This window comes from Acidovorax sp. LjRoot194, from assembly GCF_964253015.1.
In the GTDB taxonomy this organism is placed as follows: Bacteria; Pseudomonadota; Gammaproteobacteria; order Burkholderiales; family Burkholderiaceae_C; genus Acidovorax.
In genome coordinates, this window is sequence record NZ_CAXUQB020000001.1 from 4,649,520 (window position 1) to 5,087,500 (window position 437,981).

A 437,981-nucleotide genomic window follows, 5' to 3' on the forward strand; every position below is an offset into this window, starting at 1 on the left:
CGGTTGCCATCACACGGCGCGGGCGCGAGAAATGCTACGCGACCTTGCTTTTGCAATGGCTTTTCATTCATAGACTTACGAATTTTCTTATTTTAATTCATCTATGAATAAATATTGCCAACTATGACAAAGAATGGCGGCAACAACACCAGAAAAATTCATAGATGTCAGAAATTTCAATCTGCACTAATATCTATGAATGCCCGCTCAAAACACCAGTCCCGCCGACCATCCCCACGCAGTTCTGCAGCAGATTGCGCTGCTCGCGCAGAACATCGTGATCGCGCGCAAGCGCCGCAAGGAAACGCAGGCGCAGTGGGCGCAGCGGCTGGGGGTGTCGCAACCCACCATGGCGCGCATCGAACGGGGCGACCCATCCGTCGCGATGGCGTCCTACGTCATGTGCATGTGGATCATCAACCCGGCCCTGGGCCTGGCTGACCTGATTGCGCCGCAAAACGACATGGCCTCGCTGGAACGGGAAGTTGCCCGGACCCGCAGCCGGCCCCAAGCCACCAGGGCTGCGGTGCAAGAGGCGTCCTCCACTGATGTGCGGCAAGGCCAGATGGGGTATTCGGAGCCGAAACCCGCAAAGGGAAAAACGGCCCAAGCCGAACCTCGGGCTTCTCACGTTGCGCGGGAAGCAACGACAAGTCCCTGGGGCCCACCACAGGATGACAACGTGCAGCGGGCCACGCAGGTAGCCGCTGGGCTGGGCATGTCCGATCACAAGACCAACAGCACCGCAGCGGGTTTGGCGGCCCTCATCGCCGGCCACAACAAGGTGCGGCCGTGAGCATGGCCGACGTCACCCCGCGCTCCTACCAGCCGCAGGACACGCTGTACGTGTGGGCGCTGGTCAACCCTGCCAACCCTGTTCTGGCGGGCGCTGTCAGCCTGTCGCAACTGGTGCCCAACTGCGCCACCTTCCACTACGCTGCAGACTGGTGGCAGTTTGCGCTGAGCGAAGACCTGCCCCTGCTGGCCGGACAGATGTTCAGCGCAGGCCACAAGGACAGTGCGCCCGGCGCCATCGACGATGCCCGCCCCGACCGCTGGGGCGAGCGCATCATCCGCCACATCGACCGCCCTGCACGCCTGTCGATTCTGGAGATGCTGCTGTTCGCGGGGGACGACCGCTTTGGCGCTTTGGGCATCTCGACATCGGCCGACCACTACGTTCCCCGCCGCATCGGGCCGTACCCGCAGCTGCGTGACCTGGACGCCATGGTGCGAGCGGTGGAAGACGTGCAGTCCCAAGCCCCGGTCACCCCCGAAATCCAGCGCTTGGTGCAGCCCGGCGTGACGCTGGGCGGGGCCCGGCCCAAGGCGCTGCTGCAAGCCGACAATGGCCCCTGCGTGATCAAGTTCAGCGAACTCGACGACACCGTGGACACGCCCCTCATCGAACACGCCACCATGACGCTGGCAGCGCAGGCGGGCATCCATGTCGCCACCACGGGTGTGCTGCCCATTGCATCGCGCCAGGCGCGCCCATCCAAACGCCATGCGCTGACGATCCAGCGGTTTGACCGTCTGCAGACCGAGGCACTGGACCTGCGCGTGCATTGCATTTCTGCCAAGACCGCGCTGGCAGCGGCAGGCCTGACCGAAAGCTATGGCGCGCTGGCCACGGTACTGCTGCGCCAGGCCCACCCGGACCGGCACAAGGCCCTGCGCGAAGAGCTTTTCAGGCGCATGGTGTTCAACATCCTGATGGACAACACGGACGACCACGAACGCAACCACTGCCTGCGCCTGGGCTTTGACGGCTACTACGACCTGGCCCCGGCGTTCGACGTGGTGCCCACACTGCAGAACATGGGCTACCAGGCGATGGTGGTGGGCCGGCACGGGGCGCAGTCCACGCTGGACAACGCGCTGACCGACTTGAACGAGTTCGGCATCTCACGGAACCGGGCCATCGCATTGATCCAGGACGTCGCCCAGGTGGTCGCGCAGTGGCCCCGGCATTTTGTGCAGCATGGCGTCTGCCCCGCAGACATGGAGCAGCTCGCCGCCAGCATCGACCGCGATGCGCTCAGGCAGCAGCGCGAAGCCTTCTACTGATCTGCCGTTGCAGAGCGTTGCGTTGCGTTGCGCTGCACAGCGCTGCTTTGCACTGCCACGCATCAAGCCACGCCCATCACCGCCACCACATGCTCCACAAACCGCGCCAGCTTGGGCAGCTGCCGCCGGTCCGGCGCATAGACCAGTTGCACGGCGCGCGCCGCGGGCAGGCAGTGCTGCATCACCGGCACCAACGCGCCGCTGGCCAGGTCGTCGGCCAGTAATACCTCGGGCTGCATGATCAGGCCCAGGCCGCGCAACGCGGCTTGGCGCAGGCCTTCGCCCTGGTTGCAGGTCAGGCGGGCGTTCTCGGGCCAGAAGAAATCCGTGTCGCCATCGCGCAGCGTCCACTCCACGCGGCGCTGCCATGCCGAATGGCTCAGGCACTGGTGGCGGTCCAGGTCGGCCGCGCGCCCGGGCGTGCCGTGGCGCTGCAGGTAGGCGGGTGCGGCGGCGATCACCATGCGGTAGGGGCGCAGCGGGCGGGCCACCAGGCCTTCATCCACCACCCGGCCGATGCGCACCGCCACGTCAAAGCCCTCGCCCGCCAGGTCCACCACGCTGTCGGTGAGTTGCAGGTCCACGCGCACCTGGTCGTGCACCCGCAGAAAGTCGGCCACCAGCGGCGCAATGACGTGGGTGCCCAGGGTGAAGGGCGCGCTGACCCGCAGCAGGCCCTGGGGCACGGCGCGGCTGCGCTCCACGGCGGACTCGGCCCAGCGCACTTGCTCCAGCACGCGCCTGCTGTCTTCATAGAACGCGGCGCCCACCTCGGTCAGGCTGTTCTGGCGCGTGCTGCGCTGGAACAGGCGCGCTCCCAGGTGGGCTTCGAGCTGCTGGATGTGTTTGCCCACCATCACCGCCGACACCTGCAGCTGGCGCGCGGCGGCGGCGAAGCTGCCGGCCTCGACCACGGCCACCATGACTTCCATGTTGCGCAGTTTGTCCATGGCAGATTCCTAATCAATGGTTAGTGCAAGAAGAACTTCAATGTACTTTATGCATTGATTGATTCACAAAAGAATCAGGGCCTGTCTGTTCCTCCCCCCGTTCTTTTTCAACCTTCAAGGAAAACACCATGTCCAAGATTCTTCTCATCGGCGCGAGCGGCACCATCGGCCAGGCCGTGCTGGCCAACCTGGGCGCACGCCACGAGGTGATCACCGTGGGCCGCAGCAGCGGCACGCACCGCGCAGACTTTTCGCGGCCGGGCGCGGTCGCACAACTGTTCGAGGCGGTGGGCACGGTCGATGCCATCGTCAGTACCGCCGGCAACCTGCACTTCGGCCCGCTGGCCGACATGACGCCCGAGCAGTTCAACCTGGGGCTGCAAGACAAGCTCCTGGGCCAAGTGCAATTGGCTTTGATCGGCCAGAAGTACCTGACCGATGGCGGCTCCATCACGCTGACCGCGGGCATCCTGTCGATCGAGCCCATCCGCAACGGCGCCAGCGCCACGGCGGTGAACGCCGCCATCGAGGGCTTCGTGGCCGCCGCCGCCATCGAGCTGCCGCGCGGCCTGCGCATCAACGCCGTGAGCCCCACCATCCTCACCGAATCGGTGGGCGTGTACGGGCCGTTCTTCCCAGGCTTCGACACCGTGTCTGCCGAGCGCGCCGCACGCGGCTACCAGCGCAGCGTGGAAGGCGCGCAGACGGGGCGCGTGTACCGCGTGCAGTAATCACGGCCACCTGCACCCCACCCAGCTAGGAATGAAAGAAAAATAGCTGCTGCCGCTTGTCTATCAAGCGTCAGCAGCTATCATTTTAGTAGCTAAAACGACCGAAGGCGCAGATCAGTCCAGACTCGCGCCCGATTCCTTGACGACCTTGCCCCACTTCACGGACTCGGCCTGGATGAAGGCGGCGAACTGCTCGGGTGTTTCGCTGTACGTCTCGGCGCCTTGTTCGTTGATCTTCTTCTTCACCTCGGCCTGGTTGAGCACCTTGACCAGCGCGGTGTTCAGCTTGGCCAGCACCGGTGCGGGCGTGCCGGTGGGCGCGAACATGCCGAACCACGACGTGGCTTCATACCCTGGCACGCCGGCTTCGGCGATGGTGGGCACGTTGGGCAGCTCGGGCGAGCGCTTGGCCGTGGTCACGGCAATGGGCACGAGCTTGCCGCTGCGCACATGCTGGATGGCCGAGGGCATGTTGTCGAACATGATGCCGATCTGGTTGCCCAGCAGGTCCGTGACGGCCGGTGCGCTGCCCTTGTAGGGCACATGCACCATGTCCACCTTGGCCAGGCTCTTGAACAGCTCGCCCGACAGGTGGATGGAGCTGCCGTTGCCCGACGAGCCGAAGTTCACCTTGCCGGGGTTGGCCTTGGCGTAGGCGATCAGCTCCTTCACGCTCTTGTAGGGCTGTGCGGGGTTGGCCACCAGCAGGTTGGGCACATTGGCCACGCGCGTGAGCGGCGCGAAGTCCTTGATGGGGTCGAAGGGCATCTTCTTGTACAGGCTGGCGTTGATGGCGTGCGTGCCCACCGTGCCCATGAAAAGCGTGTAGCCATCGGCCGGGGCCTTGGCCGCCAGCGCGCCACCGATGTTGCCGCCCGCGCCGGCACGGTTGTCCACGATGACCGATTGGCCGAGTTCGGTGGTCAGCGCCTGGCCGATGATGCGGGCCAGGATATCGGTGGTGCCGCCCGCGGCAAAGGGCACGACGATGGTGACGGGCTTGGTGGGGTAGGCCTGGGCCATTGCTGCGCTGCTGCCCAGCAGGCCAGCACCGGCGATGGCGGCAATGCCCGCGCAGGCAGCGGCCGACAGCGCAAAGCGGCGGGTGGTGTGGATGGAACGGGTCATGGTTTGTCTCCTTCAGAAAGGTGGATGAAATGGGTGTCACGAGCGCGGAATCCGCCGCGCCGTGGCCTCAACCGGGCGCCAAGGCCTCCGGGCGAGAACAGGGGGTGCGCCCCTTTCAGGGCTGCAGTGAAAATGCGTTCAGGTGGCTAGACAGGTGCCACGCCGAGCGTGGTACCACCGCACACGTACAACACCTGCCCGGTCACGAAACCGTTGTCGGACGAGAGGAAGAACAGCGCCGCGCGGGCCACGTCGTCGGGCGTGCCCATGCGGCCCACGGCAATGCTGTTCAGGATGCGCTGCGTCTGCGGCGCGCCGTCGGGGTTGCTCTGGCGGAAGAGTTCGGTGGCGATGGGCCCGGGGCCGATGGCGTTGACGGTGATGCCGTCACGCCCCAGCTCCATGGCCAGCGTGCGCGTCATGCCGATCATTCCGGCCTTGGTGGCCGAATACACGATGCGGTCGGCCTTGCCCAACGCTGCGCGCGACGACATGTTCACGATGCGGCCCTGGCCGCTGGCGCGCAGGCTGGGCAAGAACGCTTGCACCAGCAGCATGGGCGCGCGCAGGTGCAGGCCCACCACGTCGTCCAGGTGCGCCGTGGTGGCGGTGTCGATGGTGCCGGGGCGCGTGGCGCCGGCGTTGTTCACCAGCGCCGTGACATTGTGTTTGGCGGCGATCTCGGCCGCGCGATCACGGGTCGATGCCTCGTCGGTCAGGTCGCCCTGGTAGGACGTGAGCAGCGGGTGGCTCCAGCTGGGCAGCACGTAGTCCAGGTTGACCACGGCGCGGCCCTGGGCCAGCACGGCCTCGGCGATGGCGCGGCCGATGCCGTTGCTGGCGCCGGTGACGACCGTGACGGGAGTGCTTTTATCGATGGCGGTCACACGCGCTCCAGGATGATGGCAATGCCCTGCCCCACGCCGATGCACATGGTGCACAGCGCGTACTGGCCGGCGTGTTCGTGCAGGCGGTTGACGGCGGTGGTCACCAGGCGCGCGCCGCTGGCACCCAGCGGGTGGCCCAGCGCAATGGCGCCGCCCCAGGCGTTCACACGCGCGTCGTCGTCCTTGATGCCCAGCGCGCGCAGCACCGCCAGGCCCTGCGCGGCAAAGGCTTCGTTGAGCTCGATCACGTCCAGGTGGTCGATGGTCAGGCCTGTCTGCGCCAGCACCTTTTGCGTGGCGGGCGTGGGGCCGAAGCCCATGATGCGCGGCGCCACACCGGCCACGGCCATGCCCACCACGCGGGCGCGGGGCTTGAGGCCATATTTGGCGGCATTGGCTTCGTCGGCCAGCAGCAGTGCGCAGGCGCCGTCGTTCACGCCGCTGGCGTTGCCCGCCGTCACCGTGCCGTCGGGCCGCACCACACCCTTGAGCTTGGCCAGCGCTTCCAGGCTGGTCTCGCGGGGGTGTTCGTCCTGGCTCACGATGATGGCGTCGCCCTTCTTTTGGGGGATGTGCACCGGCACGATCTCGCGCGCCAGGTGGCCGGCCTTGATGGCTGCCACGGCGTTGAGCTGGCTGGCCAGGGCCATGCGGTCCTGCGCTTCGCGCTCGATGCCGAAGTCGGTGGCCACGTTCTCGGCGGTTTCGGGCATGGAGTCGACGCCGTACTTTTCCTTCATCAACTTGTTGATGAAGCGCCAGCCGATGGTGGTGTCGTACACCGCGTTGTTGCGGCTGAAGGCCGACTCGGCTTTGGGCATGACGAACGGGGCGCGGCTCATGCTCTCCACGCCGCCCGCGATCATCAGGCCCGCCTCGCCCGACTTGATGGCGCGTGCTGCGGTGCCTACGGCGTCGAGCCCCGAGCCGCACAGGCGGTTGATGGTGGCACCCGCCACGTCGATGGGCAGGCCCGCCAGCAGGCTGCTCATGTGGGCCACGTTGCGGTTGTCTTCACCGGCCTGGTTGGCACAGCCGTAGAGCACGTCGGACACTGCTGCCCAGTCCACGCCGGGGTTGCGGTCCATCAGCGCCTTGATGGGGATGGCGCCCAGGTCGTCAGTGCGCACGCTGGAGAGCGCGCCGCCGTAACGACCGAAAGGGGTGCGAATGGCGTCGCAGATGAAGGCTTGGCGTTGTTGGCTCATGGTTTTGTCTCCTCGTTTCTATGGACTCAGTGGAAATGTCCCCAGACCGTTCGCCCTGAGCTTGTCGAAGGGCTGCGCTGACAGCGCCCTGGCTTCGACAGGCTCAGCCCGAACGGCTGGGGTGGGGTGACGAAATGACGCATTCAAACGGCGGCTGCACGGATGGGCAGACCCGCCAGTTGCTCCAGCTCAGGCAACTGCAGGCCGGGCACGGTGTCGATGAGCTGCAGCCCCGTGGGCGTGCAGGCCAGTGTGCACAGATCGGTGTAGATGCGCTTCACGCAGGCGACACCGGTGAGCGGGTAGGTGCATTGCGTCACGATCTTGCTGGCGCCCTGCTTGGTCAACAGGTCCATCATCACCCAGGTCTGCTTGGCGCCGATGGCCAGGTCCATGGCGCCGCCCACGGCCGGGATGGCGCCGGGCTCGCCCGTGCTCCAGTTGGCCAGGTCGCCCGTGGCGCTGACCTGGAAGGCGCCCAGCACGCAGATGTCGAGGTGCCCGCCGCGCATCATCGCGAAGCTGTCGGCGTGGTGAAAATACGCGCCGCCGGGCAGCAGCGTCACCGGCTGCTTGCCGGCGTTGATGAGGTCGTAGTCCTCCAGCCCCGCAGCGGGCGCCGGGCCCATGCCCAGGATGCCGTTCTCGCTTTGCAGGATGACCTCGCGGCCTGCCGGAATGTGGTTGGCCACCAGGGTGGGCTGGCCGATGCCCAGGTTGACGTAGGCGCCGTCGTGGATGTCCTGCGCCACGCGCTTCGCCAGTTCTTCTTTACTACGCTTTTGATAGCTGCTCACGCTGATTCCTTGTGCGGTAGAGGCCAATTTCATGCGGATTTCACGGCTTTTTGAACCCACCGGCCTGCGTGGCGGTGCGGTCGATCTTCACGACATGGGTCACGTAGATGCCGGGCGTGACGATGGCCTCCGGGTCCAGCGCGCCCAGTTCCACCACCTCGTGCACGGTGGCGATCGTGGTCTTGGCGGCCGTGGCCATCACCGGGCCGAAGTTGCGGGCCGACATGCGGTAGGTCAGGTTGCCCCAGCGGTCGCCCTGCTCGGCCTTGATCAGCGCCACGTCGCCGTGGATGGGGTACTCCAGCACGTAGTGCTTGCCGTTGATCTCGCGCGTCTCCTTGCCGGCGGCCAGCTCGGTGCCGTGGGCCGTGGGGCAGAAAAAAGCGCCGATGCCCGCGCCCGCAGCGCGCAGGCGCTCGGCCAGGTTGCCCTGGGGCACGAGTTCGAGTTCGAGCTTGCCGCTGCGGTACAGGTCGTCGAACACGTAGCTGTCGACCTGGCGCGGAAAGCTGCAGATGATCTTGCGCACCTGGCCGGCCTTGAGCAGCGCGGCCAGGCCCTGGTCGGCATTGCCGGCGTTGTTGTTGACCACCGTGAGGTCGCGCGCGCCCTGGGCGATCAGGCCGTCGATCAGTTCACCGGGAATGCCGGCCGTGCCGAACCCGCCTATCAACACCGTGGCACCATCCTTCACCCCCGAAAGGGCCTGGGCCACCGACTCCGCCAGCTTGTTGATCATCGAACCGCTTTCATGATGTGCTTGTCTCGGGATAGAATTTGTTCGCTTATAGAACAAATGTTCGCATAAAGAATTATAGAGGGCCGCTGCATGAATACCGAAACGCTCCCCACCAAAGACCCCAAACCCAGCGACAGCTATGTGCAGTCGTTCGCCCGCGGGCTGGAGGTGATCCGCTCGTTCAGCGCCGCCCGGCCGCAGCAGACATTGAGCGAAGTGGCTGCGCAGACCGGCTTGACCCGCGCGGGCGCGCGCCGCATCCTGCTCACGCTGCAGACGCTGGGCTATGTGGAGACGGACGGCAAGCTCTTTCGGCTGAGCCCGCGCATCCTGGACCTGGGCTTTGCGTACCTGTCGTCGCTGCCGATCTGGAACCTGGCCGAGCCGGTGATGGAAGACCTGGTGGAAGACGTGCGCGAGTCGTCATCGGCCGCCGTGCTCGACGGGCTGGACATCGTCTACGTGCTGCGGGTGCCCACGCACAAGATCATGCGCACCAACCTGGGCGTGGGCTCGCGCCTACCGGCGCCGTGGACGTCGATGGGCCGGGTGCTGCTGGCCGGGCTGCCCGATGCGGAGTTGGAGTTGCGCCTGGCGCAGCAGCCGCTTGAACGCTTTACCGAGCACACCACCACCGACCTGCCGACGCTGCTGTCACGGATCAGCGAGGCGCGCCAACAGGGCTGGTGCCTGGTGAACCAGGAGCTGGAAGAGGGTTTGATATCGATTGCCGCGCCGCTGTCCGACCGCACGGGCCGCACGGTGGCGGCGCTCAACATCAGCGGCCAGGCCAACCGGACCAGTGCGGACGTGATGCAGACCACGCTGCTGCCGGCATTGCTGCGCGCGGCCCAAACCATCTCGCGCATGATGGGTGCACCGCGGGCATGAACGGTGGGGGCTTGGTGGTGGGAAGGGAAAGATCCAGCGATTCACCGCAACGAGCAGCCGGGGCTGGCATCCAGGCGACCTTGCCTTGCGTGGGTGCAAAGTGCTGAAGCACCAACGCCAACGACTCGCTGCGATGACTGGTGGCCCGGCGCGCGCTGCGCAAGGCACTGCATGTGATGCCATGCCCTGCGGCGGGGCATAGCCGGGGAGAAAATCAGCGAACTGCCGGCTGGGTTTCAGCCGGGTTGATCTCAGCTCTTGCGAAAGCCTACGACCAGCACCATGCCGCCGACCACCATGGCACCCAGGCTCATCCACTGCGGGATGACGACAGCCTCGTAGTTGTCCTGTGCCGTCAGATCCAGTGCGCCCAGGGGCGCCTGCAAGGCATCGCCGCTAATACTGATGCCGCCGGTCACAAAAACCGCCATGCCCATCACCAGCAGCAAGACACCCGCAATTCGCAGAGCAGTCATGAACGCATCTCCCAAACACCGGACCATCCGTGGAATCTGGCAGATAGGGCCCGGCTCTCTCTGCGCAACGCAAATGTAGAAGCGGCCAGAAAGCCGCCGCGTAGGACATAGCCGCAGACTATGCTGCGTTGGCAGCGCGGCCCCGGCAACCCTGCGCGCCCTGGGCCCACGGGGTGCGTGCTAACCTCCCGCCCCATGTTCAGCCCCTCCCAAGCCGATGTGCGCCGCTTTCTCTGCGGGGTGCACACCAAGACCCAGGCCGGCGCCCCCATGGAAGCCATCGAGACGCTGGCCAGCCTGTGGATCGCGGAGCACCCCGAGTACCACGCCGACCTCTCCAGCGCCGATGCCGCCGTGGCCCGCAACTACGACGAGACGCCGGGCCAGACCAACCCCTTCCTGCATTTGTCGATGCATTTGTCGATCAGCGAGCAATGCAGCATCGACCAGCCCCGCGGCATCCGCCAGGCAGTGGAACTGCTGACCGCACGGCTCGATTCGCTGCACGACGCCCACCACGCGGCCATGGACTGCCTGGGCGAAATGCTGTGGGAGAGCCAGCGCGCCGGCCGCCCGCCCGACGGCCAGGCGTACATCGCCTGCGTGCAGCGCCGCGCTACCAAGGACTAGGGCCGGGCCCGCGCGAGCAGCGCTGTGCTGCTCTGCCCTGCGGCGCCTAGATATCGAGCGACACAGCCTTGCCGGCGGTGGCCGGACAACACCACCGGTGGCACAAATGTGCGGCGCGCTTGCCCGTTCGTCACCCTGGCGCACACAATAGGACACAAACCACTGGCTGCACGCGGCACGCTCCTTGCGTGCAGCCTGTCCAGTCCGGTCCTGGAGCCCACTCGGATGCGCGCATTTCAGCTCTCCCTGCGAACGGCCATCGCCGTGCCTTTTGCCGTGCTGTTCGCAGCCACGGTGGCATTGCAGGCCGTCACGCAGCACCGGCAGATCACCGATCTGATCGACCAGGAAAGCGTGCGTCTGCTCGATGCGATCACCAACACCTCGCGCGGGCGGCTGGCCGAGTTTCTGGAGGCGCCGTTCCTCATCCAGCGCAGCATCGGCGATGCGATAGCCCGCCATGGCCTGTACCAGCCAGGCAACCTCAAGCCCCTGTACCAGCATTTGCAGGGCATTTTTTCCGAGCTCTACACCAACCACCAGCAGATCAGCCTGCTCAGCTTTGGCAGCCAGACAGGCGAGTACGCCGGCATCCGCCGCGACGCCAGCGCGCGCAGCGGCTTCAAGCTGATCCTCAAGGACAACTCCACCCGCGGCCTCATGAACGTGTACGAGGACGCGACCCCTGCCAAGGTGGCGGCGGCCTTCCCCCATTACGATCCGCGCGTGCGGCCCTGGTATGCGCCGGTGGCGCAATCTGGCACGGCGCAGTGGTCGCCCATCTACACCACGGCCGGCGAGCGGGGTGACGTGACCATCTCGGCCGCGTCGCCCGTGGTGGTCAAGGGCCAGCTGGTGGGCGTGATGGAGGCCGACGTGCGGCTGGACACCCTCAACCGCTTTTTGCGCGAGGAGCCGCTGCGCGGCCAGGGGCAGATCTTCATCACCGACGCGCAGGGCCGCATCGTTGCGCACTCCGAACCCGGCGCGCTGGTCAGCGACCAGCAGGACGCGGCCGGGCAGCGCGAACGCCTCACGGTCGCGCAGAGCGCCAGCCCGCAGATTCGTGCGGCAGGCCCGTACCTGCAGCAGGCCCCCGCGGCGGAGGGCACGGGCTTTCGGTTCACCCATGTGGGCGAGCAGTACTTCGGCCGGGTCACGCGATATGCGGACCCACGCGGCATCGACTGGCGCATCGTGGTGCTGCTGCCCGAGTCGGACTTGCTGGGCGACTCCCGCAGCGCCAATCGCCAGGCACTGCTGGCCACCGCAGCCATCGCGGTGCTGGGACTCATCCTGGGGCTGTGGGTGATCGAGCGGGCTGCGCGCCCCATCCTCATGACGGCCGAGGCCGCCAACCGGATTGCACGCGGCGAGTGGAGCACGGGTATCGAAAAAAGCAGCCCGCTGCTGGAGACCACCATTCTCGTGCACGCCTTCAACCAGATGGCGGACCGGCTGCAACGCTCGTTCAACCAGATGCGCGAGCTGCTCATCTACGACAGCCTCACCCAGTTGCTCACGCGCCGCGGCCTGCTGGAGCAGGCCAACTGGACCGAGCCGCAACCCGCGGTGTTGACCCTGGTGGGCCTGGACGCCTTTCGTGCCATCAACGACAACGTGGGCTACGGCACCGGCGACCGCCTGCTGCAGGCCGTGAGCGAACGGCTGCGCGCGCGCCTGCCCGCGCCGGTGCTCATGGCGCGCCTGGGCGGCGACGAGTTTGCGCTGCTGCACCTGAGCAGCGGCGATGCGGCGTCGCAAGCGCAGATCGCCAAGACAGTGTTGACGCTGTTCACCACACCGTTCTCTGCCGGTGCCGACGAAGTCATGGTGCACGCATCGGTCGGCGTGGTGGGCGGGCACCTGCGCGGCGACGACCTGCCCGAATGGCTGCGCAACGCCAGCATCGCGCTGGGCGAAGCCAAGCGGCGCGGCCTGAACCAGTGTGTCGTGTTCGAGCCCAGCATGGCCGAGCAGTCCAAGGAGCGCGCCCGGCTGGCCACCGAGCTGCGGCAGGCGCTGGAGAAGAACCAGTTCCTGGTGCACTACCAGCCGGTGATCGAGCTGGACACCGGCAGGGTGAGCGGCGCCGAGGCGCTGCTGCGCTGGCACAGCCCCACGCGCGGCATGGTGCCGCCGGGTGTGTTCATCCCCGTGGCGGAAGAGTCCGACCTGATCCTGGCCCTGGGCGACTGGGTGCTGCGCCGCGCGACGCAGGACATCGCACAGCAACTGCCGCACCTGCCCGAAGGGTTCGATCTGCACGTGAACGTGTCGGCGCGCCAGCTCATCCAGTCGGACTTTCCGGCAGCGCTGCAGCAGGTGCTGGCCACCAGCGGCCTGCCGCCCCGGCACCTGACGCTGGAGCTGACGGAGTCGGTGCTGATCGAAGGCGACGCCGTGACCGGCCAGCGCCTGGCGCGCATCCGGGCGCTCGGGGTGAAGATCGCCATCGACGACTTCGGCACGGGCTATTCATCGCTGGCCTACCTGAGCCGCCTGCCGTTCGACTGCGTGAAGATAGACCAGAGCTTTGTGCGCAACCTGCTCGACTCGCCGCAGAACGCCGCCATCGTCACCGCCGTGCTGAACATGTCGCAAGGCTTCGGCGTGACCGTGGTGGCCGAGGGCGTGGAGACCCAGGCCGCCGCCCAGCGCCTGCGCGAAATGGGCTGCGCCAGCGCCCAGGGCTACTGGTTCGGCCGCCCTGCGCTGCTGCAGGACATGGACCTGTCGGTGCGGCTGCTGGACGGGGATGGCACGGGCTCACTGCCCACCCCATCGTCAACGCCATCGACGCAGGCATAAAAAAACCCGCCAGGGCTTGGCGGGTTGTTCTGGCTGCGGCGGGTGGCTGGCCACACCGCCGGGCTCTTCCTGTGATCAGCGAAAGCGCGATTGCGGCACTACGTGCAGATCGCCGTCGATGCCGCTGATGTAGTTGGACAGCGCCTTCAGTTCGGCATTGGTGAACTGCTTGGCGACGCCGCCCATGATGGCGTTGCTGCGCCCCACGTTGGGGTTCTTCTCGGCCTTGTACGACTTCAAGGCCACGAACAGGTAGTCGGCGTGCTGGCCTGCGACCTTGGGGTAAGACGGGTCGATGGGCTTGGCGAAGTTGTCGCCGTGGCACGAAACGCAGGCGCCTTTCTTGAGCAGCTCGGCCACTTGCACGCTGGGTTCGCGGGCGGGCTTGGCAGGCAGCTCGGTGCCCGTCTTGCCGTGCTGCTCGTAGTAGGCAGACACATCGGCGATGTCTTTTTCAGACAGCGACTCAGCCACACCGCGCATGGTGGGGTGCTTGCGCTCGCCCTTTTGGTAGGCGGTGAGCGCTGCGGCGATGTACTTGGCGCTTTGGCCCGAAATCATCGGCACCTTGTGCACTTCAGGAAAGCTGGCCTGGTAGCCCGGAATACCGTGGCAACCGATGCACATGGCAATCTTTTGCTTGCCTGCTTCCACGTCGCCTTTGGCTTCCTGGGCATGGGAGACGGCGGTCACGGAAGCGACAGCCAGGGCGAATAGCGTGGTCAGCGTTTTGTTCATTTTGCGCGCACAATCTCGTGGAAGTTCAGTCAGCTCTGGGGATCTGATCAACAGCAGATTATAGCCAGCGCCTGTCAAGCCCCATCCATCAACGATCCGGTGATTTCCCTCATGAAATTTCAAGGTTCCCAGAACTACGTCGCCACCCAAGACCTGATGCTGGCCGTGAACGCAGCCATCACCCTGCAGCGCCCGCTGCTCATCAAGGGCGAGCCCGGCACCGGCAAGACGATGCTGGCCGAAGAAGTGGCCCAGGCGCTGGACATGCCACTGTTGCAATGGCACATCAAGTCGACCACCAAGGCCCAGCAGGGCCTGTACGAATATGACGCCGTGAGCCGCCTGCGCGACAGCCAGCTCAACGATGGCGACAGCGCCGACCGCGTGAAGGACATCCGCAACTACATCGTGCAGGGTGTGCTGTGGCAGGCCTTCACGGCCGACCGGCCCGTCGCGCTGCTGATCGACGAGATCGACAAGGCCGACATCGAATTCCCGAACGACCTGCTGCGCGAGATCGACCGCATGGAGTTCTACTGCTACGAGACGCGCGAGCTCATCAAGGCCAAGCACCGCCCGCTGGTGTTCATCACCTCCAACAACGAAAAAGAGCTGCCCGACGCCTTCCTGCGCCGCTGCTTCTTTCACTTCATCAAGTTCCCCGAGGCCGACACCATGCGCCAGATCGTGGGCGTGCACTTCCCCACGCTCAAGAGCGAGCTCTTGTCCGTGGCGATGAAGACTTTCTACGACGTGCGCAACCTGCCGGGCCTCAAGAAGAAGCCGTCGACCAGCGAACTGCTGGACTGGCTCAAGCTGCTGGTGGCCGAAGACATCCCGCTCACCGCGCTGCAAAGCGCCGACAACAAGGTGGCCGTACCGCCGCTGGTGGGCGCGTTGCTCAAGAACGAACAGGATGTGAGCCTGTTCGAAAAGCTCGTGTTCATGAACCAAAGAAATCGTTGATGCCGCAGCCAAGCCCGGCCCCATGAGCGCACCCCACACACCCTCTCTCGCAGACGGCATTGCCGACGCCATCGGTTTTGTCGGCGGCGCGCTGGCCGGCTTCTGGATCGGCCAGTGGCTGGGCCTCGATATCTTTGCGCCCGGCTACGGCACCAAGGCACTGCTGGGCATTGCCCTGGTCGGCCTGGGTGGCGGCCTGGGCCTGCACGCGGCGCGCCGCTGGCAGAAAAGCCGCCGCGAACGGACCCAAGACTGACCGGCCTGGGGCACGTACACACACCCCAAGGCACCAACCGCAAAGACAGCAACATGGCCTTTGTAGAACCCGTCACCCTGAGCAGCCGCGGCGTGCGCCTGGAGCCGCTGGCGCTGTCGCACGCATCGGGCCTAGCCGCAGCGGCCGCCGATGGCGAGCTGTGGAAGCTGCGCATCACCTCGGTGCCCGAGCCAGAGGACACCCGCGCCTACATCGAGACCGCGCTGAAAGGCCGCGAGGAAGGCCACCGCTTTGCGTTCGCCGTCATCGATGAAGCCACGGGCCAGGTGCTGGGGTCCAGCAGCTTCCACGACGTCCTGCCCGCCATGCGCCGCGTGGAGATCGGCTACACCTGGTACCGCCAGAGCGTGCAGCGCAGCCACGTCAACACCACCTGCAAACTGCTGCTGATGGGCCATGCCTTCGACACGCTGGGCTGCCACGTGGTGGGCTGGCGCACCGACAACTACAACTTCGCCTCGCAGCGCGCCATCGAGCGCCTGGGTGCCAAAAAGGACGGCGTCATCCGCGGCCACGCCCTGCGCCGCGACGGCACCATCCGCGACACCGTGATGTACAGCATGCGCTCGGGCGAATGGCCCGAAGCCAAGGCGCAGTTGCTATATCTTTTAGAGCGCCACACGCCAGCCTGACCAGCGGCAGGAGCCCACAACATGCTCATCGACTTCTTCTACACGCTGCGCTCGGCCAAGCTGCCGGTGTCGGTCAAGGAATACCTCACGCTGCTTGAAGCGCTGCAGGCCGGCGTGGTCGGCCCCAAGTCGGATGACGCGTGGAGCCTGGACGATTTCTACAACCTCTCGCGCCTGACCCTGGTCAAGGACGAGAAGCACTACGACAAGTTCGACCGGGCCTTCGGCGCCTACTTCAAAGGCGTGGAGATGGTGGCCGACTTCACCAAGGAGATTCCGGCCGACTGGCTGCGCAAGATCCTGGAGAACGAACTCACGCCCGAGCAGAAAGCCGCCATCGAGAAGATGGGCTGGGACGAGCTGATGGAGACGCTCAAGAAGCGCCTCGAAGAACAGAAGGAGCGCCACGAGGGCGGCAGCAAGTGGATCGGCACAGGCGGCACCAGCCCGTTCGGCCACGGCGGCTACAACCCGCAGGGCGTGCGCATCGGCGGCGCGGGCAAGAACAAGAGCGCCGTCAAGGTGTGGGAGCAGCGCGCCTACAAGGACTACGACGACCAGCAGGAGCTGGGCACGCGCAACATCAAGGTGGCGCTGCGCCGCCTGCGCAAGTTCGCACGCGAAGGGCACGACCTGGAGCTCGACCTGCCCGACACCATCCGCAGCACCGCCGCCAACGCGGGGTACCTGGACATCAAGATGGTGCCCGAGCGGCACAACAACGTGAAGGTGCTGCTGCTGATGGACGTGGGCGGCACCATGGACGAGCACATCCAGCGCGTGGAAGAACTCTTCAGCGCCGTGAAGTCCGAGTTCAAGCACCTGGAGTTCTACTACTTCCACAACTGCGTCTACGACTTCATGTGGAAGAACAACCGCCGCCGCTTTGCCGAGAAGTTCCCGACCCTGGACATCATCCGCAAATACAACCGCGACTACAAGCTGATCTTCGTGGGCGACGCGACCATGAGCCCGTACGAGATCCTGCAGCCCGGCGGCAGCGTGGAATACAACAACGAAGAACCCGGCGCCGAGTGGATCCAGCGCCTGACCCACGCGTTTCCCAAGCACGCCTGGATCAACCCCGAGCCCCAGGGCGTGTGGCAGTACCGCCAGAGCATCAGCATCATCCAGCAGCTGCTGGGCAACCGCATGTACCCGCTGTCGCTCAAGGGGCTGGAAGAAACCATGCGCCTGCTGTCCAAATAGGACTGCGGACACTGCCCCGGCGCCGACTGCGCACGGGGCCAGCGGGGCCGCCCGGGCATGCGGGCACAGTGAGCGAAGCTGTCTGACAAGGACCGCCCAACTTTCAGGGCATAGTGGCAGGGCACCAACAAGGTGCAGGTGCGGCGTGCAAGACACCTGAAACGCCGTTTTTGACGCCCCGGACGCCCAACACTCCTTGCCCACCGTGCCTTTCAGCCCCCTGCGCCCCACCGCCATCTCCCCAACGCCGGCCCTGTGGCCGGCGTTGCTGCTTGTTGGCGTGCTCGGCCTGCAAGGGTGCAGCATGCTGCGGCCCGGGGTCGACAAGGACGAGGGCGACAACGCATCGGGCACGGGGCCCGTCATCGCAGAATCCTCATCGCCATCGTTCGCGGTCGAAGTGCGCGCCCCGGACGCCGTGCGCGGGACGCTGGAGCGGCACCTGGAGCTGCAGCGCTTTCGCAACCTGCCCGACGTGAACGCCAGCGAGCTGCAGCGCCTGCTGGGCGCAGCCGACGCCAACGCGCGCGAGCTGCTGGGCACCATGGGCTACTTCGCCCCCACCATCACGGTGGAGCTGACCGAGACGCCGGACTCCAAGGCCGCGCCGCGCACCGTGGTGGTCACTGTGCAGCCCGGCCCACAGACCCGCATTGCCAGCGCAGACATCGACTTCTCCGCCAACCCCGCGGCAAACCCCGAAGACGTGAAGGCCAGCGCGCGCCAGCAGCAGCGGGTGCAGCGTAACTGGTCGCTGTCGCCCGGCCAGGCCTTCACGCAGTCTGCATGGGACTCGGCCAAGACCGACGGCCTGCGCCAGCTGCAGGCCCGCCGCCACCCCACCGCTCGCATCGCCAACAGCCGTGCAGAGGTTGACGCCGACAAGCACGAAGCCAAGCTCAACGTCACCTACGACCCCGGCCCGGCCTATCGCTTCGGCCCCCTGCGCGTGCAGGGCAGCGAGCGTTACGACCCCGACGGTGCTCGCCGCCTGGCGCGCCTGCCCACGGGCGCGGTGTACGACGAGGCCGAGCTGCTGGACGCGCAATTGCGCCTGGCCAGCAGCGGCTACTACGATGCGGTGTTCCTCACGCTCGACACCGAAGGCACCGACCCGCAGGCCGCCCCGGTGGTGGCCCAGGTGCGCGAAGCGCCGCTGCAAAAGCTGGTGTTCGGCCCTGGCTTTTCGACCGACAGCGGCGCCCGCCTGTCGCTGGAGCACATCCACAACAAACTGCCCGGCATCGGCTGGCGCGCGGTGAGCAAGCTGTCGCTGGACCGCGAGACGAAACTGGCCAGCACCGAATGGACCGCACTGCCCGACACCAACGGCTGGCGCTGGTTCGCCGGCGGCCAATTGCAGCGCGAGGACACGGGCGACTTCGACACCAACAGCGGCCGCCTGCGATCGGGCCGCAGCAAGAGCACCAAAGCCATCGACCGCAGCTACTTCCTGCAGTACGACTACGCCAACAGCCAGGGTGTGGGCGCACCGCCGTCGGGCACCGCCGTCAGCGTCAACTACGGCTGGACGGGTCGCTACTTCAACAACATGACCGCACCCACGCGCGGCCACGGCATCGCCGTGGAGCTGGGCGTGGGCACCACGCTGCGGCCCGAGCGCGACCCCTTCGTGCGCACCCTGGTGCGCTGGCAGACCTTCATCCCCGCAGGCCGAGTGCAGGACGACGCCGGCCAGGGCCGCAACGCCCGCATCGCCGTGCGCACCGAAGCCGGGGCGCTAATGGCGCGCGACGGCGCACAGGTGCCGGTGACGCAGCTCTTTCTGACTGGTGGCGACACCACCGTGCGCGGCTACGGCTACCGCAGCATCGGCGCGCGCACCGACAACGGCCAGCTGTACGGTGGCCGCTACATGGCAGTAGGCAGCGTCGAATGGCAGCGCCCCATCGTCTACAAGGGCGAGATGACCGACTGGGAAAGCACCCTGTTCGTGGATGCCGGCGCCGTGGCCGACCGCGCAGGCGACCTGGACCCGCGCGTCGGCGTGGGCGCGGGTGTGCGCTGGCGCAGCCCGGTGGGCCCGCTGCAGGCTGACCTGGCCTACGGCGTGAAGACCAAGGAAGTGCGGGTGCACCTGCGGCTGGGGTTCAGCTTCTGATGGCAAACCAAGATACCGCCGCTACTCCTGCCCCGGCTTCGCCACGCGCGAGGTCCTCGGATTTCAGCGCTGGCGCGTCCGGCCGCAAAAAGCCCCCACGGCGGCGCGTGCGCCGCGCGCTGCGGGGCCTGGGCTGGCTGCTGGCCACCGTGGTGGCCCTGCTGATGGCCGTGGCCGCGGCCCTGTGGTGGTGGACCGGCAGCAACAGCTCGCTGGCGGCCGCACTGGCACGCGCCGCGCAGTACCTGCCCGCCGACCAGCAACTGGAAAGCCGCGACGTCACCGGATCGCTGCGCGGTGGCGGGCACATCGGCTGGCTGCGCTGGAGTAGCCCGGCCCTGTCGGTGGAGGTGAACGACATCACCCTGGGCTGGCAGCTCATGCCCCTGCTGCAGCGGCGGCTGGAGCTGGGCGAGGTGCACGCCGCGCGGGTGCAGATCACGCCCGCTGCGGACGCACCACGCAGTACAGAGCCACCCCAGCCGCTCACGCAGCTCAAGCTGCCCTTGCAGATCGGCGTGCCGTTTCGGGTGGACGAGATCCAGTGGGCAGGCACGCCGGCCGTGCAGGTGCTGGGCCTGCAGGGTACCTACCGCTACGACGGGCGCGACCACCGCCTGAAGATCGACAACGTGGAGCTGGCCCAGGGCCGCTACAGCGCCAGCGCCACGCTGCAGGCCGATGCGCCCATGGCGCTGGACGCCACGGTGGACGGCACCGTGCAGGCTGCCGTGCCCGGCGGCGGCGCTGCGCTGCAGCTGGGCGCACACGCCACGCTGCAGGGCACGCTGGCCACCGCCGCGGCGCAGCTGGAGCTCAATGCACGCATCAGCCCGGTGGCCACCACGGCAACAGCAACAGCATCAGCAGCCGCCTCCGCTTCCGCGGCCGCCAACGCAACGGCAGCATCGGCACCCACCGCCCAGCCCGCCAGCAAGTCGGCGTCCAAAGCCGCCCGTACCACCAGCACCGCGCAACGCAATGCGGCAAAGCCGCCGCCCGCAGAGCCCATGCAGGCCGACCTGACGGCCACCGTCACCCCCTGGACCGCCCAGCCCCTGCAAGCCGCCACCGCAGCGCTGCGCGCCGTGGACCTGGCCGCACTCTGGCCCCAGGCACCCAGTACACAGTTGCATGGCACCGTGAGGGCCGGGCCGATGGCGGTCGACCCGTCAGCAGGTGCCACGCCGCCGCTCCCCGCACCCAACAATCCAGCCAGTATCACGCAGGGCAGTGGCGCCGCCTCTCCCACTACTGCTCCCTCATCGGCAAGCCCCACCACCGGATGGACGCTGCAAGCCGAACTGCGCAATGACCTGGCCGGCCCGTGGGACCAGCGCCGCCTGCCCCTGTCCGCGCTGCAGGCCGACGCCCGCTACGACGGCACCCGCTGGACCGTGCCCTCCGCCGTTGCCACTGCAGGCACCGGTACCGCCACGCTGCAAGGCCACTTCACCCCCGCAACCCAGGCCCTGGAAGGCCAGGCCGAGCTGCGCAACCTGCGCCCCGACCTGCTGCACACCGCCATGGCCGCTGCGCCACTGGCAGGCCGCATCAGCGCGCAGACGCAGGGCGACAAGGTGCGCTTCAACGCAGACATCCGTGCGTCAGGCCCCGCTACAGCGCCTGCACGGGCCACCAAGGGCCGCCCTGCCCTGCTCAGCATCCAGACCCTCGCGGCGCAGGGCAACTGGCAACCCGGGGCCCAGGCCGGTGCGCAGAGCGGTGGCGGCACGGTGCAGCTGGACCGCCTGCTGGTGGATGCACTGCAGGCGCGCGCCGAAGGCACTGGCCTGCGCATCGCCCTGGCCGGCCCCGCCGTGCAGGGCCAGCTCGCCATCACCATACCGGGCGCCACGGCCCGGGCGCAAGGCAGCATCGCACCCACCACCGGCGCAGGCGACCTGCAGGTGCAATGGGCCGACGTGGATGCCACGCAGCGCTGGCTTGTCAGCCTACCGTTCGCGGGCAGCGCCGCACAGGCCGCGCTGCAAGGTGCCACGGCCAAGGGTGCGGCGTCGGTCACGGCGCGATGGAAGGGCGGCTGGCAAACGCTGGTGCGCCAACTGGAGGCCTCCAGCACGGGCAGCGCCTTGCCTGCGGGCAAAGACGCCTTCGAGCTGCAGGCCACGCTGGCGACATCGCAGCTCGACCTGACGCTGCCTTCCGCCAACGAAGCCGGCAGCCGGCCCACCGCCGTGCAACTGCGGGGCGTGAAGGCCGAGCTGTCGGGCAACGTACTGCAGGCCACCCTGTCGGTGGACGGCGAAGCCCGCCTGAACGCCAACCAGGCACAGCAGATGCAGCGCGCCACCCTGCAGGCCCGACTGTCCGGTGGTCTGGCCGCCCCCTCTCAATGGCGAGCACAGATCAACGAACTGCGCCTGCAGGCGCAAGACGCGCAGCGCCCAGGCCCCTGGGCCATGCAACTGGCCGAGCCGCTGTCCGTTACCGTGAACACCACGGCCAGCACGGTCCCCGCCGCCGGCACGGCAAGCCGGCGCACCGGCAACAACAAGAACGACAACAAAGGCAGCACCGCCCCCGCACCACAGCCCGCGCCCGCACTGACCATCCAGACATCCGCAGGCCAGGCCCGCCTGACCGGCCCTCAGCCCGGCACCGTGGTGCTGCGCTGGCAGCCCGTGCGCGTCACCACAGGCCCCGCACTGCAGGTGCAGACCCAGGGCACTCTGCAGGGCCTGCCCATGGCCTGGGTGGACGCACTGGGCATTGGCAGCACACCCGCGGCAGCAGGCCGCCCCAATCAGCCCCTACTGGCCCGAATGGGCCTGGCCAGCACCCTGGTGCTGGACGGGCAATGGAACCTGGACACCACCAGCGCGCTGCGTGCCAGCGCCAGCCTGCGGCGGGCCAGCGGCGACCTGCGCATCCTGGCGGGCGACCCCACCGCCGTGACCGCCGTGCAGAGCAGCGGCCAAGGCGCTGGTGCCGGCGCCACCACCGTGATCGCCACCGAGGCCACGTCCACCCCCGCCGCAGGCACACCCGCCGGTGTGCGCCAGGCCGAGGTGTCGATCGATCTGGAAGGCGACGCGCTGCGCGCACGGCTGGCCTGGGCCAGCGACCGCGCTGGCGAGATCGACGCCAGCGCCAGCACACGGCTCACACTGGCCGGTGGCAGCGCGGGCACCGACCTGGCCGCCATCACCTGGGCGGCCAACGCACCGTTGGCCGGCACCCTGCGCGCCCGCCTGCCCGATGTGGGCGTGTGGTCCGCCCTGGCACCGCCCGGCTGGCGCGTGCGCGGCACGCTCGACGCCAGCGCTACCTTGTCGGGCACACGCGACGTACCCCGCTGGGCCGGCACGCTGGGCGCCGACGAACTGGCCGTGCGCTCCGTGGTCGACGGTGTGGACCTGCAAGGCGGCCGCCTGCGCGCCACCCTGAGCGGCAACCAGCTCGATATCACCGAGTTCCGCCTGCAGGGCGGGCGCGGCAGTGGTGCACGCATCGCGGGCTTCAGCGGCAACCGCACGTCCGCGCCACAGGACGGCGGCACACTCACCGGTACCGGCCGCATCACCTGGGGCCAGGCGGGCAACGGCATGTCCGGCATCGCGATGTCGATGCAGGCCGAAGCCAAGGCGCTGCAGGTGCTGGTGCGCGCCGACCGCCAGATCAGCGTGTCGGGCGACCTCAAGGCCCAGCTACAGCAAGGCCAGATCAGCCTGCGCGGCAAGCTGACCACCGACCGCGCCACCATCATCCTGCCCGACGAAAGCGCGCCCAGCCTGGGCTCGGACGTGATCGTGCGCTCTGCCGCCAAGGACAAGGAAGACCAGGCCAAGGCCCAGGCCGCCGCCCGTGCCAACCAGGTGGCCGCCCAGGCCGAAACCGCCAAGCCCCCCGACATCGCCATCACCCTCAACCTGGGCCGCGACTTCGCGCTGCATGGCCACGGCATCACCACGCGCCTGACCGGCGAAGTGGACATCCGCAGCAGCGCCGTGGCCGGCGCCCCGCCGCGCGTGACCGGCGAGGTGCGCACCGAAGAGGGCCGCTACCGCGCCTGGGGCCAGATGCTGGACGTGGAGACCGGCCTCATCCGCTTCAACGGCCCGTACAACAACCCGTCGCTCGACATCCTCGCCCTGCGCCCCAACATCAGCGTGCGCGCGGGCGTGCAGGTCACTGGCAGCGCCCAGGCCCCGCGCGTGCGCCTGTATTCGGACCCCGAACTGCCCGACGCCGAAAAGCTGTCGTGGGTGGTCCTGGGCCGCAACGCCGCCGCCGGCGGCGCCGAAGCCGCCGTGCTGCAACAAGCCGCCCTGGCCCTGCTGGGCCGAGGCGGCGGCGGCAACAACACCGCCGCCAACATCGCCAACCGCGTGGGCCTGGACGAAATCGGCTTCAAGGGCCCCGGCTCCGGCGAAGACGCCACAGGCGCGGCACTCACTTTTGGCAAGCGCTTGTCCAAGGATTTGTACGTGACGTACGAACGCAGCCTGTCGGGGACGCTCGGCACGCTGTATATCTTCTACGACCTGTCGCGCCGCCTGACGCTGCGCGGGCAGACGGGGGAGAAGAGCGCGGTGGATCTGATCTATACCGTGAAGTACGACTGAGGGGGGTGGAATCAGGCCGCCAGGAACCGCGCCACGCAGCCCCTACAATGCGCGGCTGTCTCTTCGTAGTTCAATGGATAGAACGAGTGCCTCCTAAGCGCTAGATACAGGTTCGATTCCTGTCGAAGGGACCAAAAAACAACCAGTCCGCACGGGTGCAAGCTCTTGCGGGCTTTTTTGTTTCCCCCTGGGAAATCAGCTTATGCCCCTATACAAGCACTGATTGCGGCCAGACCAAGCACAGTCCTCCCATGGTTATCGCCGAAGAGCTTCGCGAGGCGCTGGCCGATTCGGGGCGCACCCCGCTGCCCATGCGGGCCAGTGTGTCACGGCTGCAGAGCAGTACGCAACCGCCCACGATGCAGCCTATGCGCGCCTGGAGGCTTGCAAGGCCTAGGCAGACTGCGAAGAGGCCCTCTCGAAGGCCATGGCGCTGCTGCGCACGTTCCCGACCCGTTGGGCTCTGATTAGCGCGTGGAGGATGTGCGCGCCTATTGCATGAAGTTTGGTCGGCGAGCGCTCAACGGCCGTGGCGCTGGGGCGGCCGGAGGCTTCGGGGCAGCCCGAGTGGAGGCGCTGGGCATGCTGGATCTTTGAGCGTCCCAATGATTCCTACCAGGCGTGCGCTTAGCGCTGAAATGCAAAAGGCCCCGGCGTTATTTCGGGGCCCTTTTTTGCGTTGGCCTGCCATCAATTACAAGCCGTCAACACTACGAAGAATAAATATCGTTATTAATATCGGCAATAGCCTTCATCGCGCGAAACCACAAGGCAGTCTTTTTTCCCTCTCAAAGCACTGCGGTTTACGGAATCACCCATACCAGGACGCACAGTCTCCATCACACCATTACGCTCGAAGCGAAGTCCATCCGATGTAATAGTGCCAACAAATTTGCCGTGCATATCTGCGTCTAAGCCCCACTGATTGTCAATCAAGAGACGGTCGCCTTGGCGCGTAATTTTCATCACAGTGCCTTCACCGCCGCGCCAGCGGCCGATGAACGCGGATGCTGGCAAAGGATCAGCAGAATTCACCTTAGACCCGAGTTCTTTCTCCAGCGCTGAAGAACGAGATTTAGTTACCTCGACCCAGCAGCTAGCAACGGCTACAGAAGCCATCGTGCCGCCATTGCGCCCTTTGGAGACGCAGTCCCGATCACGCGATTTCAGCCATGCCCGTTGCTCGGTCAAAAGAATTTTTCGAGCGGCTGTATTCAGGCTAGCGCGCAGCTCAGCATAGCGCTTGCTCATCTCAGCATCTGCATCGCGCAAATCATGAGCAGCGCATTGCTGCATTTCAAGAGTTGAGATGCACTGCGCTGGCCTTTGACCAGTAAACGCTGGATTATTCATAAATTGGCCTGCGGTCTGAGCCCATGCCGAGGCAGAAAGGTTCAAAGCGACGAGAGCAATGCCGATAGATAAAGGTTTTTTCATTTTTTACTTTGAATATTTTAGCGGGCTTCAATTTATTTTTAAACTATCAGAATAAGCACATAAGACTGACTATTAAAGTACAAGAATTTTGCTCTCACTGTAGGAGTTATTCCCATTGGCTTTGATAGCTCAATGTTGGAGCGGAAGGGCAAATTTTTAAGATCGCACCGGTACAATTCGCACACCGCACCTCTGCGTATCAGCCTTCGGCTTAAAGAGCGCTCAGCGTCTAGCGCTTGTACTTGTTCGGGATGGGGTGGATCCTGCAATCGAAGGGCTCATCGCTGCCCGAGCCACGGATGCGCGACTCGAGGAACTGTCGCTTTGAGCCCGCGCTTTGTAGCGCCTGCGCCGTGCCTGAATCGATGCTGCAATAGTCGCAGTAGGTGCTCTTCAAACGAATGACCATGAACCGCTCTGCTTTGTCGTAGCAGATGCGGGAAACATCGCTGCTCTGGTTCACGTCGGCACACACAAGCGTATCGAGCGGGACGGGGCCGTGGTGCCACACCTGCACCGTCTCGGCTGCGGCGGCCTGGGCCATCAGCGCAAGCGCTACAAATACGAAAAGCTTCAAGATGCGCCCCCCGACCCATCAGCCTCAGGACTGGCCCTTGCAATTGCATTCATCCTCTACTGCGCTGCAGCGTGGTTTTCCGCAGACCTTGCGATCGCGGTGCACAAGCCCTGTGCCTCCGACTTCGAAGGCGGCTGCGGGTACGGCAAGGTGTGGGCCGGGGCGCTCTCTTGGCTTGCAGCCTGTGCGGCCGTCGCCATGGCGGGTTGCATCGCTACGTTCTCGTCAGCGATGCTTCGCTTCAAATCCGCGCTGACGTTGACCGCCGCCGTTCTTGCCTGCCCGTTCATCGCATATGTGCTCTACGGGCTGTACCAAGTAGCTCCTATGGTTGTGGAGTTGCTGCGATAGGCACGGGATGTGTGGGCGCGCAGGCAAAGCGCCCGGTCCATCCAACGCCCGCGCTGCTCAAAGCTGCGGAAAATTCCATGCAGCCATGTGCCGCAATTCCTTCGCGCCGCCGTGGGTTATGCGGTCGGGCATTCTCTGGGCATGGGGGCGCGGCGGTACGCCTTGGGCGATGCGTTTGACGCCGCTGGTCTGGTCCAGGCTGGCGCACCACATCTGCCAGCGACTGCCGTCCAGGCGGTCGCGAAAGCCCCGCTCGGCCAAGTCGGCCGGTGTGGGTGGTGTGGGTGACAGGATGTCCAGATACTCCATGCGGCCGCGCACGACGCCGGTGGGCTCGTCGGTGCGCATTTCGTGGCAGTAGGCGGCGCCCCAGAGGTCTTCTCGAAAGCGCACGACATACACATCGCCCGCGGCCAGCGGGCCGGGCAATGCACGCGGGGCCTTGGGCACCCCGGTGGGCCGGGCTGCGGACTTTGCACGAGATGGTGGTGGCTGAGGTGCTGGGGCCGCAGGCTCTGCGGTGGGGCGCTGCAGGTGGCCGAACAGGCTTTGCAGCAGGGCGTCGTTGGTGCCGTGCGCCGCTGTCCACCAGGCCAGCGGGCCGGGCACTTCGACCCGCACACTGGGCCGCTGGTCGCGCTCGCGCGCGGAGGTGAAGCGGGTCCGCAGGCCAGGCCGATCCGGGGCCTGCAGCACACCTACAAACGCCAGTGCCTCCAGCAGCAGCCCAGCACGCCAGGGCTTGGCAGGCTGCAGCCACTTCGCAGCCTGGATGGCGGTGCGCGCCTGGCTATAGCGAGCGATGCCGGGCAGCCTGCGCAGCAAGCCCAGCAGCTGGTGCAGCACCCAGATGTCGCGCGGCGCGGGCTGGGGCCAGCTGTCGGGCGGGCACTGGAGCGCGTCTTCCAGGGTCAGCACTGCGGCCAGCGGGCCGTCCTCGTCGCTCCAGCCCGACCCTTGCAACGCGCGGTGGTAAGCCAGCTGAGTGCGATCCTTGGCCATTGCGGTGTGAAAGCAGATGGCGCAGCGGTCTGACCCCGGGCCCATGGGCTGGTGTGCATGTTCTGGCATGGCCAGGCCCAGCGCCACGGCGGGCAGCACGGCCTGCCACTGCAGCCCGGCCGAGCCCAGCGATGCCACGAACGCGTCGGCCGCGCGACGCAGGTCCACCTGCGCGGCGAGGCTGCGCAGCCGCTGAATGGTTTCATCATGCGGCCACTGCACGGGTGTATTGGGCGTCCAGCCGGCATCGGCCAGTTGCTGGCGCTCTTGCGCGGTCACCGTATCGGGGATGCGAAAGAAGGACTGGCCGTAGCTGTCGATGCCGTGGTTGGCAACGTCGTAGATGCGATGCAGCAGCGGGGCGACCAAGTCGAAGTTCATGGGTGGAAGTGGGTAGACGGGTAGGTGGTCGGGGGGTGCAACACAGATGGCTCGGCTGAGCGCGTCCAACTAAGCGGCGCACGCCGACACATCCACGGTCAGGCTGATTCCCACCTCCGTACCAGCATCTTCGGATGGCCAAGGCGACGGCCAAAGGCAGGGTCAGCGCTGCGTGATGCTAGCGGACTTGCGTGGCATGCCCGTCGCCGACAGGACCCGCAGGCTTGAACGGGACCTGCAAGTCAGCAGGTCAAAGCCTCTGGCGCTTAGGAGCGCGCATGAAGCTTTGACCACTGCAGCAGTCGCCCTACATCCTGGGCGGCTGGCCTACCGGGTCTGCGCTTTCATCCTCTCGCTCGCCCTGGTAGGGGCTCGGTTCGGACGACTGCGGCAACTGGGGCTGTGGCGGCACCGTCAGTGGCTCCGTGCTGGGCGGCAGATCCCCGGGCGGCAGGGGGAACGTTTCGGGGACTTTGTGGATGGGGTGTTCTGCGGGGTCGGTGGCCATGGTGTGCTCCTGGGTCAAAGATTGAATTGGGCCCGGTAGCGCTGGCCTGCAGCGTAGGAGACGGGCGAAGATCCGGGTGCGCGGCCGGGAGTGTCACTGGCCCCTTCGCGCACGTAGCGCATGTGCGAAAAAAAGGCCCCGACACAGATGCCGAGGCCTTTGCCATATTGCGTGTTACGGCTGCGCTGCAGCACGGTCACTTGGTCTGGTCCTTGTTTTTCGCGCTGGCGGTTTGCTGGTTCTGGTCGGCGCTCTTGGTGCGGTTGCTGCGCCAGGTGTTGAAGTCGTCCGAGAACTTCTGGTAGCGCTCTCCGCGGAAGGCTTCGTAGTCCTTGTCGAGATTGCTGATCTGCTCGTTGCGCCACTGGTGGTAGTCGGGGTCGTGGCCCTGCTGGCTCTGGTTGCGGCCAGAGCTGAAGCGGTCGGAGTCACCGTAGAAACCACCGCCGGACCGGTCCTGCCGCCCGCCGTACTGGCCACCACCGTAGCCCTGCGAGAACTGATCGGCGCCGCCGTAACCACCGCCTACCTGGCGAGAGCCGCCCCAGTCATAGCCTTGCTGTTGACCACCCTGTGGATAGCGGTCCTGCTGGTACTGCTGACCGCCGCCATAGCCGCCGTAGCCGCTGTCCCCGACGCCGCGCCCGATGTTGCTGTTGCCACCGCGGTCACCCACGAAGTGGCTGCTGCCGGGGCCTGACTGCCCATAGCCGCCAAACTGTGATTCGTTGCCGCGCCCGCTGCGGTACTGGCCGGCGCTGGAGTCCCTGTCGCTGGCAAACCGGCTGGTGTCGTCCTGCGCCTGGTACTGCCGGTTGCGTTGGTCTTCATGGCTGCCATAGCCGCCGCTGCGGTATTCCTGCTGCTGGTGTTGTTGGTGCCGTCCGCTGTCGCTGTCGTAGTCGCGTGCTTGGTTGCGGTTGCGGTCTTCGTCGTCACGGTATGCCATTGCAATCTCCTCGTTTCAATGAAAACGCATGGGCCAATTCCTCATGCGAAAACCCATCTTGAAAAAACGCGCTGCCCATTTCTGTAGGCCATTCCTTACGCGTTTGTAGTGCTGTGGCTGCGATACAGATGTGCACATTCACGCCATAAACGTTGCACGCCCGCGGCGCGACGGGCGGGCACGCGAGCCTCGGTCAACGTGCATCAACGAAGCGCGCGGCCACACCACCCGCTTGCGACAACCCCATGGACACCGCGCGGGACATGACGACGATGACGATCGCCCAGATGCGCGGCGGGTCCACTTTTCCAAGGAGCCAACCATGACCAGCAAGAACACGATTTGCCTGTGGTACGAGCGAGATGCTTTGAGCGCCGCCCATTTCTACGCAGCCACCTTTCCCGACAGTTCCGTCGGCGCAGTGATGCTGGCACCGGGCGACTACCCGGACGGCCAACAGGGCGATGTGCTCACGGTGGAGTTCACTGTGGCGGGTATCCCGTGCGTCGGCCTGAACGGCGGGCCGCAGTTCAAGCACAACGAATCCTTCTCCTTCCAGATCGCGACCGACGATCAGGCCGAGACGGACCGACTGTGGAACGCTGTGGTGGGCAACGGCGGCCAGGAGAGCGAGTGCGGCTGGTGCAAGGACCGCTGGGGCGTGTCGTGGCAGATCACCCCGCGCGTGCTGACCACGGCCATGGCCGACCCCGACCGCGCAGTGGCCAAGCGGGTGTTCGAAGCGATGATGACCATGCGCAAGATCGACATCGCCACCATCGAGGCGGCATGGCGGGGCGGCGGCCCGGCATCTGCGGCTTGATGCACTGACGGATACCATCGCTGTCAAGAAAAGAGCCCGCGTCGGGCTCTTGAGGAACGGATGGCAGGGAGTGACAGCAAGTGAATCACACGGATCTGCGGGCGGCGCGCACGCAATGGTATGCAGCCTTTGTGGCGGGCGACACCGGCGTTCTGGGGCAGTTGCAGGCCGCCGATTTCTTTGTCGTCACCAGCACCGGCGTGCAAAGCCGGGCGATGCAGCTGGGCGGCATTGCAGCTGCCGTGCAATCGGGCCGCTGGTTTCCGCCCGGCAGCCGCGCGCAGGACGAGCGGCTGGTGCTGCGCACAATCTGCGATGGCGTGGTGTCGGCCCATGGCGTGGGCCGCATGGCTACACCACAGGGTGACCAGCCTGCGGTGCTGTTCACCGAGTTGTGGCTGCACACCGTAGAACACGGCTGGCAGGTGCAGCACCTGCATTACCACGACGCACCGCGCGCCAGTTAGTAATGCGCATGCGCGACCCCTGGAACCATCACTGAACTACGCGGCGGCCGGCTCGCGCAGCGCGGGCTTGCTCCGCCCGGCCGTCATGGCCGTGCCCATCGATGCCGACACGATGAGGCCGATGGCGAGCCACTGATTGAAGCTCAGGTGCTCGCCCAGCAGGCCCATGGCCAGCACGGCGGCCACGGCGGGCTCCATGCTGATCATGATGCCGAAGGCCTCCTTGGGCAGGCGCTTCAGGGCCATCATTTCCAGCGAGATGGGGATGGCGCTGGAGATAGCCGCCACGGCCAGGCCCACCAGCAGCACGGTGGGCGTGAGCAGCGTGGTGCCTGCATGCACCACGCCCACGGGCACCACCACCAGCGCAGCCACCAGCAGCCCCAGCGATACGGTATGCCCCGCGTGCAGATGGCCGGCGCGCTTGCCGAACACGATGTACAGCGCCCAGAACACGGCGGCAGCCAGCGCGTAGAAAACGCCCATCGGGTCGAGCACGCTGCCGTTCAGGCCCAGCGGCAGCAGCATGCCCAGGCCTGCCATCGCCAGGGCCACCCACACGAAGTCCACCGCGCGGCGCGACGACCAGATTGCGACCGCCAGCGGCCCCGAAAACTCGATGGCCACGGCCAGGCCGAACGGCAGCGTGCGCAGCGACATGTAGAACATCAGGTTCATGGCGCCCAGCGCGGCGCCGTAGCAGGCAATCGCCACGGCATCGGCGCGTGACAGACGCCAGCGCCAGGGGCGCCACAGCAGCAGCATCAGCACGGCCGACAGGCCCACGCGCACGGCGGTGGTGCCCTGCGCGCCCACCGCCGGAAACAGGATCTGCTTGGCCCACGATGTGCCGAACCCGAGCGCCGTGACGGAGCCCAGCACGGCCAGGAAGGGAATGAATCGTTGAAAGGGGGACGCGGTCATGGGTAAAAATATAGTTCGACCGCGGCGCGTTTTTGGCTCTGTTTCGAAGCCCTTCACGCAACTTTCGCTCACTCCCCCTGCCCTGCACCGGAAGGCTGCCGACATGCCCACCACGCCCATTTCCGCCTCCGCCATCGCGCCCCTGCCGCACCCGGGCCTGGACCGCTTCGACCTGGCCATCCTCGACATCCTGCAGACGGACAACACCACGCCGCAACGCCTGATCGCCAGGGCGGTCAATCTGTCGGCGCCCGCCGTGCAGCGGCGCATCAAGCGGCTGCAGGACAGCGGCGTGATCCGCGCCAACGTGGCCGTGATCGACCCGGTGAAGGTGGGCATGCCGCTGACCATCGTGCTCGAGATCCATCTAGAGAACGAGCGCCCCGACCGCACGGCCCCGCTGCGCGCGCGCATCGCCGCCGAAGACGCGGTGCAGCAGTGCTACAGCGTGACCGGCGAGGCGGACTACCTGCTGGTGGTCAACGTGGCGTCGATGGCGGACTACGAGGCGCTGACGCGGCGGCTGTTCGATGGGGACGACAACGTGCGGCGCTTTCGCACGTCGGTGTCGCTGGGGTGTTTGAAAGCAGGGCTCAAGGTGCCGCTGGGCTTGGGTGAGGCTGGTGCGGCCTGAGTGGCGACCCCGGCTGCGCACATCCCCCAAAGATGGACAGCTATGACTTGCCTTGGCTCAGATAGGCCGCCACCAGCGCATTCGCATGCCCATGGCCCAGGGCGTGGTCGGTTTTGAGCAGGGCCACGTACTCCATGTGCTTGCGCGGGCCCGCGGCGCGCAGTACGTCCATCCAGTGGCTGATAGGCTGGCCGTACTTGGCCTCGATGGACGGGAAATACGAGGCGGGGCCTTTCGCCGGGGTGGTGTTGGTGCTTGGCTCTGTCATGGTGGGTCCTTGGTATGAAACTGGCCGGCGACAAAATGAAGACAGCCCTGACAGGACGGTGACCCTGGGCCTGTGGGCGCGGACCATCAGCGCCGTTGTCGCCGGTAGGGCACTCGCCCCGCGCGCCCGTGAGCAAGCCGGCGCGCTGGCAGCGGTTGCCACTGGAGTGCATCTTGCTCATCGCTGGCCGTATCGCCATCGTCGCACTGGCAGCCAAGCCTGGCAACCTCCGGTGAGCTTGCACAGCCCATCAGGGCACGGTGTAGTCCGTGCAATCGGGCGTTGGCGTATCGGGCACGTAAGCGCGGGCTTGCGGGGTGAAGCGGTACAACCGCTGGTAACTGCATTGGGGGTCGGTCACGGTCACCAGGTCGCGCTGGCGAAGTGGCCGCGCCGCCAGCGAGTCTTTGGACCGCGACACGTGCCCCGGAAACGATGTCGCCTTGCTGCGATAGCGCAGCACCGGCCACCCTGCAGCGGATGTTTGCGTCAGCGCAATGGTCGCGTCGAAGTTGTATTCATCGTGGCAGGCCCCGGCGCGCTGCTTCATGTGGCGCTCGCTGAAACACGCCCGGATCGTCGCGCTGGAGCTCTGTGGAACACGCAGAACCTCGAACGGTGATTGGTCGGGCACAAAGGCGATGAGGTGCAGGGTGGTTGCACTGGCCCCACCGCCCGAATACATGGCGCGCTCCTCCATTTGCACACCCACAAGGAGGCCGCCCTTGAAGCGGATGAGCTTCGGCCACAGCCGGGCATAAGCGTCTGCGGATGGCAGCCCTGCTATCCGATAGAGCATGTGCGCCGGATCGCCCTGACCGCCAGGCAGCTGCAGGCTCACGTCCGTGCCATCGGCTGCGCCGTTGGGACATGCCTGGCCTTCGCAGCCGGGCTCCGATGGAGCGATTTCCACACAGAGCTTGTCTGGCGTACAACCGGCCGCGGCCCACCCTTCGGATGGAGTAATGGCCAGCGTGTCCGTGCGCGGTGACGCGGCGAGGGAGGGTGTCGACAACACGAGCGCCGTGGCTGCAAGGAGTATGAATTTGCGCATGATCAAAGCTTAGCGGTTCCCACCCAGGGTTGACTTGAACGCAGCTTTGCCGGCGGGTCTGCGCCACGCACGGGTGGAGGGTTGGGACAGGGAAAACATGCGCCTTGGCAAGCCAACGACCTGGGTGGGAAGACAAGGCACCAAAGCTTTTTCCAGCAAGTCCTGTCTCACGCCAAACCCAACGCGTTGCGCAGCTCTCGCCCCGTCAACCGCAGCCGCGGCCCCCCGAGCAACTCGCACATGCGCGCACTGAGCGGCGCCTGCCCACCCTGCTGCGCGGCCAGCCGCACCACGGCTCCACAGATGGCATCGATCTCGGTCACACGGCCGGCCTCCAGGTCGTCCCACATGGACGAGCGCGCCTGGGCGTCGATCTGCAGCATGCGCCGGGCCAGCCGCGTGAACAGCCAGTTGGGCAGGCGCAGCACATGGGGCAGCAGGCGCGGCGACACGGCGGTGACCTTGGCCGGGGAGATGCCGGCACGCGCCATCACCACCAGTGCCTCGGACTGCAGCGCGGCAAAGACGAAGCGGCAGTCGCGGTCCAGCAGCTCTTCGCGCAGCGGCAGGTTGGACAGCGCATTCACCGGGTTGTTGAGGTTGAGCAGCAGCTTGCCCCACTGCACCGACCGGATGTCGTACGGCAGCACGGTGGCCAGGCCCGCGGCGTTGAACAGGGGCGCCAGGCCTTCGGTGACCTCGTCGCGCTGCAGCTGCAGGTGCCCCGCCGTGGCGCGGTGCACGTGGGCGCCGCGCAGCACCACGTTGTACGGCACCATGCCGGCCAGCACGCGCAGCTCGGGGGCCAATGCGGTCAGGTGGGCCACGTTGTCCACGCCGTTCTGCAGCGAGATGACAGGCGTGCCGGCCGGGCACGCGGCCGCCAGTTCGCGCGCGGCGGATCCGGTGGCGCCGCTCTTGACGCACAGCAGCACCACGCTCTGGGCACGGGGTACGGCATCGGCCAGATTGGTGGCAATGCGCAGTGCGGTGGGCGGCACCAGCTGGTCCAGGCCGTCGAGGTCCGTCACGCGCAAGCCCTGCAATGCGATGGCTTCGAGCGCACGAGGACGGCCCACCAGGCACACGGAGTGGCCGTGCGCAGCCAGCCGCCCACCCACATAGCAGCCAATGGCGCCCGCACCCAAGACGATGAAGTTCATGTGACGTCGATTCCGTTGAAGCGATGTGTAAATGCGGACTGGCAAGACCGCCCGCTGAAGGGCGGTCGGCGGCCGGCCACCCGCAGCCTGTGCATTGTGCGGCGACGCGGGCCTGCGGCCAGCCGCCCAGGCGACCACTGTGCACCTCTCACGGCCTTGCCCGGCACTACCCTGCACTGCCCCCTCGGATGCCAACGTGCACCAGAAGTCAGCTTTTTTGACCGCTACCGCTGGATGGACAAGCGCTACCAGCTACTAAAATCATAGCATCTGCACTGAACCCGATACCGTGCATTGCACAACGAACGGCCCGCACACCCACGCAGGCCCGCGGCCGGTGCTACGGGCTGATGGCGACCTACGCCGCCCCCGGCCACCGCACCGTGACGCGCAGCCCGCCCAGCCGCGGCGATGCATCCAGCGTCACCGAGGCACCGTGGGCCTGCGCGATGGCCTGCACGATGGCCAGGCCCAGGCCGCTGCCGGTGGCGCCGTCGCTGGTCTCGCGCACGAAGCGCTGCATCACGCGGGCGCGGTGTTCCTCAGCAATGCCGGGGCCGCTGTCTTCCACCGTCAGTTCAACGATTTGGCCGTCGGCCGCACGCCGGATCTGCAGGTCCACCCTGCCGCCCGCAGGCGTGTACTTGACCGCGTTGTCGAGCAGGTTGCGCGCCAGCATCCGCAGCGCCTCGGCGTTGCCGGGCACCGATGACGCGTCGGAGTCGAGCAGGCCCAGGTCGATGGACCGGGCTTGCGCCGCCGGGGCCACGTCGGCCAGCGCCAGTTGCGCCGCGGCCTGCAGGTCCACCGGCTCGGTGTGCGCGCCGGGGGCCGCCGCACCGGCCTCCTGGCGGGCCAGGGTCAGCAGTTGCTCCACCAGCCGCGTGGCGCGGTCGATGCCTGAAGACAGGCGCTCGATGGCGGCGGCCCGCGCAGCGTCGTCGCCCGCGCGCTGCAGGCCCTGCAGCTGCAGGCGCAGCGCAGCCAGGGGGGACCGCAGCTCGTGCGCGGCATCGGCCACAAAGTGCTGCTGCGCGTCGAACGCGCGCTGCACGCGTTCGAACAGCAGGTTGAGCTCACTCACCAGGGGTTGTACCTCGTCGGGCAACTGCGCGTCGCTGACGGGCGAGAGGTCGTCGGCCTGGCGCTGGGCCAGCTGGCGGCGCACGCGCTCCACCGGCGCGAGCGACCGGCTCACGCCCCACCATACGGCCAGCACCAAGAGCGGCGCCATGAAGGCCAGCGGCGCCAGCGTGCGCAGCGCCAGGGCGCGCGCCATGCCACGGCGCGCTGCCATGTTCTGCGCCACCTGGATGACCTGCGAGCGCGTCTGCATCGAAAACACCCGGTAGGTGCCGCCGCGCGCCTGCACGTCGGTGAAGCCCAGCACCGCGATCTGCGGCAGCGCCGCGCCCACGGCGGATTCAAAAATGCGCAGGCCTTCGTTGGTCCACACCTGCACGATGAATTCGTGGTTCTCGTCCTCCGGGTCGAGCCCGGGGCCCAGGCCTTGCGCGTCCACCGGCAGGCCCGAGCGCAGCGCCAGCGCGGTCTGCTGCATGTGGTAGTCGAACAGCGTGTCGGCCTCGGCCAGCGCGCCCCGGTAGGCCAGCGCGCCCTGCACGGCGCCGGCCAGCACGATGGCGGCCAGGATGAAGATCAAGAGCCGCGTGCGCAGCGAGCGCGGCAGCACCGCGCGCACGGATTGCAGGGCTGGGGTGATTTTTTCCATCATGCCTTGGGCACCAGGTAGCCCACGCCGCGCACATTCAGCAGCACCTCGGCGCCCAGCTTCTTGCGCAGCCCGTGGATGTACACCTCGACCGCGTTGCTGCTGACTTCGTCGCCCCAGCCGTAGAGCTTGTCTTCGAGCTGCTGGCGCGACAGCACCATGCCCGGCCGGGCGATCAGCGGCTCGAGCACGGCCCATTCGCGCGCCGACAACACGACCGGCACGCCCTGCACCGAGGCCTCGCGCGTGGCGGGGTTGATGCACACGCCCTTGTGTTCGTACACCGGCTCGGCCCGGCCGGCGGCACGGCGCAGCAGGGCACGGATGCGGGCGAGCAGTTCGTCCAGATCGTAGGGCTTGAGCACGTAGTCGTCGGCACCGGCATCGAGCCCTTCGATGCGCTGCGTGACCGAGTCGCGCGCCGTGGCCACCAGCACCGGGGTGCGGTCTTTGCGCGTGCGCAGGTCGCGCAGCACCGAGAGCCCGTCGCGCTGGGGCAGGCCCAGGTCGAGCAGCACCAGGTCGTAGGCCTGCGTGCGCAGGGCCGTATCGGCCGCGTTGCCGTCGCGGGCCCAGTCGACCGCGTAGTGCTCGGCGCGCAGCAGGTCCTGCACGGCTTCGCCGATCATGGTGTCGTCTTCTACGAGGAGCAGTCGCATGGTGGGGCGAGCATAGCGAATGGCGGGGGTGGGGTTGTGCCCTGGCTTCGACAGGCTCAGCCCGAACGGGTGGGGGCGCTAAGGGGTTGGGGCGCTACGGGTGGAGCCTAGGAGCATGTATTGCAGCCGGGCAGTTAATCCCCAATCCGTTCACACTGAGCTTGTCGAAGTGCCGCCACGGTCGGTGACCTTACTTCGACAGGCTCAGCCCGAACGGGTCGGGTCGGACTGAGGTGTGGAGGTTGGGGCGCCCCGCCCCGCTCCTCCCACCCCACCCACCTCACCCTCATCCCCGCATCACCCCAACCGCACCGGCACAAAGATCTTGTTGCCGTCGCGCTCGATCAGCAGCGCCACCGACTTGCCGGCCTTGGCCATCGCCGTGCGCACTTGGTCGATATTCTTGGCCGGTGCGCCGTTGATGGCCAGCAGCACGTCGCCAGGCTGCACGCCCGCGGCGGCGGCGGGGCCGCGGGCCTGCTCGATCACCAGGCCTTCGCTCACGCCCACCTCGCGCCGTTCGTCGGCATCGAGGGGACGCAGCGACAGGCCCAGCTGTGCCTTGCCCACCGCCTCTTCGGCGCGCGCCTGCTTGCTGCCCGCCTTGTCGCTGGCGTCGCCCAGGGTGGCGGTCAGCTCCACCGGCTGGCCGCGGCGCCACACCGACAGCTTGGCCTGCTGGCCGGGCTGGGCCTGGCCCACCCAGGCGGGCAGGTCGCCGGAGGCGACGATGGCATGGCCGTCCACCTGGCGGATCACGTCGCCAGGCTGCAGGCCCGCCTTCTCGGCAGGGCTGCCCTTGCTCACGCTGGCCACCAGTGCGCCTTCGGGCTTGTCGAGCTGGAAGGATTCGGCAAACGCCTGGTTCACCTCCTGCACCGCCACGCCGAGCTGCGCATGGCGCACCTTGCCGGTGGCGACGATCTGGTCCTTGATCTTGGCGGCCAGCTCGATGGGGATGGCGAACGACACGCCCTGGTAGCCGCCCGAGCGGCTGTAGATCTGCGAGTTGATGCCCACGACCTCGCCGCGCGCATTGAACAGCGGCCCGCCCGAGTTGCCGGGGTTCACCGCCACGTCGGTCTGGATGAACGGCACCAGGCTGTCGTCAGGCAGCGAGCGGCCCTTGGCGCTGACGACGCCGGCGGTCACGCTGTTTTCAAAGCCGAAGGGCGAGCCGATGGCCAGCACCCATTCGCCCACCTGCAGGTCCCGCGTGCTGCCCAGGCGCACCACGGGCAGGTCCTTGGCGTCGATCTTGAGCACGGCCACATCGGTCTTGGGGTCCGAGCCCAGCACCTTGGCGCGGAACTCGCGCCGGTCGGTGAGCTTGACGGTGACGTCGCTCGCGCCCTTGACCACGTGGGCGTTGGTCAGCACCAGCCCGTCGGGGCTGACGATGAAGCCCGAGCCCAGGCCGTGGGTGGGCATGTTGGGACGGCCCTGCGCACCGGCGCCGGGCATGCCGAACTGGCGGAAGAATTCGTAGAACGGATCGTTCGGATCGATCTGCGGGCCCCGGCCCTGGCGGGCGGTGGGCTGGCTCTCGTCGTCGTCATCGTCGTCGTTGACCATGGCAGCCTTGGTGCTGCCGGTGACGCTGATGTTGACCACCGCCGCGCCGTTTTGCGCGGTGATCTGCGCAAAGCTGGGCAGTGCGCCGCCCGAGGGTGCCGCAGGGGTCTGCGCCACGATGGGGGTAGCCGGCGTGACCGCGCGGGCCTGGTGGCCGCTGATCAGCCCGGCGCCGGTGGCGCCCAGAGCGCCCGCGGCCACCAGGGCCAGGATCAGGCGGCGGGGAGTGGATGCAAGCGTGTTGCTCATGGTGTCTGCCTTTTCAATCAGGGTTGCGATGGAAGGCAGTGTGGGCAGCGACACTTAGACGAAACTTAGGCTGCGGGATGTGCATGTGGTTGCATTTGGAGCATTCTTTTGCCGCCCAAGGGCCTTCGATGCTGGCGCGACCCCAGGCCAGTGCCACCGTGCAAGGGCCGCCATGCTGCGTATGCGGCGCTGCGCTTGCGTGCACCGGTGGCATCCCCCTCCCTAGCGCGAAGCGCGTAGAGAGAGGGGGAAGGCGCGTAGCGCCCAGGGGGTGCACTCTACAAAAACATGCCGCCCGAGGCCTCGATGCGCTGCGCATTCACCCAGCGCGTGGCGGGCTGCAGCAGGGCTGCGACCAGCGGGCCGATGTCCTCCGCCACGCCCACGCGGCCCAGCGCCGTCTGGCCGGCGACAAAGGCGTTGAGCTGTGCGTTGTCGCGCACGGCGCCGCCGCCAAAATCCGTCTCGATGGCGCCCGGGGCCACCACGTTCACGGCGATGCCGCGCGGGCCCAGCTCTTTGGCGAGGTAGCGGCTGAGCACTTCGATGGCGCCCTTCATCGCCGCATAGGCCGCGTAGCCGGGCAAGGCAAAGCGAGCCAGGCCCGACGACAGGTTCAGGATGCGGCCGCCGTCGTTCATCAGCGGCAGCAGGCGCTGCGTGAGAAAGAACACGCCCTTGAGGTGCACGTTGACCAGCGCATCGAACTGCGCCTCGGTGGTCTCGGCAAACGGTGCGTGCACGCCCATGCCGGCGTTGTTGACCAGAAAGTCGATGCGCTCGCGCTGCCAGCCGGACTGCAGGGCCTGCGACAGCTGGCCGGCAAAGGCCTCGAAGCTGCCGACGTCGCCCACATCCAGCGGCAGCGCCACGGCGCGCCGGCCCAGGGCCTCGATCTCGGCCACCACGGCCTGGGCTTCGGCGGACTGCTGGCGGTAGGTCAGCACCACATCGATACCGCTCTTCGCAGCCGCCAGCGCGGCGCTGCGGCCCAGGCCCCGGCTGCCGCCGGTGATGAGAACGATGGGGGTGGAGGAAGAAGATGAAGTGTGTGCCGGTGCGGTCATGGGAAGGTTCTCGGGTAGGGGTGGGGTGCCTGCCACGGGGTGCAGCGGGCATGGAGAGAACTTTATTGATTCCCCATGGATAGTTAAACCAGTCAAAATTGAATTGATTGTTCAAAAATCAACAGCCAATGAACCCCCTTGACCGCATGCAGATCTTTGCCCGCGTGGCCGAGCTGGCCAGCTTCACGCAGGCCGCGCAGGTGCTGGGCATCCCCAAGGCCAATGCCTCGCTGGCGGTGCAGCAACTGGAGGCGCAGCTGGGCACGCGCCTGCTGCACCGCACGACGCGCCGCGTGCAGCTGACGCAGGACGGGCAGGTCTACTACGAGCGCTGCAAGGACCTGCTGGCCGACGTGGAAGAGCTGCAAACCCTGTTCACCCACCCCGAGGGCGCAGACCTGCAGGGCCGGGTGCGCATCGACATGTCCACCGGCATCGCGCGCCAGCTGGTGTTGCCGCGCCTGCCCGAGCTGCTGCAGCGCCACGCCCTGCTGCACGTGGAGCTGAGCAGCACCGACCGCCGCGTGGACCTGGTGCGCGAGGGTTTTGACTGCGTGATCCGCGTGGGCCCGGTGGCAGAGCCCGGCCTGGTGGCGCGCCCGCTGGGTTTTGTGCGCGTGGCCACCTGCGCCAGCCCCGGCTACCTGGCGAAGAAGGGCACGCCCCGCACGCTGGCCGACCTGGCGCAGCACGACCTGGTGCACTACGTGAGCACGCTGGGCACGCGGTCGGCGGGGTTCGAGGTGCAGGACGGCGACAGCCCGCAGTTCCACCCCATGGACGGGCGCGTCACCGTGAACAGCGCCGAGGCCTACCTGGGCGCCTGCGCCGCCGGGCTGGGCCTGATCCAGGCACCGCTGCTGGGCGTGCGCGAGCTGATCGACAAGGGGCTGCTGGTGGAGGTGCTGCAGGACCACCCTGCCCCGCCCATGCCCGTGACGCTGCTGTACGCCCACCGGCGCCACTTGCCCCAGCGTGTGCGCGTGGTGATGGACTGGCTGGCCGCGGTGGTGCAGGAGCACCTGCAGCGCGAGGCGGCCGTAGCGCAGCAGGGCCTGCTATTAATTAGATAGCTGGTAGCGCTTGCCAGACAAGCGGTAGGGGCCTGAAACGCTCAAAACTTGTTGAAGGCAGGCTGATGCATCAACCCGTGAAGCGGTAGACGATGGCCCCGCGCACCACCTCGCCCGGCTGCCACCAGAGCGCGCCGAAGCCGGGGTGGTTGGGCGCGTCGGGGTACTCCATGGGCTCCAGGCAAATGCCGTCGCCGGGCTGCCACAGCCAGGGCGTGCCGGGCGCGGCGATGGCGCTGCGCCCGCTGTCGCGCATCGGGTCGGCTTTCAGGCCGTGGCCCGCATACACCTGCACGCCCGGCGCGGTGGTCCACACCTGCATCGCGCGGCCGCTGGCAGGGTCGCTGAGCAGGGCAGCGGGGCGCAGCCCCCCTGGCGTGATGGGTGGGACCGGCGCGGGTGCCTGCTGTGCCCAGACGGGCAGCGCGGCGCCGGGAGCGCCGCCCCAGGCCAGGTAGTGGTCCAGCCCGCCTGCGCGCACCAGTTGCTCGTGCGATTGCGCCACGGCATCGCCCACACGGCGGGGCGCACGAAAGTCGAACGGCGTGCCCTGCACCGGCTCCGCCGTGCCGACGGGGCACACATCCGCGGCCAGCGGCACGTAGTGGCTGGCAGGCACCTGCAGCACATGGCCGTGCGTGCTGCCCGCACCAGCCAGGTTGAAGAACGCGTGGCCGGTGATGTTGACCACGGTGGGTGCATCGGCCACCTCGGCCGTCCAGGCCATGTGCAGTGCGTTGTCGGGCGCCACGGCCAGGTCCAACGTCAGCCGCACGGTGCCGGGCACGCCGTCGTCCTGCGTGCGAAACACGTGCTGCAGGCGCAGCGCATCGGGCTGCACCTCGGCCACCGTGAACACCTGGAACCGGCTGCCCAGCGGGCCGCCGTGGTGATGGTGCGGGCCGCTGTTGGTGGGCAGTTGCAGCGTGGCGCCATCGGGCAACGTCAGTTGTCCGTGGCGCAGCCGGCCGGCCCAGCGGCCGATGATGGCGCCCATCGATAGCTGACCATCCAGATAACCCTGCAGGCTGTCGTAGCCCAGTGCCACGTCGGCCAGGCCACCCTGCCCGTCGGGCACCGCCACCTGCACCAGGCGGGCACCGTAGTTGCTGACCGCCACCTGCAGCCCGCCCGCGCCGCGCAGGGTGTACAGGTCGGTGGGTTGACCGTGGAGGGTGTGCGTGAAAGCGTCGCGATGGAGGGTATGGGCCATGGGCAGCGAGTCTAGGGCTTGGCAGGGGGCGTGGCTGGCGTGGACGCAGGCGCATCGCGCGTGACCAGCCAGATGCCCGCGCACACCAGCACCAGGGCCAGCAGGTTCTTCCACTCCAGCAGCGCCTCGCCCAGGAACAGCGCCGACAGCGCCGCGCCGAAGATCGGCACCGTGAAGTTGAACACCGTGATCTGGCTCACCCGGTTGTGCTTGAGCAAGATGCTCCACAGCGAGAACGCGGCCGACGACAGCAGCGCCAGGTACACCAGCAGCGCAGCCGAGCCCCAGGTGAAGCCCGTGAGCGAGCCGCCCAGCACCCCGCCGACGGCCAGCAGCGCCGCGCCGCCAATGCCCAGTTGCCAGCCGGTCATGACCACCGAGTCCATGCGCTGCGACACCTGCTTGCCGTAGATGCTGGCCGCGGCCAGCACAAAAGCGGCGATCACCACGAAGCCTTCGCCCAGCAGCGTGAAGTCCATGTCCAGCGTGCCGCGCCCCAGGTTGACCACCATCACACCCACAAAGCCCACCAGGCAGCCCCAGAGCTTGGCGTGGCTCAGCCGGTCGTTGTGATAGACCCAGTGCGCCAGCAGCACGCTGAAGAAGGTGCCGGTGGCGTTCATGATCGAGCCCTTGACGCCCGTCGTGTAGGCCAGCCCCACGTAGAAGAACACGTACTGCAGCGTGGTCTGCGACAGGCCCAGCACCACCAGCTGGCGCGCACTGCCCGCCCCCAGGTTCACGATGGACTTGCGCTGGCTCAGCGCCCAGGCCAGCAGGATGAGCCCCGCGCCCAGAAAGCGCCAGCCGGCGAACACCAGTTGCGATGGGATGTCGTCGCGCGCAATGCCGAACCAGGCGTAGCCGGTCTTGATGGCGGGGTACGAGCTGCCCCAAAGCAGGCAACACAGCAGCGCCAGCGCCACCACGACCTTGCGGTCGGAAAATCGGGTGTGGGGCATGGGATTCGTCTTTCTCTCTAGTGACACAGCCCGTGCAAGGACGGGCTGTGGGGATGGGATTTCGGCAGATCGTGTCTCATGGATCTGTCTCGAAAAAAAACTTAAAACCCGTTCACGCTGAGCTTGTCGAAGCGCCGCGCAGGGCTTCGACAAGCTCAGCCCGACCGGGTATTTGGTGGGTTTGAAGGATGGGAGCGGACGCGGGACAGATGGGTGAGGTCCCTCACAACGTACGCTTCAAAAGACTCCTGCGAACCCTTTCAACAACCCATACCGTTCACGCCAAGCCTTTCGACGGACTCAGGACAGGCCGGTCGAAGCGCGGCGCGAGGCTTCGACAGGCTCAGCCCGAACGGTTGGCTAATACACGCGAGCCTCGTCAAGTCACCGGCGCCGGATTGAACAGCACCAGCGCGTTGTGCAGCTTCCACTGCTCCGCCCAGGTCTTCTTGCGGCCGCTGGCCACATCGAGCAGCAGGTGGAACATCTCCCAGCCCAGATCTTCGATGGTGGCCTCGCCGTCGGCGATCTTGCCGGCGTTGATGTCCATCAGGTCGTGCCAGCGGCGCGCCAGGTCGCTGCGCGTGGCCACCTTGACCACGGGGCATTCGGCCAGGCCGTAGGGCGTGCCCCGGCCGGTGGTGAACACGTGCAGGTTCATGCCGGCGGCCAGCTGCAGCGTGCCGCAGATGAAGTCGCTGGCCGGCGTGGCGGCGTACACCAGGCCGCGCTGGTCGCGGCGCAGTTTTTCGCCCGGGGCCAGCACGTGCGAGATGGGCGCGGTGCCGCTCTTGATGATGGAGCCCATGGCCTTCTCGGCGATGTTGGACAAGCCACCCGCCTTGTTGCCCGGCGTGGTGTTGGCCGCGCGGTCCACGCGGCCGCGGTCCAGGTAGCGGTCGTACCAGCCCAGTTCGCGCACGATGGCTTCGGCCACCTCCGGCGTGGCGGCGCGGCTGGTGAGCTGCTCGACCGCGTCGCGCACCTCGGTGTTCTCGCTGAACATCACCGTGGCGCCTGCGCGCACCAGCAGGTCGGCGCAAAAGCCCACAGCCGGGTTGGCGGTGACGCCCGAAAACGCGTCGCTGCCGCCGCACTGCACGCCCAGCACCAGCTCGCTGGCCGGGATGGTCTCGCGGCGGCGGGCGTTCAGGCGTTCCAGATGCGGCCTGGCGCTTTGCAGTATGTCGTCCAGCATCGACATGAAGCCCACGTGGTGGTCGGCCTGCAGGCACACCGTCTCGGGGCCCAGGGCCGCATCGCGCTCGTCGGTGATGGGGAAGCTGCCCGGGGGCAGCAGGCGGTCGGGCTGCAGCTTCTCGCAGCCCAGGCTCACCACCATGATTTCTCCGCCGAAGTTGGGGTTCAGGCTGATGTGCTTGAGCGTGCGGATGGGGATGACCGCGTCGGGCGCGTCGATGGCCACGCCGCAGCCGTAGCTGTGTTCCAGGCCGATCACGTCGTCGACGTTCGGGAACAACGGCAGCAGCTCGGTCTTGATGCGGTGCACGGCCTGCGACACCACGCCCGCCACGCACTGCACGGTGGTGGTGATCGCCAGAATGTTGCGCGTGCCCACCGATCCGTCCGCGTTGCGGTAGCCCTCGAAGGTGTAGCCCGTCAACGGCTCCAGCACCGGGGGCTTCACCGTGGCCATGGGCAGGCCTTCCAGCGCACGGGCCGAGGGCATCTGCAGCAGCCGCTCGTGCACCCAGCTGCCGGCCGCGATGTCCTTGAGCGCATAGCCGATGGGCACGTTGTAGCGGCGCACCACGCCGCCTTCGGGGATGTCCGCCAGCGCCACCTTGTGGCCCTGGGGCACCTTGTCGCGCAGCGCGATGCCGGCGCCGGGCACGCCGGGCGGCAACACCGTGCCAGCGGGCAGGCCACCGTCGTTGGAGACGATGGCGACGTTGTCTTCCGCATGCATGCGGATGGTGAGGGCTTCTCGCATCGGGTCTGTCACTTCTTTACTTCTTGCTGGCGCTGCACAGCTTGCACAAAAAGATACGCCATGCCGCCGCCAGAGTCATCGCACGCGCCTTGCACATGCATCTCGCTTCACTCGCCTTCACACCCGGTGGACAAGCTGTCAAGGGGCCGACTCGTCGCCAGCCCCGCCCCGCTTCACCCACCGCCCTTCAAGACCAGGTCCGGCAGCCACATCGAGAATTGCGGCACGTACGTCACCAGCATCAGCGCCACGATGAGCGCGCTGTAGAACGGCCAGATGGTTCGCATCACCTCGCCCACCGAGATGCCTCCGATGGTGCAGCCGATGAACTGCGTGGTCCCCACCGGCGGGGTGTTCAGGCCCAGCGCGCAGTTGATGAGGATCACGATGCCGAACTGCTCGGTGCTCATGCCGAACTGCTGGCAGATGGGCAGGAAGATCGGCGTACAGATCAGGATGGTGGCCGCCATGTCCAGGAACGTTCCCAGGATGAACAGGATGATGTTCACGCACAGGAAGATGACCCATGGCGACGTGCTCATGGACTTGAGGGCCTCGCCGGTCAGCTCGGCCACACCGTACAGGCCGATGAGGTAGCCGAACATCGACGAGATGCCGATCAGCAGCAGCACGGTGCCCGTGGTCTTGACGGCCTTGGAGGCGGCCTTGAGGAACTGCTCGCGGGTGAGCTTCTTGTAGACGAACACCGACAGCAGCAACGCCCAGATCACCGCCACCGAGGCGGACTCCGTGGCCGTGAACGCCCCCGACAAGATGCCCGCGATGATGATGACCACCACCGCCAGCCCGGGGACCGACGCCCGGAACGAGATCCACACGATCTCCCAGCCGGGGAACGTGCCCGATGGGTAGCCGCGCTTGACGGCCACCAGGTAGGCGGCTAGCAGGTTGCACACGGTCAGCAGCAGCGCAGGCACGATGCCAGCCAGGATCAGCGCGGCAATGCTCACCTTGCCGCCGGCAGCCAGCGTGAAGATGATCAGGTTGTGCGACGTGGGCATGAGCGCGCCCACCAGCGAGGCGTGCGTGGTCACGTTGACCGCGTAGTCGGCGTGGTAGCCCTCTTTCTTCATCTGCGGGATGAGCACCGCGCCCATGGCAGACACGTCGGCCACGGGCGAGCCCGAGACGCCGCCGAACAGCGTGCAGGCGAGCACGTTGCTCATGCCCAGCCCGCCGCGCACATGGCCGGCCACGCTCTTGGCGAACACCACGATGCGGTCGGCAATGCCGCCGTACATCATGATCTCGCCCGCAAAGATGAAGAACGGAATCGCCAGGAACGAGAACGGGTTCATGCCCGAAATCATCTGCTGGAAGCCCACCGCCAGCGGCAGGCCTTCGTACAGGATGGTCGCCAGTGACGACAAACCGATGGAAAAGGCCACGGGCACGCCCAGCAGCAGCAGGAGCGTGAAGGTCACGCACAGAATGGTCAACGCCATGATGGTGGAATCTTTACAGGAACGTTAGGGTGCTGGGCGGTATGCAGGGATTGCTGCGATCGACCCCGGGTCGCTGCGCATGAGGCGGGCGTTACCCAGGCCAGGGCAGCCGAGCCAGGGCCGCCCCGCCGCGAGGGCTGCGTCTCCCTGCCCGCTTGGCGCAGCCATGCGAGAGCGGGGGGAAGCGCTGAAAGCGCTCAGGGGGGTGTGCTTCATCTCAGTGCCAGGCGGGCTCGACCTCTGTGCCGCGGACCAGGGCGATGATGTGCTCGAGCGAGAACATCGCCACCAGCACACCAGCGAGCGCGGGGGGAACGTACTTGAACGCTTCGGAGATGCCGAGCGTAGGGATCTTGTAGGGCGCCACGGACTCGGCCAGCACGCCGCAGTTCCAGGCCATGACCACGCCGAAGATCAGCACCAGCACGTGGATCACGATTTCGAGTTTGTGGCGTAGCCAGTCGGGCGCGAGCACCAGGAACGATTCGAGGCCGATGTGTCCGGCATCACGCACCCCCACGGCCATGCCCAGCATGGTCACGTACAGCACCAGCAGCACGGCGCTGCTTTCGGCCCAGGTGGGTGTGTTGTTGAAGATGTAGCGGCCGACGACCTGATAGAGCACGGCGCACACCAGCAGCACCAGCCCCCCGACACCCAGCTGAAGGCAGGTGCGCGCGATGAAAGCGCAGAGACGCGTATACATAAGAGACATTCAGAAGACGGAAGGAGTGACCGGCCGGGCGACCGAAGAAGGCGCCCTGCCGGCCGGTCTGGTGGGCTTATTGCACCGCGTCGATGCGCTTGACCATGTCCTGGAGCTTGGGGTCCTTCAGGAACTTGTCGTACACAGGCTTCATCGCGGTCTTGAACGCGACCTTGTCGATCTCCACGACCTGCGCGCCGCCGGCCTTCACCGTGGCCAGGGACTTTTCTTCACGTTCGTCCCAGATCTTGCGCATGAAGCCCACCGATTCCTTGGCGGCAGCGCGGATGGCCTTTTGCTCGTCGGCGCTCAGCGTGTCCCACACGCGCTTGCTGAACAACAGGATCTCGGGCGCCATCGAGTGCTCGGTCTTGTTGAAGTACTTGGCCACTTCGAAGTGGCGCGAGCTTTCGTAGCTGGGGTAGTTGTTTTCGGCAGCGTCCACCAGGCCGGTCTTGAGCGCGGTGTAGACCTCGCCGAAGGGCATGGGGGTGGCATTGGCACCCATGGCTTCGAGCAGGGACACCCACAGGTCGCTCTGCTGCACGCGCACCTTCAGGCCCTTGACGTCGGCCAGGGTCTTGATCGGCTTCTTGACGGTGTAGATCGAGCGGGCGCCGGAGTCGTAGAACGCCAGGCCCACGAAGCCTTGCGATTCGCAGTCCTTCAGGATCTCGTCGCCGATGGCGCCGTCGAGCACCTTGCGCATGTGTTCCTTGTCGCGGAACAGGAAGGGCATGGTGGGCACCATGGTGGCGGGGCAGATGTTGTTCATGGGCGCGACGTTCACGCGCGTCATGGCGATCGCACCCAGCTTGGTCTGCTCGATGGTGTCCTTCTCGATGCCGAGCGACCCCTTGGCATACACCTTGATGCTGTGCTTGCCGCCCGTGGCCTTGGACAGCGTCTCGCCCATGTGGCGCACGGCCAGCACGGTGGGGTAGTCCTCGGGGTGGATGTCCGACGAGCGGAATTCCGTGGCCTGCGCGGCCAGGCTGCCGAACAGGACGCTGGCAGCCAGTGCGACGCGGCCAAACAGATGGGGGATTTTCATGGTTGTCTCCTGGGTTGAAATGTTGTGAATTGGGGGAGAGTTCCGGGGCCTGTTGTCCTCAGGCGCTCCGATAGGGTGTTTCCGGCAACCCCGCCACGCCGGGCCGGGTGGCAAAGATGGCGCCGCCGAGCGCCACGTCGTCGCCTTGGGGCTGCCCCGGACGGATGGAGGTGATGAACAGCACGTCCAGCCCCGGGCCGCCAAAGCTGCACATCGAGGGCTTGCTGGTGGGCACGGCGATGGACCGGTCCAGGCGGCCGTCGGGCGTGAAGCGGTGCACCACGCCAGCGTCGTTGCCGCAGATCCAGTAGCAGCCGTCGGCATCCACCGCGCCGCCGTCGGGCCGGCCGGGCAGATCGCGCATGTCGACGAACAGCGAGCGTTCGCCCAGGGACCCATCGTCGTGCAATGGCAGTTGCCAGATCTGCTGCACGCTCGGGTGGCTGTCGCTCAGGTACATGGTCTTGCCGTCGGGGCTGAAGCCCAGGCCGTTCTGCGTGACCAGGCCCTGCACCTGCGGTGCCGACAGGCCGCGCTGCGCGTCCATGCGGTACAGGCTGCCCGCGGCCTGCGCCAGAGACATGTCGCGCACCATGGTGCCCGCCCAGAAGCGGCCCTGGCGGTCGCAGCGGCCGTCATTGAAGCGCATGCCGGGCTGGGGGTGGTCCACGCCGGCCAGCAGCGTGGCGGCCAGCGTGCCGCCCACTTGGGGCTGCAGGTGAAAGACGCCCGTGTCCATGCCGGCGATCAGCCCGCCGGCTGCGTGCAGCGCGATGCAGGCGGGGCGCTCGGCGGTGTCCCAGCTTTGCAGGTGCTGGTCCGCATAGGTCCAGCGGTGCAGCTGGCGGCCTTCGATGTCCACCCACCAGAGCGCCTGCTCGGCAGCGCTCCACACCGGGCTTTCGCCCACCTGGTCGCGATGGTCGGGCAGCAGCAGGTCCACGGACGGGGTCATCGGGGCGCTCATTCGAAAGGGCCGGTGCGCACGAAGGGGCCGCCCTGGTAGATCACGGCGGGGTCGGTCAGGTCAGGGTGCGGGTCGGCGGCCTCGACCTTGGCGCGGAAGGGCTCGGAGCTGTCCTGCGGGCGGTAGCCGATGTGGCGCGCCAGAGTGTTGTCCCACCAGGTGGTGGTGTTGTCACCCATGCCGTAGATGGTGCTGTGGCCCACGACCGGCGCGGTCAGGCTGGCGACCACCAAGCGCTCCAGGTCGTCGTAGCTCATCCAGGTGGCCAACATGCGGCGGTTGCGTGGCTCGGGGAACGAGGAGCCGATGCGCAGGCACACGGTCTCGATGCCGTAGCGGTCGAAATAGAAACGCGAGAGGTCTTCGCCAAACGCCTTGGACAGGCCGTACAGGCCGTCGGGGCGGGCCGGGTCTGCCAGGCCCACGACTTCGTCCTGGCGATAGAAGCCGGTGACGTGGTTTGAGCTGGCGAACACCACGCGCTTGACGCCATGCTTGCGCGCGGCTTCGTACAGGTTGTATGCGCCGACGATGTTGGCCTGAAGGATCAGGTCCCAGGGCTGTTCGGTGGACACGCCACCCAGGTGGATCACGGCGTCCACGCCTTCCAGCAGGCTGAGCACGGCGCCGGCATCTTCCAGCCGAGCGGGGCGCACTTCCTCGCCCTCGGCCTCTGCGCCCAGGTCCGCGATGTCCGACAGGCGCAGCGTGGTGCAATACGCCGACAGCCGCGTGCGCAGCTCTTTGCCCAACCCCCCGGCGGCGCCCGTCAGAAGCAAGCGTTGAAAACGGATCGGCGTCGGATGGCAAGGCATGGCGGTTACAAAGGCAGAGGTTCTTGGTACAGTGACAACACTCTTGCTATACGTCATCAGTTGTCGTACAACAAAGAAAGAGCAATGTACCGCTTCTGCCCCACGAGGCCACATAGGGATAACACCAAGAAATGAACACCGTTACCGAGCTTCGCCGCAAGCCCCGCACCCTGGCCCTGGAGCTGGTCGAATCCCTGGGCGACCGCATCCGCGACGGCCGCCTGGCCCTGGGCGACAAGCTGCCGACCGAAGCCGCGATCATGACGGAGTTCAGCGTGAGCCGCACCGTGGTGCGCGAGGCGATTTCCAAGCTCCAGGCTTCGGGCCTGGTGGAGACGCGCCACGGTATCGGCACCTTCGTTCTGGGGCTGGGCCAGGCGCCCGGCTTCAAGATCACGCCCGACCAGTTCAGCACGCTGCGCGACGTGATCGCCGTGCTGGAGCTGCGCATCGGCGTGGAGACCGAGGCGGCGGCCCTGGCCGCCCAGCGGCGCTCCGAGGGCAACCTCAAGGCCATGCGCGAAGCGCTTGATGCCGTGGCCGCCGCGGTAGAGGCAGGCCGCGACGCGGTGGCGTCGGACTTCCAGTTCCACCTGGAGATCGCACGCGCCACGCACAACAGCCACTTCGCGGAACTCATGGGCACGCTGGGCAGCATGATCATTCCACGCGCGCGGCTGGACTCGGTGGACGGCGTGAGCAACGAGCGCAGCCAGTACCTGCGGCGCGTGAACGGCGAGCACGAAAGCATTTACGACGCCATCGTGGCGCAGGACCCGGACGCCGCCCGCGCCGCCATGCGCACCCACCTGGCCAACAGCCGTGAACGCCGCCGGCGCGCACAGGCCGAGGCCAGCTGAACGCCCCCGCCACTGGCAGGCACAGTCTCGGCGCCTAAGTAGTTACCCTGGCAAAAGTATGTGCACATTGTTGTACGATGACATACAACATGTTTTTCCCTGGGTGCGTCGGCCTTGGCCGCCGTACCACCGCGGCGCTTGCGGCACGGTGCCGAATCTAAGTGCCACGACGTCCACAGCCCGGAGGGCTTGAGGACTTGTCGCCCCCCATCCATCCACCTCACTCACTCCCACCACAGCCATGCATGCAAACCTGATTGGCGGCACCTGGACCGAAGGCGCCCGCAACTACCGCAACACCAACCCGTCGGACACGCGCGATGTGATCGGCGACTACGCCGTGGCCAGCCGCGAGCAGGCGCTGGAGGCCGTGTCGGCAGCCCACGCGGCCTTCCCGGCATGGAGCGTGTCCACGCCCCAGCAGCGCTTCGACATCCTGGACGCGGTGGGCAACGAGATCATCGCCCGCAAGGCCGAGCTCGGCGACCTGCTGGCCCGCGAAGAAGGCAAGACACTGCCCGAGGCGATCGGCGAAGTGGGCCGCGCGGCCGCCATCTTCAAGTTCTTCGCCGGCGAGGCGCTGCGCCCTGGCGGCGAGCTGGTGCCTTCGGTGCGCCCCGGCGTGGGCATCGAGATCACGCGCGAACCCCTGGGCGTGATCGGCATCATCACGCCGTGGAACTTCCCCATCGCCATCCCCGCCTGGAAGATCGCCCCGGCCCTGGCCTACGGCAACTGCGTGGTGTTCAAGCCCGCCGAAGTGGTGCCCGGCTCCGCCTGGGCGCTGGCCGACATCCTGCACCGCGCAGGCCTGCCGGCCGGCGTGTTCAACCTGGTGATGGGCCGCGGCTCGGACGTGGGCCAGGTGCTGCTGGAAGACGAGCGCATCGCGGGCGTGAGCTTCACCGGATCGGTGGGCACGGGCCAGCGCGTGGCCGCCGCCTGCGTGCCGCGCGGCGCCAAGGTGCAGCTGGAGATGGGCGGCAAGAACCCCTTCGTGGTGCTGGACGACGCCGACCTGGGCGTGGCCGTGGGCGCTGCCGTGAACAGCGGCTTCTTCTCCACCGGCCAGCGCTGCACCGCCAGCAGCCGCGTGATCGTGACCGAGGGCATCCACGACCGCTTCGTGGCCGCCATGATCGAGAAGATGAAGACCCTGAAGGTGGACGACGCCCGCAAGGCCGGCACCGACATCGGCCCCGTGGTGGACGACCGCCAGCTGGCGCAGGACCTGGAATACATCGGCATCGGCCAGCAGGAAGGCGCCAAGCTCGCCTTTGGCGGCGAAGCCCTGGAGAAGAACGCAGACGGCGCGCCCGGCTTCTACCTGCGCCCCGCCCTGTTCACCGAGACCACGCCCGGCATGCGCATCAACCGCGAAGAAATCTTCGGCCCCGTGGTGAGCGTGCAGCGCGTGAAGAACTACGACGAAGCGCTGGCCCTGGCCAACGACACGCAGTTCGGCCTGGCCAGCGGCATCGCCACCACCAGCCTCAAGCACGCCACGCACTTCAAGCGCCACGCCCAGGCCGGCATGGTGATGGTGAACCTGCCCACGGCCGGCGTGGACTACCACGTGCCGTTCGGCGGCCGCAAGAGCAGCAGCTACGGCCCGCGCGAGCAAGGCCGCTACGCCGCGGAGTTCTACACCACCGTGAAGACGGCCTACACCCAGGCCTGACCAGCCCGCACCGCGCCAGCCGCACCCTGCATGGGTACGGCTGCCTGCCCCCCCCGCAACCCCGCCACGGCACTCTGCCTTGGCGGGGTTTCTTTTTGGGCGGGGAGCGATGGCCGCCCCAATCGTTACGCATTGCAACGGTGGGCCGCGGGCCCCGAATGGGCCGCAGGCCGCCCGTATGATCCTGCCCGGACCAGATTCACACAACCAACAGGGCGAGGGGCGCGGGATCCGTATGGCATTCACGATGGAAGGCGTGGTGGCGCTGGCGCCCGACGACGCGTCGGCCAAGGCCGCCAAAGGCCTGGTCTCCCCCGCCAAATGGCCCCTGCTGGGCGCCGACGACAAAGCCGTCTGGGGCGAATGCCAGGGCAGTGGCTCCAAGCCCTACCAGACGCAGGTGGACCTGAACGGCCCCGCCTTCCGCTGCAGTTGCCCGAGCCGCAAGTTTCCGTGCAAGCACGGGCTGGCGCTGCTCATGATCCAGGCGCAGAACCCCCAACTCTTCCAGGCCACACCGCCGCCCGCGTGGGTGAGCGAATGGCTCGGCTCGCGCGCCGACAAGGCGCAGCAAAAGGAAGTGCGCCAAGCCGAGAAGGCCGCCGCCCCCGTGGACGAACAGGCGCAGGCCAAACGCGAAGCCCAGCGCTGGCAGCGCATGGAAACCGCCGCGCAGGAACTGCAGCGCTGGCTGTGCGACCAGGTGAGCCGCGGGCTCGGGTCGCTGAACGCCGAGGTGCTGCAGACCTGGCAGACCATGGCCGCGCGCATGGTGGATGCGCAGGCCCCGGGCCTGGGCGTGCGCATCCGCGAAGCCGCCGCCGGCATCCGTGACGGCGAAGACTGGCCCGAGCGCACGCTGGCGCGCCTGGGCCTCATGCAGCTGGCCTGCGAAGCCCTGCAGCGCCGCGCCAGCCTGCCGCCGGCCCTGCAGGCCGAGCTGCGCGCCATGCTGGGCTGGCCGCACGACAAGGCCGAGGTGCTGGAGCACGGCGAGCGCGTGGACGACCACTGGACCGTGCTGGGCGTGGTGGCCCAGGACCGCGACGACAAGCTCACCGAACGCCGCGTATGGCTGCACGGCGCCCGCAGCCAGCGCCGCGCGCTGCTGTGGGACCACGCCTTCGGCGGCCGGGGTTTCGAGCACTCCTTCTTCGCCGGGACGGGTGTCAGCGCCACGCTGGCCTTCTTCCCCGGCACGGCGGACCTGCGCGCGCAGGTGGTGGACCAGGCAGGCCCTCCGGCCGCCCCGCAGTGGCCCGATGCCGGCACGGCGCACGAATGGGACGGCGTGGCGCGCCGCATCGCCGCCAGCCCCTGGGTGTTCAGCCATCCGGTGGTGATGCACCACGCCGTACCGTTGCTGCGCGACAGCCAGCCGTACCTGCATGCCGACGGGCATCTGCTGCCCCTGGCCGTGGGCGACGCCGACCTGTGGACCCTGCTGGCCGCGACCGGCGGGCACGCGGTGCACCTGGCCTGCGAATGGGACGGCAGCAGCCTGGTGCCGATGACCGCGTGGGAGAGCGCTCCGCCCCAACACCAGGCCGAAGCCCCGGCGCCGTCGCCCCTGTGGCAAAGGAGTGCCGCATGAGCGCCGCATGGACCCCGCTGCTGGCCACCGCGATGGTGGGCACCGAGCGCCAGAGCAGCGCGCAGCCGCACTGGCCCGGCGCCATCGGCCAGTCCATCGACGACGCGATGGCGCAGGCGGCGGATGCACCCACGGCCCTGCTGCGCGCCTCGGGCATGCTGGCGGCCTGCAGCCTGGCGGGGCTGCAGGGCGTGCCCAGCACCCTGCCCGCATCGGCCACCCAGGCAGGGCCCGACACGCGGCCCGCGCTGCAGGCCTGGCCTGACGGCCAGCTGCCGCACCTGATCACCTGGGCGTTGCAGGAGGGGCCGCCCCGGCTGCACCACCAGATCTGCCTGGCGCTGGCCGGGGCGGGGTACCGGCTGCCGCCGCGCCTGTTGCCCGCAGCCCTGGACCTGGGGCGCCGCTCCGTCGCGCTGCGGCCCGTGCTGGCGCCGGTGCTGGGCGAGCGGGGCCGGTGGCTGGCCAGCCAGCGCGAGGACTGGCGCTACGCCGTGGGCGTGAGCGCGTCGGCCCCCGAAGAAACGCGCTGGACCGACGGCAGCCTGGAACAGCGGCGCGCCTTCCTGGCCGCCGAGCGCGCCACGCAGCCCGAGCAGGCCCGCCAGCGGCTCGCGCAGGCGCTGGCCGAGCTGGGCGCCAAAGAGCGCGCCGACCTGGTGGGCGTGCTGGCCGACCAGCTCTCGCTGCAGGACGAGCCGCTGCTCGACGGCCTGCGCACCGACCGCAGCCGCGAGGTGCGCGCCAGCGCGCTGGAGTTGCTGCTGCGCCTGCCCGAGGCCGCCCATCCCCGGCGCGCTGCAGACCGCATGGCCCCGCTGATGCGCCACGAACGCGCGCTGCTGCGCAAGCGCTGGGTCATCGATGCGCCCGAGGCCGTGGGCGCCGACTGGAAAGCCGACAACCTGGACACGCCCCGCCCCCAGCACGAGGCGCTCGGCGAACGTGCCTGGTGGCTGTACCAGCTGGTGCGCCAGGTGCCGCTGGACTGGTGGAGCATGCACACCAGCCTGTCCGCCAGCGAGCTGATCGAGTGGGCCCGGGGCACCGACTGGGCGCAGTCGCTGCTGCGCGGCTGGCGCGACGTGCTGCTCGCAGCGCCGCAGACCGACTGGGCCCAGGCCTTCATCGACACCGGCGCTGCCCACCAGCTGCGCACCGACGTGGCGGCCATCCTGGCGCTGCTGCCCCGCGCCGCACGTGAAAAGATCTGGCAGCAGCGGCTGGACAAGGAGGGCGTGACGGTGCAGCTGTACACCCTTGCGCCGCAGATGCTGGCGGCCTGCCCGCCTGCGGACACCTTGTCGGCCCCGCTGTCCGCGGCGCTGGCAGCCATCCTGCTGCAGCGGGCCCGCCAGGGCACGCTGAGGGACGACTACGGGCTGCGCTCGGACCTGGCGGAGCTGGCCTGCGCGCTGCACCCCGATGTATTGCCCGCGCTGGCCCAGTGGCCGCGCCATGCCGACGAGACCCCTTCCTTTGCCACCGTGGTGCATGACGTGATGCAGGTCATCGCCACACGCCGCGCCCTTCAACCCCTGTCCACGACACCCACCACCCACGCCACGCCATGAGCTCCACACCTTCTTCCGTCATGCGCCAGCACGCCGAGCACCAGTTCGCCGAAGAACTGGCGGAACTGAAAAAGCACGACCAGCGCCAGCGCCCGGACAACTGGGCCCTGTCGCCCTGGGCCGTGGTGCAGTACCTCATGGGCGCCACGCTCGCCAACGGTTTTCAGGTGAGCGCCAAGTACATCGGCAATGCGCGCCTGATGGAGGTCGCCGTGGCCACGCTGGCCACGGACCGGGGCCTGCTGCTGTACGGCGTGCCGGGCACGGCCAAGTCCTGGGTGTCCGAGCATTTGTCGGCCGCGATCAGCGGCGACTCCACCCTGCTCATCCAGGGCACGGCGGGCACCAGCGAAGAGCAGCTGCGCTACGGCTGGAACTACGCCCAACTGCTGGCCCATGGCCCGTCGGAAAAGGCCCTGGTGCCCAGCCCGTTGATGCAGGCCATGCGCGCGGGCAAGATCGCGCGCATCGAAGAGCTCACGCGCATCCCGGCCGACGTGCAGGACAGCCTCATCACCGTGCTGTCCGAAAAGACCCTGCCCATCCCGGAGCTGGGCAGCGAGGTGCAGGCCGTGCGCGGCTTCAGCATCATCGCCACCGCCAACAACCGCGACAAGGGCGTGAACGAGCTGTCGGCTGCGCTCAAGCGCCGCTTCAACACCGTGGTGCTGCCCGTGCCCGGCAATGAGAACGACGAGGTCGCCATTGTGGTCAAGCGCGTGGCCGAGATGGGCCGCGCGCTGCAGCTGCCCGCCGAGCCCCCAGCGCTGAAGGAAGTGCGGCGCATCGTGCAGATCTTCCGCGAGCTGCGCAACGGCAAGACGGAGGACGGCAAGACGCAGATCAAGTCCCCGTCTTCCACGCTGTCCACCGCCGAGGCCATCTCGGTGATCAACAACGGCATGGCGCTGGCGGGGCATTTCGGCGACGGCACGCTGAGCCCGCTGGACGTGGCCTCGGGCCTGATCGGCGCCGTGGTCAAGGACCCGGTGCAGGACCAGGTGGTCTGGAACGAATACCTGGAAACCGTGGTGAAGGAACGCGCCGACTGGAAGGACCTGTACCGCGCCTTCCGCGAAATGGCATGACACAGCCCCCTTGCGCCAGTTGCGCCCATTGCACCACCTGTGCCGGCGGGCTGTGCGCCGTGCCGTGCACCGTGAACCACTGACATGAGCGAACCCCACTACTTCGGCGTGCGCCACCACGGCCCCGGCTGTGCGCGCAGCCTGGTGCGCGCGTTCGAGGCGCTGCGCCCCGACTGCGTGCTGATCGAAGGCCCCCCCGAAGGCGACGCGCTGCTGCCGCTGATGGTGCATGCCGACATGAAGCCGCCGGTGGCCCTGCTCAGCCACGCACCCGACGAAAAAGGCCTGGCGGTGTACCACCCCTTCGCCGTGTTCTCGCCGGAGTGGCAGGCCGCCCTGTGGGCGGTGCAGGCCCAGGTGCCGGTGCGCTTCATCGACCTGCCGGTGGCGCACAGCCTGGGCATCGAGAAAGCGCGTGCGGACGCCGAAAAGGCAGAACAAGCCGACCAGGCGGAACCAGCGGCCGGGAGCGATGCGGAAACCATGCAGGCAGAGCCCGGCAAGGCAGCCGATCCTGTCGCCACAGACGCCACCGAAGAGCCCGTAACTGCAGCCACCCCCACCCATCCGGGCGACGCAGATGCCGACACACCGGACAGCCCCGCAACCGATGCGGACCTGGACCCGCAAGCCGACGCAGAAGACGCACGCGGCGACCCGCTGACCTGGCTGGCGCAGGCCGCAGGCTATGCCGACGGCGAAGCCTGGTGGAACCACATGGTCGAGGAACGCGGCGACGGCGAAGAGCTGTTCGCCGCCATCTCCGAAGCCATGCTGGCGCTGCGCAGCGAGTGGGGCGAGCGCCACCGCAGCCCCGAGGAAGCGCAGCGTGAAGCCTTGCGCGAGGCGCACATGCGCCAGTGCATCCGCGCGGCGCAGAAAGAAGGCTTCGAGCGCATCGCCGTGGTCTGCGGCGCCTGGCACCTGGGGGGCCTGCAGGCCAAGGCCACGGCCAAGGCAGACCAGGCACTGCTCAAGGGCCTGCCCAAGGTCAAGGTGCAGAGCACCTGGGTGCCGTGGACCTACCGCCACCTGGCCCGCGCCAGCGGCTATGGCGCCGGCATCCACGCTCCCGGCTGGTACGAGCACCTGTGGACCAGCCACCAGAGCACGCAGCCGCGCGCCATCGGCTGGCTGGCCCGTGTGGCGCGGCTGATGCGCGAGCGCGACCTGGACTGCTCGTCCGCCCACCTGATCGAGGCCGCGCGGCTGGCCGACACCCTGGCCGCGCTGCGCGAGCGGCCCGCCCCGGGGTTGGAAGAGCTGCACGAGGCCAGCCGCACCGTGCTCACGCTGGGCGACGAGTCGGTGCTGCACTTCATCCACGATGCGCTGGTGGTGGGCGACCGCCTGGGCGCCGTGCCGCCCGACGTGCCCATGGTGCCGCTGCAGCGCGATGTGGAGCAGGCCCAGAAGAGCCTGCGCCTGAAGCCCGAGGCCACGCACAAGACGCTGGACCTGGACCTGCGCAACGCCAACGACCTGGCGCGCAGCCACCTGCTGCACCGCCTGAACCTGCTGGACGTGCCCTGGGGCACGCTGGCCCGTGTGGGGCGCTCGTCGCGCGGCACCTTCCACGAGGTGTGGAACCTGCAGTGGCAGCCCGAGTTCGTGCTGCGCCTCATCGAGGCCAGCCAGTGGGGACAGACACTGGCGCAGGCCGCCACGGCGCGCGTGACCGACGAGTCCGCCCGCGCCGAGAGCCTGGGCGAGCTGTCGTCCCTGGTGGACCGCGTGCTGCTGGCCGACCTGGACACGGCCGTGGCCGCCGCCACGCGCGCGCTGGAAAACCGCGCGGCGCTCACCGGCGATGCGCTGCAGCTGCTGGCCGCGCTGCCGCCGCTGTCCAACGTTTTCCGCTACGGCAATGTGCGGCAGACCGACGCCACGCTGGTCAGCCATGTGCTGGACAGCCTCATCGTGCGCGCGGCCATCAGCCTGCCACTGGCCTGCAGCGCCATCGACGACGACGCCGCCGACCAGCTGCGCGAAAAGCTCCTGGGCGCCCACGCGGCCATCGCACTGCGGCAATCGCCTGAGCAGACCGAGCAGTGGCAGCGTGCGCTGGCCCAGGTGGCTCAGCAGCACCAGAGCGCGCACGAGCTGCTGCAGGGCGTGGCGGTGCGGCTGCTGCTCGACGATGGCGTCTGGTCGGCAGACCAGGTCGGACCCGCGCTGTCGCTGCACCTGTCGGCGGGCGCGGAGCCCGGCAAGGCGGCGGCGTGGCTGGATGGTTTTCTCAACCGCAACGCCGTGGTGCTGCTGCACGATGCCAACGTGTGGCAGTTGGTGGACCAGTGGCTCTCCAGCCTGAATGAAGAACACTTCGTGCGGGTGCTGCCGCTGGTGCGCCGCACGTTCTCGGCGTTCGGCCCGAGCGAGCGGCGCGACCTGGGGCAGCGAGCGAGCCAGGGCGCGCGCACCGCCGCCGCACCGCTGGCCGCCCCCGCATGGGACGAAACCCGCGCGGCCCTGCCGCTGCCGCTGCTGCGCGAACTGATGGGACTGACGGCATGACGACAACCCCGAACCCCACGCCGGCCGCCCAGGCAACGCCATCGGCACCGGCGGCGGACACCGCGCCCACGCCGCTCACCCACGAAGAACGCCTGCGCCGCTGGCGCCTGGTGCTGGGCAGCGAAGCGGCACAAAGCTGCGGCCCCCTGACGGGCCCTGCCGTGGAGATCGACCAGGCCCTGGCGGCGCTGTACGAGGCCGATGGCCCGGGCGGCCTGCAGTCGCGCGAGCGGCGCGGGGGCCGGGGCGCCTCGTCGCCCAGCGTGGCCCGCTGGCTGGGCGACATCCGCAAGTACTTCCCCAGTTCGGTGGTGCAGGTGATGCAGCGCGACGCCATGGAGCGCCTGAACATGCGCGACATGCTGCTGCAGCCCGAGATGCTGGAGACCGTGCAGCCCGACGTGCACCTGGTGGCCAACCTGCTGGCGCTGTCGCACGTGATTCCGGCCGGCACCAAGGACACCGCCCGCATGGTGGTGCGCCGCGTGGTGGACGACCTGATGAAGCGGCTGGAGGACCCCATGCGCTCGGCCGTGAGCGGCGCGCTGGACCGCAGCCAGCGCAACCGCCGCCCGCGCCACTCGGAGATCGACTGGCAGCGCACCATCCGCGCCAACCTCAAGCACTGGCAGCCCGACTACCGCACCGTGGTGCCCGAGACGCTGATCGGCTACGGCCGCAAGGCCCGGCGCCCGCAGCGCGAGGTGGTGCTGTGCATCGACCAGAGCGGCTCCATGGCCAACTCGGTGGTGTACTCCAGCATCTTCGGTGCAGTGCTGGCCAGCCTGCCGGCCGTATCCACCAAGCTCGTGGTGTTCGACACAGCGGTGGTGGACCTGACCGAAAAGCTCGACGACCCGGTGGACGTGCTGTTCGGCGTGCAGCTGGGCGGCGGCACCGACATCAACGGCGCGGTGGCGTACTGCCAGTCCCTCATCAAGGAGCCGCGCAACAGCATCTTCGTGCTGATCTCCGATTTGTACGAAGGCGGCGTCGAGGCCAACCTGCTGCGCCGCGCCGCGGAGCTGGTGGACAGCGGCGTGCAGTTCATCACCCTGCTGGCGCTCAGCGATGAAGGCGCGCCCGCCTACGACCACGCGCTGGCGGCCAAACTGGCCGCGCTGGGCGTGCCCTCGTTCGCGTGCACGCCCGACGCCTTTCCGCAGCTGATGGCCGCGGCGATCCGGCGCGACGACATCAACGCGTGGGCGGCGACCCAGGGCATGGTGACGAGCGCCAAGGCGCGGTGAGTGCGCCTTGCAGACTGCAGGAGCAACGCCAGCGCCCCCCAGTCTGCGGCGCCCAACGCACGGGCAGCAGGGCCAGTTACCGCCAGCGCCACAGAGGTTACGGCACGGTGTTCGCTCCTGAAGACTATCGATCCAAACGACCTCCCGCCGCTTGATGGATCAGCGCCAATAGCTATATTTTTTATAGCACATCGCATTGAGATCATCGAGAGGCGCGCACGCCGCCTGCAGTGCCTCGCCCGGCGATCCGGGGCATGCGCGGTTATCATCGCGCCCCATGACCGCCACCCGACGAACCTTCTCTGCGCTGCGCCTGTGGGTGCTCGCATGGTTCGTGGCGTCGATGGGCATGGCCGTGGCGACCCCGTTCGTCAACCCGCAGACCATCGAAGTGATCTGCTCGGGCGCCGGCACCATCAAGCTTTTGGTGCAGACCGACGACGGCACGGTGGAGATGGCCGCCACCCCCATGGACTGCCCACTGTGCGCCACGCCGGCTGCACCACCGCCGGCTGCGGTGACCCTTCCGCTCCCCTACCACCCGCTGGCCCATGCGCTGCAGCCGGTGGAGGCCGCCCGCATTGCGGCGGCCACGGCAGCGCCGCTGCCGGCCCGCGGCCCGCCCGCACGCTCGTGAGCTGACACGCCTTCGCAGCGCCGCGTTCCTGGTGGGACGGCACTGCATCCCTGTCCGTACCAACGCGCCAGCGCATCCTGTGGGGTGGGCTGCGCGGTTCATTCCGAGCGTTTTTTTCATGTCCCGTACCTCCCCCCGCCGCACTGCGGCCACCCGCGCCTGCGCGCCCCGTTTCGCTGACAGCGCCTGCCTGCAGCCCGTAGGCCGCTCATTGACCCTGTCGCCCTCGCCCATCTACAGCGGCGTCCTGGCCCTGCTGGCGCTGGGCCCGCTGGCAGCAGCCCAGGCGCAAGACGCCACGCCGACACCCACGCTGCAGAGCGTGACCGTGGCCGAGCCCGCTGCATCGGCTGGCGGCAAGCTGCAGCTCGACACCCCCACCGAGACCGGCAGCCGCCTGGGCCTCACGGCGCGCGAGACCCCGGCCGCCGTCACCGTGGTGGACCGCGCCACCATCGACGCGCGCGGCGCGCAGGACACGCAAGAGATCCTGCGGGGCATCCCGGGCGTCACCGCCCACAACGCACCCGGCTCCATGGCCGCCAACTACCGGGGCTTCACGGCCAACTCGGTGGCGCAGCTGTACAACGGCATCAACCCACAGTACGGCAGCGCCACGCGCGCGGTGGACAGCTGGATCTACGACCGGGTTGAGGCCATCGGCGGGGCGTCGAGCTTTTTGTTCGGCGCGGGCGGCGTGGGCGGCTCGATCAACTACATCACCAAGACGGCCGATCGCAGCGACTTCGCCGAAGGCCAGGTGCGCCTGGGCTCCTACGGGCACAAGGAGGTGTCCGTGGGCCTGAACCGGCGCATCGCCGCAAGCACCGATGGCACCGGCCCGGCGCACTTCGCACGCATCGACCTGAACCACCGCGACGCCGGCAGCTGGACGCACGGCACAAAAACCCAGGCCACACAGCTAGCCACCTCGCTGCTGTCGGACCTGGGCGGCGGCTTCACCCACACGCTGGCCTACGAGTACCAGAAGGACCATGTGGACCGCCCCTCCTGGGGCACGCCCGTGCTCAACCCCGCCGTGGGCGCGCTGCGCATCGACCGGGCCACGCGCTTTGCGAACTACAACAGCGCCGACGGCATGTACGGGCACCGCGTGCAGTGGCTGCGCTCGGTGTCGCAGTGGCGCGTGTCGGACGCACTGCAGTTCACGAATACACTGTACTCGTACGACGCGCTGCGCGACTACCGCAACGTGGAGATCTACACCTTCAACGCGGCCAACACGGCCGTCGTGCGCACCTCGCCCTACCTGCAGCGCCACGACCAGCAACTGGTGGGCAACCGGCTGGAGGGCACCCACCAGGGCCAGCTCGCGGGCCGCCGAAGCGACTGGGCCTTTGGCCTCGACGTGAGCGTGAACAAGCAGACGCGCTTTCCGCTGGGCCCTTCGGTCACGGTGAGCACGGTCAACCCCTACCAGTTCTCGACCGAGAACTTCTTCGACATCCCCGGCATGTCGCCGGTACTGAGCGCCGACAAGGACAACAAGGCCACCACCACCGCGCTGTACATCGAGAACCGCACGGCCGTGGTGCCGGGCGTGAACCTCGTCAGCGCGCTGCGGCACGAGCGCATCGGGCTCGACCTGGTCAACCGCCGCGCCGTCACGGCCGCCGCGCCCGCCACGTTCAGCCGCAGCTACAGCCCCACCACCGGCCGCCTGGGCGTGGTGTGGGACATCGCGCCCGGCGCCAACCTGTACGCCCAGGCCTCCAACGCGGCCGACCCGCCCTCGGGCTCGCTGGCATCGGCCTCGTTCGCCGACGTGCGCAACAACAGCGAGCTGACCACCGGCCGCCAGGTCGAGGTGGGCAGCAAGTGGGACTTCTGGGACGGCAAGGGCAGCGCCACGGTGGCGGCCTTCGAGATCCGCCGCAAGAACATCGCCACGCAAGACACGGCCAACCCCAACCTCATGGTGCTGGTGGGCGAGCAATCGTCCAAAGGCATCGAGCTGGCGGCCGGCGTGCGCCCCAGCGCGCAGTGGCAGCTGCAAGGCAACCTGTCGCTCACCCGCGCACGCTACGAGCACTTCGTGCAGGGCGGCGTCTCGCGCGCGGGCAACGTGCCGGCCCTGGTGCCGCAGGCCGTGGCCAACCTGTGGGCGTCGTATGCCGTCACGCCCGCCATCACGGCCAGCGCCGGGGTGCGCCATGTGGGCAAGGTGTATGGCAACGCGGCCAACACCAAGTTCTGGCCCTCGTACACGCTGCTGGACCTGGGCCTGGCGTGGAAGGTCAGCCCCACCACCACCCTCACCGGCCGCATCCGCAACGCCACCGACCGCATCTACGCCGCCGAAACGCGCGACCAGGTGTACCTGGGCGCGCCCCGCACGCTGGACGTGACGCTGCACACCGCCTTCTGACGCAGGGAGCCCACGCACATGCTGCATGCCAAGCGTTGGCTGTATCTGGTTCACCGGTGGCTGGGCGTGCTGCTGTGCGCCTTCTTCGCCATGTGGTTCGTCTCGGGCGTGGTGATGATGTACGTGGGCTACCCCAAGCTCACGCAGGCCGAGCGGCTGGCGCACCTGCCGCCGCTGCGCCCTGCCACGCAGGGGCCCGACCGCGTGCTGGAGCCTGCCGAGGCGCTGCAGCGCGCGGGCATCACCGGCCCGTTGCAGGACCTGCGGCTGGCCGTGGCGAGCGCTGGCCGCGCCGTGTACCTGGTGGTGCCGGCGACGGCGCAGGCATCGCCAACAGCCCCCGCGTCAAAGGCCGCATTCCCGCGCAGGCCGCCGGCCCCGGCTGTCATCGACGCCATCACCGGCGCCGTGCTGCAGCAGGTGGATGCACAGCACGCCGTCGCTTCCGCGAGCGCCTTTGCACAGGGCGCTGCAGGCTCCATCCAGCACCTGGGCACGGTGGACGAAGATGCGTTCACCCACTCCCGCGCCCTGGACGTGCACCGCCCGCTGCACCGCCTGCACCTGGGCGACGCGGTCGGCACCGTCGTCTACGTATCGGGCACCACCGGCGAGGTGGTGCGCGACGCCACGCTGCAGGAGCGCGTGTGGAACTACGCAGGCGCCTGGATCCACTGGCTGTACCCGCTGCGGGGCAATGTGTTCAACCCCTACTGGACGGACATCGTCAACTGGCTGTCCATCGCAGGCATCGTGCTGACAGTGACGGGCACCGTGGTGGGCGTGATGCGCTGGCGCTTTGCGGGCCGCTACAAGACCGGTGCACGCACGCCGTACCGCGGCTTCATGATGCGCTGGCACCATGTGTTCGGCCTGGTGTTTGCGCTCGTCACCTTCACCTGGATCTTCAGCGGCCTCATGTCCATGAACCCCTGGAAGATCTTCGACAGCGGCGCCGCCCCGCTGCGCACCGAGGCGATGCACGGCGGCCCCCTGGTGCTGCCCGCGCCCGCCGCCAGCGTGCCCGCGCTCTTGGCCGCCGCATCGCCCAACACCCGCGAGCTGCGCTGGACGCAGACCGCCGGCCACGCCCTGGTACAGGCACACAGCCCCACCGGCGCGCCCCTGGTACTGCACGCGGGCACAGGCGCCCCCCACGCCTGGCAGCCCGGCGCACTGGCCCACGCCGCCGCCCAACTGCTGCCCTACCCGGTGGTGCGCACCGACACCCTGCAGGCCTACGACCTGCACTACTACGACCGCGCCGCCCACACCATGACCGGCGGCGGCGACAAGCCACTGCCTGTGCTTCGCGTGGTGTTCGACGACCCCCATGCCACCTGGGTCCACATCGACCCGCACACCGGCGCAGTGCTGGGCCGCACCGACACCCACCGCCGCACCAGCCGCTGGCTGTTTGCCATGCTGCACAGCTGGGACTGGCTGCCTTTGCTGGAGCGCAGGCCCCTGTGGGATGTGGTGCTGATCGTGCTGAGCCTGGGCGGTGCGGTGATGAGCGTGACCGGGGTGGTGATCGGGTGGCGCAGGCTGGGGTTGAAGCTGCGCGGCGGCTAGCGTGATGGGCTCGACAGACCGCTTGCAGCGCCATGACCTCGCGCTCTGCGTAGGCCGGCGTCATCCTCTTTCGCTGCACCTCGCTAAATGCCTTCTGCGCTGCGCAAGTAGTGGTGATTGAAACCCTGATGTCGTCATACGGACCACATGGCCCCTTCGATGAAAAATTTCTTCCAATTGCTATCAGGGCGCACTTTCTAGCCTTTTTAGACCTCGTTGCATCAACCGATGCTGCATCGTCACCAGCTACGTTGGAACCGCTCCCACAGATGATGGAATGGCCCAAGTTCGGTGCTACCCGCACCAACCGACCAATTCGCAACGTGGGATGAAAATGGGAGCAACAGCACAACAAAGGATCACTGGCGCTGTGGGAGATGCAGGCCTGAATAAGCCAACTGACGTGATAGCCATACAGCGCCTTCTCAACGGGCACTTGGCGAGAGATAACGGCAGCAGGCAGCTGGCGGTGGATGGAAAGATGTCGACCGAACTCCTTGAAGCCATAACGTCGTTCCAAATAGCTGGCGACATCGCTGCCATACGGCCCGGCCGCGTTGAACCGGGGAGCCCTACGCTGTGGATGCTCAATCAGAGACCGGACGCTTTTGGATACGAGCGAAGGCGGATGCGGCTGAAGATGTCACTCACCATGACAGAGCCTCAACAGAGCATTGAGGTTTTTGTATTTGACGCCATCATGAGCAGCCCTGGGTCGCAGTTCGGACATGCCGCAATCGACATTGACGGCACTACCTACTCCCGTGCGCACACAAAATATGCAAAGCTTGGGCGCGACGACTACATCACAAGCAACTTGACGCGGGTGAAACGCGATGTGGTGTCACTGACTCTGCGTGTCACTCGCCAGGAAAAAGCGATCATCAAGGCCGAGCTGGACAAGCGTGTTGCAGCTCAAGCGCCTTACGACATCGCGGTCAATAGTTGTTCCACCAATGTGGCAGACGTTCTGGAAAAGGTCGGCATACTGGCCCATGACCCACGCTTTCAACTGATGCCATCCAGCACAAAATTGGTGACCCCCAAGGAGCTGCTGATTATTCTTTCCCGCTCGGATCGGTTGATCAAGCGCACTAACTATTCAAAATCGAAATGACCAGGGTTTTGCAAATGGCGATGCTGTCATGCCTGTCTATCTTGTGTGCCTGCACCGACCCGCCACAGCCGCCTCAGGGCCGTTGGGAGGCCACTGGCCCGGTCAATTTCTATGCCGAAAGCGACGACAGGTTCACCGTGAAATTCCATTTGGCCAAGGGTGATGTCTGTGCCATAAGTCCAGACGTTAAGGTGACCAAATCCTTGGGCTACCAGAAAGTGGTTTGCCCGCAGGGTGATGGATGGATCATCAACGACTATCCATTCAGGAAGCTGGATTAGTCTCTGACGACCTGAAGATTGCGTGCGCGATTACCAGGGCTCGAATTGCTGTGGAAAGGTTACGAAAGCGCACAGCGCCGACCTACCCACTCATCAGCGGCTGCGCAGCGTGCGGCTCAGCAAAATCACCGGCACCAAACCCACGGCCACCAGCGCCAGCGACGGCAGCGCCGCCTCGCCCAGGCGCTCGTCGCGCGCCAGCTGGTAGGCCACCACGGCCAGCGTGTCGCTGTTGAAGGGCCGCAGCACCATGGTGGCGGGCAGCTCCTTCATCACATCCACGAACACCAGCAGCGCCGCCGCGGCGGTGGAGCGCTTGAGCAGCGGCCAGTGCACCTGCGACAGCAGCCGCGCGCTGCCCGCGCCCAGCATGCGGGCCGAGGCATCGAGGTTGGGGGGGATGCGCGCATAGCCGCTTTGCATGGACTGCAACGCCACAGCGCAAAAGCGCACCAGGTACGCCCACACGATGCCGAACGCCGTGGCCGTGACCAGCGCGCCCACGCCCCATTGCGGCACCGCCGCCTGCAGCCAGCCCACGGGCAGCAGCAGGCCCACCACGATCACCGCGCCCGGCACGGCGTAGCCCACGCTGGCCAGTTGCACCACACCGCGGGTGATGCGGTCGGGCTGGCGGCGCAGCGCAAACGCCAGGCCCAGCGCCACGACCACGGCCAGGCCGGCGGTGATGCCGCCCAGGCGCACGCTGTTCCAGGCCCAGCCCACGAAGCGCTCCCACGGCAGCACCGACCAGTCGGCTGCCAGCGGGCGCAGCATGAAGAACACCGGCGCCACGAAGCCCAGGACCACCGGGACCAGGCAGATGGCCCAGGCGGCTGCGCAGCGCGCACCGCGCAGCCGCACGGGCTGCGCCTCGGCCGAGCCCGCGCGGCCGCCGCTGGCCGCAAAGCGCATGCGCTTTTGCGCGCGGTGCTCCATGTGCAGCAGCAGCATCACCAGCACCAGCAGGATGGTGGCCAGCTGCGCGGCGGCCAGCCGGTTGTCCATGGACAGCCAGGCCTTGTAGATGCCGGTGGTGAAGGTCTGGATGCCGAAGTAGCTGGTGACGCCGAAGTCGGCCAGCGTCTCCATCAGCACCAGCGCCACCCCGGCGGCCACTGCGGGGCGCGCCAGCGGCAGGGCCACGGTGCGGATGCGGCGGGACAGCGGCGCGCCCAGCAGCCGCGCGGCTTCCATGAGGTGCGCTGCGCGCTCGCCCAGCGCGGTGCGGGCCAGCAGGTAGACGTACGGATACAACGAGAAGATGAACACCCACACAGCGCCGCCCAGGCTGCGCACCTCGGGCAGCAGGCGGCCTTCCAGCCCGAAGGTGTTGCGCAGCCCCACCTGCAGCGGCCCGCTGAACTGCAAGAAGTCGGTGTACGCATACGCGGTGACATACGCCGGCATGGCCAGCGGCAGCAGCAGCAGCCATTCGAAAGTGCGCCGGCCCGGAAAGTCGAACAGCGTCACCATCGCCGCCGTGCCCGTGCCGACGATGGCCGCCCCCACCGCCACCAGCACGCTGAGCCACAGCGTGGTCCACACATAGCCGGGCAGCACGGTGGACGCCATCTCGCGCAGGATGCTGCCCGCCTGCGCGTCGCCCTGGCCGAACGGCAGCCACGACGCCAGCACCGCCAGCACGGGCAGCGACAGGAAACCGGCAAACAGGATCAGCGGGATGGAGCGAAGGGCGAAGGAGATGCGGCGCAAGGCAGGGGGCTCGGCGAAGGAGTCAGGGAATCAGGGACCAGGGACGCACGCCCGGCGTGGCAGGGCCAGGCATGGTTCGGGAATGCAAATGCGAATTTTAAGCATTCGTGCGTACGCCTAGAATTGGGGCATGTTTCTTGAGGTCTCCCAACTCGACGTGCGCTATGCCGGCCGCGCGCAGGCCGCCGTGCAAGGCGTCACTCTCAGCCTCAATGCAGGCGATATCGGCGTGCTGATCGGCCCGTCGGGCTGCGGCAAGACCACGCTGCTGCGCGCGGTGGCCGGGCTGGAGCCCGTGGCCGGCGGCCAGATCCGCCTGACCCAGCAGGTGGTGAGCAGCGCCACCGTGAGCGTGCCGCCCGAAGAGCGGCGCATCGGCATGGTGTTCCAGGACTACGCGCTGTTCCCGCATCTGTCCGTGGGCCGCAACGTGGCGTTCGGCATCCACCGGTTGTCCAAGGCCGAGCAGGCTGCGCGCGTGGCCGAGGTGCTGGAGCTGGTGGGCCTGGCAGGCAGCGAGAACCGCTTTCCGCACGAACTGTCGGGCGGCCAGCAGCAGCGCGTGGCGCTGGCCCGGGCCCTGGCGCCGCGCCCCCAGCTCATGCTGCTGGACGAGCCGTTTTCCAACCTGGACGTGGACCTGCGCGAGCGGCTCGCGCACGAGGTGCGCGGCATCCTGAAGGCCGCGGGCGCCACGGCGCTGTTCGTGACGCACGACCAGCTCGAAGCCTTTGCCATCGGCGATGTGATCGGCGTGATGCACGAAGGCCATCTGCACCAATGGGACGACGCGTACACGCTGTACCACCGCCCGGCCACCCGCTTCGTGGCCGACTTCATCGGGCACGGCGTGTTCGCGCCCGCCACGCTGGTGCAGCGCGGTGACAACGTGATCGCGCAGACGCCGCTGGGCGAGCTGACCGACCTGGAGGAATGCCCGCTGCCCGGCAGCTACGCGGGCGGCGAGTGCGACGTGCTGCTGCGCGCCGACGACGTGGTGCACGACGACGCCGCCCCGGTGCAGGCGCAGATCCTGCGCAAGTCGTTCCGCGGGTCGGAGTTCTTGTACACGCTGCGCCTGGCCAGCGGCCACACCGTGCTGGCCCATGTGCCCAGCCACCACAACCATGCGCTGGGCGAGTGGATCGGCATTCGCGCGCAGGTGGACCATGTGGTGACCTTCCCGCGCGCATGATGGCCGGAATTTGATCCAAAACGGGCTCTACCGCTTGTCCATCAAGCGCAAGCAGCTATCATTTTTGATGAAACAGCGCTGCGATTTTTCAGTCCAGAAAGCGTGCAGCGGTCTCGGGCGAAGGCACCATGCACACCTCTGACCGCCCCCAGATCCGGTAGCGGTTGCGCGCCACCCAGCGGTAGAGCGCATCGCGCAGCGGTGCGGGCACCAGCCACCCCACCCACGCCAGCCGCCACGGCCAGCCCAGCGCGTGCAGCACGCGCAGGATGGCGGCGGTGTGCTGCCAGCTGCGGGCGCCATCGATGACCAGCAGGGTCTGCAACGAGTCCACCCGCAGGCCGGCGTCGGCCAGCAACTGCCGACCCGTGGCCCCCTGCATGGACGCGAAACGGATGCGCCCGGCGCGGTCGTGCCGCAGGATGAACTGCACCCAGCCGTTGCACAGCAGGCACTGCGCGTCGAATACCACGATCATGCGGACGCCTCCTGCCCAGCCGGCACGGCCGGCGCGATCGGCACGACCAGGTGGCCCCGGTAGTGCACCACCCGCCCCACCCAGGGAACGGTGGCCTGCACATGAAAGTGCAGCGTGTCGCCCTGCCCCGTCTCCTCGGCCACGATCTGCGGGCGCAGCCATGCGGGGCACGGAACGCCCAGAAAGTGCAGGCTCTCCAGTCGCATGACCAAGCGGCCCTGTGCCTCGACCAAGGTGAAGCCCAGGCGCGCCGCACCCAGGTGCTCGACCACCTGGCCGCCCGATGCGCGCAGCGTCGAGCGCATGGTGCGCGCGGGAAAGTGGCGGGTCCACACCTCGGCGAGCGGCGTGGCCTGAAGCTCGAAGACGATGCTGCCGCGCACCGATGCCTGCGGCGCCCCCAGCGCCCAGGCCAGAACACGGCCCATGGCGCCCGCGGGGGCCTCTACCGCGACCTGCCCGTGCAGCCGGTGCTGGCCCGACAGGCTGTGAAAACGCGCCAGCGCCGGTGCCAGGCGCGCGAAGGCCGGGCCCATGGCGCGCTGGTACATAGGCAAGGGGTGGGAGGGTGCGGACGTGTCGGGCATGGGCAAAGTGAGGGTATCAGTCCAGCGAAGACCACCGTCGCCAACGGACGGACGGCCACGCTGTCGATGCCGACCAGTCTACCGACCCTGCCGGTGCCCCACGCTCAAAAGCCGGCATGCATACCGGTGCAACGCGCGACCCGCACCACCCGCAGCGCATGCCACTGGCGCGGCCACAGCCAGTGCCCCCGCGCAAGGGCCGCCCCGGGCGCGGGCACGGGCGCGAGCGCGGATGCGGCGCTTCGCTTGTGTGCTCTGAACATCCCCCTCCAGAATCGCGCAGCGAATCTAGAGAGGCGGGAGACGCGCGCAGCGCTTCAGCGGGTGCTATTGCGCTTCAGGACTTGCCCTTGCGCTGCAGGCCTTCCAGGGCATTCAAGTCCACTTGCGACATGTAGCCCTGCAGTTCCTTCACGCCCACCTTATCGCCTTCGAGGCTGACCACCAGGCCGTTCTTCAGGATGGCCTTGAACTCCGCATGGCTGCCGTCCTTCTGGTAGCGCGTGTGCAGCGTGCGGCCGCCTTCCTGCCAGGTCTTTTCAGCGCTGGACGGGTCTTCCTTTTCGCCCTGGGCCATGCCCATCGCCATCGCGGCCATCTGGCCCAGGCCGCCCACGTCCACGATCTCCAGGCGCACCTGCTTGTCATCGCTGCCGTACTGCGCACGGGCCTGGCTGGTGGGCAGGCCCAGCGCTGCGCCGTCCTGCACGTCAAAACCCGTGCGGGGCAGGCCCGCCAGCTTCTCGGGCAGCGCGGCCTTGAGCGACTGCGCGGCCACCACCTGGCCGCCGCCCAGGGCGCCCGCAGCCGCCGCGGCCGCCTGTTGGCCCGCGGCAGCGATGGCGGCCGGGTCCTGGCTCTTTTGCGCTTCTTCCATCTTGCGCGCGGCCTCTTCCATCTTCTTGCCCGCGGCCTCCAGCCCGGCCGTGTCGATAGACACTTTGCCGCCCGCGGTCTCCATGGTGATGGCAGAGCCTGCAGCACCGCCCATCAACGACCCGCCGCGCGGCATGAAGATGGAGCTGACCGCACCGATGATCACGCCCACCACGATCGCCGCCACGATGACCACCACGGTGTAGACCACCGATTTTTCGGGCAGGTTCTTCATCAGCACCGGCAGGCCGGTGTAGAGCAGGTAGATGGAATACAGCGAAGCCACCAGCATCAACACGGACAGCGAGGGCAGCAGGCTGAAAATGCCGCCCAGCAGCGCCGCCGTGCTGGCGTACACCGCCACTTTCTGGGCCTGAATGGGGTTCTTCTGCCCGCCAAACGTGGGGGCCAGCGCATCGATGATCAGCCCCAGCACGAAGATCCCCACGAGGCTGAGCACGTACGACACCACCATGTTCACCAGCCCGGAGACGAAGGGCACGCGGATGGTGACGCCAAACCCGCCGAACCCGATCAGCGACATGCCGATGAACCCGCACACCGCCGGAATGGCCGCCAGGATCATCGCGTAGCGGGTGAACAGCGTGGCGACGTCGGTAGGCTCCGTGTCGATGGCGACCCAGGTCTCCTTGGGTTGCAAAAGAATGCTCTTGGCGCGTTCGATCAGGTTCATGGTGCCCTCCCGGCAGTGACAGGCCTGCAAAGGCTGCAGGCTGGCGAAAGATGCGGACGATACGGGGAAACGGCGTGTATGGGGCCGGTGTGTAGCAGCCCCCGCGGCTGTAACCGTGGAATATGCACGGTTTTGGGGAGCGAGGCCAGTGGCTGCTTTCGGGAAGGGTGCCCACTGTCGACTCAGGGCCCTGAGCAGTCCTTCAGTGACCTGCATTCTTGCAGACATTGCGGGTTAATTGAGCCGACTCGCTTTGCATTGGTCACCGGTTTGCGAGCATCCAAGATGGCTACTTCACGCTCAGTTCAAATTAGGCTCATTTTCTGCACACGAAAGGCTCCTACTATGCCTTTTATGCCAAATCTCAAGCCACTATCTCGTGCCCAATCTGCACTGGCTATCTTTGGTGCTGTCGTGTGTGCCAACGCAACCCTGTGGGGCGTGCTGGGTGCCAATCTAACAAGGGGAATTTATCCAGCAGACGCTGATTCGATAAGCATCCCTATCAGTTTCGCGTTAATGGACTCAATGTTCATACTACTTTTTGGAATTTCGGGAGCCCTGTTGCCCCAACGACGGGTTGGATGGCGCATTGCGAACTGCCTGTTGCTGGTAGTCGCAAGCTTACTTGGCATGGTGTTGGCCTACCGTTGGCTCTATCCAAATCACTATCTGGCAGGGTCGGCATTTGTTCTTGTACCTATCGCGTGCGTGCTATCACTTTGGAAGCCATCAAACACGACACAGCCTTGGTAGTACAACTTGGCGTCCTCATTAATGGCCGCTATTGGCCGATCCCAGTCATCGGTTCAGGCCGCTTTTCCAAACCATTCAGCCGGTACTCCCGCGCAGCGCAGGAGAGTCAAAACACAACCCATTCAAGTCCCGAAATTCTCACCCCGTCTGCCGCAGCGTATCCACCGTGCCGTGCAAATTCTGCGTCCACACGCGGCGGTCGCGCCCCTCGGGCTGCTGGATCTCGCCGTAGTGCACCACCGCCTCAATCGGCGGCGCGCTCAGCGTGCGCCAGATGGAGCCGATCAGCGTCTCGTCGCCGATATAGCTGGGCGCAAAGCTCGTCGCACCCGTCGCCTTGTCGGCAAAGCGCAGGCCCACCGGTTGCACCGGCGCCTGGGCGGCGACGGCGGCCTGGATGAGGTTGGCGTGGAAGGGCAGCATGTCGCGGCCATCGCCCGTGGTGCCTTCGGGGAACACGGCCAGCACCTCGCCGCGCCCAAGTGCGTCCTGCATGGACTTGACCATGCGCAGCGCGTCGCGGCGCGAGCTGCGCTCGATGTACAGGGTGCCGGCCGCGGTGGCCAGGGTGCCGATCAGCGGCCAGCCCTTGACGTCGGACTTGGACACGAAGCGGCAGTGCCGCCCTGCGTGCATCACCGGAATGTCGAGCCACGAGATGTGGTTGGCCACCAGCATCACCGGCCCCGCCACCGGCGGCTGGCCCACGACGCGCAGGCTGATGCCCAGCCGGGCCAGCAGCTGCAGCGACCACGCCTGCACATGCGCGTGCTGCTGGTCCTCGGACAGTGCCGGAAAGCGCAGCGCCACGATCCACAGCCCCTTGGCAATGTGGCCCAGCAGACGCAGCAAGCGCCAGCCGGCGCGCAGATGCCTCATGCCAATGGTCCGTATCGATCCATCCGTACGGACCGGCCCTGCAGCGGTCGCCCAATCAGCATGCCCGGCACGACTGGCATGAATGGCGCGGCCGACGCCCGTTCCACCATGGAACCGGCTTTCCCGGGCCAAGGGTGGCGTCCCCTTGGGTACATGGCGTGAAGCGGCACAGGGGGGCTACCGATCAAACGCGACTTGTCCGCCCACGAGCGTCATGCGCACGCGGCCCGGCAGCTCGTAGCCGGAGAACGGGGTGTGCTTGCCCTGGCTGCGCAGCGCGTTGCCCTGCACGACCCAGGCGGCGCCGGGGTCCAGGATGCACAGGTCGCCCACGCCGCCCTCCACGATCTGGCCCACGCTGGCCTGCAGCGTGCCCAGGGCGGAGCCCAGCACGCGGGCGGGCTCGGAGGTGACCACGGCCAGCGCGCGCGCGAGCGGCACGCCGTTGTCCTGCGACCACTTGAGCGCCAGCGACAGCAGCAGCTCCAGGCCGGTGGCGCCGGGCTCGGCTTCGGCGAACGGCAGGGTCTTGGCGTCTTCGTCGACCGGGGTGTGGTCGGACACCAGCGCATCGATGGTGCCGTCCAGCAGGGCGGCGTTCAGTGCATCGCGGTCGCGCTGCTGGCGCAGCGGCGGTGACAGGCGCGCGCGGCTGTCGAAGAAGCCGATGTCCGCGTCGGTGAGGTGCAGCGAGTTGATGCTGACGTCGGCCGTGACCTTCAGGCCGTCGGCCTTGGCGCGGCGCAGCAGCTCCACGCCGGCTGCGCTGCTGATGCGGCACAGGTGCACATGCGCGCCGGTGGTCTTGAGCAATTCGAAGATGGTGTGCAGCGCGATCGTCTCGGCCGCCACGGGCACGCCCGAGAGGCCCAGGCGGGTGGCCAGCGGGCCGCTGGCGGCCACGCCCTTGCCCAGATGCATCTCCTGCGGGCGCAGCCACACGGTGTAGCCGTAGGTGGCCGCGTACTGCAGCGCGCGCTGCAGCACCTGCGTGCTGGCCAGCGGCACCTCGGCCTGGCCGAAGCCCACGCAGCCGGACTCGGTCAGCTCGGCCATTTCGGTCAGCACTTCGCCCGCGAGGTTGCGGGTGAGCGCGCCCAGCGGGAACAGCCGCGACTGGTGCAGCTTCTCGGCGCGGAACTTGAGCATCTCCACCAGCCCCGGCTCGTCGAGCACGGGGTCGGTATCGGGCGGGCACACCAGGCTGGTCACGCCCCCGGCCACGGCGGCGGCCATCTCGGATTCGAGCATGCCTTCGTGCTCATACCCCGGCTCGCGCAAGCGCGCCGCCAGGTCCACCAGCCCAGGCAGCACGATGCAGCCCGCCGCATCGATCACCCGGTTGGGCGCAAACTCGGGCGGCACGCGGTTCACCCCCACGATGCGCCCCGCCGCCAGCGCAATGTCACAGGTCTGGTCGAACCCCGAGGCAGGGTCGATCACACGGCCGTTCTGGATCAGGATTTTCATGATTTCAAGCCAAATGGGCCGCTACCGCCTGATGGACAAGCGCCAGCAGCTACAAAAAACATAGCAAATGCATTACATGCAACCATGCCCGCCATCGCATGCACCGCAGCAGTCCCAACGCCAGTGCCCCCGTGGAACCGGCTTCGCCGGGCCACCGGGGGCGTCCCCCCTTGGGGGGAAGACGCGAAGCGGCTCAGGGGGGTCACGCTTCATTTCCGGCAACGATGGACATGACCGCCATGCGCACCGCAATGCCAAAAGTGACTTGCGGCAGGATCACGCTCTGCTTGCCGTCCACCACGGCGGAGTCGATCTCCACGCCGCGGTTGATGGGCCCCGGGTGCATCACGATGGCGTCGGGCTTGGCCAGTTGCAGGCGCTCCTGCGTGAGGCCGAAGCTCTTGAAGTACTCCTGGCTGGACGGCAGCAGCGCGCCGCTCATGCGCTCGTTCTGCAGGCGCAGCGTGATGATCACGTCGGCGTCCTTGATGCCTTCTTCGAGCGTGTGGCACACGCGCACGCCCATCTGCGACATGTCGGACGGCACCAGGGTGCGCGGGCCCACCACGCGCACCTCGGGGCAGCCCAGAGTGGTCAGGCCGTGGATGTCCGAGCGCGCCACGCGCGAGTGCAGCACGTCGCCCACGATGGCCACGGTGAGGTTGCTGAAGTCTTTTTTGTAGTGCCGGATGGTGTACATGTCCAGCAGCCCCTGCGTGGGGTGGGCATGCCGGCCGTCGCCCGCGTTGATCACGTGCACATGCGGTGCCACGTGCTGGGCAATCAGGTACGGCGCGCCGGACTCGCTGTGCCGCACCACGAACAAATCGGCCGCCATGGCCGAGAGGTTAGCGATGGTGTCCAGCAGCGACTCGCCCTTGCTGGCCGAGCTGCGCGCGATGTCCAGGTTGATCACGTCGGCCGACAAGCGCTTGGCCGCGATCTCGAATGTGGTGCGCGTGCGCGTGCTGTTCTCGAAAAACAGGTTGAACACGCTCTTGCCGCGCAGCAGCGGCACCTTCTTGACCTCGCGGTCGTTGACGCTGACGAAGTTGGCCGCCGTGTCGAGGATGTGCGTGACGATGTCGCGCGGCAGCCCTTCGATGGACAGCAGGTGGATGAGTTCGCCGTTGCCGTTGAGTTGGGGGTTGCGCTTCTTCAGCACGGTCAGGCCTCTTTGACTTGGAAGTGGAAGGTGCCGCTGTCGTCCCGCGCCAGGGCCAGCGACTGCGATGCGGGCAGCGCCACGCGCGCGGCGGCGAAGTCGGCCTGCACCGGCAGCTCGCGCCCGCCGCGGTCCACCAGCACGGCCAGGCGCACGCTGGCGGGGCGGCCGTAGTCGAACAATTCGTTGAGCACGGCGCGGATGGTGCGCCCGGTGTAGAGCACGTCGTCGAGCACCAGCACATCGGCGCCGTTCACGTCGAACGGCAGCGTGGTCTGCGCGCTGGCGGCCAGGCCGCGCTGGGCGAAGTCGTCGCGGTGCATGGCCGACGACAGCACGCCGGCGGGGCCTTCGAGGCCCAGGTCCTTTTGCAGGCGCTCGGCCAGCCAGGCACCGCCGGAGGCGATGCCCACCAGGCGCGTGGTGCCGGTGTGCATGCTGCGCACGCCGCGCAGCAACTCGCGGTACAGGGCCTCGGCATCGAGCACGAGGCTCCCCGCGATGGAGGGGGTCGGGGTGGTCATGGGAGGGTCCTCAAAAACTGTTCCAGGATGATGCAGGCCGAGGCGGCATCGGCGTCCTTGGCGCCACCGGCGATGGCTTCGGTGGTGCTGTAGCGCTCGTCCACCTCGAACACCGAAAGGCCGAAGCGTCCGCGCAGCTGGCGGCCGAACTTGAGCGCGCGCGCGGTGTTCTCGTGGCTGGCGCCGTCGGGGTGGTAGGGCACGCCGATCACCAGGGCGTCGGGCTGCCATTCCTTGATGCGCTCGGCCACATGGGCAAAGCGGGCGTCGCCCTCGGCCTGGATGGTGCGCTGGGGTGTCGCGCTGCGAAGCATGCGGTTGCCGGTGGCTACGCCCGTTCGCTTGAGGCCGAAGTCAAAAGCTAAAAAGGTCTGGAAATGCGCGGGAACGGCGGGTTGCTCGGGGGGCTCGTGGTGAACGGGCGCAACGGTCATGCGTGCCCCGCCTCGGGCGACAGCATCCAGGCCTTGAGGCCCAGCAGCGCCAGGGCCCGGTCGTAGCGCTCGGGCACGGGGGTGTCGAAGATCACCGACAGGTCGGCCGCCACGGTGAGCCAGGCATTCTCGGCCAGCTCGGTCTCGAGCTGCCCTTCGCCCCAGGACGAATAGCCCAGCGTGATCAGCACGCGGCGGGGGCCCGCACCGGTGGACAGGGCTTCGAGCACGTCTTTGGAAGTGGTCATCTCCAGGCCGCCCGGAATGGTCATGGTGGAGGCGTACACGGATTCATCCGCCTCGGCACTCTCGAACAGCATGGGCTCGTGCAGCACGAAGCCGCGCTCGGTCTGTACCGGGCCGCCCTGGAACACGGGCTCTTGGGTCAGGTCTTCGCGCCGCAAGGACAGGTCGACCTTGTCGAACAGGCCCTTCAGGGTGATGTCGGTGGGCTTGTTGATGATGAGGCCCAGCGCACCGCGTTCGCTGTGCTCGCACAGGTAGACCACACTGCGCGCGAAAGACTCATCCTCCAGGCCGGGCATCGCGATCAGGAAGTGATGCGTCAGGTTGATGGGCGCAGAATCGGAGGACATTCCGCAATTTTAACGGTGAACATGCAGCCCCCTTCGGCGCCCTCCTATTCAAGCGGGCTGGTCTGGTTTCGGCGCGATCTGCGCACCGAGGACCAAGCCGCCCTGTACCACGCCCTCACCCAGTGCCAGCAGGTGCACTGCGCCTTTGTCTTCGACACCGATATCCTCGATGTGCTGCCCCGCGCGGACCGGCGGGTGGAGTTCATCCGCGAGACGCTGGTGGAGCTGGATGCCGCCCTGCGCGCCCTGTCAGGGCACGATCACGGCGGGCTCATCGCGGTGCACCACGCCGCGGCAGCCGATGCGGTGCCGGACCTGGCGGCCGCGCTGGACGTGCAGGCCGTGTTCACCAACCACGACGACGAACCGCAGGCCATCGAGCGGGACGGCACCGTCCGCACCCGGCTGGCGGCCCAGGGCCGCGCGCTGCACACCTTCAAGGACCACACGGTCTTCGAACGCAGCGAGGTGATGACGCAGGCGGGGCACCCGTACAGCGTGTTCACGCCGTACAAGAACGCGTGGCTCAAGAAGGTGGATGCGTTCTACCTGAGCAGCTACCCGGCGGAGCGGCATGCCGCGCGGCTGGCACCCCGGCCTGCGGGCCACCGCAGGCCCGTGCCCACGCTGGCGGCACTGGGCTTCGAGCCCGCGGGCCTGGCGCAGTTGAAGATCCCCACCGGCAGCCAGGGCGCCCACCAGTTGCTGGCCGACTTTGTGGAGCGCATCGACAAGTATGAGGACACGCGCAACTTCCCGGCGGTCAAGGGCCCGAGCTACCTGAGCGTGCACCTGCGCTTTGGCACCATATCGCCCCGCCTGCTGGCCCGCACCGCCCACGAGCGCGCCAGACAAGGCAGCCCCGGCGCTGCCACCTGGCTGAGCGAGCTGATCTGGCGCGACTTTTATTTTCAGATCCTGTACCACCACCCCCACGTGGTGAACGATAGCTTCAAGCCCGCCTACGATGCCATCGCGTGGGAGACGGGGCCCGAGGCCGATGCCTTGTTCGCGGCCTGGTGCGAGGGCCGCACCGGCTACCCGCTGGTGGACGCCGCCATGGCGCAGATCAACCAGACGGGCTACATGCACAACCGGCTGCGCATGGTGGTGGCCAGCTTTCTGGTCAAGGACCTGGGGCTGGACTGGCGCCGGGGCGAGGCCTACTTTGCGCTGCAGCTGAACGACTTCGACCTGTCGGCCAACAACGGCGGCTGGCAGTGGGCCAGCTCGAGCGGCTGCGATGCGCAGCCCTACTTTCGCATCTTCAACCCGGTGAGCCAAAGCGAGAAGTTCGACCCCGACGGCAAGTTCATCCGCCGCTACCTGCCCCAGCTGGCCGGGTTGCCGAACGCGGCGCTGCATGCCCCCTGGAAGGCCAAGCCTCTGGAGCTGCAGAGTGCCGGTGTGCAACTGGGGGGCAACTACCCCCTGCCCATCGTGGACCATGACACCGCGCGGCAGCAGACGCTGGAGCGGTATGCGGTGGTGAAGGCCAGCGCCTGAGCTTGACCTTCGTACCGAGGGGCGGTCGATGATGCAACACCATTCGGGCTGAGCCTGTCGAAGCCTTGCGCGGCGCTTCCTCGGGCCCGCCCCCAAGCCCCGTCCTGAGCTCGTGGAATGCTCAGCAGGGACGGGTTCTTGTATTTTCTGGAGGCAAACAGGTATCCGCCACATGGCTCAGACGGGCGGCATGTTCTCACGCATGCTCATCCCCGCCACCGTCAGCGATCCCCCCGCCGCGAGCCGCAGCTTGAGCGACAGGTCGGTGCGGTTGTCCGCATGGGCAATCGCCTCCTCGGCGCTGATCGCGCCGGACTCGGCCAGCGCGAAGAGTGACTGGTCGAAGCTGCACATACCCTGCTCCACGCCCCGGCTGATGGCAGTCTTGAGCTCGTCGACCTGCCCTTTCTGGATGAGGTCGGCCACGTAGGGCGTGAGCAGCATGACCTCGGTAGCAGGCACCAGGCGCGCCGACACGCCTTTGATGAGCCGCTGCGCAATCACCGCCCGCAGGTTCAGCGAAAGGTCCATCTGCAGCTGTTTGTGCGCATGCTCCGGAAAGAAATTGAGGATGCGCTGCACCGCCTGGTTGGCGTTGTGCGCATGCAGGGTGGACACGCACAGGTGCCCCGACTCGGCATAGTGCAGCGCATGCTGCATCGTGGCACGGTCGCGGATCTCGCCGATCATGATCACGTTGGGAGCCTCGCGCATCGCGCGGCGCAAGGCCTCGTCGTAAGAGCGTGTGTCGATACCGACCTCGCGCTGCGTGATCAGCGATTTCTTGTGCGGGTGCAGGTACTCGATCGGGTCTTCGATGGTGAGGATGTGCCCGGACGCGTTGGTGTTGCGGTGGTCGAGCAGCGCGGCCAGCGTGGTGGTTTTGCCCGAGCCTGCAGAGCCCACCGTCAGCACCAGGCCGCCCTTGAGGAAGGCCAGCTCCTTGAGCACCTTGGGCAGGCCCAGCTCGTCCAGGCTGGCAATCCGGGAGGCCACATGGCGAATCACCATGCCCACCTGGCCGCGCTGCAGGTGCACGTTGACCCGAAAGCGATCGCCTTCTGCCGTCGCGTACGAGAAGTCGCACTCCATCGTGCTTTCGAACTCATGGCGCTGCGCCTTGCCCATGATCGAATAGGCCATGGTGCGGATGTCCTGCGCTGGCAGCACCTGCTGGCTGATGGGCAGGAAGTCCCCCTGCCGCTTGACGGTGGGCGGTGCCCCCGCCAGCAGGAAAAGGTCTGACGCCCTTTCGCGGGCGACCAGGGCCAGGCAGGCCAGCAGCCGGCTGTCGCCGAACGGTGCGGGCGGGTTGGGCTCGATCAGGACATCGGACTCTGGGGGCATGGCACGCTCAAAAAAAAGGGCGCCTCCAGGGCGCCCGTTGCAGGAACTGTGTGAGAACCGGGCATGCAGCTCCTTCAGGGGGCCGCATGCCGCGGCACACATTCATTCGTCTAACTTCTGTCGTCTATCTATCGTATCTATCGTCAATCGATCCAGACACTGCTCCTGCAGTACCGTGGTCAAGCCTCGGCGGCCGCGGCCTCCAGGCGCGCGTAGTGCTGGATCAGGCTCAGCAGTTCCTCGTCCGAGTACGGCTTGCCCAGGTAGTGGTTCACGCCCAGCTCCATCGCATGCTCGCGGTGCTTTTCGGCGATCCGCGAGGTGATCATGATGATGGGCAGGTCCCGCAGTGCACCGTCGGCCCGGATGTTGCGCGCCAGGTCGAAGCCGTCCATGCGCGGCATTTCGATGTCGGACAGCACCACGGTCGGCCGCTCTTCCTGCAAGCGTTCGAGCGCCTGCAGGCCGTCGGCCGCCAGGGACACGCGATAGCCTTCGCGCTGCAGCAGGCGCTGCGTGACGCGGCGCACCGTGATCGAGTCGTCCACCACCAGCACCAGCGGCACTTGGCTCGGTCCTGCCAGTTGGGGGAGCACCACTGCCTTGCCGGCGCCCGCGCCGCCAGCTTCAGAAGCGGGTGGCAGGCCGACGCTGGCCGCACGCACCTGGTCGCCATACACCGTGGACAGCGCCACGGGGTTGTAGATCAGCACCACGGCGCCCGATGCCAGCACCGACATACCGGCCAGGCCAGGCAGACGGGACAGCTGCGGCCCGAGGTTCTTCACCACGACTTCCTGGTTGCCCAGCACTTCGTCCACGTGCATCGCGATGCGCTGTGCAGCGCTTCGGAAGATCACGACAGGGCGGGTCTTGCCAGCAGGCTCGTAGCTGCGGGCCGAGGCCTGCAGCAGCGCGCCGGACCAGAAGAACGGCAGCTTTTCGGTGCCGTCATCGAAGGTGCCGGTCCGGTAGGCTTCTTCCAGGTCCTGCAATGACGTGCGGCGCACGATCTCGACCACGCTGGCGGGTACGCCAACGGACAGATCGCCCGCACGCAGCATCACCACCTGCGTCACCGCCGTGGTCAGGGGCAGCACCATGCGGAACGCAGCGCCCTTGCCCGCTTCGGTCGAGGTTTCGATGCGGCCACCCAGCGCGTTGATCTCGGCGCGCACCACGTCCATCCCGATGCCACGGCCCGACAGGCCGGTCACTTCAGACGCCGTGGAGAACCCGGGCATGAAGATCAAGTTGGCGGCATCGGCGTCGCTCAGTTCGACACCGGCTTCCACGATGCCTTGCGCCAGCGCCTTCTCGCGGATGCGGGGCAGGTTCAGGCCTGCACCGTCGTCGCGGAACTCGACCGACACGTCGTTGCCTTCGTGGTGCAAATCCACCGTGATGGTGCCGGAAGCAGGCTTGCCTGCCGCCGTGCGCACCTGCGGGTCTTCGATGCCGTGGGCGACGCAATTGCGCAGCAAGTGTTCGAACGCCGGCGTCATGCGGTCCAGCACGCCGCGGTCCATTTCGATGGAGCCGCCGGTGATATCGAGCTTGATCTGCTTGCCGGTCTCCTTGGAGGCCTGGCGCACCACGGCGTACAGGCGTTCGGCAATGCCTTCGAACTCCACCATGCGGGTGCGCAGCAGGTCGCGCTGCAGCTCGCGGGCCTGGCGGCCCTGGGCGATCAGATCGTCTTCGGCGCCTTCCATGGCGCGCTGCAGGTTGCGCTGCACGGTGGCCACGTCGTTCACCGACTCGGCCATCATGCGCGTGAGTTCCTGCACGCGGGTGAAGCGGTCGAACTCCAGCGGGTCGAACCCGGCGGCGGAGTCCTTGGACAGCGCCAGGCGCGATTGCATCTGCGACTCTGCCTGCACTTCGATGTCGCGCAGTTGCTGGCGCAGCCTGTCCAGGTTGCCCGACAGATCGGTGAGAGAACTGCGGAACTGGCCCAGGCGGACGTCCAGGCGCGAGCGGCTGATCATCACCTCGCCGGCCTGGTTGACCAGGCGGTCCAGCAACTGGGCACGCACGCGCACCGACTGGTTCGTCGCCACGCGCAGGGGCGCCAGCTGGGACGGTCCGGGCATGCGGGCAGCGGTAGCGCCCGCAGGGGTAGCCGGCGATGGAGCCGACGTTGCGGCCGCCGCATCTGCAGACGGTGCTGCAGCCGGAGCGCCGGCGCGCGCAGCGTCCACGGGCAGCGCCACCACGGTGTCGCCAGCGTTCTGGCCGATGGCGCGCAGTGCCTCGAAGTTGGCCTGCAAGCCGTCGAAACTGCCTTGCAAAGGCTCGATCTGGTCGGACGTGACGGTCTCGGCATCGAGGTGTTCGATCGCCGATTCCAGCCTGTGCGCCATTTCGCCCAGGCGCATGGCGCCTGCCAGGCGCGAGCTGCCCTTGAGGGTGTGCAAGGCACGGAGCACCTCGCTGCGTGCGCCCAGGTTGTCGGGGCGGGAGGCCCACTGGCGCAGTGCACCACCCAGCTGGGGCAGCAGTTCTGCGGCTTCTTCCTCGAAGATCGGGAACAGGTCTGGGTCGATGACGTCGATGGCGTCGATGTCGTCGTCCACGTCGGATGCCATGGCCACGGCGTGGGCGATGGCGTCGTCCACCAACTGGTCCTGGTCGTGCACCACCACCGACAGCGCGGGGGCCACATGGCCTTGGGGCACGATCAGCGGCGCAGGCTCGAGTGTCGACTCGGCAAACGCTTCGGGCTCTTCAGGCAGCTCGGGCGCGGCGGGCTCCGCAGCAGCAACCACAGCTGCTGCGGGTTCTGCTGGCGCTGCGGGTGCCGGTTCTGCAAACTCGTTGGCGTACGCGTCCAGCAAGTCGTCTTCGGGAGGCGTGAGGGTGTTTTCGACCTCGGTCTCCAGAATCTGGCGCAGCTGTTCGAGCACCTCCTGGCTGGGCTCCTTCAGGAATCCGGCCGCGAACTGGTGCAGCAGGCGGCGGATGTCGTCGGCCGCAGCCATGAACGCCTGGGCCTGCTCCTCGGTGCCGCCAGACTGGAACTGCACGTGCTGCAGTGCATGTTCCAGCGTGCGGGCCATTTCGGACAGACCCGTGAAACCCACCGTGGCCGAACTGCCCGCGAGCGAGTGCGACAGCGCCACGGCGTTGTCGGGCAGCGGCTCGTGCAGCTCCAGCGCCCACTCCTGCAGGCTGGTCACCAGACGGCGCGACCACTCGTCGGCTTCGTTCAGGTACACGTTGTACAGCGGGATCGGAATGCGCAGCGTGTCGATGACCTTCACGGCGTCATCGTTGGCGGAATCGTCCAGCTGCAGGGGTTCGTCCAGATCGGCCGAGACTGGAAGTGGAGCTGATGGCTCCGCTGCCGCAGTGAGCTCCGCATCGGCCGCGTCTTCTGCGGCGTACGAAGCCACCGGGGCATCCACGCGCGCATCCGGCAACTCGGCAGTTGCAGAAGCCACGGGCTCCGGCTCGCCGGCATCCAGCAATTTTTCCAGTTCTGCAAATTCCTGCGCTTCCAGGAATTCGACCTCTTCCACCGATTCGAGCGGCGGCAACGCAGGCGCTGCATCCGCCTCTTGCACGGCACCTTCGGCGGTTGGCTCGGAGTCCAGCGACAGATAGCCGTCAGCCACAGGCTCTGCGGCGGCCACGGGTTCGAGGTCTGGCAGTTCGAGGTCCAGCACGAAATCGACGCTGGACGTATCGACTGCAGCGGGCACTTCGGCAGGCGAGGCTTCGTTCAGCGCAGCACTGAAGACCGAGAAGTCGATGTCCTCGGCCACTTCCGGCACCGCAGCGATCTCGTCGGGACCGTGCTCTGCGATCTCGGTGGCCTCAAAGTCGGGAATGGTGAATTCTTCTTCACCTGCGGCAGGTACTTCTGCGACCACAGGCTCGGGCAACACGGGAGGCAACTCTGCCACCAGGGGCTCGACTTCCGGAGCGGCCAGTTCGGGCGCCTCGGCCACCAGCTCGGGTTCGGCAGCGGCGGGCACCGAGGCCGCGACTCCATCGGCCGACGGGGGTGCCAGCGGCAGCAAGGTGCCATCCAGGCGCATCGCGTCAGCAGACTTGCGGAAGGCCTCTGGGTCCCAGCCAGCATCGCGTCCTGCCGCGATGTCGTCTGCCCAGCGGCTGAAGGCCTGCAAGGAATCAGCCGACAGCGTGAGCAATTCGGGCTGCATCGGCTTTTGCTCTGCCAGCCAGGCATTGAGCAGTTGCTCCATCGACCAGGCGGCTTCGCCGAAGTCGTTGAGGCCGACCATGCGCGAGCTGCCCTTGAGCGTGTGGAACGCACGACGCAGCGTGGTCTGCTCGCTCAGGTTGCCAGGTTCATCGCGGAGCAGGTCGATCGCGGCCAGACCGTTGACGACCACTTCGCGCGCTTCCTCGAGGAAGACCTCGAGGAGTTCTTCTTCGATGGCAGGCGCTGCGCGCAGGTTGATGAAAGGGGCCGGCGTGGCAGCTGGTGCCGCAGCGTTTGCGCCCAGGTCCAGCGCGTCGAAAGAGATTTCGGGCGCCAGGGATGGTGCATCGGACGGCGCCGCGACTGGGGCCGCAGCGGGGAAATCCGGCAGTTCCTGCAAGGAGCCGAAATCGGTCGGTGCGCTGATGGGTTCCTGCACCGGAAAGCGTGGCAGCACGTCGGGCACCGGGATCGCAGAGCGCTCTTCCAGCTTGGCGGGAGACTCTTCCACCGCGTCCGATGCGCGGGGGCGTGTCTTGCCCATCAGGATGCGCAGCTCGCCCAGTTCTTCGTCGTACACGAACAGCTTGCGCGCCATGGTGCGCTGGTAGCTGAGCATGTCGATCAGGAAACCCAAAGCGCCCAGGCTGTTGCCCAGCTTCTCGAAGACGCCCTGGCGCTCGGCCTCGGGCACTTCGTTGATCAGCAGGCGCTCTACCATGTCGCGCATGCGCACGACGGCCAACGAGGCCTGGTCCAGGCCCAGCACCGACAGCACGCCGCGCATTTGCGCGAGGTGACCCGGCACCGCGGCCAGAACGGCCGTGTCTTGCGGATTGCGGAAGAACTGGTCCAGCGCCTTTTCGGCTTCGCCGAGGGTGGCACGCAACTCGTCTACCACGCTGCCCATGGTCTGGTTGTCGCTGACCCTGCGGTATAGCTCTTCCATCCATTGTTCGAGGGGCTCAGGCTGTGCGCCTGCGCCCACTGCATCCAGGCGCTCCGCCAGGCGGGTCGCGCGCACTTCCATCTGTTCGTCGCCAGCGTCCAGTTCTTCGAACGCGGCCTGCAGGTACAGCACCGAGGTCGCGACCTCCATGGCCAGGGCGGCCGAAGGCGGCTCGCCCGAGCGGGTGGTGGATTCGACCACGCGCGTCAGGGCCAGGGCGAGGTTCTCGCTGCCTGGGTGCAGCTTGCGCAGGGAGTCGCAGACGAGGCTGAACTGGTCCGCTGCAGGCTTGAGCTTGTTGCGGTCTCCGCCCGCGAGGCCCGACCAGGTTTCCGTGGCCGCGGCAATGCGCTTTCTGGCCTGGGTCAACACGGCAGGGTCGAAGCGGCCGAAGCGGGGGGTGTCGTAATCGACCGGCTTGAAACGGTCGAGCGAAAACGCCTGGCGCACGGCGCGCAGCGAAGGCACGTCGTCCAGAGTGCCTTCGGCCGGCTTGGCCTGCGAGCAGAAGAACAGCAGGTCTTGCACCAAACGGTCGGCGATGGTGGTGTCGCCCTTGGCCAGCGTGGCGTACTGCATCAGCACGCGCGACGCGACGCGCTTCACATACACATCGGGGGGCAACAGGCCGGTGCCGAACGCTTCGAAGAAGCCGGCACAGATCTTCCAGAAGGCGCGCGACTGGCGGTCCGGCTGAGCTGCGACAAACCCGAGGCAGGTGTCGCGCAGGCTGATGGCCGCCTTGAGGTCACCCGACTTGACGATGCGCAGCACCGCGGAATCCAGGCGTGCACGGGCTTCCGGGCCGTAGGGAAGCGGGGGCACGGACACCGTGCCTTCCGGCTCGCGAAAGCGGCGCTCCACGGGCCACAGGTCGGCAGGGTGCACACGGTCGGCCCCGGCCAGTGCCTGGGCATCGCGGTACTGCGGAAACAGCGACACGGGCGAGGCAGGCTTGCCCGCCAGCACCGTTTCCAGGTATTCGATCAGCGCAAAACTGGCGCGCTCGATCACCGCAGCGGCTTCGTCGCTGCAGGTTTCAGGGCGCTGCACGAACTTCTGGACAGCAGACTCCATCGAGCGCAGCACCAACGCCGGTGGGCCCATGCCCACCATTTCAAGCGCACCGCACGCCTGGTGCAGTTGCTGGCGCGCTATGCGCAGAGACCCGGCGTCCAGCGCGGCCAGATCCGACTCCCTGGCCACTTCGGCGTCGCGCACGAAGCGGCGCATGGCCTTGACCGCACCGTCCAGCGATTTGCGCAGTTCGTCCAGCACCCAGGCCAAGGGACCCAGGTCCTGGTCCCCTTGGGACCAGTCTGCGGCCGGTGCATTGTTGACATCCATAGATGACATGTATTCGTCCCCGGCCGCTATGAGCCAGCTGATTGATGACTAACTGCTGACGCGTCAGGCGATCTTGAACCGGGCCACCGATTGGCGCAGTTCTTCGGCCATGTGCGACAGTTCGCGCACCTGCTGTGCTGTGGTCCGGGTACCTTCACCGGTCTGCTCGGTCACCGCAAAAATGTGCTGGATGTTGTCGGCCACTTCGTTGGCCAGCACGGCTTCGCGGGATGTCGACGACGAGATCTGCTCGATCAGCTCGGCAAGGCGGCGCGACACGCGGTCGATTTCGGTCAGTGCGGTACCGGCGCTGTCGGACAGTCGGGCCCCTTCCACCACACCCTGCGTGGAGCGCTCCATAGCGGCCACGGCATCCTGGGTGTCGGTCTGAATGGCCTTCACCAGCGCCGAGATCTGGCGCGTGGCGTCTGCGGAACGTTCAGCCAGTCGCTGCACTTCTTCTGCCACCACCGAGAAGCCGCGACCGGCTTCACCAGCAGACGCTGCCTGGATGGCGGCGTTCAGAGCCAGCACGTTCGTCTGTTCGGTAATGTCGGAAATCAGCTCGGTGATTTCACCGATCTCCTGCGACGACTCGCCCAGGCGCTTGATCCGCTTGGAGGTGTCCTGGATCTGGTCACGGATGGAGTTCATACCGCCGATGGCGTTCTGCACGGCCTGCAGACCGGAGTCGGCTGCTTGCAGCGACTGGCGGGCCACCGTGGCCGACTCTTGCGCCTGTGTGGACACTTCGTTGATTCGGGTCGCCATGTCCAGAACGGAGCGGCCGGTTTCGCGAATTTCGCGCAGCTGCTCGGTCGAGGCTGCCAGCAGTTCGGTCGACGTGCTGTCCACCTGGGCGGTCGTTTGTGCCACGCGGGTCGCCGTGTTCTGCACGCTGCCCACCAGTTGGCGCAGTTCTTCCACCGTGTAGTTCACCGAGTCGGCAATGGCGCCCGTGATGTCTTCGGTCACGGTAGCTTCCTGGGTCAGGTCACCTTCAGCAACCGACTGCAGTTCGTTCATCAAACGCAAAATGGCGGCCTGGTTGGCATCGTTGACGCGCTTGGCTTCCTGCTCCTGGCGCTTGGCGTCCTTTTGCTGCGATTCGGCAGCGGCCTGGCGGCCCCGGCTGTCCAGCAGCTGCACGCGGGAGATACCCACACCGCAAAGAATCACGAACAGACCGGCGAGAGCCAGGGCTGCCAGCTGACCACCGCCCACACCGGTTTGTGCGGACAGCTTGGACTGCAGGCCTTCCAGCTGGCGGCGCAGGGGTTCGCTGTCGGCAATGATGGCGGACTGCGCTTCACGGGCAGACACCAGACCTTGCAGGTTACCCAGGATGGCGCTGGCTTGGGTGCGGGTTTGTTCGTACAGCTTGATCAGCGATTCGAGTTGCTCGCGGGTCTGGGCGTCCTTCGTGGCGGCCAGGCGCAGTTCAGGGCTGCCATCCAGCAGGCCCTGGGCGATTTCCTTGAACGAGTTCAAGTCCTTGCCCAGCAGGAACACAGCCTCGGGGCTCACGCCTTCCATGGTCTGGAATTCGTTGGCGGACTTGCCGATACGCTGGGTCAACATCACCAGCTGGCCGGCAGCAGAGATTTCAGCGGCGGGCGCGTTCTGCTGGAGTTTGAGCGACGACACCGTTTCGGCGATTTCGAGCAGGTCGGACGACTGGCGGTTGATGGTGCGCAGAGCGTCACCCACCTGCGTCAGGATCTTTTGCTGGCCCATCACCACGCTGGCGTTGCGCTCTGCGCGCTCCATCAGCGGGTTCACCGCATCGAGATCCGGCTTGTAGGGCTCGCCCAGCGATTGCACGCCCAGTTCGTTGTCGCCAGCGTTCAGGCCGCGCACGTTGCGCGCCAGCACGCCCGAGCTTTCCACCACGTCGGGGAAAGCCTGGGGGCTACCCACCAGCGCCTGCGACACCGACTTGGCCAGACGCTGCGACTGCATCAGCGATTGGCCGGTAGCGGCCAGTTGCTGTGCAGAGCGGTCGGCTTGTTGCAGCACCCAGAAGGCAATGGCACCCAGCACCAGCACGCCGACGCCCAGCAGGGCGAGCAGGCGGCGCTGGTGGGCCGCTGCGGTCGCGCGGCCCAGGATGGGCAGGGAAATCAGGTCTTCCTCGACGTCCGGGGCCGAGAGCTCCGGTGCGTAGCCGTCAGGGTCTCCCTGCACGCTGTTCATGGCTTCGGCCTGGTACGCGTCGCGCAGTTGCGCGCCGTCCAGCGAACCCGTGGCCAGAAGGTCCTGCCCATCGTCGGCAGTGCCTGCCGTCGCGCCGTTGTCTGGCGTGGCAGGTTTCCGGTTGAACAGTTTTCCAAATTGATTGACGACGGACATGGTGCAGCCTTACAGAAAAACTCAAGCACTGATGCTCAGGAAAGCGGGATGTTGGGACAGGAGCTGCAGGTTCAGTTCCTGCCAGCGGGTGCCGCTGGAATCGATATAGGTCGTGCCGAAGAATGCGGGTGCATCCTCGCCCGGGGGGTGCGACGACACGAAAGCGTCGGTGCCGCGCAGGCCCGCAAGGCGGTCGACCAGGAGCGCAGCATTGACGTCGAGCGCGGCGTTGAACGCCAGCAGGCTCGACTCGGTCAGTGCCTGCTCGGTGCGCGGCGCCGTGGCACCTAGCAAGCCGGCCAGATCCACCACGCCGACGAGCCCGCCGCGCAGGTTGGCGACCCCCAGAAACCAGCTCTGGGTGTAGGGGACAGGCTGCACGGAGACCCAGGAGAAGATTTCCCCCGACTGTCCGAGCGGCAGCAAATAAAAACTCCCGGCGGACTCTACAGCCAGCCAGGACGATACAGAGGTTCCCTCGACCCGCGCCGCCTGCAGGCGGCTGGCAAGGCGGGTCTGGAGCTCTCGCAGGGCTTCGCGGTTGGCCATGAGCGAGCCGCCGCGTTAGTTGAGCGCGTCGATTTTGGCCTGCAGTTCTGCGGGATCCACTGGCTTGGTGATGTAGCCACGCGCACCTTGGCGCATCCCCCAGACGCGGTCTGTTTCCTGGTTCTTGCTGGTGCACATGATGATGGGCACGTCGGCATACAGCGGGTCACGCGTAATGGCGCGGGTGAGCTGAAAACCGTTCTGGCCGGGCATGACCACGTCCATGAGAATCAGGTCGGGCTTTTCTTCGGCGAGACGGCGAAAAGCTTCATCAGCATTTTCTGCGGTACGCACCTGCATGCCTTTTTTCTGAAGCAGGTCGGTCAAAAACATCAACTCGGTCTTCGAGTCGTCGACGACCAGTACTTTCTGGATGGGCATTACATCGCTCCTTGTTGGGCATTGCCAAATTGCTGCACAGCCTGCAGCAACTGGTCTTTGGTAAACGGTTTGGTGAGATATTCCTGGCAGCCGACCATGCGCCCGCGGGCCTTGTCGAACACGCCGTCCTTCGAGGACAGCATGACTACCGGTGTATCTGCGAAACGGGCGTTGCGCTTGATGATGGCGCAGGTCTGGTACCCGTCGAGCTTGGGCATGAGAATGTCACAGAAAATCAGCTGAGGCTGGTAATCGTTGACCTTCGCCAAAGCATCAAAGCCGTCGTCTGCCAACAAGACTTCGTGCCCCCCCTGCTTGAGAAAAATCTCGGCGCTTCGACGGATGGTGTTGCTGTCATCCACCACGAGCACTTTGAAAGATGCGCCTGTTGTAGTCAATTGTTACTGCTCCCGATGGAAAAATAAACAACGCTGTAGTCCATGATGCTGGGCTAAATCGTCTCAAATCTGAACCATCTCGAAATCTTCCTTGCGTGCGCCACACTCGGGGCAGGTCCAGTTCATGGGGACCTGCTCCCAGGGCGTATTGGGGGCAATGCCGTGCTCGGGAGAACCCTCTGCCTCGTCATATATCCAGCCGCAAATCAAACACATCCAGGTTTTAGAGTCGGTCACAGCTTAAAGGGCCTTCACATAGAATGCAACGATTGTATCTAGTCATCTCAGCGGGCTGCGGCTTCGGGGCCACCCCTTTAGCAGGATCTGGTCCATGACCAACAAAGCATCCCAACCCTCCCCAGAAATCATAGACAGCGAAGATGACGGTTCCGAAGACGCAAGCCCGGCCTGCATCCTCGTCTTCAATGCCAGCGATCCCAGCGGCGCGGGCGGACTGACGGCCGACATCACCACCATTGCCTCGGTAGGCGGCCACCCTATTGCGGTGGTGTGTGGGGCCTACGCCAGGGACACAGCCCAGATCTTCGACCACTTCAGCTTCGAGGACGAGGCCGTGGCCGAGCAGGCCCGCACCGTGCTGGAAGACATGCCCGTGCAGGCCATCAAGGTCGGCTTCGTGGGCAGCCCCGAGAACATCAGCACCATCGCCGAGATCACGACCGACTACGACGAAGTCCCCGTGATCGCCTACATGCCCAACCTGTCCTGGTGGACGGACGAGCAGATCGACGAGTACCTGGATGCCTTCCGAGAATTATTGTTACCGCAGACCTCGGTGTTGGTAGGAAACCACAGCACGCTGTGGCGCTGGCTGCTGCCGGACTGGAGCAGCGAGCGCAGCCCCACGGCGCGCGACATCGCCCGCGCCGCGTCCGAGATGGGCGTGCCCTACACCCTGGTCACCGGCATCCCCCTGCCCGAGCAGTTCGTCGAGAACGTGCTCGCCTCTCCCCAGGCCATCATGGGCAGCGGCAAGTTCGAGCTGTTCGACGCCACCTTCGCCGGCGCGGGCGACACGCTGTCGGCGGCGCTCACCGCGCTGGTGGGCGCCGGCAACGACCTGGGCGAGGCCACGAGCGAGGCGCTGAGCTACCTCGACCGCTGCCTGGACGCCGGCTTTCGCCCTGGCATGGGCCACATCGTGCCCGACCGCATGTTCTGGGCCCAGCCCGACGACGAAGACGATGCGGATGACGACACCCTGATCGACGAAACACAGGCCATCGAAGGCTTTGTGATGCCCCCTCATGACACCAAGCACTGATCTCAATATTCCCCTGTTCGAACGCGCCAAGGCGCTCATCCCCGGCGGCGTGAACTCGCCCGTGCGGGCCTTCAAGGCCGTGGGCGGCACGCCGCGTTTCATCAAGCGGGCCCAAGGCGCGTACTTCTGGGACGCCAACGACCAGCGCTTCATCGACTACATCGGCTCCTGGGGCCCGATGATCCTGGGCCACGGTCACCCGGCCGTGCTCGACGCGGTGCAGAAGGCGGCGCTCGAAGGCTTCAGCTTCGGCGCGCCCACCGAGCGCGAGGTCGAACTGGCCGAGGAGATCCTGGGCCTGGTGCCCTCCATGGAAATGATCCGCCTGGTGAGCTCGGGCACCGAAGCCGGCATGAGCGCCATCCGCCTGGCGCGCGGCGCCACGGGGCGCAGCAAGTTCATCAAGTTCGAAGGCTGCTACCACGGCCATGCCGACTCGCTGCTGGTCAAGGCCGGCTCGGGCCTGGCCACCTTCGGCAACGCCACCAGCGCGGGTGTGCCCCCCGAAGTGGTGCAGCACACCCTGGTGCTCGAATACAACAACGTCGCCCAGCTCGAAGAAGCCTTTGCCCTGCATGGCAAGGAACTGGCCTGCGTGATGATCGAGCCCATCGCGGGCAACATGAACCTGGTGCGCGCGAGCGTCCCGTTCATGAAGCGCTGCCGCGAGCTGTGCACCGAGTACGGCGCGCTGCTGGTGCTCGACGAGGTGATGACCGGCTTTCGCGTGGCGCTGGGCAGTGCGCAGAGCGTGTACGCAAAAGCCATCCCCGGCTTCAAGCCCGACATCACGGTGCTGGGCAAGGTGATCGGCGGCGGCATGCCGCTGGCGGCCTTCGGCGGGCCGCGCGCCATCATGGAGCACCTGGCCCCGCTGGGTGCCGTGTACCAGGCGGGCACGCTGTCTGGCAACCCGGTGGCCACCGCCTGCGGGCTGGCCACGCTGCGCGAGATCAAGAAGCCTGGCTTCTTCGACGCGCTCTCGGCCCGCACCCGCTCGCTGGTCGATGGGCTGTCTGCCGCCGCCGCCGCAGAGGGCGTTCCCTTCAGCGCGGACTGCGAAGGCGGCATGTTCGGCTTCTTCCTGCTGCCCGAGCTACCGCAGAACTACGCCCAGGTGCTCAAGACCGACAACGCGCGCTTCAACACGCTGTTCCACGGCCTGCTGGACCGCGGCGTCTACATCGCGCCAGCGCTGTACGAGGCAGGCTTCGTGAGCTCGGCCCACACGGCCGACGACATCGACGCCACCGTGGCCGCCGCGCGCGAAGTATTCAAGACACTATAAAAATCATAGCTACCAGCGCTGATCCATAGCGCGGTAGCGGCATTTTTTATCGAAATCCTGGCTGCAGCGCCATCACAGCAGCCCGCGCAGCTCGCGCGCGGCTTCCTGCAGCAGCGGCAGCATGTCGCGCTGCAGGCTGCCCTCGTCCACCTGCTTGGGTGACGCCACCACGTTCAGTGCCGCCACCGTGCGGCCCTGCAGGTTGCGCAGCGGCACGGCCAGCGCGTGCACGCCCAGTTCATGCTCCTCCACCGCCAAGCAGCAGTCGTCCCGCCGCGCCCTAGCAATCACCTGCCGCAGCGGCCCGACCTGCGTGATGGTGTGCGGCGTGAGACGCTGCAGGGTGCAGCCCTTGAGCCAGGCCGTCAGCTCCGCCGCAGGCAGCGCCGCCAGCAGCACCCGCCCGGTCGACGTGGGGTGCGCCGGCAGCCGCGCGCCCAGGTGCAGGCCGTAGGCGAGCACACGGGACGGCGCGCCGTACACACCGCTGCGCGCCACGATCACGACCTCGTTGCCGTCCAGCACCACCGCCGAGAACGACTGCTGCGTCTGCGCCGCCAGCCGGTTGAGCGTGGGCTGCAGCACGCGCGGCAGCCGGGCCGACGCGAGATAGCTTCCTGAAAAGCGCAGCACCTTGGGCGCCAGCCAGAAGTAGCTGCCGTCCGTCTCCAGGTAGCCCAGGTGCGCCAGCGTCAGCAGGTGCCGGCGCGCCGCCGCGCGCGTAAGGCCCGTGCGCTGCGCCGCCAGCGTGGCGTTCAGCCGCTGGCGCTCGGTGTCGAAGCTCTCCAGCACCGCCATGCCCTTGGCCATGCCTTCGATGAAGTCCGCCTTGGCGATGGGGGACGCAGTCTGAACGGTGGTCATTGCGCGATGATCGCACAATACATCCGCCCATCGCACGCAACCGCCCAGTCGCCCTGCCCGTTTGACGCAGATCAACCTACGCTTGGCAGCATCTTTTCCCCACGAGGTTGCCCACCCATGCGTACCCAGGTTGCCATCATCGGCGCAGGCCCCGCCGGCCTGCTGCTCGGCCAGTTGCTCTATACGTCCGGCATCGACGCCGTCATCATCGAACAGCGCAGCCCCGACTACGTGCTGGGCCGCATCCGCGCCGGCGTGCTGGAGCAGGTCAGCATGGACCTGCTGGACCAGGCCGGCGTCGGCGCCCGCGCCCATGCCGAAGGGCTGCCGCACGACGGCATCGAGCTGCTGTTCAAGGGAGCCCGCCACCGCATCGACCTGCACGCGCTGACCGGCGGCAGCCGGGTGACGGTGTACGGCCAGACCGAGGTGACCCGCGACCTGATGGACGCCCGCGCCGCCGAAGGCCTGACCACGGTATACGACGCCCAGAACGTGAGCGTGCACGACTTCGACGGCCAGCAGCCGCGCGTGACGTACGAGAAGGACGGCCAGACGCACGAGGTGCTGTGCGACTTCATCGCAGGCTGCGACGGCTACCACGGCGTGTGCCGCGCCAGCGTGCCCGAGGGCGCGCTGCGCACCTACGAGCGCGTCTACCCCTTCGGCTGGCTGGGCGTGCTGGCCGACGTGAAGCCCGTCTCGCACGAGCTGATCTACGCCAACACCGAGCGCGGCTTCGCGCTGTGCAGCATGCGAAGCAACACGCGCAGCCGCTACTACCTGCAGGTGCCATCGACCGACAAGGTGGAGCAGTGGAGCATCGAGCAATTCTGGGCAGAACTGGGCAACCGCCTGGACCCCGAGGCGCGCGAGAACCTGGTCACCGGCCCGGCGCTGGAGATGAGCATCGCACCGCTGCGCAGCTTCGTGGCCGAGCCCATGCGGTTTGGCCGCCTGTTCCTGGCGGGCGACGCGGCCCACATCGTGCCGCCCACCGGTGCCAAGGGCCTGAACCTGGCGGCGAGCGACGTGGGGTACCTGTGGAACGCGCTGTCGGACTATTACCGCGATAAGTCCAGTGCGGGCATCGACACGTATTCGGACCGCTGCCTGCGCCGCGTCTGGCGCGCCGAGCGCTTCTCGTGGTGGTTCACCTCGCTGATGCACCGTTTTCCGGACACGGGCGAGTTCGGGCAGAAGATGCAGGAGGCGGAGCTGGATTACTTGGTGAATTCACGCGCGGCGTCCACGTCGCTGGCGGAGAACTATGTGGGGTTGCCGCTGGATTTTGCGCTGCGTGAGCCCTCGTAATCCGCTCTTCAAGCGTTTGAAGCGGTTTCGATACATGCTTGACGGGGGCGCGGACGTCATGCACCCCCTGCAACGCATCAAGAGCCAATAACGCATCTCAGTCGAGGGGAAAATCCTTGTCTAAGATGCCTTCACAACGCTCGCAATAAAGATACCTAGTTTTGGTTCCAGCCGCCAACGCGCCCCATCCCGTGGCGCCATCCAGAGTGAGTCGATAGGTCTTTCCTTTGTGGGACCGCACAAAACCCTCGGCCGTGCAGTCATCCAGGATCAATGCCCTTTGATAATTGAATGCCGTACTTGGGACAGCATGTTTTATGAAGAATCGCATTTTTCGCTCGGTCAATACCGAATCGACGCAATGATCTTGATTGCCCGATGAATTCGCTCCCGCAGAATTCTTGACAATGTACGTCGCCTTGGAGTCTTTCTGGAGGAGCGGAAAATCGTCCGCCGCGTGGGCAAACGCGGCGACTCCTGCGGCCATCACGGCAAGGGTTGTCGACAACAGTTTTGGCATCACCACTCCGCAGTGGCCGCTTCCGTGACGTTCTTGCGGCTGACGGTGGGGTGCCGAAAGACATCTGCTTTCTCCAAGCTCAAGGTCTGCAGCAGTTCCTCCAGCAGATATTTGAAAGACATCTGTTGTGCGCCCGTCAACGCCTCGTACACCGAATGATCGTTAAAAAACGCTTTTGCTGAACGTCGCTCAGTCCTTTGGGCATTGGTTTGTTAGCCGGCAGGAAAGCTTGGCCCACGATCTCGATCCCGATGGTTTCGGAATTGGACGGATATCTTTCAGGCACTGATTTTTTCATTTCCGCTGCGTGCATTCGGGTGACGCCCATCTTCTTGTATGCCGAATTTTCAGAAGGCGTGCATTTCACTTCAGCAAGGCAACGGGCGCGTATCGGACCAATATGATTGTGCGATACCTGATAGAAGCCGTCTGATATATAACACCCGTTTTCGAAATAAGAAAATGAGCACCATTGGCGCCTGGTTGTTTATAACTAGCCAGTGTGGAATTCTCGGTAGAAGAACCGGTTTGATGGGCAATGATGCCCATCACGGCAGCCATTTTTGAACGCTCGATGGATGTTACCCTGTGAGCAACCACCCTGGAATTTTTGATCACCATCCCGTCAGCACTTAGCTTCAACATAATCCGCCCCGCAATGAACCTATTGATATGCGCGACAGATTTCATTTCAAGGCAAATCTTTCAACAAGGAAATTTTCAAGTTGAAACGTTTTCAGATGTAAGGGCAAATAAAAAGCGGCCGTGAGGCCGCTTTTTACGCAGATATCTTTTTTTGTATAGGTATCAATGGCGGAAGTGGCGCACGCCGCTGAACACCATCGCCACGCCACGCTTATTCGCTGCGTCGATGACTTCGTTGTCGCGCATCGAGCCGCCGGGCTGGATGACGCAGGTGGCGCCTGCGTCCACCACCACATCCAGGCCGTCGCGGAAGGGGAAGAACGCGTCGCTCGCCACCACGGTGCCCTGCAGCGAGAGGTTGGCGTGGCCGGCCTTGATGCTGGCGATGCGGGCGGAGTCCAGGCGGCTCATCTGGCCGGCGCCCACGCCCATGGTCATGCCGCCCTTGCAGAAGACGATGGCGTTGCTCTTGACGTACTTGGCGACCTTCCAGGCGAACAGCAGGTCTTCCAGTTGCTCCAGGGTGGGCTGCTTCTGGGTCACGACCTGCAGGTCGATGAGCGACAGCTCATGGTTGTCGGCGGTCTGCAGCAGCAGGCCCGAGCCGATGCGCTTGGCGTCCATGGCGTTGCGGCCACGCTGCCAGTCGGTCAGGACGTCGGTCTTGGATGCGTGGGGCGGCAGCGCGATCTTGAGCAGGCGGACGTTGGCCTTGGCCTTGAAGACTTCCAATGCCTCGGCCGTGAAGTCGGGGGCCATCAGCACTTCGACGAACTGCTTGCTGATCTGCGCGGCAGCGGCGCCGTCGAGTGTGCGGTTCACGGCGATGATGCCGCCGAATGCGCTGGTGGGGTCGGTCTGGAAGGCCTTGCTGTAGGCATCCAGCGCGTCCAGGCCCACGGCCACGCCGCAGGGGTTGGCGTGCTTGACGATGACGCAGGCAGGCGCCTCAAAGCTCTTGACGCATTCCCACGCGGCATCGGCGTCGGCGATGTTGTTGTACGACAGCTCCTTGCCTTGCACCTGCTCTGCGGTCACCAGCGAGCCGGGTGCGGGGTGCAGGTCGCGGTACAGCGCGGCCTGCTGGTGCGAGTTTTCGCCGTAGCGCAGGTCCTGCACCTTGGTGAAGATGCCGTTGCTCTGGCCGGCGAACTGGGCGCGCGTGGGCACGTAGGTTTCCGACAGCTTGTCTTCTTCGAACGTGACGGACGACAGGTAGTCGCTGATGGCGCCGTCGTACTGGGCGATGCGGTTGAACGCAGCCACCGACAGCGCAAAGCGCAGCTTGTTGGAGAGCTTGCCGCCGGCTTTCAGCTCGGCCAGCACAGCGTCGTACTGGTCGGCCGAGGTGATCACGCCCACGTCGTTCCAGTTCTTGGCGGCGCTGCGCACCATGGCGGGACCGCCGATGTCGATGTTCTCGATGGCGTCGGCCAGCGTGCAGCCGGCCTTGGCCACGGTGGACTCGAAGGGGTACAGGTTGACCACCAGCAGGTCGATGGTGTCGATGCCGTGCTCCTTCAAGGCGGCCATGTGCTCGGGCAGTTCGCGGCGGGCCAGCAGGCCGCCGTGCACCTTGGGGTGCAGCGTCTTCACGCGGCCGTCCAGCATCTCGGGGAACCGGGTGACCTCGGCCACCTCGGTCACGGGCAGGCCGTTGTCGGCCAGCAACTTGGCGGTGCCGCCGGTGGACAGCAGCTTGATGCCCAGCGCGTGCAGGGCCTGGGCAAATTCGACGATGCCGGTCTTGTCGGAGACGGAAAGAAGTGCGTTCATGGCAGTGGTGGTGGGGAGAGTTTGAATAAAAACAGGGTCTACCGCTGGATGGATAAGCGCGAGCAGCTACAAATTTAATAGCAATAGGTTGTGCGGGCCGTCACAGCAGCTTGTGCAGCGACAGTTTCTTGCGCAGGGTGTTGCGGTTCAGGCCCAGCCATTCGGCGGCGCGGGACTGGTTGTTGTCGGCCTGCTGCATCACCACTTCCAGCAGCGGTTTTTCGACCACGCGCACCAGCATGTCGTACATGCCGTCGGGCGTCTCTCCGCCCAGGTCGCGAAAGTAGCCTTGCAGGCTCTCGCGCACGCATTCCTCTATGTGTTTCTTGCTCATGCAGCCATTCCCTCTTGTTCTTCTGAGTCAGCGTCCACGCCGGTGGCGGCGGGCAGCCGGTCCATCTGCTGCCCCAGGGCATCCAGGTGGTCGGCCACGGCCTGCCACTGCGTGGCGCTGTCTTCGATCGTATTGATGTGTTGCCTGAAGGCCTCGCCGCCGGGCAGCGCGCGCAGGTACCAGGCAATGTGCTTGCGCGCACTGCGCACCCCGGTCAGCTCGCCGTACAGGCCGTAGTGGTCTTGCAGGTGGTCCAGCAGCAGGCGCCGCACCTCAGCCACCAACGGCGGCGCCAGGTGTTCACCCGTGGCCAGGAAGTGGCCGACCTCGCGGAAGATCCACGGCCGGCCCTGGGCCGCGCGGCCGATCATGATCGCGTCGGCCCCGGTGGCGGCCAGCACGTCACGCGCCTTTTCGGGCGATGTGATGTCGCCGTTGGCCACCACGGGCACCTTCACCGCGGCCTTGACCGCCGCGATGGTGTCGTACTCCGCATGGCCCTTGTAGCCCTGCTCGCGCGTGCGGCCGTGCACGGTCAGCATCTGGATGCCCACGCCTTCGAACGCGCGGGCGAGCTGCACCGCGTTCTTGTGCTCCTGGCACCAGCCGGTGCGCATCTTCAGCGTGACGGGCACGTTGAAGGGCGCGCAGGCCTCAACCACCGCAGCGGCGATCTCCACCGCCAGGGCCTCGTTCTGCATCAGGGCGGAGCCCGCCCATTTGTTGCAGACCTTCTTGGCGGGGCAGCCCATGTTGATGTCGATGATCTGCGCGCCACGCTCTACGTTGTAGACCGCGGCCTCGGCCATCATCTGCGCCTCGGTGCCGGCGATCTGCACGGCAATCGGCCCGGGCTCCCCGTCATGGTTGGCCCGGCGCGAGGTCTTGAGGCTGTTCCACAAGTCCTTGCGCGAGGTCACCATCTCGCTCACCGCATAGCCCGCGCCCAGCGCCTTGCACAACTGGCGGAACGGCCGGTCCGTGACGCCCGCCATCGGGGCGACGAACAACCGGTTCGCCAAAGGAATGTGGCCAATGTGCATGGGAAGGGTGCGGGAGGGGGCAGCAGCGAATGCTGAAAAAGGAGGCGGGATTGTACCTGCTCAAAATTTCAGCAAATGAAATGTTCCGCCCAGTGAAAAGCGGATGTCTTTGCAGCTGGCGGTAGCCGCACCAAGCCGCGGCAGGCATGGCCTCATCGGCCGGTACGTTTCAACGTCTCGTTGATTCGGCTGCTGCTATCTCAGCTTTTGGCCCGCGCGCCACGCTTTGGCCCGATCAGCGCGATGCGAGATCGGTGTCCGCCGAGGACGCGGGCGCCGCGCCGCGCTGTGCGAAATGCCACCAGGCCGTAGGCAGGTTGTCGAACTGGTGGCGGGCCATCAGGCCGCGCAGCCAATCCCGGTTGTGCTGTACATCGGGCGAAAAGCCCTGTGCCCCGGTCTGCGCACCTGCCAGCTCCACACCGGGCGGGGTGCCCATGTCCACATCGTGCCCGTCGGCCAACGGACCGCGCACCACCTTGCTGGCCTTGACGCCGTCCGTCACCTTCACCTGCACGACCCAGCCGCTGCGGCTCTGAGCCACTTGGCACGACGCGCGAAACGCAAGGCCCTGGGCCTTCAGCTCCTGCGTGATGCCCTGCAGAGCGCTGCGCGAGGCGGCGGTCTCCGCACAGGGCTGGGCAGAGCCCTGACCGGCTGAGGCGCTGGCGGCCCGCGGTTCTGACGATGCCGGCACTGCAGCCTGCGGGCTGTGCACACAGGCCGCCATCAGTAGCGCCGTGGCCACCGACGACCAGCGGGTGCGGGACGACACGGCGGCGCAGCGGCGCCCGGTGCGGACTGCAAACGATGGGATGGTGGACAGGGTGTCTTTGTGCATGGCGGTCTCCTGAGCGGCGCCACCAGAAGAACAGGATTGGCAGCACCGTGTTGCTTCACGATACAAATCGGGCTGTGGCAGGCCCATGCGCAGATGCCGCAGGCCTGCGTAGGACAGCGCCCCCATGCGCAAACCGCCCCATTGGCCGGACCTACACTTCGCCGCTATGGAAATCTGGATGCAACACTGGATGCAGCAACTGCTGGAATGGCTGGCTTTGCCGCAGTTCGGCCTGAGCACCGTCTTCATCGTCTCTTTCATCTCGGCCACGCTGCTGCCGCTGGGCTCGGAGCCCGCGGTGTTCGGCCTCATCAAGATCAACCCCGCAATGTTCTGGCCCGCGATCCTGGTGGCGACGGCAGGCAACACGCTGGGGGGTGGCGTGAGCTGGTGGATGGGTTTTGGCGCCCACAAGGCGGTGGACAAGGCGCGGGGCGGCCACACGGATGTGCGGGCACTGGCCTGGCTGCAGCGGTTCGGCGCCCGGGCGTGCCTGATGAGCTGGCTGCCGGTGGTGGGCGACCCACTGTGCGCGGTGGCCGGCTGGCTCAAGCTGCCGTTCTGGCCCTGCCTGTTCTACATGGCCATCGGCAAATTCATGCGCTACCTGGTCATGACCAGCGTGCTGCTGCACTTCATGCCCGGCAAACTGGGCGGCTGATGCCCGGCGCCGTTTGCGCAGGCCTACAGAAAAGCGTGGGCGCTGGACTCCGACAGCACTGAATCACCCTTGGCCACGGGCTCCTCGACCACCACCTGGTTGCGCCCGCCCTCCTTGGCCATGTACATCGCGGTGTCGGCGCGCGAGAAGAACTCCAGCACCGATTCCCCCAGTACATACTGCGTGACGCCGATGGACACCGTCACGCGGCCCTTGAGCAGCCCGGTCCAGGCGTGCGACTCGACCTGCGCGCGGATGCGCTCGCAGGTGTTGAGCGCCGGAAGCAGCGAGGTCGCGGGGAAGATCAGCAAGAACTCCTCGCCGCCGTAGCGCCCGAACACATCGCCGCCGCGCACGCCCTGCTGCGCGATGCGCGCAAACGTGCGCAGCACCTCGTCGCCGCCCAGGTGGCCCAGCTCGTCGTTGATGCGCTTGAAGCGATCGATGTCCAGCACGGCCAGGCACAGCGGGATGCCGCTTTCGTCGGCCATCTGCTTTTGCTCTTCGAGCGCGGCCAGCACGTAGCGCCGGTTGAAACAGCCCACCAGCGTGTCGCGCTGCGCGTCTTCCTGGATGTTCTTGATCTTGCGGCTGGCGTGGTAGAGGCTGCGGTACAGGCGCTGCACCCGGCCCATGAGCAGGATGAACGCGGGCAGCGCCAACAGCAGGGCCAGACCGTGCAGCGCCTCCAGACGCAGCAGCGCCACATTGCGCTGCTCCAGGTAATGCAGCCCCACCACCCCGGCATACAGCACCATCAGGCAGGCCGACAAGCCCAGCAGCGTGCGGCGCGGCACGGTGAAGGTGCCGTAAGCCACCGCCACGAACGCAAAGGGCGCAAGCAAAATCTGCGTGACGGGTTCCAGGTAGAACAGCACCAGCATGCAGGCCAGCGCCGTGGCCACGATGGCCAGCTTGATATGCCGGTGCCGCAGCTTCTGGTGCAGCGCCGTGGCAAACAAGGCCCAGAAGGCCAGGCAGCACAGCGCTGCCAACACCGCCAGCACCACCAATACCTGCGCCGACACCACGTCCAGCGCGTAGAAACCCACCATCGCCGCCGCGTACAGCCCGATCAGACCGATCGCCTGCTGCCACTGCTGCGCCACGCTGGCCCCGCGCGCGCCCTGTGCGCCCAGTCCGTCCATGGCGCGCCGGGCCGGACGCACCACCGCCGCCGACGAGTCGTCGAACTCCATGACAGCGTCGGACAAGGGAAAGGCATCCGTGGCAGAAAACGGATTCTTGCGTCCAAAAAACATGTGGGAGGACAGGCGAAGCCTGGGTTCGTTCGGGTGGCAACATCTTGCCGGGGTGCGCGGGCCCTTGGCAAGCAGCCTTGGTGCAGGCCCCGCGCATCTTACGCAGAACTGACATCACACCACACGGTGTTTTCCAGTAGCGGGCAGCGCCAGACGCCCACTTTTGAGAAAGATCAACCGATGGGGGGCATGGACCGCCGTCCGCAGCGGCCGCCGCCGCGCACTGCAGCGCGGCGCATCATAGTCGCGCGGGCTCCGCCCTGCGCACCGACCACCAGCCTTCAGCAGAATAGACGCAAAGAGCCGCCCAGATCAGCACAAAACCCACCAATCGCGCAGGCTCGAAGGCCTCATGAAACACCCATACGCCCAGCGCGAACTGCAGGCTGGGCGAGATGTACTGCAGGATGCCCAGCGTGGACATGGGAATGAGACGCGCGCCCGCCGCAAACAGCAGCAACGGCACGGCGGTGAGCGGCCCCGCCACCAGCAGCCAGCCCAGCGTGGCCGCATCACCCTGCACCATCGCTCCCTGCCCTTGCCAGGCCCACCAGCCCAGCACGATGGCGGCCACCGGGGCCAGCATCATCGTCTCGAGCGCCAGACCCTCCAGGGCCCCCAGGGCGGCCACCTTGCGCAGCAGCCCGTACACACCGAAGCTCGACGCCAGCACCAGCGCGATCCAGGGGAGCCGACCCGCCTGCACCGTGAGCCATAGCACCCCCGCTGCCGCCACGGCCACCGCCACCCACTGCCCGGGGCGCGGACGCTCGTGCAGGAAGACATAGCCCAGTGCGACGTTCACCAGCGGCAGGATGAAGTAGCCCAGGCTCGCGTCCACCACATGCTGGTTCTGCACCGCCCACACATAGGTGAGCCAGTTGCCGGACAGCAGCAGCGCCGACAGCGCAAACGCCGCCAGCACGCGGGGCTGGCGCACCACGGCGCCCATCCACGCCCACTGGCGACGCACCAGCAGCACCGCCAGCACGAACACCAGCGACCATAGCGTGCGGTGCATCACCACCTCCAGCGACGGCACATCGGCCACCTGCTTGAAGTACAGCGGGAACAGGCCCCAGGCGACATAGGCCAGCGCGGCGTAGAGGATTCCGGGGTTCATGGTGCTGCCAGGGTGGGTGCGGAATGGGGCCAGTGCCCGTCCCGCCGCAGGGTCGAAAAAAATCCCTGCAGGCCGCCAGGGGCTTGCAGGGAGCGGACCGGGAGCGCCACGCGCCCCCAGGCGGCACCGCCGGAAGGCCGGCGATGCCACAAAGGCCAATCAAACGTTGAAGAGGAAGTTGAGCACGTCGCCGTCCTTGACGATGTACTCCTTGCCTTCCGCGCGCATCTTGCCCACGTCCTTGGCGCCCTGCTCACCCTTGTACTGGATGTAGTCGTCAAACGCGATGGTCTGCGCACGGATAAAGCCGCGCTCGAAGTCGCCGTGGATCACGCCCGCCGCCTGCGGTGCGGTGGCGCCCACAGGCACCGTCCAGGCGCGCACTTCCTTCACGCCGGCCGTGAAGTAGGTCTGCAGCCCCAGCAGGCTGAAGCCCGCGCGGATCAGGCGGTTCAGGCCGGGCTCTTCCAGGCCCATCTCCTGCAGGAACATGTCGCGGTCTTCATCGCCCATCTCGGCCATTTCGGCTTCGATCTTGGCGCAGATGGCCACCACCGGCGCGCCCTGGGCGGCTGCGTATTCCTTCAGGCGATCGAGCAGGGGGTTGTTCTCGAAACCGTCTTCGCTCACGTTGCCGACAAACATGGCGGGCTTGGCCGTGATCAGGCAGAACTGCTTGAGCAGCGGCGCGTCTTCCTTGCTGACGGGGACGCTGCGGGCAGGCTGGCCCTGGTCCAGGGCGGCCTGGATGGGGGTGAGCAGCGCGACGATCTTGGCGGCTTCCTTGTCATTGCCCGACCGGGCGGCCTTGCTGTAACGGTTCAGTGCCTTCTCGACCGTCGTCATGTCTGCCAGGCACAGCTCGGTCTGGATGACTTCGATGTCCGCGATCGGGTCCACGCGGCCGGCCACGTGGATCACGTTCGGGTCTTCGAAGCAGCGCACCACGTTGACGATGGCATCGGTTTCGCGGATGTGGGCCAGGAACTGGTTGCCCAGGCCTTCGCCCTTGGAGGCACCGGCCACCAGACCGGCAATATCCACGAACTCGACGATGGCGGGGACCACGCGCTCGGGCGAGACGACCTCAGCGAGCTTCTGCAGGCGAGGGTCGGGCACTTCCACGACGCCCGTGTTGGGCTCGATGGTGCAGAAGGGATAGTTCTCGGCGGCGATGCCGGCCTTGGTCAGCGCGTTGAAGAGAGTGGACTTGCCCACATTGGGCAGACCCACGATGCCGCATTGGAGGCTCATGGCAGGGCTTTCTGGAATTCGGAGACAAACCGCTTATTTTACGGCGCGCGAGGCATGCCCCTCCGAGAGAGACCGTTCACGCCTCAGTCAAACCGCAGATCGGCCGCCACCCGCTGTCCCACGCGCAGCATCTGGCCGGCCCCCTGGCGCACGATGGCGTTCATGCCGAAGGTGATGGCACCGTTCAGGCGCCGGTCCGCGCGGTACGCGCGCAGCGTGGTGCCCACCTCGGGGCTGCTCTCGGCGGTGGCCGGGTCGATGTCGGGGATAGGACAGCGTGCGCAGGGCTTGACGGCCTGCAGATGGATCTCGCCTTCGGCTCCGCCGTCCACCCGCACCATGTCCACCCGGTCTTCGTCGTGAGAGTCCACACCGCCCAGCACCACGTTGGGCCGAAAGCGTTCGATGCCGACGGCGCCGTGGCCAGCCGCCGTGAGTCGGTCGTTCAGCTCCTGCATCGAGGCCTCGCTCGCCACCAGCACCGGAAACCCGTCGGAGAACTGGTTGGGCGCCTCGATGCCGCCCGTCCAGTCCATGCTGGACAGGCGCCGGTAATCGGGGTCGAAGCGCACCAGCCGGCAGGGCTGGCCCAGAAAGTCGGTGAACCACTGGGCGGCCACCGCGCCCATGTCCCAGGCGGGCACCGTGTCGCGCCAGACCGTGACCGTGGCCGGGGCCTCCACCGCGTCGATGGCCACGTGCAGGGCCAGCATGCCGGGTGCCCGCAGCACCATCTCTTCGGTCTTGAGCTGCGGGCGAATCAGGGCCATGCGCGGCAGCGCGCGCTGGGTCAGGAAGGCACCGTGCGCGTCCACCACCATCCAGGCGCGGTCCAGGTCCAGGCCCGTCTCGGTGAGCAGCGCCTCCCGCACCTCGATGCCCGCGCACGACTTGACGGGGTAGACGAACAGGCGCGCGATGGTGCCGGACAGATCGGAATCGGGATTGAAACTCACGCCAGCGCGCTCCTGAAAAATGGGCCATCGATACAAAAAAGGGGCTCTCCGCCCGCAATTTTGCACTGCGCCCAGGCGCCCGGGACGGCTCCTACAATGCCTCTCATGGCCCAAACCTTTGATATTTGTATTCGCGGCACCGGCGTGGTGGGCAGCACGCTCGCCCTGTTGCTGGCGCGGGACCGTTTGAAAGTGGCGCTGCTGCCCGCCTCAGGCCCCAAAAATCCTGCAGCCACCGACGTGCGGGCCTATGCCCTGAACATCGCCTCCCGCCAGTTGCTGCAATCCCTGCGCAGCTGGCCAGACGATGCACATGCCACGGCCGTGCGCCAGATGCAGGTGCAGGGCGACCAGGACGGCGCGGTGCAATTCGATGCGGCGGCCCAGGGCGTGGATGCCCTGGCCTGGATCGTCGACGTGCCGGCCCTGGAATCGGGCCTGGCCCAGGCCGTGCGGTACCAACCCCATGTAGAAGTGGTGGACGCGCCGGTGCCTGCCGCACTCACCGTTGTGTGCGAGGGCCGGGCCAGCAGCACCCGGGACGAGTTCGGGGTGAACTTTCAGGTCACGCCCTATGCCCAGCACGCCATCGCCACCCGGCTGCAGTGCGAACGCCCCCATGGGCAGGTGGCCCGCCAGTGGTTCTTGCCCGACGGCATCCTGGCTTTTTTGCCTTTGGGCGGGCCTGACGGGAACTCCGTGGCCGTTGTGTGGTCCGTCTTGCAGGAGCAGGTGGCGCCGCTCCTGGCTTTGCCACCGCAGGAATTTGCGCGACGGCTGCAATCGGCCAGCCACGACGCACTGGGCGCGTTGCAACTCAGCGCGGAGCGGGCCGCCTGGCCTTTGCAATGGGCGAAGGCTGACCGCTGGAGCGGCCCCATGCCATCGGCACCAGGCACTGCAATGCGCAGCTGGGCCCTGGCCGGCGATGCCGCCCACAACGTGCACCCGCTGGCAGGACAGGGCTTGAACCTGGGGCTGGCAGATGCACAGGCACTGGCCCGTGTGCTGCACGAGCGGGACTACTGGCGCAGCGTGGGCGATGTGCGGTTGCTGCGGCGCTATGAACGCGAGCGCAAGGCCGCCCTGCTGCCCATGGGCGTGGCCACCGACGGACTGCAGCAGCTGTTTGCGCGGCCCGAGGGGCCGATACAGGCACTGCGCAACTGGGGCATGAAGGGCTTCGAGAGAAGCGGCCCACTGAAGGATTTTGTGGCCCGACAGGCCATGGGAATTTGATTGACGACGACACTGCGGCGGCCCCTGGTGGCTTCCGCGCCTTGAACCCGAGAACACCATGACATTGCTTCCCATCCTGATCACGGCCATTGGCCTCCTCGCCAGCACCGCAGCCTCTGCCCAGGAGGCCGATATCCGCAAGGCCCTGGCCGAACGCATTCCGCAGATGGACAAGGTCGACGAGGTTCGCCCCACGCCCATGAAGGGGCTGTACGAAGTGCGCATCGGCACTGACCTGTTCTACACCGATGCCAAGGGCGACTACGTGATCCAGGGCGAACTGATCGACACCAAGGCACGCCGCAACCTGACCGAAGACCGCAGCGCCAAGCTCTCTGCGGTGGACTTCTCGGCGTTGCCATTGAAGGACGCCTTCACCATCGTGCGCGGCGACGGCAAGCGCAAGGTGGCCGTGTTCGAAGACCCCAACTGCGGCTACTGCAAGCGCTTCGAGCGCGACCTGCAGAATGTGGACAACGTGACCGTCTACCTGTTCCTGTACCCCATCCTGAGCCCCGACTCGGCAGAAAAATCGCGCAACATCTGGTGCGCCAAGGACAAGGTGGCCGCCTGGCAAGACCAGATGGTGCGCGACAAGCCCGCTCCAGCCGCCAGTTGCGACACCAGCGCCCTGCAGCGCAACCTGGCCTTCGGCCGCAAGCACAAGATCACCGGTACCCCCACGTTGATCTTTGCCAATGGCACACGGGTCCCCGGAGCCATCGGCGCGCAGGAAGTCGAAAAGCGCCTGGCCGAGGCCAGCAGCGAAACCACCCGGGCCAACTGAGCCGCATCCATTGAGCCGCACGAACTGAACCGCACTGTGGGAACGCGTTGACGTTCCCTGAGCCTGCCAGCAGGGCCCGGCGCTGCTGGCTACCACGCCAGAACCCACCAGACGCCCATGCCCTCACCCCGCCACCACGAGCCCGCAGCCATCCACTACCGCGTAGAGCCTGCGGATCTGCATGCCCACCTCTTTCACATCACGCTGACGATCGCCCACCCCCAGGCGCTGCAGGAGGTCGCACTGCCGGTGTGGATCCCGGGGAGCTACCTGGTGCGCGAGTTTTCCAAGAACCTCCAGGAGCTCAAGGCACACCAGGGCAAGCACGATGTGCCCCTGACGCAGCTGGACAAGCACCGCTGGCGCGCGGACTGCAGCGCGGACAAGCCCCTGGTACTGACCTACGCCGTCTGCGCCTACGACACCTCGGTGCGCACGGCGTGGCTGGACACGTCGCGCGGCTTCTTCAACGGCACCAGCCTGTGCCTGCAGGTGCGCGGCCAGGAAAAGCAAAGCCACACCCTGGAGATGGCCAGCACCCCGGCCACGGCGGACTGGTCGGTGGCCACCGGGTTGACGGCACTCAAGGTCGACAAGAAGGGTTTTGGTCTCTACCAGGCCGAGGACTACGATGAGCTGGTCGACAGCCCGTTCGAGCTGGGCAACTTCTGGGTGGGCCGCTTCACGGCCGGTGGCATCCCGCACCGCTTCGTCGTGGCCGGCGCTGCGCCGTCATTCGACGACAAGCGCCTGCTGGCGGACACGCAAAAAATCTGCGAGACGGCCATCCGGTTTTGGCACGGCGACGGCGCGGCCCCGTTCAAGAGCTATGTGTTCATGCTCAATGCCGTGGGCGACGGCTACGGCGGCCTCGAGCACCGCAACTCCACGGCCCTCATCTGCGGCCGCAGGGACCTGCCCCGTGTGGGCGAAAGCCGCGCTGGCGACGGCTACACCACGCTGCTAGGTCTGATCAGCCACGAGTACTTTCACACCTGGAACGTCAAGCGCCTGCGCCCTGCCGAATTTGCGCAGTACGACTACGCGCGGGAGAACTACACCGACCTGTTGTGGTTCTTCGAGGGCTTTACCAGCTACTACGACGACCTGCTGCTGCGCCGTGCCGGCTTGATCGACGACGCAACCTACCTCAAGCTCATCACCAAGACCATCAACCAGGTGCACCAGACCCCGGGGCGCGCGGTGCAGACCGTGGCGCAGGCCAGCTTCGACGCGTGGGTCAAGTACTACCGCCAGGATGAAAACACCCCCAACGCCACGGTGAGCTACTACACCAAGGGCTCGCTGTTGGCGCTGTGCCTGGACCTGGCGCTGCGCCGCGACGGCAAGAGCACGCTGGACGACGTGATGCGCGCGCTGTGGAAGCGCTGCCAGGGCGGCCCCATGACGGAGGACGACCTGCGCACCGTGCTGCGGGAGCTGGGCGGGCGCTCGTTCGACGCTGACATCGCGCAGTGGGTGCACAGCACGTCGGAACTCCCCCTGGCCGAACTGCTGGCGGCCCACGGCGTGCATCTGCAGGCAGAAGCGCCGCAATGGGCCCAGCGCCTGGGGCTGCGCGTGGCCGAAAACCACAGCGTGCAGATCAAGACCGTGCTGCGCGCGGGCCTGGCAGAGCAGGCCGGCATCGCACCCGGGGACGAATGGCTGGGCGTGGAGGTGCAAGGCCAGGGCTGGCGCATCAGCAAACTCGACGACGTGGCGTTCTACGCAGGCACCGAAACGTCGGTGACGGCCGTGGTGGCCCGCGACGGCCGGCTGCTGCGCCTGGCGCTGGAGCTGCCGGCGCGCGGCCACAGTGCCACGCCGCGCAAATCGAGCCGCCATACGCCCGCCCCGGATACGGTCAGCCTGTCGGCCTCGGACGCCGCGGCGCTGGGACGCTGGCTGGGGTAAAGGTGACGGCGGAGGGCAATTCAGGCCCACGCGCGGCAGCGGTACGGTCTTTTACCTACCGCGGCGCAATCCGGACCTGCTTCGGTATATTCCTTCACGCCCGTCATAACAAACCATAAACCCAGGAGATTCCATGGCCTACGAAACCATTGAGGTTCGCATTGAAGCGGACAAGGTCGGCGTGATCACGCTGAACCGCCCAAAGCAACTCAACGCCTTGAACGACCAGCTCATGAACGAGCTGGGTGCCGCCCTGAAGGATTTCGATGCCAACGAGGCGATCGGCGCCATCATCGTCACCGGCAGCGAAAAGGCATTTGCAGCGGGTGCCGACATCGGCGCGATGGCCAGGTACAGCTTTGCGGACACCTACAAGGGCGACTACATCACCCGCAACTGGGAAGCCATCCGATCCATCCGCAAGCCCGTGATCGCGGCAGTGAGCGGCTTTGCGCTGGGCGGCGGGTGCGAGCTGGCCATGATGTGCGACTTCATCATCGCAGCCGACAATGCCAAATTCGGCCAGCCCGAGATCAAGCTCGGCGTGATCCCCGGCGCTGGCGGCACGCAGCGGCTACCGCGCGCAGTGGGCAAGGCCAAGGCGATGGACATGGCCCTCACCGGCCGCATGATGGATGCCACCGAAGCCGAGCGCGCCGGCCTGGTCAGCCGCGTGGTGCCGTACGACAAGCTCATGGACGAAGCACTGGGTGCGGCCATCATCATTGCCGGCTTCTCGCAGATCGCCGTGATGGCCGCCAAGGAGTCCGTGAACCGCGCTTTCGAAGGCAGCCTGTCGGATGGCGTGATGTTCGAGCGCCGCCTGTTCCACGCGCTGTTCTCCACACAGGACCAGAAGGAAGGCATGGACGCCTTCATCAACAAACGCGCTGCCAACTTCACACACCAATAATTTTTGTTCTATAATCTTGGTCTTACGGTCGTATAGCTCAGTTGGTTAGAGCGCAGCATTCATAATGCTGATGTCGGTGGTTCAAGTCCACCTACGACCACCACATTCGAGAGACCTGCCAAAAGCCCGCAACGCGCCAGTGATTGCGGGCTTTTTTGTGGCCGCAGCGCGGCGGCCGTGGCGGTAAGTCCTTGTACGAAAACGGTTTTTTCGGCCCCCTGGCCCGTAAAATCAGCCTCCCCCACCTTGTCCTCAGCCTCTGGATACACACCATGAACCGCTGCCTCCCTGCCCTGACCTCTTCCCCCGCCGGCCCTGGCCGATGTCTGAACGCTGCACGCGTCATCGCAGCCGCCAGCCTGGCCGCCTTGGCATGCATGGCAGCGCCCGCCCAGGCGCAGGTGCAGCCGGGCATGGGCGTGGTGCGCAACTTTCCCGATGCGTCGCTGCGGGGCAGCCTGACCATCCAGGGCGGCTCCGATGCCGTGCTCAGTGGGCGCAACATTCGCATGGCGCCCGGCATGCGCCTGTTCAGCCCGCAGAATTCGCTGGTCATGCTGCACACGGTGCAGGGCCAGACCTTCAAGGTCAACTACCTGATCGAGAACAGCACGGGCATGTTGCTGTCCGCCTGGATCCTGACCGAGGGCGAGGCCGCCCAACCGCGCAATGGCTCGGACACGATCCAGTTCAACTTCCGCACCGACTCGGACCCGACCAAGAAGTAGCCCCGGCATGGGCAGGCCCGCTGCGCGCCCGCCCACTGCCCTGCCCCAGTGGCCGCCCCACGCGCGCCGCCGCATCCCCATTCGGACACGAGATTGATTGCCATGGCCAAAAAAGTCTTCATCAAAACCTTCGGCTGCCAAATGAACGAGTACGACTCGGACAAGATGGCCGACGTACTCAATGCAGCCCAGGGCTACGAGCCCACACAGAACGTGGACGAGGCCGACCTCATCCTCTTCAACACCTGCTCGGTGCGCGAAAAGGCGCAGGAGAAAGTCTTCAGCGACCTGGGCCGCATCAAGCACCTGAAGGCCCGCGGCGTGAAGATCGGCGTGGGCGGCTGCGTGGCCAGCCAGGAAGGCGCCGAGATCATCAAGCGCGCGCCGTATGTCGACGTCGTGTTCGGCCCGCAGACTCTGCACCGCCTGCCCGAGCTGCTCAACCAGCGCGAGCGCCTTGACCGCCCGCAGGTGGACATCAGCTTCCCCGAGATCGAAAAATTCGACCACCTGCCGCCAGCACGGGTCGAAGGCGCCAGCGCCTTTGTCTCCATCATGGAAGGCTGCAGTAAGTACTGCAGCTACTGCGTGGTGCCCTACACCCGCGGTGAAGAGGTCAGCCGCCCCTTTGACGATGTGCTGGTGGAAGTGGCGGGCCTGGCCGATCAGGGCGTCAAAGAGATCACGCTGCTGGGCCAGAACGTGAACGCCTACCTGGGAAAGATGGGCGACACCAGCGAGATCGCCGACTTTGCGCTGCTGCTGGAGTACGTGGCCGACATTCCGGGCATCGAGCGCATCCGCTACACCACGAGCCACCCCAACGAGTTCACACCGCGGCTGATTGCCGCGTACGCCAGCATCCCCAAGCTGGCCAGCCACCTGCACCTGCCGGTGCAGCACGGCAGCGACCGCATCCTGATGGCCATGAAGCGCGGCTACACGGCCATGGAGTACAAGAGCACGGTGCGCAAGCTGCGCGCCATACGCCCCGACCTGGCCATGAGCAGCGACTTCATCGTGGGCTTCCCCGGCGAGACGGAAGACGACTTCAACAAGATGATGAAGCTGATCGACGACATCCACTTCGACAACAGCTTCAGTTTCATCTTCAGCCCCCGCCCCGGCACGCCTGCCGCCGGCCTGCACGATGACACGCCACACGACGTGAAGCTGCGCCGCCTGCAGCACCTGCAGTCCGTGATCAACGCGAACATCAAGTCCATCAGCGAAAGCCGCGTGGGCTCGGTGCAGCGCATCCTGGTGGAAGGCGCCTCCAAACGCGACACCACCGAGCTGATGGGCCGCACCGAATGCAACCGCGTGGTCAACTTCGTGGGCCAGCCGCGCCTCATCGGGCAGATGGTGGACGTGACGATCACCGAAGCCAAGGCCTACACGCTGCGCGGCGAGGTCCTCACGCACGAGGCCGCACTGGCCTGAAACCGCAGGAACAGCCTCTCCCATGTCCGAACCCAGTAGTCCACCCAGCGCTGGCGCGCCCAGGGCGGGCGGGCCGCTCAACGGGTTTTCGTTTCAGCAACTGTTGCTGCTGGCGTTCCTGCTGATTGCGGGACTGCTGGGCGTGAGTTCGCTGCGGGCGCTGCACACGCTGGAGCAGCTCATGGTGCAAAGCCGCCAGGGTACGGCCCACGCCACCGCACTGGGCACCGCCGCGCAGTCGCTGAACCAGCGCGGGCAAGCGCTGGAGCGCGCAGCCCGGCAGTCCCTCGTGCTGCGCGATGCGCCGCTGCGCCGCAGCTTCGATGAAATGGCACTGGAGGCGCTGGGCATCCTCGAACAGTTGCACAAGGACGGGCTCCCCGAAGCGCAGGTGGACGAGTGGCGCAGGCACCTCGACGCCGTCAAGGAGCTTGTGAACGCGCCGCCCGAACGTGCGCTGGACAACGAGCGGCTGGTGGCCGAGGAGTTCGTGGCCATCGAGACGTTGAACCTGAACATCGCGCAGTCGATACAGGACATCAACGCCCAGCGCAACCGAGAGCTGCAGGACCGCGTGGAAGCCAGTCGCCGCAATGTGACGCATCAGGTGGTGGGCGTGATCGTGCTGGCGCTGTTGCTGGCACTGGCGCTGGGCATCTGGCTGGCCCGTCCGTTCAAGCGGCTGGAGGGCGCCATCCGCCAACTGGGCGAGAACCAGCTGGATGAACCCGTGGTGATCTCGGGCCCCGACGACGTGCGCCGCGTCGGCCAGCAGCTCGAATGGCTGCGCCTGCGGCTGGTGGAACTGGATGCGGACAAAGCCCGCTTCTTGCGCCATGTATCGCACGAACTCAAGACACCCTTGGCCGCACTGCGCGAAGGCGTGGCGCTGCTGCAGGACGGCGTGACGGGCGAGCTCAATGGCGGGCAGCGCGAGGTCACGCAAATCTTGCACCACAACACGCTGGTGCTGCAGAGCGAGATCGAGGCACTGCTGCGCTTCAATGCTGCAGCCTTCGAGGCGCGCCAGTTGAAACGGCGCGACACCGATCTGCTCTCACTGCTGGAAGCGCAGGTGGAAAGCCAGAGACTGCAGTGGCAGGCCCGGGGCCTGAAAGTGCAGGTGGAAGGCCCGCCAGTGTCGCTGCCGATCGATGCCGACAAGATTGCGTCGGCCGTGAGCAACCTGCTGTCCAACGCGATCCGCTTCTCGCCCAAGGGCAGCACCCTGCGCATCGTGCTGTCGCGTCCCGCAGGGGCCGCCCGGGTGGATGTCATCGACCAGGGCCCGGGTGTGGCGCCGGCGGACCGCGACCACGTCTTCGAGCCTTTTTACCGCGGCGTGCGCCAGCCGGACGATGCCGTGCGCGGCACCGGCATCGGCCTGTCCATCGTCCAGGAATACATCGCGGCCCACGGTGGCACGGTGCGTCTGGTGGACGAAGGCGCCCAATCATTCTTTCGCATAGAACTACCGCATGCAGCCCAGTGACTTTCACCTTACCGCTGCCACCGAGCGCACGTTGCCGAGCCCCGGGGCATCCTCCCTTCTTCCGCTGGCGGCGGCGTGGCTGTTGGTCGGCTGCGGCGCGACGGCTCCGCAGCAGGTCGCTGCGCCACCACCACCGCCCCTGGTGACGGTCGCGGTGGCGGTGCCGGTCAAAGTGAAAGCGGAGCGCACTCCACCCGCAGAGCTGCCCCCATTGCCCCCGCCCCACCCCGTGCAGCAGGTGCTGGCACAGACCGATCTGATGCTGCGCATGCCGCCGGCAGATTTGCCGAAGGAAATCGCGCGCCTGAGCGATGCCGAAGAGGCTGCGGCCGAAAACCCCTTGCTGCTGGCCACAGCACTCGCACAGACACGCCAGGCCGTGGATACGGCGCGCGCGCTGGGGCTGGTGCAGCGCGTGCTGGCCAACCAGAGTGCAGCGTCCCAAGCCCTGCACCCGCTGGCACGCCTGATGGAGGCTCGCCTGCTGACCCAGCGCCGACTGGAAGACCAGCTGGAGCGGCAGACGCAGCAACTGCGCGACGCCCAGCGTCGCAACGACCAACTCAACGAGCGGCTGGAGGCCGTGCGCGCCATCGAGCGCAGCCTGACCACCCGCCCCCCCGTGCCGGCCGCCCCCGCGTCTTCGCCCGGCAGCAGCCCGCAACGTTCAGCCCCCTGACACCCACACCACCATGGCATCCACCTCCACCCCTGCATCCCGCGCTGGCGCATCGGCCCGCATTCTTGTGGTGGACGACGATGCCGACATGCTGCGGCTGCTGTCGCTGCGCCTGAGTGCCGCTGGCTACGAAGTGATTGCGGTGGGCTCTGCCGAAGCCGCGCTGGCGCAGCTCGACATGGCGCGGCCGCAGCTGGTGCTCAGCGACGTGCGGCTGCCGGGGCGCGACGGGCTGGCGCTGTTCGACGAAGTGCGCGCGCGGCACCCCTCGCTGCCGGTGATCCTGCTGACTGCGCACGGCACCATTCCCGATGCAGTGGAAGCGACTTCGCGCGGTGTGTTTACCTACCTCACCAAGCCGTACGACGGCAAAGACCTGCTCGAAAAGATCGGACAGGCCCTGGCGCTGAGCGCCCCCGCCATCACCCACGCCCATGCCAACGAGGCCTGGCGCGCCGAGATCGTGAGCCGGTCCAACCGCATGACCGATCTGCTGGCCGAAGCCTACATGGTGGCCCAGTCGGATGCCAGCGTGCTGCTGCTGGGCGACAGCGGCGCGGGCAAGGAGCTGCTGGCGCAAGCCATCCACCGGGCGAGCCCGCGCGCCGCCAAACCTTTCGTGGCAGTCAACTGCGGCGCCATCCCCGAGGCCCTGCTCGAATCCGAGCTGTTCGGTCACGTCAAAGGCGCCTTCACGGACGCGACCAGCAACCACAAGGGCCTGTTTCAGGCGGCCGACGGCGGCACGCTGCTGCTGGACGAAATTGGCGACATGCCCCCGGCCCTGCAGGTTAAGCTGCTGCGCGTGCTGCAGGAGCGCGCCGTGCGGCCCGTGGGTTCGAGCCAGTCCACGCCCATCGACGTGCGCATCATCTCTGCTACCCACCGCGACCTGGAAGCGGCCATGGCCACCGCCCAGTTCCGCGAGGACCTGTACTACCGCCTGAATGTGGTGACGCTGGCGCTGCCCACGCTGGCTGACCGGCGCGAGGACATTGCACTGCTGGCGAACCACTTTCTCGACCGTCTCGCACGCAAGTACGACAAGCGCCTTTCGGGCTTTGCGCCCGAGGCCCTGAAGGCGCTGACCATGGCCGCGTGGCCTGGCAACGTGCGCCAGCTGTTCAACGTGGTGGAGCAGGTGTGCGCCCTGTCCACGACGCCGCTCGTGCCACTGACCCTGGTGCAGCGTGCGCTGCGCATCCCGTCGGCCCAGGTGCTGAGCTTTACCGAGGCCCGGCAACGCTTCGAGCGCGAATATCTGGTGGGCCTGCTCAAGATGACGGATGGCAATGTCGCAGACGCATCCCGCCTGGCCCAGCGCAACCGCACAGAGTTCTATCGGCTGCTGCAAAAGCATGCCCTCACCCCCGGCAATTTCAAGAACGAAACGGCGAGCGGTGAAGATGTCGCCGAAGAGCGACACGACTAAGCCGTTGATTTCAAAAGAATTTCTTGTCCTAGGCTTGGTGCTTGTCGCCACACAGCGACAAATACGAGGCTTTTAGGGCCGCAGAAACTGCTTGCACAATCGCTTACATGTACATCGAGGCTTAAGTCGTTGATATAGAACAGTTTTTCAGAGCTGGCACAGGGTTTGCCCTAGATGCTGCATGCAAGCTGTTTTTTCTCCATCTTCGCCTTTGCTTCGGCATGCCCGACGGACCGTCGGTCTGCTGGCGCTGGCCCTGGTGGCCGCGAAGGCCCAGGCACAGGGCTTCGACTTCGACAGCGTGACCCAGCTGGCGCGCGAGCGTGCCGGGAAGCCCTATCGGGCAGCTGGCGACAAGCTGCCCGCCGACTTGGCCAAGCTCAATTACGACCAGGTGCGCGACATCCGCTGGCGTCCCGACCGCGCCCTGTGGCGCGCCGAGAAACTGCCTTTCGAGGCCATGTTCTTCCATCTGGGCCTGTACCAGAAGGAGCCGGTGCTGATCAACGAGGTGACGCCGCAGGGTGCCCGCCACATCAGCTACAGCCGTGCCGACTTCGACTATGGCAAGAACCAGGTCAAGCCCGAGGCCTGGGGCGACCTTGGGTTTGCAGGCTTTCGGCTGCACAACCACCTGAACTCCAACGCCTACAAGGACGAGTTGGTGGTCTTCCAGGGCGCCAGCTATTTCCGCGCACTGGGCAAGGGCCAGCAGTACGGTTTGTCGGCCCGCGGCTTGGCCATCGACACGGTAGGCGCGGCGCCCGGCCAGAGCGAGGAGTTTCCTCGCTTCACCGAATTCTGGCTGGTGCGTCCCGACCCGTTGTCGACCCAGGTCACGGTGTACGCGCTGCTCGATTCGCCACGCGCCACGGGGGCCTACCGCTTCGACATCGAGCCCGGCGCAACGACCACCACGACCGTGCGCAGCCGCATCTTTGTGCGGGCTGGTGCAGGCAAGCCCATCGGCACGCTGGGCGTTGCCCCGTTGACCAGCATGTTCTTCTTTGGCGAGAACCAGCCCCGCAAGGACGACTTCCGCCCCGAGGTGCATGATTCCGACGGGCTGATGATCGCCACCGGCGAGGGCGAATGGCTCTGGCGCCCGCTGCAGAACCCCAAGCAGACCCTGGTCACGTCGTTCGCCACCAAGAACCCCAAGGGTTTTGGCCTGATGCAGCGGGACCGCCAGTGGGCCAGCTACGAGGACGTGGAAGCCCGCTATGAACGCCGCCCCAGTGCCTGGGTGCGCCCCCTGAACGACTGGGGTCCTGGCCGTGTGGAACTGGTGCAGCTCAACACACCCGATGAAACGCACGACAACATCGTTGCGTACTGGGTGCCCGCCCAGTTGCCCGCCCCAGGCCAACCGCTGGAATTTGCCTACGAGCTGAGCTGGCAGGGCGAAGAGCAGCAGCGCCCGCCGGGTGGCTGGGTGACGCAATCGCGCCGCGGCATGGGCTACACCAAGGAGACGGCAGCCGCCCTGCGCCAGCAGGCCCAGTTCGTCGTCGACTTCGACGGCCCTTCACTGAAGGCCCTGCCACCGGAAGCCGCCGTCAAGGCGGTGGTGAGCACCGATGCCAACGGCAAGGTGCTTGAAAACATCGTCTACCGAAATCCCGCCACCGACCAGTGGCGCATGACCGTTCGCGTACAGCGCCTCAAAGCCGATCGCCCGATCGAACTGCGCGCTTTTCTTCAACACGACAACAACGCTGTGAGTGAAACATGGACGCACATCATTCTTCCCGAGTAAGCCCCAAGGCGCCCCTTCGCTCACCAGCCCACCTGCGCGCTGTTCCCAGCCTGCGCAGCGTCGTGCGTGAAGAGCGCCATCCCAACGCTGTGACGGCACCGCCGCTGCACCGCGGGTCGATGACGCCCGTGCCCTGGCGCGGGTTCTGGAACAGCATGAGCACCGCCGTGCTGCTGCGCCTCACGGGCCGCGCCCGCAATGCCGGCCCTGCAGAGCCGACAGACGAGCACACGCAGGCCTGGCAGGGCGCAGCGCAGCGCCGCCGCTGGACCTTCATGGTGCTGACCGTGCTGGCCACGGCACTTGCCAGCCTGCTGTTTGCAGGCGTGCAGCCCACGTATGACAACCCTTGGCTTGGCTACGGGCAGATCGCCTTGTTCGCGCTGCTGTCGGCCTGGGTGGTCACGGGCTTCTTGACCGGCCTAATGGGTTTCTGGGTGATGGTGCGGGGCGACAAGCATGCGCTGTCGGTCCGCAGCGTCACCGAGCACCAGCTGGCGCCGGATGCGCGCACCGCGATCATCATGCCGATCTGCAATGAAGACGTGTCCACCGTGTTCGCCGGTCTGCGGGCCACGTGTGAATCCGTGGCGGCCACCGGCCACGGCGCCACCTTCGACGTGTTCGTGCTGTCCGATAGCTATGACCCCTCCATTGCCGCCGCCGAGCGCGCCGCCTGGGAAGAGCTGCGCAGCGCGCTGGCCCAGAACGGCCAGCAACCCCAGGTGCAGGTCTACTACCGCCTGCGCACCCGCCGCACCCACCGCAAGGCCGGTAACGTGGCAGATTTTTGCCGCCGCTGGGGCAAGGACTACCGCTACATGGTGGTGCTGGATGCCGACAGCGTGATGAGCGGCGACTGCATCGTCTCCATGGCCAAGCTGATGGAAGCCAACCCCTCTGCCGGCATCATCCAGACCGCCACGCAGGCCATCGGCCACGTCACGCTGCACGCCCGTGCGCAGCAGTTTGCCTCGCGCGTCACCGGCCGGCTGTTTACGCTGGGCATGCAGTATTGGCAACTGGGCGAGTCGCACTACTGGGGCCACAACGCGATCATCCGTGTGGCGCCGTTCATGGAACATTGCGCGCTGGCGCCGATCAAGGGCACGGGCGGCCTGGCGGGCGGCATCATGTCGCACGACTTCGTCGAAGCCGCGCTGATGCGCCGCGCCGGCTACCACGTGTGGCTGGTGTCCGACCTGATCGGCAGCTACGAGCAACAACCACCAGACCTGCTGGCTGAACTGCAGCGCGACCGCCGCTGGTGCCAGGGCAATCTGCAAAACGCCCGCCTGATGGCCGAGCCTGGCATCCACCCCGTGCACCGCTCGATGTTCGTGACGGGCGCCATGGCTTATCTGTCGGCACCGCTGTGGCTTGCGTTCCTGACGCTGGGCACGGCGCTGTGGCTGTCGGGCGCCAAGCTGGTGGCCGACTGGCACATCCTGCCGGCCGAGTTGCTGGCGCTGTGGGCCTGGACCCTGTGCCTGCTGTTCCTGCCCCGCATCCTGGGCGTGGCCGCGGTGTTCATGCGCCGCGAGCAATCGCAGTACGGTGGCGCCTTCAGCCTGCTCAAGAGTGCGGTGCTGGAAAGCGTGCTGGCCATTCTGCAAGCCCCCATCCGCATGCTGGCGCACTCGCTGTTCGTGGTGATTGCACTGACCGGCCTGAAGCTGGAATGGAAGTCGCCGCCCCGTGAAGCGCATGCCGTGCCATGGCTCCACGCCATGCGCCAGTTGGCCCCCATGAGCGCGATCATCGCCGTGATGGCGCTGGGTGTGGCCTTCATCGACAGCAGCGCGCTGCTGTGGCTGATGCCCGTGGGCCTGCCCCTGGCACTGGCGATTCCGCTGGCGGTGCTGACCAGCCAGATCGCTCTGGGCAAGGCACTGCGCGCGCAGCAACTGCTGTTGATCCCCGAGGAGTCGTGGTCGCCGCCGGTATTGCGCCGTGCGTGGCTGCATGCCAGCCGCCTGGCGCAGCCCGCACTGCGCGCGGCCTAACCGCCATGTGATCGACGTCACGCCCACGTCCCCCCAGGAAGCCGGTGCATGCACCGGCTTTTTTACGGTGCGCGCGCTTTGGCAGTATTCAGGGTCCACGCGGTCGGATGCTGACGATGCAAGCACTTGAAACACTGTCCCAGCAAATGCGGCAGGGGTACGGCACTCCTTTACGATACGGCACGCTTTGGACACGGCCGGACGCATGCCGCCACCGGACAGCGGTCACCTTTCCATCCGTCTCAGCTTCTTGATCACCATGCCCATGTCTTCCCCTGCCCCCGATACCCTGCGGCGCTTTTTGAGAGTCAGCTTACTGGCACTGGCCATCGCAGCCGCAGGGTGCATCGCGCCGCCAGCGCCGATGGCCGAGGCGCCCACCGCGCCCCCTGCCGCACCCGCGCCAGTGGTGCCTGCTGAGCCACCGGGCCGCATCATCTTTGCCGGCTTTGCGATGCACTCGCAGTCCAAGGCCTTCCGCAACGATGTATTGCTGGCTGAAAAGCTGGTGCGTGAGCTCGACTCCAACGCCTTGATGCTCAAGCTGGCCAACCCGGCACGGGGCGAGAGCGCAGAGTGGCCTCAGGCGACGGTCGAAAATTTCGCGCTGGTGATGTCCAAGATGGCCGAGGTGGTGCAACCGCGGGACCGGGTCTTGCTGCTGATCTCCACGCACGCCAACCCTGGCCTGCTCAACATCACCGTGGCTGGCAAGAACCAGCCGCCCATCACACCCAGGTTGCTGAGCGATGCCCTCGCGCCGCTGAAGGTACCGACCCTGGTGGTGCTGTCCGCCTGCTACAGCGGCGCATTCATCAAGCCGCTGAGGGCGCCGAACCGCGTGGTGCTCACGGCCTCCGACACGCGTCTCACCTCGTTCCGCTGCCAATACGATGGCACCCACACGCCGTTCGCCGAAGCGCTGTTCGGCCAGGTGGATGCCGAAAATTTGTCAGTGACCGACTGGATGGATGAAGCCAGAAAATCCATCGCCGCGCAAGAAAAGCGCCGCAAGCTGCCCGCATCCAAGCCGCAGACCTTCGTCGGCGAAGAAGCCAAGGCCTGGGCAGGCCAGCCGTTGAAAGACTGGCTGCAAGCGCCTTGAGCGCCTGGCCTGCGCTCAAGATGGCTCATCCCTCATCGCCCAACCGCTGCGGCATAGAGGTTTGAGCGGCCCACGCATGCAGCACGTCCGTTGCTGGGTTGAATGAGGGCGTCAGGCAGCCCCGTTGATCCGGGCTGAGGGTTGAGCAGCTCAGATAGGTGATCTCAAAAAGGCATCTTGGGCATGCCACCGCCGCCCAGGCCCTTCATGCCGCCCATGCGCTTCATCATCTTCATGAGGCCGCCGCCCTTCATCTTCTTCATCATGCCCTGCATTTGCTCGAACTCCTTGAGCAGGCGGTTGACCTCTTGCACATGCACGCCCGCCCCGCCGGCAATGCGCTTCTTGCGGGTCGCCTTGATGAGGTCGGGCTTGCGGCGCTCCAGCGGCGTCATGCTCTGAATGATGCCTTCCTTGCGCTTGATGTCCTTCTCGGCCTTGTCCATGTCCACCGCGCCGGCCTTGGCCGTGAGCTGGGACGGCAGCTTGTCCATCAGGCTGGACAGGCCGCCCATCTGTTTCATCTGCTGGATCTGGGACAAAAAATCATTCAGGTCGAAACCGTCGCCGCTCTTGACCTTGGCGGCCAGCTTCTGCGCGGCCTCCATGTCCACACCGGCAGTGACCTGCTCGACCAGCGCCACGATGTCGCCCATGCCCAGAATGCGGCCCGCATGGCGCTCGGCGTCGAACACCTCCAGGCCGTCGATCTTTTCCGACACACCTGCAAACTTGATAGGCGCACCCGTGATCTGCCGCACCGACAGCGCCGCGCCGCCGCGTGAGTCGCCGTCGAGCTTGGTCAGCACGATGCCGGTGAGAGGCAGAGCCTCCTTGAAGGCCTTGGCCGTGTTGATCGCGTCTTGGCCCTGCATGGCATCGACGACGAAGAGCGTCTCCACCGGGTTCAGGGCGGCGTGCAGGTCCTTGATTTCCTTCATCAAGGCTTCGTCGATGGCCAGGCGACCGGCCGTATCGACCAGCAGCACATCGAAATAGTGCTTCTTGGCGTAGTCGAGCGCGGCGCGCGCAATGTCCAGCGGTTTTTGGTCCGGGGTGCTCGGGAACCACTCCGCGCCCGCCTGCCTGGTGACGGTCTTGAGCTGCTCGATGGCCGCGGGGCGGTACACGTCGCCAGAAACGGTGAGCACCTTCTTCTTGCGCTTTTCGATCAGGTGCTTGGCCAGCTTGGCGGTGGTCGTGGTCTTGCCGGCGCCCTGCAGGCCAGCCATCAGGATGATGGCGGGCGGCTGGGCCGCCAGGTTGATGTCCGAGACGCCCTGGCCCATGGTGGCCGCCAGTTCGCGGTTGACGATGGAGACCAGCGTCTGGCCGGGCTTGAGCGATCCGATGACCTCCTCGCCCAGGGCTTTTTCCTTCACCCGCGCAATGAAGTCGCGCACCACCGGCAGGGCCACGTCGGCCTCCAGCAGCGCCATGCGCACCTCGCGCAGCATGTCCTGCACGTTGGATTCAGTGATGCGGGCCTGGCCACGCATCTCCTTGACGAGGCGCGAGAGTTTGTCGGTAAGGGCGGAGGCCATGGGCAATGTTCCGGTGTTGCCTGCGCGCGATCAACACAACGGTTGTGGCTGGCAGGCACGCCCAGGTACGGGCGGTGGGGGCAAAAGGCTAAACTGCGATCCATGATTTTAGCGAGTAGCTCCCCCTTCAGCTGGCTGCTGGCCCTGGCCGCCGCGGTGGCATATGGCGTTCCCGCCGTCGCCGCCAAGCGCCTGGGCACCACGGCAGCCCGCAATGCGCTGCTGGTGGCCTGGGTGCTGCATGGCGCCGTCCTGGTGTGGGGCCTGTGGGGCGACGCACCGCGCTTCGGGTTTGCGCCCGCCCTGTCGATGACGGCCTGGCTGGTGCTCACCGTCTATGCGGTCGAGCGGCAGCTCTTTCCCCAGATGCAGTCGCGCTGGGTGCTGGCTGCGCTGGGCGCGGTGGCCGTGGTGCTGGCCCTGGTGTTCCCGGGGCAGCCACTGCATGTCACGGCTTCTGCCTGGCTGCCGCTGCACCTGGCCTTGGGCATTGCCTGTTACGGCCTCTTTGGTGCTGCGGTGGTGCATGCCTGGCTCATGACCCGCGCCGAGCGGCACATCCGACAGGCTGAAGACCCGCACAGCGGCATCCCGCTGCTGACGCTGGAGCGCCTGACCTTCCGCTTCGTGACGGCGGGCTTCATCCTGCTGACGGCCACGCTGCTGGCCGGCTGGCTGTTTGGCGAAACGCTGTATGGCCGCGCCTGGCGATGGGACCACAAGGCCGTTTTCTCGCTGCTGTCCTGGCTCACCTTCGCCGCGCTACTGATAGGCCGCGCGCGCTTTGGCTGGCGGGGGCGCAACGCGGTGCGCGTGCTGTATGCGGGCTCGACCCTGCTGCTGCTGGCCTACGTGGGCTCACGCTTCGTCATGGAAGTGGTGCTGGGGCGCAGCGCATGAAATACCTGGTACTGCTGATCGTCCTGGTCGTCGCCATCGGTATCTGGCGCAGCCGGCGTGACAAGGACACCGACGCGGAATCACGCAGGCCCCCACCGCCTTTGGCAGGTCCGCAGGACATCCTCGCGTGCGCGCATTGTGGTGTGCATATTCCGAAGGCAGAGGCCCTGATGCTGGGCAACCAGGCCTATTGCTGCCCGGAGCACAGTCGCCTGGGCCCGGCCTGAGCCATGCAAGTACCACCCGCCGGGATGTTTACGCCCACTGTGGACGCACCATTTGTCAGGCTGTGGCGCGGTTTTCTGACCGGTCGGGTGGTGGTGGCGCTGGCGTTGTTGATGCTGCAAGGCATTGGGCAGATCGTCAATCAGGCACCGGAGCCAGCAGTGCTGGGCGTGTGTGTAGCGTACCTGGTCGCCACCGCCATGCTGCGTGTGCTGGCGGGACATGCTCCGCCATCGCCGCGGGCAGGTGCCCGGTGGCTGCCCTCGATCGGGGTCGACCTGCTGGCCATCGCCCTCGTGCAGTTGCTGCATGCCGGCATCATGAATTTCACCCCCCTGTTCGGCCTGCCCATTCTCATGGCGGCCGTGCTCGGCACCTTGACGCTGGCCCTGGGGACCACGGCGGCGGCCACCCTGCTGCTGCTGGGCTGGGCCTGGTGGCAGGGCATCAGCATGACCGGCGACGCCGCCCCGCGCTACCTGCAAAGCGCGCTGACGGGCACCGGCTATTTCATCGTGAGCTACCTGGTGCACCAGCTGGCCACCCGCCTGGCGCGCGAGCAGGAGCTAGCCCATCAAAGCCAGGTCGCGGCCCGCGTGCAGACCCAGGTCAGCGCACTCGTGATCCAGAACCTGACCGACGGCGTGCTGGTGGTGGACGAAAGCGATACCGTGCGCATCGCCAACCCGGCGGGCCTGCAGCTGCTGGGCGGGGGCAGCCTGCCAGAGCTGCCGTTCATGCTGACCACGGAGCCCCCATGGAGCCCCCTGATCATCCTGGCGCGGCGCACGTTTCGGCAGGAGCAACCCCAGACCGCCGATGTCGACCTGCTGCACCCCGGGCAAAGCCCCACCGGCCTGCACGTGCGCACCTGGCTGACTTCTACGCGCGAGGCATCTCAGCAGACTCAGACGGAACGGCTGTGCGTGATGTTCCTGCACGACCTGCGGGAGATGGAGGCGCGGCTGCGCACCGAAAAGCTCGCGGCGATGGGCCGCATGTCGGCCGCCGTGGCCCACGAGATCCGCAACCCGCTGGCCGCCATCGTCCAAGCCAACGCCCTGCTCGAAGAAGACCTGCACGACCCGGCGCAAAAACGCCTCGCGCACATGGTGCAGCAGAACGCCGACCGCCTGGCCCGCATCGCAGAAGAAGTGCTGGACATTGCCCGCGTGCAGCACCAGATCAGCCATGCCCCGGCATCCACCGTGCCGCTCGATGAGACCGTGGCGCAGATATGGAACGACTGGCAGTCCCAGAACCCGGCCAAGCGCCTGGCCGTGGTGACGCTAGAAGCCGAGGGCACCCAGGTCGAGTTCGACCCCGAACATCTGCGGCGCGTTCTGGTGAACCTGCTGGACAACGCCTTGCGCTACATGAGCCAGGAGCCCGATGCGCTGCTGGTGAGCACGCGCGCCCTGCCGTCGGGCCAGGTCAGCCTGCAGGTGTGGAGCGATGGCGCTCCCATGGACAAGTCGGTGGAGCGCCATCTGTTCGAGCCCTTCTTTTCGTCCGAGAGCCGGTCCAGCGGGCTGGGCCTTTATATTTGCCGAGAACTGTGCCAGCGACACGGCGCCTCCATCAGCTACCAGCGCCTTGCGCGTGCCACGGCACGGGGTGAGACCGGGGGCAATGCCTTCACCGTCGGTTTTCGCCGTACGACCCGCCCTGCCGAATCCGCCACCCTGTTCGACACCATCGTGGTCTGACCTCCACCGCCATGAACGCCACCCCTGCCTCCATCCTCGTCGTAGACGACGAACCCGACCTGCGCACCCTGTATGAACTCACGCTGCTGCGCGAGGGCTACCGCGTGCAGACGGCCTCCAGCGTGCAGGAGGCGCGCGATCAGCTCAAGGCCCATCGCTTCGATGCGGTCATCACCGACATGCGCTTGCCCGACGGGTTCGGCATGGAGCTGCTGCAGGACCTGCGCGAGCAGCAGCGCAAGGAGCGCTGCGTGGTGATGACGGCCTACGGCTCTGCCGAGAACGCGGTCGAGGCCCTGCGCGCCGGGGCTTTCGACTACCTGACCAAGCCGGTGGACCTCAAGCAGTTTCGGTCGGTGGTGGCATCGGCCATCCAGGGCACGGGCGGCGTGCCGGCCCCACGCGCAGCGCGCAGTGGCGGCAACCAGAACAAAAGTGCGGCCTCGGCGGCCGTGGACCTGGCCGGATCGACCCCGGCCCTGGAGCGGATGGTGGGAGAGTCCATGGCCATCCGCAACGTCAAACAGCGAGTGGCCAAGGTGGCCCGCGGCATGGCGCCTGTGCTGATCCATGGCGAATCGGGCACCGGCAAGGAACTGGTGGCGCAGGCGCTGCACGCCAGCAGCCAGCGCGCCGATGGCCCGCTCGTGGCTGTCAATTGCGGCGCCATCCCCGAAAACTTGCTGGAGGCCGAGTTCTTCGGCGCGCGCAAGGGATCCTACACCGGCGCCTCGCAGGATCGCGATGGCTACTTTCAGGCGGCGCGGGGGGGCACACTGTTTCTCGACGAGATCGGCGACCTCCCCCTGGCCATGCAGTCCAAGCTGCTGCGTGCGATCCAGGAGCGCAGCGTGCGGCCGCTGGGCTCCACGCAGGAAGAAACCGTGGACGTGCGCGTCGTCAGCGCCACGCACCGCGACCTGGCTGCCGACGTGCAGTCGGGCCGCTTCCGGCAGGATCTGTACTACCGGCTGAACGTGATCGAGATCGTGATCCCGCCCCTGCGAGAGCGGCGCGAAGACCTGCCCGCGCTGTGCGTGGCCCTGCTGGCACGCATCGCCCAGGAATCGGGCATGGCCGTGCCACGGCTGACCGAGCAGGCGCTGGCCGCCATTGCAGCGCATCCCCTGACTGGCAACGTGCGTGAGCTGGAAAACTTGTTGCACCGCGCGGTGGCGCTCAGTGATGGAGAGGAGCTCCATGTGGACGGGCCGGCGCTGCCGTACGACGCATCGGGTGCGCGGCCCATGCCGCCGCAGGCAGCGCTCGCCACCAGCGCCTCGGCAGGCTCTGCAGGCGACGCGCCCACTTCCGCGCAAGGCCCCGCTGCGGCGGCCCACCCCAACCCAGGCAGTTCGGTGCCACTGCCCAGCGACCTGCAGGCCTGGCTGGACCAGCAAGAACGCGACATCCTCATCCGGGCCCTGCGCGAGGCCGGCTTCAACCGCACAGCCACCGCGGCGCGCCTGGGTATCAGCCTGCGCCAGATCCGCTACCGCATCGCACGCCTGAACATTGCCGCGCCCAACGACCAGGATGCGAATGACGAGATCGGTTGAAGCCGAGCAGGACGACTCGGGCCCACTTTGGGACGGCGGCTGGTACCAGCGGGCACACCGGCTCCCCTCGCCGAACTACGGGGAGCGCCCGGTACAGGGCGAGCAGGCCATCGACCTGATCGTGGTGCACTCCATCAGCCTTCCGCCGGGTGAATACGGCACCGGCAAGGTGCAGGAACTGTTCACCAATGCACTCGACTGGGATGCCCATCCGTACTTTCAAAGCATCCGCGGCCTGGCGGTGTCGTCGCACTTTTTCATAGAGCGCACCGGCGCGCTCTGGCAATTCGTGAGCTGCGACCAGCGCGCCTGGCATGCCGGCCAGTCTGCCTACCGCGGCCGCAGCCAGTGCAACGACGACTCCATCGGCATCGAACTGGAGGGCCTGGAAGGCCTGGAGTTCGAGGCGGCGCAGTACCACATGCTCGCCCAGCTGTGCCGGGATATCGAGCAGCGCTATGCCATCGAGCACATCGCCGGCCACGAGCACATCGCCCCGGGGCGCAAACAAGATCCCGGGCCAGGGTTCGACTGGCGCCGCCTTCAGGATGCGCTCAGCTGGCCATTGCGCAGGTTTCCTGCTACCACGCTGACCAGCCACCCACCACCGGGCTGATCACTGCAGCCCCAGCGCCACATCCAAGATTTTTCTTTGTGCGTTTGCACATTGTTGCAGTGCCCGGCGACCCCAAGGCAGCATGCGGCCTCGGCGGCAAAATCCCTCGCAACGCCTGTCGGCATGCGGGTCGTCTGCCCCACATCCCCGCGTTTCAATGGATTGCGACGAGGTGCCCAGCCCCCGCTTCGCATGCCTAGCACAAGCCGTGTCCTCCTGGAGGCAGTTTTACCGCGATACACTACCGGTAGTGTCTTGAACGCATGAGACACACCATATATAGTGTGCCCAGACAAAAGCCCTGCGCACCGCTCTCCCGGCCCGGCTGCATTCCCAGCCGAGCATCACACCCCAGACAGCCCATAGAAGAGGACACCCATGCAAGCTGCTTTGAACACGCCTGTCACCACCCACACCGCCACGGCCGATGCCCCTGCATCCCATGCAGCGCCAGTGGCCGCCACCCAATCGCTCCCGCACTACCAGATCATTCGCCGCAACGGCGCGGTGGTGCCCTTCGAGCCCCAGAAAATCGCGGTGGCGATGATGAAGGCCTTTCTGGCAGTGCATGGCACCCAGGGCGCAGCCTCTGCCAGCGTGCGCGAAGTCGTGGACACGCTGACGCAGAACGTCGTGCGCGCGCTGGTGCGTTCGCGCCCTGCCGGCGGCACCTTCCACATTGAAGACGTGCAGGACCAGGTGGAGCTGGGCCTGATGCGCGGCGAGCACCATGAAATCGCCCGCGCCTATGTGCTCTACCGCGAACGCCGCACGCAGGAGCGCGCGCGCCACACCGAGCAACAGGCTGCCGTGCCCGCTGCACCGCTGCTGCATGTGATCGACGGCGACAAGCGCGTGGCGCTGGACCTGAATCGCCTGCAGGGCCTGATCGAGTCGGCCTGCGTGAACCTGGGTGCCGACATCAAGGCCGACCCCATCGTCGCGGAAACCATGCGCAACCTGTACGACGGCGTCCCGATGGACGAGGTCTACAAGGCCTCCATCCTGGCCGCGCGCACGCTGATCGAAAAAGACCCCGACTACACCTACGCCACCGCCCGCCTGCTGCTGCACACCATCGTGCGCGAGGTGCTGGATAAGGAAGTGACCCAGTCCGCGATGGGCCAGGCGTACCTGGAATACTTTCCCCAGTTCATCCAGAAGGGCGTGGACAACGAACTGCTGGACCCCCGCCTGCTGACGTTCGACCTGGCCCGCCTGGGCGCCGCCCTCAAGGCCGACCGCGACCTGCAGTTCGACTATCTGGGTCTGCAGACGCTTTACGACCGCTACTTCCTGCACGTGCGCAAGACCCGCATCGAGCTGCCCCAGTGCTTCTTCATGCGCGTGGCCATGGGCCTGTCGCTCAACGAAGCCGACCGTGAAGCCCGCGCCATCGAGTTCTACGAGATCCTCTCGAGCTTCGACTTCATGTCCAGCACGCCCACGCTGTTCAACAGCGGCACGCTGCGCTCGCAGTTGTCCTCGTGCTACCTGACCACCGTGCCCGACCACCTGGAAGGCATCTACGACTCCATCAAGGAGAACGCGCTGCTGTCCAAGTTTGCCGGCGGTCTGGGCAACGACTGGACCCGCGTGCGCGCCCTCGGCTCGCACATCAAGGGCACGAACGGTGAATCCCAAGGCGTGGTTCCTTTTCTCAAGGTGGTCAACGACACGGCCGTGGCCGTGAACCAGGGCGGCAAGCGCAAGGGCGCCGTGTGCACGTACCTGGAAACGTGGCACCTGGATATCGAAGAGTTCCTGGAGCTGCGCAAGAACACCGGTGATGACCGCCGCCGCACGCACGACATGAATACGGCCAACTGGATTCCCGACCTGTTCATGCGCCGCGTGATGGAAAAGGGCACCTGGACGCTGTTCTCGCCTTCCGACGTGCCCGACCTGCACGACCTGTTCGGCACCGCCTTCGAGAAGGCCTACGTGGCCTACGAACAAAAGGCTGCGCGCGGCGAGATCAAGCCGTCCAAGACGGTGCAGGCCACCGACATGTGGCGCAAGATGCTGACCATGCTGTTCGAGACCGGGCATCCCTGGATCACCTTCAAGGATGCCTGCAACGTGCGCTCGCCCCAGCAGCACGCCGGCGTGGTGCACTCGTCCAACCTGTGCACCGAGATCACGCTGAACACCAGCGACACCGAAACCGCCGTGTGCAACCTCGGCTCGGTCAACCTGCTGCAGCACTTGAAGGATGGCCAGGTCGATCACGAGAAGCTCAAGAAGACGATCACCGTGGCCATGCGCATGCTGGACAACGTGATCGACATCAACTACTACGCTGTGCCCAAGGCCCGCGACTCCAACATGCGCCACCGCCCCGTGGGCCTGGGACTGATGGCCTTCCAGGACAGCCTGTACGAACTGCGCATCCCCTACGCCTCGCAAGCGGCCGTGGAGTTTGCCGACAAGTCGATGGAAGCCATCTGCTACTACGCCTACTGGGCGTCGACCGAGCTGGCCCGCGAACGCGGCCAGTACACCAGCTACAAAGGCTCGCTGTGGGACCGCGGCATCCTGCCTTTCGACACGCTGGACATGCTGTCCGAGGCCCGTGGCGGCTATGTGGAAGTGGACCGTTCGTCCACGCTCGACTGGGACGCCCTGCGCAAGAAGATTGCGCAGGACGGCATGCGCAATTCGAACTGCGTGGCCATCGCCCCCACCGCCACGATCTCCAACATCATCGGCGTGGACGCATCGATCGAGCCATCGTTCGGCAACCTGTCCGTGAAGTCCAACCTGTCGGGAGAGTTCACCGTCATCAACGGCGGGCTGGTGCGCGACCTCAAGCGCCTGGGCCTGTGGGACGACGTGATGATCATGGACCTCAAGCACTTCAAGGGATCGCTGCACCCCATTGACCGCGTGCCGGCCGACATCAAGGCGCTGTACTCCACCGCCTTCGAAGTCGAAGCGCAATGGCTGGTGGAAGCCGCATCGCGCCGCCAGAAGTGGATCGACCAGGCGCAGAGCCTGAACATCTACATGGCCGGCGCATCGGGCAAGAAGCTGGACGACACCTACAAGCTGGCGTGGATCCGTGGCCTCAAGACCACGTACTACCTGCGCACGCAAAGCGCCACGCACGTCGAGATGAGCACCGTGAACACACGCCAGCTCAACGCCGTGTCCTCCGGCAACGACGGTGCCTCGCAGCAGGGTTCTGCAGCCGCTGCATCCAAGCCCGGCGCGCAGGAAACAGCAGTCACTGCAGCGTCTGCGCAGGCCGCGTCACGACCCGCCACGGACGTTCAGTTCACCGCGATCGACGACGTCAGCTGCGAGGCCTGTCAGTAAGGTCCTACGAAGCGGCGTGCATCGCGTTCAATGCACGCTCGCTTCGGTGCTGTGAAGCAACAAATCGTTGCTGCACAACGCTGCAGTGCTTTCCTTTTTGCAGCACTGCTTTCATAATCCGAACACTGGAAAATCTATGTTGTCCTGGGACGAAGAAGTCAAGCCCTCATCGCAAAATCAACTGGACGGTGGACTGAACAAGAGCCACCCGGCGGAGCAGCCGCCCGTGTCTTTCCAGACCCCCTCACTGCAGGACGTCCACGCTTCGATGACCGCATCCGCAGCACCCCAGGCAACTCCTGCAGCAGCCGCCACGCACCGCCGCGTGAATGCCGCCGACAAGCGCATCATCAACGGCCAGACCGACGTCAACCAGCTGGTCCCGTTCAAGTACAAGTGGGCGTGGGAAAAGTACCTCGCCACCTGCGCCAACCACTGGATGCCGCAAGAAGTGAACATGACGCGCGACATCGCGTTGTGGAAGGACCCCAACGGCCTGACCGAAGACGAGCGCCGCATCATCAAGCGCAACCTCGGCTTCTTCGTGACTGCCGACTCGCTGGCTGCCAACAACATCGTGCTGGGCACGTACCGCCACATCACTGCCCCCGAGTGCCGCCAGTTCCTGCTGCGCCAGGCGTTCGAGGAAGCCATCCACACCCACGCCTACCAGTACATCGTGGAGTCGCTCGGCCTCGATGAAGGCGAGATCTTCAACGCCTACCTCGAAGTACCTTCGATCCGCGACAAGGACCAGTTCCTGATCCCCTTCATCGAAGCGATCATGGACCCCAACTTCCACACCGGTACGTTCGAAACCGACCAGACGCTGCTCAAGTCGCTGATCGTGTTCGCCTGCCTGATGGAAGGCCTGTTCTTCTACGTCGGCTTCACGCAGATCCTGGCGCTGGGCCGCCAGAACAAGATGACCGGCGCTGCAGAGCAGTACCAGTACATCCTGCGCGACGAGTCGATGCACTGCAACTTCGGCATCGACCTGATCAACCAGCTCAAGCTGGAGAACCCGCACCTGTGGACCGCCGAGTTCAAGGCCGAGATCAACGCGCTGTTCATGAAGGCCGTCGAGCTGGAATACCGCTACGCCGAAGACACCATGCCGCGTGGCGTGCTGGGCATGAATGCGTCGATGTTCAAGGGCTACCTGCGCTACATCGCCAACCGCCGCGCCACGCAGATCGGCCTGGAGACGCTGTTCCCCAATGAAGAAAACCCGTTCCCGTGGATGAGCGAGATGATCGACCTCAAGAAGGAACGCAACTTCTTCGAGACCCGGGTTATTGAATACCAGTCTGGTGGTGCGCTGTCCTGGGACTAGCACTTTTTAGCATTGCACCACCATGGATATCTACACCACGCACCACACCGACAGCGCCCGAGAGCCTTGCCGTGTGGAGCGTTCCCGTGTTCATGGGGATGGGGTCGACCTCCATCTCCATGGATCGCTTCTTGTCCATTGAAGACAGGAAGTGCTCTTTGCAAATTGACCCAAGGAGAACATGATGGCAACTGCGAAAAAGACCGCTGCTAAGAAGGCAGCCCCCGCGAAGAAGGCCGCTCCTGCCAAGAAGGCAGTAGCAGCAAAGAAGGCAGCACCGGCCAAGAAGGCTGCGCCCGCCAAGAAGGCAGCAGCACCGGCCAAGAAGGCCGCTCCCGCCAAAAAGGCAGTAGCAGCGAAGAAGGCCGCTCCTGCCAAGAAGGCAGCAGCGCCAGCGAAGAAGGCCGCTCCCGCCAAGAAGGCAGTAGCAGCGAAGAAGGCTGCACCGGCCAAGAAGGCAGCGCCAGCAAAGAAGGCCGCTCCCGCCAAAAAGGCAGTAGCAGCGAAGAAGGCCGCTCCTGCCAAGAAGGCAGCAGCGCCAGCGAAGAAGGCCGCTCCCGCCAAGAAGGCAGTAGCAGCGAAGAAGGCTGCACCGGCCAAGAAGGCAACGGCAGCGAAGAAGGCAGCACCCGCCGCCAAGAAGGCAGCTCCTGCTGCCAAGAAGGCTTCGCCCGCCAAGAAAGCCCCCAAGGCCCCTGCCCCTGCGGCCGCAGCGCCTGCTGCACAGACCACGCTGAACCCTCAGGCAGCCTGGCCATTTCCTACGGGCAACAAGCCCTGATACTGGCGCACGTCGCCCTCGACCCGGTGCCTGTGCACCGGGTTTTTTTATGCCTGAACGCAGGGCGAGAAGATCGGCAACGCGCTGGGCCTAGTGCGGTCCAGAGCTTGCGCAATTAAGCATGCCCAGCCCACGCACCGCGCAAGGCCAAGCGCAGGGCCGGCCGCCGCAGCATCGATCAGCGCAGATCGATCAGCGACAGGCCACCCTGCATCACTGCTGCATCACCGCATCACTGCGGCGTGAAGTCGAGCGTGTAGTTTTGCGGGCCGCGCTGCGCGATCTTGAGCGCGCCCACACGGTTGCCCAGCTCCGCACAGCGCACAAGTGGCCAGCCCTTTTCCAGGCCGAACAGCAGCGCACCGCGCCAGGCGTCGCCACAGCCCGTGGGGTCGACCACCTGCGCCGGAGCCACCGCGGGAACATGGGTCTTGGCACCGTCGACCCACACGTCGCACCCCTCGGCACCGAGGGTCACCACCAGCCCCTGCACCTTGCGCGAGAGTGCGTCCAGAGACAGGCCCGTGCGGTCGCACAGCATCTTGCCTTCGTAGTCGTTCACCGTGACCCACGTGGCCTGCTCGACGAAGCGCGTGAGCTCCTCGCCGTTGAACATGGGCAGGCCCTGGCCGGGATCGAAGACGAACGGAATGCCCGCCGCCACGAACTGGGCCGCATGCTGCAGCATCGCGTCGCGGCCGTCGGGCGAGATGATGCCCACCTTCACCGCTGCATCCGGCTCGATGCGGTTGGCATGCGCCTGCATCATGGCGCCGGGGTGGAAGGCCGTGATCTGGTTGTTGTCACGGTCGGTCATGATCATCGCCTGCGCCGTGTAGGTGTCCTGCACCTGGCCCACATGGCGCTGGCTGATGCCCAGCGTTTCCAGGCGCTGCAGATACTCTGCGCCATCGCTGCCGAGCATGGCCATGGGCACGGGCTCGCCACCCAGCAGTTTCAGGCTGTAGGCGATGTTGCCAGCGCAACCGCCGAAGTCGCGGCGCAGCGACGGGACCAGGAAGGACACGTTCAGGATGTGCAGCTGGTCCGGCAGTATCTGCTCGGCAAACCGGCCCTCGAAGGTCATGATGGTGTCGAACGCCAGGGAACCGCAAATAAGGGCAGCCATATCGGTGATGTAGGTTGGAAAAAGAAAGGGAGAAGAGACTGCTCGGGCGGCTCAGGGGTAGAACGCCAGCAGCCGGTATCCGGCCACACGTGCCCCGCCGGTGGTCACGACCACCGACACCGCGGTCGACCACTCGCCACGGGCGGGCAACTCGGACGGCGCCCCCATGTCGGCAGGCAGCAGTACCCGCCGCAACACCGGCTGGTCTTGCGCATCGGTCAGCGTCAACTCCACCGCCGGCATCGCCAGCGCAATGCTGGCCTTGCTCTTCATGGCCAGGGTGAGCTGGTAGCTGTCGCCCCGCGCCTTGTTGAAGGAAGAGCTGTCGATGACCACATCAGCGATCTGGCGTTGTGGCGCAATGTCGCACTGCAGCGGCACACACAGCCTGGTCAGCCATGGCCGCGCCCGTGCATCCAACGCCGCAATGCGGTCGCGCTCCTGCACGGCCACCTGCAATGCCAGCGCCAGTGTGGCCAGCAGCACGACCACGACCAGCACAGCCCGCACGGCGGGCCTGCGCCAGAACGCCTTGCGGCGTGCGGCCACAACAAAGCTCACCTCTTCTTCATGCGGTTCGGCATGCGGTTCTGCGTCGTGATCATCATCGTCCGCTTCCGCCCGAGGTGCCTTGCGGGGCTTGGCCTGTAGCACCGCAGCGGGGGAATCGTCCTCCACCAACGCCAGCCCTGCGGGGCTTGGCGGCACAGGTTGCAGAGGTGGCGCATCAAACTCCACCGACGGCAAACCCTGTGCAGCGTGCTGCACCTGCACAGCTGCTGCGGACGATGACGATGGTGGGACTGCCAAGACGTCATCAGAGTGCGGCTCGGGGCTGGGCGCAAGCCGCGGTGGCGCGACGGGCGCGGGCGGCGCCGTCACAGGCCTGATGGGCAACTCGAGCGCCGGGTAACCCAGGGGCGTCAGCTCGGCAGGCACCGTCGACTCGAACGACGGCATGTCGAGCGGATCTTCGTCGTCGCGAAGATCTGCAAAGGGCAGCTCGTAGCCCGCGGGCAAGGGTACGGCAGGCACCAGGGGCACTGGTGAAATCGCCGCCTCACTGGCCCCGACAGGTGTGGATCTGGCCCCGATGACCACTGCTGCAGGGAGCGACGCCGACGCCACATCGATGCGGGCCGCTGACGGCATGGGGTCTGCCGGCACGGCAGGTGCAGGCAGAGCGTGCGCTTCGGTTGCAGACCCCGCGGCCTTCTGGGTGGCTGCGCCTTGGCGGGTGCGCCAGCCAAATGGCGTGAGAGGCTCAAGCTGAAGATCTTCGCCTTGTCGCTGGCCAGTGGTGCTACCTGCCGCCAGAAATGCCGGGACGGCCGCTTCTGGCACCGCAAGCACTTGCTCCGGCATCTCGGGGACAGCAGGAAATTCAGGTGTATCGGTTATGTCGGGTACGTCGGGCGCATCGGCGGAGGCCAGAGCAGCACCGGCATCCACACCCAAGCCTACGCCTACGACCGCATGCGCATCGTCCAAAGGATCCGCCGGGAACAACGAAAAATCCTGCGCCGCATACAACGGCGCCGCCGGCACTGTCACGGAGGGAGCGGGAGCGGTAGGCAGTGGCGCTACAGGAGCCGTGCCGGCCCACGCGCGCCCTGTGTCCGGCTTGCGCACCACCGGGGCCGGGGGCGGACGCACATCCGTCAGGGAGACATCGGGCAGCAGCGGCGGGGGCGGCGCGGGCAGCAGGTGGGCTGCCGCATCGAACACTTCTTTGCACTGGCCGCAGCGCACCCATCCTTCCGAAATGCGCAATTGGTCTGCCACCACCTTGAACGAGGTGGCGCAGGACGGGCAACGGGTGATCTGGCTCATCTGCGGGCGATTGTAGGGGCGCGGTACCGGCCCACCACGGGCAAGCGGCAAGCTCAGCGCCGGGCCGTCATCAGGATCCAGCCGTCCTCGGTGTCCGACACCTCCAGCTGAACCCATGGGGCATACGCCTCCTTGAGCTCCTCACTCTGCCGCGCCAGGATGCCAGCCAGCACCAGGTGGCCACCGACGGCCACGTGCCCGCACAGCAAAGGGGCCAACACGCGCAGGGGGGTGGCCAGGATGTTCGCCAGCACCGTCTGGTACTGGCCCTTCGCCTTGTCCGGCAAGCCTGCGTGCAACACCACTTCGTTGGCGGCCGCATTCAGGGCGGTGGACTCCACGGCAGCGGGATCGATGTCGACCGCGTCGATGTCGGTAGCCCCGAATTTGGCGGCGCCGATGGCCAGGATGCCGGAGCCGCAGCCGTAGTCGAGCACACGCCCCAGCGGGTTGCCCTGGGCCGCGTCGGTGGCGCCGTGGCGCGCGATCCAGCGCAGGCACATGCGTGTGGTGGGGTGGGTGCCGGTGCCAAAGGCCAGGCCGGGGTCCAGGCGGATGCTGCGCTTGGCCTCGGCGGGCAGCTCATGCCAGGTGGGCACGATCCAGAAATCGGGCGTGATGTCCACCGGCGCGAACTGCGACTGCGTGAGCCGCACCCAGTCCTGCTCTTCGACCTTGGCGACACCCAGCACTTGGCAGCCTTCGAAGAAGTCCTGTACGGCCAACAGATCCCGCGCCTCATGGGCTCCAGTCTCGGTCTGGAAGAGTGCCACCACCCGGCTGCGCTGCCATCCGTCCTTGGGCGGGGGCATGCCGGGCTCGCCGAACAGCGCCTGCTCGGCATCGGTCTGCGCGTCGGCGTCTTCCACCGATACCGACAGCGCATCCAGCGCGTCCAGCGCGTCGCTGACCGCTTCGATACTGTCTTCCGGGCACATCAGGCTGAGCTCAAACATGGGCGACTCTCAGAAAAAATGAAATGCCGGCCCCCGTTGCCAGAGGCCAGCATGTAAACCAACCATTGCCGCGCCAGCAACAGCCCGGCACAAACCATGGCTCTTGAACAGCGCACAGAACTTGCCAGCTGGAGGTGTCCCCCTTCCCAACCTGCGCAGTAGTTCGAGAGAAGGGGAAGGCGCAACGCGACTCAGCGGGTTGTACCCCGCCTGCCTAGCGCTTGTGCTGCGACAGCCACTCTTCCAGGTAGTGGATGTTGGTGCCGCCGGCCATGAACTTGGCGTCCACCATCAGCTCGCGGTGCAGCGGCACGTTGGTGTTGATGCCTTCGATCACCGTCTCGTTCAGCGCCGTGCGCATGCGGGCCAGGGCCTGCTCGCGCGTATCGCCGTGCACGATGATCTTGCCGATCATCGAGTCGTAGTTGGGCGGCACGAAGTAGTTGGTGTACGCATGCGAATCCACCCGCACGCCCGGGCCGCCCGGCGGATGCCAGGTGGTGATGCGTCCGGGGGATGGGACGAACTTGTAGGGATCTTCCGCGTTGATCCGGCACTCGATGGCATGGCCGCGGATCTCGATCTGGCGCTGGGTGAACGGCAGCTTCTCGCCCGCGGCGACCATGATCTGCGTCTTCACGATGTCCACGCCCGTGATCCACTCGGTCACCGGGTGCTCCACCTGCACGCGCGTGTTCATCTCGATGAAGTAGAACTCGCCGTTCTCGTACAGGAACTCGAACGTGCCCGCACCGCGGTAACCGATCTTCTTGCAGGCGGCCACGCAGCGCTCGCCGATCTTTTCGATCAGCTTGCGGGGAATGCCCGGGGCCGGAGCCTCTTCGATCACCTTCTGGTGGCGGCGCTGCATGGAGCAGTCGCGCTCGCCGAGGTACACCGCGTTGCGGTGCTTGTCGGCCAGGATCTGGATCTCGATGTGGCGCGGGTTCTGGAGGAACTTCTCCATGTACACCGCAGGATTGCCGAACGCGGCACCCGCTTCGGCCTTGGTCATCTGCACGGCATTGACCAGGGCGGCTTCGGTGTGCACCACGCGCATGCCGCGGCCGCCGCCACCGCCGGCGGCCTTGATGATCACGGGGTAGCCCACGGCCTTGGCAATGCGGCGGATCTGCACCGGGTCATCGGGCAGCTCGCCTTCGGACCCCGGCACGCAGGGCACGCCGGCGCGGATCATGGCCTGCTTGGCCGAGACCTTGTCGCCCATCGTGCGAATGTTGTCCGGCGTGGGGCCGATGAACTGGAACCCGCTCTTTTCCACGCGCTCGGCAAAGTCGGCGTTCTCGGACAGGAAGCCGTAACCGGGGTGGATGGCTTCGGCGTCGGTCACCTCGGCGGCCGAGATGATGGCCGGCATGTTGAGGTAGGACAGCGGGGACGGGGCGGGGCCGATGCACACCGCTTCTTCCGCCAGCTTGACGTACTTGGCGTCGCGGTCGGCCTCGGAGTAGACCATCACCGCCTTCACGCCCAGCTCATGGCAGGCGCGCTGGATTCGCAGGGCAATTTCGCCGCGATTGGCAACAAGAATCTTCTTGAACATGAGCGCCTTATTCGATCACGAACAGCGGCTGTCCGTATTCCACGGCCTGGCCGTTTTCGCCCAGGATGCGGGTGACCGTGCCCGACTTGTCGGCCTCGATCTCGTTCAGGATCTTCATGGCCTCGATGATGCAGATGGTCTCGCCTTCCTTGACCTGGCTGCCTACTTCGACAAAGGCCTTGGCGCCCGGGCTGGACGAGCGGTAGAACGTGCCCACCATGGGGGACTTGACGATGTGGCCCGCAGGCGCTGCTGCGGCGGTCGGGGCGGGCAGCTCGCCCACAGCGGCTGCGGCAGGTGCAGGGGCGGGGGCTTGCACAGGGGCCGGCACGTATTGCTGAACGACCGCGCCACCGCTCTTGACGATGCGGACTTTGCCCTCGGCCTCAGTGATTTCGAGTTCGGACACGTTCGACTCGGACACGAGATCGATGAGGGTTTTGAGTTTTCGCAGATCCATGGAAGCTCCAACGGCTATAAAACTGAATAGGGCGCGAATTTACTCCAATTTCACCCTATCACCGTCTTCCACAGTTATTTTTCATGAACTTCTGCTGACAATTTGCAGTACCTACCCTCCCCGGCGGCATGGATATCAGCCAAAAAGTTCAGCGCAGCGCGGACCAGAGCTGCAGATCCTGCGGTGTGACTTGCCCCATTTTACGGTGCAGCACCCGCCCGTTGCTACCCAGCACCACGGTGAAGGGCAAGCCCCCCGTAAGGTTACCCAACGAACGGCCGAGCTCCGTCCCGCCCAGGCCCGCCAGCCCGACCGGAAACTCCAGCGGAATGCGTGCCAAAAACTTGCGTACCGCAGAGGGTTGATCGATCGCCAAACCCAGCACTTGCCATCCATTGGCGGCCTGTTCACGGTAAAACGCATTGAGCATGGGAAGCTCTTCCACGCACGGCGGGCACCACGTGGCCCAGAAGTTCAGCAGAAGAGGCTTGCCTGCCAAGGACTGCAAAGCCAGCGTTCCACCCTCGGGCCGCTCGAATTCCTGCGTCCACAGCGCCTGCTCGGCGCCGCTGTCGATGGCGTGCGGCTGGAACTTCCACCAGGCCAGGCCCGCGCCACCGAGTGCTGCAGCGCCCGCCACGCCCGCATACAACATGCGCCGGCGCGCGGGCGACGGGAGGTGTGCCGCGGCTGCCGGCAAAGGGGAATCTGGCGATTGCGGTGCGTTCATGGAGCGGCATTTTCCTGCAGAAGCCGGCGCACCGCAGCGATGTCGCCACGCGGCACACGGCCTTTGGAGTCGGGCCGCAGCGCGCCGCGCATGTCGTCCAGGTCGTAGACCATGAGGTGCACCCCGATCATTTCGTTGAGCTCAGGCGACTTGCTGCCCAGGCTCAGGGCCTCCACGGACTCGCCATGAAACCCGGTCACCGTGCGCGGCTCGTAGTCCACATGGTGGTCGATGAGCGCTATTTCTGCAGATTTCGAGTCATCGCAGAACAATTGAATGTAGATATCCGACAGCCGCGTGGCCGTGCCGTGCCAGACGGCCCCGGCCAGGTGCGGGCGAAACGTCGCCATGCGCTCCATCCACACCAGCGCCAGCTGCCGCAGCGCCAACAACTCGCGCGGCTGGGTGTCGGCGCAAAAGAGGTCGATGTACTCGCGCACTGCCGCCTCGACGAGGTCGTTATCCGGCAGCGGCGTCCGGGCGGGCAAGCCCATCTGGCGCAGCGCCCGGCGCTTGGCCGGCCCCCACTCCAGGCCTTCTTCCACCACCAGCCGGGCCGTGGTGTGTGCGATTTCTTCGCTCAGAGGTGTGTGCATGGCAGGCAAGGATGGAAGAAGGACACCACTGCATTGTGGCTCCAAGTGCCGCCCGGGGTGAGGGTTGACCCTTGGACGTGGCGGGATGGGGCGCATTCCCGGCAGATGCTCCTATTTTTATAGCTTTCAGCGCAATACACATGAGCGGCAGGGGCAATTTTCACTTCACATATGCACCCTGCGCAGCGTCGGGTCAACGCCCATGCCATCCCGGCGCCATTGCCGCCCGCCTCTGCACTGGCCCGACGCCTGCGCCTGCTGCAGCCAGGTCGCGCCCACCACATGCCCATGCACGCCGCCACTGCCAGGGCACCCTGGGCACGCTCTTAGAATCTGCGCCCATGCATATACACATACTGGGCATCTGCGGCACGTTCATGGGCGGCCTTGCTGCGCTGGCGCGCGAGGCGGGCCACAAGGTCACCGGCTGCGACGCAGGCGTCTACCCGCCCATGAGCGACCAGCTCCGCGCGCTGGGCATCGACCTCATCGAAGGGTTCGGCGCCGACCAGTTGGCCCTGAAGCCGGACATGTTCGTGGTAGGCAATGTGGTCAGCCGTGCCCGCTTGCCGGACGGAACGGCGAAATTTCCGCTGATGGAAGCCATCCTGGAGGCCGGCCTGCCCTACACCAGCGGGCCGCAGTGGCTGGCCGAGCACGTGCTGCAGGGTCGGCACGTGCTGGCTGTGGCCGGCACGCATGGCAAGACCACCACCACGTCGATGCTGGCGTGGATTCTGGACAGCGCAGGCCAGCAGCCCGGGTTCCTGATCGGCGGCGTGCCGCTCAACTTCGGCCTGTCGGCCCGTCTGGGCGCTGCCCGGCGCCCTGCCCCGGGCAACGCGGCGCTGGGCGAGGCCCCGCTCTTCGTCATCGAGGCGGACGAGTACGACACCGCCTTTTTCGACAAGCGCAGCAAGTTCGTGCACTACCGCCCCCGCACCGCGGTGCTGAACAACCTGGAGTTCGACCACGCGGACATCTTTGACGACCTGCCCGCGATCGAGCGGCAGTTCCACCACCTCGTGCGCACCGTGCCGCCGTCGGGCCGCGTGGTGGTCAACGGGCTGGAAGAAAGCCTGGTGCGTGTGCTGCACAAGGGCTGCTGGAGCGAGGTGAGCAGCTTCGGCGAGGCGGTGAGCGATTTCTCCGCCGACGGAGCGCCCCATGCGTTCGACGTCTTGCACCGGGGCCAGAAGGTCGCGCGCGTGGAGTGGGGCCTGACCGGCGTGCACAACCAGCTCAACGCGCTGGCCGCCATCGCCGCGGCGCACCATGTGGGCGTGGGCCCGCAGCAGGCGGCGCTGGCGCTGGGCGCGTTCCAGAACGTCAAGCGGCGCATGGAGCTGCGCGGCACCGTGCGCGGCATCGCGGTGTATGACGACTTCGCGCACCACCCGACGGCCATCCGCACCACGCTGGACGGTCTGCGCCGCAGCATCGGCGGCACCGATGCCCGCATCCTGGCGGTGTTCGAGCCGCGCAGCAACACCATGAAGCTGGGCGCCATGAAGGCGCAGCTACCGTGGTCTCTGGAGCCGGCCGATCTGGCGTTCTGCCACACCGCAGGGCTGGACTGGGACGCTGCACAAGCCCTGGCGCCGCTGGGCGTGGGCCCAGGGCAGCGCGCCCAGACGGCCGCAGACATCGACACCCTGGTGCAGCAGGTTGCCGAAGCCGCAAGGCCGGGCGATCACATCGTGTGCATGAGCAACGGGGGGTTCGGCGGTATCCACGCCAAGATGTTGCAGGCGCTACAAAATAAATAGCTGCTAGCGCTTGTTGGACGAGCGGTAGAGCGGTTTTTACTGCTAAATCCTCGCCTCAACACACTCCAGGCGTGCGATGCGTTGACCACACACCGGCCGCCTTGCAGATCAAGGCACACCCCGCCGCGGGGTGGCAGCCCGGCATCAGAACGTCACGGCCATCGCGGGCACGTCCACGCGCACCACCGGCTTGGCCAGCGCAGCGGTAGCTGCCCGCGCAAAGTCCTGCAGCCAGGCCGGGTCGGCCAGCAGCTTCTCGCCTGCGGCGCGCGCCACGGTCAGCACCTTGTCGGCCAGCAGCACCTTGCCGCTCGCGCGCAGTGGCTCGCAATCGAGCACGGTGAACTGCTCATCCAGCCAGCGCCGGCCGGCCTCGTGGCCCATGGGCTCGGCGCTCTTCAGGTCAAAACGGAATTCCTGGTTGCCGGCCAGACGGACGGAGACTTCGCTGTGCATGGTGGGTTGCCTTTCTTCTGAAACCGGGGCCGTGGGGGGCTAGTGCCCGTGCACCGGCCCCACGGCCATCAGTTTAGGGCCACGGCCCGCGGCCTGCCCCTTGCCCTTGCAGCTTCGATCAACGCGCGCGGCGCGCAACCACAGCGTTCGACAGTTCGGCCAGCGATTGCAGGGAATCATCCCAGCCCAGGCAGGCGTCGGTGATGCTCAGCCCGTAGGTCAGTGCTGCCGCATCGTCCTTGCCGGGCGTGAACTTCTGCGCGCCGGCCGTGAGGTGGCTTTCGATCATCAGTCCGAAAACGCTGCGCGAGCCGCCCGCGATCTGGCCGGCCACGTCGCGCGCAACGTCCATCTGCTTTTGGTGCTGCTTGCTGCTGTTGGCATGGCTGCAGTCCACCATCAGGGTGGCGGGCAGCTTGGCGGCCTCCAAATCCTTGCAGGCGGCGGCCACACTCTCGGCGTCGTAGTTGGGGGCCTTGCCGCCGCGCAGGATGACGTGGCAGTCCTTGTTGCCGTTGGTGTTGACGATGGCGACCTGGCCGTTCTTGTGCACCGACAGGAAGTGGTGGCCGCGGCTTGCAGACTGGATGGCATCGGTGGCGATGCGGATGTTGCCGTCCGTGCCGTTTTTGAAGCCGATGGGCGCAGACAGGCCCGATGCCAGTTCGCGGTGCACCTGGCTTTCTGTGGTGCGCGCGCCGATGGCGCCCCAGCTGATCAAATCGCCGATGTACTGGGGCGAGATCACGTCCAGGAACTCGCTGCCCGCCGGCATGCCCAGGCGGTTGATGTCGATCAGCAACTGGCGCGCGATGCGCAGGCCTTCGTCGATGCGGTAGGTTTCATCCAGGTAGGGGTCGTTGATCAGGCCCTTCCAGCCCACCGTGGTGCGGGGCTTCTCGAAGTACACGCGCATCACGATCTCCAGCGTGTCCTTGTACTGCTCGCGCGCCACCTTCAGGCGGCGGGCGTATTCGAGCGCGGCGGCCGGGTCGTGGATGGAGCACGGCCCGATGATGACCAGCAGGCGGTCGTCCTCGCCGGCCATGATGTTGTGGATGTTCTTGCGGGTCTGGGTGATCAGCGATTCCACCGGCGTGCCGCTGATGGGGAAAAAGCGGATCAGGTGTTCTGGAGGAGGCAACACGGTGATGTCCTTGATACGTTCGTCGTCGGTCTGGCTGGTTTTCTCGACGCTGCGGTACCAGGCATCGCTGGTGGGGGTGGTGGAGACCGTCATGGTGCTGCTTCCTCGTGGAGTCGTTGGTTGGGTGAAGAAAGGGAAAAAACAGGGGGCTGAAAAAACAAAAACCGCCGGGCTTTGCAGCGTCGGCGGTTGGTATGGGGAGGTTGTGTGTGCTTGCGCGTTAGCCTCTCATCCGCCGGGGACTGAGATAAAAAACCAAAAATAAAACGCGCTGCGAACTTGCATGGAAGGCAATGTAGCACAGGAGTGCGGCAGTGCAGCAAGCGGTGTGCGTTGCAGCCGCACAACAGGGCGGTGCGCCAGAACCCGCGCCAGAGGGCGCGCGGCACACGTTTTCAGCGCGGCTTCAGCGGGTTGGTGGGGAGTGCCTGCAAGGGCAGGCCTGTTCAGCGCCGCCACCGGCGAAACCACTCCCGCACGCGCTGCAGCGCAGGCACTTTGCCCCGCCGCTCGACATCGGACAAATCGCTGGGCGGATCGCTGTGGTGCTCGTACATGTCGATGAGCAGGAGCGCCTCTCCCAAAGTGCGCCAGGCCAGCAGTTCGAAATGGTCGAACCCCGCACCTTCCTTGGCGCTGCGGCGCTCCAGCATCTGCTGCCAGTGGGCGATGGCATTGCGCAGCTCGCGCAGGGCCCGCTGGTAGGCGCCGAACTCGTACAAGGCATGCCAGGCCGACCCCAGGCCGGTCAGGAACAGCTGGTGTTCGCGCGCGCACTGCGCCAGGCTCACCACGCGCTGCATGATGGCCGACGTGTCGCTGCTGGTGCGCCGGGTGCGCACGGCCTCGTCGATCTGGCTCGACAGTGCGCCCAGGCTGTCGCGCAGCTGGCGGGACTCCTCATCGGCCACCCCCTCGCGCAGAAAGCGGCTGATGTCGCCAAACGACTGAAGGGTCAACTGCTGGCTCGGGAGCGTGGCGGGCATGGCGATATTTTGCGCTGCCACAAGAGGGGCCCGCGCAATTAATGCGTCCCGCACCCACCAATGGTGGCGCTTGCAACACCGCAGCGTTGTGCTGCCGATCCGTTGCGCTCAGTTTTGATTGGTTCTGATCAGTTCCGATCAGCCCACAGCCTGGGCGGTGCTGATGGCTCAGCCCGGAAGCCCAGGTCAGGCCTCAGGCTTCAGGCCGTGCCGCCGACAGTCAGGCCTTCCAGGCGCAGCGTGGGCTGGCCCACACCCACCGGGACGCTCTGGCCTTCCTTGCCGCAGGTGCCCACGCCGCTGTCCAGGCGCATGTCGTTGCCGATCATCGTGACCTTCTTGAGCGACTCCGGGCCGCTGCCGACGATGGTGGCGCCCTTCACGGGGTACAGGATCTTGCCGTTCTCGACCCAGTAGGCTTCGCTGGCCGAGAACACGAACTTGCCCGAGGTAATGTCCACCTGCCCACCACCGAAGTTGGTGGCGTACAGCCCCTTCTTGATGCTGGCGACGATCTCGGCGGGGTCCTTGTCGCCACCCAGCATGTAGGTATTGGTCATGCGCGGCATGGGGATGTGCGCATAGCTCTCGCGGCGGCCGTTGCCGGTGGGCGCCACGCCCATCAGGCGGGCGTTGAGCGAATCCTGGATGTAGCCCTTGAGGATGCCGTCCTCGATCAGCACGTTGCGCTGGCTGGGGTTGCCTTCGTCGTCCACGTTGAGCGAACCGCGGCGGTCGGCGATGGTGCCGTCGTCCAGCACCGTGACGCCCTTGGCCGCCACGCGCTGGCCCACGCGGCCGCTGAACGCGCTCGAGCCTTTGCGGTTGAAGTCGCCTTCCAAGCCGTGGCCGATGGCTTCGTGCAGCAGGATGCCGGGCCAGCCGGGGCCGAGCACCACGGTCATCTCGCCAGCGGGCGCGGGGCGCGATTCCAGGTTGACCAGCGCCGCGTTGACGGCCTCGTCCACGTACTGGTTCATCTGCTCGTCGTCGAAGTACGCCAGGCCGAAGCGCCCGCCACCGCCGGCAGAGCCTACCTCGCGGCGGCCGTTCTGTTCGGCGATCACCGTCACCGACAGGCGCACCAGCGGGCGCACATCGGCCGCCAGGGTGCCATCAGCGCGGGCCACCAGCACCACGTCGTATTCGCTGGCCAAGCCCGCCATGACCTGGGCCACGCGCGGGTCCTTGGCGCGGGCGCGCTGCTCCAGCCGTTCCAGCAACGCCACCTTGGCGGTGCTGTCGAGCGATGCGATCGGGTCCACGCCCGGGTACAGGCTGCGGCCTGCCGCTACCTTTTTAGGAGCTACCCGCGCTTTACCAGAGCGCGATGCAGCCGAAATCGACCGCACGGTGCGCGCTGCATCCAGCAGCGACGCCTCGGAGATGTCGTCCGAATACGCAAACGCCGTCTTCTCCCCGCTGACGGCCCGCACGCCCACACCCTGGTCGATGCTGAACGAGCCGGTCTTGACGATGCCCTCCTCCAGGCTCCAGCCCTCGCTGCGGGTGTACTGGAAATACAGGTCTGCGTCGTCCACCTGGTGGGCGCGGATCTCGGCCAGGGCACGGGCGAGGTGGCTTTCATCGAGACCGAACGGGGTCAGCAGCAGTTCACGGGCAACATCGATGCGCTGGCTGGTCGCCGCGCGCTGGGGGGCGGCAGTGGGGGTGCGGAAGGTCATCCAGGCATTTTAGGCGCGGCGCCCCGCCCTGCAGAGCGCCGCCGCGGATGCCCCTGCGCGGCCATGGCAACACGGCCCGGGAAAGGCGGCGGAGGACGGTCCAGGACGACCGCCCGCGCACCCACCCGTCAGGCCGCCGTCTGGTCGTCCACGCCCGCTTCGGGCGCGTGGGCCTGCACGGACTCGATGCCAGCATCCCGCGCCTTGGCCCCGGCGTACATCTGGCTTTGCCCGATGACCTGACCGTTACCGGCCTTGAGCGTGAAGTAGGGCGAACCGTCCCTGGCGCTCAGGCGTCCGAACCGGCCGCCCAGCGGTGCATGCTTGCGCACGGATTCGATGCCGCCGAGCGCGCTGGCCCGGGAGTCGTACAGCTCGCTGGTCAGGATGACCTGGCCGTTGGTGGCCAGCAGGTTGAACACAAACTTGTCGTTTTTCGACTTCTTCAGCTCGAACTTCGCCGCCATGGGGATGCCCTCCGGTTGCACAGGCCAAGGAATGCTGGGACCGCCAGCCGCGTTGTACCCGCTTGCCGCAGCACATGCAACGCCGGGGCAGAGACCCCTGGTCGGGTCGGGATGTACTGCAAGGCAGCCAGACGCACGCGCGCATCCCGCACTGCGCGGGCTCCCCCATGGCCCGCAGCCGCTGCGCCTTGCCGCCAACCCTTGCGCGACGACTGCCGGTTGCCAGGAGCCAAACCAGCCCTCCCGAACCATCGAACTGTGAGAGAAAATTCTCGCCCCGACAGGATTTCCTTTCTCCCCCACAGCACCCCTACCGATGCGCCACTTTCCAGCCTTTGCCCTCCCCCTGATGGCAGCCTTTGCCGCCTTCAGCCCTGTCCTGCATGCCCGCGAAGACGTTGATCTGAAAGTGACGGGCGTCACCTTCATCGAAGCCCCGCCGGGCCGTGACAAGAACCTCACGGCGTTTGGCGCGTCCCCATCGCAAGAAAAGGTGGAGGTCCACGCCGTCGCCACGAGCCGCTCACTCCAGTTTGTCGAAGCGTCGGGCGGCTTCCCCGACAAGGGCGATGTGAACGTGACCGCAGTCTTTCCCGACAAGAGCAGCCAGGCGTTCGGCAATGCCGAGATGAGCGGGTTCGCCAAGTTCTCTGCGGATGGCCGCACGCGCAGCTTCAATCTGGTCATCAACCGCTTGCCCGACAAACCGGTGAGCGGCCTGATCTTCGAGGGCACCCTGCCCTTGAGCGTGGCCAACGGCACCAGCAAGGCCGCCCAGGCGCTGGACCCCCAACGCCCTGGTCCGCTCAAGCTGGGCAGCGTCGCCATCCTGCAGTTCAAGGTCGAGGGCACCAGCGTGCACTTCCAGGGCAACGACACGCTCCTGCGGATCAAGACACTGTCTCTCAAGCTGCCGTCCGGACAGATGATCAAGGCCGAGCGCGGCGGCTGGCAGCGCACGAACGCGGACTACAGCCAGACATGGAAGTTCGATGCACCGCTGGCCAAGGGCGAACTGCAGGCGGAGCTGTACGACGGCATGAAGACCGTGCGGCAACCGGTGCGCTTCGTGGTGGGTCGCCCCTGGTGAACTAAACCGCGCCGGGCGATTGCAGTGCCACCTAGTCATACGGGTGGCGCCTTATACGCGGGTGCGGATGGGCAGGGCTTTGTCGCCGGAACGGGTGTTGTGCAAGGCCAAGGCGCCAAGACTGAAGCACGTCGCGATGCCAAGGGCCGCGCAGAGCGAGCCAAGAGCCACCCAGGAGAAGGCATTGAAGATGAGCACACTGGCTTGCCAACACACCAACGCCATCAGGAGCGTTGCACACACTCTCAGCTTGTGCGCGGGGGCGAGCACCACGGCAGCGCACAGGAGCAGCGTCGACACTGCAGCGTAGCTCAGCGACCAGATGGAAATGGATACGGGTGGAAAGGCACAGATTCCAGGCGATGAGCGCCACCAGCCCTCCGGGCAGACCAGCCGCCCCCAGCGCGTGAGCTGATACAAAATCACCGTCTTGCCGACAGTGGCAATGCCGAAGCACACGACGGCCAAGGCCAGCCAACGAATCGCAGCCTTGGCGCTGAACGGAATTTTTTGCATTGCACAGTCTAGCCCCGGGGCTACTGGGCATGGCCTGCTAATGGGTGAACGTGGCTCACCTGCCACTGCGGAGACCTAACCAGACGCCCCCAGCAGCGCAGGCCGCGCATCCTTCGGGTCCTGCCGCTGCGCCCGCGCCACAGACATCAGGATGCCCAGTGCCATGCCCAGGGTCACCATGGCGGTGCCGCCGTAGCTGATGAAAGGCAGCGGCACGCCCACCACGGGCAGGATACCGCTGACCATGCCCATGTTCACGAACGCATAGGTGAAGAAGATCATCGACACCGCGCCCGCCATCAGACGCCCGAAGAGGCTGGTGGCGCCCACCGCGATGGCCAGGCCGCGCCAGACCAGCAGCAGGAAGCACACGGTCAGGAACAGGTTGCCCGCCAGGCCAAACTCCTCGGAAAAAGCCGCGAAGATGAAGTCGGTGGTGCGCTCGGGGATGAACTCCAGGTGCGTCTGCGTGCCGGCCATGAAGCCTTTGCCCCACACCCCGCCCGAGCCGATGGCGATCATGCCCTGGATGATGTGAAAGCCCTTGCCCAGCGGGTCGCGCGTGGGGTCAAGCAGCGTGCACACGCGCTGCTGCTGGTAGTCGTGCAGCACCACCCAGCGCACGCCGTCGGCGCACAGCTGGTCGCCCAGCAGCACCAGGGTGAAGATGCCCACCCCGGCAATGAGCACCGGCGGCAGCACCAGCTTCCAGGACAGCCCGGCAAAAAAGATCACCGACAGCCCGGCGGCCAGCACCAGCAGCGATGTGCCCAGGTCGGGCTGCTTCATGATGAGCCCCACCGGGATGAGCAGCAGCAGCCCTGCCGCCGCAAAGTCGAGCGGGCGCAGGGTACCCTCGCGTTTTTGAAACCACCAGGCCAGCATCAGCGGCATGGCGATCTTCAAAATCTCGCTGGGCTGGATGACGATGCCCACATTCACCCAGCGCTGGGCCCCCTTCTTGGTGATGCCGAACAGCGCCACCGCCACCAAGAGCGCCACCCCGGCGGCATACAGCGGCACCGCAAACACCATGAGCTTTTGCGGCGGCACCTGGGCCACCATGAACAGGATGGCGCCCGCGATCAGCATGTTGCGGCCATGGTCCATGAAGCGCGTGCCATGGTCATAGCCCGATGAGTACATGGCCACCAGCCCCGCACCGGCCAGCAGCATCACTACCAGCAGCAGCGGCAGGTCGAACCCACGGAACAGGGGCATGAAACGCTGCGCGAGCGTGGGTTTGTCAAAAACGGCGGACATCCCCCGATTATCGGCGACCCCCAATGGCCGCAGCGGGCACAGCGGTTCTGGCCAGGCGCCGCGTCGCAGGCAATACAAGTGCTACGACCAGACGCGGCAACGACGCCCGAAGCGTTTTGCCAGCCGCTCCAAGCCCCCTCAACCCGCCTGCCTAAAGGCCATCACCGCCTGGTTGCGCAGGGTGCGCAGCAGGCCCAGGGCCTTGTCGTCCACCACGATGCCGCCGGGCGTGGACTGGTCGGCATAGATGAGCGCAAAGGTCTGCCCTTTGATCTGCAGGGGCAGCAGCAGGAACGAGGGAGCATCGAGCCCGCTGCGGTACCAGGCCGGCAGCCGGGCCTGCATGCGGGGCTCGGTGGCATCGTTGATGAGCGTGTCCGCGCCCCGCAGGCACACCGCCGCGAACAGGTCGCCGGGCACCTTGAGCGGGACTTTCAGAGCGCGCACAGCCGCCTCACTGCCCTCGCCCAGGCCGAAGCGGCCGGTCAGCATGTCGGTGCGCGCCTCGCGCAGGCAAAACACCATGCGGCGAAACCCGAGCGCCCGGAACATGGTCTCCAGGATCATGCGCAGCACGTCGTTGAGCTGAAAGCTCTCCACCATGGCATTGGTGATGTCCTGGATGCCGGCGGCCAGCACCTCGTTGATCTGGGCCACCGACACCGCGCTGCGGGCCTGCGACTCCAGCACCGCGGGCAGCGGCTGGGTTTCGCTCTCGCGCAGTTCGTGCGTCTTCAGCGCATCGTCCTGCACGGCCGCCGCACTGGCTGCGGCGCCGGCTGCCGGGGGCAGCTTCAGCAGCCGCGCGGCCGGCGTGCCGGGGTCCACCCGCAGGTCCAGTGCCTGGGCCAGCGCCACCAGCTTGTGGCGGGCGCGCACGGTGGCGTCGGCGATGTCCTGGGCCGACAGCGCCAGCGTGCGCGAATACCGCGCGCCGACCTGGCCCAGGTGCGCATCCGCCTGACCCGGCTCGCTCAGCAGCAGCGTGTTGGCGACCTCGTTGGCCGCCAGGGCCACCCAGCGCAGCCGCTCCACGCCCTGCTCCGGCGCTCGCTGCATGGGCGATCCCAGCGGTTTGCGCATGCAGCGCTGCAGACTGTCGGGCAGCGCCCAGACGCGGGCCACGCCTACGCCCAGGTCTTCCAGCCCCAGGCCCAGCACCTGCAGCGCCGCGGACTCTTCGCCGCCTTCGATGCGGCCTGAGGCCACCATGCTGCGGATCTGGCGCGCTTCTTCGGGGAAGTAGAACTCGCACAGCATGCGGCCCAGGTTCTGGAACATGGCGCCGATGAACGCTTCTTCGGCGGCCTGGCCGGGCTCGCAGAGTTCGGCGGCCACCGAGCCCGCCATCATCGCGCGCAGGAACTCCTCGCGCATCTGGCTGGCGTGGGCCTTGTCCTGCATGTGGTCCAGCAGCACCAGGCTGAGCGCCATGTTGCGCACGGCGTTGAAGCCCACCAGGCTCACCGCCCGCGACACGGTGCTGATGGTGCCGCGCGCGGCGTGGGCGTAGTGCACGCTGTTGACCAGGCGCAGCAGCTTGTTGGTCAGCGCCACGTCCTTCAAGATTTCGTGCGTCAGGTCGCTGATGCTGTCGTCCTCCGAATTGGCCACGCGCTGGATGCGGGCTACCGAATCGGACAGCGCCGGGAAGTCGCTCTTGTGGCGCATGCGCCGCAGGAGGAAATCGAGCGTGGCGTTGCTTGCGGCGCTGGACGCGCTGGCTGGCGCCGCCCAAGTGCGGAGCGCATCGCGAAAATCCGCCGCCGAGCCAAAGCGCTCGCCGGGCTGGCGTGCCATGGCGCGCTGCAGGATGGCCCGCAGGCCGTCGTCCACGCCCGGGCCCAGATCCTGCGGCAGCTGCAGGGTTTCGTTGGCGATGCGGTAAAGCGCCTGCCAGGTGTCCTTCTGGTGGATCAGCGGCTGGCCGGTGAGCATCTCCACCAGCACCAGCGCCGCGGAATACACGTCCATGGCGGGCGCTGGCGCCGCGCCAGCCGCCGCCTCGGGCGACAGGTAGGCGGGCGTGCCGCTGGCCAGTTGCGCATCCTGCTCGGCCTGGACCGGGGCGGCCATGCCAAAGTCCATCACCCGCGCGTGGCGCTGGGTGTCAATCATGATGTTGGACGGTTTCAAGTCCCGGTGCACGATGCCGGCCTGATGCGCTGCCTGCAGGCCATCGAGCACATCCACCATCAGCGCCACCGCGTCGTGTGGCGTGCAGCGGCCCTGCTGCGCCAGGTGCTCGGCCAGGGTCTTGCCCGGCACGTACTCGAACACGATATAGGGCTGGCGGCCCTGCACGTCGGCTTCGAACACCGGCACGATGAAGGGGTGGGCCAGGCGCCCCACATGCCGCGCCTCGCGCAGCCACTGCTCCAGCACGGACGCGTCCTCTTCCTGCACCGGGCGCATGAGCTTGATGGCCACTTCGCGCTGCAGGCGCGGGTCCAGCGCCAGCCAGACGGTGGCCTGGGCGCCGCGGCCGAGCATCTTCTTGAGCTCGAACCGACCCACCGACGCAGGCGGCTTCTCGTTGTTGGATCCCAGGGCCCAGCGTTTGGCGGTGGAAAGCGGGGCAAAATCAGTCATGGTGGGGATCAATGCAGCGGGCCCTTCGACACGGCGCCCATGCCGTGCATCTTATGCCCCGCCTGTCCATTTTTGGAGCAGTGATTCCCCTGCCCTGTCGTTTTCCGCGCCATGACCACCCTCCATCCCGCCACCCACCCCACCACCCACCTTCTGTACCTGCACGGCTTTCGCTCGTCGCCCCAGTCTGCCAAGGCCCGCCAGATGGCAGAGCATGTGGCGCAGCACCATCCGGGCGTCACTTGGTGGTGTCCGCAACTGCCTCCTTCGCCCCGCGAGGCGATGGCACTGGTAGCCCAGGGCATTGCCCAGTGGCCCCGCGCGGCGATGGGCGTGGTCGGCTCGTCGCTGGGTGGCTTTTACGCCAGCTGGGTGGCGCACCACAAGGGGTGCCCGAGCGTGATGCTCAACCCTGCCGTGCACCCGGCCCGCGACCTGGCCCGCTACATCGGCGAGCAGACCAGTTGGCACAACCCGGCAGAGAGTTTTTATTTCCGGCCCGAATACATCGACGAGCTGAAGGCGCTGGACACGTCCGGCCAGGCCCCGGCCAGCCGCGAGCTGGCCATCATTGCCAAGGGCGACGAGGTGCTGGACTGGCGCGAGATGGTGGCGCGCTACCCCCACGCGCGATTGCTGCTGCAGGAGGGCGGCGAGCATGCGCTGGTGAATTTCGAGGAGTACCTGCCTTCCGTGGTGGAGTTTCTGGCGCTGGCCTGACCGCCAACAGGTCACAGCAAGCCCATCACCCCGGCGCAGAAGCCTTCGCTGCCCGCCCGCCCACATAGCGGCTGTACTCGCGCTGGTAGGCCAGCCGGTAGCGCTTCATGTGAAAGGCGGCCTCGTCGTCCTTGCCCAGCATCAGGGCGCTGTCGATCAGTATTTCCAGTATGCGGGGCTCGGGGGAATAGTGCAGCATCTGGTGGGCCAGGGCGTTCACCTGGGGCGCGTTGTCGCGGGTGGGCGCCATGGTGGTCAAGCGGGCAAAGTCGGCCTGGGCACGGAAGATCATAGGGTTGCCCACCTTGTTCTGCGTATCGTCACGGTATGCCGCAGCCCGGTCGGCATAGGGCTTGTACAGCTGGCTCACGCGGTGGTAGTCCCACGCGGCCAGGGCGCACAGCGCCCACACCAGGGCCGCGCCACCCAGCGCGGCGCCTGCGCCGCGGGCCGACACCACCCTGTGGCGGGGCCACAGCAGCAGGGCCAGCGCCGCCAGGGTCACGATCTGGAACGGGCCGTACCACAGCGGGTACTCCAGCATGCTGTGCAAGCCGATGACGGCCAGCACGCCCCACGCCAGCTGGCGCGCGGGTTGGGTCTCGCGCCACGGCTGGCTCCACAGCACCCAGATCAGCGTGCCACCGCACAGTGCGACCGCTGCAGGCAGGCCCAGTTCCACCGCCAGGTGCAGCGGCAGGTTGTGCGCGTTGTCCAGCAGCACGCAAAAACGCTCGCCCGGAAACAGCGTGACGTAGTGGGCGTAGTCCAGCTCGCCCCACCCCCAGCCCAGCCAGGGTTTTTGCGCAATCAGGGTGAGCATGTTGGACCACAGCACGCGGCGGCTGGTGCACGAATGCGAATCGCCGGCAAAACGCTGGAACAGCGCATCGGCCCGCACGCCCTGCAGTTGCCACAGCAGCTCGGGCAGCGCCCAGGCCGCGGCCACAAAAATGGTCAATGCCGCCACTGCCAGGCGCAGCGCGGCACCCGGCCCGGTGCGCCGCCAGCACACCACCAGCGCCACGACCAGCAGCCACTGCACAGCGCCGGTGCGCGACGCCGTCGCGGCCTGCGCCAGGCCCATCCAGGCCATGGCGGCCACGGCCAGCACCGGGGCCATGTCCTGCAGCAGGCGCCGGCGCGGCGTGGCCTCGACCACCGAGCCGGGCGCCGCACGCCATGTCGGCGCATGCAATGCCCACCACAAGATCGCCCACAGGCCCAGGCTGAGCAACGACGCCTGCTGGTTGCGCTGCCGCAGATTGCCCACCGCCTGCCCGATGGTCGATGCATGGATCCACGGCGCCAGGCCCGCGTCGCCAACCAGGTACTGGATCAGCCCGATGAAGCTCCCCGCCGCGGCCGCCACGGCCAGCCCCAGCGCCAGGAGCCGGGCCCAGCCCAAGCGGGCGACGACCCCCTGGGGCCCAGGACGCAGCGCTTGCACAGCCACCACAAGCAGCAACCCGCCGCCGCACACCCACGACACCAGCAGCGGCCAGAAGTTGCCGGTGGGGGAGTCGGTGATGGAGAAAAGAAACGGCAGCGCTACCGCCAGGACAAACAACGGTGCGACGGAAAAAGGCATCTCGGCGGGAAAAAGGCAGGTAGAGGGTGGGAAGGCCGGGCGCGGCGTCAACGGATCATAGGGGCAGCGGGCCGCACGGGGCCGCCACCCAAGCGCCCCGCCGGACCCCACCGCCACCCATGGGACAATCCCCGCCATGCATGCACTGTTTGAAGAAGCCGGCAAATTCATGGCCGGCCGTATCCTGTCGGAGGCCGATACATCGGCCCAGGTCGAACTCGACTCCGGCAAGCGGGTCAAGGTCAAGGCCGCCAACATCCTCCTGAAGTTCGAGAAGCCCGCCCCGGCGGAACTCATCGCCCAGGCCCAGGCCGTGGCCGAGACCATCGAATTGGACCTCGCCTGGGAATTCGCCCCAGAAGACGAATTTGGCTTTGCCGACCTGGCGCGGGACTACTTCTCCGAGAACGCCACCCTGGTCCAGCAGGCCGGCGCCCTGTTTCGCCTGTACGACGCGCCTCACTACTTCCGCCGCGCGGGCAAGGGCCGGTTCAAGAAGGCATCGGCCGAGATCCTGCAGCAGGCGCTGGCCGCCATCGAGAAGAAAAAGGCCCTGCTCGCGCAGATCGACGAGTGGGCGGCAGCGCTCGGACGCGGCGAATGCCCGCAGCCCATCCGCGACCAGCTCTACAAGATCCTGTTCAAGCCGGACAAGAACGCGCCCGAGTACAAGGCCGTGGTCGACGCCAGCCGCGCCACGCATACCGCGCCGCTCGACCTGCTGCAAAAGGCCGGCGCCATCGACTCGGCCTACCAGTTCCACTGGAAGCGCTTTTTGTTCGAGAACTTCCCCAAGGGCACGGGCTTTCCGGCCGTCACGGCGCCCGTCATTGCCGACGAGCTGCCGCTGTCCACCGCGCAGGCGTACTCCATCGACGACTCGCAGACCACCGAAATCGACGACGCGCTGTCGGTGCAGGGCCTGGGCACGGGCACCGTAGTGCTGGGCATCCACATCGCCGCGCCGGGCCTGGCGATCCAGCCGGGCAGCGCCATCGACCAGTTGGGCCGCGCGCGCCTGTCCACGGTGTACATGCCGGGCTACAAGATCACCATGCTGCCCGACGACGTAGTGCAGACCTACACGCTGGACGAGGGCCGCGCCAACCCGGCCGTGTCGCTGTACGTGACCATCGACGAAGCCACGCTGGAGTTCAAGAGCTCCGAGACCAAACTGGAGCGCGTGCATGTGGCTGCCAACCTGCGCCACGACCAGCTCGACGCGGTGGTGACGGAAGAATGGCTGGCCAACCCCGCATTCGAGCATCAAAACGACCCGCAGCGCTTGTCTGACCTGCGCCCCCAGCTATCATTTTTGCACCGCCTGGCCAAAGACCTCAAGGCCCGCCGCGAAGTGGTGCGCGGCAAGCCCGAGAACTTCAACCGGCCGGACTACAACTTCCGCCTGGTCGGCAACAACGGCGCCGAGCCCACGGGCGACGAGCAGGTGCAGATCAGCGTGCGCCAGCGCGGCGCGCCGCTCGACCTGATCGTGGCCGAGGCCATGATCGTGGCCAACAGCACCTGGGGCAGCTGGATGGCCGAGCTGGGCGTGCCCGGCATCTACCGCAGCCAGGCCAGCATGGCGCCCGGCGTGAAGGTGCGCATGGGCACCAAGGCGCTGCCGCACGCGGGCATCGGCGTGAAAGCGTATTCGTGGGCCACCTCGCCCCTGCGCCGCTACACCGACCTGGTCAACCAGTGGCAGATCATTGCCTGCGCCCGCCACGGCAAGACCGCAGCGCTGGCCGCGCCCTTCAAGCCCAAGGACGCCGACCTGTTCTCGATCATCAGCAGCTTCGATGCCGCCTACAGCGCCTACAACGGCTACCAGGGCGGCATGGAGCGCTTCTGGACGCTCAAGTACGTGGAGCAGAACGGCATCACCGAGCTGAATGCCACCGTCTTCAAGGAAGGCCCGGGCGGCAGCTTTTTGGTGCGGGCGGACGACATTCCGCTGGTCTTCCCGGTGCTGGGCGCGCAGAACCTGCCGCGCGGCGCGCGCCTGAAAGTCAAGCTGGGCGAGGCGGACGAGATCACCCTCGACATCCACGGCACCGTGATCGAGCGCCTGGACGATCCGGCCGATAGCAGCGACGACGGTCCGGTGGAGGACGCCGAGGAAGACGACGACGCCGTGGCCGGCCCGATCGCCATCGCGGTGGATGTGAACGAGGCCCCCGCCGAAGCCGCTGCGGCAGCCGCGGCGTCCTGACCGCCTGCAACAGCCACCGACAGCCCCGTAACACCCCCTGATAATTGCCGGCGATGAAACTCCCCGCATTCCTTCGCACCTTCAGCACGCTGCAGCTGGCGCTGGGCGTGTCCATCGCCGTGCACGCTGCGCTGATCTCGGTGCGCTTCATCGACCCCGAGGGCTTCAACCGCGTGTTCCAGGACACGCCGCTCGAAGTCATCCTGGTCAATGCCAAGTCGAACGAGCGCCCGGACAAGGCCCAGGCGATCGCCCAGTCCAACCTGGCCGGTGGCGGCGATGCCGAGAAGGGCCGGGCCACCAGCCCCCTGCCCTACTCGGCCCTCACCGCCATCGGAGACGACTTCGAGGAAGCGCAGCGCAAGATGGACGCGATGCAGGAGCAGCAGGCCCAGCTGCTGGCCCAGTTGCGCAAGCAGCTCGCCACCCTGCCCGAGCCCGACCCGCGCAAGCCCAGCCAGAGCGCTGAACAGGTGGCCGAGCAGGAAAAGCGCCGCCAGCTCGTCAAGCTGCTGGCCGAGATCGAAAAGCGCATCAACGAAGAAAACTCCCGCCCCAAGAAGCGCTACATCAGCCCCGCCACGCGCGAGGAGGCCTACGCCATCTACTACGACGGCCTGCGCCGCAAGGTGGAAGACAAGGGCACCGAGAACTTCCCCGAACAGGGCGGCAAGAAGCTGTACGGCGAGCTCACGATGATCGTCACCGTCAACCACGACGGCCGTGTACTCGACACCGAGATCGTGCAAAGCTCGGGCAACGCCACCCTGGACCGCCGCGCCGAGGCCATCGCCCGCGCCGCCGGGCCCTTTGGCGCCTTCGACGCCGACATGCGCAAGAAAGCCGACCAGATCGCGATGGTGGCGCGCTTCAAGTTCACCCGGGACCAGACGCTGGAGACAAGCGTCAGGTAGCCCCCCTGAGTCGCCTGCGGCGCCTTCCCCCCAGGGGGACGCCGCCAGCAGCCTGGCAAAGCCAGTTCCGCGGCAGCCCTGGCCTGGCACCGCGCCCTGCATGCAGTATTTTTGTTCTTATGACATCTTCGTCTTTTGCACCCGACCTGTACTGCGTGATGGGCAACCCGGTAGCGCACAGCCGCTCGCCCGCCATCCACGCCCGCTTCGCCGAACTGACGGGCGAGTCCATCGCCTACGAACGCCGCCTGGTGCCCATGGACGGCTTTGCCCAGGGCGTGCGTGAGTTCGTCGCCCAGGGCGGGCGCGGCTGCAACGTCACCGTGCCGTTCAAGATCGACGCGCCCGGCCTGGCCACCGAATCCAGCGCGCGCGTGCAACTGGCGGGTGCGGCCAACACCCTCACCTTCCGCCCGGACGGCAGCATCTACGCGGACAACACCGACGGCCTGGGCCTGGTGGCGGACATCACCCGCAACGCCGGCGTATCGCTGGCCGGGCGCGACGTGCTGCTGGTGGGCGCGGGCGGCGCCGCGGCCGGCGTGCTGGGCCCCCTGCTGCTGGCCGGCGTGCGGCACATCACCGTGGCCAACCGCACGTTGGAAAAAGCCCAGGCGCTGGTGCAATCGCACAGCGCGCTGGCAACGCTACAAAAATCAGAGCTGGTAGCGCTTACCCCGCAAGCGGTAGAGGCCGATTTCGATGTGATCATCAACGCCACGGCCACCAGCCTGGCCGGCGCGGGCGTGCCCGTGGCGCCGCGCGTGCTGCGCCCTGGCAGCCTGGCCTACGACATGATGTACGGCCCCGCCGCGCAGGGGTTCCTCGACTGGGCCCGCCAGCACGGCGCCACGCCGCGCGACGGGCTGGGCATGCTGGTGGAGCAGGCGGCCGAAGCGTTCCTGCTGTGGCGCGGCGTGCGCCCGCCGTCGGCGCAGGTGCTGCAAGAAATGCAGCAGGCCGCTTGAGCGACGGCACTGCCATGATTCCCCTTGAACCGTTCACGCTGAGCCTGTCGAAGCGCAGCGCAAGGCTTCGACACGCTCAGCCCGAACGGTTTTGCAAGGGCATGCCCCTCCATACACAACACCTGACACAGGGAAAATCGCTGTCATGAAAGCCGTGCTGCGCTGGCTGGGACTGGTGGTGCTCGCTTTCGTGGCGCTGCAGCTGTTCTTCGTGGTCCGCATCGCGGCCATGACCGTGATCGACCCGGAATCCACCAGTTTCCAGCGCTCCGAAGCCTGGGCCCAGCTGTCCAGCACGGGCCATGTCCGCTGGCGCCAGGAATGGGTGCCGTATGCCGGCATTTCCGACACCCTCAAGCGCGCCGTGATCGCCTCGGAAGACGACGGCTTCGTCAGCCACGACGGCGTGGACTGGAACGCCATCGAAAAAGCCTGGGAGCGCAATGCCAAGGCCGAAGCGCAGGCGAGCAAAGCCCAGGCCCGCGCGCCAGACCGCCCGCAGCGCGCGCCCAAGATCCGCGGCGGCTCCACCATCACGCAGCAACTGGCCAAGAACCTGCTGTTGTCGGGCGAGCGCACGCTGCTGCGCAAGGGCCAGGAGTTCGTGCTGACACTGCTGCTGGAGCAACTGCTCTCCAAACAGCGCATCCTGGAGATCTACCTCAACAGCGTGGAATGGGGCGAAGGCGTGTTCGGCGCCGAGGCGGCCGCGCAGCATTACTTTCGCAAGAGCGCCAGCAAACTCAGCGCCGGCGAAGCCGCCCGCCTGGCCGTGATGCTGCCGGCCCCCAAGCGGTTTGAAAAAGCGCCAGGCTCGGCCTACCTGGCAGGGCGCACCCGCACGATCATGGCGCGGATGGGGAGTGCGGAGCTGCCGTGAGGGCACGTTACGTCATGAGGTATCAACCGGTGAAATTCACGCGAACAGAGCGTTGGGCGGCAATAGTCAACATTGCAATGGTCTGTCTCTTTAGCGTCTGGAGCCTCGGCGTCGCCTATGACGCACTTCCACTCTATGCTTGCTGCAGCGCTCCCTCGTATGCCGAGACCATCCTGGCAATACTGAACTTCCCGTCTTGGTTGCCTGCCTCGCTTGCGGCAAATGCTGTCTATGGCCACAGCTTTACCGAATTCGTGACAGTGAAGCAGCTAGCTTGGATCATTCTCTGCGTACCCCAGTGGTGGACCTATATCGCCATCTGTCGGTTTCTGAGAAATCGCAGGTGAGCTTCACAATAGAAATCGGTTTGTGCCGACCTTAGTTTCGACACTCGAAAAACTTATTGCCGTCTTGCCAACCGCAGCACCACCGGCACATCAGGCCGCAGCGTCACGTGCAGCTGCGGCGCACATGCCACTGCCGGCTCGGGCTGCCGCAGCGTGTACCGCTGCAGCAGCATGGCCGCCAGCAGCGTCATCTCCAGCATTGCAAAGTGCTGCCCGATGCACACGCGCGGGCCCACGCCAAAAGGGATCCACGCGCCCTTCTCGATGGGTGCCGCCCCCTCCATAAACCGCTCGGGCACGAACCGGTCGGCCTGTGCGAACCAGCGCTCGTCCCGGTGCAGCACCCACGGGGTGATGCGCAACATGGCGCCCCGCGGCACGGCCACGCCGCCCAGCGTGATGGGCGCGGTGGTGCGGCGGGTCATCAACGCAGCCACCGGCGGGTACAGGCGCAGCGCTTCCTTCAGGGTGGCGGTCAGCCAGGGCAATTGCGCCATGTGCTCGGGCCCCGGCGTGCCGCCTTGCAGCACGGTGTCCACCTCGGCGTGTGCGCGCCGGGCGGCCTCGGGGTGCTCGGCCATCAGGCGGCTCCACCACAGCAGGGCAGTGGCGCTGGTCTCGTGGCCCGCCTGAAAGCTCACCATGCACTGGTCGAACACCTCCTGCGGCGATAGCGGCTCGCCGGTGGTCTCGTCGTGCAGTGCCAGCAGCATGTGCAGCAGGTCGGCGCGCTCGGGCGCTGGCGGGCCTTGCGGAGCGCCTTTTTCTTGCCGGCGGACATCGATGTGCCGCTGCACCAGGCCGCGCAGGGCCTTCAGCGCGCGACGCTTGGCGGCCTTGCCGGGCAGGGGCAACCAGTCGGGCAGCGTGAACGGCATGAACATTTCGCGGAACGCGGCGGCCGACAAGGTCTGCGTGGCCCAGGCCGCATCGCGTGCATCGGCCTGCGCCGATTCGCTGAACAGGGTGCGCAGGATCACGTCCATGGCCACGTCGGTCCAGAGCGTGTCCATGGTCACCAGGGCCTCGGCCTGGCCTGCGGGCACGGCCGCGTCGAGCGCGCTGTGCGCCGCATCGGTCATGAGCTGCGCGTAGCCCGCCACGCGCCGGGGGCTGAAGGCGGGCATCAACATGCGCCGCTGCCGCTGCCAGATGTCGCCCTCGGTCACCAGCACGCTCTGGCCGAACACCTGCTCGAACACGGCGATGCCGCGCTCCCAGCGGATGAGCGAGTCGGCATGGGTGACGAGCGCCTCGCGCACCAGCGCGGGCGACATCAGGTCCCAGGCGTCTTCGTTGACGATGCGCATGCGGGTCAGATCGCCGTGGTCGCGCTGCAGGCGTTGCACGAAGCCCAGGTAGTCCGCCCGCATGGCGCGCAGTAGGGGCAGGCCCCACCAACGGTGGGGCGGGCCACCGGCTTTCAAGGTGGGAGCGGTGGGCGCTGGAGCCGCCAAAGAGGCCGAAGAGGCACCGGGCATGGGAGTGTGGACGGACGTGGTTGGGTTCATGCCGCCGATGGTGCGGGGCGATGGCGAGGCGGTCTTGAACGAATTCGACATCCGCACTGGCCTACACTCGCCGCGCATGGCCACCCTGGTTTCCTCTGCCGCACGCCAGCCCGATGGGCTGATCCCCTCGGGCCAGCTCTGGCTGGCGCGCCCCACGCTCGCGGCCTGCCTGCGCGGCACCATCGTGCGCAGCACGGTGGGCCATGTGCTCAGCGATGAGGACCGCATCAACCGCTTTCCGGCCACGCCGCTGTGCAGCCTGAGCTGGTGGTTCACCGGCCGCAGCGAACACCTGGTGCCCCAGCGGCCCGACACCATGGCCGACCTGAGCAGCCCGCGCGAGGCCTACCCCGGCCGCTGGGTGCTGGCAGGCCCGCAAACCCGCCCCAGCAGCAGCCATTGCGCCGGGCCCACCCACGCGATGATGGTGATGTTCATGCCCGATGCGCTGCACCAGCTCACCGGCCTGGAGCCGCAGGCGCTGACCGACCGCATGGTGGACGCGCAGACCCTGTTGCCGCCGGAGTGGATCGCGATGTGCGAGGCCGTGCAGCGCCAGGCCGACGACGCTGCCCGCCTGGAGTGCCTGGAAGACTTTCTGGAGCCCCGGTGGCAGGCCTGCCGCCCCACGCAACCGCTGCACACGCAACGCTACGGCGACTGGGCCGCGCACCTGGCGCAGCGCGCCGCCATGTCCGCCCCGGGCCGCAGCCTGCGCCAACTGGAGCGGCGCATCAAGCGCTGGGCCGGGCTGCCGCTGCGCGAGCTGCGCGGGTTTGGCAGGGCGGAGCAAGCCTTCTTCGACATCATTGCGGCCGAGACGGCAGGCGAGTCGGTGAAGTGGGCCGACGTGGCCGCCGGTGCGGGGTTTTCAGACCAGTCGCACCTGTGCCGCGTGACGCGGCGCATCACGGGGTATGCGCCGCAATCGCTGTACGAGGGCATCCACCGAAAAGAGGCTTTCTGGGTGTACAGAATTTGGGTGTAGCGGATGTTGGTACTGGATGGGCAGGTCGCAGCTGTCTTTTGCTCGTCCGTATAGCAAACGCCATGCTGCAGGGTGATCACGGTCCTGGTTTGTCGAGTTCCGCATCTGTCTGCGCTCTTTTTTATCTGTTGCAATTTGCACCCATTGCGCAGCCCGGTCTGTACGTGCGGCGGGTCTCGCATTCCAATCGGCGACACATCCAAAAACGCCATGCAATTTTCGATTTTTCAGAAACTCAAACTGATAGTTTTGTGCCTTTTCGCAGAAGGCATTTACTACATCCTGGCGCTCGTTCCTGTAGTGCCATTCACGCTGCTCAGCGCCATCTTTTATCCGCCCACCACTGCGCTGATGATCGGCGCCACGCTTTTTCTGGTGGTCATGTGGGCGGTCCGGCCAGACCCCATCGACGACCGGGATGCGATGGCCGTCGCACCGGGTAGCGTGCTGCACCAGTGGGTCCACGCGCTGTCGGAGGCCGTGGATGGGGGCAGGATTCACCGCATCGTGTTGACCGACGAGGTCAACGCTTCGGCCTATGTATCGCCCGGGTTCATGGGACTGGGCGCGCGCCGAACCCTCAGCATCGGGCTGCCCCTGTTGCAGTGCCTCTCCAGCCATGAAGTCAAGGCTGTGGTGGCGCATGAGCTCGGGCACTTTTCACGGCAGCACAATCGGGCGGGCCACTGGGTCTACCGCGTCAGGTACAAGTGGGGCATCTATCTGCTGGCACACAGGTCCGATGCGGACGGGTTCATCCAGTCGGCGCAAAAGCTTGTGGCCCGCTGGTTCATTCCGTACTTTCTGCGCCAGTCTTCTGCCTGGTCACACCAGTGCGAATACGAAGCCGACGCCTGCGCCCAGCGTGCGGGCCTGGCCAGCAGCCTGATCGATGCGCTGGTGAAGATGGAGCTGCACCAGCACATCGAGCAGCTTGCGATGCAGCGGGACTGGGTGCAATGGAAGCTCCAGTCAGACGCCCCGCCCCCGAACATCCTGGAGACCACCCTCGAACACATACAGCGTCACGCCGCGCCGTCCTTCGCCCCGATGCTGGCAGCGGCCCAGGCGCGCCCCACACGCCTGTACGACACCCACCCCCGCCTCCAACAGCGCGCAGACCACCTTCGCGTCACCATCGAGCCACCGCAGTGGCATGGCGCCTGCGCGGGTGCCGAAGCCTTTCCGAGCGACTGGGCGTCCATCTTTCAGGCGCACCAGGCGGCATGGGTCGGCAAGCACCGGGATGCGTGGTATTTCGCGCACTACCGATTGCGCTGGCTGCAGGCCCAGGCCGATGCCCACCCGAACGACGTGGCACTGCAGGCCGTTGCCATGGCGTCACTGTCCACATCCACCACGGCAGTGGACGCGCTGAGGGCGCTGGTGGCAGACCATCCTGCCAACGCTTACCTGAACTATGAACTCGGCTGCGCCTTGCTCGACAGCGACGATGAGGACGGCATCGACCACCTGCAGGCCGCCGTCCGGCTGAACAAGAAGATGGCGGTGCCAGCGCTGCGAAGAATCTCCGAGTACCGCTTGCAACGCGACTGCGCGCAAGCCATCGAACGGTCCATCCGAAAACTGGACGCGGCGTTGCGCTGGACAGACGCCTTCTTCGACCGGGACCTGTGGAGCCGGTTCGCCAACGAACCGCTGGAGCCTCTGGAGCCCGCGGCCCGGGCGCTATTTCGCGACGCGATCAGCGCAAACCCGCGGATAGACGGGTGTTGGGTGGGTAGCCTTCCATCCAGGCAGATCGATGGGCACCAGTTCAAAATCAATCTGGTCGTGTTCCGCATGGATGGGTCGGGTGAACTCTCGCCCCACCATACCGAAGACCACATGAAGGCGCACCTGGCCCACCTGCTGGACACGGTGACCAGGCCCGATGAGCTCAGCTGCGTGAAGGCGGTGTTCTACACCGAGCCGGTGAACCCCAGGCTTCTGCAGAACATCAACAAATACCCAGAGGTGTGCATTGCGCAACCTCTGGGTGCCGTGAACCAGAACGTGATCAGAATCGACGTGCTTTGAACGTGCTTTGAACGTGCTTTGAACGTGATTTGAAAGTGCTTTGATACAGGCCGAGCCTGTGGATCGCGTGTAGCAACGCCTGCAGCCAGCTCGCCGATTCCGATGCGCGTCACCCCATGATCGCACCCTTGACCATGCTCATCACCCCGATCGCGGGGTCGACGGCCTTGAAGACACCCACGGCGCCGGTCACGGCGTCTTTGGTGCGGCCTGCGTCGGTGAGCGCGCTTTCGTGCAGTTCGGTGGCCGAGGCCGTATCTTTACCGTCCAGCGAGCGGATCAACGCGGACGCCACCAGCCCGCCGTCGGGATCCAACGCAGTGCTTCCATGCTCTGGCTCCTTCAAGGCCATCACCTCCCCACGGACTTCGTCGAGGCTTTCCTTGAGCAATTCGCGGTCCAGATCGTCGGTCAACAGCCCGCCGACGGTGGACGCGACGGCCACCGCGGTGCCGACCGACGATGCCACCTTGCCCGCCAGGTCATAGGCAGCGGGCAAACCCGACAGCCCCGCGCTGACGGCGACCGAAGCCACTGCCAGGCCCACGCCCACCGTGATGCCTGTCCATTTGGCGGCAGTGGACGCCGTCTCTGCACTCACACCGCACCGGGTGAGTGCCCCATGCACCACGTTGGCCACGATGCTGTTGCCCATGGGCAGCTTCTCGTAGGGCGGAGGCCTGTGGTCGGCAATGGCTTCCATGTTGCGCATATTGCGGTAGGCGCAGACGGCATCGCCGGTGGAGACTGCGAAGTTCACGCAGGCCAGCGCCAGCAGCGGCGTGGCGCCGCCGAACGATATCGCCGTGAGGCCCACGGCCACACCCACCGCCACCGCCGAAAGCGCCACGCCCAGCGCCTTTTTCCAGAACGATGTCTTGGCGACATCCACGCCCTCTTGCCGGGCCTGCAGCAGCTTGTCGCCAGCCGCCAGAAGCTTGGTTTTGGCAGCGTCTGCCCGCGAAGGTGTCGAGGTCGTCGCGCCTTCGCGGACGGGCTCGGAGGCTACCGAGCGAACACGGTCGGCCTGCCCCGCCGTCACATCGCTGCGCGGTGGCGGGGGCAGCGTCAGTGAAACGGGTGCCTGCGTCGCAGCCGCCTGTGCCGTGCTGGCGGTTTGCTGCGCGGGCCCGCTGCCCGTGGTCGAGAACAGATTGGCCGGCCGGCCCATTCCAACGCCGATGGGAGAGCTCATGCTGCACCTCCGGTCAGGCTGGATAGGCGGGCTTGCGCGTGGGCGCGCACCAGGTGGTGCTCGGGGCTCAGGTAGCTCAATTGGATGCACGCGCGAAACGCTTCTTCGGCTTCCTGGGCGTTGCCCATCGCTTCCATGCATTCACCCAGGCGCAGGATGCAGCCCGCATTGGTGGCGTCCATCAGCAGCGCCTGTGCGTAGTGCTGTGCGGCCGCCTCATGGTGCCCCAGCATCTGCAAGGCCAGCGCATAGGCGAACTGAAAGCGCGGCTCCCAGGCGTCGTGCGTCACCAACAGGAGCAGGTCTTCCACCGCGTCCTGCGCACGGCCCTCGGCCAGGTGCTCGTAGGCCACGGCATAGAGCGCCTCCAGGTCATCGCCGGAAATCCCCTTGACCGAGGCCAGGGTGACTCCATGGTTGACGAAAGCATCGGCGATGCCTTCCGGGGTGCTGAGGTCGACGTGGTTTGCGTCGGATGTGGGGTTCATGGTCGTGCTCCTGCCTGGTCAATCCAGTGACCACTGAGTAACAGGCGGACGCCGGGAGTTCCTCACCCGGCGACTTCTTTGCGTGCAGCCCCCATTCAGCAGCGCCCAGCCCTGGCCTGCGCACCTCGCCCCGTATGATCCCGCCCATGCTTGCCAAGTTGATGAGTCTTCTCCTACTGGGGATCGTGCGGTTTCTGACCGGTTCCCAGGCCCGCTGGTATGGCTGCCCGCCCAAGGCCGAGCAGCGCATCTATTTCGCCAACCACCAGAGCCACGCCGACATGGTGCTGATCTGGGCCGCGCTGCCGGAGGAGCTGCGCAGCATCACCCGCCCCATCGCGGCCAAGGACTACTGGACCAAGACGCCGTTTCGGCAGTGGATCACCACGGCCGTGTTCAACGCCGTGTATGTGGACCGGCAGGCCACACCCGCGCGCCCGCCCGCTCCGGTGGCAGCGGTAGCCCCGGACATCGGAAGCGTGATCGACGCCATGGCCACCTCGCCATCAGACGCAGACACCGCGATGGCCGGCGGCCCCGACCCGTCGCCCGAAGCCCCACCCCGCGCGCCCACCCCAGAGGAGCTGCGCACGGCCCTGCCTGAATCGGACCCGCTGGCACCGCTGGTGCGCGCGCTGGAGAGCGGCGACTCGATCGTGATCTTCCCGGAAGGCACGCGCGGCCACGGCGACGAGCCGCAGCCGTTCAAGTCGGGCCTCTTCAAGCTGGCGCAAATGTTTCCGCAGGTGGTGCTGGTGCCCGCCTGGATCAACAACGTGCAGCGCGTCATGCCCAAGGGCGAAGTGGTGCCGGTGCCCATCCTGTGTTCGGTGACGTTCGGCGCGCCGATCGCGCTCGAATCCGGCGAAGAACGCCGCCCCTTCCTCGACCGCGCACGCCGCGCGGTGATCGCCCTGCGGGAAGTTTGACCACCATGAACGACTTCCTTCGCAATCTCACCGCCACGCAGCAGATCGGGGCGCTGTTCCTGGCCGTGTTCGGCATCCTGTCCATCGTCACCGTGTGGGCCTTCGTGCGCAATCTGCGCGAGCATGCCAGCGACGACCCGCAGGCCGAAGCCCGCGTCGTGGAGGCCAAGCGCTTCTGGGGCCTGCTCAAGACGTCCTGGATGATGGCCACGGTGTTCTGGGTGGGCTGGGTGCTGGGCGAGACCGTGGCCACCGTGCTGTTCGCCATCGTGGCGTTCTTTGCACTGCGCGAGTTCATCACGCTGTCGCCCACGCGGCGGGGCGACCACCGCAGCCTGGTGCTGGCGTTCTTCGTGGTGCTGCCGCTGCAGTTCTGGATCGTGGGCAGCAAGCACTTCGATTTGTTCACCGTGTTCATCCCTGTCTACGTGTTCTTGGCGATCCCCGTGGTGAGCGCGCTGGCCAACGACCCGCAGCGCTTTCTGGAGCGCAATGCCAAGCTGCAATGGGGCATCATGGTCTGCGTGTACGGCATGAGCCACGTGCCCGCGCTGCTGCTGCTCGACTTTCCGGGCTACAAGGACAAGGGTGCGTTCCTGGTGTTCTTCCTGGTCTTCGTGGTGCAGACCTGCATGGTCGTGCAGCACCTGCTGGGCCGCCGCTTTCCGCACAAGCCTGTGGCACCACAGGTGAGCCAGAGCTTTCAATGGACCAGCTGGCTCGCCGGCGTGGCGGTCGGCGGGCTGATGGGCGGGCTGCTGACCTTCATCACCCCTTTCAAACCCGGCCAGGCACTGGGCATGGCGCTGCTGGCCTGCGTGGCCGGCAGCCTGGGACACCTGGTGATGAAGGCCCTGAAACGCGACCGCGGCATCACGAGCTGGGGCATGCAGGGCATGTCGGTCACCGGCGCGGGCGGCCTGCTCGACCGGGTGGACGCGCTGTGTTTTGCGGCACCGGTGTTCTTCCACTCGGTACGGTGGTACTTCGGTTTATAAGAGAAAAAGCCTTCTACCGCTTGATAGACAGGCGCTAGCAGCTACAAAAATAATAGCAAAACAATAGCAATGCGAATTCTCGGCATCGACCCTGGCCTTCAAACCACCGGCTTCGGCGTGGTGGACATGGACGGCCACAAGCTCAGCTACGTGGCCAGCGGGACCATCCGCACCACCACGCTGGCGCTGGGTGACCTGCCCGGCCGCCTGAAGATCTTGTTCGACGGCATCACCGAAGTGGCGGCCCGCTACGAGCCCGATGTGGCCTCGGTCGAGATCGTGTTCGTCAACGTCAACCCCCAGTCCACCCTGCTGCTGGGCCAGGCGCGCGGCGCGTGCATCACGGCACTGGTGGCGAGCAACCTGCCGGTGGCCGAGTACACCGCACTGCAGATGAAAAAAGCCGTGGTGGGCCACGGCCGCGCGGCCAAGAGCCAGGTGCAGGAGATGGTGCGCCGGTTGCTACATTTGCCCGGCCTGCCGGGCACCGACGCGGCGGATGGCCTGGGCATGGCCATCACCCATGCGCATGCGGGGGCCGCCATGAGCCGGCTGGGTGAGGCGGCCACGCTGAATCGGCGGCAGCATGCGATGTACAAGGGGGGGCGGAGTTATTGAGGGCCGGGGCCCATGCCAGGCCCGCAGGCACGTCGGCCGACACCGGTCGCCCGCAGCGCCGCTCATCCGCTGTAGCCGAACTGGCTCGTCGGCTTGTACCCTGCAATTCGTGGTCAGGAAAACACGTCGCGCGTAAAAATCAATGGCACTGCACAAATTTGTGCGACGAACCCGCAGCCGCTTCGCGGCCGACACGCCGTGCCAGCACCAAAAGCTCTGGATCTGCAGGAAAGCTTGCTCCGGTGCCAGGCCAATAGAAGCCGCGAGGTCCAGAACACAAAGTTAGTATCTGGGGCTTGCTGTCAATGACTGCCGATTCGCCACGCTCTCCCCACACCTCGTACCGGACCTGCCGAACAGCATTGCCGCGAAACGTTTCTAGCACGCGTGCGTGATAGACAGTGCGTTCTTCGGTGTATTCATCTTGACCCGCTGATGCGCCTTTCTTCGGGCGCACAGGCTCGATATCAACGCGGGTATGAATGACAAGTGCTGAATAGGGTGTCTGTGCGACAGCCCTCTCCAGCGGCTCCTTGAGGGACGGGGCGGCCTCATTGGCATGGGGCAGAGGAACCTGGGCCCATACCACCGGAGCCGCAATGCCCGCCCCGAGAAGCAGCATCCAACATAACCTCAAACTCTTGCGCCGCATCACGACTCCCTTCCAGCATTTCCCGCAGTCCCTTGATAGACAGGCAGCGAGGTCCCAGTCCCGGCTCCCAGGGGGAACACAAAAGCGTCCCACACAGTCGCAGGATACTTTTTGATGTTCACCTCGTTGTCTTGATTGCCGCCCAGAACATAGTAGTCCTTGCCATCGCGGCTCTGTCCCACGGCGAATGCTACGTGCCCACCACCAGTCCGGCTTTTCACACAGATGGCGCCATAAACAGGTGCTTTGAGCGCAGTACCAAATTTGGCCCACTCCAAGGCTCGGTAAGCATCCCTGGGTGGTGCGTAGCCATGCTTAGCCATGACCCACGCAACAAACGATCCGCACCACGCGTCCAGTTTTCCTGAATCATCTTTGGCCCAGTGCTTGGAAGCCTTGTGGTACTCCATGATCCGCGGATTGGCCTTTGAGCCAACTACCTCCTTCTGCCCGATTTCACTTTCGGCAGTCGCAATCCAAGGTGCCCCCAAGTCTGCACTAGTAGGTGCCGGATTGGTCAATGCAACCTTTGTATGCAGGGTGTTTTCCGCGTCTGCCCGACACATGAGCTCCGTCATCGTCTTGCTGCCGGGCCGAATCAAACCATCCGGACGCGACATACCTATGCTGCGTTGAAAGGCCTGAATCTTGAAAATGGTCCGCGCCCCAGGCGAGCCGTCAGCAACCAATTGCTGCGCTCCTGGCATATCGATCTCGTTGAGCAGCCGCTGCACGATCATGGTGTCGTTCAGGGAGTTGCGGCCGCCTTGGCCAACGGTGTCCGTGATCATCGGGTTTCCTATGCCTTCGCCGGCTGTCCAAGTTTTTAGAGATTGTTTGCTGCGCACAGGCTGTCATGAACAGCTGATGAGCTCGCGGCGAAGGATAGCGACGGAAGCCTTGGTTTACAGGCGGTTAGACGTCTGCAGATGTAAGAGCTGTGTGCCGATGCTCAATTCGCAAACCCGCTTGTCCGACTCCATCACACTCAAGACAACAACACTCTGCGTGAGACTGAAATCCGCAGCAGCGCTTGATGCGCGATAGCGGACAGCCATCTAAAGATGAGCATTAAAAAACTGCGCGGGGAGCCATATGCCGAAGTGCAAATTTTTAATACACAGCCGAATCGACGCTCAAGCTCTTTTACAGGCAACCGGATATGGGACAAGGCGCTCACCGCCCCAACCCCCGCTTGAGCTCCTTGAGCAACAACAACACCTGGTTCGACGCATGCCGACAGCTGCTGTTGAGCAACTGCACCGCCTTTTGCTGCTCCCCCGCCTGGAAGATCGTCACCACGTCGGCCGCCTGCTGGTGAAAGTACTTGTGCCGCGCGACCAGCATCGCGAACGCCGGAAAATGCCCCAGGCGCACCTTGCCGGTGCCGTAGAGCCAGCGGCCCAGGTCGCAGCGGTCGTCCTGGCAGATGCGCTCGGGGCGCATGACCTCTTGCGAGCGGCCGTTGACCATGTCCTGCAGTTGCAGGCGCCACCGCTCGTGGCTGGCGATGGCGGCGTCGATGTCGATCTCGGTCATCAGCATCGACGCGTACTCGGCATCCAGCACCAGTTCGCTGCCGTTTTCCTCCAGGGCCCAGGTGGTGTCGGGGCTGGCGGGATCTTGTTCCTTGATCTTGAACAGGCGGCTGAAAAAACCCATGCTAATTACCGGTAAAGGCCCCGTGCACGGGGCCGAAAATCGTCCCGCCAGAAATGGCTTGAAACATTTTGTGTCGCCCGAGCATTTTTGGCTATCAAAAAATTGCGCCGTGCCTGTTCGGCCCGAAGGCAACCCTTCTGGCGCAGCCGGCTCTGGTGACCCTGCCGGCACAAATACCTTGCGCGCAAGACAATAGGTGCATGACTTCCACCGCACCCCGTTCCGCCCTGTCCATGCTTGACCTGGTTGCCGTCCGCGAAGGCGGCACGGTGGCCGAGGCGCTGCAGATTGCCCTGCGCACCGCACAACATGCTGAAAAACTGGGTTTTGCCCGCTACTGGCTGGCCGAGCACCACAACATGTCGGGCATCGCCAGTTCGGCCACCGCGGTGCTGGTGGGCCACATCGCGGGCGGCACGTCGCGCATCCGCGTGGGTTCGGGCGGGGTGATGTTGCCCAACCACGCACCGCTGGTGGTGGCCGAGGCCTTTGGCACGCTGGCCGAGCTGTTCCCCGGCCGCATCGACCTGGGCCTGGGCCGCGCGCCGGGCACCGACCCCGCCACCATGCGTGCGCTGCGCCGCAGCCGGGTGGAGACGGCCGATGATTTTCCGCAGGACGTGGCCGAGCTGCAGCGCCTGCTGGCGCCCGAGGTGCCTGGCCAGCGCCTGATCGCCATGCCGGGTGCGGGCACCAATGTGCCGATCTGGCTGCTGGGCTCGAGCTTGTTCTCGGCGCAGCTGGCGGCCGAGCGCGGCCTGCCCTATGCGTTTGCATCGCACTTTGCGCCGCGCCTGCTGCACCAGGCGATCGACCTGTACCGCAACCTGTACCGCCCGTCTGCCGCGTGGCCCAAGCCGTACCTGGCCATCGGCGTGCCGCTGATCGCAGCGCCCACCGACGACGAGGCGGAGTACCTGGCCAGCAGCACCTACCAGCGCGTGCTGGGCATCCTGACGGGCGACCGCCGCCGCCTGCTGCCGCCCATCGACAACTTCGCTGCCCGCCTGCAGCCGCAAGAGCGCGCCGCGATTGGCGACTTTCTGGCGGCAGCGGTCATCGGCGGGCCCGAGACCGTGCGCGCAGGCCTTGCGCAGCTGGCCGAGTCCACCCAGGCTGACGAGTTCATGCTGGTGAGCGACGTGTGGGACCCGGCCCTGCGGTTGCGCTCGCTGGAGATTGCGGCAGAGGCCCACGCGGCCCTTGGGGTGCCCGCCAGCGGGCCGGCAGTGGCCGCCTGAAGCCGGAGCGCAGCGGGCGACACGCCGGCGTCTGCGCAAGGAGGTCACGCAAAGCACCGCGCAAAGGGATTGCGTGACGCAGTCTGCGAAACGGCCCACGGGTAGCGGCTACCATCTCGGGCTACCGAATGCTCCGCCGGTGACTGCCCCCAACCGGGCAGCCGGCACACAGACAGACCGCCTCTTCACGCCCCACGCCCACGCCGCATGCCCGCTTTTTCCTTTGAAGCCCTGGACGCCCAGGGCCAGACCCGCAAGGGCCTCATGGAGGCCGACACCGCCAAGGCCGCGCGCGGCCTGCTGCGGGCCCAGGCGCTGGTGCCCCTGTCGGTGGAGATGGTGCAGACCGGCCAATCGACCCAGGGCGGCGCTCCCGGCCTCGGCCAGCGCCTGTTCACCCGGCCCGTGTTCGGCGCCACGGCGCTGTCCATCTGGACGCGCCAGCTTGCGGGGCTGGTGTCGTCGGGCCTGCCGCTGGAGCGCGCACTGACCGCGTTGTCGGAAGAGGCTGAGGACGAGCGCCAGCGCCACCTGGTCGCGGCCCTGCGGGCCGAGGTCAACGCCGGCGCGTCGTTTGCGCGGGCGCTGTCGCAGCACCGGCGCGAGTTCTCGGACATCTACTGCGCCGTGATCGGCGCGGGCGAGCACAGCGGCAACCTGGGCCTGGTGCTGGAGCGGCTGGCCGACGACCTGGAAGAGCGCCAGGCGCTCAAGGCCAAGCTGATGGGCGCGGCGCTCTACCCCGCCATCGTGACCATCGTCGCCATCGTGATCGTCCTATTCCTGGTGGGCTACGTCGTGCCGCAGGTGGCCAGCGTGTTTGCGGGCACCAAGCGCGCGCTGCCCTTCCTGACCGTCGCCATGCTGGGCATCAGCGCCTTTGTGCGCAACTACGGCTGGGCGATGCTGCTGGCCCTGGTGGTGCTGGGCAGCGCCGGGCGCTGGGCGCTGACCATCAGCTCGGTGCGCGAAAGGTTCGACGCCGCGTGGCTGAATTTGCCCCTGGTGGGCAAGCTGGCGCGCGGCTACAACGCCGCGCGGTTTGCCAGCACGCTGGCCATGCTGTCGGGCGCCGGGGTGCCCATCCTCAAAGCGCTGCAGGCCGCTGCCGAAACCCTGAGCAATCAGGCGCTGCGCGCCGACGCGCTCGATGCGCTGGTGCTGGTGCGCGAAGGCGCGCCGCTGGCCTCGGCCCTGGCGCAGAAAAAGCGCTTTCCGGGCCTGCTGTCGATGTTCGCGCGGCTGGGCGAGCAGACCGGCCAGTTGCCGGTGATGCTGCAGCGCGCAGCACGCCAGCTGTCCACCGAGGTGCAGCGCCGCGCCATGGCACTGGCCACCATCCTGGAGCCGCTGCTCATCGTGGGCATGGGCCTCATCGTCATGATGATCGTGCTGGCCGTGCTGCTGCCCATCATCCAGCTCAACCAGTTTGTGAAATAAGAAAAGCAGCCCGGCGCCGCGCCCCTGCGCTGGGCGGCCCGCCGGGCGGCAATGGACGTTAGGAAATACCATGGCGTTGACTCTGGACGACAAGCTCGTAGTGGCGATCTCCTCACGGGCGCTCTTCGACTTCGAGGAAGAAAACCGCATCTTCGACCCGCTGGACCCGCGCCCCTACATGGAGCTGCAGCAGCAGCGGCTGCATGTGCCGGCCAAGCCCGGCGTGGCGTTTCCGCTGGTGAACAAGCTGCTGGCCTTCAACACGGCCGATGCGCGGCCGGTGGAGGTGGTCATCCTGTCGCGCAACGACCCGGTGAGTGCGCTGCGCATTTTTCATTCGGCCCACAACGCCGGATTGCCGCTGGAGCGCGGCGTGTTCACCCAGGGCCGCGACCCGTTCAAGTATCTGCGTCCGCTGGGCGCGCACCTGTTCCTGTCGGCCAACGAGAAGGACGTGAGCGAGGCGCTGGCGCTGGGCTTCCCGGCGGCGCGGGTGCTCACCGATTCGGCTGCGGCCGGCTCCAACTACCCGAACGAGCTGCGCATCGCCTTCGACGGCGACGCGGTGCTGTTCTCCGACGAGGCCGAGCGCGTGTACCAGGCCGAGGGGCTGGCGGCGTTTCAACTGCACGAGATCAGCAAGGCGGCGCTGCCCCTGTCAGGTGGCCCGTTCAAGCCACTGCTGGCCGCCCTGCACCAGTTGCAGCAGCAAGCCGGCGCCGCAGGCATGAAGCTGCGCACTGCGCTGGTCACGGCCCGCAGCGCGCCCGCCCATGAGCGCGCCATCAACACCCTTCTGAAATGGAACCTGGCCGTGGACGAAGCCATGTTTTTGGGCGGTCTTGAAAAGGGCCCGTTCCTGCGCGAGTTCGAGCCCGACTTCTTCTTCGACGACCAGACGGGCCATGCGACGTCCGCCGCGCGCCATGTGCCAGCGGGCCACGTGAACAGCGGCATCTCGAACCCGCTCAAGGCCGACGGCCAGTAGACGCCGCCGCCGGGCGCCTGAGCGCACCGCAACCCGTGCGCACCGGCCTGAAAAGTTCTGCAAAGCCCCTGCAACACTGGGTGAAGGCTGCAAAGCCCCCGTTGCAATCCGCGGGCTGGGGGCCCACCTGTGACACCATGCCACCATCACGACCTTGCGTCGAAGGAGCCTGTATTGCCCAAAACAATTTCAAACACGTCACTGGCATCGATCACATCCATCGCGTCCATTGCCTCCATCGTTCTGGGTGCCACTGCGTTTTGCAGCAACGCGTTCGCGCAGCAGCCAGCGAACGCGAAAGCGCCACCACCTGCCGCAGCCACCACTGCGGTGCCCGACGAATCGCAGCCCGGCCTCTCCAAAGGCGAGATCAAAGCGATCCGCGAGTTCAAGATGCTGGACTTCAACGGCGACGGCAAGCTGAGCCGGTCTGAGGTCAAGCTGTTCCCCCGCCTGGCCGCGGCTTTCGATGATGCGGACACAGACCACGACGGCTTTGCGTCGTACGCGGAAGTCCGCGCCTTCGCCGCCAAGTACCGTGCCGAGCGAGACCGCAAGAAGGCCGAGCAGGCTGCTGTCAGCCCGCAGTCATCGGCACCAGCAGCCGCAGCCCCGGCACCAGCCCCAGCCCCGGCACCGGCGCCAGTCACAACACCAGTTCCGACAGCGGCACCGGCCTTGGCGTCCGAGCCACCGCCGGCAGCCCCCTTGCCGAAAGCGTCTTCAGCCCAGCCCTGAGTGGGCGCCGGCATCGGTCTTGGGTACCTGGGAGTGGTAAAGCTTGGGCCGGATCGGCGTGGCATGGGATGACATGGGTTCACCATCGACCAGCTTGGTCGCTGGCTGGCCCAGCAAAGCCCAAGCGGTGCCAGTGCAGCTGCTTTTCTGATCAAAAATGGCCAAAAATAGCCTCTACCGCTTACTCAGCAAGCGCCGACAGCTATATTTTTAATAGCAATTCCATCGAACACCCAGCAGACGGTGAGAGCGGCCCACCCTACCCACGGCAGCCGGCCCCCCCGCTGCCCGCCTCTGGATCGACCTGCCGCAACCCACGTCAAAAGCCCCATCCAAAAAGAAAAAGCGCACTGCGAACCGCACTGCGCTTTTTATTTGGGCGACGGACGAACCTGTCGGCGGCCTACAGCCCGCCCGTGCGCTTGACCTTCGGGTCCGAGTAGATCAACGGCTCGTTCTTGGCCTGCTGTGCCAAGCGCTCCTGCAGGGTCATCTTGTTGATGTCCTGGGCCACTTCCACCGCGCTGCCGCTGGCGCGCCACATGGACTGGATCAGCTCGAGCAGCTGCTTGTAAATGGGCTCCTTGGGCGGCTCCGGCGGCTCTTCGACGGTGTTCTTCTTCTTGACCTCGGTCCAGTCGCGGTTGGCGGTGTCGGGGTTGGACGGCTTGTCCGGCTCTCGCACGATGGCGCCCTCGCCCAGCCGGTCCATGGACTCGACGGGGTTGGGAGCGTTGACAGGACGCACGGGTGGCGCGCCCGAGGCCCCGGTGGAATACAAATCAGCGCCCTGAGGACGCCAACTCGGCGATCGGTCGACAGGTGGCATTTGCATGACGAGGGCCCGGTAGTTGGTAAAAACGTGCAGAGGGTCTTTCACCTTCTTCGTACTTCATTACGGCAAAAAGAAAGGGAAATTTAGGTCTTTTTCACCGATCAAACAAAAAATAGGGTTTTCCCTAGGTGTTTGATGGCGTTTGCAACCGCCCGCGGGCCTTAAGACGGCCTTGAGCCGCCATAGGTGCGGTTCTCAGGATGATTGGATCGGAAGATGCAGAAGCCGGCGCACCGTTGTGGACGCGCCTTTTGGCAGAAAAAGACGAAATCGGAGCCGCTTTCGGGCAAGGCGGCTGTCAACGGGGGGCAAGCAGCGCGGGAATGCCCCGGCGCCATGCGATCCAAGGGCCCCATGAAGGCCATTGGCGCTCCGGGCAGCATCGTACAGCGCCCTCGTCATGCCGGAGATGCAAAGACCCGAATGCGCAGATGTGCGCGGGCGTGCGCAGCGCCGCCACTGGGCTGCTCGTCTGGAGAGGCCGCAGGCGCGGCCCGACGTCAGAGGAACCGTTCGAGCAGTTTGCGCGAGTGCTTGTCCAGCGCGGTGGTGTCGGGCACGCGGAACTGCAGGCCGTCGTTGGCCGCGATCAACAGCCGGGTGCGCCCGCCCAGGCGGCGGATGTCTTCTTCGGCCTTGAGCACCAGCTTGGCCGTACCGCGGTCGGTCACCACATCCCAGGTGCTGGGGGTCGAGAAGCTCGAGACCGCGACGATTTTCTCGATAGTGGGCACAAACTCCCGGGCTTCGAGTTCCTCTTCGATCAGGCGCAGCGCGGCCGCGTCCAGCTGGGTCATGCGGTCCACCCAGACCAGTTCATGGCCGTCGGTGCCGACGATAGACAGCCCCTCGTCCGGCGCGGCAATCGGGAATGCCCGCACGGGCGTGATGCTCTCGTGCACCGTGCCATCGGCGAAGGTCAGCACCAGCCGGCCATGCGCATTGCGGCTGAGCGTGAAAGCGGCCAGCGGCAGCGCGGCGCGGGGTGCAGGGCGGGCGTTGGCAGTGTGGGCGTCGTCGTTCATCGCAGGCTCCAGCGGTTCGTTCAGGCGTTGCCGGCAGGGTGCGCCGGGTGCAGCAGGCTGCTGTCGACAATGACGACGCCAGCGGCCTGGGCGTCTTCTTCGGCGCGGCGGGCTTGCGCTTCGTACAGGCGCCAGTAGGCGCCCTGCTTTTCCATCAGCTCGTCGTGCGGCCCGACCTCGACCACCTCGCCGCGGTCCATCACCACCAGGCGGTCGGCCTTGCGCAGCGTGGACAGGCGGTGGGCGATGGCGATGGTGGTGCGGCCCTGCACCAGGTTGTCGAGCGCCTTCTGGATCTCCTTTTCCGTCTCGGTATCGACGGCCGAGGTGGCCTCGTCCAGGATCAGGATGCGCGGGTCGATCAGCAACGCACGGGCAATGGAGATGCGCTGGCGCTCGCCACCCGACAGGCCCTGGCCGCGCTCGCCCACCAGCGAGTCGTAGCCGTGCGGCAGGCGCAGGATGAACTCGTGCGCGTGCGCGGCGCGGGCGGCGGCAATGATCTCCTGGCGCGTGGCCTCAGGCTTGCCGTAGGCAATGTTCTCGGCAATGGTGCCGAAGAACAAGAAGGGCTCCTGCAGCACCAGGCCGATGTGGCGGCGGTAGTCGGCCACGGCGAAGCGGCGCACGTCCACGCCATCGACCTGGATGGAGCCTTCGCTCACGTCATAGAAGCGGCTGATCAGGTTCACCAGCGTGCTCTTGCCCGAGCCGCTGTGGCCCACCAGGCCGATCATCTCGCCGGGACGGATGTCCAGGTCCAGCCCCTTGATCACCGAGCGGCTGCCGTACCTGAAGCCGACGTTGCGCATGGCGATGGCACCCTCGACCCGGTCCACCTTCACCGGCTGGGCGGGGTCGGGCACGTTGCTCACGTGGTCCAGGATGTCGAAGATGCGCTTGGCGCCCGCAGCGGCCTTCTGCGTGACCGACACGATGCGGCTCATCGAATCGAGCCGGCTGTAAAAGCGCCCGATGTAGGCGATGAAGGCGGTCAGCACACCCACCGTGATCTGGTTGCGCGACACCAGCCAGATGCCGAAGCCCCACACCACCAGCAGGCCGATTTCGGTCAGCAGCGACACCGTGGGGGTGAACAGGCTCCACGTCTTGTTGAGCTTGTCGTTGACTTCCAGGTTGTGCTGGTTGGCCGCACGAAAGCGCTCGGCCTCGCGCTTTTCCTGGGCGAAGGCCTTGACCACGCGGATGCCGGGGATGGTGTCGGCCAGCACGTTGGTCACCTCGGACCACACGCGGTCGATCTTCTCGAAGCCGGTGCGCAGCCGGTCGCGCACGGTGTGGATCATCCAGGCGATGAAGGGCAGCGGCACCAGCGTGACCAGGGCCAGCCACGGGTTGATGGAGAACAGGATGGCCGCCGTCATCATGATCATGAGCACGTCGGTCACGAAGTCGAGCGCGTGCAGCGACAGGAAGACGTTGATGCGGTCCGTCTCCGAGCCGATGCGCGCCATCAGGTCGCCGGTGCGCTTGCCGCCGAAGTAGTCGAGAGACAGGCGCAGCAAATGCTCGTACGTGGTGGTGCGCAGGTCGGCGCCGATGCGCTCGGACACCAGCGCCAGGATGTACGTGCGCGCCCAGGAGAGGCCCCAGGCCGCCAGGGCCGATGCCAGCAGGCCGCTCAGGTACAGCAGCACCAGGCCCGGGTCGATCTGCTTACCGTTCTGGAACGGGATCAGGATGTCGTCCATCAGCGGGATGGTCAGGTACGGCGGCACCAGCGTGGCCGCGGTGGACGCCAGCGTCAGCCCGAAACCGGCAGCCAGGTGCTTGCGGTAGGGCCGCGCAAAGCGCCACAGGCGCAGCAGCACCCAGGTGGACGTCTGCGGCGGCTGTGCGCGCGCGCAGGCGGGGCATTCCTCGGTGTCGGGCGGCAGGGGCGTGTGGCAGGTGGGGCACACCGGCTCGTCCGCCTCGGCCTCGGTGGCCGTGTCGCCCCGGGCGACGTGCTGCTCGAACCGCTGCACCAGGCGCAGCGCCTGGGCATGGTGCGCCAGGGTAAAGCGCCACAGCGCCAGGCGCTGTGCGGGGCCATGCAACTCGAGCGAGCCCACGCCTCCGTGGTCCTGCATGCGCAGCGACAGCCCCTCGCCCAGAGGCCAGGCGTGCCAGGCGGTCGTGCCCGGGTCGCAGGCCAGAAGGCGCTCGGACGTCACCACCACCCAGCCGGAGCCAAACCGCAGATCCGCGGTCAGGTCAACCTGTAACGCGGCCAGCACGTTCTCTCTGGGTGCGAGCATGGCCCGCAGATCAGCCCCCACGGGGCTGGAAAAGACACCCGAGGCGTCCACAGAATGGTGATGTTGCATTTTTGGTTGGTATCCCCGCTCCCGGCAGCCTGCCGCAACCGGTCTCGCGAAAGCGCGAATTCTCGCCGATACTGCGCCTCAGAACCTCTTTCGATGCGTGGCGGCATCCTCATGTAACGTCTGCAGCGATCATTTGGCTGACACTGCCAGCCAGTGCGCGGCTGACGCACAATCCCCCTCCATCACGTCTTCTTTGTCCTTCGACGCCCTTCCAAGGCCGCAAACACACCCGCTGCAATCCATGGCGAAACTCAACGACATCCAACTGCTGCGCATCAACTACCTGCGCGGACCCAATATCTGGACCTACCGGCCGGTCCTGGAAGTCTGGCTGGACCTGGGCGAACTGGAGGACTACCCCTCCCACACCATCCCCGGCTTCACCCCCCGCCTGACCGCCTGGCTGCCCGCACTCATCGAACACCACTGCGGCGTGGGCGAGCGCGGCGGCTTTCTGCAGCGCCTGGAAGAAGGCACCTGGTGCGGCCACGTGCTCGAGCACATCGTGATCGAGCTCTTGAACCTGGCGGGCATGCCCACCGGCTTCGGCCAGACGCGCAGCACCAGCCAGCGCGGCGTGTACCGCATGGTGTTCCGCGCCCGCGACGAAAGCGTGGCGCGCGTGGCGCTGGCCCAGGGCCATGCACTCATCATGGCGGCCATCAACGACGAACCGTTCGACGTGAAGGCCGCCGTGGCCCGCGTGCGCACCGAGGTGGACGACCAGTACCTCGGCCCCAGCACCGCCTGCATCGTCACCGCCGCCACCGACCGCGGCATCCCGCACATCCGCCTGAACGACGGCAACCTGGTGCAGCTGGGCTACGGCGCCAGCCAGCGCCGCATCTGGACGGCCGAGACCGAGTTCACCAGCGCCATCGCCGAAGGCATCGCCAGCGACAAAGACCTGACCAAGACCTTGCTCAAGGCCTGCGGCGTGCCCATTCCTGAAGGCCAGGTCGTCAACAGCCCGGCAGAAGCGTGGGAGGCCGCCCAGGACATCGGGCTGCCCGTGGTGGTCAAGCCGTCCGACGGCAACCACGGCCGCGGCGTCACGCTCGATTTGCGCAAGCAGGAAGACATCGAGGCGGCCTACCACGTGGCCTACCCCGAAGGCAGCGACGTCATGGTCGAGAGCTTCATCCCCGGCGACGAACACCGCCTGCTGGTGGTGGGCGGCAAGGTCGTGGCCGCAGCGCGTGGCGAGGTGGTCAGCATCACCGGCAACGGCCGCTCCACCGTGCGCGAGCTGGTCGACACCCAGCTCAACTCCGACCCGCGCCGCGGCTACGAAGAAGAGTACCCGCTCGAGATCATCGACCTGGCCACCGACACCAAGGTGCAACTCGAACTCAAGCGCCAGGACCTGGGCGCCGACTCCGTGCCCGCCGCGGGCCGCGTAATCGTGGTGCAGCGCAACGGCAACGTGGCCGTGGACTGCACGGACGACGTGCACCCCGAGGTCGCCTACATCGCCCAGCTCGCCGCCAAGGTGGTGGGCCTCGACATCGCCGGCATCGACATGGTGGCGCTCGACATCTCCAAGCCCCTGCACACGCAGGGCGGCGCCATCGTCGAAGTGAACGCCGGCCCCGGCCTGCTGATGCACCTGAAGCCCGCCGTGGGCGCGCCCCGCCCCGTGGGCCAGGCCATTGCCGAACACCTGTTCCCGTCCGAAGACGACTCCGGCCCCGTGGGCCGCATTCCGGTGGTGGGCGTGGCCGGCACGCGCAGCACATCGACCATTGCGCGGCTGGTGGCCTGGCTGCTGCACCTGGGCGGCCACCACACCGGCCTGGCCTGCCGCGAAGGCCTGTTCCTGGACCGCCGCTGTGTCGAGACCACCGACTGCGCGCACTGGGAAGCCGCCCACCGCCTGCTGATGAACCAGACCGTGCAGGCCGCCGTGATCGAAAGCGACGCCCGCACCATCCTGCGCGACGGCCTGGCGTACGACCGCTGCCAGGTGGGCGTGGTGACCGACATGGACGGCGTGGAAACGCTGGCCGAGTTCGACGTGCATGAACAAGACCAGATGACCAAGGTGATGCGCACCCAGGTCGACGTGGTGCTGTCCGAAGGCGCCGCGGTGCTGAACGCCGCCATCGAGCAGGTGGCCGATCTGGCGCCCCTGTCGGACGGCTCGGTCGTGCTGTACGCGCAGGACCCGACCCTGCCCGTCATCGTCGAACACCGCGCCACCGACAACGGCCGCGCCGTCATCGTCAAGAACGGCCGCGTGGTGCTGGCCACCGGCAGTGCCGAGCACGTGCTGGGTTCGCTGGCCGACCTGACCTTCGGCCGCAACGCCGTGGTGCCCGACACCGACGCCCTGCTGGCCGCCGTGGGCGCCGCCTGGGCGCTGGACATCGCGCCCGACCTGATCGGCGCGGGCATCAAGACCTTCGAGCCCGACTTGCCCGCCCCCCTTGGCCTGCCCACCTGAAATGGCACCCCCTGAGTCGCTTCGCGCCTTCCCCCTCTCTCGTATTGCTGCGCAATACGGGAGGGGAACGCCCCCAGCGCGGCGGGGCGGCCCTTGCGCGGGGGCACTCGCCTTGGTCGCGCCAGTTTCATGTGCCGCTGGCGTCACCACGTACTGTGTGAAATTGACGCTGAGCAACCTGACAGATGTAGTGAAGTCGGACTGTGGTCCCGACGGATATTGAGAAAGAGACTCCCCATGGATGTATCCCGCACACGGGCCCTGCGCGGCCCCAATCTCTGGAGCCGCCACATGGCCATCGAGGCCATCGTGACCTGCCCTGAAGCCGAGCGTGCCGTCAGCCAGATGGCCGGGTTCGAAGCCCGCCTGCGGGCGCTGTTCCCGGGCATCGGCGCACTGCACCCGGAAAGCGGCGGCCCCGACATCTCGCTGGCCCACGTGCTGCAGACCGCCGCCCTGGCGCTGCAGGCCCAGGCCGGCTGCCCCGTCACCTTTGCGCGCACCACCGCCACCACCGACGCGGGCGTGTACCAGGTGGTGGTGGAATACAGCGAAGAAGCCGTGGGCCGCAAGGCGTTTGAATACGCCGAGCACCTCATCCACGCCGCGCAAGGCACCGGCAACTTCGACGCCGATGCCGTCGTCGCCGAGCTGCGCGAGCTGGACGAAGACGAGCGCCTGGGCCCCAGCACCGGCTCCATCGTCGCCGCCGCCGTGGCGCGCAACATTCCGTACCGGCGCCTCACGCGCGGCAGCCTGGTGCAGTTTGGCTGGGGCTCCAAGCAGCGCCGCATCCAGGCCGCCGAGGTCGACTCCACCAGCGCCGTGGCCGAATCCATCGGCCAGGACAAAGACCTGACCAAGCGCCTGCTGCACGCCGCCGGCGTGCCCGTGCCGCTGGGCAAGCCCGTCGACACGCTGGACGAGGCCTGGGAAGTCGCGCTCAAGGTCGGCCTGCCCGTGGTGGTCAAGCCGCAGGACGGCAACCAGGGCAAGGGCGTCACCGTCAACATCACCGACCGCGCGCAGCTCGACGAAGCCTTCCGCACCGCGGCCGAATACGGCACCGTGATGGTCGAGCGCTTTCTGCCCGGCCACGACTTCCGCCTGCTGGTGGTGGGCGACCAGTTGGTGGCCGCCGCGCGCCGCGAGCCGCCCCAGGTGCTGGGCGACGGCCAGCGCACCGTGCGCGAGCTGGTGGACATCGTCAACCAGGACCCGCGCCGTGGCGAAGGCCACGCCACCTCGCTCACCAAGATCCGCCTGGATGACATCGCCGTCGCACGCCTCACGCTGCAGGGCCTCACGCCCGACTCCGTGCCTGACAAGGGCCAGCGCGTCATCCTGCGCAACAACGCCAACCTGTCCACCGGCGGCACCGCCACCGACGTGACCGACGACGTGCACCCTGAAGTCGCCGCGCGCGCCATCGCCGCCGCCCAAATGGTCGGCCTGCACATCTGCGGCGTGGACATGGTCGCCGAGACCGTGCTGCGCCCGCTGGAAGAGCAAGGCGGCGGCTTTGTCGAAGTGAACGCCGCCCCCGGCCTGCGCATGCACCTGGCGCCCAGCTACGGCAAGCCCCGCAACGTGGGCCAGGCCATGGTCGACAAGCTGTATGCGCATGGCGACGACGGCCGCATCCCCACCGTGGCCGTCACCGGCACCAACGGCAAGACCACCACCGCGCGCCTCATCGCCCACCTGTTCACGGCCCAGGGCCTGCGCGTGGGCATGACCAACACCGACGGCGTGTACGTCAACGGCCGCCAGATCGACAGCGGCGACTGCAGCGGCCCCAAGAGCGCCCGCAACGTGCTGCTGCACCCCGAGGTGGACGCCGCCGTGTTCGAGACCGCCCGCGGCGGCATCCTGCGCGAAGGCCTGGGATTTGACCGCTGCCAGGTGGCCGTGGTCACCAACATCGGCGCGGGCGACCACCTGGGGCTGAACTACATCACCACGGTGGAAGACCTGGCGGTCTTGAAGCGCGTGATCGTGCAGAACGTGGCCACCACCGGCTACGGCGTGCTGAACGCGGCCGACCCCATCGTGGCGGCCATGGCACCGTCGTGCCCCGGCAAGATCATCTTCTTTGCGGCCGACCGCCACCACCCCGTGATGGCCACGCACCGCGCGCAGGGCCACCGCACGGTGTACGTGGACGGCGACTCCATCGTCGCATCCGAAGGCTCGTGGCGCGAAACCATCCACCTGCGCGACGTGCCCATCACCCGCAACGGCAAGATCGGCTTCCAGGTCGAGAACGTCATGGCTTCCGTCGCCGCCGCCTGGGGGGTGGGCATGCCCTGGCAGACCATCCGCCGCGGCCTGTCGGGCTTTGTGAACGACAGCGACAACGCACCGGGCCGCTTCAACATCATGGACTACCGCGGCGCCACCGTGATCGCCGACTACGGCCACAACCCCGATGCCATGCGCGCCCTGGTGCAGGCCGTCGACGCCCTGCCCGCCAAGCGCCGCAGCGTGGTCATCAGCGGCGCGGGCGACCGCCGCGACGAGGACATCCGCGAGCAGACCGTCATCCTGGGTGCCGCGTTCGACGACGTCATCCTGTACCAAGACGCCGCCCAGCGCGGCCGTGCCGACGGCGAAGTGATGAACCTGCTGCGCGAAGGCCTGGCCGGCGCGCCCCGCACGAAGCACGTCGAAGAGATCCGCGGCGAATTCATCGCCATCGACGCCGCCCTGGAGCGCCTGCAGCCCGGCGACCTGTGCCTGGTGCTGGTCGACCAGGTCGAAGAAGCCCTGGCCCACCTGGCCCAGCGCTGCACCGAAGCCCCCGCGCCCGGAACGGCCGCGTGACGATGATTGTGATGATGACGAAGAAGGCGCGGCCCACAATGACGATGACCATGAAGATCACGACCATGCAGACGACCAAGACCCGGGCCGCTGCCGCCTTCGCTGCGCTCGCAGCGTCGGCCCTGTGCATGGGCATGGCCGCACCGGCGCACGCCGCGTCCGGCGAAAAGATCGGCACCGTGGACACCGCCTTCCAGTGGGTGGGCCGCGACCACGACATCATCGTGGAAGCGTACGACGACCCCGCCGTGCAGGGCGTGACCTGCTACGTCTCGCGCGCCCGCACCGGCGGCATCAAGGGCACGCTGGGCCTGGCCGAAGACCGCGCCGAGGCCTCCATCGCCTGCCGCCAGGTCGGGCCCATCAGCTTTCCGGAGCCGTTGAAAAAGCAGGAAGAAGTCTTCAGCGAACGCATGTCCATCCTGTTCAAGCGCCTGCGCATCGTGCGCATGGTGGACGCCACACGCAACACACTGGTGTACCTGACGTACTCTGAAAAACTGGTGGACGGCTCCCCGCAAAACAGCGTGACCGCCGTACCCGTGGACCGCGCCACGGCCATCCCGCTGCGCAAGTGATGCCCTCGTAGCTGCGATTGCAGTTGCAGTTGCAGTTGCGATTGCGATTGCGATTGCGATTGCGATTGCGATTGCGATTGCGATTGCGATTGCGGTTGCGGCTGTGGCTGTGGCCGCGTCACTATCAACCGGAGCAGGCATCGCGCCCCGCTCCTGGCACCCCACCCCAGTCCGTTCACGCTGAGCTTGTCGAAGCGCTGCGCAGCAGTCCGCCCAAGCCCGTTTAGCGCGATGTGAATGAACCGAGCCCAAAGCCGCACACGACTCAAAGCAACGCACAGCACGACAAGCACACCACCACACCACAACGACAAAGGGGCCCCAGGGCCCCTTTGTTTTTATGTAATTCAGCCCCCTACCGCTTATCCAGCAAGCGCTAGCAGCTATACATTCAATAGCAAACCATCAGCCTCACCCCTGCTGCGCCGCAATCTGCCGCAGCGCCTGCTCGAACACCTCCACCGGCTGCCCACCCTGGATCAGGTGCCGCTCGTTGATGATGATGGCCGGCACGGAGTGGATGCCGCTTTGCAGATACAACTGCTCCCGCTCGCGCACCTCGTCCGTGAAGCGGTCCGACGCCAGCAGCGCACGCGCCTCGGCCACATCCAGCCCCACCTCGCCCGCCACCCGCGCCAGCACCTCATGGTTGCTCGGGTCCTGCCCGTCGGTGAAATAGGCCTTGAACAGCGCCTTCTTCAGCGCGGGCTGCACGCCCTTCTCTTCAGCCCAGTGCAGCAGCCGGTGCGCATCGAAGGTGTTGTAGATGCGGCTGCGCTTGTCCATGCTGAAGGTAAAGCCCAGCTCCGCCCCACGCGCCGCAATGGCGTCGCGGTTCTTCTGGCTCTGCGCGGGCGTCGCGCCGTACTTTTCTTGCAGGTGCTCGCCAATGTCTTGCCCCTCCGGGCCCATCTGCGGGTTCAGCTCGAACGGCTGAAAGTGCAGGTCCAGCGCCACCTCATCCTTGAGGCGGTCCGCCGCCTGCTCCAGCGACTGCAGGCCGATGATGCACCAGGGGCAGGAGACATCGGAGACGAAATCGATTTTGAGGGTGGTGGGGTTGGGCATGGGAGGGCCTTGGGAAGGAAAGAAGGACGGGATGGTAGGCGGGGTGGGATAACCGTGGTGGGAGGGGGTTTACTGAGTCGGTTGGTGTGGCTGGCGGTGAGGCAGTTGATCGCTTTGCAGCGGGTGCGGTCACTCACTTCTACGAATTAGTCGCACTTTAGCGGCCATTCAACATGCAAGTTGCGGGTCTGCCCCGTGACTGCTCACGGTCGTGTAGGAAATTCGGCTCTCCCCAAAGCCTCGCACCACCACGATATTGCGCCGCTTGAATTAAAGCCACCGCCCCTTCCTTCTGCCTCGAGTTCTCGGTATGCAATAGACTTGTAAAAACTCAAATGCTGTCGGGGGAGGTCGCGTGCCAATCAATCTAACTCCGTTCGGAGCGACAGACTCGCTGTGGACCGGCAATACTTGGAAAGTGCCTGACGATGACGTCCTTGCAAAGTGGATTGCGTGGGTGGCAATTGGCCAAGCGTTGCACGTCGCTGAGATTCTTCACGCGGTGAACCCACTGGGGGCTCCACCCACGAACGACGCGGCGAAATTAGACGCCGTAGAACTCCTAACTCAGAAGGGCGCAGACCCTTGGCACCGAGATGGGTGGATGTTTCAAGTTATGTCATGGCTCGCAGCCCATGTGAACAGGCCAGGCGCCCTAATCGCGCTTCCGCACCTGATTCATGCGGAAAAGGGTCTAGATGGCCTCGAAATAATGCTCGATGCGTCTCAGAACGTTGTCGCGACCATAATTTTCGAAGACAAGGCGACTGAGAACCCAAGAGACACCGTTCGAGACGATGTTTGGCCAGAGTTCGTCAAATTTGAATCGGGGCATGGAGTTAACAGGCTCACACAACAAGCCTCTGGAATTTTGGCCGCCGCGCATCATCCGAACCCGACAGCAGCCGTCAACAAGATTTCGTGGAATACGACTAGGCGCTATCGCATCAGTATTACCGCAAGCAGAAGCACGCCAACCTCTCGAAAAAGCCTCTTCAAGGACTATGACACGAAGGTGCAAGGAAACATCGACCGTCGAAAGGCAGAAGTGTTCGTAGTCGACGACGTTAGAGTGTGGATGGCGAATCTAGCCACCAAAGCAATCGCCCAAGTGGCCACGTTTTAAGGTCGGGAGTGCTCTTCTATGTTTGACCCTTCGACCGAAGAACTGATTCGACACGCCCCCACTCTGAATGGACTTGACAACAACCAGCTCTCGAAAGAGTTCACCCGTATATACACGACCATCGTGGCCGCACGTATGCGGTTGCGTGATTTGGCCTCCCAAGCTGACCAAGCGGGAGAGTCAAGAGCAGAGACGCTCGAAAATGTCTCCAAAGAGATGAAGTTTCTCAGGGAGCTTGCGAGTACTCAGGAAGCTCTCATTTCTGTCAGCCCTTCTCGCGACGACCGTCGCTCGGCGGCATTCGTCGCTGGGACTGCGCACTACGTTCTCATGCAGGCTGAACGTATCGTTGGAAACAAGCTGGTTTCCCGCCTTGAAATGGATTACGTGTCGCCTGAGGTATCTGCGACAGTGTTGTTCATGATTGCCGGTGCAAGCGCCGACGCCGCTGAGATGGCCAGAGAGATTGAAGAAGATTTCGCTCAGGCGAATCTCCATCGAACGTCGCTCTTGGCCGCTATCAGGCGATTTGCTAGTGGTGACCTCGGAAACATCCAGCCGCAGTCCGAGTTCATGAGTGCCGATAGTGATGGCCGCCCAATCATCGAGCGAGCAATTGATGCTCTATACCATCTGATTTACAACGGGCTTGCCGCACTAGCCGCCGAGATGCTGGGCGATGCGAATGCAAGTAGTGAGAGACAATTCGTGCAAGCGGAGGCGCTATGCAGCCGAACAACCAACAGTCCGTTTAAAGGTCAACCGATAGTCCGGGTCTTTGCTGGGCCGCGACATTTAGCCGTGTTGCTCAAAATTCTCGCCGGTGACTTCCCCCAGGCTAGTGTTGCCAACCTTAGTCCACCCAACGGCAGCGACTCAGCTCGGTGGAAGCGCGGAGTTCGCCACATCTCGCGCCGTCGCCCGTACCTTTGGCCGAACCATCTCGACGCCATTCGAAGCGGCTACCTAGACCGCGGAACATCCGCTGCAATCAGTTTCCCAACCGGTGCCGGGAAGTCAACGCTGTCTGAGCTAAAAATACTTGCCACACTCAGCAAGCAAATGGATGTTGTGTTTCTGGCTCCCACGCTATCTCTCGTCGACCAAACGGCGCGAGTCCTAGATGCAGCGTTTCCTGATGCTGACGTCGAACGCGAGTACGCAAGCGACGACCCATTCGGATTCGACGCTGTCCGTCTTCCACCAATCACCGTCATGACACCGGAGCGTTGCCTCGCTTTGATGGGCTTTGAACCGAGACTATTCGAGAGCGTTGGGCTTATCGTCTTCGACGAATGCCACCTACTGCATGCTATCGACACAGAGCGGGCAAAACGTGCCGTTGATTCCATGCTCTGTGTGCTCAATGCCGTGGAGCTAGCTCCGAAGGCTGACATGCTGATGCTTTCGGCCATGATGAGCAACGCAACTCAAATTGCGGGATGGCTTCAGAGCGTCATGAATCGGCCATGTCTTGCACTGTCCATGAATTGGAAGCCGACTCGACAGGTGCGCGGCTGCCTTGTCTATCCGCGTTCCGAGGTCGACGCGATGACAACTCTCGCAAGGTCATTGAAGGCCTCAGCTACGACCAGTGCGCCTCCACAGAAAGCAAAACGGCAAATGTTGGCGCGACCGCAAGGTTTCTTCGGGCTTAAGCAGACTTGGGATACGACGAACCGCGTTGATTACGCACTGCTTCCCTTGCTTGACCAGTCAGTGCAGTTGACACTCAGTCCGCACTGGAAGCTGACGCCCAACGCGAATAACGTTGCAGCGGCCATTGGGTCTGCGGCCGTCGACCGGGGTTCGTCGCAAGTGCTCAAAACCCTCATCTTCTGCCAGACGACAGTTAACGCGAACAGCACCGCCGAATACACCAGGGAGCGACTTGGAAAGAACTCAATCCAATTGAGCACTGAGGAGAATCAACTGTTCGAACTTGCCTTGCAAGAAGTTGGAAGCACAGACAGCCTATACATTGCCGTTTCATCGAAGAAGGAAGTGACCTCATCGGCGCTACCGCATCACGCCCGGCTTCTGCCTGCGGAGCGGCACCTGCACGAGTCCCTATATCGCCGGAAAGACGGCATCCATGTTTTGGCCGCCACGTCAACGCTTGCACAGGGAATGAATCTGCCTAGTCAGATTGTTCTGATTGCCGGCGACAGCCGCTTTGACGCGGCGAACAACCAACTCGAACGTCTGCAGGCCCACGAACTACTGAATGCGGCAGGTAGAGCAGGCCGGGCCGGCGAGAGTTCGTATGGATTTGTTCTTGTCATTCCCAGCAAAGTTGTCTACTTCGATAATTCTGTGGGTCTCATCCATAGCCACTGGACTAGCCTCAAAGAGATTTTTTCTCAAGCAGACCAATGCCTCGCAATTGAGGACCCTCTTGCGCCGATTCTCGACTCGATACATTCGCATGAACAGAATCACGCCGCAGTTGACTACCTACTCCGACGTCTTCCGGTAGGAGACTCGGATGAGACGACCGAAGTGAAGTCTCGCGCCATGTTGTCTCGGACCTTTAATGCATACCTAAAGAGTCTGTCAGGTGACCAAGACTGGCTTGGGTCTCGCGTAGCCGCGGCAATCTTGGCCAAAGCGAAGCTTGCGAATACGGATGAAGATTGCGATTGGTCACACGTGCTAGCAGCGAAGTTTGGCATTCAGGCTTCCACGCTACGTTCGTTGGAAGAACACCTGAAGTCGCCACCAAGTGATACTTCAGTAAACGGGTGGGTTCGATGGCTCTTCGATTGGCTGATGTCAGAGCCAGGGGCTTTCATTGAGATGACTCGTCAGGAAAGCCTTGAAACCTTGTTCGGCAGCAAGTTTTCTGCACTGACAACGCCCGAGGAACGAGGGGCATTTGCCATTCCAAAACTCCTACGCTCCTTGAAGCATGGATGGCGGGGAAGCCGTTCACGGCGATGGAGAAGGTGTTTGACCCATCTCTAAAGAAGCTAAATAAGTGCGAGAACAGTCGCGATTTTGTGCTTCGCGTTCTCCCAGATATTGCCTATATAGCATCGCTTCCCGAATTGGTACGCCGTTCTAGCGAAGCAATTAATGAATCATGGGTGACTCTTGAACGCTTAAGTGGATGTGTTCGCGACGGACAAGACTCCCTAGAGAAGCTCGCCCTCTATCAAATCATCGGCAGGTCAGGCGCTCGTATCGCATCGCACGAAACTTGGGATGTGTGCGAGTTCTGGACTGAAGCTGCAGAGCCTAATGAGGACTGGAAGGCACTGCGAAACCGTGTCAAGGAAGGCTGGACAACGTGGCACACCCCATAAGCCCATTGCAGCGGGCACGGTCAAGCTTCCGTTGCGGTACGGCGCAGCAAGATGGTTCTCCGGCTCCTAGTCGTTCATGACGAGGTTCCTGCCGGTGGTGTTGATTTCCATTCAGAAGTAACCCACTGACCCCCAGCGGGTCACGTTTAACTGGAAATCAACACCTGCGGCTCAGTAAGACGCGCTACGGCATCGCCCTTGGACTCGCTGCCCAGGATTGAAAGTCGGCGAAGCTGTCATTGGTGAACTTCAGCAATCAGCCTATACCGGTAGTTCATAACGCGAATAAAGACGACTGCTACACGTTCAGAACGCCCGGTCATCCAACACGGACCCCGTTTATCACCCCGCAACCCGCATCAACTCAGCCTTCGACAAAATCACACACCGCTGGCGGGTCTGCTGGTACTTGCGCAATGCGGCGTCCTGGATGCGTTCGATGTTGCGGCCCACCGCCTGGGCCAGGGATGCAAAAGCGCCGTGCACGCCCAGGGTGTGCTCCAGCATGGCGCGGTCCAGGCGGACGGAGAGGTCGTGGCCTTGCGCGTCCAGGTTCACGATGATGAGGCCGGGTTGCGCTGCATCGGAGACGATCTGCATCATGGTCGGGGAGATAAAACGAAGTGAATTGGAGGGTTGTGCCGATGAGCTGTTACCGCTCGGTTCGGACACACGAAGCCCGCAACTTTAGGGACACCGGAGGCCACCGCTTGTAGGACCGCAACGGAACCCGCTCACGTGTGGCGCATGTGTGGCTGAATAGGCGCATGGAGAGCAGCGATGACGCGGTGCTTCATTGCCACCCCATGCAACGCGTCTACCCACGCAGTTCCGTCTTCAACACCTTGCCGTAGCTGTTCTTCGGCAACCCTTCCACCCACCGATACACCTTCGGCTTCTTGAACCGCGCGATGTGCTCCCCGCACAGCGCATCCAGCACTGCATCCTCCACCGGCCCGCCCTCGCCCGCCACCAGGTAGGCCACCACCACCTCGCCCCACTCGGCATCGCGCTGCCCCACCACGGCCACCTCGCGGACCTGGGGGTGCAGCAGCAAAACCTCTTCCACCTCGCGCGGGTAGATGTTGCTGCCGCCGGAGATGATCACGTCCTTCGACCGGTCCTTCAGCGTCAGGAAGCCATCGGCATCCAGCACGCCCACATCGCCCGTGTGCAGCCAGCCGCCCTGCAACGTGCGGGCTGTGGCGTCGGGGTTGTTCCAGTAGCCGGGCATGACGGTGTCGCCGCGCACCAGCACCTCGCCGGTGTCGCCGGCGGGCATGGGCTGGCCTTGGGCGTCGACCACGCGCACCTCCACCAGCGACTGCGCCACGCCGACCGAGGCCATGCGGTCGGCCCAGCGGGGGTGGGTGGTGTCGGCCAGGTGCGCGCGTGACAGCGCGGTGATGGTCATGGGGCTTTCGCCCTGGCCGTAGATCTGCACGAAGCGGTCGTCGCCCATGACGGCCATGGCGGTGCGCAGGTCGTCGGCATACATGGGGCCGCCGCCGTAGACGATGGTTTTGAAGCCCGACACGTCGGCACCTGTGGCGCGCACATGGTCCGCCAGGCGGTGCACCATGGTGGGCGCGGCAAACAGGGTGAGCTGGCCCACGGATGCGGCCAGCTGCACCAGCTCGGCGGGGTCGAAGCCGCCGGACACGGGCACCACGTGCCGCCCGCCGCGCAGCACCTGGGCGTAGTTGTACAAGCCCGCGCCGTGCGACATGGGCGCGGCGTAGACCATGGCGTCGCCGGGCAGCACGTCGTCCACGTCGGTGAAGTAGCAGGCCGTCATGGCCAGCAGGTTGCGGTGGGTCTGCATCACGCCCTTGGGCCGGCCGGTGGTGCCCGATGTGTAGAACAGCGATGCGATGTCGTCCGGGGCGCGGTCGTGCACGGGCATCGGCGCACCGTGCTGCTGCACGGCGTGCAGGTAGTCGGCAGAGCCCAGCACCAGGGTGGCTGCGGGGTCGGCGCCCGCATCACGCGCGGCGGGGTGCAGGGCCTCGGACACCAGCACCACGCGCGCGCCGGAGTCGGCCAGCACGTAGGCCAGCTCTTTGGCGTGCAGCTTGTAGTTGACGGGCACATGCACGGCGCCGGCTCACACGATGGCGTGCAGCGCCTCCAGGTACTCGGGCGCGTTGGCGGCGGAGATGGCCACGCGGTCGCCGGGCAGCACGCCGTAGCGTGTGCGCAGGCTGGCGGCCAGCGCGGCGGTGCGGGCACCCAGCGTTTGGTAGTCGAAGAGCACACGGTCGCCCTGCAGCACGGCGGGCTGGTGGGCGTGCAGTTGCGCGCTGCGGCGCAGCAGGTGAGCGATGTTCATCGGGTGGCGCCCCGCGCGCTGGGGGTGGCGGTGCCTGCCCTGCTGGTGCTGCCCGTACTGCCCGTACTGCTGGTATTGCTTGCCCTGCTGGTCGTCGCCGCTTGCCGCATGCCTTGCCTCCTTGCATTGAGACAGCCACTGTACGCAAGCCGCGCCCTTGCGCACAGCCGATCGACTACGCAAGGGGAAACCCGGGTGGGCCGCAGTGTGGGCAGCCCCCCTGCCCCGATGCACCTGGTTACCAGATGCCTGCAAGTCCCCACAAGCCGTGGCGTTGAAAGCGCGCGCCCTAGACTGCACCTGTCCTCACACCGCACGCCGCCACACTGCCTTCTGGCACAGGCAGCGTGTCAGCCCCTTCATTTCACGGCCTTGCAGGCCTGCACCGCATGACTCCAGAACAGCAAAAATCCATCCTCACCATCGCCTTGCTGGCCGCGTTTGCGGACGGCACCAAGGACGACGCCGAGCGTGAAGAGATCCGCCGCATCGCCCAGTCCCTCGCGGGCGACAGCGGCATGGCCGACCTGCCGCGCATTTACCAGGACGTGCTGCTCAAGCGCACCACGGTGCAGGCCGCCGCCGCCGCACTGACCGACCCCGGCCAGCGCCAGCTGGCCTATGAGATGGCCGTGTGCGTGTGCGATGTGGATGGGCGCCAGACGCCTGCCGAGGCGCAGTTCCTGGCCACGCTCAAGTCTGCGCTGCAGTTGGGCGCGCAGCAGACCGCAGCCTTCGAGCACGAGGCCGATGCGCTGGTGGATGTGGCCGAAAAGGCGCCGCCCTCTGCCGTGCCGTGGGGCGTGGCGGGTGCTGCGGCCACCGGTGCAGCGGCCTACGCAGCCGCTGCATCAGCGCCTTCTTCTTCTCCTTCTTCTCCTTCTTCTTCGTCGTCCTCGTCGCCTGCATCCATGCCCGTGCCGGTGGCCGTGCCCGCAGGCCCGGGCGATGCCGAGCTGGACAAGTCCATCCTGAACTACGCGATGCTCAACGGCGCGCTGGAGCTGCTGCCGCAGTCGTGGGCGTCGATGGCCATCATTCCGATGCAGGTGAAGATGGTCTACGGCATCGGCAAGGCGCACGGCGTGGAGCTGGACCAGGGCCACATCAAGGAGTTCATCGCCGCGGCGGGCGTGGGTATGACGTCGCAGTACCTGGAGCAGTTTGGCCGCAAGCTGCTGGGCGGCCTGCTGGGCAAGGTGGCGGGCCGCACCATCGGGGGCGTGGGCAGCGCGGCCACCGGCATGGCGTTTTCTTTTGCCACCACGTATGCGCTGGGGCAGGTGGCCAAGCGCTACTACGCGGGCGGCCGGGTGATGAGCACCGCCATGCTGCGCGACAGTTTTCAGAACCTGCTGGGCCCGGCCAAGCAGATGCAGTCGCAGTACCTGCCGCAGATCCAGCAGAAGGCGGCCACGCTGGATGCGGGCAAGATCATGGCGATGGTGCGGGGCGGTTGACGGGCAGCGGGTAAAGGGCAGCGGGTAAAGGGCAGCGGGTAACGGGCACCGGGTGCGCGGTGCCGGTGACGAGCAGCGCGGCAACCCTGCACGCATGCTCCTTATTTGATAGCTTCCAGCGCTTGTCTATCAAGCGGTAGCGGCACATTTTTACCCAAACCCGCCCTGCCACGCAGCGGCGGGGCCTGCTGCAGTAGCGCCGCCAGCCGCCACCGCGGGCGCCCACATGGCACCGCGCCAGCGCTGCGTGGCCGCAACAGGCGCCGCATGCGCGCCAGTGCATGACAAAATCAGGCATGCGCGCCACCACGGATTTTGCAGACTCCCTCATCCCCGCCATGTCGCTGGACTCGCCGTCCGACAACGCCATGACGGCGCTGTACCGCGTGGCGCTGGGGCCGGTCAACACCGACTACTACCTCCCCGTCTTCGCCCGCTTTGACACCGCGGGTCGCACCACCACCACCTGGAACTGGGCAGCCAGCCTGTCCACGCTGAACTGGATGGTGTTCCGCCAAGTGTGGAGCGGTGCGCTGGCCTACGTGGCGGTGGCCGAGGGCCTGGCGCTGCTGGTGTTTGCGCTGGGCCGCCAGTTCTTGAACTGGCCGCAGGGTGTGGAGCTGGGCGTGCTGGCGGCGTTTGCCATGCTGGCGTTCACGGTGCCTGGCCTGTACGGCAACGCCATCCTGCACGCCGACGTGCGCCGGCGCATCTCGCGCGCGCTGGCCGCGTCGCGCACCGTGCCCGAGGCCTGCGCGCTGCTGGAGCAGCGCGCAAGCTCGCGCAAACGCCTGCAGGCCATCGTCGGGGTGAATGTGGCCCTGGCCATCATCGCGGTGGCGGCATACCTGTCGGTGCCCAGCACAGGGGTTCAGCCCGAGGCCGATGCGTCGATGACGCCCGCCGTGACCGTGGCGCAGGCGTCGTCGGCCGCGGCTGCTGCGGCGTCTGTGGCGTCTGCGCAGGGGGCGGCCCAGTCCACCGCAGCCGCATCCGCCCCTTCGCAGGACGACGCCACGCCAGCCACCACCCAGCCTGCTGCGACCCGTGCTGCGGTGACTGCAAGCCCCGGCCCAGCCACCCCTGCACCGACGCCTGCGCCCGCAGCCAAATCCTCAGCAGTAACGACAGCACAAGCACCAGCGCCAGCACCGACAACTGCACCCGCACAGGCCCCCGCGCCCGCCGCTACCGCCACCACTGCCACCACGGCAAGATCCCAGGCCAGCACGCCCGCAGCCCCAGCCGCCCAGACAGCGCCAGCAGCGGGCAGCGCGGCCGGCGACAAGACGAACTCCGCCAACCCCAGCAGCCCACCCGCCGCCAAGGCCGATGCGTCCGCGTCCAAGCCCGCAGCACCGGCCAGCAAAGCCGACGCCGCCAAGGCCACTGCTGCAGCCAAGGCGGCCACCAAGGCCGCCAGCAAACCCGCTGCCGCGCCCGACCGTGCCGCCCGCACTGCGACCGCCAAGGCATCTGCAGCTGCAGCCTCTTCTGCCAACGCGGCCACCGCCCCTGCGTCCGGCTCTGCCAGCGCCCCGTTGACCACCGTGGGCAGCACGGCGGGCTACTACATCAACGTGGGCCTGTTTGCCGACGAGACCAATGCCCGCAAGGCCCAGGCCCGGCTGCTCAACGAGGGGCTGCCCGCCTTTCGGCAAGAGCTCAACAACTCCAAGGGCCGCCGCATCCGCGTGCGCGTGGGCCCGTACGACAGCCGGGCGCAGGCGGCAGCAGCGGCCGAGTCCATCCGCGCGATGGACCTGGATGCGGTGGTCTTCAAGCAGTAGCAGACTGGGTGGCTGAGGCAGCGGCCGCGGGCACGCTGTCCTACGCGGGCCACGGCGCACCACCGACGGTGGGGCCAGGGGCGCGGCGATACGCTGGCGATTTAGCCCACGTCCTGCCCCACCATGCCACACCACCCCCACCACCGCCCCTCCAGCACCCGCCGCCTGGCCCTGGTCACTGCGGCAGCGATAGGGGGCGCCTTGCTGGTCTCGGCCTGCGCACCCTGGCGCCTTTTTACGTCGGTAGACCTGGCCAAGCAGGCCCAGCCCTACACCGCGCAGCCCCCGCAGCCCAGCCAGCGGCTGCTGGTGGTGGGCGACAGCACGGCGATGGGCACGGGTGCCAGCAGCCCCGCAGACAGCCTGGCAGGCCGCATCGGCAAGGCCCACCCGCAGTGGCGCATCGACAACCTGGCCGCCAACGGCGCCAAGTTTGGCGACGTGGCGCAGCAGCTGCAGGGTGCCGAGTCGGGCTACGACATGGTGCTGGTGCTGGCCGGTGGCAACGACGTGATCCGCCTCACCACCCAGAAGACACTGCGCGCCAACCTGGAGCAGACCGTGGCGCTGGCGCGCGAAAAGGGCCGCACCGTGGTGCTGATGCCCTGCGGCAATGTGGGCCATGCGCCGTTCTTCGTACCGCCGCTGTCGTGGGCCATGTCCAGCCGCTCCGAGCGGCTGCACGCCATGGTGCAGGAGGTGGCCGCGGCCAACCAAGTGCGCTACGTGCGCCTGCTGCGCCCGCGCGATGAAGACCCCTTCGTGCTGCGCAGCGACGAGCTGAACGCCGCCGACGGCCTGCACCCCAGCAGTGCAGGCTATGCGCAGTGGTACCAGGAGCTGGTGGCCCAGGGCGGCCTGGCTCCGGCCACGCCGGGCACGTCTGCCACTTCCACCCCCGCCGCGTCCACCACCAACTAACCCGCGTTTGCGGCCGCAACACGCAGCGGCTCAACCAGGGCCGGTAGTGCCGCTGCAGGCCTGGGCATCGCCCTGTGGGTGGCCATCACCGTCCCCACCGGCCACCCAGCGCGCCACCTGCTCCACCACCCAGGCGCCGTCATCCAGCGGCAGGTCGTGCCCTGCACCGGGGTGCAGCCGCAAAGGCACCTGCCAGGCCTGCGCAATGGCGATGGAGCACTGCACATCCACCAGCCCGTCGCGCTGGCTGGCGAGTATCAGCACGCGCTGCAGCGGCGCAACCACCGGCGCGCGGTAGCGGGCTGCAGCGGCCAGTTGGCGCAGCGCGTTGGTGGGCGACACCGGCCGTGCCAACCGCACGCGGGCCCATTCGGCCACGTCAGCGCCATGGTCTGCCACGCGGTGGCTGGTCAGGCGCAGCACCGTGTGCTCCATCTGCTCGGGCGACTGCGGCCGCAGCACCAGCCCCAGCAGCGCGCCATAGTTGCGGGGCCGCAGCCGCTGGTAGAAGGGGCTGAAGGGCTTGAAGCTGGTGTTGATGAGCACGCAGCCGCTTACCTCGTGCGGCGCCACCCGGGCCCATTCGGTGGCGACCATCGCACCCAGAGACATGGCCAGCAGGTGGTACGGCGGCGCCACGCCCCGGCGCGCCAGCTCGGCCCTGCACGCGGCCACCATGCCCGCCACCGTGGTGGGCGATGGCAACAGGCGGAGCAAGCCATTGCCCGGCAGGTCCAGCGCGGTGACAACATGCCCCGGCAGCGCACGCTCGAAGTCGGCCACAAAGCTACCCCAGTGCGCGGATTCGCGGGTGAGCCCGCGCAGAAATATCCAGGTGGTCATCGCTGTCATGCCGTCATGCCGTCATGCCGTCATGCCCGAAGACTGTGGTGCAGTTTGCACAGGGCACCGTGCCGATGCGCGCTGCAGCCACTGCGCACGGCTGCGGCATCGGCCTGCCACCTGGTCGCCCGGCGCGGGTCAGTCGAATGCATCGCCATACCAGGCTGCCAATGCATCGGCCCGCCGCTGCGCGCGCTGCTCGGGCGCGGGCGCCCAGCGCGCATGGCTGCAGGCCGCGCGCGACAGAAAGTCCAGCAGCAGCATGTGCCGCCGCAACACGCGCTGCTGCCGGTGGTCGATCAGCGGGTTGAAGATGCCCCAGCGCGAGAACAGCTGGCGCGGGTTCTTCTTGATCCACAGCCACGAGCCCATCTCCAGCGTCAGCGGCAAGAAGGTGTGCGTCGGCACGTTGCGGCAGGCCTGCAGGTACAGGTGGTCCCACAGGTCGCCGTGCGTCAGGTACTGCGCGCTTTGCGGCTCGATCACGTACGGGTGGTGGCTGTGGGCTTGCAGAAAGATCTCTTGCAGCGCATGCAGCTCAGCCAGGTGCGGGATGGGCTTGCGCGTGTGCGCAAACGGAAACCACAGCCGGTCCCGCACGCCAAAGCCCGAGTGGCAGTCCAGCGCCAGGCTGAAGCTGCGCGGCAGCAGCTCGGCCTCCACCACCTCGCACAGGGCCTGTGCTTCTTCTTCCATGGGCTCGCCCGCCTTGCCCCGAAACCACGGCAGGCCCGGGCTCAGGCGCTGGCCGCCCACCCACAGCGGCACGCGGTCCATGGCCTCGACCGGCGCGTTGCGCATCAAGTCCACGCCGCGCGGGTTGGCGCGGGTGGACGACCACATACCGCCCGGGTTGACGATGGGCATGAACACCAGCCGCACCTGCTCGAGCTGCCGGTGCAGCGTGGCGTCCCAGCGCAGCCGCATCACCACGCTTTGCAGATAGGCCATCACCACCTCGGTGCCGATGCGCTCCAGGCCGTGCACACCGCCGAAGAAGCCGACCGCAGGTATGTCTGGCGCGTCGTTGCCGATGCCGATGGCGTAGATGGGAAGGCTGGGCCCCGCAGGCACCTGCACCTGGCGCACCACCCGCACGTCCAGGTGCGGGGCGCCCTGCTCGATGATCTTTTCCAGTGCCAGCAGCTCGGACAGCATGATTTTCCGGTGAATGGCGGCCCGTGGGGCGCGCACCAACAGGCGAGCTTAAGCGGGGCCCGGGCCCCGCGATAGCCCTGCGCGGGCAGCTGTTGCTATTCATCCCGGTGACGCCAAACCGTCACATTGGCGGGCTAACGTGGCCGCAGTCAACGGGTGGAGGTACACCATGCTCTGGAAAATTCTCGGGCTGCAGCGGCTGCTGGATGAGCTCTTCGATCAAGGCTGGGTGCGCTTTGACCTTCCCCGCACGGACGGATGGTTCCATGACGACGCGCCGGTCCCTTCGCAAGACTGAGGCCTACCGCCTCGCGGTACTGTGCGGCACGCTGGGCTGCGCGTTTGCATGGGGCCTGGTAGAGCTGCTGGCGCTGCAGCGATCGCGCTACCAGCTGTGGCGCGACAAGCACCACACGTCCCACACGCGGCTGCTGCGGTAGGGCTGCTTGCGCGCGGCCTGGCTCCTCAGGCCGCTGCGCTCTGCCCGCACTGCGCCGCCACCATCACCCGGTCGCGCCCCGCCTGCTTGGCGCGGTACATCGCAGCGTCTGCGGCAGACAGCAGCGCATCCAGGTCCAGCCCGGCCAAGGCCGAATCCGCCACGCCCAGGCTGGCCGTGACCTGAACCGGCCCAGCGGGCAGCAGCACGGCCGCACCGGCGATGGCAGCGCGCAGCCGCTCCGCAAACAGCACGCCGTGGCTGCTGTCGCAGTAGCCCAGCAGCACCACGAATTCTTCACCGCCAAAGCGCGCGGCCAGGTCGCCTTCGCGCAGCATCGCACGCACCCCGTCGGCCACCGCACGCAGCGCCGTGTCGCCCGCTGCATGGCCGTGGTTGTCGTTGAGCTGCTTGAACCGGTCGATGTCCATCATCACCACCGCCACCGCAAACCCATGGCGCGACGCAGCGGCCAGCATGCACTGCGCCGCCGCCAGAAACGCCCGCCGGTTGGGCAGCCCGGTCAGGCAATCGGTTTCTGACTGCAGCCGAAGCTGCTCGATGAGCTGGTCGCGCTCGCGCTCCAGGTCGCGGCGCTGCTGGGTCTGCACCTGCAGCGACCGCACGGCGCCGATCACCTCGGCCATCTCGTCGTCGCCCAGCGGCACGGGCAGCGGCGCGCTCAGGTCGTCGCGGGCCAGCGCGCGCAGGGCGCTGGTGGTCTTGACCAGGGGCTGCAGCACGCGCCGCTGGATCATGACCAGCGCACCGCCCAGCACCAGCAGCAGCCCCGTGGCACCCGCCAGCACCCACAGCAGCGTGGTCACCGCACGCGCATGCTCGGCCGATGCCTTGTGGCGGGCCTGCGCCAGCAGCACATCGCGCAGCGCCGGCAGGGGCTCCATGTCGGGCACATACAGCGCGGCGAATTGCGCGGCGGTCAGGCCATAGATCCCGTCGCGCTCGCCCCGGGCCATCACGTCTTCGGCCAGCGCATAGGCCGCGCCAAAGTACCGCATGGTCACAGCGCCCCAGGCATCCACCACCGGGTCGGAGGCCTGGTGCAACTGCAAGCGCAACTCCAGCAGCGCGCGCAGCCGCTCGATGCCGCCACGGGTCTCGTCGATGGCGCGGCGCTCTGCCACCGCAAACGTCTGGCCCGTGACAATGGCCGCCGTGAAGTGCGAGCCGAGCAGCCCCGCCTGGTCGCGCAAATGGATCGCCAGGCTGGCGCCGTGCACCTCGTCACCCAGCGCCGGGTACGCGCTCAGCGACGACCGGGCCGATGCATTGATCAACGGTGCGAGCAAAGGCACCACCGCAGCCATGCCGTTCACGGCCTGCCGGATCATGGGGTGCGTGCGCTGCGCCTTCGGAAGCGCAAGGACATCGTCCACCGCGGCGCGGGCCCTGGACAGCGCCATCACCGCACGCCGCTGCCGCTCGGCCGCATCGTCGGCATACGGTGCGTGCGCCACGGACTGCTGCAACTGCGCCAGCGCATGGTCCGTGCGCTCGCGGGCATCGCGCAGGGCCTTGAGACGCTCTGGCGCCGCGGGCAAGCCGTCGCCCAGCGCTGCGTTGGTGGGGCCGCGCTCGCGCGACAGCATCTCGACCGCGCGCAGGCCCAGCTGAAGCTCGTCGAGCGCGTGCAGGCTGTGGGTCGCCTTGCGCACCGACTGCCATTCGGTCGTTGCCACGCGCCCCACCAGCAGCACGGTGGCCAGCAGGATGAGCGCTCCCAGCAGTTGAAGCAATCGGCTGAGTTGCATGAATACACGCGCTGCCTGCCGCGGCAGTCACGCTCAAAAAGGCCTTGTTTTCAGGTGTTTTTGCTGCAGGCTCTCCCTACCCCGACCCGCAGCGCGGCCTGATTGTAGAGACCGCTGCAGGCGTTCAGCACGCGCTGCAAACGCTGCGCGAAACGCCCGCGGCAAGAATCCTCAGGCCTGTGCGGGTCTTCCATATGCAGACGCCCTGCGCTTCCGCACCTAAAATCGCGCGTCCCCTACAAAATTTGACAGGGGCGTCTTGCAACTTTGAAACAACAAAACATCATGGCAACTGCAAAAAAAACCACCGCTGCTCCCGCGAAGAAGGTCGTCGTCAAGGCCGCCGCTCCTGCAGCCAAGAAGGCCGCTCCCGCGAAGAAGGCTGCGCCTGCTCCGAAGGCCGCTCCAGCCGCCAAGAAGGCTGCTGCTCCCGCCAAGAAGGCCGCACCCGCCAAGAAGGCTCCTGCCGTCAAGGCAGCCGCAGTGCCCGCCGCGCTCAAGCCCATCAAGGCAGCGTTCAACAAGACGACGCTGGTCGCCCACCTGGCTGAGCAGTCGGGCGTGGACCCCAAGGCCACCAAGGCCGTGCTGGCAGCGCTCGAAGCCGCCATCCTGGGCTCCGTGCACAAGAAGGGCTCCGGCGAATTCACGCTGCCTGGCGTGCTGAAGATCGGCCTGCAGCAAGTCGCTGCCAAGAAGAAGCGCTTCGGCAAGGACCCCTTCACCGGTGCTGAGCGCTGGTTCCCCGCCAAGCCCGCATCGGTCAAGATCAAGACCCGCGCGCTGAAGAAGCTCAAGGACGCAACGGCCTGATAGATCAGCCCGCGCTCCCCAGCGACAAGGACCAGATGCCCCCGGGCGTCTGGTCCTTTTTCTTTGTGCGGGCCTTGGGGTTCAGTTGGGCTTGGTTGGCTTTAGCGAGGTTCAATTGAGCTGGCAGTGACCTGCGGCGCCGTCGCAGCCCAGGCAGTCCACCTGCAGCACCAGGTCCGCCACCAGCGGCCGCAGGCCCACTTCGGCGGCACGCAGTTCCAGCTCGTTGCGCAGCTGCGCGCCGGGCAGCGTGGCCGAGCGCTCGCACCGGCGGCAGGCGATGCGCACGTCAGCCGACGGCGGCGGCGCAAAGGGCCGCAGGCGGTACACCGTGTGGCGCCGGTCGCTGCGGTCGTGCAGCAGCACGCCCAGGGTCTGCAGCTCGTGGATGATGCGGTACACCGTGCTGGTGCTCACGTGCGTGCCGCGCAGCAGCATCTGGTGAAAAGCCTCGTCCGCACCGATGCCCGCGCTGCCCGCGGTGTGGATCACCTGCAGCACGCCGATGCGCGCCGTGGTGGGGCGCAGGCCCGCGGTGCGCAGGCGCTGCAGCATGGTCACGGGCTCATTCATGCCTGCGTTCATGGCTGCGACACCGTGGCCATGGCGGCCACGCGGTGCGCGCCAGTATCGGCGTCGGGCTGCCAGCCCCCGCCCAATGCGCGGTACAGAGCCACCTGCGCCTGCCATTCGGCCTGGTGCAGCTGGGCCGCCATGTCCTGCGCGGCGTACAGGGTGCGCTGTGCATCCAGCAGCGTGAGCAGCGTCTCGGCCCCGGCGCGGTAGCGCGACTGCGCCAGCGTGGCCGCCTGCTGCGCCTGCTGCACCACCTGCGCCTGCGCGGTGCGCTGGGCCTGCGTGCCCGCCACGGCCTGCAGGGCTTGCTCCACATCGCTCACGGCCGCCACGATGCTGGCGCGGTACTGCGCCAGCAGCTCGGCCTGGCGCGCCTGGGCCGCATCGCGGTCGGCGGCCAAGCGCCCGCCATTGAAGATGGGTGCGGCCAGCGCAGCCGCCAGGCTGTAGAGCGGGTTGTCGAACACGCCGGGCAGGTTGCTGCCGCCGGTGCCCAGGCTGGCGCTCAGGCTGATGCGCGGCAGCAGCGCCGCGCGGGCTGCGGCCACGTCGGCGTGGGCGGCAAAAAGCCGCGCCTCGGCCCGCGCGATGTCGGGCCGCCGCACCAGCAGGTCGGCGGGCGACCCGGCAGCGGGTGCCAGCGCCTGCGTGGCGGGCAAGGCGCTGGCCTGCACCACCGGCCACTGCGCCTGGCCCAGCAGCGCGGCCAGCGCCGTGTGCGCGCCCGACACCTGCTGGCGCCGCGCCTGTAGCACCTGGCGCTGCGTCGCCACCAGGCCGCGCTGCTGCGCCAGCTCCAGCTGCGTGGCGGCCCCGGCGCGCGCACGCGACTCGACCACGGCCAGCACGCGCTCGGCGCTCTGCAGGTTCAGCTCGGCAATCGCCAGGCGCTCGCGCCCGCCCACCAGTTGCAGCCAGGCCTGCGCCACCGCCGCCGTCAGCGTGATCTGCACCGCGCCGCGGTCGTGCACGGTGGCCGTGCGCAGGGCCTGGGCACTGGCGCGCTCGGCACCCAGGCGGCCCCAGGCGTCGAGTTCGTAGCTGGCGACCAGCGCGGCGCCGATCTGGTTGCCGGCCACCTCGGCCTGCCCGCCGGCACGGGCCTGGCGGCGGGCGTCGAGCGTGCCGGTCACGACGGGCAGCAGACTGGCGCCGGCGCCCCGCGCCACCGCATCGGCCTGCTGCACCCGCGCGATGGCGGCGGCCAGGTCCGGGCTCTGCGCGTGGGCGGCGCGGATGAGCGCGTCGAGCTCAGCGACGCCGAGCGCAGAGACACCCGTCGCCACGCCTTGAGCGGGCGGCAGCGGGCTGGCCCACTGCACGGGCAAGGCGGGTGCTGCAGCGGCATCTTCAGGCAGCGGCTGCACCGCGGCACAGCCGCCCAGCAGCAGCAACACACCAGCGGCAAGACAGGACACAGAGGCAATACAAGTGCGCATACCAACCATCACAATCATTCGGAAGCCAGAGCCACCACGGGGTCGAGCCCGGCGGCGCGGCGGGCGGGCATGTAGCCGAACACCAGGCCCGTGGCCACGGCGCAGGCAAAGGCACCGCCCATGGCGGTGAGCGAGAAGATCACGGGCACGCCCGACACGATGAGCACCGCGCCCACGGCCAGGCCGATGGCCAGGCCCGCCGCGCCGCCCACCAGCGTGACGAGCACGGCCTCGGTGAGGAACTGGCGCAGGATGTCGCCCTGCCGCGCGCCGGTGGCCATGCGGATGCCGATCTCGCGCGTGCGCTCGCGCACCGTCATCAGCATCACGTTCATCACGCCGATGCCGCCCACCACCAGCGACACGGCCGCGATCAGCCCCAGCATCATGGTCATGGCGTTGCGCGTCTGCGCCTCGGCCTGCAGCTTGGCCGCGGCGTTGCCGATGCGAAAGTCCTCGCGCCCGTGGCGCGACAGCAAGAGCGCGTGCATGGCCTTCTCGGCCGCCTGCACCTGCTCGACCGACGCGGCAGCGACCACGGTGTAGTCGGGCTGGGTCTGCACGCGGTACACGCGCGCGCGGCCCGACTGGTAGGGGATGAACACCATGTCGTCGTAGTTCTGCGCGCCCGAATCAGCGCCGCGCTCGGCCATCACGCCGATCACCTCGAACGGCGCGTTGCCGATCAGCAGGTGGCGGCCCAGCGGGCTCGGGTGGTCCGGAAAGAACTGCGCGCTGGCCTTGTGCCCCAGCACCACCAGCGGCGCCAGGTCGCGGTCTTCGGCCGCGCTGTAGTAGCGGCCCTGGGCCACCTTCCAGTGGTGCACGCGGGGCATGTCCTCGCTGGCGGCGAACACGTAGATCTGCCGCTCGACGTTGCCATGGCGCACGGGGATGGGGTCGCCGATGACGGGCATCACGTGGCCGATCTCGGGCAGGCGGGCGATGGCCTCCAGGTCCTCTGCGGTGATCTCGCCCTGCGGCCCGCCCTCGCGCGGGTGGCTGGCGCCCAGGTACATGATGGTGGTGCCCATGGAGCCCATCTGCTCCACCACGCGCTGCTTGGCGCCCTCGCCCACGCCCATCATCACGATGACCGACGCCACGCCGATCACGATGCCCAGCAGCGTGAGCCCGGTGCGTGCGCGGTTGATGCGCATGCCGCGCCAGGCCGAGCGGGCGGCCTCGGCCAGTTCGGCCCAGAAGGCGCGGCCGGAACGCTTGCTACCATTTTTATAGCTACTTGCGCTTGCTGGTTGAGCGGTAGAGGCTTTTTTTGCTTCAAACGCCCCTGCCACGGCCGCACCGCTGTCCGCCACGATCTCGCCGTCGCGGATCTCGATCACGCGGCGCGCCTGGGCGGCCACTTCGCGGTCGTGGGTGATGAGCACGATGGTGTGGCCCGCATCGGCCAGCTCGTGCAGCAGCGCCATCACCTCGGCGCCGCTGTGGGTGTCCAGCGCGCCGGTGGGCTCGTCGGCCAGGATGATGCGGCCGCCGTTCATCAGCGCCCGCGCGATCGACACGCGCTGCTGCTGCCCGCCCGACAGCTGCGTGGGCCGGTGGTGCAGCTTGTCGGCCAGGCCCAGGCGCGACAGCAGTGCGGCTGCGCGGCGGGTGCGCTCCTCGCGCGGGGTGCCGGCGTAGATGGCGGGCACCTCGACGTTCTCGCACGCCGACTCGGCGCGGATCAGGTGGTAGCCCTGAAAGACGAAGCCGAAGGCCTCGCGCCGCAGCCAGGCCAGCTGGTCGGCGTCGAACCCCGCCACGTCTTCGCCCTGGAAGCGGTAGCTGCCGCTGCTGGGCTTGTCCAGGCAGCCGAGCAGGTTCATCAGCGTGGACTTGCCCGAGCCCGACGCGCCCACGATGGCGACAAACTCGCCCGCGTGGATGGACAGCGAGATGCCACGCAGCACCTCCACCTCGGGCTGCTCGCCACCGCCGTAGCGGCGGCGCACGCCGCGCAGCTCGATCAGCGGCACACCATGCGCGTCATGCAAGACGCCGTGCAGGGTGTCGTGTTGGATGCCGTTGCCTGCGGTCACAGCTTGAACCTTTGCGGGCCGCTGCGCGCAGGGCGCTCGCCGGTCACCAGCTGCTCGCCCTCCTGCAGGCCCGAGCGCACCTCGGCCAGGTGGCGGCTTTTCACCGCCACGACGACGGCGCGCTGCTCCACCACGCCATCGGCGCGCAGCACGCGGGCGCTGTGGGTGGCTGCGGCGGCCTTCTCGCCAGCGCCGGCACCAGCGCTGTCACCGTCACCCTCCGCATCAGCTGCCTTGCCACCAGCCGCCTTGCCGCTGGCCGGTCTGGCAGGGCTGGTCGGACTGGCCAGTGCCGACAGCGGCACGGCGATCACGCCCTGCGCCTGCGCGGTGACGAAGCTCGTCTGCGCGGTCATCTGCGGCATCAGCTCGCCGTCGGCGTTGTCCACGTCGAACAGCACGGTGTACGACACGGCCTTGCTCGCGGCGGCCTGTGCGTTGGCGCCGCCCGCGGCCTTGGCCTCCGGCGTGGGCGGCGCGGGCAGCACCTGGCGCACGGTGCTGCGCCACCGGCGCGCGGCGGCGTCGGCCTGGCCGCCCAGCGTGGTGAAGTACACCGGCAGGCCGGCCCGCACGCTGCGGATGTCAGCCTCGGAGACTTCGGTCCACACCGTCATGGTCGACAGGTCCGCCACGCGCAGGATGTTGGGCGTCTGGTAGGTGGCGTTCAGGGTCTGGCCCTCGCGCGCTTCCAGCGCCACCACGGTGCCGGCCATGGGCGCGTAGATGCGGGTGTAACCAAGGCGCGCCTCGTCGGCCTTCAGGCTCGCCTGGGTCTGGTCGATCTGCGCCTTCAGGTGGTCGATGCGCGCTGCGGCCGATGCGAGCGCGGCCTCGGCCGTCTGCAAATCTTCGAGGCGCGTGGCGCCTTCGCGCTCCATCTGCTGCTGGCGGGCCTGCTGCTGCTGGGCCAGGCGGTGCTGGGCCTGCTGCTCGGCCAGCTGCGCGCGCAGGCCGGCGAGTGCGGCGCGCGCGCCGTCCACCGTGGCCTGCTGCACGCTGGGGTCTATCTCCACCAGCAGCTGGCCCTTCTTGACCTCGGTGCCGGGCTGCACGTGAAGGCGCGTTATCTGCCCCGACACCTGCGCGCCCACGTCCACATAGCGGCGCGGCTGCAGCGTGCCGATGGCACTGACCGTGGCCTCGATGTCGCCGCGCGCCACGGGCACGGTGTCGTAGACCATGGCGGGCTGCCGCGTCCACCACCAAGCGCCGGCGGCGATGGCACTCGCCAGCACCACAAGCACCAACAGGGCACCCACGCGGCGGGGCGTGCGTTCGGTAGGAGGAGTCGGGGCCATCAGCGGGGCACCTCGAAGCTGAGCGTGGCGGTGTGGCGCACGTCGTCGTATTTCTTGCCGTCCACGGTGACGGAGCCATTGACCTTGGCGCTCACCTCCAGCACGTAGAGGCCGGGGAAGGGCGTGTCCAGTTGCACCGTGCCATCGGCCGCCGGGGCCAGCGTGCGGCGCCAGCCGGCGCTGGTGTCCACGTTCACCTGCGACGCCGCCACGGTCTGCCCCTTCCACACCAGCTTGAAGGTGTTGCCGCCCGGCGTGGTGGGCACCAGCTCCAGGTCGTTGGCGGCGCGGGTCTCGCTGCGGCCGGTGCGGGCCTGGTAGTAGGTGACCGCGCCGTGGCCGGTGATGTGCAAGGTGCTCAGGCGCAGGTCGTCCCCGCCCGGCGCGGTGATGTCGATGTGGCCGGCCTGCGGCGCCACGGGCAGGTCCTTGCCGTCGGCCAGGTAGGCGCGCGGCGCCTGGAGGGGCGGCAGCGCCGCGCTGCGGCGGGGCAGCTCGCCGGCGTAGGCGCGGGCCTGGGCCCCATCGCGCTGCAGCCACACATAGTCGGCATGGGCGTGGCCCGCCCAGGCGCAGGCGGCCAGCGCAAGCAAGGCACCGGCGGCGGCGGAAGGTGAGGCAAAGAGTGAAGACATGGCTGGGTCGAAAAACGAAGATGAAAAAAATGCAGGCCGCCAGCGGCGCAGGCTGCTGGGCCACGCACTGCACCTACTGCCTATGACCAACGAGACGGAAAAAAGCGCACGCTGTTCGGGACTTTTTTTGCCGACGCCCCCCAAGCGGCGCCGCCGGTGCCTACAGCCCGCCAGCGGACCCCACAAGGCACACGCCCGCCACCAGCACCGTGGCCGCCGACACCCGCACCGCCAGGTGCGGCGCGTAGGTCAGCAGGACACCCACCAGCAGGCCGCCCGCCGTGAGAAGGCCGCACCAGGCGGTCAGCCCCACGGTGGCGCCCCAGGCCCCGATGCTGGCGGCCAGGGACAGCGCCAGCAGCAGGCTGCCCGCCCAGCGCAGCACCCGGCGCCGTGTGCGCGGCACCTCGGCGCGGCCGGTGACCTGTTCGTGGTGGCGGTCCATGGCCAGCGCCAGGCCCGCCATGCCGCTGAACGACAGCGTGAGCGCGGCCAGCGGCGCCGCCCAGCCCACCGCTGTCATACGCTCGCCTTCAGCGCCCACAGCGCAGCGGCCAGCACGGCCGACGGCACGGCCAGGCCCATCCAGGCGCGCAGTGCGCTGCGTGCGCTGAAGGCCCAGATCACCGCCGCCGCATACACCGCAAAGCTGAGCAGGGTGGCCGTGAGCAGCGCGCTGGCGCGGCTGGTATCCGACACGCGGGGCAGCCCCACGGCCAGCACCGCGGTGAACAGCGACGCCAGCGCATAGCCGCCCAGGGCCGCCGCCAGGGCGCGGCTGGCCACCATGCAGCGGTAGCGCGCGGCAGAGCCTGCGTGTGCGGTGGCCATGGCGGCTTACTGCGCGACGAAGGTCAGCGTGGTGGTGTAGCCCAGCTTGGCGACCTTCTGGCCGGCAATGACCACATCGCCCACTGCAGGTGCCTCGTGGGTGCTGACGAGCACGTAGCGGCCCTTGCCGTTCACCGGCACGTCGACGCGGCCGGCCCCATCGGTCTTGAAGCCCTTGGTCCACTTGTCGGGCGTGATCACCGTGACGGTCTTGTTCGCCACGGGCTGGCCCTTGAACACCAGCGTGAAGGTGTTGCCACCCGCCGTGACGGGCACCAGTTCGTAGTCGAGCACGGCCTGCGTCTCGCTGCGGCCGGCGCGCGCGTTGAACACGGCGGCCTGGAAGCTGCCGTCCTTGGCCTTCCAGGGCTTCCAGACCTGGTCGTTGGACAGGCGCACGTCGCCGGCAGCGGCCACGTCGGCCTCCAGGAATTCCTCCTTGGCGGTGAGCTTGGCCGTCTGCTGGCGGTCGGTGGTGAAGACCTGGGTGGTGGCGGCCAGCTTGGCCACTTCGGCGCCCTTGTCGTGCTCGCTGTCGGCATCGCCCACGTACACACGCACCGGGCCGGTGGCATCGCGCTCCAGCCACAGCTGGTGGGCAGCGGCAGTCAGGGCGATGCCGGACAGGGCGACGGCGAGCAGGGTTTTCTTGAACATGGAGACTCCTTTGAAGATCGAGAAGAAGAAAAAGCAGAAAGAGAAATCGGGGAAGAAGCACTGCGGCGCGCTAGAGGGCGGCACCGGCGACCACGGCACCACGGGCGCGTGCGGGCTCCGCCGCAGCGCGCTGCCGGCGGTGCACGCGGCGTGCAGCGACCGCAAGGCACACGCCCAGCGCCAGCATGGTGAGGTCGAACCCGGCGAGCACCCAGTCGCCCGCAGGCAGGGTGACGCCCAGGTGGCGGTCGGTGGTCAGTGCGTTGAGCAGGGGCAGCAGCGCAAACGCCGCGGCGGCCAGCCACAGCGATTCGAGCCACGCGCGCAGCGGCGTGCGCAAGGCCGGGTACAGCAGCAGCACGCCCCAGGTGATGAAGAGCACGTGCGCCTCCCACTCGCGGCGGGTGGCGAAGTCCGCCGGGATCAGGCGGTTGGCCCAGAAGTACGCGGCCACGGCCACGGGCAGGCCGGCCACGGTGCCGATGTTCAGGCACTCCACCAGCCGAAAGCCGAACTCGGGCTTGCCGCCCGCCTTGGCCCGCTTGTCCTGTTGGGCGCGGCGCTTGGCCGTCCACAGCACCAAGCCGGTGGCGATCATCGCGCAGCCCAAGAGGCCGCTCGCAAAGTACAGCCAGCGCAGCACGGGCCCGGCAAAGCGGCCTTCGTGCAGGGCCAGCAGGACGTCTTGCGTCTCGCGGGCCGCGCCGTCTTCGGCCTTGGGCGGCAGGGCCTCGCCCGTGCTGGCATCAAAGCGCAGCCGGTCGCTGCCGGCAATCTGCCCGCCCGCCACGCGCACCAGCTGCACGTCGGCATCGGCGCGCCCGGGCTGCTGCACGCCCACGCGCGCCACCTGGCCCGCGCCCCACTGCGCCTCGGCCTGGGCCACCAGCGGCGCCAAAGCGGTGAGCGGCTGCGCGGAAGCAGTGGCATCCACAGCGGCCGGTCGCTGCAGCAGGTCGTCGTAGAACACCTGCGCGTTGCCCGCATAGTGGCTGGCCGCCAGGCCCGCCGGCATGTACTGGAACAGGAAGAACACCAGCCCGCTGTACGTGATCATCAGAAAGAACGGCAGCGCCGTCACGCTGATGATGTTGTGCGCGTCCAGCCACGAGCGCTGCCCCTTGCCCGGCCGGAAGGTGAAGAAGTCCACGAAGATCTTCTTGTGGGTGATGACCCCGGTCACCACGGCCATGAGCATCAGCATGGTGCACACGCCCACCAGGCGGATCGCCACGTCGTACGGCACGTAGTGCAGCATGTAGTGCATGCGGTACAGCAGGTGGCCGCCGCCGGTTCTGCGCACCACGGGCTCGGCGGCTGCCTGGCCGGTGGCCGGGTCGAGCGTTCGGCGCACGAAGCGGCCGCGCGCGCCGGGCTTGCCGTCGGCGGGCGGCTCGCGCCAGCTCACGCTCAGTGCGCTGCTGCCGCGCTGGCCAGGCAGCTGCACCGACCAGTCCTGCGACTGTGGCGGCGCGTTGGCCTGCAGGTAGGCCTGCGCCAGCGCGACCGCCCGGTGCGGGTCCACTGTCGCGGCATCGGTCGCCAGGGGCAGCTCGGGGCGCATCCACCGGTCGATCTCGTGCGCGAAGTAGCCGGCCGTGCCCGTCACGAACACGAAGAACAGCACCCAGCCCACCACCAGCCCGACCCAGGTGTGCAGCCAAGCCATGCACTGGCGAAAGCCTTCTTTCATGGCAGATCACTCCGGTTGCAGCGATGCGATGGCATGCATCACCCCCTGCCGGTAAAACTGGCGCAACACAGGCCAGGGCTCCCGCGCAAGGGCCGCCCCGCCGCGCTGGGAGCGGCCCCCTTCCAGGGGGACGGCGCAAAGCGACTCAGGGGGTGCATCAGAACCGCACGTCCAGCGCCACCTGCAGGCTGCGCGGCGCACCGTAGTACGAGTTGCCGACCGAGGTGTAGTACACCTTGTCGAGGGCGTTGCGCAGGTTGGCCGTGACGGCCACCGTGTCGGTGATGGCGTAGCGAACCATGAGGTCGACCACCGCATACGCGGGCTGCGTGAACCGCACGCGCGCGGCGCCCTGGTTGTCGCGGTAGATCTGGTTCTGCCAGCGCAGGCCGCCGCCCACGGTCAGGCCCTTGCCGATGCCCGCGATGCGGTAGCTGGTGAACAGCTTGGCCGTGTTCTGCGGCACGTCGGTGAGCAGGCGGGTGCGCAGGCGGTCCTGCGTGAGGTTGCGCGAGAAGCCCGCCGCGACCTGCCAGCCCGGGCGCACCTCGCCCGTGGCCTCGACCTCGAAGCCGCGCGTGCTGGTGCCCGAGACGGCCTCGTAAGCCTGGCTTCCGTCCGGGGCGAACACGTTGGGAATGGCCACGCCCAGGTTGTCCTGCCGCGCCTTGTAGATGGCGCCCGAGACGTTGAGGCGGTCGTTCAGGAACGCGCCCTTCACGCCCAGCTCGAAGCTGTCGCCCGTCTGCGGGTCCATGTAGTCGCCGTTGGCCAGGCGCAGGCTCTGCGGCGTGAAGATGGTGGTGAAGCTGGTGTAGGCCGACCAGTTGCGGTCGATGTCGTAGACCAGGCCCAGGTACGGGGTGACCTCGCCGCTTTCGTAGCGGTTGTTGGCGGTGGTGGCGCCGGTGGAAAAGCGGGTGCTGGTCTGCGCGCGGCTCCAGTCCACCACGCGCGCGCCGGCCAGCACGGCCAGCGCATCCGTGGGCTTGAAGCGCACGGTGGCGTAGGCGCTGTTCAGGCGTTCGTCCGACGTGTTGCGGCCGATGCTGGGGTTGGGCGGCGCGGCGGGCGAGGTGCCGTCCCAGGTGAAGATGTTGCCGATGGCACTGCTCCAGCCCGCGTGCGTCCAGTTGGTGTACGACGGCGCGTCGTAGCTGGTGCGCGACATCTGCGCGCCGAAGGCCACGTCGTGCTTGCGGCCCAGCAGGTCGAAGCGGCCCGTGGTCTGCACGTCCAGGCTGTCCTGGCGGGGCGTGGCGCTCCAGCGGCCCGCCCACAGCGTGACACCCGCGCCCGTCGCGCGCACCGGCGCGCCGCCGCTGGCGTAGCCGATCAGCTCATCGTAGAAGTTGTTGGTGCGGGTGGCCGTAGCCTTGACCTTCCAGTCGTCGCTGAAGCGGTGCTCCAGCGCCGCGAACACGGAGGTGTAGTGGCGCTTGGAATAAGCCCAGGGCGGCGCGGCCGAGGCCGAGCGGCTCCATTGCGTGCGCGTGCCGTCGGAGTAGTAGGCCGGCAGGCCGCCGCGCGCATGGCCCGTGGCGTCGTGGTGCTGCACCGAAGCGCCAGCCAGCAACTGCGTCTGTGCGGTGAGGTCGGCCTCGACCACGCCGTAGAGCAGCTTCTTGCGCTCCTTCAGGCGGTCGATGTAGGAGTCGTTGTCCTGCGCGGCGGCCACCAGGCGGCCCCGCACGCTGCCCGACGCGTTGATGGGCCCGGCGATGTCCGCCTCGGTCCGCACATGGTTCCACGAGCCCGCCTCGGCCCGCACCGAGGCCTGGAAGTCGGCGGTGGGCCGCTTGCGGATCATGTTGATCGCCGCGCCCGGCGTGCCGATGCCGTTCATCAGGCCCGAGGCGCCGCGCACCACTTCCACGCGGTCGAACATCGCCATGTCGTTGGTCTGGAAGATGCTCGAGTAGTTGGAGTCCGTCTGGCGGACGCCGTCGATCATGTAGGTATTGACCGAGAAGCCGCGCGAGTAGATGGGCGAGGTGTCCGAGCCCTGGTTGCCGCTCTGGCTGAACACCAGCCCGGGCGTCTGCGCGACCACGTCGGACAGCTGCGTCAGGCCCTGGTCTTCCATGCGCTGGCGCGTGATGACGCTGACCGACTGGGGCGTCTCGCGCAGCGACAGGGCGAGCGGCGTGGACGTGCCCGCCTGGCGCGTGGTGTAGGAGCCGCTGTGCTCGGTGAGCGCGCTGGGCTCGGCCTGGGCCTGTACCCGCACTTCGGCCAGGCTGGTCTCGCCGGCAGCACCCGCAGCACCCGATGAAGCCGCCGCAGGCGGCCTGCGCACCACGATGCTGGTGCCTTCGATCACGCCCACCAGGCCCGAGCCGGCGAGCAGCCGGTCCAGCGCCTCGCGCACCGTGAGTGACCCGTTCACGGCCTGCGCCGAGCGCCCGGCCACCAGTGCGGGCTGCACCATGAGCTCCATGCGCGACTGGCGCGCCAGGTCGTTGAGCGCCTGGGCCAGCGGCTGGGCCGCGATGCTGAGCGCCACGGCGGGCTGCGTGGCGGCGGGCGCCACCTGGGCGCTGGCGCCCATGGCCACCAGGCTGAGCGCGGCGGCCAGGGCCAACGGGGCGGGCCGGAATCGGGTGCGGGGCATGTGAGAGATCTCCCTGGAAACGGATGTTGGAATGGATGTTTGAATAAGACGCCTTCTCATGTAGACGCAGGCCGAAGCCATCCCCCTAGGTCGGTGGGCCAAGTTTTTTGAAAAAAGATGCGGGGCCCTGTGCAGGGCAGGCGGGGCGTGCAGGGCCCACAGGCGCGCAGACCCATCCGCCAGCGGCGGGCGGCCAGGAACGGCCAGCAATGGCCTGCTGCCCGCCGCTACCGGCAGTGGCTACTACGGGCAGCTATTGGGGGTGAGGCGCGGCCACGATCTCGGTGACCGCGCCGTGCGCGCGCAGCTGCACGGGCAGCACGCTGGGCAGGGACCGGGTGAAGTTATCGAGCCCCCGCGGGTCGAACGTGCCGGTCAGGCGCAGCGCGCCCACACCGGGGTCGCGCACCACGAGTTGCGTGGAGCCGTACCGGGCGAACTCGGCCAGCGCCTGCGACAAGGGCGTGTCGTCAAAGCTCACCCGCCCATCGCGCCAGGGTGCAATGCCCGCAGCGGGCACCGCGGCGATGGCGGCAAGGTGGCCGTCCGCAGCGCTGCGCACCTGCTGGCCTGCGGTCAGCTCCACCACCTCGGGCCCGGCATCGGCAGCGCGCGCCACGCGCACGCGGCCCTCTTCCACCGCCACGCGCACACCAGCGTCGCCCGGCACGCCGGGCGTGTAGCGCACCGAGAACCGGGTGCCCACCACCGTGATGCGCAAGGGCCCTGCCAGCACGTCGAACGGCCGCGCGGCATCGCCCTGCACCCTGAACACGGCCTGCCCTTCCGGCAGCACCACCTCGCGGCGCTGGCGGCGGAAGGTGACGTCCAGGCGGGTGTTGGTGTCCAGGCGCACGGTGCTGCCATCGGGCAGGTGCACCTCGGACTGCTGGCCCAGGCCGGTGGAGAGGGCCTGCTCATACACGGGTTGCTGCTGCCAGTGGTGGTAGCCCATGACCGTGGCAGCAGCCACCAGGCAGACCGATGCGGCCGTGGCGGCGCCCTGCCCCCAACTCCAGTTCCAACTCCAGGTCCATGCACGTGGGCGGGCCGGTGCGCCGGCACGGGCCTTGTCCTGCGTCAAGCCCGCGCGCAGCTGCCGGACTGCCGCTGCGGGCAATGCGTCGAGCGCGCGCCAGTCCTGCTGCCAGCGCGCCAGCGCCGCCGCATGCCGCGGGTCGGCGTCGCGCCACGCGCGCAGGGCCTGCAGCGTGGCGGCATCCGGTGCGCCCTGGCTGCGCACGAGCCAGTCCAAGGCTTCACCGTCGATGTGGTCGATGGCGTCGATGCAGTCGTTGGCGCCGTCCGGCATGGGCATGGGGGACTGCGCGCTCATGGCTGCTCCTCCCCCTGCGCGGTGGCACGGCACGCGCGGCAGGCCACCATGGCGCGCTTTATGTGCTGCTCCACCATCTTGCGCGAGATGCCCATCTGCGCGGCCACCTCGGCCTGCGACAGCCCGTCGAACTTGTGCAGGATGAACGCTTCGCGGCAACGCAGCGGCAGCGATTCGATGGTGGCGATCATCGAGGCCACGCCTTGCGCGGAGGTGAAGGCGGCTTCGGGCTCGCACACGGCGGGTGCGGGCAATTCGGCAACGTCAGGCAGGCTGTCGTCGGCCTCCGAAGGCACCGTGCCCCGCACCACATGGCGGCGGTGCTGGTCAATGAGCAGGTTGCGCGCGGTGCGGTACAGCAGCGCGCGCGGCTGGGCCACGGCCTCGCCGCTGCGCTGCAGCGCCAGCACGCGCGCGTAGGCCTCGTGCACCAGGTCTGCCGCCGTGTCGCGGCTGCGCACCATGCGGGCAAAGTAGTTCAGCAGTTCTTGGTAATAGTGGGCAACCACGGCGCACGCAGCCTGACAAAGGGCGGCCCGAACGCAGCAGGTTCGGGACCGGGACGGCTGGGGGCGCAGTGTGGTCAGGCCCGTGGCTAATAAGAATGATTCTCATATTGTAAGGACTTGGGCCTGCCCCGGTTTGTAAAGATGGACTAGCCGGTGATGACCCGTTCGTCCACCGGGCTGGCCTGCAGGAGCGCCACGTCGGCGGCCCGCCGCGCCAGCACCGCGCCCTGGTTGATGTAGCCCTTGTCGGTGATCTCGCCGCTGTCCGCATCGGGCGGCTGCGCCAGCACCAGGGCGCGCGTGGGGCACTGCGACGAGCCCGCGCCGGCGTTGCGCCGGGCCCGCATCACGCCCTGCAGGGCGGCGGTGAGCTTCGCAGGGTCGGCCGCGCCCGCTGCCGACGGGAACACCAGCATGCCCACTTCGTCGTGGTTGTGGCCGGTGAGCACGATGTCCTGCACCAGCGGCGCGAGCTGCGAGATCAGCTCCACGCGCAGCGTGCCCACCGACACCCAGCTGCCGCTGGAGAGCTTGAAGTCTTCGGCCACCCGTCCGTTGAAGACCACGCCACGCTCGGGCCGCTCGGGGTCCACCAGGTAGCCGGCGTCGCCGATGCGGTAGAAGCCCTCGCTGTCGAACGCGGCCGCCGTCTCGGCCGGCGCGTTGCGGTAGCCCGGAAACACCGACACGCCCTTGACCCGCATCTCCAGCTTGCTGCCGTTGGGCACGAGCTTGAGCGCCAGCCCGGGCAGCGGCGCGCCGATGCAGCCGGCCTTCTCCAGCCGCCAGTGCGCGCTGGTGACGGCGGGCGACGTCTCGGTGGAGCCCCAGGAGGTGGTCAGCCACAGCGGCTGCGCGGGCCGCACGCGCAGGGCCAGTGCTTCGAGCCGCTGCCAGGTGGACGGCGCGAGCGCCGCAGCCGCATAGAAGGCCAGCCGCATGCGCGACAGGACCTCGGCGGCCAGTTGCTCGTCCGCTTCGAGGAAGGGCAGCAGCATATCGAAGCCGCGCGGCACGTTGAACAGCATCGTGGGCTTCACGTCGCGCAGGTTGCGCACCGTCTTCTCGATGAGCCCGGGTACGGGCCGCCCTTCGTCGATGTAGAGCGTGCCGCCGTGGCACAGCACCATGTTCAGGTTGTGGTTGCCGCCAAAGGTGTGGCTCCACGGCAGCCAGTCCACCAGCACCGGTTTTTCGTGGGTCAGGAAGGGCCAGGTCTGGGCCATCATCTGCTGGTTGGCGCAGAGCATGCGGTGGGTGTTGATGACCACCTTGGGCCGGCCGGTGGAGCCTGACGTCAGCAGGTACTTGGCATGGTCGTCGGGCGCGATGGCGTCGAACGCCTGGCGCACGGCCGGGGTCTCCACGCCCTGCAGCAACTGTGCGAACGGCAGCGCGCCCGGCACCTCGTCGGCGTGGCGGCTGAACACCTGCAGCGCGTCCGATGCATAGCCTGCCAAGGCCGGTGCGTACGCCCGGGCATCGGACGCGTAGATCAGCGACGGCCCGAGCGCCGCGAGCATGCTGTGCAGCCGAGTGGAGTCCTTGGAGCGCGCGTAGGCGCTGGACAGCGAGCACGAGGCCAGGCCCACATGCATCGCCGCGAGCATGAGCACCGCGTGGTCCACCGCGTTGTCCGACAGGATCGCCACGGGGCGGTCGGCCGGCAGCTTCAGGTCGAGCAGCGACTGCGCCACGGCGCCCACGGCGCGGCGCAACTCGCCATACGTCAGGCGGCGCCAGTGCTCACCTTTTTCATCGCGCTCGGCCAGGGCCAGCGCGTCGGGCGTCTCGCGCGCCCAGTGCTCCAGCCACTCGCCGATGCAGCGCGCATAGTCGCCCAGCGGCACGGGGGACTGCAGCTTGATCGAGCCGTCGTCTGCACGGGTCTGGGTGGTCAATGCCAGCGCGATCTGGGTGTCGTCGTCAAGGAATCCGGGGTGCATGGCGTGGTGTCTCTCTGGCGGTGTCTGGGTGAGGCAGGTGATGGGGAGCGCCCGGCGCATCAGGTCGGTGTGTCCAGCCCGGGGGATGCGCTCTTGGCGCGCAGCAGGCCGATGAGCAGGGCGTCGCGCGCCTGCGCCAGCTCTGCCTGGGTGCGCCCGCCGAGCGCCTGGTCCACACCCTCGACCACGCGGCGCTGCAGCTCGGGCGTCATGTGCGGCGCGCCCAGGTCGTCCCACCAGCCTTCGATGGGGCCGCCCAGGTGGGCCAGCAGATGGGCCATGCCGCCGTCGCCGCCGGACAGGTGCAGGTTCATGAAAGGCCCCATCAGCGCCCACCGCAGGCCGGGGCCCTGGGCGATGGCGGTGTCGATGTCGGCCACGCTGGCCACGCCTTCGTTCACCAGGTGGAACGCCTCGCGCCACAGTGCGGCCTGCAGGCGGTTGGCGATGTGGCCCAGGATCTCGCGGCGCACATGGATGGGGCGCTTGCCGATGGCGGTGTAGAAGGCCATTGCGGCAGCGACGGCCTCGGGCGATGTCTTGCCGCCCCCGCCCACCTCGACCAGCGGGATCATGTGCGGCGGGTTGAACGGGTGCCCCAGCACCACGCGCTCCGGCCGGGCGCATTGCGCTTGCATGGCCGACACCGACAGGCCCGACGAGCTGGACGCCACGATGGCGTGCGGGGGTGCCGCCGCGTCGATGCGGCGCATCAGGTCGGCCTTGAAGTCCACGCGCTCCGGACCGTTCTCCTGCACGAAGTCCGCTTGCGCCACTGCATCTTCGAGCCGCGCGTGAAACCGCAGCCGGGCCATGCTGGCGCCGGGTGCCAGCCCTTGTTGCTCCAGTGCGGGCCAGTGGCGGGCCACCGCTTCGCGCAACCGCTGCTCGGCGCCTTCTGCGGGGTCGGTGGCCTCCACATCCAGCCCCCGCGCCAGAAAGTAGGCCGCCCAGCTGGCGCCGATAACGCCGGTGGCCACCACGGCCACGCGCTTCACTGTCGAATCCATCGAAGATTTTCCTTGTCGTTGTTGCGCAGCGGCTCAGGGGTGCGTCAAGACCTGTTCAAGACTCTGCCGTGAACCCGATCTTCTTGACCAGCGGCCCCCAGCGCTCGAACTCCGCCTGCTGCGACGCTGCCATCTCGGCCTGGGTCGACCCCTTGGCGATCAGGCCCACGACGGCCAGGCTGTCGATCACGGCCTTTTCCTTGATGGCCTGGTTGATGGCTGCATTGGCGGCGGCCACCACGCTGGCCGGCGTGCGGGCGGGGGCGTAGAAGCCGAACCATTCCTCGGTCGTGAGCTCGGGGAAGCCCTGTTCCGCAAAGGTCGCCACTTCGGGCGAGAACGGCGAACGCGCCTGGCCGGACGTGGCGATGAGCCGCAGCTTGCCCGCCTTGTGGTTGGGGATGAAGTCGCCGCTCGGGGTGACCATGGACGCGATCTGCCCGCCCACCACATCGGTCACGCCGGGAATGGAGCCGCGGTACGGCACGTGCTTGAGGTCCACGCCGTTGTTGATCCCCAGCAGCGCACCGATGAAGTGCGGCGTGGAGCCCGCGGCGGGCGAGCCGTAGTTGGCCTGGCCCGGGTTGGCCTTGGCCCAGGCCAGGTAGTCCTTCACGGTCTTGACCGAAGCCGGCACCAGCGGGCCCACGGCCAGGCCATGGTGCATGACCGCGCCGATGGACACGGGCACGAAATCCTTCACCGGGTCGTAGCTCAGCTTGCTGTAGATGTGCGGGTAGATCGACGTGCACGAGAACGGCGAGAGCGTGAGCACGCTGCCGTCCACCGGTGCGCCCTTGAGCGACTCCAGTGCGATGCGGCCGCCCGCGCCGGGCTTGTTCTCCACCACGGCGCTGTTGCGGGTGTACGCGGAGCCCGCCAGCTTTTCACCCACGCGCCGCGCGACGCTGTCGCCCGCGCTGCCGGCCGGAAAGCCATACAGGATCTTGACCTGCTCGATGGTCTGCGCAAAGGCGCTCCAGGGCGCGAGGGCCCCGAGCGCGGTGGCAGCACCCACGTGGTGCATGAATTGGCGGCGTGTCGGCTTCATCATTTCTTGTCTCCTCTTTCTTTCTGGTGGGGATGGGTGCGGCGGCGATGGATGCGGTGGCGGGATGGTGCCGTTCAGTGCGGCGCGAATTCAGGGCGGGGGCCGCCCACGCGCGGCAGGCCCATCAGCGCGCGGGCCTCGGCGGGTGTGGCGGGCTCCATGTCCAGCTCGCGGATCACGCGCACGATGCGTTCGGTGAGCTGCACGTTGGTGGCCAGCTCGCCGTGGCGGTAGTAGAGGTTGTCCTCCAGGCCCACGCGCGCATGGCCGCCCAGCAGCAGGGCCGCGACATTGGCTTCGAGCTGCGAGGGGCCGATGCCGCTCACGCAGAACAGGCTGTTTTTGGGCAGCGTGTCCACCATCATCTGCAGGTGGCGCGGCGAGTACGGCATGGCGTTCTGGAAGGCGCGGTGCACGTTCATCACCAGGTTGATGAAATGCGGACCGTCGTCGTCATGCCCCTCGTCGATGAGGGTGGTGGTGTCCTGCAGGATGTGGGTGGGGCTGAAGACCTCCCATTCGGGCTTGATGCCGCGCGCCTTCATGCCGGCGGCCAGCTCGCGGCCGCGGCTCAGGGGGGTGTCCATCAGGATCTCGCGGCCGTCGAAGCTCAGGTTGAGCGTGGTGGCGTCCAGGGTGCACATCTCGGCGCCTGCGTCCATGCCCTTGATGCGCTCTTCCCAGGCGATCTCCCAGCGGTTGCCGGGCAGCGGCCTGACCATGTCGCCGTGCACGCCGCCGCCGGTGGAGTTGTTGATGACGATGTCGCAGCCCTTGGCGCGGATGCGGGTGTTGATGTCGCGGTAGATGTCGGCGTTGCAGGTGGCGCCGTCATCGGGCCTGCGCGCATGGATGGCCACCACGCTGGCCCCGGCGTTCCAGCAGCGCTGCACGTCCTCGGCGATCTCGGCGGGCTGGGTGGGCAGGTGCGGGTTCTGCGATTTGTGCGCCATGCCGCCGGTGGGGGCGATGGTCACGATGACTTTGCGCTTTGTCATGGCATCGGCTGAGGGAAAATGGTAGTGCACGCATTATTTTTTCGGGCGCTTGCATACTCAGTCATTGCGATGACATTTGGACTCAGGGTATACGAGGAACCGTGCGGCCCTGCCCGTTGGAGAACGCTTCACCATGCTGGTCAACAAGGCGCCGCCCACGGTGGCCGAGCTTCTGGCCGACTCGGCCTGGTTCCCGGTGCTGGACGCCCCGGCCCAGCAGCGCGTGCTCGATGAACTGCGCGAGGTCGATGTGCCGCAAGGCAGCGCGCTGTGCCGGCGCGGCGACGTGCCCCGCCACTGGTACGGCGCGATCGAAGGGCTGCTCAAGTGGACGGTGACGTCCGACAACGGCCGCTCCGTGACGCTGGGCGGGCTGTCGGCGGGCAGCTGGTTCGGCGAGGGCACGCTGCTGCGCGGCGTGGAGCGCACGGCAGACATCATTGCGCTGCGCCCCAGCCGCGTGGCGCTTCTGCCGGTGGAGACTTTTGAATGGCTGCACGCCACCGAGCGCAGCTTCGACCACTTTTTGCTGCGCCAGATCAACGAGCGCATGCACTGGTTCCTGGGCAACTTCACGGCCCACCACCTCATGGACACCGACAGCCAGGTGGCGCGTGCACTGGCGGGGCTGTTCCACCCTTTTCTGCACCCCGGCAGCGACCCGCACCTGCAGGTGTCGCAGGAGGAGATCGCCAACCTGTCGGGCGTGTCGCGCCAGCGCTGCAACGCGGCCCTGAAGCGGCTGGAGGCCGAGGGCGTGCTGCAGATCGAGTACGGGGGGATTACCGTGGTGGACCTGGAGAGCTTGCGCCGGCGGGTGGAGTAATTTCACCGACCCGCAGCCGTTCACGCTGAGTTTGTTGAAGCGCTGTACCTGGCTTCGACAAGCTCAGCCCGAACGGTGGGAATGGTGATGGTGGCGTTCACGTGCACTCAAGGTCGTGTGTCACATGCTCCATGGATGAACGCCACCGTCTCGGCGATCACGTCCCCGGGCCGGTCACGGTGCGGTGAATGTGCGCATCCTTCAAGCTCCAGCAACTGCGTGCCAGGCACCCTTTCGGCAATGTCGCGGATTTGCGCCAGCGTGCCGTATTCGTCGTCCAGGCCCTGCACGGCCAGCACGGGGGCGCGCACGGCGGCGATGTCCGCTTCGATGTTCCACGCGCGAAATGCGGGGTCGAGCCAGATGCGGTTCCAGCCCCAGAAGGCCGAGTCCGCGTCGTCGTGGTAGCGGCCAAGCTTGCTTCGAAGGTCGGTGGTTTCATAGGCCGTGCGCGCCAGCTCGATGTTGGCGATGGTCACGTCCTCGACAAAGATGTGCGGGGCCAGCAGCACCAGGCCGGCCACGTGGCTCGGAAACTTCGCTGCGTACAGCAGCGCGATGGACGCTCCGTCGCTGTGGCCGAAGAGCCAGGGCGCTTCCACCACGCCCAGGGCCTGCAGCAGCGCGGGCAGTACCTCCTCAGCCTGGCGGTGCATGAAGTCCACGCCCCAGTGCTCATCGGGCGCACGTGGCGTGGAGCGGCCATAGCCAGGGCGCGAGAACACCAGGCCCCGAAACCCGCCCGCCGCGCACAGCTGCGCCGGGAAGTCCTTCCACATCGCCACCGAGCCCAGGCCTTCGTGCAAAAAGACCACCAGCGGTGCCTGCGTGCGCTCGGGCGCTATCCACTGGTACTCGACCTGCACGGCCTGCCCCCGCCAGGAGATGCTGGCTAAAGACGCCGGGCCGCCGGAGCTGGCCGTGGCGCTCATGCGCGGGCCTCCTGCTCGCGCAGGCGAAAGCGCTGGATCTTGCCGGTGGCGGTCTTGGGCAGCTCGGGCACGAACTCGATGAAGCGCGGGTACTTGTACGGCGCCAGGCGGTCCTTGACGAAGGCCTTGAGCTCGTCGTCCGTCGCCGCCTGGCCGTCCTTGAGCACCACAAAGGCCTTGGTCTTGGTCAACCCCTCGTCATCCAGCACGCCGATGACTGCAGCCTCGAGCACGGCGGTGTGCTGCATCAGCGTGGCTTCGACCTCGAAGGGCGAGACGTAGATGCCGCTGACCTTGAGCATGTCGTCGCTGCGCCCGGCGTAGGTGTAGTAGCCGTCCGCGTCGCGCACGTACTTGTCGCCGCTCTTGGTCCAGCCGCCCTGGAAGGTGTCGCGCGTCTTGTCGCGGTTGTTCCAGTACATCAGGGCAGCGCTGGGGCCGCGGATGTACAGGTCGCCCACCTCGCCGTCGGCCACGGGGCCGCCGTCCTCGCCGCGCAGCGCGATGTCGTAGCCGGGCACGGGCTTGCCGGTGCTGCCGTAGCGGATGTCGCCCGGGCGGTTGGACAAGAAGATGTGCAGCATCTCGGTGGAGCCGATGCCGTCGATGATGTCGCAGCCGAAATGCGCCTTGAAGCGCTGGGCGATCTCGGCGGGCAGCGCCTCGCCGGCGGATGAGCACATGCGCAGCGCCACCTGTGCGCGCGCTGGCAGGCGGGGCGATGCGAGCATGCCGGCAAAGCCCGTAGGCGCGCCGAAGAACACTGTGGGCTGGTGCGCCACCCATCGCTGAAAGGTGGCGTCGGGCGTGGGCCGCTCGGCCATCAGCACCACGGTGGCGCCCACCGACAAAGGGAAGGTGAGCGCATTGCCCAGCCCGTACGCGAAGTAGAGCTTGGCCGCCGAGAAGCACACATCGTCGCGCGTGAGGCCCAGCACGGGCTTGCCGTACAGCTCGGCCGTCCACCAGAGATTGCCGTGGGTATGCACCGTGCCCTTGGGCTTGCCAGTGGAGCCCGACGAGTACAGCCAGAAGCCCGGGTCGTCGGGCCCGGTGGCGGCCGGCGCAGGCAGCGGCTGCGCATAGGCAATGGCCTCGTCCAGCGCCACGGCCCCTCTGCCGACCGCCTGCGTGGGCTGCGACACCCACAGCGCGGCCACCTCGTGCGGGCCGAGCGCCATGGCGCTGTGCAGCACGGGCAGCAACGCGCCCGACACCAGCACGGCCTGGGCGCGGCTGTGGCCCAGCATGTAGGCGTAGTCGTCCGCCGTGAGCAGCGTGTTCACCGCCACGGGCACCACGCCGGCGTACAGGCAACCCAGAAAGCACACGGGCCAGTCGCTGGTGTCGTGCATGAGCATCAGCACCCGCTCTTCGCGGCGCAGGCCGGCATCCACCAGCACAGCGGCCAGGCGCCGGGCGCGGTCCTGCAGGTCGCCGTAGCTCAGCGTGCCGCGGTCGTCGATGTAGGCCGTGCGCTGCGCGTGGTCGCGGTTCAGGTCGAACAGGTGCTGTGCAAAGTTGAAACGCTCTGGCAGGTTGGTCATGGCGATGTCTCCGTGGTTCGCTGGCGTTTTTCTGGTGCTGCGAGCTGGCTGGCGGCTGCCGTGGTCTGCGCCTGGGCGGTCACAGGCCCAGCGCGGCCAGCACACCAGGGCTGGCCTGCACGGCGCTGCGCTGGTGGTAGAAGCCCAGCGCCCGCAGGCCCGCGAGCTCCGCCCCGCCGCCCGCACGCCCCGGGCCGCCGTGCAGCGACATGGGCATCACGTTGCCGTGGCCGGTGTGGGCCTGCGCGACGTCGGGCGTCACCACGTGCACGCGGCCATGGCTGGCTGCGAGCTGCACGGCGGCATGCCCCAGCGCGGCCTCGTCGGCGCCGTACAGCGATGCCACCAGCGACCCCTGGCCGCGCTGTGCGAGCGCCAGGGCATGGTCCACATCGCGGTAAGGCACCAGCGTGGCCACCGGGCCGAACACCTCGACGTCGTGCACCACGGCCGCCGTATCGGCGTCGCGCGCACCCAGCAGCACCGGGCCGATGCAGGCCGCCACGGCGGGGTCTGCGTCCACCAGCTGCGCCTGCCGGCCGTCGTGCAGGATGTCGGCGTGGGCGCGCAGCTGCGCCAGCCCCTCGCGCACGGCGTGCAATTGGGCGGTGCTGACGAGCGAGCCCATGCGCACGCCGTCGTTGCGGGGGTTGCCCACCGTCACGCCTGCGAGCTTGGCGCCGATGGCCTCGGCCGCAGCGCCGTACACGCCCGCCGGCACCAGGATGCGGCGGATGGCGGTGCATTTCTGGCCCGACTTGACGGTCATCTCGCGCACCACTTCGCGCACCAGCAGGTTGAAGGCGTCGCTGCCGGGCGCCGCATCGGGCAGCAGCAGGGCGCTGTTGAGGCTGTCGGCCTCGATGTTGGCGCGCACCGAGCGCCGGGCCACCGCGGGGTGCGCGCGGATGATGCCGGCCGTGTCGGCCGAGCCGGTGAACGAGACCACGTCGAACGGCGCGAGCTGGTCCATGAGCCCGGCGGAGCTGCCCGCAATGACCGACAGCGCGCCCGCCGGCAGCACGCCCGCATCGACCACGTCGCGCACCATGCGCTGCGTGAGCCAGGCGGTGGACGTGGCGGGCTTGACGATCACCGGCACGCCGGAGAGCAGCGCGGGCGCCGCCTTTTCCCACAGGCCCCAGGCCGGGAAGTTGAAGGCGTTGATGAACAGCGCCACGCCGCGCGCGGGCACCTGCAGGTGCTGCGACAGGAACACGGGCTCCTTGCCGAGCCGGGCGGCGTCGCCATCGCGCAGCGCGCGCACATCGCCCAGCGCATCGCCCCATTTGGCGTACTGGCCCAGCGTGAAGATGCCGCCGTCGATGTCCACGGCGGAGTCGTTCTTCACCGTGCCGCTGTTGGCCGTGGCGATCTCGTAGTACGCGTCGCGGTGGGTTTGCAGTACCTTGACCACGGCGCCCAGCAGCGCGGCGCGCTGCCGGTAGGTCAACGCACGCAAGGCCGAGCCGCCCTGTTCGCGGGCGAACCGGAAGGCCTCGGGCAGGTCGAGGCCCGTGGCATCCACGCGCACCAGGTCGTGGCCCAGCACCGGGTCCTGGAGCACGGCGCCCGGGCCCTGGCCGGTTTGCCAGCGTCCGGCAGCGTAGTTGGGGAGCAGTTCGGTCATGGGGATCTTTCTTGCAGGTGGTCGGCAGCGCCCGCGGTGGCGATGTCGGTGGCGGCAGCGATGCAGCGGACAAGTCGGGCGGCGAGCCCGCCGTGCCTTCAGCGCGTGAATTGAATCTGCCCCTCGGGCAGCAGGTAGAGCACCAGCGAGCGGCCCTGGGCCACGGTGGGGCGGTGGGCGCTGCCGGGCGGGTACACGCACCAGCCGGCAGGGTGCCCGTCGAAGGTGGCGTCACCTTCGAGCGGCATGATCAGGTCGATCTCTCCGAGCGGATGGGTGTGGTGCGGGCCGGCGATGTCCTGCATGTCCACCACATCCACCGAGAAGCGGTGCAGCGCCTTGTCTGCCTTGAAGACGCGGCCGTAGCGGATGCCGCCGCCCTCGCGCTCGCACAGCCAGCCCTGCGCCACGCCAGTCATGCAGCAGGACTTGAGCTGTTGGTAGGCGGCGCTGCCCGGCCCGTGGGTCTGGTTGAGCCAGGTTTGCAGGTCCCCGTCCAGGCTTCGGCCTGCGATCTGTCCGGTCAGTGCGGCCAGGGCTTGATGAAATGCTGCTTTATCGGACATGGCGGCTCGTGGGTGGCTGGGACAATGGGGACAGCGTGCACGTTGCTGGAGATCTGTTCTTGTCGGATTCCCCAATGTGCAGTATGTTGCTTTCACATGAACAATAAGTAATGCTTGATGCACTGTCAAGCACTATAGTGCATGCATGGCGTTTTCCCCTACGCGCTGGGGCGGCGGGAATCCGCCCAGTGCCGCACAGCAAAATGTCGCGCCGCAGCCGATGTGAACGAGGATGAGGATGGACATGAACGAGCAAGAAGACACGGCCACCCTGCGCCCCGCCCACGGAGAGGGCGCGCCCGGGCCAACCGAGGAAGCCCGCAACCCTCTGCTGGCCGCGCTGGGCGAGCGGGTGCGCAACCTGCGTGCGCAGCGCGGGCTCACGCGCAAGGCGGTGGCGGTGGCGGCCGATGTGTCGGAGCGGCACCTGGCCAACCTGGAGTACGGCACGGGCAACGCGTCCATCCTGGTGCTGCAGCAGGTGGCCGGCGCGCTGCACTGCTCGCTGGCCGAACTGGTGGGCGACTTCACCACCCGATCGCCCGAATGGCTGTTGATCCGCGAGCTGCTGGAGCACCGCAGCGAGCCCGAGCTGCGCCGCGCCCGGCTGGCCCTGCACGAGCTGCTGAACAGCGGCGCCAGCGACACGGCACGCCACCGGCGCATTGCGCTGGTGGGGCTGCGCGGCGCGGGCAAGTCCACCCTGGGCCCCCTGCTGGCGCGCGACCTGGACGTGCCGTTCATCGAGCTGAGCCGCGAGATCGAAACCCTGGCGGGCTGCAGCGTGCGCGAGATCCACGACCTGTACGGCACCACCGCGTACCGCCGCTACGAGCGCCGCGCGCTTGAGGAGATCGTGCAGATCCACAGCGAGGTGGTGATCGCCACGCCCGGCGGCATCGTCTCGGACCCCGCCACCTTCAACGAGCTGCTGGCGCACTGCACCACGGTGTGGCTGCGCGCCGCGCCCGAGGAGCACATGGGCCGCGTGCTGGCCCAGGGCGACATGCGCCCCATGGCCGCCAGCAAGGAAGCCATGGACGACCTGCGCCGCATCCTGGAAGGCCGGGCAGCCTTCTATTCGAAGGCGGACCTGACCATCGACACCTCGGGGCAGGCTGTGGACGACAGCCTGCGGCAGCTGCGCACCGGGGTGCGCAGGCTCATGGTCGACCGACCCGACTGACACCCAGCTGGTAGACGCGGGACGCGGGGCCTCTGGGGCCGCGCACCCCTTCCACCCCTTCCGCCCCTTCCGCCCCTTCCGCCGGTGCAGCCCTTCACGTGGGCCTGCGTCCGCCCGTGTCCGGGCACGCCCCGACGTCGCCTGCTGACCGGCTCATCGGCGCGACCCACTCGCCCGGCGGCCACAAAAATCCTCGAAAAATTCGCGCATGCATTGACTTGCCCGCAAACATGCACCATGATGCACATCAACAGATCAATTGATGCATTATTATTCCTGTTGCAAGATTTGACGGAGACGCCCCATGACCGCCCAGACCACCGCACCCGCCCGCGTTGACTACCGCACCGACCCCACGCAGTACCGCCACTGGAAGCTGGCGGTGGATGGCCCCATTGCCCGCCTGTCGCTCGACATTGCCGAAGACGGCGGCATCCGCCCCGGCTACAAGCTCAAGCTCAACAGCTACGACCTGGGCGTGGACATCGAGCTGCACGACGCGCTCAACCGCGTGCGCTTCGAGCACCCGGGTGTGCGCACGGTGATCGTCACCAGCGCCAAGGACCGCATCTTCTGCTCGGGCGCCAACATCTTCATGCTGGGTGTCTCCAGCCACGCCTGGAAGGTGAACTTCTGCAAGTTCACCAACGAGACGCGCAACGGCATCGAGGACTCCTCCAAGCACTCGGGCCTGAAGTTCGTCGCCGCCGTGAACGGCGCCTGCGCGGGCGGCGGCTACGAGCTGGCCCTGGCCTGCGACGAGATCGTGCTGGTGGACGACCGCTCGTCGGCCGTGTCGCTGCCTGAAGTGCCGCTATTGGGCGTGCTGCCCGGCACCGGCGGCCTGACCCGCGTGACCGACAAGCGCCACGTGCGCCACGACCTGGCCGACATCTTCTGCACCAGCGTGGAAGGCGTGCGCGGCCAGCGCGCGGTGGACTGGCGACTGGTGGACCGCATCGCCAAGCCGGCGCAGTTCGCGGCCGCCGTCGATGACGCGGCGGCGCGCCTGGCCCAAGGCAGCCACCGCCCAGCCAACGCAAACGGCGTGGCCCTGACCCGCGTGGAGCGCGAAGAAGGCGCCGACAGCCTGCGCTACGCCCATGTCAGCGTCGACATCGACCGCACCCGCCGCACGGCCACCCTCACGCTGAAGGCGCCCACCGGCGCGCAACACACGGACATCGCCGGCATCGAGGCCGCAGGCGCCGCCTGGTGGCCGCTGGCCCTGGCGCGCCAGCTGGACGACGCCATCCTGAACCTGCGCACCAACGAACTCGACATCGGCACCTGGCTGCTCAAGACCGAGGGCGACGCCCAGGCCGTGCTGGCCAGCGACGCCACGCTGATCGCTCACCAGGACCACTGGCTGGTGCGCGAGACCATCGGCGCGCTGCGCCGCACGTTCGCACGGTTGGACGTATCGTCGCGCAGCCTGTTCGCGCTGGTGGAGTCGGGCTCGGCCTTTGCAGGATCGCTGGCCGAACTGGCGCTGGCCGCCGACCGCACCTACATGCTGGCCCTGCCCGACGATGCCGAGCGCGCGCCCAAACTCACGCTCAACGAGTTCAACTTCGGGCTGCTGCCGATGGTGAACGACCAAAGCCGCCTGCAGCGCCGCTTCTACGAAGAAGCCGCGCCGCTGGAAGCCGCGCGCGCTGCGGCCGGCGCGCCGCTGGATGCGGACGCCGCGCTGGCCCTGGGCCTGGTGACCGCCGCCCCGGACGACATCGACTGGGACGACGAGATCCGCATCGCCATCGAAGAGCGCGCCGCCATGTCGCCCGACTCGCTCACCGGGCTGGAGGCCAACCTGCGCTTTGCCAGCAAGGAAAACATGAACACGCGCATCTTCGGCCGCCTGACCGCCTGGCAGAACTGGATCTTCAACCGCCCCAACGCCGTGGGCGACAAGGGTGCGCTCAAGGTCTACGGTACCGGTGAAAAAGCCGGCTTCGATCTGAACCGCGTCTGACCCCAACCCCCCGCCCAACCGATTGACCACCCCACCTGTTCAGCCTGAGCTTGTCGAGGCCCTGCGCAAGCCTCCGACAAGCTCAGGCCGAACGGATATGAACCTCCACTTGAAGGACTGGCCATGAGCACGATCAACTACAGCGAGAAGATCCCCAACAACGTCAACCTCGGCGAAGACCGCACGCTGCAGCGCGCGCTCGAAGGTTGGCAGCCCAACTTCATCAACTGGTGGGACGACGTGGGCCCCGAGGGCTCGACCGACCACGAGGTCTACCTGCGCACCGCCGTGAGCGTGGACCCGCAGGGCTGGGCACAGTTCGGCCACGTGAAGATGCGCGACTACCGCTGGGGCATCTTCCTGAACCCGGGTGACGCCAACCGCGAGATTCACTTCGGCGACCACAAGGGCGAGAAGGCGTGGCAGGACGTGCCCGGCGAGCACCGCGCCAACCTGCGCCGCATCATCGTGACGCAGGGCGACACCGAGCCCGCATCGGTGGAGCAGCAGCGCCACCTGGGCCTCACGGCACCCAGCATGTACGACCTGCGCAACCTGTTCCAGATCAACGTGGAAGAAGGCCGCCACCTGTGGGCCATGGTCTACCTGCTGCACAAGCACTTCGGCCGCGACGGCCGGGAAGAAGCCGAGGCGCTGCTGCAGCGCACCTCGGGCGACCAGGACAACCCACGCATCCTCGGCGCTTTCAATGAAAAAACGCCCGACTGGCTGGCGTTCTTCATGTTCACCTACTTCACCGACCGCGACGGCAAGTTCCAGCTCTCGGCCCTGGCGGAAAGCGCGTTCGACCCGCTGGCCCGCACCACCAAGTTCATGCTGACCGAGGAAGCCCACCACATGTTCGTGGGCGAGTCCGGCGTCTCGCGCGTGCTGGCGCGCACCGCGCAGGTGATGAACGAGCTGAAAACCGACGACCCGGCCAAGGTGCGCGCCGCCGGCGCCATCGACCTGGGCACGGTGCAGCGCTACCTGAACTTCCACTACAGCGTGACCATCGACCTGTTCGGCGCCGACCAGTCGAGCAACGCAGCCATCTTCTACAGCTCGGGCCTCAAGGGCCGCTACGAAGAAGGCAAACGCACAGACGACCACATCCTCAAGGGCCAGACCTACAAGGTGCTGGAGGTCAAGGACGGCCAGCTGCTGGAAAAGGACGTGCCCATGCTCAACGCGCTGAACGAGGTGCTGCGCGACGACTTCATCAAGGACTCGATGGCCGGCGTGGGCCGCTGGAACAAGGTGCTGGAAAAAGCCGGCATCCCCACGCGCCTGTCGGTGCCGCACAAGGCCTTTAACCGCCAGATCGGCGCCCTGGCCGGCATCAAGATGTCGCCCGACGGCCGCGTGGTGAACGACGTGGAATGGGCAGCCCGCAAGGCCGAGTGGCTGCCCACACCCGAGGACTTTGCGTTCGTCGCGTCGCTGATGGGCCGCGTGGTGGAGCCCGGCAAGTTCGCGGGCTGGATCGCGCCGCCGGTGATGGGCATCAACCGCCAGCCGGTCGACTTTGAATACGTCCGCTTTAGTTGAGCCCCCTGAGCCGCTGCGCGGCTTCCCCCCCGAGGGGGGACGCCACCGGCGGCCCGGCGGAGCCGGTTCCGCGGTGGCACTGGCCCGGGGCCGCGCGCAATCCAAGGCATCGCCCAAGAATTCGACGCCTTCGCTGGAAGAAAAATATGGATACCACCACGCTGATCGACAACGGCATCCTGAAGCAGCACCTGATCGACCCCGAGATCTGCATCCGCTGCAACACCTGCGAGGCCACCTGCCCGGTGGGTGCCATCACGCACGACGACAACAACTACGTCGTGCGCGCGGATGTGTGCAACGGCTGCATGGCCTGCATCTCGCCCTGCCCCACGGGCTCCATCGACAACTGGCGCGCCATGCCGCTGGCGCGGGCCTACAGCATCGAAGAGCAGCTGACGTGGGAGGAGCTGCCCGCAGAGCTGTCGCACGAGGAGCTTGCGGCCGAGGGCGCAGCAGCGTCCGCAGTGGCGGCAACGGATCTGCAGCACGCCGCACCCGCCGGTGCGCAGCAGGAGCCCGGCGTGCAGGCCTTCCAATCGGCCCAGTACGGCGCCACGGTGCCGCCCTGGTCGGCCGCGCACCCGTATACCAATCTCTTTCCGCCCAAGAGCCCGACCACGGCGACCGTGGTGGGCAACCTCAACTGCACCGAGGCGGGCTTCGACAGCGAGACGCACCACGTGGTGCTCGACTTCGGCAGCATGCCGTTCCCGGTGCTGGAGGGGCAATCCATCGGCATCATCCCGCCAGGCACCGACGCGCTGGGCAAGGCGCACCATGCGCGCCAGTACTCGATTGCCAGCCCGCGCAACGGCGAGCGGCCCGGTTACAACAACCTAGCGCTCACGGTCAAGCGCGTGACCACCGACCACGACGGCCACGCCGTGCGCGGCGTGGCCTCCAACTACGTGTGCGACCTGCAGGTGGGCGACAAGGTGCAGGTGGTGGGGCCGTTCGGCAGCTCGTTCCTGATGCCCAACCACCCGCGCTCGCACATCGTGATGATCTGCACCGGCACCGGCAGCGCACCGATGCGCGCGATGACCGAATGGCGCCGCCGCCTGCGCAGCAGCGGCAAGTTCGAGGGCGGCAAGCTGCTGCTGTTCTTCGGCGCGCGCACCCAGCAAGAGCTGCCCTACTTCGGCCCGCTGCAAAGCCTGCCCAAGGATTTCATCGACATCAACCTCGCGTTCTCGCGCACCGCAGGGCAACCCCGGCGGTACGTGCAGGACCTGATGCGCGAGCGCGCTGCCGACCTGGCCGCGCTGCTGCGCGATGGCAGCAGCCATTTCTACGTGTGCGGCCTCCAAAGCATGGAAGAAGGCGTGGTGATGGCCCTGCGCGACATCGCCACCGCCAGCGGGCTGGATTGGAGCCAAGTAGGCGCGGCGCTCAAGCGCGAGGGGCGGCTGCACCTGGAGACGTACTGAGGGGCGGGGCTTTCAAACTGCCCCTCCCGCTTGATAGGCATCACTTTTAAGCTATATATTCGATAGCAAACGAACTCCGGGGCCGGCAAAGCACGCTGCAGGCCGGCTACGAGACCCTGCGTGCATCGGTTCTTGGCGTGTTGCACGGCCTTACACCGGAGTGGCGCGGCTGTCCCACGCTTGCTTATCCGTCCTACACCGAATGGAGCGGTCCAAAAATACGATCCTTTCAGAATGTCTGTGCTTCGGCACCGGCGCCGCCGGCCCGCTAGCCGGCCCTCCGAAAGGAAAGGACCTTGCATGACCGACCCGACCGTCCACGACGGCCCCTTGCGCTACGTGCAGCAGCCCACGGCGTTGCAGCATGAAGCAGAAGTCGTCATGCCCTTCACGCTGGGCCTGCAAGGCCATGCCAGTGAACACGAGCGCCAGACCCGCGAACATGTGGCACGCCGGGTGGCGCACCTGAAGGGCTGTGCGTACAGCGACGAACTCGCCCCATCGCTGTGGACCCAGCGCACCTACCTGGTGCCGAGCGAGACCCTGGTGGAAGCCGCCGCCCTGAGCTTGCACATGCGCGGCGAGGACGACCTGTTCGGCGGCGTGGTGCCCCATGCCTTCGTGGCGACCAAGGCCATCACCCACCCCTTGATCGCACCCGATGCGGCCGCCCCTTTGGGCTGGAGCCACACCCTGCCCGAGGCCATTGAGAAGGCCGTGCTGGCCGGCTACACCGCCTTCACGCGCCACGACGCGGCCGAGGCCGGCGAACGGTTGCTGGCCCTGGGGCCCGTGCGCATCAAGCCCGTGGCGGAGACCGGCGGGCGCGGGCAGTCGGTGGTGCATGCCATCGGCGAGCTGACCATGAGCCTGGCGGCGCTGAGCGACAACGCCTTTGCCGAGCATGGCGTGGTGCTGGAGCACAACCTCTCGAACGTCGACACGCTGAGCGTCGGCCAGGTGCGCGTGGCGGGCATCCTGGCCTCCTACCACGGCCGCCAGCGCCTCACACGCGACAACCGCGGCGCCGTGGCGTACGGCGGGTCGGACCTGACCGTGGTGCGCGGCGACTTCCATGCGCTGCTGGCCACGCTGCCGCCCGGCCCGGTGCGCAAGGCGGTGGACCAGGCACTGCTCTACGACGCCTCGGTGCGGCAGTGCTTTCCGGGCTTCTACGCCTCGCGCGTCAACTACGACGTGGCGCAGGGCATCCATGCCGGAGGCGAATGGAGCTCCGGCGTGCTGGAGCAGTCCTGGCGCATCGGCGGCGCCACCGGGGCGGAGATCGCCGCGCTGGAGGCCTTTCATGCCGACCCCGGCCTGCACACGGTGCGGGCCAGCTGCATCGAAGAGTTCGGCCCTTTGGCGCCGCCCCCCGCATCGGCCGTCGTCTACTTCCAGGGCGAGGACCCCGAGGTCGGGCCACTGACCAAGTACACCGTAGTGCATACCGATGGCGACACGGCATAGAGACATTCGGATCCCCTCGGGCGACCGCACCATCGCAGGCACGCTGGTCGCGCCGGACACGGTGGTGCCCGGCGTGATGCTGGTGCACGGCTGGGACGGCAGCCAGGAGCAGTACCTCTCGCGGGCCCACGCCATTGCGGCGCTGGGCTGCATTTGCCTCACCATCGACCTGCGCGGCCATGCCCGCGACAAGGCGCACCGCGACACCGTGACGCGGGAGGACAACCTGAACGACATGCTGGCCGCGTACGACGTGCTCACAGGGCACCCGGCCGTGGACCGCCAGTCGGTCGCGGTGGTGGGCAGCAGCTACGGCGGCTACCTGGCTACCGTGCTCAGCGCGCTGCGGCCGGTGCGCTGGATGGCGTTGCGCGCGCCCGCGCTCTACAAGGACGAGGACTGGTTAGTGCCCAAGCAGCATCTGGACCGGCAGGAATTGGCCCGCTACCGCGCCCTGAAGCTGCCCACCGACGCCAACCGCGCGCTGGCGGCCAGCGCTCAGTTCGAAGGCGATGTGCTGCTGGTGGAATCCGAGCGGGATGTCATCGTGCCGCACCCGGTGTTGGAGAACTACCGCGCAGCCTTCTTGCGCACCCGATCCATGACGTACCGGGTGATCGCAGAGGCCGACCACGCACTGGCCCGGCCTGAATGGAGCGAGGCCTATACCGGCATGCTGGTGAACTGGATGAAGGAAATGCTGGGCCACGCCAAGGACAGCGCGGCATCCGCCCGCCAGTGATACGCGGCACCCACGCAGGTCGCTGGGTGCTGCGCACGCATCCACGCTGATGAGAGAAGCCGACGCTGTCTGACACGGCCTGCCCTGGTCCGATGGGGTAATGAGGCATCAAGTACCTCTGAAGCCCCTCTGCAGCCCCTCTGGGAGACCGTCATGTCCAAGACCCACCGTACCGCGACCGACCACGTCAAGCCCCGCACACTCAAGCGCATGCGCCAGGGCGAGGCAATGGCCCGTCCCCGCAGCGTGCCGCTGCGCTTCCCGGACCCCGAACCGCCGGTGTGGAAGCCGTTGGGCTGATGGCCGATCCCTCGGTCTGCGCACACCGCGCCCCTTGCCGAACCACACACACGCACTGAACATATCCATGAGCACACAACGCCCCGCACCGCCCCGCCGCAAACCAGCCTCATCCTCGGCTGCTGCGCCCGCTCCAGCAGCACGAACATCAGCCCGTGCAGCAGCAGCGCCAGCGGCATCAACATCCGCGGCCCGACGTTCATCCACATCTTCATCTACGCCGTCACCCAAGCAGTCGCCGGCCTCCGCCCGCAAGCTTGCAGTGCCTGCGTCCACGGCCGGTGCAGCATCCACCACCACGCTGAAGCAGCAGAAGATCCAGGCCGAGCAGGATGCGAAAGACCAGCAGCAGAAGGCTGCGAAGCCCAAGGCCGCTCAGCCAGCCAAGAAGAAAGCCGCCCCAGGCCCGGGCCGCGCAGAGCCCACCACCCCGCTGCCCCGGCAACACCTGACGAAACCCGGCATCGAGGCCGACCTGCAGCTGCAGCCGCGCTTCGAAGCGCCGCACTACCAGGGCAGCGGCAAGCTGGAGGGCTTTTCCACGCTCATCACCGGCGGTGACTCGGGCATCGGACGTGCCGTGGCGGTGCTCTTTGCACGCGAAGGGGCCGACGTGGCGATTGCCTACCTGTCCGAGCACGAGGATGCCGAACGCACCCGCGAGCTGGTAGAAGCAGAGGGCGGACGCTGCATTCTGCTGCCAGGCGATGTGCGCGATGCGGCGTACTGCCAGCAGGCCGTCCAGCAGACGGTCGAGGCTTTTGGCAAGCTCAACGTGCTGGTGAACAACGCGGCCTTTCAGGAGCACGCCGCCTCGCTGGAAGACCTGACCGAAGAACGTTTCGACGAGACCTTCCGCACCAACATCTACGGCTACTTCCACATGGCCAAGGCCGTCCTGCCGCACCTGCATCGCGGCGACGCGATCATCAATACCGGCTCGGTCACCGGGCTGCGCGGCAGCAAAGAGTTGCTGGACTATTCGGCCACGAAGGGGGCGATCCATGCGTTCACCAAGGCCTTGGCACACAACCTGGCCGACAAGGGCATCCGCGTGAATGCGGTGGCGCCCGGCCCGGTGTGGACGCCGCTGAACCCCGCGGACAAGCGCCCCGAAGACATTGCGAAGTTTGGCGAAGACACGCACATGGGCCGGCCTGCACAGCCTGAGGAAATCTCGCCCGCCTATGTGTTTCTGGCAGCGCCCTCGTGCTCGAGCTACATCACCGGCACGGTGCTGCCCATCACCGGCAACGCGGGCGATGGGGCCTGACGTTTGACCTGTGCTTACGGCCTGCGCGGGCCGCAAGTCGCGCTGTGCACCTGGAGTGGCAAAGCCATGGTCAGACCTCAGGATGCACTCAGGGCTTTCTGTCGCCCCGGGCGTATTCCTCGACCGCCGCAACGGCCAGCTGCCGGGTGTCGAAGGTGGCCTCACGCACGGGCGTGTTGTGGCCGTCGACCAGCAGGCTCTGGATGGTGACCCGCCCTGCATCGCCGTGCGAGAGCACCGCCGAGTAAGACGCGCCATCGGAGGTGCCGAACACATTTTCTTCGCTGGGTTGTTGTGGGTTGACTGACTCCATGAACGCTCCTTGAGTTTGGGACCCATTGTCAGCAGGAACCAGCGCGACGGCTGTAGGCAAAAAGCGCTTGCCCGTACGCCACGGCCGGCGCATGCCAGGTGCCCCGAGGGCCGCGCACGCTGCGCTGCACCCGGCCCTGGCACCCGCTCCACCTTCTTGACTATGAGAACCACGCCATGCCCCGCACCGCCACAGCTCAATCCCCAGTGAAGCGCGCGCCACCCTCGCAGCCCGAGCCCCGAATCACCCATGGCGAACGGGTCGTCGACGCATCCACCGGCATCACCAAGATGGACATGGTGCGCTACTACGCGCTGGTGGCACCGCTGATGCTGGAGCATCTGAAGTCTCGCCCCGTGGCGGTGGTCCGCGCGCCTGACGGTATCGAGGGGCAGCTGTTTTTTCAGAAACACGAGGACAGCGACCGCATGGCGGGCGTGCTGCAGCTGGACCCGGCCCTGGACGAGGGGCACGACCCGCTGATGGAGATCGCGTCTGCGCAGGGCCTGCGCAGCTATGCCCAGATGAACGTCATCGAATACCACACCTGGAACGCACTGAAGGACCGCATCGAGCGTCCCGACCGCATGACGTTCGACCTGGACCCGGGCGATGGTGTGTCGTGGCAAGAGGTGCATGAAGGCACCCTGCTGGTGCGCGTGCTGCTGCAGGAGCTGGGCCTGCCCGCGTTCCTCAAGACCAGCGGCGGCAAGGGGCTGCATGTGGTGGTACCCCTCAAACGCCTGCGCGACTGGGACACGGTGCGCGCGTTCTCCAAGGCCATCGTGGAACACTTGGCCCGCACGATACCGGAGCGCTTCGTCGCCAAGAGCGGGCCACGCAACCGCGTGGGCAAGATCTTCGTGGACTACCTGCGCAATGGCCGGGGCGCCACCACGGTGTGCGCCTGGTCGGCCCGTGCGCGGCCCGGCATGGGCGTGTCCGTGCCGGTGGCCTGGGACGAGCTGGACGGCCTGACCAGCTCCTCGCACTGGACGGTCCAGACCATAGCGCCCCGCCTTGCCGTCGGCAACACGCCGTGGGACGGCTACGCACAATCTGCAGCCACCCTGACCGCGGCCATGAAGACGCTGGGCTTCGCCTGACCGTCGCCGTGCAATGCAGAGGCGGCGATATGCTCGCCGCATGGACAAGACCCCCTCGCCTGCGATGCCTGCACCAGCGATATCAGCGTCGACAGCCACGCCCGCCGCTCCGCACGACCCGGCCGCGCCACTGAAAACGCTGCTGATCGTCTACCACTCGATGACGGGCGGCACGCAGCAGATGGCCGAGGCGGCTTGCCGGGGTGCATCGCAGGAGCCCGGTGTACACGTGCGGCTGCTGCACGCCAGCCAGGCGGGTGCTGCGGACATGCTGGCAGCAGATGGCGTAATGTTTGCCACGCCGGAAAACCTGGCGGCCATGAGCGGGCAGCTCAAGGACTTTTTTGACCGCAGCTACTACGGAGTGCTCGACCGGGCCAACGGCCGCCCGTACGCCTGCATGGTCTGCGCGGGCAGCGACGGCACCCAGGCGGCGCGGCAGGTGGCGCGCATCGCTACCCGCTGATCGTCTGCACCCACGCGCAGACGCAGGCGGCCATCCTGGCGGCCAAGCAGATCGGCGCTGCCGACCTCACGCGCTGCGAGGCCCTGGGCCGGGCATTGGCGGCGGGCCTGGCGATGGGCGTTTTCTGAGGGAGCCTTCATGACCCGGCGCCAAATGCCTGCACGGCGCGTCCATTTGGTGTTTGAATAGCGTTTTGCAAAAGAGGCCGTCCATGAAATCCGTTGTGCTCGCTGCCGCGCTCATCTCCGCCACGGCGGGTGCGCAAAGCTCCACATGGCTCACCGTGGTCGGCGACCCTGGCAACGCATCCACGGACACCGTGGAAGTGGACGCCACCAGCGCGGTGGCCTTCGAGTCCATGCGACTGGTCAAGCTGCGGGTCAACCGCGGCACAGCGCGCACTGCGTTCGACGGCAAGCCGTTTCGCTCGTACTACTCCACAGCCATGGTGGACTGCAAGGAGACCAAGGCCTGGCACCGGTCAATCAGCCTTTTCAGCGGTCCCTTGTGGCAAGGCCAGATGCGCATCCACGATTACGTGGAAAGCGATGGTCGCAACCTGGCCTTTGCAGACATGGCCGACAACCCCCGCGACCGCTTGATCAGGGCCGCTTGCGCGATTTCGCTGCAGGAGAAATAACCACCGGGGCGCCCGGCATGGGCCATCAAATGAAATACTGGCCTACCGCTTGATAGACATGCATCTTTTGCTATTTAATTAATAGCAAATTGCTGCACGACCCTGACGCAGCCTCGGGGCAGGCAGTACGGCACGAAAAGCCTTGGGCCCGTCCGCCGGGCACCTTGAGCCCACAGCGGGCCCCCCAAAAAAACAGGCGCTCTGCCTTGTCAGCAAGAGCGCCCGCAGAGGCTGGAGGGATCGATGCGGACAGACCCGGTCGAACCCGTTGGGGTTTCGGTCCGGTTGGGTCAGATCCGCTGCGCTGCCAGCCTGCGGACCACCGTGGTCAGGCGGTCGATCTCGTCGAAGGTGTTGTAGAACGCCAGCGACGGACGCACCGTGGTCTCCACACCAAAGCGGCGCAGGATGGGCTGCGCGCAGTGGTGGCCGGTGCGCACGGCAATGCCCTCCTCATTCAAGGCCTTGCCGACCTCCTCGGTGGAGTAGCCCGCCAGCACGAACGACATCACGCTGGCCTTGTCCGCCGCGGTGCCGATAAGCCGCACGCCGCGGATGGTGGACAGCTGCTGCATGCCGTACACCAGCAGCTCGTGCTCGTAGCGCGCGATGTTCTCGATGCCCACCCGGTTCACGTAGTCGATGGCAGCGCCCAGGCCCACTGCGTCGGCGATGTTGCCGGTGCCGGCCTCGAACTTGTTGGGGATGGGCTGGAACACCGTCTTCTCGAAGGTCACGTCGGCGATCATGTTGCCGCCGCCCTGCCACGGGGGCATGTCTTCCAGCACCGAGCGCTTGCCCCAGACCACGCCGATGCCGGTCGGCCCGAACACCTTGTGGCCCGAGAAGACGAAGAAGTCTGCATCGAGGTCCTGCACGTCCACCCGCATGTGCGAGACCGACTGCGCGCCGTCGACCAGGGCCTTGGCCCCCGCGCGGTGCGCCAGCGCCACGATCTCCTTGACCGGCACCACGGTGCCCAGCGCGTTGGATACCTGCGTGACCGCCACGATCTTGGTGCGGTCGTTCAAGAGCTTCTGGTATTCATCCAGCAGCACCTGGCCCGAGTCGTCCACCGGAATCACCCGTAGCTTCGCGCCCTTGGCGGCCGCCAGCTGCTGCCAAGGCACGATGTTGGCGTGGTGCTCCAGGTTGCTGACGATGATCTCGTCGCCCTCGCCCACATGCTGCGCGCCCCAGCTCTTGGCCACGAGGTTGATGGCCTCGGTGGTGCCGCGCACGAAGATCACCTCGTTCACATCCGGCGCGTTGATGAAGGTCTTCACGCGCTGGCGTGCGCCTTCGTACGCATCGGTGGCCCGCGCCGCCAGCTCGTGCGCGGCGCGGTGGATGTTGGAGTTCTCGTGCTCGTAGAAATAGCTGATGCGGTCGATGACCGCCCGGGGCTTGTGCGTGGTGGCCGCGTTGTCGAACCACACCAGCTGCCGCCCGTTCACGCGCTCGGCCAGCACCGGGAAGTCGCGGCGGATGGCGTGCACATCGAACGGCGGGTGGTGGCCCTGCCCCGCCAGCGGCACGCTGGCGTGCGGCGCGGGCTTGGCCGGCGTCACGTAGCCGCTGGGCAGCACCACCGCATCGGTGAAGTAGAACTGCGCAGGCGCGGCACCGGCACTCGACTGGCCCAGCGGACCTTGCGATGCCGATGGCGCGCTGCGCAGGTCCACACCTTGCAGCGATGCGAAGGGCTGGCGGGCCAGCTCGTCGCTGATGCGGGTGTCGCCCAGTGCGTTGGGAGAAGTACCGTAGGGCGCGCCCGTCGGCGCGCCGGCAGACGGTGCCGGGTGCCCGCTGGGGGACGGCTGCCCGTGGCGGTCGGCCAGGAAGTAGAACGGCGATGCTGGCTGGGCGGCACCGCCCGTGGGCGCATTCCGCGCTACCGAACCGGCGTTGGCGCCCGAGGCCTCGGGCACGCCCAGCGCAGCGCCACCCAGGCGCGGCTCGTACGCTGGCAGTGCGCTGACCACCGTGTCCGGCAGGCCGTTGCCCGCCGTGGCGTGCGGCAGCAGGGCCGGGGCCCGGTGCGCGAGCGACGCCAGGGGCGTGGGCGATGCCGGGACGATGTTGCTGCCCGGAACGACGCCCGGCGGAATCGGCGTGCCCGGCACGCTGGGGCCGAACCCCGCGGGGCTGACCAGCGGCGAGCCCGGCGGCGCGATGTTGACGGGCGCCTGCACGCCGGCCGGCACGGGCGACAGCGCCTGTGCAAAGCCGGGGACGGCGCCCGGTGGTGTGGACGGCAGCCCGGCGGCGGGGCCGGCAGGCAAAGCCGGTGCCTCGCCCGGCCGGGCCGAGAAAAGCGCCGTGGCCATCTGCGCCAAAAGCGCAGGGCTGATCGGCGCTTCCAGCGCGTGGGGAACTGCGCCTTGCGGCGTGGATGGAAGATTGCTCACCGCGGATTACTTGTAGGTATCGGGGTAGTCGTGGTACTTGTTGATCTCGACGTCATCGAGCACCGCCAGGGCGTCGGTGGTCAGCACGGCCAGCGAGCAGTACAGCGAGATCAGGTAGGACGCGATGGCATGGTTGTTGATGCCCATGAAGCGCACCGACAGGCCGGGGCCCTGCTCGCCCGGCAGGCCGGGCTGGAACAGGCCGACCACGCCCTGGCGCTTGTCGCCCACGCGCAGCAGCAGGATCTTGCTCTTGCCGTCGGCCACCGGCACCTTGTCGGACGGGATCAGCGGTATGCCGCGCCAGGTGATGAACTGCGAGCCGAACAGACTCACCGTGGGCGGCGGTGTGCCGCGGCGAGTCGCTTCGCGGCCGAAGGCCGCAATGGCCAGAGGATGGGCCAGGAAGAACGCGGGCTCCTTCCAGACCTTGGTCAGCAGCTCGTCCAGGTCGTCGGGCGTGGGCGCGCCGGTGAGCGGGAAGATGCGCTGCTCTTCCGTCACCTGGGCCAGCAGGCCGTAGTCGGGGTTGTTGATGAGCTCGCTTTCCTGGTTTTCCTTGATCGTCTCGATCGTGAGGCGCAGTTGCTCCTTGATCTGGTCGTGCGGGCTGCTGTACAGGTCCGACACGCGGGTGTGCACGTCGAGCACGGTGCTCACGGCATTGAGGAAATATTCGCGCGGATTTTCTTCGTAGTCCACGAAGGTGCGCGGCAGCTGGTTCTCGGACTCCTTGGCGGTGCATGCGACCTTGATCGCCTCGGGGTTCTTCACCTTGTTGAGGCGGTAGATGCCCGCTTCCACCGGCACCCACTGCAGCAGGTGCGTCAGCCAGCGCGGGCTGATGGTCTCCAGCTGGGGGACTGTTTTGGTCGCGTTGGCGAGTTGCCTTGCTGCGTGATCGCCGAGTGCGGTGGTACCGCCCACTGTTGCCGACATGTGAGAACTCCGTGTGGTTGAAAACTGAATGGGGAAAAGATGAAACTGCGGCGCTGAGTGTCAAAGCTCTGCGGCCGGGCTTCAACAGGCTATAGCCGCCAACTGAAGGCCGCGCACCAGGTTGGCGGTGTGCACCACTTCGCCGCGCGTGACCAGCGTGGAAGGCGTCACGCCCAGAGCCACCGCGAGCTTCTCGACGGTGACCAGGGACGCGATCACGCGGCCGCGCTCGACCTCGCCGACGTAAGAGCGGTTGAGGTCCGAGTGCTCGGCCAGCCGCTCCTGCGACCAACCCTGGGCTTCGCGCGACTGGCGCACCGCGATGCCGAATCCCTTGATGAGTGTGGTGGTCATGGCAGCACCTCGGCGGCGGCCGCAGGCCGCGGGGCGCGGCCCGACTCCTGGGTGCTGGCCTGCGTCACGTTGCCGCCGGGCGCCACGTCGTGCGTGAGCCACACATTGCCGCCGATGACCGCGCCCTTGCCCAGCGTCACACGCCCGAGGATGGTGGCGCCCGCATAGATGACGACGTCGTCCTCGACCACCGGGTGGCGCGGCAGGCCCTTTTGCAGCACGCCTTGCGCGTCGGTGGGAAAGCGCTTGGCGCCCAGCGTGACCGCCTGGTACAGCCGCACGCGCTTGCCGATGACAGCGGTCTCGCCGATGACGACACCCGTACCGTGGTCGATGAAAAAGCCCGCATCGATCTGCGCGCCGGGGTGGATGTCGATGCCGGTCTGGCTGTGCGCCAGCTCGGACACGATGCGCGCGAGCAGCGGCAGGCCCAGCTGGTACAGGCAGTGGGCCAGGCGGTGGTGGATCATGGCCAGCACGCCGGGGTAGCACAGCAGCACCTCGTCCACGCTGCGCGCGGCGGGGTCGCCCTGGTAGGCGGCCAGCACGTCGCTGTCGAGCAGGCGCCGGATTTGCGGCAGGGACTGCGCGAAGGACTGCGTCACCTTGAGCGCGTGTGCCTGCGCGCCGTCTGCGCTGCGGTCCGGGTTTGATTCGTCGTGGCGCTCTTCATGGCGCGCGCTGTACTTCAGCTCCAGGCTGATCTGCGTGAACAGCGTGTGCAGCGCGGTGTCGAGCGTGTGCGCCACGTAGAAGTCCTCGCTCTCCTGGCGCAGGTCGTAGGGCCCCAGGCGCATCGGAAAGAGCGCGCCCTTGAGCTGCTCGACCACCTGGGCCAGCGCGTCGCGCGAGGGGAATTCTCGGCCCCCCGGCTCCTGCGATCTCTTTTGCGCCTCGCGCCATTCGCGGCGCACCTCGCTCAGCGAAGCGGCGATCTGCTCGATGTGGAAATTTGCCATGGGTGCCTTGTGCGCTGCGCTGCTCAGTCCTGCACCCAGGGCAGGCCGTGAAAGCGCCAGCCATCGCTGCCGCCGCGCTGCTGACGGTCGTCGATCTCGCCCTCGAAGCCTTCGAGCACATTGAAGACATGGCGGAAGCCGACGGCGGCTGCCGCCTCGGCCGCGAGCACCGAGCGCTTGCCGCTGCGGCACAGCAGCAGCACCACGGCGTCCTTGCCGCCGTCCTTGGCAAGCTTGGCCTCCAGCTCCCGCACAAAGCGTGGGTTGCGGGTGAGTGCCGTGCCCGTGGCCCACGCCACGTGCAGGCTGCCAGGCACGTGGCCGACGAACTTGCGCTCTTCTGCGGAGCGCACGTCCACCAGCAGGGCCTGGCCCTCGCGCACCAGGTCCCAGGCGGCCGGGGGCTTCACGCCGCCGGCGTAAGAGAGTCCTTGCTCCACCGATTCCTGGCGCACCTGCTCCAGGGCTGTGGGCAGCACGGCGTCTGCTGTTTCGTAGGTCATGAGGGGGCTCCTGCGTTCATTCGGTGGTGATAGCCATCGAATCTACGGGTCAAGCCATTCATCACAAACGAATAAAAACTCCGTTCAAAATTACTTAAACATCCTTAGGCCAGAAAACGGAGCAGGTGGCACCCCGTCGAAGGGCCTATCTCAGGGCTGTGTTCAAACACCTGCGGGCACAAATCGCTCAGCCGAGAACGCCGAAAGATCCGCCCATTCGGGCAAGCCCAGCACGCGCAGCGCCAGCGCTTCGCCAATGGCCGCCGAGTGCTTGAACCCATGCCCCGAACACGGCGACGCCACGTGCACGCCCGGCCAACCCGGCAGGCGGTCGATCACAAAACCGTGGTCGGGGCTGACGGTGTACAGGCACGCATGGGCCCCCGTGCACCGTGCCTGGCCCGCGTTCAGCCGGGGCTGTACGTAGCGGCGCAGCATGTCGTCTGCCTCGGCCGGGGCCACGGTGCGGTCCACCGCCTGGGGCGTGGTGGTGGCCTGGTACTGGGCGGTGGCGATTTTCAAAGCTGGCGCGCCAGGGCCCACGGCGGGAAAGCCGTAGAACGAGTGGCCCTCTTCATCGCCCAGCGCCCAGATGAACACCGGAAACTGCGCAGGCCCGAAAGCCGCGGTGTCAGTCCCGACATCGAACCAGAACATCGCTTGGCGGTACACGCCCAACTGCCCGGCCAGTGGCGCGCTGTGCAGCGCCCCACCCGCCTGCACCAGCTGCGGCAGCCACGCTCCCGCGGCCAGCACCACCTGGTCCGCGCGGTAGGTGCCGCGCGTGGTGGTGACCACGGTTGCATCGCCCTGCGGCTCGAGGGACAACACCGTCTCGTGGGTGTGCACCTCGGCACCGTGCGCCTGCGCCACCTGCAGCTGCGCGCCAATGGCCACCTCGGGCCGCACGAAGCCTGCATCGCGCTCCCAGTAGGCGAACTCGTCGCCGCGCAGCTTGAACTGCGGGTAGCGGCGGCGCAGGTCGGCCGTGTCCAGCACCTCGTGCGCAATGCCGTGGCGCTGGGCAATACCGATGGTGCGGCGCACGAAGTCGTCGGGCTTGCCAGCGCGGGCGGTGGCCCCGTCGCGCGGGCCCAGCACCAGGCCGTGGGTGCGGGTGTAGATGGATTGGCCGGTGGCGGCCTCCAGCTCGGCCCAGATCTCGTGCGAGCGGCGCACCAGGGGGACGTACTGGTCGCCCTCGCCCACTGCCAGCCGGGTGATGCGGGTCTGGCCGTGTGACGAGCCCAGTGTGTGCGGCGGTGCGAACTGGTCCAGGCCCAGCACGCGCGCCCCGCGCCGCGCCAGCTGGTACAGGGTGGCGGAGCCCACGGCCCCCAGGCCCACGACGATGGCGTCGTAGTGGGGAATATCTTGGCCGGGAGAACTCATGCCGTGCCCCGCCGCACCGGGTGCGCAGGCCGCGCCAGGCCCAGGTGCTCACGCAGTGTCGTGCCCGCATAGTCCTTGCGGAACAGGCCGCGGCGCTGCAGCTCGGGCACCACCAACTCGGCAAAGTCCTTGAGGCCATGCGGCAGCGTGGGCGCCAGCACGTTGAAGCCGTCTGCCGCCCCGGTGGTGAACCAGTGCTCCAACTGGTCGGCGATGGTCTCGGGCGTGCCCACCAGCGTCCAGTGGCCCCGCGCGCCGGCCACTTTTTCGTACAGCTGGCGAATGCTCAGCCCCTCGTCGCGCGCCATCTTGGCGAACAATTCCTGGCGGCTCTGCCAGCCTTGAGTAACGCGCAGATCTTGCGGAAACGGGCCGTCGACCGGGTAGGCGGACAGGTCGGCATTGCCCAGGAAGGTGGACAGCAGCCCCACGCCCAGCACCGGGTCGATCAGGCCCTGCAGCTGGTCGAACTTGTCCTGCGCCTCTTGCTGCGTGCGCCCCACGAAGGGCGAGATGCCCGGCAGGATCTTGAGCTGGTCCGGCGTGCGGCCATACGTCGGCAGGCGGCCCTTGAGCGACTGGTAGAACGCGCGCGCAGCCTCGGGCGTCTGCTGCGCGGTAAAGACCACTTCGGCGGCGGACGCCGCCAGGTCCTGCCCGTCGCTGGATGACCCTGCCTGCACCAGCACCGGGTAGCCCTGCGGCGAGCGCGGCGTCTGCAGGCCGCCATGCACCTTGAAGTGCTCGCCGTCGAACGCCACGCGGTGCAGGCGCTTGGGGTCGAAGAACTGGTTGGCCGCCTTGTCGTGGATGAAGGCATCGTCCTCCCAGGTGTCCCACAGGCCTTTGACGATCTGCACGTACTCGTGCGCGCGGGCGTACCGGTGCGCATGGTCGAGCTGCTTGTCGAGGCCAAAGCTGCGCGCCTCGAAGTCGCTGCCCGATGTGACCAGGTTCCAGCCCGCGCGCCCGCCGCTGATCTGGTCGAGCGTGGCGTATTTGCGCGCCAGGTGGTAGGGCGGCAGGTAGGTGGTGGACACGGTGGCGACCAGGCCAATGCGCTCCGTGGCCTGCGACAGGGCCGACAAGGCCAGCAGCGGCTCCATCGGGTACCACAGCGCGTTCTTGGCGACCACCGCATCGGGTGGCCCGGGCAGGCCCACGTTGTCGGCAAAGAAGATGGCGTCGAACTTGGCGGCTTCGGCGATCTGCGCCCATGCACGCAGTTGCGCGATGGAGCTGGCCGCGCCGGGGTTCACGTCCGGGTGGCGCCAGGCGGCCAGGTGGTGCCCCACGCCGAAGAAGAAGGCGCCCAGGTGCATGGTGGGAGAAGGTGTCGGCATGGAAAAAGGCATTGCGCCTGTCGAGAATGGATGAAGGGGACGCACGCCCCACCGGAGGCACAGGTTACGCCGCAGGCGTGCTCAGCGCTGCTGCCCCCACTTGCGCACGGTCAGCCGCTCCAGTGTGGCAAAGCCCAGGCTCTCGACCAGCAGCCCGATGAGCACCACCATGACCAGCCCCGCGAACACGCGGTCGGTGTAGAGCTCGTTGCGGTTCTGGAAGATGTACCAGCCCAGCCCCCCCTTGCCCGACGATGCGCCGAACACCAGTTCCGCCGCGATCAGCGTGCGCCAGGCAAAGGCCCAGCCAATCTTCAGGCCCGACAGGATGGCCGGCAGCGCAGCGGGTATGAGGATCTGCAGCACATACGGAATGCCTCGCAGCCCGTAGTTGCGGCCCGCCATGCGCAGGGTCTCGGGCACACCCTGGAAACCCGCATAGGTATTGAGCGCCAGTGGCCACAGCACCGAATGGATCAGCACGAACACCAGGCTGCCGCGCCCCAGGCCAAACCACAGCAGCGCCAGCGGCAACAGCGCAATGGCGGGCAACGGGTTGAACATGGACGTGAGCGTGCCCAGCAGGTCGCGGCCCAGCCGGGTGGACACTGCCAGCGTGGTCAGCGCAAACGCCAGCACCACGCCCGCCACATAGCCCTGCACCAGCACGAACAGCGACAGGCGCACTTTCTCGATCAGCTCGCCGCTCCAAAGGCCTTCGACCAACGCCTTCATCGTGGCGCTGAATGTGGGCAGCAGTAGGTCGTTGTTCTGCCAGCGCGCGGCGACTTCCCACACCGCCGCGAGCACCGCCAGGATCACCGCCTTGCGCAGCCACTCCTGGCCCCAGATGCGGTCTGACCATGGCAGGGCGCGCTCCACCGGCACGTCGCGAAACGGCTCCAGGGTGCGCTCGTATTCAGGCCGCACAGGCGGGTGCAAAAGTGGGCTCATGGCTGCGCGTGCCCTTCTTGGGTTTGTTCTTCTTCGAACAGCAGGTGATGAATGCGCTGCGCCGTGGCCTGGAAGTTGGCACCGCCCAGGCTGCCCAGGTGAAAGTCATGGCTGTTGATCTCGGCGCGCATGCGGCCGGGGTGCGGCGACAGCAGCGCGATGCGATTGCCGACCACCAGCGCTTCTTCGATGGAGTGCGTGACGAACAGCAGCGTGAAACGCACCTCGTCCCACAGCGCGAGCAGCTCTTCCTGCATCTTGCGGCGCGTGAGCGCGTCCAGCGCGGCGAAGGGCTCGTCCATCAGCAAAATGCGCGGCTGCATGGCCAGCGCCCGGGCAATGGCCACGCGCTGCTTCATGCCGCCCGACAGCTGGTGCGGGTGCACATCGGCAAATTGGTCGAGCCCCACCTTGGCCAGGTAGTGCAGGGCCCGCTCGGCGGCTTCTTTCTTGCCCACCGTGCGCGACGCGAGCAGCGGGAACATCACGTTCTGCTTCACGGTCTTCCAGGGCGGCAGTTGGTCGAACTCCTGGAACACCACGATGCGGTCCGGCCCGGGCGCGGTCACCCGTTGCCCACCCAGCCTGATCTCGCCTTCGATGGGTGCGATGAAGCCCCCCACCGCCTTGAGCAGCGTGGACTTGCCGCAGCCCGAGGGGCCCAGCAGCACGAAGCGGTCGGCCGCGTGCACGTCGAAGCTGACCTGGTGCGTAGCGCGCACCACGCGTTCTGTGGTGCGGTATTCCAGGCTGACGCCATCGACCTGCAGCAGCGCGCCGGTGGCCGCATGCGGTGCGGTCGCGGGCGCAGGCGCGGCGGCTTCGGCCAGAAAGCCCTGCCGCAGCGCGAAGTCAGGCGCCAGCACGGGCATGGTCAGTTCCCCGCCGCGTTGTGCGCGTCTGCAAAGAAATAGTCCTTGGCAGAGGCAGGCTTGTTCTTGATGGCGCCCACACGGTGCATGAACTCGGCCAGCGCGTAGGTGTTCTGCGGCGTGATCTTGAACTGGACTTCGGGGTTCTTGATGATCTTGAGCAGCAGGTCGCGGTCGGTCTTGGCGTTGCTGACCTTGAGGTAGATGTCCGCCGCCCTCTCCGGGTTGGCGGTGACGAACTGCGAGGCCTCGTTCAGCGCATCGATGAAGGCCTTGTAGGTCTTGGGGTTCTCGGTGCGGAACTTGTCGGTGGCGTACAGCACGGTGGCCGACGAGGGGCCGCCCAGCACGTCATAGGACTTGAGCACGATGCGCGCCTGCGGGTTGCCGGCCAGCTCCTGCTCCTGGAACGGCGGGTTGCCGAAGTGCGCCGAAATCTCGGTGCCGCCCTTGATGATGGCGGCGGCTGCATCGGGGTGCGGCACCGCCACGCTGATCTTGTCGAGCTTGTTGAACTCCTTGTCGCCCCAAAGCTTGGCCGATGCCAGCTGCAGCACGCGCGACTGCACCGACACGCCCACGGCTGGCAGCGCAATGCGGTCCTTGTCGGTGAAGTCTGCAATCGTCTTCACGTTCGGGTTGTTGGTGACCAGGTAGTAGGGGAAGTTGCCCAACGACGCCACGCCCTTCACGTCTTGCCGGCCCTTGGTGCGGTCCCAGATGGTGAGCAGCGGCCCCACGCCGGCGCCGGCGATCTCGATGTTGCCCGACAGCAGCGCATCGTTGACGGCGGAGCCGCCCGAGAGCTGCACCCATTCCACCTTGGCATCCACACCGGCGGCCTTGGCGTGTTTTTCGATCAGCTTTTGCTCTTGCGCCACGTTGAGCAGCAGGTAGACGATGCCGAACTGCTGGGCGATGCGGATCTGCCCTTCTGCATGGGCGGCAAGGCTGCCGAAGGCAAGGCCCAGGCCGGTGGCGATGGCGGCGGCTTTGCGCGTGAAATTCTTCATGGGGTTTTTTCTCTCTGGAGGATGGAGGTCAGAACGGTGCATCGCCCTGGATCGTGGTGCGGTAGAGCTTGCGGCGCAGGTGGTCAGGCGTGCCGGCGGCCAGGTGCATCAGCGAGCGGTTGTCCCAGAAGACGAGGTCGTGCGGCTGCCAGTGGTGGCGGTAGATGAACTCGGGCTTGACGCTGTGCGCGAACAGTTCGGCCAGCAGCGCATCGCTCTCTGCCTGCGGCAGGCCGACGATGCGCGTGGTGAAGTGCTCGCTCACGAACAGCGCCTTGCGGCCGGTCTCGGGATGCGTGCGCACCACGGGCTGCACGGCGGGCGAGACTTGGTCGATCTGCGCCTGCGAGAGCTTCGGACGCCAGGGGTTCTTGGCGCGCAGGTCTTCGTACTTGGCCAAGTAGCTGTGCTCGGCCTTGAGCGGCAGGATGCGCTGCTGCAGTTCAGGGCTGAGCGCTTCCCAGGCCAGGTGCTGGTCGGCGAACAGTGTGTCTCCGCCCTCGCTGGGAAGCTCCTGTGCGTGCAGCAAGGACCCCAGGCTGGGGTGGGCCTTGTACGAGATGTCGGAGTGCCAGTACACGCCCGCATCCCCTAAGCCGATGGGCTCGCCGTTGTCCTTGATATTGGAGACGATGAGGATCTCCGGGTGCCCCTTCAGCTGGAACTGGTGCAGCACGTGGATCTCCAGCGGGCCGAAACGCCGGCTGAAGTCCACATGGGCCGCAGGCGACACCTGCTGGTCGCGGAACACCAGCACATGGTGATCCAGGTGCGCCTGGTGGATGCGCGCGAACTCGTTGTCGCTGAGGGGCCGCGAGATATCAAGGCCTACGACCTCGGCGCCCACGGGCGCATCGAAGGGCCGTATCTCGAAGTTCTGTACGGGGGCAGGAGAACGGGTGGCAGTGGCAGTCATTGGGGACTCTCGCGCTCGGGTCGCAGGGGCTGGTGCATGGAAGCTGCCGACTGTAGGGATGCTTCGTTCTACACGGAACGAATGATTAGTTGCTTGTTTATGAAATAAACATCCAAAGGAATCATCTGCCTGCGGAGTTGCAGCGGGCAAGCACGCTCGCACGGTAGCGCAGCCTTGTCGCGTCGTGCTGGTCAATGAACTGATTTGGATATGCGCTTTCCTTCGTTGGCCGGGTGGGGGCGCCCGCCTATCGTCGCGGCTCCCGCTGGCCCTGCGCCTTGGCGATGTGCAAGGGCACCTGCAGACCAGCGCCTCATCCACCAGAAATACCTCATCAATCAATCACCATGCGACTGAAATTTTCATCCCTCACTGGTTTCATTGCGGCCACAGCACTGGCGCTCGTGGGCATGACCGCCAAGGCCGACCAGCTGGACGACATCAAGAAAAAGGGTGAGATCGTCTTCGGCGTTCTGGGCACCGACGAGCCCAACAGCTTCGTGGACCCCAAGACCCGCGGCTTCATCGGCTACGAGATCGACATCGCCACCGCGGTGGCCAAGAAGCTGGGCGTCAGGCCCGTGTTCAAGCAACTGGCCGTCGCGGCGCGCATCCCCGAGCTGCAGCAGGGCCACGTGGACGTGCTGGCCGCATCCCTCACGCACAACAAGGAGCGCGAGGCGCAGATCGACTTCGGTCTGACCCACTTCGTCACCGGCTCCAAGGTGCTGGTCAAGAAGAGCAGCGGCATCCAGAACGTGGCCGACCTGGCCGGCAAGAAGGTGCTGACCGTGAAGGGCGGCACGCAGGAGCCCAACCTGCTGCGCGCCGTGCCGACTGCCGAGGTCGTGACCTTCGAGAACACCCAGCAGGCCTTCCAGGCGCTGCAGCAGGGCAAGGGCATTGCCTACGTCAACGACGAGTCGTCGCTGTACAACGACGTGGCCAAGCTGGGCGCCAAGGGCGGCGACTACCTGATCCTTCCGCAGAACCTGAACGTCGAGCCGCTGGCCCTGGGCATCCGCAAGGGTGAAACCGCGCTGAAGAAGGCCATCGACGACACGCTGCGCGGCCTTGAAGCCTCGGGCGACGCCGAGAAGCTGTACGAAAAGTGGTGGGGCGCCCAGAGCAAGCTCAAGTTCGCCAAGCGCACGTTCCGCTTCGAATCGGACAAGGTGGACGGCTGAGCGCTGCACGCTGGTCCCCTGATCGCTGCTGCTTATCGCTGAAGGCCCAAAGGACGGCCTGCCTTTTCACACGGAGGCAGGCCGCCGCTTTTTGTTGTATGCCCACTTTCGACTTTTCGCTGCTGCTGGCAGGCCCCTACCACGCCATGCTCTGGGCGGGCCTGCGCCTGTCGCTGACCCTGCTGGCCGTCACGCTGCCGCTGGCCCTGGTACTGGGACTGCTGGTGGCCGTGCTGCGCCTGTCGCCGCTGGCACCCTTGCGCTGGACCGGCTTCCTGTTCGTGGAGTCGCAGCGCAACATCCCGCTGCTCGCCCACATGTTGTTCTGGTACTTCGGTGCGCCCGAGCTCCTTCCGGACTCTGCCAAGGAATGGCTCTACCAGCACAACATCGAGGCCATCGCGGCCGTGGTGTCGCTGAGCCTGTATGCCGGCGCCTTCATGGCCGAGGACATCCGCAGCGGTATCCGGTCCGTGCCCACGGTGCAGCTGGAAGCAGCACGTGCACTGGGCCTGGGGTTCGTGGCGGCCATGCGGCTCGTGGTGCTGCCGCAGGCCGTGCGCACCAGCGTGCCGCCGCTGGTGTCGCAAACCCTCAACCTGTGGAAGGACACCAGCATCGCCACCGTGATCGGCACGGCCGAACTCATGTACCAGGCCGCCAAGGTGGAGAGCGCCACCTTCAAGAGCTTCGAGGCGTTCACCTTCGCCACGGTCAGCTACCTCGGCATCTCGCTGGCCATCACCGCCCTCGCAGCGTGGTACCAGCACCGGTACCCGCCGCGCTCGGCATGACAGGAGGCACACGTCCATGAGTTTTCTCGAGATGCTCGATGCCTACTGGCTCTTCTTCCTCATCGGCCAGTACCCCGACGGGCCGCTGGGCGGCCTGGCGCTGACGCTGCTCCTGGCGTCGTCCGCCCTGCTGCTGGCCATCCCCGCGGGGCTGCTGCTGGGCCTGGCCCGGGTCAGCCCCTGGGCCTGGCTGCGCTGGCCCGTGAGCGCGCTGGTGTTCGTGGTGCGCGGCACGCCGCTGTTGATGGTGATTTTCTGGGCCTACTTCTTCCTGCCCAGCATCACCGGGCACAAGACCGGCCAGTTCACCACCATGCTGATCGCCCTTGTGGTGTTCGACGCCGCCTACCTGGCGGAGATCGTGCGCGCCGGCATTCGCGGCCTGCCCCGGGGGCAGATGGAATGCGCGCGCTCGCTGGGCCTGCCGTACCTGGCGTCCATGCGCCTGGTGGTCCTGCCCCAGGCACTGCGCAACATGCTGCCGTCCCTCGTTAACCAGTTCGTCTCCACCATCAAGGCCACGTCGCTGGGCTACATCATCGGCCTGGCCGAGGTGTCGTTCATCGCATCGCAGATCAACACGCTCGTGTTCACGCTGCCCACGCAGGTCTACCTGGTGCTGGGGTTCACCTATTTCGTTCTGTGTTTCGGCCTGACGCGCTTCGCGGTATGGCTGGAGCGCCGGCTCGCACGGCGCCCTGCGCGCCAGATGCCTCTCCACGCCCCCGCTGCGGGGGCCGCACCATGATTACCTTCGACAACGTCAACAAGTGGTACGGCGACTACCACGCGCTTGCAGACATCACCGAGACCGTCGCCGCCGGCGAAGTCGTGGTCGTGTGCGGGCCGTCGGGCTCGGGCAAGTCCACGCTGATCCGCACCATCAACCGGCTGGAGCCCATCGACAAAGGCCGCATCACCGTCAACGGGCAGGACATCCACGCACCCAAGCTGAACCTGAATGTGCTGCGCGCAGGCATCGGCTTCGTCTTTCAGCAGTTCAACCTGTTCCCGCACCTGACGGCGCTGGACAACTGCACGCTGGCGCCGGTCCATCTTCGCAGGGGGTCGCCCGACCAGGCCCGCCAGCGCGCGCTGGCCCTGCTGGACCGCGTGGGCCTGGCGCACAAGGCCAACGCCCACGCCGCCGAGCTGTCGGGCGGCCAGCAGCAGCGCGTGGCGATTGCCCGCGCGCTCACCATGGAGCCCCGCATCATGCTGTTCGACGAGCCCACGAGCGCGCTCGACCCCGAGATGGTGGGCGAGGTGCTGTCGGTGATGCGCGACCTGGCGCGAGACGGCATGACCATGGTGTGCGTCACGCACGAAATGGGCTTTGCGCGCGAGGTGGCCGACCGCATCTGGTTCATGGACGCGGGGCGCGTGCTGGAGCGCGCCAGCCCCCAGGCGTTCTTCGACAGCCCGCAGCACCCGCGCGCGCGGCAGTTTCTGTCGGACATCCGGGCGCCGCTGCCTGACGCGGCCACCTGACGCCGCCGCCTGACGCCGCCGCCTGACCCTTGGCCGGATGCAGGCGTTGTGAAAAAATAGACCTCCAGCGTCGCCGACTTTGCATATGCGCAGAACAAGTGCGCCCGGCGGGCAGCGCTTGCGCTATAAATAGCGCACCTCATCCATCTTTGTGTGAAAGCATCCATGAACCGCGCAGAACTCGTTGATATCCTGGCTTCCAAGAATGATCTGTCCAAGGTTGCGGCCAACGCCGTGCTGGAGACGCTGATCGAGACCGTCCAGACGGCCGTCAAGAAGGGCGACACCGTCCAGCTGGTGGGCTTTGGCACCTTCAAGTCCGCCAAGCGGGCCGCCCGCACAGGCAAGAACCCCTCCACGGGCGCCGCCCTGAAGATCCCTGCCACTACCGTGCCCAAGTTCGTCGCTGGTGCCAAGTTCAAGGCCGCTGTCGATCCCAAGGCCGCCAAGCGCAAGGCGGCCAAGTAAGCAGGCCCCGCCGCTTCGGCACAACCGCCTCAGGCTTCGGCCTCGGGCGGTTTTTTCTTTGCGCGGCCAGGGTGGGCGGCGCCGCCCATATGGCGCTTTGCAGCTAAGCATGTGACAAATCGGTCGTTCTCCTGAGAGCAGCAGGGCCAGACAATCGCGCCTCCACCGCTCCTGTCCACGACCGCCATCACCATGCACGCCGCCGCAGCCCCCTTCAAGTCCCTCGTCGTGTTGTGGCTCGCCGCGTGGGCAAGCTGTGCCGCGCTGGCGCAGCCAGCGCCCGCCACGCCCTTCCCCACCAAGACGGTGCGCGTCACCGTGCACAACTCGCCCGGCAGTGCGCCCGACGTGCTGGCGCGCTACCTGTCCCAGCGCCTGTCCGAGCAATGGAAGCACGCGGTGGTGGTGGACAACCGCGGCGCCGCCGGCGGCATCGTGGCGGCCGATGCGCTGGCCAAGGCACCGGCGGACGGCCACACCCTGCTGGTGGGTGGTGACGGCCCCATCACCATCCTGCCCAACCTGCAGAGCAACCTGCCCTACAACGCGCAGCGCGACCTGGTTCCGGTGGTCTCGCTCGGCCATGTGGACTTCGTGCTGGTGGCCAACCCCAAGACGGGGTTTCGCAGCCTGGGCGACTTCGTGCGCGCCGCCAAAGCCCAGCCGGGCCGCTACAGCTACGCCTCGGCCGGCAACGGCAGCGCCCTGCAGTTCAGCATGGAGATGCTCAAGCAGCAGGCCGGCTTCTTCGCCACGCACATCCCCTACCGCGGCGGCCCCATGGGCCTGCAGGACGTGATTGCCGGCCAGGTCGAAGTGATGTTCATCGCCCTGGGCCCCGCACTGCCGCACATCCGCAGCGGCAGGCTGACGCCACTGGGCACCACCGGCGACAAGCGCAACGCCCTGCTGCCGGACGTGCCCGCCATTGCGGAGACCTATGCGGGCTACGGCTCAGGCACCTGGTTTGGCCTCTTCGCGCCCGCCAACACACCGCAGCCGGTGCTGGACACCATTGCCGCGGACGTGGGGCGCATCGTGCAGACGCCTGCGGCGCGCGCTGAACTGTCCGCCCAGGGCATCGACGCCACGGGCTACCCGCAGCTGCAGTTCCAGCGCCAGGTGACTGCCGAGTTCGTGCGCTACGGCCAGATCGTGAAGACCGCCGGCATCAAGATCGAATAGATCCAGTCCATCGAGCGGGTCCGTCCATCGCACACCAAGCCGCCGTTGCCGCGCATCGTCAACGAGGCGCAAGGGCCGGGCCGGCATGCGCAGCCGCTCGTGCAAGGCCTCGATCCCGCACAATGGCGGGCCATCAACAGCCGCCCTGCCCTCCGCATTCCGGGAGCTGCCGGGCAGATCCATCAAGGAGCATCCCCATGAGAGAGCAGAGAGTCGCCGTGGTCACCGGAGCAGGTTCCGGAGTCGGCAAAGCCGTCGCGCTGGCCCTGGCCGGTGATGGGTACAGCGTGGTGCTTGCAGGGCGGCGCAGCGCACTCCTGGATGAAGTGGTGGCACTGGCCCAGGCGCAATCGGGCGCGGGCGACCGCATGCTGAGCGTGCCCACCGACGTCGCGGACGCTGCGGCGGTCGAACGGCTCTTCGCTCAGGCGGTGTCCAGATTCGGCCGCGTGGACTTGCTGTTCAACAATGCGGGCCGCGGCAACCCGCCGGGGTCCTTTCTGGACTGGACGCCCCAGCAGTGGCGCGATGTGGTGGACGTGAATCTGAACGGCATGTTCTACTGCCTGCAGCAGGCCTTTCGGGTCATGCGCGACCAGTCTCCGCAGGGAGGCAGGGTCATCAACAACGGGTCGATCTCGGCCCACACGCCGCGTCCCAACTCTGCAGCCTACACATCGACCAAACACGCCGTCATGGGCCTGACCAAGACGGCGTCGCTGGACGGGCGCCAGTACAACATCGCGGTGGGGCAGATCGACATCGGCAACGCCATGACGGACCTGGCGTCGCGCATGGCCAAAGGCGTGCCGCAGGCCAACGGCGAGATCGCGGTCGAGCCCTTGATGGACGTCAACATCGTCGCCCAGTCGGTGCTGTACATGGCCAACCTGCCGCTGGAAGCCAACGTGCTGTTCCATACCGTGATGGCTACCAAGATGCCGTTCGTCGGCCGCGGTTGATGTTGCTGAACGAATAGTTCGCCCGGGCCTCTTGAGCAGTCGCGGGGGTAGAGGGTGTCGAGCGGGTCACTGGGCCTTCAGATTCCGCTCCGCGGAGAATCCTCCATCGTTCAATCGTTCAATCGTTCAGGCCATCATGTGCCGGATACCTGCAGCACCATTGCGTGCAGTGAGCCCAGCGTGCCCTGCCGCTCGCGCTCGGACGCTTCCTGGTCACGCTGCTGGCGCTTCAGCTCCTTGATGAGCGGCAGCAGGTCCTTGTGGCTCGACTGCTGGCCTGGCGTGGTCTGGGTATCCACGATCTGGTTGTTCTCGACCTTGATCATGTGCAGCGATTGCGATGCCTGGTGCGACAGCGTGGCCAGCACGGGCTCGCCTTCGTCATAGGCCAGGCGCATTTCGGTGGTGCTGCTGTCTTCCACCGTGTTGTAAAGATAGTTTTGCGATGCGGAGGTGGAGTCGAACTTGGGCGCTGCCGACGTCAGCAGCGACTGGTGGTAAGCGGCCGAAAGCTTCGACGCCTGCGTTTGCGTGACAGTCCGGCTGCCTCGGTTGCTGCCCGTGATGTCCGTGGACTGGTTCAGCGTGTACTGAAAGCTGTCCCGCTCCTGGGTGCGCCTTGGGTTGGTGGCCCGGGTGGTGGCTGCGATGCTCGCGCTGAAATCTGCCAGGCCCGTCATGAGGCTTTGGTCTTCCGCATCGAACGCAGCCCCATCGATGCGCAGCGGGATACTGCCAGGCTTCATGCCCAGGCCGTTGCCGTCACCGCCTTGCTGCGCGTAGCTCGCGTGCATGGCAGAAAAGGTGGACTTGAACAGGTCCACCAAGGCCGGGTTGGCCCGGCCACGTTCCGCGGCGTGGTCGATGCGCGCGAGATACTGCGCCACCGCTTTGTCCTTCTGGGCTGCGCTGCCCCACTGTGCAGGTTGCCGAAGGTCGGTGCTCATCTTCACGACGCCTTCCCGGGTCTTGATGTCGACCTCGCGGCGGCTGGCATCCAGCCGCAGGTCGGCGCCCAGTTGCAGCACCCGTTTGCCTTCATCGTCCCGGCCATAGTGCTCGAACTTCAGATCGACCCGCGCGAGCACCTTGCTGTCGAACTTGAGCAGTTCTTCCAGATCGAGCCGCGGCTCGTCGCCTGCCAGGCCCTGCACGGCCTTGTCGAACCCCGCGGCCAAGGCCTTCAAGGCATCGCGCTCCTGGGCCGTGAGTTCTCCCTCGACCTCGATCGCCACCGACATGCCGGACCCGGTAGCGCTGTATTCACGCTGGTCCGTGATGGACAAGCGCACTGTGGCACCCGACTGGGTCTGGATGGTGAGCTCCGCACTGGCACTGGGTCGGCTTTTGAAGGCCCACAGTGCGTCAGAGGCCTTGCGCTGAATCTGATCGGGCGAGTAAGCGGCGCCGACGTTCACGATGGTCTGGCGGTAGCTTGTGCCGGTGGTGCCTACCTGCTCGAGCAGTGCGGCCCCCAGCCCTGCCAGCCGGCCTTGCTCGGTCGTTCCGCTGGCATTGCGGCCCATGACCTGGGCCAGCGCGTCGTCGGGCCGTTGCTCCCACACCTGCATCTGCCCGCCGCGGGTCTGCACGCTCAGCAGCGCTTCATACGTCGCCTGGGCCGTCTCCAGACTGCCTGGCATCTGCGTGACGTGCAGGAATCGGAGATCGGTCCCTGCCGCAGAGTTGGCGGCAAAGGCGGGCACGATGCTGCTGGGTGTGTAGACGGTGACGGCGGGTGATGCGGCCGCTGCCAAGGGCGCCACTGTGCCGCCGCCCACTGGCTGGGAGGCCCCTGCCGTGTTCAGGGAGACGCCTTGGGCGAGGGCCGGCGAGACAACGGTGGGGGTGGCAAGACCTACAGCACTCATCTTGGATTCTTCTCCTCCGTGTTATCCATAGGATATCGGCAGAAACTGCGAGAACTGAAATCAAATCCATCGGATGGGGCGTGTGGCCTCATCCAGTGCCAGCGGTGCAGCGACGCACCGCAAACCCACGCATGCACCAGGCATGCGTAGCGCTGACGGCATGCGGTGGCGTGCGCCTACAGAGGCGCCCCTGCCATCTCTCGACCATGGGTCTTGCTTTATCAACCCCCACAGGAGTTCTCTCATGCCTACCAGCCAACGCCAGAAAGACGTGTGCGACCTGCTTGATGCCGATCACAAGGCCGTCAAGAAGATGTTCAAAGAGTTTGACTCACTGTCCGAATCCAAGGCCCGCGGCGCCGCCCAATCGCGCCTGGACCTCGCCCGCGAGATTTGTGTGGAACTGACCGTCCACGCCCAGGTGGAAGAAGAAATTTTCTACCCCGCAGTGCGCAATGCGATCAAGGAAACCGACCTGATCGCTGAAGCCGAGGTGGAGCACCAGACCGCCAAAGACCTGATTGCACAAATCCAGGCTGCCGAGACGGCAGACGAAGAGTTCAACGCCAAGGTCAAGGTGCTGGGCGAGTACATCGACCACCACGTCAAGGAAGAGCGCAACGAGATGTTCCCCAAGGCCCGTGCAGCCAAGAAGCTGGACCTCGTGGCGATGCGCGATGTGGTCGAGGCCCGCAAGCAGGAACTCATGGACGAGCAGGCTGCCGTGGCCTGACGCCCCGCGGCCGTACAGGCCGCACCGGCCGCGCTGGTCACCACTGGCGCCCCGCATGACCAACAGCCCGCCCCGTGCGGGCTGTTGTGTTTGGATACTCCCGCCGTCGGGTGCAATTCAGGCGGCTTCGCGCACCGCCACACACACTTCACCGCGGCCCTGGGACTTGGCCTGGTAGCAGGCCGCGTCGGCTGCAGCGATCCATTCATCCACCGAAGCGGTTCCCTGGAGCAGGCTGGCCACGCCCATGCTCGCCCCCACCACAAATGTCTGCCGGCCCCGGGTCAACCGGATGGCTGCCACCGCCGCCCGCACCGCCTGCGCGATCTCCACGGCCGACTCCGGAGGGCAATGCTCCAGCAGCAGGGCGAACTCATCACCACCGATGCGGGCCACCAAGTCGCTGCCGCGCACCGACGCAGAGATCGCCTGGGCCACGGCATGGAGCATGGCATCGCCCGCCGCATGCCCCCCTTCATCGTTGACCGGCTTGAAATGGTCGAGGTCCATGAAAACGATGGCGGCCGGAATGGAGTGCGGTGAGCGGTCTATCAACGATCTGGCGCGTTGCTCGAACTCGCGCCGGTTGGCCAGCCCCGTCAGCGGGTCGTGGCCTGCAGACCACTCCAGTTGGTCGTGTGCAACCTTCTGTTCACTGATGTCTGTAATGGTCCAGATGGTTCCAGCGGCAGCGTCCGTCACGTCCACCGAACTGCTTCGCAGCTGCGCCCAGAAGTGGGAGCCATCGGAGCGCAGCAGCTTCCAGTCCCCCGCATAGGTCCGGCCCCTGGCGAAGGCCTCCAGCACCCGCGGGCGAATGCTCGCAAAGTCTTCGGACGAGGCAAAGATCTGGCTGGGGTGCGAGCTGCGCAAAGTCGATTCGCTGTGTCCCAGGAGCCTGCAGAACTCGGTACTCACCAGCTCGACCCGCTCGTTGCGCACAAAGGCGATGCCGGTGGGCGACGCAGCCAGTACCGACACCAGGCGGCTCAGCAAGTCCTTGTTGGCAGCCTCCAGCTTGTCGCGGCTGATGCTGACCTCTTTCAGTACGCTGCCCAACCGCCCGATTTCGCCCCCGGCCTCGGGCCAGCCCTGGCCGGCAGGCACCTCGGCGCCAAATAGCTGCTGCGCCCGCCGCTCGAGCAGCCGCAGGGGGTGCAAAAGCCAGGACAGCAATGCGAATGTGAGCAGGGACACCACGACGATGAGACCCGTTGCCCAGGCCAGTGCCTCCTTGCGTGCGGCGTTCAGCGGTGCCAGCAACTCACTTTGCGGGCGAAAGCGCCAGACCATCCAATCGGCCCCCGGCACGCCCGCTGCGCTCACGACATCGCCCGCCTGCTGCAGCTGGAGTCCCGCTGGCTCCACCGGGCTGCCCTGGCTCAGCCATACGCGGTAGGCATCCGCCAGCCTGGGTTCGTCCGTGAGAGAACGCGTGAGAAGCTGCACGTCGGGATGCGCCAGCACACTGCCTTTGGCATCGGTGACGACGGTGAGCGCCTCCCCGTCCAGGTCCCGCGCCTCCACCAGGTGGGACAGGAGACGCCGCTCCGACAGGTTGAGCGCGCCTGCCAGTACTGCATGCAGACGGCTGGCGTCGTACAGGGGCTGCGTCAGCACCACCACGGGCAGCCCGGACACCCGGCTGGGCACGGGGTCTGAAACGATGGGCCGCCGCTCTGCCAACGTGCGCTGAAAGTACGGGCGGTCGGCAATGGACAGCTCCGGCCTTTGCACCCCCTTGTCATCCAGGTAGAAGGCCACTTGCCCACCAGGCCGGGCGATGAAGATGTTCGAGAACAGGCTGCGAAACACAGGTTTGCCCTCGAAAAACTCGCTGAGTGCAGCGTCGCTCGCCAGCGCCGAGGCAGGAAGCTGCGCCGCGACGATGCCCAGAGCCTTCTGCAGATCGACCACGTTGCGCGACAGCAGGTTGGCGGTGCGAATGACCTCGGCCAACTCACGCTGCCGCTGGTCGTCCAGCGTGTCGTGTCCTGCACGCTGAACCAGCACGAAGGCGATCAAGCCGATACCTGCAGCCAAGACGGCGATCGTGCCCAGCGTGACCCTTGCGCGCAAAGAACTGAGCCATCCGGGAAAGAGACCAAATCCCATGAAGCCACCACCCATGCATGTGAAGATGGAACTGCTGGGCGGATTCCACGAACCCCAGCAGGAGCGAGGTACCTGGCCGTCCACTGTCATCGAGTGTGACGACAAATGAGGCCGCGTATGTCAGTCGACTTCCGCAATGCGGCTGCAGGGCCTGCGCCGCCCTGCACGCCCCTGCACCTGTGCGCACCCGTTAGGCCCGGCAACCCGGTGGTGTGCCCTATGCCAGTCTGGCCACCGATGGTGCGGATTGCAGACCGAACGCCTCGGAGAACTCGCAGGCCGACACCGGGCGGCTGAACAGATAGCCCTGCCCTTCCTCGCACGCAACGCTCTTCAGATAGTCGCGCTGCGCCTCGGTCTCTATGCCTTCAGCCACCGTTTCAAGACCGAAGCCGCGCGCCATGTCCAGGATGGCGCGAACCACGGCCCGGTCACGCTCGGAGTCGGGTGCATTCTGGACAAACGACCGGTCGATTTTCAAGCGGCTCAGCGGATACTTCTTGAGCAGGCTGAGCGACGCGTAGCCGGTGCCGAAGTCGTCAAACGCGATGCTGACACCCATGTCCCGGAGCTTTTGCAACACGCCGAGCACGAGATCGTCCTCATCCAGCACGATGTTTTCCGTGATCTCAAGCTCCAGGGCGTCTGGTGGCAGGCCGTGCCTCTGGAGTGTGGCCGCCACTTCCCGCACCATGTCGTTCGCCCGGAATTGGGCACCGAACAGGTTCACACCCATGCGAAATGGGGTCGCGCCATTGCGGCGCCACAGCGCTGCCTGCGCACACGCTTCGTCCAGCACCCAGAAGCCCACCATCGCGGCGAGCGGACCGGTCTCGAGCGCGGGCAAAAAGGCCGCGGGCGATAGCAAGCCCCGCTGCGGATGCTGCCAGCGAATCAGCGCCTCGGCGCCGCGCAGCGAACCATCGCTCAGCTTGACCTGCGGCTGGTAGAACAACACGAATTCGCCTTCGCTGACGGCGCGGTGCAGTTCAATGCTGTACAGCCTGCGCGCCGCAGCCTCCATGCGCAGGTCGGCCACATAGGCATAGACCTGACTGCGCCCGAAGCTCTTGGCCTTGAACAGCGCGAGGTCTGCGTTGCTGAAAAGCTCCAGTGCCTCGTGCGCATCCTGAGGGGCGGTTGCCAAACCGCAGCACACGGTGATGTGGATGTCTTGCCCGTTCACGGTGATGGGGTCGGCCAGGCTATCGACAATCCTCCGGGCCACCGCCATCGACTCTGCATGGCTGGGGGCGGCCGGAATGAGCACCGCGAACTCGTCGCCGCCGGTGCGCGCCACCGTGGACAGCGAAGACGCAGACTCGACCAGCCTGCGTGCTGCCTCGCGCAGCACCGCGTCGCCCACCGCAGGCCCGAGGGTATCGTTCACCTCCTTGAACCCGTCGATGTCGATGATCAGCAAGGCCGCCCCGGCGGCCTCGGTCACCGCCTCTTCCATGCGCCGATACAAGGTTGCGCGGTTGACCAGCGCGGTGAGCAGGTCGGTGGTGGCCAGCCTTCGCAGCTCTGCCGACTGTGCGTGGCGGTCCGAGAGATCCTGCAGGTGCGCGTGGAAGGTCAGCTTGCCCTGGTCGATCCAGCAAAAAAGAGCGACGCCCAGTGGAAACTCGGAGCCATCCTTGCGCAGGCCCTCCAAGCCTTCGGGCACCACCAATCCATCCGCAGTACCGGCCACTGCCGCGTTGGCCACGAGCTGCGCCACGGCGTCGCGGTGGTCATCGGCCAGAAAGCTCAAGACCATGCGCCCGGGGCCATCGGCCGGCATGTACCCGAAGATGGCGGCTGCGGCCTTGTTCCAGGCCATGACACGCAGGCTCTCGTCGAACCAGACCACCGCCGTGGGCGATGCGCGTGCGCCGTCGTCGAAGGGCCGCTTGGCCCGCTCCGTGGAGTGCTCCAGCCTGCGCAACTCAAGGCGGTCGCAGGCCATCTGCGCAAGGTCCGAGAGGCGAGCGCGGTCGTCGTCGGAGAAGTCGAAGTGGGGGACGCTGTCGAGTACGCACAGCGCGCCGAGCGGCAGCCCGCCGGGAGAATACAGCGGCACACCCGCATAGAAGCGTACGCCGGAAAACCCGGTGACCAGCGGGTTGTCATAAAAACGCGCATCGCGCGTGGCGTCCGGCACCACCATGACTTCGTTCTTGGCGATGGCATGCGCGCAAAACGACACGTCTCGCCGCATGTCCACCCGCTGGCCTTCAAAGCCCGTGCTGGCTGCAAAGAACACGTGGTCGTCGCCCACCAGGTTGACCGCTGCGACCGGCATGCCAAACACCTTGGCGGCTATCTGCACGACCGAGTCAAGGCTCGGCAGGGGGCGGTCACCGTGAAGTCCGTAGTCGGAAAGCGCCTGAAGGCGCTCAGCCTCTGACTCAAGAGCGGGGGGGCACTTCACTACCAAGTCCTCCAAATTAGATGCTGCCCTGCTTGCTCGGCAAAACTGACTGAAAAGCCCTGCAGGATCGACGCTCAAAATGTCGCCAAATCCATGCGGGCTTGCAAGTTTTCATTGGCATAACGTGACTGAGACGGTGCCGAATGCGCGTGTGGATGCCGTCCGGAGCCGTCTGAACGTTACATGTCGCTGCATTCGCACCGAAACCCTGTAGGACAAATTCCCGCAAACGTTTGCAACCGGACAGAAGGAGTTGATCCTGGTGCGTGCCAGTCGCGCAAAGATCAGCATCCACGTCACGCGCTGTAGAGCCCCACAACGCAAAAAAGCCCGCAACGTGCGGGCTTTTTTGGCTCGGTACTAACAGCAGTGTTTTGACAGTGCTTATGGATGGGCTCGGTGGCATGACTTGAGAACAGAGCCACCCTTGGAGTGACTGCAAGCGCAATGTGCAGTGGATTCCATGGTGGTGACACCAATGGTTTACGACCACCGTGACAACGCTACCGCTTCTTGTCGTCCACCTCGCCCAGCACCTGTTGACCTGCGCGTGAAGAAGGCTTCGGGTCGGGCCGCTGCTCGATCGCGCCCACCCGATGCCCGGATGCGGTGACCTTGTCCATGGGGCCCACCACAGGTTGTTCGCCGCCTGGGCGGTTGGAATAGGTGTCTACCACCGTCGCATCGGCATCTTTCATGCCGTATTGGTTGTAGTCGGGTGGCTGCTTTTTGTCGGTCATGACTTTCTCCTGATTGCTGTGAAACGCCGAAAAGAACACTTTGGGCGAAGCGTTGACAACCCAGTGTGGAAAGCAGCGACAACCCGTGGTGTGGGGCGGTGGGCGCGACTTGTGTAGGAGCGCACCGGCGCCGCACGCTGCGCCCGTACCGCAGGGTTTGCGCAGTCAGCCGGTGGAACACGACAACCATGCTTGTCCATCAACATGGTGGACGTTCTGACTGGCTATCGTTACCAGCGCCGGTACCCACTTTGCGTGGGAAGCGCTATGGGACCGGGCTAGCGAGCCTGACTGTCAGACGTATAGGCCCGTTCCTACAAACCCGTGGACCCATGCCGCCCACCATGGTTCTACAGAGCGAACCCATGGCTTGGCGCTCATCGCATTCTTAGGGCAACCATGAACACATCTCTCCCCAACCAATGGGGATCGAATCTCCAAAGGGCTCAAACGCACCAGCCGAACTGGGACAGCTACGTCGTTACCAAGGTCAAGCACGTGCGTGCCGCAATGCTCTCGGGCATCGACACCTTCAACGCCGAAGGATTCACGATTCCGATGGCCACCGGCTTCATCGAGCTGTCCGGCATGCGTGCGGGAGCATTCCGCACATTTTTGAAGATCGGCTTTGCAGAGTCCCACCGGACAGCGCTGCCGTCCTTCGAGCTGGTCGACAACTCCGCCATCGGGACCCTCATCCTTCCGGCGCACTGCTTCGGCTCTGCGCTGCAGCTGGCCAACAGCCCCACGGCGCACTTTCGGATTGGAGGAGACGGCAGGCACAACGCGATGGCGACCGATGTCGCGCTGCTCAGTGCTGCGTTGACGCAAACGAGTGATGTGCCGGAAGGGATCGAGATCGGCTTTGCCAATACCCGTTGAGGCGGGATGTCCGCAGACCGGCGCTGCCGTTTGGGCCAAGCACAGGGGTTAAGCGCCACGCGCCATCGACCGATGGCTCTGACGCCCCACTGAACTGTGCTGATTACCGCGGACCCATTTGCCCTGCCGACTGAGGCATAGCGTGTCAGTCCACTACCAGCGTCTAAAGCTCCATAAGCCTGCCAACACACACCATGCCAGCTCCGACGCCCCCTGCATCCCCGACACCTCAGCCGCAATGGGTTGACCCCGCTGCCTTGGTGGACGTGGGCCGCTGGTTGCAGTCTCAGCGCTATCAATTCATTACGCCTACGCCCGCCACACATGCCCTGGTGCTGGGCCGCCGCACCGATGCCACAGCATCCGATCTGCGGGACATCTTCGGGTGGAACCTGCCGTTTGCCGAAAGCTTGTTACCCACAGAGTGGATGGCCAAGCTGCAGCGTAGCGGGCTGGTGCAGGCATGGGGCGCCGGTCTTCAGCGCGCCACGGTCCGGTTCTCCACGTTTGGCTCCCTCCTCTTTCCCCACTCTTCGTTTCCCACGACCCAGAACGAGTCCGTGTTCTTCGGCCCGGACACGTATCGGTTCGCCGGACTGATCCGCCGCCAACTGAGCCTGCGCCCGCTGCAGGGCAGGTCGCGCGTGTTGGACATGGGCTGCGGCTCTGGCGCAGGCGGACTGGTGGCAGCCATCCACGACCGCACCGTCAGTCCGCAACTGGTGCTGGCGGACATCAGCCCTTTGGCTTTGCGCTTTGCACAAGCCAGTGCGGAACTGGCGAACGTTCCCCATGTGGGCTTCAGCCAGGGCGACCTGTTCAACAGCGTGGCCGGAGATTTCGATCTGGTCGTGGCCAACCCGCCGTATCTGAACGACGGCGCTCAGCGGCTGTACCGCCACGGCGGCGGGCGGTGGGGCGAGGCGCTGTCGATCCGAATCCTGCGCGAGGGTTATCCACGCCTGGCGCCTGGCGGTCGCCTGGTGCTGTACACGGGCTCTTCGATCTCACAGGGGGGGGACCACCTGCTGCAGGCGGCCGAGGCAGAGCTCGCTGCATACCCCTGCAGGTGGAGCTACGAGGAGATCGACCCGGACGTGTTCGGCGACGAGTTGCAAAACCCGGCGTATGCCGACATAGACCGTATCGCTGCCGTCGGCCTGGTGGTGCAAAAGCCATGAGATTCCTGGGCATTGGCGACACCAATGACCTGGCGGCCATGTACCACGGCCTCGCCCAAAGGGGACACGACGTGCGCGTATTCGTGCGGGACCCTGATTACAGCGACGTGTTCGCAGGCATGCTGGACTTCACGTCCGACTGGCAGAAAGAACTGGGCTGGCTGCGGGAAGCGGGGGACGACGGCATAGCGCTTTTTGAATCCGCCAGCGACGGCGCCACGCAGGATGCACTGCGCCGTGATGGGTTCCATGTCGTCGGCGGCAGCGCGTTCGGTGACCGGCTGGAGGCCGACCGCGCGTTCGGACAGTCTGCGCTGCGCTCCATCGGCCTGCGCACCGCCGCCAGCCATCCATTTGCCGACTATGAGGCGGCCAGTACCTTCGTCAGGAACCACCCTGCGCGCTACGTCCTCAAGCTCAATGGCGCCGACGCCCTGCGCACGCGCAACTTCGTGGGGTCGACCCCGGATGGCGTTGACGTGCTCGCGCTGCTGGCGCACTACGGTCGGTCGCAAACACCAAAGTCGGCCGAGCAGCCGGGCGGCAGTGCTGGCGATCGAGATGGTTTCATACTGATGGACTACCTTCAGGGTGTGGAGGTGGGCGTCGGCGCGTACTTCGACGGGCAGTCTTTTCTGAGCCCGGCATGCATCGATTTCGAGCACAAGCGGTTCTTCCCTGGCGACCTGGGTGAGCTGACGGGTGAGATGGGAACCATCGTGTCCTACCGCCTGTCGCAGCGCCTGTTCGACACCGTGTTGGCCCCGTTAGCCGACATGCTGCGGGACGGTGGCTATTGCGGATACATCAATGTCAACCTGATTGCGAACGAAGACGGTTTGTGGCCGCTGGAGTTCACCAGCCGCTTCGGCTACCCGGGCTTTGCGATCTGCGAGGCACTGCACGTCGACCCGTGGGAAAGCATTTTCTCCACCATGGTCCACCAAAGCGGGATGCACTTTCGCACCCATCCTGGATTTGCCGCGGGCGTGGTACTGACGGTGCCACCGTTTCCCTACCGCTACGGATATGCCGAGTTGTCCAAGGGCTTGCCGATCCACCTGCGCGACACCTTGTCGCAAGCTGATCGCAGCGCACTGCATTTTGCCGAAGTGGCGCTGCAAGGCGAACAGCTCATCACCAGCGGCGTCACTGGATACCTGGGCGTAGCCACGGGAGTGGGCCCAACGCCGGGCACTGCCAACGCGCAGGCACTGCAGGTGGCGCAGGGCGTGGTGGTGCCCAACCTGCGTTACCGAACGGACGTCGGAGAACGCCTGGAGCACGGCGGCGAGTGGGATTTGCTGCACCGCCTGGGCTGGCTGGAGTGACAGCGGCGCGGCTGTAGGGCCGCATTCATCGCCGTAGGAGAGTGCCCACGCGCGGAAGGCGTCTGGCCCGATGCAGCAGGCGTCGGCGCACGGCGATGCTGAAGATCTCACATTCTTCTGCACTCCTCTGCACACCTCATGTCCGCCATCCTGAAGGAACTTGCCGATCGCCCCGCCCGGCCCATGGCCACGCCGTTGGCGTTGACTCCCAGCCAAGGTCGCGACGAGCACAGCGGCTTCTGCCACCCGTTGTACGAACGGCTGGCCGACGGAATTCCCGCGGCCAAAGACATCCAGGAAGCGGCCGACTTTCTCGCCCAGGCCATCGACCGCGCAGGCACCCAGGTCGATGACCTTCCTGCCGATCCAGCGGACCTCACCACCTGGATGACCACCAACGTGGAGCGGGTGCACGCCCAGTACCAGTCCTACCTGCAGTCGCGCAAGGACGGAGCAGCCCGTCGCTACTTCAGCAATCGGGCGCATGCACTGTACTTTCTGCGGCAGGTGTCGCCCACCAAGTTGGTCGACGGTGCCTGGCTCTACGGCGTGTGCGCCCATACGGGCAACCCACGCCTGTCCAACCTGGTCACCACGTACCTGGAAGAGCTGGGCAATGGTGAGGCGGACAAGAACCATGTGACGCTGTACCGCAACCTGCTGTCGCGCTATGGGCTTGACCCCGTCGACGGCCTGTCCGACGCGCTGTATGAGCAGGGCCTGATCCAGCTAGCGCTGGGCTGGAACGCACAGGATTTTCTGCCCGAGGTGATCGGCTTCAACCTGGCCTATGAGCAACTGCCACTGCACCTGCTGATCACATCCTACGAGCTCAACGAACTGGGCATCGACCCGTACTACTTCACGCTGCACGTTACTGTGGACAATGCCGACACGGGACACGCCCGGCGCGCCTGCCAGGCAGCGCTGGAAGCCGCGCCGCGCATCAACGATGGCGGCGAATACTGGCAGCGCGTGCGCGCCGGTGCCAAGCTCGGCAATCTGGGGGTGAGCACCATGGATGTGATCCAGGGCTTCGACATCGAGGCGGAGGTGGTTCGCATCCTTGCGCACAAATCCCCCGCCGGGCACGGCGCACACTCCGACTTCTGCAAGGTGGAGGGCCGCAGCGTGAACGAGTGGCTGTCCACGCCGGATGCCATGGCGGACTTTCTCACCGCGCTGGAACGCGCGGGATGGATCAAGAAGAACAGGCCTGTCGACGAGAGCCGGTTCTGGAAGCTGCTGCAGGGCGAGCGCGCGGAGATGTTCGGCGTTTTCTCGGGCTACGAACTGCAGATCATCCACGACTGGATTCGCGGTACGGCCAGCGCAGACGGCGCATCGTTTGACACCGCGCCAGCCCCAGAAACCACCGGGACTGGTGGCGCCACGGCCACCACACCCCGCAGGCTGATGAGCTTTCGGGTCGCCGAGCGGCTACGCCAGGCCCAGCGCGGCACACCCAGGCACACCGAAGCCTCGCTGGACGCGGACCTTGCCATCTTTCGCGAGCGCTATCCCTTGCTGGAGGGCGACGAACAGCGCCAGTTGCTGGTCCAGGCCCTATCGCCCGCGCTGCATTGGACGCCTGCCGGGCTGGAGGCCACGCGGGAGCTGGTGCGCACCCTTCATGGATCGCCTACGGTGGTGCAACGCGCCGCCTCGCGCGCGAGCTGAACCGAGCTGAGTTCATCTGCTCAGGCCTGACCGCATAGTTTGAAAATTTATCGATGGGAGAAGTGATGACTCAATCCTCTAAACCCGACGGCGTGCCGCATTCTTCAGCGAGCAACCGATCTGCCACCAAGCGATCCATCGCCATCGCCGGTGTGGTCATCGCATTCTTGATGGTGGCAATCTGGGTGCCCTGGTAACTCGTGCCAAAAAAACCGATCGGCTGAACGCGACCGGCATGGGCCGGCTCACGCATCGCTATATGACATTGTTACGGAGCATTTGGCGCAGTTCAGCGGAGTCAGTCTCCCAAATTTGGCTCCACCTTCATCGTCGCCACGCTTCATAACTGCCGCGCTTCGCTGCGCACATTCCCATCGAATACCGCCGATGACCACCACATCTCGCACTTCTTTGTCCCGCACATCTGCTTCTTCCGTTCCGTCCGCCAAGCCCGAGCGGTTTGCGGCGGTTCCGAACGCCATTCAAAAAACGTTGAAGAAGGTATTCGGCTTCCAGCGCCTTAGGCCCGGCCAATGGGACGTGGTGCAGCGTGTGCTGGATGGCGCCAACACACTGGCCGTCATGCCCACGGGCGCAGGAAAGTCGCTGTGCTACCAGTTGCCTGCCGTACTGCTGCCTGGCATCACCGTGGTGGTATCTCCGCTGGTCGCGCTGATGAAGGACCAATGCGACATGCTGAAAGCGCTGGACTTGGCCGCGGTGCAGATCAACAGTGCCATCTCCAGCGAGGAGCTGAACGCTGCGCGAGCAGCCATCGACAACGGCAGCGCGCGCATCGTGCTGACCACCCCCGAGCAGATCGCAGACCCTGCACTCACCGCCGCTCTGGCAAGGCACACGGTCAGCCTGCTGGTGATAGATGAAGCGCATTGCGTTTCGCAGTGGGGCCACGACTTCAGGCCTGCGTTCCTGGAGATCGCGCCGGCAGTCAAAGCGCTTGGGCGCCCCGCAGTGCTGGCCCTGACGGCCACCGCCAAGCCCGAGGTCATGAAGGAGATCGTGACCCAGTTCGGCATCGCATCCCAGAACGTGGTGCAAGCGGGTGCGTACCGGCCCAACCTTCAGCTCGCCGTCGAGCAGTTGTCACGCGCTGCCGACAGGCTGCCCCGTGCGCTGGAGTTCGTTGCCGGCAGCCAAGGCACCGGCATCGTCTACACCTCGACCGTGAAAAGCGCCGAAGAACTCCACGACAAGCTGGCCGCGGCCGGCGAGAGCGTGGCGCTGTACCACGGCAAATTGCCCGCTGCCCGGCGCACCCAGGCGCAAGATGCATTCATGGCCGGCGACGTGCGTGTGATGGTGGCCACCAACGCGTTCGGCCTGGGCATCGACAAGCCTGACATCCGATTCGTGCTGCACTACCAGATGCCTGCCAGCGTGGACACTTACTACCAGGAGGCTGGCCGCGCCGGACGCGATGGACAGGATTCGCAGTGCACCCTGCTCTACGTACGGCAGGACCGGTCGTTGCAGCAGTTTTTCATGTCGGGCCGCTACCCCACGCTGGACGACCTGCAGGCGGTGCATGCCGTGCTGCACCAGACAGCGCCGGACGGCGGCTGGACGTCTGACGTCATCGTGGACGCAGTGTCGCGGCCCCGTGCAAAGACATTGGTGGGATTGAGCCTGCTGCGCAGCCACAAGGCTGTGCGGCGTGACCGCTCAGGCCGCTTCACCGTGGCGCAGGAGTTGAGCGGTGACGCGTTGGAGCAATTGCTGTCCGGCTACCGGCGCAGGCGCGAGCAGGACGGCGAGACGCTGGAAGCCATGGTGGCCTATGCGCAAGGGGGACGGTGCCGCTGGCACGCCGTACTGTCGGCACTGGGGGAGACCCCGCCGTTTGACGGGTGCGGCCGGTGCGACAACTGCCTGCGCATGGCAGCACTCCAACACCTTGCACCCGCGGTGGCCATGCCGGAACGCCCGATCGAGGTGCGCGCGCCAGCGAGTATCCAGCCCCGTTTTGCCAGTGGCCAGACCGTGCGCGCACGGCGGTACGGAGCGGGCCAGGTGGTCGAAGCCAGCACGCATTCGGTGACGGTGGAGTTCGCGAACGGCGCGCGGCGCACGTTTTTGCCCGAGTTTGTGCGTGTCGCCAAATCGGCGCCATCATCGGCGGTGGCCGCGGTGGCGGTGGCAGCTTAGCCACACCAGCAGAGGCCGGTAGCAGGAACACACCGCCCGGTCCCGGTAGCCCTACGACAGCTACCCATTCTTGATCCCAACGCGTCAGGGCGTGTTGGGCTGCAGGGCGCTGCTTGTAGGAGCCGCCGCCCTTGAGCTTTCGATCTAGGCTGACCCCTCAACTTCCACTAGCATTCGACAATGGTTGAGCATCGACAGCTCAACGTGTCCCCCCACCTTCCAAGTTGCGCTGAAGCGCACGAAGAAGAAAAATGGCAGGCGGGCCGTTAAAGTCTTGTGCTGTGATCCTCTGCGGCGAGCGTTGCCAGTCTTCCATCGGCTGGTCCACAGCCCTGGGGTCACCGTTAGCTGCGCAATATCGCGCGTTGCCAGTGGCCGCCACGCCGTCGAAAGGACAAGGTTTGTCAAACAGTTCAAGAGCCCCGTCTTCGTCCGAAGACCTGTCACCTACAGGCATTGCAGGGCTGGACAACGTCCTGAATGGCGGGCTTCCAGCGCGGCATCTGTACCTTATCGAGGGGAGCCCCGGCACCGGTAAAACAACGTTGGCGCTCCAGTTTTTGATGTCGGGCAGGGACAAAGGTGAGCGCGGGCTCTACGTGACGTTGTCGGAAACCTCCGAAGAATTGGCCCAGGTGGCCCAGTCGCACGGCTGGGCGCTCGACGGCATCGAGGTCTATGACCTGGTCAGCGACGAGGGCCTGAGCGAAGACGCCGAGCAGACGATCCTGCATCCCTCGGAATTCGAACTGGGCGAAACCACGCGCGATGTGATGCGGCTGGTCGGCGAACTCAAGCCCCACCGGGTGGTGTTCGACAGCTTGTCCGAGTTGCGGCTGCTTGCGCAAAGCGCGCTGCGGTATCGGCGCCAGATACTGGCGCTCAAGCGCTTTTTTGCCCAAATGGGCTGCACGGTGCTCATGCTGGACGACAAGTCCGTGGGTGAAGGCGACCAGCAACTGCACAGCATCGCCCACGGCGTTGTCCATCTGAACCAGAGCGCCAACACCTATGGCTCCGACAAGCGGCGTCTGCGCGTGGTCAAACTGCGCGGCGTGAAATTTCGCAGCGGTGACCACGACTTCGACCTGGACCGGGGTGGGCTGGTGGTCTTTCCGCGGTTGGTGGCGGGCGAACACTCCAGTACATTCGACAACAAGACCCTGTCGACCGGCACCGCCGAACTGGACGAGCTGCTGGGCGGCGGGTTGTCGCCCGGCAGCAATCTGCTGCTCGCAGGCCCGGCCGGCGTGGGCAAGACGACCACCGCCACCAGCTGCGCCGTGGCGAACATGCGGGCCGGCGGCAAGGTGGCCTACTACCTGTTCGACGAAGGCCTGAACACGCTGCGGCTGCGCTCACAGGCGCTGGGGCTCGATATCGATCCGTTCATCGCGTCCGGCCACCTCACGATTCGTTCGTTCGATCCCGCGGAAGTCTCGCCTGGCCAGTTTGCCCACGCCGTGCGAAATGCGGTGGAGAACGACGGCGTCAACATGGTAGTGATCGACAGCTTGAACTCGTACATGCAAGCCATGCCCGGCGGCCAGTACCTGCAACTGCAGATGCACGAGTTGCTGGCCTACCTGAACCTGAAGGGCGTGGTCACGCTGATCATCCTGTCGCTGCACGGTGTGGTGGGCGAGGTGCGCACCGATGTGGACCTGAGCTACCTGAGCGATGCCATGGTGCAGTACCGCTTCTTCGAAGCCCGCGGCAATCTGCTCAAGGCGCTTTCGGTGGTGAAAAGTCGCACGATGGAACACGAGACGACCATCCGTGAGTTCCGCCTGGGACCGGATGGCGTTGAAATTGGAGAACCGCTCGCCGATTTCCACGGAATACTCGCCGGCTCCGTGCAGTACGTGGGCAAGCATGCCCTGCTGGGCGACTCGGACATCGCCGTGTCGGCCCGATAACCAAGGAATTGCATGGAAGGCCGCGTGCTAATTCTTGCGCCGCATGGCCGCGACGCACAGGTGATCGAGTCGGTGCTGCGCCGTGACGGTATGGAGTGCCTGGTGTGCGGAGACGGCGCTGCGCTGATGTCGGAGCTGCAGGCCGGCGCCGCCACGGTGGTATTGACTGAAGAGGTGCTGGCCGGCGGTCTGGACGAGTCGCAGCGTGACTACCTGGAGCACCAGCCGGCGTGGTCGGACTTTCCGTTCGTGGTGCTGGCCATGCGCCAGGCCGTCCGGCGTTCGGAGCGCGCCATGGTGTCGTTGCAGGAACTCGGTAACCTGGTGATCCTGGAGCGGCCGGTCAACCCCCAGACCCTGATGAGTGCGGCGCGCTCAGCCTTTCGGGCCCGCGCACGGCAGTATGCGTCGCGGCGGCACCTGACCGATATCGAATCGGCCAAGCAGACGGTAGAGCAGCTCAACGCAGACCTTGAAAGCCGCATTGCCGAGCGTACGAGTGACCTCGCAGGCGCCAACGACCGGCTCATGCGAGAAATCGGCGACCGGGAACGCATCCAGTCCAAGGTCGTGCAAAGCCAGAAGCTGGAGGCGATAGGCCGGCTGACGGGCGGCATAGCGCACGACTTCAACAACCTGCTGCATGCCGTCAGCATGAACCTGCAGTTCATCATGCGGCTGGCCGAAGACAAGCGGCTGTCGGACTACGCACGGCGCGCCAAGGAGTCGGTGGACCGAGGGGCGCGGCTGACCGCGCAGCTCCTGTCATTTTCACGCGCGCAAAGCCTGTTGCCGCGCCTGCATGAAGTCAACACGATGGTCGGCAACCTGCGCGAGCTGATCGAGGTGTCGGTAGGCTCCAAGGTGCAGGTGCATGTGGACCTTTGCGCCGATGAGGCGTGGGCGTTGCTCGACGGGGCGCAGCTTGAAATGGCGCTGCTCAACATGGCCGTGAACTCACGCGACGCCATGCCCGATGGCGGGCACCTGACCATCCGCACCAGGCTGCTCGAAGGTGCGGACGGCAAACGGCGGGTGCAGATCAGCGTGCAGGACACGGGCTGCGGAATCCCCGAAGCCATTCAGTCCAAAGTGTTCGACCCGTTTTTCACCACCAAGGCGGATGGTGAAGGCACGGGCCTGGGGTTGAGCCAGGTCTATGGCTTTGCCAGTCAGTCTGGCGGCAGCGCCGAGATCCACAGCCGCGAGGGCGAGGGGACCACCGTGACGCTGCAGTTCGCGCGTGCCACACCGGCCGCCGAGAGCGCACCTGCGGCCCCGTCCCAAAACAACGGGGCCACGACCTCCAGCAAACGCACCGAGGTCCTGGTGGTGGAAGACGACGAGGCGGTCCGGCGCGGCATTACCGAAGGGCTGCGCTTGTTGAACTACAGCGTGCGCGAGGCCAGTGACGGCGAAAGCGGCCTGCGGGAACTGCGCCGCCGCATGCCCGACCTTCTGATGGCGGACTACCTGATGCCCGGCATGAACGGCGCCGAGTTCATCGCTGCGGCACGGCAGATTTACCCCGAGATCCCCGTGCTGATGGCAACGGGGTATGCGGACATGGCCGAGGTGGAAAGGCTGGTAGGGGTGCAGTCGGTGCTGAAGAAGCCGTTTGACCTGGAGACCCTGAATGCTGCCGTGGGTAGCGAGCTGGCACGGTGCCGCGTTCAGGCTTGACCCGGTCAGACTCACCGAAACTCACCAAAACTCACGGATCACCCTTCCATCGCGCTGTAGACCTTGCAGCGCGACCGGTCAGACCGCCGGACCGAACCCGAAGGGCGATGGTTTGCCGGGCGTTTTTTGCTCTGCCTCTGCCGCTCCCGACGGCTCCCGCTCAGTGGCGGCGCGCTTGGCAGCTGAAGGCGCATGCGCCGCACGCGCAGCGCGAAAAGCATGGGAAGCGTGAGGCGCCGTGGAACTGCGCGGCCCGATGTCCAGGTCCTCGACCATGGCCTCCAATGCCACCAAACCGCCAGCCATGGCGTCTTTGTAGGTACCCGCGGCGGATGCGGACCTCTGGATTTCTCCCCAGGCTGTGCGGCCGTCGCGTTCGCTGAGAACCCATTCGAAGCCGCCGGCCGAATCTTCTTCGACGTGGACAGCGATAAGGCGAAGGTCAGCAGGCATGGCGGTGAGCTTACAAGCGCACCTGCCGCCGTAGACAGTACCAAGGCCTACCAACGGGGTAAGCAAACACCTACGCAGGCCGCATGCACCCCGCGACAAACTTCACGCACGCGGGCTCCCCGTGCAGAGAGATTCAGACATGGCAACTGGAAGTCGCACCCTCTGGAAAGGCGCCATCACCTTCGGCCTCGTTCACATTCCCGTCGGGCTGCACACCGCCGCCAGCGAGCAAGGGGTGGATTTCGACTGGCTGGACAAGCGCTCCATGGACCCCGTGGGCTACAAGCGCATCAACAAGCGCACCGGCAAGGAAATCGACAAGGACAACATCGTCAAGGGCGTCGAGTATGAGGACGGCAAGTACGTCATCATCAGCCCCGAAGAGATAGCGGCCGTGTTCCCCAAGACCACGCAGACCATCGAGATCCAGCGGTTCATCGATGCGAACGAGATGCCGTTCATCTTCCTCGAACGGCCCTACTACGTCGCGCCGATCAACAAGAGCGACAAGGTCTATGCACTGCTGCGCGAGACCTTGCTGGCCACCGGGAAGATCGGCCTGGCCAAGGTGGTCATCGCCACCAAGCAGCACTTGGCCGCGCTGGTGCCCTCAGGGCCCGCCCTGGTGTTGAACCTGCTGCGCTGGGGCGACGAGGTGAAAACGCTGGACTCCCTGGAGTTGCCCGCGGCCGGCAAAAGCAGCGTGAGCGCGGCCGAACTCAAGATGGCCAAGCAGCTGGTGGCAGAGATGTCCGGCGAGTGGAACCCGGAAGACTTCAAGGACGAGTTTCGCCTGCAGGTGATGAAGCTGGTGGAGAAGAAAGCCAAGGCTGGCGAAGGCAAGACCGTGCTGGAGCCGGAGGAAGAATCTCCGCGGACTGGAGAGGTCATCGACCTTACCGCGCTGCTGCAGCGCAGCCTGAAGGGCGGTGGCAAGTCCGCCAGCAAGCCAGCCGCCAAGACGCCCGCAAAGAAAACGAGCGCCAAAACACCGGCAGCGAAAAAGGCTGCGCCGCAACGGAAGGCGGCATAACAGGCGATCTACCAAAGCCTTCCATCGTCCGCACGCATCGGCCTGCTTGCGGCGTCCTGAGATCCTTCTCCAGCCACCGCACCGCCACCGCGTCTATACGGGGCTTTACGTGCATTTCGGCGCTGAATCGACACCCTGCGGCCCTATAGCCATTTTCTATTGACAAACTGTTACGGAAAAAAGGACCATGACATAGATCAATTTTGGGGGTGTCGACATGGGGTTTCAAAACATGACATTGAGGGCGCGGCTGGGTTTGTCGTTCGGCCTGATGGTGTTGTTGATCGTGGTGCTCTCCGCGGTCGCCATCAAGGACATGAGCAGTGCCAAAGCGCAGTTTCATGACTTTGTGACCGGCGTGAGCGCACGCGCGCACTTGGCGCAGCAGATCCGAACCGCCGTAGACCAACGTGCCGTCGCCGCCCGCAACCTGGTGCTGGCCACCAAGCCGGCGGACCGCGAGGCCGAGAAGCTGGCGGTCTCCAAAGCCCACGAGAACGTGCAAAAGCGCCTGGGCCTGCTTCTGCAGGCGGTAGACAACCCGGGCATCCCTGCCAACGTGAAGGCGTTGGTGGCGGACATGGCAAAAATCGAGCAGTCCTACGGTCCGGTGGCACTGGCCATCGTGGACCTGGCGATGGCAGAAAAAAGGGACGAAGCCATTGCCAAAATCAATGATGAGTGCCGGCCACTGCTGGCAGCGTTGGTCGCCAAGACGAACGAATACCAGACGACGACCGACGAGCGCTCCAAGCAGTTGGTGGATGCGTCCGAAGCAGACTTCGAATTCCAGCGCAGGGTGCTCATCGGTCTGGCCCTGCTGGCCACGGTGATCGCGGTGGTCTGCGGGCTGGCCATCACGCGCGGCGTGCTGCGGGCATTGGGCGCGGAGCCCGATGCATTGAGCAGCGCTGCCAGCAAGGTGGCGGGGGGCAACCTGTCGTCCATCGCGGGCGCAAGCGCCGCCCCGCACGACAGCGTGCTGGCATCGCTGAGCGCCATGCAGCAGAATCTGGCCAGCATAGTGAGCAAGGTGCGTGGCGCCACGGATTCCATCTCCACCGGCACCAGCGAAATCGCCATGGGCAACGCCGACCTGAGCCAGCGCACCGAAGAGCAGGCCAGCGCGCTGCAGCAGACCGCAGCCACCATGGAGGAGTTCACGTCCACCATCCGCAACAACGCCGAAAACGCCAAGACGGCCGATCAGCTGGCCATCAGCGCATCCGCAGTGGCCACGCGCGGCGGCGAGGTGGTCTCCAAAGTCGTGGACACGATGAAAGACATCAACAACAGCTCGCGCAAGATCTCGGACATCATCGGCGTGATCGATGGCATCGCCTTTCAGACCAACATCCTGGCGCTGAATGCTGCAGTGGAGGCGGCCCGCGCCGGCGAGCAAGGACGGGGCTTCGCGGTGGTGGCCACTGAAGTGCGCAACCTGGCGCAACGCAGCGCAAGCGCCGCCAAGGAGATCAAGACGCTGATCAACGACAGCGTGGAAAAGGTGTCGCTGGGAACCGGCCTGGTCGATCAGGCCGGCCAGACCATGGCGGAAGTGGTGGGTGCCATCAAGCGGGTGACGGACATTGTGGGAGAGATCAGTTCGGCCAGCTCCGAGCAGAGCACCGGGATTTCCCAGATCGGCCAGGCAGTGAACCAGATGGATCACGCCACCCAGCAGAATGCAGCGCTGGTGGAGCAAAGCGCCGCCGCAGCCAAGAGTCTGGAGTTGCAGGCTCAGCAACTCACGGAAGCGGTTCGCACTTTCACACTGGAAGATGCGGCCGCACCAGCCTTCGGACATAGTGCCGCCGCGCGCTCGATCTCCGGGGTGCCTCACCGGGCATTGCTCGCTCCGGCCTGAGGGACCACCTCCACATCGGCATCCACACCGGGGCTACCCTGCGCCGTGCAAAACATGCACCCGCAGCGCCTCTGGGCTCCAAGCGCTGCGGGTGCGGTACCGCTCTGATTAAACCAACGGCGGGTCCGTCTCGCGCTCAGGATGGCGGTGCTGGGCGATGCCCTGGATGAACAGGTCGAACTCTGCAGGGCCTGCACCGAACACGATGCCTGGGTCGGGATCGCCAGACAGCAGCGTGGACGGAATCTGCGCCTTGAGCATCAGGGCCGAAGACGCGGGCATGACCAGAATGGTCTTGCAATGGCGGTACTGGTCCTTGAGGAATTCCAGGGTATGGCCATCGCGGGACAAGGCCTGCACACCGACGTCACCGTCGGGCAACGCCAGAGCGTCGAACAGAAAGCCCGGCTCGTTTTCCAGCGATGCATCGGCGTTGATGGCGACCTTATCGGAAGTCTTCACCGGCCCGATGCGCGGCGCCACGAACCGGCCGACAGCCCCTTGGGCAAACAGCGCGGCTTGCAGGTCCAGCGCAGGCTGCCCCACCACTCCGTCTGCGACGAGGATGGCCACCTTGCGGCCCATCAGGCTGCCGTCGCCGGGCCGTGCAAACAGCGACAGCGCGTCGGACTTGGCCACTTCGGGCTTGGGCGGCTTGGCCAGTGCGCGGAGCATGGGCTCCGGCAACACGTCCATGCCCAGGCCCTCGGCGACTTGGTTTGCCAAGTCTTCGGACACATTCAGCAGCGACGAGATCATGCGCTCGCGCACCGCCGGCACCGTGACCTTGCTCAACTCGAACCGGAAGGCCGCGGCAATGTGAGCCTGCTCCACAGGGGTCTGGCTCTCCAGGAACAACCGTGCCTGCGTGTAGTGGTCGGCAAACTTCTCGGGCTTGGCCCGCACCTTGCCTTGCGCCTCCTTGGCCTCGATGCGCGCTGGTACCGACACAAACCCCTGGGCAGCACCGGCCTGGAAGGGGCAGCCGCCTGCGAGGGAATTGGGCTCGTAAGAGACCTTTCCGCGGTGGATGGCCTGGCGGTGCATGCCATCGCGCTGGTTGTTGTGCACCGGAGCGATGGGGGAGTTGATGGGCAGCTCATGAAAGTTGGGGCCACCCAATCGCGAGATCTGCGTGTCCACATACGAGTGGATGCGCCCGGCCAGCAGCGGGTCGTTGGAGAAATCGATGCCCGGCACCACGTGGGCCGCGCAAAAAGCCACCTGCTCCGTTTCGGCAAAGAAGTTGTCCGGGTTGCGGTTGAGCACCATGCGGCCGATGCGGCGCACGGGCACCAGCTCTTCGGGAATGATCTTCGTGGCGTCCAGGATATCGAAGCTGAAACTGTCTGCCTGCTCTTCGGTGAACACCTGCACGCCCAGCTCGTATTCCGGGTAGGCACCTGCCTCGATGCGCTCCCACAGGTCGCGGCGATGGTAGTCAGGGTCGGCGCCGGAGATCTTCACCGCCTCGTCCCACACCAGCGAATGCGTGCCAGCCTTGGGGTTCCAGTGGAACTTCACAAACACCGACTCGCCCGCCGCATTGACGAACCGGAAGCTGTGCACGCCAAAGCCCTGCATGGTGGCGTAGCTGCGCGGAATGGCGCGGTCCGACATCACCCACATCAGCATGTGGGTGGACTCCGGCATCAGCGAGACGAAGTCCCAGAAGGTGTCGTGGGCACTGGCGGCCTGCGGCATCTGGTGGTGAGGCTCGGGCTTCACGGCGTGCACCAGGTCCGGGAACTTCATCGCGTCCTGGATGAAGAACACGGGAATGTTGTTGCCCACCAGGTCCCAGTTGCCCTCGTCGGTATAGAACTTGACAGCGAAGCCACGCACATCGCGCGCCGTGTCCTTGGAGCCGCGCTCGCCTTGCACCGTGGAAAAGCGCACGAACACTGGCGTGATCTTGCCGGCCTCCTTGAACGGGGCGGCCCGCGTGAGCTCGGTCAGGGGCTCGTAGCATTCAAAAAACCCGTGGGCGCCAGAGCCACGGGCATGCACGATGCGCTCGGGAATGCGCTCGTGGTCGAAGTGGGTGATCTTCTCGCGGAGGATGAAGTCCTCCAGCAATGCGGGCCCGCGCTCGCCGTATTTGAGCGAGTTCTGGTTGTCGGCAATGGGCACACCCTGATTGGTCGTGAGAACCTGCCCCGCCGAGTCCACCCGCACCCTGTCCAGGGGTGCAATGGTGGCGTTCACACCTTCGGCAGCTACCGTGCCCGTTTTATCGGTGCTGTTGGCCTCCGACAAGGTGCTGCCCAGCGGCAGGCGGGAAGGTGCCTCCACCGTGGTGCCGGCAGGGGGATTCACGCCGTTCTTGAAGCCGTGCTCGGCCGCCTTGCCCGGGTTGTAGGGCATGGCTGCCGCCATGCCATGGGTCTCGCCAGCCTTGGCGGTGTGCACATCGGAGGGGGCACCGAGTGCGGAGGGGCCGCTGTCGGTGTTTCTGGCTGCGGCAGCTGCCGACGTACCTGCAGCGCGGGTGTCTTTGATCATTGGGGGGCCTTGTTGCGTGATGGGAGGCCCTGGGACGCGCGAGGTGCCGCTCCAAAGCCAATTTCATCTTGTGCACGGCCCCGGCCCAGATTTGTAGGCGATGACCTTGGGGGGCAGTCAGCGGATGAACAGGCTCGGGCCATGCGGCCGTTCGGACCTGTCGATTCCAGAATGAAGCCACCTCCCTTACCTGTCAGTAAGAATCGGTTGTAATCGACCCTGCAGGTTTGCGTGCCGACCCTCGGCACCACCGCCCCTACCGAACCGTGATTGCAAGGACGGAACATGCCGGACAGCCCAGCCGCAGCCCAACACGCTCCCCGACAGGCGGGCGACTCGGTCCGTTGGCTTCGGATTCTGGTCATGCTGAGCATTGCGGTGCCGCTGTTCATCTACCTGGTGGTCGGCGCGGTGCGGTACGTGGGCGCGCGCGACGATGCGGCAGCGCGCGTGAGCCGCTCGCTGCGGGTGGTCCACGAGCATGCCTCCAAGGTCATTGCGGCGTCGGAAGCGCTTCAGGACAAAGTGCTGGTGCTGGTCAGCGGCAAGAACCCGGCCGACCTGCGCGGCAACGAAACCGCTCTGCACGAAGCCCTGCGCGCCAGGACTGTGGACCAGCCGCAGATCCAGTCAATTCTGATCCTGGACGCACAAGGCAAGACCCTTGCCAGCAGCCGCCTGCTGCCGTTTCCGCTCACGGACCTGTCGGATGGCGAGTACTTCAAGGTCCACCAGCAAGGCTACAAGGGCTCGTACCTGTCCAAACCCTTCGTCACCCGGACGTCCAAGGAAATGGTGCTCAACCTGAGCACCGGCTTTTATGACCACGAAGGCCGGTTCGCCGGAGTCATCAACGTCACCCTGCTGACGTCCTACTTCCGCGGCTATTACAGCGATCTGGTGGCCGATGAACCGGGCCTGGCGGTCAACCTCTTTCGCGAGGGCGGGGAAATCTACACGCGCTGGCCCGACATCGCGGGCGCCCCGGACAGGCTGGCGCCGCAGGGCCCGGTGCTGACGCACCTGCGCACGGGCGAGGAGTCGGCACAGCTGCGCGGCATTTCGTCGGTCAACGGAGAAGACAGCTTTCTGGCCTACCGCCGGGTCAACAACTACCCGCTGTATGTGGGCACCGGCATGAGCATGACCGCGCTGCGCAATGGGGTGCTGGCCGAGCTGGGCACGCTGTTCGCCGTGGGGGCGCTGCCAGTGGCCGCCCTGTTCCTGACGGCCACCCTGGCGCTGCGCAATGCCCGAACGGCGCTGCAGACCATGGAGAGCCTGGAAAAGGAAATCGAGACCCGCCACCGGGCCGAAGAAGCCCTGCTGCAGGCCCAGAAGCTGGAAGCGCTGGGCCGACTCACAGGCGGCGTGGCGCACGACTTCAACAATGCCCTGATGGTGGTCAGCAACAACCTGCACCTGATCCGGCGCGCGGCACCGGGCGTGGCGACCAAGCAGGTGGACTCCATCGCCCGTGCCGTCAAGTCGGCCACCAACCTGACCCGCCAGCTGCTGGCCTTCTCGCGCCGGCAGCCGCTGGTGGCCGAGCATGTGGTGCTGCAGGACAAGCTTCCCTCCATCAAGGACCTGGTCAGCCCTGCGGTGGGCAGCCAGATTCAGCTGGATGTGCAGGTGGACGCGTCCACCGCCCCGGTCACCCTGGACTTGGCAGAGCTTGAACTCGCCCTGCTGAACCTGGCCATCAATGCCCGCGACGCCATGCCCAAGGGCGGCGCGCTCTCGATCATTGCGCGCAACGCCACCGCGGCGGAGTCCGGCAGCGATGCAGTGCCCGGCATGGTGCTCATCGACGTGCAGGACACGGGCACCGGCATCGCCCCGGAGCTGATCAGCAAGGTCTTCGAGCCCTTCTTCACGACCAAGGCCGTGGGCGAAGGCACCGGCCTGGGCCTGAGCCAGGTGTACGGGATGTGCCAGCGCCTGAGCGGCCGCGCGGAGATCACCAGCCAGATCGGCGTGGGCACACGCGTGCGCCTGCTTTTGCCCGCAGCCATGCCGCAAGCGGCGCAGGCCTCGGCACCCCACCCCACGGTGCTCCCTCTGGCGAAGAACGTTCTGATGGTGGAAGACAACGAGGAAGTGGCCGCGTCGCTGGTGCCCATTCTCGAATCGCTGGGGTGCCGCGTGACGCACGTGGACCGCACCGCCAAGGCCCGGCAGTTGCTGGAGCGGGGCGAGCAACCGGACATCGTGCTGTCCGACGTGGTGATGCCCGGCGACATGGACGGCGTGGGTCTGGCCCAGTACATCCGCCAGACCTGGCCGCAGCAGCGATTGCTGCTGATGACCGGGTATGCCGAGCAGCTGGACAGCATCCGCAGCCTGGGGTTCGAGGTGCTGCCCAAACCGTGCACGCCGGAGATGCTGTACACCGCGCTGGCGAAACTCACCAGGGCCCACCCCCAAGGCTGAATGGACGTATTGGTCCCGCTCGGGTGGCGTGGGGCTCGGGCCAGGCTGAGCGAGAGAGCGCGTGAGCGCCTGGACGATTGGGTATCTTAAAAAAACGAATGGCGCCCATCGCCAAGGCGCTCCGGGGAACACTTGCATCCATGCAATCAGCATGACCACTGCAAGACGAGGACCCCATGACACTGCACCATTCCATCCAGCGCGCCACCCTGGCCCTGGCCTGCGCCACGCTGGCGTCCGTCGCCGTGGCACACGGCACAGCACACACGGGCAAGGCCCATAGCGGAGGCATCCAGAGCGCGCCTTCGGCCGCGGTCAAAGCGCCCTATGACATCGTCCACACCAAGATCACTACCGACGGAAATGTGGCGATCTTTCACATGCACGTGTCTGGCAAGGCCGGCGCGAACAAGCCGACCAGAACGGGCAAGCTGGCCGGCAGCAGCGTGTTCTCCTATGTCTGGCCCATCACGCTGGACCCCGCATCGGTAGGGTTTGAATCGGGCAGCGGCATCCTGGCATTTGCCGTGACATCCCACCCTGACTTCGACGACACCCCGCTGTACGACGAGAACGGCGATGGCCGCACCGGCAACGATGGCGGCGTGTGGCATTCGCACTGGGTGGTGCTGCAGCCCGACGAGGCGTGCGGCAAAGGCGCGCTCAAGGTGGTGGACATTCCGGAAGGCAGCAAGCCCCGCGTTCCCAAGACGTGGCCTGGGCTGCCCATACTGATCGACAGCCCCGGCTGGAGCCCCACCTTCTCCGGCGGCACGCTGGAAGTGCGCGTGCCTTTTGACGACATCGGTGCCGTCAACGCAGCCAGCTTCGACGGCGTGACGGCCGCGCTGCGCGTGAACGCCAGCGTGCACAGCCCGCTGCTGTGCGTCGTCGATGTGTTCAAGACCGCGTCGGGCAATCTGTCACTGCCCGGCAAGACGAACAAGTAAGACCGGCACAGCGACCGCGAGGGCACGCCAACTGCGTGCCGCGCGGTTGCCAGCCAGTGATTCATTGCCACGACACCCCGGACGACCCCATGCAAATTTCAGTCTACGACACCTACGTGCAGCGCCCCGACGGGCTGCGCATGCACTTCGACATCCTGGTACCTGCGGACCTGGCCGATGACGAGCGCGTTCTGCAGTATGGCCGCACCTATCTGGCGGCCAAGGGCCTTGAAGCCACTGCACTGAAAGCCGAGAAGTGCAACTTCTGCCATACCGAGTCTTCCCACCCAGCGGTAGAGCAGGAGATCGCGCAGCACGGCTTTGCCATCATCGAGCTGGAGCACTGCACATGATGGCCGCACTGCCCATCGCCCCCATCACCCGGATAGCCCGCCCGGCAGCAACGCCCACCACGGCCCCATGGCGGCAGGCTTCAACGACCTAAGCACCATGAAAACCGACCGCCCCATCGTGCTGGCCTTGCGCCATGTGCACTTCGAGGACCTGGGCACTCTGGAGCCCCTGCTGCGAGGCCGTGGCTACGAGGTGCGCTATGTCGACCCTGCGTTGGACGACCTGGAAGACATCGACGCCACCGCACCCGCACTCGTCGTCGCGCTGGGCGGCCCGGTGAGCGCTGTCGATGAGAACAGCTTCCCTTTTCTTGCGTCGGAACTGCGCCTGCTGAAGCGGCGCCTGGCCAGCGGCAAGCCCTTGCTGGGCATCTGCCTGGGTGCACAGCTCATCGCAAGGCTTGCGGGCGCCCGGGTACAGCCCATGGGTCACCATGAAATAGGCTTCAGCCCGCTGGTCCTGGCATCGCACGGTGCGCCCGAGCCGTCCGTACTGGCCCCGCTGGCAGGCGTGCCTGTACTGCACTGGCACGGTGACCATTTTGAATTGCCCAGGCATGCGCAGCTCCTCGCCAGCACCGCCCTGTGTACGGAGCAGGCGTTCACCCTTGGCACCGCCGTGCTGGGACTGCAATTCCATCTGGAGGCAGACCCGCGCCGCATCGAGCAATGGCTGGTGGGCCACAGTTGCGAACTGCGACAGGCCGGGGTTGCGCCCCACAGCATCCGGGCCGATGCGCAGAAGTTCGGTGGGGCGCTGGAACAGGCCGCGCAGCAGGTGTTCACCCGCTGGCTGGAATCGTGGGACGTGAAAGTAGTGAAAACAGCCCGGCGCGCCCGGCTGAGTCCATCCTGACGCCACCGCCCGAGCGGCTGCACCGCCTTGGTGCACCCGTACCCTGACACGGGGTTGCCCCGGCCGGCGCGAGCCCTTCAGCCGCCGCGTATTTCAGGGTAAATCCGCCGCTCCGTGATGACCGTGTGGGTACCATTCCGCATGCACTTGAACTCCACCACGCCAGTGAGTCAGGCCGAACAACAGCGCCGAAAGCTCGGCGCGCTGCTGGTCGGGGGCAACCTCTTGCTCGGTGCGGTGCTGGCGGGCCTGGTGCTTTCCGTGATGTCGTCTTCCAGGCAAGCGCATGAAGACCGGGCACGGGCTGCGGCCGAGCGGTTCGTCGCCATCGCCAGTGCCAGCCTGCAGTCGGAGCTGGGCGCGGTGGACACGGCGCTGAAGATCACCATGGACGATCTGCAGCGGGCCGGCTTCGACGCCGGTGCCAGCGTGCAGGACATCAACGACCACCTGGCGGCCAAGCACCGGGTGCTGGCGGGGGTGGAAGGGTTTCGGGTGGCCGACGAAAACGGTCTTGTCCGATGGGGCAACCTCATCGACAGCGCTTCTCCACCCGACATCACCAACCGCGACTTTTTCTTTCGCGCCAGGGACTCGAGCTCAGACAAGGCGGTCGTCTCCGACCCCGTGATCTCGCGAGTGTCCGGCCACTCGGTCATCGTCGTGGCACGCCCCATGGCATGGGGCGGCAAGTTCCGGGGCGTGCTGTACGCCAGCATCCATACCGAGCACTTCGAACAAATCTTCAAGCGGTACGAGCTGGCCGACCACGACGGCATTTCGCTCAGAACCAACGACCTGAAGCTGGTGGCACTGCAGTCCCCGCGCGGCCGCAGTGCTGCCGCAGTGGGCACCCGCGACGTGGCGCAGGAACTGCAGGACTCGCTGCGCAGCAAGCCGTCGGCCGGCAGCTATCTCGCGACCTCCAAAGTCGACGGCATCAGCCGCACCTTCGCGTACCGCCAGGTGGACGGCTGGCCCCTGCTTGCGATTGCCGGGCTGGACAACTCGAACCGGTGGAGCCAATGGCGCAGGGAGATGCTGATGGTGTCGCTGCTGGCTGGCCTGGCGTGGGCGCTGAGCTGTGCAGCGACGATTGCCGTCTACCGCTTCGGCAGGCGCGAGATCCGCGCCGTGGCTGCGCTGCAAGCGCAAAGCCGGCAGACGCAGACGCTGCTGCGCGTCGCGGGAGACGGCATCCACATCCTGGACCGTGCGGGGCGCCTGGTCGAACTGAGCGACTCTTTTGCCGAGATGCACGGCTCGTCCCGGGACAAGCTGCAAGGCCAGCACGTGGCAAGCTGGGACGCGAACCAGAACGAGGCCCGGATCGATGCCTGGCTGGCCAAGATCCGGGATGGGGACAGGCAGCGTGTGGAGGTCCAGCATGTGCGCTCCGACGGCAGCATCATCGATGTGGACCTGCACTGGCGCGCCGTCGACATCGACGGACACCTGCTGATCTTCGGCTCGGCCAGGGACATCACCGACAAGAAACGCCTGCTCCAAAGCCTGGAAGAGTCCTCGGCGCGCATCCAGGACCTGTATGACCACGCACCCTGCGGATACTTTTCGCTGGACGCGGACGGGCGCTTCGTCCACCTGAACGCCACTGCCAAGGCATGGCTGGGGGGAGATTTACCGTCAGACGCGAAGTTCGTGGGGCTGCTGGACGCGGCGACCCGCCCGCAGTTTCGGGACCATTTCATCGCCCTGGCCCTGCAGCTCCACGCACCCGAGATCGAGGTCTGCATCTCGCCCGCCAACGCCCCGCAGCGCCACCTGTGCATCAATTCCACCGCCGTAAGGGATGCCGATGGCAACTTCCTGATGAGCCGCACGGTAGCGGTGGACATCACGGCCCAGCGTGAAGCGCAGCAGCGTGTGGAGTCGCTGTTGCGCGAGCAGTCGGCCATGCTCAACAGCGATGTGGTCGGCATGGTCAAGTTCCACCATGGCAAGGTCAGCTGGAAAAACCGCGCATTCGAAAAAATGCTGGGCTACGAAGACGGCGAGCTGGCCGGCGCCGCCATAGAGACGCTGTGTGCCGAGGACGGCGAGCGGCATGCGCTGGCACAAAAGACCTTGCTGGCCATGCGCCGTGGAGAGAACTACCGCGACGACGTGCGCCTGAAGCAAAAACAGGGCACCACGATCTGGGTGGATTTGAACGGTGTCCAGCTGTCGGGCACCGAATCGTTCTGGATGGCGGTGGACATCACCGAAGCCAAACGCGCGCACGAGCAGATCACCCACGTGGCCTTTCACGACGCGCTCACCCAGCTGCCCAACCGGCTGTTGCTGTTGGACCGCATGCAACAGGCGCTGGCGGGCGCGGAACGGTTCGGCCACGAAGTGGCGGTGTGTTTTCTCGACCTCGATGGCTTCAAGGAGGTGAACGACCAGTACGGGCACGAGGCGGGGGACAAGCTGCTCGTGGCCATTGCCGCGCGGATATCGGCCTGCATCCGCGCGACGGACACTGCAGCACGGCTGGGGGGCGACGAGTTCGTGCTGCTGCTCGCGCCCCTGGCGGGGGACGAATGGCGCGTGATTGTCGACCGGCTGATGCAGACCGTGGATGCGCCGGTGCCGCTGGCCGCGGGGCTGAAAGTGACCCTGGGCATGAGCATCGGCGTGGCGCTGTCCAGAGGCCGCACCCAGGCCGAGGTGCTGGTTGCAGAGGCGGATGAGGCCATGCTGCACGCCAAACGCCGCGGGAAGGGCCGCATCCACCTGGCAGGCAGCGCTCAGTTTGTCACCCGTCCTTAGCGCTTGCCCACCTACGGCCCGATCCCGCTGGATCAACACCCTGAGCCAAGCGTGCTTCCATGATTCAAAAACAAATCATTACAACCATGCGGCAGGAATGAGCGCACGCTCGGCGTGCATCGATGACCAATGGAGTTGGGTCACTTCGCCACTGGCACTGCGACTGCACACCAAGGTCATGTATGTCGATCAATATCACCGTGTCACGAACGCTGCCTCGTGACGCCTATGCGCGCATTGAGGCGCTGACCCATCTGTTGCGAACCACCGACGCCAACTTCATGACGGTGCCCATCGAGGTCACCCGTGGAGAGTCGGCCGATGGGGTGGCCGTCGTCGACCATGAAGACGGCTTGCGCGGGCAGTTGCTGCGGCACCTTCTGGACGAAGCACTGCGGGACGGCTCCGATTCCATCCTGGGAGAGCTTCGGTGATCTGTGGTGCAGCGCACCATCTTCACAGCGCTGCCATGCCCGCTGCACTGTGAGCCCCCATGGTGAGCAAGCGTCCAGCCCATACCAGCGAAGCTTTGCGCGCAGCGGCTGGGTGTGGCTGAGGCCGCCAGCCGGTCCGTCGGGCGTGTATCAACGCAGCGTGGCCAAAAACGCAGCCATGTCCCGGGCGTCCCGCGGGGCCACCCCCAGCTCCGGCATCGCCGTGCCAGGCTTGATGGACTGGGTATGCACCAGCCAGCGCTCCAGGTTGTCCGGCGAGTTGGGCAAGACCCCGGCAATGATCTCGCGCTTTCCAAATCCGTCTAGCGGCGGTCCCACGTACGCCGCAGGGCCGGTAACGCCTGGAATGCTGTGGCACGAGGCGCAGGCGTATTGATGCAGCGCCTGACGCCCGCGCTCTACATTCACGGCAAAGGCCACTGCAGGCGCCGTCGCAGATGCAGATGCGCGCGCGGGTTCAGCGGTGACGACGGGCGCCGGAACTGCCTGGCCGCGCCCGCATGCCGGTACGGCAGCCGTGGCAGACGCTCGCTCTTGCCACTGCGCGTACTGCGGCGCGCTCAGCTCGGGCAGCCGCTGCATGAAAGCCACCACGTCCCATATCTCTCCATCGGCCAGGCGGTATTCCCACGCAGGCATGCCGGTCATCTTGAGCCCATGGCGTACCACCCAGTACAGCTCGCGCGGTTGCCAGTGCAGCTTGGCATCCACCAGCGGGCCCGGCTGCGGCTGCAGGCCCAGGCCGATATCACTTTGCGCTACGCCGGGCGCTCCGTGGCACTGCACGCACTTGTCGCGAAAGCACGCAGCGCCGCGCAGCGCCATGCGCTCATCGGCCAGCGGGGGCGCCTCGATGTGCCGGGCACGCAGTCGCACCGACTGGCGCATGGCGACCTCCAGTGCCGAGTGCGTGATCTGCCAGTGCTGCCGGGTGGCCGCCACGTCGTACAGACCGCCGTAGATGACCACAGCGCCACCCAGCAGGGCTGCCAGGGCCAGACCACCAGTGGTTGCAACAACGATCAGAAACATCTTGGCTTTGGACATGTGCGCTCATTCTGGGTCAGTTGTCGACCCCTGTGCGTCAGAATGCACCGATGAAGCATAGGGAACCGCTCGATACGCTCCTCGCGCCCGGCACGCGGTGGCCGGGCCGCGCGTGGGCCGGGGGGCTGACGCTGTTGATGGCGACCGGGCTGCCCTGGGCCGCGCACGCGCAGCCCGTGCCGCCTGTCGCGCCCGGTGCCAGCGTGGACCGCGGAAAGGTGTTGCTGGCGCAATACCAGTGCGGCTCGTGCCACACCATTCCGGGCGTGCAGGCCGCGCGGGGTGACAGTGCACAGACCCTGCGCGCCTGGAGCCGCCGCAGCTATATCGCCGGCAGGCTACCCAACCGGCCCGACTTTCTGGTGCAGTGGATCATGGACCCGCAGTCGCTGGTGCCCGGCTCCACCATGCCCAGCATGGGTGTCTCGCGGCCCGATGCGCAGCACATCGCGGCCTACCTCTTGTCGCTGGAATGACGATGCAAGGCGTGCTCCAGTCCGCGGGCGATGCAGCCCGCGCCATCGAAACGGTGACCTGGGCGCTGTTCATCGGCGGCGGCATCATCTTCGTTGGCGTGATGCTGCTGCTGGCCGGGGCTCTGCGTGCGCGGTCGACAGGCGCCAGCGCACGGTGGTGGATCTGGGGCGGCGGGGTGGCGTTTCCCGCAGCGGTCCTGGTGGTCCTCTTTGCCTGGTCGCTGCCCCTCACGCCCCACTGGAAGCCGCTGCCGCCGCCCGGCGCGCTGATGGTGACCGTGAAGGCCCACATGTGGTGGTGGGAGGTGCGCTACCGCGACCCGGCCACCGGCGCGGACATCGTGACCGCCAACGAAATCCGCATCCCGGTGGGCAGGCCCGTGTACCTGGCGCTCACGAGTGCCGACGTGATCCACAGCTTCTGGGTGCCCCAGCTGGCAGGCAAGATGGACATGCTGCCGGGCCGCATGCAGCACCTTCTCGTCAACGCAGCCGCGCCGGGCGTCTGGCGCGGCCAGTGTGCAGAGTTCTGCGGCGAGCAGCATGCGCTGATGGCACTGCATGTGGTGGGTCTTGCCGCCCCGGACTTCGACACGTGGCTTGCGGCTCAGGCGCGCCCTGCAGCGCCTGCCGCATCGGCACTGCTGGAACAAGGCCGCGCGGCATTTCTGGCCCAGCGCTGCAACGCCTGCCACACCGTGCGCGGCGCGGGCGCCGATGGCAACCTGGGGCCGGACCTCACGCACTTCGGCAGCCGCCTGCACCTGGGCGCCGGAACGCTGCCCAACACGCATGAGGCGCGTGCCCGCTGGGTGGCGCACACCGAGCACATCAAGCCGGGCGCGCGCATGCCGTCCTACGACCGGCTGGACACACACACTTTGAACGCCATCGCCGAGTGGCTGGGGTCACTCCAATGACGGGCACTGCCTACACACCGCCAACAACTGCCGGACTGCCCAACACCCTGCCCCGCCCCGAGGGCGAGCTGCAGGCGCTGCAGCGGGCCTGGGCGCCCCCGTCCGGGTGGCGCAGGCTGACGGCAGTGAACAACAGCCACATCGGTGTCTACTACCTGGCCACTGCGCTGCTGTTCTTCGTGCTGGCAGGTGTTCTGGCCCTGGTCATCCGCATGCAGCTGGCACTTCCGGGCAACACCCTCGTGGGCGCTAATACCTACAACCAGCTCTTCACCATGCATGGGTCGGTGATGATGTTCCTGTTCGCAGTGCCAGTGGTAGAGGCCGTGGCGGTCTGGCTGCTGCCCAACATGCTGGGCGCGCGCGACCTGCCTTTTCCGCGCCTGTCTGCGTATGCCTTCTGGGCCTATGCGTTTGGCGGCATCGCGTTCTTTTGCACCATCTTCTTCGGGGCTTCGCCCGACGGCGGCTGGTTCATGTATCCGCCGCTCACCAGCAAGGAATTTTCTCCCGGCATCGGCGCCGACTGGTGGCTCCTCGGTATCGGGTTCATCGAGATCTCTGCGATTGCAGGGGCCATCGAGCTGATCATCGGCATCCTCTTCACGCGCGCGCCTGGCATGACGCTGGCCAGGATGCCGGTATTCGCGTGGGCCGTGCTGGTGGCGGCGCTGATGGTGATCTTCGCGTTTCCGGCACTCATTGCGGGCACGCTGCTGCTGGAGCTGGAACGCGCGTTCGACTGGCCCTTCTTCATACCCGCACGCGGAGGCGACCCACTGCTGTGGCAGCACCTGTTCTGGTTCTTCGGCCACCCGGAGGTGTACATCATCTTCCTGCCTGCGGCCGGCATGGTGTCGATGATGGTGCCGGTGATGGCGGGCACGTCGCTCGTCGGCCACCGCGCCATCGTCTGGGCGCTGGTCGCGGTGGGCGCCATCAGCTTTCTGCTGTGGATGCACCACATGTTCACCGCAGGGCTGGGACCACTGGCGCTGCACATCACCTCCATCGCCAGCTTCGCCGTGTCGATCCCGAGCGCCGTGCAGGTGTTCGCATGGATCGCCACCTTCTGGCGGGGCCGGGTGCGAATGAAGGCGCCGTCGCTGTTCCTGCTGGGCTTTCACTTCGTGTTCGTGCTGGGCGGACTCACGGGGGTGATGCTGGCCGTGCTGCCGTTTGACTGGCAGGCGCACGACAGCTACTTCGTCGTGGCGCACCTGCACTACGTGCTGGTCGGCGGGCTGGTGTTCCCGCTGTTCGCTGCCATCTACTACTGGGCGCCGCTGTACAACGGGCACAGGTTGTCCGAGCGCGTGGGCCGGTGGAGCTTTGCGCTGATGTTCGGCGGCTTCAACCTGGCTTTCTTTCCAATGCACATCGCCGGCATGGCCGGCATGCCGCGCCGCGTGTACACCTATTCCGCCGGGCTCGACTGGACGCTGTGGAACCTGCTGTCCACGGTGGGTGCTTTCGTTTTTGCGGCCGGCGTATTGCTGTGCCTGGTCGATCTGGTGCGCACCCTGGTGCGCTCCGAACGTGATCACGGCGACCCATGGCGGGCAGATTCGCTGGAATGGCTGCCGCAGGGCGACTACGGCGTGCGCAGCATCCCGCAAATCGCCTCGCGAGAGCCGCTGTGGAGCCATCCCTCGCTGCCGCAGGAGGTCGCCGCAGGCCGGCACTGGTTGCCGGGCACGGTGTTCGGTGGGCGCGAGACGCTGGTCACGAGCCCCGTGCAGGCGCAGGTTCGGCACCTGCTGCGTCTTCCGGGAGACGGCTGGTCGCCCTTCATTGCAGCGGCGGGCACGGCCGGCTTCTTCCTGTTGCTGACCGTCGCCTGGATCGTGCCCGCGATGATCGCAGGGGTGGCGTCGGTGGCCGCGATGCTCGTGTGGCTCTGGGGATCAGACCTCCCGCCACCTCAAGACACGGCCGCCATCGGCGAGGGTGTGAGCGTGCCGACATCGGCCTCGGGCGTGGGCTCTCACTCCTGGTGGGCCACGGTGATCCTGCTGGCGGTGGACGCCACGGTTTTCGCCTCGTTCGCGTTCGCGCACATCCACGTGTCGATGGCGCTGGACATCTGCCCGCCACCGGGCGCCCACATCCCCCCGGGCGGGGCGTTGAGCACCGCGCTGTTGCTCGGCGCGTCCGGGCTCATGGTGTGGGCGGTGCGCTGTCTGCAACAACGCCCCCGGCAAGGCCTGCTGCGCCTGGCAGTGGCTCTGGCCATGGTGGGCGCGGTGGGCGCCACCGGCCTGGAGTTGGCGACCCATTGGCAGGCGGGCCTTTCGCCCCGCGCCGACGCCTGGAGCGCCACGGTGGCAGCACTGCTGGCGTGGCAAGGCTTCCACAGCCTGGTCCTCATCGTGATGGGCTGCTACGTGCTGGCCCGCTCGTGGGCAGGCAGGCTGCGAACCGATGCCCGCGCCACCTTGGACAACACGGCCCTCATGTGGCACGGCACCGTCGCCCAGGCCCTGGTGGGCATGGCGCTGGTACGGTGGCTGCCAGCCTGGATGGGTAGCTGAACGGCGCGCAGTGGCTGACACGCCAGGACTTGCGGTGTCCGCCTACATCCGGCTGGGGTCGTCACTGTCCATACTGCGCCATGCAAAAGCCTGCCCGACACCCATCGCCCTCACGGCCCGCTCGGCCATCGGTTTTCACCTCGGCATCCGTGCCGTCCCGTCCGTCAGGGCCGGGGTGGCCTTTGACGCTCGCAGCGCTGCTGGCAAGCTGCTCCATCGCTGGGGCCAGCGCGCAGCAGCTCAACCCGCCAGGTGTCGGACCCAACCCGCCATTGCCGCCCCCGCACAAGAACCTGCTTCTGCCCACCGTCAACATCGCGCCGGCCGACGAGTGGCCGCAAGGCGTGACGCCGCTCGCGCCCACAGGCTTCAAGGTGACTGCACTGGCCAGTGGCCTGGACCATCCGCGTTGGGTGTACACCCTGCCCAACGGCGACGTGCTGGTGGCTGAAAGCAACAAGCCGCAACCCGAAGAAGGCGCGAAGAACGTGCACGCCGACGGACTGCGCGGCAAGGCCATGGGCATGGTCATGAAGCGTGCCGGCGCGGGCACGCCCAGTGCCAACCGCATCACGCTGCTGCGCGATGCCGACGGCGACGGTGTCGCGGAAACCCGCACGGTGTTCATGAAAGACCTCGTGTCGCCGTTCGGCATGGCCCTGGTGGGCCAACAGCTGTACATCGCCAACGCGAATGCGATAGTCAAGGTGCCGTACGAAACCGGCCAGACCTCAATAGCGACGACTCCCACCAAAGTCACGGACCTGCCGGCGGGCGCCAACCACCACTGGACCAAGAACATCCTTGCCAGCGCTGACGGCAGCAAGCTGTACGCGACGGTGGGCTCCAACAGCAACATCGGCGACAACGGCCTCGCAGCAGAGGAAGGCCGCGCCGCGATCTGGGAGGTGGATGTTGCCACCGGCAACAAACGCCTGTTTGCCACCGGCCTGCGCAACCCCAACGGCCTGGGCTGGGAGCCGCAAAGCAAGGCGCTCTGGACCGTGGTCAACGAACGCGATGAGCTGGGCAACGATCTCGTGCCCGACTACCTCACGTCCGTCAAGGACGGCGCCTTCTACGGCTGGCCCTGGAGTTACTGGGGCCAGAACGTGGACACGCGCGTCAAGCCGGCCAACCCGGACATGGTGGCCAAGGCCGTAGCGCCCGACTACGGCCTGGGCTCCCATGTCGCACCGCTAGGCATGGCCTTCTCGGACGCACGCATGCCCACGCAGTACGCCAGTGGCGCTTTCATCGGGCAGCACGGTTCGTGGAACCGCAAGGATCTGACAGGCTACAACGTGGTGTTCGTGCCCTTTGCCGGTGGGCAGCCGTCCGGGCCGCCCGTGGAGTTTCTGGGTGGCTTTCTGAGCAAGGACGGCAAGGCCTACGGACGCCCCGTCGGTGTCGCCATGGACGGCAAGGGCGCACTGCTGGTGGCCGACGATGTGGGCAACACCATCTGGCGTGTGGTTCGCACGGAATAGCCGCCCACCACCGCACCACCGCGCCGTGGCATGCAGCGCGACAATCGACGCAGGGCTGGCAGCGGCTTCCCCCGCTGCATCGCCCTGCTCTCCCTTTCCCTGCTGTCGCCTCGCCTGTCTTCGATCCTCTTTGACCCTCACTCTGCGCTGCCGTGTTGCGGACTTCCATGCCCCCTCTTTTCAAACATGGCGCCGTGTTCATGCTGGCCGGCTGCGCCTGCGTGGCCGCCCACGCCGCCGAAGAAACCACTGACGCACAGCCATCCGCCGATGCTGCGCCCACCTTGCGCACAGTGGAGGTCATGGGCAGCACGGCCGCCCAGCGCCGCTTCGACAGCGCTGCGAGCCACAGCAGCGTGGTGGTGGACGGGTTTTCGGCACCCTCGCCCCTGGTGAATTTGTCAGAGCTGCTGAGCGGCCAGGCTGGCGTGGTCACGCAGGACCGCGGCAACTACGCGCAGGACCTGCAGATCGCCGTGCGCGGCTTCGGCGCCCGCTCCACCTTTGGCGTGCGGGGCGTGCGCATACTGGTCGACGGCATCCCTGCGACCATGCCCGACGGCCAGGGCCAGGCCGCCACCGCGCACCTGCCCTCGGCCGCCCAGATCGATGTGCTGCGCGGCCCGCTCGCGCAGCTGTATGGCAATGCGGCCGGAGGCGTGGTGCAGGTCACCACGCGCGACCCTCGCACGACCGGAACCGCGCAGGCGGGTCTGGCCATCGGGTCGTACGGCCAGCGGCTGGTCGACGCATCGCTCGACTTTGGCGACCAGCGCCTGGGTGGCCTGGTGGACGTGTCCCGTTTCGACACCGACGGTTGGCGCGCACACAGTGGAGCGCAGCGCACACACCTCAACGGCAAGCTGGTGGCGCGGCCGGACGGCCGCACACGCGTGACTGCGCTTGTCAACCTGTATGACCAGCCGCTGGCGCAGGACCCGCTGGGCCTGACACACGCCCAAATGCAGAGCGACCCGCGGCAGGCCGCTGCAGTCGCCACCGCGTTCGACACCCGCAAGTCGGTGTCCCAGAACCAGCTGGGTCTGGTGGTGGACCACGAGTTGTCGTCCACCGACAGCGTGCAGCTGCGCGCCTACGGCGGCACGCGCGACCTGACGCAGTACCTGTCCTTTAGCGGTGCAGCCACCAACAGCGCCGGCGGGGTGGTGAGCCTGGACCGCAGCTACCACGGCATGGGCGCCACCTGGACGCGCTCGGCGCGGCTGGCATCCGGCCTGCCAGTGACCCTGACGGCGGGCCTTGAGACGCACCGCATGGCCGAACACCGCCAGGGCTTTGTGAACGATGCAGGCACCAGTGGCGACGTGCGCCGCAACGAGCAGGACCGCGCCACCAACACTGATGTGTACGCGCAGATCGATGCCTGGCTGTCGCCCCGCTGGCGCGCCATTGCCGGCCTGCGCGCAAGCCAGGTGCGCGTGCAGGTGAACGACCGCTACATCACCCCGGCCAACCCGGACGACAGCGGCGCGCGCACCTGGCGCCACACCAGCCCCGTGCTGGGTGTGGTGTGGAGCGCCACCGACGCGTTGAACATTTACGCCAATGCGGGCCGCGGCTTCGAGACACCCACGCTGGCCGAAATGGCCTACAGCGTGGGCAACGCAGGCCCCAACTACGGGCTGTCTGCATCGACAAGCCAACAGTGGGAGATCGGCGCGAAATGGCGCGGCGAGCACCAGCAGGTCGACCTGGCATGGTTCGACACGCGCAGCCGCGGCGAGATCGTGCCGGTGGCCACCGTCAACGGCCGCTCCGTCTTCCAGAACGTGGACAACGTGCGCCGCCAGGGCCTGGAGCTGGCCTGGCGGGCCGCTTGGGGCGCCTGGTCTCCCAGCGCCACCTACACGTACCTGGATGCCCGCTTCGGCAACGCTTACACCGGCGCCGCAGGCGCTGCCGTGGCCGCAGGCAACCGCTTGCCAGGCACTGCACGCCATGTGGCGCAGTGGGCCGTCGACTACGCACCGGGCCCCCGGTGGCGTGTGGGCGGCGCAGTGAACCTGTCGGGCCCGGTATTTGCCAACGACACCAACAGCGAATCGGCTGCAGGCTTTGCCGTAGTGGGGCTGCACGCGGGCTACCAGATGGGCGGCACGGCGCCAGGTGCCACCCGCTGGCAATTGTGGGCCAGGCTCGACAACCTGTTGAACCGACGCTATGCCGGGACACTGATCGTGAACGATGGCAACGGCCGGTTCTTTGAACCGGCAGCCGGCAGACGGTTGATGGTGGGTGTGCGGGCGCAGTTCCTCTAGCGCCGGCCGGCTTCCGTTGCCACTGCCGTTGCAGTTACCGGGCCGCGCCCACAGGCTTACGGGGCAGCGACCAGGGTTGCAAAGGCGGCATTCAACGCCGCCTCGGCCGACAGCAGGCGTTGGCGTGCGTCACCAGCCCACGCGCGGTCTTTGGCCAGGCTGTCGGTGCCAGCGGCGATCATCCGCTGTACCTCCCGCGGTTGGGGGCCACCGGTGCCCGTGCGGGTGACGACCATCTCTGCAGGCGACAGCGCGCGGCGAAATTCCTTCTCGCTCAGCGGAAGCCGCTGCTCCTTGAGGTCGTATTTTTTACCTGCTTCGCGGTAGATCTTCACAGCCTCTGCATAGGGAAAATCCTTGGGCCGAATGTTGCGCTCTTTCGCAAACAGCACCACGTCGGATGCGAAGTGGTGCCCCACGCGGAACGGCACGCCGTGACTGCGCTGCAGTGCCTCCGCCAGCTCCATCGACGTGGTCCATTCGGACTCCAGCTCCTCCAGTGCACGCGCCGGATCGATGCGCAGCGAATCGAGCACATCGGTGAACTGCTGCAGCATTTCGACAGCCTGCACAAACGTCTTGGCGCTGGCAGGGCTCCAGGTGTTCTTGTAGTCGATCATGCCCGGTGTCACGTTATGGGCGCGCCACAGCGATGCCTGCGCCGAGGACACCACATCGCTGGCCTTGGCCCGCGTGTTCTGGATGATTCCGGGGTTGGCCTTTTGCGGCATGGCGCTGCTGGTGTAGGTCTTGGAGCTGGCCAGCAGCAGCCAGGGCCGGGTCTGGTGGTACTGCGTGTGAACATCCTGCATGAAGGCCCCGACGCGGATGGCGGTCGAGCTGGCGATGGACGTGGCTTCTATGGGAATGTCGTAGGTGCTGATCTGCCCGGCATCCAGCGAGTTCACGATCAGGCCGTCGAACCCGAGCAGTTGTGCCAGGCGCTCGCGGTTGATGCTCCAGCTGGAGTTGGCCAGCACTGCGGTGCCCATGGGGCTGAGGTTGACGCGTGCGTAGGCCTCGCGGATGCGCGCCGAGTCGCGACCGAACGAGTCGGCAAAGGCCATCAGGTAGTGTGCATAGCTGATGGGCATGGCCTGCACGCCGTTGGTGTAAGCAGGCACATACGTGGCGGTGTGCGCCTGTGCGATGGTGATGAGCCGTGCACGCACCTGATCCAGGGCGTCTGCGAAGTCCAGCATCTCCAGCCGCAGCTGCGCGGCGTTCAGCGTGGAATGGATGTCCTGCCGGCTGCGGCCGGTGTGGATGAGCGTGGCCTCGGGCCCCACGGCGTCCGTGATGATTTTCTCGACCTGCAGGACGTCGGTGGGCCGCTTGCCGCCGGGCGCGCTGGCCTGTGCGATCGACTGCTCCACGCCGCGCGCTATGCGGCCTGCCAGCGTCTTGGGAATGATGCCCTGCTCGACGTTCATCACGGTCGATGCCATGTTGATCCGGCCGATCCAGTAAAAGGTGTCTTGCGATTTGGACAGGGCACTGGTGGCGTCACCCCTCACGACGCCCTGGATCTTGGCGACCTGCGCCTGGCATTCGGCCGTGGTCTTGCAGGCGGTATCCAGCGTGTCGGCAGCGTGTGCAGTGCTAGCGGCCAGCATCGCGCCGACGATGGGCAGCAGGTAAAGGCGGGAGGTGCGCGGTGCGGCACGGCGCGACGGGTAAGTACAGGGCGATGGCATGTGGTTTTGTCTCCTCAGTGACCGCGGGACCTTGGCATGTCCCTTTCGGCAATAACATTCGTGGAGTGGATTGACTGAGCGCGTTGGCGCCCACCCTTCAGGGCCCGGGCATCGTTGCACAGCGCGCCGCGCGAGACCAATGCTTCTTTAGCTGTCTGATTCATTTTTTGAATACCCATGTCTGAGCCCTCCCCGTCGGTCCTGTTCAATCGAATCCTGGGTCGCGTCCGCCTGAAGCACCTGCAACTGGTGATCGCGATTGCCGACCTGCAAAGCCTGCACCGGGCTGCAGCGTCCATCGGCCTGAGCCAGCCTGCCGCCACCCACGCCCTGGCAGAGCTGGAGAACACACTGGGCGGGGCCATCTTCGAACGGCACGCCAAAGGCATGCGCCTGACGAGCCTGGGTCGCGCAGTGCTACCGCTGTTGCGGGCCGCGCTGGTGCCCATCGAGGCGGTGGCCGGCAATGCAGCGCTGATGCAGCAGGGGGCAGCGTCCGCCCCGATCCGCATCGGGAGCATTGCCGCGGGCATCAACGGCTTGCTGACCACGGCGATACACGCTTATTGCGCGTTGCAGCCAGACGCCGTCATCGATGTGCAGGAGATCACCATCGACAACCTGCTCGCGAGCATTCAAGAAGGAAAACTGGACCTTGCGATCTGCCGCCAGCCGGAGCCCATGCCACAGGGTTTCGAGTTCCACGCCGTGCGGCAGGACGAGTTCGTCGTCGCGTGCCGCACAGGACACCCGTTGGCTCAGCAAGCCACCCTGCAGGCCGCTGATTTGCTCGCGCATCGCTGGCTTGCCCCACCGCTCACAGGGCTTGGCCCCTTGCAGGTGGAGCATCTCTTCGACGACCTGGGGGGTGTTCCCGATCTATGCAGGGTGTCCAGCCGCTCGGCAGAAATCGCCTATGCCCTGCTGTCCGCCAGCGACTTGCTGGTGTGCCTGCCGATGAGCCTGGTGCGGCCGTTCGTGCAACGGCAGGACCTGGCCGTGCTGGCCTGGCAAACCAGGCCTGTACCGCCGCTGGGCGTGCTGGTCAGAGCGGACTTAATGACGGACCATGGTGCGGCCCACCCGTGCCGCCCGTTCATCCATCACCTTCTCGCGCAGGCCCAGTAGCGCCGCCGACGCTACGGCGCCCGGCGCTGCTAGCGCGGCAATGCGTAGGCACGCACCGAGTCACCGGCCTTGGTGCCCGTGGAGCCATGCCCGCCCGCCACCACCACCACGTACTGGCGCCCGTCGTCGCCCGTGTAGCTCATGGGCGTGGCCTGCCCGCCGGCGGGAAGGCGGTCGTGCCAGATGATGCGGCCGTCGTTCACGTCATAGGCACGCACATAGTTGTCGAGCGCGCCTGAGTAGAACGCTACCCCTCCGGCCGTCACCATGGGCCCGCCGATACCGGGCACCCCCATGCGAAACGGAAGCGGTACTGGCGCCAGGTCGCGCACCGTACCGTTGCGGTGCTTCCATGCCACCTGGCCCGTGCGCAGGTCGACACCCGCCACGTAGCCCCAGGGCGGTGCCTGGCAGGGCAGGCCCATGGGCGATACGAAAGGCTTCATCGACGCGGCAAAAGGCGCACCAAAGTTTTCGTTGAGCGCGGGCAGGTTGCCTTTGGGCGGTCCATCCTTCTGCACCATCAGGCTGGAGTCGTCTTTGCGGGGGACCAGCTTGGACACGAACGCCAGGTATGTGGGCGTGGTGAACGCCACCTGGCGGGACGGGTCGACCGCAATGCCTCCCCAGTTGAACACGCCGAAGTTGCCTGGATACACCAGGCTGCCTTGCTCGGAGGGCGGGGTGAACCTGCCCTCGTAGCGCAGCCGATGGAACGCGATGCGACAGGCCAGCTGATCGAACATCGTTGCGCCCCACATGTCACGCTCGCGCAGCGGGGGCGGGTTGAACGACAGGGCCGAGTGGGGCTGCGTGGCCGCAGTGTGGTCGCCGGCGGCTGCGCCCTGGGGTGCTGGCGCCTCCTGTACCGGCAGCAACGGCGCACCGGTGCGGCGGTCCAGCACAAACAACTCGCCCTGCTTGGTGGGCTGCACCAGTGCAGGCACCGTCTGGCCATTGATCTGCAGGTCGAGCAGGGTCGGTTGTGCAGGCACGTCGTAGTCCCACAGATCGTGGTGCACGGTCTGGAAGTGCCAGCGCACGCGGCCGCTGGCCAGGTCGAGCGCCACAACAGACGACGAATAGCGTTCCACCGCCGGACTGCGGCGGCCGCCCCATTGGTCGGGTGGCTGGTTGCCCATGGGCACATAGACCATGCCCAGTGCCTCGTCCACGCTGGATATGGACCAGCTGTTGGGCGAGTTGGGCGTGTAGGTGCGCCCTGGCGCCAAGGGTGCGGTGTCGTCAGGGTTGCCTGAATCCCAGTTCCATACCAGCTGGCCGGTGTCGATGTCGAATGCGCGGATCACGCCCGACTGCTCCTTGACGGACGCGTTGTCGAGCACCGTGCCACCCACGATCACGTAGCGCTGGGTGACCACCACCGGCGAGGTCGAGTAGTACGCACCTGGCCGCAGGTTGGGCATGCGCTGCCACAGGTCGATCTGGCCGGTGCCCCCGCCAAAGTTGGCGCACACCGCGCCGGTGTCGGGGCTCAGCGCGATGATGCGGCCATCTGCCGTGGGCATGAACAGCTTGGCCATGCAGGCCGCATCCGTCGCACCGCGCCGTGCCGCGATGGGCGTCTGACGGGAGTTGGATGCGGCAGCAGCAGTGTCGGCAGGCGCCGCGGTAGCCGCAGTAGGCGCCGCAGCAGTGAGGGGCAACACGGGCACTACGGTTGCGCCAGCGTTCACATCCGCCGCAGCAGCGCGCGGCGGCTGGTAAGACAGCCCGCGGCAGGTCAGATGCTGCAAAGCCAGCTTGTTTTCAATCTGGGGGTCGTAGCGCCACAGCTCCTTGCCCGTGGTCGCATCCAGCGCAATCACCAACTGGTGCGGCGTACACAGAAAAAGCCGATTGCCGATCTTGAGCGGCGTAACCTCGTACGTGGTCTCCTCAGGGTCGCCCGGCTTGCCCCGCACATCGCCTGTGCGGTATTCCCAAGCCAGCTTCAATGCCGACACGTTGGCGGGCGTGATCTCCGACAAAGGAGCAAAGCGCTGGCCCAGGCCAGTGCGTCCATAAGCGTGCCACTCTCCAGGCGCAACCACAGGGTTGCCGGGCATGCCCGATGCGGGGGTGGGCGCGACTGCGGGCGTGACGGTGGCAGAGGCTTCGGTCCGCGGCAATGTGCCCGCGACATCGTGCGGGTCACGAAACCACGACGCGACCGCGACGGCTGCAGACACCACGATCACCAGACCCAGCAGTGCACTGCCTGAGGGCGACCAGCCCCGGTGCGCCCGGCGCGAACCCAAAGGCGAAGCGGAGGCATCTCTCTCGTCGGTGAGCGAAGGGCGCCCCGACCAGCGGGTGAGCATCCACAGGCCCAACACGAACAGCACATCGAGCCGCGCGGCCAACGGCCACCAGTCGAGGCCCACCTCCCACAGCGCCCACGCGAGCGACCCGCCGAGCACCACGGCATACCACCCACGCGCCCACGGATGCTGGCGGGCCCACAAGAATCCCGTGACCAGCAGCGCGCTCCCGACCGCAGCGTAGTACCAACTGCCGCCGAGCGACGCCAGCCAGAGACCGCCCGCCAGAACGGCTGCGCCCATCAGACCGGCGATAACGCCCGTCACCATTGCCCTGCGTGTGTGATTTGCCATGCCGACCCCATCCCATTGCGCTTGTAAAGGCTCTTCCGCGCGGCACCTGCGCGCGGATGTGGACCTAAAGCCATGGTGACGATGTTGGCGGGGAAGCGCCGTGGGTTCTGGCGCTGATGGCAAGTGCGCCCTCGCCTACAGGCGGTGAAGCGCTACGCCGGTCTCGCGCTCCAAACTTTCGGCATTGGGCTGCGCAAAGTCTCTCCAGAGAACCGTGTCAAACGTGTGCGCCCAGCAGAACGCATTCACATCGCGGCCAGCACCCACGACGCACCACCATCATGGAAGACCGCATCTGGCCTTACAGCAGGTTGCCGACCTCGCCGTGAGAAACCCGCCCAGTGCACACCGCTTGGACCACGGGCTCCGGCTCATCCCGCAAACCAGCGCAAGGCACTTGCATGTGCCGAACGGATGACCCCGCGTGGCGCCGGATCCAGCCGACCAGCGCGTCCCGCTCCATCGGCCTGGCGATGTGAAACCCCTGGCCTTCCTGGCAGCCCATGCCGCGCAGCGACTGCCAGACGGCGGCATCCTCGATGCCTTCCGCCAGCACGCTCAGGCCGAGTTTTCGGCCCAACTGGGCCACCATCTCAGCAATGCGCGCGCCGCGCGGTTCACCGAGCTGTCGGACGAATGAACGGTCGATCTTGATGCGGTCCAGCGGCAGGCGTTCCAGGTAGCTCAGTGACGAATACCCGGTGCCGAAGTCGTCGATGGCAATCGTGATGCCCTTGGCTCGCAGAGCCGACAAAGTGTGCTCCAGGAACTGCGTCGGGAGCACCGCCACCGACTCCGTGATCTCCAGTTCGAGGTGCTCGCCTTGCAGCCCGCTGTGGTCCAGCGCAGCGCACACGATGTCGAAAAATCCCGGGTCCTGCAACTGCACCGTGGACACATTGACGGCCATGCGCTGCGGGGCAGCGTTGGCATCCAGCAGCTCACGCATGGTGGCGCACGCGGTGGCCAGAACCCACTGCCCCAGTCCGACAATGAGGCCGGAGTGTTCGGCCACGGGAATGAACTGATCGGGCGGAACGAATCCGCCGTCCGCCGTCCGCCATCGCAGCAGTGCCTCCAGCCCCACCAGGGCATGGGTGTCGAGGTTCAGCTGGGGCTGGTACACGAGGAACAGCTGTTCGTTCTCGATGGCCTCCCGCAGCTCGGAACGCAGCAAGGCACGGGCCCTTGCCTCCGTTCCCATTTGCACGGCGTACTGGAGGTCCTGGCCCCGGTGGTCGCGTTTCGCGCGCTTGAGGGCGATGGTCGCATCCTTGACCAGATCGGCACCGGCCTGCGGTTCGTCGGGCAGGAGCACGTACCCACAGGTGAGCGATACCTTGTGCGGTACGCCGTCGATGTTCAACGGTTGCCGAACGCAATCCAGCAGGCTTCTCGGCCTCACCTGCCGGACGGAGCCCAGCACCCCGAAGGTGTCCGCCCCGAGCCGCGCCAACAGCACGCCAGGCGGCAGCGATGCTTCCAGGCAACGCGCGACCTTCTCCAGCAGCCGGTCGCCAAAGCGATGGCCCATCACCTCGTTCGTGGCGCTGAAGTCATCAATATCGATCAGCGCCAGAACGTAGTCGGTGGCCCCGTGCCGCGCGCAATCATTGACCTCTTCGACAAAGTGCGCGCGGTTGGGAAGGTTCACCAAAGGGTCGTGGTAGGCGCTCTCGTGCAACCGCCCCAGAAGCCCGCGGTTGTGCAGCAGCGTGCTCAGGTTCGCGCACAGCACATCGAGCAACTGCGGCTCCAGGCCGCGATGGTTGCGGGGCACATCCATGAACACCACGAAGTCTTGCTCGTCCTTGTGGCCGATGTGCAGCGCCAGTCCTCCCGACTCGCCGAACACGTTGTACCGCTTGGCGATGGAAGTGCACAGCAGATCGAGTTCGGGCCCTTGTGACAACAGATCCAGCGGGAGCCCTGCGAGTTCGGAGAACCTGCCCGAGGCGGCCAGTACGTAGTAGTCACGCCGGTTCTCGCCGCGCTGCACGCACACCAGGCCCTCGCGTTCCACATTCAGCAAGGCCGCCAGTTGCGTCAGCACTGCCGATGCGAACTCATAGGCATCCTTCGTTTCCAGAAGCGATGCGCTGGAGCGCACGATCATCTCCAGGCTGACCCGGCTGGCATCGACCGCGCACAGTTGTTTGTAGGACCGAACCGCTGTCACGACCATCGCCAACAGCCGGTCGGGGGTGAGTTCGGCCTTGGTCCGGTAGTCGTTGATGTCGTACCGCAGCAGGGTGTCAAGGTCCGGCACCTGCCCGGGCTGGCCGGTGCGCAGCACGATGCGGGTGTTCCTCAGGCCCGCCGAGTGGCGGATGAAATCGACGAGGTCCAGCCCCGGGCTGGCCTGCTCCGGCACCACGTTGAGGATGACCATGGCAAGGTCGGTTTCCTTGAGCAGCAAAGATTTGGCCTCGTCGCCCGAGAACGCATGCATGAACACCAACGGGCGCTCGAACAGCGTGTGGCCCTCCAGCGCAGCCAGCGTGGCGGCGTGCACGTCGGGATCGTTGTCGACGACGAGTATTCGCCAGTGCGTCCCCATGCCGAGCGCGTCACGCCGTGTGGTGTCGAGGGTGGCCCACCTTGAATCTGCCCGGCGCAGTTCAGCCTCAGACCACATGCTCAAGCGATGGCAAAGAGCTGGCCGCCACGCAGACCTGGTTTCGCCCACCGCGCTTTGCGACGTAAAGCGCTTCGTCAGCCAGGCCATAGGCGCTGTCGAAATCGCTGCCCGCACCCGCCCAGCACACGCCGAAGCTGGCCGTGACGCCGCTGCCGTCCGGCAGATCGAAGACGCACGTCTCGATGGCCTGCCTGAGCGCCTGCGCCACCCGCTCGGACTCCTGGGCGCTGTGCTGCCGCAGCACCACGGTGAACTCCTCGCCGCCCACGCGCCCTATCTGCGCGGTGGCCGGGACCACCGCCTGGAGACAGGCGACCACGCCCAGGATGACCTTGTCGCCCATCGGGTGGCCGAAGCTGTCGTTGATCCGCTTGAAGTGATCGATGTCGAGAACGACCAGGGCCAGGTCTTCGCGGACGAAATGCCGGTTGACCCGTTCGATGATGGCCGCGCGGTTGAGCACGCCCGTGAGCGGGTCATGATTGGCACGGTGTTCGAGCTCGGCCGCCAGATCCTGCAGCCGTGTGTTCATCTGGTTCATCTCCAGCTCGGCCCTGTCGCTGCGGCGCACCAGCCTGCGCGTCTCCCGCAGGAGTCGCTCGTATGCCAGGATCAGCTCGCCCAGGGCCGACCCACAGGCGTCCTGCGCGGAGCCTGCGCAAGCCGAATGGGCAGCTCGGGCTGCCAGCAGCGTCTGGTTCTCGGCATCGAAAAGATCGGGCGCCGGCCCGGTTGCAGCGCTCACCATTCAAGCGGCTCCCACCGCATGGGTGACGAACTCGATGGCTGGGAAGTCTTCGCTCAACTCCTGGCCGAACTCGAGGATCGTGTCGTCCTCTTCGTCGTGGTACCAGTTGAGCACCACCCGGTTGCCCGCTTCTGCAGCGTTGCTCAGCGCCTCGATCAGGTTGAACAGCATCTTGGTGCTGGAGCTGTTGAAATACGCCAGCGCCACGTTCACGTTCAGGGTGGCTTCGCGCTGCGTGGACAAGAATTCGCTGAGGCGCGCGATGATGTCGCCGTAGAACGCGGCTGCATTCTCAGGATACGACTCGCCCCGGAGACTGAGCGTCTGCGCATCAAACTTGAAATCCACCTCAGGCGAGCTGGGCGTTGGTGCGATGTAGAGGTTTTCCATCAGTAATCTCGATTCATTGACAGGCGCTGTGCGCCTAGATGGCTGCCTTGAGGTAGAAGACAGGCGAACTGCCGGTCTCCTCGTCGGCGTCGAAGTCAAATTCGAGCGGCTCGCGCGCATCCCGCGCGACGGTCAGAAAACCCATCCCCGCTCCCTTGCTGCCTTGTGGCGTTTCCTCGCGCAGCGTTTGTCGGTAGGCCTGCTTGATCTCCTCGAGCGTCATGCTGCGCAGCGCACTCAGCTTGATGCGCAGCTCTTCGGCCACCACGCGCTCGATGGGGTTGGCGCACAGCAGCGAGAAGCTGCCATCCGCCTCGCGGCGAATGCACACCGACCCGTGGCGCAACTCGCCGTTGTTCTGGCTCGCAGGCGTCAGGGAGTCCGCCGAGTAGTGAATGATGTTCTGCGCCATCTCGACGAAGGACGAAAAGAGCTTGCGCCGCGTAGGAGCAGCGACACCGGCGACTTCGAGCTGCAGCTTCACCGCGTCGGCCATCGCAGCCACGATGTGCTGCGAGAAATACCCCACGTAGTAGAAGATGACCTGGTGCTGGCGCGCCAGGTGGAAGAACGAGCCGTACTTGGTGGCGATCGTGAGAGAAGGCATATCGTGGTCTGTCTATGTGCGAAAGCTAAAGAAGGTCAGGTCGTCGCGCCGATGGTGCTCGCCTTGCCAAAGGCGAAGCGCTTCCAGCAGCGCAGCGTTGACTTCTGACGGCGTCTTTTCCCTGTGCTCGAGCAGCACCTCGCGCACACGGCGCTTGCCCAGCGCAATGCCGCGGGGGCCACCGATCTGGTCGATCAGCCCGTCGGTGCTGACGAACACCAGACTGCCCGCGGGTAGCACCACTTCCTGGTTCTTCCATGCGTAATCGAACTCGCTGTCCACATAGCCAACGCCCTTGCGCTGCCCATCCAGCACGTCTACCGTGTCGGCTCCGGGGCGAACCACAAACATCGACAGCCGCGCGCCGGCAAAAACCAGCCGGCCTTGCGCGGGCTCGAACCAGAAGCACGCGGCGTCCATGCCGTCGTCGGAACCCGGGGTGCGATCCTGCCCATCCACCTGACCCAGCATCTGCTTGATGCTGCGGTTGACGTGGCCCAACAGGCTTGCGGGGTCGCGGGGGCCATTCTGTTCAATGGCCTGGTTCAGGCTGGTGGACGCAATCAACGTCATGAATGCGCCGGGCACGCCGTGGCCGGTGCAGTCCGCCACCGTAGCAAACCAGCCATCGGCATCCGTGCTGAACTGGTAGAAGTCGCCGCCGACGATGTCCCGCGGTTGCCACACCAGGTCGGCGTCCGGGCAAGCGCGTGCCAGGGCGTCGAGCGAGCTGCGCAGCGTGGACCGCTGGATCACGCTGGCGTATTCGATGCTGTGCATGATCTGGCGGTTGCGAGAGGCCTGCATGTCGGCCACCACCCGCATGAGCTGCAGCCCATTGCCGATGCCCGCATAGGCACCGTCGCGCGTGATGATGAAGCCGTCGGACAGGGCCTTTTCTCCGTACTCCACGGTCTTGAAGGTCAACGCATCGATGTCCAGGGCCGCGTCGACAATCAGCGGCTCCTTGTCCATGAAGGCGATGCAGCTCTTACGGCCATACAGCTCCTGTCGGAACTGCTTGCTCATCTGCGACAGAAAAATGCTGCGGTTGATCAGGCCGATCGGCTGGCTGCCTTCCACCACCGGCAGACTCACCAGGTCGCGGTGGCGGTTGAACACCTCCATGACCTTTTCATTGGTCTCGTCCGTCGTCATGCACGGCACTTCGATGCACAGGTCGGCGGCGCTGGGCTGGCGAAAACGCGGCCGGAAATCGCTCAGGTACTCAGTGGTTTCGGGCATGAACAGCGCCAAAGAATCGTTGTGAGCAAATGTTACCGGTGCGGTATTTCGGTTTTGTGACGCTGTGGTGCGGTCACTTCCGAAAACTGCAGCGCTGCTCATCTTTCGCCGGGCTGACCCGGGGCGCCGCCTTGAACAGCGGAGTTCCGACCCAGCCTTATGCGGTGACTCTTGAACCTCGCGTCCCATGCGCCAAGCGCCGGGCTCCTCACTCCACGGTCACCCCACCGTTTTTCTCAGCACCCGCAGCACATCGGCCACGTCATAGGGCTTGGCCAGCACCTGCACACCTGGCATGGAAACGCGGTTCTCCGAATAGCCGGTGGCCAGCACCACCTTGACGTGGGGGAAGCGGCTCACGATGGTCCTGGCGAGGTCGATGCCATTGATCGTGCCGGGCATCACGACGTCGGAAAATACGACGTCGATCTTGGTGCCGGCCTCCAGGCAGGCCAACGCGGCGTCGGCACTCTCGGCCATGATCACGAAAAACCCTCCGCCCTCCAGCGCAGGCGCGACGCTTTCGCGGACCAGGGCGTCGTCCTCCACGAACAATAGCGTGCCGCCACCGCGCCCACCCGAACCTGCTGCGGGCTCCTCGCCCGCCGTGCTGCCCCGCACATCGGCAGCCGCTCCAGGCGCCTCGGTGGCACCGACGGCCCTGGGCAGGTAGATGTCCACCTGCGTTCCCTGCCCCTCGCGGCTGTGGAGCAGCAATGTTCCGCCAGATTGCCGCGCGAACCCGAAAGCCTGCGGCAACCCCAGGCCCGTACCCTCGCCCACCCGTTTGGTGGTGAAGAACGGGTCCAGCGCCTTGGCCATGACATCGGCCGTCATGCCGATCCCGGAATCCGAGAAGCTCACCCGCACGTAGTCGTCCACCGGCAGCCCGGCCGCGGGGGAGGCGCCCGGCTCGTTGCCGACCACCACGCGAATGCTGCCCCCGGTGGGCATCGCATCCTTGGCGTTGATCACCAGATTGAGGAACGCCAGCTCGAACTGCGTCGGGTCGATGGTGACGGGCCAGGCCTCCTCCGGAATGACCACGTCCAGCGCGATGCTGGCGGGCAGCACGTTGTCCACCAGGGGGCGGAACTCGTGGATGTGCTTTTGCAGGCTCACGGTCTCCAGCCGCGCATCCTGCGTGCGGCCGAAGGAACTGAGCTGCCCCGTCAGTGTCTTCGCGCGCTTGAGCGCCTTGGTGCAGGTGTCGAGCAAGCCCTGCACACGGTCGGACTCGTTGACCCGCTTGGCCAGCTGCAGCGAGGTCGACAAGGTCTGCAGCAGGTTGTTGAATTCGTGGGCGATGCCTCCGGTCAGCCGACCCAGGGCTTCCATCTTCTGGCCCTGCAGCAAAGCCTTTTGCGCGCGCTCGGTGTCGGCCACGGCTTGTGCAACGCGCAACTCCAGCTCGCGCTGGTTCAACAACAAGCGATCGCTCACCTGTGCGATCCGCACGCCCACGGCGTCGACCTCGACCAGCCCCTGTGACGTGTAGTTCACTTGTTCGCCCCGGCCCAGTGCATCGGCCGCCAATGCCAGCCGGTCCATGCGAGAGATGACCCCCGCGCCGATGCGGCGCGCCACCAGCAGCGAGATGATCAGCACCAGAACGGCAGCCAATGCAAAGAGCCCGGCCCCGCGCAGGGCCGATCGCCGAATCTCGCTCTCGGGAATGCTGAGAACGACCGTCCAGTCCGATGCGGCCACGCGCTGGTAGAACGTCTTGACGGCCACCCCATCGAGCGTGACCGAGCGGGTGACGCCCTGCGCGGTGGATGCGAAGAGTTTTTGAAGCCGCTCGTCCGAGGCCTTGCCTACAAATTTCTCGGGGTCTCGCGAGCGTGCCAGCACTACCCCCTTGCGGTCGACAATCGCGCCCAGCCAGCTGGCCGGCATGTTTTGCTGGGACATCAATGCCTGCACCGCGGCAGCATTGACCCCCATGACGACGAAGTAGCGGACGGCACCGCGCTCCATGAATGGCACCTGGACGACGAAGTCGTACCGCTTGCCGAGCGGCGCAAAAAAGACGTCCGACACCAGGGGAGAGACGCCACCGTCACGCTGCATCAGGTCGCTGACGTTGGACGCTCGCTGGGTCGGAAGCACGGACCCCAGCGGTACCCGCGTGTTGAGCAACTGCCGCCCGCTCGGTTCGATCAGGATGATGGTGGTGTCGGAGGTCGGTGCGTTCTTCTTGGCGAACTCGTAGAACGTCGCCAGGTCACCGGTGGCCAGGGAAGGCGCATTGGCGATGGTGCCGAGGATGCGCTGCCGGGACTGCAGTTCGTTGTCCACCAGAAGCGAGAAGGTGCGCGCCGCCTCCTTCAGCCCGGTTTCCTGGGTGGCCTGCTCCTCCTGATAGACATACCAGATGGCCAGCATCGCCGCCAGGGAAGCAGGTATCAGTACGGAAAGGACGAGAGCGAACAGCTGACTTTTGATGCGCATGGCCAACGATCAACACGAGAGTCCGACGATACAAACCAGGAGATATCGCGTCTCTGGGTCACGAGATGGTTGCCGACTATAGCGCCGGGCAGCGAGCGCGGTGCGGGCCATGGCATGCGGCGGCGGTTAGCCGCGACCCCGGCGCCTGCGGCAGGTCGCTGGCGCATTCAATACCGCATCGTGCTAGGCCAGCAGCTTGATGCCCTGGCGAATCGACTGCCGCTTCTTCCAGTAGTCCTTCCAGGGGTCGTCTTTCTGAAAACTCAGGTACTCCCGCGCCGTCGCAATCGTCCAGTGGGCCCCACCTTTGAGCTCTCGCAGTTGCTCCCACGCCACCGGCATCGATACGCCCATGCCGGGCCGAGACCGTGCAGAGAACGCACAGGCGGTGGTTTGCCCGTGCCCGTTGCGCAGATAGTCGATGAAGATCTTGCCCACCCTGTTCTTGCCGCCCATGACGGCCACGAACTTGGACGGGATGACCTTGGCCATGTGCTGCACGACCGCCTGCGAGAAGGCCTTGACCTCGTCGTAGTGGAGCTTCGGAGTGATGGGCACCACCACATGCAAACCCTTGCCCCCGCTGGTCTTGAGCCAGCTTTCCAGCCCCAGCTCCGTGAGCATGACGCGGGTGAGCTCGGCCGCCTCCTGCAGCATCGGCCAGGTCACGCCCTCGCCGGGGTCGAGGTCCAGGATCAGCCGGTCCGGTTGGTCGATGCGCGCGATCTTGGAGTTCCAGGTGTGGAACTCCACCACATTCATCTGCGCCGCGGAGATCAAGGCCTCCAATGAGTCAACCGCCAGCAACGCGGCATGGTCGGGCCAGAGCGCAGGGTCCAGCTCTTTCATCCCGGGCATCTTGCTGTCGGGGTGCTTCTGAAAGAACAGCTGCCCGGTAATGCCGATGGGGGCCCGCACCAGGGAGGCAGGCCGATTCTTGAGGTGCGGCAGCATCCACTCGGCAATGCTCTCGTAGTAGTGCACCAGATCCATCTTGCGCAAGCCCGTGGTGGGGTCGATCACGCGGTCAGGGTGCGTGATCTTCACCGCGTGGGCCTGGCTCCGGCGCTGTGGCTCGGCTGCGTGCGCCGCGGCAGCGACCTGGGCCTTCGGGCGTTCGCGCACGATGGCGCTGGCCGGCTTGTCGGTGCGGATCCCTCGGAACACGGCGTGCCGGATGCGCCTGTCCGGCGTCCATTCGCCAAAAGCCACTTCCACCACCAGGGTGGGCTTGACCCAGCGTTCGCTACCCGCCCGCCGTTTGGACCACCGCCCCGGCTTCACCTCGTCCACACTCACCGGAGGGGTCGCGACCTCCAGCTTCGCAAGCTTGGAGTGAAGCTCCCTGCCGGCGGCTGAATCCCAGCCGGTTCCGACCGAGCCAGCATGGTGCAGCTGCCCGTCCTCGTGGTAGCCCAGCAAGAGGCTTCCAACCTCCTTGGCGGCGTTGGACCGGTCGGTGAACCCCAGCACCACGAACTCCTGACGGTGCTGGCACTTGAGCTTTACCCAGGTTTCCGTCCTGCCCGACACGTACGGTGCATCGGAGCGCTTGGCCAGCACGCCTTCCAGCCCCATCTGGCACGCTGCGCCGAGCAGTTGGGCCGGTGCCACATCAAACGCGTCGCTGAACCGGACGGTGTCGCTGTGGCGCTCGCCGAGCAGCTGCTGAAGCACAGCCCTGCGGTCCACCAGAGGGACTGCGCGCAGGTCCATGCCCCCCAGAAAGGGCACGTCGAACACGAAGAACACAATGTCGCGCGTGTGGGCGCTGTCGATGGAGTTTTGCAGGCGATTGAAGTCCGGGATGCCGGCATCGTTGAGGACGACGATCTCCCCGTCCAGCCAAGCACTGGTCAGGCCCAGCTCGGCCACTGCGTCGGCAATGGACTGCAGCTTCGCAGTCCAGTCGTTGCCGTTGCGCGTGAAGATACGAACACTGTCACCCTCCACGCGGGCCAGCACCCGGTAGCCGTCGAACTTGGTCTCCACGACCCAGTCGCCCTCGGGCACGGCGGACACAAGCGTGGCGAGTTGGGGTTCAAGCCTGGCGGGAAGTCTGGCCTTCCTGGCTGCCTGCAGCGCGTCAGTGCCGCCACCCGCGGCGCGGCGCAGAGGCGACGCCTTGCTTCGCGGCTCACGTTCCTCGATCCAGCCCAGCGGCTTGTCGACCACACTGTCCGGCAACGCGGTAATGACGTCGTAGTCGCTGCGGGGCCGCGCCCACGCGTCGCCCCGCTTCTTGAACAGCATCCATTGATCCTGCTTCTTCTCGCCCGGCTTGGAGATGCGCACCAGCTCCCACAGGCCGGCCAGCTTTTGGCCGTGCAGCTTGAAGATCACCTTGCCCTTGGCCAGGCCCTCGCGCGCATCGCCCACCGGCTCCCACGTGCCGCGGTCCCAGATGATCACCGTACCAGCGCCGTACTCGCCCTTCGGGATGGTGCCCTCGAAGGTGTTGTAGTCGATGGGATGGTCTTCCACATGAATCGCCATGGATTTGGTGGCTGGGTCATAGGACGGCCCCTTGGGCACCGCCCAGCTGACCATTACACCATCGAGTTCCAGCCGGAAGTCGTAATGCAGGCGGGACGCCCAGTGCTTCTGGACCACGAAGTGGAGCGCCTCCGGTGGCGCCGACTGGGTGGACCGCCGCCTCGCCGGCACGACACCAGCCGGTTCTGCGGTTTTCTTGAAGTCGCGCTTGGCGTTGTACCTGGACAGCGGATCCGTCGTCGGTGCAGGCGGTGCGGCAATCGCAGAGGTGGCAGCGGCCGCAGTCTTCGCAGTGCGCGGTCGCGTGGGCGTGGCAGGCAGACCCGCTGCCTTGCGCTTTGCCGGCGCCTTGGCGAGCGAGAGCTCTGCCCACACGGGGGCATGGTCGCTGGCACCTTCTCGCGCCCGCTCATCACGGTCCACACCCGCATCCACCACCTTGAAGGAGGGGCCCGCCAGGATATGGTCGATGCGAAGACCTGCATCGCGCTCCCAGCGCTTGCGCCGGTAGTCCCAGAAAGTGAACGGAACGCCTTTGCGGTGAACCTTGGCCAGGGCATCGGTCCAGCCCTGCGCGAGCACTTGCGCATAGGCTGCGCGCGGCCCGGGCTGGAGCAGTGCGTTGTCCCGCCAGGTGTCTGGCTTGTAGATGTCTGCATCGGTCGGAACCACGTTCCAGTCGCCCATCAGCACCACTGGATAGCCGGAGTCCAGAAGCTCCTGCGCACGCAGCGTCATGCGCTCGAACCAGCGCAGCTTGTAGTCGAACTTGGGCCCGGGCTGGGGGTTGCCGTTGGGGAGATACAGGCACGCGAAAAGCACGCCGTTGATGGCCGCTTCGATGTAGCGCACCTGTTTGTCCGACGGGTCGCCCGGTAAAGCGGTGACCACGGTGAGGGGCTCGTGGTCGCGGCACAGCAGCGCGACTCCGTTCCAGGTCCGCTGTCCGGCCACAGCGCACCGATAGCCTGCAGCCTCCAGCGCCGCAGTGGGGAAGTCGGCCGTGGAACACTTGAGCTCTTGGAGCGCCACCACGTCCGGCTGGGCGCGCTGCAGCCAATCGACCAGCAGGTCTACGCGTTTAATGACGTTGTTGATGTTCCAGGTGGCGACGCGCATGGCGTTATCGGTGGTCAGCCCCGTGCGGCTGTGCGGCAGTGAGATGGCGAACTGGGGCGGTCCTGGCTGTGTTCAGGCTTGTATCAAAGGTCTTTTGCTGGGCTGTGCTGGATTCCTCCATTGCGGGGAAGGATGGAGATTTTTCATCGGACACGGCAGGCTCGCTTTTGAATTTTCGGCCTGTTGCAGCGCCCAGTTGCTGTTGACCATGGCATGACCAGCACTCGCAAACCGCCATGCTATGGCAGCTACACCGTCTGCGTGTCAGCCAGAAGCGCAAGTTGATGCGCAAAATTTTCTGCGGCATAACCAGCTACCGCAACCGCTACATCTCTTCACAAAATAGCTTCTCGCCGCAAATTTGAGTCTCCCCGGTGACGTTTCCCCTGTCAGACGCCACAAGATCGGAGCACACCGCGCCAAAACAACTTGCAGCAGTTTGTGCTTTCCGTACACTGTTTTGATGGCGACATGTGCAGGATCCAAGGTTCCAGCCACATGTCGCCGGACCACCCCGCCAGGAGCAAGGGGCCTCATGCCGGTTCGTGCGAAGAAGGAATCGCGTGATCCAGTCGGCATTTCAGAAGATCTACGACAACAGGAAATCCGATGAACAAACTCTCTCTGGCACAGCGGCTGACGCTCATCAACGGGTCACTCATCTGCGTGCTCATGATTGCCGCTGTCATCGTCTGGTTCATGATGGCCAAGGTGACCGAGGCAGCGGACCGTGTCAACCTCACCAACGTGCCGCAGTTGTTGACCATCGGGGAGCTTGAACTCAACGTCACGCGCACCTCCTTGCAGCTGCGCCATGCCATCCTGGCGCGAACGCCTGCCGAACTGGACGAGGCGCTGTCGGATGTCGGCGCCAAAAAGAAACTGCTGCTCGAACGCCTGGATCACCTGGGCAAGAACATGATCGACGAAGAGGGCCGCCAGGCATTTGCCCCCCTGCCCGCGTTGATGACCGAGTTCTGGGCCGTGGGGGAAGAAAACGTCAAGCTCATCCAGGCCGGCAAGAAAGAAGAGGCATTCGCCTTCCTGGTGGACAAGACGATTCCTGCCCGCAACCGTCTCTTGCAGCCGCTCGCAGCCGAGAAGTCCAGGCAAGGCAGCCGGCTGGCCTACCGCATCGACGAGATCAAGTCGCTCGCCTCGTTGGACCGCAACATTGTCATCTCTGTGATGGCAGGCATCGCTCTCGCGCTGCTCGGACTTTCGTACTACCTGCGCGGTGTGGTGCGGCAGCTCGGCGCAGACCCGCACGCGCTCAAGCACGTTGCGCAGGCGGTGGCCGATGGTGATCTGGCTCGCGCGATCCGGGTGCGCGAAGGCGATTCGGAAAGCGCCATGGCGGCCTTGGCCACGATGTCGCACCGCCTGTCCGATGCTGTGCGCACCGTGCGGCACAACGCGGACAGCGTGGCGGCCGCCAGCCAGGAGATCGCCAACGGCAACCACGACTTGTCGGCACGCACGGAGCACCAGGCCAGCACGCTGCAGCAAACCAGCGCCACCATGGAGCAGTTGAGTTCAGCGGTTCGCCAGAATGCCGACAACGCGTCCGAAGCGGACCGCGTGGCGGGTGTGGCGGCCACGGTGGCCAGCGATGCGGGGTCTGTCGTGCAGGAAGTGGTGAAGACCATGAAAGGCATCCACGACAGCTCCCAAAAGATCTCCGAGATCATCGGGGTCATCGACGGCATCGCGTTCCAGACCAACATCCTGGCGCTCAATGCCGCGGTCGAAGCAGCGCGCGCTGGCGAACAGGGCCGGGGCTTTGCGGTCGTGGCCAGCGAAGTGCGCAGTCTGGCGCAACGAAGCGCCCAGGCCGCCAAGGAGATCAAGAACCTGATCGACACGAGTGTGAGCCGGGTGGCACATGGCTCGGGCCTGGTGAACAGTGCCGGCACCACGATGGGCGAGGCGGTGACCGCCATTCACAAGGTGTCGGAACTGGTGGCGTCCATCAGCTCTGCCTGCAGAAGCCAGCATCAGGAGGTGTCACAGGTGGTGCAAGCGGTGGTGCACATGGACGCAGCCACTCAGCAGAACGCGGCGCTGGTCGAACAGATGTCGGCCGCGGCACTGAGCCTGAGCACCCAGTCACAGGAGCTGGTCCACGCCGTGTCGGTGTTTCGCCTGGAGCACGAACCGGCGTGATCGTTGTAATCACCGTGATCGCGTTATTGCCGTGATCGCCGTGATGGAAAGGACGTGCAGGTCAGCAGCCATCGCCCCACTTGGCAGGCGATGGGGCGCCGTTCTTCAGCGTCAATGCCACGGCACTCGCCGCGTGGCGAATACGCTGCCTTTCCCGCCTATCGTGCCTATCCCGCGTGTGCAGCCAGCCACTGCACGATGTCGGCAGTCACCTCGTCGCGGTGGGTCTCGTTGAGAATCTCGTGGCGCGCACCGGGGTACAGCACGACCTTCACATCGGCAATGCCGGCATCGCGATAACGCTGCCCCAGTGCCTGAATCAGCGCCCCGCCTCCGGCGAGCGGGTCGGCATCGCCGGAAGCGATAAGGATCGGCAGTTCGCTGCGGATGCCCGCCAGCAGTGCCGGGTCGGCCAGTCGCGACGCGGGCGCGAACAGCGAGGGAATGACAGGTTCTGGCACATCCCACCCGCACCACGGGTCGGCCACATAGGCATCCACCTCGGCGGCGTCGCGCGACAACCATTCGTAGCCCGTGCGGTGTTCAAAGCCTGCATTGAACGCCGCCAGCCCGGCGGGCGCATCCGCCGGTGCATTGGCCATGCCGGCAGCCAGCAGGTCAAGCGCCGTGGACCCTGACAGGACCACTCCCGACCACGTCGATGCGTGGTCCAGAATGGCCGCCTGCGCCGCAAACGATCCCATCGAATGGCCGAACAAAAACAGCGGCAGACCGTCGTGCTGCGCACGCAGCGCTGCCCCGAACTGGGCCACATCTGCAATCAGGCCGCCAAAACCAGCCGCACCGAAATCGCCCAGCCGCCCGTTGGCGGTACGCCCGTGCCCCCGGTGGTCAACCGCATGAACGACAAACCCGGCAGCGTTCAGCGCTTTCGCAAACCGGTCATAGCGTTCACCATGCTCTGCGAGTCCATGGGATATCTGCACCACACCAGCGGGCTTGCCTGCCACATTGGCCCAGGTATAGGTTGCGATCTGGGTGCCGTCTGCGGCGGATGGAAATGAGGAGGACGAAGAGGAAGAGATCAAAGTGCTCATAAATTCATTCTGACACGGCATGCAGGGTGACAAAAACCGTCGTCAGCCAGGGGCCGGGAGTCGCGCGTGATGGTGACCCGGCCTGTGAGGGCTCAAGGAACGGCTCGCAGCTCAACCTGTCATCACCGTTCCCAGTATGGGCCCGTCCCGGGACAGACGACGGGGTACTTCCGCCAGCCGATGAATCGGAGCATGCTGCACGCTTCAGCGCGTTGCGACATCATCTGATCGCTGGCGCGGGGCTCAACCTGCCCCAAGAAGCGCCGCGCGAGTTTGGCGGCGCGGTGGCCGACTGGTCGGCAGACCGCTGTCGGGTCACAGGCGCCAACATGTCTGGGATGTGGCGGCGCTGCATACCCCGCCCGCACTACGGCAGGAGTCACTGGTGGGTCTGGTGTGTCAGTCGGACTTTCAGAGCCGCGGAGTAGCAAGAGTTGATCGGAGTCATCAAAACGCTGCCGCTGCATTGCGCGGTACAACCAGGACCTGGCCATGCTGGATGCGGAGCAGCCAGCCCACGTCCACCATGGCTGGCGTTCACAGGTGGCGGCGTTGGTCCAGGGATGGCTTCTGGAAACCCATGACGGCGCTGTTCAGCCCGCTCATCTTGATGCCTACCTCAACGAGTTCGTCTTCCGCATCAATGGGCAAATTCCGAACTCTCGCGGATTGCTGGTTTATCGTCTGCTTCAGCCCGCCATGCAAACCAGCCCTTGCAGATCAGCCTCGTGAGAAGCTGATCCATGGTTCACTCAACGAGGGCCGAAGCCCTCATGCTTACCAGCCCCGGAACGCCTTCACGTCCGCAGCCACCGCCGCGGCGATAGCCGAGTGCGTGGCAAGCGTAGGATGCAGTCCCTCGTGGGTCGTGCCGGGGTTCATTGCCACGGTGCCGTCGCTCCAGTAGTTGGAACGGATGGCGAAGCCAGGGTAATGGGCGTTCACTTCGGCCACGCCAGCGTCGATGCCGGTGTTAGTCGCAGCGAAGTACGTCTGCCAAGCGGAGACCTGCGCCGCTACCTGGGCCGAAGTCCAGCCGGGTGGCGGCAGGGTGAGAGCGGCGGCAACCGTGTCTTCAGGCACCGTGTATGGTGCTTCGATCACTACGAGGCGGCGACCTTCTGCAGCCAGTTGCTTGCCAATCGTGCCGATCAGGTAGGCCACGATATTGTGCTTGTCGGTCGGCGTATGCACACCTTCTGCTGGGCCATCGTTACCACCCAGGTGGATGATTACGGTGTCAGCTTGGATGGCTGCGGCGTGCTGCACCAGCGTCAGGCCGCCCCATGCCGACACGTTGGCGGGTGGGTTGGTGGCGAAACCCATGCGGTAGCCGTTGACCATGCCGACAAGCGAGGACCCCCCGAACTGCTGTGCATCGTAAGTGGAGGCTCCGCTGGCACCGAAGATACGCCACGCCAGATCGTACAGGCTGGAGCTTGCGCCATGAGCCGGATAGCTGGTGAACTGGGACACAGGGCCACTACCGTTGCCAGCAGCGGTAGTGGCATTGCCACCCACGTTACCGCCGTCCCCGATAGAGTCGGTGTAGACAGCGATCTTCTTGGCGATAACTTGCGCGTGCAGCAGGCTGCCATGAGCCAGGAGCAGGCCCGACACGGCGGCGGTCAAGACCAGACGCGCCAGAGCGGGGAATGAGGGGCGACGTTGAACGATGTTCATGATAGTTTCTAAGAAGAGGTTGGCCGGCACGCGATGAGCGAGCCTGTGCAGGAGTTGAGCGGGACGAAAAGTTCACTGCATTTCGCACCGCCCGCGGCGAAACCGACTTTTGTCATGTCGGTTTATGGCACTTGATCAGGTGCCAATCCGGTGAAGTCATTGGACGTTGCCCACCCACATATCGTCACGGCGGCTGGGCTTATCGAGTTCAAGCGCAGTCCTACCAGCGCGCCCATCCAGACGCAGGGTAGTTCTGCTCGGCATGTCCAATTACTGCAGCCACAGTCGACAAATTGCCGACGGCAACCAACCGGCGTGCGGTGTGCCACTGTGTGTCGGAGATGGTGGGTGCAGCTGTGTTGTCACCCAGTACGGACATCAACGCCAGTTCGTTCGGCGACCCCTGGCGGCGGCTTGCGTAGACACGGGTGAATTCGTGCGCATAGAACGCCATGCATGTGCCCTGAGCTGGCTGCTCGACCGCGTCAGCGCGGTCACACAGCGCGATCGCATGGCCGTCCCGGATGAAGTTGTCGTTCCAGACCCACTGCTTGATGTCGTGGCTGAGACTGACCCCGGTGGAACCTTGCAGTTGCTGAAAATTCACTCCGTCGACGCTGTAGTAGGCATAGCGCAAGAAGTTGGCATCCACAAAAGCAACCGGCAGTTCCGACAGGGCTTTGACCAGGTCAGGAGATGCCGGGCCGTCCTTGCGAATCGACATGTCCACGACCATCGCTTCGCGCGGCACCGCAACGCCGTCGCCCAACGTCACGCCGAATGCCATGTCGTACGGAGCCACGCCTGGCTGCCCGCCATTGCAGGTACCGGAGAGGCCCGGTTCGTCATAGAGCAGTGGATCGATTCCGAGCAGGATGCCGTTGCTGGCCGGGGTTCCGAGCTGGGCGCCATTCCAATTCGGAATCGAGCCCGTCAGCACTGAGGTGCGCCCTGCGCAATCACCACCCTGCGTCGGGTTGTAGTTGTTGCCTTGGCTACTGCGGCTTGTCATCTGAAAGTCTGCGCCGGCGTTGTCGTGGGGCACCACCTTGCGGCCGGCGATCCACATGTTCGTGATCATCGGCGAGTTGGTTCCGTAGGGCGCTATGGCCTCGTTCAGTTTGATGCGGATGACACCGTTGTCCTTCTCGAACTCCTGGGCCGACGCAGCCACGGATGCGAGCAGTGCCACCGAAAGGAATATGTGCTTCATGCGAAAAATCTCCTGGTTGAGGTCAAGGTCGGTACTTCAGCAAGGCAAGCAATGCGGTAAATAAGGTGTTTCATCTGCATCAGTGGAACTTCAGCAGGGTTCACTTGCAATGTGCAAGGACAGCTCCATCGCGAGACGTCGCAGATCCCTCATCCTTATTCACGCGCGCAATCGCAATAACCGGCAAATAATGCAGCAGCCGCAACTGATGCAATATCATTTTTGATAGGTATCCTTAGAAAACACCGCCTAGCCACCCATTGCGATTGATTTGTATTAAGCAAGCTTCAATGGTTTCTGAAAAGGGCTGTTTGTGAGTGAAAGTATGCCGAAGTGTTCACTTACTGCATGATTGTGCTTATTGGTGCCATATCCTCACCACTAACACATGTGAGATTTTGGAATCGTTTAGTTGCAAAACAAATTAATGTTTACAAATTAACTTCGCCATACACCACAGCAAATTGAATCGTTTCGTTTGTTGCAAATTTCGAATTATTGTCACATTCAAAAGCAAATAGGTTGTGTGCAAAACAGCAATCAACCTTCGCCACTGATACTAATTTGCATTTTGCTTTCCCTAAACAATACGATTCCGCCGAATACTGGTGAAAATTTGCGCGCTACAAAAGCAAATTGACTTCTCCGGTCAACTTATGCATAAGACCACATAGGTAGTTTTTAAGGTTTTCATCGCTGGTAGATATTGAAGAGATAGATTGCGACAAGACGTGAGCACATGTGAGGCCGCCCCAGGCATGTGCTTGCTGAGTGATTTATCACCTTCAACGGGAGGAGAGCCCAGTGTCAAATCCAACCCTTCGGCGAATCAGCTTCGCCTTGATCGCTGCCGCCAGCGCAGCGCAAGCCCAGGAGGTCATCCCCGACTTCTATAAGGAGCCCGGGATCCAGCCCAACCGCGACGCGGTCAATCAAAGCCACCACGAAAGCATCGACCCCTTCACCGGTTCGCTGCAGCGGCACTACGTGGACATCCGAATTCCGGGCAATGGCGGCTTGGACCTCAAAGTCATCCGCTCATACAACAGCAGCAACGTCGACCCGGCCAGCGCCGGCCAGCCCAGAACCACGGCTGGGTGGGGTTGGACCATTCACTTCGGCCGCATCCTCAAAGCCCGCGAAGGCTTTCCGTGCTTCAACAAGAACGTGGAAACAGTCGCCGAGAACCCAGTGCTGGAGTTGCCGGACGGAAGCCGTCAGTTGCTCACCTTCACCAACCAGAACTCCCCCATGGCGCTGACCACACAGCGCTGGCGGGCTGACTGCAACCCGGGTGGTGATGGTCTCATCGTTACATCGCCGGACGGGGTGGAGTACCAGATGACGCAGGCTCTGGGCTTTTCGTCTACCTCGTCGCCGGTGTACGAGTGGCACACCAAGAAGATCACGGACCGCAATGGCAATTCCATCACCATCAACTACGCCTCGGCCAGCAGCTCGGAGATCCGCACCGTAACGACCAGCGACGGGCGCTCACTGACCTTCAGCTACGACGGCGCGGGCAGTGCGATACCGCGTATCCGCTCCATCACGGGTGCGGGCCAGACCTACCAGTACAGCTATCAAGCTTCAGGCATCAGCGGTATTTACCAGCTCACCCGCGTGGTGCGCCCCGACAACAACGACTGGACGTACGAGTACAACGGCAACAACGGAACGTCGGCGGGCAGCTACCTGATGCGCTCCGCGAAGACGCCTCAAGGTGGGACTATCAGTTACTCGTATGACTTCGAGTACTTCGACTCGCAATCCAACCCCGCGAGCCGCTCCAACGTGGTCAGCAGAAAGACCATGAGCACGGGCGGGACCTGGACTTTCAGCTACGCGCCCGGGGGAACGGGCTCGCTGGACACCACCACGGTATCGACACCCGCTGGAAGCATCGTCTACAAGCACTTCGGCCCGGGATATGCTGGCTCTGGAAGTGTCTGGAAGGTGGGGCTTCTGGCCGAGAAGCGCATCGGCTCGGAGCAGGTGGAGCAATACGTGTGGGAAAAGCAGACCATCTCCAACGAGACGTATTTTCGGCCCGGTGCTTTTCTGACCAAAATTGACTATCTGCAGACCAACGCGCCACTGCTGGCGCAAAAGACCATCACCCGCAATGGTGCAACCTACCGCACCACGTTCAGCAACTTCGACAACTACGGAAATCCTCGCACGGTGTCCGAGTCCGGGCCCAACGGTGGCAGTCGAACGACCACCATCAGCTACTACACCAACACCTCCAAGTGGATCATCAAGCAGCCTGAGAACGAAAGTTCCGCCGGGCACTCGGTCAGCCGCGATTTCGACAGTTCAGGCAATCTGACCAACGAGACCAAAGACGGCGTCTCCGTCAGCCGCACTTACGACGGAGAAGGCAACGTGAGCAGCACGACCTTGCCCCGTTCGCTGACACACCGGTACTCGAACTACATGCGTGGAGTGCCGCAAAGCGAGACGCAGCCCGAAAGCATTTCGATCTCACGCCAAGTCAGCGATGCTGGCAACGTGACCTCGGAGACTGACGGCAACAGCCGCACGACCCGCTACGGGTACGACGATCTCAACCGGCTCACGTCGATCGATTTTCCGATAGGGAACAGCATCAGCATCAGCTACTCGGCCACCAGCCGGCAAGTCACGCGGGGATCGCTGTCCGAGACCACCTCGTACGACAGCTTTGGCCGGGTCACGGGCGTCACCCGAGGCGGCATTTCCAGAAGCTACACAGTGGATGCGTTGGGGCGTATCACCTTCACATCAGACCCTGACAGCTCATCGGGCCAGACCTACCGCTACGACATGCTCAATCGGCTGGAGGAGGTCCGCAACGCAGACGGTTCAACGCAGTCCATCTCGTATGGCTCGGGCTCCAAGACGGTGAGAAACGAGCGCAACTATTCCACCAGCTACTCGTACCGCGCATACGGTGATCCTGACAGGACCTTCTTGATGGAAGTGTCCACACCGGACAGCAGTTCCAGCGTGCGCTATGACCGCAACAACAAGGATCTCATCACCTCTGCGACCCAGGATGGCTGGACACGCAGTTTTGGCTACAACAGCAATGGCTACCTGACATCGGCGACTCACCCAGAGACCGGCACAACCACCTTTGGGCGCGATGCTGCAGGGAACATGACCTCCAAGAGCGTGGGCTCGGCCGGCTCGATCTCGTATTCGTACGACAGCCAGAACCGCTTGAGCACCATCAATTACCCAGGCTCAGCCCCCTCGGTTTCACATACCTACGACCGGCGTCATCGACTGCTCAGAACTACTTCCTCGGAGGCGACCCGGGACTTCACCTACGACGGCAACGGCAATCTCACCAAGGAAGAACTGGATGCTGGTGCAGTGAGCTGGCGGGCAGAGTATGGGTACAACGGCAACGACCAGTTGACCTCCGTCACCTACCCGCGCTCGGGCACCACGGTGAACTACTCGGTCAACACCTTGGGCAGGCCGACGGCCGTGTCGGGGTATGCGACATCGGTGTCCTACTGGCCGTCGGGACAGCTGCGCAGCATCACGTATGCGAACGGCACGCAATCGGAATACGGCCAGAACTCTCGCTTGTGGCCCAGTTCGTTCAGAACGTCGCGCTCGGGTTCATTGTTCACCAATGCGGCCTATACCTACGATGACGTGGGCAACCTGACCCGGATCAGCGACACCAGCGACGACAGCTACAGCCGCACCCTTGGCTACGACAGCATGGATCGCCTGACCACCATGTCCTTCGGAGGCGGCTCCGGCGCCATCACGTACAACGGTGTTGGCAACATCACCCGCCAGACTTTCGATGGTGAGCAGTTGAACTATCAGTACAACAGCGACAACCGCCTGAGCGCACTTACGGCGACACCCAATACGCTGTCGACGACGTTCACCTACGACTCTTTAGGCAACATCGCGAGTGGGTCGGGCCGCACCTATACCTACGACTCCGTGCCCAACCTCACGTGCGTGAACTGCTCCACGCCCGCCACCAGCATCCAGTACGCCTACGACGGCGACCAGAAGCGGACATCGGTCACCAAGGCAGGCGTGAAGACCTACGAGTTCCACGGCGTGCACGGCAAGCTGCTGGCGGAATACACGCCCGGCGTGCCCGGCAAGCTGGTGGAATACATCTACCTCAACGGCAAGCGCATCGCCCAGAAGGAGTCCGCACAATGATCACGACGCTGAACACCGCTATGCGAACTTCTGTTTATCGATTCGTGGCGCGCCTGGCACTGCTGCTCACCCTGGTAGTCGGCACCCTCGGCACTGCTTCTGCGCAGACCGTCACGTACTTTCACAACGATATTGCCGGCACCCCGATGCTGGCCACCGACGCTGCGGGCGCTGTGGTATGGAAGGAGAACTACCTGCCCTATGGTTACCGCCAGATGGCGGACCCGGCCAGCAGTGGCAACAAACTGTGGTTCACCGGCAAGGCCTATGACCCGGAGACGCAGCTGTCGTACATGGGGGCTCGGTACTACATGCCCTTGCTGGGGCGATTTACGGGCATCGACCCCGTTGAGATGGCCCCAGAGCAGCCGCACAGTTTCAACCGGTATGCGTATGCAAACAACAATCCATACAAATTTGTAGATCCGGATGGGAGGCAGTCAGTATCGGTAAATGTCTACCCGAATTTCAATCCCAACGAGTATTTGACAGGTTTAGCATGGGAGTCTGCAAAATTCGTCTTGATGGTCGCAGGTGGGCCTGGAGCAGCTACCATCAAAGGGGCGCAAGCAGCGGGTGTCGGCGTTAGGGGGGCCGCGACAGTCTGGGATTCAATGAAGGCAACACAGGTTGTTTGGTCCGGGACATCCATTCCAAGGTCATTTGAGCTAGCTGCGGGGAACAGCTGGGTTTGGGTGCACGGCAACGCGACTGAACATTTGGCGGAATATGCAATTTCCATGGCAAATAGAGGGGTAGGTGTCGATTTAGTTAAGATAGGAATTCAACAACAATTAAAAAGCCTTCAGTCTGCGGTGGAAGCGGCGACAGCTGGTGGAATGACATTTGACCGACTATTAACTGTCGGGGGATGGGAATTGAAATTTGCCGCCCCCAGAGCGGAGGGGCAACTACCTGCGCTAATTCATGCACTGCCAGTAAAATGACAACATATATAACAGTATACGGCTTATATCAACCATCTCTCAATGTGTGCAGAATTGAGGTCGATGAATACATTCCGCTTCGTTTTCGCAGTTACGAAGGGGCACTCGGTGTTAATTACTTGCGACTAGGCAATTTTGATACCTCATTGCTCGAACTTTTGATCGAACCATCTGCAATGGCAGTTCGCGGCTTCAATCTGACTTCCGTGGATGCAATTCATGAACCGAGAGCGAAAGAAAATTTATCGAAGAGAGAGGGGCTGCCAATTATTCGATTGCCAGAAGATCTCCATGGGCCATTCGGTGCGCAGCGCTTCGATATTAAGCAGAATTTTTCGGTAGGGTTAGCGAAAAATTTCTTAGAAATTGACTTTGGTAATATTTCGCATGCGCAGTATGTTGCCGTCGCTGGGTCGGTAGAGTTCTACGTAGGTTCGATAGGGATGGCAGGGCTGCGGGTCGTTAACTTGCCGGAAAATGATATTTCATCTCTCAAAGCAATGTCTTGGGCAAAATAGTTAATAAATATGTCATTTTACAAATCGGTGCGCCATTTATGAATCATTAAAAATAAATACGAAAATTTATAAATTTTAAATGCGAATTTGGACACGCCTAATGCGAACTTCAAGCGTGGGGCCACGCATTGAGAGATCGTTCGCGTGGGTACTTCAGCCAGAGTGCCTGGGTTAAGAAGTGGCAGACAATCAGCTCTAGGTCTACGCGCCAGCGTACCGCAATACTGACTGCAAATAATCGCCATCAGCTCTCCGGCGCAATGAGTTCAAACATGCCAACTAACACGACCTCACAACAGCAGAAGGCGGCTTCGCCGCTTGCGTTGGTGGTCCGGTCATCTTCACGTTGAGCGGTGCTTTCATTCGAGTTGACTGGCTGCTCCTAGCTAATAGTACTAATTCGCAGACGGACACCGTATGTCCGCAACCATCCTCTTGCAGCCGTTGCGGCATGTGGCGCCTGCTCGGACCACAAGAACTTCTCGCAAGACAAAAAATAGCGCTCAAAGTGAGCGCTATTTTTTTATGGCAACAAGTTCAAACCGACTGAGTTTAGCTTCGCATACCCAGGTATTCTTAACCATCGAATTCGATCTTATCGTTACAAATAATCAGATCGCAAAACCGCATGGATGCTATTGGCTTGTTCACGACTTTATTTGCGAGTTTACGAATTTAATTACCCGGATTATCAATAGCGACAATAACCCCCTCACTCCACCGTCACACTCTTCGCCAAATTCCTAGGCTTGTCCACATCCGTCCCCCGCGCACACGCCGTGTGATACGCCAGCAGCTGCAGCGGCACCACGTGCAGCAGCGGGCTCAAGGGGCCGTAGTGTTCGGGCATGCGGATCACGTGCAGGCCTTCGCCGCTTTCGATGCGGGTGTCGCCATCGGCCAACACGTACAGCACGCCGGCGCGGGCGCGCACTTCCTGCATGTTGCTCTTGAGCTTTTCCAGCAGTGCGTCGTTGGGCGCCACCGTCACCACGGGCATGGCGCTGGTGACCAGGGCCAGGGGGCCGTGCTTGAGTTCGCCGGCGGGATACGCCTCAGCATGGATGTAGCTGATCTCCTTGAGCTTGAGCGCACCTTCCAGCGCGATGGGGTAGTGCAGGCCGCGGCCCAGGAACAGGGCGTTTTCCATGCGGGCGAAGTCTTCGGCCCAGCTGATGAGTTGGGGCTCCAGCGCCAGCACGGCCTGCAGGGCCACGGGCAGGTGGCGCATGGCCTTGAGGTGCTCGGCCTCCTGCGCTTCGGTCAGGCGGCCCTTGGACTGGGCCAGCGCGAGCGTCAGCAAGAACAGGCCCGCCAGCTGCGTGGTGAAGGCCTTGGTGCTGGCCACGCCGATCTCCACACCCGCACGGGTGATGTAGGCCAGCTTGCATTCGCGCACCATGGCGCTGGTGGCGACGTTGCAGATGGTCAGCGTGTGCAACATGCCCAGGGACTGCGCGTGGCGCAGCGCGGCCAGCGTGTCGGCTGTTTCGCCGGACTGGCTGATGGTGACGACCAGGGTGCGGGGGTTGGGCACACTGGTGCGGTAGCGGTATTCGCTGGCCACTTCCACCTGCGTGGGGATGCCGGCGATTTCTTCGAGCCAGTATTTGGCGGTGCAGCCGCTGTAGTAGCTGGTGCCGCAGGCCAGGATGAGGACGCTGTCGATCTCCTTGAACACGCGCCAGGCGGCGGCGCCGGGCTCGCCGTGCAGGCCTGCGCCGTCGAACAGCTCGGGCACGATGCCTTCCACGCCTTCGAGCGTGTCGGCGATGGCGCGCGGCTGCTCGAAGATTTCCTTTTGCATGTAGTGGCGGTAGGGGCCCAGCTCGGCCGCGCCGCTGTGGGCCTGCACGGTGCGCACGGGGCGCTGCGCGGGGGTGAGCGCAGCGCGGTCCTTGCCGACGATCCAGTAGCGGCCCAGCTGCAGGTCCACCAGGTCGCCCTCTTCCAGGTACACGATCTGGTCGGTGACGCCGGCCAGGGCCATGGCGTCGCTGGCCAGGAAGTGCTCGCCCACGACCGAGCCCGCAGTCCCGGAGCCCACGCCCAGAATCAGCGGCGAGCCGGCGCGCGCGCCCACCACGCGGTGCGGCTCGTCGCGGTGGATCACGGCGATGGCGTAGGCGCCATGCAGCTCGGCCACGGTGGCCTGCACGGCGTCGAACAGGTCGCCGCTGTAGTGGCTGTCCACCAGGTGGGCGATGACCTCGGTGTCGGTCTGGCTGGCAAACACGTAGCCGCGGGCCTGCAGGGCGCGGCGCAGTTCTTCATGGTTTTCGATGATGCCGTTGTGCACCAGGGCCACGCGGCCCGCGCTGTGGGCCTGGGCGTCGGCACCCGTGCCGTGGCTGAAGTGCGGGTGGGCGTTGTGCACCACGGGCGCCCCGTGGGTGGCCCAGCGGGTGTGGGCGATGCCGGTGGCGCCGTCCAGGTGGTCGGTCTGCACCTGCTCCAGCAGTTCGGCGACGCGGGCCGTGCTGCGGGCACGCTGCAGGCCACCGCGCTCGGTGCCGTGGCGGGCAGGGTCCAGGCTGGCGCCGTGCACGGCCACGCCGCAGGAGTCATAGCCCCGGTATTCCAGCCGCTGCAGGCCTTGCACGAGGATGGGAACAATGTTGCGCGTGGAGACTGCGCCGACGATGCCGCACATGGAGATGCCTTTGTGTGAGATGGATGCCGGGATGGTAGGCACGCTCCAAAACAATTTCTCATCGATATTTGCAGTGAAATGAACTTAAATTTCACCCACCCACGAATGTGAATTTAAGTTTCATAATCGCAATCAATATGGAATCCATAACCCTCGATGCCACGGACCTGCAGCTGCTGAACCTGTTGCAAACCGACTCCGCCCAGAGCAACCAGTCGCTGGCCGAGCAGGTGCATGTGTCCCCGCCCACCTGCCTGCGGCGGGTCAAGCGGCTGCAGGAGGCCGGGCTGATCGAGCGCCAGGTGGCCATCCTGCAGCCGGACCGGCTGGCCGCCATCCAGGGCCACGGCCTCTCGTGCATCGTGGAGGTGTCTCTGGACCGCCAGGGCTCCGAGCACCTGGATGCCTTCGAAGCCCGCGCGGTGGCCGACGACGCAGTGCAGCAGTGCTGGCGCGTGTCGCCGGGGCCGGACTTCGTGCTGGTGGCGCACACCCGGGACATGCCGGGGTATCTGGCGCTGTCGCAGCGGCTTTTTACCGGCGACGCGAATGTGCGGAACGTGAAGGCCTTCTTTGCCACGCGGCGGGCCAAATTCGATACCAAAGTGCCTGTATCGCTGGATTAACAAGCGCTAGCAGCTATACAAAATATAGCAAACCAATCGCCAATTGAATCGTGGTTTGAATCGTGGTTTGAATCGTGGTTTGAATCGTGGTTTGAATCGTGGTTTGAATCGTGGTTTGAGTCGTGGTGAAGTGGCGGTTGAGTCGTGGTCGCTTCACGGTCGATCCGCGGCCGATCTGTGCAACGACGGGTCGGCCTGTCCGCCCCGCGTCAGATGTAGGTCATTTCTCTCTGGCCTGCGCCGGCGGCCCACGGTAAGCTCCCCGCCAGCCTTCTTTACACAGACCTCAGCCCCATCGCACTCCGCCCCCGGCGGGCGCGGCCCACACCCCTTCTCCATCGATGCCGACGCCCGAACGCCAGATGCCCCGCCGTATCTACCCGCTGCGCGTGCTGGGCATGGGCCTGGGTGGCGCCGTGGTGGGCGTGGTGCTGTGGGAGCGCCACGCCTCGGTGTACGCCTGGTTGGGCATGGTGCTGCCGGCCTTCGTGTGGCCGCACGTGGCCTATCTGTTGAGTCGCCAAAGCACCGACCCGTACCGGACAGAGATGCGCAATCTGCTGGTCGATTCGGCGGCGGCGGCGGCCTTTGTGCCGCTGATGCACTTCAACCTGCTGCCCAGCGTGCTGCTGCTCACGCTGACCCTGGTGGACAAGGTGACCACCGGCATCCGCGGGCTGTGGGCGCGGTCCATTCCGGTGATGCTGCTGGCGGGCGTGGCCAGCGCGGTGCTCACGGGCTGGCACTGGGCACCCGAGACGTCGTTCGCCGTGCTGCTGGCCTGCCTGCCGGTGATGACCTTGCACACGCTGTCGGTCAGCGTGGTGAGCTACCAGCTCATCCGCCAGGTGTCACGCCAGAACCAGATGCTGGACGAGCTGCGCCGCATCGATTCGCTCACCGGCCTGTTCGGCCGCGGGCACTGGCAGGAGCAGGCCGAGGCCGCACTGCGGCGCCACCACACCACCGACGAGCCCGCCTGCATGCTGATGATGGACATCGACCACTTCAAAGAGGTCAACGACGAGCACGGCCATGCCGTGGGCGATGAGGTGATCCGTGCGCTGGCCCACGTGGTGCGCGGCCATGTGCGGGCGGGCGACTGTGCGGGGCGCTATGGCGGCGATGAGTTCGCCATCATCCTGCCCGGCATGCGGGCGCAGGATGCGCTGGCCATTGCACAGCGCATCAGGGCCCAGGCCGAAGGCGTGCGGCTGCGCGAGCTGCCCGATCTGCGCCTGACCAGCAGCATCGGCGTGGCCCCCGCCGACCACCGCCACAGCAACCTGCGCGCCTGGATCGAGTCTGCGGACGCCGCGCTCTACGCCGCCAAGAAGGCGGGCCGCAACCGCGTGGCGGGGTGCATGGAGCCGGAGCTGGTGCCTGCGGTGTGATGACCACCGACATGGGACGGCACCCAGCCCTTTCACGCTGAGCGCGTAGAAGCGCCGCGCAAGGTTTCGACAGGCTCAACCCGAACGGTTTGGGGCGATCCACCGCGGGTCCGTCTCGACCACTGCCTGAACCACTGCCTGAACCACTGCCTGAACCACGGCATCAACCACCGCCCCAACCACCCGCAGCAGCACCGGGCAGCGCCGCCGGCCATTGCACCCGCACCGTGCAGCCCGCGCCCACGCCCGCCGTAGCGGTGATGGCGCCGCCATGGCGCTGCGCAATCACCCGGCACAGCGCCAGGCCTGCGCCCACGCCGTCGAACTCGGTCTCGCGGTGCAGCCGCTGGAACACGCCGAACAGCTGGCCCGCACGTGCCGGGTCGAACCCCGCACCGTTGTCCGTCACCGTGAACCCTACCTGACCCGGCGCATCCGCCGCCACGGGCTGCACGCTGATGAGCGCGGGCTGCGGGATATTGCGCGTGAACTTGAGGGCATTGCCCAGCAGTTGCCCGAGCAATTCCTGCAGCAGCTCCGGGTCGGCATTCAGCGTGGGCAGGTCGGGGGCGATGCGCCACTGCACCTCACGCCCTGCGTGTGCACTGGCAAGGGTTGCGCGCGCCTGCGCCACCGCGTCGGCCAGCGGTACCGGCTGCCAGCGCACGGGGGCCTTGCCCGCGCGCGCCAAGGCCTGCAGCGCGTCGATCATCAGGCCCATGCGGCGGGCCGACTGGTCCATGGTGGCCAGGAAGCCCAGCGCCTCCTGCACCTCGGCCCCCTGCACCACGGCGGCAGGCAGGTCGCCCAGCGTCTCGCGCACCAGCGTGCCGTACGAGGTGAAGTGCCGCAGCGGCGCGCGCAGGTCGTGCGAGACCGCGCGCAGAAAGTCCTCGTGCGCCGCGGCCATGTCGGCCACCTGCTGCTGGCTGCGGGCCAGCTCGGTGCGCAGTTGCAGCAGGGTCTGCGCGGTGTCGTTGTCGCTCATCGTTCACACCCCTTGAAGTTGGCGCGACGCCCGGGCCAGGGCCAGCCAAAGCGCCATCGGCCGCACCGGGCTACCGGGCGCATTCTTGCCCCGCACCATCAGGGCGGAGGAAGGCGCGCAGCGGCTCACAGCGCTCCTCACTTCTTCGGCCGCGCCCAGTTGGCGATGCTGACCTGCTTGCCGCGCGCCACGCTCAAAGCGCCCGGTGCCGTGCTCTTGGTGATGGTGCTGCCCCCGCCCACCGTGCCACCTGCGCCGATGGTGACGGGCGCCACCAGCACGCAGTTGCTGCCGATGTGCACGTCGGCCTCGATCACCGTGCGGTGCTTGTTCGCGCCGTCGTAATTGGCGGTGATGCTGCCGGCGCCGTAGTTCACGCGCTCGCCCACCGTGGCGTCGCCCAGATAGGCCAGGTGGTTGGCCTTGGCGCCGTCGGCCAGCGTGCTGTTCTTCACCTCGACGAAGTTGCCGATGTGCACCTCGCGGCCCAGTTGCGCACCGGGGCGCAGGCGGGCGAACGGGCCGATGAGCGCACCGGCGCCCACGCTGGCACCGGCCTTTTCGCCGTCGATGTGGGTGTAGGGGTGGATCACCGCGCCCGCGGCGATGGTGGCGTTGGCAATGCAGCAGTGCGCGCCGATGCTCACGCCGTCGCCCAGCTCCACGCGGCCGGTGAAGATGCAGTTCACGTCGATCTCCACGTCCTGGCCGCACTGCAGCTCGCCGCGCGCGCCGGTGCGGGTGTCGTCGCGCACATCCAGGCGTGCCGGGTCGGCCAGGCGCACGCCCTGCTCCATCAGGCTGCGCGCCACGCGCAGCTGGTGCGCGCGCTCCAGCTCGGCCAGTTGCAGCGGGCTGTTCACACCGGCCACCTGCAGCGCATCGGTGATGCGGTGCGCCACCACGGGCACGCCGTCGGCCACGGCCATGGCGACGATGTCGGTCAGGTAGTACTCGCCCTGGGCGTTGTCGTTGGTCAGGCGTGCCAGCCAGCCTTTGAGCTGGCGCGTGGGCACGGCCATGATGCCGCTGTAGACCTCGGTGATGGCGCGCTGGGCCTCGCTCGCATCTTTATGTTCGACGATGCCCTGCACGGCGCCCTCGGCGTCGCGCACGATGCGGCCGTAGCCGGTGGGATCGGCCAGCGTGACGGTGAGCAGCGCCAGGCGCCCGCCGCCATCCTGCGTGCTCGCATCCACCAGCGCGCGCAGCGTGCCGGCGTGCGTGAGCGGCACGTCGCCCGACAGCACCACGGCCGTGCCGTCGTCAGCCACCAGCGGCGCCGCCTGCTGCACCGCGTGGCCCGTGCCCAGCTGCGGCTCCTGCCGCGCAAATTTCACATCCAGACCACGGCTGCCACTCGCGGCCCCCGTGCAGGCGGCTTCTACTTCGGCAGCACCGTGGCCGGTGATGACCACCGCGCTGCGGGCCTGCAGGTGTGCGGCCTGGTCGAGTACGTGGTGCAGCAGCGGGCGCCCCGCCAGGCGCTGCAGCACTTTGGGGATGCGGCTTTTCATGCGCGTGCCCTTGCCGGCCGCCATGATGAGGATGTCGAGTTGCGTCATGAACGATGAGGGAGAGTGCGGGCCGCGCCACGGTGCGTGCGCAGGTCGGTACGGGATTATCGGCTGCAGCGCACACCACGCCGCATGCTATGCAAAACATAGCGCCTGGCGCTTGCCAGATGCGCGGCAAGGCCGTTTTTGATGCCTGTCGGCAGGCTACAGCAGCGGCAGCAGGCGCGGGGGCGTGTCGTAGTACTCGGCGATGCGGGCCAGCGCGCGGGTGTTGAGCAGGCGCAGCCGCCCGTCTTTGAGCTCGTGCAGGCCCAGCATCGACAGGCGCCGCAGCGTCTTGTTGGTGTGCACCAGCGACAGCCCCAGTGCATCGGCGATGTGCTGCTGGGTAAGCGGAAACGCCACGGTGCCACCCTCAGCCATGCCGATGCGGTCGAGCCGCCGGTACAGGTGCATCAGCAGCATGGCCACGCGCTCGGTGGCGTTGCGCCGCCCGGCGGTGAGCAGGTTGTCGTCCACATGGCCTTCTTCGTGCGCGGCCAGCCAGGTCATGTCGTAGCCCAGGCGCGGGTGCTCGCGGAACACCGCCCACAGGCTGTCGTTCTGGAACACGCACAGCGAGCACGCGGTCAGCGCCTCCACCCCGTGCGCCGACGCGTCGCCGAACTCCTGCTGCAGGCCCACCAGGTCGCCCGGCAGCAGAAAGTTGAGGATCTGGCGGCGCCCGTCGCTCAGCGTCTTGTAGCGAAACGCCCAGCCCGAATACAGCGTGAACAGCCGCGCGTTGCCCTGCCCTTCGCGCACCAGCGCGTCGCCGGGCTGCACCGCCATGGTGTCGCTGCGGAACCCCTCGATGAAGTCCAGCACCTGCGGCTCCACCAGCGTGAACGCGCCGGTCTTGCGCAGTCCGCAGGCTCGGCAGGCAGGAGGGCAGGCGGGGACTACAGGGGGGACAGCGCTCATGGTGCGGCGATTTTAGAAGCGGTCCTTGCGCGCGCAACACCGCAAGAGCGCAGATGTTGCGCAAGTGACGCGCCAATGCCGCGTATGTCTTTTGACATTGCGCGACCGCGCTGCCCCGGCCTACATTGGGGCATCCCTATGAACCTTTCCCCCGCACTGTACGAGGTGCTGTACGTCAGCATGCTCGCGCCCGACCAACCCCTGAGCGTCGTGGCCGAGATCGCCGCCGCCGCCCGCGTGGCCAACACCAGGATGGACATCACCGGGCTGCTCATTTTCGACGGCCAGCGCTTTTGCCAGCAGTTCGAGGGGCCCAAGAAAGCGGTGCTCAAGCTCATCGAGCGCATCCGCAACGACCCGCGCCATGTGAACGTCGAAGTCCTGCACCACGGGCTGCTCGCAGGCCGGCGGTTCCAGAACTTCAACCTGGCCTTCAGCACCGTGGAAGACGTGGACGCGCTCGCGCGCATGGAGCAGCTGGACGGCGAGGCCGCGCTGGCCGCCTTCACCGCCGTGTGCGAAGAGCTGGACTACTGAGACCACCCCTCCCCCGGCCACCCACCCACGGGCTGGCCGTCGTCCCACCGCGCCGCGCCGGGCCGGTTGCACGGCAACCCGCCCGGCGCTCGCGCAGCCACTCAGACTTGCCCCTCAGGTCTTTGGATCAGGCCTGCCCTTGCGGCCAGCGCCGCAGCACCAGCGTGGCATTCACCCCGCCAAAACCGAAGCCGTTGACCATGGCGTGCGACAGCGCCATGGGCCGCGCCGCCAGCGCCACCATGTCCAGGCCCGCTGCCTGCTCATCGGGCGTGTGCAGGTTGAGCGTGCCGGGTACCACCTGGTCGCGCAGCGCCAACACGGTAAAGATCGCCGCCACACCGCCCGCAGCGCCCAGCAGGTGGCCCGTGGCCGACTTGGTGGAGCTGACGGCGATGCCGCCCTCGGTGCCGAACACGCGGCGGATCGCAGCCAGCTCGCCCCGGTCTCCGACCATGGTGGAGGTGGCGTGGGCGTTGAGGTACTGCACCTCGCCTGCGCGCAGCCCCGCCTGCGCCAGGGCTGCCTCCATGCTGCGTGCCGCACCATCGCCGTCCTCGGGGCCCGAGGTGATGTGGTACGCGTCGGCAGACGTGCCGTAGCCCACCAGTTCGGCCAGCGGTTGCGCGCCGCGGGCCAGGGCGTGCTCCAGCGCCTCGATGACCAGCATGCCCGCGCCCTCGCCCATCACGAAGCCGTCGCGCTGCGCATCGAACGGACGCGAGGCCTCGGGCGGTGCGTCGTTGAAGCACGTGGACAACGCCTTGGCCGCAGCGAATGCGCCCAGACTCACCCGGTCGATGGCGGCCTCGCTCCCGCCGCACACCGCGATGTCGGCCTCGCCGCAGCGGATCATGCGGGCGGCATCGCCCAGCGCCTGCACGCTGGCGGCGCACGCCGTCACCGGAGCACCCAGCGGGCCCTTGAGCCCGTGGCGGATGGACACATGCCCCGCCGCCAGGTTGACCAGGAACGACGGCACGGTGAACGGCGACAGCCGCTGCGGCCCGCGCGTTTCGGTGGTGCGCACCGCATCGGCAATGGCGCCGAACCCGCCGATGCCCGATGCGATGACGGTGGCCGTGCGCGCGAGCGCGGCCGCATCGCCGCCCGCGACAGCTGCGACAGGCCAGCCGGCCTGCGCCAGCGCCTGCTGCGCTGCGCCCAGCGCAAACGGGATGAAGCGGTCCATCTTGCGCTGGTCCTTGGGCGAGACGATGGCGTCCACATCCCAGCCGCCCTCGGGGTCTTCGGCCACGCTCAGCACACGCCCGGCGACCTGTGCGGGCACGCCTTCAGCGACCCCCTCCGGCAGGCGGGTGACCCCCGAGCGCCCGGCCAAAAGGCGCTGCCAGGCCAGTTCCACGCTGCTGCCCAAGGGCGAGACCAGGCCCATGCCCGTGATGACGATGCGGCGCATCAGCGGTCGGCTCCGTGAATGCAGGCTGCTGCGCAGGTGCACAGGTGGGACGGGGTGATCTTCATGAAAACATCTCGCTGGTTGTCGGCGCGGGTTGCGCCTGCTGAGGATGGTTGTGGCGCCCACGGGTGTTCGGTGGCGTTCAGTACGTCCGGCGGCGTCTGAGTGGCATTCGAGTGGCGGTTGCGGACAGTGGGGACCGGTGCAACCCGGGGTGGCCGCCAGCGACGTTGCCCCACCCTGCCACGCCGCCGTGGGGCCGAGGCTTATGATTGGAGCCGTCATCATAAGCACAAAACAGCTTATTGCGTACGACCGCAATCATTAAAAGGTTTTCCATGAAGGTGTCCAAAGCACAGGCCGCAGAGAACCGCCAGGGCATCCTGGACGCGGCGTCGCGGCTGTACCGCGAGCGCGGCCTGACGGGCGTGGGCGTGGCCGACATCACCCGCGACGCCGGGCTGACGCACGGTGGGCTGTACCGGCATTTCGCGTCCAAGGACGCCCTGGTGCGCGAGGCCTGCGCGCGTGCGTTCGACTGGTCGATCGCGCCGCTGGACGGGCACACGCCCAACGCCAACATGGCGGACCGCATCAAAAGCTATCTCTCGCCACAGCACCGCGACGAACCCGGCAACGGTTGCCCGGCCGCTGCGCTGGCGGTGGACGCGGCCCGCGCGGGGCCCGAGTTGTCGCAGGTGTTTGCCGAAGGCATCGAGCGCAACATCCAGCGCTTCACGCAGTTGCTGGCCGACCACGCGCCGGGCGCCCCGCCCTCGGCCCAGCGTGCACGGGCCATGGAAGTGCTGGCCACCATGGTCGGCGGCCTGGCGCTGGCGCGGGCCACGGCAGCGGGGCAGCCCGCCCTGTCGCAAGAAATTTTGGTCACGCTGCAGGCGCAGCTGATCGACCTGCTGGAGACCCCGCCACGCTGACGCAAGGCGCGCACCCCGCTGCCCTGGCCTTGTCACGTCTTGTCTTGCTATCAAAAAAAGAGCTTCTGCCGCTTGCAGGACAAGCGGCAGAAGCTCTCAGGGCATTGATTTCCGGGTCAGCCCATGAAGTGCCAGTGATGGCACGGGGTCGACACCGTGGCGCGGGATCTGCAGGGCAGCCCCGGGCCGGCGTACTTCAGGCGCAGCAGGCGTCCCCGCCCACGCGCTGGTCGGCGGCTGCAGCGCTGCCGAAGGCCGCGCGGCGCCACCAGGGTGCAGCGCCTTCCGCATGCGCCGCTGCGGCCACGCGGTACTGCAGGCGCTGGGTGCCGATGGGCTCCACCACGGCATGCTGGCCGGCAGCGATCTGCAGCGTCTGGCCGGCGTGCAGGAAGACGTCGCCCGCCTCGGCGCCCGTGCCATAGGGGCCGGCATCGAGCGTGATCCAGGCGTGGCCTTCGGCAACGCGCAGGGCCAGGGCCGAGCGGGGGGTCAGGCTGACGGCACTGCCGGGCAGCACGGTAGTGGTGCCCTGGGCGGACTTTGCCGTGGCAGCGGTGGATTGGACTTGGAAGGTGTGCGAGGTGGTGTTCATGGCGTTCTCCGGGTTTACCCTTGATGGACTCTATGGTGCGGCGTGCTAGACACGGCGTCCAATGAAAAGGAATGTGTCGATTGATGCTCTTCTTGCATGTCGTTCTCAAGCCGTTGTGCGAGCGCGCGGTGCTGCTATCCGAAAGAGAGCAAAGCGCGCGATTCCGACCGCCAGCCGGCTGCCTGCGCCCAACACCTGCACGCCCGCCTGGCCCACGGCACGGCCGCCCTGGCCCAGGGCCTGCATCAGGTCGCGCAGGGGCAAGGCGACGCTGCATTCCCACTCGGCACCGGGCCGCAACAGGCGCTGGGCCTGTGCAACGGGTTGCGCCGCCCACTCGAACGCCACGGCTTCAGGCGGCGTGCCGGCGGGGCTCCAGGCTTCCATCACCACATGCTGGCCGGGCGCGACCACCAGGCGCTCGCCGGCCTGCAGCACATGGTCGGCCAGGCACATCGGCAGGTCCGGGGGCAGGTCCACCGGCAGCCCGGCCAGCGACGCGCCCCGCAGGGTGACCCAGGCGCGGCCTTGCGCGATGGCGAGCACGCCGTGCTCTCGCGGATGCAGCGACAGGGCACGGCCAGGGTTCAGTTTCCAGCAACCGGCCGCAGGTCGGCCAGCCGATGGGGCGTGGGCGGATTGTTGCGATTCCAGAACGTTGCGGGCTGACATGACGGGCTCCTTCGGGTGCGCTCAATACGCGTTGATGAGCATCAATGTTGCCGCCAGCGCCCTACCCAGTCCAATGAAAACGCGGTACGCTATTCATTCCATCGACGCATGAATCTGGAACTTCTCAGGAACCCGCCATGGCCTCAGCCGAGTACTCCCCTGCCGTCCTTCGCACCCGCGCCGTGGCCACCGGCCACTGGCGCGCGTTTCTGGCCGTGGCGCGGCACCTGAACTTCCGCGCCGCGGCGGACGAGCTGTCGCTCACCCAGTCGGCCGTGAGCCGCCAGATCCAGGCGCTGGAAGAAGAAGTGGGTGTGGCGCTGTTCCTGCGCCACACGCGCGCGGTGGAGCTGACCAGCGCGGGCGCGCAGCTGCAGCGCGCCGTGGCGCCGGCCATCGAACGCATGGACGCCGCCGTGCGCCTGGTGCGCCAGACGGCCGGCCGGCGCAGCGTGGCCATCACCACCTGGGCCAGCTTTGCATCGATGTGGCTCATCCCGCGCATGGAGGAGTTCCAGCGCGACAACCCGGGCATCGACATCCGCATCGATGCAAGCGACGTGCAGATCGACCTCGACACCTCGGACGTGGACCTGGCGTTGCGCTACGCCATGCCCGGCGGCGCCACCCAGGGCGGCACGCGCCTGTTCGGCGAGCAACTGGCGGTGGTGGCCAGCCCCTGGCTGCTGAAAAGCGGCAAACCCCTGCGCACGCCGGCCGACGTGGCGCAGTTCACCCTGATCGAGGCGGGCGACGCCCACCGCACGCATTACCTGGAATACCTGAGCTGGCGCCGCTGGTTCGACGCGCGCGATCTGGCCAAGCTGCAGCCCGAGCGCTGGCTGTACTTCAACTACGCGCACCAGATCGTGCAGGCCGCGCTGGCAGGCCAGGGCCTCGCCCTGGCCCGCATGCCGCTGATCGCAGACGCCCTGGCCTCGGGCGACCTGGTGGAGGTGCTGCCCGGCCACCGCATCGACTCGCCCCTGACCTACTGGCTCGTGGTGGGCCCGCGCAGCGCCCACCGGCCGGAGATCAAGGCGTTCTGCGCCTGGCTGGAACTGCAGGCCCAGGCCACGCGCGAGGCCATCGGCGATGTGCCCGACCCGGATCTCAATGACAATCTGGATTGAAGGTGGGCGCGCCGGATAGCGAGGCAACGACGTACCAAAGGCAGCAGGGCAAGGGCCGCGGCACTGACCAGCAAACGCTATCAAAAAAATAGCTGCCAGCGCCTATCCATCAAGCGGTAGCAGCCATTTTTATCGACACATACAACAGGCGCAACGACAAATCGCAGCGGTCACAACCGACGCGCCCGATGCCAGTGCACCCGTTGGAGCCGGCTTGTATGGTGGAGGTGTTGGGGTGGAGGGCCTGAGTACCGGCTATCGGCTTTGACCGACTGGCGAAGATAGCCCCCACCCCGCCCCTGAGCGTCGATAAGGAACTGAGCCGCACCTCAGCGCCGATCTGTAAGCAAGCTAACGCCTGTGGCGGGATTCCACCCCAACGATCGTCATTGTTCATTGGAGGAATCTCATCATGCAAGTACCCCTTTGTTTCATCGGCGTGGACGTCTCCAAGGCTGAGCTGGTCGTGGCCACCCACGGCCAGGACGCTTGCCTTGCCGTCGCTAACGAGTCCACTGCCATCGTGCAGTGGTTGCACACCCTGCCCCCTGGCGCGCTCTTGGCCATGGAGTCCACCGGCCGCTTTCACCAGCTGCTGGCCACCCTGGCCGCCGGCATGGGTTTGACGGTGTTCGTGCTCAACGCCCGCGATGTGTACTTCTACGCCAAGGGCCTGGGCGCGCGCGGCAAGACCGACCGGGTGGATGCCCGGATCATTGCCCGCTACCTGGCCGAGCACCACGAGCGGCTGCACCCGCACCGTGTCCCCAGCGCCTGTCAGGCCGAACTGGAGCAGTTGCTGGGCCAGCGCTGGACGGCGGTGACCAAGCGCACCGCGCTGCGTCAGTCGCTGCGCGGCTGCAGCACGAGCATCGCGCAGGCGGCCGCGGGGCTGGAGGACGCCTTTGGCACCTTGCTGCACACCATCGATGGGCGCATTACGCAGTTGATCAAAGAGCAAGAGCAGTTGCACCGCGCTCGCACGTTGCTGCAAAGCATCGTGGGCATCGGTCCCCAATCGAGCGCGTTGCTGGTCACCGTGCTCGATCGCGTGGCGTTTTGCAGCTGTGATGCGCTGGTGGCCTACAGCGGGCTGGATCCCCGGGCCCACGACTCTGGGCGTAGCAGGGGGCGCAGGCACTTGTCCAAGCGAGGGAATCCGGCGCTGCGCCACCAGATGTTCATGGCGGCGATGTCGGCGTGCCACACGGTCACGTTTGCGGCGACCTACCAGGCGTTGCGCGCCCGGGGGCTCAAGAGCACAGAGGCCCTGGTCGTGCTGGCGCGCAAGCTGCTGCGCATTGCCTTTGCTGTGTGGCGATCGGGCAAGCCGTTTGATGCTCATCGCATCACCCCAAGCGCTTGACTCGAACCATAGAACCTTCGCCGGGCCACCGGGTGCGTCCCCCCTCCGGGCGAAGCGGCGCAGCCGCTCAGGGGGCGACCAAAGTCACCCGTGCGAACTTGCGCTTGCCCACCTGCACCACGTAGGTGCCCGCGTCGAGCTTCAGGCCCTTGTCGCTGACCACGCTGCCATCCACGCGCACGCCGCCGCCGTCGATCAGGCGGCTGGCCTCGCTGCCCGACGGTGCCAGGTTGGCCTGCTTGAGCAGCGCACCAATGCCCAGCGGCGCGCCGGACAGGCTCACCTCCGGGATCTCATCGGGCACACCGCCCTTGCTGCGGTTGATGAAGTCCTGCTCGGCCGCCTCGGCCGCGGCCGCGCTGTGAAAGCGGGTGGTGATCTCCTTGGCGAGCATCACCTTGGCGTCCTTGGGGTTGCGCCCGCCGGCGATCTCGCCCTTGAGCGCAGCGATGTCGGCCAGGCTCTTGAACGACAGCAGCGTGTACCAGCCCCACATGAGCGTGTCGCTGATGGACAGCACCTTGGCGAACATCGTGTTGGGCTCTTCGGTGATGCCGATGTAGTTGTTCTTGGACTTGGACATCTTGTCCACGCCGTCCAGGCCCACCAGCAGCGGCATGGTGAGCACACACTGCGGCTCCTGGCCGTACTCCTGCTGCAGGTGGCGGCCCATGAGCAGGTTGAACTTCTGGTCGGTGCCGCCCAGCTCCAGGTCGCTCTTCAACGCCACCGAGTCGTAGCCCTGCATCAGCGGGTACAAGAATTCGTGCACCGAGATGGACTGCCCGGTGGTGAAGCGCTTGTGAAAATCGTCGCGCTCCATCATGCGGGCCACGGTGTACTTGGCGGCCAGCTGGATCATGCCGCTGGCGCCCAGGGGCTCGCTCCATTCGCTGTTGTAGCGGATCTCGGTGCGCGCCGGGTCCAGCACCAGGCTGGCCTGGCGGTAGTAGGTCTCGGCGTTGGCCTTGATCTGATCCTTGGTGAGCGGCGGGCGCGTGCTGTTGCGGCCCGAAGGATCGCCGATCAGGCTGGTGAAATCGCCGATCAGAAAGATCACCTGGTGGCCCAAATCTTGCAACTGGCGCATCTTGTTGAGCACCACGGTGTGGCCGATGTGGATGTCGGGCGCGGTGGGGTCCAGCCCCAGCTTGACACGCAGGGGCTGGCCCGACGCTTCGGAGCGCGCGAGCTTTTGGACCCACTCGTCCTGGGGCAGCAGCTCGTCGACGCCGCGCAGCGAAATTTCGAGCGCCTTTCCTACACCATCGGACACCGGGCTTGTTGTAACAGCAGATTGATTCATAAGGGTTTTTTGGGATGTCTAGACAGCGTGCGCCGCTATACTTGCGCCCACCTTGCCAAGGCCGGATTCTAGTGGGCCCGGTGTTACGACGCCTTCAGCCCGCAGCCGATACCTTGCACCTGACAGCTTGTGCCTTCAGCCTTGCCCCGCTAGCGCGCGCAGCGGGGGAGTGTCATGGAGCCACGTTCACCCTGGGGATAGACCTTTGATTCATGGCTTGACCACCGCCAGCACGGCTCTGCTTGACCGGCTGTCCCACACGATCCAGAAACACCCCAAGCGCATCACCGCCGCCATTGCAGCCATCTTGCTGACAGGCGGCGGCGGCGCATTCGCCGTGGCGTCCTTCGCGCCCGACCCGGCCGAGATGCCGGTGCGCATGGTGACGCTGCCCGTCGAATCGCTGGCCGAGAACATGGTGCTGGGCGAGCTCGATGCCCCCGGCTTCTCGCTGTACCGCTCCGAGCAGGTGCGCAGCAGCGACACACCCGAATCGCTGCTGCAGCGCATGGGCGTGGCCGATCCGGCCGCTGCCGCCTTCATGCGCGGTGACACGCCCGTCAGACAGAACATGCTCGGCCGTACCGGCCGCGTCGTGTCGGCCGAAACCACCGACGACCACCGCCTGGTGCGCCTGACGGCCCGCTGGGTGCCGGACGATAGCGGCAACTTCCGCCGCCTGATCGTGCAGCGCACGGGCGACAACAAATTCACCTCGCGCGTCGAGACCGCCAAGATGACGGCCAGCAGCCGCCTGTCGGGCGGCGTCATCAACAGCTCGCTGTTCGCCGCCACCGATGCGTCCAACATCCCCGACGGCGTGGCCGTGCAGATGGCCGAGCTGTTCTCGGGCAACATCGACTTTCGCCGCTCGCTGCGCAAGGGCGACCGGTTCTCCGTGGTGTACGAAACTCTGGAGGCCGACGGCGAGCCCCTGTCCAGCGGCCGCGTGCTGAGCGCCGAGTTCGTCAACAACGGCAAGACCCACCAGGCCATCTGGTTCCAGGAGCCGGGCAGCAAGGGCTCGTACTACACCCTGGACGGCGAGAGCATGCGCCGCGCCTACCTGACCTCGCCCGTCGAGTTCTCGCGCGTGACCAGCGGCTTCAAGATGCGCCTGCACCCCATCCTGAAGACCTGGCGCGCCCACCTGGGCACCGACTTCGCAGCCCCCACCGGCACCGCCGTGCGCACCGTGGGCGACGGCGTGATCGAGTTCGCTGGCGTGCAGAACGGTTTTGGCAATGTGGTCTTCGTCAAGCACCGCAACCAGCACGTCACCGTGTACGCCCACCTGAGCCGCATCGACGTGCGCCAGGGCCAGTCGGTCGAACAGGGCCAGACCCTGGGCGCCGTGGGCTCCACCGGTTGGGCCACAGGACCGCACCTGCACTTCGAGTTCCGCGTGAACGGCGTGCACCAGGACCCGCAGACCATTGTGGCCGCCAGCGACGCTGCCGCCCCCATCTCGGCCGCATCGCGCCCTGTCTTCCAGCGCCTGGCGTCCAACATGCGCATTCAGCTGAATGCCGCAGCGCTGATCGAGCAAGCCAGCGCTGAATGAAGCCCCCCCTGAGTCGCTGCGCGCCTTCCCCCCATGGGGGGACGCCGCCAGCGCGGCGGGGCGGCCCTTGCACGGCGGCCGCTGGTCTGGGCCGCGCCAGTGGCGACCGACTTGGCGCCGCCTTTGAGCGCGGGACTGTCCAGTCCAAGCCATCACAGTCCACACGCCTCCTGTGAGCGCCTCTGAGCTGTACATCGGCCTGATGTCGGGCACTTCGCTCGACGGCATCGACGGGGTGCTGGCCGACTTTTCGGGCCCGCGCATGGTGGTCACGCACCATGCCAGCGCGGGCTTCGCACCGGAGCTGCGGGCCGAGCTGCTGGCGCTCAATACCTCTGGCCACGACGAACTGCACCGCGCCGCGCTGGCGGGCAATGCGCTGTCGCTCGCATATGCCGGGGTGGTGCGCACGCTGCTGGCCCAGAGCGGCCTGCCCGCCACCGCCATCCGCGCCATCGGCGCCCACGGGCAGACGGTGCGCCACCGCCCGCAGGAATTCGACGGCACCGGCTACACACTGCAGTTGGGCAGCCCCGCCCTGCTGGCCGAGCGCACCGGCATTGCGGTGGTGGCGGACTTTCGCAGCCGCGATGTGGCGGCCGGCGGCCAGGGGGCACCGCTGGTGCCGGCGTTTCACCAGGGCGTGTTCGGCCGGGCTGGCGAGACGGTGCTGGTGCTCAACATCGGCGGCATCTCCAACCTCAGCGTGCTGGGCGCGGACGGCAGCGTGCTGGGCTTCGATTGCGGCCCGGGCAATGCGCTGATGGACCACTGGTGCCAGCAGCACACGGGCCAGCCGTACGATGCAGGCGGGGCCTGGGCGGCCAGCGGGCAGGTGCTGCCGGGACTGCTGGCGTCACTGCTGCAAGAACCGTTTCTGCACAAGAGCGCGCCCAAAAGCACGGGGCGCGACCTGTTCAACCCCGGCTGGTTGGCGGCGCACCTGCACGCGTGGGGCGACGCCCGGCCTGTGGATGTGCAGGCAACATTGACCGAATTCACCGCTACCGCCTGCCAGATGAGCGCAAGCAGCTATCAAAAAGATAGTGCATCGCTGGCGGTGTGCGGCGGCGGCGCACTCAACGCCCACCTCATGGCCCGGCTGCAGGCCCTGTGCCCCGCCCTGCGTGTGGTGGCCACCGACGCTCTCGGCCTGCCCGCCCTGCAGGTGGAAGCCGCCGCGTTCGCCTGGCTGGCACGCCAGGCGGTCATGGGCCAGCCGGGCAACCTGTCAAGCGTGACCGGCGCCGTAGGGCCCCGCGTGCTGGGCGCCATCTACCCGGCCTGACAGCCCGTTGCGCTGGGGAGCGATTGCGGCTCCTTGCAGCCGCAGTGTTCTCGCCCGCCTTGTCAGCCCGGCTCTGCCGCATCTGCCGACGCCGCGGCCCGGCTGCTGGTCTTGTCGTGCGGCGACAGTTGCCAGAAGATGGCGGCCGATGCGATGGTGATGAGCCCCATGCACGCAAAGGTGGCCCGAAACGCCGCCAGCGCCTGCCCTGTAGACCCCGCCGGGAACACGTTGGTGAAGGCCGCAAGCACCGCCCCAGCGGACGCCACGCCCATGCCCATGGCCAACATCTGCACCATCGACAGCAGGCTGTTGCCGCTGCTGGCCATGGCGTGCTCCAGGTCTTTGAGCGTGACGGTGTTCATGGCGGTGAACTGCAGCGAGTTCACCGCGCCGAACGCCGCCAGTTGCACGATGTGCACCCACAGCGGCTGCGCGGGGCTCGCCAGCCCGAAGCTGGCCATGGTGACGCCCACCAGCAGCGTGTTGACCACCAGCACGCGCCGGTAGCCAAAGCGGGTGATCAGCGTGGTCGTAAAGCGCTTCATCGACATGCCGGCCATGGCCACGGGCAGCATCATCATGCCGGCCTGCATGGGCGAGTACCCCATGCTCACCTGCAGCAGCAGCGGAATCAAGAACGGCATGCACGAGCTGCCCAGACGCGAAAACAGATTGCCCAGCAGGCCGATGCGCAGCGTGTCTACCGTGAACAGGTTGGGCGAGAACAGCGGGTCCGGCTTGCGCGCGGCGTGCAGCCAGTACGCCACCAGGCTGGCCAGCCCGAAGACCATCAGCACCAGCACGCTGGCCTGGCGCAGGCCCATGCTCGCCAGGCCGTCCAGCGCGAGCGAGAGCGACACCATGCCGAACGCGAGCATCAGGTAGCCCGCCAGGTCGAAGCGCGCGACGAAGGTGACCGGCCCGCCGGGCATGAAGCGCAGCGTGGCAATGCAGCCCACGATGCCCACCGGCACGTTGATGAGGAAGATCCAGTGCCAGGACGCGACCTCCACCAGCCAGCCGCCCAGCGTGGGCCCGATGAGCGGGCCGATCAGCCCCGGGATGGCCACGAAGCTCATCGCCTGCAGGAACTGCTCGCGCGGAAAGGTGCGCAGCACCACCAGCCGCCCCACGGGCAGCAGCAGCGCCCCACCCAGCCCCTGCACCACACGCGCCGCCACCAGCTGGCCCAGGTTCTGCGCCAGTGCGCAGCACACCGAGCCCAGCACGAACAGCACGATGGCCGCCAGGTACACCCGCCGCGCGCCAAAGCGGTCGGCCACCCAGCCCGACGCGGGGATCAGCATGGCCATGGTCAGCGAATACGCCACCACCACCGACTGCATGCGCAGGGGGCTCTCGCCCAGGCTGCGCGCCATGGCCGGCAAGGCAGTGTTGACGATGGTGGCGTCCAGCGTCTGCATGAAGAAGCCGATGGCCACGAGCCACAGCAGCAGCTTGAGCGATTGCGGCGAGGGCGTCGGCGTGGGTGCCGGCATCTGCGTGGTGGACTGTGGCGGGGTCAAGGATGGCTGCTGCATGGACGGCTCACAAGATCGGTGGCAGGCGCGGCGCTGAAAGTCGCTGCAAATTCAGGAGGGCGCCAACGAAAAAGCCGCCCGGAGGCGGCTTGTGTCGTCGGCAGGGCAGCTATCGCAGTGCCCTGCTGGCATGCCCGTGCATCGATCAGGCAGAGAAGCTGGAGCCGCAGCCGCAGGTGGTGGTGGCGTTCGGGTTCTTGATCACGAACTGGGCACCCTGCAGGTCTTCCTTGTAGTCGATCTCGGCGCCCACCAGGTACTGGTAGCTCATGGCGTCGATCAGCAGCGACACGCCATTCTTGGTCATGGTGGTGTCGTCTTCGTTGGTGATCTCGTCGAAGGTGAAGCCATACTGGAAGCCGGAGCAACCGCCACCCTGCACGAACACGCGCAGCTTCAGGTCAGGGTTGCCTTCTTCGGCGATCAGGTCCGCCACCTTGGCCGCCGCGCTGTCCGTGAACAGGATGGGGGCTGGCATTTCGGTCTGGATATTCTCGGCAACTGCGCTCATGGGGTGTCCTTCCGGTTTTCAATTTTGCGGGTAATAGTACTGCAGACCGCTCGGGAATTCACATCACTGCCCGTTTGACGCTAACTTCAGTGGGGGCTTTTCCTCCACCAGCACAGCCACCGGGCACATCTGCCCGGCGATCACGGCCCCCTGGTGCATCTCCAGCGCCTTGTAGTGCACATTGCCTGTGATCTTTGCCTTGGGCTGGAGTTCCAGCAGTTCGGTGGCATGCACCGGCCCCTCCACCTGGCCATTGACGATCACATGGGTGGCGTGCACTGCGCCCTCGACGCGGGCGGTCTCGGAAATCACCAGGATGCTGGGCTGTTCGGGCGCTGCACGGATGTCGCCCACCACCTCGCCGTCGATGCGCATGCCTTCCACGAAGTGAACGTTCCCCTCGATCTTGGTGCCCTGCGCGATCAGGCTTTTGATGGGGGGCTGCTTTTTACGGGAAAACATGGGCAAAACTCCTGGAGAAGCGCGCCGCCCAATCGGCCCGGCGCGCAGCAAAAATAGGGGCCGACGATACCTTGCTCAGGCTTCCTCGCGGCACGAAAACCATGGCACAAGATGCTGAATGGTGCCCCGAATGCGCTCAAGCCGAAGCGCGGGGTCACGGCCACAGGCGCCGTGCGCCCGCTGACAGGGTTTGCCGCCCAGGCAGCACCCCTGCCCTGCCCCGCATCACTCGATGGTCATGGCCTGCACCGCCCGGACCGTGCTGCCTTCCAGCACGCGCGCGGTCACGGTTTTTACCACGGCGTTGGGGGGCAGATCGAGCACCCCTTCGATGCGCCGGTACTGCTTGACCTGCACCGGCTGGCCCTGTGCTGGCTGGGTCTGCGTCCAGGGTTTGCCGTCCTGCGTGCCGGACAGCACCAGTTCCAGCCGGCCGTTGAATTCGGGCGCATTGCGCGTGGCCTGGATGACCAGCACCTGCCAGCGCAACTGCATGCCCCCCAGCACCTCGGCCTGCAGGCTGCGGATGGCCAGGCCTTCGGTCTTGGCCGCGGGGATCAGCTTTTCAAAGAAACCCAGGTCTTCGCGCAGCGTGCGGTTGTCGGCCTCGAGCTGCCGCACCTGCGCCATCAGGTTCTCCTTGGCGGCACGCTCGGCGATCAGCAGGCTGTCGGCGGTGTGGGCCACGGTCTGCTGCTCCTGCCCCGCATCGCGCAGGCTGGTTAGTTCGGCGCGCAGCTTGTTCAGCTCGTCGCGGGAGATGCTGTCGAGGCCTGCAATGGATTTGCCGAACTCGAACGCCCACAGCGCAACCGCGGCGCACAAACCCAGCACCACCGCCAGGGCCAGCCAGCGAAACGGCCAGGGCAGCGCACTGCGGATGGCGACCCGGGGGGCGCTGATGGTCAACCGGCGGCGCAGCAAACGAAGGCGCATGGCTCAGAGCTCCTGCAACAGCCGCTGACCCTGGGCGGCGCTCGTTTGTGCCAAGGCCGTCCGGCCCATCCTTGCCACAGCTTCACCGGCGGGCACCGGGCGGGTGAGCAGGCTACGCACTACCGCTTCTTCATTCAGGGGTTGCAACATGAGAATGGTTCGCAAGGAAAAAGGCGCACCTTAAACGAAAAAACCGCCCTGAGGCGGTTTTTCTGTTCTGTAAAGAGGCTCCGAAGAACCCCCTTGCAGAGCGAAGGCCACGCGAGGCGGCCTCCGGGCAGAACCAAAAGCTTAACGCTTGGAGAACTGCTTGGCGCGGCGTGCAGAGCGCAGACCGACCTTCTTACGTTCCACTTCGCGGGCATCGCGCGTCACGAAGCCGGCTTGGCTCAGTGCGGGCTTGAGCGTCGCGTCGTAGTCGATCAGGGCGCGGGTGATGCCGTGGCGGGCAGCGCCGGCCTGGCCGGATTCACCACCACCGTGCACATTGATCTGGATGTCGAAGGTTTCGACATGGTTGGTCAGTGCGAGCGGTTGCTTGGCGATCATGATCGAGGTTTCGCGGCCGAAATAGGACTGGATGTCCTTGCCGTTCACCGTGATCTTGCCAGTGCCTTTTTTCAGAAACACGCGGGCGACGCTGGACTTGCGACGGCCGGTGCCATTGTTCCATTCACCAATCATCTCAAGGCTCCTTAGATTTCCAGCACTTTGGGCTGCTGGGCGGTGTGGGGATGCTCTGCACCACCATACACCTTGAGTTTCTTGATCATTGCGTAGCCAAGGGGACCCTTGGGCAGCATGCCCTTGACAGCCTTTTCCAGCGCACGGCCAGGGTGCTTGGCTTGCATGTCACGGAAGTTCGTGGCCGTGATACCGCCGGGGTAACCCGAGTGGCGGTAGTACACCTTGTCCAGGGACTTGGTGCCGGTCACCTTGATCTGGGCGGCGTTGATGATGACGATGAAGTCACCGGTGTCGACGTGAGGCGTGTAAATGGCCTTGTGTTTGCCGCGCAAACGGAGAGCAACTTCGCTGGCTACTCGTCCGAGGACCTTATTGGTCGCGTCAATCACAAACCACTCGTGCACGACCTCAGCGGGCTTGGCGCTGAAAGTAGTAGTCATGAGATTCTCTCTATGAAGAGGGTTTGGCGGGTCCTTTTCCACGGTCGGTGCTTCTCTGAAGGAAGCCTCTTAGGTGGCATGAAATCCTCGCCGCGGGACCACAAAAGCGCTGCGAAGCCCTCGATTATACGAATTTACCCCGCGTGCACGCAAGCGGCGTGCGTGCACACGCGGCAAACGGGGCCGGCCACCGGCCCCATGCCCTCAGTTGGGGGTCTGGCGGCGCCGTTGCTCTTCGGCCTCGTAGCGGCGCCGGCTCTCTACGCAAATGGGGTGCGCGGAGTGCGAGGCTTTCTGGCATTCCTGGTGGATGCACATCGGCCGCGACAGGAAATTGGCATCCGCACAGCTTTCCTGCGGCGACTGCACCCGGGGCGGCGTGGGGCGGGGCCGGGGCTCGGCCACCACGGGCGCAGGGGGTGGCGCGGGCTCTTCGTGCACCACGACGGGAGCGGGGGCCGGCTCGGCCACAGGCCGTTTGGCGGTGCGTGCGGGTTTGGTCGCAGGCGCCGAGGCAGCGGCAACGGCAGGCACCGGCGCTGCGGCCGTCGCAGCGGCCGCACTGGCCGTGGCGTCCGACGCAGCGGATTCGGCGGCAGGGGCCCCTGCAGCAGCGTCGGTCAGGGCGGCGTCCACCACCGCGGGGGCCGGGGCTGCCGGTTCGGCCATCTCGGTGATGATGTCATCCTTGGGCGCCTTGTCGCTCTGGGCCCAGCGCAAGCCACCAGCGGCAGCCACCACCGCAAAGACGGCCACCGCAATCCAGGCCACGATGGGCACGCGCTTGCCGCTCTTGCCAGGCTTGGCCGCAGCGCGCGACCCTGCATCGCGGTCGGCATGCTTGGCACGGGTCTCCGCCGCGGCCTTGCCGTGGCCCTGCTCGCCCATGCTGCGGTAGGTCTGGGGGTCGTCGTAGCGCGAATCGTCCACCACCGAGTCGCCCGCGTCGATGAACACGGTGTCCCCGGCGTCGGCCGCCACCGTGTCCGGCCCCATCATCACCGTGTCGCCGCCCAGGTCGACCGTCGTGTCCGTGCCAAGGCCCCCGGCATCGCCCGCAGCGTGGCCATGGGCGGGGCCCGCGGCGTGCAGGGCGCCGTCCGGCAGCGCAACGCGCGCGGCCTGGGCCTGCAGTTCACTGACGGCGTCCGACGCAGACGTCACATCCACCGTGGGCGTGACCTGACCGGGGCCGGGCCGGTCGGCAGGCTCCACCCAGATGTCGCCCAGGTCGGCTCTGAAATCGAAATGCTCACTGCCCTCCGGAGCCGTGGTCATCTCCATGATCTGCAGGAACTCGTCGATGCTCTGCGGCCGGTCTGCGGGGCGCAGCGCCAGCGACTTGGCGATGGCAGCGACAAAGGGCGCCGAATACTCCACCCCGAACTGGCGCTTGACCGTCCGGGCCACGCGGGAGAACGACACCATGCGGTCGCGGATGGAACGCAGCGTGGCCGGCAGGGGCGTGTCGTTGCACAGGCAGCCGTGCATCACGGCGGCCAGCGAATACAAATCGCTCCACGGACCCTGGCGCAGCTCCTCGTCGCCGTCGGAATACTGCTCGATGGGCGCGTAGTTCACCTTGAGCACGGCCGTGTGCTTGCGGTCCTGGTCGTTGATGGCGTGGCGGGCGGCCCCCAGGTCCAGCAGCACCGGCGGGCCGTTGTCCTGCAGGAAGATGTTGTCCGGCGAGATGTCGCGGTGCAGCGTCTTGCCCTCGTGCAGCACGCGCAGGGCGCCCAATATCGACCACAGCAGCTTGCGCAGCCAGGCCTCGGACGGGGGCGTGCGCATCTGGGCGCGGGCCTGCTTGAAGGTCATGCCGGTATACAGCGGCATGACCATGTAGGCGGTGTTGTTGGCTTCCCAGAAGCGGAAGACCTTGACCAGCGAGGGGTGGTCGAACTGCGCCAGCAGCCGCGCCTCCCCCACGAACGACGCCAGTCCGGCGCGGAAGGTCTGCTGGTCGGACGACGAACGCACCCACAGCGACTGCCCTTCGGAGCGCCCCGCCAGCGCGGACGGCATATATTCCTTGATGGCCACAGCCCGGTGCAGCGAGTGGTCGAAGGCCTTGTAGACCATGCCAAACCCGCCCACGCCCAGCAGCCCCAGGATCTCGAACTCGGCCAGCCGGGTACCGGGCGGCAGCGCATCCGTGTGGCTGATACCGCTGGCAGGGGCAGAGGCGGGGCTGGAGACTGCGTTCATGTTGAAGAGTGCGTGGCGTGCATGCGTGCTTGCATCGGCAACGCCCTGAGGTCAAGGCGGCTGCAGGCGGAATGATGAAGCATGCGGTTACGGTTGCTGAAACAAAAGGCTTTCTGTCTGCAAAAAACATCACGCTTGGGCAAACAACCCGATTGTGCCGCGCCCGGCCTCTCCGCACCACCGGACACCATGACGAAACGGCATCGGATCATGACATCGCCACGGAAACGCCCTGTGCACAGCCGTCCCGGCGACCTGAAGCTCCTGGCAGCCATGGCGGGGCGGGCCTGCCGGCGGGATGCGCCACCGCGACCCGCACCCGTTACCATTGGACATGTTCAGTTATCGCCACGCCTTCCATGCAGGCAATCATGCCGATGTGCTCAAGCACACGGTCCTGATCGCCGCCCTGCAATACCTTATCGAAAAAGATGCGGCCCTGACCGTGCTGGACACCCATGCCGGCGCCGGGCTGTACCGGCTCGATGGCGACTATGCCAACACCAGCGGCGAAGCGGCCGACGGCGTGGTCCGCCTGTTCGCGCCCGAGGCCCCCGCCCTCACTCCCGCACTGCAGGCCTACGTGGACCTGATCCGCGGCTTCAATCAGGGCAACGCGCTCAGGGTCTATCCGGGCTCGCCGTTCATCACCCAGCGCCTGTTGCGCGACCACGACAAGCTCAAGCTGTTCGAGCTGCACCCGACCGACCTGCGCTCGCTGGCGGGCAACGTGGCCCAGCTCGAAGCGGGCCGCCAGGTGGCCGTGCTGCATGAAGACGGGTTTGAAGGCATCAAGAAGTTTTTGCCCCCACCGGCCCGCCGCGCCTTGGTGCTGTGCGATCCCAGCTACGAAATCAAGACCGACTACGCCAAGGTGCTCGACATGGCGGCAGACTCGCTCAAGCGTTTTGCCACCGGCACCTATGCCGTCTGGTACCCCATCATCCCGCGCCCCGAGGCGCACGACCTGCCGCGCCGCCTGAAAACCATGGCCACCAAGGCGGGCAAGAGCTGGCTGCACGCCACGCTCACCGTCAAGTCCAGCAAGATCACCAGCGATGCCGCGGGCGACACCAAACGCCCCGGCCTGCCGGCCAGCGGCATGTTCCTGATCAACCCGCCCTTCACCTTGAAAGCCGCGCTGAAAACCGCGCTGCCCCAAATGGTGGAACTGCTGGCGCAGGACAAGCACGCAACCCACACGCTCGAATCCGGAGGCTAGGCCAGCAAGGCGCCCTGGAGTCGCCTACGGCGCCTCCCCCCCAAGGGAAACACGCCTGCAGTGACTTGGCAAAGCCGGACCCACGATGGCGCTGGAGGGGGCCAGGGTGCCGTGTGCACCGGCGGGAAGTGGCCCCCGACTCTCGCCCTTCGCCTTTAAGGCGTCGGGCAGTCGCGCGCGCCGTCGTCCAGCGCGAACAGCTCCACCGGCTTCAACCCCAGCCCCACCATGCCCAGCACCTCGGCAGCTCCGCGGCTAAGGTCGATAACGCGCTTGCGGGTGTGGGGGCCGCGGTCATTGATGCGGACCACCACCGAGCGCCCCGTAGCCTGGCTGCGCACGCACACCAGGGAGCCAAAGGGCAGCGTGGGATGGGCAGCGGTCAGGGCTTTCATGTCGAACAGCTCTCCACTGGCCGTGCGCCGCTTGTGGAATTTGGCCCCGTACCAGGATGCAAGCCCCACTTCATCGGCAGAGAGGTCCAACTGCGTGCCCGGGACGATCAGGGGCACGATCAGCGGCGCATCGGCCGGGGGACGCTCGGGGCGAACCGGGTCGATCAGCATGGCCTCACCCGGCACGCTCAGCAGGTTGGGCGCCAGAGCATCGGCTTCTGCCGAAAACCCCTGCGCCCACACCGGCGCGGGGCCGCACAGCGCCGCCAGAGCGACCGTGCCACCCAGCACCGGCACGGCCAACAACGCGCGCGGCCATCGCTGGCGCCACAGCCCGGTGACCGCGGACCACGGGCCCTGCAGCAGCGCGGCGCGGTGCCCCTGCCGCATCAGATCCCCAGCCTGCGGCAAATCTCCAGGGTCGCAGCGCTCTGGTTCATGGTGTAAAAATGCAGCGCCGGCACGCCCGCACTGCGCAGCCGGTCGCACAGGTCGGTTACCACATCCAGGCCAAAGGCCTTGATGCTCGCCGTGTCGTCACCAAACGACTGCAGGCGCAGACGGATCCAGCGTGGAATCTCGGCGCCGCAGGCATCCGAAAAACGCATCAGCTGCGTCGAGCTGCCAATCGGCATGATGCCCGGCACCACAGGCACCTCGGCGCCCAGGCGCTTGGCCTCTTCCACGAACCGGAAGTACGCGTCGCTGTTGTAGAAGTACTGGGTGATGGCAGAGTCCGCCCCTGACTGGACCTTGGCGACATACGCCTTGAGGTCTGCCTCCGGCGACCGCGCCTGTGGGTGCACCTCCGGGTAGGCCGCCACCTCGATGTGAAAGTCGCGCCCCGTCTCCGCCCGGATGAAGGCCACCAGGTCGCTGGCGTACTGGAACTCGCCGCCGGCACCGTAGCCGCTGGGCAGATCGCCCCGCAGGGCCACCAGGCGCTTCACACCCATGGCCTTGAGCTGGGTGAGCTCTTCGCGCACCGACTGGCGCGTGGCGCCAATGCATGAGAAGTGCGACGCGGCGCTCACGCCCTCGGCCAGGATCTCGCGCACCGTGCCGAAGGTGCCCTCCTGAGTGGAGCCGCCCGCGCCGTAGGTCACGGAGCAAAAGTCCGGGTGCAGCGCGTACAGCTGCTGGCGCGCGGCCCGCAGCTTGTCGGCGCCTTCGGGCGTCTTGGGGGGAAAGAACTCGAAGCTCACCGGAAAGCCGGTGCCTTGTGCGCTGGCAGCATTCATGCAGCAGCTCTCCTCGCAGAAACAAAAAATTCTCGATTGCCGTCGCCGCCGTCGATCGCGCTGGGGAGCCAGTCGCTCACCACCAACCCCACGTCGGCGCAGCAGTCGCGGATGCGCTTTTCGACCACCGCGTACAGCGCCTCGTCGCGCACGATGCCGCCCTTGCCCACCTGGCCCGGCTGCAGCTCGAACTGAGGTTTGACCAGCATCAGCAGCGAGCCGCCCGCCTTCAGCAGCGGCACCAGCGCCGGCAACACCAGCGTGAGCGAAATGAACGACAGATCGCCGGTGATGACGTCGAACTCGGGCGTGATGTCCACCTGCTCGAGCCCCGCCTTGCGCTGGCGCTTGGTGGGCACGATGCCCTCGGCGCGCGCGCGGGCCTTGGCGGCGCGCTCGGCCTTGAAGGCCTCGACATCCTGCTCGCGGGCGTCATCGGTGTCGTCGTATTCCTCGTCCACCTCGCCACCGTTGCGCATCCACGCATAGGGCGCCACGGGCTGGGTGTCGTTGTCATCGACGTCGGTTTCCACATGCTCGGACAGCGCTTCTTCGCTCGCGTCCTGCAGCGATTGGGCCGTCATGGCGCGAGCGTTCAGCCCCTCCACACCGACCACACGCGGATCGTTGCGCAGCCGCTCGTGCAACTGGCCGTGGCCCACATCGACGCCGATCACCTGGGCCGCGCCGTGCTGCAGCAGGCAGTCGGTAAAGCCCCCGGTGCTCTGGCCCACGTCCAGGCAGCGCAATCCGTCCACCGACAAGCCGGTGGCCTTGAGAGCCCCTTCCAGCTTCAGGCCGCCGCGCGAGAGGTACTTGGCCTCGGCGCCATCCAGCAGCTCGACCAGGGCGATCTCGGGAATGTCGTCGCCGTTCTTGCCCACCTTCTGCCAGGGCATGCCCGGCGACAGGCGCCACTGCACACCCGCGGCAATGAGCCGCTGGGCCTGGGACCGGGTCGCGGCATGCCCGCGCTCTACCAAATACACATCTGCGCGCATCGCGCCCGTCCTTCTTATGAATAAAAATAGCCGCTACCGCTTGCTCAGCAAGCGCTACCAGCTATATTTTGTATAGCAAACCCAAGTACACCCAGCACGCGCCACTGATGCAGCAAGCTGCTACGCCAAGTGCAGGGGGCGACCCATCTGATGGCAGATGGGTCCTTGCGGCAGGCATGCAACAAAGCTGCAGAGCCTCAACCCGCCGCTCGGCAGCCTAGCCGGTCAGCCCCAGCGCCCAGCTCAGGCCGAGCCCACGCGCAGCGCCCTACCGGGATCAATACCGGTACGTATCAGGCTTGTAAGGGCCTTGCTTGGCCACGCCGATGTAGGCAGCCTGCGTGTCGGTCAGCTCGGTCAGCTGCGCGCCGACCTTCTTCAGGTGCAGGCGGGCGACCTTTTCGTCCAGGATCTTGGGCAGCACGTACACCTTGCCGGCTTCGTAGTCGCCTTGCTTGGTGAACAGCTCGATCTGGGCGATCGTCTGGTTGGCGAACGAGCTGCTCATCACGAAGCTCGGGTGGCCCGTGGCGCAGCCCAGGTTCACCAGGCGGCCCTTGGCCAGCAGAGTGATGCGCTTGCCGTCCGGGAAGATCACGTGGTCGACCTGGGGCTTGATTTCTTCCCACTGGTACTTCTCGATCGACGCGACGTCGATCTCGTTGTCGAAGTGGCCGATGTTGCAGACGATGGCCTCGTTCTTCATCGCGACCATGTGCTCGTGGCGGATCACGTCCTTGTTGCCGGTCGTGGTCACGAAGATGTCGGCCTTGTCGGCAGCGTATTCCATGGTCACGACCTTGAAGCCTTCCATCGCGGCCTGCAGGGCGTTGATGGGGTCGATCTCGGTCACCCACACCTGGGCGCGCAGCGCAGCCAGCGCCTGGGCGCAGCCCTTGCCCACGTCGCCGTAGCCGGCCACCACGGCGACCTTGCCGGCGATCATCACGTCGGTGGCGCGCTTGATGCCGTCCACCAGGGATTCGCGGCAGCCGTACAGGTTGTCGAACTTGCTCTTGGTGACCGAGTCGTTCACGTTGATCGCGCGGAACAGCAGCGTGCCCTTGGCGGACATCTCGTTCAGGCGGTGCACGCCGGTGGTGGTCTCTTCGGTCACGCCGATGATCTCGGCCGACTTGCGGCTGTACCAGGTCGCGTCTTCGGACAGCTTCTTGCGGATGGAGGCGAACAGGATGCGCTCTTCTTCGCTGGCGCCGTTGCCGGCCACCAAAGATGCATCCTTCTCGGCGCGCTGGCCCAGGTGCATCAGCAGCGTGGCGTCGCCGCCGTCGTCCAGGATCATGTTGGGGCCTTCGCCCGGCGTGCCCTTGGCACCGAAGTCGAAGATGCGGTGGGTGTAGTCCCAGTAGTCTTCCAGCGACTCGCCCTTGACGGCGAACACCGGCGTGCCGCCCGCAGCGATGGCGGCGGCAGCGTGGTCCTGCGTGGAGAAGATGTTGCAGGAAGCCCAGCGCACATCGGCGCCCAGCGACTTCAGGGTCTCGATCAGCACGGCCGTCTGGATGGTCATGTGCAGGGAGCCGGTGATGCGGGCGCCCTTCAGGGGCTGGGCGGCAGCGAATTCCTCGCGGATCGCCATGAGGCCGGGCATCTCGGTCTCAGCAATGGCGATTTCCTTGCGGCCCCAGGGGGCCAGGCCGATGTCGGTGATGACACAGTCGGTGTTGACGGGTGCGTTGACGCGTGCGTTCATGATGGTTTGCTCCAAAGCATGTTTGAAAAAACCACTGGTCGGGGGATTGCCGAAGGCTCACCACGCGAGAAGTGGTTGAGCGTCGTTGCTGGATGACTCCGAGCCTCACGCCCCGCCTGTGCTGGGGACGCTGCAACGCTCCTCGGATCGGCGGATTATAAAAGCAAGTGCGGTAGCGCGGCCAGAGCAGCGCGGCCCACCCCGGCGCAAACCTGGCAGCATTGCGCCCCGCACATGCCCCGCACACGCCCTGCAGACCGCAGAATCAGGCAGCCCTGCGCCTAGCGGGCGCCAGCGTTGCAGACCCTGCGGCCGCACCGCCGCAAGCGCCGCAGCGGACACCGTTAAAATCCCGCGATTCGGGCGCATGCGCCTGCCGCGCCGCCAGCCGCAGAGCCCTGCCGCAGCGAGCCTCGACTCCCCCTTCTGGAACCCCCTGTGTCCTACGCCCCCGAAACCCGGCGCCGCCGTACCTTTGCCATCATTTCCCACCCCGATGCGGGCAAGACCACGCTGACCGAAAAGCTGCTGCTGTTCTCGGGCGCGATCCAGATCGCCGGCGCCGTCAAGGGCCGCAAGGCCAGCCGGCACGCCACGTCGGACTGGATGGAGATCGAAAAGCAGCGCGGCATCTCGGTGGCCTCGTCGGTCATGCAGATGCTGTACCGCGAGCACGTGATCAACCTGCTCGACACACCCGGCCACAAGGACTTCTCGGAAGACACCTACCGCGTGCTCACGGCCGTGGACTCGGCCCTGATGGTGATCGACGCGGCCAACGGCGTGGAAGCGCAGACGCGCCGCCTGATCGAGGTCTGCCGCCAGCGCGACACGCCCATCATCACGTTCGTGAACAAGATGGACCGCGAAGTGCGCGACCCGCTGGACATCATGGACGAAGTGGAGCGCGAACTGGGCATGCCCTGCTGCCCCATGACCTGGCCCGTGGGCCAGGGCAAGGCCTTCGGCGGCATCATCAACCTGCGCACCAAGACCATGACGGTGTTCGAGTCCGGCAGCGAGCGCCGCCCGCAGGACTTCGAGGCCATCCCCCTGTCCGATGAGACCACGCTGCGCGCACGCTTCGGCGCCGAGTTCGATGCCGCGCTCGAAAGCATGGAACTGGCCGTGGGCGCATCGCCCGCGTGGGACCACGAGGCCTTCCTGGCCGGCAAGCTGACCCCCGTGTTCTTCGGCTCCGGGGTGAACAACTTCGGGGTGATGGAGGTGCTGGACGCCCTGGTCGACATGGCCCCTCCTCCCGGCCCGCGCGTGAGCACGCTGCAGGTGAACAAGCAGCCCGTGGTCAAGACCATCCAGCCCGAGGACGAGGGCTTTGCCGGCGTGGTCTTCAAGGTGCAGGCCAACATGGACGCCAACCACCGCGACCGCATCGCCTTCGTGCGCGTGGCCTCCGGCAAGTACACGCCCGGCATGAAGCTCAAGGTGCAGCGCAGCGCCAAGGAACTGCGCCCGACATCGGTCGTGACCTTCATGTCGCAGCGCCGCGAGGCCGTCGAAGAGGCCTATGCCGGCGACATCATCGGCTTTACCACCCACGGCGGAGTACAGCTGGGCGACACCATCACCGATGGCGCCAACCTGCAGTTCACCGGCCTGCCGTTCTTCGCACCGGAAATGTTCATGACCGTGGTGCTCAAGAACCCACTGCGCACCAAGCAGCTCCAGCAGGGCCTGGCCCAGCTGGGCGAAGAAGGCGCCATCCAGGTCTTCAAGCCCGACGCCGGCGGCAACATGCTGCTGGGCGCCGTGGGCCAGCTGCAGTTCGAAGTGGTGCAGCACCGCCTGAAGGCCGAATATGACGCCGACGTGCGGCTGGAAGGCTGCCAGTACACCGGCGCGCGCTGGATCACGGCCGACAACGCAGCCGACCTGCGCGCCTTCACCGACGCCTACCCGCTGCGCCTAGCGCACGATGCGGCGGACACGCTGGCGTACCTGTGCACGTCTCCGTATGACGTGCGCTTGGCGCAGGAGCGGTTTCCGAAGATTCATTTTCATCCGCTGCGGGAGCATGCGGGGTTGGCTTTGCAGGCCAGCGCATGAGCGCCCCGAACTCCGTGCAGGCCCCCACAGGGGCGCCATCCCCAGCCACCCACCCGGGCAACAACTTCGACGCGATCCGCATCGTGGCCGCGACGATGGTGCTGTACAGCCACCACTTCGCACTCACGGGCCAGATGGAGCCGTCTTTCTTTGGCATCCACAGCCTGGGCGGACTGGCCGTCACGATCTTCTTCGTGCTCAGCGGTTATCTGGTGAATGCGAGTTGGCAGAGAGATCCAAACCTCTGGCGGTTCGGGCTTCGGCGGTTTTTGCGCATCTGGCCTGCCCTTACCGTCGGCGTTGTATTGACCGCCTACGTGTTGGGCGCCTGGGTCACGCAACTTCCGTTGAAGGAGTACCTGACACACCGTGCAACGGCCAACTACCTACAGGCGCTGGGGATGAAGATCCACTTCGTGCTGCCCGGGGTGTTTGAGAACAACCCCTACCGCCTCGGCGTGAATGGGTCGCTGTGGACCATTCCCATCGAAGTACGCTGCTACATCGTGTTGGGCCTGGCGGGTTTGATCGGTCTGCTCAAGTACCGGCCCGTACTGCTTTTGAGCATTGCGGTTCTGATCGGCTGGTTTCTCGTCCGCAGCAATCCTGACGTGACAGGCACGGTTCACCATGGCCGCGAGCTGAGCGCGTTCTTCTTGGCCGGCGCCGCACTTTACACCCTTGAGCCGTACTGGCACCGTCGGCCAGTGCTGTGGGGCGGAGCCATCGCTCTTGCAACTGCTGCAGTGTGGATGGCGGGCTGGCGGCATAGCGCGTTGCTACTGGGGCTGCCGTTTTTCATCATCTACGCCGGAACGCAAACCACAGCGTACATCCGGCGCGCTGGCCGGTGGGGAGATCCTTCCTATGGCATTTATCTGTTCGCATTTCCCATCCAGCAAACCGTCATTCAGTATGGCTGGCCGCAGCTGGGATTCGCAGGGACTCTGTTCATATCGCTCACCATTACCGTGGCGCTGGCGTACGCCAGCTGGCATCTGGTGGAAAAGCAGGCTTTGAGATTCAAGCCGTCGTCCTCGCAGGCGTGGTTTGGCGCGCCTGCCATGCGCGCCGTCAAAACCCGCTTTCTGGCGCTGTCCGAGCTGCAGTACTTCGCCATCGTCCTGGGGTTCATTGGTGTCGTGTATGCCGCATGGCTCGTTGCCTCCTGGCCCGGAATTCTGGGGCAAGACAGCCTCGCCATCATGCTGGAGGTCGACACCGATCGCGTGCACCAAGCCAACAAGCCGGCATTCTGGTATCTCTATGCACTGCTCACCTACGGAGCAACGGGACGTGTGGAAGTACCTATCGCGTTACAGATGCTGATTTGTGCAGCAGTGTGCGCCCGTATTCTGGCTTGGATGCTGACGCGGCGCATGTGGAAGAGTTTTGCCTACTGCCTCGTGTTCGTCGCTCTGGCGCCCAGTGTGGTGTATTACTCCAGCAGCTTCTACTCAGACGGCATCTACGCGATTGCACTGAGCGGCATGCTGTTCGAAGTCTGGCGGAGCATCCGCCACCGCAGCGTAGATTTGCCGTCGCTGCTGATTCTCTTCGTTACCGTACCGTTTGCAATCTTTGGACGGCCCAACGGGGTGCTGAACCTGATCCCCCTAGTGGCGATGGCATGGGTACTGTCCACGCCCCACAGGGTTCGAATGGGATTGGTCATCGTTCCTTGGCTTGTCGTCGGTTTTGGTAGCCAGCTCGCCTATAAGTACGAAAACCCTATTGGTTCGGTATTCCCGCTCGCACTGTATGAAACGGTGGGATTCCTGGAAGACAGACCGATGGGATTGTGGGAACACAACCAACCGCGGGTCACCGCCAAAACTGTCGAGGCACTCACCTCCACCGGCCAATCGCTGGACAAGATCCGCGAGTTCCACGACCACTATTACTGGGACCCGTTGATCTTCTTTCCTGCGGGCCCAGCGCTTCTGTCGCTTTCGAACAAATCCAAAAGAACCATCATCAAGGAGTTCTTCAAGTACAACCTGTGGCACAACTTCCCTGCCTTCATGGCCAGCCGTGTCAACATCTTCCTGTACTCGGCGATGGCAAACGGCGGCATACCCGGCCCGCCAGCTACCGCGCAAATACTGCCGCTGACCCAATCAGTATCGAGTGTGCAGCCCCTGAAGTTCTCGCCGCGCAAGTATCTTCACGCCTGGTACGACTTTTCTATCCAGCACAGGGCACTCCTGTGGGCCCCCTGGGGTGGGCTGGTGTTGCTGATGTTTGCCCTTCGCCGCTCGCTGGCGCGACGCGACAAGATTGCGGCCCTGATTTCAGGCACCTACGCCGTGCAACTGATCGCCATATTCATCTTTTCGATCGCGGGCGAGTACCGGTATCTCCTGGCATTCTTCACCGCGCCGTTGGTTCTGCTTCCCGTCATTTGTGGGTCACCGGATAGAGAGAATGCCTAAATTCACCATCGCGCTCACCCTGCTTTGTGTGCTGTCCATCAGCGTGGGGCAAATCCTGTTCAAGAAAGCGGCTGGCGCGTTTGCAGCGCCGCTGACATGGCAGGCGTTCGTTTTCAATGGCTGGCTTATCGCGTCACTGATTCTTTATGGCATCACGACGCTGGGCTGGGTATGGATCCTGCGCAACGTGCCCCTGCACCTCGCCTACCCGTTCATGGGTTTGGCCTTCCTTATAGTCCCCACGCTGGCCTGGATGTTCCTCGGCGAGCCGCTGCATTGGCGCACGCTGGCAGGCGGAGCGCTGATCATGCTGGGCGTGGCGTTGGCATCCACCAGTTGAGAAAAAAAATGCGCATTGCTGTCGCCATTCCCTGCTACAAGGTATTGCAGCATGTCCTCGGGGTCATCGAGGCCATCGGTCCGGAGGTCGAAGTCATCTATGCCGTGGACGATGCGTGTCCCGAAGGCAGCGGCCGATTCATCGAACAGAACAATCGGGATCCGCGGGTCCGAGTGCTGTACAACCCGGAAAATCGTGGTGTGGGTGGTGCGATTGTGACGGCCTACCAAGCGGCCATAGCGGATGGCATGGACATCGTCGTCAAGATCGATGGCGATGGCCAAATGAATCCGACACTCCTTCCCAAGTTCGTCCGCCCTCTTCTGCAAAAACGGGCTGACTACACCAAAGGAAATCGCTTTTACCGGCCTGAGTCGGTGCAGGGCATGCCTCCGATGCGCCTGTTCGGTAATGGTGCGCTGTCTTTCCTGACAAAGTTAAGCTGCGGCTACTGGAACGTCATGGATCCGACCAACGGCTATACGGCAATCCGGACCCAAGTCCTGAAAGAACTGCCACTCGAAAAACTCGAGCAACGCTATTTTTTCGAGACCGACATGCTGTTCAGGCTCAACACCATACGTGCTGTGGTCAAGGATATCCCCATGGATTCTGTCTATGCAGACGAGGAATCCAACCTGAAAATCGGCAAGATACTCCCAGAATTCCTGCGCAAACACCTGTCGCGGCTATGGAGGCGCTATGTGTACAACTACATCGTTCGCGACTTCAATGTAGGTACCTTATACAGCCTCACCGGCATCCTCTCGTTTGTCTTCGGGTCGATTTTCGGAATATCACACTGGATCATGAGCAGCCAGAATCATCAACCCGCGACCAGCGGAACCGTGATGCTGGCCGCACTGCCCCTTCTGGCAGGAATCCAGTTTTTGGTGGCATTCATGCATTACGACGTTGGCAATTTGCCCACGGAGCCGCTCAGCCAGAATCTCGACGAAGAAATTCTTGAATCCTGACCGTCGGCAGGCACCCAATGCTGGCAAGTTGGCGGCCTCGTCGATGAGGGGCTCAATGCCGTGCCCCTTTCCCCCATGAACCCGTGGTGTCGGGAAAGCGGCCGGTTCCGGCAACCAACCGCTCACGCGTGCTACGGTTGCTTCTTGTCGGGCAATCGAGGCTCGTGAGGCTGATAGGGGCTGAATGCGCTTCCATGGAGGACAAGTTCTCGGCTTGCCTCAGCCAACGTCGAACGCAGCAGTTCTGCGCCACCCCAATGGATCTCTATTCCCGCAGGGCAGGTGAATTTGAATATCAATTCTCCGCTCTCTCGCGGGCGCATGCTCTGCCCTGCGCTCAAGGCATAGCTGTGCATTTCGCCATCGCGTGAAAGAAAAACCCGAGGAGGCAAAGTGGATGTCGGACTGTCCGGCTGAGAATAGCTGACCGCCACATCGCGGCAGGCGCTCGGGATGTCCCCCCGCATTTGCAGCCTGACGCGCCAGATGGCCTCATACACGCTCTCTCTCGACAGGCTCAAGCCCCGAGGAATGTTCACCTGTATAGCCAATTCGGACAGATAGTCGCGTGTGACCCATCGGTTGTCACCCCTGGCCTCCATGCCGGACACCCGTGCCGGGCCAAATGCGTCACCGTTCAATACGACGGCAGCGGGGCCCAGCCGGTGGGGGTCGAGGGAGAGCCGTTCATGGCGCAACGCCCAGTCGCCAGCAGCCCTGTGGACAAAAAGAAGCAGCACGAGGAAGGCGATCTGTCCGGCCGCCCTGGGCCACTTGCGCAGGTTGCGCAGGTTGCCTTGTCCTGCTTCATTACCTGCGAACAATAGGCGAACGTGCCGGGTCAGCATGGCCAATGCTACGGACCCAAGAATGACGAATAATGGATCCAGAAACGCACCGTTGTAACGCGCGTTATAGAGTATCGGAAGAAACTGGGCAATCATTCCACCCGTCAATAATACCAAGGCGACGCAACAAAAAATCATCCCCTTGGCTTGGTCCGATGGGGTCCACGCTACGGGACAGGATCCACTCCTTGCATGGGGAGCTGGTATCAGCTGTTCAAAAATTTCCACAACCGCCCGACGCCCTCGGAACAGCGCCGTCTGGCACAGCAACCCAATGCCTGCGCAAAGCAAAATCACTTGCAACTGCCGTTTTTCGCGCCATTCGGGATCAAAGTGATTTTCGACTGGACTGTACAGAAGCCATGCGCGCGCCTTGCTGGCAAAAAACCGCAAATTATCCAGAAAACTGGTCTGCGTAATCATGTGGACCGCGATTTGTTTTTGCCAGCGATCAGCCTCAATTTCAAGATTTCCCCGCGTGGCGGGGTTGATGGTTGAGGCAGTGTGCCCGACATCGTACTGAAAATTGGTGTAGTACGGTTCCTCCCCCATGTGCAAGGGGTGTACGCCATAATACAGCCCCGCTCCCGCGCCTGTGCCAATGCTCCAACTGCCGAAATAGATGCCATTTTTGGCAATCACCAGCAGGGGAAGCACCAACGCCAACAACAAGGCATACGTTGCACGGCGAAATATCACCTTGACATGAGGTGCAGTGTCTTTAAGGGCGCCGATCCGCCAAGCGGCGTATGCTGCAGCCATCAAAGCGAGTACTCCCAGCACGACATATTGCAGCACTGGTCGCGATAGCAGGGTGATGGTCAAACCCAGCGAGGTTGCCGCAAACCAGCGGATCCTCGGATTGCCTGACACAATTGCCTCCACCAGCCCAAAGACGAACAGCAAAAACCCGAACATGTACATGGCCTCTGTCAATACCTGAGGTATTGCATGGAGCAGCGTATGGGTTGTCACCCATATGGCAGTGGCCGAAACGGCAGCTACGGCACCGCCCAACCGTAGCGCGATACGCCACACCAGGAATATGCAAATGATGAAAAGCCCGCAATTCGCGAGCTTGATAGCCAACTCATTCACACCCCAGACAGCACTCCACACATAGCCTAGCGGTGCCACGCTATAGCTCAATATATCTGTAGCTATAAATTCCAATGGATCTCCCAGAAGTTTTCTTCCGCCTGGCAGATAAATCCATTCTGCGTCGCCATTCACCATTCCAACTGATCTGACATAGACCTTGTACAGGCCGCGGACCGCAACGGCGCTTACCAACAGCAACCAAGTCCAAGTCATTATTCTTCGCCAGGACGCAGCCGGGGCGGTAGAGGCATTCCAGGATTTCATACAATTTCAGTCAAAGACACGGGCGTTTTTCTTTCTCATTACACTCATCAACCTGAATCAAGGCTGAGCTTCCGATACTAACCCACCAGCCTTCCACTGCAATGCAATTGATTAACCTTCAGCGTACGCCCGACCTTGCGAAAATAGTCGGACTCCTCACGGATATCGACGACACCCTCACGACGGATGGCGCCGTCACGGCGGATGCTGTCCGGGCGCTCGAGAGTTTGAAGTCAGCAGGGTTACCCATCATCCCCATCACCGGCCGCCCCGTCGGCTGGAGCGAACCTTTCGCACTGTCTTGGCCCGTGGACGCCATCGTGGCCGAGAACGGCGCCGTCGCGCTGATCCGGCAAGCCGATGGTTCGCTGAACAAGCTCTACCAGCAGGACGCCACCACCCGCAACGCCAACTTCGCCCGTATGCAGCAGGTATTGGCCCAGATCGAGCAAGAAGTCCCTGGCGCGCGCCGCGCCACCGACTCCCCGGGCCGCGAATGCGACATCGCCATCGACCACAGCGAGTTCACGCAGATGCCGCAGGCGCACATCGACCAATGCGTTGCGCTGATGCAGGCCGCCGGCATGAACGCCACCGTGAGCAGCATTCACATCAACGGCTGGTACGGCACGCACAACAAGCTCGAAGGCGCGCGGTGGATCGTGCGCGAGCTGTTCGGGCGCGACCTGGATGCCGAGATCGACCGCTGGGTGTACGTGGGCGACTCCACCAACGACCAGCTCATGTTCCAGCACTTCCCGCACAGCGTAGGGGTGGCCAACATTGCGCGGTTCGTGCCGCAGTTGCAGCACTTGCCGCGGTACGTGACCGAGGGTGAACGGGGCGCGGGGTTTGCTGAAGTGGCGCGGGCCATTCTGGCGGGCCGGTAAAACAACGGGCTTGGAGGTGAAGCCTCTGGCGGGGCGTTCAAGGGATGTCGGCGGGTAAAACCTCCAGCCCACCAAATCCCTCAGACCGTCCACCCAAGGTTTTACTGAATAAAAATGGCCTCTACCGCTTGATAGGCAAGCGCAAGTAGCTATTTAATTCATAGCAAACCCACGCTGTACACCACACACCGCAGAGCACGCAGCACAGAACGCAGAGCGTCAAGCCTTCAAAAAAATCTCGTGGTCCGGCGCAAAGCAAGCGTGCAGCGGCAGCAGCGCACCGCCCAGCGCGCGCGCATCCGAGCCGATGCTGCCCAGCTCCAGCCGTGGCGGCTGGTGCAGGCCTTCCCAGTTGTAGTCGGCCAGCGAACGGCGCGCGCCTTCGCACAGCGCCTGCAGCAGCTCGGGCGCGCAGGCGCCGTCCAGCACCACGGCGTCCAGGTCGAGGAAGGCGGTGGCCGACACGATGCAGTGCGCCAGCGCCGTGGCCGCACTGTCGATCCACGCGCGGCTGTGGGCCAGCCAGGGGGCCTGCAGCACGCGCTTGTCGTAGGCGGCCATGGGGTCCAGGCCGTGGGCGCGAAAGCGCTGCTCCAGCTCCCACAGCGATGCTTGGCTGATGAGCTGCGCGGGGGCCTGGCCCGCCGGGGCGGGCGCCAGGGGCAGCGAGGCCACGGCGCCTGCGTTGCCGTGCAGGCCGCGGTGCAGGTGCGAGTTGATGACCAAGCCACCACCGATGAACGTGTCCATGAACAGGTACAGAAAGCTCGGGATGTCGCGCCCGCGGCCCTGCAGCAGCTCGGCCACGCAGGCGGCCGAGGTGTCCTTGGCAAAGCTCACGGGCAGCTCGGTCATCTGCTGCACCTGCTCGGCCAGGTCGATGTTGTTCCACGCTTCCGATTGCGCCTCGGTCAGCCCCAGCATGCGGTGCCAGCCGCCCAGCTGGAACGGAGCTGCCACGCCCACCCCCACCACGCGCGAGCGCAGCGGGCCCAGGCCGTCGAGCAGCTGGTTCAGGTGACGGCGGATGGCGGGCAGCAGCACATCGATGTCGGGGAACGCATAGTCCAGCACCACGCGCTCGCGCACGTGGCCGGTGAAGTCGACCAGCAGCCAGTCGGCGCTGCGCCGGCCGATCTTGATGCCGATGGCAAAGGCGCCGTCCGGGTTCAGGCCGATGGGGACCGAGGGCTGGCCCACGCGGCCGCGCACCGGGGCTTCGCGGCGCAGCAGCTGGTCTTCGTCCAGCCGCGCGGTGATGAGGCCGATGGTCTGCGCGGTGAGCCCGGTGACCCGCGCCATCTCGGCCTTGGCCAGGCTGCCGTGCGTGCGCAGGGCCTGCAGCACCACCCGCTCGTTGAACTGGCGCAGCCCCACGTGGTTGGAGCCCCGCTGGCGCAGCCGCACCGGCCCGGCGGCTGCGGGCTCGGGTGCGTCTGCAATGGCGTCAGGCAGGTCTGCGGAGTCGAGGGGGATCACGGTGGTGGTGGCAGGAAAATGTGCGGGATCAGGGTTGCAAAGTGTCGCCGATGACGCCCTTGCGCAGCAGAAAGTTTCCCCAGGGCTGCAGCTCGCCGGTCACCACGATGGCGTACGCGCGCCGGGCGCGGTCGTAGAACGCGAAGCGCTCCACGCCTTCGGCCTGCTCGCTCGCCACACCTTCGCGGGCCAGCACCTGCAGGGTGTCGCGCTGCAGGGCCGAGCGGTACGGCGCCTCGGTGCCGCCCACCTGCATGTAGGCCACAGGGTGCGGCACGTCCTGCGCCAGCGGCAGCACGCTGGCCACGGCCTGCACGGCGCGGGCCATGCCGATGCCGGGCAGGCGCAGCACGGGCTTGCCAGCCCCAAGGCTCATGGCGGTGAAGTTGGCGTCGGCCAGCACGATGGCGTCGTCATGGCCCATCTCGGCCAGCACCTTGAGCAGGTCGGGGGTCAGCAGGGGGTCGATGTTCTTGAGCATGGGTAGGCAACGGAGCGGAAACGTTCAGGCCAGGCATTCAGCGGGCAGCTCCGACGCCGCCATGGCGCCGGTCATCACGGCCACGGTGTCGCTCATGCTGATCTTTTTCGGGTTGACGACGGCCGCGCGCTTGCCCAGGCGGGCGATGTGGATGCGGTCGGCGATCTCGAACACGTGGGGCATGTTGTGGCTGATGAGGATCACGGGCAGGCCCTTGTCGCGCACGCGGCGGATCAGCTCCAGCACCATGTTGCCTTCCTTCACGCCCAGCGCGGCAGTGGGCTCGTCCATGATGACCACGTGCCGCGCAAAGGCCGCGGCGCGCGCCACGGCCACGCACTGGCGCTGCCCGCCCGACAGCGTCTCCACCGCCTGCGTCATGGACCGGATGCCCACCTTCAGCTCGTTCATGCGCGCCACGCTTTCTTCGAGCATGCGCTTCTTGTCCAGCATGCGCAGCACGCGGCCGGCCATGCCGGGGCGCAGCAGCTCGCGGCCCAGGAACAGGTTCTCGGCGATCGTCATGGCCGGGGCCACGGCCAGGTCCTGGTACACGGTCTCGATGCCCGCGCGGCGCGCGTCGATGGGGCTCCTGAATTGCACGGGGGCACCGTCGAGCAGCACCGTGCCTTCGTCCGGCACGGTGGCGCCCGACAGCGCCTTGATCAGGCTGGATTTGCCCGCGCCGTTGTCGCCGATCACGGCCATGATCTCGCCGGCGCGCAGCTCGAAGTCGGCACCATCGAGCGCCACGACCTGGCCGTAGCGCTTGACCAGGCCCTTGGCCTGCATCACCAGCGGGGCGGATGCGTTGGGGTGGGCGGTGTTCATCAACGCACTCCTTTGCGCGAGAGTTGGTCGGTGGCCACGGCCAGGATCACGAGGATGCCGGTGACCAGGATCTGGTAGACGGACGACACGCCCATCAGCGTGAGCCCGTTGCGGAACACGCCCACGATGAGCGCTCCCACCAGCGTGCCCAGGATCACCCCGCGCCCGCCGAACAGGCTGGTGCCGCCGAGCACCACGGCGCTGATGGCATCCAGGTTCTCGGTCTGCCCGGCATTGGGGTCGCCCGCGCCGGTGCGCGCCACCGACAGCAGCGCGGCGATGCCGTAGAACACGCCGGCCAGCATGTACACGAAGAGCAGCACGCGGTCCGTCGGGATGCCCGTGAGGCGCGTGGCCTCGGGGTTGTTGCCCACGGCGTAGATGTGCCGGCCGGGCGCGGTCTCGCGCAGGAAGAACCACATCGCCACGTACAGCGCCAGCATCAGCAGCGCGCCCCACACCACGGCCGTGCCGCCGACCTGGAAGGTGTTGCCCAGCACCGTCATGCCGCCCGGGATGTCGGTGATGGTCTGCGCGCCCGAGTACAGCTGCGTGGCAGCGAAAGCGATGTTGAGCGTGCCCAGCGTCACGATGAACGGCGGCAGCTTGACCTTGGTGACCAAGAGGCCGTTGACCATGCCGAACAGCGTGGTCACCGCCATGCCGCAGGCGATCGCCACGGGGGCCGACAGGCCATAGTCCGACGCCACCTTGGTCATCACGATGCCGCCGAGCGCCATGACCATGCCGCACGACAGGTCGATGCCCGCGGTCAGGATGACCAGCGTCTGCCCGATGGCGATCACGCCCACGACCATCACCTGCTGCAGGATGAGCGCGAAGTTCTGCGCTGACAAAAAGCGGTCGCTTTGCAGCGCGAAGAAGCCGCAGGCCAGCAGCAGCGCGATGAAGGGCCCGAGCGTGGCCAGCGGGGGGAGCTTGGAGGCGGTGGTGTTCATGGCATTCGGAGGATTCGGTCAGTCAGCGCGCCGGGCCCGGGCCCGGCGCAAAGCGGCCAGCTGTCTGCCGGCCGGTCCACGGCACGTTTACTTCGCGCCCCAGCACAGGTCCGTGCCGGTCTTCACGTCCTTGCTGTCCACGCCCGGCACGGCCTTGGCGGCGATCAGCGTCACGCCGGTGTCGGTGTAGCCACTGACCTTCTTGCCGGTCTTGGCGTGCTCCACGCCAGCCGCCACGCCCAGCGCGGCCATGCGCAGCGGGTACTGCTGGCTGGTGGCGGCGATGGCACCCTTGCCCACGTCGGCCACGCCGGCGCAGCCGCCGTCCACCGACACGATGATCGTGCCCTTGTCCTTGCCCGCGGCCTTCAGGGCGTTGTAGGCACCGGCGGCGGCAGGCTCGTTGATGGTGTAGACGAGGTTGATGTCGGGGTTCTTCTGCAGGCAGTTTTCCATGCCGGTCTGGCCCTTGGCGCGGTCGCCGAAGCTGTCGGCCATGCACACCACCTCGGCGGGGCGCGACAGCTCATTGCTCTTGGCATCGTTGGCCTGCAGGCCGAAGCCCTTGAGGAAGCCGTTGTGGCGCTGCGCACCCACGGGGTGGCCGGGGTGCAGGTCCAGCATGGCGATCACGGGTTTCTTGCCGGCCAGCGCCGCCTTGGCGTATCGGCCGATCAGCTCGCCGGCCTTGTAGTTGTCGGTGGCGAACAGCGCATCGGTGGCGTCCACGGGGTCGGTGGGGCTGTCGAGCGCGATCACCATCACGCCCTTGGCCTGGGCCTTCTTGATGGCCGGCACGATGGCCTTGGCGTCGCTCGGGGTGATCAGGATGGTGGTGGCGCCCGCGGCGATCAGGTTCTCCATGGCCGTGACCTGGCCGGCGTTGTCGCCGTCGGTCTTGCCCGCGGCCGACACCACCTTGGCGCCGAGCTTCTTGGCTTCGGCCGTGGCGCCTTCCTTCATCTTCACGAAGAAGGGGTTGGTCTCGGTCTTGGTGATCAGGCCGATCACGGGCTCGGCAGCCTGGGCCAGGCCACAGGCCAGGGCGCCAGACAAGGCAATGGCGGACAGCACGAAAGCAGGGGCGCGTTGGATCACGGTTGTCTCCTTGGAACGGATGGCTGAAACCCCGGGCGCCACACGGTGCGGCACCTCGGGAACACCACTCTTGTCGGGTGGATGGGATCGAACTATAGTGCGTTGCAATTTAATAAATCAAGTGGATTTAGTTATGGTTTTCCCTAGCCGATCAGTACCTGACACCGCCACCCTCACACCGCTCCCAGGGTCGCGCGCTGCCCTAGAACCAACGGCTTCCACGCCCACCGACGCAGCACCAGCCCTGCGGGTGGCCACCGCGGGAGAGGCCCTGTTCGACCTGATCCAGGAGGCTGACGGACGCCTGCGGCCCTGCGCGGGCGGGGCCGTCTACAACCTCACCCGTGCGCTGGGCCTGCAGGGCGTGGGCACGATGTACCTGAACCCGCTGTCGGCCGACCTGCTGGGCCGACAGCTTTTGCAGGGCCTGCACGACGCCGGCGTGGCCCTGGCATCGCCCGTGCCCGTGCGCGCGCCCAGCGCGCTGGCGGTGGCCGCGCTGGATGCCGAGGGCAAGGCCAGCTACAGCTTCTATCGCGATGGCGTGGCCGACCGCCAGGCCACGGGCGACGCGCTGATCGCCGCCTGCACCGCCCTGCCCGGCCTGCAGGTGGTGGCCACCGGCTGCCTCGCGCTGGTGGCGCAGGACGCAGGCATCTACCTGCCGTGGCTTGCAGCCCAGCGTGCCGCCGGGCGCATGGTGGTGGTCGATGCCAACCTGCGCCTGTCAGCGGTAGACGACGTGCCCGCCTACCGGGCCAACGTGATGGCCGCGCTGCAGCACGCCCACCTCATCAAGGTGAGCGACGACGACCTGGAGGCACTGGCCGTGCCGGGCGGCACCGCACTGCAGCGCGCCCGGCACCTGCTGGACCACACCCGCGCCCAGTGGCTGGCCCTGACGCTGGGGCCCGGCGGCGCGTGGCTGCTGCAGCGCGACGGCCAGGTCGTGCATGCGCAAGAGCACGCGCCCTTGGCCGTGGCCGACACCGTGGGGGCGGGAGATTGTTTTCTGGCCGGTCTCATCACCGCGCTGCTGGCGGGGCCGGAGCGGGGGCAGGAGGCCCTGTGCGAGCGCCCCGGGGGCCTGGTGGCCCCGCTGGCTACCGAGCGGCTGCACGCCGTGCTGTGGCATGCGCTCGCCAGTGCCAGCCATTGCGTGGAGCAGGTGGGCTGCGTGCCGCCCCGCTACGACACGGTGCGCCAGCGGCTCGCCGCGCAGGCGGGCGCGTCCGCCGTACAGGCAGCCGCCGCATAAGGCCAGGGTTGCATTGGCTGGCGGCGCGTGTCAGCCGTGCGGCAGGCGTTCAGCCCGGCCGGCGGCTGGCACCGTTCACTCAGCGGGCTTGGTGGTTTTGCCTGTGCTGCGCGGCTTGCGGGCGCGGGGCGCTGGGGTCTTTGCAGCGGCCTCTGGAGTTGCTGCTGTTGCAGCAGCCGCGGCGGCCTTGGGTTTGGCCGATGCTGTTCGTGGCTTGGGCGCTGGCGCGGGTTGCGATGCGGCCGCCGGTGCCTCCGAGTCGCCCGTTGCTGCCTTGCGCCCGCTGGTCTTGCGCGCTGCCGATCCGGCGCGGCGGCTGCGGGGTGCAGGGGCGCTGGACTCTTCGGCTGCTTCATCGGGTGCCTCGACCATCGCGGGCGCTGAGGCCTGGTGGTCATCGTCGGCACCCCACTGCTGAGCTGGAGCGCCGGACTGGTAGTCGTCATCATTCAACACGGCATCGCGACGCGGCGGGGCGTCGACCGCAGCGGGTGCAGGCGCTGGTGCGGCCGCCGGCTGACTGAAGTAGCTGCGGGTCGGACGCTCCGGCTGATCGTCATCCTGCGCATTGCGCGTGTCCCGCGTGTCACGAGCATCTCGAGCCTCACGTGAATTGCGGGAGTCACGCGAATCACGGCCATCGTGAGCATCCACGCCGAAGTCGGGCTGCTGGTCGCCATGGTCCTCTGCCTGCCCATCGCGGCGCATCTCTGCGTGCTGCGGTGCCGACGAGCGCCCAGCGCCTTCGCCCCGGCGCCCGCGCGAGCGGCCACCGCGGCCATTGCCGCCGCCGCCTTCGCCCTGGCCTGCCGAGGTGTCCGGCACCGAAGCCACGGCATGGAAATCGTGGCGGACGTGACCCGCTGCGCCCCCCTGCCGCTCGGCCGGTGCGTCGGCGCGGCCCGAGGGATCGGCACTGCCTGCGCCCACTCCGCCGCCCAGCGAGCGGAACACATACGCGCCGGACTTCTCGTCACGGCCGAACTCCAGCAGGCCGCGTGCTTGCGCTTCCTCCAGCAGGTTGCCAAAGGTGCGAAAGCCGTAATAGCTCTCGCTGAAATCGGGCTTGCGGCGCTTGATGGCTTCCTTGAGGACCGACGCCCAGATCTTGCCGCTGTCGCCGCGCTCGGAGGTCAGCGCCTCGAAGGTCTCCACCGCCAGCTCCACGCCCTGGGTGCGGCGCACGTCCTGGGTTTCCTTGCGATGGCGCTCTTCCTCGGGCGTGCGACGCGGCGCGGGGGCCGAGCCGGGGTTCTGGCGCCGGGCCATCGCGCGCTGGTTCTCGCGCACCAGGTCGTCGTAGAAGATGAATTCATCGCAGTTGGCGATGAGCAGGTCCGACGTGGACTGCTTCACGCCCACGCCGATCACCTGCTTGTTGTTCTCGCGCAGCTTGGACACGAGCGGCGAGAAGTCCGAGTCGCCACTGATGATCACGAAGGTGTTCACGTGCGACTTGGTGTAGCACAGGTCCAGCGCGTCCACCACCAGGCGGATGTCCGCCGAGTTCTTGCCCGACTGCCGCACATGGGGGATTTCGATCAGCTCGAAATTCGCCTCGTGCATGGTGGCCTTGAAGCCCTTGTAGCGCTCCCAGTCGCAATAGGCCTTCTTGACCACGATGGAGCCCTTGAGCAGCAGGCGCTCCAGGATGGGCTTGATGTCGAACTTTTCATACTGCGCATCGCGCACGCCCAGGGCGACGTTTTCGAAGTCGCAGAACAGGGCCATGCTGATGCTGTTGTCGGAGGGGGATGCCATAAATGCTCGCGGTATTCCGTTCAATGTTGGGACGGATCATCACACGGAACGCCATACGCCCCTCCGGAGGCCATGTCGCGGTACCGATGAATAGCGTGAGGGCGGACCTTCAGTGAGAAAAGTTTGCCAGCGAAACGTCGTGACTGGCGCGTCCCGGGCCAGTGCCCCCGCGCAAGGGCCGCCAAGCCGCTTGCGGCGCTTCACTTCCGTGCGCTGGGGGCGTCCCCCTCCCGCCAGCGCAGCGCAGCGAGAGAGGGGGAAGCGGCGCAGCCGCTCAGGGGGTGCTCACTTCAACTCGGCTTGGCCAGGCCCAGTTTTTCCACCAGCGCCTTCTCGCGCGTGAAGGTGTCCTGCGCGAATTTCTTGTACGCCGACGTGCTCATGTACATCGGCACCATGTCGTAGCGGGCCAGCGCGGTCTTGTAGCTGTCCTGCTCCATCGCCTGCTTGAAGGCATCGTGCAGGCGCTTGACCACCGCATCGGGTGTGCCCTTGGGCGCGCCGATGCCGAAGGGCGAGTTCTGCACCAGGTTCAGCCCCAGCTCCTTGAGCGTGGGTGCGTCCGGGAACTTGGCCAGGCGCTCGGCGCCCCAGGTGTTGAGCACGCGCAGCTTGCCGGCCTCGACCTGCGGCGCAAAGCCGGTGGAGTCGGCCGCCGCCATGATCTGCCCGCCCAGGATGGACTGCATCAGGTCCGCACTGCCCTTGTAGGGCACGTGTAGCAGCTCCAGCCCCAGTTGCTGGGCGATCAGCTCCATCGTCAGGTGCGGGCTGGTCATGGTGCCGGTGGAGCCGTAGCTCAGCTTGCCGGGATTGGCCTTGGCCCAGGCCACGAAGTGCGTCCAGGTCTTGAGCGGCGAGTCGGCCGGCACCACCAGCCCGAACGCATAGCCGGTGACGTTGAGCACGTAGCTGATGTCCTTGACCGGGTCCCAGTTGATCTTGGTGGTGTAGGGCAGGCGAAAGACGCCCAGCGGAATCTGCGCCACGGTGTAGCCGTCGGCCGCAGCGCCCTGCAGCGCCTGCGCGGGCAGCGTGCCGCCGGCGCCGGGCTTGTTCTCCACGATGACCGGCTGGCCCAGGATCTTGCCGGCGCTGTCGGCCAGCGAACGCATGGTGATGTCGGTGGGGCCGCCCGCCGGGAAGGCGATCACGAGCTTGATGGGCTTGTTCGGAAAGCTCTGGGCCTGCGCCATGAAAGCGGGGGCGGCGAGGCCGGCGGCTCCCCATTGGATGATCTGGCGACGTTGCATGGCGGGGCTCCTCAATAGCAAAAACAAAGACTTCGCCATTGGACTTCAACCGACTCCTCAGGGGTCTTGCGGAAACCCCCTAGCCGGTGTCGCACAGGTGCCAGTGCACCTTCCGCCCCGCAGGCGCACCGGCATCAGGCCTTGTACGTCGACAACAGGATGCTCGTCTCGGTGTTCGCAATGCCGGGCGTCAGGCGGATGCGGCCCAGCGCCGCGTCGAAGGCCTCCAGGCTCTCGGCGCGCACTTCGGCCACGATGTCCCAGCGGCCATTGGTGGTGTGCAGCGTGCCCACCATGGGCTCGCCGCGCAGCGCGCGGATCACCTCGGGCGCGGCGTTGCCCTCCACCGCGATGCTCATCCAGGCGCGGATGCGCTGGGGCTCGGAGTCGGGCCGCAGGCGCACGGTGTAGCCCACGATGACGCCGCTTTCCTCCATCTTGTGCAGCCGGTTCTGCACGGTGCCGCGCGAGACGCGCAGTTTGAGCGCCAGTGTGGCCACGGGCGTGCGCGCGTCGGCCCGCAGGATGCTGAGGATTTCGCGGTCGGTGTCGTCCAGCCTGTTCATAGTGGGCCTCTGGGTGATCAGAACGCCAGATTTTGCTGCATTTCGATCAGTTTGAAGTCTGTTGGTTGGCTGGCACTGTCCGGAAAATTCATGCACCGCCACCTTGCCGCCATCTTCCAACCACTGACCGCCATGCCCTCCCCCGCATCCGCCCAAGCCCCCTCCGCCGTCGTGATGGTCCGCCCCCATCGCTTTCACCCCAACCCGGACACCGCGCACGACAACGCCTTTCAGTCCGTAACCACCACCGCCGCCCCGGACGACATCGCGCGCAAGGCATACGCCGAGGACCCAGGCCGCAGCGAAACTCGAAGCCGCCGGCGTGCGCGTGCACCTGTTCGACGACCTGGGCGAGCGCCACGCGCCCGATGCGGTCTTCCCCAACAACTGGTTCTCCACCCACGCCGGCGGCCACGTGGCCGTGTACCCGATGTACGCACAGAGCCGGCGGCGCGAGCGCCGCAGCGACGTGCTGGACCTGCTCAAGGCCGAGTACCGGGTGCAGGACGTGATCGACTACTCGGGGCTGGAGGCCGACAACATGTTCCTCGAAGGCACCGGCGCGATGGTGCTCGACCACATCGGCCGCATCGCCTACACCGCGCAGTCGAACCGCGCCGACCCGGTGGCGCTGGAGCGGTTCTGCACCCACTTCAACTACGAGCCCATGGCCTTTGCCACGGCCGATGGAGAGGGCCGGCCGTGCTATCACACCAACGTGATGCTCTGCGTGGGCACCGACTTCGCGCTGGGCGGGTTCCACCTGATCACCGACCCCTTGCGACGTGAGGCTGTGCGAAGCCGCCTGCGCGAAACCGGCCGCGACGTCATCGAACTGAGCGCCCACCAGATCGGCGAATTCGCGGGCAATGCGCTGGAGCTGACCGGCGCCCGGGGTCGTGTGCTGGCCCTGTCGGCGCGCGCCGCCGCCAGCCTGACCGCGGCGCAGAAGGCCGTCATCGAGCGCAGCGCCACGCTGCTGCCGCTGGCCGTGCCGACCATCGAACTGGCGGGCGGGTCGGTGCGCTGCATGCTGGCGGGCGTGCACCTGGCTCGGCGCAGCATGGCGGACGCCCGGCCCCACTGACAGCCCACAGCGCAGTGGGCCAGTAGACGACGTTGCTGCCGCGCTGCGTAGACACTGGGGGTTTTTGATTAAAAAACCCCTCTACCGCTTGATAGGCAAGCGCTAGCAGCTATATTTTTAATAGCAATCACCTTCCAAGCGCTGCGTAGCGCACCGCCTGCCGCCCCATCCCGCCAACAGTTCCCTGGCAAGTCACCACCCAGCTCACGGGCGCGGCACGTCGGTGGTCGCCACATCCGCATCGCACCCGACGCCCGCCGCAATCCAGCGCCGAGCCAGCCAGGCCAGCGGTGCCGTCAACCAGCGCTGCCGCAGGCCCGTCACCTCGCCCGGGTCGGCCACCATGCCGCACAGGTACCGGGCGTGCGCTTCGTCCCACCGCAGCGCCACGCAGGCCCCACGGCGGCGGCGCGACACCAGCATGCCCAGCGGGCAGGGCTCGGCCAGGCAGCACAAACCGCAGCCGTTGCAGGGCGCGCCCACGGCCGGCTTGGGCGGCGCGTCGGCCTGCAGCCAGACCACGGCGTGGCGCGAGGGTGGGGTCGTCATCGCGCCATTGTGCCGACCGCCCGCCGCCCTGAGCATCCACCACAACGCTGCATCGCTTTGCAGCGCCCCGCAGCCGCTGCTGACTTTGCAGCAACGAACGACGAAGCGCGCACGCGCTGCTGCAAACCCAGCAGCCGCGCACAGCCGCTCGCACCTCAGCCGTGGCGCCCCCGGCTGCTGTCAGTTGCCATACGCGTCAACGCTGCAGGGTGCGTTTATCCCGGCGACGCAGCGCACAGGCGGCGCCCACGCAGCACCCCGGCGCCATGCGCGATTTCCGCATAAGCAGCATCGACGCCATGGCACGCGGGTTGCGGAAGGCAGGGGGTCTCAGGCCGCGGTAACGGCGCCCGGCCTGAGTGAATGCACACGCACTGCACTGCACACCTCACTGAACCACTGCAACGAAGGAACTCCCCATGCTCGATCTGTCGAAACGCTTCCTGCTGGTCTCCGCGCTGGCGCTGGGCCTGGCGGCCCCTGCCGCCGCGCAGAACCTGGAGAAATCCGAAATCCGCTACCAGGGCTGGGCCGGCCAGGTGGTCTGGATCGAACTGGCCGAAGACCTGGGCTACCTCGCACCGCTCAAGTCCAAGTGGGTGGGCAACACCATCAGCGGCCCGCAGGACATCCAGACCGTGGTGACCGGCGATGTGGACATCGGCGGCGCCTTCTACGGCGCCATCATCAAGCTCGCGGCCAAGAAGGCGCCGGTCAAGGCCGTGCTGGGCTACTACGGCTCGGACGACAACACCTACAACGGCTACTACGTCAAGGACGACAGCCCCATCAAGGGCCCGCGCGACCTCATCGGCAAGAAGGTCGCGGTGAACACGCTGGGCGCGCACCACGAGTTCATGCTGCGCGAGTACCTGGAGCGCGGCAAACTCACCAACGCCGAGGCCAAGCAGGTCACGCTGGTGGCCACGCCGCCCGTCACCGGCGAACAGGCGCTGCGCCAGGGGCATGTCGAAGTCTCCACGCTCGGCGGCGTGCTGCGCGACAAGGCGCTGGAGCGCGGCGGCATCCGCCCGCTGTTCAAGGACCGCGACCTGTTCGGCAACTTCACCGGCGGCGCATTGGTGCTGCACAACAAGTTCATCGAGCAGAACCCCAACACCAGCCGTCACCTGGTGTCGGCCCTGGCCCGCTCCATCGAATGGGCGCGCAACACACCACCGGCTGAAGTGCGGGCGCGCTACACCAAGATCATCGAAGGCCGCAAACGCGCCGAGACCGCCGACGCCATCCAGTACTGGAAGAGCACCGGCGTGGCCGGCAAGGGCGGCCTCATCACCGACAAGGAACTGCAGATCTGGGTGGACTGGCTGGTGAAGGACGAGGTGGTCAAGCCCGGCCAGCTCAAGGCCGCCGACCTGTACACCAACGCGTTCAACCCGTATGCCAACGGCGGCGTGGACAAACTGGCGGCCAGCAAATGACCAGCGCCATTCATCCCCACACCGCGGCCACTGCCGCGACCAACGCGCCGGCCAAGATCCGCTTCGAGCACGTGACCAAGGAGTTCACCGTGCGTGCGGACGACGGCGGCCCGTCCAAGCGCTTTGTCGCCGTGCAGGACGTGACGCTCGACATCCGCCCCGGCGAGTTCCTGGTGCTGGTGGGCCCGAGCGGCTGCGGCAAGTCCACATTGCTCGACCTGCTCGCGGGCCTCACGCCGCCCACCAGCGGCCAGGTGCTCATCGACGGCAAGGGCATCACCGGCCCCGCACGGGACCGGGGAGTGGTGTTCCAGCAGTACGCGCTGTTCCCGTGGCTCACCGCACTGGACAACGTGGCCTTCGGCCTGGAGGTCGCGGGCCTGGGCAAGCGCGAGCGCCGCGAAAAGGCCGCGCACTACCTGCAGCTGGTGGGGCTGTCCGACTTCGCGCAGCGCTATCCGCACGAACTGTCGGGCGGCATGAAACAGCGCGTGGCGATTGCCCGCAGCCTGGCCTACGAGCCCCAGGTGCTGCTGATGGACGAGCCCTTCGCCGCGCTGGACGCGCAGACCCGCGAGACGCTGCAGGAAGAACTGGTGGACATCTGGCAGCGCACCGGCAAGACCATCGTGTTCATCACCCACGGCATCGACGAGGCCGTGGTGCTGGGCCAGCGCGTGGCGGTGATGACCACCCGCCCCGGCCGCATCAAGGAGATCGTGGACATCCCCGAATCGCTGCGCGCCGAGACCGACGACATCCGCTCGCTGCCGCTGTTCGGTGAACTGCGCCACCGCATCTGGGGCCTGCTGCACGACGAGGTCGCGTCCGCGCGCCACGAACGCCGCAGCCGCATCGCCGCCCAACCCGTGATCAAGGAGTCCCACCATGTCTGACATCGCACTGTCCGCACACGCTGCGCAGCAACATCCCGCAACCGCCCTGCCCCATGCCGCACAGGCGCTGCCCACCCTGTGGCTGCGCCTGGCCCGCCGCGTGGCCAACGGCGCCTGGCGCTCCGGCCTGGTGCTGGCGCTGGCCGTGCTGTGGGAGCTGGCGCCCCGCCTGGGCCTGACCGACCCGACCTTCCTGCCGCCCCTGACCGAGGTGCTGGCCGCCGGCTGGGTGCTGGCGCAAAACGGCCAGCTGTGGGAGCACACCTCCATCAGCCTGGCGCGCTCGCTCGGCGGCCTGTCGATCGCCATCGTGGCCGCCATTCCGCTGGGCCTGGCCATCGGCTGGTACCAGCGGCTGGGCCAGGCGCTCAACCCGCTGATCGAGCTGCTGCGCAACACCGCGCCGCTGGCGCTGCTGCCGGTGTTCCTGCTGCTGCTGGGCATCGGCGAAGTGTCCAAGCTGTCCATCGTGGTCTATGCCTGCGCCTGGCCGCTGCTGCTCAACACCATCGCCGCCGTGCGGCAGGTGGACCCGCTGCTGGTCAAATCCGCCCGCACCATGGGCGCCACGCCGCGCCAGCTGTTCGTGAAGGTCATCCTGCCCGCGTCGGTGCCCACGATCTTCGTCGGCATCCGCCTGGCTGCCGCGTCGGCCATGCTGGTGCTGATCGCCGCGGAAATGGTGGGCGCGAAGGCCGGGCTGGGCTACCTCATCATCTATGCGCAGTACAGCTTCTTGATCGGCGACATGTACTTCGGCATCATCGCGATCACGGCCATCGGCGTGACGCTGAACTATGCGCTGCAGCGGCTGGAGCGGCACTTCACGGCGTGGCAGGGGGTGGCGCGCTGAGATCCCTTTGCCGTTCACGCTGAGCCTGTCGAAGCGCCGCGCAAGGCTTCGACAGGCTCAGCCCGAACGGTGGGAATGGATCGGACGCAGCCCGTGCCGGCCATCACCCACACCCAGGCCACTGCGCGCAAATGCAGTGGCCTTTTTTCTTCACCATCCACATGCCCCAACCCGATCACGCTGAGCCCGTCGAAGCGCGGCGCGAGGCTTCGACAAGCTCAGCCCGAACGGTCGGGATGGATCGATTGCAATCCGTACCAGCCATCACCAAAAACAAAAGCCACTGCGCGCAAACGCAGTGGCCTTTTTTCTTCACCATCCGCATACCCCCACCCGTTCACGCTGAGCTTGTCGAAGCGCCGCGCAAGGCTTCGACAAGCTCAGCCCGAACGGTGGGGATGCATCGAACGCAACCCGCACCAGGCATCACCAAAAACAAGGCCACTGCGCGCAACCGCAGTGGCCTCCCTTGTTCACCCCGTCACAACCCCCAACCGTTCACGCTGAGCCTGTCGAAGCGCCGCGCGAGGTTTAGGCAGGCTCAGCCCGAACGGGGGATGAAGAAAACGCAGCCGGTAACGACCATGGACTTGCCCCTGCTCAACGTTGCGCAGCACCCAGCAGGTGGTAACTCTGGTCCAGCCGAGCCGTGCTGCCGTCCCGCACATCCCACCCCACGGCACGGCGGTAGCTGCCCCACAAAGGGGCCGCAGGCTGCGCGGGCCCGGCCTCGGTGAGCGCTGCCACCGACACCGTCTGCGGCGCCACGTACAGCGCATCCACCGGGCAGTACAGCTCGCACATGAAGCAGGTCTGGCAGTCGGACTGCCGGGCAATGACGGGCAGAAGGCCAGCCGAGCCCACACCCGCCTCCAGTGGCGGCGCCGCATCGAACACGCGGGTCGGGCACACCGCCACGCAGATGTTGCAGCCGGTGCAGCGGGCCGCATCGATCAACTCGATCATGCGGCCACCGCCTCGCGCTGCGCGGCGGCGCCCTCGCTCGCCGGGTGGCGCCCCGTCCACACCTGCTGCAGCCCGCCCACCACCACATGGTGCTGCTGGGCCGGGTCCAGCTGCGCAAAGTCGGTGCGCCGGTGCATGCCCCGCGTCTCGGTGCGCGCGAGGGCGCTGCGGTACATCCACCGGGCGTGGGCCAGCAGAGCCACAGCCTGGCGGGTGCGCCGCAGTGCCTCCGGCAAGGCCGAGGCACTGCGCTCGGCCTGCGCCCACAGGGCGTCCAGGCGCTGCAGCGAGGGCTCCAGCCCGTCGCGGCTGCGAAACCAGTTGCGCTCCAGCGGGAAGACTTCGGCCTGCACCGCCGCCACCAGAGCCTGCGGATCGATGCGCTCGGTGGCCGTGGTACGGATGTGCGAACACGCCGCCAGCCCCACCTGCCCCGCCCGCCACACCGGCGCAGCGGCAGGCGTGCTGCGGTGCGCCAGCGCGTGGTCGGCCGCGCCCGCACCGGACCAGAACCCCGTAGACAGCGCCCAGGCTGCGTTGTGGCTGCCGCCGCCGGTAAAGCCGCCGCAGATCGGCTCGCGCGAGGCCACGTCGCCGGCGGCGTACAGCCCCGGCACGCGCGTGGCGCCATCGAGCCCCTGCAGCTGCAGGCCGCCGGTGCCGCGCACCGTGCCTTCGAGCCGCAGGGTGATGGGGAACGGCTGGGTGAAAGGGTCCAGCCCCAGCCGGTCGAAGGGCAAAAAGAAGTTGGGCTGCGCCTGCCGCATCCAGGAGCGCACGGCGCCGTCGGCCTTGTCGAGCACGGCAAACACCGGCTCGCTGATCAGGCGCCGCGCGATGATGCTGCGGCCCTGCGACGAGCCCGCTCCGTCGATGACGGCACCGCCCGGGTCGCGAAAACTCGCCCAGTTGTAGAACAGCGATTTCGTCACGCTCGAGAACGTGGGCCCCAGGCCATAGGCGCTCGAAAACTCCATGCCCGAGAACACCGCGCCCGCCTCGGCCGCCATCAGGTGGCCGTCGCCGGTCAGCACATCGGTGCCCAGCGCCTTGCTCAAAAAAGCACAGCCTCCGCTGGCCAGCACCACGGCGCCGGCGTGTATGGCCCAGGGCACATCGCCCGGCTCCGCGACGCCCGTGGCACCACGCACCTGGCCGTGGTCATCCACCAGCAGTTCGAGCGCGGGGTGATGGTCCAGAATGCGCACGCCCGCCGCCTTCACCCGCTTGCGCATCAGGCGCATGTACTCGGGGCCCTGCAGCGAATTGCGCCGCTCGTTGCCCGCATCGTCCACCGGAAAGGGATAGCCCCAGTCGGCCAGCTGCTGCAGGTTGTGCCAGGTCTGGTCCAGCACGCGGTCCATCCATTCATGGCTGGCCAGAAAGCCGCCCACCGCCTCGCGCTGCGCCTTGGCGGCGGTGCGGGCCTGCAGGTCGGGCGGCACCCACCAGGTGCCGGTGCCCGACGGCGCGGTGGCACCCGAGGTGCCACAAAAGCCCTTGTCCACCAGCAGGACGCGCGCACCGCGGCCCGCAGCGGCAATGGCGGCCCAAGTACCGGCAGGGCCGCCGCCGATCACCAGCACATCGGTGTCGTGGGTGGGCTCTGCCAGGCGCTCTGCGCGGTGGAGGTCGATGGATTCAGGCATGGCAGATCTCCTCGTGAGAAGGGGTTCGACGGGACCGGTGGGAACGCTTACGGATTTGCGTTCAATCATTCAATGCGGTTCGGGCTAAGCCCTTCGGCGGGCTCAGGACAGGCTTCTCGAAGCCCGGTGTGGCGCTTCGACAAGCTCAGCGTGAACGGCTTTTTATTCTTGATAGCAACGGGGGCAGCTATGCATTCGCTGCGAGCCATCCACAACGCATGGAATGGGCGCGGCCCAGGCCAGGGCACCCGTGGAACTGGCTTTGCCAGGCCACCGGGTGCGTCCCCCCCTAGCGCGCAGTGCGTAGGGAGAGGGGCTGAGTGCCGCGGCTCCAAGCCTGCCTGCGCAGGCTTGGACGGCAACGAAGAGCGGTCGCCTCTGGCGAACGCACCGAGGCGCGAAGCGACTCAGGGGGGTTCATTTCAAAACGGCCGACTGCCCGACAGGCTGATGCGTTTGAGCAGACGCCGGTCCGCCGCATCGAACGCGGTGCGCGCGTGCAGCGTGGCCTGGTTGTCCCAGTACACGATGTCGCCCACCTGCCAGCGGTGGGTGTAGGCAAAGCGGGGCTGCAGCAGGTGCGCGCGCAGCCGCGCCACCAGGGCGGCGCCGTAGGCGGGGTCCACGCCCACCACCTCCACCTCGGTGGCCTCGCCCAGGTACAAAATCTTGCGGCCGGACTCGGGGTGGGTGCGCACCAGGGGGTGCACCTCGAAGGGCGTCACCGGCTCGATGTCAGGCGTGCGGTAGGTTGCATGGCCGCCCGCCAGCGGCTTCAGGCGGCGCAGGAAGGGGTTGTAGGTGATGAGCTGCAGGGCGTCGATCTCGGCGCGCGTGGCGGCGTCCAGCGTGTCGTAGGCGGCGGCCAGGTTGACCCAGGTGGTGTCGCCACCGGCGCGGGGCACCTCCAGCGCGTACAGCAGCGAGCCCGACGAGGGCACGGGCGTCCAGTGGTGGTCGGCATGGGCCGACAGCTCCTGGTTACCGAGCACGCCATCATCGACGTTCGCCACCTTGACGATGTCGGGTGTGTCGCCGCCGTACGGGTCCGACGAGCCCAGCACCGGTACGTTGATCGGCGCGCGGAACACGCTGCCGAAGTAGCTGGTGAAGCGCTGGAACTGCGGGTCCTCCAGCTGCTGGCCGCGCAGCAGCAGGATGTGGTGCTGCTTCAATGCCTGCTTGAGCGCCCAGACCTGGCTGGCCGTGAGCGGCTGCGACGCGTCGATGCCGTGCACCTCGGCGCCCAGCGGCGCATCGAGCGGGCGGATCGACCAGTCTGCGCCAGGTGATGCGGTGGCGGGCGTTACGGTGGCGGGCGTGGCGGCCAGGGAGAGATGGCGGGGCTTTTCGGCGAGGACGGTGCTCATGGGAACTCCTTGCGTAGAGAAAACGGGCATGTGCCGGGGTGGGTGGCTTGCTGCGGTAGCAGTGCGGCCTGCGGATCAGGCGGCCTTGCGGGCGGCCTGTGCATAGCGGCTGGGCGGGCGCTGCAGGCCCAGGTTCTCGCGCAGCGTGGTGCCTTCATATGCCGTGCGGAACAGGCCGCGGCGCTGCAGCTCGGGCACCACCAGGTCCACGAATTCGTCGAGCGACTGCGGCAGCACTGGTGGCATCACGTTGAAGCCGTCGGCCGCGCCGTTCTCGAACCATTCCTGCATGCGGTCGGCAATGGTCTGTGGCGTGCCCACCACCACCCAGTGGCCGCGCGCGCCGGCCAGATATTCGTAGAGCTGGCGCACGGTGAATTTCTCGCGCCGGGCCAGCTCCAGCACCACGTGGGCGCGGCTGTTGATGCCCTTGGGCGGGGTGGGAATGTAGGGTGGCGGGGCATCCAGGTCCCAGCGCGCCAGGTCTTCGGCCGGCCAGAAAGGTGCCAGCGTGGCCAGCCCCACGGCGGGGTGGATCAGCGCCTGCAGCTCGGCCCATTTGGCCTGCGCCTCTTCTTCGGTGCGGCCGATCACCGGCGAGATGCCGGGCAGCACCAACAGCTCGTCGGGCCGGCGGCCGTACTTGGCCAGGCGTCCCTTCACGTCGCCGTAGAACGCCTGCGCCTCGGCCAGGCTGGTCCAGGCGGTGAAAATGGCCTCGGCCGTGGCGGCGGCCAGCTCCTTGCCGTCCTCGGACGAGCCGGCCTGCACGATGACCGGGTAGCCCTGCGGCGGGCGCTCCAGGTTCAGCGGGCCCTTCACGCGAAAGTGCTTGCCCACGTGGTTCAGGGTGTGCAGCTTGGCCGGGTCCAGGTACACGCCGCTGGCCTTGTCGCGGATGAGCGCATCGTCGTCGAAGCTGTCCCACAGGCCTTTCACCACATCCACGAACTCGGTGGCGCGCTCGTAGCGCACGGCGGGGTCGGGGTGCGCCTCCTGGCCAAAGTTGCCGAATACATTGTCGGCACTGGTGGTCACCACGTTCCAGGCTGCGCGCCCGCCGCTGATGTGGTCGAGCGAGGCGAACTTGCGCGCCAGCAGATACGGGTCTTCGTAGGTGGTGGATGCGGTGGCGACAAAGCCGATGTGCTTCGTCACCGCCGCCAGCGCGGACCACAGGGTGACCGGCTCGAAGTACGACAGGCGGCCCTGGCGGCTCAGCGATTCGTCGTTGCCGTGGTTCTGCACGCCGGGGCTGTCGGCCACGAACACCTGGTCGAACAGGCCGCGCTCGGCCGTCTGGGCCAGCGCGATGTAGTGCTGCAAATTCACGCCCGCATCGGCCTGCGCACCCGGGTGGCGCCAGGCAGCGATGTGGTGGCCCGTGGCCATGATGAAAGCGCCCAGGCGCAGTTGTCGTTGGGTCATGTCAGGCTCTCTGATGGTGAAGATGGAGGCGCATCAGATGACGATGCGGCGGCCGTCGAAGCCGGTGAAGGCGAAGCCCTCGAACGGCTCGCGGAATGTCTGCTTTTGCTCGCGCAGCAGGCTGATGACTAGCGCCTCGCCCTGCGCATAGGCCGCTGCGGCGTCGGAGCGCCAGTGAATGCCCGCGGCGGTGCGGCCCGAGCCGTAGTTGAGCGCGAACTTGTTGAGCTCGCCGCCCACCGTGAGCGGCGGGCCCTGGTACGGGACCAGCCGGGTCGGGTCGCTGGGGTCGGGCTGCACGGGGTTCGGGATGACCAGCGACTCGTCGTAGAAGGCCTTGAGCAGCGTGGCCGTCACCGCCGCGATGATGGCGGCGCCACCGGGGTATGACGAATGGATGGGCGCGCCCTCCGGGTACACGTGCGGCAGCAGGTAGCTGCCGTTCTTCGCTCGGCTGCGCTCCAGCGCCTGCGAGCCCAGGAAGGATTCGTGGATGGGGTATTCGGTGACACGGTTCGCCAGCCGGTGGTGCACCAGGCCGCCGAACGCCTCGGGCCGCAGGATGCGCTGCTCGTACCACTTCTGGTAGTAGTTGACGCGGATGGCGAGCGAGCTGGCCAGCGACAGCAGCGACTGGAAATACGCCGGTCCGAAGGTGCCCGACGCGCCGCCGCTGGTCTTGAGCTTCAGGTACGGGTTGCTGGGTGCCAGGCTCTTGTCGCCCGCGTAGATACCGCCATAGCCCGGCTGAGTGGCCGACAGCGGCGTGCCCAGCAGCTGGTTGGCCGCAAAGCTGAAGGCCACCGCCGCGTGGGCATACGCCGCTAGGTCGCGCGTGGTGGCGATGTAGCGCAGGGTGGGGTCGAACGCGATGCGCCCGGCCGGCGCCTTGCCGTTTTGCACGTTCAGCCACTCGTCGTACTGCGTGAGGAACTCGTTGGCCGGCGTGTAGGTGCGGATGCGTGCCGACAGCGACTGCGGGCCGAGCGGCACGTCGCGGTACAGGAACTGCGAGATGTACGGCCCATCCGTCACGCCCGGTGGGGTGGCCCAGCGGCCGGTGCGGCCGCTGCGGTCGTTGCCATCCACGTACCAGGCCGCACCACGGAACAGCGTCTGCGGCGTCACCCGCCCGTTGACCTTGGGGCCGTGGAAGTCCGGCGCGCGGCTCAGTTCATCGGCCGCGGCGATCACGTCGGGGTGGCGGGTGCCGTCCTGGAATTCGCTGAAGGGCACGTCGCGCAGCAATGCCACCCAGTAGATTTCGGTGGCCTCACCCGCGCGCTGCGTGCCGGCCAGCGTGGGCGCGGGCGGCAGCGCGAACTGTGCGGCATTGAGGCCATCGAGGCTGACCGCCAGCGTGCCGATAGGGTTGACCAGCTTGCGCGTGCCGCCCAGCACGATCTTCTCGAAGTCCGTCGGCTCGCGCGAGGCGAAGGCGGCGGTGGCCAGGTTCCAGGCGCCCAGGTCCACCTCGCCCCGCGCGTTGTGCGGCAGGCCGCGCGTGTCCGACCCGATCTTGTTTGCGTACAGCGCATCGTCGCCATTGACGGGATGCGGCGGGATGGGCACTGCAGCGCTGGCGCGCGCCAGGTCAATGCGCAGCTGCTCGGCGCGGCGCACAAACTGTGCGTCGTAGCCTGCAGCCGTCAAGGCACCACCCTGCTGCGCCTGCGCCGCTGCGCTGGCGCCGAGCAGCGCCGGCGCCACCGTGGCGCCACCGGCCATACCCGCCAGCCCGGCACCTGCCTGGCCCAGGAAGTGGCGGCGCGGCGTACTGCGCGGGGCGCCGGGTGGCTGGGCGGTGTGGTGCGAATCCGATGTGCTCATTGGCAAACTCCCTGGTGTGTTGTGGTGTGTCGTTGTGGGGTGGGCTTCAGCGGGGCGGCTGCGCATGGCGCGGGCGCCCCGGTGGCAACGGGCTCATTGCGCGTAGCGCCAGGGGCTCTCCGCGTGCGGCGGCAGGCTGTGGGTGGGGTGGTGGGCCGGGTCGGCCAGCAGGCCGTGGCGCTTGAGCAGGGTGCGCAGCGTGTTGCGGGTCACCCCCAGCAGCCGCGCGGCCTGCACCTGGTTCTCGTGCGCCTGCTCGAAAGCGGAGCGCACCAGCGCTGCCTCGACCGTCTGATACAGCCCGGGAGCGCCCTGCGCCAGCAAGCCGTGCAGCACCGCTTGCAATGAGGAGCTTGCCGACGGTGGCTGCGGCGTGCCGGCCGCCACCGCGACTGTCGAAGCCACGGGCGGCTGCGGCAGCAGGGCCGGCACGAGCTTGAGGTCGCACGGCTCGATCACACCCAGCCGCGCCACGATGAGTGCGAAGTGCACGACGTTCTCCAGCTCGCGGATGTTGCCGGGCCAGGCGTACGACAGCAGGGCGTGCCGGGCCGCGGTGGACAAGCGCGCGGGCGGCTGGCCCAGGCGCTGGGCGTACAGGTCCATGAAATGCTCTGCCAGCGGCAGGATGTCGCCCGGGCGCTCGCGCAGCGGCGGCAGGTCCACGGCCGCCACGTTGAGCCGGTAGTAGAGGTCCGCCCGGAAGTGCTGCGCGCGCACGGCCCGCGCCAGGTCGATGTTGGTCGCGGCCACCAGCCGCACATCCAGCGCAATGGGTTTGCGCGAGCCCAGGCGCACCACCTGGCGCTCCTGCAGCACGCGCAGCAGCTTGACCTGCAGCGACTGCGGCAGGTCGCCGATCTCATCGAGGAACAGCGTGCCGCCCTGCGACGCCTCGAACCAGCCTGCGCGTGCCTGCGTAGCCCCGGTGAAGGCACCCGCCTCGTGGCCGAAGAGTTCGGCGTCGATCAGCGATTCGCTGAACGCACCGCAGTTGACCGCCACGAAGGGCCCGCGCCGGCCGCTTTCGGCGTGGATATGCCGCGCTATCAGCTCCTTGCCGGTGCCGGTCTCGCCCACTACCAGCACCGACGCGTCGCTGCGCGCGATGCGGTCCACATGGTCCAGCAGCTGAGCGGACCGGGGGTCATGGAACAGCAACGCCTTCGCGCGAATGGTCGGCGCCCCGCCCGCTGGCGACTCGGGCAGGGTCAGTACGCGATGTGTGGACAGGAGGCCTGAAGAGGCGGGCAAACGACTGGACATGCCGCCAGACTAAGACGCAGCGCTCCAACTGCGAACGCAGGATTTCGCATGTGAATATGCGGCAAACACTTTGTGCGCGGCTGTAACCCGCGCGCTCGCACATCGATTCAGCGATGCTGTGGGTGCTGCGCCCTGCCCGCACACACCCACACTGCAGACGCAAAAAAGGCCCATGCAGACAAAGCCGCAGGGCCAAATCCGGCCCAAGGGCCGGGGGGAGGGAGACGAGCTACACAAAAACTCGGAAGCCCACGCCCCGCGACCAACCCTGCTTGTGGGGTGGGTCGCTGGGGTGGGTCACGCGCTTAACAGCCGAAGGGACGGTTGGGGCGCATGGGGATGATGCCGTTCACGCGCAGCGTGGCATTGGAGCCATCGGAGGCGGTCAGGACCTTGTTGCTGAAGCGGATCTGGTTGCTGTCGCGCGCCACCGTGGTGTCGGTGGGCTCGCCGCTGCCGTATTCCTTGCCGTCGAACGTGACGAAGACCTGGTGCAGGCCGGTGGCGTCCGGGCGATAGCGAATGTCGCCGAAGGCCAGTGCTGCCGAGCCCACCTTGCCAAGGCCATCGAACTTGAACGAGCACAGTTCAGGCACGGAGCCCACCGGGTTGCGCTTGTCCACATCGGTCAGATTGATCGTGCCATTGCCGTAAACGCCGTTGAGCGCATCCACGCTCGCACCCGTCACGGTCAGAACACCGGGCTCATTGCTGGGCGTCGGATCGTCGTCGTTGCCGCCGCCGCAAGCGACCAGCAGTACAGAAGTGGCCGCGAGGGCAACACAGGTCTTGAGCAAGGATTTCATGGTGATGGATGTCCGTAAGATTTGATGGAAGTGCTGGGGGCCTTTGCGCACTGGCGGCAGGCCCTGCATCGCATCCTAAAAAATTCGTTCCCCACCCAACGTGCGCAATATTCTGCGCCGCGCGTAGGACACAGCCCGACAGTGAGGTACGCCACGGCGGGCTGTGCACGCAGAACATCCGCACAAACGTTTCACCGCTGCGCGGAGCGGTACCGTGAGCCGCCCCTGCCTACCGCGCCAGCACCGGAGCCAGAGCCCGCCCCGTGTGCGTGCCCTGCTGCACCACCTCTTCCGGCGTGGCGGCCGCCACGATGCGGCCGCCTTCCTTGCCGCCTTCGGGCCCCAGGTCGATGATCCAGTCGGCCTCGGCGATGACGTCGAGGTCGTGCTCGATCACCACCACGCTGTGGCCGCCGTCCACCAGCCGGTGCAGCACGCGGATGAGCTTGTCCACGTCGGCCATGTGCAGGCCCACCGTGGGTTCGTCCAGCACGTACAGCGTGTGCGGCGCCTTCTGGCCGCGGCGGCCCACTTCGTCGCGCACCTTGGTGAGTTCGGTCACGAGCTTGATGCGCTGCGCCTCGCCGCCGGACAGCGTGGGCGAGGGCTGGCCCAGCGTGAGGTAGCCCAGGCCCACGTCCTTCAAAAGCTGCAGCGGGTGCGCGATGCTGGGCATGGTGGCGAAGAAGTCCACGGCCTCGTCCACTTCCATCTGCAGCACGTCGCCGATGCTCTTGCCGCGCCAGGTCACGGCCAGCGTCTCGGGGCTGAAGCGCGCGCCGTGGCAGGTCTCGCACGGCACCTTCACATCGGGCAGGAAGCTCATCTCGATGGTGCGCACGCCCGCGCCCTCGCAGCTGGCGCAGCGGCCTTCGCCAGTGTTGAAGCTGAAGCGCCCGGCCGCATAGCCCCGCGCCTTGGCCTCCAGGGTTTCGGCAAACAGCTTGCGGATGGTGTCCCAGAAGCCGATGTAGGTCGCAGGGCAGGAGCGCGGTGTCTTGCCGATGGGCGTCTGGTCCACTTCCAGCACGCGGTCGATGGACTCGAAGCCCGACAGGCCCGCGCAGCCCACCAGCGGCGGCGCCTTGCCGGCGTCCATTGCGTCGCGCCCGGCCTTGGTGGAGCGCTGCTGCACCCAGGCCTGCACGTTGGCCAGCAGCACGTCACGTGCCAGCGTGGACTTGCCCGAGCCGCTCACACCCGTGACGGCCACCAGGCGGTGCAGGGGCAGCGTGGCGGTCACGTTCTGCAGGTTGTGCAGCTGCGCGCCGTGCACCGTCAGCCAGCGGATGGCGGCGCGGGCCTTGGCGTCTTCCAGCGCGCTGGCGGCCAGCGATGCAGCCTGCGCGGCGCGCTTCTTGACGGCGGCGCTCTGGCGGCCCTTGGGTGCGGGCGCAGCATCTGCGCCGCCGGCATCGGCGGCCTCCAGCACCTCGGGCACCATGCTGCGGCGCGGCTGCAGCGGGTGGCGCATGGCGTGCAGCAGGTAGCGGCCCGTCTGCGAGTCTTCGGCCCCGGTGATGTCGGCCACGCTGCCCTGCGCCACCAGGCGCCCGCCGCGTTTGCCCGCGCTCGGGCCGATGTCGATGATGTGGTCCGCGCGGCGGATGGTGTCCTCGTCGTGCTCCACCACCACCAGCGTGTTGCCCTTGTCGCCCAGCTTGTGCAGGGCGTTGAGCAAGATCTGGTTGTCGCGTGCGTGCAGGCCGATGGTGGGCTCATCCAGCACGTAGCACACGCCCTGCAGGTTGCTGCCCAGTTGCGCGGCCAGGCGGATGCGCTGCGCCTCGCCACCGCTCAAGGTCGGAGCGCCCCGGTCGAGTGTGAGGTACGACAGGCCCACCTCTTCCAGAAACTCCAGGCGGCTCTGGATCTCGGGCACCAGGTCGCGCGCGATGTCGGCCTCGCGCACCGACATGCCGCCGTCGGCGCGCAGGCTCTCCACCCAGCGGCGCACGTCCGTCACGGACATGGCGGCGATGTCGGTGATGCCCACCCCTGCGAACTTCACGGCGCGGGCTGTCGCGTTCAGCCGCGTGCCGTGGCAGGTGGCGCAGGCGGTGTCCTGCAGGTCTTCCACCTCGGGCTCGGCAAAGGTCTGCTCGCGGCCCTTTTCCTTGTCGTCCTGCACCGAGTCATCGAACACCTTGCGCTGCTCCTTGGTGAGCTTGACGCCCGTGCCCACGCAGTCGGGGCACCAGCCGTGCTTGCTGTTGTAGCTGAACAGGCGCGGGTCCAGCTCGGCATAGCTGGTGGCGCACACCGGGCAGGCCCGCTTGGTCGAATACGCCTGCAGGTGGCCGATGCCTGCCGTGGGTTGCCCGCCTTCCATGGCTGCGGCCAAGTCCGCGATGCTGCTGAGCACATGCACCACGCCCTTGCCGTGCGTGAGCGCCTGCGCCAGCGATTCGCGCAGCAGGGCCTCGTTGTCGGGAGAGACGTCAATACTGGCCACCGGCAGCTCGATGGTGTGCTCCTTGAACCGGTCGATGCGCGGGAAGTTGGTGGTGGGCAAAAAGTTGCCGTCCACGCGCAGGTGCGTGAAGCCGCGCGGCCGCGCCCAGTCGGCCAGCTCGGTGTACACGCCCTTGCGGTTCATCACCAGCGGCGCGAGCAGCCCGATGTGCTGGCCGCGGAACTGCGTGAGCAGCTGGGCGGCAATGCTCTCGGGCGTCTGCGGCTGCACCGCGGCGCCATCCTTCACGCAGTGCTGAGTGCCCAGCTTGACGTACAGCAGCCGCAGGAAGTGCCACACCTCGGTGGTCGTGCCCACGGTGGACTTGCGCCCGCCGCGCGACAGGCGCTGCTCGATGGCTACGGTGGGCGGTATGCCGTACACCGCATCCACCTCGGGCCGGCCCGCGGGCTGCACGATGGAACGCGCATAGGCGTTGAGAGATTCGAGGTAGCGCCGCTGGCCTTCGTTGAACAGGATGTCGAACGCCAGGGTGGACTTGCCCGAGCCGCTCACGCCGGTGACCACGTTGAACTTGCCGCGCGGAATGTCCACGCTGAGGTTCTTGAGGTTGTGCTCCTTGGCGTTGACGATTTGTATGGCATTTTTGGCCTCCACCGCTTTACCATCCAGCGCCACCAGCTCTCTTTTTCGTAGCGCTGCGGCTTTCTCGTGCACCGAGTGGCCGCCCACGCCCAGCGTGAGTTCGTAGTCGCGCAGCGCCTGGCCGGTGTGCGACGTGGGGTGCTGGCGCACGTCTTCGGGCGTGCCCTCGGCCACGACCAGGCCACCGGCATAGCCGCCTTCGGGCCCCAGGTCGATGAGCCAGTCGCTCGCGCGGATCACGTCCAGGTTGTGCTCGATGACGATGAGCGAGTGCCCCGCGTCGATGAGCTTGCGCAGCGCGCGCATGAGCTTGGCGATGTCGTCGAAGTGCAGGCCCGTGGTGGGCTCGTCGAACAGGAACAGCGTGCCCTTGCGCGCCACGGCCTGTCGCGACTTGCTTTGCACCCGCGCCGCCTCGGCCAGGAAGCCCGCGAGTTTGAGGCGCTGCGCCTCGCCGCCGCTGAGCGTGGGCACGGGCTGGCCCAGTGCCACGTATTCCAGCCCCACGTCCACGATGGGCTGCAGCGCGCGGATCACGTCGCGGTCGGCGGCGAACAGCGCCGCGGCTTCGGCCACGGTCAGGGCCAGCACATCGGCCACGTTCAGCGTCCGGCCACCGCGTTCAATGGTGATCTCCAGGATCTCGGGGCGGTAGCGCTTGCCGTCGCAGTCCGGGCAGCGCAGGTACACGTCCGACAAGAACTGCATCTCCACATGCTCGAAGCCCGAGCCGCCGCAGGTGGGGCAACGCCCGTCGCCGCTGTTGAAGCTGAACTTGGCGGCGGTGTAGCTGCGCTGTTTGGACAGCGGCGCCACGGCGAACAGCTCGCGCACGCTGTCCCACGCGCCCACATAACTCACCGGGTTGGAGCGCGCGGTCTTGCCGATGGGCGACTGGTCCACGAACACCACGTCCGACAGGTGGTCGGCGCCCAGCATGCGGTCATGTGCGCCCGGCGCGTCGGTGGCCTTGCCGAAGTGGCGCAGCAGCGCGGGCGCCAGCACGTCCTGGATCAGGCTCGACTTGCCCGAGCCGCTCACGCCCGTCACGGTGACCAGGCGCTGCAGCGGGAACTCGACCGACACGTTCTGCAGGTTGTGCTCGCGCGCGCCTTCGAGGATGAGGCGCGGGGTGGATTCGGTCACCATGCGCTTGAAGCCGAAGCCCACATGCTTGCGGCCGCCCAGGTAGGCGCCGGTGAGCGTGTCGGCATGGCGCAGGTCGGCCGTGGTGCCGTCGAACACGATCTGCCCGCCCAGGCGGCCCGGGCCGGGGCCCATGTCGATCATGCGGTCGGCCGCGAGCATCACGGCGGGGTCATGCTCCACCACCACCAGGGTATTGCCCGCGTCGCGCAGGCGCAGCATGGCCTCGGTGATGCGGTGCATGTCGCGCGGGTGCAGGCCGATGCTGGGCTCGTCCAGCACGAAGAGTGTGTTGACCAGGCTGGTGCCCAGCGCGGTGGTGAGGTTGATGCGCTGCACCTCGCCGCCGCTCAGGGTGCGGCTTTGGCGGTCGAGCGTGAGGTAGCCGATGCCCACGTCGCACAGGTAGCGAAGGCGCGTGGTGATCTCTTCGTGCAGCAGCTTCAGGGCCTGCGCATCGCCACCGGCCGCGGCGTCGCCCACGGGCAGCTCCATGCGGTCGAAGAAGCGGCGCAGCCGGTCGATGGGCAGCAGCATCAGGTCGTGCAGGCACAGGCCGGGCAGTGCTTCGAGCTGCGCGCGCGACCACTGCACGGCCTCGGGCATGAAGCGGCGTGCCGGGTCGACCGCGGCGTCCGCGTCGTCCTTGCTGCCCACGCGCCACAGCAGGCTTTCGGTCTTGAGGCGCGCACCTGCGCAGGTGGGGCACGGCGTGTAGCTGCGGTACTTGGACAGCAGCACGCGGATGTGCATCTTGTAGGCCTTGCTCTCCAGGTACTCGAAGAAGCGCTTGATGCCGTACCACTGCTTGCTCCACTGCCCGTCCTTGTAGCCGGGCGCGCCGCCGATGACCCATTTCTTCTGGTCGTCGGTGAGCTTGTTCCAGGGCGTGTCGCGCGGGATGCCGGCGGTTTCGGCATGGCGCATGAGGTCGTCCTGCGCCTCTTTCCACGCAGGGGTCTGGATGGTCTTGATGGCCCCCGCGCGCAGCGTGAGCTTGTCGTTGGGGATGACGAGGCCGTAGTCCACGCCTATCACGCGGCCGAAGCCCCGGCAGCTCTCGCACGCGCCCACGGCGGAGTTGAACGAGAACATCGAGGGGATCGGGTCGCTGTAGCGCAAGTCGCTGTCGGGGCAGTGCAGGCCGGTGGAAAAGCGCCAGAGCTCGGGCGCGGGTTCCACGGCTTCCGTTCGCGCCCCACTTGTCGAAACGTTGTCCCGGCCTTCGACAGGCTCAGGCTGAACGGTCTGGGTTGAGGGGAGCACATAGACGTTCAGCCGACCCGTGCCACGCTTGAGCGCGACCTCGATGGCCTCGACCACGCGCGCCTTCTCGGCATTGCCCAGGCGGAAGCGGTCCGCCACCACATCGAGCACCTTGCGCGGGCCGGTGGGCGTGGCCACCTCGCGCTCGGCCTGCACCTTGGTGAAGCCGCTGGCCGACAGCCACTGCTCCACCTGCTCGGGCGACGTGCCGCCCGGCAACTCGACCGGGAAGGTCAGCACCACGCGCGGGTCGCCGGCCTCGGCGCTGCGGCGCTGCAGCTCGGCGTAGATGGTCTCGGGCGAGTCGTGGCGCACGGGCTGCGCGGTCTCCTTGTCGAACAGCTGGCCGGCGCGCGCGAACAAGAGCTTCAGGTGGTCGTTGAGCTCCGTCATCGTGCCCACGGTGGAGCGGCTGGAGCGCACGGGGTTGGTCTGATCGATGGCGATGGCGGGCGGCACGCCTTCGACCTTGTCCACCGCCGGTTTGTCCATGCGGTCGAGGAACTGGCGCGCGTAGGCGCTGAAGGTCTCCACGTAGCGGCGCTGGCCCTCGGCGTACAGCGTGTCGAACACCAGGCTGGACTTGCCCGAGCCGCTCGGGCCGGTGACCACCGTGAGCTCGCCGGTGCGGATGTCCAGATCCAGGTTCTTGAGGTTGTGCTGGCGTGCGCCGCGGATACGGATCAGTCCCTGGGTCATGGAAGCGTCTTTCTGGGGTAAGGCGGAACATTCTAGGGACGCCGGGCCGGGTCTGCCGGGCCGCGCGCATTACCCCCGCACCGCGGTGCACGCGGGTTTGACAAGGCGCAAAAGCCCTTGGCAAAGGGGTGTTTTTCTCGGACAAACCCTTTAAACGCTTCAAATACATGCGCTTAGACTGAACTCTTACGCAAAGACACAAACAGGAGACAACCATGAACCGATGGCAGATACGGTGGGGCGGGGCCGCCGCCCTGGCGCTGGGCCTGGCCACGGCCGGCCATGCGCAGATCCTGATCGGGCAGACGGCGGGCTTTTCAGGCCAGGTGGCGGCGGGCGTGAAGGAGACCACCGACGGCGCCAAGCTCTATATCGACATGGTCAACGCCAAGGGCGGCGTCAACGGCCAGAAGATCGAGCTGACCTCGCTGGACGACAAGTTCGACCCCAAGATCGCGGCCGAGAACGCCCGCAAGCTGATCGAGGACAACAACGTGCTGGCGCTGTTCCTCACGCGGGGCACGCCGCACACCGAGGCCATGATCCCGCTGCTGGAAAAGCACGGCGTGGCCCTGGTGGCGCCCTCCACCGGCGCGATGGTGCTGCACCAGCCGGTGCGCAAGTACATCTTCAACGTGCGCGCCACCTACCAGCGCGAGGCCGAAAAGGCCATGACCCACCTGGCCTCCATGGGCATCTCGCGCATTGGCGTGGTGTATGCGGACGACAGCTTCGGCGCCGACGGCGTGGCGGGGGCCCAGAAAGGCCTGGCGGGCGCCAAGCTCACGCCCGTGGTGCTTGAGAAGTTCGACCGCGCCAAGCCGGACTTCACGGCCATCGCCGCCAAGGTGGCCAAGGCCGATACCCAGGCGGTGCTGATCATCGCCTCGGGCTCGACCGTGGTGGAGGCGAACACCGCCTTTCGCACCGCGGGCTCGGCCGCGCAGATCGTGACGCTGTCCAACAATGCCTCGGGCGGCTTCATCAAGAGCCTGGGCGCCAACGCGCGCGGCGTGATCGTGACGCAGGTCTACCCCAACGAGCGGGCCGTGACCTACCCCATGGTCAAGGAGGCGCAGGAGCTGGCCAAGGCCAAGGGCGCGGGCGACATCACCCCGGCCATGCTGGAAGGCTATGCGGCCGCCAAGGTGCTGGTGGAAGGCATCAGGCGCGCCGGCCCCAAGCCCACGCGCGAAAAGCTCCATGCGGGCCTGGAGAGCATCAAGAAGCTGGACCTGGGCGGGCTGGAGGTGAGCTACAGCCCGGAGGACCACACGGGCCTGGACTTTGCCGATTTGTCCATCATCGGCACGGACGGCAAGTTCCGGCGGTGACGGCTGGCAGAGCTGCAGCGGCAGTGGGCGCGGGCGAACGCGCAGCATGGCATGCCGCCACTACGCGTTTCTACAGATGCCTTGTCATGGTCCGTCCCTAAACTCCCCACCCTTACAAGAAAGAGAGACACCATGACCGTTCCCGGCCCCCTGGCGAAACGCGCGGCCCTGCTGCTGGCCCTGGCACTGGGCATCGCCCATGCCGCCCACGCCCAGATCCTCATCGGCCAGACCGTGGGCGTGACCGGCTCGGCCGCCGCCACCGTGGCCGAGTCCACGCAAGGGGCCGCCCTGTACATCGACCACGTGAACGCGCGCGGCGGCGTGGGCGGGCAGAAGGTGGAGGTGGTGCTGCTCGACGACAAGTTCGAACCCAAGCTCACGCTGGAGAACGCCAAGACGCTGATCGAGCAGAAGAACGTGGTCGGCCTGTTCATGACCCGCGGCACGCCGCACACGCAGGGCATCATCCCGCTGCTGGAGCAGCACGGCGTGCCCCTCGTCGGCCCGTCCACCGGCGCCATCGCGCTGCACCAGCCGGTCAGCAAGTACATCTTCAACGTGCGCGCGCCCTACCAGCGCGAGGTCGAAAAAGCCATCACGCACCTGAACACGCTGGGCATCAAGCGCATCGGCGTGGTGCATGTGGACGACACCTTCGGCGCCGACGGCCTGGCCGGGGCGCAGATCGGCTTCAAGGCCAATAGCCTCGAAGCCGCCTTCGTCGAGAAGTTCGACCGCGCCAAGCCCGACTACAGCGCCATCGCACCGCGCGTGGCGGGCAAGCAGCCGCAGGCCGTCATTTTCATCGGCACCGGCGCTGCGGTGGTCGACGGCATCAAGGCGCTGCGCGGCGCGGGCGTCACGGGCCAGATCGTCACGCTGTCCAACAACGCCTCGGGCGGCTTCGTGAAAGCGCTGGGCGAACAGGCGCGCGGCGTGGTCGTCACGCAGGTGTTCCCGTCCGAGCGGTCGCTGAACTACGCGGTCATCAAGGAGGCCATGGACCTCGCCCGCGCCAAGAACATCGCCGACCTCACGCCCGCCATGGTGGAGGGCTTCGTGACCGCCAAGGTGCTGGTCGAAGGTCTCAAGCGCGCCGGCCCCAAGCCCGACCGCGCCAAGCTGCAGGCGGGCCTGGAAGGCATCAAGAAGTGGGACCTGGGCGGCCTGGAGCTGAGCTACAGCCCCACGGACCACAGCGGGCTGGATTTTTCGGACCTGTCCATCATCGGCAGCGACGGGCGGTTCAAGCGCTGACGAATGGCGGGGGGATGAGGCCGATGCGGCCGATGCCTCCGATGCCTCCGATGCAGCCGACAGGGTGAGAACGCGCAGCCAGCAAACAAAAAAGCCCGGTGCCACCATGGCCCGGGCTTTTTGTCTTTGAAGCTTTCTTGCAGGGGCACCGGCGCTACACGCCGCCGCCCCCTGCGGTCCTTCAGACCAACATCATGGCGCGCTGGCAGCCGACGCTGGTGCCGAAGCGGCAGGCGCCACCACCGGTGCCGGTGCGCTGGCGGGTGTTTCAGGCACGTGCACCGCATCGGCACCATGCTTTTCACCGCCCATGTCGGCCTTGTCGCCCGCCTTGATGATGACGTACATCGACAGGGCAGCGAACAAAACGAAGCCAACAGCAATCTTCCACATAAATATCTCCTTGGTTCCCGCGGGCGGGTGGGGGTTTGGGTTTGAGTTTGGGTTTGTTCAATCAAGGAGCCTGGGCGCTGCGTTGTAGGTTGTGCTGTGTGGCACAAGCCCCTTGATGGAACACAGGGCCCGTCCCTTGCGGGGCGGGCCCTGTGCACCCGTCAATTCATGACGATCTTCTTCATCAGCACCGGTCAGTCGTTGGCGTAGATGTCGACGTCCTTGGTTTCCTTGATGAACAAGCCACCGATCACCACCGTCGCGCCGGCAATGATGATGGGGTACCACAGGCCGTTGTACATGTTGCCGGTCTGGGCCACGATGGCGAACGCCGTGGTGGGCAGCAGGCCGCCGAACCAGCCGTTACCGATGTGGTACGGCAGGGACATGGACGTGTAGCGGATGCGGGTCGGGAACATTTCCACCAGCATGGCGGCGATAGGCCCGTACACCATGGTCACCAGCAGCACCAGGTAGGTCAGGATCACAACGACCATGACCTTGTCGATGCGGGCAGGGTCTGCCTTGGTGGGGTAGCCGGCAGCCTTCAGGGCATCGGCCACGGCCTTCTTGAACTCGCCGTCCTTCTTCTTGGCTTCGTCAGCGGGCAGGCCCTTGCTGGTGTACGACGTGATGACCGTCTCGCCAATCTTGATCGTGGCGGGCGTGCCGGCAGCGGCCGTGGCGTTCTCATAGCTCACCGAAGCGCCAGCCAGCACCTGCTTGGCGATGTCGCACGAGCTGGTGAACTTGGTGGTGCCGGTGGGGTTGAACTGGAACGAGCACTCGTCGGGGTTGGCCGTCACGACCACCTGGTTCTTGGCCTGCGCTTCGGCCAGGGCGGGGTTGGCCGCCTTGGTCAGCGCGCCGAACACCGGGAAGTACGTCACCGCAGCCAGCAGGCAGCCTGCCAGGATGATCGGCTTGCGGCCGATCTTGTCGGACAGCGCACCGAACACGATGAAGAACGGCGTGCCGATCAACAGCGAGATCGCGACGAAGATGTTGGCGGTGGCGCCATCGACCTTGAGCGCTTGCGTCAGGAAGAACAGCGCGTAGAACTGGCCCGAGTACCAGACCACGGCCTGGCCGGCGGTCAGGCCCACCAGTGCCAGGATCACGATCTTGAGGTTCTTCCACTCGCCGAACGATTCCTTGAGCGGCGCCTTGGAGGTCTTGCCCTCGGCCTTCATCTTCTGGAATGCAGGCGACTCGTTCATCGACAGGCGGATCCAGACCGAAATGGCCAACAGCAGGATCGACACGATGAACGGAATGCGCCAGCCCCAGTCGCCAAAGGCTTCTTCGCCCATGACCGTGCGGGTACCCAGGATGACCATCAGCGACAGAAACAGACCCAGCGTGGCGGTGGTCTGGATCCAGGCCGTGTAGGCGCCGCGACGGCCGTGCGGAGCGTGCTCGGCCACGTAGGTGGCGGCACCGCCGTACTCACCGCCCAGGGCCAGGCCTTGCAGCAGGCGCAGCACGATCAGGATGACCGGAGCGGCCACACCGATCTGCGCATACGTGGGCAGGATGCCGACGATGAAGGTCGACAGGCCCATGATCAGGATGGTGACCAGGAAGGTGTACTTGCGGCCGATCATGTCACCCAGGCGGCCGAAGAAGATGGCGCCGAACGGACGGACGATGAAGCCCGCGGCAAACGCCAGCAGCGCGAAGATGAACGCCGAGCCGGCATCCAGACCGCTGAAGAACTGCTTGGCGATGATGGCCGCGAGCGAGCCGTACAGATAAAAGTCGTACCACTCGAAAACAGTGCCGAGCGACGACGCGAAGATGACCTTCCTCTCTTCGGGCGACATCGGCCGCGGTGCGGGATGAACGGTTGCCATGTGTGTGTCTCCTGTTGGTTTTGCAGACCGCGCTTCCGCGGCTGCGCCCATTGTTCGAGATGGCACTGACCACGCTCTGACGCCAAACCAACAAGAGCTTTCACCAAACTGACCGCTCTCTGACAACTTAAGGTGAAACCCGCAGGGCCCCTTTCAGCATCCGGAAATCGCTCACGCCTTGCCGGGTAAACCCGATGGGAGCTGGCTGACAGCATCCCAGCCCGGGCCGTCGAACCACGCGTCGCCGTCGAGGTACGCGCGCAGCATCGGAAGGCCGTCGAGGCCCCAGAACAGCTTGCCGTCCACCTCGAACGCCGGCACGCCAAAAACGCCCGCCGCCTGTGCGGCTTCGGTGTTGGCGCGCAGCAGGGCCTTGGGGCTGTCGCTGGCCGCATCCTCGCCGGGACGCAACTGGTCCGCGAGCTGCGTGGCCAGGTCGGCCAGGCGCGCGGCGTCGAGCGCGTCGTGCCCGCCCTGCCACACGTGGCGCAGCACCGTGCCCGCCACGAAGCGGTTGATGTGCCCGTCGTCGCTGCACGCCAGCGCCGCGCGCAGCAGGGGCAGCGGGTTGAACGGGTGCCGCGCGGGCATCTGCAGCAGCGTGCCCTGCGCATGGCCCAGCCAGGTCACGTGGCGGTAGGTCCAGTCGCGCTTGGGGGCGATGCCGGCGGGGCCCGGGTTGGCATGCTGCTGCAGCAGCGCGCCCAGCAGCACGGGCTTGTAGGCCACGCTGTAGCTCAGGCCCTCCAGCACCTCGGGCAGGCGCTCGAACGCGAGCCAGGCGTAGGGGGAGACGAAGTCGAGGTAGAACGTGATGCGCTTCATGGCGTCGTTTCCTGCGCGGAGGGTGTGGACTGCGGGGGCGGCGATGTCAGCGTGATCCCGGCACGCCCCAGCAACCCGGCCCAGATGCGGCGGCGCGTGTCGCTATCGGCACCGGACCAGATACGGATCTCGTCGAGCGTGCGAAAGCAGCCTTCGCAGTGCGTGTGGTCGAGCGACAGGCGGCACACCGAGATGCAAGGAGACGGCACGACTTCTTGACTCTTTGAATCAAAATGGCCGCTACCGCTTGCCTGCCGGGCGCGAATAGCTAGCAAATCTATAGCATTCATGCCACGGGCTGTGCGGACGCTTCCACAGGCGCCAGCACCACGTCCACCACCGGCGCACCGGTCAGGCGCTGCAGGTCGCTGGGGTGCAGCGGGAACACGCTGTGCGGATGCCCAGCCGCGGCCCACACCACGTCGAAGCGCAGCAGGTCCCGGTCGATGAGCGTGACGGGCGGCGTGGCGTGCGCCACGGGCGAGACGCCGCCGATGGAAAAGCCGGTGCGCGACTTCACGAAGTCCGCATCGGCACGGCCGATCTTGCCGCCCACATGGGCTTCGACCTTTTTCTCGTCCACACGCCGGTCGCCCGAGGTGACCACCAGCACGGCCACGTCGTCGCTCTTGCGCCGAAAGATGATGCTCTTGGCCACCTGCCCCACCAGAATGCCCAGTGCGTCGGCCGCCTGCTGCGCGGTGCGCGCGGCGTCGTCCAGCATCTGCGGCATGTGAGGGTGGTTCAGCGTTTGCAGCGCTGCAGCCACACGCTGCACGCCCTCGGGAAGGTTCTTCAGTTCAGCTCCACACACGGTCGTCATCTCCTGCGCCGATGGCGCTATCCCGCGCGTTTGGTGAGCAATGCATTCGCCGCGCGGGAATTGGGTTTACGGTTCAGGAACCCACTGATGTAGGCCCCCGCATCGATGAGCTTATCAAGATCGATGCCCGTCTCGATGCCCATGCCGTGCAGCATGTAGACCACGTCTTCCGTCGCCACGTTGCCGGTGGCCCCTTTGGCGTACGGGCAGCCGCCCAGGCCGGCCACGGAGGACTGGTAGTTCCACACCCCCAGCTCCAGCGCGGCCAGCGTGTTGGACAGCGCCTGGCCGTAGGTGTCATGAAAGTGGCCCGATACATCGTCGATGCCGAAGTGCTTCAGCGTCGCCTCCAGCGCACGCTGCACCTTGCGCGGCGTGCCCACGCCGATGGTGTCGGCCACGTCCACGCGCTGCACGCCGATGCCCTGGAGCAGGCCGGCCAGATACTCCACCCGCTCGGGCGCGATCTCGCCCTCGTACGGGCAGCCCACGGTGCAGCTCATCGCGCCGCGCACGCCGATGCCGGCGGCCAGCGCCGCCTCGACCACGGGCGCGAAGCGCTCGATGCTCTCGGCGATGGAGCAGTTGATGTTCTTCTGGCTGAACGCCTCGCTGGCCGAGCCGAAGACCACGATCTCGTCGGGCCGGTCCGCCACCGCGGCTTCATAGCCCTTGAGGTTGGGGGTGAGCACCGAGTAACGCACGCCAGCCACGCGGTTCACGCCCTGCATGACCTCGTGGTTGTCGGCCATCTGCGGCACCCACTTGGGGCTCACGTAGCTCGTGACCTCGATCTCCTTCAAGCCCGCGTCCTGCAGGCGGTGCACCAGCGCGATCTTGACCTCGGCGGGCACGGGCGATTTTTCGTTCTGCAACCCGTCGCGCGGGCCGACATCGATGAGTTTGACGCGGGAAGGAATGCTCATGGTGGGGCTACCTGAAAAAGAGGACGTGGAACGGGCGGTCCTGGGCCGGCACCCGCTGCTCGCTGTGCGCGAGGCCCGACAGCGGGGTCGAGGTTGGGGCCGGGCAGACGCCTCCCATTGTCCGGGCTTCGGCGGTGCGGCACCACCTCATATCCTGCCAGACCACTCTCCGCTCGTGCCATTGCGGCACCCCGGCGCAGCCACTACGCACCAGCCCCTTCGTCCATCTCCTGGCGCAGCAGCGCCACCATCTGCACCGCCGCCAGCGACAGGCGCCGCCCCCGCAGCGTCACGAGGCCGATGGGCCGGCGCAGCGACGGCTGCTTGAGCGGCCGGGTCACCACCTCGGGCCGGCGCACCACCTGCGCGGCCAGCTCGGGCAGCGCGCTCACGCCCAGCTGCGCGGCCACCATGGCCGCGATGGTGGCCAGGTGCTCCACCTCGTAGCGCGGCGCAAAGCGGATGCGGTGCGTGAGCAGCGCCTCGTCGGCGTACTGGCGCACGCTGGTGCCGGCGGGCATGGAGATGTGCGGCAGGTCGGCCACATCGGCCCAGGCCAGCGCACCGCGGCCGCGCGCCAGGGGGTGGGCGCGGGCCAGCAGCAGCACGAAGCGGTCGGACGACAGCGGGGTGTAGTCGAGGTCGGCATACGCGGGGTTGGCGGCGGTGAGCGCGAAGTCCACGCGCCCTGCGCGCACCATGTCGAACGCCGGGCCCGCCAGGCTGTCGAACAGCTCCAGGTGCACGCCCGGGTGCCCCGCCGCAAAGCGCGCAAAAGCGCGCGGCACCACCCCAGCCGCCAGCGACGGCAGCGCCGCCAGCGCGAGCCGCCCCACCTGCACCTGCGCCACGGCCTGCACGCGGCGCACCGTCTCATCCATCTGGTGGCGCAGAAAGCGGGCCTGCTCGGCAAACACCTCGCCCGCCTGCGTGAGCTGCACCGTGCGCGTGGTGCGATCGAACAGGCGCGCGCCCAACATCTCTTCGAGCCGCGCGAGCGTGCCCGACACCGCCGACTGCGACAGGTGCATCTGCAGCGCGGTGCGCCGAAAGCTCAGCGTGTCGGCCAGCGCCAGGAACACATCGACCTCGCGGGCCGACCAATTGATCTTCATGGCCGATCAGTCTATCGAAAAATACGTCTGGACCGCGCAATGCGGCCTGCCTAGACTGCACCGCAAGACAACACAAGGAGACACCAGCATGGACATCAGTTCGCCGCGCAATGCACGCACGGTGGTCGTGGGCGGGGGCACCATGGGCGCCGACGTGGCCGTGGTCCTGGCCCGCGGCGGCGCCCGGGTCACGGTGGTGGACCCGCACACCGCGCGGCGCGACTTGCTCTTGCCGCACATTGCCGCCGAGCTCGACGCCGCCGGCCTGGCCGCGGGCGCAGGCCCCGTGGAGGTGTGCGCCAGCCTGCAGGACGTGGCCTGGGACGGCGTGGTGCTGGTGGTCGAATGCATCACCGAACAACTCGCCGCCAAGCAGCAGCTGTTTGCCGAGCTGGAGGCTATCGCCCCGGCCAGCGCGGTGCTGGCCAGCAACAGCTCGGGCTTTCCGATCAGCGCCATTGCCCAGGGCCTGCCCACCGCGCAGCGCATGCTGGGCCTGCATTTCTTCATGCCGGCGCACCTGGTGCCGCTGGTGGAGGTGGTGCTGGGCGAGCGCAGCGACCCCACGTTGGGCCAGTGGCTGCACGGCTTCATGCGCCGCTGCGGTAGCGTGCCGGTGCTGGTGAAGAAGGACAAGCCGGGCTTTCTGGCCAACCGCATGCAACATGCGCTGTCGCGCGAGGCCTTTGCGCTCATCGACGAAGGCATCGCGTCGCCCGAAGACGTGGACGCCGCCGTGCGCTTTGGCTTCGGCTTTCGCTTTCTGGCGGCAGGCCCGGTGCTACAGCGCGACCACGCGGGCATCGAGGTGCACTGCGCGGCCGCGGCCACCATGTACCCCACGCTTTCCAACACCGACGTACCCGCCCAGGCGCTGCGCGACCGCGTGGCCAAAGGCGATCTGGGCATGAAGACCGGCAAGGGCTTTTTCGACTGGCCCGAGGACCGCAAGCGTGCCGAGCGCGCCCGCTACGACGCGCTACTGCGCCAAGGGCTGGCCCTGCTGGCCAGCGAGCTACCCACCATCGAGCCCGCCACTGCGCAGGCTACCCCTGGAGCCGCGCCATGAGCACCCACCCCATGCCCACCGCTGCCAGTGCGCCCAGCCAATGGCCCGATCCGCTGATCGTCACTGTGGCGCCCAACGGCGCGTACAAACTGCCGAGCGACCACCCCGCCGTGCCCACCACACCAGCCACGCTGGCCGCCACCGCCAAGGCCTGCCTGGAGGCGGGCGCGGCCATGATCCACATGCACATCCGCGACGCCCAGGGCCGCCACAGCCTGGATGTGGAGGGCTACCGCGAAGCCCGGCGCGTGGTGCAGCACGCCGTGGGCGATGCGATGGTGGTGCAGATCACCAGCGAAGCCGCGGGCGTCTACCGCGCCCCGGCGCAGATCGCCATGGTCGAGGCGTTGCAGCCCGAGGCCGTGTCCATCGGCCTGCGCGAGATCGACCAGCCCGAGATCGGCGAGCCCGGACTGCAGCGCTTCTTCACGGGCCTGGTGCAGCGCCGCTGCATGGTGCAGGTCATCCTGTACGACGTGGCCGACCTGCGCCGCTGGCAGGCGCTGCGCGCCAGCGGCGTGGTGCCGGATGCGCCGTGGTTTTTGCTGTTCGTGCTGGGCCGCTACAGCGCGGGCCAGACATCGAGCCCGCGGGACCTGCTGCCCTTCCTGGCCGCCCACGACGGGCCCGAACCCTGGGCCGTGTGCGCGTTCGGCGCCGCCGAGAACACCTGCATCACCGCCTCCGCGGCCTTCGGCGGGCATGCCCGCGTGGGCTTTGAGAACAACCTGCTGCGCAAGGACGGCAGCACCGCGCCGGACAACGCGGCCCTGGTGCGCCAGGCGGTCGAGGCCGCGGCCGCGCTGGGGCGACCGCTGGCCACGGCGCAGGGCATTCGCCAGCGGTTCGGCGCCGGTTGACTGCCGCACGCTGCCGCGCATCCGCAGCGCCGCCCATCACCTCACCCCACAACCCGCGCCAGACGGGCTTTTCATTCATCCGCAGGAGACAAACATGCCATCACGCACCGTATTGACCGCACCCACCCCGGGCACGGTACCCAGCACCCCGACCCGCCGGGCCACGCGCCGCATTCGCGCCCCGCTGACCCTGGCTCTGGCGCTGCCCATGGCGCTGGGCATGGCAGGCCAGGCCGCTGCCCAGACCGCAGCCGCAGCCTTCCCCACCAAGACCATCCGCTTCGTGGTGCCCTACCCGCCCGGCGGCCCCACCGACCTGATGGCACGCATGCTGCAGCCCGAGCTGCAAAGCCGGCTGGGCGTGACCGTGGTGGTGGACAACAAGGGCGGCGCGGGCGGCAACTCCGGCAGTGCCGAGGTGGCCAAGCAGGCGCCCGCCGACGGCCACACCCTGCTGCTGGCCGCCAGCGGCCCGATGGCGGTGAACCCGTCGCTGTACGCCAGCATGCCGTTCAACCCGCTGACCGATCTGGTGCCCGTGGTGCAGCTGTCGGCCTTTCCGCTGGTGCTGGAGGTGCACCCCTCGCTGGGCGTGAAGACCCTGCCGGAGCTGATCGCCATGGCCAAGGCGGGCAAGCCGGTGCTGAGCTTTGCATCGGCCGGCAACGGCACGCCGCAGCACCTGGCGGGCGAGCTGTTCAACACCACCGCCCACGTGAAGATGGGCCACATCCCGTACCGCGGCGCGGGCCCGGCGCTCAACGACCTGCTGGGTGGGCAGGTGAACGTGATGTTCGACATCGTGGGCAGCTCGCTGCCGCACATCCAGTCGGGCAAGCTCATCCCGCTGGCAGTCACCTCGGCCGAGCGCGCCAAGGTGCTGCCCAACGTGCCCACCATGGCCGAGGCGGGCGTCTACGGCTACCAGATCACCGGCTGGCACGGAATCGCCGTGCGTGCGGGCACGCCGCAGGCCACCGTGGACAAGCTCAACGCCACCGTGAATGCGATCTTCAAGGAGCCCGCCTTCCGCGCCAAGTGGGAAGCCATCGGCACGCCGGTGGTGGCAGGCACGGCCGCGGACTTCGGCGCGCTGATCAAATCCGACGCACAGCGCCTGGGCAAGCTGGTGCGCGATGCGGGCGTGACGATGGATTGACTGAGGCCGCGGGCGTTGCGCGTCGGGTGTTGCGAGGTGCCGTGCACCCCACTGCTGCACGCCAGGCTGGCACCTTGCAGGCGCAGGCGCAGGCGGCGCCTGGCGATATCTAGGCGGGAACGCGGGGGCGTAGGCGCAGAAGCAGCCAGCCCGCCGCCATGCCCACGGCGCTGAACAGCAGCCACACAGCGCCCAAGAAAATCTTCAGGGTATTGGAGCTGCTGATCTCAGCCCGCGAAGGGCTATTGGCGGGATAGCGCACGGTGACGGTGTCACCCACATCGTGCACCGCCTGCAGCTGCCGCACCAGCGAGTCCGTGAACCGCACGGTGCGGCCATCGCTCGCCACAAACTCGACGACGCTTTTCTTGCCATGGGCTTGCCGGCTTGAGGACCCCGTCACCACGCTTTCGTGCGCCACCACGCGGCCTTTGGCGCTGCGCGTGTCGCCCACCAGATGCAAGCTCGTGGCCAGCAGCCAGCTGGCGGCTACCGCAGTCAGCGCGCCGGGCACCAGCAGCAGCCAGCCGAGAAGGCCGAAAAAGCGGCGAAAGGATGTGGATCTCATGCCTGCGATGGTACGGGTTGACGCCGCCTGCGGAGCGCCGGGTCAGTACCCCCGCCCGGGGTCCACAGTGCCTGCCACCGCCTCGCCGCGCTCCATCGCCGCCATCTTGCGCGTGATCTGCGCAATGCTCTCTTCCCGCATGGTGCGGGCCGAAGTGTGGGGCGTGGCGGTGATCCGCGGGTGGGTCCAGAACGGGTGCCCGACCGGCAAAGGCTCGGTGCGGAAAACGTCCAGCGTGGCGCCCGCGATGTGGCCGTTGTCGATCATCGCCAGCAGGTCTTCTTCGACCAGGTGCGCGCCGCGCGCCACGTTGACCACATAGCCCCCGGGCTGCAGGCGCGACAGCGTGTCACGGTTGATGATGTCCTGCGTGTCGGGCGTGAGCGGCAGCAGGTTGACCAGCACGCGGCTGGCGGCCAGGAAGTCGTGAAAGCCCTCTGCGCCGCTGAAGCCGCGCACGCCGTCCACCGCCTTGGCAGACCGGCTCCAGCCGTTGACCGGAAAGTCGAAATGCGCCAGCGCCCGCGCCACGCGCTCGCCCAGCACACCGAGGCCCATCACGCCCACCGGAAACTCCGAGCGCACCCGCGGCCGGCGAAAGCCCCAGCGACCGGCGCGCATGTCGCCCTCGTACGCGTCCAGCTCGCGAAAATGGCGCACCACCGCGTGGCACACGTATTCGGCCATCTGCACGGCCATGCCCCCGTCGTCGATGCGCACGATCTGGCAGCCCGGCGGCATGCGCAGCTTGAGCAGCGCGTCCACCCCGGCGCCGATGTTGAACAGGGCGCGCAGCGCGGGCTGCTCGTCCAGGAACTGCTGGGGCGGCGCCCAGACCACGGCGTAGTCGGCCTGCGGTGCCCCCGGCTGCCACACGCTGATGTGGGCATGGGGCAAGGCAGCGGCAAGCCCCTGCAGCCAGGGCTCGATCTTGGTGTCGGTACAGCAAAGGGTGATGTTCATGCGGTCAAGGGTAACTGCATTGGCGCCGCTCGGATGTCGCGCACGGGTTGCGGTGGAGCCGTGTGGTACCCCGCACCTCTCATGGACTCCATCCTTCTATACCGTTCGGGCTGAGCTTGTCGAAGCCTTGCGCGGCGCATCGACAAGCTCAGCGTGAACGGGTTTTCAGGATGAACGGGTTTTTATCGGGGGAAGACCCAGAGGTGACGCGCCAGCGGCTTACGCCGCCACCGCCACCGCCAGCTTGAGCAGTTCCGCCCCCTCGGTCACCTGGTCGCCCGGCGCATACAGCAGCTCCTGCACCACGCCATCGGCCGGCGCCGCAATCGTGTGTTCCATCTTCATCGCTTCCATCACCGCCAGCGGCTGGCCCTTGGTGACGGCATCGCCCGCCTTCACGGCAAACGACACCACCTTGCCGGGCATGGGGGCCGTGAGCCGCCCGCCCTCGGCCGCCGACTCGCCCGCATGCGCGAGCAGGTCGATGGCGGTGATCTGCGTGGCGCCGCGGGGCGTGAACACATGGTCCACCTCGCCCTGGGCGTACACCGCAGCGCGGGTGCGCTGGCCGGCGAACTGCAGTTCGATGCCGCCGGATTGTTCCGCAAACACCAGCGGCCCGGCCACGGCCGCGTCGCCCTCGCCTACCACCAGGTGCAGCGTGCCATCACGCTCGTAGGTGAGCCAGGCCTTGGCGTGCTCGCCGCCGAACTCGAACTCGAAGCGGCGGCGCGTGAGCGCGTGCGAATGGAATCCGTCGCGGCGGCTGAAGGGGTCTGCGCCTTCGCTGGCGCGCTCGTTCAGGAGGGTCTGCGCCACGGCGGCGGCAGCAGCCAGCGGCAGGCCGACCGGCTCCTGGTGGAACAGCACCGCCTGCTCGCGCGGGATCAGCGCGGTGTCGAGCTGAGCACTGGCAAATGCGCCGGTGCGCGCCACGCGGCGCAGGAACTGCACGTTGGTCGCCAGGCCCACGATGTGCGTCTGCGCCAGGGCCTCGTCCAGCCGCGCCAGCGCCTGCTCGCGCGTGTCGCCGTGCACGATGAGCTTGGCCACCATGGAGTCGTAGAACGGGCTGATCGCATCACCCTGGCGCACGCCGGAGTCCACGCGCACCGCGCCCCTCTCGAACGTCAAGCACTCGGGCAGCGCATACACGTTGAGCGCGCCGGTGGCGGGCAGGAAGTTGTTGTCGGGGTTCTCCGCGCAGATGCGGGCCTCGATGGCGTGGCCTGTGATGGAGAGGTCTTGCTGCTTCACCGGCAGCGGCTCGCCCGAGGCCACGCGCAGTTGCCACTCCACCAGGTCCAGGCCGGTGATGGCCTCGGTCACCGGGTGCTCGACCTGCAGGCGGGTGTTCATCTCCATGAAGTAGAACTTCATCTGGTCAGGCCGCTCATAGCCGCCCGGCTGCTCCACGATGAACTCCACCGTGCCGGCGCCCACGTAGTTCACCGCCTTGGCGGCGGCCACCGCGGCTTCGCCCATCTGCCGGCGCAGCGCGGGCGTCATGCCGGGGGCCGGGGCTTCTTCCAGCACCTTCTGGTGGCGGCGCTGCACGGAGCAGTCGCGCTCGAACAGGTACACCACGTCGCCGTGCGTGTCGCCAAACACCTGGATCTCGATGTGGCGCGGACGCTGCACGTACTTTTCGACCAGCACCGCGTCGTCGCCAAAGCTGTTGATCGCCTCGCGCTGGCAGGATGCGAGCGCGGCGGCGAAGTCCTCGCTCTTGTCCACCGCGCGCATGCCCTTGCCGCCACCGCCCGCGCTGGCCTTGATGAGCACGGGGTAGCCAATGCGGTCGGCCTCGCGCTGCAGCAGGGCCGGGTCCTGGTCGCTGCCGTGGTAGCCGGGCACCAGGGGCACGCCGGCCTTTTCCATGAGTTGCTTGGACTCGGCCTTGAGGCCCATGTCCTTGATGGCCGAGGGTGGCGGGCCGATGAAGACCAGGCCTGCTGCCGCGCAGGCATGGGCGAAGTCTTCGTTCTCGGACAGGAAGCCGTAACCGGGGTGGATGGCCTGTGCACCCGTGGCCTGGGCGGCTTCGATGATGCGCTCCCAGCGCAGGTAGCTGTCCTTGGGCGCGCTGCCGCCGATGTGCACGGCTTCGTCGCAGACGGCCACGTGCTTGGCATTGGCGTCGGCATCGGAGTACACGGCTACTGTCTTCACGCCCAGGCGTTTAGCGGTCGCCGCGACCCGACAAGCGATCTCGCCGCGATTGGCGATCAGGATCTTCTTAAACATGGCGCCCTCCCGCGGCGAGATCGCTTGCGCACGCTGCGCGTGCCACGCAATTTGCAGAAACGTCTGCTGCGCAGCCGTTTTCACCGCGATTGGCAATGAGAATCTTTTTGAACATTTAGGCCACCTTGGCAGAACCAGAAAAGAAAGAAGACAAGCGCCGCACCACGGCGCGCAGAAACTTGAACAGCACCACCAGCAGCAGCACCGACACGGCCACCATCACCACCAGTGCGATGCCGAAGGCCACCGGGTGTTGCGTGGCCAGCCACACCACGGCCACCACCAGGCCGTCTTCGAAGAAGGACAGCAGCCAGTTGGAAAACGGCTCGGGCGAGGTGTTGGCCGCCGCGCGCGTGGTCATCTTGGTGGCCATCGACGTGGCGGCCAGCGACCCGCCCAGCAAGCCCGCCACCACGCCCATGGTGGCGTTGTCGGCACCGAACACGCCCGCGGCCAGCAGGGCGCCGCCGGGCACGCGGATGACGGTGTGCACGGCGTCCCAGGCGCTGTCGATCCACGGGACCTTGTCCGCAAAGAATTCGACCAGCATCAGGCCGCCTGCCACCAGCAGCACCAGCGGGTTCTGCAGCACGTGCAGGCCTGGGGGCAAGGGCATCCAGCCCAGGGCCCCCATCCCGCCGACGATGAAGACCACCGCGTACAGACGGAACCCGCTGGCCCAGCCCAGCGCGGCGGCCAGCGCCAGCAGGCTGGGCATGTCGAGCCGCGCGGTGGCCGTGGCCGCCGCATCGCCCACCGCGCGCGCCGTGCCGCCATCCACGTGGAGCCCCAGCGTGTGGAGCCACTGAACGATGTTGAGCCAGAGCTGGTCCATGTTCGTGTGTCCTCAGACGTCAGGCCAGAAGCCATGCCGGTTTGCGTTTGTTCAGGAACGACTGCACGCCTTCCTTGCCCTCGTCGCTGGCGCGGATGTCGGCGATGCCCTGCACGGTGGCGGCGATCAGCCCCGCATTGATCTCGCGCTCGGCCACGTCCAGCACCAGCTTCTTGCAGGCGCGCACGGCGTGGGGGCTGGCGCTGGTCAGGGCCTTGAGCAATTCGTCGACCTTGGCGTCAAGCTGGTCTGCAGACACCACCTCGTGCACGAAGCCGGTGCGCAACGCCTCGGCCGCGCCGAAGCGCTCGGCCGTGAGGAAGTAGCGGTGCGCTGCGCGGGGCCCCATGGCGCGGATCACGTAGGGGCTGATGGTGGCGGGGATGAGGCCGAGCTTCACCTCGCTCAGGCAAAAGCCCGCCGTGTCCACCGCCACCGCCATGTCGCACGCGGCCACCAGGCCCATGCCACCGGCGTACACATCGCCCTGCACACGCGCGATGGTGGGTTTGGGACATTCGTAGATCACGCGCAGCATCTCGGCCAGCTTGCCCGCGTCGGCCACGTTCTCGTCGCGGGTGTAGTCGGCCATGCGGCGCATCCAATTGAGGTTGGCGCCCGCGCAGAACGCGGGGCCCTCTGCGGCCAGCACCACGGCGCGCACGTCGGCGCGCGCGCCCACTTCGGTGAAGGCCGCCGTCAGCTCGGCGATGACCTCGTCGCTGAAGGCGTTGCGGATCTCGGGCTGCGTGAGCGTGATGCGCGCCACGGCGCCGATGTAGGTGATGGACAGGTTCTGGCTCATGGCGTGGGCGGGTTTTGCAGGAAGTAGACAAGGTCCAGCTCGGGGCTGGGCTGGCCCAGGGCGGTCAATGCGGCGGTGATCTGGCCCCGGTGGTGCGTGCCGTGATTGAACACATGCGCCAGCGTGGCGGCAAACGGCAACGATGCCTGCGTGCCCCGCATGGTGGTGTAGTCGAGCGTGCCGTTCCACCGGTCTGCCGGCAACGAGGCGATCAACGGTGCCCAGCGGGCAGCGCCCGCGCGCAAGCGGGCATCGAGCCGCGCGCGGTCGCTCTCCAGCTCGGCGTCCAGCGCCACCTTGGGCGATGTGCCTTCTGCAAACCGCACGAACCACAGATGGTGCTCGCCCACCAGCAGGTGGTTGAGCGTGCCGTGGATGCTTTTAAAGAACAGGCCCGCATCGTGCCGGTAGGCCTCTTCAGGCAGTGCCTGCACGGCGTCGAGCAGGCGCGCCGTGGCCCACACGTTGTAGCGTGCAAGCTGTGTGAAGTGGGCGACGGCGTCCATGGCGGCTCCCGGCACGGTCACATGCGGAACAGGCCGAACTTGGTGTCTTCAATGGGTGCATTGCGCGTGGCGGCCAGGCCCAGCGCCAGCACACGGCGGGTGTCGGCCGGATCGATCACGCCGTCGTCCCACAGGCGGGCGGTGGCGTAGTAGGGGTGGCCCTGGTCTTCGTACTGGCGGCGGATGGGGGCCTTGAAGGCTTCTTCTTCCTCGGCGCTCCACTGGCCGCCCTTGCCCTCGATGCCGTCGCGCTTGACGGTGGCCAGCACGCCAGCCGCCTGCTCGCCGCCCATGACGCTGATGCGCGCGTTGGGCCACATCCACAAAAAGCGGGGGCTGTACGCGCGGCCGCACATGCCGTAGTTGCCTGCGCCAAAACTGCCGCCGATGATGATGGTGAACTTGGGAACGCTCGCGGTGGCCACGGCCGTGACCATCTTGGCGCCGTTGCGCGCGATGCCCTCGTTCTCGTACTTGCGGCCGACCATGAAGCCGGTGATGTTCTGCAGGAACACGAGCGGGATCTTGCGCTGGCAGCACAGCTCGATGAAGTGCGCGCCCTTGAGGGCCGACTCGGAAAACAGGATGCCGTTGTTGGCGATGATGCCCACGGCCATGCCTTCGATGCGCGCAAAGCCCGTGACCAGCGTGGTGCCGTAGCGGGCTTTGAACTCGTCGAACTCGCTGCCATCGACGATGCGGGCAATGATCTCGCGCACGTCGAAGGGCTTGCGGGTGTCCACCGGGATCACGCCGTACAACTCTTCTGCTACAAATTTAGGAGCTATTGGCGCTTGATCAGCCGGCGCCGGAGACTTGTTTTTATTCAAATTGCGCACTGCATTGCGTGCCAGCTGCAGCGCATGCAGGTCGTTTTGCGCCAGGTGGTCGGCCACGCCCGACAGGCGCGTGTGCACGTCGCCACCGCCCAGGTCCTCGGCCGTGACGACCTCGCCCGTGGCGGCCTTGACCAGCGGCGGGCCGCCCAGGAAGATGGTGCCCTGGTTCTTGACGATGATGGACTCGTCGCTCATCGCCGGCACGTAGGCGCCGCCCGCCGTGCAGCTGCCCATGACCACGGCGATCTGCGAGATGCCCATGGCGCTCATGTTGGCCTGGTTGAAGAAGATGCGGCCGAAGTGGTCGCGGTCCGGAAAGACCTCGTCCTGGTTGGGCAGGTTGGCGCCGCCCGAGTCCACCAGGTAGATGCAGGTGAGGTGGTTCTGCTGCGCCACTTCCTGCGCGCGCAGGTGCTTCTTGACGGTGAGCGGGTAGTAGGTGCCGCCCTTCACCGTGGCGTCGTTGCACACGATCATGCAGTCCACTCCGCTCACGCGGCCGATGCCGGCAATCAGCCCCGAGCTGGGCGCATCGTTGTTGTACATGTTGAGCGCGGCCAGCGGCGCCAGCTCCAGGAACGGTGTGCCCGGGTCCAGCAGCATCTGCACGCGCTCGCGTGGCAGCAGCTTGCCGCGGGCGGTGTGCTTGGCGCGGGCGGCTTCGCCGCCGCCCTGGGCGACCTTGTCGAGCTGGGCGCGCAGGTCGTCGACCAGCGTGCGCATGGCCGCGGCATTGGCCAGAAAGTCCGCCGAGCGGGCGTTGAGTTGGGTGTCGAGAATGGTCATGCTGTGTGCTCTAAATCTTCAGGCGGTTGTTTGTTCGGCCAGGCCCAGCTGGCCCTTCATCTCATCGCGGATCTTGAACTTCTGGATCTTGCCCGTCACCGTCATCGGGAAGCTGGTGACGAAGCGGATGTAGCGCGGCACCTTGTAGTGCGCGATCTGGCCTTTGCAGAAGGCACGAATGTCGTCTTCGGTCGGCTTGGTGCCCGGCTTGGCGATGATCCAGGCGCACAGCTCTTCGCCGTACTTGGCATCGGGCACGCCCACCACCTGCACGTCCTGCACCTGCGGGTGGCGGTACAGGAACTCCTCGATCTCGCGCGGGTAGATGTTTTCGCCGCCGCGGATCACCATGTCCTTGATGCGGCCGACGATGTTCACGTAGCCTTCGTCGTCCATGGTGGCCAGGTCGCCGGTGTGCATCCAGCCTTCGGCGTCGATGGCCTCGCGTGTCTTGGCGTCGTCGCCCCAGTAGCCGTGCATCACCGAGTAGCCCCGGGTGCAGAACTCGCCGCGCTGGCCGATGGGCACCACGGCGCCGCTGTCGGGGTCCACGATCTTGACTTCCAGGTGCGGCTGCACCTGGCCCACGGTGGAAACGCGCTTGGGCAAAGGCGTGTCGGTGCTGCTCTGGCAGCTCACCGGGCTGGTCTCGGTCATGCCGTAGGCGATGGTGATCTCCGACAGGTGCATCTGCTCCACCACGCGCTTCATGACCTCGGTGGGGCAGGGCGAGCCGGCCATGATGCCGGTGCGCAGGGTGGACAGGTCGAACTCGGCAAAGCGCGGGTGGTCCAGCTCGGCGATGAACATGGTGGGCACGCCGTGCAGGCCGGTGCAGCGCTCATCCTGCACCGTCTGCAGCACGGTGAGCGGGTCGAACCCGTCGCTCGGGTAGACGATGGTGGAGCCGTGCGTGAAGCAGGCCAGGTTGCCCAGCACCATGCCGAAGCAGTGGTACAGCGGCACGGGGATGCACAGGCGGTCTTCGGGCGTGAGCTGCATGCATTCGCCGATGAAGAAGCCGTTGTTCAGGATGTTGCGGTGCGTGAGCGTGGCACCCTTCGGGAAGCCCGTGGTGCCGCTGGTGAACTGGATGTTGATGGGGTCGGTGGCCTTGAGCGTGGCGGCGATCTGCGCCAGGCGCGCATCCTGCGCATCGCCGCGCGCCAGCAGGTCGGAAAACCGCAGCAGGCCGGGCTCGTCGGCACCCTGCCCCGCCCCGTCGTCGATCCACACCACGGTGTTCAGGTGCGGCAGCTTCACGGCGCCCAGCTGGCCAGGCTGCTGGTGCTGCCACTCGGGCGCCAGCTCGCGCAGCATGCCCAGGTAGTCGCTGGTCTTGAAGCGCGCCATGCTCACCAGCAGCCGGCAGCCCACCTTGTTGAGCGCGTATTCGACCTCGGACGTGCGGTAGGCCGGGTTGATGTTGACCAGCACCAGGCCCACCTGCGCTGTGGCCAGCTGCATCAGCACCCATTCGGCGTTGTTGTGCGACCAGATGCCCACCCGGTCGCCGGGCACCAGGCCCTGGCCCAGCAGCGCGCTGGCCAGGCGCTGGGCCTCGGCCTGCAGCTGGGCATAGGTGTACCGGCGGCCCTGGTGCACGCTGACCAGCGCCTCGCGGCCGGGCTGGCGGGCCGCCATGTCGGCAAAGAAGCTGCCGATGGTCTGCTCGATCAGCGGGACGCTGGTGGCGCCACGGGCGTGGCTGCCGGTGAGGGGTGCTGGCGCTGCAGCGGTGGCGGGGCTCGTCATCCTTGTGTCTCCTTGCGGGGCCTGCGCCGTGCATGTGGCGACAAGCGGCGGCAGGCGGTGGCGCCCGTGGACCGGGCTGCGATCCGTAAGCATAGAAGCGCCAACCCGCCCCCGGTTGCCACAATGGTTGCAAATCGTGCCACGCCTGGGGCACACTGGCCCGCGTGAAATCCCTTGCACCGACCCCTGAGCCCGCCTGGCAGGCCTTGCCCCCCACCGCCGCCCCAGCCGTCACGCCGATCGCGTTCGTACGGGCCATCGTACTGGCGTACGAGCAGCGCGGCCTGCGCGCCGACCAGGCCCTGGCGCAGGCACAGATTGCGCCGCAGCTGCTGCACGACGACCAGGCGCGCATCACGGCCTGGCAGATGGAGCGCATCTCGGACGCCGCCATGCAGGAGCTGGACGACGAGGCCCTGGGCTGGTTCAGCCGCCGCCTGCCCTGGGGCAGCTACGGCATGCTGGCACGCGCATCGATCAGCTCGCCGCACCTGGGCGTGGCGCTAGTACGCTGGTGCCGGCACCACGGCCTGCTGGCGGACGATATCGCGCTGCACCTGACCACCGAAGGCGACACCGCCACGCTGCGCATCACCGAGGCGCGCGACCTGGGTGCGCTGCGCGAGTTCTGCCTGGTGTCGGTGCTGCGCAATGCGCACGGGCTGGCTTGCTGGCTGGTGGACTCGCGCATACCGCTGACCGCGGCGGAGTTTGCCTTTGCCGCGCCGCCGCATGCCGATGCCTATGCGGTGCTGTTCCGCGGCCCGGTGGCCTTTGGCGCGGCGCAGACGGCGATCCACTTCGATGCGCGCTACTTGAGCCTGCCGCTGCGGCGCGACGAGTCCGCGTTGCGGCAGATGCTGCAGCACGCGCTGCCGCTCACGGTGCTGCAGTACCGGCGCGACCGCCTGCTGGTGCAGCGCGTGCGGCAACTGCTGGGCGCCACAGTGGCAGGGCACGCCGCGCCCGCGCTGGCACAGCACAGTGCCGAGTCGCTGGCCGCGCTGCTGCACGTGTCGCCGCGCACCCTGCACCGCCAGCTCAAGGAAGAAGGCGCCACGCTGCAGGGCCTGAAGGACGAGGTGCGCCAAAGCCGCGCGGTGGACCTGCTGCACCGCACCGACCGCCCCATCAAGCAAGTGGCCGAGGCGGCGGGCTTCGTCAACGAAAAGAGCTTCATCCGCGCGTTCCGCAGCTGGACGGGGCACTCGCCCGCGGAGTTTCGCCGGCAGTCCCGCGATGCCTGACACCAGTTGGGCGGACGCGGTGCTCGGCATGATGTGCACCCTGCGTGGCACCTGTCCGACAGCCCTGGCGGCGGTGCGCCACTAAACTGCAGTCCACTTGTTCGCCCGACCACTGCCTGCCGCCCCGGCGGGCCCGCCCTGCCCATGATCCATCTCTACCACTGCGTCAGCGCCCGGTCTTTTCGCCCCTTGTGGATGCTCGAAGAGTTGCGCCTGCCGTACACGCTGCACATGATGCCGTTCCCGCCGCGCGCCAAGGCGCGCTGGTTTCTGGAAGAGAACCCGCTGGGCACCGTGCCCCTGCTGGTGCAGGGCGAGGGCCAGCGCCAGGTGCGCATGACCGAGTCGGCCGCCATCTGCCAGTACCTGGCCGCTGCGCACCCCGATGCGGGGCTGGAGGTGCGCCCCGCAGACCCGGCGTTTGGCGCCTACCTGAACTGGCTGCACCTGGGCGAGGCCACGCTCACCTTTCCGCAGACACTGGTGCTGCGCTATGGCCGCTTCGAGCCCGCGGACCGCAAGCAACCCCAGGTGGTGGAGGACTACAGCCGCTGGTTCCTGGCCCGCCTGCGGGCGGTAGAGGCCGCCGTCGCCCGCCAGGACTACTTGTGCGCAGGCCGCTTTACCGCAGCCGACGTGTCCGTGGGCTATGCACTGCTGCTGGCCGATCATCTGGGCCTGGAGCCGCAGTTCGGCGAGGCCACCCAGTCCTATTGGCAGCGGCTGCAGGAACGCCCGGGCTACCAGCGGGCCCACGCCGCGCAGATCGAGGCGGCCGAGGACCAGGACGTGCCTACGACCCCGGCACCCGACACGCGGCCTTGATGCACCGCTGACAAGGCCCGCCCGCGCTATGAGGTGGGCGGCGCTACGCCCACGGATACAGGCCAACGCCCGTTACTGCGACGACGGCAGCGGCTGGGCCGATGGGGAAGATGGCTGCGGTGCACTGCGCAGCAGCGACTGCACCAGCGCCCGAAACTCCGGCGAATGCCGCAGCACACTGCCGCCCGCCTCGATCAAGTCCGTGACCTCTTCGTGCGCAATCGAGAACGCCGTGGGCACCTGCAACAGGCGGCGGCGCGCCACGTCGTCCGGTGCGTCGCGCAGGTTCACCGGGATGACGTGGATCTCCGCATCGGGCGCGAACGCATCGCTCTCGCCCTTGGAGCCTTCGGCCAGCGACTGGCGCCACTGGCGGGTGATGTCGCGCAAGAACTCCTGCGTCTCGCGCGTGGCGCGGGCGCCGGTGCCAAAGAGCAGCGAGTCCACCACCTGCGCCATGTTGGGCACCTGGTCACTCATGTCGATGTTGACCGACGGATCGCGCTCGGCGTTCACGGTGATGAGCACCAGCTTGCGGATGGTGCCAGGCGGTATGCCCACCTCGCTGAAGGTCTGGCGCAGGCCGCCACCGGCCAGGGCGCGGTCCAGCAGGCGCTGCACGCCCAGGTTGTCGGCCAGGCCGCCATCGACCAGATGGATGTACGGCTTGCGCTGCGCGTCGGTATAGCTCAGCTCGTGCGCGCGGTACAGCCGGGCCCGGTAGTCGCCGGCTGCAGCCCGCGCGCCCACGGTGGACGCCGCGCGGTGCGCCGGGCACTGGTCGGCGTAGTTCTTGAGCGTCATGGGGCTGAGCAGCAATGGCACGGCCGATGAGGACGCCACCGCGAACGACAGCGGCACCTTGCGCAGGTCCGAGCAGATCAGCGAGAACTGCTCCCAGGTGAACTCGAAGCCCGTGCCCAGCGACATGTCGGTGGCGGTGATGAACAACTGCGGGTGGCGCGGGCGCCGCTCCACGTCGCCGAAGGTCAGCCCGCCATACAGATCGTCGAGCCGCCGCGCCAGCAGGTGCGTGCGGCCCAGCCAGGGCGAGGTCAGGTCCACCAGGTTGCCCGGGCGCAGGGCCTGGGTGATGAGGCTGTTCTGAAAGTTCTGCCGCAGGAAGTCGTGCTCGAAGCGCGGCAGCCCGTCGATGCCGTGCGCGGCAAAGTACGCGGCCACGATGCTGCCGCCCGACACGCCGCTGACCACATCGGTGGCGTCAAGCAAGGTGGTGTCCTTGCCGTTCCACTGGAAGCGGGTCTGCTGCATCTCCGTCAGCACGCCAAAGCCGAAGGCTGCAGCGCGGGCCCCACCGCCGGACAAAGTGACGGCCACGAGGATGGTCGGGTCACGCTCGGACTTGCGCACCGGGATGTTCTGGTCCTCGGGCGGCAGCGGCTCGTTGACCCAGGGCCGCACCGAGGAGCAGCCCATGAGCACGCCCAGAGCGGCCAGAGCGGCGCAGTGCCGCAGCCAGCGCGGCATATAGTGTCTGCTGTGCGGGGGCATGGGCTGGGTCATGGGGCGTCCTGTGGTGGAGAGAAGTCAGCAACCCAGCAGCGCTGGCAACTCGGCCATGCTGCGAAACACCTGCGTGGCGCCCGCGGCCAACAGGGCCTCGCCATCGTCCAGCGGCGCGTAGGCAAACACCGTGGCACCCGCAGCCACGCCCGCCGTCACTCCGGTGACCGTGTCTTCCACCACCGCACAGCGCAGCGGATCGGCCTGCAGGGCAGCAGCTGCCGCCAGGTACACGTCCGGCGCGGGCTTGGTGCGCGGCATTTCGTGGCCGCTGAAGATGCGGCCTTCGAAGTACGGCGTGAGCCCCACCTTGGCCAGCTGCAGCTCCACCTTGTGCCGGTCGGCCCCCGACGCACAGGCAATGCGCCCGCCGTGGTGCGCATGCACCCGCTCGATGGTGCCGTGGATGTGCTCGATGGCGGTAAGGCGCAGGTTCAGCTCGGTGTTGCGCCGGGCATAGAAGTCGGCCATCCACGCATTGGTGAGCGGCCGCCCGGTGTGCGCCTCGATGCGGGCGGCTTCGCTGCGCACCGTCTTGCCGATGAAGATGCGCATGCACTCCTCGGACGTCAGCGCCCAGCCAGCCTCGGCCAGCATGTCGCGCAGCACGCCGTTGGTGATGGGCTCGCTGTCGACCAGGACGCCGTCGCAGTCGAAAAGGATCGCTTCAAATTTCATAGCTGCTTGCGCTTGCCTATCAAGCGGTAGAGGTTGTTTTGACTTAAAAATGAGGCGAATGAACGTCCCCGCAGGCATCGCCGCACTGGGCGTGCAAGCGTAGTGGCTACAGCGGCAATGCACTCATGGAGAAACATCCCCATCCACATAGAACCACCGGCCCTGCTCGCGCACAAAGCGGCTGGTCTCGTGCAGGCGCACGGCGCGGCCACGGATGCGGTAGCGGGCGACGAACTCCACCTCAGCGCGGTCGCCGCCGGTGGTGCGGTGGCTGCGCACGTCCAGGCCCAGCCACTTCGTGCCGGGCTCGAAATCCATCGTGGCCGGGCGGGTGCTGGCATGCCATGTGGCCTGCAGGTAGTCGCCACGCTCCAGGACGAAAGCGGTGTAGCGCGACCGCATGAGGCTCTCGGCGTCGGGCGCGGTGGCGGCGTCCCAGTGGTCGAGGTAGCGTCCGCAGCAGTGGGCATACGGCAAGGCCGCCGCCCTGGCGCCCTGGCCAGGCGTGGCCTGGGTGCGCCCGCAGAGGCAGGGGTCGGTGTTCTTCAAAGGCATTGGATGGCTGCGCCGTGGCGGGGCGTCACTTCAGTGCGCCGAACACCTTCTTGGCGATGGCGCTGCCGGCACTGGCCGGGTCCTGGCGGATGCGGCGCTCTTCTTCGCCGATCATGAAGTACAGGCCGTCGAGCGTCTTGCCGGTCACGTACTGCGCGAGGTTGGACTCCTCGGGCTTGAGCAGGCCGAAGCCCGCGGCCTTGCCCGCGAACGCGTTGTACTTCTGCGTGAGGCCAACCTTTTCGGTGGCCTGGTTCACCACGGGCAAGAAGCGCTCGCCCAGCGGAGCGCGCGTCTTGTCGGCAAAGAACATCGTGACCGAGGTGCTGCCGCCGGTGAGGATGTTCTTGGCATCGGTCACCGTCATGTTCTGCACCGCGCCCACCAGCAGGTCCTTGCCCATGGGCACGGCGGCCTCGGCGGCGCGGTTGATGGAAGTGACGAGCTCGTCGATGCGCTTGCCCTGGCCCAGGGACTTCATGACCTTGGCGGCATCGGCCAAGTAGCCCGGCAAGCTGATACGCACCTGGGGGTTGCCCAGGAAGCCGTCGGGCCGGCCCAGCAGTGCCACGGCAGCCTGGGCGCCCTGCCCGAGCGCAGCCTTGAGGCCGCTGGACGCATCGGCGCTGGTGAGGTCGCTCAGCGACAGGGCCAGCGCGCGCTGGTGGGCGGCCAGCAGCAGGAGCCCGCCCAGGGTGGCCGCGGTGGCATGGTGAAACTGGCGACGCAGCATGTGAAGGTTCTTTCAGGATGAAGGGGGTGGCGGTGCGCCGGGCGGCGGCACCCACGGTGGTGTGGCGCGCTCGCTCTGGCGGACACGTGTCGCCAAAGCCGATTTTCACCTACGCGCGCTGTGGCGAACCTGTTTACGATCTGGCGGCAACTGCAATAAGGAGTGAGGCCATGTGGACAACAAGCGTGCCTTGGTGGGAGTTCGTGCTGCGCGGGGTGGTGGTGTATGTGTTTTTGCTGATCTTCCTGCGACTGACCGGCAAGCGGCAGACGGGCCAGTTCGCGCCCTTCGACCTGGTGCTGCTGCTCATCCTGTCGAACGCGGTGCAGAACTCGATGAACGCGGGCGACAACTCGCTGGTGGGCGGGCTGGTGTCCGCCACCACGCTCATTGCCTGCCATGTGGTGCTGGCGCAGATGACCTTTCGCGTCCGATGGTTGGAGCGCCTGATCGACGGCACGCCCCAGGTGCTGGTGCGCAACGGCCAAGTGAATGAGACGCTGATGCACAAGGAGCTGCTCTCGGCCGAGGACCTGGAAGCAGCCCTGCGCGCTGGGGGCTGCCTGCATGTGCACGAGGTGGAGCGCGCCACCATCGAGACCAATGGGCAGATCACGGTGGTGCTGCGGCGGCGGGACTCCCAGGACTGAACCGCTGCCCGAGGGGGCTATCGGCCAGAGTCATGGCTCTGGCTTCCGGCAGTCGGGGCTGTCGCCGTGGCGGGGCGGGGCCTGCAGTATGGAAGAACCGCGTGCCGGGCCGGGACACTGGCTGGACGCTCCCATGCCACAAAGCCCTGTGCCGGCCGTCAAGGGCTAAAGCCCGACTGTCCGGCGCACAGCGATGCGCAGCCGCAAATCCTGCACAGTGAGGCCCCGCACGAACCGCCATGTCGGCGCCTAGGGAGTCGCGCGTTGAACACAGCCCCACCCACCCAACCACCAAGCCACCAGCCCCGTTGGCTGTACCAGGCCCAGGACGTCCGCGGGCAGCCCACCGAAGGGTTCGTCCATGCCGCCACGGCCGAAGAAGCACTCCAGGCGATCGCGGCGCAGCAGCCGCCCCTGAGCCAGGTCCAGCTGCACACGTCCAGTCTCCATGCGCGGGCCATGACCGAGATGCTGGACGATGTGATGGGCCCGCTGGACGTGAAAGCCCTGCGCCAACTCGCGCGCGACCAGATCGAGAACCTGGAAAGTCCCGGCGTGTGGACGACCTTGCGCCAGCTGCTGCGCAACAACCGGGGCTGGCTGCTCGCCTGCGCGGCCTTGATCGCAGTGGCTGTGTGGTTCGACTGGAGTTCCTGGGTGGTGGGCGGGCTGGTCGCGGCCCTGCTCGTGCCCTTTGCGTTGTTTGCCTACATGCACCGGTTCCAGCGGATGTACCAGAACGTGCTGCATGCGCACGCCACCGGAGACCAGGCGCGCCTGCGCTCGCTGGCAGAGCAGCTGGCCAGCGCCGCGCAGCGGCACAAGTTCCTCGTCCAGCCGGGCTGGGATGCGGCCGTGCGCGTGGCGTGGTTCGAGGCACGCACCGAAGGCGCGGAGGCTGCCATTTTGCGGCTGCGCATCCACCCACTGCGGCCTGCGGACGACGCCGATTTTTTGGCGCGCACCTACACCCTGCCGCTGGCCACTGGCGACCACCCGGGTTTCATCGCACGCCTGCGCGAACTGCTGGCGCAACGCCCTGGAGAGCCCACGCTGCAGATGGACCTGGCGCTGGGTGAGGCCCGCGCCGGTCACACCGAGGAGGCCACGCGGCTGCTGGATGCGCTGAAGCCCGAGCTGCTGCCACCCCATGGGCAGGCCTTCATCGACTGGGTGCGGGGCATGGTGGCGCTGCGCGACCCGGCGCTTGCCGGCGATGCGGCGCGGCACCTGGGCAGCGCGTGCGAACAGTTCCTGGGCCTGGTGCGCAAGGCGCCCGGTGCGTGGCCTTCGCTGGCCGTGTGCACCTGCGACTACGCCCTGGCGCTGGCTTGGACAGGGCACGCACGGCAGGCGCGAGAGGCGTTTGCCGGCGTGCAGCCTGTGGCCCGCCACCACGCAGAGCCCGAGCGCCTGGCCATGCTGGAGCGGGAGCTGCGCAAGGCCGCCTGACAAAGCCGCCGAAGAGGACGGCCTACGCCAGCGCGCGCTGGATGATGATCTTCTGCACGTCGCTCGTGCCTTCGTAGATCTGGCACACGCGCACGTCGCGGTAGATGCGCTCCACCGGAAAGTCGTTGACCACACCATAGCCGCCCAGGGTCTGGATGGCGGCGCTGCACACGCGCTCGGCCATCTCGCTGGCGAAGAGCTTGGCCATGGCGGCTTCTTTCAGGCAGGGCTTGCCGGCGTCGCGCAATGCAGCGGCGTGCCAGATGAGCTGGCGGGCGGCCTCGATCTGCGTGGCGCAGTCGGCCAGCCTGAAACCCACCGCCTGGTGGTTGAAGATGGCGGTGCCGAAGCTCTCGCGCTCCTTCGAATACGCGAGCGCCACGTCGAAGGCACTGCGCGCCATGCCCACGCTTTGGGCGGCGATGCCGATGCGGCCGCCTTCGAGCGCACCCAGGGCGATCTTGTAGCCCTCGCCCTCGGCGCCGATGAGGTTGTCGGCCGGGATGCGGCAGTTGTCGAAGTTGATCTGCGCGGTGTCGCTGGAATGCTGTCCCAGCTTGTCTTCGAGCCGCGCGACGACGTAGCCAGGGCTGCTGGTGGGCACGAGAAACGCGCTCATGCCCTTCTTGCCCGCGCCCTTGTCGGTGACGGCGATGACGATGGCCACCTGGCCGTTCTTGCCGCTGGTGATGAATTGCTTGACGCCGTTGATGACGTATTCATCGCCCTGCTTCACCGCCGTGGTGCGCAGTGCCGATGCGTCGGAGCCCACATGCGGCTCGGTCAGGCAGAAGGCGCCCAGCATCTCGCCGCGGGCCAGCGGCGTGAGCCAGTCGCGCTTTTGCTGGGCGTTGCCGTAGCGCATGAGGATGGCGTTGACGGGGCAGTTGGTCACGCTGATGGCGGTGCTGGTGCCGCCGTCGCCGGCCGCGATCTCTTCCAGCACCAGGGCGAGCGTGAGGTAGTCGAGGTTGGCGCCGCCGAACTCTTCGGGCACGCAGATGCCGTAGGCGCCCAGGGCGGCCAGGCCCTGGTGCACGTCGTGGGGGAAGTGGTGCTCTTTGTCCCAGCGGGCGGCGTGGGGCCAGATCTGTTCCTGGGCAAAGTCGCGCACCGCATCGCGGATCATTTCCTGGTCTTGGGTCAGCAGCATCGGGGTTGTCTCCGGAAGTCGTTGTGTTCGGTCGAAAGAATTACCAGTGGGCGGCGCGGCGGCCGTCGTGGTGCAGCAGGCGGCCCTTGTCGGCGGCCGTGACGCCCGCCACGGTGGCGCGCAGGCCGCGCACGCTGTCCTGCACCGTGAGCGCAGCGCCTTCGCCGCCCATGTCGGTCTGCACCCAGCCGGGGTCGATGGTGATGAGGGTGGCGTCGGGGTAGTCGTGCTGCGCCGAGGCCACGGCCATGTTCAACGCGGCCTTGCTGGTGCGGTACAGCCACGAGCCGCTGTCGGGCACGCTGCCGATCTGCGACATGGAAGAGGACAGGAACGCGAACACGCCCTGGGCGTCGGCCACCAGGGGCGCGACCTGCGGCAGGGTCTGCATGGCGCCCAGCACGTTGGTGTGCATGACGGCGTCGAAGTCTTGCTGCGTGGGCGGCGTGGTGGCGTTGGGGCGGCGGATGACGCCGGCAACGTACCAGGCGGTCTCGATCTTTTCGCCGTCGAGCTGCCAGGCCAGGCCGCTCACGCTGGCGGGGTCGGCCACGTCGATGGTCAGCACCTCGCCCCCCAGGGCCTGCACCCGCTCGCGCCCTGCGTCGTCGCGCACGGTGGCGATCACGCGGCGGCCCGCGTCGGTGTACTGGCGCACCAGCTCCAGCCCGATGCCGCGCGATGCGCCGATGATGAGGATGGACTTCATTTTCAAGACCTTTCAGTGCTCTACCGCTTGATAGATAAGCGCAAGTAGCTACTAAATTAATAGCAATTCAGAGGGCACGTTGTACAAAGCCGCGCTCTACAAATGGACGGCGAATTCGAAGTAGCCCGACCACGTGGGGTCGAAGCGCGTGGTCAGCTCCAGCGAGGCGGCTTCGTCGCGCAGCAACAGCGGTGCGAGCGCCTGGCGTGCCATCTGCGTGTCGCCCACGTAGTACACGGCCTTGCGGCGGCCGGCGCGTGTCATGGTGTAGGCCAGGATGCCCAGCTGCGGCAGTTCGAGCAAGGTGGCGGCCTGGTCCTGCAAGGCCTGCACGGCGGCCAGTTCGTCGCGGTTTTCGACAGCCAGGTCCAGCTCGAGCGCGTAGGCGAGGTCGGCCCGCATCGCGACGGGCTGCGCGCTGCGGTTGACCATGACGATGGCCTCGTCGCCACGGCCGTCGGCGCCTGGGCCGAAGGCGAGCGTCATCCCTGCCCAGTCGTGCTCGCCCTGGGGAAACTCTCCCGTACGGCCCAGAAAATCGATCCAATGCCGGTCGAACACCGGAGGCAGCTGGCTGAGCGGGGTCCACTGCGCGTCGGGGTCCTGCGGCATCTCGACGAAGTCCACCGCGCCCACCTTCACCGCAAAGTCGTACTCGCCCAGCACATGGTCGAGCATGATGAACGCCATGTTGCGCGCGTGGTCCTGGTAGTCGCTCGGGATCTCGCGGCCGAAGCGGATCTCCAGCGCGGCCTGGCCGTCATCGCGGCCGCAGGCCACCAGCACATCGGACGTCTCCAGTTCGAAGCCGTCCATGCCGATGGGAAAGTCGGGCTGGGTGGTGCGTTCGCGGAAAGCGCGCAGCCGGTAGTGCGCGAGCGTCGGCGCTGCGGCCACCAGCTGCATGAGCAGCGGAAAGTTCTCCACGCTGCCGTGCGCAGTGGCGATCAGGTCCACCACGGCATCGTCGTCGCCGCCGGACATCTCGAGCGCCAGGCCTTCCAGGTGGCGCTCGAGAATGGTGTTGGCCGCTTCCACGCGGTCGCGCAGGGGCAGCGCCTGCAGCGTGGGCTGCGCGGCGCTGAACTCTGCCCAGAACGCGGTGATCTCGGGCGATGCGGACGCCGCCATCAGACGAGTTCCAGCGCCACGGCCGTGGCCTCGCCGCCGCCGATGCACAGCGTGGCCAGGCCCTTGGTCAGACCACGGGCCTTCAGCGCGTACATCAGCGTGACCATGATGCGGGCGCCGCTCGCGCCGATGGGGTGGCCCAGCGCGCAGGCGCCGCCGTTCACGTTGACCTTGTCGTGCGGCAGGTCCAGCTCTTTCATCAGCGCCATGGGCACCACGGCGAAGGCTTCGTTGATCTCCCACAGCTGCACGTCGCCGACCTGCCAGCCGGCCTTGGCCAAAGCCTTCTGCGTGGCGCCCAGCGGGGCGGTCGCAAACCATTCGGGCTCTTGCGCATGGGTGGCGTGGCTCACGATGCGGGCCAGGGGTGTGGCGCCGAGCTTTTTGGCGGTGGACTCGCGCATCATCACCAGCGCAGCCGCGCCGTCGTTGATGCTGGAGCTGGAGGCTGCAGTGATGGTGCCGTCCTTCTTGAAGGCGGGCTTCAGGGTGGCGATCTTCTCGAGCTTGACCTTGCCCGGGCCTTCGTCGGTCGACACCACGGTCTCGCCCGCACGGGTCTTGACAGTCACCGGCACGATCTCGGCCGCGAATGCGCCGGACTCGGTGGCGGCCTTGGCGCGTTGCACGCTGGCGGTGGCGAAGGCGTCCTGCTGCTCGCGGGTGAACTGGTACTTGGCGGCGCAGTCTTCGCCAAACGTGCCCATGGAACGACCGGCCTCGTAGGCGTCTTCCAGGCCGTCGAGCATCATGTGGTCGAAGATGCGGTCATGGCCCAGGCGGTAGCCGCCGCGGCCCTTTTGCAGCAGGTAGGGTGCGTTGGTCATGCTCTCCATGCCGCCGGCCACCATGACATCGTGCGTGCCGGCCAGCAGCATGTCGTGCGCCATCATCGCGGCCTTCATGCCGGAGCCGCACATCTTCGACAGCGTGACCGCGCCCGCGCCCTTGGGCAGGCCGCCCTTGAAGGCCGCCTGGCGTGCGGGCGCCTGGCCCTGTCCGGCCATCAGGCAGTTGCCGAACAGCACTTCGCCCACGGCGTCGGGCGATACGTTGGCGCGCTCCATGGCCGCCTTGATCGCGGCGCCGCCCAGGTCATGGGCGGACAGGCTCGAAAAATCGCCCTGCAGCGACCCCATGGGGGTGCGCGCTGCGCCGACGATGACGATAGGGTCTTGCGTGGATGAAGTCATGGTGTGGTCTCCTGGGTTGCTGTCGGTATGGGGTGGATGAAGCGAAACGTTGGATCGGTGTCTGCAGCGCCGGGGCCGTCAGGCTTGCACTGTGGGTATGGCGGGCGCGATGGGCACGGCGGGAACGTTGTGGGCGAAGCGCCGGTCGCTGTCGTACGGAAAGACGTCGAGCATGTGGCCGGCCTGGATGCGCTCCTTGTGCGACTGCCAGAACGCGGCATCGAGCAGGTCCGCGTGGTGCTTCATGAAGACCTCGAGCACGGCGTCGTTGCCCAGCAGGAAGGGGCCGAAGGTTTCGGGGAACACGTCGCGCGGGCCGACGCTGTACCAGACCTCGCCGCTCATCTCTTCTTCTTCGTTGCGCGGCGCGGGCACGCGGCGGAAGTGGCAGTCGGTAAGGTATTCGATCTCGTCGTAGTCGTAGAACACGACCTTGCCGTTGCGGGTGACGCCGAAGTTCTTCCAGAGCATGTCGCCCGGGAAGATGTTGGCGGCGACCAGGTCCTTGATGGCGTTGCCGTATTCGATCACGCTGCGCTCCATCCGCTGGTGGGCGCGCGGGTCGGACAGGCCGGCGTCGAAGGCTTCCTGCAGGTAGATGTTGAGCGGCACCATGCGGCGCTCGATGTACAGGTGCTTGATGATGACCTCGGTCTGGCCGTCACCGTCGCGGTCGCTGATCTCGAGCTGGCTGGGGGCGAACTTTTCGATCTCGGCGATCAGCGCATCGTCGAAGCGGTCGCGCGGGAAGGCGACCTCGCTGTATTCGAGCGTGTCGGCCATGCGGCCCACGCGGTCGTGCTGCTTGACCAGCAGGTACTTGCCCTTGATCTGCTCGCGCGTGGTTTCCTTCTGGTGCGGAAAGAAGTCCTTGATGAGCTTGAACACGAACGGAAAGCTCGGCAGGTCGAACACCAGCATCACCATGCCCTTGATGCCCGGTGCGATGCGGAACTTGTCGCTGGAGTGCTTGAGGTGCGAGAGGAAGTCGCGGTAGAACAGCGTCTTGCCCTGCTTGGCCAGGCCCAGGGCGTTGTAGATTTCGGCGCGGGGCTTGCGCGGCATGAGGCTGCGCAGGAACTGCACGTAGGCGCTGGGGATCTCCATGTCGACCATGAAGTACGCCCGCGCAAAGCTGAAGAGCGCGAGCAGGTCGTCCTCGCCGAACAGGGCGGCATCGATGGCGAGCTTGCCCGCGTCGGTGTGCAGGATGGGCAGCGCGAACGGCACTTCGCTGAAGCCGTTGATGATCTTGCCCACCACGTACGCGCCCTTGTTGCGGTAGAACAGGCTGGCCAGCACCTGGATCTGGAAGTTGGCGCGCAGCGTCATGTGCGCGATGCGCGGCTCGATGGCGGCCAGCACATGGGCGGTGTCGCGCGCGAGGTCTTCGAACTCGCGCTGCAGCCGGAAGTTGTCGATGACGGCCTGCAGCGTGCTGTGCAGGTTGCTGCGCGAGGGGTAGTACGCGCGGTAGGTGGGCAGCGCCGCGGGCTCGTCGTTCTCGATGTACTCGGTGCTGACGGCCGGTCGCACGAAGATGAAGTCGTTGTGGAAGTGCGTGCGGTGCAGGATCTTGGTGGTGACCGAGTTGAAGAAGGTCTCGGCCAGCTCGGGCTGGTGGTGGTTGACCAGCAGCCCGATGTAGTGGAGCTTGATCTGGTGCCACACGTCCATGGGCTGCGAGCCGGCGCCGAACTCTTTTTCGAGCCTGCGCACGCACTCCTTGACCCGCAGGTCGTAGAACTCGATGCGCTCGCGCTGGGCCCGCTGCTGGCCCGGCCAGTCGGCCGTCTCGAAGCGGTGCTTGGCGCGCGCGGACTCGGTGCGAAACAGCCGGTAGTGGCGGTTGAAGCCGTCCATCATCGACTTGGCGATGCCGTAGGCCTCGGGGGCATCGAGCCGCTGGGGAAACATGGCGCGCCGGGGCTGGCTGGGGGCCTGGTGCGGGGCCGGGCTATTCGCGGTGCTTGGAAGCGACACCGGCGATGGCGGCCTTGTAGATCGCATCCAGGCCTTCGGTGCTGTCCACCGTCATGTGCAGGTTGTTGATGAGGCCGTCCTTGAGGCCGTAGCACCAGCCGTGCAGCGTGACCTTCTGGCCGCTGCCCCAGGCGTCGAGCATGACGGTGGTCTGCGCGATGTTGACCACCTGTTCGATGGCGTTGAGCTCACAGAGCACGTCGTGGCGCCATTGGGGGGCGGTAGCGGCGATGAGGTCGCGGTGGCGGTCGCGCACGTCCTGCACGTGGCGGATCCAGTTGTCGGCCAGGCCCACGCGGATGCCTTCGAGCGCGGCCAGCACGCCGCCGCAGCCGTAGTGGCCCACGACCATCAGGTGCTCGATGCGCAGCTGGTCGACCGCGTACTGGATGGTGGACAGGCAGTTGAGGTCGGTCGGCACCACCACGTTGGCCACGTTGCGGTGAACGAACACCTCGCCGGGCTCCAGGCCGGTGATCTGGTTGGCCGGCACGCGGCTGTCCGAGCAGCCCACCCACATGTACTTGGGCTTTTGCTGGGCCAGCAGGCCGGTGAAGAAGCCGGGGCGCTCGCGCTCCATCTGGGCGGCCCAGGCGCGGTTGTGTACGAAGAGGTCGTCGATGGAGGTCGTCATGGGGTCCTTGAAGTCAACGTGCCGCCAGGGGTTGGCTGGGGCGGCGGGCTCAGCAGGTCTCGGCGAACAGTTCGCGGCCGATCAGCATGCGGCGGATCTCACTGGTGCCGGCGCCGATCTCGTAGAGTTTCGCATCCCGCCACAGGCGGCCCAGGGGGTACTCGTTGATATATCCATTGCCGCCGTAAATCTGCACGCCCTCGCCGGCCATCCAGGTGGCTTTCTCGGCGCACCACAGGATGACGCTGGCGCAGTCCTTGCGCACCTGGCGCACATGGTCGGTGCCCAGCATGTCGAGGTTCTTGGCCACGGTGTAGGCGAACGAGCGCCCGGCCTGCAGCACGGTGTACATGTCTGCCACCTTGCCCTGGATGAGCTGGAACTCACCGATGCTCTGGCCGAACTGCTTGCGGTCGTGGATGTACGGGATCACGTTGTCCATGACAGACTGCATGATGCCCAGCGGCCCGCCGGTGAGCACCGCGCGTTCGTAATCCAGGCCGCTCATCAGGACTTTGGCGCCCTGGTTGAGGCCGCCGAGCACGTTGGCCGCTGGCACTTCGACGTTGTTGAACACGAGCTCACCCGTGTGGCTGCCGCGCATGCCCAGCTTGTCGAGCTTTTGCGCAATGCTGAAGCCCGGCATGCCTTTTTCGATCAGGAAGGCCGTGACGCCGCGGGCGCCCAGCTCGGGCTCGGTCTTGGCGTAGACCACCAGCGTGTCGGCGTCGGGCCCGTTGGTGATCCACATCTTGTTGCCGTTGAGCAGGTAGTAGCCGCCTTTGTCCTCAGCCTTGAGCTTCATGCTGATCACGTCGGAGCCTGCGCCCGGCTCGCTCATCGCCAGGGCGCCCACGTGTTCGCCGCTGATGAGCTTGGGGAGGTACTTTGCTTTTTGCGCCTCGTTGCCGTTGCGGTTGATCTGGTTCACGCACAGGTTGCTGTGCGCACCGTAGGACAGCCCGACCGAGGCGCTGGCGCGGGAGATTTCTTCCATCGCCACCATGTGCGCGAGGTACCCCATGGACGCGCCGCCGTACTGCTCGGACACGGTGATGCCGAGCACGCCCAGGTCCCCCATCTTGCGCCACAGGTCCATGGGGAACTGGTCGCTGCGGTCGATCTCTGCCGCGCGCGGGGCGATCTCGGCTTGGGCAAAGTCGCGCACGGCGTCGCGCAGCGCGTCGATGTCTTCGCCCAGCTGGAAGTTCAGGCCGGGAAGGTTGGCGGGAATGCTCATGGATGTCTCCTCAAAGGTGAAGGGCAAAAGGCTTGTGATCAGCCCTGGATGTGGTCGCGGCCAGTGACCGCCATGAGCGTGCAGCCCATAGTGGCGACCAGTTTTTCCTGTCCGCCGTCGATGGCGAAGGCCCTGCCCTCGCACACCGTGATGGTCCGGCCGGGCTTGAGCACGCGGCCTTCCATGCGAAAGCGCTCGCCTTTGGCAGGCGCCAGCAGGTTGATCTTGAATTCGATGGTGAGCACGGCAGCGTCGGCGGCCATCAAGGTGAAGCCGGCATAGCCGCAGGCGGAATCCAGCGCCGTGGCCACCATGCCGGCGTGCAGAAATCCGTGCTGTTGGGTCAGGGCCGCGGCCCAGGCCAGTTCGATGTCCACCGCGCCTGGAGCGATATGGCCCAGGCTGGCGCCCAGCGTTTGCATGGCACCCTGGAGTGCAAAGCTTTCGCGCACTCGGGCGGCGTACTCGGCGTTGCGGGGCTCGAAAGGGGTCGTGGTCACACGGTCTCCAGATTTACGTTTACGTAAACGTCAATTATGGATCATTTTTGTTTTTCGAGCTTCATCAGCAGGGCCCGGGCGTCGCTCTCGTGGTCTTGCACCTCTTCGAGATTGGCTTTCAGGTCGGCCATTTGCTCTTCCAGCTGCTTGCGGTGCACCACCAGCACGTCGAGGAACTTGCGCAGTTGCACACCTGTATCGCGGGGGCTGTCGTAAAGGTCGATGATCTCCTTGGCCTCGGTGAGCGAGAGGCCCAGGCGCTTGGCGCGCAAGGTCAGCCGCAGCCGGGTACGATCCCGCGCGCTGTACACCCGGTTGCGGCCTGCGGCGCCAGTGCGCTCCGGTTGCAGCAGGCCCATGTCTTCATAGAACCGGATGGCCCGCGTGGTGAGGTCGAACTCTTTGGCGAGGTCGCTGATGCTGTAGGTGTTGGCCATGTGCTTGTGGAATGCAGCGCAGGTGGTTTCGCCCAGGAGACAGCCCGTCGGCCGCCAATCCCTACAATGCCTGGATGCATGACGTTTACGTTAACGTCAATGCTAACTCATCCGGTAGCCGCCATGAATCCTCTTGAACACCAAATCCACTACCCGTTGGGCGACACGCTGCCCGGCGAGGGCTCCGTGCTGGAGGTCGCACCGGGGATTCGATGGATACGGATGGGGCTGCCGTTCGCGCTGGACCACATCAACCTCTGGCTGCTGCGCGACCGGCAGCCTGATGTGCACGGTCATCTGGTCGACGGCTGGACGGTGGTGGACTGCTGCATCGACAGCGCCACGACGCGCGCGCAGTGGGAGCAGGTCTTTGCAAACTGTCTGGAAGGACTTCCCGTGTTGCGCGTGATCGTCACGCACATGCACCCGGACCACATCGGTCTGGCGCACTGGATCTGCGAGCGGTGGCAGGTGCGCCTGTGGATCAGCGCCACGGACTATCACACCGCCAGAGTCGCTGTGTATGACCGCGACGGCTTCGGCGGCGAAGCGAACGCAGACTTCTATGCGCTGCACGGCATGCGGGACGAGGAGTTCCTGCAGCATGTCCGCACGCGCGTGTCTTATTTTTGGACCCTGGTCCCGGCGCTGCCGTCCGCGTATCGCAGACTGCTGGACGGGGGCACTGTCGACATTGGGGGCTGGGCCTGGCAGTGCATCAGTGGGTACGGCCACGCCCCGGAGCACATCGCGCTGTACTGCCCGGAGTTGGGCATTCTGCTGAGCGGCGACATGGTGCTGCCTCGCATTTCCACCAACGTGAGCGTTCATGCGACGGAGCCTGAGGCCGACTCCTTGCGGCTGTTTTTGACGTCGCTCACCAGGTACCTCGATCTACCACTGGATACCCTGGTACTGCCATCGCACGGCAAACCTTTTATCGGCTTGCATCAGCGGATACAGCAACTGGAAGATCACCACCGAGATCGCCTCAATGACATCATGGACGCAGACGCGGCCAGTGCAACGGGTCTGTCAGCAGCGGACATCCTGCCTATTCTGTTCAAGCGAACGCTGGATGCTCACCAGATGACGTTCGCGATGGGCGAAGCGTTGGCCCATTTGCACTATCTGTGGCTTGGGGGACAGATGGATCGCTGGCTGGACTCAGACGGAGTTCATCGATTCAGACACCGTACTGCGGGTTGACATCCTCTGCTGCGCTGGGAAGGTGGGGCACTTTGTGGCGTTCTGTTGACCACGATTGCACGCCAACAGCCGGCCTGGCCCAAAACGCCACTCCAATTTTGGAAGGGTGTAACACAGCGGTACATGTGCTCGTCATTCACATGCGGTGTGACTTCGTCAGCGCTTGCCTATTACAAGGCCTTTAGCTTTCGCAATTTCCATCTTTGAATTGCCCAAAGCAAAAAACCCCAGTCATTGCTGACTGGGGTTTTCTGGGCTGTAAGAGCCTGACGATGACCTACTTTCACACGGGAACCCGCACTATCATCGGCGCAAAGTCGTTTCACTGTCCTGTTCGGGATGGGAAGGAGTGGTACCAACTTGCTATGGTCATCAGGCATAAAGGGTTGCCATACTGAACGTCACGTTTGGAGTTCAGTACAACGAATTCATAGAGTTAAATCAGCTTTTGGTGTTTTGACTGCGTCAACTTGGCATAACAATCTTTGAGCTTGGCACACATTCATTTCTGGATGCATGTTGGCTATCAAAGTTATAGGGTCAAGCCGCACGAGCAATTAGTATCAGTTAGCTTAACGCATTACTGCGCTTCCACACCTGACCTATCAACGTCCTGGTCTTGAACGACTCTTTAGGGGGCTCAAGGCCCCGGCAGATCTCATCTTGAAACGAGTTTCCCGCTTAGATGCTTTCAGCGGTTATCTCTTCCACACTTAGCTACTCGGCAATGCCACTGGCGTGACAACCGATACACCAGAGGTGTGTCCACTCCGGTCCTCTCGTACTAGGAGCAGGCTTCCTCAAATCTGCAGCGCCCACGGAAGATAGGGACCAAACTGTCTCACGACGTTTTAAACCCAGCTCACGTACCTCTTTAAATGGCGAACAGCCATACCCTTGGGACCGGCTACAGCCCCAGGATGAGATGAGCCGACATCGAGGTGCCAAACACCGCCGTCGATATGAACTCTTGGGCGGTATCAGCCTGTTATCCCCAGAGTACCTTTTATCCGTTGAGCGATGGCCCTTCCATACAGAACCACCGGATCACTATGTCCTGCTTTCGCATCTGCTCGACTTGTCAGTCTCGCAGTTAAGCACGCTTATGCCATTGCACTATCGTCACGATGTCCGACCGTAACTAGCGTACCTTCGAACTCCTCCGTTACGCTTTGGGAGGAGACCGCCCCAGTCAAACTGCCTACCATGCACTGTCCCCGATCCAGATAATGGACCTAGGTTAGAACCTCAAACACACCAGGGTGGTATTTCAACGTTGGCTCCATGACATCTAGCGACGCCACTTCAAAGCCTCCCACCTATCCTACACAGATCTGTTCAAAGTCCAATACAAAGCTACAGTAAAGGTTCATGGGGTCTTTCCGTCTTTCCGCGGGGAGATTGCATCATCACAAACATTTCAACTTCGCTGAGTCTCAGGAGGAGACAGTGTGGCCATCGTTACGCCATTCGTGCAGGTCGGAACTTACCCGACAAGGAATTTCGCTACCTTAGGACCGTTATAGTTACGGCCGCCGTTTACTGGGACTTCAATCAAGAGCTTGCACCCCATCATTTAATCTTCCAGCACCGGGCAGGCGTCACACCCTATACGTCCACTTTCGTGTTTGCAGAGTGCTGTGTTTTTATTAAACA

General features: G+C 66.5%; 360 protein-coding genes, 2 tRNA genes, 2 rRNA genes, 3 pseudogenes and 1 riboswitch (1 of these 368 only partly in view). Of the genes and pseudogenes, 159 read left to right on the top strand and 208 right to left on the bottom strand.

What is annotated here, in order from left to right; all coding sequences use genetic code 11:
* The first annotated feature begins 199 nt into the window (after window positions 1–199).
* Window positions 200–796: a helix-turn-helix transcriptional regulator gene (locus ACSQ3N_RS21125; protein ID WP_436147367.1), complete on the top strand. Its 597-nt coding sequence runs from the start codon at window positions 200–202 to the stop codon at window positions 794–796.
* Window positions 797–798: 2 nt separating this feature from the next.
* Window positions 799–2,070 carry a type II toxin-antitoxin system HipA family toxin gene (locus ACSQ3N_RS21130; RefSeq protein ID WP_436147368.1) on the top strand — a complete coding sequence of 424 codons (1,272 nt, stop codon included), beginning with the start codon at window positions 799–801 and terminating at the stop codon, window positions 2,068–2,070.
* A gap of 62 nt (window positions 2,071–2,132) precedes the next feature.
* Here ACSQ3N_RS21130 and ACSQ3N_RS21135 read toward each other — a convergent pair whose 3' ends face one another.
* Window positions 2,133–3,020, bottom strand: coding sequence for a LysR substrate-binding domain-containing protein (locus tag ACSQ3N_RS21135; RefSeq protein ID WP_436147369.1), 888 nt, complete (start codon window positions 3,018–3,020; stop codon window positions 2,133–2,135).
* Between the two features lie 128 nt (window positions 3,021–3,148).
* On the opposite strand from ACSQ3N_RS21135, the gene ACSQ3N_RS21140 reads away from it, so the two are divergent.
* Window positions 3,149–3,751, top strand: coding sequence for a short chain dehydrogenase (locus ACSQ3N_RS21140; RefSeq protein ID WP_436147370.1), 603 nt, complete (start codon window positions 3,149–3,151; stop codon window positions 3,749–3,751).
* A gap of 114 nt (window positions 3,752–3,865) precedes the next feature.
* On the opposite strand, the gene ACSQ3N_RS21145 is transcribed toward ACSQ3N_RS21140, so the two are convergent.
* From ACSQ3N_RS21145 to ACSQ3N_RS21165, 5 genes are all read right to left on the bottom strand, one after another.
* On the bottom strand, window positions 3,866–4,879 hold the full coding sequence (locus tag ACSQ3N_RS21145) for a Bug family tripartite tricarboxylate transporter substrate binding protein (RefSeq protein ID WP_436147371.1): 1,014 nt from the start codon (window positions 4,877–4,879) through the stop codon (window positions 3,866–3,868).
* A 146-nt stretch (window positions 4,880–5,025) separates the two neighbouring features.
* Window positions 5,026–5,757: an SDR family NAD(P)-dependent oxidoreductase gene (locus tag ACSQ3N_RS21150; protein ID WP_436147993.1), complete on the bottom strand. Its 732-nt coding sequence runs from the start codon at window positions 5,755–5,757 to the stop codon at window positions 5,026–5,028.
* A gap of 5 nt (window positions 5,758–5,762) precedes the next feature.
* A complete protein-coding gene (gene pcaF / locus ACSQ3N_RS21155; RefSeq protein ID WP_436147372.1) occupies window positions 5,763–6,974 on the bottom strand; it encodes a 3-oxoadipyl-CoA thiolase in 1,212 nt (403 codons plus the stop codon).
* Window positions 6,975–7,117: 143 nt separating this feature from the next.
* Window positions 7,118–7,771: a 3-oxoacid CoA-transferase subunit B gene (locus ACSQ3N_RS21160; protein WP_436147994.1), complete on the bottom strand. Its 654-nt coding sequence runs from the start codon at window positions 7,769–7,771 to the stop codon at window positions 7,118–7,120.
* 40 nt (window positions 7,772–7,811) lie between these two features.
* Window positions 7,812–8,510 (bottom strand): 3-oxoacid CoA-transferase subunit A, encoded by a 699-nt coding sequence (locus tag ACSQ3N_RS21165; RefSeq protein WP_056417889.1) that lies wholly within the window; start codon window positions 8,508–8,510, stop codon window positions 7,812–7,814.
* A 90-nt stretch (window positions 8,511–8,600) separates the two neighbouring features.
* On the opposite strand from ACSQ3N_RS21165, the gene ACSQ3N_RS21170 reads away from it, so the two are divergent.
* A complete protein-coding gene (locus ACSQ3N_RS21170; protein WP_436147373.1) occupies window positions 8,601–9,401 on the top strand; it encodes an IclR family transcriptional regulator domain-containing protein in 801 nt (266 codons plus the stop codon).
* 251 nt (window positions 9,402–9,652) lie between these two features.
* Here ACSQ3N_RS21170 and ACSQ3N_RS21175 read toward each other — a convergent pair whose 3' ends face one another.
* Window positions 9,653–9,877: a hypothetical protein gene (locus tag ACSQ3N_RS21175; RefSeq protein ID WP_436147374.1), complete on the bottom strand. Its 225-nt coding sequence runs from the start codon at window positions 9,875–9,877 to the stop codon at window positions 9,653–9,655.
* A 195-nt stretch (window positions 9,878–10,072) separates the two neighbouring features.
* Here ACSQ3N_RS21175 and ACSQ3N_RS21180 point away from each other — a divergent pair, with 195 nt between their 5' ends.
* Together ACSQ3N_RS21180 and ACSQ3N_RS21185 are read left to right on the top strand one after the other, a co-directional pair.
* Window positions 10,073–10,507, top strand: coding sequence for a DUF1841 family protein (locus ACSQ3N_RS21180; protein ID WP_436147375.1), 435 nt, complete (start codon window positions 10,073–10,075; stop codon window positions 10,505–10,507).
* 225 nt (window positions 10,508–10,732) lie between these two features.
* Window positions 10,733–13,318 carry a putative bifunctional diguanylate cyclase/phosphodiesterase gene (locus tag ACSQ3N_RS21185; RefSeq protein ID WP_436147376.1) on the top strand — a complete coding sequence of 862 codons (2,586 nt, stop codon included), beginning with the start codon at window positions 10,733–10,735 and terminating at the stop codon, window positions 13,316–13,318.
* A 75-nt stretch (window positions 13,319–13,393) separates the two neighbouring features.
* On the opposite strand, the gene ACSQ3N_RS21190 is transcribed toward ACSQ3N_RS21185, so the two are convergent.
* Window positions 13,394–14,056, bottom strand: coding sequence for a c-type cytochrome (locus ACSQ3N_RS21190; RefSeq protein ID WP_056167645.1), 663 nt, complete (start codon window positions 14,054–14,056; stop codon window positions 13,394–13,396).
* Between the two features lie 111 nt (window positions 14,057–14,167).
* Between ACSQ3N_RS21190 and ACSQ3N_RS21195 the strand changes: the two genes are divergently transcribed.
* The 7 genes from ACSQ3N_RS21195 (at window position 14,168) to ACSQ3N_RS21225 (ending at window position 23,985) form a co-directional block, all read left to right on the top strand.
* Window positions 14,168–15,022, top strand: coding sequence for an AAA family ATPase (locus ACSQ3N_RS21195; protein WP_056417878.1), 855 nt, complete (start codon window positions 14,168–14,170; stop codon window positions 15,020–15,022).
* A 22-nt stretch (window positions 15,023–15,044) separates the two neighbouring features.
* The gene (locus ACSQ3N_RS21200) at window positions 15,045–15,278 is read left to right on the top strand and encodes a hypothetical protein (protein WP_436147377.1); all 234 of its coding nucleotides are present in this window, start codon (window positions 15,045–15,047) and stop codon (window positions 15,276–15,278) included.
* A 53-nt stretch (window positions 15,279–15,331) separates the two neighbouring features.
* Window positions 15,332–15,931, top strand: coding sequence for a GNAT family N-acetyltransferase (locus ACSQ3N_RS21205; protein WP_436147378.1), 600 nt, complete (start codon window positions 15,332–15,334; stop codon window positions 15,929–15,931).
* Between the two features lie 21 nt (window positions 15,932–15,952).
* Window positions 15,953–17,140: a vWA domain-containing protein gene (locus ACSQ3N_RS21210; protein ID WP_436147379.1), complete on the top strand. Its 1,188-nt coding sequence runs from the start codon at window positions 15,953–15,955 to the stop codon at window positions 17,138–17,140.
* A gap of 205 nt (window positions 17,141–17,345) precedes the next feature.
* Complete coding sequence (locus tag ACSQ3N_RS21215) at window positions 17,346–19,262, top strand: autotransporter assembly complex protein TamA (protein WP_436147380.1); 1,917 nt, start codon at window positions 17,346–17,348, stop codon at window positions 19,260–19,262.
* Window positions 19,262–23,851 (top strand): translocation/assembly module TamB domain-containing protein, encoded by a 4,590-nt coding sequence (locus ACSQ3N_RS21220; RefSeq protein ID WP_436147381.1) that lies wholly within the window; start codon window positions 19,262–19,264, stop codon window positions 23,849–23,851. Before ACSQ3N_RS21215 ends, ACSQ3N_RS21220 begins: the two co-directional genes overlap by 1 nt.
* A 59-nt stretch (window positions 23,852–23,910) precedes the next feature.
* Window positions 23,911–23,985, top strand: a tRNA-Arg gene (locus tag ACSQ3N_RS21225).
* 598 nt (window positions 23,986–24,583) lie between these two features.
* Here ACSQ3N_RS21225 and ACSQ3N_RS21230 read toward each other — a convergent pair.
* Both ACSQ3N_RS21230 and ACSQ3N_RS21235 read right to left on the bottom strand, forming a co-directional pair.
* Window positions 24,584–25,288: a lysozyme inhibitor LprI family protein gene (locus tag ACSQ3N_RS21230; protein ID WP_436147382.1), complete on the bottom strand. Its 705-nt coding sequence runs from the start codon at window positions 25,286–25,288 to the stop codon at window positions 24,584–24,586.
* A gap of 229 nt (window positions 25,289–25,517) precedes the next feature.
* A complete protein-coding gene (locus ACSQ3N_RS21235) occupies window positions 25,518–25,832 on the bottom strand; it encodes a KTSC domain-containing protein (protein WP_436147995.1) in 315 nt (104 codons plus the stop codon).
* On the opposite strand from ACSQ3N_RS21235, the gene ACSQ3N_RS21240 reads away from it, so the two are divergent.
* A complete protein-coding gene (locus tag ACSQ3N_RS21240) occupies window positions 25,788–26,216 on the top strand; it encodes a hypothetical protein (RefSeq protein ID WP_436148017.1) in 429 nt (142 codons plus the stop codon). The two genes, ACSQ3N_RS21235 and ACSQ3N_RS21240, sit on opposite strands and share 45 nt — an antisense overlap.
* 57 nt (window positions 26,217–26,273) lie before the next feature.
* Here the strand turns inward: ACSQ3N_RS21240 and ACSQ3N_RS21245 are convergent, their stop codons facing one another.
* The 3 genes from ACSQ3N_RS21245 to ACSQ3N_RS21255 form a co-directional block, all read right to left on the bottom strand.
* Entirely contained in the window at window positions 26,274–27,599 is a 1,326-nt protein-coding gene (locus ACSQ3N_RS21245; RefSeq protein ID WP_436147383.1) for a hypothetical protein, read from the bottom strand.
* Between the two features lie 307 nt (window positions 27,600–27,906).
* Window positions 27,907–28,107, bottom strand: a complete 201-nt coding sequence (locus tag ACSQ3N_RS21250) for a hypothetical protein (protein ID WP_436147384.1) — start codon at window positions 28,105–28,107, stop codon at window positions 27,907–27,909.
* Window positions 28,108–28,303: 196 nt separating this feature from the next.
* Window positions 28,304–29,056, bottom strand: coding sequence for a hypothetical protein (locus ACSQ3N_RS21255; RefSeq protein WP_436147385.1), 753 nt, complete (start codon window positions 29,054–29,056; stop codon window positions 28,304–28,306).
* Between the two features lie 322 nt (window positions 29,057–29,378).
* Here ACSQ3N_RS21255 and ACSQ3N_RS21260 point away from each other — a divergent pair, with 322 nt between their 5' ends.
* The gene (locus ACSQ3N_RS21260; protein ID WP_056167621.1) at window positions 29,379–29,879 is read left to right on the top strand and encodes a VOC family protein; all 501 of its coding nucleotides are present in this window, start codon (window positions 29,379–29,381) and stop codon (window positions 29,877–29,879) included.
* 80 nt (window positions 29,880–29,959) lie between these two features.
* Entirely contained in the window at window positions 29,960–30,346 is a 387-nt protein-coding gene (locus ACSQ3N_RS21265; RefSeq protein ID WP_056167618.1) for a nuclear transport factor 2 family protein, read from the top strand.
* Window positions 30,347–30,382: 36 nt separating this feature from the next.
* Here the strand turns inward: ACSQ3N_RS21265 and ACSQ3N_RS21270 are convergent, their stop codons facing one another.
* Complete coding sequence (locus ACSQ3N_RS21270) at window positions 30,383–31,270, bottom strand: EamA family transporter (RefSeq protein WP_056167616.1); 888 nt, start codon at window positions 31,268–31,270, stop codon at window positions 30,383–30,385.
* A gap of 103 nt (window positions 31,271–31,373) precedes the next feature.
* Between ACSQ3N_RS21270 and ACSQ3N_RS21275 the strand changes: the two genes are divergently transcribed.
* Window positions 31,374–31,904: an Lrp/AsnC family transcriptional regulator gene (locus ACSQ3N_RS21275; protein WP_369817150.1), complete on the top strand. Its 531-nt coding sequence runs from the start codon at window positions 31,374–31,376 to the stop codon at window positions 31,902–31,904.
* A 40-nt stretch (window positions 31,905–31,944) separates the two neighbouring features.
* Here ACSQ3N_RS21275 and ACSQ3N_RS21280 read toward each other — a convergent pair whose 3' ends face one another.
* The 7 genes from ACSQ3N_RS21280 to ACSQ3N_RS21310 form a co-directional block, all read right to left on the bottom strand.
* Window positions 31,945–32,172, bottom strand: coding sequence for a DUF4287 domain-containing protein (locus ACSQ3N_RS21280; protein ID WP_436147386.1), 228 nt, complete (start codon window positions 32,170–32,172; stop codon window positions 31,945–31,947).
* A gap of 250 nt (window positions 32,173–32,422) precedes the next feature.
* A complete protein-coding gene (locus ACSQ3N_RS21285; RefSeq protein WP_436147387.1) occupies window positions 32,423–33,013 on the bottom strand; it encodes a hypothetical protein in 591 nt (196 codons plus the stop codon).
* A 380-nt stretch (window positions 33,014–33,393) separates the two neighbouring features.
* Window positions 33,394–34,389, bottom strand: a complete 996-nt coding sequence (locus tag ACSQ3N_RS21290; protein ID WP_436147388.1) for a 2-dehydropantoate 2-reductase — start codon at window positions 34,387–34,389, stop codon at window positions 33,394–33,396.
* A 358-nt stretch (window positions 34,390–34,747) separates the two neighbouring features.
* Window positions 34,748–36,121 (bottom strand): ATP-binding protein, encoded by a 1,374-nt coding sequence (locus ACSQ3N_RS21295; RefSeq protein WP_436147389.1) that lies wholly within the window; start codon window positions 36,119–36,121, stop codon window positions 34,748–34,750.
* Window positions 36,121–36,780: a response regulator transcription factor gene (locus tag ACSQ3N_RS21300; RefSeq protein WP_056417813.1), complete on the bottom strand. Its 660-nt coding sequence runs from the start codon at window positions 36,778–36,780 to the stop codon at window positions 36,121–36,123. Before ACSQ3N_RS21300 ends, ACSQ3N_RS21295 begins: the two co-directional genes overlap by 1 nt.
* Before the next feature lie 297 nt (window positions 36,781–37,077).
* The gene (locus ACSQ3N_RS21305; protein WP_436147390.1) at window positions 37,078–38,604 is read right to left on the bottom strand and encodes a DegQ family serine endoprotease; all 1,527 of its coding nucleotides are present in this window, start codon (window positions 38,602–38,604) and stop codon (window positions 37,078–37,080) included.
* A 278-nt stretch (window positions 38,605–38,882) separates the two neighbouring features.
* On the bottom strand, window positions 38,883–39,671 hold the full coding sequence (locus ACSQ3N_RS21310; RefSeq protein WP_436147391.1) for an SDR family NAD(P)-dependent oxidoreductase: 789 nt from the start codon (window positions 39,669–39,671) through the stop codon (window positions 38,883–38,885).
* Between the two features lie 128 nt (window positions 39,672–39,799).
* On the opposite strand from ACSQ3N_RS21310, the gene ACSQ3N_RS21315 reads away from it, so the two are divergent.
* Window positions 39,800–40,744: a LysR family transcriptional regulator gene (locus ACSQ3N_RS21315; RefSeq protein ID WP_436147392.1), complete on the top strand. Its 945-nt coding sequence runs from the start codon at window positions 39,800–39,802 to the stop codon at window positions 40,742–40,744.
* A gap of 70 nt (window positions 40,745–40,814) precedes the next feature.
* Here the strand turns inward: ACSQ3N_RS21315 and ACSQ3N_RS21320 are convergent, their stop codons facing one another.
* From ACSQ3N_RS21320 to ACSQ3N_RS21355, 8 genes are all read right to left on the bottom strand, one after another.
* Complete coding sequence (locus tag ACSQ3N_RS21320) at window positions 40,815–41,957, bottom strand: aldose epimerase family protein (RefSeq protein WP_436147393.1); 1,143 nt, start codon at window positions 41,955–41,957, stop codon at window positions 40,815–40,817.
* 11 nt (window positions 41,958–41,968) lie between these two features.
* Window positions 41,969–42,919 (bottom strand): DMT family transporter, encoded by a 951-nt coding sequence (locus ACSQ3N_RS21325; protein ID WP_056167587.1) that lies wholly within the window; start codon window positions 42,917–42,919, stop codon window positions 41,969–41,971.
* A gap of 379 nt (window positions 42,920–43,298) precedes the next feature.
* Complete coding sequence (garD, locus tag ACSQ3N_RS21330; protein WP_235507365.1) at window positions 43,299–44,873, bottom strand: galactarate dehydratase; 1,575 nt, start codon at window positions 44,871–44,873, stop codon at window positions 43,299–43,301.
* Between the two features lie 173 nt (window positions 44,874–45,046).
* Entirely contained in the window at window positions 45,047–46,339 is a 1,293-nt protein-coding gene (locus ACSQ3N_RS21335) for a TRAP transporter large permease (RefSeq protein WP_010459442.1), read from the bottom strand.
* 217 nt (window positions 46,340–46,556) lie between these two features.
* Window positions 46,557–47,045 carry a TRAP transporter small permease gene (locus tag ACSQ3N_RS21340; protein WP_010459444.1) on the bottom strand — a complete coding sequence of 163 codons (489 nt, stop codon included), beginning with the start codon at window positions 47,043–47,045 and terminating at the stop codon, window positions 46,557–46,559.
* A 76-nt stretch (window positions 47,046–47,121) separates the two neighbouring features.
* Complete coding sequence (locus ACSQ3N_RS21345; protein WP_056167580.1) at window positions 47,122–48,099, bottom strand: TRAP transporter substrate-binding protein; 978 nt, start codon at window positions 48,097–48,099, stop codon at window positions 47,122–47,124.
* 58 nt (window positions 48,100–48,157) lie between these two features.
* Window positions 48,158–49,054, bottom strand: a complete 897-nt coding sequence (locus ACSQ3N_RS21350; protein WP_436147394.1) for an SMP-30/gluconolactonase/LRE family protein — start codon at window positions 49,052–49,054, stop codon at window positions 48,158–48,160.
* Between the two features lie 8 nt (window positions 49,055–49,062).
* On the bottom strand, window positions 49,063–49,881 hold the full coding sequence (locus tag ACSQ3N_RS21355; protein WP_436147395.1) for an NAD-dependent epimerase/dehydratase family protein: 819 nt from the start codon (window positions 49,879–49,881) through the stop codon (window positions 49,063–49,065).
* A gap of 131 nt (window positions 49,882–50,012) precedes the next feature.
* On the opposite strand from ACSQ3N_RS21355, the gene ACSQ3N_RS21360 reads away from it, so the two are divergent.
* The 11 genes from ACSQ3N_RS21360 (at window position 50,013) to ACSQ3N_RS21410 (ending at window position 66,163) form a co-directional block, all read left to right on the top strand.
* Window positions 50,013–50,741: a FadR/GntR family transcriptional regulator gene (locus ACSQ3N_RS21360; RefSeq protein WP_436147396.1), complete on the top strand. Its 729-nt coding sequence runs from the start codon at window positions 50,013–50,015 to the stop codon at window positions 50,739–50,741.
* Between the two features lie 241 nt (window positions 50,742–50,982).
* Complete coding sequence (locus ACSQ3N_RS21365) at window positions 50,983–52,422, top strand: aldehyde dehydrogenase family protein (RefSeq protein ID WP_436147397.1); 1,440 nt, start codon at window positions 50,983–50,985, stop codon at window positions 52,420–52,422.
* A gap of 235 nt (window positions 52,423–52,657) precedes the next feature.
* On the top strand, window positions 52,658–54,016 hold the full coding sequence (locus tag ACSQ3N_RS21370) for an SWIM zinc finger family protein (RefSeq protein WP_436147398.1): 1,359 nt from the start codon (window positions 52,658–52,660) through the stop codon (window positions 54,014–54,016).
* A complete protein-coding gene (locus ACSQ3N_RS21375) occupies window positions 54,013–55,590 on the top strand; it encodes a DUF5691 domain-containing protein (protein WP_436147399.1) in 1,578 nt (525 codons plus the stop codon). The genes ACSQ3N_RS21370 and ACSQ3N_RS21375 overlap by 4 nt, the downstream gene beginning before the upstream one ends.
* Window positions 55,587–56,678: an AAA family ATPase gene (locus tag ACSQ3N_RS21380; protein ID WP_396503152.1), complete on the top strand. Its 1,092-nt coding sequence runs from the start codon at window positions 55,587–55,589 to the stop codon at window positions 56,676–56,678. Before ACSQ3N_RS21375 ends, ACSQ3N_RS21380 begins: the two co-directional genes overlap by 4 nt.
* An 84-nt stretch (window positions 56,679–56,762) precedes the next feature.
* Window positions 56,763–59,195: a DUF5682 family protein gene (locus tag ACSQ3N_RS21385; protein ID WP_436147400.1), complete on the top strand. Its 2,433-nt coding sequence runs from the start codon at window positions 56,763–56,765 to the stop codon at window positions 59,193–59,195.
* Window positions 59,192–60,445 carry a vWA domain-containing protein gene (locus ACSQ3N_RS21390; protein WP_056167555.1) on the top strand — a complete coding sequence of 418 codons (1,254 nt, stop codon included), beginning with the start codon at window positions 59,192–59,194 and terminating at the stop codon, window positions 60,443–60,445. Before ACSQ3N_RS21385 ends, ACSQ3N_RS21390 begins: the two co-directional genes overlap by 4 nt.
* 277 nt (window positions 60,446–60,722) lie before the next feature.
* Complete coding sequence (locus ACSQ3N_RS21395; RefSeq protein ID WP_056167551.1) at window positions 60,723–61,082, top strand: DUF2946 family protein; 360 nt, start codon at window positions 60,723–60,725, stop codon at window positions 61,080–61,082.
* A 118-nt stretch (window positions 61,083–61,200) separates the two neighbouring features.
* On the top strand, window positions 61,201–63,471 hold the full coding sequence (locus ACSQ3N_RS21400) for a TonB-dependent receptor (protein WP_436147401.1): 2,271 nt from the start codon (window positions 61,201–61,203) through the stop codon (window positions 63,469–63,471).
* 18 nt (window positions 63,472–63,489) lie between these two features.
* Entirely contained in the window at window positions 63,490–65,046 is a 1,557-nt protein-coding gene (locus tag ACSQ3N_RS21405) for a PepSY domain-containing protein (protein ID WP_436147402.1), read from the top strand.
* Window positions 65,047–65,374: 328 nt separating this feature from the next.
* Window positions 65,375–66,163: a hypothetical protein gene (locus ACSQ3N_RS21410; protein WP_436147403.1), complete on the top strand. Its 789-nt coding sequence runs from the start codon at window positions 65,375–65,377 to the stop codon at window positions 66,161–66,163.
* A 374-nt stretch (window positions 66,164–66,537) separates the two neighbouring features.
* On the opposite strand, the gene ACSQ3N_RS21415 is transcribed toward ACSQ3N_RS21410, so the two are convergent.
* On the bottom strand, window positions 66,538–68,160 hold the full coding sequence (locus ACSQ3N_RS21415) for an ABC transporter permease (RefSeq protein ID WP_436147404.1): 1,623 nt from the start codon (window positions 68,158–68,160) through the stop codon (window positions 66,538–66,540).
* 130 nt (window positions 68,161–68,290) lie between these two features.
* Here ACSQ3N_RS21415 and ACSQ3N_RS21420 point away from each other — a divergent pair, with 130 nt between their 5' ends.
* Entirely contained in the window at window positions 68,291–69,355 is a 1,065-nt protein-coding gene (locus ACSQ3N_RS21420) for an ABC transporter ATP-binding protein (protein WP_396503161.1), read from the top strand.
* 88 nt (window positions 69,356–69,443) lie between these two features.
* Here the strand turns inward: ACSQ3N_RS21420 and ACSQ3N_RS21425 are convergent, their stop codons facing one another.
* The 9 genes from ACSQ3N_RS21425 to ACSQ3N_RS21465 form a co-directional block, all read right to left on the bottom strand.
* Entirely contained in the window at window positions 69,444–69,833 is a 390-nt protein-coding gene (locus tag ACSQ3N_RS21425; RefSeq protein WP_056417742.1) for a thiol-disulfide oxidoreductase DCC family protein, read from the bottom strand.
* Window positions 69,830–70,420: a DUF4166 domain-containing protein gene (locus ACSQ3N_RS21430; protein WP_436147405.1), complete on the bottom strand. Its 591-nt coding sequence runs from the start codon at window positions 70,418–70,420 to the stop codon at window positions 69,830–69,832. Before ACSQ3N_RS21430 ends, ACSQ3N_RS21425 begins: the two co-directional genes overlap by 4 nt.
* A gap of 337 nt (window positions 70,421–70,757) precedes the next feature.
* Window positions 70,758–71,990, bottom strand: a complete 1,233-nt coding sequence (locus ACSQ3N_RS21435) for a Yip1 family protein (RefSeq protein WP_056167528.1) — start codon at window positions 71,988–71,990, stop codon at window positions 70,758–70,760.
* A gap of 894 nt (window positions 71,991–72,884) precedes the next feature.
* The gene (locus tag ACSQ3N_RS21440; protein ID WP_056167525.1) at window positions 72,885–73,625 is read right to left on the bottom strand and encodes a lysophospholipid acyltransferase family protein; all 741 of its coding nucleotides are present in this window, start codon (window positions 73,623–73,625) and stop codon (window positions 72,885–72,887) included.
* 177 nt (window positions 73,626–73,802) lie between these two features.
* Window positions 73,803–75,095: a dihydroorotase gene (locus ACSQ3N_RS21445; protein ID WP_056167523.1), complete on the bottom strand. Its 1,293-nt coding sequence runs from the start codon at window positions 75,093–75,095 to the stop codon at window positions 73,803–73,805.
* Between the two features lie 202 nt (window positions 75,096–75,297).
* A complete protein-coding gene (locus ACSQ3N_RS21450; protein ID WP_056167520.1) occupies window positions 75,298–76,260 on the bottom strand; it encodes an aspartate carbamoyltransferase catalytic subunit in 963 nt (320 codons plus the stop codon).
* 2 nt (window positions 76,261–76,262) lie between these two features.
* Window positions 76,263–76,784: a bifunctional pyr operon transcriptional regulator/uracil phosphoribosyltransferase PyrR gene (gene pyrR / locus ACSQ3N_RS21455; protein ID WP_056417728.1), complete on the bottom strand. Its 522-nt coding sequence runs from the start codon at window positions 76,782–76,784 to the stop codon at window positions 76,263–76,265.
* Window positions 76,781–77,218 (bottom strand): Holliday junction resolvase RuvX, encoded by a 438-nt coding sequence (ruvX, locus tag ACSQ3N_RS21460; RefSeq protein ID WP_056167514.1) that lies wholly within the window; start codon window positions 77,216–77,218, stop codon window positions 76,781–76,783. The genes pyrR and ruvX overlap by 4 nt, the downstream gene beginning before the upstream one ends.
* Window positions 77,215–77,814, bottom strand: a complete 600-nt coding sequence (locus ACSQ3N_RS21465; RefSeq protein WP_056167512.1) for a YqgE/AlgH family protein — start codon at window positions 77,812–77,814, stop codon at window positions 77,215–77,217. Before ACSQ3N_RS21465 ends, ruvX begins: the two co-directional genes overlap by 4 nt.
* A gap of 21 nt (window positions 77,815–77,835) precedes the next feature.
* On the opposite strand from ACSQ3N_RS21465, the gene ACSQ3N_RS21470 reads away from it, so the two are divergent.
* Window positions 77,836–79,320, top strand: a complete 1,485-nt coding sequence (locus ACSQ3N_RS21470) for a cryptochrome/photolyase family protein (RefSeq protein WP_436147996.1) — start codon at window positions 77,836–77,838, stop codon at window positions 79,318–79,320.
* Between the two features lie 177 nt (window positions 79,321–79,497).
* Here ACSQ3N_RS21470 and ACSQ3N_RS21475 read toward each other — a convergent pair whose 3' ends face one another.
* The 7 genes from ACSQ3N_RS21475 to ACSQ3N_RS21505 all read right to left on the bottom strand — a co-directional run bounded on the left by ACSQ3N_RS21475 (window position 79,498) and on the right by ACSQ3N_RS21505 (window position 91,054).
* Window positions 79,498–80,667, bottom strand: coding sequence for a PilT/PilU family type 4a pilus ATPase (locus tag ACSQ3N_RS21475; protein WP_436147406.1), 1,170 nt, complete (start codon window positions 80,665–80,667; stop codon window positions 79,498–79,500).
* A 179-nt stretch (window positions 80,668–80,846) separates the two neighbouring features.
* Window positions 80,847–87,146, bottom strand: coding sequence for an Hpt domain-containing protein (locus ACSQ3N_RS21480; RefSeq protein WP_436147407.1), 6,300 nt, complete (start codon window positions 87,144–87,146; stop codon window positions 80,847–80,849).
* Window positions 87,147–87,200: 54 nt separating this feature from the next.
* Window positions 87,201–89,489 carry a methyl-accepting chemotaxis protein gene (locus tag ACSQ3N_RS21485; RefSeq protein WP_056167502.1) on the bottom strand — a complete coding sequence of 763 codons (2,289 nt, stop codon included), beginning with the start codon at window positions 89,487–89,489 and terminating at the stop codon, window positions 87,201–87,203.
* Between the two features lie 21 nt (window positions 89,490–89,510).
* On the bottom strand, window positions 89,511–90,038 hold the full coding sequence (locus ACSQ3N_RS21490; RefSeq protein WP_056167501.1) for a chemotaxis protein CheW: 528 nt from the start codon (window positions 90,036–90,038) through the stop codon (window positions 89,511–89,513).
* 15 nt (window positions 90,039–90,053) lie between these two features.
* A complete protein-coding gene (locus ACSQ3N_RS21495; RefSeq protein WP_010459520.1) occupies window positions 90,054–90,419 on the bottom strand; it encodes a response regulator in 366 nt (121 codons plus the stop codon).
* A complete protein-coding gene (locus ACSQ3N_RS21500; RefSeq protein ID WP_034692846.1) occupies window positions 90,419–90,817 on the bottom strand; it encodes a response regulator in 399 nt (132 codons plus the stop codon). Before ACSQ3N_RS21500 ends, ACSQ3N_RS21495 begins: the two co-directional genes overlap by 1 nt.
* A gap of 63 nt (window positions 90,818–90,880) precedes the next feature.
* Window positions 90,881–91,054, bottom strand: coding sequence for a rubredoxin (locus tag ACSQ3N_RS21505; RefSeq protein WP_082516905.1), 174 nt, complete (start codon window positions 91,052–91,054; stop codon window positions 90,881–90,883).
* A gap of 94 nt (window positions 91,055–91,148) precedes the next feature.
* Between ACSQ3N_RS21505 and thiD the strand changes: the two genes are divergently transcribed.
* Window positions 91,149–92,102, top strand: coding sequence for a bifunctional hydroxymethylpyrimidine kinase/phosphomethylpyrimidine kinase (gene thiD / locus ACSQ3N_RS21510; RefSeq protein WP_056167495.1), 954 nt, complete (start codon window positions 91,149–91,151; stop codon window positions 92,100–92,102).
* The gene (gene hemL, locus ACSQ3N_RS21515) at window positions 92,086–93,390 is read left to right on the top strand and encodes a glutamate-1-semialdehyde 2,1-aminomutase (RefSeq protein WP_056167494.1); all 1,305 of its coding nucleotides are present in this window, start codon (window positions 92,086–92,088) and stop codon (window positions 93,388–93,390) included. The genes thiD and hemL overlap by 17 nt, the downstream gene beginning before the upstream one ends.
* Window positions 93,391–93,462: 72 nt before the next feature.
* On the opposite strand, the gene ACSQ3N_RS21520 is transcribed toward hemL, so the two are convergent.
* A complete protein-coding gene (locus tag ACSQ3N_RS21520) occupies window positions 93,463–94,254 on the bottom strand; it encodes an IclR family transcriptional regulator domain-containing protein (RefSeq protein ID WP_056167490.1) in 792 nt (263 codons plus the stop codon).
* Between the two features lie 117 nt (window positions 94,255–94,371).
* Here ACSQ3N_RS21520 and pobA point away from each other — a divergent pair, with 117 nt between their 5' ends.
* Window positions 94,372–95,568: a 4-hydroxybenzoate 3-monooxygenase gene (gene pobA / locus ACSQ3N_RS21525; protein WP_056167487.1), complete on the top strand. Its 1,197-nt coding sequence runs from the start codon at window positions 94,372–94,374 to the stop codon at window positions 95,566–95,568.
* 97 nt (window positions 95,569–95,665) lie between these two features.
* Here the strand turns inward: pobA and ACSQ3N_RS21530 are convergent, their stop codons facing one another.
* The 7 genes from ACSQ3N_RS21530 to ACSQ3N_RS21560 all read right to left on the bottom strand — a co-directional run bounded on the left by ACSQ3N_RS21530 (window position 95,666) and on the right by ACSQ3N_RS21560 (window position 100,727).
* Entirely contained in the window at window positions 95,666–96,088 is a 423-nt protein-coding gene (locus ACSQ3N_RS21530; RefSeq protein ID WP_156372064.1) for a hypothetical protein, read from the bottom strand.
* Window positions 96,088–96,210 carry a hypothetical protein gene (locus ACSQ3N_RS21535; protein ID WP_436147408.1) on the bottom strand — a complete coding sequence of 41 codons (123 nt, stop codon included), beginning with the start codon at window positions 96,208–96,210 and terminating at the stop codon, window positions 96,088–96,090. The genes ACSQ3N_RS21530 and ACSQ3N_RS21535 overlap by 1 nt, the downstream gene beginning before the upstream one ends.
* A gap of 241 nt (window positions 96,211–96,451) precedes the next feature.
* Entirely contained in the window at window positions 96,452–96,778 is a 327-nt protein-coding gene (locus ACSQ3N_RS21540; protein WP_156372062.1) for a peptidoglycan recognition protein family protein, read from the bottom strand.
* A 117-nt stretch (window positions 96,779–96,895) separates the two neighbouring features.
* Window positions 96,896–98,509, bottom strand: coding sequence for a bifunctional phosphoribosylaminoimidazolecarboxamide formyltransferase/IMP cyclohydrolase (purH, locus tag ACSQ3N_RS21545; RefSeq protein ID WP_436147409.1), 1,614 nt, complete (start codon window positions 98,507–98,509; stop codon window positions 96,896–96,898).
* Window positions 98,510–98,609: 100 nt separating this feature from the next.
* Window positions 98,610–98,843, bottom strand: a complete 234-nt coding sequence (locus tag ACSQ3N_RS21550) for a Fis family transcriptional regulator (protein WP_056167477.1) — start codon at window positions 98,841–98,843, stop codon at window positions 98,610–98,612.
* On the bottom strand, window positions 98,840–99,886 hold the full coding sequence (gene dusB / locus ACSQ3N_RS21555) for a tRNA dihydrouridine synthase DusB (protein ID WP_056167474.1): 1,047 nt from the start codon (window positions 99,884–99,886) through the stop codon (window positions 98,840–98,842). The genes ACSQ3N_RS21550 and dusB overlap by 4 nt, the downstream gene beginning before the upstream one ends.
* Window positions 99,887–100,121: 235 nt before the next feature.
* The gene (locus ACSQ3N_RS21560; protein ID WP_056167471.1) at window positions 100,122–100,727 is read right to left on the bottom strand and encodes a M15 family metallopeptidase; all 606 of its coding nucleotides are present in this window, start codon (window positions 100,725–100,727) and stop codon (window positions 100,122–100,124) included.
* 190 nt (window positions 100,728–100,917) lie between these two features.
* Here ACSQ3N_RS21560 and ACSQ3N_RS21565 point away from each other — a divergent pair, with 190 nt between their 5' ends.
* Window positions 100,918–101,388: a YqaA family protein gene (locus tag ACSQ3N_RS21565; RefSeq protein WP_200926912.1), complete on the top strand. Its 471-nt coding sequence runs from the start codon at window positions 100,918–100,920 to the stop codon at window positions 101,386–101,388.
* Window positions 101,389–101,411: 23 nt separating this feature from the next.
* On the opposite strand, the gene ACSQ3N_RS21570 is transcribed toward ACSQ3N_RS21565, so the two are convergent.
* The 4 genes from ACSQ3N_RS21570 to ACSQ3N_RS21585 all read right to left on the bottom strand — a co-directional run bounded on the left by ACSQ3N_RS21570 (window position 101,412) and on the right by ACSQ3N_RS21585 (window position 105,983).
* Complete coding sequence (locus ACSQ3N_RS21570; RefSeq protein ID WP_235507363.1) at window positions 101,412–102,602, bottom strand: GGDEF domain-containing protein; 1,191 nt, start codon at window positions 102,600–102,602, stop codon at window positions 101,412–101,414.
* A gap of 286 nt (window positions 102,603–102,888) precedes the next feature.
* Entirely contained in the window at window positions 102,889–103,773 is an 885-nt protein-coding gene (gene rarD, locus ACSQ3N_RS21575; protein ID WP_056167461.1) for an EamA family transporter RarD, read from the bottom strand.
* 159 nt (window positions 103,774–103,932) lie between these two features.
* The gene (ychF, locus tag ACSQ3N_RS21580; RefSeq protein ID WP_056167457.1) at window positions 103,933–105,027 is read right to left on the bottom strand and encodes a redox-regulated ATPase YchF; all 1,095 of its coding nucleotides are present in this window, start codon (window positions 105,025–105,027) and stop codon (window positions 103,933–103,935) included.
* 83 nt (window positions 105,028–105,110) lie between these two features.
* Complete coding sequence (locus ACSQ3N_RS21585; RefSeq protein ID WP_436147410.1) at window positions 105,111–105,983, bottom strand: MOSC domain-containing protein; 873 nt, start codon at window positions 105,981–105,983, stop codon at window positions 105,111–105,113.
* Between the two features lie 105 nt (window positions 105,984–106,088).
* On the opposite strand from ACSQ3N_RS21585, the gene ACSQ3N_RS21590 reads away from it, so the two are divergent.
* The 13 genes from ACSQ3N_RS21590 to ACSQ3N_RS21650 all read left to right on the top strand — a co-directional run bounded on the left by ACSQ3N_RS21590 (window position 106,089) and on the right by ACSQ3N_RS21650 (window position 121,483).
* Complete coding sequence (locus ACSQ3N_RS21590) at window positions 106,089–107,222, top strand: FAD-dependent monooxygenase (RefSeq protein WP_200926899.1); 1,134 nt, start codon at window positions 106,089–106,091, stop codon at window positions 107,220–107,222.
* Between the two features lie 58 nt (window positions 107,223–107,280).
* Window positions 107,281–108,009, top strand: coding sequence for a DsbC family protein (locus ACSQ3N_RS21595; protein ID WP_056167448.1), 729 nt, complete (start codon window positions 107,281–107,283; stop codon window positions 108,007–108,009).
* Window positions 108,010–108,126: 117 nt separating this feature from the next.
* On the top strand, window positions 108,127–109,926 hold the full coding sequence (locus ACSQ3N_RS21600; RefSeq protein ID WP_056167446.1) for a M61 family metallopeptidase: 1,800 nt from the start codon (window positions 108,127–108,129) through the stop codon (window positions 109,924–109,926).
* 133 nt (window positions 109,927–110,059) lie between these two features.
* On the top strand, window positions 110,060–110,839 hold the full coding sequence (locus ACSQ3N_RS21605; protein ID WP_436147411.1) for an enoyl-CoA hydratase: 780 nt from the start codon (window positions 110,060–110,062) through the stop codon (window positions 110,837–110,839).
* A gap of 26 nt (window positions 110,840–110,865) precedes the next feature.
* Window positions 110,866–110,942, top strand: a tRNA-Met gene (locus ACSQ3N_RS21610).
* Window positions 110,943–111,111: 169 nt separating this feature from the next.
* Complete coding sequence (locus tag ACSQ3N_RS21615) at window positions 111,112–111,567, top strand: hypothetical protein (RefSeq protein ID WP_436147412.1); 456 nt, start codon at window positions 111,112–111,114, stop codon at window positions 111,565–111,567.
* A 102-nt stretch (window positions 111,568–111,669) separates the two neighbouring features.
* Window positions 111,670–113,010 (top strand): tRNA (N6-isopentenyl adenosine(37)-C2)-methylthiotransferase MiaB, encoded by a 1,341-nt coding sequence (gene miaB, locus ACSQ3N_RS21620; protein WP_056167440.1) that lies wholly within the window; start codon window positions 111,670–111,672, stop codon window positions 113,008–113,010.
* 22 nt (window positions 113,011–113,032) lie between these two features.
* The gene (locus tag ACSQ3N_RS21625; protein ID WP_436147413.1) at window positions 113,033–114,502 is read left to right on the top strand and encodes a sensor histidine kinase; all 1,470 of its coding nucleotides are present in this window, start codon (window positions 113,033–113,035) and stop codon (window positions 114,500–114,502) included.
* The gene (locus ACSQ3N_RS21630) at window positions 114,489–115,181 is read left to right on the top strand and encodes a hypothetical protein (protein ID WP_436147414.1); all 693 of its coding nucleotides are present in this window, start codon (window positions 114,489–114,491) and stop codon (window positions 115,179–115,181) included. Before ACSQ3N_RS21625 ends, ACSQ3N_RS21630 begins: the two co-directional genes overlap by 14 nt.
* 13 nt (window positions 115,182–115,194) lie before the next feature.
* Entirely contained in the window at window positions 115,195–116,613 is a 1,419-nt protein-coding gene (locus ACSQ3N_RS21635; RefSeq protein WP_056167436.1) for a sigma 54-interacting transcriptional regulator, read from the top strand.
* A gap of 181 nt (window positions 116,614–116,794) precedes the next feature.
* Window positions 116,795–118,372: a glucan biosynthesis protein G gene (locus tag ACSQ3N_RS21640; RefSeq protein ID WP_436147415.1), complete on the top strand. Its 1,578-nt coding sequence runs from the start codon at window positions 116,795–116,797 to the stop codon at window positions 118,370–118,372.
* Complete coding sequence (gene mdoH / locus ACSQ3N_RS21645) at window positions 118,345–120,378, top strand: glucans biosynthesis glucosyltransferase MdoH (RefSeq protein ID WP_235507360.1); 2,034 nt, start codon at window positions 118,345–118,347, stop codon at window positions 120,376–120,378. The genes ACSQ3N_RS21640 and mdoH overlap by 28 nt, the downstream gene beginning before the upstream one ends.
* A 265-nt stretch (window positions 120,379–120,643) precedes the next feature.
* Window positions 120,644–121,483, top strand: a complete 840-nt coding sequence (locus tag ACSQ3N_RS21650; protein WP_235507359.1) for a C13 family peptidase — start codon at window positions 120,644–120,646, stop codon at window positions 121,481–121,483.
* A 164-nt stretch (window positions 121,484–121,647) separates the two neighbouring features.
* Here ACSQ3N_RS21650 and ffh read toward each other — a convergent pair whose 3' ends face one another.
* On the bottom strand, window positions 121,648–123,027 hold the full coding sequence (ffh, locus tag ACSQ3N_RS21655) for a signal recognition particle protein (protein ID WP_056167433.1): 1,380 nt from the start codon (window positions 123,025–123,027) through the stop codon (window positions 121,648–121,650).
* A gap of 102 nt (window positions 123,028–123,129) precedes the next feature.
* Between ffh and ACSQ3N_RS21660 the strand changes: the two genes are divergently transcribed.
* The 8 genes from ACSQ3N_RS21660 to ACSQ3N_RS21695 all read left to right on the top strand — a co-directional run bounded on the left by ACSQ3N_RS21660 (window position 123,130) and on the right by ACSQ3N_RS21695 (window position 133,474).
* The gene (locus tag ACSQ3N_RS21660) at window positions 123,130–123,927 is read left to right on the top strand and encodes a cytochrome C assembly family protein (RefSeq protein ID WP_056167431.1); all 798 of its coding nucleotides are present in this window, start codon (window positions 123,130–123,132) and stop codon (window positions 123,925–123,927) included.
* Window positions 123,924–124,154, top strand: a complete 231-nt coding sequence (locus ACSQ3N_RS21665; protein WP_056167428.1) for a PP0621 family protein — start codon at window positions 123,924–123,926, stop codon at window positions 124,152–124,154. The genes ACSQ3N_RS21660 and ACSQ3N_RS21665 overlap by 4 nt, the downstream gene beginning before the upstream one ends.
* Before the next feature lie 3 nt (window positions 124,155–124,157).
* Complete coding sequence (locus tag ACSQ3N_RS21670; protein WP_056167425.1) at window positions 124,158–125,861, top strand: sensor histidine kinase; 1,704 nt, start codon at window positions 124,158–124,160, stop codon at window positions 125,859–125,861.
* Window positions 125,862–125,872: 11 nt separating this feature from the next.
* Window positions 125,873–127,420: a sigma-54-dependent transcriptional regulator gene (locus ACSQ3N_RS21675; RefSeq protein ID WP_056167422.1), complete on the top strand. Its 1,548-nt coding sequence runs from the start codon at window positions 125,873–125,875 to the stop codon at window positions 127,418–127,420.
* Entirely contained in the window at window positions 127,404–128,036 is a 633-nt protein-coding gene (gene ampD / locus ACSQ3N_RS21680; protein WP_056167418.1) for a 1,6-anhydro-N-acetylmuramyl-L-alanine amidase AmpD, read from the top strand. Before ACSQ3N_RS21675 ends, ampD begins: the two co-directional genes overlap by 17 nt.
* Window positions 128,037–128,414: 378 nt before the next feature.
* Window positions 128,415–131,357 (top strand): ribonucleoside-diphosphate reductase subunit alpha, encoded by a 2,943-nt coding sequence (locus ACSQ3N_RS21685; protein WP_056167416.1) that lies wholly within the window; start codon window positions 128,415–128,417, stop codon window positions 131,355–131,357.
* Between the two features lie 136 nt (window positions 131,358–131,493).
* Window positions 131,494–132,693, top strand: a complete 1,200-nt coding sequence (locus ACSQ3N_RS21690; RefSeq protein WP_056167414.1) for a ribonucleotide-diphosphate reductase subunit beta — start codon at window positions 131,494–131,496, stop codon at window positions 132,691–132,693.
* Window positions 132,694–132,877: 184 nt separating this feature from the next.
* On the top strand, window positions 132,878–133,474 hold the full coding sequence (locus tag ACSQ3N_RS21695; protein WP_436147416.1) for a histone: 597 nt from the start codon (window positions 132,878–132,880) through the stop codon (window positions 133,472–133,474).
* A gap of 232 nt (window positions 133,475–133,706) precedes the next feature.
* On the opposite strand, the gene ACSQ3N_RS21700 is transcribed toward ACSQ3N_RS21695, so the two are convergent.
* The 7 genes from ACSQ3N_RS21700 to ACSQ3N_RS21730 all read right to left on the bottom strand — a co-directional run bounded on the left by ACSQ3N_RS21700 (window position 133,707) and on the right by ACSQ3N_RS21730 (window position 140,742).
* Window positions 133,707–134,603, bottom strand: a complete 897-nt coding sequence (locus ACSQ3N_RS21700) for a carbohydrate kinase family protein (protein WP_436147417.1) — start codon at window positions 134,601–134,603, stop codon at window positions 133,707–133,709.
* A gap of 51 nt (window positions 134,604–134,654) precedes the next feature.
* On the bottom strand, window positions 134,655–136,436 hold the full coding sequence (locus ACSQ3N_RS21705; RefSeq protein ID WP_082516902.1) for a zinc-ribbon and DUF3426 domain-containing protein: 1,782 nt from the start codon (window positions 136,434–136,436) through the stop codon (window positions 134,655–134,657).
* 53 nt (window positions 136,437–136,489) lie between these two features.
* Complete coding sequence (gene prmA / locus ACSQ3N_RS21710) at window positions 136,490–137,392, bottom strand: 50S ribosomal protein L11 methyltransferase (protein ID WP_056167408.1); 903 nt, start codon at window positions 137,390–137,392, stop codon at window positions 136,490–136,492.
* 214 nt (window positions 137,393–137,606) lie between these two features.
* Complete coding sequence (accC, locus tag ACSQ3N_RS21715) at window positions 137,607–138,956, bottom strand: acetyl-CoA carboxylase biotin carboxylase subunit (protein ID WP_010466452.1); 1,350 nt, start codon at window positions 138,954–138,956, stop codon at window positions 137,607–137,609.
* Window positions 138,957–138,963: 7 nt separating this feature from the next.
* Window positions 138,964–139,416 carry an acetyl-CoA carboxylase biotin carboxyl carrier protein gene (gene accB, locus ACSQ3N_RS21720; protein WP_056167405.1) on the bottom strand — a complete coding sequence of 151 codons (453 nt, stop codon included), beginning with the start codon at window positions 139,414–139,416 and terminating at the stop codon, window positions 138,964–138,966.
* A 148-nt stretch (window positions 139,417–139,564) separates the two neighbouring features.
* A complete protein-coding gene (locus ACSQ3N_RS21725; RefSeq protein ID WP_056167402.1) occupies window positions 139,565–140,146 on the bottom strand; it encodes a TlpA family protein disulfide reductase in 582 nt (193 codons plus the stop codon).
* Window positions 140,143–140,742, bottom strand: coding sequence for a hypothetical protein (locus tag ACSQ3N_RS21730; protein WP_056167400.1), 600 nt, complete (start codon window positions 140,740–140,742; stop codon window positions 140,143–140,145). The genes ACSQ3N_RS21725 and ACSQ3N_RS21730 overlap by 4 nt, the downstream gene beginning before the upstream one ends.
* 341 nt (window positions 140,743–141,083) lie before the next feature.
* On the opposite strand from ACSQ3N_RS21730, the gene mpl reads away from it, so the two are divergent.
* Entirely contained in the window at window positions 141,084–142,511 is a 1,428-nt protein-coding gene (gene mpl / locus ACSQ3N_RS21735) for a UDP-N-acetylmuramate:L-alanyl-gamma-D-glutamyl-meso-diaminopimelate ligase (protein WP_436147418.1), read from the top strand.
* Window positions 142,512–142,655: 144 nt separating this feature from the next.
* Here mpl and ACSQ3N_RS21740 read toward each other — a convergent pair whose 3' ends face one another.
* Together ACSQ3N_RS21740 and ACSQ3N_RS21745 are read right to left on the bottom strand one after the other, a co-directional pair.
* Entirely contained in the window at window positions 142,656–142,967 is a 312-nt protein-coding gene (locus tag ACSQ3N_RS21740; protein ID WP_436147419.1) for a hypothetical protein, read from the bottom strand.
* A 118-nt stretch (window positions 142,968–143,085) separates the two neighbouring features.
* Window positions 143,086–144,207, bottom strand: coding sequence for a 3-deoxy-7-phosphoheptulonate synthase (locus ACSQ3N_RS21745; protein WP_436147420.1), 1,122 nt, complete (start codon window positions 144,205–144,207; stop codon window positions 143,086–143,088).
* Between ACSQ3N_RS21745 and ACSQ3N_RS21750 the strand changes: the two genes are divergently transcribed.
* Entirely contained in the window at window positions 144,206–144,379 is a 174-nt protein-coding gene (locus tag ACSQ3N_RS21750) for a hypothetical protein (RefSeq protein WP_436147421.1), read from the top strand. The two genes, ACSQ3N_RS21745 and ACSQ3N_RS21750, sit on opposite strands and share 2 nt — an antisense overlap.
* A 181-nt stretch (window positions 144,380–144,560) precedes the next feature.
* Here ACSQ3N_RS21750 and ACSQ3N_RS21755 read toward each other — a convergent pair whose 3' ends face one another.
* The 3 genes from ACSQ3N_RS21755 to ACSQ3N_RS21765 form a co-directional block, all read right to left on the bottom strand.
* Window positions 144,561–145,100, bottom strand: a complete 540-nt coding sequence (locus tag ACSQ3N_RS21755) for a hypothetical protein (RefSeq protein ID WP_436147422.1) — start codon at window positions 145,098–145,100, stop codon at window positions 144,561–144,563.
* A 200-nt stretch (window positions 145,101–145,300) separates the two neighbouring features.
* Entirely contained in the window at window positions 145,301–146,785 is a 1,485-nt protein-coding gene (gene tldD, locus ACSQ3N_RS21760) for a metalloprotease TldD (RefSeq protein WP_436147423.1), read from the bottom strand.
* A 128-nt stretch (window positions 146,786–146,913) separates the two neighbouring features.
* Window positions 146,914–147,252, bottom strand: coding sequence for a YegP family protein (locus ACSQ3N_RS21765; protein WP_436147424.1), 339 nt, complete (start codon window positions 147,250–147,252; stop codon window positions 146,914–146,916).
* A gap of 349 nt (window positions 147,253–147,601) precedes the next feature.
* Here ACSQ3N_RS21765 and ACSQ3N_RS21770 point away from each other — a divergent pair, with 349 nt between their 5' ends.
* Window positions 147,602–148,342 carry a hypothetical protein gene (locus ACSQ3N_RS21770; RefSeq protein WP_436147425.1) on the top strand — a complete coding sequence of 247 codons (741 nt, stop codon included), beginning with the start codon at window positions 147,602–147,604 and terminating at the stop codon, window positions 148,340–148,342.
* 51 nt (window positions 148,343–148,393) lie between these two features.
* Here ACSQ3N_RS21770 and ACSQ3N_RS21775 read toward each other — a convergent pair whose 3' ends face one another.
* From ACSQ3N_RS21775 to ACSQ3N_RS21785, 3 genes are all read right to left on the bottom strand, one after another.
* The gene (locus ACSQ3N_RS21775) at window positions 148,394–148,858 is read right to left on the bottom strand and encodes a hypothetical protein (RefSeq protein ID WP_436147426.1); all 465 of its coding nucleotides are present in this window, start codon (window positions 148,856–148,858) and stop codon (window positions 148,394–148,396) included.
* 75 nt (window positions 148,859–148,933) lie between these two features.
* Window positions 148,934–150,121 (bottom strand): rod shape-determining protein RodA, encoded by a 1,188-nt coding sequence (gene rodA / locus ACSQ3N_RS21780; protein ID WP_056167372.1) that lies wholly within the window; start codon window positions 150,119–150,121, stop codon window positions 148,934–148,936.
* A gap of 138 nt (window positions 150,122–150,259) precedes the next feature.
* The gene (locus tag ACSQ3N_RS21785) at window positions 150,260–152,713 is read right to left on the bottom strand and encodes a protein kinase domain-containing protein (RefSeq protein WP_436147427.1); all 2,454 of its coding nucleotides are present in this window, start codon (window positions 152,711–152,713) and stop codon (window positions 150,260–150,262) included.
* Window positions 152,714–152,824: 111 nt separating this feature from the next.
* Here ACSQ3N_RS21785 and ACSQ3N_RS21790 point away from each other — a divergent pair, with 111 nt between their 5' ends.
* Window positions 152,825–153,433, top strand: coding sequence for a YqiA/YcfP family alpha/beta fold hydrolase (locus tag ACSQ3N_RS21790; RefSeq protein ID WP_436147428.1), 609 nt, complete (start codon window positions 152,825–152,827; stop codon window positions 153,431–153,433).
* A gap of 25 nt (window positions 153,434–153,458) precedes the next feature.
* Here the strand turns inward: ACSQ3N_RS21790 and ACSQ3N_RS21795 are convergent, their stop codons facing one another.
* Window positions 153,459–155,024, bottom strand: a complete 1,566-nt coding sequence (locus tag ACSQ3N_RS21795) for a Wzy polymerase domain-containing protein (protein ID WP_436147429.1) — start codon at window positions 155,022–155,024, stop codon at window positions 153,459–153,461.
* Window positions 155,025–155,160: 136 nt separating this feature from the next.
* Here ACSQ3N_RS21795 and ACSQ3N_RS21800 point away from each other — a divergent pair, with 136 nt between their 5' ends.
* The 4 genes from ACSQ3N_RS21800 (at window position 155,161) to mtgA (ending at window position 160,001) form a co-directional block, all read left to right on the top strand.
* Window positions 155,161–157,239, top strand: a complete 2,079-nt coding sequence (locus ACSQ3N_RS21800; protein WP_436147430.1) for a ribonuclease catalytic domain-containing protein — start codon at window positions 155,161–155,163, stop codon at window positions 157,237–157,239.
* Window positions 157,240–157,292: 53 nt separating this feature from the next.
* Entirely contained in the window at window positions 157,293–158,153 is an 861-nt protein-coding gene (locus tag ACSQ3N_RS21805; protein ID WP_436147431.1) for an energy transducer TonB, read from the top strand.
* A gap of 119 nt (window positions 158,154–158,272) precedes the next feature.
* Window positions 158,273–159,121 (top strand): shikimate dehydrogenase, encoded by an 849-nt coding sequence (gene aroE, locus ACSQ3N_RS21810; protein WP_436147432.1) that lies wholly within the window; start codon window positions 158,273–158,275, stop codon window positions 159,119–159,121.
* A 145-nt stretch (window positions 159,122–159,266) separates the two neighbouring features.
* Window positions 159,267–160,001, top strand: a complete 735-nt coding sequence (mtgA, locus tag ACSQ3N_RS21815; RefSeq protein ID WP_056417582.1) for a monofunctional biosynthetic peptidoglycan transglycosylase — start codon at window positions 159,267–159,269, stop codon at window positions 159,999–160,001.
* A gap of 400 nt (window positions 160,002–160,401) precedes the next feature.
* Here the strand turns inward: mtgA and ACSQ3N_RS21820 are convergent, their stop codons facing one another.
* Window positions 160,402–161,910 carry a cytochrome P450 gene (locus ACSQ3N_RS21820; RefSeq protein ID WP_436147433.1) on the bottom strand — a complete coding sequence of 503 codons (1,509 nt, stop codon included), beginning with the start codon at window positions 161,908–161,910 and terminating at the stop codon, window positions 160,402–160,404.
* A gap of 25 nt (window positions 161,911–161,935) precedes the next feature.
* Here ACSQ3N_RS21820 and ACSQ3N_RS21825 point away from each other — a divergent pair, with 25 nt between their 5' ends.
* Entirely contained in the window at window positions 161,936–162,847 is a 912-nt protein-coding gene (locus tag ACSQ3N_RS21825; protein ID WP_436147434.1) for an AraC family transcriptional regulator, read from the top strand.
* A gap of 210 nt (window positions 162,848–163,057) precedes the next feature.
* A complete protein-coding gene (locus tag ACSQ3N_RS21830) occupies window positions 163,058–164,887 on the top strand; it encodes a M48 family metalloprotease (protein ID WP_436147435.1) in 1,830 nt (609 codons plus the stop codon).
* A 109-nt stretch (window positions 164,888–164,996) separates the two neighbouring features.
* On the opposite strand, the gene ACSQ3N_RS21835 is transcribed toward ACSQ3N_RS21830, so the two are convergent.
* Both ACSQ3N_RS21835 and ACSQ3N_RS21840 read right to left on the bottom strand, forming a co-directional pair.
* The gene (locus ACSQ3N_RS21835) at window positions 164,997–166,082 is read right to left on the bottom strand and encodes a hypothetical protein (RefSeq protein WP_436147436.1); all 1,086 of its coding nucleotides are present in this window, start codon (window positions 166,080–166,082) and stop codon (window positions 164,997–164,999) included.
* On the bottom strand, window positions 166,079–166,570 hold the full coding sequence (locus ACSQ3N_RS21840) for a tetratricopeptide repeat protein (RefSeq protein WP_436147437.1): 492 nt from the start codon (window positions 166,568–166,570) through the stop codon (window positions 166,079–166,081). Before ACSQ3N_RS21840 ends, ACSQ3N_RS21835 begins: the two co-directional genes overlap by 4 nt.
* A 146-nt stretch (window positions 166,571–166,716) precedes the next feature.
* Between ACSQ3N_RS21840 and ACSQ3N_RS21845 the strand changes: the two genes are divergently transcribed.
* The 3 genes from ACSQ3N_RS21845 (at window position 166,717) to ruvC (ending at window position 169,115) form a co-directional block, all read left to right on the top strand.
* Window positions 166,717–167,499 carry a lysophospholipid acyltransferase family protein gene (locus ACSQ3N_RS21845; protein WP_436147438.1) on the top strand — a complete coding sequence of 261 codons (783 nt, stop codon included), beginning with the start codon at window positions 166,717–166,719 and terminating at the stop codon, window positions 167,497–167,499.
* 5 nt (window positions 167,500–167,504) lie between these two features.
* Window positions 167,505–168,497 carry a phosphatidate cytidylyltransferase gene (locus ACSQ3N_RS21850; protein WP_436147439.1) on the top strand — a complete coding sequence of 331 codons (993 nt, stop codon included), beginning with the start codon at window positions 167,505–167,507 and terminating at the stop codon, window positions 168,495–168,497.
* A gap of 69 nt (window positions 168,498–168,566) precedes the next feature.
* The gene (gene ruvC, locus ACSQ3N_RS21855; RefSeq protein ID WP_436147440.1) at window positions 168,567–169,115 is read left to right on the top strand and encodes a crossover junction endodeoxyribonuclease RuvC; all 549 of its coding nucleotides are present in this window, start codon (window positions 168,567–168,569) and stop codon (window positions 169,113–169,115) included.
* A gap of 651 nt (window positions 169,116–169,766) precedes the next feature.
* On the opposite strand, the gene ACSQ3N_RS21860 is transcribed toward ruvC, so the two are convergent.
* Both ACSQ3N_RS21860 and ACSQ3N_RS21865 read right to left on the bottom strand, forming a co-directional pair.
* Window positions 169,767–170,558, bottom strand: a complete 792-nt coding sequence (locus tag ACSQ3N_RS21860) for a TIGR02594 family protein (protein ID WP_436147441.1) — start codon at window positions 170,556–170,558, stop codon at window positions 169,767–169,769.
* Window positions 170,559–170,943: 385 nt separating this feature from the next.
* Window positions 170,944–171,429, bottom strand: a complete 486-nt coding sequence (locus ACSQ3N_RS21865) for a CZB domain-containing protein (protein ID WP_056167334.1) — start codon at window positions 171,427–171,429, stop codon at window positions 170,944–170,946.
* Between the two features lie 200 nt (window positions 171,430–171,629).
* Between ACSQ3N_RS21865 and ACSQ3N_RS21870 the strand changes: the two genes are divergently transcribed.
* The 4 genes from ACSQ3N_RS21870 (at window position 171,630) to ACSQ3N_RS21885 (ending at window position 175,836) form a co-directional block, all read left to right on the top strand.
* Entirely contained in the window at window positions 171,630–172,670 is a 1,041-nt protein-coding gene (locus tag ACSQ3N_RS21870) for an LLM class flavin-dependent oxidoreductase (protein WP_436147442.1), read from the top strand.
* A gap of 207 nt (window positions 172,671–172,877) precedes the next feature.
* Window positions 172,878–174,110 carry a type II secretion system inner membrane protein GspF gene (gene gspF / locus ACSQ3N_RS21875; RefSeq protein ID WP_436147443.1) on the top strand — a complete coding sequence of 411 codons (1,233 nt, stop codon included), beginning with the start codon at window positions 172,878–172,880 and terminating at the stop codon, window positions 174,108–174,110.
* Window positions 174,111–174,180: 70 nt separating this feature from the next.
* Window positions 174,181–175,098: a 5'-nucleotidase gene (locus ACSQ3N_RS21880; protein WP_056167325.1), complete on the top strand. Its 918-nt coding sequence runs from the start codon at window positions 174,181–174,183 to the stop codon at window positions 175,096–175,098.
* Window positions 175,099–175,272: 174 nt separating this feature from the next.
* Window positions 175,273–175,836: an EF-hand domain-containing protein gene (locus ACSQ3N_RS21885; RefSeq protein WP_436147444.1), complete on the top strand. Its 564-nt coding sequence runs from the start codon at window positions 175,273–175,275 to the stop codon at window positions 175,834–175,836.
* 403 nt (window positions 175,837–176,239) lie between these two features.
* On the opposite strand, the gene ACSQ3N_RS21890 is transcribed toward ACSQ3N_RS21885, so the two are convergent.
* From ACSQ3N_RS21890 to ACSQ3N_RS21900, 3 genes are all read right to left on the bottom strand, one after another.
* Complete coding sequence (locus ACSQ3N_RS21890; protein WP_436147445.1) at window positions 176,240–176,671, bottom strand: hypothetical protein; 432 nt, start codon at window positions 176,669–176,671, stop codon at window positions 176,240–176,242.
* Between the two features lie 500 nt (window positions 176,672–177,171).
* Window positions 177,172–177,696 carry a DUF1854 domain-containing protein gene (locus ACSQ3N_RS21895; protein ID WP_056417552.1) on the bottom strand — a complete coding sequence of 175 codons (525 nt, stop codon included), beginning with the start codon at window positions 177,694–177,696 and terminating at the stop codon, window positions 177,172–177,174.
* 20 nt (window positions 177,697–177,716) lie between these two features.
* Entirely contained in the window at window positions 177,717–180,026 is a 2,310-nt protein-coding gene (locus ACSQ3N_RS21900; protein ID WP_436147446.1) for an ABC transporter ATP-binding protein, read from the bottom strand.
* 241 nt (window positions 180,027–180,267) lie between these two features.
* Here ACSQ3N_RS21900 and ACSQ3N_RS21905 point away from each other — a divergent pair, with 241 nt between their 5' ends.
* The 3 genes from ACSQ3N_RS21905 to ACSQ3N_RS21915 all read left to right on the top strand — a co-directional run bounded on the left by ACSQ3N_RS21905 (window position 180,268) and on the right by ACSQ3N_RS21915 (window position 185,876).
* Window positions 180,268–182,472: a cyanophycin synthetase gene (locus ACSQ3N_RS21905; protein WP_436147447.1), complete on the top strand. Its 2,205-nt coding sequence runs from the start codon at window positions 180,268–180,270 to the stop codon at window positions 182,470–182,472.
* A gap of 237 nt (window positions 182,473–182,709) precedes the next feature.
* Window positions 182,710–185,298 carry a cyanophycin synthetase gene (gene cphA, locus ACSQ3N_RS21910; RefSeq protein ID WP_436147448.1) on the top strand — a complete coding sequence of 863 codons (2,589 nt, stop codon included), beginning with the start codon at window positions 182,710–182,712 and terminating at the stop codon, window positions 185,296–185,298.
* 50 nt (window positions 185,299–185,348) lie between these two features.
* Window positions 185,349–185,876, top strand: a complete 528-nt coding sequence (locus ACSQ3N_RS21915; protein WP_369817146.1) for a CreA family protein — start codon at window positions 185,349–185,351, stop codon at window positions 185,874–185,876.
* A 411-nt stretch (window positions 185,877–186,287) separates the two neighbouring features.
* Here ACSQ3N_RS21915 and ACSQ3N_RS21920 read toward each other — a convergent pair whose 3' ends face one another.
* A complete protein-coding gene (locus tag ACSQ3N_RS21920; protein WP_436147449.1) occupies window positions 186,288–186,944 on the bottom strand; it encodes a DsbA family oxidoreductase in 657 nt (218 codons plus the stop codon).
* Between the two features lie 418 nt (window positions 186,945–187,362).
* On the opposite strand from ACSQ3N_RS21920, the gene ACSQ3N_RS21925 reads away from it, so the two are divergent.
* Both ACSQ3N_RS21925 and ACSQ3N_RS21930 read left to right on the top strand, forming a co-directional pair.
* Window positions 187,363–188,070: a hypothetical protein gene (locus ACSQ3N_RS21925; RefSeq protein ID WP_436147450.1), complete on the top strand. Its 708-nt coding sequence runs from the start codon at window positions 187,363–187,365 to the stop codon at window positions 188,068–188,070.
* An 18-nt stretch (window positions 188,071–188,088) separates the two neighbouring features.
* Entirely contained in the window at window positions 188,089–191,037 is a 2,949-nt protein-coding gene (locus ACSQ3N_RS21930) for a DEAD/DEAH box helicase (protein ID WP_436147451.1), read from the top strand.
* A gap of 683 nt (window positions 191,038–191,720) precedes the next feature.
* On the opposite strand, the gene ACSQ3N_RS21935 is transcribed toward ACSQ3N_RS21930, so the two are convergent.
* Entirely contained in the window at window positions 191,721–191,981 is a 261-nt protein-coding gene (locus ACSQ3N_RS21935) for a hypothetical protein (RefSeq protein ID WP_056417505.1), read from the bottom strand.
* Between the two features lie 214 nt (window positions 191,982–192,195).
* A pseudogene (locus tag ACSQ3N_RS21940) lies at window positions 192,196–193,710 on the bottom strand (AMP-binding protein).
* 389 nt (window positions 193,711–194,099) lie between these two features.
* On the opposite strand from ACSQ3N_RS21940, the gene ACSQ3N_RS21945 reads away from it, so the two are divergent.
* The 3 genes from ACSQ3N_RS21945 to ACSQ3N_RS21955 all read left to right on the top strand — a co-directional run bounded on the left by ACSQ3N_RS21945 (window position 194,100) and on the right by ACSQ3N_RS21955 (window position 197,881).
* Window positions 194,100–195,170: a DUF533 domain-containing protein gene (locus tag ACSQ3N_RS21945; RefSeq protein ID WP_436147452.1), complete on the top strand. Its 1,071-nt coding sequence runs from the start codon at window positions 194,100–194,102 to the stop codon at window positions 195,168–195,170.
* Window positions 195,171–195,466: 296 nt separating this feature from the next.
* Window positions 195,467–196,960 (top strand): SPOR domain-containing protein, encoded by a 1,494-nt coding sequence (locus tag ACSQ3N_RS21950; RefSeq protein WP_436147453.1) that lies wholly within the window; start codon window positions 195,467–195,469, stop codon window positions 196,958–196,960.
* A gap of 123 nt (window positions 196,961–197,083) precedes the next feature.
* A complete protein-coding gene (locus ACSQ3N_RS21955) occupies window positions 197,084–197,881 on the top strand; it encodes an SGNH/GDSL hydrolase family protein (RefSeq protein ID WP_436147454.1) in 798 nt (265 codons plus the stop codon).
* A 30-nt stretch (window positions 197,882–197,911) separates the two neighbouring features.
* On the opposite strand, the gene ACSQ3N_RS21960 is transcribed toward ACSQ3N_RS21955, so the two are convergent.
* Together ACSQ3N_RS21960 and ACSQ3N_RS21965 are read right to left on the bottom strand one after the other, a co-directional pair.
* On the bottom strand, window positions 197,912–198,724 hold the full coding sequence (locus ACSQ3N_RS21960; RefSeq protein ID WP_436147455.1) for an alpha/beta fold hydrolase: 813 nt from the start codon (window positions 198,722–198,724) through the stop codon (window positions 197,912–197,914).
* 138 nt (window positions 198,725–198,862) lie between these two features.
* A complete protein-coding gene (locus ACSQ3N_RS21965; RefSeq protein WP_436147456.1) occupies window positions 198,863–199,882 on the bottom strand; it encodes a M14 family zinc carboxypeptidase in 1,020 nt (339 codons plus the stop codon).
* A 169-nt stretch (window positions 199,883–200,051) separates the two neighbouring features.
* On the opposite strand from ACSQ3N_RS21965, the gene ACSQ3N_RS21970 reads away from it, so the two are divergent.
* The gene (locus ACSQ3N_RS21970) at window positions 200,052–200,180 is read left to right on the top strand and encodes a hypothetical protein (protein ID WP_255354952.1); all 129 of its coding nucleotides are present in this window, start codon (window positions 200,052–200,054) and stop codon (window positions 200,178–200,180) included.
* Window positions 200,149–200,322: a hypothetical protein gene (locus tag ACSQ3N_RS21975; protein ID WP_200926898.1), complete on the top strand. Its 174-nt coding sequence runs from the start codon at window positions 200,149–200,151 to the stop codon at window positions 200,320–200,322. The genes ACSQ3N_RS21970 and ACSQ3N_RS21975 overlap by 32 nt, the downstream gene beginning before the upstream one ends.
* Window positions 200,323–200,347: 25 nt before the next feature.
* Here the strand turns inward: ACSQ3N_RS21975 and ACSQ3N_RS21980 are convergent, their stop codons facing one another.
* Window positions 200,348–202,093, bottom strand: a complete 1,746-nt coding sequence (locus tag ACSQ3N_RS21980) for a GGDEF domain-containing protein (protein WP_436147457.1) — start codon at window positions 202,091–202,093, stop codon at window positions 200,348–200,350.
* Window positions 202,094–202,378: 285 nt separating this feature from the next.
* Between ACSQ3N_RS21980 and ACSQ3N_RS21985 the strand changes: the two genes are divergently transcribed.
* Window positions 202,379–202,906 carry an HU family DNA-binding protein gene (locus ACSQ3N_RS21985; protein WP_436147458.1) on the top strand — a complete coding sequence of 176 codons (528 nt, stop codon included), beginning with the start codon at window positions 202,379–202,381 and terminating at the stop codon, window positions 202,904–202,906.
* Between the two features lie 111 nt (window positions 202,907–203,017).
* On the opposite strand, the gene ACSQ3N_RS21990 is transcribed toward ACSQ3N_RS21985, so the two are convergent.
* From ACSQ3N_RS21990 to ACSQ3N_RS22065, 16 genes are all read right to left on the bottom strand, one after another.
* Window positions 203,018–203,479 (bottom strand): transcriptional repressor, encoded by a 462-nt coding sequence (locus ACSQ3N_RS21990; RefSeq protein ID WP_436127016.1) that lies wholly within the window; start codon window positions 203,477–203,479, stop codon window positions 203,018–203,020.
* Window positions 203,480–203,487: 8 nt separating this feature from the next.
* Window positions 203,488–204,900 (bottom strand): efflux transporter outer membrane subunit, encoded by a 1,413-nt coding sequence (locus ACSQ3N_RS21995; protein ID WP_436147459.1) that lies wholly within the window; start codon window positions 204,898–204,900, stop codon window positions 203,488–203,490.
* A gap of 35 nt (window positions 204,901–204,935) precedes the next feature.
* On the bottom strand, window positions 204,936–206,903 hold the full coding sequence (locus ACSQ3N_RS22000) for a MacB family efflux pump subunit (protein ID WP_436147997.1): 1,968 nt from the start codon (window positions 206,901–206,903) through the stop codon (window positions 204,936–204,938).
* A gap of 59 nt (window positions 206,904–206,962) precedes the next feature.
* Window positions 206,963–208,267 carry an efflux RND transporter periplasmic adaptor subunit gene (locus ACSQ3N_RS22005; RefSeq protein WP_056167273.1) on the bottom strand — a complete coding sequence of 435 codons (1,305 nt, stop codon included), beginning with the start codon at window positions 208,265–208,267 and terminating at the stop codon, window positions 206,963–206,965.
* Complete coding sequence (locus ACSQ3N_RS22010) at window positions 208,267–208,902, bottom strand: hypothetical protein (RefSeq protein ID WP_056167270.1); 636 nt, start codon at window positions 208,900–208,902, stop codon at window positions 208,267–208,269. The genes ACSQ3N_RS22005 and ACSQ3N_RS22010 overlap by 1 nt, the downstream gene beginning before the upstream one ends.
* Before the next feature lie 160 nt (window positions 208,903–209,062).
* Entirely contained in the window at window positions 209,063–209,425 is a 363-nt protein-coding gene (locus tag ACSQ3N_RS22015; protein ID WP_436147460.1) for a DUF3325 domain-containing protein, read from the bottom strand.
* Window positions 209,422–209,733 (bottom strand): DUF3649 domain-containing protein, encoded by a 312-nt coding sequence (locus ACSQ3N_RS22020; protein WP_056423003.1) that lies wholly within the window; start codon window positions 209,731–209,733, stop codon window positions 209,422–209,424. Before ACSQ3N_RS22020 ends, ACSQ3N_RS22015 begins: the two co-directional genes overlap by 4 nt.
* Before the next feature lie 6 nt (window positions 209,734–209,739).
* A complete protein-coding gene (locus tag ACSQ3N_RS22025) occupies window positions 209,740–210,390 on the bottom strand; it encodes a nickel uptake transporter family protein (protein ID WP_436147461.1) in 651 nt (216 codons plus the stop codon).
* Window positions 210,391–210,460: 70 nt separating this feature from the next.
* Window positions 210,461–212,083, bottom strand: coding sequence for a PepSY-associated TM helix domain-containing protein (locus ACSQ3N_RS22030; protein ID WP_436147462.1), 1,623 nt, complete (start codon window positions 212,081–212,083; stop codon window positions 210,461–210,463).
* 157 nt (window positions 212,084–212,240) lie between these two features.
* Window positions 212,241–214,697 carry a TonB-dependent siderophore receptor gene (locus tag ACSQ3N_RS22035; RefSeq protein WP_436147463.1) on the bottom strand — a complete coding sequence of 819 codons (2,457 nt, stop codon included), beginning with the start codon at window positions 214,695–214,697 and terminating at the stop codon, window positions 212,241–212,243.
* A gap of 253 nt (window positions 214,698–214,950) precedes the next feature.
* Window positions 214,951–216,033 carry a FecR family protein gene (locus ACSQ3N_RS22040; protein WP_436147464.1) on the bottom strand — a complete coding sequence of 361 codons (1,083 nt, stop codon included), beginning with the start codon at window positions 216,031–216,033 and terminating at the stop codon, window positions 214,951–214,953.
* A complete protein-coding gene (locus tag ACSQ3N_RS22045) occupies window positions 216,030–216,542 on the bottom strand; it encodes a sigma-70 family RNA polymerase sigma factor (RefSeq protein WP_056167255.1) in 513 nt (170 codons plus the stop codon). The genes ACSQ3N_RS22040 and ACSQ3N_RS22045 overlap by 4 nt, the downstream gene beginning before the upstream one ends.
* Window positions 216,543–216,688: 146 nt before the next feature.
* Window positions 216,689–218,488 (bottom strand): feruloyl-CoA synthase, encoded by a 1,800-nt coding sequence (locus ACSQ3N_RS22050; protein ID WP_436147465.1) that lies wholly within the window; start codon window positions 218,486–218,488, stop codon window positions 216,689–216,691.
* A gap of 59 nt (window positions 218,489–218,547) precedes the next feature.
* Window positions 218,548–219,498 (bottom strand): 3-hydroxyacyl-CoA dehydrogenase NAD-binding domain-containing protein, encoded by a 951-nt coding sequence (locus ACSQ3N_RS22055; RefSeq protein WP_436147466.1) that lies wholly within the window; start codon window positions 219,496–219,498, stop codon window positions 218,548–218,550.
* 55 nt (window positions 219,499–219,553) lie between these two features.
* Window positions 219,554–220,549, bottom strand: a complete 996-nt coding sequence (locus ACSQ3N_RS22060) for a Bug family tripartite tricarboxylate transporter substrate binding protein (protein WP_056169065.1) — start codon at window positions 220,547–220,549, stop codon at window positions 219,554–219,556.
* 74 nt (window positions 220,550–220,623) lie between these two features.
* On the bottom strand, window positions 220,624–221,547 hold the full coding sequence (locus ACSQ3N_RS22065) for a 3-keto-5-aminohexanoate cleavage protein (protein WP_436147467.1): 924 nt from the start codon (window positions 221,545–221,547) through the stop codon (window positions 220,624–220,626).
* A 133-nt stretch (window positions 221,548–221,680) separates the two neighbouring features.
* On the opposite strand from ACSQ3N_RS22065, the gene ACSQ3N_RS22070 reads away from it, so the two are divergent.
* Complete coding sequence (locus ACSQ3N_RS22070; protein WP_436147468.1) at window positions 221,681–222,373, top strand: Crp/Fnr family transcriptional regulator; 693 nt, start codon at window positions 221,681–221,683, stop codon at window positions 222,371–222,373.
* Window positions 222,374–222,480: 107 nt separating this feature from the next.
* Here the strand turns inward: ACSQ3N_RS22070 and ACSQ3N_RS22075 are convergent, their stop codons facing one another.
* The 4 genes from ACSQ3N_RS22075 to ACSQ3N_RS22090 all read right to left on the bottom strand — a co-directional run bounded on the left by ACSQ3N_RS22075 (window position 222,481) and on the right by ACSQ3N_RS22090 (window position 227,048).
* Window positions 222,481–223,305, bottom strand: coding sequence for an alpha/beta fold hydrolase (locus ACSQ3N_RS22075; RefSeq protein WP_436147469.1), 825 nt, complete (start codon window positions 223,303–223,305; stop codon window positions 222,481–222,483).
* A complete protein-coding gene (locus tag ACSQ3N_RS22080) occupies window positions 223,302–224,852 on the bottom strand; it encodes a benzoate-CoA ligase family protein (protein WP_436147470.1) in 1,551 nt (516 codons plus the stop codon). The genes ACSQ3N_RS22075 and ACSQ3N_RS22080 overlap by 4 nt, the downstream gene beginning before the upstream one ends.
* Window positions 224,853–224,931: 79 nt before the next feature.
* On the bottom strand, window positions 224,932–226,482 hold the full coding sequence (locus ACSQ3N_RS22085; protein WP_436147471.1) for a 3,4-dehydroadipyl-CoA semialdehyde dehydrogenase: 1,551 nt from the start codon (window positions 226,480–226,482) through the stop codon (window positions 224,932–224,934).
* Window positions 226,483–226,580: 98 nt separating this feature from the next.
* Window positions 226,581–227,048 (bottom strand): 4-hydroxylaminobenzoate lyase, encoded by a 468-nt coding sequence (locus ACSQ3N_RS22090; protein WP_436147472.1) that lies wholly within the window; start codon window positions 227,046–227,048, stop codon window positions 226,581–226,583.
* Window positions 227,049–227,292: 244 nt separating this feature from the next.
* Here ACSQ3N_RS22090 and ACSQ3N_RS22095 point away from each other — a divergent pair, with 244 nt between their 5' ends.
* The 8 genes from ACSQ3N_RS22095 to ACSQ3N_RS22130 all read left to right on the top strand — a co-directional run bounded on the left by ACSQ3N_RS22095 (window position 227,293) and on the right by ACSQ3N_RS22130 (window position 236,978).
* A complete protein-coding gene (locus ACSQ3N_RS22095; RefSeq protein ID WP_436147473.1) occupies window positions 227,293–228,234 on the top strand; it encodes a helix-turn-helix transcriptional regulator in 942 nt (313 codons plus the stop codon).
* Window positions 228,235–228,538: 304 nt separating this feature from the next.
* Window positions 228,539–230,209, top strand: a complete 1,671-nt coding sequence (gene boxC, locus ACSQ3N_RS22100; protein WP_436147474.1) for a 2,3-epoxybenzoyl-CoA dihydrolase — start codon at window positions 228,539–228,541, stop codon at window positions 230,207–230,209.
* A gap of 123 nt (window positions 230,210–230,332) precedes the next feature.
* On the top strand, window positions 230,333–231,760 hold the full coding sequence (gene boxB, locus ACSQ3N_RS22105) for a benzoyl-CoA 2,3-epoxidase subunit BoxB (protein WP_436147475.1): 1,428 nt from the start codon (window positions 230,333–230,335) through the stop codon (window positions 231,758–231,760).
* A gap of 146 nt (window positions 231,761–231,906) precedes the next feature.
* Window positions 231,907–233,193 (top strand): benzoyl-CoA 2,3-epoxidase subunit BoxA, encoded by a 1,287-nt coding sequence (gene boxA, locus ACSQ3N_RS22110; protein ID WP_436147476.1) that lies wholly within the window; start codon window positions 231,907–231,909, stop codon window positions 233,191–233,193.
* A 300-nt stretch (window positions 233,194–233,493) separates the two neighbouring features.
* Entirely contained in the window at window positions 233,494–234,663 is a 1,170-nt protein-coding gene (locus ACSQ3N_RS22115) for a DUF3182 family protein (protein WP_436147477.1), read from the top strand.
* Window positions 234,647–235,405 (top strand): alpha/beta hydrolase family protein, encoded by a 759-nt coding sequence (locus ACSQ3N_RS22120; RefSeq protein ID WP_436147478.1) that lies wholly within the window; start codon window positions 234,647–234,649, stop codon window positions 235,403–235,405. Before ACSQ3N_RS22115 ends, ACSQ3N_RS22120 begins: the two co-directional genes overlap by 17 nt.
* Window positions 235,406–235,558: 153 nt before the next feature.
* Entirely contained in the window at window positions 235,559–235,705 is a 147-nt protein-coding gene (locus ACSQ3N_RS22125; RefSeq protein ID WP_200926897.1) for a hypothetical protein, read from the top strand.
* Between the two features lie 262 nt (window positions 235,706–235,967).
* Window positions 235,968–236,978 carry an SDR family oxidoreductase gene (locus ACSQ3N_RS22130; protein WP_436147479.1) on the top strand — a complete coding sequence of 337 codons (1,011 nt, stop codon included), beginning with the start codon at window positions 235,968–235,970 and terminating at the stop codon, window positions 236,976–236,978.
* An 88-nt stretch (window positions 236,979–237,066) separates the two neighbouring features.
* Here the strand turns inward: ACSQ3N_RS22130 and ACSQ3N_RS22135 are convergent, their stop codons facing one another.
* Window positions 237,067–237,291 carry a hypothetical protein gene (locus ACSQ3N_RS22135; protein WP_436147480.1) on the bottom strand — a complete coding sequence of 75 codons (225 nt, stop codon included), beginning with the start codon at window positions 237,289–237,291 and terminating at the stop codon, window positions 237,067–237,069.
* A 176-nt stretch (window positions 237,292–237,467) separates the two neighbouring features.
* On the opposite strand from ACSQ3N_RS22135, the gene ligD (ACSQ3N_RS22140) reads away from it, so the two are divergent.
* The 3 genes and pseudogenes from ligD (ACSQ3N_RS22140) (at window position 237,468) to ACSQ3N_RS22150 (ending at window position 239,503) form a co-directional block, all read left to right on the top strand.
* On the top strand, window positions 237,468–238,397 hold the full coding sequence (gene ligD, locus ACSQ3N_RS22140) for a non-homologous end-joining DNA ligase (RefSeq protein ID WP_436147481.1): 930 nt from the start codon (window positions 237,468–237,470) through the stop codon (window positions 238,395–238,397).
* 160 nt (window positions 238,398–238,557) lie between these two features.
* Window positions 238,558–238,991 (top strand): annotated as a pseudogene (locus ACSQ3N_RS22145) (flavodoxin family protein).
* A gap of 83 nt (window positions 238,992–239,074) precedes the next feature.
* Window positions 239,075–239,503, top strand: a complete 429-nt coding sequence (locus ACSQ3N_RS22150) for a surface-adhesin E family protein (protein ID WP_436147482.1) — start codon at window positions 239,075–239,077, stop codon at window positions 239,501–239,503.
* Window positions 239,504–239,793: 290 nt separating this feature from the next.
* Here the strand turns inward: ACSQ3N_RS22150 and ACSQ3N_RS22155 are convergent, their stop codons facing one another.
* The 11 genes from ACSQ3N_RS22155 to ACSQ3N_RS22205 form a co-directional block, all read right to left on the bottom strand.
* Window positions 239,794–241,914 carry a family 2A encapsulin nanocompartment cargo protein cysteine desulfurase gene (locus ACSQ3N_RS22155; protein ID WP_436147483.1) on the bottom strand — a complete coding sequence of 707 codons (2,121 nt, stop codon included), beginning with the start codon at window positions 241,912–241,914 and terminating at the stop codon, window positions 239,794–239,796.
* Between the two features lie 6 nt (window positions 241,915–241,920).
* Window positions 241,921–242,853: a family 2A encapsulin nanocompartment shell protein gene (locus ACSQ3N_RS22160; RefSeq protein WP_056167209.1), complete on the bottom strand. Its 933-nt coding sequence runs from the start codon at window positions 242,851–242,853 to the stop codon at window positions 241,921–241,923.
* Between the two features lie 81 nt (window positions 242,854–242,934).
* The gene (locus ACSQ3N_RS22165; RefSeq protein ID WP_056167206.1) at window positions 242,935–243,207 is read right to left on the bottom strand and encodes a helix-turn-helix domain-containing protein; all 273 of its coding nucleotides are present in this window, start codon (window positions 243,205–243,207) and stop codon (window positions 242,935–242,937) included.
* A complete protein-coding gene (epsC, locus tag ACSQ3N_RS22170; RefSeq protein WP_436127045.1) occupies window positions 243,204–244,166 on the bottom strand; it encodes a serine O-acetyltransferase EpsC in 963 nt (320 codons plus the stop codon). The genes ACSQ3N_RS22165 and epsC overlap by 4 nt, the downstream gene beginning before the upstream one ends.
* Window positions 244,167–244,189: 23 nt before the next feature.
* Window positions 244,190–244,669 (bottom strand): rhodanese-like domain-containing protein, encoded by a 480-nt coding sequence (locus ACSQ3N_RS22175; RefSeq protein WP_436147484.1) that lies wholly within the window; start codon window positions 244,667–244,669, stop codon window positions 244,190–244,192.
* Between the two features lie 162 nt (window positions 244,670–244,831).
* A complete protein-coding gene (gene solA, locus ACSQ3N_RS22180) occupies window positions 244,832–246,061 on the bottom strand; it encodes an N-methyl-L-tryptophan oxidase (protein ID WP_436147485.1) in 1,230 nt (409 codons plus the stop codon).
* Window positions 246,058–247,404, bottom strand: a complete 1,347-nt coding sequence (locus ACSQ3N_RS22185) for an LLM class flavin-dependent oxidoreductase (protein ID WP_436147486.1) — start codon at window positions 247,402–247,404, stop codon at window positions 246,058–246,060. The genes solA and ACSQ3N_RS22185 overlap by 4 nt, the downstream gene beginning before the upstream one ends.
* Window positions 247,405–247,485: 81 nt before the next feature.
* On the bottom strand, window positions 247,486–248,358 hold the full coding sequence (locus tag ACSQ3N_RS22190; RefSeq protein WP_436127068.1) for an ABC transporter permease: 873 nt from the start codon (window positions 248,356–248,358) through the stop codon (window positions 247,486–247,488).
* Window positions 248,355–249,230: an ABC transporter ATP-binding protein gene (locus tag ACSQ3N_RS22195; protein ID WP_436147487.1), complete on the bottom strand. Its 876-nt coding sequence runs from the start codon at window positions 249,228–249,230 to the stop codon at window positions 248,355–248,357. The genes ACSQ3N_RS22190 and ACSQ3N_RS22195 overlap by 4 nt, the downstream gene beginning before the upstream one ends.
* Before the next feature lie 2 nt (window positions 249,231–249,232).
* Window positions 249,233–250,243, bottom strand: coding sequence for an ABC transporter substrate-binding protein (locus ACSQ3N_RS22200; protein WP_436147488.1), 1,011 nt, complete (start codon window positions 250,241–250,243; stop codon window positions 249,233–249,235).
* A gap of 28 nt (window positions 250,244–250,271) precedes the next feature.
* Window positions 250,272–251,159 carry a TauD/TfdA dioxygenase family protein gene (locus ACSQ3N_RS22205; RefSeq protein WP_436147489.1) on the bottom strand — a complete coding sequence of 296 codons (888 nt, stop codon included), beginning with the start codon at window positions 251,157–251,159 and terminating at the stop codon, window positions 250,272–250,274.
* A gap of 347 nt (window positions 251,160–251,506) precedes the next feature.
* Between ACSQ3N_RS22205 and ACSQ3N_RS22210 the strand changes: the two genes are divergently transcribed.
* The 7 genes from ACSQ3N_RS22210 (at window position 251,507) to ACSQ3N_RS22240 (ending at window position 257,246) form a co-directional block, all read left to right on the top strand.
* On the top strand, window positions 251,507–252,346 hold the full coding sequence (locus ACSQ3N_RS22210; protein WP_436147490.1) for an ABC transporter substrate-binding protein: 840 nt from the start codon (window positions 251,507–251,509) through the stop codon (window positions 252,344–252,346).
* Window positions 252,347–252,444: 98 nt separating this feature from the next.
* Entirely contained in the window at window positions 252,445–253,140 is a 696-nt protein-coding gene (locus ACSQ3N_RS22215) for an amino acid ABC transporter permease (protein WP_436147491.1), read from the top strand.
* 16 nt (window positions 253,141–253,156) lie between these two features.
* Window positions 253,157–253,888 (top strand): amino acid ABC transporter permease, encoded by a 732-nt coding sequence (locus tag ACSQ3N_RS22220; RefSeq protein ID WP_056167187.1) that lies wholly within the window; start codon window positions 253,157–253,159, stop codon window positions 253,886–253,888.
* Window positions 253,885–254,631 (top strand): amino acid ABC transporter ATP-binding protein, encoded by a 747-nt coding sequence (locus ACSQ3N_RS22225; protein WP_436147492.1) that lies wholly within the window; start codon window positions 253,885–253,887, stop codon window positions 254,629–254,631. Before ACSQ3N_RS22220 ends, ACSQ3N_RS22225 begins: the two co-directional genes overlap by 4 nt.
* Window positions 254,632–254,784: 153 nt before the next feature.
* Complete coding sequence (locus ACSQ3N_RS22230) at window positions 254,785–255,099, top strand: HU family DNA-binding protein (RefSeq protein WP_369817143.1); 315 nt, start codon at window positions 254,785–254,787, stop codon at window positions 255,097–255,099.
* A gap of 192 nt (window positions 255,100–255,291) precedes the next feature.
* On the top strand, window positions 255,292–256,284 hold the full coding sequence (locus tag ACSQ3N_RS22235) for a Bug family tripartite tricarboxylate transporter substrate binding protein (RefSeq protein ID WP_436147493.1): 993 nt from the start codon (window positions 255,292–255,294) through the stop codon (window positions 256,282–256,284).
* A gap of 197 nt (window positions 256,285–256,481) precedes the next feature.
* On the top strand, window positions 256,482–257,246 hold the full coding sequence (locus ACSQ3N_RS22240; RefSeq protein ID WP_436147494.1) for an SDR family oxidoreductase: 765 nt from the start codon (window positions 256,482–256,484) through the stop codon (window positions 257,244–257,246).
* A gap of 134 nt (window positions 257,247–257,380) precedes the next feature.
* Here the strand turns inward: ACSQ3N_RS22240 and ACSQ3N_RS22245 are convergent, their stop codons facing one another.
* Window positions 257,381–259,117 (bottom strand): hypothetical protein, encoded by a 1,737-nt coding sequence (locus ACSQ3N_RS22245; protein WP_436147495.1) that lies wholly within the window; start codon window positions 259,115–259,117, stop codon window positions 257,381–257,383.
* Between the two features lie 244 nt (window positions 259,118–259,361).
* Here ACSQ3N_RS22245 and ACSQ3N_RS22250 point away from each other — a divergent pair, with 244 nt between their 5' ends.
* On the top strand, window positions 259,362–259,850 hold the full coding sequence (locus ACSQ3N_RS22250) for a hemerythrin domain-containing protein (protein ID WP_436147496.1): 489 nt from the start codon (window positions 259,362–259,364) through the stop codon (window positions 259,848–259,850).
* A 117-nt stretch (window positions 259,851–259,967) separates the two neighbouring features.
* Here ACSQ3N_RS22250 and ACSQ3N_RS22255 read toward each other — a convergent pair whose 3' ends face one another.
* The 3 genes from ACSQ3N_RS22255 to ACSQ3N_RS22265 all read right to left on the bottom strand — a co-directional run bounded on the left by ACSQ3N_RS22255 (window position 259,968) and on the right by ACSQ3N_RS22265 (window position 265,121).
* On the bottom strand, window positions 259,968–261,893 hold the full coding sequence (locus ACSQ3N_RS22255) for a sensor domain-containing diguanylate cyclase (protein ID WP_436147497.1): 1,926 nt from the start codon (window positions 261,891–261,893) through the stop codon (window positions 259,968–259,970).
* Window positions 261,894–262,182: 289 nt separating this feature from the next.
* Window positions 262,183–264,459, bottom strand: a complete 2,277-nt coding sequence (locus ACSQ3N_RS22260; protein ID WP_436147498.1) for a putative bifunctional diguanylate cyclase/phosphodiesterase — start codon at window positions 264,457–264,459, stop codon at window positions 262,183–262,185.
* 425 nt (window positions 264,460–264,884) lie between these two features.
* On the bottom strand, window positions 264,885–265,121 hold the full coding sequence (locus ACSQ3N_RS22265; RefSeq protein WP_056167161.1) for a hypothetical protein: 237 nt from the start codon (window positions 265,119–265,121) through the stop codon (window positions 264,885–264,887).
* Between the two features lie 399 nt (window positions 265,122–265,520).
* Here ACSQ3N_RS22265 and ACSQ3N_RS22270 point away from each other — a divergent pair, with 399 nt between their 5' ends.
* From ACSQ3N_RS22270 to ACSQ3N_RS22285, 4 genes are all read left to right on the top strand, one after another.
* The gene (locus tag ACSQ3N_RS22270; RefSeq protein ID WP_056167159.1) at window positions 265,521–266,003 is read left to right on the top strand and encodes a hypothetical protein; all 483 of its coding nucleotides are present in this window, start codon (window positions 265,521–265,523) and stop codon (window positions 266,001–266,003) included.
* Window positions 266,004–266,197: 194 nt separating this feature from the next.
* Window positions 266,198–267,184, top strand: coding sequence for a methyltransferase (locus ACSQ3N_RS22275; protein ID WP_082516892.1), 987 nt, complete (start codon window positions 266,198–266,200; stop codon window positions 267,182–267,184).
* The gene (locus tag ACSQ3N_RS22280; protein WP_056167153.1) at window positions 267,181–268,515 is read left to right on the top strand and encodes a phosphoribosylamine--glycine ligase; all 1,335 of its coding nucleotides are present in this window, start codon (window positions 267,181–267,183) and stop codon (window positions 268,513–268,515) included. The genes ACSQ3N_RS22275 and ACSQ3N_RS22280 overlap by 4 nt, the downstream gene beginning before the upstream one ends.
* 138 nt (window positions 268,516–268,653) lie before the next feature.
* Entirely contained in the window at window positions 268,654–270,195 is a 1,542-nt protein-coding gene (locus ACSQ3N_RS22285) for an iron-containing redox enzyme family protein (protein WP_200926894.1), read from the top strand.
* A 70-nt stretch (window positions 270,196–270,265) separates the two neighbouring features.
* Here ACSQ3N_RS22285 and ACSQ3N_RS22290 read toward each other — a convergent pair whose 3' ends face one another.
* Window positions 270,266–270,448 (bottom strand): hypothetical protein, encoded by a 183-nt coding sequence (locus ACSQ3N_RS22290; protein WP_056167150.1) that lies wholly within the window; start codon window positions 270,446–270,448, stop codon window positions 270,266–270,268.
* A gap of 134 nt (window positions 270,449–270,582) precedes the next feature.
* Between ACSQ3N_RS22290 and ACSQ3N_RS22295 the strand changes: the two genes are divergently transcribed.
* The 3 genes from ACSQ3N_RS22295 to ACSQ3N_RS22305 all read left to right on the top strand — a co-directional run bounded on the left by ACSQ3N_RS22295 (window position 270,583) and on the right by ACSQ3N_RS22305 (window position 275,963).
* Entirely contained in the window at window positions 270,583–272,361 is a 1,779-nt protein-coding gene (locus ACSQ3N_RS22295; protein ID WP_082516891.1) for a RecQ family ATP-dependent DNA helicase, read from the top strand.
* Window positions 272,362–272,762: 401 nt separating this feature from the next.
* The gene (locus ACSQ3N_RS22300; RefSeq protein WP_056167148.1) at window positions 272,763–274,280 is read left to right on the top strand and encodes an ATPase domain-containing protein; all 1,518 of its coding nucleotides are present in this window, start codon (window positions 272,763–272,765) and stop codon (window positions 274,278–274,280) included.
* Window positions 274,281–274,292: 12 nt separating this feature from the next.
* The gene (locus ACSQ3N_RS22305) at window positions 274,293–275,963 is read left to right on the top strand and encodes a response regulator (protein ID WP_436147499.1); all 1,671 of its coding nucleotides are present in this window, start codon (window positions 274,293–274,295) and stop codon (window positions 275,961–275,963) included.
* A 78-nt stretch (window positions 275,964–276,041) separates the two neighbouring features.
* Here the strand turns inward: ACSQ3N_RS22305 and ACSQ3N_RS22310 are convergent, their stop codons facing one another.
* Window positions 276,042–276,416, bottom strand: coding sequence for a hypothetical protein (locus tag ACSQ3N_RS22310; RefSeq protein ID WP_056167142.1), 375 nt, complete (start codon window positions 276,414–276,416; stop codon window positions 276,042–276,044).
* A gap of 139 nt (window positions 276,417–276,555) precedes the next feature.
* Here ACSQ3N_RS22310 and ACSQ3N_RS22315 point away from each other — a divergent pair, with 139 nt between their 5' ends.
* Together ACSQ3N_RS22315 and ACSQ3N_RS22320 are read left to right on the top strand one after the other, a co-directional pair.
* A complete protein-coding gene (locus ACSQ3N_RS22315; protein WP_056167139.1) occupies window positions 276,556–277,449 on the top strand; it encodes a Ku protein in 894 nt (297 codons plus the stop codon).
* 232 nt (window positions 277,450–277,681) lie between these two features.
* A complete protein-coding gene (locus ACSQ3N_RS22320) occupies window positions 277,682–279,316 on the top strand; it encodes a methyl-accepting chemotaxis protein (RefSeq protein ID WP_436147500.1) in 1,635 nt (544 codons plus the stop codon).
* A 108-nt stretch (window positions 279,317–279,424) separates the two neighbouring features.
* Here ACSQ3N_RS22320 and ACSQ3N_RS22325 read toward each other — a convergent pair whose 3' ends face one another.
* On the bottom strand, window positions 279,425–281,821 hold the full coding sequence (locus ACSQ3N_RS22325) for a catalase (RefSeq protein WP_436147501.1): 2,397 nt from the start codon (window positions 281,819–281,821) through the stop codon (window positions 279,425–279,427).
* 363 nt (window positions 281,822–282,184) lie between these two features.
* On the opposite strand from ACSQ3N_RS22325, the gene ACSQ3N_RS22330 reads away from it, so the two are divergent.
* The 6 genes from ACSQ3N_RS22330 (at window position 282,185) to ACSQ3N_RS22355 (ending at window position 289,622) form a co-directional block, all read left to right on the top strand.
* Complete coding sequence (locus tag ACSQ3N_RS22330; RefSeq protein WP_436147502.1) at window positions 282,185–284,257, top strand: ATP-binding protein; 2,073 nt, start codon at window positions 282,185–282,187, stop codon at window positions 284,255–284,257.
* A 176-nt stretch (window positions 284,258–284,433) separates the two neighbouring features.
* The gene (locus tag ACSQ3N_RS22335; RefSeq protein ID WP_436147503.1) at window positions 284,434–285,207 is read left to right on the top strand and encodes a hypothetical protein; all 774 of its coding nucleotides are present in this window, start codon (window positions 284,434–284,436) and stop codon (window positions 285,205–285,207) included.
* 89 nt (window positions 285,208–285,296) lie between these two features.
* Window positions 285,297–285,560 carry a DUF2024 family protein gene (locus tag ACSQ3N_RS22340; protein ID WP_436147504.1) on the top strand — a complete coding sequence of 88 codons (264 nt, stop codon included), beginning with the start codon at window positions 285,297–285,299 and terminating at the stop codon, window positions 285,558–285,560.
* Between the two features lie 97 nt (window positions 285,561–285,657).
* Window positions 285,658–286,416, top strand: a complete 759-nt coding sequence (locus ACSQ3N_RS22345) for a glutamine amidotransferase (RefSeq protein WP_436147505.1) — start codon at window positions 285,658–285,660, stop codon at window positions 286,414–286,416.
* 141 nt (window positions 286,417–286,557) lie between these two features.
* Window positions 286,558–289,188: a diguanylate cyclase domain-containing protein gene (locus ACSQ3N_RS22350; RefSeq protein ID WP_436147506.1), complete on the top strand. Its 2,631-nt coding sequence runs from the start codon at window positions 286,558–286,560 to the stop codon at window positions 289,186–289,188.
* Between the two features lie 182 nt (window positions 289,189–289,370).
* On the top strand, window positions 289,371–289,622 hold the full coding sequence (locus ACSQ3N_RS22355; RefSeq protein WP_056167120.1) for a hypothetical protein: 252 nt from the start codon (window positions 289,371–289,373) through the stop codon (window positions 289,620–289,622).
* A gap of 150 nt (window positions 289,623–289,772) precedes the next feature.
* On the opposite strand, the gene ACSQ3N_RS22360 is transcribed toward ACSQ3N_RS22355, so the two are convergent.
* The gene (locus ACSQ3N_RS22360) at window positions 289,773–290,690 is read right to left on the bottom strand and encodes a c-type cytochrome (protein ID WP_056167117.1); all 918 of its coding nucleotides are present in this window, start codon (window positions 290,688–290,690) and stop codon (window positions 289,773–289,775) included.
* Window positions 290,691–290,740: 50 nt separating this feature from the next.
* On the opposite strand from ACSQ3N_RS22360, the gene ACSQ3N_RS22365 reads away from it, so the two are divergent.
* The 5 genes from ACSQ3N_RS22365 (at window position 290,741) to ACSQ3N_RS22385 (ending at window position 298,389) form a co-directional block, all read left to right on the top strand.
* Window positions 290,741–291,166, top strand: coding sequence for a c-type cytochrome (locus ACSQ3N_RS22365; protein ID WP_235507348.1), 426 nt, complete (start codon window positions 290,741–290,743; stop codon window positions 291,164–291,166).
* A 2-nt stretch (window positions 291,167–291,168) separates the two neighbouring features.
* Window positions 291,169–292,086, top strand: coding sequence for a cytochrome c oxidase subunit II (locus ACSQ3N_RS22370; protein ID WP_436147507.1), 918 nt, complete (start codon window positions 291,169–291,171; stop codon window positions 292,084–292,086).
* A complete protein-coding gene (locus ACSQ3N_RS22375) occupies window positions 292,083–294,620 on the top strand; it encodes a cbb3-type cytochrome c oxidase subunit I (RefSeq protein WP_436147508.1) in 2,538 nt (845 codons plus the stop codon). The genes ACSQ3N_RS22370 and ACSQ3N_RS22375 overlap by 4 nt, the downstream gene beginning before the upstream one ends.
* Window positions 294,621–294,802: 182 nt before the next feature.
* Window positions 294,803–296,110: a PQQ-dependent sugar dehydrogenase gene (locus ACSQ3N_RS22380; RefSeq protein ID WP_436147509.1), complete on the top strand. Its 1,308-nt coding sequence runs from the start codon at window positions 294,803–294,805 to the stop codon at window positions 296,108–296,110.
* Between the two features lie 167 nt (window positions 296,111–296,277).
* Window positions 296,278–298,389, top strand: a complete 2,112-nt coding sequence (locus ACSQ3N_RS22385; protein ID WP_056167107.1) for a TonB-dependent receptor family protein — start codon at window positions 296,278–296,280, stop codon at window positions 298,387–298,389.
* 56 nt (window positions 298,390–298,445) lie between these two features.
* On the opposite strand, the gene ACSQ3N_RS22390 is transcribed toward ACSQ3N_RS22385, so the two are convergent.
* Window positions 298,446–300,086 carry an argininosuccinate lyase gene (locus ACSQ3N_RS22390; protein ID WP_436147510.1) on the bottom strand — a complete coding sequence of 547 codons (1,641 nt, stop codon included), beginning with the start codon at window positions 300,084–300,086 and terminating at the stop codon, window positions 298,446–298,448.
* Between the two features lie 177 nt (window positions 300,087–300,263).
* On the opposite strand from ACSQ3N_RS22390, the gene ACSQ3N_RS22395 reads away from it, so the two are divergent.
* Window positions 300,264–301,214, top strand: coding sequence for a LysR family transcriptional regulator (locus ACSQ3N_RS22395; RefSeq protein WP_056167103.1), 951 nt, complete (start codon window positions 300,264–300,266; stop codon window positions 301,212–301,214).
* Between the two features lie 29 nt (window positions 301,215–301,243).
* On the opposite strand, the gene ACSQ3N_RS22400 is transcribed toward ACSQ3N_RS22395, so the two are convergent.
* The 8 genes from ACSQ3N_RS22400 to ligD (ACSQ3N_RS22435) all read right to left on the bottom strand — a co-directional run bounded on the left by ACSQ3N_RS22400 (window position 301,244) and on the right by ligD (ACSQ3N_RS22435) (window position 315,532).
* Window positions 301,244–303,781: a membrane-bound PQQ-dependent dehydrogenase, glucose/quinate/shikimate family gene (locus ACSQ3N_RS22400; protein WP_436147998.1), complete on the bottom strand. Its 2,538-nt coding sequence runs from the start codon at window positions 303,779–303,781 to the stop codon at window positions 301,244–301,246.
* A gap of 352 nt (window positions 303,782–304,133) precedes the next feature.
* Window positions 304,134–306,392, bottom strand: a complete 2,259-nt coding sequence (locus ACSQ3N_RS22405) for a putative bifunctional diguanylate cyclase/phosphodiesterase (protein WP_235507394.1) — start codon at window positions 306,390–306,392, stop codon at window positions 304,134–304,136.
* Window positions 306,393–306,459: 67 nt separating this feature from the next.
* Window positions 306,460–307,221 carry a GGDEF domain-containing protein gene (locus ACSQ3N_RS22410; RefSeq protein ID WP_056167099.1) on the bottom strand — a complete coding sequence of 254 codons (762 nt, stop codon included), beginning with the start codon at window positions 307,219–307,221 and terminating at the stop codon, window positions 306,460–306,462.
* Window positions 307,222–307,611 carry a DUF1987 domain-containing protein gene (locus tag ACSQ3N_RS22415; protein ID WP_056167095.1) on the bottom strand — a complete coding sequence of 130 codons (390 nt, stop codon included), beginning with the start codon at window positions 307,609–307,611 and terminating at the stop codon, window positions 307,222–307,224.
* 34 nt (window positions 307,612–307,645) lie between these two features.
* A complete protein-coding gene (locus ACSQ3N_RS22420) occupies window positions 307,646–308,218 on the bottom strand; it encodes a SiaB family protein kinase (protein ID WP_056167093.1) in 573 nt (190 codons plus the stop codon).
* 12 nt (window positions 308,219–308,230) lie between these two features.
* Window positions 308,231–309,463 carry a SpoIIE family protein phosphatase gene (locus ACSQ3N_RS22425; RefSeq protein ID WP_056169039.1) on the bottom strand — a complete coding sequence of 411 codons (1,233 nt, stop codon included), beginning with the start codon at window positions 309,461–309,463 and terminating at the stop codon, window positions 308,231–308,233.
* A gap of 219 nt (window positions 309,464–309,682) precedes the next feature.
* Complete coding sequence (locus ACSQ3N_RS22430; protein WP_082516887.1) at window positions 309,683–311,917, bottom strand: hybrid sensor histidine kinase/response regulator; 2,235 nt, start codon at window positions 311,915–311,917, stop codon at window positions 309,683–309,685.
* Window positions 311,918–312,100: 183 nt separating this feature from the next.
* Window positions 312,101–315,532, bottom strand: a complete 3,432-nt coding sequence (ligD, locus tag ACSQ3N_RS22435) for a DNA ligase D (RefSeq protein ID WP_436147511.1) — start codon at window positions 315,530–315,532, stop codon at window positions 312,101–312,103.
* 609 nt (window positions 315,533–316,141) lie between these two features.
* On the opposite strand from ligD (ACSQ3N_RS22435), the gene ACSQ3N_RS22440 reads away from it, so the two are divergent.
* Window positions 316,142–317,698 (top strand): methyl-accepting chemotaxis protein, encoded by a 1,557-nt coding sequence (locus ACSQ3N_RS22440; protein ID WP_436147512.1) that lies wholly within the window; start codon window positions 316,142–316,144, stop codon window positions 317,696–317,698.
* 167 nt (window positions 317,699–317,865) lie between these two features.
* Here the strand turns inward: ACSQ3N_RS22440 and ACSQ3N_RS22445 are convergent, their stop codons facing one another.
* Window positions 317,866–318,756, bottom strand: a complete 891-nt coding sequence (locus tag ACSQ3N_RS22445; RefSeq protein WP_056167082.1) for an alpha/beta fold hydrolase — start codon at window positions 318,754–318,756, stop codon at window positions 317,866–317,868.
* A gap of 492 nt (window positions 318,757–319,248) precedes the next feature.
* Between ACSQ3N_RS22445 and ACSQ3N_RS22450 the strand changes: the two genes are divergently transcribed.
* Window positions 319,249–319,488 (top strand): hypothetical protein, encoded by a 240-nt coding sequence (locus ACSQ3N_RS22450; RefSeq protein WP_156372051.1) that lies wholly within the window; start codon window positions 319,249–319,251, stop codon window positions 319,486–319,488.
* Window positions 319,489–319,533: 45 nt separating this feature from the next.
* On the opposite strand, the gene ACSQ3N_RS22455 is transcribed toward ACSQ3N_RS22450, so the two are convergent.
* Together ACSQ3N_RS22455 and ACSQ3N_RS22460 are read right to left on the bottom strand one after the other, a co-directional pair.
* The gene (locus ACSQ3N_RS22455; protein ID WP_156372050.1) at window positions 319,534–320,439 is read right to left on the bottom strand and encodes a hypothetical protein; all 906 of its coding nucleotides are present in this window, start codon (window positions 320,437–320,439) and stop codon (window positions 319,534–319,536) included.
* Window positions 320,440–320,659: 220 nt separating this feature from the next.
* On the bottom strand, window positions 320,660–321,652 hold the full coding sequence (locus tag ACSQ3N_RS22460; protein WP_056167077.1) for a hypothetical protein: 993 nt from the start codon (window positions 321,650–321,652) through the stop codon (window positions 320,660–320,662).
* An 804-nt stretch (window positions 321,653–322,456) separates the two neighbouring features.
* On the opposite strand from ACSQ3N_RS22460, the gene ACSQ3N_RS22465 reads away from it, so the two are divergent.
* Genes ACSQ3N_RS22465 through ACSQ3N_RS22475 form a run of 3 tightly spaced genes read left to right on the top strand, consistent with a single transcriptional unit; the run spans window position 322,457 to window position 327,305 of the window.
* Complete coding sequence (locus tag ACSQ3N_RS22465) at window positions 322,457–325,840, top strand: hypothetical protein (RefSeq protein ID WP_436147513.1); 3,384 nt, start codon at window positions 322,457–322,459, stop codon at window positions 325,838–325,840.
* A complete protein-coding gene (locus tag ACSQ3N_RS22470; protein ID WP_082516886.1) occupies window positions 325,837–326,787 on the top strand; it encodes an RHS repeat domain-containing protein in 951 nt (316 codons plus the stop codon). Before ACSQ3N_RS22465 ends, ACSQ3N_RS22470 begins: the two co-directional genes overlap by 4 nt.
* Window positions 326,784–327,305 carry a hypothetical protein gene (locus ACSQ3N_RS22475; protein WP_156372049.1) on the top strand — a complete coding sequence of 174 codons (522 nt, stop codon included), beginning with the start codon at window positions 326,784–326,786 and terminating at the stop codon, window positions 327,303–327,305. The genes ACSQ3N_RS22470 and ACSQ3N_RS22475 overlap by 4 nt, the downstream gene beginning before the upstream one ends.
* Before the next feature lie 712 nt (window positions 327,306–328,017).
* Here the strand turns inward: ACSQ3N_RS22475 and glmS are convergent.
* Window positions 328,018–329,958: a glutamine--fructose-6-phosphate transaminase (isomerizing) gene (glmS, locus tag ACSQ3N_RS22480; protein ID WP_056163027.1), complete on the bottom strand. Its 1,941-nt coding sequence runs from the start codon at window positions 329,956–329,958 to the stop codon at window positions 328,018–328,020.
* Window positions 329,959–330,095: 137 nt separating this feature from the next.
* On the opposite strand from glmS, the gene ACSQ3N_RS22485 reads away from it, so the two are divergent.
* Window positions 330,096–330,584, top strand: coding sequence for an Lrp/AsnC family transcriptional regulator (locus ACSQ3N_RS22485; RefSeq protein WP_056162878.1), 489 nt, complete (start codon window positions 330,096–330,098; stop codon window positions 330,582–330,584).
* 341 nt (window positions 330,585–330,925) lie between these two features.
* Window positions 330,926–331,978, top strand: a complete 1,053-nt coding sequence (locus ACSQ3N_RS22490; protein WP_056162874.1) for a GGDEF domain-containing protein — start codon at window positions 330,926–330,928, stop codon at window positions 331,976–331,978.
* A 163-nt stretch (window positions 331,979–332,141) separates the two neighbouring features.
* Here the strand turns inward: ACSQ3N_RS22490 and ACSQ3N_RS22495 are convergent, their stop codons facing one another.
* The 3 genes from ACSQ3N_RS22495 to ACSQ3N_RS22505 all read right to left on the bottom strand — a co-directional run bounded on the left by ACSQ3N_RS22495 (window position 332,142) and on the right by ACSQ3N_RS22505 (window position 335,446).
* Window positions 332,142–332,966, bottom strand: coding sequence for a sensor histidine kinase (locus ACSQ3N_RS22495; protein ID WP_056162869.1), 825 nt, complete (start codon window positions 332,964–332,966; stop codon window positions 332,142–332,144).
* A 137-nt stretch (window positions 332,967–333,103) separates the two neighbouring features.
* Window positions 333,104–334,531 carry a bifunctional UDP-N-acetylglucosamine diphosphorylase/glucosamine-1-phosphate N-acetyltransferase GlmU gene (glmU, locus tag ACSQ3N_RS22500; RefSeq protein WP_056162867.1) on the bottom strand — a complete coding sequence of 476 codons (1,428 nt, stop codon included), beginning with the start codon at window positions 334,529–334,531 and terminating at the stop codon, window positions 333,104–333,106.
* Between the two features lie 156 nt (window positions 334,532–334,687).
* Complete coding sequence (locus ACSQ3N_RS22505) at window positions 334,688–335,446, bottom strand: Crp/Fnr family transcriptional regulator (protein ID WP_056162864.1); 759 nt, start codon at window positions 335,444–335,446, stop codon at window positions 334,688–334,690.
* 138 nt (window positions 335,447–335,584) lie between these two features.
* On the opposite strand from ACSQ3N_RS22505, the gene ACSQ3N_RS22510 reads away from it, so the two are divergent.
* Window positions 335,585–335,983, top strand: a complete 399-nt coding sequence (locus ACSQ3N_RS22510; protein ID WP_056162862.1) for a BLUF domain-containing protein — start codon at window positions 335,585–335,587, stop codon at window positions 335,981–335,983.
* A 127-nt stretch (window positions 335,984–336,110) separates the two neighbouring features.
* On the opposite strand, the gene fabF is transcribed toward ACSQ3N_RS22510, so the two are convergent.
* Complete coding sequence (fabF, locus tag ACSQ3N_RS22515) at window positions 336,111–337,403, bottom strand: beta-ketoacyl-ACP synthase II (protein WP_056162859.1); 1,293 nt, start codon at window positions 337,401–337,403, stop codon at window positions 336,111–336,113.
* 338 nt (window positions 337,404–337,741) lie between these two features.
* Between fabF and ACSQ3N_RS22520 the strand changes: the two genes are divergently transcribed.
* Window positions 337,742–338,338 (top strand): TetR/AcrR family transcriptional regulator, encoded by a 597-nt coding sequence (locus ACSQ3N_RS22520; protein WP_436147514.1) that lies wholly within the window; start codon window positions 337,742–337,744, stop codon window positions 338,336–338,338.
* Window positions 338,339–338,534: 196 nt separating this feature from the next.
* Here ACSQ3N_RS22520 and ACSQ3N_RS22525 read toward each other — a convergent pair whose 3' ends face one another.
* On the bottom strand, window positions 338,535–338,933 hold the full coding sequence (locus tag ACSQ3N_RS22525; protein ID WP_056162853.1) for a DUF2917 domain-containing protein: 399 nt from the start codon (window positions 338,931–338,933) through the stop codon (window positions 338,535–338,537).
* A gap of 105 nt (window positions 338,934–339,038) precedes the next feature.
* The gene (locus ACSQ3N_RS22530; protein ID WP_056162850.1) at window positions 339,039–339,605 is read right to left on the bottom strand and encodes a DUF2917 domain-containing protein; all 567 of its coding nucleotides are present in this window, start codon (window positions 339,603–339,605) and stop codon (window positions 339,039–339,041) included.
* 137 nt (window positions 339,606–339,742) lie between these two features.
* Here ACSQ3N_RS22530 and ACSQ3N_RS22535 point away from each other — a divergent pair, with 137 nt between their 5' ends.
* Both ACSQ3N_RS22535 and ACSQ3N_RS22540 read left to right on the top strand, forming a co-directional pair.
* Window positions 339,743–340,738 carry a LysR substrate-binding domain-containing protein gene (locus ACSQ3N_RS22535; protein ID WP_056162848.1) on the top strand — a complete coding sequence of 332 codons (996 nt, stop codon included), beginning with the start codon at window positions 339,743–339,745 and terminating at the stop codon, window positions 340,736–340,738.
* 412 nt (window positions 340,739–341,150) lie between these two features.
* Entirely contained in the window at window positions 341,151–342,104 is a 954-nt protein-coding gene (locus ACSQ3N_RS22540; protein WP_436147515.1) for an IS110 family transposase, read from the top strand.
* A gap of 67 nt (window positions 342,105–342,171) precedes the next feature.
* Here the strand turns inward: ACSQ3N_RS22540 and tyrS are convergent, their stop codons facing one another.
* Window positions 342,172–343,410, bottom strand: coding sequence for a tyrosine--tRNA ligase (gene tyrS / locus ACSQ3N_RS22545; protein WP_436147516.1), 1,239 nt, complete (start codon window positions 343,408–343,410; stop codon window positions 342,172–342,174).
* Between the two features lie 205 nt (window positions 343,411–343,615).
* Here tyrS and ACSQ3N_RS22550 point away from each other — a divergent pair, with 205 nt between their 5' ends.
* Both ACSQ3N_RS22550 and ACSQ3N_RS22555 read left to right on the top strand, forming a co-directional pair.
* Window positions 343,616–344,974: a M23 family metallopeptidase gene (locus ACSQ3N_RS22550; RefSeq protein ID WP_056162840.1), complete on the top strand. Its 1,359-nt coding sequence runs from the start codon at window positions 343,616–343,618 to the stop codon at window positions 344,972–344,974.
* A 172-nt stretch (window positions 344,975–345,146) separates the two neighbouring features.
* Window positions 345,147–346,262: an anhydro-N-acetylmuramic acid kinase gene (locus ACSQ3N_RS22555; protein ID WP_436147517.1), complete on the top strand. Its 1,116-nt coding sequence runs from the start codon at window positions 345,147–345,149 to the stop codon at window positions 346,260–346,262.
* A gap of 62 nt (window positions 346,263–346,324) precedes the next feature.
* On the opposite strand, the gene mdtD is transcribed toward ACSQ3N_RS22555, so the two are convergent.
* The 7 genes from mdtD to ACSQ3N_RS22590 form a co-directional block, all read right to left on the bottom strand.
* A complete protein-coding gene (gene mdtD / locus ACSQ3N_RS22560) occupies window positions 346,325–347,764 on the bottom strand; it encodes a multidrug transporter subunit MdtD (RefSeq protein WP_436147999.1) in 1,440 nt (479 codons plus the stop codon).
* 187 nt (window positions 347,765–347,951) lie between these two features.
* Window positions 347,952–348,317 carry an iron-sulfur cluster insertion protein ErpA gene (erpA, locus tag ACSQ3N_RS22565; protein WP_008907234.1) on the bottom strand — a complete coding sequence of 122 codons (366 nt, stop codon included), beginning with the start codon at window positions 348,315–348,317 and terminating at the stop codon, window positions 347,952–347,954.
* Between the two features lie 63 nt (window positions 348,318–348,380).
* Window positions 348,381–348,779 (bottom strand): bactofilin family protein, encoded by a 399-nt coding sequence (locus ACSQ3N_RS22570; RefSeq protein WP_056162836.1) that lies wholly within the window; start codon window positions 348,777–348,779, stop codon window positions 348,381–348,383.
* 225 nt (window positions 348,780–349,004) lie between these two features.
* Window positions 349,005–349,715, bottom strand: coding sequence for a DUF6776 family protein (locus ACSQ3N_RS22575; RefSeq protein WP_056162833.1), 711 nt, complete (start codon window positions 349,713–349,715; stop codon window positions 349,005–349,007).
* 291 nt (window positions 349,716–350,006) lie between these two features.
* Complete coding sequence (rpsI, locus tag ACSQ3N_RS22580; protein ID WP_056162830.1) at window positions 350,007–350,399, bottom strand: 30S ribosomal protein S9; 393 nt, start codon at window positions 350,397–350,399, stop codon at window positions 350,007–350,009.
* Window positions 350,400–350,410: 11 nt separating this feature from the next.
* Window positions 350,411–350,842: a 50S ribosomal protein L13 gene (rplM, locus tag ACSQ3N_RS22585; RefSeq protein ID WP_056162827.1), complete on the bottom strand. Its 432-nt coding sequence runs from the start codon at window positions 350,840–350,842 to the stop codon at window positions 350,411–350,413.
* Window positions 350,843–351,046: 204 nt separating this feature from the next.
* Window positions 351,047–353,053 (bottom strand): serine/threonine protein kinase, encoded by a 2,007-nt coding sequence (locus ACSQ3N_RS22590; RefSeq protein ID WP_436147518.1) that lies wholly within the window; start codon window positions 353,051–353,053, stop codon window positions 351,047–351,049.
* Window positions 353,054–353,387: 334 nt separating this feature from the next.
* Here ACSQ3N_RS22590 and ACSQ3N_RS22595 point away from each other — a divergent pair, with 334 nt between their 5' ends.
* Entirely contained in the window at window positions 353,388–354,275 is an 888-nt protein-coding gene (locus ACSQ3N_RS22595) for a 23S rRNA (adenine(2030)-N(6))-methyltransferase RlmJ (RefSeq protein WP_056162823.1), read from the top strand.
* Window positions 354,276–354,430: 155 nt separating this feature from the next.
* On the opposite strand, the gene ACSQ3N_RS22600 is transcribed toward ACSQ3N_RS22595, so the two are convergent.
* The 4 genes from ACSQ3N_RS22600 to ahcY form a co-directional block, all read right to left on the bottom strand.
* Window positions 354,431–355,060 carry a septal ring lytic transglycosylase RlpA family protein gene (locus ACSQ3N_RS22600; RefSeq protein ID WP_436147519.1) on the bottom strand — a complete coding sequence of 210 codons (630 nt, stop codon included), beginning with the start codon at window positions 355,058–355,060 and terminating at the stop codon, window positions 354,431–354,433.
* Window positions 355,060–355,911, bottom strand: a complete 852-nt coding sequence (metF, locus tag ACSQ3N_RS22605; protein ID WP_436147520.1) for a methylenetetrahydrofolate reductase [NAD(P)H] — start codon at window positions 355,909–355,911, stop codon at window positions 355,060–355,062. The genes ACSQ3N_RS22600 and metF overlap by 1 nt, the downstream gene beginning before the upstream one ends.
* Window positions 355,908–356,912, bottom strand: coding sequence for a TlyA family RNA methyltransferase (locus ACSQ3N_RS22610; RefSeq protein ID WP_436147521.1), 1,005 nt, complete (start codon window positions 356,910–356,912; stop codon window positions 355,908–355,910). The genes metF and ACSQ3N_RS22610 overlap by 4 nt, the downstream gene beginning before the upstream one ends.
* Before the next feature lie 277 nt (window positions 356,913–357,189).
* A complete protein-coding gene (ahcY, locus tag ACSQ3N_RS22615; protein ID WP_056414449.1) occupies window positions 357,190–358,626 on the bottom strand; it encodes an adenosylhomocysteinase in 1,437 nt (478 codons plus the stop codon).
* 70 nt (window positions 358,627–358,696) lie between these two features.
* Window positions 358,697–358,776: riboswitch (S-adenosyl-L-homocysteine riboswitch) on the bottom strand.
* Between the two features lie 288 nt (window positions 358,777–359,064).
* Between ahcY and ACSQ3N_RS22620 the strand changes: the two genes are divergently transcribed.
* The 4 genes from ACSQ3N_RS22620 to ACSQ3N_RS22635 are packed head-to-tail and all read left to right on the top strand — an operon-like array spanning window position 359,065 to window position 364,445.
* Complete coding sequence (locus tag ACSQ3N_RS22620) at window positions 359,065–360,693, top strand: peptide chain release factor 3 (protein ID WP_056414312.1); 1,629 nt, start codon at window positions 359,065–359,067, stop codon at window positions 360,691–360,693.
* Entirely contained in the window at window positions 360,690–363,128 is a 2,439-nt protein-coding gene (locus ACSQ3N_RS22625) for an acyltransferase family protein (RefSeq protein WP_436147522.1), read from the top strand. The genes ACSQ3N_RS22620 and ACSQ3N_RS22625 overlap by 4 nt, the downstream gene beginning before the upstream one ends.
* Window positions 363,121–363,468, top strand: a complete 348-nt coding sequence (locus ACSQ3N_RS22630) for a hypothetical protein (protein ID WP_436147523.1) — start codon at window positions 363,121–363,123, stop codon at window positions 363,466–363,468. Before ACSQ3N_RS22625 ends, ACSQ3N_RS22630 begins: the two co-directional genes overlap by 8 nt.
* A gap of 8 nt (window positions 363,469–363,476) precedes the next feature.
* Window positions 363,477–364,445, top strand: coding sequence for a glycosyltransferase family 2 protein (locus tag ACSQ3N_RS22635; RefSeq protein ID WP_436147524.1), 969 nt, complete (start codon window positions 363,477–363,479; stop codon window positions 364,443–364,445).
* A gap of 131 nt (window positions 364,446–364,576) precedes the next feature.
* Here ACSQ3N_RS22635 and ACSQ3N_RS22640 read toward each other — a convergent pair whose 3' ends face one another.
* Complete coding sequence (locus ACSQ3N_RS22640; RefSeq protein WP_162241048.1) at window positions 364,577–366,607, bottom strand: ArnT family glycosyltransferase; 2,031 nt, start codon at window positions 366,605–366,607, stop codon at window positions 364,577–364,579.
* Between the two features lie 152 nt (window positions 366,608–366,759).
* Here ACSQ3N_RS22640 and ACSQ3N_RS22645 point away from each other — a divergent pair, with 152 nt between their 5' ends.
* Complete coding sequence (locus ACSQ3N_RS22645; protein ID WP_436147525.1) at window positions 366,760–367,548, top strand: HAD-IIB family hydrolase; 789 nt, start codon at window positions 366,760–366,762, stop codon at window positions 367,546–367,548.
* A 219-nt stretch (window positions 367,549–367,767) separates the two neighbouring features.
* Here the strand turns inward: ACSQ3N_RS22645 and ACSQ3N_RS22650 are convergent, their stop codons facing one another.
* The 5 genes from ACSQ3N_RS22650 to ACSQ3N_RS22670 form a co-directional block, all read right to left on the bottom strand.
* Window positions 367,768–369,003 (bottom strand): ROK family transcriptional regulator, encoded by a 1,236-nt coding sequence (locus tag ACSQ3N_RS22650; protein WP_436148000.1) that lies wholly within the window; start codon window positions 369,001–369,003, stop codon window positions 367,768–367,770.
* 52 nt (window positions 369,004–369,055) lie between these two features.
* A complete protein-coding gene (locus tag ACSQ3N_RS22655; RefSeq protein ID WP_436127158.1) occupies window positions 369,056–369,508 on the bottom strand; it encodes an RbsD/FucU family protein in 453 nt (150 codons plus the stop codon).
* 24 nt (window positions 369,509–369,532) lie between these two features.
* Window positions 369,533–370,339, bottom strand: a complete 807-nt coding sequence (locus ACSQ3N_RS22660) for an ATP-binding cassette domain-containing protein (RefSeq protein WP_436147526.1) — start codon at window positions 370,337–370,339, stop codon at window positions 369,533–369,535.
* A complete protein-coding gene (locus ACSQ3N_RS22665) occupies window positions 370,339–371,298 on the bottom strand; it encodes an ABC transporter permease (RefSeq protein ID WP_436127159.1) in 960 nt (319 codons plus the stop codon). The genes ACSQ3N_RS22660 and ACSQ3N_RS22665 overlap by 1 nt, the downstream gene beginning before the upstream one ends.
* A gap of 87 nt (window positions 371,299–371,385) precedes the next feature.
* Window positions 371,386–372,393 carry a sugar ABC transporter substrate-binding protein gene (locus tag ACSQ3N_RS22670; RefSeq protein WP_436148001.1) on the bottom strand — a complete coding sequence of 336 codons (1,008 nt, stop codon included), beginning with the start codon at window positions 372,391–372,393 and terminating at the stop codon, window positions 371,386–371,388.
* Window positions 372,394–372,646: 253 nt separating this feature from the next.
* Between ACSQ3N_RS22670 and ACSQ3N_RS22675 the strand changes: the two genes are divergently transcribed.
* Window positions 372,647–373,654, top strand: coding sequence for a PfkB family carbohydrate kinase (locus ACSQ3N_RS22675; protein WP_436147527.1), 1,008 nt, complete (start codon window positions 372,647–372,649; stop codon window positions 373,652–373,654).
* A gap of 75 nt (window positions 373,655–373,729) precedes the next feature.
* Here the strand turns inward: ACSQ3N_RS22675 and ACSQ3N_RS22680 are convergent, their stop codons facing one another.
* The 3 genes from ACSQ3N_RS22680 to ACSQ3N_RS22690 all read right to left on the bottom strand — a co-directional run bounded on the left by ACSQ3N_RS22680 (window position 373,730) and on the right by ACSQ3N_RS22690 (window position 377,234).
* Window positions 373,730–375,415, bottom strand: a complete 1,686-nt coding sequence (locus ACSQ3N_RS22680; RefSeq protein ID WP_056162787.1) for an NYN domain-containing protein — start codon at window positions 375,413–375,415, stop codon at window positions 373,730–373,732.
* 290 nt (window positions 375,416–375,705) lie between these two features.
* Window positions 375,706–376,668, bottom strand: coding sequence for a Bug family tripartite tricarboxylate transporter substrate binding protein (locus tag ACSQ3N_RS22685; RefSeq protein ID WP_056162784.1), 963 nt, complete (start codon window positions 376,666–376,668; stop codon window positions 375,706–375,708).
* Between the two features lie 134 nt (window positions 376,669–376,802).
* Window positions 376,803–377,234, bottom strand: a complete 432-nt coding sequence (locus ACSQ3N_RS22690) for an Lrp/AsnC family transcriptional regulator (protein WP_056162782.1) — start codon at window positions 377,232–377,234, stop codon at window positions 376,803–376,805.
* Window positions 377,235–377,366: 132 nt separating this feature from the next.
* Here ACSQ3N_RS22690 and ctlX point away from each other — a divergent pair.
* Window positions 377,367–378,321, top strand: a pseudogene (gene ctlX / locus ACSQ3N_RS22695) (citrulline utilization hydrolase CtlX).
* A gap of 204 nt (window positions 378,322–378,525) precedes the next feature.
* Here the strand turns inward: ctlX and ACSQ3N_RS22700 are convergent.
* Window positions 378,526–378,870 carry a hypothetical protein gene (locus ACSQ3N_RS22700; protein ID WP_056162779.1) on the bottom strand — a complete coding sequence of 115 codons (345 nt, stop codon included), beginning with the start codon at window positions 378,868–378,870 and terminating at the stop codon, window positions 378,526–378,528.
* 419 nt (window positions 378,871–379,289) lie between these two features.
* Between ACSQ3N_RS22700 and ACSQ3N_RS22705 the strand changes: the two genes are divergently transcribed.
* The 3 genes from ACSQ3N_RS22705 to ACSQ3N_RS22715 are packed head-to-tail and all read left to right on the top strand — an operon-like array spanning window position 379,290 to window position 382,061.
* Window positions 379,290–380,312 carry an ABC transporter substrate-binding protein gene (locus tag ACSQ3N_RS22705; protein WP_056162776.1) on the top strand — a complete coding sequence of 341 codons (1,023 nt, stop codon included), beginning with the start codon at window positions 379,290–379,292 and terminating at the stop codon, window positions 380,310–380,312.
* A complete protein-coding gene (locus ACSQ3N_RS22710) occupies window positions 380,309–381,208 on the top strand; it encodes an ABC transporter ATP-binding protein (protein ID WP_436147528.1) in 900 nt (299 codons plus the stop codon). Before ACSQ3N_RS22705 ends, ACSQ3N_RS22710 begins: the two co-directional genes overlap by 4 nt.
* Entirely contained in the window at window positions 381,201–382,061 is an 861-nt protein-coding gene (locus tag ACSQ3N_RS22715; RefSeq protein WP_436147529.1) for an ABC transporter permease, read from the top strand. Before ACSQ3N_RS22710 ends, ACSQ3N_RS22715 begins: the two co-directional genes overlap by 8 nt.
* Window positions 382,062–382,661: 600 nt before the next feature.
* Here the strand turns inward: ACSQ3N_RS22715 and ACSQ3N_RS22720 are convergent.
* From ACSQ3N_RS22720 to uvrA, 8 genes are all read right to left on the bottom strand, one after another.
* On the bottom strand, window positions 382,662–383,027 hold the full coding sequence (locus ACSQ3N_RS22720) for a 4Fe-4S dicluster domain-containing protein (protein WP_056162764.1): 366 nt from the start codon (window positions 383,025–383,027) through the stop codon (window positions 382,662–382,664).
* Complete coding sequence (locus ACSQ3N_RS22725) at window positions 383,024–384,676, bottom strand: FAD-dependent oxidoreductase (protein ID WP_436147530.1); 1,653 nt, start codon at window positions 384,674–384,676, stop codon at window positions 383,024–383,026. The genes ACSQ3N_RS22720 and ACSQ3N_RS22725 overlap by 4 nt, the downstream gene beginning before the upstream one ends.
* 422 nt (window positions 384,677–385,098) lie before the next feature.
* Entirely contained in the window at window positions 385,099–386,046 is a 948-nt protein-coding gene (locus tag ACSQ3N_RS22730) for a TauD/TfdA dioxygenase family protein (RefSeq protein WP_436147531.1), read from the bottom strand.
* A gap of 75 nt (window positions 386,047–386,121) precedes the next feature.
* Window positions 386,122–387,474, bottom strand: coding sequence for an LLM class flavin-dependent oxidoreductase (locus tag ACSQ3N_RS22735; RefSeq protein ID WP_436147532.1), 1,353 nt, complete (start codon window positions 387,472–387,474; stop codon window positions 386,122–386,124).
* A gap of 33 nt (window positions 387,475–387,507) precedes the next feature.
* Entirely contained in the window at window positions 387,508–389,304 is a 1,797-nt protein-coding gene (locus tag ACSQ3N_RS22740; RefSeq protein WP_436147533.1) for a twin-arginine translocation pathway signal protein, read from the bottom strand.
* Window positions 389,305–389,397: 93 nt separating this feature from the next.
* Window positions 389,398–390,570 (bottom strand): sigma-54 interaction domain-containing protein, encoded by a 1,173-nt coding sequence (locus ACSQ3N_RS22745; RefSeq protein WP_436147534.1) that lies wholly within the window; start codon window positions 390,568–390,570, stop codon window positions 389,398–389,400.
* 305 nt (window positions 390,571–390,875) lie between these two features.
* A complete protein-coding gene (locus tag ACSQ3N_RS22750) occupies window positions 390,876–391,376 on the bottom strand; it encodes a hypothetical protein (RefSeq protein ID WP_436147535.1) in 501 nt (166 codons plus the stop codon).
* 229 nt (window positions 391,377–391,605) lie between these two features.
* Complete coding sequence (gene uvrA / locus ACSQ3N_RS22755) at window positions 391,606–397,548, bottom strand: excinuclease ABC subunit UvrA (protein WP_436147536.1); 5,943 nt, start codon at window positions 397,546–397,548, stop codon at window positions 391,606–391,608.
* A 215-nt stretch (window positions 397,549–397,763) separates the two neighbouring features.
* Here uvrA and ACSQ3N_RS22760 point away from each other — a divergent pair, with 215 nt between their 5' ends.
* Together ACSQ3N_RS22760 and ACSQ3N_RS22765 are read left to right on the top strand one after the other, a co-directional pair.
* Window positions 397,764–398,882, top strand: coding sequence for an ABC transporter substrate-binding protein (locus ACSQ3N_RS22760; protein WP_396506798.1), 1,119 nt, complete (start codon window positions 397,764–397,766; stop codon window positions 398,880–398,882).
* 132 nt (window positions 398,883–399,014) lie between these two features.
* Window positions 399,015–400,142, top strand: a complete 1,128-nt coding sequence (locus ACSQ3N_RS22765; RefSeq protein ID WP_436147537.1) for an ABC transporter substrate-binding protein — start codon at window positions 399,015–399,017, stop codon at window positions 400,140–400,142.
* A 192-nt stretch (window positions 400,143–400,334) separates the two neighbouring features.
* Here ACSQ3N_RS22765 and ACSQ3N_RS22770 read toward each other — a convergent pair whose 3' ends face one another.
* The 7 genes from ACSQ3N_RS22770 to ACSQ3N_RS22800 form a co-directional block, all read right to left on the bottom strand.
* The gene (locus ACSQ3N_RS22770; protein ID WP_056162738.1) at window positions 400,335–400,535 is read right to left on the bottom strand and encodes a hypothetical protein; all 201 of its coding nucleotides are present in this window, start codon (window positions 400,533–400,535) and stop codon (window positions 400,335–400,337) included.
* 194 nt (window positions 400,536–400,729) lie between these two features.
* Entirely contained in the window at window positions 400,730–402,391 is a 1,662-nt protein-coding gene (locus tag ACSQ3N_RS22775) for an MFS transporter (RefSeq protein ID WP_056162734.1), read from the bottom strand.
* A 171-nt stretch (window positions 402,392–402,562) separates the two neighbouring features.
* Complete coding sequence (locus tag ACSQ3N_RS22780) at window positions 402,563–403,216, bottom strand: 2-hydroxychromene-2-carboxylate isomerase (protein WP_436147538.1); 654 nt, start codon at window positions 403,214–403,216, stop codon at window positions 402,563–402,565.
* Window positions 403,213–403,506: a DUF1289 domain-containing protein gene (locus ACSQ3N_RS22785; RefSeq protein ID WP_436147539.1), complete on the bottom strand. Its 294-nt coding sequence runs from the start codon at window positions 403,504–403,506 to the stop codon at window positions 403,213–403,215. The genes ACSQ3N_RS22780 and ACSQ3N_RS22785 overlap by 4 nt, the downstream gene beginning before the upstream one ends.
* Window positions 403,503–404,030, bottom strand: coding sequence for a YbaK/EbsC family protein (locus tag ACSQ3N_RS22790; RefSeq protein WP_436147540.1), 528 nt, complete (start codon window positions 404,028–404,030; stop codon window positions 403,503–403,505). Before ACSQ3N_RS22790 ends, ACSQ3N_RS22785 begins: the two co-directional genes overlap by 4 nt.
* Window positions 404,031–404,056: 26 nt before the next feature.
* On the bottom strand, window positions 404,057–404,965 hold the full coding sequence (locus ACSQ3N_RS22795; protein ID WP_436147541.1) for a hydroxymethylglutaryl-CoA lyase: 909 nt from the start codon (window positions 404,963–404,965) through the stop codon (window positions 404,057–404,059).
* Between the two features lie 203 nt (window positions 404,966–405,168).
* Window positions 405,169–406,080, bottom strand: a complete 912-nt coding sequence (locus ACSQ3N_RS22800) for a LysR family transcriptional regulator (protein WP_010466723.1) — start codon at window positions 406,078–406,080, stop codon at window positions 405,169–405,171.
* An 88-nt stretch (window positions 406,081–406,168) separates the two neighbouring features.
* Here ACSQ3N_RS22800 and ACSQ3N_RS22805 point away from each other — a divergent pair, with 88 nt between their 5' ends.
* From ACSQ3N_RS22805 to ACSQ3N_RS22815, 3 genes are all read left to right on the top strand, one after another.
* Complete coding sequence (locus tag ACSQ3N_RS22805) at window positions 406,169–407,149, top strand: 3-hydroxyacyl-CoA dehydrogenase family protein (RefSeq protein WP_436147542.1); 981 nt, start codon at window positions 406,169–406,171, stop codon at window positions 407,147–407,149.
* Window positions 407,146–408,009, top strand: coding sequence for a 3-keto-5-aminohexanoate cleavage protein (locus ACSQ3N_RS22810; RefSeq protein WP_056162719.1), 864 nt, complete (start codon window positions 407,146–407,148; stop codon window positions 408,007–408,009). The genes ACSQ3N_RS22805 and ACSQ3N_RS22810 overlap by 4 nt, the downstream gene beginning before the upstream one ends.
* Before the next feature lie 94 nt (window positions 408,010–408,103).
* Window positions 408,104–409,168 (top strand): Bug family tripartite tricarboxylate transporter substrate binding protein, encoded by a 1,065-nt coding sequence (locus tag ACSQ3N_RS22815; RefSeq protein WP_436147543.1) that lies wholly within the window; start codon window positions 408,104–408,106, stop codon window positions 409,166–409,168.
* Window positions 409,169–409,277: 109 nt separating this feature from the next.
* Here the strand turns inward: ACSQ3N_RS22815 and ACSQ3N_RS22820 are convergent, their stop codons facing one another.
* The 8 genes from ACSQ3N_RS22820 to ACSQ3N_RS22855 form a co-directional block, all read right to left on the bottom strand.
* Window positions 409,278–409,736 (bottom strand): DUF3592 domain-containing protein, encoded by a 459-nt coding sequence (locus tag ACSQ3N_RS22820; protein WP_436147544.1) that lies wholly within the window; start codon window positions 409,734–409,736, stop codon window positions 409,278–409,280.
* 42 nt (window positions 409,737–409,778) lie between these two features.
* Window positions 409,779–410,699: a 2-hydroxyacid dehydrogenase gene (locus tag ACSQ3N_RS22825; RefSeq protein ID WP_436147545.1), complete on the bottom strand. Its 921-nt coding sequence runs from the start codon at window positions 410,697–410,699 to the stop codon at window positions 409,779–409,781.
* 219 nt (window positions 410,700–410,918) lie between these two features.
* Window positions 410,919–412,946 (bottom strand): acetyl-CoA carboxylase biotin carboxylase subunit, encoded by a 2,028-nt coding sequence (locus ACSQ3N_RS22830; RefSeq protein ID WP_436147546.1) that lies wholly within the window; start codon window positions 412,944–412,946, stop codon window positions 410,919–410,921.
* A gap of 115 nt (window positions 412,947–413,061) precedes the next feature.
* Window positions 413,062–413,781, bottom strand: a complete 720-nt coding sequence (locus ACSQ3N_RS22835) for a DUF4126 domain-containing protein (RefSeq protein WP_396506814.1) — start codon at window positions 413,779–413,781, stop codon at window positions 413,062–413,064.
* A gap of 19 nt (window positions 413,782–413,800) precedes the next feature.
* Entirely contained in the window at window positions 413,801–414,586 is a 786-nt protein-coding gene (locus ACSQ3N_RS22840; RefSeq protein WP_056162706.1) for an enoyl-CoA hydratase/isomerase family protein, read from the bottom strand.
* Window positions 414,583–415,092, bottom strand: coding sequence for a DinB family protein (locus tag ACSQ3N_RS22845; RefSeq protein ID WP_436147547.1), 510 nt, complete (start codon window positions 415,090–415,092; stop codon window positions 414,583–414,585). The genes ACSQ3N_RS22840 and ACSQ3N_RS22845 overlap by 4 nt, the downstream gene beginning before the upstream one ends.
* 17 nt (window positions 415,093–415,109) lie before the next feature.
* A complete protein-coding gene (locus ACSQ3N_RS22850; protein WP_436147548.1) occupies window positions 415,110–416,717 on the bottom strand; it encodes a carboxyl transferase domain-containing protein in 1,608 nt (535 codons plus the stop codon).
* An 18-nt stretch (window positions 416,718–416,735) separates the two neighbouring features.
* On the bottom strand, window positions 416,736–418,472 hold the full coding sequence (locus ACSQ3N_RS22855; RefSeq protein WP_436147549.1) for an AMP-binding protein: 1,737 nt from the start codon (window positions 418,470–418,472) through the stop codon (window positions 416,736–416,738).
* 164 nt (window positions 418,473–418,636) lie between these two features.
* Between ACSQ3N_RS22855 and ACSQ3N_RS22860 the strand changes: the two genes are divergently transcribed.
* Together ACSQ3N_RS22860 and ACSQ3N_RS22865 are read left to right on the top strand one after the other, a co-directional pair.
* Complete coding sequence (locus ACSQ3N_RS22860) at window positions 418,637–419,719, top strand: AraC family transcriptional regulator (protein WP_436147550.1); 1,083 nt, start codon at window positions 418,637–418,639, stop codon at window positions 419,717–419,719.
* Between the two features lie 144 nt (window positions 419,720–419,863).
* Window positions 419,864–420,544, top strand: a complete 681-nt coding sequence (locus ACSQ3N_RS22865) for a glutathione S-transferase family protein (protein WP_056162690.1) — start codon at window positions 419,864–419,866, stop codon at window positions 420,542–420,544.
* Window positions 420,545–420,616: 72 nt separating this feature from the next.
* Here ACSQ3N_RS22865 and ACSQ3N_RS22870 read toward each other — a convergent pair whose 3' ends face one another.
* The 4 genes from ACSQ3N_RS22870 to ACSQ3N_RS22885 all read right to left on the bottom strand — a co-directional run bounded on the left by ACSQ3N_RS22870 (window position 420,617) and on the right by ACSQ3N_RS22885 (window position 424,034).
* Window positions 420,617–422,032, bottom strand: coding sequence for a patatin-like phospholipase family protein (locus tag ACSQ3N_RS22870; protein ID WP_436147551.1), 1,416 nt, complete (start codon window positions 422,030–422,032; stop codon window positions 420,617–420,619).
* 60 nt (window positions 422,033–422,092) lie between these two features.
* Window positions 422,093–422,746, bottom strand: coding sequence for an HAD family hydrolase (locus ACSQ3N_RS22875; RefSeq protein ID WP_436147552.1), 654 nt, complete (start codon window positions 422,744–422,746; stop codon window positions 422,093–422,095).
* 123 nt (window positions 422,747–422,869) lie between these two features.
* Window positions 422,870–423,301, bottom strand: a complete 432-nt coding sequence (locus ACSQ3N_RS22880) for a YchJ family protein (RefSeq protein ID WP_056162683.1) — start codon at window positions 423,299–423,301, stop codon at window positions 422,870–422,872.
* Window positions 423,302–423,326: 25 nt separating this feature from the next.
* A complete protein-coding gene (locus tag ACSQ3N_RS22885; protein ID WP_056162681.1) occupies window positions 423,327–424,034 on the bottom strand; it encodes a DUF4197 domain-containing protein in 708 nt (235 codons plus the stop codon).
* Between the two features lie 170 nt (window positions 424,035–424,204).
* On the opposite strand from ACSQ3N_RS22885, the gene ACSQ3N_RS22890 reads away from it, so the two are divergent.
* Both ACSQ3N_RS22890 and ACSQ3N_RS22895 read left to right on the top strand, forming a co-directional pair.
* On the top strand, window positions 424,205–424,684 hold the full coding sequence (locus ACSQ3N_RS22890; protein ID WP_056162678.1) for a DUF421 domain-containing protein: 480 nt from the start codon (window positions 424,205–424,207) through the stop codon (window positions 424,682–424,684).
* A gap of 264 nt (window positions 424,685–424,948) precedes the next feature.
* Window positions 424,949–426,136: a hypothetical protein gene (locus tag ACSQ3N_RS22895; protein ID WP_056162675.1), complete on the top strand. Its 1,188-nt coding sequence runs from the start codon at window positions 424,949–424,951 to the stop codon at window positions 426,134–426,136.
* Window positions 426,137–426,158: 22 nt separating this feature from the next.
* Here ACSQ3N_RS22895 and ACSQ3N_RS22900 read toward each other — a convergent pair whose 3' ends face one another.
* The 9 genes from ACSQ3N_RS22900 to ACSQ3N_RS22940 all read right to left on the bottom strand — a co-directional run bounded on the left by ACSQ3N_RS22900 (window position 426,159) and on the right by ACSQ3N_RS22940 (window position 435,116).
* The gene (locus ACSQ3N_RS22900; RefSeq protein ID WP_436147553.1) at window positions 426,159–427,289 is read right to left on the bottom strand and encodes an acyl-CoA dehydrogenase family protein; all 1,131 of its coding nucleotides are present in this window, start codon (window positions 427,287–427,289) and stop codon (window positions 426,159–426,161) included.
* A 40-nt stretch (window positions 427,290–427,329) separates the two neighbouring features.
* Window positions 427,330–427,998, bottom strand: coding sequence for an SDR family oxidoreductase (locus ACSQ3N_RS22905; RefSeq protein WP_436147554.1), 669 nt, complete (start codon window positions 427,996–427,998; stop codon window positions 427,330–427,332).
* Between the two features lie 96 nt (window positions 427,999–428,094).
* On the bottom strand, window positions 428,095–429,129 hold the full coding sequence (locus tag ACSQ3N_RS22910) for a DUF695 domain-containing protein (RefSeq protein WP_436147555.1): 1,035 nt from the start codon (window positions 429,127–429,129) through the stop codon (window positions 428,095–428,097).
* Entirely contained in the window at window positions 429,129–430,322 is a 1,194-nt protein-coding gene (locus ACSQ3N_RS22915) for an acetyl-CoA C-acyltransferase (protein WP_436147556.1), read from the bottom strand. The genes ACSQ3N_RS22910 and ACSQ3N_RS22915 overlap by 1 nt, the downstream gene beginning before the upstream one ends.
* 78 nt (window positions 430,323–430,400) lie before the next feature.
* Complete coding sequence (gene aceK, locus ACSQ3N_RS22920) at window positions 430,401–432,239, bottom strand: bifunctional isocitrate dehydrogenase kinase/phosphatase (protein WP_436147557.1); 1,839 nt, start codon at window positions 432,237–432,239, stop codon at window positions 430,401–430,403.
* Window positions 432,240–432,279: 40 nt separating this feature from the next.
* A complete protein-coding gene (gene can, locus ACSQ3N_RS22925) occupies window positions 432,280–432,939 on the bottom strand; it encodes a carbonate dehydratase (protein ID WP_396506835.1) in 660 nt (219 codons plus the stop codon).
* Between the two features lie 49 nt (window positions 432,940–432,988).
* Complete coding sequence (locus ACSQ3N_RS22930; protein ID WP_436147558.1) at window positions 432,989–434,179, bottom strand: isovaleryl-CoA dehydrogenase; 1,191 nt, start codon at window positions 434,177–434,179, stop codon at window positions 432,989–432,991.
* Window positions 434,180–434,217: 38 nt separating this feature from the next.
* Window positions 434,218–434,679: a PaaI family thioesterase gene (locus ACSQ3N_RS22935; protein WP_056162652.1), complete on the bottom strand. Its 462-nt coding sequence runs from the start codon at window positions 434,677–434,679 to the stop codon at window positions 434,218–434,220.
* 41 nt (window positions 434,680–434,720) lie between these two features.
* Window positions 434,721–435,116, bottom strand: a complete 396-nt coding sequence (locus tag ACSQ3N_RS22940) for a MerR family transcriptional regulator (protein ID WP_056162649.1) — start codon at window positions 435,114–435,116, stop codon at window positions 434,721–434,723.
* A 123-nt stretch (window positions 435,117–435,239) separates the two neighbouring features.
* Between ACSQ3N_RS22940 and ACSQ3N_RS22945 the strand changes: the two genes are divergently transcribed.
* On the top strand, window positions 435,240–436,325 hold the full coding sequence (locus tag ACSQ3N_RS22945; RefSeq protein ID WP_056162647.1) for an MBL fold metallo-hydrolase: 1,086 nt from the start codon (window positions 435,240–435,242) through the stop codon (window positions 436,323–436,325).
* 264 nt (window positions 436,326–436,589) lie between these two features.
* Here the strand turns inward: ACSQ3N_RS22945 and rrf are convergent.
* Window positions 436,590–436,702: ribosomal RNA gene (rrf, locus tag ACSQ3N_RS22950) — 5S ribosomal RNA — on the bottom strand.
* A gap of 159 nt (window positions 436,703–436,861) precedes the next feature.
* A 23S ribosomal RNA gene (locus ACSQ3N_RS22955) occupies window positions 436,862–437,981 on the bottom strand (it continues 1,759 nt past the right edge of the window).

Excerpts from the sequence above, each read along its gene's own strand:
- ACSQ3N_RS21125 (WP_436147367.1), top strand. The coding sequence starts at position 200 with ATGCCCGCTCAAAACACCAGTCCCGCCGACCATCCCCACGCAGTTCTG.
- ACSQ3N_RS21130 (WP_436147368.1), top strand. The coding sequence starts at position 799 with ATGGCCGACGTCACCCCGCGCTCCTACCAGCCGCAGGACACGCTGTAC.
- ACSQ3N_RS21135 (WP_436147369.1), bottom strand. The coding sequence starts at position 3,020 with ATGGACAAACTGCGCAACATGGAAGTCATGGTGGCCGTGGTCGAGGCC.
- ACSQ3N_RS21140 (WP_436147370.1), top strand. The coding sequence starts at position 3,149 with ATGTCCAAGATTCTTCTCATCGGCGCGAGCGGCACCATCGGCCAGGCC.
- ACSQ3N_RS21145 (WP_436147371.1), bottom strand. The coding sequence starts at position 4,879 with ATGACCCGTTCCATCCACACCACCCGCCGCTTTGCGCTGTCGGCCGCT.
- pcaF (WP_436147372.1), bottom strand. The coding sequence starts at position 6,974 with ATGAGCCAACAACGCCAAGCCTTCATCTGCGACGCCATTCGCACCCCT.
- ACSQ3N_RS21165 (WP_056417889.1), bottom strand. The coding sequence starts at position 8,510 with ATGATCAACAAGCTGGCGGAGTCGGTGGCCCAGGCCCTTTCGGGGGTG.
- ACSQ3N_RS21170 (WP_436147373.1), top strand. The coding sequence starts at position 8,601 with ATGAATACCGAAACGCTCCCCACCAAAGACCCCAAACCCAGCGACAGC.
- ACSQ3N_RS21175 (WP_436147374.1), bottom strand. The coding sequence starts at position 9,877 with ATGACTGCTCTGCGAATTGCGGGTGTCTTGCTGCTGGTGATGGGCATG.
- ACSQ3N_RS21180 (WP_436147375.1), top strand. The coding sequence starts at position 10,073 with ATGTTCAGCCCCTCCCAAGCCGATGTGCGCCGCTTTCTCTGCGGGGTG.
- ACSQ3N_RS21185 (WP_436147376.1), top strand. The coding sequence starts at position 10,733 with ATGCGCGCATTTCAGCTCTCCCTGCGAACGGCCATCGCCGTGCCTTTT.
- ACSQ3N_RS21190 (WP_056167645.1), bottom strand. The coding sequence starts at position 14,056 with ATGAACAAAACGCTGACCACGCTATTCGCCCTGGCTGTCGCTTCCGTG.
- ACSQ3N_RS21195 (WP_056417878.1), top strand. The coding sequence starts at position 14,168 with ATGAAATTTCAAGGTTCCCAGAACTACGTCGCCACCCAAGACCTGATG.
- ACSQ3N_RS21200 (WP_436147377.1), top strand. The coding sequence starts at position 15,045 with ATGAGCGCACCCCACACACCCTCTCTCGCAGACGGCATTGCCGACGCC.
- ACSQ3N_RS21205 (WP_436147378.1), top strand. The coding sequence starts at position 15,332 with ATGGCCTTTGTAGAACCCGTCACCCTGAGCAGCCGCGGCGTGCGCCTG.
- ACSQ3N_RS21210 (WP_436147379.1), top strand. The coding sequence starts at position 15,953 with ATGCTCATCGACTTCTTCTACACGCTGCGCTCGGCCAAGCTGCCGGTG.
- ACSQ3N_RS21220 (WP_436147381.1), top strand. The coding sequence starts at position 19,262 with ATGGCAAACCAAGATACCGCCGCTACTCCTGCCCCGGCTTCGCCACGC.
- ACSQ3N_RS21230 (WP_436147382.1), bottom strand. The coding sequence starts at position 25,288 with ATGAAAAAACCTTTATCTATCGGCATTGCTCTCGTCGCTTTGAACCTT.
- ACSQ3N_RS21235 (WP_436147995.1), bottom strand. The coding sequence starts at position 25,832 with ATGGCCCAGGCCGCCGCAGCCGAGACGGTGCAGGTGTGGCACCACGGC.
- ACSQ3N_RS21245 (WP_436147383.1), bottom strand. The coding sequence starts at position 27,599 with ATGAACTTCGACTTGGTCGCCCCGCTGCTGCATCGCATCTACGACGTT.
- ACSQ3N_RS21250 (WP_436147384.1), bottom strand. The coding sequence starts at position 28,107 with ATGGCCACCGACCCCGCAGAACACCCCATCCACAAAGTCCCCGAAACG.
- ACSQ3N_RS21255 (WP_436147385.1), bottom strand. The coding sequence starts at position 29,056 with ATGGCATACCGTGACGACGAAGACCGCAACCGCAACCAAGCACGCGAC.
- ACSQ3N_RS21260 (WP_056167621.1), top strand. The coding sequence starts at position 29,379 with ATGACCAGCAAGAACACGATTTGCCTGTGGTACGAGCGAGATGCTTTG.
- ACSQ3N_RS21270 (WP_056167616.1), bottom strand. The coding sequence starts at position 31,270 with ATGACCGCGTCCCCCTTTCAACGATTCATTCCCTTCCTGGCCGTGCTG.
- ACSQ3N_RS21275 (WP_369817150.1), top strand. The coding sequence starts at position 31,374 with ATGCCCACCACGCCCATTTCCGCCTCCGCCATCGCGCCCCTGCCGCAC.
- ACSQ3N_RS21280 (WP_436147386.1), bottom strand. The coding sequence starts at position 32,172 with ATGACAGAGCCAAGCACCAACACCACCCCGGCGAAAGGCCCCGCCTCG.
- ACSQ3N_RS21290 (WP_436147388.1), bottom strand. The coding sequence starts at position 34,389 with ATGAACTTCATCGTCTTGGGTGCGGGCGCCATTGGCTGCTATGTGGGT.
- ACSQ3N_RS21295 (WP_436147389.1), bottom strand. The coding sequence starts at position 36,121 with ATGGAAAAAATCACCCCAGCCCTGCAATCCGTGCGCGCGGTGCTGCCG.
- ACSQ3N_RS21300 (WP_056417813.1), bottom strand. The coding sequence starts at position 36,780 with ATGCGACTGCTCCTCGTAGAAGACGACACCATGATCGGCGAAGCCGTG.
- ACSQ3N_RS21305 (WP_436147390.1), bottom strand. The coding sequence starts at position 38,604 with ATGAGCAACACGCTTGCATCCACTCCCCGCCGCCTGATCCTGGCCCTG.
- ACSQ3N_RS21310 (WP_436147391.1), bottom strand. The coding sequence starts at position 39,671 with ATGACCGCACCGGCACACACTTCATCTTCTTCCTCCACCCCCATCGTT.
- ACSQ3N_RS21315 (WP_436147392.1), top strand. The coding sequence starts at position 39,800 with ATGAACCCCCTTGACCGCATGCAGATCTTTGCCCGCGTGGCCGAGCTG.
- ACSQ3N_RS21320 (WP_436147393.1), bottom strand. The coding sequence starts at position 41,957 with ATGGCCCATACCCTCCATCGCGACGCTTTCACGCACACCCTCCACGGT.
- ACSQ3N_RS21325 (WP_056167587.1), bottom strand. The coding sequence starts at position 42,919 with ATGCCCCACACCCGATTTTCCGACCGCAAGGTCGTGGTGGCGCTGGCG.
- garD (WP_235507365.1), bottom strand. The coding sequence starts at position 44,873 with ATGCGAGAAGCCCTCACCATCCGCATGCATGCGGAAGACAACGTCGCC.
- ACSQ3N_RS21335 (WP_010459442.1), bottom strand. The coding sequence starts at position 46,339 with ATGGCGTTGACCATTCTGTGCGTGACCTTCACGCTCCTGCTGCTGCTG.
- ACSQ3N_RS21340 (WP_010459444.1), bottom strand. The coding sequence starts at position 47,045 with ATGTATACGCGTCTCTGCGCTTTCATCGCGCGCACCTGCCTTCAGCTG.
- ACSQ3N_RS21345 (WP_056167580.1), bottom strand. The coding sequence starts at position 48,099 with ATGAAAATCCCCCATCTGTTTGGCCGCGTCGCACTGGCTGCCAGCGTC.
- ACSQ3N_RS21350 (WP_436147394.1), bottom strand. The coding sequence starts at position 49,054 with ATGACCCCGTCCGTGGACCTGCTGCTGCCCGACCATCGCGACCAGGTG.
- ACSQ3N_RS21355 (WP_436147395.1), bottom strand. The coding sequence starts at position 49,881 with ATGCCTTGCCATCCGACGCCGATCCGTTTTCAACGCTTGCTTCTGACG.
- ACSQ3N_RS21360 (WP_436147396.1), top strand. The coding sequence starts at position 50,013 with ATGAACACCGTTACCGAGCTTCGCCGCAAGCCCCGCACCCTGGCCCTG.
- ACSQ3N_RS21365 (WP_436147397.1), top strand. The coding sequence starts at position 50,983 with ATGCATGCAAACCTGATTGGCGGCACCTGGACCGAAGGCGCCCGCAAC.
- ACSQ3N_RS21370 (WP_436147398.1), top strand. The coding sequence starts at position 52,658 with ATGGCATTCACGATGGAAGGCGTGGTGGCGCTGGCGCCCGACGACGCG.
- ACSQ3N_RS21375 (WP_436147399.1), top strand. The coding sequence starts at position 54,013 with ATGAGCGCCGCATGGACCCCGCTGCTGGCCACCGCGATGGTGGGCACC.
- ACSQ3N_RS21380 (WP_396503152.1), top strand. The coding sequence starts at position 55,587 with ATGAGCTCCACACCTTCTTCCGTCATGCGCCAGCACGCCGAGCACCAG.
- ACSQ3N_RS21385 (WP_436147400.1), top strand. The coding sequence starts at position 56,763 with ATGAGCGAACCCCACTACTTCGGCGTGCGCCACCACGGCCCCGGCTGT.
- ACSQ3N_RS21390 (WP_056167555.1), top strand. The coding sequence starts at position 59,192 with ATGACGACAACCCCGAACCCCACGCCGGCCGCCCAGGCAACGCCATCG.
- ACSQ3N_RS21395 (WP_056167551.1), top strand. The coding sequence starts at position 60,723 with ATGACCGCCACCCGACGAACCTTCTCTGCGCTGCGCCTGTGGGTGCTC.
- ACSQ3N_RS21400 (WP_436147401.1), top strand. The coding sequence starts at position 61,201 with ATGTCCCGTACCTCCCCCCGCCGCACTGCGGCCACCCGCGCCTGCGCG.
- ACSQ3N_RS21405 (WP_436147402.1), top strand. The coding sequence starts at position 63,490 with ATGCTGCATGCCAAGCGTTGGCTGTATCTGGTTCACCGGTGGCTGGGC.
- ACSQ3N_RS21410 (WP_436147403.1), top strand. The coding sequence starts at position 65,375 with ATGAAAATGGGAGCAACAGCACAACAAAGGATCACTGGCGCTGTGGGA.
- ACSQ3N_RS21420 (WP_396503161.1), top strand. The coding sequence starts at position 68,291 with ATGTTTCTTGAGGTCTCCCAACTCGACGTGCGCTATGCCGGCCGCGCG.
- ACSQ3N_RS21425 (WP_056417742.1), bottom strand. The coding sequence starts at position 69,833 with ATGATCGTGGTATTCGACGCGCAGTGCCTGCTGTGCAACGGCTGGGTG.
- ACSQ3N_RS21430 (WP_436147405.1), bottom strand. The coding sequence starts at position 70,420 with ATGCCCGACACGTCCGCACCCTCCCACCCCTTGCCTATGTACCAGCGC.
- ACSQ3N_RS21435 (WP_056167528.1), bottom strand. The coding sequence starts at position 71,990 with ATGAACCTGATCGAACGCGCCAAGAGCATTCTTTTGCAACCCAAGGAG.
- ACSQ3N_RS21440 (WP_056167525.1), bottom strand. The coding sequence starts at position 73,625 with ATGAGGCATCTGCGCGCCGGCTGGCGCTTGCTGCGTCTGCTGGGCCAC.
- ACSQ3N_RS21445 (WP_056167523.1), bottom strand. The coding sequence starts at position 75,095 with ATGAAAATCCTGATCCAGAACGGCCGTGTGATCGACCCTGCCTCGGGG.
- pyrR (WP_056417728.1), bottom strand. The coding sequence starts at position 76,784 with ATGACCACCCCGACCCCCTCCATCGCGGGGAGCCTCGTGCTCGATGCC.
- ruvX (WP_056167514.1), bottom strand. The coding sequence starts at position 77,218 with ATGACCGTTGCGCCCGTTCACCACGAGCCCCCCGAGCAACCCGCCGTT.
- ACSQ3N_RS21465 (WP_056167512.1), bottom strand. The coding sequence starts at position 77,814 with ATGTCCTCCGATTCTGCGCCCATCAACCTGACGCATCACTTCCTGATC.
- ACSQ3N_RS21470 (WP_436147996.1), top strand. The coding sequence starts at position 77,836 with ATGCAGCCCCCTTCGGCGCCCTCCTATTCAAGCGGGCTGGTCTGGTTT.
- ACSQ3N_RS21475 (WP_436147406.1), bottom strand. The coding sequence starts at position 80,667 with ATGCCCCCAGAGTCCGATGTCCTGATCGAGCCCAACCCGCCCGCACCG.
- ACSQ3N_RS21480 (WP_436147407.1), bottom strand. The coding sequence starts at position 87,146 with ATGTCATCTATGGATGTCAACAATGCACCGGCCGCAGACTGGTCCCAA.
- ACSQ3N_RS21485 (WP_056167502.1), bottom strand. The coding sequence starts at position 89,489 with ATGTCCGTCGTCAATCAATTTGGAAAACTGTTCAACCGGAAACCTGCC.
- ACSQ3N_RS21490 (WP_056167501.1), bottom strand. The coding sequence starts at position 90,038 with ATGGCCAACCGCGAAGCCCTGCGAGAGCTCCAGACCCGCCTTGCCAGC.
- ACSQ3N_RS21495 (WP_010459520.1), bottom strand. The coding sequence starts at position 90,419 with ATGCCCATCCAGAAAGTACTGGTCGTCGACGACTCGAAGACCGAGTTG.
- thiD (WP_056167495.1), top strand. The coding sequence starts at position 91,149 with ATGACCAACAAAGCATCCCAACCCTCCCCAGAAATCATAGACAGCGAA.
- hemL (WP_056167494.1), top strand. The coding sequence starts at position 92,086 with ATGACACCAAGCACTGATCTCAATATTCCCCTGTTCGAACGCGCCAAG.
- ACSQ3N_RS21520 (WP_056167490.1), bottom strand. The coding sequence starts at position 94,254 with ATGACCACCGTTCAGACTGCGTCCCCCATCGCCAAGGCGGACTTCATC.
- pobA (WP_056167487.1), top strand. The coding sequence starts at position 94,372 with ATGCGTACCCAGGTTGCCATCATCGGCGCAGGCCCCGCCGGCCTGCTG.
- ACSQ3N_RS21530 (WP_156372064.1), bottom strand. The coding sequence starts at position 96,088 with ATGCCAAAACTGTTGTCGACAACCCTTGCCGTGATGGCCGCAGGAGTC.
- ACSQ3N_RS21535 (WP_436147408.1), bottom strand. The coding sequence starts at position 96,210 with ATGTCTTTCAAATATCTGCTGGAGGAACTGCTGCAGACCTTGAGCTTG.
- ACSQ3N_RS21540 (WP_156372062.1), bottom strand. The coding sequence starts at position 96,778 with ATGAAATCTGTCGCGCATATCAATAGGTTCATTGCGGGGCGGATTATG.
- purH (WP_436147409.1), bottom strand. The coding sequence starts at position 98,509 with ATGAACGCACTTCTTTCCGTCTCCGACAAGACCGGCATCGTCGAATTT.
- ACSQ3N_RS21550 (WP_056167477.1), bottom strand. The coding sequence starts at position 98,843 with ATGAGCAAGAAACACATAGAGGAATGCGTGCGCGAGAGCCTGCAAGGC.
- dusB (WP_056167474.1), bottom strand. The coding sequence starts at position 99,886 with ATGCACATTGGCCACATTCCTTTGGCGAACCGGTTGTTCGTCGCCCCG.
- ACSQ3N_RS21560 (WP_056167471.1), bottom strand. The coding sequence starts at position 100,727 with ATGCACAAAGACACCCTGTCCACCATCCCATCGTTTGCAGTCCGCACC.
- ACSQ3N_RS21565 (WP_200926912.1), top strand. The coding sequence starts at position 100,918 with ATGCAGCAACTGCTGGAATGGCTGGCTTTGCCGCAGTTCGGCCTGAGC.
- rarD (WP_056167461.1), bottom strand. The coding sequence starts at position 103,773 with ATGAACCCCGGAATCCTCTACGCCGCGCTGGCCTATGTCGCCTGGGGC.
- ychF (WP_056167457.1), bottom strand. The coding sequence starts at position 105,027 with ATGAGCCTCCAATGCGGCATCGTGGGTCTGCCCAATGTGGGCAAGTCC.
- ACSQ3N_RS21590 (WP_200926899.1), top strand. The coding sequence starts at position 106,089 with ATGGCCCAAACCTTTGATATTTGTATTCGCGGCACCGGCGTGGTGGGC.
- ACSQ3N_RS21595 (WP_056167448.1), top strand. The coding sequence starts at position 107,281 with ATGACATTGCTTCCCATCCTGATCACGGCCATTGGCCTCCTCGCCAGC.
- ACSQ3N_RS21600 (WP_056167446.1), top strand. The coding sequence starts at position 108,127 with ATGCCCTCACCCCGCCACCACGAGCCCGCAGCCATCCACTACCGCGTA.
- ACSQ3N_RS21605 (WP_436147411.1), top strand. The coding sequence starts at position 110,060 with ATGGCCTACGAAACCATTGAGGTTCGCATTGAAGCGGACAAGGTCGGC.
- ACSQ3N_RS21615 (WP_436147412.1), top strand. The coding sequence starts at position 111,112 with ATGAACCGCTGCCTCCCTGCCCTGACCTCTTCCCCCGCCGGCCCTGGC.
- miaB (WP_056167440.1), top strand. The coding sequence starts at position 111,670 with ATGGCCAAAAAAGTCTTCATCAAAACCTTCGGCTGCCAAATGAACGAG.
- ACSQ3N_RS21625 (WP_436147413.1), top strand. The coding sequence starts at position 113,033 with ATGTCCGAACCCAGTAGTCCACCCAGCGCTGGCGCGCCCAGGGCGGGC.
- ACSQ3N_RS21630 (WP_436147414.1), top strand. The coding sequence starts at position 114,489 with ATGCAGCCCAGTGACTTTCACCTTACCGCTGCCACCGAGCGCACGTTG.
- ACSQ3N_RS21635 (WP_056167436.1), top strand. The coding sequence starts at position 115,195 with ATGGCATCCACCTCCACCCCTGCATCCCGCGCTGGCGCATCGGCCCGC.
- ACSQ3N_RS21640 (WP_436147415.1), top strand. The coding sequence starts at position 116,795 with ATGCAAGCTGTTTTTTCTCCATCTTCGCCTTTGCTTCGGCATGCCCGA.
- mdoH (WP_235507360.1), top strand. The coding sequence starts at position 118,345 with ATGGACGCACATCATTCTTCCCGAGTAAGCCCCAAGGCGCCCCTTCGC.
- ACSQ3N_RS21650 (WP_235507359.1), top strand. The coding sequence starts at position 120,644 with ATGTCTTCCCCTGCCCCCGATACCCTGCGGCGCTTTTTGAGAGTCAGC.
- ffh (WP_056167433.1), bottom strand. The coding sequence starts at position 123,027 with ATGGCCTCCGCCCTTACCGACAAACTCTCGCGCCTCGTCAAGGAGATG.
- ACSQ3N_RS21660 (WP_056167431.1), top strand. The coding sequence starts at position 123,130 with ATGATTTTAGCGAGTAGCTCCCCCTTCAGCTGGCTGCTGGCCCTGGCC.
- ACSQ3N_RS21665 (WP_056167428.1), top strand. The coding sequence starts at position 123,924 with ATGAAATACCTGGTACTGCTGATCGTCCTGGTCGTCGCCATCGGTATC.
- ACSQ3N_RS21670 (WP_056167425.1), top strand. The coding sequence starts at position 124,158 with ATGCAAGTACCACCCGCCGGGATGTTTACGCCCACTGTGGACGCACCA.
- ACSQ3N_RS21675 (WP_056167422.1), top strand. The coding sequence starts at position 125,873 with ATGAACGCCACCCCTGCCTCCATCCTCGTCGTAGACGACGAACCCGAC.
- ampD (WP_056167418.1), top strand. The coding sequence starts at position 127,404 with ATGACGAGATCGGTTGAAGCCGAGCAGGACGACTCGGGCCCACTTTGG.
- ACSQ3N_RS21685 (WP_056167416.1), top strand. The coding sequence starts at position 128,415 with ATGCAAGCTGCTTTGAACACGCCTGTCACCACCCACACCGCCACGGCC.
- ACSQ3N_RS21690 (WP_056167414.1), top strand. The coding sequence starts at position 131,494 with ATGTTGTCCTGGGACGAAGAAGTCAAGCCCTCATCGCAAAATCAACTG.
- ACSQ3N_RS21695 (WP_436147416.1), top strand. The coding sequence starts at position 132,878 with ATGGCAACTGCGAAAAAGACCGCTGCTAAGAAGGCAGCCCCCGCGAAG.
- ACSQ3N_RS21700 (WP_436147417.1), bottom strand. The coding sequence starts at position 134,603 with ATGGCTGCCCTTATTTGCGGTTCCCTGGCGTTCGACACCATCATGACC.
- ACSQ3N_RS21705 (WP_082516902.1), bottom strand. The coding sequence starts at position 136,436 with ATGAGCCAGATCACCCGTTGCCCGTCCTGCGCCACCTCGTTCAAGGTG.
- prmA (WP_056167408.1), bottom strand. The coding sequence starts at position 137,392 with ATGTTTGAGCTCAGCCTGATGTGCCCGGAAGACAGTATCGAAGCGGTC.
- accC (WP_010466452.1), bottom strand. The coding sequence starts at position 138,956 with ATGTTCAAGAAGATTCTTGTTGCCAATCGCGGCGAAATTGCCCTGCGA.
- accB (WP_056167405.1), bottom strand. The coding sequence starts at position 139,416 with ATGGATCTGCGAAAACTCAAAACCCTCATCGATCTCGTGTCCGAGTCG.
- ACSQ3N_RS21725 (WP_056167402.1), bottom strand. The coding sequence starts at position 140,146 with ATGAACGCACCGCAATCGCCAGATTCCCCTTTGCCGGCAGCCGCGGCA.
- ACSQ3N_RS21730 (WP_056167400.1), bottom strand. The coding sequence starts at position 140,742 with ATGCACACACCTCTGAGCGAAGAAATCGCACACACCACGGCCCGGCTG.
- mpl (WP_436147418.1), top strand. The coding sequence starts at position 141,084 with ATGCATATACACATACTGGGCATCTGCGGCACGTTCATGGGCGGCCTT.
- ACSQ3N_RS21740 (WP_436147419.1), bottom strand. The coding sequence starts at position 142,967 with ATGCACAGCGAAGTCTCCGTCCGTCTGGCCGGCAACCAGGAATTCCGT.
- ACSQ3N_RS21750 (WP_436147421.1), top strand. The coding sequence starts at position 144,206 with ATGGTGCTGCTTCCTCGTGGAGTCGTTGGTTGGGTGAAGAAAGGGAAA.
- ACSQ3N_RS21745 (WP_436147420.1), bottom strand. The coding sequence starts at position 144,207 with ATGACGGTCTCCACCACCCCCACCAGCGATGCCTGGTACCGCAGCGTC.
- ACSQ3N_RS21755 (WP_436147422.1), bottom strand. The coding sequence starts at position 145,100 with ATGCCCGCCACGCTCCCGAGCCAGCAGTTGACCCTTCAGTCGTTTGGC.
- tldD (WP_436147423.1), bottom strand. The coding sequence starts at position 146,785 with ATGACCTTCCGCACCCCCACTGCCGCCCCCCAGCGCGCGGCGACCAGC.
- ACSQ3N_RS21765 (WP_436147424.1), bottom strand. The coding sequence starts at position 147,252 with ATGGCGGCGAAGTTCGAGCTGAAGAAGTCGAAAAACGACAAGTTTGTG.
- ACSQ3N_RS21770 (WP_436147425.1), top strand. The coding sequence starts at position 147,602 with ATGGCAGCCTTTGCCGCCTTCAGCCCTGTCCTGCATGCCCGCGAAGAC.
- ACSQ3N_RS21775 (WP_436147426.1), bottom strand. The coding sequence starts at position 148,858 with ATGCAAAAAATTCCGTTCAGCGCCAAGGCTGCGATTCGTTGGCTGGCC.
- rodA (WP_056167372.1), bottom strand. The coding sequence starts at position 150,121 with ATGTCCGCCGTTTTTGACAAACCCACGCTCGCGCAGCGTTTCATGCCC.
- ACSQ3N_RS21785 (WP_436147427.1), bottom strand. The coding sequence starts at position 152,713 with ATGACTGATTTTGCCCCGCTTTCCACCGCCAAACGCTGGGCCCTGGGA.
- ACSQ3N_RS21790 (WP_436147428.1), top strand. The coding sequence starts at position 152,825 with ATGACCACCCTCCATCCCGCCACCCACCCCACCACCCACCTTCTGTAC.
- ACSQ3N_RS21795 (WP_436147429.1), bottom strand. The coding sequence starts at position 155,024 with ATGCCTTTTTCCGTCGCACCGTTGTTTGTCCTGGCGGTAGCGCTGCCG.
- ACSQ3N_RS21800 (WP_436147430.1), top strand. The coding sequence starts at position 155,161 with ATGCATGCACTGTTTGAAGAAGCCGGCAAATTCATGGCCGGCCGTATC.
- ACSQ3N_RS21805 (WP_436147431.1), top strand. The coding sequence starts at position 157,293 with ATGAAACTCCCCGCATTCCTTCGCACCTTCAGCACGCTGCAGCTGGCG.
- aroE (WP_436147432.1), top strand. The coding sequence starts at position 158,273 with ATGACATCTTCGTCTTTTGCACCCGACCTGTACTGCGTGATGGGCAAC.
- mtgA (WP_056417582.1), top strand. The coding sequence starts at position 159,267 with ATGAAAGCCGTGCTGCGCTGGCTGGGACTGGTGGTGCTCGCTTTCGTG.
- ACSQ3N_RS21820 (WP_436147433.1), bottom strand. The coding sequence starts at position 161,910 with ATGTCGAATTCGTTCAAGACCGCCTCGCCATCGCCCCGCACCATCGGC.
- ACSQ3N_RS21825 (WP_436147434.1), top strand. The coding sequence starts at position 161,936 with ATGGCCACCCTGGTTTCCTCTGCCGCACGCCAGCCCGATGGGCTGATC.
- ACSQ3N_RS21830 (WP_436147435.1), top strand. The coding sequence starts at position 163,058 with ATGCAATTTTCGATTTTTCAGAAACTCAAACTGATAGTTTTGTGCCTT.
- ACSQ3N_RS21835 (WP_436147436.1), bottom strand. The coding sequence starts at position 166,082 with ATGAGCTCTCCCATCGGCGTTGGAATGGGCCGGCCGGCCAATCTGTTC.
- ACSQ3N_RS21840 (WP_436147437.1), bottom strand. The coding sequence starts at position 166,570 with ATGAACCCCACATCCGACGCAAACCACGTCGACCTCAGCACCCCGGAA.
- ACSQ3N_RS21845 (WP_436147438.1), top strand. The coding sequence starts at position 166,717 with ATGCTTGCCAAGTTGATGAGTCTTCTCCTACTGGGGATCGTGCGGTTT.
- ACSQ3N_RS21850 (WP_436147439.1), top strand. The coding sequence starts at position 167,505 with ATGAACGACTTCCTTCGCAATCTCACCGCCACGCAGCAGATCGGGGCG.
- ruvC (WP_436147440.1), top strand. The coding sequence starts at position 168,567 with ATGCGAATTCTCGGCATCGACCCTGGCCTTCAAACCACCGGCTTCGGC.
- ACSQ3N_RS21860 (WP_436147441.1), bottom strand. The coding sequence starts at position 170,558 with ATGATCACGGACACCGTTGGCCAAGGCGGCCGCAACTCCCTGAACGAC.
- ACSQ3N_RS21865 (WP_056167334.1), bottom strand. The coding sequence starts at position 171,429 with ATGGGTTTTTTCAGCCGCCTGTTCAAGATCAAGGAACAAGATCCCGCC.
- ACSQ3N_RS21870 (WP_436147442.1), top strand. The coding sequence starts at position 171,630 with ATGACTTCCACCGCACCCCGTTCCGCCCTGTCCATGCTTGACCTGGTT.
- gspF (WP_436147443.1), top strand. The coding sequence starts at position 172,878 with ATGCCCGCTTTTTCCTTTGAAGCCCTGGACGCCCAGGGCCAGACCCGC.
- ACSQ3N_RS21880 (WP_056167325.1), top strand. The coding sequence starts at position 174,181 with ATGGCGTTGACTCTGGACGACAAGCTCGTAGTGGCGATCTCCTCACGG.
- ACSQ3N_RS21890 (WP_436147445.1), bottom strand. The coding sequence starts at position 176,671 with ATGCAAATGCCACCTGTCGACCGATCGCCGAGTTGGCGTCCTCAGGGC.
- ACSQ3N_RS21895 (WP_056417552.1), bottom strand. The coding sequence starts at position 177,696 with ATGAACGACGACGCCCACACTGCCAACGCCCGCCCTGCACCCCGCGCC.
- ACSQ3N_RS21900 (WP_436147446.1), bottom strand. The coding sequence starts at position 180,026 with ATGCAACATCACCATTCTGTGGACGCCTCGGGTGTCTTTTCCAGCCCC.
- ACSQ3N_RS21905 (WP_436147447.1), top strand. The coding sequence starts at position 180,268 with ATGGCGAAACTCAACGACATCCAACTGCTGCGCATCAACTACCTGCGC.
- cphA (WP_436147448.1), top strand. The coding sequence starts at position 182,710 with ATGGATGTATCCCGCACACGGGCCCTGCGCGGCCCCAATCTCTGGAGC.
- ACSQ3N_RS21915 (WP_369817146.1), top strand. The coding sequence starts at position 185,349 with ATGAAGATCACGACCATGCAGACGACCAAGACCCGGGCCGCTGCCGCC.
- ACSQ3N_RS21920 (WP_436147449.1), bottom strand. The coding sequence starts at position 186,944 with ATGCCCAACCCCACCACCCTCAAAATCGATTTCGTCTCCGATGTCTCC.
- ACSQ3N_RS21930 (WP_436147451.1), top strand. The coding sequence starts at position 188,089 with ATGTTTGACCCTTCGACCGAAGAACTGATTCGACACGCCCCCACTCTG.
- ACSQ3N_RS21935 (WP_056417505.1), bottom strand. The coding sequence starts at position 191,981 with ATGATGCAGATCGTCTCCGATGCAGCGCAACCCGGCCTCATCATCGTG.
- ACSQ3N_RS21945 (WP_436147452.1), top strand. The coding sequence starts at position 194,100 with ATGACTCCAGAACAGCAAAAATCCATCCTCACCATCGCCTTGCTGGCC.
- ACSQ3N_RS21950 (WP_436147453.1), top strand. The coding sequence starts at position 195,467 with ATGCGCGCCACCACGGATTTTGCAGACTCCCTCATCCCCGCCATGTCG.
- ACSQ3N_RS21955 (WP_436147454.1), top strand. The coding sequence starts at position 197,084 with ATGCCACACCACCCCCACCACCGCCCCTCCAGCACCCGCCGCCTGGCC.
- ACSQ3N_RS21960 (WP_436147455.1), bottom strand. The coding sequence starts at position 198,724 with ATGACCACCTGGATATTTCTGCGCGGGCTCACCCGCGAATCCGCGCAC.
- ACSQ3N_RS21965 (WP_436147456.1), bottom strand. The coding sequence starts at position 199,882 with ATGCTGTCCGAGCTGCTGGCACTGGAAAAGATCATCGAGCAGGGCGCC.
- ACSQ3N_RS21970 (WP_255354952.1), top strand. The coding sequence starts at position 200,052 with ATGCTCTGGAAAATTCTCGGGCTGCAGCGGCTGCTGGATGAGCTCTTC.
- ACSQ3N_RS21975 (WP_200926898.1), top strand. The coding sequence starts at position 200,149 with ATGACGACGCGCCGGTCCCTTCGCAAGACTGAGGCCTACCGCCTCGCG.
- ACSQ3N_RS21980 (WP_436147457.1), bottom strand. The coding sequence starts at position 202,093 with ATGCAACTCAGCCGATTGCTTCAACTGCTGGGAGCGCTCATCCTGCTG.
- ACSQ3N_RS21985 (WP_436147458.1), top strand. The coding sequence starts at position 202,379 with ATGGCAACTGCAAAAAAAACCACCGCTGCTCCCGCGAAGAAGGTCGTC.
- ACSQ3N_RS21990 (WP_436127016.1), bottom strand. The coding sequence starts at position 203,479 with ATGAATGAGCCCGTGACCATGCTGCAGCGCCTGCGCACCGCGGGCCTG.
- ACSQ3N_RS22005 (WP_056167273.1), bottom strand. The coding sequence starts at position 208,267 with ATGGCCCCGACTCCTCCTACCGAACGCACGCCCCGCCGCGTGGGTGCC.
- ACSQ3N_RS22010 (WP_056167270.1), bottom strand. The coding sequence starts at position 208,902 with ATGTCTTCACTCTTTGCCTCACCTTCCGCCGCCGCCGGTGCCTTGCTT.
- ACSQ3N_RS22015 (WP_436147460.1), bottom strand. The coding sequence starts at position 209,425 with ATGACAGCGGTGGGCTGGGCGGCGCCGCTGGCCGCGCTCACGCTGTCG.
- ACSQ3N_RS22020 (WP_056423003.1), bottom strand. The coding sequence starts at position 209,733 with ATGGCCACCGCACACGCAGGCTCTGCCGCGCGCTACCGCTGCATGGTG.
- ACSQ3N_RS22025 (WP_436147461.1), bottom strand. The coding sequence starts at position 210,390 with ATGTTCAAGAAAACCCTGCTCGCCGTCGCCCTGTCCGGCATCGCCCTG.
- ACSQ3N_RS22030 (WP_436147462.1), bottom strand. The coding sequence starts at position 212,083 with ATGAAAGAAGGCTTTCGCCAGTGCATGGCTTGGCTGCACACCTGGGTC.
- ACSQ3N_RS22035 (WP_436147463.1), bottom strand. The coding sequence starts at position 214,697 with ATGCCCCGCACCCGATTCCGGCCCGCCCCGTTGGCCCTGGCCGCCGCG.
- ACSQ3N_RS22040 (WP_436147464.1), bottom strand. The coding sequence starts at position 216,033 with ATGAGCGCGCAGTCCCCCATGCCCATGCCGGACGGCGCCAACGACTGC.
- ACSQ3N_RS22050 (WP_436147465.1), bottom strand. The coding sequence starts at position 218,488 with ATGCACCCCGGATTCCTTGACGACGACACCCAGATCGCGCTGGCATTG.
- ACSQ3N_RS22055 (WP_436147466.1), bottom strand. The coding sequence starts at position 219,498 with ATGGATTCGACAGTGAAGCGCGTGGCCGTGGTGGCCACCGGCGTTATC.
- ACSQ3N_RS22060 (WP_056169065.1), bottom strand. The coding sequence starts at position 220,549 with ATGAAGCCGACACGCCGCCAATTCATGCACCACGTGGGTGCTGCCACC.
- ACSQ3N_RS22065 (WP_436147467.1), bottom strand. The coding sequence starts at position 221,547 with ATGACAAAGCGCAAAGTCATCGTGACCATCGCCCCCACCGGCGGCATG.
- ACSQ3N_RS22070 (WP_436147468.1), top strand. The coding sequence starts at position 221,681 with ATGCTGGTCAACAAGGCGCCGCCCACGGTGGCCGAGCTTCTGGCCGAC.
- ACSQ3N_RS22075 (WP_436147469.1), bottom strand. The coding sequence starts at position 223,305 with ATGAGCGCCACGGCCAGCTCCGGCGGCCCGGCGTCTTTAGCCAGCATC.
- ACSQ3N_RS22080 (WP_436147470.1), bottom strand. The coding sequence starts at position 224,852 with ATGACCAACCTGCCAGAGCGTTTCAACTTTGCACAGCACCTGTTCGAC.
- ACSQ3N_RS22085 (WP_436147471.1), bottom strand. The coding sequence starts at position 226,482 with ATGACCGAACTGCTCCCCAACTACGCTGCCGGACGCTGGCAAACCGGC.
- ACSQ3N_RS22090 (WP_436147472.1), bottom strand. The coding sequence starts at position 227,048 with ATGTCCGATAAAGCAGCATTTCATCAAGCCCTGGCCGCACTGACCGGA.
- ACSQ3N_RS22095 (WP_436147473.1), top strand. The coding sequence starts at position 227,293 with ATGAACGAGCAAGAAGACACGGCCACCCTGCGCCCCGCCCACGGAGAG.
- boxC (WP_436147474.1), top strand. The coding sequence starts at position 228,539 with ATGACCGCCCAGACCACCGCACCCGCCCGCGTTGACTACCGCACCGAC.
- boxB (WP_436147475.1), top strand. The coding sequence starts at position 230,333 with ATGAGCACGATCAACTACAGCGAGAAGATCCCCAACAACGTCAACCTC.
- boxA (WP_436147476.1), top strand. The coding sequence starts at position 231,907 with ATGGATACCACCACGCTGATCGACAACGGCATCCTGAAGCAGCACCTG.
- ACSQ3N_RS22115 (WP_436147477.1), top strand. The coding sequence starts at position 233,494 with ATGACCGACCCGACCGTCCACGACGGCCCCTTGCGCTACGTGCAGCAG.
- ACSQ3N_RS22120 (WP_436147478.1), top strand. The coding sequence starts at position 234,647 with ATGGCGACACGGCATAGAGACATTCGGATCCCCTCGGGCGACCGCACC.
- ACSQ3N_RS22125 (WP_200926897.1), top strand. The coding sequence starts at position 235,559 with ATGTCCAAGACCCACCGTACCGCGACCGACCACGTCAAGCCCCGCACA.
- ACSQ3N_RS22135 (WP_436147480.1), bottom strand. The coding sequence starts at position 237,291 with ATGGAGTCAGTCAACCCACAACAACCCAGCGAAGAAAATGTGTTCGGC.
- ligD (WP_436147481.1), top strand. The coding sequence starts at position 237,468 with ATGCCCCGCACCGCCACAGCTCAATCCCCAGTGAAGCGCGCGCCACCC.
- ACSQ3N_RS22150 (WP_436147482.1), top strand. The coding sequence starts at position 239,075 with ATGAAATCCGTTGTGCTCGCTGCCGCGCTCATCTCCGCCACGGCGGGT.
- ACSQ3N_RS22160 (WP_056167209.1), bottom strand. The coding sequence starts at position 242,853 with ATGTCGGCAACAGTGGGCGGTACCACCGCACTCGGCGATCACGCAGCA.
- ACSQ3N_RS22165 (WP_056167206.1), bottom strand. The coding sequence starts at position 243,207 with ATGACCACCACACTCATCAAGGGATTCGGCATCGCGGTGCGCCAGTCG.
- epsC (WP_436127045.1), bottom strand. The coding sequence starts at position 244,166 with ATGGCAAATTTCCACATCGAGCAGATCGCCGCTTCGCTGAGCGAGGTG.
- ACSQ3N_RS22175 (WP_436147484.1), bottom strand. The coding sequence starts at position 244,669 with ATGACCTACGAAACAGCAGACGCCGTGCTGCCCACAGCCCTGGAGCAG.
- solA (WP_436147485.1), bottom strand. The coding sequence starts at position 246,061 with ATGAGTTCTCCCGGCCAAGATATTCCCCACTACGACGCCATCGTCGTG.
- ACSQ3N_RS22185 (WP_436147486.1), bottom strand. The coding sequence starts at position 247,404 with ATGCCGACACCTTCTCCCACCATGCACCTGGGCGCCTTCTTCTTCGGC.
- ACSQ3N_RS22190 (WP_436127068.1), bottom strand. The coding sequence starts at position 248,358 with ATGAGCCCACTTTTGCACCCGCCTGTGCGGCCTGAATACGAGCGCACC.
- ACSQ3N_RS22195 (WP_436147487.1), bottom strand. The coding sequence starts at position 249,230 with ATGCCCGTGCTGGCGCCTGACTTCGCGCTGCGGCAGGGCTTTCTGGCC.
- ACSQ3N_RS22200 (WP_436147488.1), bottom strand. The coding sequence starts at position 250,243 with ATGAAGAATTTCACGCGCAAAGCCGCCGCCATCGCCACCGGCCTGGGC.
- ACSQ3N_RS22205 (WP_436147489.1), bottom strand. The coding sequence starts at position 251,159 with ATGACTGCCACTGCCACCCGTTCTCCTGCCCCCGTACAGAACTTCGAG.
- ACSQ3N_RS22210 (WP_436147490.1), top strand. The coding sequence starts at position 251,507 with ATGCGACTGAAATTTTCATCCCTCACTGGTTTCATTGCGGCCACAGCA.
- ACSQ3N_RS22215 (WP_436147491.1), top strand. The coding sequence starts at position 252,445 with ATGCCCACTTTCGACTTTTCGCTGCTGCTGGCAGGCCCCTACCACGCC.
- ACSQ3N_RS22220 (WP_056167187.1), top strand. The coding sequence starts at position 253,157 with ATGAGTTTTCTCGAGATGCTCGATGCCTACTGGCTCTTCTTCCTCATC.
- ACSQ3N_RS22225 (WP_436147492.1), top strand. The coding sequence starts at position 253,885 with ATGATTACCTTCGACAACGTCAACAAGTGGTACGGCGACTACCACGCG.
- ACSQ3N_RS22235 (WP_436147493.1), top strand. The coding sequence starts at position 255,292 with ATGCACGCCGCCGCAGCCCCCTTCAAGTCCCTCGTCGTGTTGTGGCTC.
- ACSQ3N_RS22240 (WP_436147494.1), top strand. The coding sequence starts at position 256,482 with ATGAGAGAGCAGAGAGTCGCCGTGGTCACCGGAGCAGGTTCCGGAGTC.
- ACSQ3N_RS22245 (WP_436147495.1), bottom strand. The coding sequence starts at position 259,117 with ATGAGTGCTGTAGGTCTTGCCACCCCCACCGTTGTCTCGCCGGCCCTC.
- ACSQ3N_RS22250 (WP_436147496.1), top strand. The coding sequence starts at position 259,362 with ATGCCTACCAGCCAACGCCAGAAAGACGTGTGCGACCTGCTTGATGCC.
- ACSQ3N_RS22265 (WP_056167161.1), bottom strand. The coding sequence starts at position 265,121 with ATGACCGACAAAAAGCAGCCACCCGACTACAACCAATACGGCATGAAA.
- ACSQ3N_RS22270 (WP_056167159.1), top strand. The coding sequence starts at position 265,521 with ATGAACACATCTCTCCCCAACCAATGGGGATCGAATCTCCAAAGGGCT.
- ACSQ3N_RS22275 (WP_082516892.1), top strand. The coding sequence starts at position 266,198 with ATGCCAGCTCCGACGCCCCCTGCATCCCCGACACCTCAGCCGCAATGG.
- ACSQ3N_RS22280 (WP_056167153.1), top strand. The coding sequence starts at position 267,181 with ATGAGATTCCTGGGCATTGGCGACACCAATGACCTGGCGGCCATGTAC.
- ACSQ3N_RS22285 (WP_200926894.1), top strand. The coding sequence starts at position 268,654 with ATGTCCGCCATCCTGAAGGAACTTGCCGATCGCCCCGCCCGGCCCATG.
- ACSQ3N_RS22290 (WP_056167150.1), bottom strand. The coding sequence starts at position 270,448 with ATGCGTGAGCCGGCCCATGCCGGTCGCGTTCAGCCGATCGGTTTTTTT.
- ACSQ3N_RS22295 (WP_082516891.1), top strand. The coding sequence starts at position 270,583 with ATGACCACCACATCTCGCACTTCTTTGTCCCGCACATCTGCTTCTTCC.
- ACSQ3N_RS22305 (WP_436147499.1), top strand. The coding sequence starts at position 274,293 with ATGGAAGGCCGCGTGCTAATTCTTGCGCCGCATGGCCGCGACGCACAG.
- ACSQ3N_RS22310 (WP_056167142.1), bottom strand. The coding sequence starts at position 276,416 with ATGCCTGCTGACCTTCGCCTTATCGCTGTCCACGTCGAAGAAGATTCG.
- ACSQ3N_RS22315 (WP_056167139.1), top strand. The coding sequence starts at position 276,556 with ATGGCAACTGGAAGTCGCACCCTCTGGAAAGGCGCCATCACCTTCGGC.
- ACSQ3N_RS22320 (WP_436147500.1), top strand. The coding sequence starts at position 277,682 with ATGACATTGAGGGCGCGGCTGGGTTTGTCGTTCGGCCTGATGGTGTTG.
- ACSQ3N_RS22325 (WP_436147501.1), bottom strand. The coding sequence starts at position 281,821 with ATGATCAAAGACACCCGCGCTGCAGGTACGTCGGCAGCTGCCGCAGCC.
- ACSQ3N_RS22330 (WP_436147502.1), top strand. The coding sequence starts at position 282,185 with ATGCTGAGCATTGCGGTGCCGCTGTTCATCTACCTGGTGGTCGGCGCG.
- ACSQ3N_RS22335 (WP_436147503.1), top strand. The coding sequence starts at position 284,434 with ATGACACTGCACCATTCCATCCAGCGCGCCACCCTGGCCCTGGCCTGC.
- ACSQ3N_RS22340 (WP_436147504.1), top strand. The coding sequence starts at position 285,297 with ATGCAAATTTCAGTCTACGACACCTACGTGCAGCGCCCCGACGGGCTG.
- ACSQ3N_RS22345 (WP_436147505.1), top strand. The coding sequence starts at position 285,658 with ATGAAAACCGACCGCCCCATCGTGCTGGCCTTGCGCCATGTGCACTTC.
- ACSQ3N_RS22350 (WP_436147506.1), top strand. The coding sequence starts at position 286,558 with ATGCACTTGAACTCCACCACGCCAGTGAGTCAGGCCGAACAACAGCGC.
- ACSQ3N_RS22355 (WP_056167120.1), top strand. The coding sequence starts at position 289,371 with ATGTCGATCAATATCACCGTGTCACGAACGCTGCCTCGTGACGCCTAT.
- ACSQ3N_RS22360 (WP_056167117.1), bottom strand. The coding sequence starts at position 290,690 with ATGTCCAAAGCCAAGATGTTTCTGATCGTTGTTGCAACCACTGGTGGT.
- ACSQ3N_RS22365 (WP_235507348.1), top strand. The coding sequence starts at position 290,741 with ATGAAGCATAGGGAACCGCTCGATACGCTCCTCGCGCCCGGCACGCGG.
- ACSQ3N_RS22370 (WP_436147507.1), top strand. The coding sequence starts at position 291,169 with ATGCAAGGCGTGCTCCAGTCCGCGGGCGATGCAGCCCGCGCCATCGAA.
- ACSQ3N_RS22375 (WP_436147508.1), top strand. The coding sequence starts at position 292,083 with ATGACGGGCACTGCCTACACACCGCCAACAACTGCCGGACTGCCCAAC.
- ACSQ3N_RS22385 (WP_056167107.1), top strand. The coding sequence starts at position 296,278 with ATGCCCCCTCTTTTCAAACATGGCGCCGTGTTCATGCTGGCCGGCTGC.
- ACSQ3N_RS22390 (WP_436147510.1), bottom strand. The coding sequence starts at position 300,086 with ATGCCATCGCCCTGTACTTACCCGTCGCGCCGTGCCGCACCGCGCACC.
- ACSQ3N_RS22395 (WP_056167103.1), top strand. The coding sequence starts at position 300,264 with ATGTCTGAGCCCTCCCCGTCGGTCCTGTTCAATCGAATCCTGGGTCGC.
- ACSQ3N_RS22400 (WP_436147998.1), bottom strand. The coding sequence starts at position 303,781 with ATGGGCGCAGCCGTTCTGGCGGGCGGTCTCTGGCTGGCGTCGCTCGGC.
- ACSQ3N_RS22405 (WP_235507394.1), bottom strand. The coding sequence starts at position 306,392 with ATGGGGACGCACTGGCGAATACTCGTCGTCGACAACGATCCCGACGTG.
- ACSQ3N_RS22410 (WP_056167099.1), bottom strand. The coding sequence starts at position 307,221 with ATGGTGAGCGCTGCAACCGGGCCGGCGCCCGATCTTTTCGATGCCGAG.
- ACSQ3N_RS22415 (WP_056167095.1), bottom strand. The coding sequence starts at position 307,611 with ATGGAAAACCTCTACATCGCACCAACGCCCAGCTCGCCTGAGGTGGAT.
- ACSQ3N_RS22420 (WP_056167093.1), bottom strand. The coding sequence starts at position 308,218 with ATGCCTTCTCTCACGATCGCCACCAAGTACGGCTCGTTCTTCCACCTG.
- ACSQ3N_RS22425 (WP_056169039.1), bottom strand. The coding sequence starts at position 309,463 with ATGCCCGAAACCACTGAGTACCTGAGCGATTTCCGGCCGCGTTTTCGC.
- ACSQ3N_RS22430 (WP_082516887.1), bottom strand. The coding sequence starts at position 311,917 with ATGCGCATCAAAAGTCAGCTGTTCGCTCTCGTCCTTTCCGTACTGATA.
- ligD (WP_436147511.1), bottom strand. The coding sequence starts at position 315,532 with ATGCGCGTCGCCACCTGGAACATCAACAACGTCATTAAACGCGTAGAC.
- ACSQ3N_RS22440 (WP_436147512.1), top strand. The coding sequence starts at position 316,142 with ATGAACAAACTCTCTCTGGCACAGCGGCTGACGCTCATCAACGGGTCA.
- ACSQ3N_RS22445 (WP_056167082.1), bottom strand. The coding sequence starts at position 318,756 with ATGAGCACTTTGATCTCTTCCTCTTCGTCCTCCTCATTTCCATCCGCC.
- ACSQ3N_RS22450 (WP_156372051.1), top strand. The coding sequence starts at position 319,249 with ATGCTGGATGCGGAGCAGCCAGCCCACGTCCACCATGGCTGGCGTTCA.
- ACSQ3N_RS22455 (WP_156372050.1), bottom strand. The coding sequence starts at position 320,439 with ATGAACATCGTTCAACGTCGCCCCTCATTCCCCGCTCTGGCGCGTCTG.
- ACSQ3N_RS22460 (WP_056167077.1), bottom strand. The coding sequence starts at position 321,652 with ATGAAGCACATATTCCTTTCGGTGGCACTGCTCGCATCCGTGGCTGCG.
- ACSQ3N_RS22470 (WP_082516886.1), top strand. The coding sequence starts at position 325,837 with ATGATCACGACGCTGAACACCGCTATGCGAACTTCTGTTTATCGATTC.
- ACSQ3N_RS22475 (WP_156372049.1), top strand. The coding sequence starts at position 326,784 with ATGACAACATATATAACAGTATACGGCTTATATCAACCATCTCTCAAT.
- glmS (WP_056163027.1), bottom strand. The coding sequence starts at position 329,958 with ATGTGCGGCATCGTCGGCGCAGTCTCCACGCGCAACATTGTTCCCATC.
- ACSQ3N_RS22485 (WP_056162878.1), top strand. The coding sequence starts at position 330,096 with ATGGAATCCATAACCCTCGATGCCACGGACCTGCAGCTGCTGAACCTG.
- ACSQ3N_RS22490 (WP_056162874.1), top strand. The coding sequence starts at position 330,926 with ATGCCGACGCCCGAACGCCAGATGCCCCGCCGTATCTACCCGCTGCGC.
- ACSQ3N_RS22495 (WP_056162869.1), bottom strand. The coding sequence starts at position 332,966 with ATGAGCGACAACGACACCGCGCAGACCCTGCTGCAACTGCGCACCGAG.
- glmU (WP_056162867.1), bottom strand. The coding sequence starts at position 334,531 with ATGACGCAACTCGACATCCTCATCATGGCGGCCGGCAAGGGCACGCGC.
- ACSQ3N_RS22505 (WP_056162864.1), bottom strand. The coding sequence starts at position 335,446 with ATGAGCGCTGTCCCCCCTGTAGTCCCCGCCTGCCCTCCTGCCTGCCGA.
- ACSQ3N_RS22510 (WP_056162862.1), top strand. The coding sequence starts at position 335,585 with ATGAACCTTTCCCCCGCACTGTACGAGGTGCTGTACGTCAGCATGCTC.
- fabF (WP_056162859.1), bottom strand. The coding sequence starts at position 337,403 with ATGCGCCGCATCGTCATCACGGGCATGGGCCTGGTCTCGCCCTTGGGC.
- ACSQ3N_RS22520 (WP_436147514.1), top strand. The coding sequence starts at position 337,742 with ATGAAGGTGTCCAAAGCACAGGCCGCAGAGAACCGCCAGGGCATCCTG.
- ACSQ3N_RS22525 (WP_056162853.1), bottom strand. The coding sequence starts at position 338,933 with ATGAACACCACCTCGCACACCTTCCAAGTCCAATCCACCGCTGCCACG.
- ACSQ3N_RS22530 (WP_056162850.1), bottom strand. The coding sequence starts at position 339,605 with ATGTCAGCCCGCAACGTTCTGGAATCGCAACAATCCGCCCACGCCCCA.
- ACSQ3N_RS22535 (WP_056162848.1), top strand. The coding sequence starts at position 339,743 with ATGGCCTCAGCCGAGTACTCCCCTGCCGTCCTTCGCACCCGCGCCGTG.
- ACSQ3N_RS22540 (WP_436147515.1), top strand. The coding sequence starts at position 341,151 with ATGCAAGTACCCCTTTGTTTCATCGGCGTGGACGTCTCCAAGGCTGAG.
- tyrS (WP_436147516.1), bottom strand. The coding sequence starts at position 343,410 with ATGAATCAATCTGCTGTTACAACAAGCCCGGTGTCCGATGGTGTAGGA.
- mdtD (WP_436147999.1), bottom strand. The coding sequence starts at position 347,764 with ATGCCGGCACCCACGCCGACGCCCTCGCCGCAATCGCTCAAGCTGCTG.
- erpA (WP_008907234.1), bottom strand. The coding sequence starts at position 348,317 with ATGAGCGCAGTTGCCGAGAATATCCAGACCGAAATGCCAGCCCCCATC.
- ACSQ3N_RS22570 (WP_056162836.1), bottom strand. The coding sequence starts at position 348,779 with ATGTTTTCCCGTAAAAAGCAGCCCCCCATCAAAAGCCTGATCGCGCAG.
- ACSQ3N_RS22575 (WP_056162833.1), bottom strand. The coding sequence starts at position 349,715 with ATGCGCCTTCGTTTGCTGCGCCGCCGGTTGACCATCAGCGCCCCCCGG.
- rpsI (WP_056162830.1), bottom strand. The coding sequence starts at position 350,399 with ATGATTGGTGAATGGAACAATGGCACCGGCCGTCGCAAGTCCAGCGTC.
- rplM (WP_056162827.1), bottom strand. The coding sequence starts at position 350,842 with ATGACTACTACTTTCAGCGCCAAGCCCGCTGAGGTCGTGCACGAGTGG.
- ACSQ3N_RS22590 (WP_436147518.1), bottom strand. The coding sequence starts at position 353,053 with ATGAACGCAGTCTCCAGCCCCGCCTCTGCCCCTGCCAGCGGTATCAGC.
- ACSQ3N_RS22595 (WP_056162823.1), top strand. The coding sequence starts at position 353,388 with ATGTTCAGTTATCGCCACGCCTTCCATGCAGGCAATCATGCCGATGTG.
- ACSQ3N_RS22600 (WP_436147519.1), bottom strand. The coding sequence starts at position 355,060 with ATGCGGCAGGGGCACCGCGCCGCGCTGCTGCAGGGCCCGTGGTCCGCG.
- metF (WP_436147520.1), bottom strand. The coding sequence starts at position 355,911 with ATGAATGCTGCCAGCGCACAAGGCACCGGCTTTCCGGTGAGCTTCGAG.
- ACSQ3N_RS22610 (WP_436147521.1), bottom strand. The coding sequence starts at position 356,912 with ATGCGCGCAGATGTGTATTTGGTAGAGCGCGGGCATGCCGCGACCCGG.
- ahcY (WP_056414449.1), bottom strand. The coding sequence starts at position 358,626 with ATGAACGCACGCGTCAACGCACCCGTCAACACCGACTGTGTCATCACC.
- ACSQ3N_RS22625 (WP_436147522.1), top strand. The coding sequence starts at position 360,690 with ATGAGCGCCCCGAACTCCGTGCAGGCCCCCACAGGGGCGCCATCCCCA.
- ACSQ3N_RS22630 (WP_436147523.1), top strand. The coding sequence starts at position 363,121 with ATGCCTAAATTCACCATCGCGCTCACCCTGCTTTGTGTGCTGTCCATC.
- ACSQ3N_RS22635 (WP_436147524.1), top strand. The coding sequence starts at position 363,477 with ATGCGCATTGCTGTCGCCATTCCCTGCTACAAGGTATTGCAGCATGTC.
- ACSQ3N_RS22640 (WP_162241048.1), bottom strand. The coding sequence starts at position 366,607 with ATGACTTGGACTTGGTTGCTGTTGGTAAGCGCCGTTGCGGTCCGCGGC.
- ACSQ3N_RS22645 (WP_436147525.1), top strand. The coding sequence starts at position 366,760 with ATGCAATTGATTAACCTTCAGCGTACGCCCGACCTTGCGAAAATAGTC.
- ACSQ3N_RS22655 (WP_436127158.1), bottom strand. The coding sequence starts at position 369,508 with ATGCTCAAGAACATCGACCCCCTGCTGACCCCCGACCTGCTCAAGGTG.
- ACSQ3N_RS22660 (WP_436147526.1), bottom strand. The coding sequence starts at position 370,339 with ATGAACACCGCCCACCCCAACGCATCCGCCCCGCTGGTGATGCAGGCC.
- ACSQ3N_RS22665 (WP_436127159.1), bottom strand. The coding sequence starts at position 371,298 with ATGAACACCACCGCCTCCAAGCTCCCCCCGCTGGCCACGCTCGGGCCC.
- ACSQ3N_RS22680 (WP_056162787.1), bottom strand. The coding sequence starts at position 375,415 with ATGGCATCCCCCTCCGACAACAGCATCAGCATGGCCCTGTTCTGCGAC.
- ACSQ3N_RS22685 (WP_056162784.1), bottom strand. The coding sequence starts at position 376,668 with ATGCAACGTCGCCAGATCATCCAATGGGGAGCCGCCGGCCTCGCCGCC.
- ACSQ3N_RS22690 (WP_056162782.1), bottom strand. The coding sequence starts at position 377,234 with ATGAACAGGCTGGACGACACCGACCGCGAAATCCTCAGCATCCTGCGG.
- ACSQ3N_RS22700 (WP_056162779.1), bottom strand. The coding sequence starts at position 378,870 with ATGACGACCCCACCCTCGCGCCACGCCGTGGTCTGGCTGCAGGCCGAC.
- ACSQ3N_RS22705 (WP_056162776.1), top strand. The coding sequence starts at position 379,290 with ATGCTCGATCTGTCGAAACGCTTCCTGCTGGTCTCCGCGCTGGCGCTG.
- ACSQ3N_RS22710 (WP_436147528.1), top strand. The coding sequence starts at position 380,309 with ATGACCAGCGCCATTCATCCCCACACCGCGGCCACTGCCGCGACCAAC.
- ACSQ3N_RS22715 (WP_436147529.1), top strand. The coding sequence starts at position 381,201 with ATGTCTGACATCGCACTGTCCGCACACGCTGCGCAGCAACATCCCGCA.
- ACSQ3N_RS22720 (WP_056162764.1), bottom strand. The coding sequence starts at position 383,027 with ATGATCGAGTTGATCGATGCGGCCCGCTGCACCGGCTGCAACATCTGC.
- ACSQ3N_RS22725 (WP_436147530.1), bottom strand. The coding sequence starts at position 384,676 with ATGCCTGAATCCATCGACCTCCACCGCGCAGAGCGCCTGGCAGAGCCC.
- ACSQ3N_RS22730 (WP_436147531.1), bottom strand. The coding sequence starts at position 386,046 with ATGAGCACCGTCCTCGCCGAAAAGCCCCGCCATCTCTCCCTGGCCGCC.
- ACSQ3N_RS22735 (WP_436147532.1), bottom strand. The coding sequence starts at position 387,474 with ATGACCCAACGACAACTGCGCCTGGGCGCTTTCATCATGGCCACGGGC.
- ACSQ3N_RS22740 (WP_436147533.1), bottom strand. The coding sequence starts at position 389,304 with ATGAGCACATCGGATTCGCACCACACCGCCCAGCCACCCGGCGCCCCG.
- ACSQ3N_RS22745 (WP_436147534.1), bottom strand. The coding sequence starts at position 390,570 with ATGTCCAGTCGTTTGCCCGCCTCTTCAGGCCTCCTGTCCACACATCGC.
- ACSQ3N_RS22750 (WP_436147535.1), bottom strand. The coding sequence starts at position 391,376 with ATGAAATCCTTGCTCAAGACCTGTGTTGCCCTCGCGGCCACTTCTGTA.
- uvrA (WP_436147536.1), bottom strand. The coding sequence starts at position 397,548 with ATGACCCAGGGACTGATCCGTATCCGCGGCGCACGCCAGCACAACCTC.
- ACSQ3N_RS22760 (WP_396506798.1), top strand. The coding sequence starts at position 397,764 with ATGAACCGATGGCAGATACGGTGGGGCGGGGCCGCCGCCCTGGCGCTG.
- ACSQ3N_RS22765 (WP_436147537.1), top strand. The coding sequence starts at position 399,015 with ATGACCGTTCCCGGCCCCCTGGCGAAACGCGCGGCCCTGCTGCTGGCC.
- ACSQ3N_RS22770 (WP_056162738.1), bottom strand. The coding sequence starts at position 400,535 with ATGTGGAAGATTGCTGTTGGCTTCGTTTTGTTCGCTGCCCTGTCGATG.
- ACSQ3N_RS22775 (WP_056162734.1), bottom strand. The coding sequence starts at position 402,391 with ATGGCAACCGTTCATCCCGCACCGCGGCCGATGTCGCCCGAAGAGAGG.
- ACSQ3N_RS22780 (WP_436147538.1), bottom strand. The coding sequence starts at position 403,216 with ATGAAGCGCATCACGTTCTACCTCGACTTCGTCTCCCCCTACGCCTGG.
- ACSQ3N_RS22785 (WP_436147539.1), bottom strand. The coding sequence starts at position 403,506 with ATGAATGCTATAGATTTGCTAGCTATTCGCGCCCGGCAGGCAAGCGGT.
- ACSQ3N_RS22795 (WP_436147541.1), bottom strand. The coding sequence starts at position 404,965 with ATGAGCATTCCTTCCCGCGTCAAACTCATCGATGTCGGCCCGCGCGAC.
- ACSQ3N_RS22800 (WP_010466723.1), bottom strand. The coding sequence starts at position 406,080 with ATGAAGATCAATTGGTCGGCCCGCGAGGTCGATGTGTTCCTGGCGCTG.
- ACSQ3N_RS22805 (WP_436147542.1), top strand. The coding sequence starts at position 406,169 with ATGGACATCAGTTCGCCGCGCAATGCACGCACGGTGGTCGTGGGCGGG.
- ACSQ3N_RS22810 (WP_056162719.1), top strand. The coding sequence starts at position 407,146 with ATGAGCACCCACCCCATGCCCACCGCTGCCAGTGCGCCCAGCCAATGG.
- ACSQ3N_RS22815 (WP_436147543.1), top strand. The coding sequence starts at position 408,104 with ATGCCATCACGCACCGTATTGACCGCACCCACCCCGGGCACGGTACCC.
- ACSQ3N_RS22820 (WP_436147544.1), bottom strand. The coding sequence starts at position 409,736 with ATGAGATCCACATCCTTTCGCCGCTTTTTCGGCCTTCTCGGCTGGCTG.
- ACSQ3N_RS22825 (WP_436147545.1), bottom strand. The coding sequence starts at position 410,699 with ATGAACATCACCCTTTGCTGTACCGACACCAAGATCGAGCCCTGGCTG.
- ACSQ3N_RS22830 (WP_436147546.1), bottom strand. The coding sequence starts at position 412,946 with ATGTTTAAGAAGATCCTGATCGCCAATCGCGGCGAGATCGCTTGTCGG.
- ACSQ3N_RS22835 (WP_396506814.1), bottom strand. The coding sequence starts at position 413,781 with ATGGACCAGCTCTGGCTCAACATCGTTCAGTGGCTCCACACGCTGGGG.
- ACSQ3N_RS22840 (WP_056162706.1), bottom strand. The coding sequence starts at position 414,586 with ATGAGCCAGAACCTGTCCATCACCTACATCGGCGCCGTGGCGCGCATC.
- ACSQ3N_RS22845 (WP_436147547.1), bottom strand. The coding sequence starts at position 415,092 with ATGGACGCCGTCGCCCACTTCACACAGCTTGCACGCTACAACGTGTGG.
- ACSQ3N_RS22850 (WP_436147548.1), bottom strand. The coding sequence starts at position 416,717 with ATGACCATTCTCGACACCCAACTCAACGCCCGCTCGGCGGACTTTCTG.
- ACSQ3N_RS22855 (WP_436147549.1), bottom strand. The coding sequence starts at position 418,472 with ATGACGAGCCCCGCCACCGCTGCAGCGCCAGCACCCCTCACCGGCAGC.
- ACSQ3N_RS22865 (WP_056162690.1), top strand. The coding sequence starts at position 419,864 with ATGATCCATCTCTACCACTGCGTCAGCGCCCGGTCTTTTCGCCCCTTG.
- ACSQ3N_RS22870 (WP_436147551.1), bottom strand. The coding sequence starts at position 422,032 with ATGCCGCGCTGGCTGCGGCACTGCGCCGCTCTGGCCGCTCTGGGCGTG.
- ACSQ3N_RS22875 (WP_436147552.1), bottom strand. The coding sequence starts at position 422,746 with ATGAAATTTGAAGCGATCCTTTTCGACTGCGACGGCGTCCTGGTCGAC.
- ACSQ3N_RS22880 (WP_056162683.1), bottom strand. The coding sequence starts at position 423,301 with ATGCCTTTGAAGAACACCGACCCCTGCCTCTGCGGGCGCACCCAGGCC.
- ACSQ3N_RS22885 (WP_056162681.1), bottom strand. The coding sequence starts at position 424,034 with ATGCTGCGTCGCCAGTTTCACCATGCCACCGCGGCCACCCTGGGCGGG.
- ACSQ3N_RS22890 (WP_056162678.1), top strand. The coding sequence starts at position 424,205 with ATGTGGACAACAAGCGTGCCTTGGTGGGAGTTCGTGCTGCGCGGGGTG.
- ACSQ3N_RS22900 (WP_436147553.1), bottom strand. The coding sequence starts at position 427,289 with ATGCTGCTGACCCAAGACCAGGAAATGATCCGCGATGCGGTGCGCGAC.
- ACSQ3N_RS22905 (WP_436147554.1), bottom strand. The coding sequence starts at position 427,998 with ATGAAGTCCATCCTCATCATCGGCGCATCGCGCGGCATCGGGCTGGAG.
- ACSQ3N_RS22910 (WP_436147555.1), bottom strand. The coding sequence starts at position 429,129 with ATGGCGGCGTCCGCATCGCCCGAGATCACCGCGTTCTGGGCAGAGTTC.
- ACSQ3N_RS22915 (WP_436147556.1), bottom strand. The coding sequence starts at position 430,322 with ATGACTTCATCCACGCAAGACCCTATCGTCATCGTCGGCGCAGCGCGC.
- aceK (WP_436147557.1), bottom strand. The coding sequence starts at position 432,239 with ATGTTTCCCCAGCGGCTCGATGCCCCCGAGGCCTACGGCATCGCCAAG.
- can (WP_396506835.1), bottom strand. The coding sequence starts at position 432,939 with ATGACGACCTCCATCGACGACCTCTTCGTACACAACCGCGCCTGGGCC.
- ACSQ3N_RS22930 (WP_436147558.1), bottom strand. The coding sequence starts at position 434,179 with ATGAGCATTCCCGCCAACCTTCCCGGCCTGAACTTCCAGCTGGGCGAA.
- ACSQ3N_RS22940 (WP_056162649.1), bottom strand. The coding sequence starts at position 435,116 with ATGGCCAACACCTACAGCATCAGCGACCTCGCCAAAGAGTTCGACCTC.
- ACSQ3N_RS22945 (WP_056162647.1), top strand. The coding sequence starts at position 435,240 with ATGAATCCTCTTGAACACCAAATCCACTACCCGTTGGGCGACACGCTG.